The organism is Nitrospirota bacterium (assembly GCA_016219645.1).
Lineage (GTDB): Bacteria > Nitrospirota > Nitrospiria > Nitrospirales > Nitrospiraceae > Palsa-1315.
Genome location: JACRLR010000016.1, coordinates 57,672 through 507,638 on the forward strand (window position 1 = coordinate 57,672; position 449,967 = coordinate 507,638).

A 449,967-nucleotide genomic window follows, 5' to 3' on the forward strand; every position below is an offset into this window, starting at 1 on the left:
AAAATCGGCGTGTCTGCATAGCGTATCTTGACGATATTGAGCAAGGTCTGTTGCTTCCAGGAATTGGCCACGGCCTGTGTAAAGTCAAAGCGATCACGGTCAAGCGTCAAGGCCCCGAAGTTCATACAGCCGCTCAAGCTGAGCAGGATGGCCATTGCAGCCAATGGCCGGAACCACTCGGACCGGAGACGGTTGTCGAAGTGTGCTCTCACCATCTGGTCTCTTTCCAACAGGAAGACGTAATAGCTCCAGGCCGGCCGAGAGACTTGGACAGCTGCGTCAACCAGACCTTCACTCTTTCACGCTCATCGCCTGAGTCCTTCAAAACCACGCGTTGCTGTCATGACTGTAGTCCTCCCGCACCCTGCCCCACTGCCGCTCGCTCAGATAGGGACCCCAGTGTTTCCAGTTGGAACCATCCTTTGACAATCGATCGTGTTCAGAGGTATGCGGCATCTTGTCCTCCGTCGGCTTGCGTAGCGGTACGTTGTCCAACACAGCTCGATTCCTTGAACATGAGGCGACCGACTCTTGCCGACAGTGACTTTGCCAGGGTGGTATCCGTAAAGATGTCGGGAAAGAAGCAGCGTTTGTGAAGATGGTCAGATGCATGTCATTGGTCATGGCACCAAAACAGGCAGCAGTATAGAGAATCCGAAAGGAAAAATCATTAGCGAAGAGGACCAGCACGACTGTGTCACAGCATTTCTGATTGAGCCATATCGAGGTTGTCGCATGGAAGGGTCAATGTCGGACAGGCTCCTAGGCCTGATCTCAAAAGAGTTCCCCACTGGTTGTTGCAATAGTCACCAGATAGCCCGGAGAGATTGTCCCGAAACGCCTCAATGGACAGCCCTTGCTTCGAGGTCAACCCCTGGCAGATGTGAAAACTAGGTGTTTCTTGTGTGATGACTGTATTTCGCTTGCGCGCTGTAACGGCATAGGACGTGCAACCGTCGATAAATGTCCTCGTGGCAGGCACCCAGGTGTTACTCGCCAACGTGCATCGCCGATATGACTCTGGTGGTCAACGGACATCCTGGATTTGCGTGAGAATGTACGCCGGTTTCTTGCTCGCGAGTTATACCAAACTAAGGAGGAATCATATGATAGCTAGAATCTTGGGGGTCATCTTAATATGCGGGACGATGTTGGCGGGGTGCGTCACGAAAAGCACCCATGTGGCGACTCTGACGGAGCTCGAACAGGCACAGAAGGCCTTAACCAAGACGGCGGGGGAGTTCGATGCCTATAAGAAGCAAGCAACAGGGCAGATAGCCGGGCTTGAGGCGGACAAGACCAAGCTCTCGACTGATCTGCTGTCTGCTCAGACGGTCGCAGCTAATACTCAGAAGAAAAACGAAGAAGATTCGCGCATGCTACAAGCAAAGGCGAATGATCTAGAACAGAAACTGCAGGCCGAGAAGGCTACGGTCACCCGGTTACAGCAAGGCGGGGACGCGCTTGCCGCTGAGAAGGAGCGCCTTGAGAAGGAGCGGGCTGCCAAGGAAGCAGAAATTGAGCGGCTGACCAGAACCCAGCAGGAGTTGAGTAAGTCCCTGCAAGCTGAAATCGAACGTGGTGATATCACGATCAAGCAGGTGCGCGACCGGCTGACGATCAACATGGTCGAAAAGGTGCTATTCAACTCCGGTCAGGCTCAGGTGAAACCGGCTGGGCTGAAAATTCTCACGCAAGTCAGCGATGTCCTCAAGAACGTGACCGATAAGCAAATCCGGATCGAGGGGCATACCGACAATGTGCCGATCGGCGTGAAAATCCGGGATAAGTTTCCGACGAATTGGGAGCTGTCTACCGCCCGCGCCACGAATGTCGTGCGATTCTTCATCGAGCGTGGTGGCGTGAATCGGGAAAGCCTTGAGGCGGTCGGCTTTGCGGATACCAGGCCGGTGGCCAGTAACGACATGGAGGAAGGACGGACGGAGAACCGGCGAATCGAAATCGTGCTGTATCCGAGGGATCTCTCCCAGGTTGTTGGAGAGGTGAAGCCATAGGAATGGCAGCCTGTAGCGTAGTGGAGGAATAAAAAGCCCCCCGAAAGGAGGATTTTTACTTTTGTGACCGAGAAGTGCTGACAAGTGACCATTGCCGCATGTACTATGCGCACCGTCCTATAATCCGGCGTCACAAGGTTTCGAAGCAGAGTGTTTTCTGGAAGAGGTGAGAATCGTACCTGGGTGGGCCACGAGAGAGATGACCATGCAGGCGACCGGTAGCTCTTCACCCCTTGGCGCAACCGTCGGCGGCGACGGCGTCAATTTCAGCCTGTTCTCGCGTGACGCAAGAGACGTGGAATTACTGTTTTTTGACCGGCCTGACGACCCCAAGCCCGTGCGCGTGATCAGTCTTGATCCCGTCACCAACCGCACATATCACTACTGGCACCTGTTCGTGCCAGGTGTACGGCCGGGGCAGATCTACGGCTATCGTGCTCAAGGTCCCTTCGATCCCGCCCAAGGGCTGCGGTTTGATCCCGCCAAAGTGCTGCTCGATCCATACGGCCGAGGCGTCGTCGTGCCGAAAGACTACAGCCGTGACGCGGCTCGTCGAGAAGGCGACAATACGGCGACGGCGATGAAGAGCGTGGTGGTGGACCCGTCGGCGTACGATTGGGAAGGCGATGCGCTGCTGAAACGGCCCTCCGCCCGGACCATCGTCTACGAGATGCACGTGCGCGGATTCACCCGCCATCCCAGTTCCGGCGTCGCTGAGAACAGACGGGGCACCTATGCCGGCCTGATCGAGAAGATACCCTATCTCCAGCAACTCGGCATCACGGCCGTCGAACTGCTGCCGGTGTTCCAGTTCGATGCCCAGGACTGTCCGCCGGGAAGAATCAATTACTGGGGCTATGCGCCGGTTTCATTCTTTGCGCCACATCCCGCCTACAGCTCGCGCCAGGATCCGCTGGGTCCGGTGGACGAATTTCGCGACATGGTCAAGGCGCTGCACCGGGCGGGCATCGAGGTCATTCTCGACGTCGTGTTCAACCACACGGCGGAAGGCGACAACAGCGGGCCGACGCTGAGCTTTCGCGGTTTGGACAATAAGGCCTACTACATCCTCGATGAGGACCGTTCGCGCTATGCCAACTACACCGGCACGGGGAACACGCTCAACGCCAACCATCCGATCGTTCGCCGCATGATCGTGGACAGTCTCCGCTATTGGGTCGAGGAGATGCACGTGGATGGATTCCGGTTCGACCTCGCGTCGATCCTTGCGCGGGGCCAGTCTGGCGCGGTGATGGAAAACCCACCGGTCCTGTGGGATATCGAAACGGACCCGTCAATGGCGGGCGTGAAGTTTATTGCCGAAGCGTGGGATGCGGCCGGGCTCTACCAGGTGGGCAGCTTCATCGGGGACAGTTGGAAAGAATGGAACGGGCGGTTCCGTGACGATGCCCGCAGCTTCTTCCGCGGTGAAGAGGGTTCTTTGGCGCGTTTTGCCGACCGCCTGGTCGGAAGCCCGGAGATGTACGGACACGAGGAGCGCGAACCGGAGCAGAGCGTCAACTTCGTGACCTGTCACGACGGGTTTACGCTCAACGATCTTGTTTCCTATGACCACAAGCACAATGAGGCGAACGGCGAACAGAACCGGGACGGAGCCGACGACAATCGAAGCTGGAACTGCGGCGTTGAGGGACCAACGGACGATCCGGTAGTGGAGAAGCTGCGGAACCGGCAGGTGAAGAACTTCCTGGCCGTCACGCTGCTTTCCGTGGGTCTGCCCATGATCCTCATGGGCGACGAAGTGCGGCGTACACAGCGCGGCAACAACAACGCCTACTGCCATGATGACGACATCAACTGGTTCGACTGGACGCTGGTCGCCAAGCACGCAGACGTGCATCGGTTCGTGACGCTGCTCAACGCGCGACGGCTCTTGCGGGACGTGGAGCACGAGCGCCAACGCATGAGTCTGAGCCAACTGATCCGGCAGGCGAATAAAGCGTGGCATGGCGTCAAAGTCGGGCAGCCGGACTGGGGCCCTCAGTCGCGCAGCATCGCGTTCAGCGCGGAGGTAGCGAAAGAACGACTCCTCTTTTACCTGATCCTGAACGCCTATTGGGAGCCCCTTGATTTCGAACTGCCTCCGGTGAGCAATGGCAGCGCGAATCCCTGGCGCCGGTGGATCGATACAGGGCTCGACTCGCCCCTGGACATTGTCCCGTGGCAAACCGCTCAGCCGATTCCCGACGACAGCTATCGGGCCGAGGCGCGTTCTGTGGTGGTACTATTCGCCGGTTTGGCAGGGGGATCAGGGTGAGTGCTAGCAGGCTGCGGAGAAACTCAGTTGGTTTGTCTGGTTCATCTGGTCTATCTGGTTGGTCTGGTTTAACCAAACAAACGAGACAAACCAAATAAACCAAATAACAGTCTTATTTTTCTGGCGGACTTTTTCAGCATCCTGCTAGAGGTGACGTCGTAGTACCGTGGAGGGTAATCAGTCCGCTGATCTGATACGAGTAGAAAAGGGAGAAGATGATGTCAAAAGACAAGGGGCAGGAAGACAAGGGTCACTCTAAACTGAAGCGCAAAGAATACGAGAAGGAGCTGCGCAAGCTGCAGGCCGAGCTCTGCCACCTTCAGGCCTGGGTGAAAGCCAAAGGCCTGAAAGTGATGGTGGTATTCGAGGGCCGCGACGGCGCCGGGAAGGGCGGCACGATTCGCGCCATCACGGAGCGTGTGAGTCCGCGCATATTCCGCGTCGTGGCGCTCCCTGCGCCCTCCGACCGCGAGAAGACCCAGATGTATATTCAGCGTTACATGGCGCATTTCCCGGCGGCCGGCGAAATCGTCATTTGGGACCGCAGTTGGTACAATCGCGTCGGGGTCGAACATGTCATGGGCTTTTGCACCAAAGAACAGTACGAAGGCTTTCTCGAACATGCCCCGATCGTCGAAGGGTATATCACGAGGGCAGGGATCATCCTGATCAAGTACTGGCTCGAAGTGGGCAACGAGGAGCAGGAGCGTCGGTTCGAGGCCCGAGTCGAAGATCCATTGCGCCAGTGGAAGCTCAGCCCCATGGACTTGCCGTCACGCGAGAGGTGGTACGACTACTCCCGCGCACGCGACCGGATGCTGGAGGCCACGGACTCGAAGCATGCGCCGTGGTATCTCGTGCACTCGGATGACAAAAAGCGCGCGCGCCTCAACGTCATGACCCATTTGTTGTCGCTGATTCCCTATGAAAAGCTGCCACGTGAAAAAATAAAGATACCCAAGCGATCGAACAAAGGCAAATACGATGACGAGGCGACGTTGAAGGGCAAACGGTTTATCCCGGAGAAATATTGAGGTTGGGCCCGACCTTCAGCCTTCAGCCTTCAGCCTTCGGACTTCTGGCACTCGTGGGCGACTATTCGAAAATCTTTGGAGGAGACTGACCATGGCCGACTCAGCAAAAGGTGTCCAAGCTCAGAAGATCAACGACGAATCTCGCCGCCTCCAGGAGGCGCGCGACGGCAAGGAGGCATGGAAGAAATGGGGCCCCTACCTGAGCGAGCGCCAGTGGGGCACGGTGCGGGAAGACTATAGCCCTAACGGGGACGCCTGGAATTTCTTCACCCACGATCAGGCCCGCTCGCGCGCCTATCGCTGGGGCGAGGACGGTCTCGCCGGGGTCTCCGATGCCCAACAGCACCTCTGCTTTGCGCTGGCCCTCTGGAATGGGAAAGATCCAATCCTCAAAGAACGGCTCTTCGGGCTCACGAACAGCGAAGGCAACCACGGCGAGGACGTGAAAGAATATTACTTCTACCTCGACAGCACGCCGACACATTCCTACATGAAGTACCTCTACAAGTATCCGCAGGCAGCGTTCCCCTATGCCGATCTGGTGGAGACGAACCGCCGGCGCTCCCGGAATGAAATGGAGTATGAACTGCTCGATACCGGCGTGTTCAAGGACGACCGCTACTTCGACGTCTTCGTAGAATATGCCAAAGACGGCCCGGATGACATGCTGGTACAGATCACTGCGGTCAACCGGGGGCCGGAGCAGGCCGAGCTGCATCTGTTGCCGACTCTGTGGTTTCGCAACGACTGGGCATTTTGGATTGCCCCAGCCAACAGGGCGGCCGGGAGGCCACACCTCAAACAGATCACCCCCCCTCAATCCCCCCCTTACCAAGGGGGGGCACAGGGGGGTATCACTGCGATAGAGGCGCAGCATTCTACCCTGGGCACGTACTATCTGTACTGCGACGGCGAGGCGCCGCTGCTCTTTTGCGATAACACCACGAACAACGACCGGCTCTTTCCCGGCCAGCCCAATACCAGTCTCTACTCCAAGGACGGGATCAATGATGCGGTGGTGCAGGGTCGCCAGAAGGCGGTGAATCCTGAACAGCAGGGCACGAAGGCCTCGGCGCACTACCGGCAGATGGTGGGGCCCGGCCAATCGATGACGGTGCGAGTGCGCCTCACGAACCAGGCCTCTACCGTCCCCTTCGGGCCGGCGTTTGCCAGGACCGTTGCGGCCCGCCTCAAGGAGGCGGACGAATTCTACCGCTCCGTCACCCCGCCGTCCGCCTCCCCGGACGCAGCCAACGTGATGCGCCAGGCTCTCGCCGGTATGCTGTGGAGCAAGCAGTTCTTCTTCTTCGACGGGGATAGCTGGCTGGAGGAGCACCACTCCAACCCCCTCCATGCCGGCTATCAGGCCTCTCGAAACTCGGAATGGTTCCATATGGTCAACAAGGACATCATCTCGATGCCGGACAAGTGGGAATACCCCTGGTACGCGGCCTGGGACCTGGCCTTCCACACGGTCCCGCTTGCGATTGTGGACTCGGACTTCGCGAAAGAGCAGATGCAACTGATGTTTCATGGGCTCTACCTGCACCCCAACGGGCAGATTCCCGCCTATGAATGGAACTTCAGCGACGTGAACCCCCCGGTCCACGCCTTTGCGACCCTCTTCCTCCACCGCGCCGAGCAGGCCCTTGGCCGCGAGATGGACGTAGAATTTCTCAAGTCGTCCTTCAACAAGCTCTTGCTGAACTTCACCTGGTGGGTGAACCGCAAGGACCGGTTCGGCAAGAACGTGTTCGAAGGCGGGTTCCTCGGTCTCGACAACATCGGCATCTTCGACCGGAGCGCTCCGCTGCCTACCGGTGGCCACCTGGAGCAGGCGGACGGCACAGCCTGGATGGCCCTGTTTAGCCAGAACATGGGCGAGCTGGCAGTGGAACTGGTGCCCCACGACCCAGCCTACGAAGAAATGGCGACGAAATTCGTCGAGCACTTCCTCTATATCGCCGCGGGGATGAACAAGTCAGGACCGGAGGGCATGTGGGACGAAGAGGACGGCTTCTACTACGATATGCTGCGGCTGCCGGACGGCAGCGCGCAGCGGCTCAAAGTGCGTTCGATGGTGGGACTGCTGCCTTTGTGCGCCACCTCGGTGACCGAGGCGTGGCAGCGGGAACGCATTCCGAATACGACCGCCGCGTTTCGGGCCCGTGCCCGCCAGATGCCTGAGGTAATGAAGTCCATCCACCCCACCGGCCCGGGGCATTTTGGAGTGAACGAGCGAGGTATCCTGGCCCTGATCAACCAGGATCGGCTGCGCCGGATCCTCACCAAAATGCTTGACGAGCACGAGTTCCTGAGCCCCTACGGCATCCGCTCCCTCTCCAAGTTTCACGAGCAGCACCCGTACATTTTGCATGTCGGAGGCCAGGAGTTCCGGGTGGACTACCTGCCGGCTGAGTCGAACACCGGCATGTTCGGCGGCAACTCCAACTGGCGAGGGCCGGTCTGGATGCCGGTGAACGCCATGATCATCCGGGCGCTCCACAATTTCTATCTCTACTACGGCGACAATTTTACAATTGAATGTCCCACCGGGTCCGGCAAGATGATGAACCTCTTCGAGGTCGCCAAGGACATCGCGGATCGGCTGAGCCGGATCTTTTTGCGTGATGAACAGGGCAAGCGGCCTGTGTATGGCGGGACGGAGAAGTTCCAGTCCGATCCCCACTGGCGCGACCACGTTCTGTTCTATGAATATTTTCACGGCGACAACGGGGCGGGCCTGGGCGCGAGCCACCAGACAGGCTGGACCGGGGTCGTGGCGAGAATGATCCAGATGTATGGGTTGATGGACGCCCAGCGGGCCCTGGAAGGGGGCAAGCGGGCTGTGTTCATGAAAAAGAACGAAAGGAACCTATGAAAGCCTGGAGCAGATATCCCGTCATCTATGAGATCAACACCTGGGTCTGGCTGAGTGAGTTGAGCCGGACACACCGGAGGCCCGTGACCCTGGCCACGGTGCCAGATCAGGAATGGGATGCCCTTGCCGCTCACGACTTCGACGCCGTCTGGTTCATGGGCGTATGGGAACGGAGCCCTGCCGGCATCGCCATTTCGATGAAGAACGGGGGGCTGCTGGAGGATTTCAGGAGAGCCCTCCCTGACTTTTCGTCGGAGGACAATGTCGGTTCGCCCTATTGCGTGCGGCGCTATGTCGTCGACCAGCACCTGGGAGGGCCGGCAGGGCTTGCCGCCGCCAGAAAAAAGCTGGCCGACCGGGGCATGCGACTGATACTGGATTTCGTCCCGAACCACGTGGCGCCGGATCATCCCTGGGTCACGGAGCATCCGGACTATTTCATCCAGGGCAGCACCGACGATCTGGCCCGGAAGCCTGGCGAGTTTTTCCAGGCCGGTGGTAAGGTCCTGGCCCTGGGGAGAGATCCGTACTTTGCGCCCTGGCCTGATGTGGCGCAGCTCAACGGGTTTCATCCGGGATTGCGCGAGGCCATCATCGAGACCGTGGGATCGATTGCCGGGCAATGCGACGGCATGCGCTGCGATATGGCGATGCTGCTCATGACGCCCATCTTCGAGCGCACGTGGGGGCACCGTGCCGGGCCACATCCGGAGAAAGAATATTGGCCGGAGGTGATCCAGGGGGTGCGGAAGCGTTACCCCGATGTTCTCTTTATCGCTGAGGCCTATTGGGATAAGGAATGGGAGCTGCAGCAACAGGGGTTCGACTACTGCTACGACAAACGGCTGTACGACCGGCTGGAACACGACCCTGCGGAACAGGTCCGGCTCCATCTGTGCGCCGACCTGGCGTACCAGGAGAAACTGGTCCGGTTCATCGAGAACCACGACGAGCCGCGCGCCGCAGCGACGTTCTCTTCGGAGAAAGAGCGAGCGGCCGCGATTACGGCGTCAACCCTGCAAGGAGCCAGACTGTTTCACGAAGGGCAGTTCGAAGGACGCCGCGTGAGACTCCCGGTGTTCCTGCGTCGCCGTCCCGAGGAAGTCCCGGACAAGAGTCTCCAGGAATTCTATAAGTCCCTTCTTCAAGCTCTCAGGAGCAAAGATCTCAGGGAAGGGGAGTGGTCATTGTGCGAACGGACCGGCTGGCCGGACAATGACAGCTACCTGAATGTGGTTGCCTGGAGCTGGCATCAGGGGGCAGACCGCCACCTGATCGTCGTGAATCTTTCAGGGGTCCGTTCCCAGACGATGGTCAGGCTGCCGTGGGGAGATCTCGCCGGCCGTTCCTGGCGGTTGAGCGATCCGCTGCAGAAGGCAGTCTATGATCGAGCGGGCGACGACCTTCAAACGGCGGGCTTTTACGCGGACCTGCAGCCCTGGAGCTATCACGTCCTTCACTGCGAGCGCAGTTGATCGAGCCGGATTTGGACGACGGGCTCAGCGAGAGGGACTTGGATGGAAGCAGAATGGATCGAATGGCATTCGCTCATCGGTATCGTGGCGGGATTCGGCACCACCTTTGCTGCCGCTCCGGATTTGATTGCGATGTTCAAGCGAGGGAGCTCCAAAGGCATGAATCCAACCATGGCTGGCATGATGGGCACGTTTCAAATCGTGTGGGTATATTACGGGTTCTTGATCAATTCGATGCCGGTGGTGATATGGAATGTGATCGCGGTGGTGATCAATTTCCTCATGGTGGGCGCGTTTTTTTACTTTGTCCGCAAAGAGAAAATGGCCGGCTTGAGGCAAGGAGTCACGGGTAAAGAACCATAGGCGGGCTAGGCGTGCCGCCGGTCGGTATGCCTGCGCAGACATTGCCGTGGACAGGGCGTAATGACTGAAGAAACCCGATCCGCCGGCGAGTTTGCGGAAGGAGGTCCGGTTCGCGGGTGGCGCGCGGTGTTTCCCCCGGCGCAGTGGCTCGCTGCCTATGGCATTCCGGTGTCGCTCGCCTATGCCTCGCTCGCCGGACTCCCGCCGCAATACGGTATTTACTGCTATCTGGTCGGCGGCCTGTTCTACGCGCTGTTCGGCTCATCGCGCCAGCTTGCGATCGGGCCGACTTCGGCGATCTCGATGCTCGTCGGGGTCACGGTCGCCGGCATGGCACAGGGCGACCCGGGGCGCTGGGCGGACATCGCGGCGCTGACAGCGCTGGTCATGGCCGCCATGTGCGTGCTCGCCTGGCTGCTGCTGGGCGAAAAGCTGCTGCCGGGCCTCCCGGTCGCGCTGTTCGTGGTGGTGATTTCCATCATCGTATTATCGGTCACTCCGCTGGCTGATCTCGGGTTCAACGTCGTCGGCGCGCTGCCGCCTTGCTACTAGAACACTCACTTGGCACAAACGTCTTGGGCAGAGCCAACCGTATTTATGAGGAGCAGCCATGGCAGAACGGCAATTTGATCTCACCCGCGACACCCTCGCGGTCGTGTTCCTGTTCGTGTTGATCGGAGCCTCTGTCTGGATCCTCTTGCCGTTTCTCACCGCGGCCGTGTGGGCGACCATGATCGTGGTCGCTACCTGGCCCCTGCTCTTGATGCTCCAACGCTGGCTGCTGGGGCGGCGGTGGCTCGCCGTGACGGCAATGACGCTCCTGTTGCTGACAATCTTCCTTCTGCCGTTCTTGTTCGCCATCGGCACCTTCATAGAAAACTTCAAGGAGATTACCGCTTGGACGACCTCGCTCGCCACGTTCACGGTACCTCCGCCGCCAGACTGGCTGGGCAAGATCCCGCTGGTCGGTACGAAAGCGGCGTCGCAGTGGCAGCAAATTGCCGAGCTGAGCCGTGAGGAACTGGCGACGCGCCTGTCACCATACCTGGGCGGCGTCTTGCAATGGGTCGCTGCGCAGATCGGGGGGCTCGGCATGTTGCTGGGCCAAATCATCTTGACCGTGCTCATCTCGGCCGTGCTTTACGCTACGGGAGAGTCTGCCGGTGCGATGGCCCTGCGGTTCGGCGCTCGGCTGGCAGAGGAACAGGGAGAGCAGGCCATCCGCCTGGCCGGTCAGGCGATCTACGGGGTGGCGTTGGGGGTAGTGTTAACGGCGTTAGTGCATGCCGTGCTCGCCGGGATCGGCCTGGCGATCGTCGGCGTGCCGTTCGCCGTGATGTTGACCGCGCTGATGTTTTTTTTAGGGATCGTGGAAATCGGGCCTGGTCCCGTGCTGATCTGCGCGGTCGGGTGGCTCTACTGGACTGGCGACACCACGTGGGGGACCGTGTTGCTGGTGTGGACCCTGCTCGTCTCCCCTGTCGATAATATTCTACGACCCATTCTGATTAAGAAAGGGGCGGACCTCCCGCTGTTGCTGATCATCGCCGGTGTGATCGGGGGGATGTTCGCCTTCGGGCTCATCGGGATTTTTGTCGGTCCGGTGATCCTTGCGGTGGCCTACACGCTGTTCACGGCCTGGATCAACCGGGACGGGGCAATTCCCAAGAACCGTGAAGCGTGAGGCGTGAAACGAGGGTCAACCTCGGAGCTAGTCAGTGTCGGACAGGCTCCTAGCAGTCTGCGGAAAAACTCGGTTTGTACACAAAATACCGTGAGAACGCGTTCATGTGGAACTGACGCTCAAGTCGTACAGGATGCTCAAAAAGGCCACTGGTCTCACCCACCCTGCCCCGGCGCGCCGAGACGCGCCGCTCCACAGGCAAGGCCGTAGCGAGCGAACAAAGATAGGTCTTCCAGGCTCGCTTGTGTACGGTATCGAAAGGATGACCCGGATGAGTCCCCCCACTGCGCGCGTCGAACGAGCACATTCATATCGTGCGCGTTCCGCGAGCACAGGGGACTCACCGGGCCATCCTCCCCTCTGCTGGCGGTCTTTTTCAGCATCCTGCGAGGGAGTTCTATTGCTTGGGAACGTCCTGCTGCAGTTCGCTTCGGGCCTTCTCTCCCGCGGCTCGCTGTTGCTCGACCAGCGTATAGGCCACGTAGTACTTGTAGATGTTGGCCACGTAGGTCACCGTCTCCTCCCCGATCCGTTTCGCGGCGATGACCTCGACGTTGTTGAACCAGACGTTCGGATCGAGCCCCTGCTTTTCGGCTTCTTTCCGGAGTTTCTGGACGCGGCCTGGCCCGGCGTTGTACGCGGCAAATGAAAAGAGGGTCTTATTGCGTGGGTCCATCGGCTCGTTTCCGAAGAACTCGTCCCGCATCATGCTGATGTACTTGACGCCGGCGTGGATGTTGGGTTCCACCTGTGAAATGTCGCCGGTGTTCATCTCCTTGCCGGTGGCAGGCATCAGCTGCATCACGCCGATCGCGCCGACATCGCTCTTGGCATCCTGATCGAGCAGGGATTCCTGATAGCCCTGTGCCATCATGAGCAGATAGTCCATGCCGTACTGGGCTCCGTATTTTCGAAAGAACTCGACTGTCGCCTGGTACTTCTTGATCTCGCCGGCCGACGTCGCGGGCTTTACGACCCGTGGGCTGCCGGTGTACTTCTTGACCAGCGCCTTTCCGAAGTCGGTTTTCTGGCCATAGTTCTTCGCGAATGTGGCGATCTCCGCTTTCAGCTTCGGACTGTCTTTGCGGATCATCCAGGCGATGTCGCCTCCCTTGTGCACCACCAGGTCTTCCCGGGGCTTGAGCTTCTTGAACACTTTTGCCCACAGCAATGCCTGATACCGGTTGACGACGATGGTGCCGACGAGTCCCGCATGGACCATTTCCAGCAGATCGTCGTCCTGCAGATCTTCCGGCGCGGCTTTGAGGATGACCGGTGGCTTCTGCTCTTTCGCGAAACGCTCGTTGAGATCTTCGAGATGAGTCCAGTAGCTTGACGATTTGCGGACGAACACTTCCTTGCCGGAAAGATCGTCGAGAGATGCCAGTTCGGGCGACGCCGGTCCCGTCACCACGATTTGTTTGACGCCGCGGAAGAACGGCTCACCGAAATCGACCTGTTCGAGGCGTTCCGGCGTGAGCGTCAGGATACCGGCCGCGATATCGCCGCGGCCTTCCAACAGCCCCGATATCAGCTGGTCGTGCCTCGTCGGGATAATGGTCACAAACGTACGGATATGCTTTCCCTGCGTCTTGTATTTTTCGTTGATTTCTTTCTCGAAGGCCTTGAGGAGTTCATATTCGACGCCGGTCTGACGGGCGCCATTGAGCCAGTACGACGTGCGGGACGGCGCAACCAGGACACGAATCACGCGGCGCTTGATCATCCCGTCGAGGTCCCCCGTCCACGGCTTAAAGGCCAGGGGCTGTGCCAATCCCTGCTTCGGCTGCGATGGTGTGTCTTGTGCGAAGGCGGGGATGACGAGCACGGCGCAGATGCACAGGATGGTCAGAAGAACATGCTTCATGGAGACTCCTCGGTTGGTCTCGTGTGTCTGGTTCATCTGGTTTGTATGGTCTGTTTGGTTTGTCTGGTTTAATCGTTGAACGAAACTAACCAGATAAACAAAACAAACCAGAGCAACCAAAGCAACCAACCAAACCAGAGGAAGGCGAGGCTATCATTGGCCGGTTTACGAAATCAAGGAAGTAGCGGAGAGTGAGGGAGTGGGCGGGGTTTTTATTTGATGTCGTGCATCTCTTGGAGTAGATTTCAGCCACACAAAGCGCTCGTAGAGTAACCAGGAGTCTGGATATGCCCCCAATCGTTGTGCAGAACGAGAAGCTCCTGCCCTACATGACGGACCATTACGATCCGGCGCGTCTGAGACAGCTCCGACGTTTTCTTGAGCGTCAGGGCACGTTCAAGTTGGGGTCGCTTCGCACGCACTTGTTTCCTGCTGCCGTCGTCACTCGTTCAACCAGCCAGAGCGGATACCAGCATGTCTGGGTCCGGGATAACGTCCATGTGAGTCATGCCTTGTATGTCTCCGGTCATGTGCGTGCCGCTGCGCAAACCATGTCCGCCCTGATGCAGTTCTTCGCCCGGCACCGGCACCGGTTTGAGGACATCATCCAGGGGAGAGCCAAGGCTGCCGATCCCATGTCCCGCCCTCATGTCCGCTTCAATGGTGCCACCCTTCAGGAGTCCCGGGAAACGTGGGCCCATGCTCAGAACGATGCGCTCGGCATCTTTCTGTGGATGTACTGCACGCTTGCTTGCGAAGGGGTTGTAAAGCCGCATCGTAAGGAGGTGGAGACTCTGACTCTTTTCCCGCGTTACTTTGAGGCCATTCGCTATTGGGCGGACGAGGACAGTGGGCATTGGGAAGAAGGACGGAAGATCGAAGCCTCAAGTATCGGAGCTGTGGTGGCCGGGCTGGCAAAGCTTCGAGCGTTCTTATCTGAAGGACGCGCAAGCGCAGCTCTCAGTGACCGGAGCCCGCAGATCTCCGACACCTTCCTGAGCACGCTGGAGCGACGTGGACGAAACGAACTCAAGAGGATTCTGCCTTACGAATGTATCCAAACGTCTTCAGCGAAGAAGCGACGATACGACGGCGCGCTCTTATTTCTCATCTACCCCCTTGAGGTTGTGGGAGAGGCGATGGGCAGGCGTATTCTCAAGGACATCGCCGAAAGTCTGGAGGGTCCATATGGAATCAAGCGGTATGTCGGTGATTCCTATTGGGCTGCCGACTATAAGGAGAAATTAGACCCGAACCAACGCACCGTCGATTTCAGCGACAGGGTTGAGATGAGAAATAAACTCCTTGCACCAGGGGAAGAGGCGCAGTGGTGTTTGTTCGACCCCATCATGTCGGCGGCGTACGGCCGAAGATACCAACGTACCGGAAGGGAAGGGGATCTCACCTTACAGACCTACTACTTCAATCGTTCGATTGGCCAGCTTACGGGGAAGGTCAAGGGCATTCGAGAATTCCAATGCCCGGAGGCGTACTATCTTGAGAGAGGAAGATATGTGCCGAACGACCAAACACCGCTCTTGTGGACACAAGCGAACCTGCTCGTGGCCCTCAAGATGATGGAAAAGAGTGTGGCAGGCCGTTGACAAAGTCCGCCAGCAGTGGGAGGGGTGGCCTGGTCGTCCTCCTGCTCGCGGAACGCGCACGATAGGAATGTGCTCGTTCGACGCGCGCAATCGAGGATCGACCAGGCCACCCCCCTGAGAGAGATGGAGTGGGGAAGGAATAGGAATGGACGCGCGCAGTGGAAGATCAATCAGACTCCATCCCTAGAGAGAAAACGAGCAAGCTTGGAGGGGAGCATACATATCGTTCGACGCGCGCAATCGAGGATCGACCAGGCCACCCCCTGAGAGAGATATGGAACGGGGAAAGGCAAGCAGTGACGCACTCTATCCACAATAACGTTTTTTAATTGGACCTTAGCCTGGAACCGTGACGCGAAAGGTGCGAGACCGCCTCACCCGCCCCGCTCTTTCCGTCATCCCCTAACTCAGAACCCAGAACTTAGAACTCAGAACATCTGCGCTCATCCCACCCGTCTCGCTTGAGTCGCACATCGCCTTCGTGATTCTTCCGTAGTTGCATTTCGCCACAGTGCCCTGTTACTAATTGGCGCATAATTCCCTGCTAACGTAGGCAGGACAAGGTGCGACAGGCATATCCATTGCCGAACCGCCTGTTAATCCATGCCTACTGAAACTGTGCTCTTTTTGTCTCATTGGCATCGGAGTTGCTGAATCAGTACGAGAGTTTAGAGAAGTGTAGTAAGGAGACGTCAATGGCCCATCAGCAGAGCCGCGGTTGCCTGCCTAAGGCGGGAGCATCGTGCTGGTTGTTGGTCCTGCTGGCGTTGACGCTCGTCCACTGCAAAGGTGAGACCGCTTCTGCCCCGGCAGCTCCCGTGCGACAGGTCGAAGTCGCCGAAGTGATACAGAAAGATGTGCCGATTTACTCCGAGTGGATCGGCACCACGGACGGCCTTGTGAACGCGGAAATCCGGTCGCAAGTCACCGGATATTTATTGAAGCGGGAATACCGGGAAGGTGGGGCAGTCAAAAAAGGCGACGTCCTGTTTCAGATTGATCCGCGAAAGTTTCAGGCCGCTCTCGGTCAGGCTCAAGGCGATCTCAAGCAGGCGCAGGCGCAGCTCACCAAGACAAAGCTCGATGTGGCGCGGAACGAGCCGCTGGCAAAGGAAGGCGCGATCAGCCAAAAGGAGTTCCAAGATTCCGTGCAGGCCAATCGGGCCGCGGAGGCCTCGGTGGAGTCCGCCAAGGCGGCGGTGGAGCAGGCGAAGCTGAACCTGGAATGGACGAAAATCCTCGCGCCGATCGACGGAGTCGTGGGCATCGCCAAGGCGCAGGTCGGCGATCTGATTGATGCCAACAGCGCGTTGACGTCGATGTCTACTCTCGACCCGCTCCGGGTCTATTTTCCGATCAGCGAACAGGAATACCTCAAGCTCTCAGGGCTGATGGAGCAGCGTTATCAGGAGAAGGTAGATCCCACGATAGCGCGTCAAGATGCCCGCATCGAAATGGTGCTCAGCAGCGGCGACATCTATCCCCACAAGGGGTGGTTTTTCCTCGCGGACCGGCAAGTTGATGTGAAGACCGGCACGATCCGCGTCGCCGCGCTGTTTCCCAACCCCGGGAATGTGATGCGCCCTGGCCAATACGCAAAGGTCCGTGCCTCCGTCACGGTCCGTCAGGGCGCCCTGCTGGTTCCCCAGCGTGCTGTGAGCGAACTGCAGGGCAGCTACCAGGTCGGCGTCGTCACGCCGGAGAACAAGGTGGAGATCCGGCCGGTGACTGTCGGTGAACGCGTCGGCTCGCAGTGGATCATCGCGCAGGGGCTCAAGCCAGGCGAGAAGGTGGTTGTCGAGGGCCTCCAGAAACTGAAAGCCGGCGACTCCGTCCGCCCCCTCCCGTTCGGAGGAACGGAGCCGCAGACAGTACCGGATACGCCTGCCGAGCAACCGAAACCCTCTTCGCAACCAGAACCCTCTGCGCAATCAGAGCCCTCTTCGAAGGACAACTGATGGCCAGGTTCTTCATCAACCGTCCGATCGTCGCGATGGTCATCTCGATCCTCATGACGATCCTCGGCGTCATCGCGATGGTGCAGCTTCCGATCGCGCAGTTTCCGGACATCGCGCCACCGGAAATCCAGCTGCAAGCCACGTATGTCGGGGCCGATGCGGTCGCTCTCGAAAAATCGGTTGCCACTCCCATCGAGCAGATGATGAGCGGGGTGGACAACATGATCTATATGTATTCGGTGAACGCAAGCAACGGCCAGATGACCCTGCGGGTGGATTTCGACCTCAACACCAGGCCGAACGACGACCAGATCCTGACGCAGATGCGCTACACGCAGGCCGAATCCCAGTTGCCGCAGGAAGTGCGCAATTTCGGGGTCACGATCAAGAAATCCACGACCAGTCCACTTGCCATATTCGCGGTCTATTCGCCAAACGGCACCTACGACGCCAAATTCCTGGCCAACTATGCCTATGTCAACATCAATGATCCGATGACCCGTGTGCCGGGCATCGGCCAGGTGACAATCTTCGGGGCCGGTCAATATGCCATGCGTTTCTGGGTGCGCCCGGACCAGTTGTCCAAACTGGGGATCACCGTGACGGAGATTCTCAACGCCATCAAGGCCCAGAACACTGTGAACCCCGCCGGCCAGGTCGGCATGGAGCCGGTGCCGCCAGGACAGGAGTTCACGTACACCGTACGCGCGCAGGGCCGATTGGAGACGGAAGAAGAATTCGGGAACATTGTGGTCCGGGCCAACCCGGACGGCTCCATGGTTCGGTTGAAGGATGTGGCCAGGGCCGAACTCGGCGCGCAGATGTACAACATGATCGGCCGGATGAACGGGAAACCTGCCGCCCTCGTCTTAATCTACCAACTGCCGGGGTCCAATGCGATTCAGACGATGGATGCGGCCACGAAGCTGATGCAGGAGATGAAAGGGCGCTTCCCGGCAGATCTCGACTATGTGACCTCGCTCGATACGACGCAGGCAGTGCGAGAGGGGATCAACGAGATCGTGCATACCCTCTTCGAGGCCCTCGTTCTCGTGATTATCGTCGTGTATATCTTCCTCCAGGGCTGGCGCGCCACGCTGATCCCGTTGTTGGCCGTGCCGGTGTCGTTGATCGGCACGTTCATGCTGTTCCCGATGCTCGGATTCTCGATCAACACCCTGTCCCTTTTCGGTCTCGTGCTCGCCATCGGACTGGTCGTGGACGACGCCATCGTCGTGGTCGAAGCGGTCGAGCACCACATCGACCATGGCTTGTCGCCGAAGGAGGCGAGTCTCAAGGCCATGGAACAGGTGTCAGGGCCTGTGGTGGCCATTGCGCTCATCCTGGCCGCTGTGTTCGTGCCCACTGCCTTCATTCCCGGTATTACGGGAAGGCTCTATCAACAATTCGCTGTCACCATCGCCCTGTCCGTGCTCATCTCGGCGTTCAACGCGCTCACCCTCAGCCCGGCTCTCTCAGCCCTCTTACTCCGACCGAAGAAACCGGCGCGGGGTCCGCTCGGTTGGTTCTTCGGATGGTTCAACCGGGGGTTCGGCCGCGTCACCAATGGCTACGTGAGTGCCTGCGGTCATCTCATTCGTAAAGCCTGGTTCTCGATGCTGCTGCTTCTGGGATTCGCCGTCGTGTCCGGTTGGCTGGGGGGTCAATTACCGACCGGGTTTCTTCCGCTCGAGGACCAGGGCTATGTGTTCCTGAATGTCCAGCTGCCTGAGGCATCCTCTCTCCAGCGAACGGACCAGCTCACCAAACAGATCGAGACTATTCTCCAAGACACGCCGGGCATCAAATATGCCACCAGCATCGTCGGCTTTAGCCTGTTGAGCACGGTCAGTACCACCTACAATGCGTTTTTATTCGTCACGCTCGACCCCTGGGAAGAGCGCAAGAAACCCGAAGAGCAGCTCCTGCCGATTTTCAAGAAGGTCAACGCACGACTGGCTGAGTTGCCTGAGGCCAAGGCTTTCCTGTTTCCGCCGCCCGCGATCCCCGGGGTCGGCACGTCCGGCGGCGTGACGTTTATCCTGGAAGACCGCGCTGGAAAGGATATCGATTTCCTGGCGGAGAATACTCAGAAGTTCATGGAGGCCGCCAGGAAGCGTCCTGAGATTTCGAGAATCGATACGACCTTCATCCCCGAAGTGCCACAAGTATTCGCCAAGGTGGATCGCGATAAGGTGCTCAAGCAGGGAGTGAGCCTCTCTGACGTCTACCAGACGCTGCAGGCCTTTATGGGCGGCGTGATGGTGAATTACTTCAACCGGTTCGGTCGCACCTGGCAAGTGTATGTGCAGGCGGAAGGAGAATTCCGCACGGAAGCCGAAAACGTCGGACAATTCCATGTCCGCAACAGCGCCGGGGATATGGTTCCGCTCTCTACGCTGGTGACAATGGAGACCTCCCACGGACCCGAGTTCACGATCCGCTACAACGGGTACCGTTCCTCGCAAATGCTTGTGGGGACCAACACGGGCTACAGCTCTGGCCAGGGGATGAAGGCGTTAGAGGAAGTCTTTGCGGAAACGATGCCGTCGGGCATGGGGTTCGATTACATGGGCATGTCGTTCCAGGAGAAAGTGGCTTCCGAAGGCGTGCCGGCCAGCGTGATTTTCGGGTTCTCTCTACTTTTCGTCTTTTTGATTCTTGCGGCGCAGTATGAAAGCTGGGGCTTGCCGTTCAGCGTTCTTCTCGTCACACCGATCGCCGTCTTTGGGGCATTCGGCGCCTTGTGGCTTCTCAAGCTTGTGGCTCCTCAGGCAAGCGAGAACGACGTGTTTACCCAGATCGGCCTGGTGATGCTGATCGGACTGTCCGCCAAGAACGCGATCCTCATCGTGGAGTTTGCGAAAGTCGAGTATGAGGGAGGAAAGTCCCTCATGGACGCAGCCCTGGCTGCAGCCCAAGTGCGGCTCCGGCCTATTCTCATGACGGCCTTCGCCTTCATCCTCGGCGTCGTCCCCCTTGTTCTGGCCACAGGAGCCGGAGCGCATGGACGGGTCCTCCTTGGTCTCGCCGTCTTCGGCGGCATGCTGACCTCGAGCGTCATCGCGATCTTCCTCATCCCGGTTTCCTTTTATTTCGTGGAGAATCTGCTGCATCGTGGCGGGAAACATGAGAAACCAAAACCTGGCGGACCTGCGCCAGGGGCCCCCGAGAAGACCGGCGATGGAGAACTCTCCCATCCGATCCCGCGCCCGGTGCTGTCGCCAACCCCTGTACCAGAAGGCGGAAGTTACGGAGGAGGTCACTGAGATGATGCACTCGGAGCGAGACAGGCGGGAAGAGGAAGGGTTGATCTGGTTTATCTGGTCTGTCTTGTCCATCTGGTTAGTCTCGTTCAACCAAACAAACCAAATAGACCAAACAAACAAGAGAGACCAGCTGAGTCTCGCGTTTCACGGGGCACGGTCTGCTGTGCGCTTGTGTATATATATAATGGTAGTGGCCGCAGGTGTGTCATTTGTGCTACAGGGCTGCATGATGGGCCCGGATTACAAACGGCCGGAGACGCCGCAAGCCGACTCCTGGCGTGTGTCGCCCTCCACCTCGGAATCCATGGCTAACCTGCCCTGGTGGGAATTGCTCAAGGATGAGACGTTGCAGCAGTTGATCCGCACCGCTCTGATGGAAAACCTGGACCTCCAGATCGCCACCGCAAACATTGATCAATTTCAAGCCCAGCTCACGATCGCCAAGTTCGACCTCATTCCGTCTTTCTCATACCAGGGCACCGCTTTCGGCTTTCGGAACACGAACACCTCATCCTTCCCGGCTGGCGGCGGCGCGGTTTCAACCAGTCAGAAAAACGGGTTGTCACTCAACTATGAATCCATCGGCGTCGGCCTCAAGTGGGAACTGGATATATGGGGGCGCATCCGCCGCTCGATCGAGGCGGCCCGCGCGCAATTGCTGTCGAAACAGGAAAATCAGCGGGTCGTGATCCTGAGCCTGGTCAGTGGTGTCGCGGAGAGCTATTTCGACCTCCGCGCCCTGGATCTGCAGATAGATATCGCCAAGCGGACGCTGAAGGCCTGGGATGAGTCGGTCAGGATTTCGAAGCTTCGCTATCAGCAGGGCGACATTCCCAAGCTTGATCTCGACCGGTTCGTGGCGGAGCGGGCCGGCGCCGCGGCTCAGCTGGCCGATCTGGAAAGGCAGGTCGTCCAGCGGGAGAACCAGATCAGCGTGCTGCTGGGACACAAGCCCTCGGCAGTTCCACGGGGACGTCTGCTTATCGAGCAGCCCATGCCCCCGGACGTGCCGCCAGGCCTGCCCTCCGAGCTGCTTCAGCGGCGGCCTGACATCATGAAAGCCGAGCAGGACCTGGTGGCAGCATCGGCCAACATCGGCGTGGCGCAGGCGGCTCGGTTTCCTCAACTGTCAATCACCGGCGATATGGCCGGAAACAGTCTCACGGTGGATTCGAACTCCACCAAGCCCTATGCAACGTTCAAAGGCAACGCTTCGCTGACCGGACCGATCTTCAACGCAAGTGCGCTCGGGTATCAGGTGAAGGCCGCCGAGGCGCAGGGTAACCAGGCCATCGCACAGTATCTCAAGACGATCTTACAGGCGCTTCAGGAAGTCGAAGACTCGCTGATCAGTGTGCAGAAAACCCGCGAGCAGCGCGAGGCGCTGGAGCAGCAGGTGGAGGCGTTACAGTCCGCGTTGCGGCTGGCAGACCTGCGCTACCAGGGTGGCCGAGCCAGCTATCTTGACGTGCTGACCGCCCAGCGCGCCCTGTTTGATGCGGAGCTGTCCCTGGCGCGGACGCGCCGCAATCAACTGGTCTCGGTCGTTCAACTCTATAAGGCTCTTGGAGGAGGGTGGTCTCCCGGCCCAGCCGCGCCAGGGCAGGAGACCGAAGGGATGCGCGGGGGAACCGCCAAACCGGTCGAATCACCTACGGTGAGACCCGTTGCTCGGTAGCGGTGGTATCAGTGAGACGGGCGAGACCGCCGCGCGCGGCTTGCCGGGTTGTGCATTTGATATCGTCTATCTGGTTGGGTTATTCTCTTAAGGGGAATCTGGTTGCTCTGGTTTGTTCAGTTCATCGAGTGAGTTTTGTTGAACCAAACAAACGAGATAGACCAAATAAACCAGACAGACGAGATAGACAAGACAGACCAAATAGACGAGACAGACCAGACATATGACGCCGCACACGCTTACCGCCTGTCATGAATGCGATCTCTTGCAACAGGAGCCGATCCTCCCGCCTGGTGGCGTCGCCTGTTGCCCGCGCTGCGGCGCGGTGCTCTTTCGTGACATCCCTGACAGTATCGACCGCGGACTCGCCTTTACGCTCGGAGCGGCGTTCCTGTTCATTATTGCCAATGTGTTTCCGATCGTCGGCTTGGAGGCGGCGGGCATTAGAAGCGCGACGAGTCTCTATGGGGCGGTCGAGACCATCTGGAAGAGTGATATGGAAGGCGTGGCCGCACTGGTGTTCATCACGACCATTCTGATCCCTGCCGTGGAACTGTCTCTGATGCTGTATGTGCTCTTGCCGTTGAAGCTGGGGCAGATGCCGCAGGGATTGGCCACGATTCTCCGGATTTTGCAGTCGGTGCGGCCGTGGAGCATGACGCAGGTGTTCATTCTCGGCGTGCTCGTCGCGCTGGTGAAACTCGTGCACCTCGCGCATGTCGTGCCGGGAGTCGCCCTCTGGTCGTTCGGGGGCCTCATTCTCTTACTCACAGGCGCCATCGCTTCATTCAATGTGCATGACCTGTGGAGCATGGTGAAGGAGGACGAGTGAACGAGTCGGCTGTCACGGCGAGCCAGTTGGGATTGTGCACCTGTCATGGGTGCGGCAGCTTATCGCGGCTGGCTGCCGGGAGCCACGATGTGTGCTGCCGGCGGTGCGGCGCCGCGCTTCATCTCCGCAAGCCTGACAGTATCGCGCGGACCTGGGCCCTTCTCATTGCCGCCTATATTCTCTACGTGCCGGCAAACGTCCTGCCGATGATGCGTACAGGCTCGTTGTTCGGCGCTCAATCCGACACCATCATGAGCGGTGTCGTGTACCTCTGGCACTCGGGTTCGTGGCATATCGCGTTGGTGGTCTTTATCGCGAGCATCGTGGTACCCTTGGCCAAGATGCTTTCTCTTACCTATCTTCTCATCTCGGTACAGCTGGGGTGGACGACACGGTCGCTGGAACGTACGAAACTCTACCGGATTCTTGAATTCGTCGGCCCCTGGTCGATGCTGGATGTGTATGTGGTCTTGATTCTCGTGGCGCTCGTCCAACTGAAAGGGCTCGCGTCGATTCAACCCGGCATGGCGGTGGCGGCGTTCGGCGCCGTGGTGGTCCTGACGATGTTTGCCGCGATGGCGTTCGACCCGCGGCTGCTCTGGGAGCCGAAAGAGAGGCATCATGTTTGAAGGATCGCGCGGACCTGATCTCTCGGACATTCCGTCAGCGGTTGCCAGGCCTAAGCGGAAGTCGTCGCCTCAACTCATCTGGCTGATTCCGATCGTGGCTGTCCTCATCGGAGGCTGGCTGGCAGTCAAAACGATCCTCGAGAAAGGGCCCACGATCACCATCACCTTTAAGACGGCGGAAGGCATCGAGGCAGGCAAGACCAAAGTCAAGTATAAGAACATCGATATCGGCGAGGTAAAATCTGTCGGTTTCTCCAAGGATCTGGAGAACATCGTGTTGACGGTGGAGATGAATAAGGGGGCAGCGCCTCATCTCGTGGAGGATGTCCGGTTCTGGATCGTCAAGCCGAGGATCTCGGGCGGTCAGGTGTCGGGGATCGGGACGCTCTTCTCCGGGTCCTACATCGAGATGGATCGCGGCAAGTCCTCGACCAGGCGGGAGCATTTTGAAGGCCTGGAAATACAGCCGGCCGTCACCGGCGACATGCCGGGCCGCCAGTTCGTTCTCCATGGCAAAGAGCTCGGGTCGCACGACGTCGGGACACCGGTCCTGTTTCGGCGCATTCAAGTGGGGAAGGTAGCGGTCAATGAGCTGAACCAGGACGGCTCGGGCATCACGCTGAAAGTCTTCGTCGAGTCGCCGTATGACAAGTTCGTGAACGCCAACACGCGCTTCTGGGACGTGAGCGGCATTGACATCACCGCCGATGCGTCCGGCGTCAAGGTCAATACCGAGGGGCTGATGGCCATCCTGCTCGGCGGCGTGGCCTTCGAATCGCCGGCCGGGTCAGAGGCGTTGCCTGAAGCCGACCCCGATACGGTCTTTCCTCTGTTTCCTGATCGCTCCGCTGCCATGAAGCAGCCGGAGCGCGAGACGCTGGTGTTTACCATGTATTTTGAGGAATCACTGCGCGGGTTGACGGTGGGGGCTCCCGTTGAGCTCAACGGAGTGGCGATCGGTGAAGTGAAAAGCATCTTGACGGGATACGACAGCCAGTCTGGGCGATTCCGTTTCCCGGTTGATGTAGCGATCTTTCCGGGACGTCTCCGGGCGCTGAGCCGAGAAAAGATAGCAGATCCGACTCCGGCTGAACAGAAGGCCAGGATCGACAAAATGATTGAAGTGGGGCTTCGCGCGCAAATGAAGACCGGGAGTCTCCTGACCGGACAGATGTATATTACGCTCGGCATGTTCCCCGATGCCGCTCCGGCCAAAATCAATTGGGCGACGAGCCCTCCGGAGTTTCCGACCCAACCAGGCATGATGATCGAATTGCAAGCCACCTTGATGAACATTTCGAAGAAATTGGAGCACATGCCGATCGATAAAATCGGCGGAGATCTGCGCACAACGCTGCAATCGCTGAACCGCACGCTGGTTGGCGCGGAGCAAATGGTGAAACGGATGGATAAAGAGGTCGCGCCGGCGGCCAAGTCCGCCTTGGAAGACGCGCGGCGTCTGCTGATCACGACCGAACAGACGTTGGCCTCCGATTCCCCGCTGCAGCAGGATCTCCGGACGTCGCTGCGGGACCTATCGAGGGCCGCGCAATCGCTCCGCGAACTGACTGAATTATTGGAGCGTCAACCTGAATCGTTGATTCGTGGGAAGAAGGAGAGCAAACGGTGAGATACGGATACCTGTGGTCGGTGGCTCTATTCCTGGCGATCTCGTCGCTCACCGGCTGCCTCGGTTCGCCAAGAGAAACATACTATACGCTCAGCGCCGGCGCAGCGGTCAATCCGGCAACTTCGGCAAGCGGCGAGTCTGCCTACAGCATTGCGGTGGGGTCCATCACGCTGCCGGAGGTCGTTGATCGTCCTCAGTTTGTGCTTCGAACCGGCCCGAATGAGGTCAGCATTGTGGAATTGCATCGCTGGGCCGGGCCGCTCAGGAGTGAAATTCCACGTATTATTGCGGACAATCTGGCTGCCGAATTGAACGTGAAACGGGTGGCGGCCCATCCACAAAGTGCAGGGGATAATGCCGATTATCGAGTCCTCGTAGACATCCAACGATTCGACTCGACCATGGGGGAGTCGGTGACTATCGATGCCCTCTGGACCGTCAAGCGTGTCTCCGATGGAGTCCTGCGCACAGGCCGCTCGACGGCCCGGGAATCCGGTAGCGGCGGGAGCTATGATGCGTTGGCCGCTGCACACAGCCGTGCCTTGGCGACGATCAGCCGAGAAATTGCCGAAGCCATCCGTGCCTTCGGTCCCCTACCTCAGAAATAACCCGTTCCTGTTATTTGGTTTGTTTGGTTTGTTTTGTTTATTTGGTTGAACGAAACTAACCAGATGAACCAAATCAACCAGATACACAAAACACACCAGACAGACCAGACAACAGTCCACATACAGTGGCGAACTTTTTCAGCATTGTGCTAAGCCAAGACCGTTGCAATGAGCATCTCAATGTCTTGCAGACATCATCGTGAGGAATGAGGGCGGTTATGCGTTACGGAAAACATTTTACAGTGTCTACGTTGTTCTTCGGTCTGATTATAATGTCCATAACAATTTCCACGCTGGCTCAACAAACGCCGGCGAATGACTCTTGGCTTGACCGCCCGTTTGTGAACTGGAACAGACAAGCCGGAAGTCTCCCGGAATTGCCCCAACCGTCGGCGGCGCAAGGTGAATCTGCGATGACAAACAGATGTCGTGCGCAGGTGCGTCAGCCTGCAACTGCGGCGGAAAGAGCCTTGGTTCGGCGCGGGTGGATGCTGTACGGCCCGGTGCAGAGTTACGAGATGACGAACATTGTCACGGCGCTGTCGGGGTTTGACGGAATGTGCCGCCCGCTCGGATTCCAGGCTTTTGTGTACTGGGAAGGCAGGTATGCCGGAACGCTCTCGCCCCTGCTGATGAACTCGCGCACGAACGATTCGCTCACAGGTATTCATCTTATCAGCGCAACAAGCATCATGGCAGATTTTGTTCGATACACCGAATCTGACGCGCTCTGCTGTCCATCGAGAACAAGCTCTGTACTGTATGATCTCAGGCGCGACGACATTCCCACCCTCACGCCCAAGAGCGTCACGCATCGCGCGACGTGCCCGACAAGCCAGCCGGGTAATCCAGGCCCTGACGGCACGATGGCTTCGCTGTTCAAGAAAAAGTGGGCGTTGACCCAGATAAGAGAACGCAGGTTCGACGCGGGCGAGCCCTATATCGAATTTGACCGTGAACAAGTGCGCTTCTCCGGCTCAAGCGGGTGCAATCGCTTCACCGGCATATTTGAGATGGACGGTGCCATATTGAGACTGTCGCGTATTGCCAGTACGAAGCGGCCGTGTCTCGATGCTGACGCGCAGCAGGTTGAGACGGATTTATTGCAATTGTTGGAGTCGACAACTCGCTTCGAGGTTCAAGGAAAAACGCTGCGCTTGTATGTAAACGAGGACGTAGTTCTTGTTTTCGGAGTAGTTGAAGGAAATGGCATGGGGCAGTCTTGAACCGACCCCCGCCGAATTCCTGATCCCTATCAAATCTGGAGAGGGGTCGAGGAAGGGCGAGAAATATCTCTAGAAAGGTCAAGAAAAATTTTCACAAAACTCTCTCCCCAGCTTCTGTGGATAACCTTGTTCATAAGTCTCTCCGCCCATCAATTTCCTGCCACTTTCTCGGCTGAAATACGTCTTTGCCTATAAATTAGGCATTGGTTTAATCCTGGGCACGACCACAAGATATGGTGGTCCTAAGGGTTAAACCTAAAAGAAACACCAAATACTAGATCTTTGTTGGTGTTTACTGGTCCGTGCGACGGATTGTCTATCCTATCGCGGTATCTCGCGCATGGTTATGCACAGGCTTAACGCCAGACTGGGCTTTCAGCTTCATTATTAGGACTCCAATAAGAGGGCTTGACAGTCGAATGTAATGTGTGTAACCATTGGTTACATCATGAGGCCGACAGAGCTTAAACGAGTGCGAGAACAGTTGGGACTGACGCAACAGCAACTGGCTGACACGTTGCGGACGACGCGCGTGTCGGTGGCCCGTTATGAAGCAGGGATGAGGCGCATTCCTGGACTGGTGAAAGTGGCAATCGACCAACTCGTCCGATCGCCAGAAGTTCCCATGGCAGGATTAGTGGCAGCTGGTTCACCAATTGAGCCAGTCCCCCAGTCCGAATTGATCGATGTTCCGCCCAGCATGTTGCGGGGTGGAAATACGTTTGCGCTCCGCGTCAAAGGAGAATCCATGAAAGATGACGGCATTCTCCCCGGTGATCTTGTGGTGGTGCGGAAACAGGAGACGGCCAGGAACGGGCAGACCATCGTCGCGCTGGTCAATCATGACGCGACGATCAAGATCTACTTCAAGAAGGACTCGCACATTGAACTGCATCCGGCAAATGCGGCGATGCAGCCGATACTCGTGAGACCTTCGGATATATTTCATATTGAGGGGCTTCTCATCGGAGTGATTCGTCATTGTACGGTCTAACATCTTGCAGAAAAACTATGTCGCGGCTTCACGCGATAATGAGAGGAGGAACGACATGCTGCCCACAGTAGATAGACCCATTGGGACAGACCGGCTCGTTGAGTTGAAACGAACCGTGGAGTCATTGAAGGGACAGTTACGTGAAGTGCAGGGAGAGTTGTACCGAACCAAAACGGAGCCAACTCCGATTCGGTTGTGGCGGAATCTGGCAAACCTCACAGGCGGGCGGGAGTTTATGTCGGCTGTCTGTAATCGGCGCGCTCGCCCGAACACAAGAATACCACTCCATGCTGACTCAAGATTGTAGGGCAGACAATCCAGTCGCCGGCGCCTGTGCCGACTGCGGGGCGATGGTCCCGCGACGAATAGCCTGCGTCGATGGGATGACCCACGCAACCGTCGAACTCTGTGATCGCTGCTGCTGTGTCGCCCAGCAGCAGCAGGTGTTTGCCGGTGGCTGTTGCGAATAAAGAACGCAGCATCTGGTTTCTTTGGTCTCTCTCGTTTGTGTAGTTGGTGTGGTTCGAAGAACCAAAGAAACCAAACGAACCAAATAAACCAGACAGACAATCGAACTGTGATTTGGTGGCGGTGCCCCGGATTGAACGGGGGACCCGCGGCTTATGAGTCCGCTGCTCTACCAACTGAGCTACACCGCCACGCGGTTGGGGGTACAGGCGAGCTTGCACTTGGGGCTACCGACAGAAGCCTGAAGGATGCGACTCAGGATACAACACATCCCTACAGAGGCGTGGACTATATCACGCCGGCGATCAGAAGGACAAATGCCCCTGCGCTATCGGCGGCCCATATCGTCGATGACTCCCGCCGGCGTGGAGAGAAGATAGTTTGCGTCAACGGCATCTTCCCATGATCCGTCATGGGCTGCCTGAGAACCCCTGCCGCGCACATAGACCATCTTGAGAACCGGCTCTTTCCCCGGTGCCAAAACGGCGACCCGTCCGACGACGATCATGTCTCCCCAATAACGGTACGAATCGGGAAAATTCATCCGGTTCCCGACCACGACCCAGTAGGACCCGCCTTCAGGATCGTTCGGGCTGGGCGGGAGTTGTGGCCGGTAATCCCGATCGAGCGGCCGATTCACCACGTGCAACCATAACCGTCCGTCCCTCATTTCCTCCTCCACGATCGTGCCACCCAGAATCACGAGCTTGTCCTGGTAGTAATTGGAAGTATTCTGAAGCGACGTGAGAGTGACGCCGGGCTCCGCGTCACGCAGATATTTACTCGGGATCGGGCTACACCCGACGACCAGGCACAGGGTCAGGAGAAACAGGATTCGGTTCAGAGATTTCATGCCCAGATGCCTTCTCATGCTCTGGCGCGTGAGACGTGCGCGACTGGCGGGAAAAACGAGACGCGCGTGACTCGTAAGACGGGCAAGACGGGGTGGGAATCCAGTCTGTCCACGTCGCGCCTTTCTCGCATGTCTCGCACGGTTGTTCGCCTACAATGCGCCCGCTGTCTGTGCCCTTGTCATGAATTCCTTGATACAGTCCGTAATGCCCCGATCAATCAGCAGCCCGCTACCCATCCAGTCGATTGAACGCTGCGGTTCTGCACGGCAGGATGTTGTGAACAGCGGAGCATCCTTCCGCACGATGGTGAAAGTCGCCTGAATCTGGAAACGTTGGTCGGTCTCGCCGACATACTCGATCAAGAAGTGTTCGATCGCGCCTGATACGATGCGCGTTGAGGCTGGTTGGACGTCGTATCCTCCAAAGGCTAATTCTGCCTTGAGCGCATTGGTAAAAAATATGCTGATATCCTGCGAGAGATAGAGGGCCTCGGGGTTTTTGACGATCGATTCAAGCTCTTTTTCCTTCACGAGACGGGTTGGATGGCCGGCGTAGTGGAAAGGATCAACCTGTATTGTTCCACTCCCCTTGATCGGCGTGGAGGGCTGATAGTTCAGATGCAACACTCGTGGACAGCCGGACGTCAGTAGCGTCATCACCAGGAGTGACACGACTGTCCATCGATGCCGAATGTCATTCAGATGACTGGGTCTCACGCTGCCACCAGAGATCAAAGGGCTTTCACAGTATTTTCCGTGAGCCTACGGAGAGAAGGCAGGTATGTCAATAGCACGTATTGCGCCGTCTAAAATCTTACCCAGAAAAAAGGGGTCGCCCATCTCGAAGGCTCCGGTCAAGAGGACAACACACCGCATTTCCCCTGATGTTGGTTCCGCCAGGACGTTCCGGTAGACTGGGCGCATGACCTATCAGCTTCCCTCCACCTGTGAACGGGCGATCCTGGAACAGTTTCTTAAGGCGGAGGCCATGGCCTTGTGGGCTGTACGCTCCGCGCAGGCGCAAGACGTTCCGGCCGCGGCGCTCAAGTTTTTGCGGCGCCATGAGGAAGAAGAAGCGCAGCATCTCAAACAGTTTGAGCTGCTGTTAGGAGTCAGTTCCCATGACAAGACGGCGCTGCCTCGTATGCCTAGTCAATGGAGGATCCTCGTGGTGCATCTCTACGGGTATGAAGCGTTGGGGTTAGAGTTTGCGAGGCTGTTGGTCTCCTTGCGGCCCGATCTGACCTCGATTTTGGAAGATGAAGAGGGGCATGTGGAGTTTTTCGAGCGTGAAGTCCTTAGCGTACTTATTCAAGGTGGACCTGTGGCACAGAGTACAAGACAGGCTGCCCAGGCTTGGAGGCGGCGGCTGCCTCGCACGGTCGATCGCTATCTCCGCGATGGTAGTCTTGCGCCATTTCGTGAGGGGCTGCGGCGGCATCTTCTCGATGCGATCGATGAACGTTTTCTGGCTGTTGGATTATCGGCAGGGCAGAAGGCAGAAGACTGAAGGCCGAAGTGTTCGAAGTTCCGGAAACCTGGCACCTCGAACTTCACACCTCGAACCATCGCGTCGCGCGCGTCTCGCCTTTCCCGCCAGTCTCGCGTGTGTTATGCGGCGGCGGAGAGGCGTTTCTGACGTTGGCCCACGATATCAAGCGCTGCCACACGATAGGATTCAGCCAGCGTGGGGAAGTTGAAGATGTTTTCGACAAATGAGTCAATCGAGGCAGCATGCTGAAGCGCCATCTGGCCCATATGAATCAGTTCCGTCGCTCCCTCCCCGACAATTTGGACGCCGAGAAGGTGTTCCCCTGTCGGATCAGCGATCATTTTCAGTAAGCCGTGGCTGATCCCTGAGATCTGACCGCGGGCGATTTCGTCGAACCGTGCCCGGCCTGCTATGATTCCACGGTACCTTGTACGGGCCGCTGCTTCGTCCATGCCGATGCTGGACATTTCGGGGATCGTGTATATTCCGACCGGAATGAGGCCTCCGGATGGTCCTTCCGAGAGACCCAAGGCATGGCAGACGGCACGCCGGCCCTGTTCCATGGCAGAGGAGGCAAGACCAGGTGGGCCGATGAGATCGCCGACGCCGTAAATGTGTGGCACAACGGTTTGGCAGTGCTCGTTGACGGCCAGGGCTCCTTTTTCTGTGAGGGTCAAGCCGGTGGCGCTGAAGTTGAGGTCCTCCAGGTTTGGTTGCCGCCCCAAGGCCACGAGCATCTTATCGCTTGCAAACACCTGCCCGTCCTGGAGGGTTGTCACCACCTGAGAGATCCCATCCCACCGAACGTCCTGGATCGTCTGTCCCCCATAATAGCGCCCCCCCTCCAGTTCGAAGCATTGCGTAAACACACGAACGAGTTCTTCATCGAAAAACTGGAGAGGCCGAGGCGCTCGATCGATGAGGGTGACTTGGACGCCGAGCGCGGCGAAGATCGACGCGTATTCCGATGCAATGATGCCTCCGCCCAGTACCGTGAGCGAGCGTGGCAGGTAGATCATGGAGAGAATGGAGTCGCTGTCCAGGATATGTTCATGGTCGATCGGGATGTTGACCGGGGCGCGAGGCCTGGACCCTGTGGCGATGACGATCGTGTCGGCGGTGACCGTTTGTGTCATGCCGTCAACCGTCAGCAGTTCGATCAAGTGGTCGGAGAGAAAACGGGCCCGGCCATGGAACAATGTGATGCCGTTGCGCGTCAGCTGGTTCATCATATAGTCGCCGTGCGATGCAACGACTTCGTCCAAGTGGCGCATCAGAGCGGAGACCATCAGACCCGATGGGGCAGGCATGTCTGGCGTCCCGGAGGACCGTTTCATCCGGCTGGTTTGCAGCGCGCTCTCGCGGAGCGTTTTGCTGGGAATCGTTCCCCGGTACACACAGCCGCCGCCCACCCCCGGCTCGCGTTCGATCATTGCCACGTGCCTGCCGGCTTTGGCGCCCTGGATGGCAGCCTTTTGACCGGACGGGCCGCTCCCGATCACCACAATGTCATAGTGGATTACGGTACTCATTGCGCCATTGTATCCACGAGATTGAGGATCTTCTCTTTGAGGCTGAGCAAGGAGTCGATATCGTTGGGATAGAGATTAAGATCGGCAAAGACGCTGTGTTCACGAATCGTGTTGTCATCGAATGAATCGGGAATGAGCAGATAGGTTGCCAACCGGTCTGCCAGGCACGTCATCATGACTTCCTGCCGATGCGAAGGCGCCTGTTCATAGACTCTATAAAAGGTGATGGCTTCCGCCACTTGCGGGGGCAAGGCCCATTCAACCGCGATCAAGCTGCCGATGCGGGAGTGGTAGCCGTCGAGGAGGGAGGCCAGCAAGCTCGGGGCGAGTGGTCTATGCAGTTCTGCGGCAATGGTCGTGACGGTTTTGAGCACCACCGGTTTCCCAACCGCATGCAGGAGTCCGCAGAGGTAGGCGCCTTCGACATTGTATCGGCGCGTGCGCGCGATTTCCTTGGCGTAGGCTCCGCTGGCCAGGGCGTGGCGCCAGAGTTGCTTTAAGTCGGCCTCGTGTCCCGGCACCTTGACAGCCCCGCTCTTCAGAGAGATCGTGACGGCGATCTCCGATAGTTGATTCACACCGAGCATGGCGACGGCATGTTGGAGCGAGGCAATCGGAGTCCGTGGCATATAGGCGGGAGAGTTGGCCACTCTCAGCACGTGGGCTGCCAATGCCTGGTCGTGGTGAATGAGGGCCGACAGACGGGCTGCATCAGCCGAGGGATCGTTGGCCAGCGCCATGACCTTGCCCGCGACCTGTGGCAGCACGGGGAGGTCGATGCGATCCTTGTCGATCCGTTCGACCAACAGTTGTTCAGCCTGCTCCGGCAGTCCTACATTGTGAGGCTGTTGTGTTGTCGTATCCATAATAGGGGCAATCTGGTCTCACGATTGCTGTCTGTCGGAACACTTGTCGGCAGAAAGATTCTGAATCGTGTACACCTTCTCGTCCGATAGACGGTTGCTTTCGACTCCGGTATTGGCTCCCATGTCGGACGAGCCGTGAAAACGCGCTCCTCCTTCAATGGAAATCGCGGGCGTGCGGATATCTCCGATCAAAATGGCTGGTTTGAGGATCTTGATTTTTTTCGAGGCAATGACATAGCCGTTAATCTTGCCGCTCGTGATCAAGATTCCCGCCTTGACGGTGCCTTTGACGATTGCATCTTCTCCGACAGTCAGCGTCCCGGTGGTGTGGAGTTCGCCCCTAAGCCGGCCATCAAGCCGCACGTCTCCCTCCATGGTCAGGATGCCTTCGAAGACTACGTCCTTTCCCAGGAATGTCATCTCGCCCGGTCTTGTCACTTGCCCCGGCTGATTTCTCCCAAAGGCCACGATCCCATCCTCCTCATAGAGGGCTCCTGCTCATCTGAATGACGACTCCTTGCGTCTGCCCTAGGCGGTGGCTCGCTTGAGAGCCACGGCCTCCGAATCCTCGACGGGGCGAGGTGGCTTCACTCGCGGCACCTCGCGAGGTACGTCTCGGGGTACTTCGCGAGGCACTTCGCGAACCATTTGGGTCATCTCGAGCGACCCGTTGAAGAGGACCCCCTCTTCAATCGAAAGTACCGGCGTCTTCACCCCGCCGCTGAGGACAGCGGGAGCCTGCAGTTTGACCTTTTCTTTGGCCGTGACATCGCCTGTTATTTTACCCATGCACACAATGGTTCCCGCCGTCACCTTCGCGGTGATCACGGCTCCTTCTCCGACCAACAGGCTCCCATCTGTATGGATCTCTCCATCAAGCGCCCCGTCGATCCTCACCGTCCCGCTGTAGGTGATCGTTCCCTTAAATTCGACGCCTTTGCCGACGAAGGCGACGATGGTCTCAGACGATTCCGGCCTGGTGCCGGCAGACGTCGGGAGGCTTTCGCTTGAGAGGGGGTAGGTCGAACGTCTGTTGTCCTGTTTATCCGGCTGCCACATCGTGGGTCCTCCTCTAGTTGTTCAGACAGGAATAGCCGTGCCCGGAGTCTGTCAGCAACTGTATCGGTTGGGCGGAGAGAAATATTGAGCATGCTGTGTGGATGTAGTCAGGCCAACAGTATGTCGGACTGGCTCGCTGCCAAAAGGAAGGCCGGGTATGGTCCACTCTCATGGCGCCATAGCAAGGCCTGGTACATATACGTAGGACACGATAATCCGTATTTGTTGCAATTTCCCTGAAAGTATTAGGCTTGCTGTCAGATTTCTAGAGCTGAATAGCATTATTGTCATTAGGGGTGGATGCATATAGATTCTGCTGCCACATGCCGCATTTTTCTTATAGGGGTTCCAGATGAAAACGAAACTTCTCGCGACGACTCAACCGGTCAGGGTGTTACTGGTGGACGATCATGAAGTCACCAGAGTCGGGTTGCGGGCCGTGCTCACTCGAGCGCGCGACATCAAGGTTGTCGGAGAAGCCGCTACTGCCGACGCTGCCATAGCTGCAGCTCTCGATCTCAATCCGGATGTGGTGCTCATGGATGTCCGCTTGCCCACTGGCGACGGAGTGGAGGCCTGTCGCGCCATCAGAGAGTCCTGCCCTGCCACGAAGGTACTCTTCCTCACCTCCTATCCGGATAATGAGGCCGTGTTGGCGGCAGTTATCGGGGGGGCAGCCGGCTATCTGTTGAAACAAGTGGATGCTGAAGGCTTGCGGCAGGCTATTCATGCAGTGGCCCAGGGCCAGTCGATTCTTGACCCCGCGATTACCCAGCCGCTCTTGACCCGGGTGCGGCGACAAACAGATGAGGAATCCGAGCCCAAGCGAACGACCCTCTCCACCCAGCAGCAACGAGTGCTTGCGCTTGTTGCCGAGGGAAAAACCAACAAGGAAATCGGTTCATCGCTCGACCTGAGCGATAAGACGGTGAAGAACTATATCCGGTTCATCTTCCAGAAGCTGAAAGTAACCAGACGCGCTCAAGCTGCGGCTCTTTTCATCCGTGACTCTGCCTCAGCGAGCCAGTCGGGCCAGGATTCATTTCCGAGGTTGGGTAAGACTTCCGCGTACCTCCGGTAACCGACCGCGATCCGGCTGTGCCCCCCCCCGCGCGCGATCCTGCGAATCGCTTCCTCTCTTTCCTTCAAGATCTCTAGTCGCGCCTTCGTGAGGACCTCGCATGTCTCGCTTGCGAGTCACTGCAACCATCCGACAGAACATGTAGTCCAAAACAATAGAGCCGTAATAGAGCGTATAGGCTCTGCTTAATAGAGCCAATTGCGATATTAAGTAACCCCATAATCTCAGCATCAGTAGAGCTATTAAGCACTTTCTGATCTGGAGATCTCTAATACGCTTAGTATTGACGCGTTGCGTGTAGTTCGTCACAGCAAATCCCCGATAAGGTCGGTTTACGCCTATCACGTAATGACCGGGATTCTCTGTGCCAGTAACGAACTGGTGTCATAGGCCATCACATTATTATGAGGAATACAGCATGAGTCTCTTGTCTATTCTTGTGGTAGAGGACGACACAGGCCTGCAGAGTCTGCTTCAGCGGCTGTTATCTCGGGAAGGTCGTCGGGTGACGATTGTCGGGAGCGGGCAGGAGGCCATACGCGTAGCCCAGGAGATGCCTGTTCACATGCTGGTGACGGATTTGAAGCTGCCCGATATCGACGGCTGTGCCGTCCTGGAGCGCATTCTCCAGATCGATTCCAACGTGATTGGGATTGTGATGACCGGCCACGGCTCAATCGACAGTGCTGTCAAAGCGATGAAGGCCGGCGCCTTTGATTTTCTCGCAAAACCGTTCGACAACGAAGTCCTTGCGAATCTGGTCGACAAGGCCGTGGAGGTGCATCGCCGTCGCGAGAACAAGCCATCGTCCCGGAGAGCCGTCAGTGAGCAATACCGGATGGAGCAGTTCGTCGGTACGAGCGAACCGATCCGGCGCGTGCTTGATTTTGTGGCAAAGGTTGCGGACTGCGACAGCACCGTCTTGATTCAAGGGGAGAGCGGGACCGGCAAGGAGTTGGTCGCGCGCATGCTGCATTTTAACAGTGAAACCAAAGACCGTCCGCTTGTCCCGGTCAATTGCGGCGCGATTCCCGAGAATCTCCTCGAATCTGAATTATTCGGACACGAGAAGGGAGCGTTCACTGGCGCGGCGCATACGCGAATAGGCCGGTTTGAGGCGGCGCACGGCGGGACGATCTTTCTGGATGAAATCGGTGAGTTGAGCCTCGCACTGCAAGTCAAGCTGCTGCGGGTGCTGCAAGAGCGTTCGTTCGAACGGGTGGGGGGCAGCAGAACGATCGACGTGGATGTCCGTGTCGTGGCCGCGACCAATCAGGACCTGGAGCTGGCCGTGCAGCAGAAGCGGTTCCGTGAAGATCTCTACTATCGTCTGAATGTCATCCCTGTCACCATTCCACCGTTGAGAGAGCGGCGCAGCGACATTCCCCAATTAGTGAATCATTTCTTGAAAAGAATGATGCGCGGGAGACGGGCTTCCGCGGCGAGCTGTTCTCCTGAGGCGCTGAGCTGTCTCATGGACTATCACTGGCCTGGAAATATCCGGGAATTGGAGAATATCATCGAGCGTCTCGTGGTCTTGAGTCGCTCGGGAACGATCGAAGTCGCCGATCTTCCGGAGCGGCTGCAGCGCCGCCCGGTCTCTGCCGATCCGGCCGAGGCGCAGTTCATTCCCTTCAGCGATCAGGGGGTGAACCTGTCGCGAGAGGTTGAGCAATTAGAGAACCGTCTCATCATCGGCGCGCTTCGACAAGCCAACGGGATTACGAGCAAGGCCGCCCAGCTGCTCCATGTAAACCGCACCACCCTCGTCGAGAAGATGAAGCGCAAGGGGTTTGCCTCGAAGACTCAAGGCTGCCCGGTCTTTTAGCGGGGCGCTGAACACGGTCTCTCTGGTCTGTCTTGTTCATCTGGTTAGTCTGGTTGTTGGGTTGAACGAAATGAACCAGAGAGACCAGATGAACCTGTCTCGCGTGATCCTCCTCCAGCACATCATTCCTGATCGTCCCCTGACGCCATCGTGTTGAATATGTGCGGCGCTCCCAGTACCCGCTCCGTCAATCGATTGACGGATGAGCGAGCGGGGCGTCGGATGTTTGACGGGTTTCGATGAATCGTGGCGCGGCAAGCCGCATGTTCATTCGTTACGCCAGAAATTCGCGACGCCATTCAAAGGGCACAGAAATTGCTGACTGCTCTGTGTGGGTATGAGTACCATGAACTCTTGCAATTGGTGCATCCTCGGCTCGCTTATGCTGGGCCTTCCACTGTATTCCGGTTTTGCCGGTGAGCTGACAGATGCGTCGGTCACGCCATCACCGACCACTGTGAGTTCATCTCAAGCGGGCCTGGGGACGTCCCCAACGCGCATGGCCCTGCCGGACGATGGGCCCCGCTATGATCGAACCGTGGAGGGGGCCGGGGCCTTACAATTCCAGGCTGCGGTTGACGCACTTGGCAGCGGGCAGCATGCCATCGCCCGTGCCGGCTTCGACAAGCTTGCCACTCTGGATTCCTCCAGCTCATTGATCCCGCCGTTGAAGGCCTTCCTGGCGGAACTTACCCTGATCGAGAATCCAACCGACCATGGCCGGCGAGACGCGATTGAGCAATATCGCAGCATCATCGGCCAGTATCCAAAAAATCCCAATGCGTTCCGGGCGCTCTGGCGAGTCGGCGATCTGTATGTCGAATTGCGATGGTATCAAGAGGCTGTCGGCGCCTATGAGTATGCGCTTTCCCTCGACCTGCCTCGTCCGGATGCGGACCGCTCCCTGCTTGCTTTGGGGGGCGTACTTGGCGAGTTGGGTCGATGGACGGAAGCGGAACGGGCCTTCGACCAGGTTCGAAAACGGGCTACGGACGATCGCCTTGTCAAGAGAGCCACGTTGGAGCTGGCCAATGCGCTCTATGCCCAGTGGCGTAAGCCTGATGCAGTGCCGATATACGATCTCCTGTCCCGGCGCTGGCCTGATTTCCTCAAACACAATCCTGATGCATTGCAGCAGTATGGCGACGCCCTCTTTGATATTCAGGAACTGAGAAGGGCCTGTGCAATCGATATGCTCTTGTACAACCTGTTTCCGTCAAACCGGCATGCTGGTACGGCGCTCGTCCGCCTCGGGGACAGCCATAGCCGGCTCGGCTTGCGAAGGCCGGCTGAGATTTTTTACACGGCTGCCCAAACCCAGTATCCAGATACAGCGGCAGGCGCTGTGGCTCGCATGCGGTTGTCGCAAATCGAACAGGAAATTGCGGCGTCGGCGGGAGAAGGACTCCTGCGTAAAAAGGTGGAGGGTATCATCCGGGGTAGCGGCATCTCGTATCTGGAGCCGTCCAGCGCAGAGGATCTCTATAAGACCATTGCGCTGGAACATCGTGATGACATGCTCGGCAGCGAAGCGCTGTTCCATTTGGCAGAGCACTATGAATTGCAAGGGAATCCTGCTCGCGGTATCCAGGTGTACCAAGACGTCACCCGGCGGGCAGGCGTCATTCTCCATGATCCCTGGCCCCCGGCTGCGGGACTCCATCTGACCTCAGTATTGAAACCCCAGTTGGAAGCGGCACTCAAGGACAAGAAGGATATCCAGGCGCTCACGCTGTTTCATAGCCACGGGCAGGCTCCGGAACAGTATTACATCGGGACGCCTACGTTACTGGAGGTCGCCGATGTCCATCGACGGCTCGGTTTCCCGACCGAGGCGGTCCACCTCTATCAGACATTTGTGAAGGGCCGGAAGGTGCCCCCCCTTCACGAAGCGGTGCTTATCGGCCTGGGCGAAAGTTATATGGATCAGTCAGACCCGTCGGCCGCCAGAAACGTATTCGAAAGTTTCCGTCTTCAGTATCCGCAGAGCCCGCGGTCTCCGTTGGTCTCACGGCAATTGACCGCGGCCATGCTTGAACAGGGAGATCGCCGGAGCGCCATCAGGGTTCTGAAGCGATGGGCGCGATTAGAACCGCGCGATGCGGCGCAAGACTGGATCTATGTGACGCTTGCGCGGACGTTGGCAGAAGATCAACAGCCGGAGGAGGCTGTGGCGGCATTCGAGCGCGCATGGCGCCACAATGCGCTCCGGGCGCCACACGATATTCTGCTGTATGCCGATCTGCTCGTGAAACTGCATCAACCGGAACGGGCTGCGGATCTCTACAAGGAGGCACTGAAGGCAGGGCCTGACCAGCCGGCGGCGGAATGGGCGCGTGTGCAGCTCGCCATGAACTCAGCGGCCAAGGATGGGAAAGAACCAGGGCCGAGGGCCGTGGCATCGGAGGCAGGCTTTGACGATCCGCTGCTCCATCGTGTTGCAGCGGCGGTGCAGATAAGCCTCCAAGCGGCCATGGGAAAGGAAGGGGAATAATGTTGAACGTACAGCCTGTCTCGGGAGCCACGGATAGTGCGTTGTTGCATGAAGCGTTTCGAAGTTTCGACGATGCAGCTGCGACGTTGCAACAATCCTATCAGACCCTGACGTCACGGTTGGAGGAGCTGGACGTGGAACTTGCCGACCGCAACGAGGCGCTCGGCCGGAATCTGCGCGCCAATGAAGAATTGCGGGAGCACCTGACGGCGATTGTCGAGTCCCTCTCGACCGGCTTGCTCGTGCTGGATACTGGAGGGACGATCACCCGTTGTAACCAGGCCGGCGAGCAACTGCTCGGACTGAAGCGTGAACAGATTCTGGGCCGTTCCTTAGCCGCCTGTCTCAAGGAGGCGCAGTTGGACGGCGATGCCTACCCCTTGACGACGCGACAGGGTGCGGCCGTCGCACTCTCCACACGCGCCTTGGAGACCGGCGAAGGGCGCCACACAGGAAGTGTGGTCTTGATTCAGGACGTCACGGCGGTGCGGGAACTGGAGGACCGGCTGCAGCGCCGCAATCGGCTGGCGGCCATGGGTGAGATGGTCGGGCGGATTGCCCACGAAATTCGAAACCCCCTCGGCAGCATCGAACTGTTCGCGTCGATGTTGCGGCGCGATTTGAATGGTGTCCCGGCCTTGCGCGGATACGCCGAGCATATTTCATCGTCCGTCCACATGATGAATCGCCTCCTGACCAATCTTCTGGTCTATACCAAACCTGACTGCCCCCACGGCGAATGGCATGAGACAGAAGCCCTCATGCTGGATTCATTGACGTTGGCCGCCCATGCGATCGCGAACACCAGAGTCGACATTCGTCTGGAAGTCGATCCTCTTGCGGCTCGAATCTGGTGCGATACAGGGCAACTCAAACAAGTCCTGCTGAACCTGATTTTGAACGGCATCCACGCCATGCCAGGCAGCGGGACTCTGACGCTGTCGGCCTCCCTCATGGAGGGACAGGTTCCCGGAGGGCCGGCGCTCCGTCTCTCCGTTTCGGATACCGGTGCCGGGATCCCTGCGGCCCAGCGATCGAGGATTTTCGACCCCTTCTTTACGACAAAGGATGAAGGGACCGGATTAGGGTTGGCCATCGTCCACGCGATTGTCGAAGCGCATCAGGGCCGGATCGACGTGGAGAGCTCTGAGGGGCGAGGGACGACGTTTACCATCGTGCTTCCACACGGTCCTGTCTCCGATCGGGATGATGGGATCGACATCTCGATGGCGACTGATGAGGGCCACTTCGTTGAAGAGGAGACATCCGCATGAACGACCACGACATGGAAGGCCTTCCGGCGGATAGTCCTGCGCAGGGCGAGCGGATCTTAATCGTCGATGACGATCCATCTATGCGGATGGCGTTGATGGAGTCAGTTCGTCGCCTCGGGTATGACGTGCAGGGGGCGGTGGATGGTGTCGATGCAGTCGAACGTGTCAGCCGCTACAGGCCCTGGTTGGTGGTGACCGATCTGAAGATGCCTCGGCTTGGTGGTCTCGACCTGATCAAGGAGATCAAGAATCGCTCACCACAGACGTTGATGGTCCTGATGACCGCCTACGGGACGGTGGAGACCGCCGTGGAGGCGATGAAGTACGGAGCAAGCGATTACATTCTCAAGCCGTTCTCCACCGATCTGTTCGAGCGGGTGATCGGGAATCTGAAAGCATCAGGCGCCCAGGCCTCGACGTCATCGTCTGAGCCGATCGACCCGCGGTCGATCCTGACACAAGACCCCGGCATGGTCCGTCTCCTCAGTACCGTTGAAGGGGTTGCCGTAAGCCAGGCGACGATCCTTATCAACGGAGAGAGCGGCACAGGGAAGGAACTGTTGGCCCGTTTTATCCATAGCAGAAGCCCTCGCGCGCACCGCCCGTTTATCGCCGTCAATTGTGCGGCCTTGCCGGATGGACTCTTGGAGAGTGAACTGTTCGGCCATGAGCGTGGCGCATTTACCGGGGCCATCATGAAGAAGATCGGCAAGTTCGAAATGGCGCACACCGGCACCCTGCTGCTCGATGAAATCAGCGAAATGAACATGGGTCTACAGGCCAAGTTGCTCCGTGTGATCCAGGAACGGGAAGTGGATCGAGTGGGAGGTCGTGAGCCGGTCTCCGTCAATATCCGGGTCATTGCGACGACAAACCGCTCGCTCTATCACGAAGTGGAGCAGGGGCGGTTTCGGGAGGACCTGTATTACCGACTGAATGTGTTTCCCATCATGGTCCCGCCGTTACGGGAACGGCCTGCGGACATCCCGTTGCTCGCGAGGCATTTCGTGGCCGTCTCCGCGGCGCGCAATAGCCTTCCGTTGCCGACGGTATCGGCGGAGGCCTATGCCACACTTCAAGATAGACGGTGGAAAGGGAACGTGCGTGAACTGGAGAATGTCATGGAACGTGCCGTGCTGTTAGCCGGGAAAGAGCCGATTCTCCCGTGCCACTTGTTGCTGGAGTCCGACGGACAACCGCTGTCTCCTACTCCGGCCCCATCCGTGCCACAGCCTTCCGGGAACGGGTCGTTGTGGGAAATGGAGCGGGAACTGATTTTTCAAACTCTGGCGCGGGTGAGGGAGAATCGCACCCATGCGGCGAAAGAACTGGGCATCAGCATTCGCACCTTGCGGAACAAGCTTCGAGAGTATCGGGGGGCCGGTTGTCAGCTCGCTCCATAACCGGCCAACCGGCATGATGGGGGTAAAAACAGCCGGCAGGTTTTGCCGGTCGGCAAAGATGCCTAGATAGGTAGGTAGCTAGGCTGAAGGGGTTCAGGCTGAAGGTCGAAGTTCCGAGCACTTCGGCCTGAACCCCTTCAGCCTGAATCCCTGAATGTGCGGCACAGCATCAGGAGGGACGTATCATGACGCTCATTGATCACACCATGCAATTGCTCCATCGCACTCTGGATTTACGACAAGCCAGACAACGGGTGATTGCCTCGAATATCGCGAATGAAGAAACACCCGGGTATCGCGCAGCCGACTTCAACTTTCAGGATTCCTTGCAGGCGGCACAGCGGGGGAGAGGTCCCGTCACGCTTGTGGTGACTCAGAGCCAGCACATGGGTGTGCACGGGGATGCGGTGCAACAGGTCACGGGAGATCTCAACCCCGTGCCTGCCGGGGATCTTCCCTTGGATGCCAACACCGTGAACATCGAACTGGAAATGGCCAAGATGTCGGATAACGCGATGCAGTATAACAGCGCTGCGTCGATCATGGCGATTCGGTTTCGCCACTTGATGGGGGCGATCCGCGAGGGGCGATAACCCATCAGGCTGAGGTTAAGGTTCAGGTTGAGTAAAGAACTCTCGGCTCACTTGACCTCAACCTTAACCTTCTTCCACGGAGGTCGATATGGAGATGACTGACAGCATGGCAGTGTCAGTGACGGCCCTTGATGCGCAACGTCAACGGCTCAATGTGATTTCCAGCAATCTGGCGAACGCACAGTCCACCCATACGGCAGGAGGAGGGCCCTATAAGCGCCGGGACGTGGTGTTTCAATCCACGCCGGTCGCCAGTCCCTTCCAACGGGCATTTCGCCAGGTGTCGACGGGGCCAGGGGCCCACGCTCTTGATGGCGTCAAGGTACTGCGGGTGAAAGAAGATGCCAGGCCCGGACAGGTGATCTATGATCCGCGCCATCCGGACGCAGACAAGAAGGGGTTCGTCAAGATGCCCAATATCAATGTCATGGAAGAAATGGTGAACATGATCGGGGCATCCCGCTCATACGAAGCCAACGTGCAAGCGATTAACGCGACCCGCGCCATGTGGAATAAGGCGCTGGAGATCGGGAGGTAGCCATGGACCAGATCAAAGCGATCGCAATTCCTGCATCATCCTTCATCGGTAATGCCCCAGCCGCTCATCCGGCCGGTGCTGCTCCATCTGGTGGATTTATGAATTCACTGCAGTCTGCGATCAGTAAGGCCAATGACATTCAAATTCAAGCCAACCAGGCGACTGAAGCATTGATGACCGGTCAGACACAGAACATCCACCAGACGATGGTGGCCTTACAGGAAGCCGATGTGTCGTTCCAACTGATGATGCAGATCAGGAACAAGATATTGTCGGCATATGAAGAAATTCAGCGGATGCAAATCTGACAGGATGCTGAAAAAGTCCGCCAGCATCGTTCTCGGCTCATCGAAATCCTCAACGTACCCCTGAGGGTACGCCTCCGGTTTCGATTCGCCTGCGGCCTTGCTGGACGAACTTTTTGAGCATCCTGCAGGAGCCGTTCGTATTGTGCCATGTGGGCTATTGAGGAATAGGGACGCGTATGCTGTCTAAGTTTTCCATCAACCAACGCATGATCATTCTGGTGGCGCTGGCCGGTTCCATTGCGGGCCTCATCGCCGTGACGCTCTGGACACAGCAGCCTGACATGCAAGTGCTGTTTACGAACCTCAATCCCGAGGATGCGGCAGGGATAGTAGACAAGCTGAAAGAAACGAAAGTGCCGTATGAAACGACCGGCGGAGGGACGACCGTTCTTGTCCCCAGCGCGCAAGTCCATGAACTGCGATTGCAGCTGGCCACGCAGGGACTTCCCCATGGTGGTGGAGTCGGTTTCGAAATCTTCGATCGCTCATCGATCGGCGTATCCGATTTTGTTCAGAAGCTCAATTATCGGCGCGCACTGCAGGGGGAGCTGGCCAGGACCATTGCGCAAATGCCGGAAATTGAACGGGCGCGGGTCCACCTGGCCACCCCGGAGCGTCGTTTGTTCTCTAGTGACGAGAATCGGGCTCGCGCTTCGGTTGTCGTCTCGTTGCGGAACGGACAGGCCCTCGCCAAGACACAAGTCAACGGGATCGTTCACCTCGTGTCGAGCAGCGTCGAGGGCCTCCAGGTCAAGGATGTGACCGTGGTGGATGGACATGGGCGACTCCTCTCGTCGGCGGCCGGTGGCGACGATGCAGCAGGGTTGACCGGGTCACAGTTGGAGTATCAGCGGACGCTTGAAAAGGATATCGAAACACGCATCCAAACGATGTTGGAGCGGATCGTCGGGGTGAATAAAGCCGTGGTGCGGGTGTCCAGCATTCTCGACTTCCGAAAAATAGAAACCACTGAGGAGCGATACGATCCCAACAGTCAAGTCGTGAGGAGCGAGCAGCGCGGCCAGGAAAAAGCCAGTGGGGTCAACGGTGTCTCCGGTGGCGTACCCGGTGTCCAGTCAAATGTCCCGGAGGGGGCAATCCAGGAGCCGGCTCAAACGAGTTCGAGCGCAAATCAGACCAAGAACGAAACCGTGAATTACGAAATCAGCCGGACGGTGTCCCGGGTCGTGGAGTCCACCGGTACCATCAAACAACTGTCCGTGGCGGTGCTCGTGGACGGCATGTACGAAAGCGCGAAGGCGTCTGAGGATGGCAAGCCTGTATCCGATGCGGCCAAGAAGTACATCGCACGGCCTGAAGAAGACATGAAGCGCATCGAAGAGATCGTGAAAAAAGCCATGGGTTATTCGGCAGAGCGGCAGGATCAAGTCCAGGTGACCAACGTGCAATTTGACATTGCGACTGAAGAGCCTCCCGCGCAGGGGATTGAGGCGGCGGCGGAACCGACCAATTCCTTCATTCCGTATATTCGCTATGCGGTTGGAGGAGGGCTCTTTCTCCTGATCCTCTTCATGGTTGTTCGCCCCTTGATGGCGATGTTGGGGACGACCGGGTCATCGTCCGAGGGGTCAGCGCTGGGTCTTCCCGCTTCGGTGAGCCAGGTCGAAGCGTCATTGGCGGGAAAGCCCCGTTCACAGATCGTCGATATGGCCCGGGGTAATCCTGATGCCACGGCTGTGGTGGTCAAGCAATGGCTGAAGGCCGGTCAGTGAGGCGCAGGTAGCGATGTCCACACCACTCACCGGCGAGCAAAAGGCGGCCATTCTTCTGAAAGCCATCGGGGAGGACGCCGCGGCGATGGTCATGAAGAGCCTTGATCCCAAGGAGATCCGTCGGCTAGGGGCCTCTATGAACGCGACGGCCAATATTACAAGGGAAGAAGAATCGGCCGTCATCGACGAGTTTGAAAAGGCGAGCGCAAGCGGTGACGTGGCATTTCATGGAAAAGAATACATCAAAACTATTCTCTCCAAGGCGCTCGGTCAGGAAAAAGCGAACCGACTGCTCGAGTCTATGACCAGTAAGGTGTATCCGGGACTCGACGCCATGAAGTGGGTTGATGCCAAGGCCGCTTCACAAATGATCAAGACCGAGCATCCCCAAACGATCTCCGTGATTCTCGCGCATATGGATCCGGACCAGGCCGGCACCGTTATGAGGGACTTACCCGAAGCCCTTCGAGCGGATGTCGCCTTGCGCCTTGCGACGATGGAGGACTTGCAGCCGAGCGTGCTCGAAGAACTCAGCGATGCGCTGCAGAGTTCTCTCATCGCGAGCGCCGGCACTCGCGCGACGACGGTCGGAGGCGCTGAAGCCGCGGCCAATATTCTTACGACCCTCGACAAGGCTACCGAGGGGAGCATCCTGTCGAAAATCGCCGAACGGGATCAGCTTTTGGCCGATACGATCAGAGGACTGATGTTTGTCTTCGACGACCTGATCAAGCTCGACGACCGTGGCATGCAAGAGCTCATGAAAGAAATCAGTAAAGAGGATCTTCCTGTGGCGCTCCGTGGAGCGAGTCCGGAAACCAAGGAGAAGTTCCTCAAGAATATGTCAAGCCGAGCGGCGGAGATGTTGAAGGACGACATGGAGGCGAGGGGACCGGTGAAGGTGGCGGATGTCGAGAAGGCGCAGCAGAACATCCTCAAAGTCTGCCGGAAGCTTGAAGAGGAAGGGCGCATCGTCATTGCCGGGGGGGGCGAAGGGGAGGCGGTGCTGTAAATGGAACTTGCGTCGAACGGACAGGCGACTCTCACCCAGCCCTGCGTCAGTTCCGGTGGGCGACGGGAGAGCGCAATCTTGGTGGTCGACGATGAAGAGGCGATCCGTGAATTGTTGGTGAGGCTGCTGCAGTCGGCGGGGCACCGCGTGCGCGCGGTTGGATCGGCGCGGGAAGCTCGTGCGGCACTAAAAGAATTTCCGGTGTCGCTGATGATTACGGACGTCAAACTGCCGGATCAGGATGGCATCGCGTTGCTCCAGCAGGCCTGTGATCTCGATCACCGCATGATGGGGCTGGTGATGACCGGATATGGAACCGTCGATCTCGCAGTTCAGGCGATGAAGGCAGGAGCGGCGGAGTTTCTGATGAAGCCGTTCGACAACAAGGCGCTCCAATTGACCGTCAATCGCCTCCTCGATCTCTATCACCTGCGGTCGGAGAATACGATCCTCAAGCAGGCGGTGGTTCGTGCTGCGGGGGTTCGCTGTCGCAGTCTCGCGCTGACCGATTTCGATACCGGCCATCGATTTGTCGGAGATCAGAGCCAATCAGACTATGATCAAGGGATTGCGGAGGGTGAACGGCGAGCCGGCGCACGAGTTGCGGAAGCCAGACGGCAGGAGCAGCAGCTCTTGGCCGAAACAGTCCGGCGTTTCGACGACCGGTGGACGTCGCTTCATCAGACCGTCGAAGAGGACGTGACGGCCCTGGCGTTCAGTCTGGCGACACGCATCCTGCGCGATATGGTGATCGATCGGCGGGATGCCGTACTTGGATTGTTGAAATCGGCCTTGGCGACGGTTCGGGATGCGGGAGTCGTCACTGTCAGAACGCATCCGTCCGACGCACCGATACTTGAATCGGCTTGCGCGGAGTTGTGCCGCGACCGGCCGACATCGTTTACGCTGCATGTGGAAGGCGATTCGTCTCTCTCCAGGGGAAGTTGCGTGGTGGAAACCATGAATCGACTGGTCGACGCCTCGCTGGACCGGCAGTTGCTGAGGCTCGGAGAGGTCTTACAGAAACGAGGCCGCCATGAATCTCGTCGATCTGATTGAAGATACAAATCCTCTTGTCGTCTCGGGCCGTGTGGCCCAGGCCGTCGGGATCGTGATCGAGGGCTATGGCCCCATGACGTCGGTCGGGGAATTGTGCGATGTCACGCGCGAAGATGGAGAGGGAAATGTGCCGGCTGAAGTGGTCGGGTTTCGCGGCGATCGTGTGTTGCTGATGCCGCTCGGAGAGATGCGCGGGATCGGCCCCGGCAGCCGGCTCTTCATGAAAGGCCACTGCGCCTCGGTCCCAGTCGGTCCCCAACTGCTCGGGCGCGTGCTCAATGGGCTGGGAGAGCCGTTGGACGGGCGCGGTCCTCTGATGACCGAGCACCGATACCCGCTGCATGCCGCGCCGATCAATCCTCTGATGAGAACCCGCATTACCGAACCGCTTGATCTGGGCATCCGGGCGATCAATGCCTGTTTGACTTGTGGCCGGGGTCAGAAGGTCGGCATCTTCGCCAGTTCCGGCGTCGGGAAGAGCGTCTTGCTCGGGATGATCAGCCGCTATACGAAGGCCGACGTGAATGTCATCGCCCTCATCGGCGAGCGGGGACGTGAAGTCAACGAATTCCTGGAACGAGACCTGACTCCTGAGGCGCTCAGTCGCTCGGTGGTGATCGTGGCGACGTCGGACCAGCCGCCGTTAGTGCGGTTACGAGGTGCGTTGGTTGCGACGGCGGTTGCGGAGTACTTTCGAGACTGCGGCAGACAGGTGCTCTTGATGATGGACTCACTCACCCGCCTGGCCCATAGCCAACGGGAAGTCGGGCTCGCCATCGGGGAGCCACCGACGACAAAAGGGTACACCCCCTCTGTTTTTACGATGTTGCCCAAGCTCCTGGAGCGAGTCGGGACTTGCTCCGGTTCCGGCGCCATCACCGGACTCTATACGGTCCTCATGGAGAGTGATGAGCTCGCCGATCCCATTGCGGAGACGGCTCGATCGATTCTGGACGGCCACATTGTGCTCTCACGGCAGTTGGCCGCGCGCAATCATTTCCCGGCAATCGACCTCCTGAACAGCACGAGTCGGGTGATGAAAGACATTGTGGGGCGAGACCACTATAGGGCGGCCCGGTCCATGCTCGAGCTTCAGGCGCGGTATCAGCAATCCGAGGATCTCATTTTGCTCGGCGCCTATAAAGCAGGCGCCAATCGTGATCTCGACAAGGCCGTGGGGGCTCAAGACGGCATCAATGCCTTTCTTCGTCAGGACATCGAACGATCTTTCTCACTCGATGCTTCGATCGACGACTTGCTGACGCTGGTGAAGGCGACAGCATGAAGCTCGGCCTGTTGCGGCGCTATCGTGCACAGGTGGAAGAGATCGTACGGGTGGACCTCTTCCGATTGCGCCAGGAACTGCACGAGCTCGAAGCGCGCGCTCGTCTGCTTGAGGAGCGCATGAGGCGCACGACAGATGAGTACTCGGGCAAGGCTGCTGGAGGACTGGCGCTGGATGAATTTCTTGTGTGGCAGTCCAGACTGGCCGCAGACACGTCGAAGTCGGTGGCCGCGAGACAGATGGAAGAGCAGCTCCGTGGAGCATGGGACCAGAAGCAGGGTGAGTTGCGCGAAGCCATGCAGGATCGCCGCACACTCGATCGTCTGGCAGAGCGGATAGGCCAACGACGTCGTCTTGTGCAAAACAGAGTTGATCAAATGGAAATGGATGAAGCGGCGCGCCGAACGACCATGATGTGATTGCAGCAGCGTAACACGGGAACAGTGATTCGGGGAGCGCGAACTGATAGCGCAGGGCGTATTGCGGGAGTGAAGAGCGTATGGCCCGGAGGAGATACGGTGGTCTTTGTGACACGTTTCACGCTTCACGTTTCACGCTTCACGAATAACGGTCCTCTGATGTGGTCTGTCCGTGCCGGGATTGCGGTGCTCATCGCCCTGTCTTGGGCAACGGCCCAACCGGCTCCGGCCTCAGCTGAGCAGGGGCCGGAGCCTCCCTCTGTATCAGCGGAACCGAGTAAGGTATCGGGGAGCGATTCTCTCACTCCGGCAGCTGAATCGGCTCAAGGGCCGGCGCTGATTGTGCCGGAGGAAATGGTGGCCATGTTCCAGCAGCGAAAGCAGGATCTGGAACGTCGCGAGAGCGCGGTTCGTGCGGCGGAGGGACGACTGACGATTCTCAAAGCTGAGGTTGAGCAGATCCTGAACAGGGTCGAGGCGGCAGAACAGCGTCGTCTCGAAAGGGAGAAGGCCGTCCTGAGTCAAAAGGGCTTACAAAGCGACCAGGCGGCCGACTTGCGCAAGCAACAGCTTGGACAGTTGGCGAAGATGTATGAAAGCATGCCTGCGGAAGAGGCGGCCGCACGCATTGAACGAATGCCCGATCGAAAAGCGTTGGAGATTCTCCGCTCCCTGAAGAGTAAATCTGCGGGGGCCATCCTGTCACAGGTGAAAGTCGAACGTGCTGCGAAATTGACCGAAGAACTCCTCGCTGCTCCTTAGCAGGATGCTGAAAAAGTCCGCCAGCAGGGGGATGGGATGGCCCGGTGAGTCCCCTGTGCTCGCGGAACGCGCACGATAGGAATGTGCTCGTTCGACGCGCGCAGTGGGGGACTCATCCGAGCCATCCCAGGGACAAGGTCCATGAGCAATCTTGGAAAGGATCATTTGTAGTCGCCCGCTGCGGCCTTGCTGGACGGCTGGTGTGGTCTCCACCGCGCGCGTCGAACGAGGGCCTTCCTAGGCCGCGCGTTGCGCGAGCACGGAAGATCATCAGGCTCCATCCCTTCCTCTGTTCCGCTATATTCCGAGAGTCCCTTCATTTCGTCGGCCCGGAAATTTTTGCCTGCTTACCCTGCATCTTCTTCCCTGTTTCTTTTCCCTAGGCTCGTAATCCCTGCGATAACTCTACGCCGGATGAGACTTCCAGTGATTTTTAAGATGGCATGGGGATTGAAGATGCCAGGTCCAGCATCCGGGGCATCTTTACAAAGGGTAAAGGAGTTCGTCGCAACCATGGCTATTGGGCTTCTCAATCCCGCCACAGACTGTTCGACTGCTCAACCCTGTTCGAACGCGTCGGCAGAGACAGGTCAGACTCAGCAGCGTCCTCAGTGCGGAGCCTTTTCTGTCCTCCTCAAAGACGTGGTACGGAACATAGATCACGGGCCGACCACCCAACTTCCCGACGCCGACGATCCGGTTGCACCAACTCCAGTCACGGCAGTCGGTGACCAGGCAACGGGACCTTCGTTGACCGGTATCGTGGTCGTGTCGCTCCCTCAAGCGCCCGATATTCAGGAGGTAACATCCACAATGGCCGACAGGGCTGAGTCCCCACCGATCGTGGATGCAAACGCAAGCGTGGACCAGAATTCGAGCCCGAGCCAGAATCCTAATGGGCCTGCTGTACAACAACTTGCATCGATACCTCTTCTCCTGCTGAATCCGACGGTCGCCGAACCTTCTGACGATCGCACTCCGGGCCTTGAGCCTGTGGCGAACAATCCGTCACAGCCCAAGACCACGGATACTTCCCACGCGTCCCTGCCGCAGCCCGTGTTCAATCCAAATAGCTCGAATGAAGTCCCTGCGACACAATCTGCCTCACCGACCACGAATAAGCCACACAGTCGGAATGGCCATGCTGCTCCAGTTCATGTCGGGCCTGTTCCTCTCGAACAACCGTCCGATGCTTCGGCTCCTTCCGAAAGACGGCCACCGAGTTCACCGATTCCCGATCAAGGGCCAACTCCTATGATGGAGAATCACGGGAGCACCGATCTCCATTCTACGGCGCAGGGGAATGCGCTCGTTCAATCTCTTGTCCGCCCTTCGGCAGACATTCGCCCATCGACAATTATCCAAGAGCAGGGAGATCCTGGGGCCACGCCGGTGAGCCAATCTCTAGCGGTTCGGGTGATTGAAGCGAGTGGAGGTGGGGCACAAGGCTCATTCGGTGACCCGGCGCAGGGAGAGGCAGAAGGAGGCCCGGTTCAACTCAACGCCAGTGGAGCTCCGGAATCGGCGCTGCGAGGGAGCCAGCCCTCGTTGTTCAGCGACCTATTCACGTCGGCGCGGCAGACACAGTTCTTGCCGCAGGGAGCCATCGCGTCCAATCTGACGCCGGCGGCGGATCAACTCAAGCTGGCACAGGCCGTCCTCGGTGAAGATCATTCTGCAACCATGACGGCGGCGCGTGGAATGACCCAAACCGTTCAGGTGGAGCTGCCCTCTCACGAGGCAGGGCCAATGAGTGTGCGAATTTCCATGATGGACCAGACGGTGCATACACAGTTCACCACCGATCGCGGCGATCTTGGCGCAATCCTCATCGGGCGCCAGGATCAGCTCCAGCAGAGTCTGGCCAAGTCTGGCCTGGAACTCGGCCAATTTCAGGTGCACGTCAATCAGGAGGGTCGGCAAGAAGCATTTCCCGATCGGCAGTCTCGACGAAACGGTGGCGCGTCGGAACAGCAGCCGGCGGCACAGGGCCAGAGCGAACAATCTCATGATCAAGAACGGCCCAATTATCGATCCACACGCACATTGAGTCTGTTCGCATAGCAAGATGGTGAAAAAGCCAGCCGGTCTATCTGGTCTATTCGGTCTATCTGGTTCCTTTGGTCCGGAAACGAGACAGACCAGATAGACGAGACAGACCGAACAGACCAGAAAGACCCAAACACTGTGTTGAATGAAAGGAGACAGTCATGATCGACATCGCTGCGCTTACCAATTCGACTGTGACAACTTCCCCGCCGGCGACTGGGCCGAAAGAGCTTGGCCAGGACGAGTTCTTGAAACTCCTCGTCACCCAGCTCAAGTATCAGGACCCGCTCAAACCTCTTGAAAACCAGGATTTCATCGCGCAGACGGCGCAGTTCAGTCAACTGAATCAAATGACCGACCTTGTCAGGTTGATGAAGCGGAGCGTGGAACTACAAGAATCCACCCTTGCGTCGAGTCAGAAGCCAAGCGTGCAACAGGCGTAGTAGGATGCTGAAAAAGTCCGCCAGCAGGGGGGGAGTGGCCAGGTGCCCTTCTTGCTCGCAGAACGCGCACGATAAAACTGTGCTCGTTCGATGCGCGCAGTAAAGGGCAGCCTTGGCCGCTCTCCCTAAGAGAGGTAGAGAGAATTGTAGGGACCATGCTGGGCGGTCTTATAGTCGAGTCGGCTGTTAGAACATCATAATAAAAAAGGAGATGGATCATGGGAATTTTGACCTCGCTTTTTTCGGCTGTCAGCGGACTCGATTCATACGGCAACGCCATGTCCGTGATCGGAAACAATATTGCGAATGTCGGGACCGTAGGGTTCAAGTCGAGCCGGGCGTCGTTCGCCGATTTAGTCTCGGCTTCGCTTGGTGGTGGGTCGAGCGCCAACCAGGTCGGATTGGGTGTTTTTTTGAACGATGTGCAGACGAGTTTTACCCAGGGCTCCCTCTCGAACACGGGGAATTCGTTGGACCTTGCGATCGATGGGGGCGGATTTTTTCAGTTGCGGGATAACACGGGGGTTACGACGTATTCTCGCGCAGGACAATTTGAAGTGAACAATCTCGGAGAGATTGTGGACCCGAGCGGTCGTTTGTTGCAGGGCTATCAAGCGTCAACGACGGGGGTCATTTTGGGAACAGTCGGAAATATCACCCTGTCCACCGCCACGGTTCCGCCGCAAGCGACCAGCGCCGCAGCGGTGGAGGCCAATCTCAATGCAGCCTCTACCGTTCCGGTGACTGCATTCGACGCCGCCGATCCCACGACATACAACTTCTCAAACGGCCTGACTGTCTATGACACACTCGGCGCCCAGCACCAGCTACGGATGTATTATGTAAAAGACGCGACGGCCAACACGTGGAACCTGCATTCTCAAATCGATGGTGGTGCCACAACGGCACAAACCGATTTGGTGTTTGATTCGAGCGGTGTGCTGACAGGAGGCGGTGCGCAGACATTTTCATTGCCGATTGCCGGCGGGGCGGCCACGCCACTGACGGTTGCCATGGATTTCTCAGGCATGACGCAATTTGGGGCTGCATCAAATTTGACTAACCAAACTCAAGATGGGTTCAGCTCCGGGTCGTTTCAAGGGTTCTCGATCGATTCGGCAGGGCAAGTCGTGGCGCAGTTCAGCAATGGTCAAACGAGCACCCTTGCCCAGGTCGTGTTGAGCCGGTTCACAAATCCAGACGGACTGGCACGTTCCGGTGAGAACGGGTTTACCGAAACGATGGAGTCCGGCGCGCCACTGGCCGGGGCTCCAATGAACAATGGGTTAGGGCGGCTCATTTCCCAGACCATTGAGCAGTCCAATGTGGATCTCGGCAAAGAATTTGTCGATATGATTATCACACAGCGCGCATTTCAAGCGAACTCCCGAGTCATTACCACAAGCGATGAGATGCTTCAGGAGCTCGTGAATCTCAAGCGGTAGCAGAATGCTGAAAAAGTCCGCCAGCGGCTCGATCGAACCCGTGAAGCGTCGTTCGTTTCCGGATTTGGACGTTTCACGTTTCACGAACGACGAGAACGGCCTTTTTGAGCATCTGCAATAGTTTTTTCACAGACTCCTAGTCGCGTCAGTCTCGGAGGGTCGGGACGCCGTCTCTCGGCGTTCCGATCGCCGATTCTTTTCTTCTCCCACACCGCCGTCCGGCGTCAGTTTTTTGACATTGTCAAGCCTCTGGCAGAGGCGCGCATCGTTTTCCCCGCTGCAGCCCATCATATTCATACGCCAATTGCACGGTTGCGGCTGATGCGTCAGTTGCATCAACCTTTTTGCCGATGGCATAGCCATTGCAAAACTCCCATTCGTTCTCATTGTTCAAGTAGCAGGTTATGAAAATACGATGTTTGTCCTGATGGGGTTCGGCGAATGAGACGCACGTAATGATTACCGATGAGCCCCCAGGATGCTCAAAAAGGCCGTCAGCGAGGCGCCATTGTATGAAGCAGGCTTAGGTCGAGGTTAAGGTTAAGCGTCGAACAGGTTCTTGTTTACTCAACCTTAGCCTCAACCTTGACTTTTGATAACGCTGGCGGCCTTTTTCAGCATCCAGTTTTCAGCATTCTGTTAGAGGAGGAGTCTATGGCAGAGCCAGAAAGCGCGCTACCACCAGCGTCAAAGTCAGTTGCAGCGGGAATTCCGGTGAAAATGGTCATTATCATCGTCGCCGGGACGCTCGCGCTTGGTATTGGAGGAGCATTCGTGATGTTTAAACTCATGGGGGGGGAATCTGGGGGGGAAGGCCAGAAAGCCGAGGCGACGGTTGCGAAGGCGGCGGGGTCCGGTGAAACGCAAACGAAGCATGGTGGCGGCAAAACCAGCAGCCCCGGCGCGATTTACGAGGTAGAGCCGTTTATCGTGAACCTGGCCGATACGCCGGAGGTGCGCTATCTGAAACTGACGGTAAAGTTGGAACTCGATAATCAGGACGCCTCGGCCGAACTCGCCAGCCGTGTCCCACAGGTACGCGACACGATTCTTGTCCTACTCACGAGCAAGGATGCGGCATCGATCCGCACTCCCCAGGGTAAGTTCCAATTGCGCGATGAGATTACTCAACGCGTCAACAGTCTGCTTCCCAAGCCAGGTGTGCGGGCAGCCTACTTCACAGATTTTGTCGTGCAATAACCGGAAGCCCCTCGCCACGATGGAAAAAATACTTTCACAAGACGAAATCGATGCGCTGTTGAAGGGAGTCGCCTCCGGGGAAGTTGAGACCCAGGCAGGCGACGAGGACCAATCAGCCGGCGGGGTCAAATCGTACGATCTCTTCAATCAAGAACGCATCATTCGCGGACGCATGCCGACGCTCGAGTTGGTGACGGACCGTTTTACGAGGCATCAGTCTTTGTCGTGGAGCCTTCTGCTGAACACGAAGGTAGAGTTCAATATTATCGGGACGCAGATCATGAAGTTCGGCGCGTTCCTGAATACCATTCCGATTCCCTCCTCGCTGAATGTGTTTCGAATGGAACCGCTTCGGGGGAACGGTCTATTCGTCTTGAATGCGTTCCTGGTCTACCTCGTCGTGGACTTTTTCTACGGAGGTAAGGCGCAAACGCATGTCAAGCCTGAAGGCCGGGACTTTACGCCAATTCAGTTACGGATCATCAAGAAGCTGGTGCAATCGGCGTTTGAGGACATGGAGAAAGCCTGGCGCGCGGTGCTCACTGTCAAGATCGATCTGGCCCGTTCTGAAGTCAATCCGCAGTTCGCCATGGTGGTGTCTTCATCCGAAATCGTATTCGTTACCACCCTCCAGGTGCAATTCGGCGAAACCACCAGCGACTTCTTCCTTGTGTACCCCTATTCGATGCTCGAACCCATTAAAGAGAAACTCTATTCGGGCATTGTCTCGGATCAGGTCGAGCAGGATGACAGCTGGGCCAACAGATTTCATGAAAAACTGCAGGAATGTCCCGTCGCCGTGTCCGTTCGGCTTGGAACCGTCTCGGTCAAGGTGCGGGATGTATTGGATTTCGCTCCGGGGGATCTGATCCTGTTGGATCAGCGCCCCGGCGATCCGCTCGATTGTTTTGTCGAAGGGTTCTTGAAATTTCAAGGGAGCCCCGGCGTGTCGAAAGGGAACCACGCCTGCCGCATTGAAAAGGTGATCGCGTAAACGATGTATAGGTCTGAGGAGAACCGTCCATGGCTGACAATGAAGTAGCAACCTCCGGAACGAGTACGCCCACCGCCGCGACTGCTTCCTCTCCTCCACCGTCTCCTGCGTCATTTCCCTCGCTCGACGGGGGAGGGGCAGTCCCTGCGCCAAAGAACATAGACTTTATCCTCGATATCCCGATGCAAGTAACCGTACAGGTCGGGTCGACCAAGATGGTGATTCGAGAGTTACTGCAGCTTGGACAGGGGTCGGTGATCGAGCTCGAAAAGCTCGCGGGAGAGCCGATGGAAGTGCTCGTCAACAACAAGCTGGTGGCGAGGGGCGAAGTCGTCGTCGTGAATGAAAAATTCGGCATTCGCCTCACCGACGTGATCAGCGCGGCAGAGCGGGTGCAGCAGCTCGCATAAGGGTTTGTTTGGTTCATTTGGTTCGTTTTGTTTATTTGGTCCAACCAAATAAACGAGACAAACCAAACAAACTAAATAAACAAGACCGGAGGAACGTGATCGATTTCTGGGACAGTTTTATACGAATGGTGTCGGCGCTGGCCCTTGTGCTCGCACTCATAGGAGGGCTCGTGTTTTTGATTCGCAGGTTTGCCGGAACCAGGCTGGGCGCACCTGTGTCGGCACAGGTCATCCAGGTGCTCGCCAGCGGGTACATCGGTCCACGCAAGACGATTTCTCTCGTGTCGGTCGCGGGGGAATTCTTCGCTGTCGGCATGACCCAGACAGAGATGGTGTCTCTCGGTCATATCACAGACCGGGAACGGGTCCAGCAGTTTCTCTCCGGTGCGACATCTGGTCGGCCGGTCGTACCCGGCAGATCGGCACCATACGATGGAGCCCAGGGCCCCCCGCGCGACAGGACGACAGAGACCGGGGGTGGCCATGCCGACTGATGCCCGCACCTGCCCATCGGTGACCTCTCCTGCGAAACGGCACCAGGGCTCTCGAACGTGCCTTCTGCTTGCCGCCCTATTCTGCCTGTTTCTCGGCATGACACAGGATGCCATCGGGGGGGCCAATCCTTCTGTCACGATTGATCTCGGCCAGACAGGCCCCAAGCAGACTGCCGTCGTCTTCCAAATTCTTGCACTGTTGACGGTGCTCTCTCTGGCACCGGCATTCTTCATCATGGTGACGTCTTTCACGAGAGTCGTCATCGTCCTGTCCTTTCTGCGTCAGGCGATCGGGACGCAGGCGGTTCCGCCCAATCAGATCATCATCAGCCTGGCCTTGTTCATCACGGTCTTTGTGATGGCTCCAGTGGGGGAGGCCGTCTATAGCCAGGCTATGCAGCCTCTGCTCGCGGAACAGATCTCCTACGAGGAAGCCTGGGCAAAAGGTATCAAGCCGATTCGGGCCTTTATGCTGAAGCAGGTGCGCGACAAAGATCTCGATCTCTTTATCGACCTCAGCAAGCTGCCCAAGCCTGAGACGGTCGATCAGGTGCCCATCCATGTGGTGATCCCCGCCTATATCTTGAGCGAATTACGCGTCGCCTTTCAGATCGGCTTTCTCATCTATATACCGTTCTTGATTGTCGACATGGTCGTGGCCAGCATTTTGATGTCCATGGGCATGATGTTGTTGCCTCCGGCCATGATTTCCCTCCCATTCAAACTCATTCTCTTTGTGTTGGCCGATGGGTGGAATTTGGTCGTCGGGTCGCTGGTGAAAAGCTTTCAATGACCGAGATTGGAAAGGGTAGAGCGAGATGACGCCAGAGATGGTTTCAGAATTAGGCCGCCAAGCCATCGAAACCACGCTGATCGTCGCAACGCCCATCCTGGGGCTCACGCTGGTCGTGGGGCTTGCAGTCAGTGTGTTCCAGGCCATGACGCAATTGAATGAATCGACGCTCACGTTCGTGCCGAAAGTGGTGGCCGTGTTCGTCGCATGTATCTTCTTTTTGCCCTGGATGTTGAGCGTGCTCACATCGTTTATGACGCAGGTGTTTCTGAACATCCCCCTTTATGGGCAGTGACGCGGCGCCCAGGGGATCGACCATGAGAGCAGCATGAATATGGCGCCCGCACTTCATCTTGTCCTGCCGGAATTCCAGTCGTTTCTGGTGTTGGTGTCCCGTATCGGGGGCATTGTCGCGGCATTTCCGATGCTGGGTGGGCGGACGGTTCCGCACCAGATCAAGATCGCGCTTGTCGTGATGTTGGGGATTGCGCTCTCACCGCTCATTCGGCTTCCCCAACTGTCGCAGGACGCCTTCGAAATGACGGCGGGGCTGGCGAGCGAACTACTCATCGGCCTGATGATCGGGCTGGCCGTCCGATTGGTGTTCGGGGCGCTGGAGGTCGCCGGCGATCTGATCGGAGTCCAGATGGGATTCGGCGCAGTACAGCTGTTGGATCCCATGACGGCCCAACACTCGTCGGTGATCAGCGAATACTTTCGAATCATCGCCATGCTGGTCTTCCTTTCCCTGAATGCGCACATGGTTGTCGTGGCTGCGATCGTGTCGAGCTACGAGACGATCCCCCCGTTCGGCGCGAGGCTATCTCCGGATGTCGGCGAGGAAGTGCTCCAGCTGTCCCAGCATATGTTCGTGGTCGCCCTGCAACTGGCGGCGCCGGTACTCGTCGTGATCATCCTCATCAATATCTTGCTGGCCATGTTGGGGCGCGCCGTCGTGCAGATCAACGTCTTTGTATTGAGCTTCCCCATCACGATCTTGGGAGGCCTGCTGGTGTTAGGGCTGGCGTTGCCCTATACCGTCTCGCTGTTTGAACGGGAGTTTATCGGACTGCACGACACGATCGAGAGGCTCATGAGGATTCTTGGACATGGCTGAAGGCGCCAACGATAAGACAGAACCGGCGAGTGAGAAACGAAAAGCCGATGCCCGGCGGAAGGGCAACGTCGCAGTGAGCCGCGATGTGACGACCGCGGCCCTCCTGCTCGCCGCCATCGGGCTCATGGCGCTATTCGCCGGTCCTGGTCTGCATCGGCTGACCGATGTGACCCGTTTGGGTCTCGCCATGTCGTTCGACCCTGTCGTTCAGGCCAGTCTGACGATCGAACAGATTCACGGGCTGGTCATGCAGTACGGTCTCACTAGCCTGCTGCTCATGCTGCCGTTTCTCGCAGCGCTAGCGCTCGTAGGCAGCGGCGCCATCCTCGCTCAGACAGGATTCCTGTGGAAAGAGTCTCTTCCATTCGACATCGGCCGGTTGAACCCGATCAAGGGATTCGGCCGCCTCTTTACGCTCCGGTCTGTCGCTGAGCTGATCAAGGCCTTGATGGTCATCGCGATTATCGGAGGCATCGGCGCGTTCGTCATCGGGCGGGACCTGCGGCGCCTTCCGGAACTCGTGCACTATGACATGTGGGGGCTCCTCACGGTCATGGGATGGTTGACGTTCAAATTGGCGATCATGATCGCGGGGGCGATCGCCGTCGTTGCAGGGTTGGACTTTGTCTATCAGCGGTACGAGTGGGAGCGTTCCCTTCGGATGACCCGCCAAGAGGTGAAAGAAGAACATCGGGACGCGGAAGGCGATCCGATGATCAAAAGCCGGGTGCGGACCGTTCAGCGGGACATGATGAGGAAACGCATGATGGCAGCCGTGCCGATGGCGGATGTCGTCGTGACGAATCCCACACACCTGGCCGTCGCGCTGAAGTATGACCAGACGAATATGTCCGCCCCGATCGTCATCGCAAAGGGCGCCGGTCACCTCGCAGAACGGATTCGCGCAGTGGCGAGACAGCATGGGGTTGTGGTCGTCGAGAATAAATTCGTGGCCCGAACGCTCTATAAGCTCGTCGAGATCGGTCGGGAAATTCCCGTCGATCTCTACCGTGCCGTGGCTGAGATTCTTGCGTTCGTGTTCCGCGCGCGTGGGCTCACATCTGAACGGGCCATCCGATAAGGGACAAGGAGATCATGGCGTCCGAAACCAAAACGTTGTCCCCATCGGCATTCATCAAGCATCCCGATATTCTGGTGTCGCTGGGCGTGGTGGGCGTCATTATGCTGATGATCCTGCCGTTGCCGCGGTTTGTCCTGGACCTTCTGCTGGCCTTCAACATTACGGTGTCGGTCATTATCCTGCTCGTCGGATTGCAAGTCAGGCGCCCCATCGAGTTTTCCGCCTTTCCCTCCATTCTGCTCATCGTGACGTTGTTCCGGTTGTCTCTCAATATTGCATCGACGCGCTTGATCCTGCTGCACGGGAACGAAGGGGCAGCCGCAGCGGGCGAGGTCATTCGGGCATTCGGCAATTTCGTCGTGGGCGGGAACTACACGGTCGGCCTCGTCGTGTTCGCCATTCTGGTGGTCATTAATTTCGTCGTCGTGACGAAAGGCGCGGGGCGGGTTGCGGAAGTGGCTGCGCGATTCACATTGGACGCGATGCCCGGCAAGCAGATGAGCATCGATGCCGATTTGAATGCCGGACTGATCAACGAGACGGAAGCGCGGCGGCGGCGGAGGGAGATCTCGGAAGAAGCCGATTTCTACGGCTCCATGGACGGCGCGAGCAAGTTTGTCCGGGGAGACGCCATCGCGGCGATCATCATCGTGCTGGTCAACATCGTCGGTGGACTCACGATCGGAGTTCTGCAGCAGGGCATGAGCCCCGGATTGGCCGCGCAAACCTATACGCTCTTGACGGTCGGAGAAGGACTAGTCGCGCAGATTCCCGCATTGTTCATCTCGACTGCTGCCGGCATTGTGGTGACTCGGGCCGCGGCGGATGCCGATCTGGGAAACCAGATCACCGGGCAGATGTTGCTGTCACCCAAAGCTGTCGGCACGGCTGCCGGGATTCTGCTGGCTCTCGGAGTCGTTCCCGGCTTGCCCCATCTGGCGTTTCTCGGGTTGGGGGCTGGCGCAGCCTGGTTAGCCTATCGCTTGTCGCAGGAGGCCAAGTCCTCCTCCGAGCCGGCGCCTGCAACCGATGCGCCGCAGGCTGAAAACACCACGCCCCAACTGGCTCCGCTTGATTTGATGGAAGTCCAGGTGGGGTATGGACTCATCGGGTTAGTGGAAGGCAAACATGGAACCGCGTTGCTGGAGCGGATCAAGGGACTCAGAAAACAGTTTGCGGATACGATGGGATTTCTCCTGCCGCCCATTCATATTCGGGACAATCTTCAGCTGCGCCCTAACGAGTATGCGGTCATGCTCAAAGGTGTGGAACTCACGAAGGCCGATGTGTTGCCGTCGCACGTGCTGGCTATCGATCCGGGAACAGCCCAACGAGGCCTCATACAGGGTGTGCCGACAAAGGAGCCGGCGTTCGGGTTGCCGGCACTGTGGGTACCGGAGGCTACGCGCGAACAAGCGCAACTGGCCGGCTATACCGTCGTGGATGCCAGTTCGGCTATCGCCACGCATCTCTCGGAAATTATTAAGCGTCATGGGCATGAATTGTTGGGCCGGCAGGAGGTGCAATCGCTGCTCGATGAACTGGCGAAGGCCCATCCCAAATTGGTGGAAGAATTGATTCCCACCCTGTTGCCGCTTGGAACGGTCGTCCGTGTCCTGGGCAATCTGCTGCACGAAGGTATCCCGATCCGCGACCTTCGTTCGATTATCGAAGCGCTGGCCGATCACGCCGGCACCACCAAAGATCCTGAACTATTGACGGAGATGGCACGGCAGGCCCTGGGACGGACGATTACGCGTCAGTATCAGGCTCCAGACGGCACGTTACCCGTGATCACGCTCGATCCGCGGCTCGATCGGTCCTTGAGCGAGCAGGCTGCGGCGATTCCTCAAGGGGGTATGCTGAACTTGGATCCCGGCCTCTCTCACACACTGTTGGCGGTGATGAAACAGACCGTGGAACGTGTCGCTGCCCGTGGTCATCAGCCTGTCCTGCTCTGCTCGCCGACACTCCGTCGCCATATCCGTCGATTGACCGATCGAATCCTTCATGCCGTTCCGGTAGTCGGATTCAACGAACTCGATTCGATGGTCCGGCTTCAGTCGGTGGATACGATCAGGCTTGATGGAGAGGCGCTTCTACCTTGAGGTGAACGATGAAGATGAAAGTGTTTCAAGCCGAGACCATGCATGATGCGATCCGGGCCATCAAGGACGAGTTGGGACCGGATGCCCTCATCCTCTCCACGAAGCGGGTGCGGCGAGGGAGCCTGCCGTTCTCGATGTTCGGCCGATCGTTTTTGGAGGTGACTGCTGCGACCGATTCGATTGTCGACCAGGTTGTTGCCGATACTCAGACGACTCCTCCTGCCACAGAGGAGGGGCAGCCTTCTGTCGAGAAGCAGCGAGAGCACTCTCCCGCATTTCAGGACCACCTGAGCGCCCTGCTGTACTCGAATAAGCCATCGGAGTCTGGGCCGGCGGACGTCCAGATCCCCTCGCCTCCCGCAAAGCCGGAGCTACGGCCGGCCTCGCAGGGGCGCTTTCGCCAGCTCAAGAATGAACTCCTTGACCTCCAGCAGCGTCTCACCGCTTCGTTGCCCGATGAATCGCAGACGGCAGGATCGAGTTTGCCTGCGCCCTTGGCGCGAGCCTGTCGCCTCCTGGTCGCACAGGGATTGCGTCCTTCAACGGCCGAAAGTCTCTGCCTCTTGCTTCGCCGGCATCTCCCCCAGGAGTCTCTCCAATCGGATCGCGACATTCAGGATGGTTTGCACCGTCTTTGTGAGGAGCAGATCCGGGTCAGTGGCCCCTTGCTGGATACGGCGAACGATTGCAAGGTTGCCATGTTTGTCGGGCCAAGCGGGGTGGGGAAGACTACGGCGATCGTGAAGCTTGCGGCCCACTACCGGCTTCAGGAAAACAAATCGGTCGCCCTGATCACACTCGATACCTGCCGTATGGCCGCCGTCGAACAGCTCCGACTGTATGCAAAAGTTCTGGGTGTTCCCCTGGAAACGGCTCAGACCACGGCTGATGTGGTTGACGGCGTACGCCGTCATCGCCAGGCCAACCTGATCCTGATCGACACCCCCGGGTTTGGTTCTCATGAGACGGCGCAGATCATGAGTCTCGGTCGACTGAAAGACATGTGCGGATCGATCGACACGCACCTGGTCTTGTCCGCCACTACGCGAATGCAGGATCTCCGTCGCATCGTGGCGCAACACGCCGCCTGCGCTCCTTCCCGTCTGCTCTTTACCAAGCTGGACGAGACGGAGGAATACGGCAATCTCTTCGAACTGGTGTACCAGACGACCTTGCCATTGTCCTATTGGAGCAATGGCCAGCGGGTACCGGAAGATTTCGAGCTGGCGGATTCTTCGCGATTGGCAGATCTGTTGCTCGACAAGGACTCAGCCCGATTTATATCCCCAGGCCTCTCGTCATCCAGCGGACAGGACTTGGCTCTGTCCGTGGGCGGAACGACGCCACAACAAGCGCAGTAGGGAGGTTCCGCATGAAGGACAGATTCCACGAAGCGAAGGCCGCGATGCCGCCAACGGTTCAAGAGGGCCTCTGCACCAGGGTCATTACCGTGACCAGCGGGAAGGGCGGGGTGGGGAAAACGAATGTCGTTGCCAACCTTGCGATAGGATTGGCGCGAATCGGAAAGCGCGTGCTGGTGCTGGATGCAGATCTGGGCCTGGGCAATATCGACGTACTGTTGGGATTGGTGCCCCGGTATACGTTAGAGCATGTGCTGAGTGGGTCTCACCACCTGTCCGACATCATCATTGAAGGGCCGGCGGGAATCCGCGTATTGCCGGCAGGCTCCGGCCTGCCGCGCCTCACCTCCTTGACAGACGTACAGCAACTCATCTTACAGACTGAGTTGGAGATGGTAACCGACAAGGCAGACGTGTTGTTGATCGATACGGGAGCCGGCATCTCGCCCAATGTCACGTATTTCGCCTCAGCGGCTCAAGAGACCATCGTCGTCATCTCACCGGAGCCGACGTCGCTGACTGACGCCTATGCGTTGATCAAGGTGTTATGCCGGGAACATCGTGAACGCCGGTTTCACGTGCTGGTCAACATGGTGAAAAGTCGACGTGAAGCGGCTCAGACTTTCCGCAAGCTCGATGTCGCCGCGGAGCGCTTTCTGAACGTCAGTCTTGAGTATCTGGGGTTCATTCCGCTCGATGATTATCTGCCGATGGCCGTCATCGAGCAGAAGGCAGTGACAGAGCGCTTTCCCTGCTCGCCTGCCGCCAGAACCTTTGGGGAGTTGGCAAAAACCGTCGCAGCGTGGCCTGAGCCTCAGTTGCCGAAGAGTACTGTGCAGTTTCTGTGGCAGCAATTGATACCGATGTCCTAGCCGCATCGCGGTCGGGAGTTTTAAGTTCCGCGTTTCTGGTTTCAAGTTTTCGGAGGCTGATCCTGACAGCATGCTACCTGAAACAAGAAACCAGAAACTTTTAATACGAACACAGAAGGCGCACTGATGATGAACAATGTAGCGATGCAAAAAACCCGAGAGACGGGCCCTGCGTCCGATTCGCACCGCGAAACGATCATCCAGGAATTCGCGCATGTCGTGAAGGCAATGGCCTATCGCTTGGCCTATCGCCTCCCGGCATATATGGATGCGGAGGACCTTGTCTCGGTCGGGATTATGGGATTGATGGATGCGATGGATAAGTACGATCCAAACCGGGAAGCGAAGTTCAAGACCTATGCGGAGTTCCGTATCAGAGGCGCCATGTTGGACGAAATTCGCTCCATGGATTGGATCCCTCGGTCGGTGCACGAGCGCGTCTCGTTGTTGCAGCGGACGCATACCAGACTGTTGAACAGGCTGGGCCGCCCTCCGACTGATGAGGAGATCGCGGCAGAGATGAATCTGTCTCCTGCCGAACTGGATGAATTCCTCGTTCGGTCACGGGGAGCCGTCCTGGTCAGCTTGGATGACATCAACCTGCATGAGCCGGACGGGCCGAAAATTCTTGACATGCTTGCGGACACGCATCAATCCGACCCCCTTGCAACCATCCTCAATGATCAGGAGCGCGGGCGGGTTGCCGATGCGATCCAGCAATTGCCTGAAAAGGAACGGCTCGTGCTCACGTTGTATTACTTCGAAGAGTTGACGATGAAGGAGATCGGCGGAATTTTAAAAATTACCGAGTCTCGTGTCTGTCAGATCCATACCAAGGCGATTCTTCACCTCAAGGGGAAGCTCGAAGTGCTGCAATGAGGCGTGAAGCGTATCTCGTGAAGCGTGAAGCGCCAGACGAGATGCGAAAGATGCGTAAAGCGTCTCCGGTGAGTGAAGCCTCTGAGTCCGGAACGAAAAACGTTTCACGCAGCGGAGTGCCGCCCCTGTTCGTTCTACCCCGCTGATGTCCGTTTCTGCTCGTCCCGCGCTCCTCAAGTCTGCTCCGAAATCAACCGAAACACCTGCATGGGTAATTTCCCCGTCATATCTCCTCTTGTGGCGGTCGTAGCTCTCTGTGTCATCGGTCTCCTGTTGCTTGGCGGGCTGTGGCTGAAGGGCCGCTATCCGAGCTTCCGAGTCCAGCGGGAAAGTCCCGCTGGAAAATCCAATGAGCTGTCATCGACCTATGATTACGTGACGGGCTTGCCCACCAGACGATTGTTCGGGACGCTGCTCGAACAGGCTGTAGGCCGCGCAGCTAAAACCGGACGACCCCTTGCGCTGCTTGTCGTAGAGCTGGATCACTTCCGGATGGTGGCGGAGCGTCAAGGCCAGGCGAATGGGAATGTCCTCGTGCGGGTTCAGGCAGCCAGAGTCAAAGGCGTCATACGATCCACGGAAACCGTCGCGCGTTTGGCGCAGGATCAACTCGCGATGATCCTCGACAACCTCGCTTCTCCTGAGGAGGTCACAGCCATTGTCGATAAACTGCAGGCTACTGTGGGGCTTCCCCTCACCCTTGAAGGGCAAGAGCTGTTTCTGACATGCCGCATCGGCGTCGCACTATACCCTCAAGATGCCACGGAGCCGGACGAATTGGTCAAACAGGCTATGCGCGCGCTGAAGTCCGCAAAGTCTGAGGGACAGGCTATTCATTTTGCCTCACCTACCGTTGTTGTATCATCCTCTGACCCAGCGCCAGTGTCTCCTCCTTTCGCAGGCCGCCTTCGGTAGCACGTAACTTTCTTCCCTCTCCGGCAATCTTTTCCTAGCCCGGCATCTTCATTCCCATGCTGCTCTCGATGAGTTCGGAATTCACATGGGCGGTGTGTCCTTCCCATTGCCCTGTATTTACAGCGTCCTGACCGGCAGGTGGTTCGCGCAACCTGTGAAATGACAGACATGGATGGTTGGCATGTATGTTGCGATGTCACAGGGTCGAGCGGACCAGCATGAGAGGACACACATGAACCGAGCCATCTATCCCATTCTTTCCGGTGCCCTGGCGCAAGAACGTCAGATGCAGGTCTTCTCCAATAATATGGCGAATGTGAATACGGCCGGATTCAAACAGGACGGCCAGGCGTTCAAGGCGGTGATGGGGCGAGTCCAGATTGCCGCACCGATCTTTACGCCTTCAGCAGGATTTGGTCGGCAGATCGGCGTCAGTCCGTTCGGTCCGGCTGAGCGGGTGTTCACAGCACCCCACGCGGTTCGCACATCGTTTGAGGCAGGTAGGATCAGAATCACCGGGAACCCCCTTGACGCGGCGATCCAGGGCAGCGGATTTTTCGAGATCAAGACTCCCCAGGGGGTTCGCTACACCAGGAACGGGATGTTCTCGCTGGATGCTCAGCGCCGATTGGTGACGAACCTGGGTTATCCGGTCATGGGCACAAAGGGGGAGATCAAGGTCCCGCCCGGCACGGTCCAGGTCAGTTCGCAAGGGGCGATCCATGTCGATGGACAACCAGTGGCGACGCTTAAAGTGATGGATTTCCCCGTGGATCAGATGCCGGAAAAACATCTCGAAGGGCTCTTCGCATCGGATGCCGCCACCGCGGCGAAGAATCCGCAAGTCCAGGGGGGCCACATCGAAGAGTCGAATGTGAATTCAATCGGCGAGATGGTCAAAATGATTCAGGGTACGCGGAACTACGAGTCGTCGCAGAAGCTGATTCAAACCCTGGATCACATGGCGGAAATCTCGATCCGGGACGTCGGTCGGGTGTTGTAAACACGTGAAGCGTATCTCGTGAAGCGTCGTTCGTTTCCACTCGGACGTTTCACGCTTCACGAATCACGAGAGACGCAGGAGGGTTTGTATGATTCGAGCGATGTGGACGGCGGCTACCGGAATGACCGCCCAACAGATCAATGTCGATACGATCGCGCACAATCTGGCGAACGTCAATACCAACTCGTTCAAGCGTAGTCGCGCAGAGTTTGCCGATTTGTTGTATCAAGTTCAACGCTTGCCTGGTACCAATGCGTCGAACGTCGGTGTCTTTCCCGTCGGCATCCAGATCGGGGCCGGAGTCCGCCCCGTGACGGTGGCCAAGGAATGGATGCAGGGAAATATGCGGCAGACGAACAACGAATTGGACATCGCGATCGATGGCGCAGGCTTCTTCCAGGTCTCGCGGCCGGATGGAACGGTCATGTATACCCGCAACGGTTCGTTCAAGCGTGACAACGTCGGCAATCTGGTGACGGGAGACGGCGATCTTCTGAATCCCGTCATTACGATTCCGTCGGGGGCATTGAAACTCGACATCGGCCAAGACGGCACCGTATCCGTATTGCTTCCCGGTGTCACCCAGGCATCGCAAGTGGGGCAGATCCAATTGACCCGGTTTGACAATCCATCGGGGCTTGTCGCGACGGGGAACAACCTCTTTCTGGATAGTTTCGCCTCCGGTCCTCCGTTGCAAGGCACCGGTGGTTTCTCGACCGGGTTCGGCACGATCCAACAGGGTTTCCTGGAAAGTTCCAACGTGAACCTGGCAGAGGAAATGGTCAACATGATCATTGCGCAACGCAGCTATGAAATTAACTCGAAGACGATTCAAGCTTCCGATGAAATGATGTCGATCGCGAACAATCTGAAGCGGTAAGTCCGATTCAGGAAGGAGTCTTTTTCATGACCGCACCTCGTGTACACATTCCGTTCGCCCTATCGACCGTCCTCTGGTTCTGGCCGCTCATGACGGAGGCGGCCACCCTGCAACAACCTCAAGCAGGATTCGTTGGAGAAACCGGACGGGAAGATCGCTCAGTCTTGAAGCGCAGTGAGTCAAGGCCCGCCCTTCAGCAATTGCACCCGGAGCAAATTCATCGAAGTATTCTGCGGCTGCTTGAGCAAGAAATGGCGGGGAGAGTCCGTGCCGTCCATATTGCCATGGTGGACCCGTTTGATCCGATGAAGATTCCATCCGGTGCCGTCAACCTGAAGATCTCCCCGAGTGGATATGGAGAAGGTCTCGGGCGGCGGACATTCCATGTGCAGGTCAACGTCAATGGGAAACCGTGGCAGACGATCGATGCCATCGCCGATGTCTCTGCGTCCATCGACGCCGTCGTTCCGACAAGAGTTCTCCCGATCGACAGCGTACTTGAAGCGGAGGATGTGGCCGTTCACCCCGTCAAACTCACTGATTTGGACCATCAGTTGATCACGAATGTGAAGGATGTCATCGGGAAGAGCGCTGCGCGTCCGTTGCAGGCCAACAACCCGATTCGTCTCGGGATGGTGAAGAAGCCGTATGCCGTGCGCAAGGGGGATCGCGTGTCCATCGAAGCCAGGCGTGGCGGGCTCTCAATTCAAGCGATCGGAGTGACCAAGTCGAGCGGGGAAATCGGCCAGACCGTCACGGTGGCCAACGCTGATTCGGGTAAAGAGCTGCGAGCAAAGATTGTCGGACCAGGAGCAGTTCGTGTCGAATTTTAGAAGGACGCTGGAAAAATGGAACAGGGTGGCCTGGCCGCCCTCCTGCTCGCGGAACGCGCACGATCAGAATGTGCTCGTTCGACGCGCGCAATTGAGGGTCGACCAGGCCACCCTTGAAATTGAACTGGAGAATTGGGAAGACGCGCGCAGTTGGGATCATCCCAGCCACTCCTTGGTAAGTGATAGATCGCCCGCGGCCTTGCTGAACGGCCATTTCGAGTATCCTGCGGTTATGGCGGCGACCATCTTGATGGGCGCGCTTCTGAGCTTCGGCTGCGCGGCATCGTCGGAAAAAGTTACCTCGAAGCTCATGGTGCCTTCCTTGCCGGCGCCGAAGACGCTGGGTTCCCTGTGGCAGGAAGAGAACGGACGCGCCTACCTCTATGAAGACATGCGCGCGATGCGCGTCGGAGACATTTTGACGATCAAAATTGTTGAAAATCATAAGGGCTCGAAGTCCGCCGACACCTCGGCCGAGCGGGATTCCACAATCCAAAACAGCCTGGCCGGCAGCGCCATAGGATACGTCGGTATTCCCGGATTTCGCCTTGGCGCCGAAGCCAGGCGGGGGCTCGGAATCGACGCAAGCTCCTCGAACAAGTTTGGTGGCAAGGGCGCCACGAACCGTGAAGGGACCTTGACGGGAACCATCTCCGTCGTCGTCATGGAAGTTCTGCCCAACGGTGATCTCCGGGTGGAGGGCCGCCGGGAGGTCACGGTGAATAGCGAGAAGCAATTGATGTCGATCGCTGGCATTGTGCGACGGGTCGATGTCAATACCAAAAATACCGTGCTGTCGTCTGCTATCGCTGATGCCAAGATCGAGTATTCGGGGCTGGGAGTTCTGGACGATGTCCAGCGTCCTGGGTGGCTCGTCCGGATACTTGATTGGATCAGTCCTTGGTGAGGGGAAGCACACAGGCTCCATGAAACATGTCATGCGGCGCACAAAGGGCATACGTTGGGATCTCTGGCATCGTACGACCGTGACACGATCACTGGAGATGCTGGTGATGAACCGGGTCGTTCGCCGTGCAGAGGTGGACCCCCCTCGACAGCGCATTGACAGTGCAGGCATGAAAGCAGACCGGAAATTGTCCGCACGATCCACGCCGCCCGCCAATTTCGCTGAAAGAAATTGGTTCATCCGTTTCTTTCGTCGAAGGGCGGATTCATCTCTTACTCAGGTGAGACACACGACATGACACGAACAAAAATACACATCGGACTGTTGCTATTGGGAAGCCTCCTCTGGGCAATACCGGCGCAGGCGGTTCGCATTAAAGACGTGGGATCTTTCGAGGGTGTTCGGGACAACCAGTTGATCGGATACGGTCTTGTCGTCGGATTGGACCGAACCGGCGATCAGGTGATCGGAGGCCAGTTTACGATTCAGGCCATGATGTCGATGTTGAACAAGATGGGCATCAACCTCGTCATCGATCCGATCCAGTTGCTCACGCGCAATATCGCGTCGGTGATGGTGACGGCCAAATTGCCGCCTTTTGCGAAACCAGGCTTGACGGTCGATGTGCTGGTCTCGTCGATGGCGAATGCGAAGAGCCTGCAAGGCGGGACATTGTTACTGACCCCGCTGAAGGCCGCGAACCAGCAAGTGTACGCTGTGGCGCAAGGGCCTGTATCAATCGGCGGATTCTTGGGCGGAACGGGCGGGGCCGGCGGTTCTACTGTGACAAAGAACCATCAGTCCGCGGGGATCGTACCGGGAGGTGCGATCATTGAAAAAGATGCAGGCATCGAGATCGAGTCGTGGGAGACCGTGTCGCTGCTCTTGCGCAACCCGGATTTTACGACGGCGATCCGGACGACGGAAGCGATAGACGGGGTGTTCGGTAAGGGGAGTGCGACGGCGGTGAGTGCCGGACTTGTCCGCGCGGCGATTCCTGCCACATTTCGAGGCCGGGTCGTCGAGTACATTTCCACGATCGAAGGACTGAACGTCAATGTCGACATACCGGCGAAGGTCGTCGTGAATGAACGGACCGGCACAGTGGTGCTGGGAGAGCATGTTCGTATCTCTACCTGCGCCGTGTCGCACGGCAATCTGACGATTTCGGTAAAGAATACACAAAACGTCTCGCAGCCGTCCGCTCCGGTAATCGGATCCAGCGCCGGACAGACTACGGTCACAGAGGATGTTCACACGGAGGTGAAGGAGCAGGAGTCCAGACTGATTGTCATGGATGAAACCGTGACGCTCGGGGATGTAGTGGGAGCGCTGAATGCGGTCGGGGTGACTCCCAGGGACTTAGTGGCGATTTTGTCAGCCCTCAAAGCGGCAGGTGCTCTTCAAGCTAATCTTGACGTAATATAAATAAGCTATTGATTTACAAGTGCAATATAACTTTCTATCGCCAGTATGAATTACGAGGTAAAGGCTCTCAGTTCAATCGGTGGCATAGCCGAGACTCAACTAGGTCTGTTGCAGGCTCCACCGATACGTATCAAGGATCGGCAGGATCAACTGGCTGACCTCAAGGGCGCGGCCTATGAATTCGAGGCATACTTTATCTCTAATCTATTGAAAGTCATGAGAGAAACGGTTCCAAAAGGAGCACTGGAGAACAAGGGTGGGGCCTACTTTTACTCATTCTATGACCAGGAAATCGGTCGATTGGCTTCCCAGGCAGGGGGGCTTGGCCTAGCCAGAATCATCCAGGAGTACACAGAAAAGATGCTTCCTCCCTCAAGTTTTCAGAACCGGCAACCGATACTATAGCCGACAAGGATCATTAAAAGAGAGAACAGAGAGGAGCCACCGTCATGCAGATCTCCGGTCATGGTAAGCCAGATCATCTTGCCAAGCTCCTACTTGGGATCCAGGGAGCCGAAGTAATCGGCGCGAAGCAGAGGACCCAACAGGATGGACGCCAGGATCGTGTGCAGATCTCAGATCGGGCGAAGGAGATCCAGCGGATCAAGTCGTTGGTCGACCAGCCGGATGCCGCACGACAAGAGCGGATCGAGAGGATCAGCCGAGCAGTGGAGGCCGGCACCTATTCCGTGTCAGGGAAACAGGTTGCCGATGCGCTGATACGTCAGACGCTCACCGACGCGGTTCTCTAATCAGGATGCTGAAAAAGCCCGCCAGCGGCGTTCTCGCATCGTTCAGACCCTCAACGTACCGCAGAGGGTACGCTTCGGGCCTTCACTCGCTGCGGCCTTGCTGGCCGGCTTTTTGAGCATCTTGCCAACAGAGTAAGAAATACGGGGTACGCCTGGACCGTTAGTGCCCATATGTGCGCACGTATTCAGCATCCAGCCGACCTGCTCTCTTACGATGCGCACTATCCGGGGTGGAAAGTACGGGGCGCAGCAGAAGTTTCTCTTCGGGCCTAAGGAATGTGGATCATGCAGGATATCGCGACGGCTCTTCAGGAACTCGGTCACATCCTACGCCGTGAAGAAGCCCAGTGCGATGCGCTGGGGCACAATATTCAGCGAGAACGGCAAGCCCTTCGCATGTTGAAATTGACGGACATGGAAGAGGTCAATCGTCAGCGAGCCGAGTTGCTGAACGATCTTCATGTGCTTGAAACGGAGCGAGCGGTCTGGCTTGCACGGTTGGCTGGTCATTGGAATCTCGCCCCTTCGACCATCTCTCTGAGCATCATTCTGGAGCGGCTCGAAACAGCAGAGGCTCAGCGGTTGGAAACACTCTATACAAGGATGGCGGGAAAGATCCGTGCGCTTCGTCATGAGATATCGATCAACGCCGGCATCCTGAACAGCCTTCAAATTTTTATCAGAAAAGGGCTGAACGTCGTACGTCAGGCTACGGCCCCCCTGGGGCTCTACTCCGGGTCCGGAGAGCCTCAGGAATCTGGCCTGGGTGCTATGATGTTTCGTCAAAAAGGCTAGAGAAGATTGTTATTTGGTTTGTTTCGTTTGTTTGGTTGAACAAGTCCGAGTCGATGAACTAAACAAACCAGACAAACTAAACAAACCAAATAGACCAAACAAACCAATTTTCTAAGGCTCAGTAGAGGGATGCATGGCCATTAACAGACTGGTGGACATTGGTAAATCCGCCCTCTTTACCGCGCAGCAAGCCATTACCGTAGCTGGCCACAACATCGCGAATGTCAATACGCCGGGCTATTCTCGGCAAGAGGTCACTCTGGCCGAGAACAGGCCTGAGAACGGATCACCAGGTCAGATCGGCACTGGCGTGCATGCCGAGTCAATCAGACGCGCCTACGACTCCTTTGTCGACGGGCAGCTCCTTGCTTCGCGTGAACGGCTGGGAGAGTTTACCGCTTCGTACAACAGCCTGGCCCGGCTGGAGCCGCTGTTCGGGGACGCCAACAATCAAGGCATCGGTGCAGGGCTCGATGAATTTTTTGCCGCGCTCCAGGATGTGGCGACCAACCCGAGTGACTTGTCTGCCAGGACTGTGTTTCTCTCTAAAGCCACGGCCCTCGCTGCCAGACTCAATCAGTCTGACGCAGATCTGACTGCTGCGCAGGAGTCCATCGATCGTCAAGTCAGCCAGACCATCACGGATGCGAACCGGCTGACCAGCCAGATCGCGGACCTGAATGCAAAAATCGCCGAAGCTGAGTCTCGTGGGCAACATGCCAATGATCTGCGCGATCAACGAGGAGTCGCCCTCGCAGGTTTGGGCGAGTTGATCGAGGTGTCATCGATCGAAGATGCGAGCGGCCAATTGACGGTATTTGCCGGCCGTGGACAGGTTCTGGTGGACAGGGAACGGAACTACCAGCTGGTCGGAGTTCCGGATCTCGGCAACAATGGCCTGCTGGCTGTTCACTATGACGCAGGAGCAGGGGCCACCACCAATCTCTCGTCCGTGATTCAAAGCGGCAAGCTCAAAGGCCTCCTTGACGTGCGCGATCAGACTATCCCTTCGTTGCGGGCCTCCCTCGACACCCTGGCTTCGGAAGCTGTCACGCAGGTCAATCAACTACACCGATCGGGGTTCGGGCTCGATGGCTCTACGAATGTAGATTTCTTTGCGCCGACTGGAACGACCGCCGCTACGATGGCCGTTTCATTGACCAACGTACGCCAGATCGCGGCCTCGTCGACCGTGACAGGAGTCCCAGGCAACAATGCCAATGCCCTGGCGTTGGCCGGTCTGAAACATACGGACTTCGCCTCATTTGGCAATGTGACCTTTCAAGAGTATTACAGCACGATTGCCGGAAGCTTCGGGTCGACCCTGCAAGGGGTTGAGGCCAATCTGGAGGCGCAACAGATTCTTCATGAGCAGTTGACGTCTCAGCGTGCCTCTATCTCCGGCGTATCGATGGATGAAGAGCTCGCCAATCTTCTCCAATATCAACGGAGTTTTGAGGCGGCATCGCGCATGATCGTCATTGCGGACGAGATGTTTCAAACCATCTTATCGATAAAGCGATGAGATGGTTTATCTGGTTCATCTAGTTTGTTTGGTTTGTTTAGTTGGTCTGGTTTCTCCGGTCAGTCCGGTCAACCAAATGAACAAGACAAACCAAACAAACCAAATGAACCAAACAGACCAGAAGAAGGAGCTTGACCATGCGAGTGGCTGATCAGCAGTTGTTCGGCTCGACGGCCGGGAGCTTGGAGCGCGTGAAGGAACGTATCGTCCGGGTCCATGAACAGATCGCGTCCCAGCAACGTATCGCCAAACCCTCCGATGATCCCGCCATTTTCGGACAGGCCATCCTGGAGAAGTCCGCGCTTGCCGACAACGGCCAATGGATCAGAAATATCCAATTCGGTACCGCGCGCGTCGCAGTGGCCGATCAGGCCCTGGGGCAGACTCAGAATCTGCTCAGTCGTGTTCGAGAACTGGCGGTGCAGGCGAGGAGTGACACGACGTCTGCGCAGGGACGGGTGACGATCGCCCAAGAGGTTCGGCAGCTGCATCGCCAATTGATCCAACTCGCCAATGCTGAAGTGAACGGGCAACCGGTATTTGCCGGGACGAAGACCGATGCCCCTCCCTTTCTGTTAGGCATCGGCGATTCCGTCTCCTATCAGGGCAATAGCGAGAGTCAGTCCATTGCGGTTGGCCCGAATCAAACCACTCAGATCGTCCTCCCCGGCGATCAGGTGTTCACGGGCGCCACGACGAATATCTTTGACGGCCTCGCCAACCTACTGACCGCCTTGGAGGCAAACAATGGTGCTGGTATTGAAGCGGGCATCGGAAACCTCGACCAGGCGATCGGTCAAATCAGTCTTGCGCAAGGGCAGATCGGCGCCATTGCCAATCGCCTCGACCAGGCGTACGGGATCTCGCTGGTGGTGTCGGAGGCTATTCGGAACGTGCTCTCAGATCAAACGGACACAGATCTGGCGACGGCGCTGACCGACCTCAAGCTCCAGGAAACGGCCTATGAAGCGACCAGCCAAACGTTCTCGCGGCTGTTCGATCTGTCGCTCCTGAGGTTTCTCCGCTGACAGCCATTCTGGGAAAGGTTGAGGCTAAGGTTGAGGTTGAGCGAAGAGGAATGTTGGAGGTTCGAGGTTAGATGTTGGAAGCCGCCTCAACCTTCCGATTCTAAAGTCTTGAGCGCGAATGCCGACATAGTCTGGTGGGCGCAGATGCCAAATAGTCGCAGGATGCTCAAAAAGGCTGTCCAGCAAGACCGCAGCGCCTGAAGAAGGCTGAGGTCGAGGTTAAGGTTAAGTGTCGATGAGACTCTTGTTTTCTCAACCTTAGCCTCAGCCTCAACCTTCCCCAACGATGCTGGCGGACTTTTTCAGCATCCTGCTACGGGTGATTCGGGGGAGATCGGACTGCACGGATGCTAGTCCTGACACGAAAACGCGGTGAAGGAGTGGCTATCGGTCCGGACATCCGGATCGTGGTGTTGGGGATTAAAAATGGGCAGGTTCGCTTGGGCGTGGAAGCGCCACGGACGATCGAAGTGCATCGGGATGAGGTCTGTGTCAGGATTCAAGAAGAGAACCAACTCGCGGCACGCACGCCGGTGGTTCCGCTCGATGTGTTTCAACGATTGTTGCGCAGGAAACTCGCTTGAACGTAAGGAGCCGTCGTGATGGTTGTCGCATCGACTCGCTTCGGAACGTTGAATGTCTCTGCTGAGTCGTTGCTGACCTTTCCGTCAGGTCTGCTCGGGTTTCCAGAATGGACCCGCTACGTGATTCTCGATCATGATACCGATGCGCCGTTCAAATGGTTGCACTGCGCGGAAGAGGCGTCCCTTGCATTCGTGGTCATCGATCCTGTGTTGTTCAATGAGCGCTATCAAGTGACGATTTCGCCGGAGGCGCGTGGTGAGGTGGAGGGGAGTGAGACCGATGAATTGGGCCTTGCGGTCATCCTGACCATTCCATCTGATGATCCGTCCGCTGTGACCGCCAATCTTCGCGGCCCTCTGCTCATGAACCCTCGCACAAGACTCTGCAAGCAACTCGTGCTCTCCGAGGACTACCCCACTCGATATCCGGTATTTTCTGCTCCGAGGCATGCCGAGCGTAGCCAGAACCTCCCTCTCGCCGAGGCGATTCCGGCCTAGAAGCGTGAGACGTGAAGCGTTAGGCGTGAAGCGGAGAGAACGATCAACGGGGAGAGAATTAGCCCCAACCTCGTTTGGCCCGTCCTTTCTAGCGTTTTACGCCTAACGCTTCACGCCTTACGGTTCTCGCCTCACGTCCCCCATTACGCTGCACGTTTCCTGGCTGCGGCCTGCGCCCGGCATCGCTCTTCCAGAACCTGAACAAGCCGCAGCACCGCTTTTTCAATCTGAACGTAGAGGATCGGTCCTTCAACCAGCGTGCCGAGTCGCCCCACCGCTTCCAATTGACCAGCGGATAAAACTACCTCAGATGCGCAGAGATTGCTCGCTGTCCCTTTGAGGAGATGCGCTGCCTGCTCCACGGCCTGCCGATCTCCGTCGGCCAGGGCGGCGCGGATTCCCTCCAACATGGCTTGGTAGCGTTGAAGGAACAGACCAACCAGTTCATCCATTAATGCGCGGTCGCCCCCAATATTGCGTATCATCGCCGCCGGATCGAAGATGACGGGGAGAGACCTGGTATCTAGTCCGTCCCAGTTTTCTTCTGCCCCAGGAGTATGGGGGGTGTGCGACTGAAAGGAGGTTGGAAGCCATCGGTCAAGAGCCCCCTTGAGATCTTCTTTTCGTAGAGGTTTGGTGAGGTAGTCGTCCATACCTGCCGCGAGACAGCGCTCTCGATCTCCCCGCATCGCATTGGCCGTCACCGCGATGATCGGAATGTGCCGGGGAGTGGCAAGTGGCGAGTGGTGAGTGGCGAGATGGCCCTGGGAGCATTCCGTCCTTGAACTCGAAACCCGCAATTCGGAACTCGAAACATTTCCTGGCGCTTCACGTTGTCGAATGAGCCTGGTCGCCTCGAAGCCATCGACGATCGGCATCTGGCAGTCCATGAGGACGATGGCATAGGAACCTCGTGCTAAGGCTGCCAGCGCTTCTTGACCGTTTTCCGCGACATCCGATTGAAAGCCGAGTTTCTCCAGCATGCGAACAGTGAGTTTCTGATTAACGAGATTGTCTTCCGCCACCAAAATTCGCAGACCCAACCCTGTCTCTGCGAGAGTATGCCTTGTGATGAGTTGCGGCGCTGATGTCGTAACCGGCTGCGCTGTCCCTTGACCTGCAAGCCCTGGCAAACCCAGCACGGTCCTCAAACAATTCGCAAGTTGATCGTGGCGGACCGGTTTGGTGAGATAGGCGACAAACCCGGCTTGGCGCGCCAGTTCTGCGTGTCCCCGCTGAATGAGCGAGGTGAGGACGACAAGACGGACGAGGGATCCAACCGGGTGCTTTTTGAGTTCCTTGGCTAGTTGTAACCCGTCCTTACCGGGCATCAACATATCGACAACAGCGACATCGTACGAGAGGCCTTTCTCCGCCTGCTGCTCGACCAATGCGATGGCTGAGGCTGCATCCTGGGCTTGATCATCGACCATTCCCCATCCCGTGACCAGGTGGTGGAGAATGATCCGGTTCGATTCATTGTCGTCGACGATCAGGACACGGCGCCCGGTCAGTTCAGTCGACGGCATGATGGCCAGAGGGGAAACCGTCTGTTTGAGGAAGCGGGCAGTGGCCCAGAATGTGCTGCCTCGCCCTTGTTGGCTGATGATGCCGACATTGCCGTCCATCTGCTCGACCAACTGTTTCGAGATCGCGAGCCCTAGACCGCTTCCTCCGTATTTGCGCGATGTCGAGCTATCCGCCTGGGTAAAGGGTTGGAAGAGGCGGGCCTGTACCTCCGGGGGAATGCCGATTCCGCTGTCCGTGACTTCGAAACGGACAACGACCGCATCGGCCAGATCCTGCTCAAGGAACGCCTGGACCGTCACTTCACCCTGTTCGGTAAACTTGATCGCATTGCCGACGAAGTTTGTCAGGATCTGACGGAGCCGTCCCGGGTCGCCGCGGAGGCCTGTCGGAAGGGCCGCATGCACCAGCCCGGTAATTTCCAGCCCTTTCGTCTGCGCCCGTTCCGCAAATTGGCCTAAGACATCTTCCACCGTCGTGCGAAGATTGAAATCGATACATTCCATGTCGAGTTTGCCGGATTCGATCTTGCCGTAGTCGAGAATATCGTTGATCAAGTTCAGCAAGGCTTCGCCGCACTGACGAATGGTCTCGATGTAGGTTTGTTGTTCTTCAGACGGCTCCGTGTCCATCAGGAGGCACGTCATCCCAATGACTCCGTTCATCGGAGTCCGCAACTCGTGGCTCACAGTCGCCAGGAACGAATCTTTGACCCGGGCGGCATTCTGCGCCGCCTGGAGCGCCTGATCCAGCTGACGATTGTTGTGGTGAAGCTGATCTGCTGCCCGGCGCAGCTCCTCTTGCGCTGCCGTGACATCGGTCAGATCGACCGCATAGCCGCGGACCAATCGATGAGCGGGGACCGGGCAGAAAATCCACGAGAAGCTTGCCTCGGCCAGCCGGACTTCTTCCCCCCGGATCTCCCTCCCTGATTCGAGACAGCGATGGACGAGTTGCGACAGCTCGCCGGGGCAGACGGCAGGAAATCCGCCCGCGACATAACCGAACCGCTGGAGCAATCGCGCCATCGCGGGATTCGCATAGACGAGATTGACATCGGAGTCCAACTCGATAATAGGGGAAGGGCTTTCTTCCGCCACCTGTGCCAGACGGTCGCGATCCTGCTGCAACTCCTCCTCGCGAGTCAGATCGCGTAATGTCAGCACCCCGCCGGAAGCTTCTTCTGCATCCAATGGCACATAACTCCATTCAACCGGATGTGACTCGTGTGTAGTGCCTGCCAGCGTAGTTCTGGCTCCTTGTATTGGGGAACTATCGGAAAAGGAGGCTCGAATCCGCATCACGATGTCGTGGTGGGATGTTCCGGGTTCCTGCAGCAATAGTTCCTGAAGCGGTTTGGATAGGCAGAGATCAGCTGACTGTCCAAGGAGGCGGGCGGCCTCAGCATTCACCGAGATGATGTGAAGTCTACTATCGAGCAACAGCACCCCGATTGGGAGCGTATCCAGCACAGCAGGGTTCACACGATTCTGCGAGACGTGTTTCATCAGGCTGCCTCTTCGTGAAGGCCGTCTAGGAACATGGCGACATTCACTCGTTCGCGAAGGGGGTTTAGTACCTTCACGATGGTTCGCGTTGAATCCCCCGTCGTCTGCGCCCCAAGATCGATGCGGATCGGCACGATAAAGGCTCCTCCCTGAGGTCCTGTAATCACGTTGACGACCGGTTTGAGCCTCTGGGTGCGATTCATTCCCACAACCACCCCCCGTTCTCCCGTGTTCAGCATCACCAGGCTCCCGATCGGATATACGCCCAGACTACCGATCATGGTTTGGATCAAATCCTTCTGGTACTGTCCTGTGTCTCCAAGTCGAAACAACTGTCGGATGGCATCATGCGGCAACATCGCTGGACGCCCTCCACGGCGACTCACCATGCCGTCATAGATATCGACCAGGCCGACCAGCTGCGCCAAGATCGAGAGGGAGTCGCCTTTGAGCTTATGCGGAAATCCGTTCCCGTCGCCGCACTCATGATGTTCCATGACAATCCGGACGACCGCGCTCCTCTCCTCTTGCGCATCCCGTAAGATCGCCAGCCCCAGCGCAGGGTGCTGTTGCATGACTGTGCGCTCCTGATCGGTGAGGTCTTGGCCTCGACGGTACAGGTTCCGCGGCAGCCGGATGTAGCCGATGTCATGCAGCAACGCACCGGCGCCGAGCAGTTCCAGATCTGCCTCCAAGACTCCAAAGTCATGCGCCACGATGAGCGAGAGGGTGCAGACATCGAGCGCGTGGGACGCCAATGTGCGATCGAATCGTTTCATCTTCTGAAGAGAGAGCGTGTTGAGCATGGCGGCATCATCGTTCAGCACTCGTGTAAGTACTTTCGAGACGATCTCTTGCAACCTTTCCGCCTTGGGGGCTCTTCCTGCTTCTATTTCCTCAAACACCCGTTCCATCGAACGGACTGCCTGGTTGTATGTCTCTTGGGCAGCCGCGGCCCGTTCCCTTGTAATAGGAGGGGGCGATGTGCCTTCCTGGGTGGTAGCCCCCGACCGCCCTGGTTCGTTCGGCTCTCTGTCCGGAGCAGGCTGCGGGAGTTGTGCCGACGAAGGCGGCTGCGCTGCATGGTTTGATTGGAGGGCGGCTGTTGTCTGTTGTGTGTCACGTGCCGAGGCTGCATCTCCCGAAGAGGCCGGCTCCACATCGAGCCCTTGGCTGGAATCAATCTTCAGCTTTCTGACCCCGATTTGTCGGAGCAGGTCGATCTCCTCCCGATTACGGATGAATCGTTTATGGATGAGGAAGGGGGTCCGGTACCAAGGTTGGTCCATTCCAACAACGAACATTCCAGGCTTGAGTTGATCAATCGTGATTGTTTTCGTGTGTTTCATCGATGATCACCTATGGGGACTGTCGCCCTTCTGACCGGCGACTGTCCCCGTTGAATAGCGGGCGCCTAGCAACGGGGACAGGCACCGCCGCGACGGCGGAGCCAGTCCCTTTTTTATCGGGATAAATCGAGCTGAACTTAAGATCAGCTCGACTGGCGGGGAAAGCGCGCAGGGGACTGCCACCGCCTCGGCTCGACTGAGCTCGCCGAAGTCAGACGGCGGAGCCAGTCCCTGCCCCCTCTCAAGATTCCCCCTTCGACACCGATAGAGTCCGTCAGGACATGTTGGTGTTCGATGGTACAGACTCAGGCGTTTAGGCTGAAGTCTGAAGGCACAGCCGAAGGCTTTTAGGCTGAAGGTCGGAGTTTCGAACACTTCAGCTTGAACACCTTGAGGCTATCTAGCTGGCGCTCACAGTTTCCGGAGGACGATGCGCAAGCGAATTTCCATCGATCAGCTGAAAATCGGCATGACGGTCGAGAAGCTCGATCGCTCCTGGTTGTCCACGCCGTTCTTGCGTCATCGGTTCAGGATTACGTCCTCAGATCAAATACAGCAACTGTATGCCAGTGGCGTGCAACAACTCGAAGTCGAGGCAGATGGCGCGGATCCGGGATCTGGCCCGCCTGTGTCGGCGATGCCTGTGGAGGCTCAACCATCCCAGCCGGTCACACAGTCCCTGGAGCCGGAACCGTCGACCATTCCGTTTACTGAGGAGCTGCCTGCAGCAAGACAAGCTTACAAGGCCGCAAAACTGGTCATTCAACAGGCGATGGAAGACGTCCGCATGGGCCGCGCGTTGAATATGGAGGCAGTCAGTGAAGTGGTCGGGAACATGGCCGATAGCATTCTACGCAACCATGACGCGCTTGCCAGCCTGACACGTCTCAAGAATTTCGACGAATACACCTTCTACCATTCCGTTAACACCTCCGCCCTGGCGCTGTCAGTCGGAAAACATCTCGGCTATGAGAGGACGCCGTTGCTTCAGCTCGGGACAGGCATGCTGTTGCACGACATCGGCAAGACACAGATTCCGGTCGAGCTGCTGAATAAACCGGGGCGCTATGATGCCGGCGAGTTCGAGATCATGAAACAGCATGTCCTGCGAGGGGCGGAGATCTTGTCGAATACCACCGGCCTCACCGACATGTTTCTGAAGCCTACTTTGGAGCATCATGAACGAGTTGACGGAACCGGATATCCCCATCATCGATCCAAAATAGACCTCAGTCAGTTCGGCCTCATTGCAGCGATAGTGGATATCTATGATGCGGTAACGAGCGACCGTTGTTATCATAAAGGCAAAACACCGCACGATACGCTTCAGTTTCTCTATCAATTGGGGGCTCAGGGCCATGTGGACGGGACGCTGGTTCAGCAGTTCGTCCAGGTCGTGGGGGTTTATCCAGTCGGTTCCTGTGTATTGCTCAATACAGGAGAAAGGGCGATTGTGAAGCAATTCAATCACCAGGCTCCCTTACGCCCCCTGGTCGTACTGATCACCGATGAAGCCGGATGCCATCGATCCATCCCTCTCGATCTCGACCTTGCAGCCCAGCGGCGCAAACCGACGCAGACGATCGAGTCCATCCTCGATCCTGCTACGTTGGGGATCGATCCCCACGGATATCTCGATAAGGAAGCGGCGTAATGGAACAAGAACATGCGCCAGCGCAGTCGTCCATTCTTAAGGTCGGACTACCGCTTCAGCTGGTCATCGGATCCGGTCAAGAGACGGTGAACTGCGGCTCCACATTGCTGGGCTGGAGAGAGAAGGCCTGGCTGATCTGCGAATGGCCATTCCATTTCGGGCAAGCGGTTCCGTGCGAGACGGGAACCCGCTGTCTCGTCCGTTCGATGGTGGCGGGCAAGCTCGTCGCGTATCAGAGCGAAGTCTGCATGACGCAGATGTCTCCGCTTCCCCTTCTGTACCTCGCATTTCCCAGGAGGACCGAGGAGATCCATCTCCGCAAGCATGCCCGCGTCGCCAGCAACGAGCCGTTGCTCCTGAGGCAAACGACCCAAGGAAACGCGCTGCTGACCCAGCCGAATGGACCGGCGCCCATCGGCGGCCTGTTGCAGGACCTCAGCCTGTCCGGTTGCCGAATCATGCTCCAGAGGGCGCCAGACGAGCTGCGGTTGGGCGCCACGGTCTATTTAGAGTTCGAGCTGATCGGGATCGGGCACATCTCGCATCTTGCCGGCGCGATCAAGAATATTGCGGAACGTGACGGCGCTCTCTTGCTCGGCATCGAGTTTCGCTATAACGGGAAAGAGTCCGTCGAATTCCGTGGATGGGGCGGGAACGTTCAAAAAGCCATTGAGTACTCTGTGATGCAGCGGCAAACCGATTGGGGATTCTTGACGCCGACGTCAGAACCGTGACGGATCGTGACGACTCAGGTATTCAGGCTGAAGGCTGAAGTGTGAAAATTATGGAAGAACTCGCTGAGTAGTTAAGAGGGATTTACCGATCGCTGGGCAAATCTTGCCCTACAGAGGCTCTCTCTCAGAGGCCCATCCCGCTGAAATCCACCACCAGCACAGAATTTCCTTCCATTCAATCCGACAACAAGTGGCGTAGACCTTGCACTCACTCGCAATCAGATCGAGCGATGTGTGAATGAGGAATATGAACTATGATCCATGAAACATCCACGAAACCGCTCCGCCATGCGATCGTCACGGGAGGAGCGGGTTTCATCGGCTCACAGATCAGCTCCCGCCTCATGAAAGAGAAGACGCGCGTCACCATACTCACGCGGAACGTGTCAGCGCCCCGGGCTGTCGCGCTGGCCAAGCAGGGATGCAAGGTCGTGGCCTGCGATCTTGCCGATGCGCGTCGCATTCCGCGCCAAGATATGCTTGACCCGGCCGACGCCTTGTTCCACTTTGCGGCGGATGTCTCTGTCAGCAGCCCGACGCTCCGGGCAGCGAATGTCGATGGCACGACCCGCGCCTTAGCCCTGGCGGATGCGCTGGCCATTCCTTACGTCGTCTATGCGAGCAGCATTGAGGCGCAGGGGCTTGGAGCAGAGTCCGAGATTCCCCTTCGGGAAGACATGGCCTGTCGCCCCGTATCCGACTATGGGCAGTCGAAGGTTCAGGCGGAGGCACTCATGGCAGAATGGGGATCGCTGCCGGGCCATCAGTCGCTCGTGCTTCGCATCGGCAACATCTATGGACCGGGAAGTGCCTGGTTTCTCCACCCATCCCTCCTGGCCCTGCTGGGGGCCACGCCGATCAGGGCGATCTGGAGCAGGCTCCGGCATCGCCTGTTTCAACCCTTGTTCATCGACGACCTCGTCGAGGGCCTGCATAGAGCCGTGGATCATCGGCTCACCGGCACGTACAACATCACAGGGGAGGAGCAGGTGACGATTGAGGGCTATCTCGCCAAACTCGCGAGCCTCATGCAATTGACAGATCGCGCGCAATTGATCCGTGAGCCTGCGATCCCATCGAGTCGCTCGCATCCGATCGCACCGGACTTTGCCTACGTCTTGATGGGGTCTGAGGAACGTTGCCACCGCTCCTACGACAACAGCAGGCTCCGCGCGGAGATCGGCCCCTACGTTCGCTGGTCCCTCTCTCGGGGGCTCGCGGCCACCCTGCAGTGGTACGACACAAGCGGCCAGCTGCCTGCCCTCCTGGCATCACTGCGGCGGCAACCGGGAGCCATGACATGCATGTGACCATGATTTTCCCTGGGATCGCACTGCCGGGGTTCGATAGTTTCAGGAAGAAACAGACGATCGATGCCAATTTTATCGACCATGGGCTCGCGTCCCTCAGCGCAGCAGCGAAGGCAGCCGGCCATACGGTCGACCTGATCGATCTCCGGACTTTGCGGGATTGGACCCATTTCCGGGGAGAGGTTCAGCGGCGAGCCACCAAAGTCTGGGCCATGACCTCCTGGAGTCTCCACTATCCCGACGTCGTTCGTGCAATCAGGATCCTGAAGGAAGAGAAGGAAGAGGCCGTCGTCGTGCTCGGAGGGGTCCATGCCACCATCAAGACCAACCAAGTCATGGCGAACCGGCTCATCGACCATATCATCACGCAGGAAGGGGAGATCAGCTTCGTCAAACTGCTGGACACATTTGCAGCGGGGAAGCAGGCAGACCGCCTGATCGTCGGCGAAGGTCCGGTACTGGACGAGATCCCCTGGGTAGACCGAGACCTGTTCGATATGAGCGGCGAACTGGCCACGCCGATGGCGCCCGGCATGCCGACACCATTTGTGACGACCAATGCGGGTCGGGGCTGTCCGTTCAAATGTAATTTTTGTCAACCGGCCGAACGGGCCGTGTTCGGCAATCGAATCAAGATGCGGAGTCAGGAGAACGTCGTCGGCGAGCTGAAGTATCTGAAAGAGCGGTTCAAGTTCAACAGCTGGATGGCGCACGACGATCTGTTCTTCATCAATCATCGATGGAGCCGTGAATTCTGTGTCCAATATAAGGCCGCCGGCTTTACAGAGCCCTATATCTGCCAGATGCGCGCCGATCTGATGTGCCGGTATCCGGACGTGGTTAAACAGATGGCAGAGTCTGGATTGGCATGGGCCATGATCGGGTTCGAGAGCGGCAGCCAACGCATACTCGATATGTTCGAGAAGGAAACCACGGTCGAGGAAAACCTGAAGGCTGCCGCGATCTGCAAAGAGTATGGCATCAAGGTTTGGGCCAATATCATGTTCGGCGCCCCGACAGAAACCAGAGCGGAAGTCATGGACACGGTCCGGATGGTGTGGAAGATCAAGCCGGACCATCTCAGCAGCAGCTACTTTACTCCGACACCGGGGAGCGGCATGGCGGAGGAAGTGGAGAGGAAGGGGTTGACGATGGTGGATCCCTTTAATGGATCCAACCGGACGCCGAATGAAGCCAAGATGAAAGACACGGATTACGAATGGCTGACCAAAGCCATCGCCCTCGCCTATGACGGTGGATCGGAAGAACGGCTGATCGCGCTCGGTCAGCTCCCTATGCGACCCCAGGAGAGCCTATGCGCATTGCATTGATCAACAGCCCTTCCCTTTCGGTCCGTCCCGTGAGTCGCAGCATGGCGGGCGGTCTCGGCTTCGATGGTAACGAGGACATGTTGCTGCCCCCGCTGGACCTGGCCACTATGGCCGCCACTCTGCGCCAGACAGGCGAGACGGTCGATGTGATCGACGCAGACCCTCTGGGTTTGGATGCAGCAGCGGTCTATGCCCGGTTGGAAGACCATCAATGGGACGTGGTGGTGGGGACTGTCTCGCTTCCCACCCTGGAGCAGGACGCCTTGTTTCTCGCGGAGCTTCGCCGCCGACATCCGGGGGCAAGAATCGTTGGAAAGACTCTGGTGCGCGACCATGCTGTATTGAAGGCGCTGCTGGAAAGGAGTGCGGCCGACCTGGTGATTCATGGCGAAGCAGACCTCACGATCGTCGACATTGTCTACGGTCGAGGAACAGCCGGCACTGCCTGGCTCGAAGCAGGCTCGCCTGATACAGCCCCCTCGTTCCACTTCGATGAGGGATCGCCGGTCGAGGACCTCAATCAGCTCCCCATTCCAGCCCGCGATCTCCTTCCCAACGAGCGCTATCGCTATCCGCTGCTCGGCACTCCCGTCGCGACATTACAAACCAGCCGGGGCTGTCCCTATCCCTGCGGGTACTACTGTCCCTATCCGTTGGTCGAAGGGGTCAAGTGGCGTTCGCAAACGCCCGAGCGCATCTTTGCTGAGTTGAAAGACGTCGTCGAACGGCAGGGGATCACCAAGATCTATTTTCGCGATGCGACCTTCACTCTCAATCAGGAGCGAATCGCCATGCTCTGCGACCTCATTATCGCCGCAGGCTGGGCGCTCGAGTGGGTCTGCGAAACCCGAGTCGATTGTCTTGGCGATACCTTGCTGGAGAAGATGCGCGAAGCCGGCTGCGTCGGTCTGCTGGTCGGGGTGGAGACAGGCGATGAACAGGTCATGCACCTGCGAGAAGGGAAAAAGGGCCTGACAATCCCGATGCTGGCCCATCTGCGCGAGAAGACTCACCAGCTTGGCATCCGGCTTCACTTTCTCCTCATCGTCGGCCTTCCGCAAGAAACCCGCGAATCGCTCGTCGCCACCTACGATTTGATTCAGCGATACAAGCCGGACACGATCGGCGTCACGATTATTACTCCCTACCCTGGTACACCCCTTCACAAGGAGGGTCTTCGCGAGGGCTGGATCGATTCACAGCAATGGAAAGACTATGGCGGCCACCAGATTCCCATGCATACGCCCAACCTTGCCAGAGCAGACATGGAGGCTGGCAAGCAGTTTTTAGAAGAAGGCTTCGCGCTTCTGCAAAGACGGCAAGTCGGCGGGCATTCCAAACCCTTGGAGGCTATGGCGCAACAACATTATGAGCGGTTACTGCGGTGGGCCTATCGCCTCGACGGACCGGTTGCGCAACTTCGGGAACTGCTTGCGGCAGCGCCGAAGTTGCCGCAAGCCAGCGCACAGCCCTCTGTGAATCACGCGGTACGGCAGGCTCCCTCTCCTGCGCGATTTGCTGTCACCGTCGTGATCCCGACCTATAATCGACGGGCCATCCTACGAAAGACTCTGCTGGCCTTGATGTCTCAGACCTTTGCGCCGGAGCTGTTTGAAGTGGTCGTCGTGGATGACGGATCCTCCGATGACACGGTTTCAATGCTCCGGCAGTTCAAGGCTCCCTTCGCCCTTCGCGTTGTGGCGGCGGACCATGCAGGCGCCAATGCAGCCCGCAATCTCGGCATTCAAGCCGCTCAAGGCCGTGTGGTCCTCATCACGGGCGACGATATGATTCCGGAGCCATCGTTCCTCGAAGCGCATGCGACATTTCACGAGCGCCATCCAGGCGACATGGACGCCATGCTGGGTTTCATCGAGTGGTCTCCTGAAATTGCAGTGACCCCCTTTATGAAGTTCATCGTGTCGGCGGAGGGAGGCCAGCAGTTTGCATTCCATGAGGTGCGGAGAGGCAAGGCCGACTTTCGACTCTTCTACACCAGCAATCTCTCAGTAAAGCGGGATCTCTTGCTCAATCAGCCCGTGCTCTTTGATCAAGACTTCACCTATCCAGCCTATGACGATGTGGAGTTGGGCTACCGTTTGAGCGCGCAAGGTCTGCAGTTGCATTACAACGCCATGGCTGTGACCTGTCACCACCATGACATCACGCTGGCGGGGTTCGTTCAACGCCAGCGCAAGGCCGGCCACATGGCGGTCATTCTGGCTCGTAAACATCCTGAATTGAGCCAGACCTATCTGAAAATCGACGATGCCCTCAAGGCCCGCAACGCATTTGGGGAAACTCAGGTTGCTCGAATCATGCAGGTTGCGCAGGAGCTGGAAAAGCCCGATCTCCAGCAGCTGGCGTTGATCCGCTCCGGCGCTGAACGGTTTGACCGGACCTATCTCCAACGAGTGCTCCATCCGGTCTATCAAACGCTCTTACAGTCCGCCTACGCATGGGGTATCTGCGAGGCGGTCGAACAGGGTGTGGCGACCATCCCGCTTGCCACTGCATGTGTTGCGTCGAAGCCTCGCTTCAAGGTTTCGATCATCATCCCTGTTTTCAACAAACTCGAGCTGACCAGCCAATGTCTCACCACACTGGCCTCTCTCCCCACGATGCCGGAGTATGAGGTGATCGTCGTGGACAATGCTTCAAGCGATGGCACAGCGGAGTTTCTCGCTACGCTGGGTGGAGACGTCCAGGTCATCCGCAATCCTGAAAACTATGGCTTTGCCGTCGCCTGTAACCAGGGGGCCAAAGCGGCGCGGGGAGCGTTTCTCCTGTTCTTGAACAACGACACCATCCCGACCGAGGGCTGGTTGAATGCCCTGGTGGATGAGGTCGAACGCCACCCTGATGTCGGGGTAGTCGGAAGCAAGCTGCTGTACGAAGACGGCACCATTCAACATGCCGGCGTCGCATTCTCGCGGGCGGTATTACTGCCCTACCATATCTATCGCCAGTTTCCGGCTGACTCGCCGATGGTCAATCGGCGGCGTGAATTCCAATGTGTGACCGGGGCCTGCATGCTGGTCCGGCGCGAGGTGTTTGAACAGGTCGGCCGGTTCGATGAGGGGTTCAAGAACGGATTCGAAGACGTCGATCTCTGTTTGAAGATTCGCGAACAGGGTTGGCACATCATCTATCGGCCGGACAGCGTCGTCTATCACCTGGAAAGTCAAACCCCCGGCCGGAAGGCGCACGAGAAAGACAATGCGCGGCGATTGCTTGAACGGTGGGCCCACAAGTGGTGGATTCCGGACGAAGATGCCTTGTACTTCTCGGACGGACTCTGCTGTCTTGTCCACACCACGAAAGAGGGCCTCCTTCACACGCAACTCACATCGCTGAACTCTCATGCCGACCGGGCCGCATGGCAATTCGTGGCCGATACCCAGTCTGCCGCGCAGAGGCAAGACGTCGCATTGGTGAAGACGCTCTTGAATGCCGTCGATCGATGGCCGGAAGACGCATGGGTCCTTCGATGGGGAGCCTTGTTGTGCAAATTTCTGGACCTGCCGGCTTTGAGGCTTTCATTTTTGAAGCGGGTGCTGGCGATCGAGCCGGATGCGGATGGTTACCTCTCGTTGGCGAAGGATGCCCTTGAAACAGGCCGGCTCGACGAGGCGGAACATCGCCTGGCTGAGTTGCGAAATTGCAGTCCGATGCATGGGGAGGGATGGCTGCTGTTCGGGGTCCTGTCGATGCAGCGTCAGCAGTTTGCCGAGGCCAAATCCGCCTTCGAACGGGCTGCCATTTATGGGGGGGACCACCGCAAATCGAAATTGGGACTTGGCATGGCAGCAATGGGGTCGGCTGAATCCCTCGTCGCGTGGGACGTATTGCTCGAGGTGGTCACCGAATATCCTGACGATGCCGAATCGCTCCATTGGCTGCTGCGAGCCGGTACAGCGCTCCAACGATGGGAGGAGCTGGAACCTCTGCTGACCCAGTATGTGTCCAGAAATCCAGGCGACCTCGGTCTCCGCTTTGCTCTGGCAGGGGTCTTTCTCCGTCTGAACCGTTGGACCGATGCCAGGCGTGAACATGATTCGATCCGTCTGCTGGACCAGGCCTTTGACGGTCTCAGCGACTTGGCCCGCTCTCTCGACGAGAACGAGTCGGCCCTGGCACATCATCATGCGGCATGATGAAGGAGCCAGGGCTCGTACATTGCTGATCCAACTCGCCCGATTGGGCGATCTGGTCCAGAGCCTGCCGGTGATCGCTGCGCTCGCGGCCCGCTATCCGAGCCGGTTGCTCGATCTGCTCTGCCCAGCGCCGTTGGCTCCTCTTGCCGGCTGTTTTCCACTGGTGGATAGAGTGTTGGAATGGAACGGAGCGCAATGGCGTGCCTGGGCCGACTCCTTCACCGGAGGATTTGAGCCATCATGGTTGCGTGAGGTCGAGCAGTCTCTCGCTGCGTTAACGACCGAGCCCTATGGGAAGGCCTACGTGTTGAATCAGCATCCACGGGCGATCCTGGCCGGCGCCCTGTTGGCAACAGAAGTGCAGGGGCCTCATCTGGGAGGTCCGTTGGATGAAACGCCGTCGCCTTGGGCATCATATCTGCGTGACGTCGCCCGCGCGCGAGGCTCCAATCGCATTCACCTCTCCGATGCGTTCTGTGGGTTGTGCGGAGTGGCCCCTCCGGCGAGTCCGCCGGTCTTGACTCCTCCCTCGAATGATCTTCCTGCTGATCTGGCTGATGTCGGTGTATCAGCGGGACTATGGGTCGCGGTGGTCGTGGGAGCAGGCGACGCGGATCGAGCGATTCCTGTACCGGTTTGGATAAAATGGATCTCGGCGCTGCTGAGCCACGAATCGCCCTCTTCCGTCGTCCTGGTCGGAAGCGAGCGAGACCAGAGCGCTGCCCTGGCAATCCAGGATGGGCTCTCTCCGATGGTTGCAGGACGCCTCTGGGATGCCACGGGGCGCACGACCCTTCCGCAACTGGCCCCACTCTTGAAGCGCTGTCATTGGGTTGTCGGCGCCGACACAGGTCCGCTTCATTTGGCTGCTGTCGTAGGTACGCGGGTGATGGGATTCTATTTCTCACGAGCGCGTGTGCATGAAACAGGCCCCTATGGACCGGGTCACTGGGTGTGGCAAGCGGATCGCGCCCTGCCGGAGACCTGGCCGATCCAAGCCAGCGTGAACCTTCTCGGGGAGCCTGGCGCAGCGGCGCAACAAGAGCCGCCCGCAGGCTGGTCCTTGTGGCAGTCTCACCATGACGAGTGGGGAGCCATCTTTCGTCCAGTGGGCGAAGGGGAGTCACAAGACGATCCGCGGCCTGGTATCTGGCGTCAATTATCAGAACAGCGTATGTCGCTGCAAGCAGGATGCTGAAAAACGATTTTGAGGCTATGGACATACAGGATTCTAGAATGTCTCAGGCGGACTTTTTCAACACCCTGATAGGTGTGCGATGAATTCCTTCGAGAGCAATGTCAGCCGACTGGCTCAGCGTAATCCTATGTTGGCAGCTGCACTTCGTCAGAGTGGGGGAGGGAGGCTGGAGATCGTGACTGCACGCACAGGTCTGCCGTCGGCTCGCGCGAATGGGCGATGGATTCACAGCGCATATGACCCCATCAAAGAAGCGCAAGCTTGGGCAGACAGCCAAAGCCATCAGGATGGAGAGACGATTGTGCTGCTCGGCCTCGGACTGCTCTACCACGTCGAGGCCTTGTGTGCGCGCTTGCCTCGAACTGCACCGGTCGTCCTGGTCGTTCCCGATCTGAGCCTGTTAGTCGATGCGGCCGCCGCTCGCACCTGGGGTGACTGGGTGGACCGTGTAACCTGGGCTTGGGGGACGACAGAAGCAATCACTGAACGGATCGCCTCCGGCAGCCATCCGTTCCGGCTCGTCACCTATGTTCCAGCTGCATCGCTACATGAAGACAGTCACCGCGCGATTGAAACAGCTCTACAGCGGCAGGTTGCGGCCAAGGCAGGTGGACAGCTGCGCATCGCAGTCGTCGGGCCGATCTACGGAGGGTCACTGCCCATCACCGGCTATGCGGTCAGCGCGCTTGAGTCACTTGGGCACCATGTCCGATGGCTCGATCCCAGTGTTCATGCCACAAGCTACCACCAGCTGGAACTGCTCAAGAATCCCCAGCATCGTTTGGCCTTACAGAGTAAGTATGCCGAAATGCTGAGCCGAGTCACGATGGCTCAGTTGGCAGAAGATCCACCTGATCTTGTGTTGTCGCTCGCGCAGGCGCCATTGATTCTCCCGATGTTGGAGCATCTCAGGCGCAAACGGTTCTTGACTGCGATGTGGTTTGTCGAGAATTACCGGCATTTGACCTATTGGCAGCAGTTGGCGGCGGGCTATGACTTTTGGTTCGTGATTCAGCAAAAGCCCTGCATTGCCGCGCTAAGACAGGCAGGTGCGAAGGATGTGCGGTATCTTCCGATGGCAGCCGACCCATCCGTACACTATCCAATGGAGTTGACCAGGGCTGAGCGAGAAGAATACGGGGCAGATGTCTCGTTTGTCGGCGCAGGATATGCGAATCGTCGCGCGATCTTTCCCCGACTCCTCAATCAGGAATGGAGCTTCAAACTCTGGGGCAATGAGTGGGATGGCGCGACCGATCTGACCTCCGCGCTTCAACGAAACGGCGCACGGATTGATACCGAGACCTGCCGAAGAGTCTTTAACGCGAGCGCGGTGAATCTCAATCTGCATTCCTGGGCAGGGGTCGGGTTCGACCCCGACGGGGATTTTGTGAATCCCCGCACGTTCGAGCTGGCAGCCTGCGGCGCCTTTCAGCTTACCGACCGCCGATCGTTGATGCCGGATCTCTTGACGACGAGTGAGGTCGCGACCCTGTCGTCTCCCGACCAACTTCCTGGTGAAATTACCCGATGGTTTCACGAACCGGAGCAGCGCCTCGCCATGGCGGGGAACGCCCGCCAACGTGTGCTTGCCGAACATACGTATGTGCACCGGATGCGTGATCTGCTGTCCCAGATCGGCGTGGCGAACCCGGATCGCATCGGGTCTATTCTTCGTGGCAGCCGTCAGGCAGAGGTGCTGGCGTCCACCGCCGCTGATTCATTCCCAACGATAGCCGCGACGCTGCGAGCGTTTCCCCCAACCCAACGGGTGGAGCTGAAGCAATTAGCGGCACAGATCCGTTCACGCGGCCCAATGGGAACTCTGTCCCGGGAGGATCTGATGGTGCTCATGTTGGACGAGTATCGGTCCGAGACGAAGGATTTGGTGTAAGGGTGCAGGTAAATAGGCTGAAGGGGTACGGGGTCTAGGCTGAAGGGATTCAGGCTGAAGGCCGAAGGTCAGAGGCCGAAGTTCCGAACACTTCAGCCCGAACCCCTTCAGCCTATCTACCTGAATAGTTTCGAGTTGATATGACAAGACAAGTGCTGATCATCAACGTGACGCGCATGGGCGATCTGATTCAGACCAGTCCATTGCTGTCCCGATTACGCGAGGAATGCCCCGATGTATCGATCGACCTGGTTGTCGATCGGAGCTTTGCGCCGACGGCGGCTCTGCTTGTCGGACTCCGGCAGGTGATCAGTTGCGATTTCGCCAGACTACTCGATGACTGCCGCACGCAATCCAAGAGCCTCGTGACGCTTATGCAGGAGATGACAACCTGGGCTGCGCCGCTGCGAACTGCGCGGTACGATCGCATTGTCAACCTGACCTTCACCCGCCAGACCGGTTTGCTGGCGTCGTATATCGGCGCGCCGGATCTGAGAGGGATTACGGCTGGGCCGGACGGCGGCCCTATTGTCCAGAATCCCTGGCTGTCCTACTTTACAGATCTGCACCGGCATCGACGATTCAATCGGTTCAACCTGGTAGACCTCTATGCGATGGGTGGAAGCGGCCCTGGTTCCTTTTCGCCTCTGTCGGTGATTGTGCCGGCAGATGGGAGGGAATGGGCCGACTCATTCCTCCGGTCTCAAACTGCGACCGTTCGCCGGTGGATCGCCGTGCAGGTTGGAGCCAGCGATGTCATGAAGGCCTGGCGGCCGGAGTATTTTGGCCGAACGATGGCACACCTCAGCCGTCACCCTGGCATAGGATTTGTCCTGATCGGCACGGCTGCAGAAGCAGAGGCCATCGAGCTGGCCAAAGCGACCTATCGAACCAGTGGAGGAGCTGCACCGATCCTCGATGCAAGCGGTCGGACGACGCTCCACCAACTTGTCGGTCTGCTCTCGCTCTGTCAATTGCTCCTCACCAACGATACAGGACCGATGCACCTGGCAGTCGGCGTCGGGACCCAGGTCATCGATCTGTCCGTCGGTCATGTCGATCACAATGAAACCGGGCCCTACGGCCCTGGCCATTGGGTGGTTCAACCGGCCCTTGCCTGTTCGCCCTGCGGGTTCGACCAGATCTGTGCCCATCATGCCTGCAAAGACCGTGTGATTCCCGAAGAAGTTGCGAATCTCTGCCTCCATGCGCTGGGGCTTGGCCCGGTTCCTTCCTGCAGCATGGGCCTGCGCCTGTATCAATCAGGCGTTGATGCAGATGGGCTCAATTCTTATAGCCTACGATCGGGACAGCTCGATGGTAGTACTTCATGGTATGCCGGTTTTTGGAGGAGATTCTGGTACGAAGATTTTACAGGCCAGCCGAGTCGGTTGGCGGCGAACCTCGAACCAGCGCCGGACCAAGAACAGGCATTGGCTCGGGTGAGGGAAGCGGCTCCAGCCCTGCGCGGGTTGGAAAAACGTGCGATGCACGTCGTTGGTCTGACAAAACAACATCCGCTGCCTGTCTCACAGCTGAAAGAGGAACAGGCGCTGCTCCGCCGTGAGCGTGAACAGCTCCTCCCTCGGATGATGGCCCATTCGGCCACCGGCCCTGCGACCGTTGCCATGATCAGGGAGATCCATAACGATGATGTCGTTGGTCTGACGCAGTTGGCCGAGCGGCACGCGAGGGCCTATCGCCGTTGGCGCCAGCGCGTCGCGTCGGTCCGGGAATTATTGTCAGCCGTGCCGGCGCAGCTCGCTGTGTAGCGCGCGACTGCTTTAGTTAGTTCATTTGGTTTGTTTGGTTTGTTTAGTTGGTTTGGTTCAAAGATCGAAAGAAACCACACGCACCATACAAACCAGATCAACCAAACAAACCAAATGAACCAAATAAACCAAACAAACCAGACAGACCAGAAGGGGGTGGAGCTATGCTTGTTACACTCGATCAGGATCAGTGGGATGTGAGTGACGATCACCTGGTCAGCGAGGTCCTGACAGAGGTCAGCGATCGCGCGTATGCGAAGCATCGGCTGGTGACCTCGCTGAAGCTGGGGGGGCATCCGATCACGGATCGCGACATTCAGCCCCTGTTGCTGAACAAACTTCTCAAAGAGGTCGGGCCGATCGAAGCCAGCTCGCAGAATATTCCAGAGATCATGAGGTGTGCTGCCCCGACAATTACCCGGTTTGCCACGACGTTAAAGACTGAGGCCCAAGGATTTCTCTTGCCTCTGCGTGTGAACGGGGTCATTCCCTCATCGTTGGACCGCTGGTTCGGACAGTTGGCCGATTATGTGGAGCTTCTGCAGGCCGGTGCGCAGAGCAGTCCAGCCAAGGGAGATTTGCAGACTGTGTCGTTCTGGATTCAGGAGCTCCTGGAGGCTCGCTCTATTCAAGATCCGGTTCGGATAGCGGATATCCTTGAATTCGAGACCATTCCTTACTTGGCTTCCGTATGAATCTCCTTGTCGAATACTGTCGGTTATCAACCACTGTGGTCCCTCTTCGTCCTATGCTCAGTCCCGCTCAAGTGCGGACCGGAAGGGACCGATAAGGGATGCACAACCAGGGGCCTCACCGGTATGCATGCGATCGGCGGGGTTTTCGGTTAAAACAATCCCGGAACGGATGCCGGGAAGCAGGGATGGTTGATTCAATCGGTATTCAAGGAGGAGTAGGTCCATGGCTTTAATCGTCAATAACAATCCGGCTTCGATCGCGGCTCAGCGCAATTTGACCGTCAATACGAATCAGTTGCAACGGTCAGTTGAGCGGTTGTCTTCAGGCCTTCGGATCACCCGCGCATCGGATGATGCCGCCGGACTCGGCGTGTCAGAAACCTTGCGCGCGCACATCCGCAGCATCAATCAAGCAACGCGCAATGCGAATGACGGCATCAGCTTGACGCAGGTCGCCGACGGCGCTGCGGCCACGATTGGTAACCTGCTCTCCCGGCTCCGTGAGCTGACGACGCAGGCCGCCAGCGGCACGGTCGGCGCCACAGAACGGTCCTATCTGGATCAGGAATTTGTCGCGCTCCGATCCGAAATCGACCGGATCGGCACCGTGACCGAGTTCAACGGCCAGGCGCTGTTGAGCGGGGCCACCAATTCATTCGAAGTGTTCATCGGTTTCAAGAGCGGCGCGAGCAATTCACTCACAGCCGATCTGAACGATTTGGACATCGCCAGCATCGGCTTGTCCAGCGTGAATATTTCGACCTCGGCCAATGCCCAGAGTGCGCTGAGCAATATCGACAGCGCGATCAGTTCGATCGCGACTGCCCGAGCGGAATACGGTTCGATTCAGAACCGTTTCGAGGCAGCCATCGCGAATCTCCAAGTCACGAGTGAGAACTTCGTGGCTGCGGAATCTCGGATCCGCGATGCGGATATTGCCTATGAGACGGCGCAATTCACGAAGAATCAGATCCTCGTGCAATCAGGCATCGCAGTGTTGACGCAGGCCAACGCGCTTCCGCAACAGGCACTCGCGTTGCTGCGGTAGGCCGGCGCCTCGTCCCACCGGAGTCACCGCCCAGCCGCCGCATCGGCGGCTGGGCCTCCGGCGGACAATGAGGAGGCGTTGTCCCGACGGAGGCTTCCATGGTCCAGAACATTCGACCGCCTCAAGATATCTATACTCATCAGCAAGGCCGACCTGCGAGCGAAGCAAAGCCGGTTCGCGATGGAGCCGGGAAGGTGGAAGCGGATCTCACGGCGTTTGCCCCGGCGCCGACGCCAACAAAAGATCAGGTGGAGCAGGCGGCCGCCCGTGTGAAAGAAGTGCTTCGTGGAACCACGTCCCGGCTGGAGATCGAGATCGATCCCGATTTGCGCAAGGCCGTGATCAGGATTCTCGACGGGGAATCCGGAGAGATCATCCGCCAGATTCCTTCGCAGGAAATTTTGGATCTGGCCAGGCATCTGGATGATCCGAAAGGTCTCTTGATTCGAGAACGAGCGTAATAAGCGTCGTTCGTGAAACGTGAAGCGTCATTCGTCCGAGAGTGGAGTTGCTCATTCCGGGCCTCTAGTTGCAAGTCACTAGTTTCAAGTTTTAGAAACCCATCTCCGAAAACCTGAAACTAGAAACCTGAAACTCGACACGCTCGAACGAGATACGCCTCACACATACAGGACCACTGAAGCTATGGCAACGATATCGTTCGGGGGATTGGGAAACGGACTGGATTTCGGCCAAGTGGTTGATCAGCTGGTCAAGGTTCAACGTCTTCCGATCGATCAATTGAATCAGAAGAAAACGACCGCGCAGTCGAAGTTGACAGACTATGGACTGCTCGGGGCAAAACTGCTGGCTCTGCAATCGGCCGGCGATGCCCTGCGATTTCCGACTTCATTCGACCGATCGAGCACAACCGTATCGGACCAAACTGCCGTAACTGCTTCTGCCACCTCGGCCGCGACGCCAGGATCCTATCTCGTCCGGGTGACGCAATTGGCGCAGTCCCATCAGATTACCAACAAGGGAGCGACAGCTGTTTCCAGCGTCACCGCCGATATCGTCAGCGGCGGATCTGCCACGTTTACTTTTCGTGTGGGGACTGGGACAGACCAGACCGTGACATTGGGTGCGACAGCCACGCTCGAAGACTTGCAGACCGGCATCAACGATTTGGGCGCCGGCGTAACCGCATCGATTGTGAATGCCGGCAGTGAGGCGACACCGGCCTATCGCTTGATCCTGACGGCCACGGCGTCGGGATCAAGCAATGGGGTAACGATTGTGGCCGATGGGACGACATTGGATTTTGCCAACGGGAGCGGCGCAGGAGGGGTCGATACCTTGCAAGCAGCACAAGACTCCATCGCCATCGTCGGCGACCCGACACTGAATCCCGTCACCTTGCAGCGCAGCAGCAATGTCGTCACAGACGCGATTCCAGGGGTGACAGTGTCACTCCTCAAGACAACCGGGTCCGGCACTGTCTCCGTCAATGTCACGCACGATAACGGTGGGGTAAAAGAAAACATCAAGAAATTTACGACCGCCTATAACGACATCGTGAAGTTTGTGAATGAACGCACCACCTACGACGTCGCCACAAAAAAAGGCGCGCTATTCTTCGGCGAGCCAACGGCGAAGGGGTTTCTCTCGCAACTCCGGCAAGCGCTCTCCTCTCCGGTGAGCGGGCTGACAACCTATTCGTCCGTGGGTGAAATTGGTTTTAAGACGGAACGGGACGGCACGATTACTGTCGACGATGCCAAGCTGGATAGTGTGTTGAGCAGTAACTACAAGGCGGTCAAGTCGCTCTTTATCAATCAGGCGGGGGTGGTCGGTGTCGCCCAGCGGGTCAATGTGGCCATCGATGCGATTGACGACATCAGCACAGGCTCACTCACGGTCCGTAAGAACGCATTGACCAATCAGCTCAGCAGCCTGACGACCGAAATCAGCAGAAAAGAAGACGCCCTCTCAGCTTACGAGGAGGCACTGAAAAGACAATATGCAGCGCTCGACGGACTCCTGAGCCGGTTAAGGGGCCAGACCACATTCTTACAGTCGCAGGGGTGATGATGAACACCTATCCTAATACAGCCGCCGCGTCACGCTATCGTCAAACAGAGGTGCTGACCACATCGGGCGTCCAACTGATCGTCCTGCTGTATGACTCAGCCATTCAGGCGATCGAACTCGCCAGCGATGGGATCGCCAGGCGTCATCAGCCAGACAAGGCCCGGTTCCTCAGGCGAGCCGTTGGGATTGTGAGTGAATTGTCCAGCGTCCTCGACTTCGAACGGGGCGGCGAGATGGCGAAATCGCTGTACCGTCTCTATGACTACATGCTCTCGGAGTTCACACAGGCCAATTTGCGCAACGATGCCAGTCGTCTCAACGGCCCACTACGGTGCCTGAAGGAAATGCGTGGAGCCTGGCACACAGTGGCCCAGCAGCAGGAGAAGCCAGAATTGAGAATGGTGAATGGTAAATGTTGAATGGTCCATGGGGAATGGCAGATGGTAAATGGCGAATGGGCGATGGTTCATGGTTCAGGGTTAATGGTGAGTTGAAGGATTCGGCAGTCACTGGGTCTGAGAAAGGGTCGAATGAATTCCGAACATTCACCATTCACCATTGACCATTTACCATTCAACAGTCCGAAAGACTGGGAGCAGAACTTGCGCGACTTGACGGCACAGGCAGGTCAGGCGGCGGAACTCGGACGCTGGGATCTGGTTGAGGAATGTTACCGGCTGCGGGGGGAACAGCTCCGAAACCATTCGATCCCTTCGGCGCTTGCCACAGACCTCACTCGATTCGACCGAATGGTCGAAGCCAGGATTCTGAATGTTCGCGCCGCTGTCCAATCGCAGCTGATCGAGTCAGCAAAGGTCCGCATGAAATTGCAAGGAATACGGTCCTGGCAAAGTGCATGCTCGTCTGATTCCACGTTCATGGACCGACAAGCGTGAAACGACGGAACGTGAGGCGTGAGGCGTCAGGCGTGAGGCGTGAAACGAAAACGCGCGAGCGGGAGTGGCATGAGAGACACAATTGGCGGAATCAGAGATTGCAAGTTGCGCCTGTCTTGCGTGTCCTCGCGGGTTCACCTTTTACGCCTTACGGTTCACGCCTGACGCCTGACGCTTCCCGGTAGGCCAGCCATGCTCTCACCATCAACCAAAACGGTCAAAGCGTTATCGGACGAGCGTCGGGAATGGATTCGAATCGACGATAGGGTGTTGCTGGAGTATCGGTTGGTCTCCGACCCTGTGGAAGGACCGGCACCAGACATTCCGCCGGTAGCACAAGAGGCAATCGCCGCTGTCATAGCCAAGCCGACCTCCGACCTCTTGCTCCGCAGCGGTGAACAACTGGCGGATTCTCCGCTTCTTCCCTGGATCATGAAGGTGGATTGGCTGCTGGAAGTCATTGTGAAGACCCTTGCGAAGATGCAGCCGGAGGGAATTGCGCTCGCGCAAGTTGCCGATGTGACGTTGAGCGGGGGCGGCATCGGATTTCTCTCGCCTCGCCCCTTTGCCGTCGACGACATGTTGGCGCTGAAAATAGTCCTGTCGCCCTTTACGCCGATTCAGACGACAGCACGGGTGATTCGGTCAGTCCAAGCCAAGGACGGTGTCAATTACGACATCGCAACAGAATTTACCCAGCTCAATCCGGACGATCAGGAACATCTGATCCGTCATATCATTCAGACCCAGGCGGAACGACTGCGCGGCCGCCGCCGGGGAGATCAGGGGTAAGGGCTAAGGTGTGAGGGGTAAGGGGGTAAAGGGTCTAGAGTGACGCACTTGCCCCTCGCCTGAATTCCAAGCGATTGCTCGACAGCCTTCGACAGCCACCGTTGGTACATATTCCTGCCGGTTAATGATCATCTGTATTTCATAAGCTGAAGGTAGCTGCTCAGGTAGATAGGCTGAAGGGGTTCAGGCTGAACCCCTTCAGCCTGTATCCCTTGTCTCACCCTTCCCGCTCACGGGTTTGCGCCGCCTTAAGTTTTCCATCGGCAGCACCGATATCTCATTCACGATGAACAATGCAGTGTCTGCAGCAACGATGTACCAACCGAATGGTGCACCACCAATGGATGACGAGATCTTGACGGTCATGGACGTGGCCCGTTTCCTCCGGGTGCCCAAGTCCACCGTGTATAAGCTCGCTCGGGTCGGCGAATTGCCGGCGTCGAAGATTGGGAAGCATTGGCGCTTCCTCCGTCACGACATCCACGCATGGATGCACAGTCGTTCCCAGCAGGGCTGACGGTCCGATCGCTGCCTGAGCTGGCCGCCTGTATGGGAGGACGGTAGACGTGCGCCTTCGATGCGTGAACCGTCGTTCGTGAAGCGTTGTTCGTCCCAGATTCGGACGCTTCACGAGATACGCTTCACGTTTGTGGCGCGTCACGTTCCAGAAGAAGGGGATTCAGACTATGCCTGCCGATCCGAACATGAAAATTCTCGTTGTAGACGACATGTCAACGATGCGACGGATCGTCAAGAACATTATGAAACAACTCGGGTTTGCGAATGTCGAAGAGGCTGAGAATGGGCAAGACGCGCTCGACAAACTGAAGGCGGATACGTTCGGGTTCGTCATTTCCGATTGGAACATGCCTGTCATGACCGGCATCCAGCTGCTGCGGGCTATTCGTGCTGACGAGAAGTTAAAAGCCATCCCTGTCTTGATGGTGACGGCGGAGGCCCAGAAGGAAAATCTCATCGAAGCGATCCAGGCAGGTGTGAGTAATTACATTGTGAAGCCGTTTACTGCCGAAGTATTGCAGGAAAAGATGGGCAAGATCTTCAAATAGCCGACGATGCGCGGCGGTTGGTCTGGTTTATTTGGTTTGTTTCGTTTGTTTGGTTAGTTCGCTCAACCAAAAACCAAATAGACCAAACAAACCAAATAACGATCTTCTTATGCGGGAGGTACCCGTGCTGAATGGCAATGTCAAACTGTACGACGAGCTCGGTGAATTGGCCCGCTATCTCGATACCGCCATGAAGAAGATGGCGGAGGTCGGCGCCCCGCTGGTGGCCAACAACGCGCAACTTCCTCAAGCGACGGCTCATCTGCTCGATCTCAACACCATGACGGAAAATGGCACGATGGAAGTGATGCGTTTGACCGAGATTATTCAGGATAACCGCGCTCGGGCAGCCAAGGAACTATCCATGGCGATATCGGCATTGGAAGCAGTCGATTGCCGAACGCTCGCGGCCTGTCTGGGGAAGACCGCGCAGGATCTCGCACAGGACGAAAAGCATTTGATGGACATTATGACGGCCCTATCATTCCAGGATCTAGTCGCTCAACGAGTGAAGAAGCTCGTCACCATCATCGAGGATGTTCACCGTAAGCTCGTGGAACTCGTGGTTGTATTCGGCTTGAAACAAGAATGCACCGATGCGGATACCCAGGGGAAGGCCCATGAAATGCTGAAGCAGCTTGAAGCGTCCAAGTCAACATCGATGAAGCAGGAACTCGCGGACGAACTGCTGTCGGAGTTCGGATTCAAATAATCTGGTTCATTTGGTTTGTTTGGTGTCTTTGGTGTATTTCGTGCGAAGGGCTTCGCTCATTTATTGAACCAAACAAACCAAATACACCAAACAAACTAAACCAACGAGGCTTCACAAATTGGATATTGCAACGATCGTCGGCATTGTGCTCGCGCTCGGGGCGATCCTCGGTGGGCAGATCCTTGAGGGCGGCCACCCTGGCTCGATCATGCAGCTCACCGCCTTCATCATCGTGATAGGCGGGACCCTCGGGGCCATCTGCGTTCAAAATCCCCTTTCGGTCGTGCTGAAGGGGGTCTCCATGTTGAAGCTCGCCATCACGAATCCGAAACACGACAACAAGGGAACCATCACGACGATCATCGATCTGGCCAACGTTTCCCGCAAACAAGGATTGCTTGCGCTCGAGGGCAAGCTCAAAGACATCCATGACCCGTTTTTTAGGAAGGGTGTGCAACTCATCGTGGACGGAACGGACCCGAAGGCGGTTCATGAGATCTTGGAGATCGACGTTGAATCGCAAGAGGAAGCGGGGATCAGCGGGGCGAAGGTCTGGGAGGCGGCAGGCGGGTATGCGCCGACCATCGGGATCATCGGCGCGGTTCTCGGTCTGATTCATGTCATGGAGAATCTGGCCGATCCCTCTAAACTCGGAGGCGGCATCGCCGTCGCGTTCGTGGCGACTGTGTATGGTGTAGGGGCAGCCAATCTGTTTTTCCTTCCCATCGCGAGCAAAATCAAATTCAAGCTGAAAGAAGAGGCGGCCTTGCGCATGATGATCATCATAGGGCTTGTGGGTTTGGCACAAGGCGAAAATCCTCGCCTCTTGCAAGAGAAACTCGAAGGGTATTTACCGGAATCGGAACGCACGAAAGAGGAGAAGAAGTAAGTAGTGAGTTGTAAGTAGTAAGTGGTTAGTGGAGAATGGTGGCCTCAGAGTCTATGCCCTCGCCGCCACTTACCACTTGCCACTCCCCACTGACCAATTATGGCCAAGAAGAAACACGAGGAACATGAAAATCACGAGCGTTGGCTCGTGTCCTATGCGGATTTCATCACGCTCCTCTTCGCCTTTTTTGTGGTGATGTATTCCATTTCGTCCGTGAACGAGGGCAAGTTCCGAACAGTGAGCGAGTCGATTAAAGCCGCGCTCAACCCCATCGTCAGCCCTCCGAATACATCGATCCCCTTTACGATCGGGCAGAATAAAGCTGCGAAGATAGATCCGGCCATCGAGAGCATAAAAGAACCGGCGCTGCGGCGGCTTCGCCAGATTATACGGACCCTTAAGGAGGAAACGCAGATAGAAGTCATGACGCTGAAGGAACTCACGAACGGAGATATCGTGTTGACGCTGCCGGAGACAGTATTGTTTCGCAGCGGGGAATCAACCTTGCGGCCCGAGGCCTACCCGTTCATACAGGCGCTCAGTGACGTGCTGATCGAGCTGGATCGTCATGTGCGTGTGGAAGGCCATACCGACAATGTGCCGATCGCGACAGCACAATTTCCATCGAACTGGGAGCTGTCTGCCACCCGAGCCGTGACCGTCGTTCGCGCGTTCTTCGAACAGTATGGCGTGCCGGCCGACCATCTCACGGCGGTGGGCCATGCCGATTCTCGCCCTCTCGCGGACAACCTGACCCCGGAGAATCGGGCAAAGAACCGCCGGGTCGAGATCGTCGTGCAGGAACGCCGGCCGATCCCACAGCCAATCGAGACGGAAGCACCCCGTACTGCCTTAGAGCTCTTTGCCGTCCCCAGCGGAGCCGGCTCTCCGCCCAAGGAGACGACCATACCCTCCGGCACTCAAGAATCGTCAGGAATATCCCGATAACGAAACCATAGTTTCGCATCCCGTTGATCTGGTCTATCTGGTCTGTCTCGTCTGTCTGGTTCAACCAGCAAACAAGATAGACCAGACAGACCGAATAGACCGGACAGACTGACAAGCTTCTTCAGCATCCTGCTAGAGGGACTATGGACACCGACCAGAAGCTCTGTAAACCAACCGGCGAGCTGACGATCTTCGAAGCGGCGGAGTTTAAGGAGTCACTAGTCACGCTGCTCACAAGCGAGGGGCTAGTGTGCTTGGATCTTTCTCAGGTCTCCCGTGTGGATACAGCGGCGATTCAGCTCATGTGGGCTGCCAGGAAACTTGGCCGCCTCCTGGTCACAGGGATTTCGGATGAGCTGCAGTCAAAGGTGACTCGGCTCGGATTCTCCGGACCGCTCAGCGAGTAGCAGAACGTGATGCGCCAGCCGAGACGCAGAAGGGGCGTGAAGCGTCGTTCGTGAAGCGTGAAGCGCAAGATAGGCGGGAAAGGCATGAAGCGTGAATCGTCCGAATCCGAAAACGAACGACGCTTCACGAGATACGCTTCACGTTCTGCCGCGCCCCACGACAGCCGGCAGTGAGGTGACCGAACTCGGGAGGCTTAAAGAGCAGCAGCAGGCCTGGGAAACATTTGCCGCCTCCGCCGTACAGACGATTCCAATCCTGATCAAGCAAATGGAAGCCGTTACCCAACAGACCGAACGAGCAGCGAAGGATATGATGGCACACCTCAGGGCGTTGACAACTCCGGCGCCTGGCCCAAGGTTCATCGAAACATCGTCGCATCTCTCGGAATTCGTTGTCGCGATGCAATTCCAGGACATCACCAGGCAGCAGTTGGAACACGTGGCCCAGGCCTTGGACTACTGGCGCACCCATCTCCAAGACCTCTTGAAGGGGCCGCAGGACGAGGGAGCCAAAAAAGAAATCGCGGTCCTGCAGCAGCTTGAGCAGACCTACACGATGGAGGCTGAGCGTCGACTTCATGCGGCCGCCCTGGCACCAGATTGTCAAGAACCGGCGCCGGACGAAAGGGAGCAGTCAGAAAAAGTATCGGGCTCAGTCACGCTGTTTTGAGCGGGGGGCGAGGGAACGAGAAGCGTATCTCGTGAAGCGTGAAGCGCCAGACGAGATGGAGAAGAGACGTGAAGTATCCGAATTCGGAAACGAACGACGCTTCTTAGAGTTGGAGGAAGCTATGAGTAAGACAGCACTGGTCGTGGACGATTCGCCGACCATGCGACAGATGGTGGCCTTTACCCTGACCAATGCTGGCTTCACAGTCGTGGAGGCCGAACATGGGAGGGACGCCGTCAACAAGGTCACGGGCGGACCGAAGATGGACATCGTCGTCACGGATCTGAACATGCCGGAGATGGACGGCCTTACCCTCATCAAGGAACTGCGGAAAATGGAGGCCTTCAAATTCACCCCCATCCTGATGCTGACGACGGAATCAACAGAGGTCAAGAAGCAAGCCGGGAAAGAGGCCGGCGCGACCGGCTGGATCGTGAAGCCGTTCAATCCGGAATTATTAATGAAGATCGTTGCCAAGGTGTTGCCGACGTAAATAATAACGTGGGGGGTAAGGCGTTAGGGGTAAGGGGTATCGGAAGTCGTTTTCACGCCTTACGTTTTACGCCTCACGCCTAACGAGGTTGTATGAGCGACGATTTCGCGCAATTTCAAGAAGCGTTTTTTGAGGAAGCGGCGGAGCATCTTGCCACTGTCGAGGAAGGGTTGCTGGCGCTTGAACAGCATCCCGACGACTTGGACCTGCTGGGAAAAATCTTTCGCTCGGCGCACTCCATCAAGGGAACGAGCGGCATGTTCGGCTTCAACGCCGTGGCGCAGTTTACCCATAAGATGGAGACGTTGCTCGATCGGCTTCGGAATGGACAAAGCAGGGTTACTCCGCAAATCGCCGACCTTCTGCTCAAGGCGACCGACTGTTTGAAGACCATGATTGACGCGGCCAAGACCGGCTCACCGGCGGACGAGGAAACGGCCCAGCGGCTCACGGCTGAGCTGGCCGCGGCAAGTGCCTTGGGAGGCCAGCCGCCTGCTCAAGTGACACCGAAAGCGGCAACCGGTTCCTCCTTTCCTTCAACTGCAGCATCTCTTTCTGCCCCCTTACCCCTTACCCCTCACCCCTCACGCTCTTATAACATCGCCTGGACCCCGCCGGCGTGGCTCTTCCAGCGGGGGCTCGATCCGCTCCAAACCATCAAAGAGCTGGAGAGCCTCGGCACCCTATCCGAGGTACAGGTGGATGTCAGCAAGCTGCCTGATCTGGTCGCCATGGATCCGGAGACCTGCTACCTCTCCTGGACCATGAAGTTAGAGACGGCCAAAGGCCGTCAAGTCATCGAAGCCGTGTTTGAGTTTGTCCGTGAGGAGAGCGTACTCGTCATCAGTGAAGACGTAAGGGGTAAGGGGTTAGGGGTAAGGGGTGAAGAGGTGCCGGATTCCCGTGAGGCTTCTGATACCCCTCACGCCTTACGCCTCACGCCTGACGGGAGCGGGGGTGCTCCAAAACCGCTTGGAGAAATCCTTGTCGAAACCGGGGTCGTGTCTCGTGAGACGCTGGATCACGCCTTGGCGCAGCAGAAACGGGTTGGTGAGATCCTGATCGAGCAGCATGCCGTGACCCCGCAACAGATCGAGCAGGCGCTGCAGAAACAGAAGCAGCAGGACTCTGTCGCCCAGTTAAAGAAAACCGACACCGCCTCGATCCGTGTGGATACCGACAAGATCGACAAACTCATCAACCTCGTGGGCGAACTGGTCATCACCCAGTCGATGTTGAGCGATTTGGGATCTCGATTTGAGATGCGTCAGATGCCGGTGTTGCTGGAGCGAATGGCGCAGCTGGAACGCAACACGCGAGAAATCCAGGAGCGGGTCATGGGCATCCGCATGCTGCCGATTGGGACCGCCTTCAGCCGGTTTCCGCGACTGGTGCGCGACCTCTCGGCGAAAGCGGGGAAAAAGATTCAACTCGTCCTCTCCGGGGAAGAGACCGAATTGGACAAGACCGTCATCGAGGCTATCGGTGATCCCTTGACCCATCTCGTCAGGAATTCGGCCGACCACGGGCTGGAGCCGCCGGAGGAGCGCCTCGACAATAACAAGCCGGAACTGGGCACCATCCGGCTCAATGCGTTCCACGAAGGCGGCAATATCTGCATCACGGTCGAAGACGACGGGCGAGGCTTGAATCGAGAGAGAATTCTCGCCAAGGCCGTCAAACAGGGCTTGATTGCAGAAAATGAAAAGGTGCCAGACGACCAAATCTGGCCCTTGATCTTCAAACCGGGATTTTCCACGGCAGAGAAGGTCACGGACGTCTCGGGTCGCGGCGTCGGCATGGATGTCGTGAAGCGTAACATCGAAGGTCTGGGCGGCACCGTCACCATCAAAACGGCGTTGGGCAAAGGCTCCACGTTTACCCTGAGGCTGCCGCTGACCCTGGCCATCATTGAAGGCATGACCGTTCGGGTCGGCACAGAAACGTACATCGTGCCCTTGCTATCGATCGTGGAATCCATCCAGCCGAAAACCGATGCGATCAAGACCGTCGTCGGCAAGGGTGAATTGATCAATGTGCGCGGCGCCTATTTATCGATCGTACGATTATATGAGGTGTTTTCCTTGCAACCGGAGTACACCGAACCGACCAAAGCGATTTTGTTAATTCTGGAGACGGAGGGTGAGCAGGTGGCGGTCATGGTGGACGAGATTCTCGGCCAACAACAGGTGGTGATCAAGAGCATGGAGGACAACTTCCGGAAGATCGACGGCGTGGCGGGCGCCACGATCCTCAGCGACGGCACTGTCGGGTTCATTCTGGATGTCCGTGGCGTTGTGGAAATTGCGCGTCGCGCGGCTCCGGTGGCGGTGTGAAGCGTAAGGGGTGAAAGGTGAGGGGTAAGGGGTGAGGGGGCCAGACAGACCAGACAGACCAGACAGACCAGACAGACCAGACAGACCAGAGGGAGGGCTCTATGGCCGCAGCAGAACTTGAAGCCGCCATCAAGGAACGCACTCAGCAGAGTGGGGACACCACGGAGGGAAGCCAGTTCTTAACCTTCCGGCTCGGCGACGAAGTCTATGGTGTGGATATTCTCCGAGTGCAGGAAATTAAAGGCTACACAGCGGTGACAAAGATTCCCAACCAGCCGAGCTATATCAAAGGGGTCATGAACCTGCGTGGAACGATTGTCCCGATCGTCGAATTGCGGACCAAGGTGGGGATGGAGACCATCGACTATACGGCACATACCGTCATTGTGGTGGTGGTCGTGCAGGAGCGCATCATGGGCTTTGTGGTGGATTCCGTATCGGATGTTCTCAACATCGGCAAGAAAGACATCCAGGCTCCACCGCAGTTCGGCACCAAAGTCGATGTCAGTTTCCTGCAAGGCATTGCCCAATGCGGCGATAGCCTGGTGGCACTGTTAAATATCGATCAGTTGCTGGCGGGCGAGGATTTGCCGGTGGCGGCTGGTTTCTAGTTTCGGAGGCATAAGGGGTCAGGAACCGTTTGTCGAAAGACCCGGAGGGCGCTGCGCGCAAACGGTTCCTGACCCCTTGAACAAGCCGGAACGTAAATCGAAAGGACAAAGATCATGACTCAGTCCAAGAACATCTCGATTCACTGGGGGATTACCGCGAAACTGACGGCGCTCTTCATCCTGTTCGGGTTCTTCCCGGTGCTGGTGATCGGGTTGATTGCCTACAACGCCAGCCGCACGATCGAGGGATCGGTCGGTACGCGATTTCAAGCCCAGGCGGAGGGAGTCGCAGACAAGATCGATCGCAACCTGTTCGAACGCTATGGCGACGTGCAGGCCTTTGGCTTCAACAGCGTGCTCGATCAGAAGGCCCACTGGTATAGCACCGGCATCGAGGACAATCCCATCGTGCAGGTCATGGACCAGTATGTGGATACCTACGATCTCTACTATTTGACCATTCTGGTCGATCTGGAGGGTCGCGTGATCGCAGTGAATTCCAAGGATGCCGATGGGAAACGGATTCAATCGCAAGGCCTCTACGGGAAGAATTATCGGGAGGCGGCCTGGTTTCGCGCGCTGAAGGCCCAGCAGTTTACGACCAAGATGCCGTTCTCTGCGCCGGAAAACATGGCCGCGACCGGCACCTATATCGAAGATCTCCACGTCGATCCGGACGTGAAGGCTGCCTATCCAGGAGATGATGGGCTCACGCTGGGATTTGCGGCCCCGGTCTATCGGGACGGAAAAGTCGTGGCCTACTGGAGCAACCTGGCAAAGTTCGCGGTTGTGGAGGATATCATGCGATCGGCGCAACACATTATGAAGAGCGCCGGTTTTTCCGAGTCAGCCGCGGTCCTCCTGGACAAGGACGGAAAGATTCTCATGAATTATGATCCTGCCTATACCGGGACAGACCAGATCCGTCACGACTTTGCGGCTCTGATGACCGACAACCTGGCGACCCGCGGTATCACTGCCGCAATAGAGGCTATTGCGGGAAAGTCTGGCTTTGCAACCGATCCTCATCCCCGCACCGGGGTGCCTCAGATGATCGGCTACACGCACCTCAAGGGGGCGTTAGGCTATCCAGGCATGAATTGGTCGGTCCTCCTGGTGGTCGATCACGCAGACGCGATCGGCGACGCCCGAGCGATCAATCGAAACGTGTTGATTGCAAGCGCCGTCTGTCTGGTGATCACGCTGATAGCCGGCGTCATCATCGGGCGGATCGGAGTGCGAGGAATCGGCCGGGTAAGTGAGGCTGTGGCGAAGCTGGCCGGCGGCGCCCTGGACACGCGTGTCTCGGTCGCGTCAAAGGATGAAATTGGCGTTCTGGCTCAGGCCTTCAACCACATGGGCATGCAGATCCAGGAAAAGGTGGCGAAGGAAGCAGAGCAATCGATGAAGATGGAGCAGTTCATGGTGGAGGCGCAGCGGGTGCTGGGGAACCTGGCCCAGGGGGATCTGACAGACCAGATGAAGAATCCCTGTGAGGGTAATCTTGAGCAGATCAAGACCAGCCTCAACGGCACGGTTACCAAGCTCCGGATGACGCTCACAGCCGTGAGGGAATCGGCGGAGAGCGTGGCGACGGGGGCGGAAGAAATCATCAAGGGCAACGAGGATCTCTCGCAGCGGACCAGCGAGCAAGCTGCCTCGCTGGAGGAGACATCGTCGGCGATGGAGGAAATTACTTCCACGGTGAAGCAGAGCGCGGATAACGCGAAGCAGGCAAATCAGCTGGCAATGGCGGCCCGCGACGTGGCCAACAAGGGCGGTGCGGTGACGACCAAGGCCGTCACCGCGATGGCCGAGATCAACCAGAGTAGCAAGAAGATCTCCGACATCATCACGGTGATCGACGAGATTGCATTCCAGACGAATCTGCTGGCCTTGAATGCGGCGGTGGAGGCGGCGCGAGCCGGAGAACATGGGCGTGGTTTTGCCGTCGTGGCGACTGAAGTGCGGAATCTGGCGCAGCGGTCGGCGCTGGCGGCCAAAGAGATCAAGGGCTTGATCCACGAGTCCATGGCGCGGGTGGAGGAGGGCAGCGAACTGGTGAACCGATCCGGCAAAACGTTGGAGGAGATCGTGGCCTCGGTGAAACATGTCAGCGATATTATTGCCGAGATTTCAGCGGCTTCCCAGGAGCAGGCCAGCGGAATCGATCAGGTGAATATGGCTGTCATTCAGATGGACCAGACGACCCAGCAGAACGCAGCCTTGGTGGAGGAAACCACCTCGGCCAGCCAGTGTCTGACCGGGCAGGCGAAGGAACTCATGGGTATGGTGGCATCGTTCAAGATCAAGGTGAACGAGGAGGAGAAGGCCGGAATGCCGGCCGTGGCGTCGGTCAGAAGGGCGACGGCCGAGGCGATTCATACTGTGTATGGAGAGCCGGAACCGGCAGGCGAGAAACGTGAAGCGTCGTACGTGAAGCGTGAAGCGCTGGGGGTAGGTGTGCAACGTGACGCGTCTGAATCCGGAACGAAATACGCTTCACGATCGGCGCTTCACGCTAAAGAAGTGGAGTTCGAGGAATTCTAAAACCCTGAAACGTATTTCGCTCCGGATCCTGACGACGCTTCACGCTTCACGAGATACGCTTCACGAACGACGCTTCACGCTTTACGCAGGAAAGGGGCCGACATGAGCAGCATTCACATTGAAGACATCATCGGGAACATCGAAACGCGGATCAATGACCACATGTTCGTGACGGAACGCATTACCAGTCAGATCAATATTCTTGCGCTCAATGCCACGATCGAAGCGGCAAGGGCCGGCGAGGCCGGCAGGGGATTTGCCGTGGTAGCCACCGAGGTCAAAACCCTTGCCGCGCAAGCAGGCAGTACCTCGAAAGAGCTGGGCGAGATACGGTCCGACACCAGTGAATTACACCGCCGGTTCGCTGAAAAGGAGAGTGACCGTCTCTCGGACATGGCGCAGACTCTGGTGCAGCTCATCGTGCGCAATCTGTACGAACGCACCGCCGATGTGCGTTGGTGGGCAACGGATGCGGCGCTCTTCCGCTGTCTGGAGTCGCAAGATCGACCCTCCATTGACCATGCGATTGCTCGTCTTGGCCTGATCAACCGGTACTATTCCGTCTATCTCGACCTTGTACTGGTGGGGATGGACGGGAAGGTCAGGGCCTGCTCGCAGCCATCGAAATTTCCAAGGGTCACCGGCGCCAATCTGTCCGGGGCTCCGTGGTTCAAGAAGGCTATGGCGACGAAGAGCGGCGATCAGTATGTGGTCGACGAGATTGTCGGCGATCCGCTCCATGACGATAAATTGACGGCCGTATACGCAGCCGCCGTGCGTGCCGAGGGGAACAGAGAGGGAAGGATCGTCGGCGTGCTGGCGGTCGTCTTCGATTGGGAAGAACAGGCCAAAACGATTGTCCGGATCGAACCGGCGTTGAGCGAAGATGAATGGACGCGCAGCCGCGTGCTCTTGCTGGATAATAAGCTGCGCGTCATTGCCTCATCCGACAACAACGGGATCCTCGCGCCTTTCGTGCTGGAACATCAAGGCCAACGCAAGGGCCATTATCTCAATGCCGGCCATGAGTTGATTGCGTTTGCGCAGACGCATGGCTACCAGGAATATGACGGGCTCGGCTGGTATGCGGTGATCGTACAGCAGATTAAATAGTTTCGAGTTTCTGGTTTCTAGTTTCGGGCGTTGACGAACTAGAAACGAGTAACTTGAAACTCGAAACGTGCAAGCCATTAGCTCATGCTTCGAGCAAGCAAGAGCCACAACATCTGCAGAGGGGGAGTCGGCGCAGACGATCCAGCCACAGGTGAACGGAGAGGCGATGCCATCTATTCTCATTATTGACGACGATGATAGTCTCCGCGACTCTCTGCGCCGTACCCTGCACAGGGAAGGGTATATCATCATCGAAGCGAGTGAGGGTGGGCGAGGGCTGAAACAGCTTGAGCGTCAGCCGGTTGACCTGATTCTGCTCGACATGTTCATGCCGGATAAGGACGGCCTAGAAACCATCATGGAACTCCGCCGCACTCATCCAGGAATCCGAGTGATTGCTATGTCCGGTGGGGGGTTCAAAGGCACGGTCGATGTTCTGCCCGTGGCAACAAAACTGGGCGTTCGACGAACGCTGAGCAAGCCCTTTACGCGGGAGCAACTGCTAGAGGCCCTGCGCGAGGAGCTGTTACCACACTAAGCCAATGGTCGAGGAGGATCCTAGATGCCTGTGAATCGTGAAACATGAAGCGCGAGAATGGACTGGTTGATCTAGTCTGTCTCGTCTATTTGGCTGAACCAGACTAGAACCTATCTCAAAATCGATATTCAATCGCCACGCAGTGCCGGAGTAGGTGGTACTGGACGATCAAGCAGCGCGCAGTTTGCCGATTTCCTGTGATTTTCTGGGGTCTACCTCTCGGTGTCTGACGTTTCATATCGCCAGATGGACCAGATGGGCCAGACAGACCGGGAGCGGGCCGAGTCGGAACAGGCGAGGTTGCTGACGATCCTCGATGCCAGCCTGAACGAAATTTACATGTTCCGCACCGACACGTTGCGCTTCACCTACGTCAATCGTGGCGCGCTCGAGAATCTCGGCTATACCATCGAAACCATGCAAGCCCTGACCCCCATCGACATTAAGCCGGAGATGACGGAAGCCTCCTTCCGGGACTTGGTCAACCCGCTCCTGACCGGTGAACAACGACAACTCATTTTTGAGACCGTTCACCTGCGCAAGAACGGCAGTCTCTATCCGGTGGAGGTTCATTTACAATTGGTCGGGCAGGACAAGGAACGGACCTTCCTCGCCCTTATTCATGATGTCACAGCGCGCAAACAGCAAGAGCGTCGTCAAGCCGCAGAACATGCCGTCACGAAGCTGCTCTTGGAGGCGAACACACTGGAAGAAGCTGTGCCAGCCATGATGGGAATAGTCTGCCGGACCTTAGATTGGAACATGGGTCTTATGTGGATGGTAGACGAGGAGGCGCAAGCATTACGCTGTATCGAGACCTGGAGTGAGGGGTATGTCAACGAAGCGCAGTTTATCGAGAGCAGCAGGCAGTTCAACTTCACAATAGGAACTGGGCTTCCCGGCCGTGTGTGGAAGAGCCAAAAGGCAGAGTGGATTCGCGACGTGACCTGCGACGGCAATTTTCCTCGCGCCTCCATTGCCGCCGGTGCGGGATTGCATGGGGCCTTCGCGGTTCCCATCACGTCCAACGATCGGATTCTAGGAGTCATGGAATTCTTTTCCGCAGCACTGCGCGAACCGGACCGGAAACTCCTTGAGATGTTCGATGATTTGGCGGGGAGGCTCTCGGAGTTTTGTGCCCACAAGAAGGCGGAGCAGGCCTTGCACAGCTCAGAAGCCCGGTTCGCCGGCATCCTCGATATCGCTGAAGAGGCCATTATCTCAATTGATGAAGCGCAGCGTATCACCCTATTCAACCAGGGGGCGGCGAAAACTTTCGGGTATGCGCCCGGCGAAGCCCTGGGTCAGCCGGTCGGCATCCTCTTGCCGAGTCGATTTGTCCACGCGCATGGCCGACAGATCAGTGAATTGGCCCATTCCCACGAGTCCGCAAAACCAATGGGGCATCAGCGGGAGGTGTGGGGCCGACGGAAAAGCGGCGAGGAGTTCCCGGCCGAAGCGAGCCTTGTCAAAGTTCACGTGAATGGCGTTACCACGTTTACGGTGATCTTACGCGATATCTCAGTGCGCAAACGGGCGGAACGGCATCTGCAACAGGTGAAGGAGCAAGCCGAACTTGCCGCGCGTGAAAAGGCTCAGATCCTTGCGACCGTGGAAGCCTTCTTTATCGGAGTCACTGATCAGGGGGTCATCAGCGAATGGACAAACCGAGCGGAACAAGTCTTTGGAATCCCCCTGAGGGAAACGATCGGTCGGTCATTGCAGGATCTGCCGATTGCGTGGAATTGGGTTGAAATACAAGCCGGGCTGAGGACAATCGGTGACACGCTGACGACAGTTCGGTTGGAAAAGGTTCGATTGACTGCTCCCGGAGCGAAGGAGAAATTCATCAAATTGACTATCTCACCGATCTGCGAAGACCGAGGCGTCGGGTGCGTCATCATGGGTGAGGATGTGACAGACCGTTTGATCCTCGAAGAGGGACTGGCACAGGCGCAAAAGCTCGAGTCCATCGGGCAGCTTGCAGCCGGGATCGCGCATGAAATCAACACCCCCATCCAATTCATCGGCGACAACGTCCGGTTCCTGTCAGATTCCTTTGTCGATATTCACGCCACGCTCACACGGTATCGTGAGGTCCTGGCGGCGGCGAAATCAGGGAACTGGCCGCTGGGGCTCATCGAAACCTGTGAAACGGAAGCGGAGCAGGTTGATCTCGACTACCTGAGCCAGGAAATCCCCAAAGCCGTTGCGCAATCTGCCGAGGGGATCGAGCGGGTGGCGACGATCGTACGGGCGATGAAGGAATTTGCGCATCCGGGGAGCCGCGAGAAAGCCGTGGTCGATCTCAACAAAGCCATCGAAAGCACGGTGATCGTCGCACGGAATGAATGGAAGTACGTGGCCGATCTCAAAACCAACTTGGATTCTTCGCTGCCGCCGGTGCCCTGTGTCGTGGGGGAATTCAATCAGGTCGTGCTGAACATCATCGTCAATGCGACACACGCGATTGCCGATGCCGTCAAAGGGACCGGCGGGAAGGGTACGATCACGATCGGCACCAGTCGCGTGGGCGACTTTGTTGAGGTTCGCATCGCCGATACCGGCATGGGGATTCCAGAGTCCATTCGCCACAAAATCTTCGATCCGTTCTTCACGACCAAGGACATCGGGAAAGGAACGGGTCAGGGACTCGCCATCGCGCGATCGGTCGTGGTGGACAAGCATCAGGGGACGATCACGGTCGAAAGCCAGGTCGGGAAGGGGACGACGTTCCTGATCCGCCTGCCGCTTACCGCGTCGCCGGCCAACTCGGTCAAAGAAGGTGCGCCATGAAGCAGCATGTGCTCTTCGTCGACGACGATCCCAGTTTCCTGGATGGGCTCCGACGGATATTGCACAGCCAGCGAGGTCGGTGGGAGATGACCTTCGTGACCAGTGTGGAGCAAGCAGTGGAGTGTGTGGACACGAGGACTGTGGACACGATTGTCTCGGATGTCATGCTTCCCGGGAGGAGCGGGTTCGATCTCCTCCGGGCCGTCACGGCCTCTTCCACGTCCAACCATGTGCCGGTGATCATGATGACGGGCGCCGATCAGCGGGATCTGAAGCGGCGAGCCTTGGACGAAGGGGCGACGGATCTCCTCAGCAAGCCGATCGACCCCGACGACCTGACCGCGCGCATCCGCAGCGCCCTCCGGCTCAAGGCCTATGAGGACGAGATCCGAGGGCAGAGTGAGATCCTGGAATGCAAAGTTATGGAGCGCACCGAGGCGTTGAATGCATCTCGGCTCGACCTGATCTGGCGGCTTGGCCGGGTCGCCGAGTTTCGAGACGAGCAGACGGGTAACCATGTCGTGCGCGTAGGATCCTATTGCCGGGTGATGGCCGAGGCGTTGGGCATGGGGCGCGACTTTGCGGACATGATTTGTTTCACCAGTCCGTTGCATGACATCGGCAAGATCGGCATTCCTGACGGCATCCTGTTGCAGCCTCGCGCGCTGACGCCGGATGAATGGGAGATCATGCGGCGGCACTGTGTCATCGGGGCCGACATCCTCCGGCAGGACGTGTGGCGAACATCCCGAGTGCCGGTGGCTTCGGTGGTCGGATTGCCGGACAGGAATCGCGACAGGGAGAACCCCTTCTTGGCCATGGCGTCCTTGATCGCCCTGACGCATCACGAGTGGTGGGATGGGACGGGCTATCCGCGCCGATTGTCCGGAGAAGGGATCCCGTTGGAATCGCGCATCGTCGCGGTCGCCGACGTATATGACGCGCTGCATTCGGCGAGGCCCTACAAGCCGGCGTTCCTTGAATGTACCGTCCTCGGCATCATGAAGGAGAAGGTCGGGTCGCACTTCGATCCGGACGTGTACAGGGTGTTCGAACGATCGCTCGACGCCTTTCGAGAGATCCGCAGGCGGTTCACCGATGAGGCGCTCGCAGCCTAGGGACTGATGGAGCACGATGAAGCAACTCCTGTTTGTAGATGACGAATCGAAACTGCTTGACGGGCTCAAGCGGTCGCTCCGTCCCATGCGGCACGAGTGGAATATGACGTTCGTGACCAGCGGAGCGGAGGCGTTGATGGCTCTGGAGCAGGTGCCTTTCGACGTCGTGGTCTCGGACATGCGTATGCCGGGGATGGACGGCGCCCAGCTCCTGAACGAGGTCCAACAGCGCTACCCGCAAGTCGTCAGAATCGTGCTGTCCGGCCAGTCGGATAAAGAATTGATCTATCAGTCCATCGCCGCGACCCATCAATATCTGGCCAAACCTTGCGAGAGCGAGCTGTTGAAAGCCACGGTGATGCGGGCCTGTGCCCTGCGCGATCTCCTCGGGAACGACTCGCTGCGGCGGCTGGTGACGGGTATGCACCAGATCCCCAGTCAGCCGACCCTCTATGCCGAAATCAGGAAGGAGGCGGAATCCAACACCGCTTCGATCAGGATCATCGGTGAGATCATTTCCAAGGATATGGGCATGACTGCGAAAATACTCCAGCTGGTGAATTCCGCCTATTTTGGGTTGCGCGGCACAGTGTCGACGGCGGAGCAGGCTGTAAATCTCTTGGGGTTGGATACGGTTCAGGCGCTGGTGTTGACCGTGCAAGTTTTTTCGCAATTTGCCGCAATTCATGGTTCAAGCTTCAACATAGATCGTCTGTGGGAGGCGAGTATGGAGACTGGTTCGCTCGCCCGCGCAATTGCGAAGGCCGAACAAGTTCCGGCGCTGATGATCGAGCAGGCGTACACGGCAGGATTGCTCCATGACGTGGGAAGGTTGGTGTTCGCGGCCAATGCCCTGGAACGATACGAAGCCACACTCAAGGCATCGCATGACAAGAGTCTCCCGATATGGGAGGTGGAACGTCTGGAGTTCGGGGCCAGCCATGCAGACGTCGGGGCCTATCTGCTGGGGCTTTGGGGGTTGGGCGATCCTATTGTGGAGGCGGTGGCCTTCCATCATCGCCCTTCGGATTGCGTCGGGAACAGTTTCAGCCCTCTCACAGCGGTGCATTTCGCCAGCGTGTTACAGGAGGAGCTGTCCAGGCAGCCGGCAGGGGATGTTCCATCTCAGATCGATTCCACCTATCTCAACACACTTCATATGACCGACCGGCTCCCGCATTGGCGAGAGGTGGCCGGCGCGGTTCAGCGGGAAAGGAGCTAGCACATGGCTGGCAAAATTCTCTGTGTGGATGACGATCCGAACATTTTAGAGGGCTACAAGCGGCAACTTCGGAAAGAGTTCGAGCTGGTTACTGCCGTCGGACCTGAGCAGGGTCTTCGGATGGTCGCGGAGCAGGGTCCCTTCGCCGTCGTGGTGTCCGATCTCCAAATGCCGGGAATGAACGGGGTCGAGTTTCTTGCGCAGGTACGGGTCCACGAGCCCGACACCGTGCGCATGCTGTTGACGGGCAACGCCGAACTCCAGGCGGCGATCGACGCGATCAATCAAGGACAGATATTCCGGTTTCTCACCAAGCCCTGCACGTCGGAGTTGCTCGGCGGTGCGCTCAAGGCCGCTCTGGCGCAGCACCGTCTGATTAACGCGGAGCGTGAACTCTTGGAACAAACGCTCAGCGGCAGCATCGGAGTGCTCAGTGAGGTCTTAGCGTTGGTCAATCCTGAAGCGTTCGGGCGATCGGCTCGCATCACCCGGTACGTGGAGTCGATCGCGGAGAATCTTCACGTGTCTGAACTATGGTCCATCAAGACCGCCGCCATGTTGTCTCAGATCGGCTGCGTCATTCTGCCGGAGTCGGTTCTCAAGAAGGTATATCAAGGGGCGGCACTCACGGCCGAGGAGACCCAGCTCTTTAATCAGCATCCGTTTATAGCCTACGACTTGATCGCCAAGATTCCGCGGATGAAGCGGGTGGCCGAGATCATTAAGTTTCAGGATAGCTACTACGATGGGGTCGGTATGTCAGGAGGCACTCAACAAGGCAAAACCATTCCGATGGAGGCCGGCATTCTGAAAGTGGCCTTGGACTTCGATGCGCTCGAATCCTCAGGCAAGTCGAAGGCCGAGGCGTTCGGCGTCATGCAGCAGCGCAAAGGATGGTACGATCCGACGGTGATCGACGCTCTGAAATCCGCATTTGCAAAGGAGATCAAGTTTGAGGTGAAGACGACTGTGGTGGCCGAACTTCTAGAAGGCATGATTCTGGCTGAGGACATTCAATCTAGTCAGTACGTGCTCCTCGCCTCAAAGGGCCAGCAAGTAACCCAATCTATGATTCTGAGACTCCAGAGCTTTAGAAAGTCCGGCGGAGTCCGAGAGCCGTTCACGGTCTTGCTCCCGATTAAACTGGAAGACTCACCGGCTGGGATACCTTCCCAAGTTGTGAGTCAGCCTGTACAGATGTTGAAAGCATCCTGATGAACCGGAAAGGTCGGTGTCAATTTGTGACATCTGATCTTCGAGCGAGATCCCCTGACCGACGCGCGGATCACCTGAGCCCGACGCCATACGGACCCACGGACCGTCTCGCGAGCGTTGCTTCTTGAACCAATGCGAAGGTTGCTTTTTCCGCTATCTTACGAGTCTCGTACAGCTATTGAGATACGCTTCACGATTCGCGCTTCGCGGGCGTCGCGATCGCCGCTGGCTGAGTCCAGCGGGTGAGCATCTCAGCGAGAACCTTGGCTTGCACCGGTTTGCTCAGAAAATCGTCCATCCCAGCGGTCAGACATTGTTCACGATCCTCTGGTCTTGCGTTGGCTGTCATGGCGATAATAGGAACTCGGTAAGTGGTAAGTGGCAAGTGGTCAATGGCGGAAGAATATGCCTCACCCGTCACGTTTCCCGCTTCGCGCCGTCTGATTTCTGTTGTCGCGGCATATCCATCCATCTCCGGCATCTGGCAATCCATGAGGACCGCGGCATAGCCGGTTCGTGATAGCGCGTCGAGGGCCTCCCTGCCGTTGGCCACCAGATCCACGCGGTAGCCTAGCTTTTCCAGCATGCGCGAAGCGACTTTCTGGTTGATGACATTATCTTCGGCCACGAGGATCCGAGCGGCGCCGCGGGCCTTCGCCTCCGCCAGACTATGGCGCGTGATCAGCTCGGCGGTGGACGAATGGCCCTCGGACTGCTCCGTCCCTGGCGTGTCCTGTGGCGACGGCTTTGCAAGGGTCGTGAGGCAGTCGTACAGTTGCGCTTCATGCACCGGCTTGGTGAGGTAGGCGGCGTAGCCGGCGGCCTGCGCCAGCATGGCATCCCCGCGCTCGCCCTGCGAGGTCAGCAAAACCAGCTTGATGGATGCGAGCGCCGGGTCCGATTTAATCGTCCTGGCGAGCGCGAGACCGTCCATTCCCGGCATCTGCATGTCGATGATCGCGAAGTGGCAGGCGTCGTCGGCCACCGCGACGGCGCGCAACCGTGCCAGAGCCTGCGGGCCATCCTCCACGCTCAGGCAACGGAGTCCCCATTTTCCCGCATAGCGCTCCAGGACGAGGCGGTTCGTGGGATGGTCATCCACGATACAGAGTTGCCGCCCGCGCAGGTCTTGGGCACGGTGGTCGATTCCCGGCGATACCCTGGGCGGCTGGGTTGCGAGAGGGATTGTGAACCAGAAGGTACTGCCTTGGCCCGGCTGACTCTCCGCCCCGATCTGCCCCCCCATCAGTTCCGTGAGTTGCTTGCAGATGGCCAGCCCCAATCCCGTGCCTCCGAATTTTCGCGTGGTCGAGCTGTCGGCCTGACTGAACGATTGAAAAAGGTATGTGTGGGCTCCTGTCGACAGCCCGATGCCGGTATCTTGCACCGCGACCCTGATGGTAGCCCGGTCATCCGTGCGTTGCGCCAGCGTGACGGTGATCACAACCTCGCCCTGTTCCGTAAACTTGATGGCATTGCCGATCAGGTTGAGGAGAATCTGGCGAAGGCGCCCTGGATCCCCCCGGAGCGAGGTGGGCACATCCGCATGGAACAGACAGGCCAGGTTGAGCCCTTTACTGAAGGCTCGTTCGGCCATCAGATCCATCGTTTCGTCCACCGCTGTGCGGAGATCGAAATCGATGACCTCCAGCTGCATTTTGCCTGCTTCGATCTTGGAGAAATCCAGGATGTCATTGATGATCATGAGCAGATGATCGCCGCTGCTGCGGACGGTCTCGGCGTAGTCGCGCTGCTCAGGTGTCAGGTCGGTGTCGAGCAGGAGCCCGGTCATGCCGATCACTCCGTTCATGGGGGTCCGGAGTTCATGGCTCATGGTCGCCAAGAAAGCCGACTTGGCTTTGACCGCCTCCAGCGCTTGGTGGCGTGAATGCTCCAATTCGGCTGTCCGCTCATAAACCCGCTGCTCGAGCGAGGCATTGAGAGAGCGCAGGTGTTCCGCTTGGGTGCGAATGGCGTCATCAGCCCACACGACGATGCTTGAGAATCGTTCGATTCTTCCTTCCTCAGGAATCGCAGATTGGATGCGCTGGAGCGACGTGACAGAGTCTCCACCCAGGGTGGCGAGCGTCTGCTGGAATGTCGTCCTGGCTCCGTCAAAGATTCGGGACAGGCGCTTCATCATCAAGCGGATGGTTCCGATGAACAGGACGATCATGCATCCGCTCACGCCCAACAGCCATCCGGCCATCTGTTGCTGCGCCCGCTCCGCCTGTATCAATGAATATTTGACCAACACCCAGGCCATCACTTGGTTGCGGTTGAAGAGCGGTTCCGTAACAAGGATAAAGGGAGCCCCGCTTCGGTCATGTCCATAGGTCAGGTGCTCGGTTGTGCCGGCCGGCCGGACCTCTCCGTTCTCTCCCTTCAACAGCCTGCCGATCCGATCCGTGTGTTTGGCGGCTACGATCATGCCGTCGGGATCGACGACATCGATGTCCAGGATATCCGGATCGTTGAGGTACTGGGCCATGGCCTCCTGAACGCGGAAGAGATTGTCAATGACGACTGCCGCACCCATGACCGCGAACGTCCGCGCGAAGGCCGTCGCTCGACCCTCAGCGTTCTGCTGGATAAGGATGCCCTGCCGGATTACGAGAAAACCGGACACTGCCATTGCGAGGATGAATACGAGACCGGAGAGGCCGAATAGGAGGCGGAATTCCAGGTTATGCCGCCATCGGTTTCGCAATCGACGGAACCCTGCGCTGAGCCGGGACATCGTTAGAGTGGACCTCCAATGCGTCATCTAAGGAGACCGATCCCTTTGAGACAGGACTCTCCCTGTTCGTTCAATGTGTTATCGGCTGAGAGCTATCAGACCTTGATCAAGTGATGCGCCAGTTGACCGGCCTAGGAGGGGATAGGGGTTGCGGGGGTTCTGTGCAGGGGTGTGGTCCCCTTCTGCGCGTTTCGCGTTGGACCTGACCCATAGTTAAGAATCGACAGTAATCGACCGATAGAGCAACGACTGGTGGGGCGTGAGTGAGGACATTCCACCACGAAGCGTCTGTCCGGTTGTGTGGTCTCTCAGGTCCATTCGGTCTGTCTGGTCTATCTGGTCGGTCGGACCAAAGCGAGTTGGTCAGGGGTCAGGAACCGTTTGCGCGGAGCGCCCTAGGGGTCGTACCGACAAACGGTTCCTGACCCCTTGCGGAGCCCACTGATGGAGGGTAGCTGCTCATGGAGTATACGATTACGCCCAAAGAGTTCGAGCAGTTCCGGGCGCTCATCTATCGGGAATCCGGGATCAGCCTGAATGACAACAAACAGGTCCTGCTGGTGTCCCGGCTGTCCAAACGGCTGCGCACGCTGCAATTGGACTCGTTTCAAGCCTACTACGATCTGATCGCAGGCCAGAAAGATGGCGATGAATTTACGATGCTTCTGGATCTCGTGTCGACGAACAAAACCGATTTCTTCCGCGAGCCCAAGCACTTTGATTTTTTGCGGGAACAGATTCTTCCGGAACTGGGCGCCATTCGGAGCATCCGCGCGTGGTCTGCGGCATCTTCCTCCGGCGAGGAGCCCTATACGATCGCCATGACGCTGTACGACGCGGTGTCTGATCCCGACCGCTGGGATTTCAAAATTCTGGCGTCGGACATTTCCACGCGCGTGCTGGCCAGGGCTGCCTCCGGCGTCTACGAAGAAGATTGTGTGCGCGCGCTTTCGAAGAGGATTGTCGAGCGGCACTTTTTGAAGGGGGTCGGTGATCAGGCCGGTATGGTCAAGGTCAAGCCTCATCTTACCCAGATGGTCCGCTTTCGCCGGATCAACTTGATGGACGAGAGTTACCCGATCAGCGCGCCCTTGGATCTCATCTTCTGCCGAAACGTGATGATCTACTTCGATCGTCCGACGCAGGCGCAGTTGGCCACGAAATTCTACCGCTATCTGAAACCGGGCGGGTTTCTCTTCATCGGACATTCAGAGAGTTTGCAGCGGCTCGATCAGCCCCTTACGCCGGTCGCGCCGACGATCTACCGGAAGGCAGCGTGAGGCGGGAGGCGTCAGGCGTGAGGGGATAACGGGGTAAGGCGGAAGACCTAAGGCGTAAGGCGACAAAATCGGAGAGGAAGCATCGCAAATCATGACTACCATCCCTTTACGCCTGACGCCTGACGCCTCACGCGACGATTTTGCTCACATCCGTCGCATGCGGGACGATCGCTTTCCGCACGAGATCGCATCCATTCTGCCGGGAGAGTTTTTTGTGAGCCGCGATCCGATGATCGTCTACACGGTATTGGGGTCCTGCATCTCAGCCTGTATTCGTGACCCGGTGGCAGGAGTCGGGGGCATGAACCATTTTATGCTGCCGGAACCGAAAGAAAAGGCCCACGACTCCTGGGGAGAATCGACCCGCTATGGGTCCTACGCCATGGAGTCGCTGATCAACGAAATCTTGAAGCAAGGCGGGCTCAAGAGCCGGCTCGAACTCAAACTGTTCGGGGCCGGCAAGATTTACGGTGGACAGATAGATGTCGGCGCCCGAAACAGCGAGTGGGTGCTGAACTATGTCAAAACCGAAGGACTTTCAGTGGTCGGTCGCGATCTCGGCGACGTGTGCCCCCGTAAGATCTATTACTTCACAGAATCGGGCCGCGTGTTGATGAAAAAAATCGAACAGATCAAGAACCGGACGATCTTCGAACGTGAGCTGGAGTACGCGGCGAAGATTAAGCATGTGGATCAGCAGGCAGAAGAGGATGTGACGGTCTTTTAGGGGTGAGTGGTGAGTAGGAAGTTGTAAGTGGCAAGTCGGCAGACTTTATGACTTTCGGACTTGATGACTTGATGACGGAGAGCGTATGGCCAAGATTCGCGTATTGACCGTTGATGATTCGGCGCTGATGCGGCAGGTGCTGGCCAGTCTTCTGTCGAAAGATTCCGATATCGAAGTCATTGGATCGGCGCCCGATCCCTTCATCGCTCGTGAAAAAATCAAAGCGCTGAACCCGGATGTGATCACTCTCGACGTCGAAATGCCGAAGATGGACGGACTGACATTTCTGGAGAAGCTGATGCGGGGGCATCCGATGCCGGTGGTCATGGTGAGTTCACTCACGGAAGCCGGTTGCCAGACTACTTTGCGGGCGTTGGAGCTCGGCGCCGTAGATTTTATTACCAAGCCGAAGATCGATCTCCGTGAGGGCATGGAAGAGATCGCGCAAGATCTGATCAGCAAGGTCAAGGCCGCCGCTATAGCAAACGTGAAACGTCAGGCGTCAGGCGTCAGGTGTGAGACGAAACCCCTTACCCCTTACCCCTTACCCCTTACGTCCGGAGGCGCCATGATTAAGACGACGGATCGAGTTATCGCCTTCGGCTCCTCCACAGGAGGCACGGAGGCGGTGAAGGATGTGCTGATGGCCTTGCCCCCGAATACCCCTCCGATTGTGATTACCCAACATATGCCGGAGCGATTTACGAAAACCTGGGCTGATCGAATGAATAGTCTCTGCCGCATCTCCGTCAAGGAAGCTCAGGATGGCGACAGTGTCCTGCCGGGCCATGCCCTGGTCGCGCCGGGCGGTTATCACATGACGCTCGTACGCAGCGGAGCCAGATATAGCGTCTCTATCAATCAGGATCCTCCCGTGAATCGTCATCGACCGTCCGTCGACGTGCTGTTCGATTCTGTGGCGCAGTATGCCGGAGCCAACGCCATCGGTGTGATCCTCACGGGAATGGGCGGCGACGGTGCGAAGGGAATGCTGGCGATGAAACAGGCCGGAGCCTACACGATTGCCCAGGACGAAGCCAGTTGCGTGGTGTTCGGTATGCCGAAGGAGGCGATCAAGCTCGGCGGGGTCGATAAGGTCTTGCCGCTGGCGGAGATTCCCGCGGCAATCGTGGCCTGTGTCAGCAAGGGGTAGAAGACCAGGAAGAGGTTTGTTTGGTTTATTTGGTTCATCCGGTTGGACTAATTCAATTAACCAACGAGAACACCAAAATAAACCAAATGAACCAAACAAACCAAATAGACCAAACAAGAAAGGATGATCACATGCAAATCAACGAACGTGTCGTGCCACAAGGGATAATCTTGGACGTGGTGGGAGACCTGACCTATGCCAATCGAGGTGTCTTTAAGGGGGCTGTCGAGAAGGCGAAAAATGCGGGCTGTCGGCATCTCATAGTGAATTTGGAAAAGGTGCGATTCGTGGATAGCGCAGGACTCGGGCTGCTCGTGCTTGTTTCACAGAATTTAAAACTGATCCAGGCTCAGCTCAGTGTGCTGAAGCCGCAACTGTACGTGCGGGAGATTATGAGTCTCGCCAATATTCCGAAGATGATTCCCATCTACGAGAGCGAGGATGCGGTGATCACTGCGCGCGCGGCCTAGCTAGCCAATCGCCGGAAGGTTAAGGTCAAGGTTTAGGTTAAGGCTGAGGGGAAAGAGTCCGATCTTTTCAACCTTAACCTCAACCTTCAGAAGAGAAACGGAGGGTGATGAATTCACAGGCTATGCAACGCATCGGGCACGCTGGCGATTCCTCTGCGCAACCAGAGGCCGCCGCCACGATCCTGCTTGTAGAAGATGAACTGGTTGCCAGGACGAGTATGGCTGCGCGGCTGAGGAAACTGGGGCATCGAGTCCTTGAGGCGGAGAACGGGCTGGTGGCGCTGGACGTGGCTCGGCGCGAATGTCCGGATCTCTATATCGTCGATTGGATGATGCCGGAGATGGATGGGCCGACCTTCTGTGAGACGGTGCGCCGTGACCCCTTGCTGAAAGCCAGCCAGCTTCTTCTCATGACAGCTCACGATCAGCCGGCGCAGATTGCCGAGGGGTTGGCACGAGGGGCCGACGACTTTCTGAGCAAATCGGCCAGCAAACAGGAAATTATCGCGCGTGTGTTGGCCGGTCTGCGCACGAGCCGGCTTGTGCGGGAACTCGAAACGACCGGCAAGGAACTGGAATTGTCGCTTCAGCTGTTGCAGGAGAAGCAGGCGGAAACGGAGGCCGACCTTCAATCGGCAGCGGCGTTCGTTCGATCGGTCCTTCCTCCTCAAGGGAGCCTCGCCCAGGGCCTTGAACTGGCGTGGGAGTATCAGCCGTCCTTGATGTTGGGAGGCGATCTCTTCGGGGTGATGGCGGTCGATGCGGACCATCTTGGCCTCTATATTCTTGATGCTTCGGGGCACGGGGTGGCCGCCGCCCTGCGTTCGGCCTCGCTGATGACGTTTCTGCGGGCGGAACACATTGTTGAGCTGTTAGGGTCGTATGATCCTGAGAAGGTGTTGAGCGAGGCCAACCGACGGTTTCCCTTGAGCGCCGAGGGAGAATATTTCACCCTGTGGGTGGGACAGCTGCACCTGCCGACAGGTCGCCTGTCATATGCTTCTGCCGGCCATTCCGGCGCCTTGGTTGGCTCGTCTCAGCGCGCTCCTCAATGGCTCACGCGTTCCTCATTTCCCCTTGGTTTCGATCTCTCCGCGCAGTTTGCATGCGAGCATGTCGATTTGGAGCCTGGCCATCGGCTGTTCTTGTTGAGCGATGGCATTTACGAAGTCCTCTCCCCAAGCGGGGAACTGTGGGGGCGCGAGCGTTTCCAAGATGTAATCGAGCGAGAAAAGCGGGCATCTCTGTCCGCGACGATCACAGCATGCTTTTCCGGAGCACGTGCATGGCAGCAAGCGCAACAGTTTCCAGACGACGCCGCGATTGTCGGGCTTGAGCTCACCGGTGGCCCGGAAGGGACGGTCAATGGATAAGACGATGGATCATACGATGGCGCTGAATCTTCCAGAGGCCTTGAACCGAGTCGATGGCGATCAGGACCTTTTCCTCACCCTGGCCCAGATTTTTTTGGATGAGAGCCCAAAGGAGGCTGGTGCAGCTCGTGCGGCACTCGAGCGACAGGATGGAGCTGGTTTGGCGGCGGCGGCTCATAAGCTGAAGGGGTCAGTGGTGGAGCTCTGCGCGCCGCGCCTGTTCGAGAGCGCGAAACGGTTGGAAGAATTGGGGCGGCAGGGAGAGTTGGCCGAAGCCTCATCGGTTTGCGCGGATGTCGAGACACATCTGGCCGAAGTGCATGCCGCGCTTCGGGAATTGATCACCGGAGGATTTCCCTCATGAGTCAAACAAAGGGATTGGACAGAGAGGCACGAACATTGTTGGTCGTGGCCGACAAGGCCGATACCAAGAACGTGATACTGGAATATGCGGAGGCGCAGGGGCATTCGGTGATTTCCGCTTCAAACCCGGCGCTCGGGTTATCGACCTTCGATATATCGAAGGTCGACATTGTGATCACCGATCTCTTTTTGCCCGATCATGAAGGCATTATGCTGGTGAAGCAGATTCGTGAACGCCGTCCCAGCTGCCCCATCCTGCTCCTGACCGACGCCGGCCATGCCGCATCTACGCAGGAGGGGTTGCGAGCCGGCGCTTTGGATTATGTGGAGCAGCCGATTCGTCAAGACGCATTTGCACAAGCGCTGAGTCGGGCGATCCATTCGCTGCCGGCCTCCACCGTGGATGAGACTGTGGTATTGGACCTGTGTGAAGCGTTGAGCCTCGTGGGCGACGATCAGGATCTGTTCTACGCTTCGGGCAGACTCTTTCTAGAAGCAAGCCTGAAAGATACTACGGCGGCTCGCGAGGCGCTGGGGCGGCAGGACAGCGAAGATTTAGCGGCGGCTGCGCATAGGCTGAAGGTGTCCGCGAAGGCCATCTGCTCACCGCGTCTCTCCGAAAGCGCGAAGCGGCTGGAAGAATTGGGGCGGCAGGGAAATTTTGCCGAGGCCTCATCGGTCTGTGGGGATGTCGAGGCATGCTTGGCCGAAGTGCATGATGCGCTTCGGGAATTGATCGCTGGAGGACTGCCGTCATGGTGGCTAAAACTGGTTCGCATATACAGGCACGTACCCTGCTCGTCGTAGCGGACAATGCCGATACCCAGACCGTCATCCTGGAACATGCGAGGGCGCAGGGGCATTCGGTGATTTCCGCTTCGAGCGCGGCGCTCGGACTGTCGACCTTCGACATGACGAAGCCCGATATCGTCATTACGGACCTCTTTTTGCCCGAGCAGGACGGGGTCATGCTGGTGAAGCAGATTCACGAACGCCGCCCGACCTGCCCGGTACTGCTTCTCATCGATGCGGGGCAGGCCGAATCGACGATCGCAGGGTTACGAGCCGGCGCCTTGGATTATGTGGAGCAGCCGATTCATCAGGACGCATTTGCGCAAGTGCTGAATCGGGCGATCCATTCACTGCCTGCTTCCGTGGACGACGCGCCGGGCGTCGAACGTTTGGAGTATGTGCTCGTCATGGGTCCGGACCCTGGGTACGTCGAGAGTACGGTAACCTGGCTCGTTCAAGGGACGGCCATGGGGCTGATGGAGGCTCGCCAGCTCCATCTTCGGGCCGCGTTGCAAGAACTCGTGATGAATGCGGTCGAGCATGGCTGCCTCGAACTCCGCTATCATGACAAGATCGAGGCCATGGCAAAAGATCAATATGATGATCTGATCCGGCAACGCAGACAAGAGAGTCGTTTCCGTGACCGCCGCGTGACGATCCGCGCCATTTACGACAAGCAACGACGGGTATTGACCTACCGGATTGCCGACGAAGGGAAGGGGTTCAATTGGAAGACGCGAGTGGCCTCTCGTCATGATGTCTGCCCCTCGGGTGATGTCAGCGGGCGGGGCATTTTTCTTGCGCACTCATTCTTTCCTGACATTTCGTACAACGACAAGGGAAACGAGGTCATCCTCACGGTGTCACTGGCGTGAGGCTGGATACCAGGGGAATGGTCAATGGGTAATAGGGGTATGGGAAATGGTCAATGGTCAATGATGGATGGCCAATGGTCGGATTGGGGCTGGACCTGATGATTTCATAGCATTAACCATCTACCATTGAGCATTCTACATACGGAGGTTCTATGGACACTGCAAACCCCACCCGCTCCAAGCTGCGAATTCCCAACGACCCGATGTATCTCTTGCTGCGCGAAGGTTGCATCGTGGAATTCAATGCGAAGAAGGCGGCAGGCGAGAAGGCCGACTTGCGAGGATGCGATTTGCGGGGGCTTGATCTACGGGGGTTGAATGCCGACGGGTTGGATCTCAGCGACTCCTACTTTCGCCAATCGGACCTGCGCAGCGTCGATTTTCGCAATGCGCGGCTTGAAGGCGCCAGCATCAATGGTGCAAAAATTTCCGGCGCCTACTTCCCCGCTGAACTGTCCGCCAGTGAGATCGAATTATCTCTGCTCCACGGCAGCCGCATGCGGTACAGCTCTGATAAATAGCCGGTCTATCTTGTCTGTCTAGAACCTATCTCAAAATTGAAAATGGTAGCCCGCCGAGCGTTCACGCATGCGAACTCCAGTGTAGTGACGGCATATTTCCAAGGATTCTGCAGGTTGCTCATGGCGGATACTCATAAAGCGAAACTGCTCTGTCGATTTTGAGATAGGTTCTAGTCTATCTGGTCTCTCTGGTGTCTTCGGTTGTCCAGTTCTTCCGACCAGACAGACCGAATAGGCCAGATAGACTAAATAGACCGAAGAGACTCAGAGCCCATCTTCTTCAGAAGACGAGGAGGAGTCTTTGGGCTGCCTGCCGGAGATGTCTTTCTGGCGGAGGAGTTTTGTGAGGTAGGTCCGTTGAAGGCCAAGTTCTTCAGCTGCGCGTGTTTGATTCCAGTCATTTCTTCGCAACGCCTCTTCGAGGACCTGCCGACTGTGCGCTTCCATGCTTTCATGGTAGTGACGGGGGGGGGAGCCTGACTCGGCCTCGGTCGCCGAGGGAGATGGTACATTTCCGAGATACAGGTATTCCGGTTCAATTGTCTCCTTGGGACATAGGATGAGTGCGCGCGTCAGCACATTTTCCAGTTCGCGGATATTGCCGGGCCACTGATACTGTTGCAATACCCGTAGGGCGCCCTCACTCAGTGCGCAGGGGCGATGGGTCACGACTCCGATCGCGCGTGTGAGAATATGTTGCGCGAGCGCAGGGATATCGTCCATCCGTTCACGCAGAGGCGGGAGCGTGACGGTGATCACCGCGAGTCGGTAGTACAGATCCTCGCGAAACGTGCCCTGCTGGATCGCGCGCCTGATGTCTTTGTTGGTGGCCGCGATGAAACGCACATTGGTGAGAACGGGCTGAGTTCCACCGATACGGTAGAAGCTCTGATCTTGAAGGACTCGCAGCAGGCGGCTTTGTAAGGGGAGCGGCATGTCCCCGATTTCATCCAGAAACACTGTTCCGCTTTCCGCCACCTCAATCTTGCCCGGCTCCCGTTTGACCGCGCCCGTGAAGGATCCCTTCTCATGACCGAACAGTTCGTTCTCGAGAAGATTCTCAGGCAGCGCCACACAATTGACCGCGACAAAGGGTTTCGCGCTGCGTGGGCTCCATCGATGAATGGTGCGGGCCACGACTTCTTTCCCCGTACCGGTTTCACCGAGTAGCAAAACGGTTACGTCGGACGGCGCTGCTTGTTTGGCGACCTTCAGTTGCGCAGCTATTTTGTCATTGGCTCCGACAAGGTGACCATACCGGTTCTCGCCTTCTTGACGGAGGACGTTGACTTGACGATGCAGGGCTACGGTAGCCAGTGCCCTGTTGATCACGACGGTCAGGTGGTCGGCGCTGAACGGTTTCGTGATGAAATCATAGGCGCCAAGCTGCATCGCCTGAACGGCGCGCTCGATGGTGCCGAATGCGGTCAGGATGATGATGAGCGGTGTAGAGGGGGTTGTGCCGCTGTCCGCTTCGATGTGTTGTTCGCTGTGAGAGGCGCCTCTGACCCGTTCCAGGATCTCCAGACCGGACAGCCCCGGTAGTTCCAAATCCAGGAGCACGAGATCAAAGTCTCCCTGCTCGATCAGACGCAGGGCATCCTTCCCGTTGTCGGCCGTGACATGCTCGTGCCCCATCCACTCGATGCGATTCTCAAGCCCGAGAAGAATATCGCGGTCGTCGTCGACGATGAGAATTTTTGCGCGCATGGTCTTTGTACAGGTGTTTAGACTGAAGGCTGAAGGTTATTAGCCAGATCCTCAGGTTAAAGATTGAAAGTTATAAGTATCTCGCAAGACACAAAGCAAGCAATTTAATACCTTTAAGAGCCTTCGGCCTTCGCACCTTCGGCCTTCAGCCTATCAGCCTGACTGCAAACAGGGACCGTGAAATAAAAGCGTGTGCCGGCTCCGGGCGTGCTGTCTACCCAGATGGCCCCCTTGTGCATGATCACCAGGCTCTTGGTAATGAACAAGCCAAGCTGAGCCCCCTGGGCGGAGGGGTTCGCAGACGGCACTCTCGAGAACTCGCGGAAGAGTTTTGCGATGTGACCAGGGTCAATCCCACAGCCGGTGTCGGCGACAGAGATTCGGACGAAGCCCTCGGGGGTTTCCTGAAACTCGACGGTGATCCGGCCGCCCGGCGGTGTAAACTTGATCGCATTACCGATGAGATTCCAGAAAATCTGCTCCAGTTTGTCGTGGTCAGCCTGGACCGCTGGAAGCCCATTTGCATGGGCGATCTCGAGGGTGATCGATTTTTCAGCTGCGACGGTCTGCAAGCTGTCGGCGACAAGGAGAGCGGTGGTTTCGACGGATACCGGTGTAAGCCGGGGCATGTCTTGTTGAGAGCCAAGGCGGGACCAGTCGAGCAATTGATTGATGATTCTGGTGAGGCGATTGATATTATGTCCGATGCGGGTGAGGTAGGTCAGCTGTTGTTCGTTCATCGGCCCCGCCACTCCGTCGCGCATATTGTCTGCGAAGCTACGGATTACGGTCATGGGGGTGCGCAATTCATGCGACGCGACTGAGAAGAACAGCGATCGTTGCCGGTCATGTTCCTGGAGCCGTTCGTTGGCGACGGACAATTCCTGCGTGCGTTCCGCAATTCTCTGTTCCAGGTTTTGGGTGAGTTCTTCGAGGTGAGCATAGGCCCTGGCATTGTCGATGGCTGCTGCGACATGGCTGGTAATCGTCCAAAGCATATGGAGGTCCTCTTCCCTGCAGGGTTCTGGACCCCGGTCTGCGGCGAGGTATCCGAGGATCTGGTTGTGGCTCTTGAGCGGCACCGCGACGAAGGAGGTGACCCCGCTGAGGCGAGCCAGGTGCAGCACAGGTGGTGACATACGGTTTGCCACGGCCTCGAGGTCCCGGATGAACAAGGGGTCGCCATGAATCAGCAGGTCGGCTTGGAGGCTGCCATCGTCCTGGATCGGTATATCAAGGAGCCGGGTTGCTTCCACAATGTCAGGTGAAACCCCGGCGATTTTGGCCACATAGGCCGTGTTTCGTTCTTGACGCCGCAACGTCAAAACCATCCGTGTAAAGCCCAGATTGGAGGTTAGGAGTTGCAGGATGGTTTCGAGGAGCTGGCTCCGGTCCAGCGTCCCGACGATGGCTGCACTGACTTGATGGAGCGTCGTCAATTGATTGACCTGGTGTTTGATGGTGACCAGGTTTGCGGTAATAGCGCTATTCCTTTCCTGGATGGACCGGGCCATGAGGTTGAATGCGTTCGTGAGCTGGCCGATTTCGTCGTGGCTGGAAGACATGAGGGGCACAGGCGAGTAACCCTCGGCCACTTGGCTAGCCACGTCGCACAAACGTTTCAGGGGTTGTGTGATACGGAGGCCGAGCAGAAAGACGCTGAGTGCGCCTGCGACGATGATGAAGGTGGTGATGAGGAGAACTTTCCAGACCATCGTTCTGAGTTCGTGTTTCACCCGTGCGTCGCTCAATCCTATTTGGACGACACCGGACACGATTGTCGCCTGTGTCGGTGGTGACCCGCTGCTTACTTCATCCATGTGAGAAGAGAATGGGGGAAACGGGGTCGCTCCTTTTGCCGGTCGCTGTACTGCGATGGCAAAGTCGTACACAGTTTCCCCCCACGCGAACTGGTCGGCGTCTATATTTGAAATGGGGAGGTGTGTCATGAGAGGAGTGTTGCTTGGCGATTTAAAGAGGGTTTGTGCAATCTGACTGTCCGGGTATAGAGGCTGGTCCACGGCTCGCACAAGACTGGCAGAGGTTTGGCCTGTTCCTTTCGTGTGCCGGACCAGCACGTTGCCGTCCACGCCCGTAACGACCACATAGACCACCTCCTCGACGGCCATGAGGCTGTCAATGAATTGCTGGAGCGTCACGCGATCTTCGCCCACGAGGCCTGCATATTGGAAGTGCTCGTTGTGCGCCACGCTCGTGAGGAGAATCGCACCCAGCTGCTGGAGATTGGTGGTCATGGCCGCGCGCCGAATTTCGATGAAGTACCAGCTCAAGCTTACACAGGCGACGATGAGAATGAGGCTGAACAATGACACGAGTTTCGTTCGCAGGCTGACGAACCCCTTCGAGCGCAATGGGATGGAAGCCACAGGTGTATCCGACGGATAAGAAGGATTCAATGGCCTGTCCTCATTAATACGTTTCATCGATGAGACTCGTCAGCTCACTCGGAAACGTGATGCCGAGAAACCTCGCGGTCTTGAGATTGACGGTGATCTTGAGTCGCTCGACCGGCAGAGGGGTGAGCGGCCTCAGTTTTTCCCCATCGAGAACGCGCTTCGCGAGCAGCCCGGTTTCCCGACCGATATCACCATAGTTGACGGATATGCTGAGCAGCGCTCCCAGGCGTGTGAATTCCGGCGAGAACCCGACTACCGGTATCTGTTGTGCGAGCGCTGATTCAAGGATGAATCCTATAGACTCGTTCGTCAAGACCGTGGAATCCGGCATGAGCCAGAGGGCTTCAACATCCTGGAGCAATGCTCGCAGTTGCTGGGGCACGTCCTTTTCACTCTCGACGGGAAGCTCCTTGAATTGGAACTGTGAGTTGGCGGCCTGCCTTTTGGCGTCCTTCACCTGGGAGGAGGTCTTGGCGGGATCGTAGAGAGTCCCGAGGCGGTGGAGGGCCGGTAGGAACTTCCGCATGATCTTCAGCTGTCTGTCCAGGGGGACCTCCAGGATCGTACCGGTCATGTTGGCGGCTCTCAGCTGATGTTTCAACGGATCAAGAACCATCATGTAGACGATCGGGACATCCACAATTTCATTTTGTGCCGCCAAGGCGGCTTTGAGTCCCACGGCCACGACCAGTGACGCATTTGATTCCTGCGCCTTGCGCGCAAGTTGTTTCCCGAGTTCCAGATTGCCTTGCGCATCATATTCGGTATAGATCGCTCCAATCGGGCCAGTGGCCTTCAAGCCCGCAATGGCCTCGCGATATGCCGCAATGTCAGAAGATTGTAAGATAGCAATGTCCACCGCCGCAGATTCCGTCACAGGCAGGGTACAGAGGGCGAGCAGCCAGACGAGTCCCACCATTATGCGAGAGAGCCGGCCTATGTCATCAATCGTGTTCATCTGGTCTATTTAGTCTATCTGGTTCATTTGGTCTGTCTGGTCTATCTGGTCCGGGGCCATGACGAGACAGACCGAATAGACCAGACAGACCTGAGAGACAAATGACGCGTCACGCGCCATGGTCTGTTGCGCGTACCGTTCCCAATATCTGCAAGGCCTTTCCATCGCAGTCTCGAATGATCTCACCAGCCCAGATACACCACTGGAAGCTGCCGTTCTGTTTGAGGACACGGTGTTCAAATACCACGTTGGAGTCCGGTGGATCCATCGCCTGTCGCATGACACGCGCCAGCGACTCCCGATCCTCCCGATACACGAGTGCCAGCCATTCGTCTTGGGTGTGAGGCGATCCCCTGTCCGCGAGGCCGAGGAACCGGTCGACCTGCGAGGACCAATGGACTTGACCGGTCCGGAGGTTCCAATTCCATGTGCCCATTTCAGTTGAGGCCAGGGCAAGGCGGAGGTGCTCCTCATGCGTGCGGAGGGTCTGTTCGATGGCTTTGCGTTCGGTGATGTCCTCAATCATCGCGAGGTGGCGTGGGCCAGCGTGCTCTTTAACTTGGATAGGAGCCACCGTCAGGTTGATCCACGCAATCGTGCCATGGGGACGGACATAGCGTTTCTCCATCTGGAATCCGGCTATTTCATTGGCATTCAGCCGGGCCATGTTATTCAAATCCGCTTGCACATCGTCCGGGTGGGTAATGCTCATCCAGTCGAGACTGGCCATTTCCTCCGTCGTCCTACCTGCAATTTGAGCAAACTTAGCATTGGTTTCATAGATGTGTCCCGTCAGCGAATCGATAAGCGCCATACCGATAGGTGCTTGCGTGAACATGGTTCTGAACCGTTCTTCACTTTGGCGAAGCGCCTCCTCCGTCTGCTTGCGCTCAGTGATGTCAGTGGAAATACCGCAGGTCGCATAGGGTTTGCCTGTGGGATCGCACAGCGGGAATTTGATCGAGATATAGGTATGAGGCCCGTCCGTATGGGGCGCCACTTCTTCATATTCCACCGCACGAATCTGTTCGATGACGATCACGTCATTCGCCCGAAAGGCATCTGCGGCCTCCCGGGGGAAGATCTCGTGATCTGTATGGCCCACAATCTGATCGGCAGGCAGGTCGAAGATCTGTTCAAACCTGTGATTGACGAAGAGATACCGGCCATCCGTGTCTTTGACGTAAATCACCGCCGTGGTGTTGTCCGCCACGTTCCTCAGAAGTTGCTCGCTGCGACGGAGTGCGTCTTCGGTCTTCCTTCGGACCGAAATATCTCGAATGATGCCGCTGTAGAAGTTACCGGCGGCTGAACTCCATGTGGCCAATGTGAGTTCGATGGGAAATTCAGTTCCATCTTTCTTCAGCCCATGCAACTCCAACACGGCTCCCATTATGCGGCCCGTTCCCGTCGCCTCAATGCGGGCGAGGCCCTGTTCGTGAGCGTGGCGGTAGCGTGCCGGCATGAGGATGGTGAGGGGCTTGCCGATCGCTTCTTCATTGGTGTAGCCGAAGAGCCTGGATGCAGCCCGGTTCCAGGAGAGGATAATGCCGTGATGATCAGCGACCACGATGGCATCGGAGGCCGATTCAACCAGCGAGCGGAAACGTTCTTCGCTTACGTTGAGGAGGTATTCCGTTCGTTCGGCCTTCACGGCCAGTTCCTTGACTCCGATGGCGCGACGGAGTATGTGCCGAAGTTCCTCCCGGTCATAGGGTTTCGTCAGATAGGCAAAGGCCCCCTCTTCCAGCGCTCCCACGGTCCGATCCGCTGAGATATGGGCCGTCACGATGATGACCGGGAGCGAGGGGTCCAATCGTTGGGCTTCTTTCAAGACCTTGAGCCCGTCGCCGTCCGGCAGCCCCAAGTCCAGGATGATCGCGTTGAAGCGATGGGCGCGAACGAGCTCCATGGCGCCGGCGACGGTAGCGGCAACGGTGACGCTGTAGCCGTCATGTTGGAGGAAATCCTGTAACCCCATGACGAGGTCAGGATTATCTTCCACAACAAGGATGGAGTATTTTTGTGTGACGTCTGCCAAGGCAATCTCTACGTCCCCAATGTGGAATGAGGAGTGTGGAATGTGGAATGCTGACGGTTCACACGCCTGGCCTGCGCGGTTGTTTCAAGATTTTCTCGAGTGGTCATAGTGATACTGCTGAGGAGCCTGATCAGTTCTTGACAGGCGGGTAGATGTGCCTCCGTCTCCATTTCAGTCGTCAGTCCAGAGTCCCGAAGAACCCGGAGCCAATAATGTGTCTCGCGTGCCTCTTTCAGTGCGATGGACATCTTTGCCAGAAAATCTTTCTTGCTTTGCGCAGCGATTGCCTCCTCAATGTTTGCCCCGATAGATGTGCCGGCGCGAATGAGCTGTTTTGACAGCACCCATTCTTGGGGATTCAATTGGAGTCGACGGCCAGCCTTAACGATGGCGACCGCAAAGGCAAAGCTCTTTTCTTGAACGACATTGCGTCTCGCCGAATCATTTCCCATGTCGTGCCCTCATTCAGAATGTGGCGACCATCCACTCCGAATCGCTCATTCCCCATTCCTCATTCCAAATTCCTCATTCCTTTACATCTCACTCACAACCCAAGACTTGAACGACAGCCTCGGTCGTCAGCCTGTCTAGCAATGAGGATTTGGGGAGACGTGAGGGTTGTGTCATGCGCTCCTCCGGTGCCCTGTAGATCTGAGGGGAGGCGTGATAGGTGAGGGCAATCTATCACAATAGGGATCTCCTAGAGAACGAGGGGCCTCCAATTGCCGCTCGGATAATGTGCAAGAGCTGTACTTGAGGGGGAAATGAGGAATGAGGAATGAGGAATGGGGAATGGGGAATGGGGGGAGGTTCTGCGTGCTGAGTTGGAAGGCAAGGAGGGTGCTGAATGTGGAATGAGGAATCAGAAATGAGCCCCTGGGCTGGACGGGCGAGAAAAGCGGGGCGCGAAGTTCTGAGAACCTAGAACTCAGAATTTCCCCTTATTTCTCATTCTACATTCCTCAGTACCCTGTGAGGTAGTGCGGTTCGAAGACCAAGATCAACCACACGAACCAGCCAACCAGATAGGCGAGATAGATCAGATAGACCAGATCAACTCGCCCCACCAGTTTCGTGTGCCAGGAAGGTCGTTCTGCATCCTGGTGGACTCCACGTCCCTTTGGCAGGCTATAACCGGTGGCTGGCGCGATGAGCGTCCTGTGCTTCGTATCCGTCATATTGTTCCGGCTTGGCAGTCCCGTGCCGATTATCATGGGTGCGATGGTCGTCACGAAGGATGTCACGCCCGATCTTTTCATGGATGCCGTTGCGAGGCGTTCGAGGCCACCATCCGCCTGGGCTTCTCTCAAGTACGGCTGGCGCTGGCGTACTCTTAGTCCGTCGAGGAGGCGCCGAACGTGAAAAGGCCGGCTGGAAAAATGGTCGAACACCTCGCGACAGCATCCATGAACTGATCGAATACTTAGCAAGCCACGTGCCTCATCTGAAAGGGCATGTCTCCTCGTAATAGTCGGAGGTTTTCCTGAGTATTGGACCGGAGTGCGTGCTTCTATTGGGGGCGGAAAGCGATTGTGGTGAATCGAAAACGATTCGCTACTGAATCAAATTGGATTACCTTGGGAAGTGGGAAGTGGGAAGTGGTAAGTAGTGAGTAGTAAGTGGTGAGTTGGATGAGGGAGGTTCTGAGTTCTGAGTTAAGGGCGAGCGGGATGGGTGAGACGAGCGGGAAAAGCGAGACTGGCATGGCGAGAGAGGGTTGATGGGAACCAAACAAACTAAACAAACCAAAGAACGAGGGCTAGGACGGGGCTACTTAGCGGGCGCTTGGATAGAACGAAGGTCCCACTCGGCGACCCCGGAAAGACCGATTTGATTCAGCAATGCAGCTCGATGTCTGCGAAGCGATTGGTCTGAAGGGTTCGTGTCGATCAACTCACAGAGACAGGCCATGGCGTCGTACCAGAAACCGTTCGCGGCATTCCCTAGCACGCTCTGCCGGTCCTCGCAGGTCAGGATGGGCTTGAAGACGAGGCAGTCATTGAACTCACAGCGCTCAATCATGCCGCCGGCGACAATATCCTTTGACGGCGAGTCCGGATCGCGGACAGCGGAGATGAACCAGCGATATTGCACATCCGGTTCCAGTACAAGGCCCCAATCTTTGAGATTGATGGAGTGGATACCTGCATGGGCCGGGGTGGGAATCAGACCTTCATGCAGCGGCGTGACCGATCCGACATTGATAAGCGTAAATTTCAGCGGGTAGATCGTCGGTTTTGAGAGAAACCAGTTCAGAACGGGAGTCTTTTTGACGGTGAGCCCGACATGGTCCGGCACCAGAGCCACGAGCACGGGATCGCTTCCGTCCGTCCCGCGCAATCCCCCGCCGACACGAGCACGCGGAGTCAGCTTCCTGGGAGGCTGGTAGAGAGGAAGTGGCGCATCTTCTTTGGGCCCAGCCTGCGCAACGGCGGCCTGATCCGCGACCGCAGGCGTCGAGCTTGGACCAAACAATCCCATACTCACGATCATCAGTGATAGCAGCGGGACAGTTAGGGTTCGCATAGCGCCCTCCTCTTACGGCTGATCGGCCAGTAAAGAATATGGTGAGGCGCACTGTAGCACATCGACGAGAATACCAACAGCAGGGACTGGGTCCACCGTCTTCGGCAGCGCCTGTCCAGCGGTTCCCGCAGGATGTTCAAAAGGCCAACCTTATCACCCGCCCAACCCCGGCGCGCCGAGACGCGCCTTGTCCCAAGCAAGGTCGCAGCGGTTTTTCACACTATCTCTAAAGGGTGGCCTGGTCGATCCTCGATTGCGCGCGTCGAACGAGCACCTTCCGAGCGTGCGCGTTCCGCGAGCAGGAGGACAACCAGGCCACCCTTTCCTTCCTTTTTCAACATTCTGCTAGAGCCAATTGTTCAGCAGCAAGAACGGCGACCAGTATGCCGGATGTTCATAGACGCGATCTGTCAAGAGCTTCTGCTGTGCGTGCTGCAATGCTTGTGCCTTGGACAGTTTGGGATTTCGTAGTTCCCGATAAAATTCTGAGACCAAGGCAGCCGATGCTTCATCGTTGATGAACCAGAGTGTCGCGAGCGCGCTCCGTGCTCCGGCTTTGATGGCCACACCGGCCAGGCCGAGCGCCGAACGGTCGTCGCCGGTCCCGGTCTGGCACGCGCTGAGGGTCAAGAGTTCCAGTGGATCTTTTCGGTACCGGAACAGTCCGATCAAATGGTCCAGCTCATTGATGGTGAGTTTCCCGTTATAGGTCAAAAGATAGGACTGCGTTGTGTCTGAGGCAAACCAGCCATGGGTGGCAATGTGCAGGATGCCATAGGGCTGGTTTTGTAATTTCTGTTCAAGCCGCGGAGTTGAAAATTCGGCATTCATGAGTTGATCCCCCTGGTAGAGCGTGCGAATGGCATTGACTTCTTCTTCGACGAAGGGGAGGGAGGGAAATCCTTGAACGGCTTTTGTGAGCCCGCCCGACAAGAGCCGGATCTTCTCGCGGTCGATAGGCTTCGGGTCGGTGAGATTCAGACCGGGTGTCGTAGCCACCGCAAACTTCTCGATGAGGAACTGCCTGCCGTCATGAAGGGCAGCCATCGGCACGGTCCGGAGCGGACCATCCGGGATAAAGACCAGGGTATGGATCTGGAAGGAGGCCAAGTCCGGTTCGAGCGGGCGGATCAACCAGGCGTAGAGTTGTTGGGCGTGGGGAAGATACTCGCGCGTCGTTCGCTTTTCGACCGTTTTGCGAAAGACACGTACTTCTTGTGTGAGTGTGGCTGATGAGACGGGGATTGACAGGCGTTTCAGTCCGTTGGGGAAGCTGACCAACAGTTCCAACCGATCTGCAAAGACGATGGGATACACCACAGCCGTTCCGGCGGCGAGTGTGTCCAGCTTCGTGATACGCGCTTGGAGTGTATCTACACAGTCGTCCTGGAAGTAATCCCGAAACTCGGCTGCCTTGTAGGTCTCGATCGCGTCACGTGCGAGGCGCAGATACTGTTCAGCCCCTTGCGAGTCGTCTGTCAGTGACGCGCGGTGGAGCAGCAGATCGGCCAGCTCAAAGAAGAGCGTACGGACTGAATCTTCTCCGGCGAATGAGTCGTTCCCCCATGCGGAGGTGACTTCCAGGCGAATGGGCCGCAGGGTTGTGGTGGCATGGCCGTAGGAAGCGATGGCTTCGTCCAGTTTGCTTGTTGCCGCCAGCAAACGGCCCAGTTGCCATTGCCAGCGGAAGAGTGACTCCGGGGCATTGGCCGACTGGGCGGAGAAGACCGCCCGTCTCGTCAGTTGCAACGATTCGTCGTAGCGATGTTCAGTTTCATACAAGTGACCGAGGTAGCCTTCGGCATAGGAGCGCGTTCTTGTGTCGCCGATTCGCTCCGCCACCGTCGTCGCTTCCAGCAGCACTCCGGCCGCGCGCAGCAGCAATGGTGCGTTCATGGCCGGCATGGAGGCGCGGAGTTGCTGGTAGCCCAGCCCCACCTGAATGAGATTCATCGCCTTGTCGTGCGAAGGCTCGAAATCATTCAGGGCATCAAAGGAGTGGTCCAGCCAGTCGCGCGCCTTATCCGGTTGATTCAGTTTCAGCGCCATGCGGGCCGCGTTGATGGAGGCTCGCACAGTCAGAGGGCGATCACCGTCCGCTTGTGCCTCTTGCGCACTGGTCACAAAGGCGTTCAGTGCATCCGCGTTCTGCTGCCGGGCGACGTGGGTGATGCCGAGGTCGTTGGAGATGGCCGCGATGAGGCGTCGATCTTTTTCGGCTTGTGCCAGAGCCAAGGCCTGGGTCAGATACTGCACCGAGGCGTCCGGTTTGCGCGCTGCCAGGTAGGTACGACCGAGACTCTCCATCACGCCGGCGATCCGCGCGCGATCTCCTGTCTGTTGCGCCAGGGTCAGCGCCAGCTCCAACTGTTGCAAGGCCTGACTGACCTGGCCCAGTGATTCAGACGCCTGCGCGGCCTGTTCCAGGGCCTGGCTCTGTTCTGCAGCCCTGCCGGCCCGCTCGTAGAGGTCTGCCGCCTGCTTCCAGGCGGCAAGCGCCTGATCGAACGATCCTCGTTGGTACGCCTGCAGTCCCTGTTGCATCAAGGTGTCCGGAGGAGGTTCGCCTGCGGAGACCGTTCCGGATGCTTTGGGCAGCAGGAAACAGGTCGCAAGGATGAGGAACAGAGCGAGCTTGAACAGATGGTTGATTTGGTTCATTTGGTTTGTTTTGTTTATTTGGTTGATTTCGTTCATGGTGAGTTTCGTTCAACGGGTAGTCCGGTTGAAACAGAAATGGTTGTTTATTTCAGTCGCACCATTGGAGGTCCTTTTGTGGCTCTGGGCTGATCGTTCAACCAAACAAACCAAATAAACGAAACAAACCAAACAAACGGTCTTCTCAGAAGAGATTGACCACAAATCCCAGATGCACTCCATTATCCTGGATCGTGTTGCTGATCTTCGGCACGTGGTTCAGCTGCTGCCCCCAATAGACTTCGAAACTGGCCCTGTCGTCCGGCAGGATATTCCAGCGGAGACCGACGCCGATGCTGGCGAGGGTGTCGGGAAAGGTGGTGATCGGCGCCGTTGCGGAAATACGGTTGGCGCCCTTGTTCCAGCCATGCGCGACGTCCACAAAGGGCGCGAGCTGGAACATCGGTTGCCCGTTCGCCCAGCGGAATAACGGGAAGCGCGGCTCGACCGAGGCGATGAACGAGTTGTCGCGCAGGATGGTCACCTCGCGATAGCCGCGCACCGTATACCGGCCCCCCATCGCCACCTGTTCAACCGGGAACAGGGGCGAGTTCGTGAGTTGCAAATCCATGTGACCAAGGAGCTGCATGCCGAGCAAATTTTCACCGAACTGCTTGATCCCCTGCACCTGACCCAACCAGGAGAAGAACTGGCTGTCCGGCGTGTCGGGGTCCGCATTGATGGTCGCGCCAAGGACGTTTATGCCCACGTTGAATCGCGAGCGGACGGCCAGCACCGTGTCGATGGTGCGATGGGTCCAGTCCTGGGCGAAGCGGAGCGCGGAGACGGTTGCCACGCCGTTCTGATAACCGGGGAACACATTCAACGTCACCTCATCGGGGGTGCCGTTGAAGAGAAAGCTTTGGGTAAAGAGATGTTCCCCGATGATCGAGAGGGCGACCTCATCGGTCACGGTCTTATAAATCGGGTGGCGGAGGCTCATGCCGATGATCTCCGAGTTGGTCTTGATGTTCAGTGGACTGAAGGGCTGCTCGATCAGGCGGAAGCCGGCGCGCCGGTAGTATGGCGAAAAGGTCGTGCCGAACCGGTTGAAGGGAAGGGCGTAGGAGGCATCTACAATCGGATAGGCGCCGCTAGACTGGCCGTAGCTGAGAATGAGGGGGTCCCCGCGGCCTGTCAGGTTGTTGTCGACCAGCCTGCCGGTACCGCGGATTTCTCCGACCAGCGGCGTCAGGTAGTTGTTGACCTCCATCGAGGCGTGAAACGGTTGCTTGTCCGCCACGCGCACGTTCAACAGACTGTCGCCTCGCTGATCACCCGGCCGCAGTTCCGCGTTGATGCGCTCGATCCGGCGATCCTGCTGCAAGATTTGCAGCTGTTCTTGTAGCGGGGCGAGCGTCACCGGTGTGCGAACGCCGAGTGAGAGGCGGTCGCGCAGGTAAGACGATCGGAACCAGCGGTTGCCTTCCACATCGATCCTCGTCAACTTTCCTTCAATGATCTGCACCGTGATGACACCGGAGACGACGTCCTGGTCCGGGATGATCGCGCCGGAGGTCAGGTAACCCTTGTTGACATAGAGGAGCGTTAGGGTCAACCGGAGCCGTTCGAGATCCTCGGTCTGTAACGTCCGGTTCTTATACGGGGCCGTCGCTTCGGCGATCTCGGCATCCGAAAACACGGTGTTGCCGGTCACCTGTACGTCACGGACAAATACTTGTAGTTTGCCTGGCTGTATCGGCACCCCGGTTTCAGGCGGAGGCGGGACGATGGGCAGTACGGGACTCGGCGGCGGTTTGGGCCGCACAAATTCTTCCTTCAGGGGGCCGGGCGGTTCGCCGTAGCGTCCCGTCGGTTCGAGCGTCGATGACGGCGTCTGTGCGAAGGCTGAAGTAGATGCCAACAGCATGACCATGGCGAGACCGATGCAGAAGAAAAGATGTCTCACGATCCGAATGGAGCGGGCGGGCGCCGGTTCCCCAGCGCGATAGGTCATGATCGACAACCCGCGGAGCGCTCTACGGCAAAGGCCTGAGTCAGGAACCCGGCCGGCGCGATTTGACGCAACGACAACAGGGGTTGGTCTGTCTGGTCTGTCTTGTCTATCTGGTCTATTTGGTGCGCAGCCAACCCTCCTCGGACTTCACCAGACAGACTAGACAGACCAGATAGACTTTCCCCTGTGCCTGTGCCCAACATTGCCAGCGGACTCGCGAGCCAACTGCCCGGTTCGGTGGGCAGACTATCCCGTCCCGCCACGGTAAAGCTGCTGAACTGCCCGCCAGCCACCGCAGCGCAATGTTGATTCATCAGCGACGTCGCGATCAGCGGTGTTTTCCCCAGCGGCTGAATCTGGCCGCTGACTGGAGCGTTCGGCGATTGAATCGTGATGGTGCCATTTACGCCGAATTGCGAGGAGGCCGAGATCACACTGTTGGCGTCCGGCAGGATGAAATTGGTCGTGATGGAGATATTCCCGCCCGGTCCCTGGAACGCGTTGGCCAGGATCTGGCTGTTCAGCAGAATGACATATTGTGGATCGATGTCTACGCTGCCACCCCCGCCGGTACCGTCGAGGACCGACGCACTGATCGTGCTATTCATGAGTTGGACGGTGCCGCCGGGATCGGTCGTAATCTTAATGGCGCCGCCGCTCGCCTGGTTGGCCTCGGTCGTCACCGAGCTATTGGTCATGGCGAACTGGTTGCCGGCATCGATCTGGATGTTGCCGGTGTTGCCAGGGCCGGTGCTGCTCGCGGAGACGGACGCGCCGCTGGACATGCTGACCGTATTCGCCACGTCCACCGTGATTGTCCCGCCGGTGGCGGTGACCTCGGTACCAGAAGTCTTGGCCGAGAGCGTCCCGCCATTCTGGAGTGTGACGGTGTTGGCGTTCACGAAAATATTTCCTCCGGCGCCCGTGCCCTGTGTGTCGGTGAAGACGCCGGTGCCGGCCCCGTCGATCAGGACTGATTGGGCCGAGCTTTCCTGACCTTGTATTGTGACGGTGCCGGCATTGCCGGTAGCCTCAAGTCCTAACTCTCTCCCTACTTCGCCTATTGCGCTGGTGCTGGTTAATTGGCTTCCAGATTTCAAATTCAGATCGTTCACTTTGAGTGTAATGCTTCCAGCAGCTCCTGTTGATTCGGTCGACGTGGAGATAATACCCCCTCCTGCGACTTCGATATGTGGCGCTGTGACTGAAACTATTCCCGCGTCACCGATGCTGATCGTTTTCGATACAATTCCGCTCGGTACTGTGGAGCCAAACTCATTGATCCTTGCCCCGCTGATTGACAATGTGTCGGTTATAGTCATGTCTATATCCCCGCCACGGCCCACCCCCCCTCCGTCAGAAGAACTATTCAGCTGTCCTCCCGTTGATAGAGTGATGCGGTCTGCGGTTATGCTTAGTGAGCCTGCGTTGCCGTCTCCGACAGTGGAAGTCCTGATAATGCCAAAATCTGTGACGTTAATTGCACCAGCTGTTACGGACAACGTTCCGGGCTCAAGAACCCCGTCGATAGTATTGGATATTGCACCACCTCTTGAGACGAGTACTGTCCCTTGCGGAGCCGAAATGACCATCATTGGTCCGTTCTGGACTGCGCTCAGCGCACGAATTCTTCCGCCGTCCGTTACCGCGATATTCCGCGCGCCGACGAACACGCTTCCAACCGCCCCGTCTCCGGCACTGTTGTTTTCGATACGGCTGAGACTGCCGTCCTCGAAGGCGCCCGATATTGATACGGTGTTACCTGCGCTCACGGATACGGACCCGCTGGCGCCAGAACTGCCGCTGATAGTCTGTATGGCCCCGCCTCCTGTTATGGCTACCATGTCCGTCGCTGTCACGGTCAGGTCTCCGGCACTACCGCTGTCGTTGGTGAGAGTCTGGATCAGACCGAGGGTATCGACCATTACGGAAGAGGCGTTTACGCTTACTGTCCCGCCTGCGGCGGATAAGGTCTGGGTCTGTATACTGCTAGGCGCGCCTCCGACGCTGATGCCAGCCACAAGGACGGTATCGGCGTTGACCGTAACGTTGCCTCCAACCCCTTCCGCGAACCCTAGACTCGAAATTTGCCCACCTTCAATGAGGGTAACTCTCGAGGATTCCACGAGTATGTCGCCGCCGTGTCCCCCTGATCCGCTGGTGCTAGAAATGCTACTGGGTCTAAGAGTGCTGTCGACCCCTGAGATCTGGACTGTATCCCGAACTGACAATTGAATAGCTCCTGCGGCACCTGCCTCTATCGAGGCGGTTACGATCTGTGCTCCATTGCTAAGGATGGCATTATCAGCCACTAACTCAAATGCGGTCGAAGCCCCAGCAGTGTCTCCAGTTGTCCTTGCCACTAGAGAACTCCCGTCCAAGATAAATTGTCCCCCTCGAATATGTATCGTGCCAGCGCCATCGCCGCTCACATCTATGCTGGATTCTTGGTTGAGGATCACCGTGCCTAGAGTAGTAAAGGTCTGACCGTTGATGTTCGGAGAGGGAGCGAAGGTTTCCAGTAGCACCTCTCCCGGTGAAGCTGTACTGACAAGATTGATCTGACCACCCGGTGCGGAGATGGAAGCCGGGGTGCCTGGCACAGAATCCATATCCATGCCAACCGTGATGTTGCCTCCCAGCAGTGAGATTCCTGTTCCGGTTGCCAATGTTAACCTGCTGCCTTCGACACGGATCGCTTGCGGGTTTGTGCCTAAAAATCCAAATGCAGCGACGGGTGAGGCAGTCAATAGAGCATCGGCAATAATGTCGGGAACCGCGTTGAATCGCGCACCATCGGTGAGCCGGAGATAATCCGTTGTGGTGAAGGCCACCATTCCCCCGACATTCACCGTGGCATTAGGCCCGAATAGAAAGCCGTGGGGATTCATAAGAAAAAGATTGGCATGATCGAATCCGCCTGGCCCGTTGGTCTGAATCATTCCAAAAATAATCGACGGATTCTGCTGCTCGGTCACGCGGCCGAAAATGTTGTCGGTCGGCAAGTTTTGAGGGAGCAGGGTACCGTTCAGATCAACCGATCCTGTATTGAGGAAGTTGGCAATGTTGTTAGTAGGGACATTGAAATCTCCAAAGCTATGAAACAGATTCACTCCCCCGCCTGGTCTGGTGCCTCCGGTGATGTCGTACTGAGTAAGGGCTCCCACTGCGATAGGATCGCTGACTTGGGTATGCATGCCGGACGGGGTGATGGGAGCAACTTGGGCGCGTGCAAGGCTGGAAACAAAGAGTATCAGGAACGCGAGGGTTACCGTGCGGAAAGAAGGGAAGCCCTGTGCAACGCACGAAAGTCTAAGAAGCATGAGCAGTAATCCCATGAGGCATCCTCCCTGCTGTTTGGCCTTGGAGGGCCTGAATATGCGTTCCGTGCTATGTGATCCGACGCATCAAGGGGAGCAAACCGGCATTGGTCCCCAGTGCAAGGGGTCATGATTGACAACCTGTGGTTCGTCCACCCTGAACGCTTGGGTCAGCAACATGGCGGGCCCGATCTGCCGCAACGACAGGAATGCAGGCTCATCACCCCCATCACTTCGGATTTTTATCGTGGCTCCGCTCGCTTGCCTCTTTCACACGGAGTTCGAGTTCCTTAATAACGTCCTGCGAGTCCTTCGGGAGCTTTAATATAGAATCAGAAGGAACTTTTTCCCACTTAACGGCTTCAGCAAGGGCTCCTAAGATCTCCATGCAGAACTCATTGCACGGCGGATCCTCATCACCACCAGTTGAGGTGCTGAAGACCTTATATCCTGCAGATGCCGTGAACATGAGTTCGTCATTGGCCTGCATCGTAAACCATAGATCGGCTTTCATATCACGAGGATCTGGGAGGCTGGCATAGGTCTCCTCGGTCGTTTCAGAAATATTTACAGTCGCACAATCGTTGGTGCCTCCATTGTGACTCTGTTGAGTGCCGACCTCATTAGCATTCACGAACCCACTGAACTTTATTGTGTCTCCGCCAGCAGACGTGGTTGTGCCAGTACAGTAATTACCTGGTCGTGTGAGCGTTCCATTTGCCGTCGTTTTGAATTTCTTGGGAGTGCCAGCCGTCGGTGTAGGGGGTTTATGGTATGAACGCCAAAACTCCAGATGATAATCGAATACGGTGGTCTGCGGAACAATGATGGCATTTTGAAGCGCCAAGGTATCATTAGTACTATCCGTGGCTTTCACTTTGGCATGACCGTATGTATAGTCCTTCACCTTGATGATGATTTGGTCGTTGCCGACGGTATGGGTCTTCGGGCAGGCATTGGAGGCTGTTGGCGTACAACTGGAATTACTCAAGATGAACTCGGTTTTGCAAGCGCCCGCTCCTCCAGGACAATTTTGGACGGTGTTCTGCATTTTTACATGGATATCGTCGTGGGTAGCCCATGCCGCGGACAGGAATCCAGAGGTTAGAAGTAAGGAAAGACAGACTCCAATGACTCTTATCATACTCATTTGTACCCTCCTGGTTTAACTGGTGCCTTAAATTCCCGATGATCTCCTCTGGATGTGGTTTAGAGTTTGGTTTAGAGTTTGCGAATTCCGCATTCGTCCAATTCCAGCGTGCTATTTCGAAATACCATGCTGACAAGGATGTCTGCTTTCAAAGTGTGGAGCCTTCCTTTTAACCGGAGGAAACCGGTCTCACTCAGATTGAAGACCGGCAGAAGGGGGTTCAGACCAAGGTTACGGGAGAAATGGGGAAAACTAGAGCTGGTTGTGGCGATCTCCTCCCAGAAGGTGGACGAGTCACTAACACGGCCCTGGACCCGTATAAAAAAGTGGGGGTACCGGACCCCAGGACGCCCGGACATATTTCCGCCTCCAGTGATACGAAATTTGACAATTTCCTCTGCCGCCTCAAACTGGCCACAAAATGTGATCCGGAAGTTATCGACCCGCTGCTTCGTTTGTATGAGTGCATTGACCAGGGCTAGTTCAACAATACCATCGGCATAATACACTAATTCGATTCTGGCGCTTCCGTTACTTGCGTGCGCCGGTGCAATGGTAATCGGGCCGTAAACTCCTTCAATATTGAGGGGGCTTGGTCCAGAAAGTCGAACGCCGCCGACATTGGCCTCCACGAACCCCATGTCCGTTGGAACGCAGGGGTTGGAGGCCATCTCTAGAGCCCTGAGAACGTTGATACGACCATAGCCGACTTCGTTGTGCCATGATCCATTAGGATGTGTGGAAATGAGATACGTGTACGTTCCCCCACTTGACTGGTCGTTGATCTTGTCCGCAGTCCGTTCGATGATCTTTCGCGCTTGGCGGTTGGTCAATCCGGGATTGACGCTGAGCAATAGCGCGGCGAGGCCGGCGACATGTGCCGTGGCAGCAGAGGTCTGGCCGAAGTTGACATATAAATCTCTCCCGAGGACACGATTGCCGTTACCGTTATAGGCACTATTTGTCGTACGAATCTCTACCCCGGGAGCTACTACCGAGAGCTCGGGCCCATGGTTTGATCCACCAGGAGATCCGTTTCGGCGCTTCTCGATGCCTGCCGTATCAGGCTTTAAGGAAGCTCCACAAGCTATCACGTCTGGGTGACGTGCTGGATAGGCGACTCCTTCGACCCCGCTGTTCATGGAGGCTGCACAGATGATGAGCCCCTCTGTAGCACATTTACAGAGGGCTAAATCTACTTGTTCTCGGTCGATTATGTTTTCATCTTCTTCCTCAACTCCCCAAGAGAGGCACACCACTCGGGCGGTGGCAGTTGTTCCCGAAGATCCCGGATCGGGCCGCTCCCAGTTTTCTGCGGCATAGTTCAGCGCAAGAGCCAACTCGACGTCAGTTTGGTCCGGGATAACAAGCGGGACTAGGCGGCAGGCTCCTGCTAAGCCGGCAATGCCTATGTAATGACGGCCCGTTGCATCTTGGTTATTGAGGCCTGCGGCTAGGATGCCCGCCACTCGTGTCGCATGCTGCATGGTGGCAGGAGCAAAGTTTTGGTAATCAGGGGTTCCCATAGTGGAGAGGTCGATACCTTGAGTCAAGAATTGTCCTGCAAGATCTGGATGATGGAGATCGCACATATCGGGGTCGATTAACCAGACCGCTACCGAACTTGAGCCGGTTGAAATATCCCACCCGGTGTAAGGAGGGATAGGAGAATTGGGATTGTGCTCTGAGGCAACAACGGGAGGCGCCCAATATTTTCGGCTTCCGGCTTTGATGGCGACCATATTCCATTGGCCATCAGGGTTTGAGTTCCGAAACGCGCGTATAGCATATTCAGGATCGTTTGGCATATATGCCAGGTTTGAGATCAAAGGCATATTCTCAAAGCGCGTAGCTCTGATGTACCGCTGTTCGCACTTTTTGATGTGGTCCGCTATGTGGTATACAGGCTGCAAAGGGTTCACCATGATGAAGTAGCGATACAGATTGAGATATTCGGACTTTTCACGATTCTCTCTGAGCCCCATGCGTTCCAAGCGCTTGATGAGTTCGCCTTCTTCTTCTTTAGAAAGGGAGGGAGCGAATCTAATCAACAACACATTGGGAAGAGGACAGACTAATCCCCTATCATCGGTGTTATCACCGACCCGGTAAACGGGACCTATCCATTCCAAATCCGATCCAAATCTGTTCAAGAGGGTAGCAAATCCTGGAGAAACAAGTGCAGGCTTTCCGGTTGAGGTTATCCACATTCGCGTCGCAGTATGGTTGACTCTGCGTTTCCCAACGGTCGCTTCGGCCACGTTAAAATTGCCGTGACCATGAATTCCTTCCGGTAGGATGTCCGACTGAAAATCACGGAAAAAATTCAGGATTCTCTCACGTGCTTGAGCACTCTTTAGCCCTAATAGAAGTCTTGTGGGGTCCAGCCGTAATTCGACGCCAGGTTTTCGTTCGAGGGTATCAGGGAACGCATTTGGGGAAAGTCCGATGTCTGAATGTGGGGTGAGGTCACAAGGTGCTGGAATTGTGGGCTGACCGCTCGCTGTTTGCTTGAGGAGTAGCAGAGCGGCAACAGTGGAAAGACTCAATCTGAGAAACTGGCGACGAGTGCTCATAACAGGACGAGTAGGGAATACGGTCTTCTGAGAGACGCCTGGGGTGGGGTTAATTCTAAGCTTGCGGCCAGCTGTCATTTCCACCTTCTTCAACTCACTCGCCTGTGAGGCGTAAATAACCCAAATCTGAAAAAGCTGTCCTGAACCGTTATCTGCTTTGAGCTGATTGCCGTGAAGCGTGCGATGGATCGTGAGAGAGAAACGGTGTCAGGAATCGTTTCTCTCTTTGTGCTGATGTTTGTGGAGAGAGCAATGTGATTGTGAGTGTGGAGATGGCACCAGGCACCTGTCCAGATCGATACCCTTGCTCGTGCAGGAACCGATTTGTTGATGATCGGGAGGGGGCAGATCGCACATCTTGGAAGCCTGAGATGCCATTCATGGCCGGCTCCATCTGCGTCGTTCCCGGTCTCCGTGAAGCGAGAAGCGTGAAACGTATTCCGCAAACGACGTTAGTCCTGACTGCGAACGCGTGTGATGGACAGATAGTAGGTGATACCGAGTAAACTGTTTCACCATTTTTAGCAATAGACCCGTTTGAGGGGCCGAGCTGGTCTATCTAGTCTGTCTGGTCTTTCTGGTCTATCTGGTCGCAACTCAACCAGACCGGACAGACGAGACAGACCGAATAGACCAGACAGACGTGTCAGACCAGACAGACCAGATGAACCAGCCAGGTCTCCTGGCGATGCAGAGCGCAATCGATGTGCCAGGGGAGTCTGGTGCCGGCTTCGAAAGCGTTTTCGTGATTGCCGTCAATATTGGCGGGTTTTTACGAGGCTGAAGGCAAATACGAAGGGACGGAACATGAGCCCGCGCTCTCTCAGCTGAATCCAATTGGATTCTCGTAGAATCCAATTGGATTCAGATGGTGACTGGCCCAGAGCCCGTCTCACTGGCTTCCCTTCACCCTTCCATATCCTTTAATATAGGCCTCAGGTATCTTTCTTACTGAGGCTCCTTGCGATGCGGGCGAAGGCTGGGTCGTCCTGCCAAGCCTGCGGGCGTCACGTGCTGCATTTGGACGCGACCGAGAGAGGAAAGCGGGGGTGAGGTTCCATTTCTCTAAGCACGTGCAGGAGGAGCTGGAAGCGCGTAAGATTGCACGAATGCTTGTCGATAAGCTGTTGCAAACGCCGGAACAGAAGGTGCCTGAAGTGGAAGGCATTACGTGCTTCCAGTCGCGAGTGGATATCGGTGGGAAGCAGTATCTCCTGCGAGTCATGGTGAACGATAGCGTTGATCCACCTGTTGTGGTCACAGCCTATCGTACCAACAAGATCGCCAAGTACTGGAGGAAGCCATGAAGGTAAAATACGACCAGGAAGTGGATGTGCTTACTATTCAACTGAGTGGCGCTCCGGTTGAGGAAAGCGATGAGGATAAACCCGGAGTCATCCTCGACTATGACAAGGATGGCAACATCGTCGGGATCGAGATCTTGAATGCCTCGAAGCGCATGGAAAATCCGCGCGCGTTGGAATATGCCGTGGCATAAGGGGTCATCGATGAAAACAGTGTCAGAAAGCTTCTCCGAACCGAAACTAACCAGATGAACCAAATCAACCAAATGGGCCTTCTGACAAGGCAGAGCGCAATCCATGTGCCAGCTAGTTCTCTAGACGGATTTGGGAAAATTTCCGTGATTGCGTTTACAATCGCCAGGTTTTCACGAGGTCAAAGGGAAACACAACGGCAGAGGAGATGACCCGGACTATCTCCGGTGAATCCATTCTGATTCCAGGAGAATCCAATTGGATTCTCCTGGAGACCATTAGCAGGTTCATCTCGTTTGTTTGGTTCATTTGGTCTGTCCGGTCCATCTGGTCTTTCTAGTCTTTCTGGTCCTGGCCCACGACGAGACAGACCGAATAGACCAGACAGACCGAACAAACCAGATGGGGGAATCCAGTGGGGTCATTGACTTTGCACCTCGCGGTTTGACGCGTTCAGAAAGCTGTTCTCGCTTCATCCATGCGCGGCCAGACTTGTCCGCTTTTCTTGACCTTCGGTTTGGGATATACTCCCGATCGTAGGAGGTCTCTCCATGTCCAAGATAGTCCCCACTCCTCCTCCAGGGTTCGACGATCTCTCGGTCGACGAACAGATCGATTTCGTACAATCGCTCTGGGATCGAATCGCGTCGACCTCTGAGCAAGTTCCCGTGCCCGAGTGGCACCGGCAAATCATTCGCGAGCGCTTGGCGGCGTACCATGCGAACCCCAGCGCTGGCCGACTCTGGACCGATGTCCGCACAGACATCGAGCGCAAATTGCGAGATCGTTGATCTGACAGATGGCACGGCGGCTTGTCGTTCAGCCCCAGTCTGACCTCGACATCCAAGCAGCCACCGTGTGGTACGAAGACCAGCAGTCTGGCTTAGGAGCGAGGTTCCTCAATGAGCTTGACCAGTTGTTTCTTCGTATCGTAGCCAATCCCCGACAGTTCCCACGCGTGGACGATGAGGTGCACCCTGCGTTGCTCCGTCACTTTCCCTATGGCGTGTACTTCCATGCAGAAGAAGCGAGTATCAACGTGCTGGCTGTTCTGCATCTGCATCGACATCCGGAGATGTGGAAAAGTCGAAATTAGAGGGAGAAACGGTGAATTCAGCCTTCAGACTGCCTCGCCTGTCTCGCTTTTAGCGTTTCTTGACCCAGGCTAGGATGCATAGGATAATCCTGCTGAACGGAGCATGCGACGATGAGCCCGAAGCTTCAAGAAGAACTGCTGCAGCTGATGACCAAGGCCATCGAAGAGGAATGGAGCAGGTAGTGTCTATGATCAGCAAGGCTCGCATCGGTATTTCCCAAGAGAAAATAGGGGAATTCTGCCGTCATCATCACATTCGGAAACTATCACTGTTTGGTTCAGTGCTCCGCGAGGATTACCGGTCGGACAGTGATGTTGATGTGTTGGTGGAGTTTGAGCCGGGCCGTGGACCGGGCTTCATTGGCTTGATGAAGATGGAGAAGGAACTTTCTCTCCTATTAGGCGGCCGAAAAGTTGATCTGGTTACGGAGAAGTTTCTGAACCGCAGGATGCGGAATCGGGTACTGGCCGATGCCGAGATTCAGTATGCCGAAGGATGAATTTGTCTATGTCGGCCATATGCTGGATAAGGCTCACGACGCGCTCTCGTTGGTTCGTGGAAAGACCCGTCACGATTACGATCGTGACACCGCCCTCCGCTTAGCGCTCACTCATCTCATTCAGGTGATCGGCGAAGCTGCTCGCCGCGTGCCTTTGCAGTTCCGCGAAAGGCACCCGGAAATTCCGTGGGATGCCATTGCTGGCATGCGGAGCAAGATTGTGCACGATTACATGAATGTAGATGAGGATATCGTATGGGAGTCCGTGACACAGGAGCTTCAACCCCTGATCGAAGAACTGAAGAAAGTCCTTCCATCCGAAAGCATCTGAAATCCTCTTGCCGCAGAAACAGGGCGGATAAAGCCCGCCTTGTCCGCATCAGGCAAAAAACCAATGCCACACACCAGACCGTTTGATGTGTTTCAGCGAGCTGGTATCTTTCTGAACGAAACTAACCGGATGAACCAAATCAACGAAACAAACCAAATAAACCAAACAAACGAGATAGACCAAATAGGCCAGACAGACCGGGTTGTCTGCAGCCTGCTAGACAGGAGAAACGTGGCGAACGATGATCTGGGGGATTTTTTGAAAATCGCGCGAGGAATTAAGGGGCCATTCTGGTTTTCTTCTGTCAGACGATAGTCTGGCGATATCAAGAATTCAGAATGTCCCCTTCTTCTACTCATGAACGTCCCGCTGGGGACTGGCGCCCTTCTTCCTGCGCCGGTCCCCAGGGCTCGTCGAACTCCTGGAAATCCCGCTAGCGATCTGTTGTCCGCATCACCCTGCCAGCGTTGGTTCGAACATCGGGCCGGTCTTGATCCGCACCGCCGCGACGAGATCCATCACAAAGATCCGTCCGTCCCCAGGGCCGTCGGTCTTCGCGTAGCGCGTAATGGTGTCGACCACATCCTGTACCAGATGATCCTCGACGACTAATTCGATTTTCATCTTGGGCACAAAGGTGGCGGTATACTCGATGCCCTTATAGGTTTCCCGACCCGGCTTCTGGTGTCCGTATCCTTGGACGTCCGTGACCGTCATGCCTTCCACACCCAGTTTCACCAAGGCCTGCTTGACGTCACCCATTTTGAACGGCTGCATGATGGCTTCAATCATCTTCATCGCGATACCTCCCGGTTAGATATGGCTTACCCGAGGACGTTGATCCTGCAGCGTCGTTGGGATCGCCGAGTGATGGTGTTAGTACAGGGTGGCCTGGTCCATTTCTCTCCATGGCTTGAACCACTTTTAGATGAACCAGGCGCAACCACATCGTAGAGCTTAGGCGATCACTTTTTGAATCTCTTGTATCGGTCCTCGCCTGATCGCCTCCTGATGAGGCATAACAGCAAATGCTGTGCCTGCAGAATTCGTAGCCGGCTTCGAATGAGTTTTTGTGATAACCGTATAAATACCCAGGTTTTCACGAGGCAGAATGGAAATATGAAGGTAGAGGACATCACTAGCGATATTTCAACAGAATCAATTGTGATTCTCGCGACATCCAATTGGATTCAGAGACTCTACGGTCTGTGTGGTCTATCTCGTCTGTTTGGTCTATCTTGTTTGGTTGAACCAGGCCAACCAGAGAGACCAGATGAACCAGATAGACGCTTCACGAGGAACGTGAGTTCGGGTGCTTTCGCGACGAATCGTCATGAAGCATGGGGGCTAGGAGGCTATTTTTCGAACGTCTTTGAGAAGGATGAAGAGATGCAAGGGATCACTTGGTGAAGGCAGGAAATCGAAGCGCTCATAGAATCCTTTGGCTCTATCGTCTTTCGCGTGAACCACGAAGGCACGAATTCCTGCAATGTCGGCGGCTTGAAGTGTCCGTAGCATGGCATCTTTCAGAAGCGCAGCCCCGATCCCTTGTTTCTGCCAATGGTAGTCTACGGCGAGTCGAGCAAGTAGCATGATGGGAATGGAGTGATGCGCGAGTCCTTTGATCACTCGTTCTGGTGCCTTTTCATACGCTACCGATCCTACCGCAAGGGAGTAATAGCCTATAATGGCTTGATCGGCTAACCCCACGTAGGTTTGTGATGCGCCATTATTTTGATTGAGCAATGCGTATTGTTGCAGAAAGCGATTCAGATCTTTATTGCCACAGTCGAATGCTTCTACGGCGTGATCTCGCTGAAGCTTTTCGATCTTTCGAGTCAACGCTCTTCTGTGGTAGTGGGGAGAGGGGCCGCGTCAAAGAACCCAGGTTCAGTCAACAGACGCTGCAAGTGAGGGAGAGGGCGAGTCGGAGCATCAAGTGCATTCAGGAACTCAGTCCATTGAGCTTTGTTCAGACTGAATGTGCGGCGGTCTGCTAACGTTTCATCTGCGCGGGCCAGGGCACTTTCCAGGACAAACGCGCTCACCGAACGATGAGAAACGGAGGCGGCAGCTTCCAGCGTCCGTTTGGCTGAGCGGCTCACCCGAAGATCCAGTTTTTCAGTACGAAGTGCACGCGCTGACATCTTGCTTCCTCGCATTTGCCGTCAAGATAGCTCGATTATTGCCCCATGTCAAGACAATGGCATGACATAATATATACGTAATATCCTTGTATTATGTAATGAGCAGACAAATGAATGGTTCCTCTGGTCTGTTTGGCCTGTTTCGTCTGTCCGGCTCAAGCCCCTAGACAGACCAGAGAGACCAAATAGACCAGATAGACCAGATAGACGAGAGAGAGCAGAGAGACTAGATGAACCAGACAAACCAAATGGACCAAATCAACGAGACGATCCCGACAAGCCACGCTAGACCAGGCCAGCCTACACCCACGGTATTCCACAGAGTGGGGCGGAACGCCCAGAGAGATCTTTGTTGCTCCTGTCTGGGGAAGGAAAGAGTGGTGCGTGCGTGTTCCACCGGCTTGCGCGGGGTGCGACGAGCCCAGGCTGCTATCGCAATCAGGGCGAGAGACAACCACGCCATCACAGTGATGACCATCAGCAAGGCGATCACCGTCGTCACGATGACTGTGCTCAGGTATTGAGATTTCTCAGTTGGGAGGGCTCCTGATCTGAGCAGGCTATAGTTCTCACAGAACGCTCTCGTCCTTCCCTTTCCGGTCACAGCGCAAGAAGTTGGTGTAGTTTCTGCTGCCACCACGTAACCGTGGTCCTGTTCCTTCTGGACCTGGGTCGCATGGCCGACTCCGGACAGGAACAGTGACCCTACTACCAGGGCTGCGCTGATGGAGAACTGGGCGGGATTCATATTCATCATCAACATCTGAATGGTGTGGTCGGGCGACCATTCTCCACCCACGTATAAGCGCAATCTACATGCCAGTCGATTCTGTTCCAGTGGCTTGTAGCTGTTTCCATTAATTCATTGGGTGTTTCGTGTACTTGGAGGAGCCGGCGCTGCTCTTAGCACATGCGTATTCACCCCAATACTGGATCGGATTTGATTCTCGCTGAATCAGAATGGATTCAGGGCACGGCGAGAGAGGTATTGGAAATGTGAAATGTGAAATGAGGAATGGGACACGAGAAATGTGAAATGTGGAATTAGGAGTGAGGAATGGAAGAGGGAGGAGCTCTGGGTTGTCTGCCCTTCGGCCTTCAGCCTTCGACCATAGAACCTTTTGGTCTGATTCGACCAGATAAACAAGACAGACCAAACAAACCAAAAGAACCAAACAGACCAGATCGATCAGTCACCCCAAATCCAGGCGACGACGAAACAGATGATGATTGCCAGGATGGGAATTGAGCCGAGTGAAATGGCATAGACAACATTCTGCATGATTCGCTCCCTGCTGTAGGGTCATTTGTCGTGATACTCATTGAGCAAGCGATATGCCAGATGATTGTTGCATGAAAGCGTCGAGGACTTTTTATGCTAACCGTTTGAATTGTTTGTTCGACGTGCATGTGAGGGCTGTGACGAGATTGTTTTGTCGGTGAAATTCTTCGGCTGAGGACTGAATCGGTTTTGATTGAGAGAGAATCAGAATGGATGCAGTGCACGGTGAGAATAGCGGGACCAGACTTGTTTATTTGGTTTGTTTTGTTTGTTTGGTTCAATCAGACGAACCGGATAAACCAGACAGGCCAGTGGTCGGTGCGGGTGGAGCAGTGCAGTGTATTTTTTGCGTGACGTATTTCAACAGACTATCTGGTACCATAGAGAAACACTTGGTTCTTCGAACCAAATGAACTAAACAAACCAAATCAACCAAACAAACCAGGAACGATGGACTGTATCCTGTTGCGGCATGGCATTGCGGTAGAGCGTGATGAATGGAAAGGGACGGATGGGGATCGCCCACTGACGGAGAAGGGCAAGCAGCGAGTGCGTGAGGTGGCGGCTGGCTTGAGCCGGCTCGATGTGCAGCCAACCCTGGTCTGGTCGAGTCCCCTGATCCGGGCGCTTGAGACGGCGAAGATTGTGCACCGCTCCCTACAAGTGCGCTCTGCAGTGCAAATTGTCGATGCACTCGTGCCGAATGCGCCTCCCGATAGGCTCCTCTCGATCCTTCACGATCTGCCGCCGGAATCCTGCGTGCTTTGTGTCGGGCATGAACCCCACTTGGGAATGGTCGCGGCGGTGTTGCTCGCCGGAAAACCCTCGGAGGCCTTTCCCTTTAAGAAAGCCGGCGCCTGTCTGATCGAGCTGTCGGTCCCGGTAAAGCCAGGCCGGGGCGTCCTTCGTTGGTGGCTGCCCCCCTCTCTCTTGCGAGACAGACCAAACAGACCAGCCTAGGGGGCCGGCGCTGGTTGGGTCACGTGGTCGGAGGGCAGCTCCTGACTTCTGAGGTATGGGGTGAGCAGCGGCTGGATCTTACCGCGCAGTTCAGCTTGAATCTCATCCGGCGATTTTCTGGCATCGATCACCTCGAAGTGAAACTCTTCCGCCATTTTGTCAAATTCCTTGATCAACAGCGATTGGTATTTCTTGAAGCTATCATAGAGATCGTTTCCCAGCCGAAGATCCATGCCCGATTCCCAATAGTTCATCGCTTTTGTTTCAATGACGCGCAATGCGAGCGTTTCCACGTCGATGCGCAAGTAGCACACAAGATCCGGCACAAGGGCGAATCCGAACACGTCTCTGATCCATTTGTAATCGTGGCTTCGGACGACATCGCGAGCGAAGGCGGTGTAAATATAGCGATCAGCCAGGACGATAAAGCCGGATCGAAGGGCGGGAATGATCTGATGTTCCAGGCGATCGGCAAAGTCGGTGGCGTACAGCAGGCTGAAGGACCACCGGTCGAGAATGTTCCCTTCCTTAGCCATTTCGATCGTCTTCGACATGAGGTTGGACCTGGTCCAACCGGTGGTGATCACCCCGTAGCCCTGCACCTCCAGCCACTCTTGCAACATCTCGATGTGGGTGGAGCGGCCGACACCATCGGTGCCTTCGATGGCGATGAGTTTCCCCTTGAGGTCACTCGGATTTAGGTACGTCAAACCGTCGCCAAAATACCGTGCGTCGACCATGGGTCCCCCGTCGCGGTTTGTACTCTTTGAGCGCCTCTCCCACGAGCCGGCGCATGTCGTTCTGCTGGGATTCGATTTCTTTTGTCGCGTCCATCGTGATGAGCTGAAACTCCTCGACGATTTTGTCGTACTGAGCCAGGATGCTTGATTGGAAGATCCGGAAGCTTTCGGTGACGTCCGGGTTTAAGTTCAGGTCCATACCGGCTTCGTAGTACTTGAGTTGCCCGCGCGTACCTCCGAGGAGCCGTGAGATGGCCACCTCGATCGGGACCCTGAAGTAGAAGGCCATATCCGGTGTGATGGCGAAGCTGTAGAGCTTGCGAATCCATTCAGGCGACACGCCGCGGACCACGTCACGCGCGAAGGCGGTATACATGTAGCGGTCTGCCAGGACGATCATGCCGGCTTTGAGCGGGGGTAAGATCTGATGATAGAGCCGGCTCGCAAAGTCGGTCGCGTGCAGCAGGCTGAACGTTGTCGGCGTCAGGCTCTTGTTCTTCTTTCCTCGTTTCGTCGTGTCTTTGACCAGCTCGGAGGAGTTCCACTCCGTGAAGAAGACTCGATGGCCTTTCGACTCCAGCCACTTATGCAACAACAGCAGTTGTGTGCTCTTCCCGGACCCGTCAATGCCCTCGACAATGATCAGTTTTCCAGGGTAGGGGTGGGGCGGCTTGGCGAGAGGGGGCTGTTCGCTCATGTGGCCTCTTCCTGCGAGATGACCGAGAACTTAAGATGGCGGCGAAATACCCGTTCAAAGAGGTCCGCCCGGCCTGCGGCGGCCCAGGTTTCCAGCTCCGCATCGCCCGTCACGTGTACGGTGATGGTGACGGTGGCGCCAAGTCTCACATCGAGGGTACGAACGACGGAAAAATGCGTCCGGTCCAGGCCGTCGGCGATCCGAAGCAGCGCAGACAGAATCCGCACGATGCGCTGGTATTTGGGAGAGAGGAGGTCGAACCCTTCGTGCTTCTGGTGCGGGACTGCGCGCCGGTGGTACCGGGCCACATTCGCGATGATCTGTACTTCCCCGCCGGATAATCCTCCGATATCGCTGTTGGTGATCAGATAGTAGGCGTGTTTGTGGTGCTGGCGCTCATTGATGAGGTAGCCGACGTCATGCAGAATCGCGGCGTATTCAAGCCAGGTCCGCTCGGTAGGTCCCAAACGATGGAGGCGTGCCGTCTGGTCGAAGAGGCGCAGGGCCAGGCCGGCGACATGGAGGCTGTGGGCTTCCGGGGCGTGACAGCGACGGGCCAGCGCCACGACATTGCGCCGCCGCAAGTCGGGAATTTCCGCTTCTGCTTTGAGTCGTTCACGGTGACGATGGATAAAATCGTAGATGACGCCTTCACGGATGGCCTTGTCACAGAGGATCAGTTCGTCTCGTTCTGACAGTTCCATCAGGCGGCGAAGGACGACGGTGGCAGGGAACAGGGTGTCGACGCGCTTGGGGTCCAAGCCGCGGATCGCCAGCCTGGCTTTAATGGTCGATTGCCGGAGGACCTGCTCAATCTCTTTCACGTCTTTCAATGAAATCGTGGCGAGATTGATTTGGGGGAGCGGGCGATTCGTTCGGCGCAGATGAATGACTTCAGCCAGGTTACTTGCCATCCCGGAAGTGGCGATCAGGGAGTCGAATCGTTTCGTCTTGAACGACTCGAGGGCGCCTTGTAACTGGATCGTCACCCGGTCTTCGAGTGAGCGAAGCATTCGCTTGGAAGGAGGCGTGCGTTTGAGGAATTCATCCGCCAGCCGGATGGCGCCGATCTTCAGGCTCTTTGTGTGGAGGAGCTGGTCACGGTTTCCGACCATCAGTTCGACCGATCCGCCGCCGACATCCACGGAGAGCGTCGGTTGTTCTGTCATGGGGACGTTATTTTTAACCCCCAGAAAAATCAGTCTGGCCTCTTCTGTGCCGCTGATGACGCGAATGGCCAGGCCTGTCTGTTCGGCTACGAGATCAATAAAGTCTCCCCCGTTTTTGGCCTCGCGCACAGCACTGGTTGCGACTGCGATGATGCGGTCGTAGCCCTTGTTCTTGGCCAGGGTGACGAGATTGCGAATGACGTCGAGCCCGCGCGTCATCGCTTCGTCGGACAGGCGGTGAGTCATGAAGGCGCCGTTTCCGAGCCGCGTCATGTCTTTGAAACGATCGAGGATCTTATAGCCTCCATCCGGCTGGATCTCAGCCAGCACCATATGGATGGAGTTCGTTCCGATATCGATGACGGCAATCTTGGCCATAGAATAGGAAAGATTCAGGTGATTAGGCTGAAGACTGAAGGCTATTAGGCTGAAGGCGGAGCTCCGAACCCTTCAGTCTAAACCCCTTCAGCCTACTCTACTTGAGTAGTTACGTTCAGAGACCATAATGAGAAGGGCCTTGGCCTGTCAAGGGCGGCAAGGTTAATTCTTGGCGACATTTTAGCAGGCTGCGTTCTTTCATGTGGCCGTGGTACTCTCACTTTCTTGTTTATTTGGTTTCTTTGGTTTGTTTTGTTATTTGGTTGAACCAGGGCAATCGGAGGAACCAAACAAACCAAATGGACCAAACAAACCAAATGACCTCTCCCATGTCAGTTGTTGTGACCGGTGCCTCGACCGGCATTGGCGCCGCCTGCGCACTCGATTGTGTTGGTCGCGGGATGACGGTATTTGCGGGGGTGCGGGACCCTCGGGCTGGGGAGGCGCTTGCCGCGAAGGGTGGCCCGTTACTGATCCCCATCACGCTGGACGTCACGGATGAGCCGTCAATTGCGCGATCGCTCAAAGTAGTGCAACAGGTTGTGGGCGAGGGTGGCCTTGGGGGACTCGTCAATAATGCCGGGATTGCCGTCGGTAGCCCCCTCGAAGTGATTTCTTTGTCGTTGCTCCGGAAACAGCTTGAGGTCAACGTGATCGGGCAGGTCGCTGTCACGCAGGCGTTTCTGCCGTTGCTCCGCCGTGGCCGCGGTCGAATTGTAAACATGGGGTCGATTGCCGGGCGAGGCACCATTCCATTGTTAGGGCCCTATTCTGCCTCGAAGTTCGCGTTGGAGGCGCTGACAGATGCGTTAAGAATGGAACTGCAGCCCTGGGGGATCCATGTGTCAATTATCGAACCGGGGGCGATCGCAACGCCGATTTGGGAGAAATCTGGCATGATGGCCGGGGAACTCGAAGCAGCGGCTGCCGAAGAAGCGATGGCCCTCTATGGCGAAGCGGTCGCGCGCATTCGCGAAGGGGTTGCTCAAGCGGCTCGACGGGCGATTCCAACAGACGCAGTGGTTCGAGCGGTGCATCATGCTTTGACAGCATCTCGTCCCCACACCCGTTACCTTGTCGGCACGGATGCGAAGCTGCGCGCCTGGATGGTGAAGTGGTTGCCGGATCGAGTTCAGGATAGACTGCTCACGTGGGCCCTGAAATATCCCAGCAGAGGTTAACAGAAGGTTTTTTTGGTTTGTTTCGTTTGTTTGGTTTTTGGGTCGAACGAAACTAACCAGATCAACCAAACAAACCAAATGAACCAAACAAACCAGAGCAACCAGTTTAGCCAACGAGGTCGGGGGTGAGGCGATTCAAAGGCTTAATCGAGAGGGCTTTGATTTCGTTATAGATAATCACGCGTCCTGACTGACGATGGTGTGAGAAGACTCCTTCCACAATCACTTGATCTCCCTCCCGGACGTCGACCTGACCGAGGCTGATGACTTTCAGGGTGCCGGCTTGGCTCTTCAAGAGAAACCCATAGGCCGGTTGGCCTTCCCGATTCGTTGCGAGTTGTATGTTGGTCACCTGGCCGGTCACCATCACTTCTTGTCGGTCGTACTGCTCGGGATGGGAGAGGATCTCGGTGATTTCCTGAAGGCCGGATGCGTCAACAGGCAATGGTACAGAGATGAAGGCGAGTAAGGGGATTAAAAGAATAAGGGCGCGAGCGATTCGGTAATGCTGAAGCGATGGCTGGATGCTCGACAGTTTGGCCATGATGTGGAAGTATTATACCTCAATCTGTTGAACTGTCGAATGGTAAGTGATGAATTTTGAGTGTTGAATGTTCTGAGAACATCGAATCGAATCCGATTCCGATTCCGACAATTACACATTCATCATTCAACATTCCAAATGCCGCTTTACGAAGAACGCTACCACTTATCGGACGATCTTCCACTCGCATCTTCTCCCCTGAGACTGTTGAGGATCTGAGCCTGCATTTCAGTCAATTCTTTCGGCGGAGGTTCGGCGGAGTCTGCCGGTGCGCCTATTTCCAGCTTGGGTTTAGCCGCGGTCCTCTTGAGTAGTTCTTCATCGATGGCCTCAGGCGAAAGATCCATGTCGTTGAGAATGGTGGTGAGCCGCTGTAGCCCGAACAACGTTCTCGTGATCTCTGAAAGCATGGCATTGGAGCTGGCTCCGAGGATGAGCGAGGTCAAGAATTTGACTTCGACCTCTTCAGGAAGATTCCCCAAGACAAGCGCCGTCAATTTATCGATCAGTGCGGACTCGGTTTTTTCCAACCCGTCGTACGTTGCGAGCGAACGTTCGATGGGCTGCGCCGCAAGTGCGGAGAACGTGTCTTTCCATAAGTCCAATGGCGCCGTTGCCGTCGCTGCAGCGCCGCTCTGTATGGTGGCCTGGAGGTTATGGAGATATTGCGTCAGGTACTTCACTTTGCGGGCGGCGAGGCTGCCGGCTGGAATGCCCCAGATATGTCCGATTTCGTGATCCTGTAGGGGTGTGGAAATCGCGGTGTGCCGCTCCCGTTCCGCCAGGTCGAGTCGTTTGCGATATTTTTCAGCCATGCGGAGTTGGGTCTGGAATTCGATGCTGAGCCGTTGCAGTTGATAGTCCTCCGCCGTGAGATCACCGGCATCCCAGCTCTGTTCCAACCGGAGAATTGCCGGCTTGGGCAGCACGGTTCTGGCGGAGGCGCGCAAGGCGTCAAGTCTGTCGGCGGAGAGGGAGAATCGCTCGGCGAGGATAATATGGGCTCGGTTTGCGAAGGCCTCCCGGAGACCCGCGAGCCTCCGCAGACTGTCGCACTGCAACCAGGTCCGTTCCCGCTTGAGCCGCATCTGTCGGCGGTACTGGTCCCGCCGGTCTGTGACAACCTTGATCGCTTCTTTGGTCGGCGTGCTGTTGGTGGGCTTCGTGCCGGCGACGCAACGGGGATCAGGTTGATCAGCCACGATGTAGAGGATGTCCTCGTCTGTGACGTCTAAGTATTGGAGTAGTAACAGTCGAAGCATGATCCGCCCTTGTACGGGCAAGGCATCGATGACGGATCGGATCATCTCAACAGTGAGGAGTGAGGGTGGTGAGGCGATGGGAGCCATGGAGTCGATCTCGTTGATTTAGTTTGTTTGGTTCATCTGGTTGCTTTGGTTTGTCTGATGTCTTTCGTTCTTCGAACCAAACCAACTAAACAAACCAGATCAACCAAATAAACCGGTTTTGTTACGCCGTGCCGGAATGGTGCGATTCCAGATAGAGTGCGACGTATTCACGAACTTCTTGGACCGTTCCGCTGACGAACAGGTCCCGTGGAATTTCAACTCGCGTGAGCTTGGCCGGATCTACCCCCCGCTCAATCGCATAGTCCTCATCGATGTATAGGCTCACGGACCCGTCGGGAAAGCGGATTGCGTAGACCGCGTTGTTGTCAGCCATTCGCAGGGTTCTTTGGTTGATCTGGTTTGTTTGGTTTATTTGGTTGGATCAGACAGGCCAGAGGAACCAAACAAACCAGATCAACCAGTATCATACGGGGGAATTGGCTGTCAAAGCGAGGAATCAGCCGCTGAGCGGAGCAGTGAAACACGAAGCATGGATCAGCGGCCATCTGTGGTCTATCTGGTTTGTTAGGTTTTCTCGTTAGTTGGTTTAACTAGACCAACTAAATGAACCAAACAAACCAGCTCATCCAAAATAAACCAGATCAGCCGCCGAGCGTGTCGAGCGTTTCCTTGAGGCTCTTGCGAATGCAGGTGAAGATCGGCGTATCGCGCAACGTATAGCGTGAGCCCTCGGTTTCGCGCAGCGCCATCACGAGATCCAGGAAATCTTCCGGCTTATCGCTCTCAAAGGCCACGACCCATTCCTGATCATCCAACCCGAAGGAATAGCTCGTGTTCAGCTTCACCGAGGGGAAGCGATGGCCGACTTCGATATGCTCGTCCATCATGCCTTGCCGCGCTGCCTTCGTGAGCAGGAACCATTCGCGCGTCTTCAGGAACGGGTAGACGAAAATGTACTTGGCTTTTCCCGGCACGACGGTCAGACGTTTGCCCTCTTGATTTTCGTGGGTGTGATGATCCACGTAGACTGAGCGCTTGGTGATCGAGAGATACGAGTAGGGCGTGCTCTTCACATATTGACGTTTAGGGGCTTGGGGCGCTGGGGTCTGTTCAGGGGTAGCCATCGAAACTCCTCCGTAGTACTTCTTGAGAAGGGCGGCAACTGTGATTATTCGTGTATTCCTGCCGGCTCAGTAGCAGCTTGGTCTTCTATCATCCTGCCTTTGTTATTGTCAACCTCAGAAGACCGTCGAACCCCACCACTCCATGAACGAAACAAGACTGATGAACCATGAAGAGGGGTCGGGCGGTTCATTGACAGGGGAAAAGTGATCTGGTACTGGCATGATCATGTGGGACGTATCGGGAATGGTGAATGGTAGATGGTAAATGATGAATGTGCAATCGAGGGCTTCGTGAATTATGCGAGCTAGACAGAGGACAATGCTACTGTGTGTGGGCGTGGTTGCGTTGAGTGGCCTTCTTGCTGTGCCGGCCCATGCCATCGACGTGCGTCCCTCCGCGGAACAGATTCAGGCGGCACTCAATCAGGGGAAAGAGGCGGCTGAAAAGCGGAGTCCTCCGGATACGTTTTACGTTCGATTCGGCGCGACTGATGAACTGCATCCCAGCGGATTTTTGGTCACGAAGCTGGGTGGGCTTTCGGTCATGGCGACGCATATGGCTCTCCGGGGGAGTCAGCCGAGCGAGGCCGAGATCATGCAAGTGCTGGGAGGCCAGACCATACTGGTCAGCACGGTCATCTTCGGAAATGTCCCGAACTTTGCGGTGGACAGTTATATGGTGTTCGACCAGGGAGGAAAAACCATCAAGCCTGTCACCGTCCGCTTCGACGGGTTTGCCGATCGCAGTGCGGCCTGGCCGGAAAGCCCAAGATTCAAGGCGAAAGTGATTGCCTCGTTCAACTATGCTGACTTCGATCCCAGCGCCAACACGACCATCACGGTCTTTCCGGCAAACGGAGGAGAGGTGAGTTTTCATGTCGATTTTTCCAAGATCCACTAACGGATTGTTTTTTTTGGTTTCTTTGGTTTGTTTTGTTTATTTGGTTGGGTGAGCCGGACTAACCGGATGAACTAAATCAACCAAACAAACCAAACAAACCAAATGAACCAAATAGACCAGATGGACCAGATTCATGCAGAAATCATCGCGATCGGCAGCGAACTGTTGATCGGGGGCCGATCCGATTCCAACTCTCTCTTTCTCGCCGACGAACTTGGCCTGCTTGGGATTGCCGTTCGATTCAAATCGGTTGTCGGTGATGACCGGCAGGATATCGTCACAGCGATTCACACAGCCGCGAAGAGAGCGCAGGTGATCGTGATGACCGGCGGACTCGGTCCCACCGTGGACGATTGCACGAGAGAAGCGGTGGCCTACGCGACCGGACATCGGCTCGGTCGTCGCAAGGAAGCGCTGGATGGGATGACGGCCAGACTTGCGCAGTGGGGGCGCACCCCAAGCACCGCACAGTTGCGCCAGGCAATGATTCCGTCCGGAGCCACCGTACTGAAGAATCCGGTCGGTTCTGCGCCGGGATTCTGTCTGACATGGAAGAGGGCGTTGATCATCTGCTTGCCTGGCGTACCGTCGGAAATGGAAGCGATGATGCGGCAGGAAGTGTTGCCGCTGTTGCGTGCTGCACGCGAATCGTCAGGCAGGCAGCCGGGAACCGCGATCGTTCGGCAGGTGTTCCATACCTTCGGCCTGGCTGAAGCGGATATCGATGCCAAATTACAGGGGCTCATTTCGAAACGCATGCCGGTTGATCTGGGGTTGCTCGCATCGCCGATGGGTGTCCTGGTCTCACTGACGACGAAGGGAATCCCAACGGCGAAGGGGAAGAATCACGATCTGTTGGAGAAGCTGGCGAACGGTGTCCGCTCACGGCTCAACGAGTGGCTCTTTGCCGAGGGGCGTGACACGATGGAAGAGGTCGTCGGGCGGGAACTCACAACACGGGGACTCACGCTGGCGGTAGCGGAATCCTGCACCGGCGGACTGATCGGCCATCGGCTTACGCAGGTGGCTGGTTCATCTGCCTATGTGGATCGTGGCGCCGTGTGCTACAGCAATCAGGCAAAGACCGAGATGCTGGGAGTGCCTGAGGCATTGATTGCGCAATATGGAGCGGTGAGCAGGGAGGTCGCAGCGGCGATGGCCTGCGGGATGCGCGAGCGTGCCCGCGTATCGGTCGGACTCAGTGTCACAGGCATTGCCGGGCCGGGCGGCGGGACCGAGACGAAGCCGGTCGGGCTGGTCTATATCGGGTTGGATGATGGAACCGGCAGGCCGATCACGCGGGAATTCCGGTTTCACGGCGACCGGAATGTCATCAAACACCGGTCCTCGCAAGCCGCACTGGACCTTCTTCGCCGGTGGTTACTCGGGAAAGTTTTAGTGTGATCCGAACCTTCCTTGCTGTCGAACTCTCTCAAGAACTGCGGGCCGCTCTTGCCGCTCTCCAACAGGAGTTGAAGCGTACTATTGAGCCGGAGATGAAGGGCGTCACGCGCATTTCGTGGGTGCAGCCCCTGTCGCTTCATCTGACTGCCAAATTCCTTGGCGACATGGATGAGCAGATGATCGATCCGCTCCGTGTTGCGCTTGAGCAGACGCTCGGCCGTCACAGCGCTGTGGATGTGCCGCTTGAACGGCTCGGCGGATTTCCTCGTCCCCACAGCCCGCGCGTCCTGTGGGTCGGACCATCGGAAGCCTGGGAGCGGGGGACAGAGGCGGGACGAATCGCAGAGATCCATGGCACGATCGAGCAGACCTGTGACGACTTGGGTTTTCTTCGCGAGACGAAACCCTTCAGCCCTCATCTGACCCTGGCGCGAATCAGAGTGGGAGAACGGCAGGTTGGAGTCGCGTTGGCCAGGAGCGGAGTGCTGGATCGTCCGCTTGCAATCGGAACATTGGTGATGGGATCGGTCGCACTCATGAGGAGTGAATTGAAGCCGACCGGTTCGATCTATACGAAGCTGTGGGAGGTGCGACTTTGGGGCGGCCAGGTGTCCTCCTTGCTCGCGGAACGCGCACGATAAGGGGATGGAAGGACACCCCTGTTGATCCTGTGCTCCCGGAACGCGCGCCCTGAGAAGGGCCTCGTTCGACGGCCGCAGGTAGACCAACAGGGGTGTCCTTCCAAGAGAGAAAAACAGGCAAGCTTGGACAGGTCAATTCGTTAGATGGTGCTCGCCTGGGTTAATGGCACGTCTTGGCGTGCCAATGGGTGGGCGGGTGAGAAGGTCGCGCGCAATAGAGGATCGACCAGGCTACCCTTGGAAGTCAAATACGGGTTGGGATAACACGCGCAGTTGGAGACCAATCGGCTCCCAGATCGGTGCCACCCGCTATTCTTGGGAGTGGAAAGGTCAAGGGGGAAGCGGCGCAGATTCTTTACACCCCGATCACGCGGAAGCCGCTGGCCATGGCAGCCGTGGCAAGAGCTTCGTCGTGCGTTGCCATGACAAGCTCGGCAGCGGTGTGTTCCCGCCACAACAGTGCGGTCGCAAGGTGCATGCAGCGCATCCAAGGTTCCGAGAGCGGTCGGGAGCGGCTGTGAGGCTCGAGACAACACAGGCCCCGTCAGCTCCACTATCTCCATCGCTTCGATCAATCGATAGACGGCTTCACGCCGGGCGGCCACGTCGGCGTCATCGAACTCTTCAGCCAACCGGACGCGGTCCAGTGTGCGCAGGCATTCCACCTCGACCAGCGCGGAGGCCACACCCTGTTCAATGGATCGCCATTCCTTCAGCGCATTGCGCTGGCCGAGAATCACGCGAAGCAAAACCGACGAATCGAGGTAGGCGATCACCGCTCATCCTGTCGTTCCTCGCTCAGAAACGCGAGGATATCCTTGCGGAGGCGAAGCGGCGGAGGCAACGGCACGCGTTGGAGCTTCGGAGCAGAGACGAGAGGAGGGCGAACGGTTAAGGTCCTCCCCGTTTTTTCAATCGGCACAAGCCGCGCAATGGGGTGGTCGCGATCCAAGATCGTCATGGATCGGCCCGCGCGAACCTTTCGGAGATGCTCGCTCAACCGGCTCTTCAGATCGGCAATCTTGACGGTATTCATGGTCACATATTAGTCATGTCTGGTCATGAAAGCAAGACATGGCAAGATGCGCAACGGCACGCTTCGCTCGCTTGGGTGAAGTCCGAAGGCTAAAGGCTAAAAACTCAGAACCCAGAACTCAAAACTCAGAACTTCGCTTCCCCCATGTCCCGCGTACGTCATGCGTGCTAGTAGGCTGTTGAGAAAGGCTGTCCAGCAAGGCCGCAGCGTCTGAAGAAGGCTGAGGTTGAGGTCAAGGTTGAGCAAAGACCAAACTCTTTCCATCTCCGCCTTAACCTTAGCCTAAACCTCAACGTTCCGGAGAGCTGGCGGACTTTATCAGCAGCCTGCTATATCGTGAGGGTTTGGCCTTCTTCAAGGACCTTTAAGCCGGGGATCTGTAATTCGCGAAGCTCGCGTAGGATTTGGTCCTTGTATGGCGGCTTGAGATGGTACGCATAGACTGGTACGTGGTCGTTCTGTAGTTTCTGCCACTCGGCAGCGAAGAGTGACGGTGTGAGATGTTTGCTCTGTTTGCTCAGGGCCGCGAGCTTGTTGGGGAAGGAGGACTCGATGAACGCCGCTTTCAGCTCCGGGATGGTCCGGCCCAGGCGCCAGATTTCTTCCGTGGTATAGGTGTCGCCGCTATAGAGCAACGATGCCTGCCGGTCCTTCACGATGTATCCCACGGTGGGCACCGTATGGTTGACCTCCACCGGTGTGACTTCGAGATGACCGAGTGTCACCGTTTCACCGGGTTTGAGCACTTGTGCCTGCAAGACCGGACGGTTCCGATTCGGCAAGGCGAAAAAATCCGGATACAGTCTGCCGTTAAACACATGATCCCGTAACCCTTGGATCACCGAATCAGCCGCCGCCACGACCACCGGCTCATCGAACTCCTCTGCGAGGTTGTCGGCCAATGTCGGCAGGCTCTTGATGTGATCGAAATGGAGGTGGCTGAGGAGCACATATCGAATGTGTTGTTGCTCTACGAGAGAAAGTCTGGTTCCGATCGTGCCGGCATCCAGCAACAGGGAGCGATCAATGAGAAATCCACAAGTCTCTTGGCGTACCAGTCCGCCGGTTCCGCCGACGAGCTGATCGGCACCGTGACACCCTAAGACTTGTATTTGCATCTGCTGACTCTGATCCAAACGAGAAACGGCTGGCTGCCGATATTCTTACTTACGTGGGAGAGATCCCCGGAGGCTTAAGGGGTAAGTAGATATGGAACGTTGTCCCGACTCCTAGCTCGCTCTCCACGGTAATCTTGCCATGGTGGGCATCGACCACGTCTTTCACAATCTTGGTGCCTAATCCTGTCCCGCCATGCTTGCTGCTTTTTGCAGCCGCTGTAAAAAGTGAGTCCCGGACCTCAGGAGGCATGCCTTTGCCCGTATCTTCTATGGTCACATTGAGTGCAACTCCGACCGGTTCTTCCCTGGCCGACACAGTAATCATGCCTCCGGGCTGCACCTCAGGAATCGCATTGTTGACGAGATTATACAGGGCGTTGAACAGCCGCCGCTCATCGGCCACGAGGTTCGGCGTTCGGCCGAGCCCGGAGGTGTGAATCGAGACCCCCTTCTGGCTGGACCACCACTTCAATGTGTCCACCACTTCCGTGATGACTTTGTCGATCCGGCAAGGAGCGAAATCCGGGGGCGTGCTGAGTCCCTTCACGCAATCGCTGATTTCCTTTACCCGGTCCTGCATCCGGCGTGAGGAGTTCTCTACCATCCCGACCACTTCGTTAAACCGTTCGAAACTTTTCTTGGCCTGGGCGTCTCCCTTCGCGATGGTGTCTCCCCACAAGTCCTTGAGCTCGCCGTGCATCAGTTCTGCCCCGACCACCACGGGCATCAGGAGATTCTTGATGTCATGACTGATATCACCGAGTAACCGTACCACCTCTGCCAGTTTTGCCTCGTGGTAGAGCCGGGCCTGTTCGATCGACGATGCCGTGATCGCGGACACGATGCTCAAAATCGCGACATCGTCGTCGTCGAGCAATCCTCCCCGTTTATTGAGAACCTCGAGCACGCCGATGGGCTCGCCTTCCCACCGTTTCAGAGGGATGGCAATCATGTCGTGTGTAGTGTGCTTGGTCAATTCATCGATCGTGGAACTGTGGCGAGGGTCATGCTTGACGTCACGCACCACGAGAGGAGTACCGGACTGAAAGACAGACCCGGCGATTCCCTGACCCCAGGGAATCGCAGTCCCAGCCTTCACGGGGCTTTCTCCGATGGAATGGCGAAAGATGAGTTGTTGTGAGGCCGGATCTGCGAGGAGAATCGATCCGCTTTCTGCCTGCACCACGTCAAGTGCCGTGCGGAGAGCTTTCGCCACCAGCTCATCCGGCGTCAAATGTTCAAACAGGGCTTCGCTGATACGGCGCGCTGCTTCAAGCTCCCGATCCTTCCTCACCCTTCGCCGGTCGTCTTCACGGCGTGGAGCCGCACGCCGTTCCTTCGGCACAACTTGTTCTGTCAATGGGTTGTCCTTCTTATCCATCTGGTCTGTTTGGTCTATTCGGTCTCTCTGGTCTATCTAGTCTGTCCGGTCTATCTGGTCTGTTCGGTCTATCTCGTCTGTTCAGTCTGTCTCGTGTGTTTGAATGAACGAAACTAACCTGACCACCCAGATAGACCAGAGAGACTAGACAGACCCCTCAGGCTCATCTCGCGAGGTATTTTGCGTCGACACTATACTCGGTTGTCGGACCGGAGTGAATAGACTCAAACGAGGGGAGTCCATTTGAGGGGATAGTCAGCGTGGCGTCGGAAGAGTATACGTTTCAGACAAAATGTGCAGGCGCAGGGGTCTATCTTGTCTATTCAGTCTGTCAGGTCCTAAGTTTGGACCGGACCAGACAAACCAGATAGACCGAACAGACCAGACAGACCAGACAGTGGCATTGCGAGTACGAGCATGTCTATGGCGCGAGTGCTTATAGTTGATGATGAAGAGCATGTCAGGCAAGTAGTCAGCCTTGTGCTGAAACAAGGTGGCTACGAAGTAATCGAGGCGGCTGATGGCGAAGAAGCCATCGCCATGATCCAATCCTATCCCTCCGGCTTCTCAGCCCAAGCAATTATCTGTGACATTAACCTTCCCAAAGTGAGCGGGCACGAGTTCATCGCATTCATCCGGCAGCAGCTTCCGACCGTTCCCGTCATCGTACTGACCGGGTATCCCGATGTCCAGGGAGCTGCGGCACTGTTCAAACAAGGTGTAGTCGATTATCTCATCAAGCCTGGCAGGGCAGATACGTTGTTGGATGCAGTCAGGCGGGCAATCGGTGAACAGACGCTGATCGGGTAGGCCGCCACGCGGCGGCACGTCTCGTATCTCTCGCGCATCCTGGGAGCCACCCCCCTCATTTGAGGGGATAGGCATATATCGTTATCCCGTGATACCTGATAGCCGCTGATGGCTGGAGGCGGAGGACCAAGGGCTTTTGGGAAAACTCTGTGGATACAGAGAGGGGTCGTTGGTCTGCACGTCTGGGAGAGTAGGAGTACACCACGCAGGATGCTTAAAAAGGCCGTTCAGCAAGGCCGCAGCGAGCGAAGAAGCGAGGCGTACCCTTGCGGTACGTTGAGCCTCTGAGCGATGCGAGAACGAAGCTGGCGGACTTTTTCAGCATCCTGCTAAGGGCCTAATACAGAGGGGAGGCATTATGAGTCTAGGGAGAGTGCTTATCGTGGACGATGAGTCGGACGTGCGAACATCCGTGCGCCTTATCTTAACGAAGGCAGGATACGATGTGGATGAAGCCGAAGATCCAGAGGCAGGAGTCGCCTTGGTGAAATCAACACGTAGTCAGGTGCCCTTGAGTGCGATTGTGACCGATCTCAATATGCCGAAGATCAACGAGATCATCGTGATTCCCTATTATCGTTCCCAATACCCCACCTGTCCGATCATTGTGCTGAGTGGATCACCAAAGCTGGAGAAAGCCTCCAACATGTTCAAGGCAGCCGGTGTGGAATTCCTTCCAAAACCGATTAACCAAGAGCAGTTGTTGAGCGCCCTGAAGAATGCCGTCAAGGCCGGGTAATTGAAAGACAAGAGGGACTGGCCCCTCCGTCGCCTCTGGGCTGAGGAGGGTGCCTGTCCCTTTGTTCTCGTCTGTCCCACCCTTCCCATTTCCCCCCTAGCAGGATGCTGAAGAAGTCCGCCGGCAGAGGGAGGGTGACCTGGTCGTCCTCCTGCTCGCGGAACGCGCGCCCTGAGAAGGGCCTCGTTCGACGGCCGCACGTAGACCAACAGGGGTGTCCTTCCAAGAGAAAAAAACAGGCAAGCTTGGACAGGTCAATTCGTTAGATGGTGCTCGCCTGGGTTACTGGCACGTCTTGGCGTGCCAGTGGGTGGGCGGGTGAGAAGGTCGCGCGCAATCGAGGATCGACCAGGCTACCCTTGAAAGATAATATAAAATAGAAATGGAGCGCGCAGTGAAAATCGGCACGGCTCCTCCCTCATGGGACGAAAAGAAAAATCTTGACGGGAGGGGAAAGAAAGGTCCGGAATGAGCAAAGTGTGCAGAATCCTTGCCTAGGAGGCCCATTTCAGCGCGAGCTTCTTCTGGTTCACGGCACAGTCTCTGAGGTACAGGTTAATCAAGTGCTGGTAGGGCATATTAAGTTCTGCCGCCAGCCCTTTGAAGTATCCGATCGTGGCCCGATCCAATCGGATTGTAATCGACTGTTTTAATAGACCCCGATAGGGATTTCGTGCTCCCTTCATCTTCGAGAAATCATATTCGGTTCTCATGGGTCACCTCCCGTAATGTGTGGCTTCCTGGCGAGTCGCCTTTCGGGCCGAAATAATCCGAATGACATGATCACTTTCCCTATAGCAGTGGCAGACGACCAGGACTCGCAATTTAACGCTAATGCCAAGCATGATGAATCGATCTTCGTTATCTGAATGGTCCGGGTCAAAGAATCGAATGGCCGAGTCGTCGAGAAACACCGTCTGGGCTTCCTCGAATGAGATGCCATGCTTCTTGATGTTTTGGCGATTCTTAGCCTCGTCCCACTCGAACCGCAATTCAAGCATATGTACAGTGTACATATGCGCGAGCGGTCGCGCAATAGCGTTCCGACGGAGCCGTCACAGCGGGGTTAAAGCGCGCCCTTCGACTTTGCTCGGTTCAACTAGGCTCACCACAAGCAGGACAGGCACCACAGGCAGGGCAGGCCGCAATGAGGAAAGACTCCCGGCCCCGTTTCTTCCTTTCAAGTCCTTGACTGGTATGGCTTCAAGCCATGCGTCAAAATGAACCACTGGGCGATCTCAGGAGAAATCTACGCGTCGATCCAGATCTTCACGCTGCGAGGATGGGATGATCAAGCCGACTGCTGGCAAAACGAAGGCACGCCGGGATGTCTTCTGCTTCGAGATCCGGCAGCTCTTTGAGGACTTGTTGCTGAGTGAGCCCTGCGGCGAGAAGATCCAGGACGTCAATCACCCGAATCCGCATCCCACGAATGCAGGGTCGCCCTCCGCACTGTGCAGGATTCACAGTGATGCGTTCTGCGAGTTCAGCCATGATGAAAACCTCTTGAGCAAATCCGTCGCCTACATATTTACCGAATGAATTTCGATCCCCAGGCTGGGAGGTAAGTCTAGTGAAAACTCGGTCGTTTAGCTACTACCCCAGCGAACATCCCCTGGACTAGGAGTCTGGGTTGTGCCCGTACAAGAAATGAGGACATTCCGGTCTTCTTCTGTCAGACGATAGGCAGGCGATAGACAGAATTCAGAATGTCCCGCTTCTTATACTCAAAACTCAGAACCGGCTTCATTTCGCCCGTCCCGCCCCCCCCCCGCCTCTAACTCAGAACCCAGAACTCAAAACTGTTTCGCTTGTCCCGCTTTTCGCGCCTTTCTCGCCCGTCTCGCCCATTTGGCCCTTCCCGCCTCCCCAGGCCCCCCCCCTCATTCGGGGGGGACTCATCTGTGGGTATTGTTATGGGAATCGGGATGGGAGTATAAACCGCGCAGTGCATATCGATAGAAGATGTGCAGATTCACGATCGGGAGCCTGGGTTTCTATCTTGTATTCTCACCAGTGACGTTTTCAATTACTACGTCACCTGAAGGGTCTGAAGGCATGCGCCCATCACGACCGTCTCTGCTTCATATCAGCCCTCGTCTGATCCTGCTCATGAGTCTGATGTTCCTTGCAGGCTTGGCTGGCTGTGGACCGGCTTCCTCTGATGGCGAGCCGCCCTTGTCTCAGAAGAACCAGCCACCACGAACCGATCTCCTCGCCTCGTCCGGAAGTTCCGCGACAGCAAGCCCTGCTCCCCTTGCTTCAGAAAATAGGACAGGCTCCCTGCCTGGGCAGGGGACACCCCGAATGCCGGCAAACCCAATAGACGACTTAGTCGTACCAGCATGGATTGCCAAGGACCTTTCCTCGTCGGATGTTGGCACCAGGCTCAAGGCTCTGGACGCCTGGGTGATGTTTGCTCCTATTGGATCGATCGATCCCTTGATCCTGGCCTATGTGAATGATGAAGAACGGGTCCGGGCTCGTGCAATGGAATTGATCGAGCAAGACTGGGCCCGTGCTGGTGGTTTATTGGAATAAGACGAAGGCGTTGACTGCGAAATTGGGATAGCGTGGTTGCTTAATAGGGGAATGACTTTTTTAGATCCACACAGGAGGTACTTATGAGGTATCCACGGAAATTTGTACAGCGAATCGGGCTTGTGTCGACTCTGCTGATTGGGGGAGTTTTCGGAGGACTGATGACGCCGCTTCCGTCGGAAGCCCTGCCGCCGACTGTCACACTCAAGGTCGATAACGGAACCCCAGCCTCAATCCTAAGCACAACGAACACATCCTCGGCCTGTACAACGACTGAACTGACTCTGGGCTATACTCACTGCTACGCGATTAACACGGCCCTTACCGTCGCCGGCGCCGGCGCTGCGGTTAACCGGTCATATAATGTCCGGAATGCCCCGGGCGCCACGGCGCGACTGAGAGTGGGCGACAACGCTGGCAGCGATAAATTTTCGTTAATCGGGGTGCAATTCATACCAGCGGTGACGAACTGGGGTTCCGCTGCTGCCAACGCCAACGAAACGCACGTGTTGACCATAGCCATGTCCAATATATTTGACTCCGCTGCCAATGTGAACAATAAGGGGACGTATGTTTGGGCCATAAGGGCCGGCGGCGAGTTCCGTGCAGGGCCGACTACGGCGGGTGCCTGTACCGGATTTACAACGACTGGCGTATGCAATAACATCGGTAATTCGGTGACATTCCCGGGGACGGGAACATTTAGCCCCGCCCTTACGAACAGAAACATTTTAAGCCCTGCTGGTTCAGTCGCCAATACCCAGCCGCTGAGTTTTACTGTAGCGGGCCCCACTACAGCCATCGTGAGTTTCAACGGACTCACGAATACAACCCTGGGTCAGGTGAATCCAACCTATCCGTCATTCGTCTGCGATCTCAACGGCGGTAACTTAGATACCACCGATGTATGCAAACCGACCATTACCCAAACCATGACGGTCACATTGAAGGGGCCGGATTCATTTGTGCTGGTAAACGGTGGGGATGCGTTTGGAGCGAACTGCGATGCCACGCTCACTGCCAAACAACAGAAGCAAATTGCATTTTTGACGAAGCTTGTGAAATTTCTAAACTGGTGGGAGAGCACACACCCCAATCCTCGCCTCAGCGCATTTATCGACAAGATCGAGGCGTTTCTCGCCGTGGTAAACACGGTAGATCCGAACTGTGGAGGAGCGACGCTTGTCAACTTAGATATTGCCACTGCTGCCGCGCTCGATCAGGTGGCGTTTGCGGCGAGCGGCGGAGCGGAGGGGGAGCCCGCGCCGCCTCATTATTACGCTGTGATCAGCAGCCCCGGCTTGACTTGGGAGGGGGCAAGAACTGCGGCCGCAAGTATAAGGGAAGACTGCCACTTGGCCACCATCACTTCGGAGGCTGAACAGGCGATTATCAATGCCCTGCTACCTGATCCCAGCGGACTTGAAGGCACTCAAGATTACTGGATTGGAGGAACACAACCAGGTGAATCTGCTGAGCCGAGCGGCAATTGGCAGTGGATCAATGACGAAGGCATCTTTTGGAACAATGGGTCAACCGGGATGTATGCGAACTGGGGATCTCTCCTCACGTGTCCAACCTGCGATAATGAGCCGAACAACTCCGGTGGTTACGAGAACCGCTTGACCGTGGATAGTCGCTATTTGTGGGGCTGGAATGACCTTAACAGCGGAAATTCCTCCGTTGAAGGCTATATTACTGAAGGAACTCAAGGAGTTTGCCAGCCGCCGGTGATTGATTGAGTACGGAGAGCCTCCGGTTCCATCGTGAGGCCCCTGTCGCAATTGCAGTGAGACTCGGTATATAACTCCGTGGGCTCTGTCAGGCACGAACAGGAGACGGTTCTCTCAGTCATGGGGAGAGCAGTTGTTGCTGCTCTCCCCTGTCTCGAACGAGAAATAGAATGGATGAGCACAGAGTGAGGCTGCGCCCTCCTGATTCCATATGGAAGACTTTCCTGTGGGCTTTCCTCCCGACGTGCGTGCTTGTCCTCCACACTCCTGATCCCACGTATGCCCAGATAGCGACGAACATCACGCCCACCACGACCGGTTCACTTGATCTCGGCACCGATGTGAACCAGGTCGGAACCGTCACGGAAATCACGGGCGGGACCAGGCCGGGAAACGGCACCAATCTGTTTCATAGCTTCGACTTCTTCACGCTCGGTTCGGGCGACACGGCGCATTTCATCAATGACATGCAACGCCCGACCACCAACATCTTTGGTCGTGTCGTTGGGGGAGAGGTCTCGACAATCGATGGAACGGTACAGACGAACTTTTTATCCGACCCAGGGAATCCCATGAATTTCGGCACAGCCAATCTGTGGCTCGTCAATCCGTCCGGCGTATTGCTGGGGCCCAATGCTCATATCGACGTGGGAGGGTCGGTGAGTTTCAGCACAGCCGACTATCTGCGATTCGAGAACCAACCAGCACTCTTTGACATGTTTGCAACTCCGGCATCGTTAGACCTGCTCGATGTCGCGCCGGTAACAGCCTTTGGGTTTTTGGGTTCTGAACTGCCTGCTCCTATTACGGTCCAAGGCAGCATGCTCCAAGTTCCGGAAGGACAAGAATTGTCCTTGGTAGGGGGAGACATTATCATACAGGCCGGCACGCTCCTGGACGGTACGCCTCAAGCCGCCAGCCTTCGTGCGCCGGGCGGCCAAATAAATCTGCTGTCCGTTGCTTCGCCTGGCGAGGTTCTTGTACCCACCTTCCAAACTGATTCATTTACTTCGATGGGGGCTGTGACGATTCAAGAAGGCGCGCTACTGGACGTAGGCGGTCAGTTTGACGACTTTGGAAATCCTGCCGGCAATGGGAATAGCGGGACGGTTTTTGTGCGCGGGGGGCAGTTGGTGATGGATGCCTCAGCGATTGTGGCCAATACGGCTGGTGCTGCGGATGGCGCAAATACGGCTGTCGACATTCAAGTTTCGCGGGATGTCGCGTTCTCCAACGGCGCGGCCATCATTGTGGGAACTTCTGGATCCGGACGGGGGGGCGACGTAGTGATCGAGGCGAAGAACGTCCAACTGTCTGATTTTTCATTGATTGCCACGGGCACGTCCGGGCCAGGATCGGGAGGAGATCTCTTCCTGAATGTTGGAACGTTAAGCCTCCTTGGTGGATCGCTGATTTTGAGCAATACAACTGGAATCGATCTGGATTTTGATGGAGTGGTGGATGTCATTGGAGGAACGGGCGGGAATGTCACGGTTCAGGGTCTACTGGGAATGGGAGGAGTGGCAGACTCAGTGGTGCTTTCAGGTGGGAGTGGAATAACCAGCGAAGCGCTGCCTCTTAGCGAGGACGGTGGGCGAATCTCTATTACGGCCACATCCTTGGACCTGGATGAGGCTTCGAGCATCAGATCGTCCACCACTGTGACTGAAACTGATCTGGATAGTGATGGGGTTGTGGATGTCACAGGTCGTGGCGGAGATATCGTGGTGGCGGTCCAGCGGCTCAGTATACTCGGTGGGGCCTCCATTACGAGTAGCACCGGTAGTTCTGTTGATGGCGCTGCAGCCGGCGGGACTGTGACGGTGCAGGGACTGGAGGGATCGGGAAGCAGGGCCAGTTCTGTGGTTCTCTCTGGCCAAACCACCGGTATTGTTTCAGACTCGGCCCTTGGCTTGCCCGGTGATCTGATCGTCAATGCCGGGACATTGACGATCACGAATGGGGCTGTGATTGCTGCAGGGACTATCTTTTCAACAGGGCCGGCGGGGAACGTGACGGTCACAGCCGACTCGGTCGTGCTCTCTTCTACCGGGCAGATCCTCAGTCAGTCATTCGCTCAAGATGCAGGCGATGTGACGATCTCGGCGAATAGGCTGGCTCTCGACAGTGGTTCGATTGTGACGAGCACTCTCAGCGGAATTTTCGGTCGCGGAGGGGATGTGGTGCTGAACGGCGGGGCCGTGAGTCTGACGAACGGCGCCAGCGTCAACAGTCAAAGCGAAACCTTCAGCAACGGTCGGGCCGGTGACATTACAATGAACGTCGACAGCCTGACACTGGATAACCATGCAGAGATCACCAGCAGTAGTAAGGGGATCGCGGCAGATGCCGGTGATGCAGGAAACATCGCCATTCACAGCAGATCGACCGTATTGTTGAACAACAGTTCGATCACAACCGAGGCGAGCGAAGCCAGCGGAGGCCGGATTACGGTCAACGCTCCGGAGATGATCCGGCTGACGAACAGCCAAATCAGCACTTCTGTGGCAGGGAGTGAAGAGGACACTTCCGGCGGCGATATCTCGATTGATCCCCAATTCGTGATTCTGCAAAACAGCCAGATTCTGGCTCAGGCCTTTGCCGGAACTGGTGGCAACATCAACATCATCTCGAATGTGTTTCTGGCGGACCCGAGCAGCCTGGTCGACGCCTCCTCACAACTCGGCATCAGCGGGGTCGTCAATATCCAGTCGCCGCTGCAGAATGTCGGTGGAGAGCTGACGGCGTTGACCCAGGAATTCTCCAGCGCGGCCGCTCTGCTGGCCCAACAGTGCGCGGCGCGGGCCGCAGACGGCAAGTTCAGCACCTTTGTGGTCGCAGCTCGTGAAGGCTTGCCGATGGAGCCAGGTGGATTCTTAGCCAGTCCATCGTTGACGGCCGAGTTGCTTGGATCTCGCCTCTCTGGACTGGACCCACAGACTCAGCTCTCGCCTGTCACGGGCCTGTTCCCGAAATACGACCCCAGGCCTATCCAACTGGCAAAGCTTGGGGACTCATGTCACTGGTGACAGGCGCAGTTTGTCTGGTTTCTTTGGTTCATTTGGTTTGTTTGGTGCTTGGCCTAGGGAAACCAAACAACTAAACAAACAAAACAAACCAAAGAAACCAAACAAACAAGTCCGATGGGATTCTCGATGAGCCTTCGCGCGGGGCTGGTTGTTGCCACATTGATGTTGCCAGCCGCCTGGGTTCTATCTGGCGTTGTGTCGGCCCAGATTGTCCCTCTTCCTCCCCCTCCTCCGATCATGCCTCTTCCCACTCCGTTGCCCAAGGAACTTCCGAAGCCCGAGCCGCCCCTGCCCGGTATCTTGCCACCCGCTCCCGTTCCAGAACGGCGCGGACCCATACCCACGGTGAAAGTCTACGTCCGGGAGATCAGGGTCCTCGGGAGCACGGTCTTCACCCCGCAAGAATTCGCCCAGGTTACTGATCCCTATCTCAATCGGGAGATCACGTCGGAAGACATTGAAGCGCTGCGTCTGGCCTTGACGTTGCTGTACGTGAAACGTGGTTACAGCACGTCCGGTACTCTGGTGCCGGATCAAGCGATCGTGGACGGACTGCTCAGGCTTCAGGTTATTGAGGGGACATTGAGCCGGATTAACGTAGAGGGCAATTACTGGTTTTCGTTCCGCTATTTCACCAGCCGGCTCCGGCGTGACGCCGGTCCGCCGGTGAACGTGCATGCGCTTCAGCAGCGGTTGCAGCTGTTTCAAACCGACCCCCGCATCGAGCGGATCAACGCAGAATTGAAACCGGGTGAGACTCGCGGGGAAAGTGTGCTGAACGTCCGGGTGGCTGAGCGCCGGCCGATTAAAGGCTGGCTTGAATACAACAACTTCGCGACACCGACGGTTGGTTCCAATCGTGTGTTGGGGACGATCGTGGATGAAAATCTGTTGGGGTTCGGGGACCGGGTCAGCGTCCAGTATGGGCAATCGTTTGGCACCGATGTGAATGCGCATGGCAGCGGGATCAATCCGAACTTGAACGTGAACTATGTCATCCCCTTCACCCCCTACGATACAACCTTCGCCGTAGACTACCGGCGGACCGATTTCACAGTTATTGACAGCAGTGTCAAGGCGCTGGACATCGAAGGCAAGTTCGAATTGATCGGGCTTACCTTTCGACAGCCCGTCTTCCGCACGCTGTCTCAGGAGTTTGCCTTGTCGTTGAGCGGCCAGTCGGAATCATTCAGGACGTCTCTACTTGGAAACCCGTTTGAATTCCAGAGTGGATCCACCAACGGATTGTCCCAGGTATCGGCGCTGCGCTTCGCGCAGGAGTACGTGCATCGCACGCAGGATCAGGTTATCTCGGCTCTGTCCCGGATGAGCTTCGGCCTCCCCGTACTGGGGGCGACTGTCAACAGCGGGCCTGACCAGGCCACCGGAGAATTTTTTTCCTGGTTGGGCCAGACGCAGTTGGTCAGGCGGTTGAACCCGACACGCGTCACATTGCTGGCGCGGGCCGATCTGCAGCTGTCGAACAAGCACCTCTTCCTGATGGAGCAGATGGCGGTCGGCGGGCGGTACAGCGTGAGAGGTTATCGGGAGTTCTCGCAGCTGGGGGACAATGCCTTTCTGGGATCCCTTGAGGCTCGGATTCCAGTGTATACATCGGCGATCGGAGAAGAACTTCTGTATCTCGTACCATTTTTCGATTACGGCCGGGCGTGGAACAGCGATGTCGTCAATCTTGAAGCCACCCCTTCTCCTGAGTGGTTGGCGAGCGTGGGAGTGGGGACGATATGGAATTTCTGGCGGGGGAGCCGATTTGAGTTGTACTGGGGGCAACGCCTGAATCCTCCTACCGAGGCTAAGCACACCAACCTGCAGGATTATGGTGTGCATATGCAGTTGGTGGTCCAGGCATTCTAATTGGTTTGTTTGGTCTATTTGGTTTATCTGGTTTGTTTGGTTTCTTTCGTTCCTCGAACCAAATCAACTAAACAAACCAAACAAACTAAATGAACGAGATAGACCAAAGGAGCCCGTCATGACACGCACTATTCTCGTGATGCTCTCTCTCTGTCTCTTAGTGGGATTTGGAGCTGGTGTCGAAGCGAAGGCGGCGCCTTCGGTCGATCAGCTGATGAAGGACGGGAGCCAGGCGTATCAGCATGGCGACTTTGAGCAGGCGGTTGAGCGCTGGACGAGTGCGGCGGCGGCCTACGAGCAGTCTGCCGCACGCCCGGAGCAGATCGACGCATTGATTCGTCTGTCCGAGGCCTATCAGTCGCTTGGCCGTTATCAGACTGCGGCGATTCGGCTTGATCAAGCCAAGGCCCTTGCAGCGGGCATTGAGAATTCTCTCTTATCGATACGGATTCTTTGGAGGACCGGCAACCTGTATCAAGCCGGCGGTCAGTATGCGGAGGCTGAGCAGTCGCTGCGCGAATCCCTCCGGTTGGCCAGGACGCTTCCCCAGGCTGCATTGACTGCCGCCATCCTGAACGATCTAGGGAATCTTGCCGCTTCGCAGGGAAAATTTGACGACGCGCTGGCTGCCTATACCGAAAGTTTCCAAACGGCTCAAGCGGTTCCGGTAAAGCTTCTGGCAGCCGCGAGCCAGGTCAATGCCGCCCGCGTGTTGTTGTCCGCCAAACAGTATCGCGACAGCAAACAGCGGCTCGACCAGGCCGCCGGCATCTTACGCGGGCTTGAGCCCTCGCACGAACAGATCAGCGCATTCATCACGGTCGGATTGACCTATGCCAAGCTGCGCGCCTTCCTCGTTGAGCTGAACAGAGACCTCACGCTTGCAGCGTTTCAGGCGCTTCATGACGCGGCCAGGACTGCTGATCGACTTGGCGACCTTCGTGGATCCTCCTTTGCGTGGGGCCATCTGGGGAAGCTCTACGAGAACGAGCGTCGGTATACGGAAGCCCTTGGTGTGACGCAACAGGCGATTTTGATGGGTCAGCAAGCGTCCGCGCCAGAAGCGCTCTACCGGTGGCATTGGCAGGCAGGCCGACTCTTGAAGGGTCTCGGACGGTCTAAGGAGGCGATCGACTCGTACCGAAGGGCAATCGTTGCAGTTCAGTCCATCCGTCCGGAAGTCTCTGCAATGACCGCCGAGGAACAGGCGGGCGCTTCCTTCCGTGAGGCGGTTGGAGCCGTGTACTTCGAACTGGCCGATCTCCTGCTTCAAGGTACTGATCGGGATGCAGATCCACAGCATCGTGAGGCCATACTACGCGAAGCCCGTGACACGGTTGAACTGTTCAAGGTTGCGGAGTTGCAAGATTATTTTCAGGATGATTGCGTACAGGCCGCGAAGTCCCAGGCCAGGGGGCTGGAGCAGGTTTCTAAGACCGCGGCCGTAATCTACCCCATCATGTTGCAGGACCGTTTGGAGATTCTGGTGAGTCTGCCTTCGGGCATGGTGAGAAAGACCGTCCCAGTCGGCGCTGAGACCCTGACGGAGGAAATCCGCGCATTTCGAACCTTCCTGGAGAAACGTAGTACTCGCCAATATCTTGCCCATGCGAAGACCTTGTATGGGTGGTTGATCCAGCCGATCGAGCCTCTGTGGGCAGGTGTCGGGATCGACACGCTGGTCATTGTGCCGGACGGTGCGCTTCGGACTATCCCGTTGGCTGCGCTGCATGACGGCAAGGAATTTCTCATCAAGAAATATGCGGTGGCGACCACCCCCGGCGTCACGCTCACGGATCCTCGTCCGCTGGACCGCAAAAGTATCAAACTGCTCTCCGTGGGCATCACCGAGGCCGTGCAGGATTTTCCAGCACTGCCCCATGTCTCGCGTGAGTTGGAGACCATCCACCAGCTGTATGGCGGCACCAGCCTTCTGAACAAACAATTCATGATGTCTCGAGTGCAAGAAGAATTGAAAGCGCATCCCTACTCAGTCATGCACATCGCGTCGCACGGGCAGTTCCAGAGCGACAGCAACGAGACGTTTCTGCTGGCTTATGACGGGAAAATGACGATGGACCGGCTGGAAGAGTACGTCGGCATGCTTCGTTTTCGTGAAGAACCCTTGGCCCTGATCACCCTGAGCGCCTGCGAGACCGCTGCGGGGGACGATCGAGCCGCATTGGGTCTGGCCGGTGTGGCGATCAAGGCGGGGGCCAGGAGCGCCTTGGCGTCGCTGTGGTTCCTTGATGATCAGGCTTCTTCCCAGCTGGTCACCGAGTTTTATCGACAACTGCATGACGATTCTGTCGCTTCTACGGCGATAGCTCTCCAGCGTGCACAAATCAAATTTCTCGAAAGCTCGGATTACAATCATCCCGCCTATTGGGCGGCGTTCTTGTTGCTCAATAATTGGCTGTAACAGGATGCTGAAAAAGTCCGCCAGCGGCGTTCTCGCCGCGCTTAGAGGCTCAACGTACCGAAGCGTACGCCTCGCCTCTTCGCTTGCTGCGGCCTTGCTGGACAGTCTTTTTGAGCATCCTGCACAGTGTGCTTCTGTTGTTCCGACGTACTGGTCAGTGAACGTTCGGCGTACCCACCGAGTTTTTCCGCAGCCTGCTAGGATGGGAAGGGAGTGGCCAGGCTGCCCTTCACTGCGCGCATCGAACGAGCACTGCTTTATCGTGCGCGTTCTGCGAGCAAGAAGGGCACCTGGCCGCTCCCTCTAAAAATGGTGTAGGGAAGTAGAAGGCTTCTGAACGGATCTGTGAGCATCCGGGCCTTGCGGTTCGGTCATGCTCTGGTTGTTTGTCAATACCCTGCTAGTCTATGCTTTGGCCGTGAGCACTCTTCTGAAGCTGGGCCAATCGCTTGCCGCTGTCAGCCTGCTTGCCGGAGTCGTGATCGGGCTCTCCGTTCTCGGCCTCCGCAGTACCTTACTTCTCGAACCCCTTGAACTCACAGTCTATGACTGGCTGATCCAATCCCGTCGAGGGGCCGAGGGGTCTGACCCCCGCATTGTGCTGATCGAGGTCACGGAGCAGGATATTCTGAAGCAAGGACGGTGGCCGATCACCGATGCGATTCTGGCGCAGGCGCTGGAACGGCTTGTACAGTTCCAGCCCCGCGCGATCGGAATCGATATCTATCGTGATATTCCTGTGGATCCCGGTCACACAGACCTGAACAAAGTACTTGTCGAACATCCTCAGATCATTACTGTGACTAAGCTTGGTGGCGGCTCGGTGGCCGGTATTCCTCCTCCTCCGGTGCTGGCCGGGACCGAGCAGGTTTCGTTCAATGATCTCCTCATCGATCACGACGGAATTGTTCGCCGTGGTTTGCTATTTCAAGAAGTGGGAGAAGAAACAGCCTATGGCTTTGCCATTAGACTGGCGATGCTGTTTCTTGCTGAGGAGGGGATTGGCCCGCAGCCAGATCCGGATGATCCTGAGCAGCTTCGCCTGGGGCCGACGACACTGCGGCGGTTTGGGCCCGATGACGGTGGATATGTCGGCGCAGACGCCGGCGGGTATCAAATTCTGTTGGACTTTCACCGTGGCCAAAATCCGCCACCCTCGTTTTCACTGACCGCCCTCCTCAGCGACCAGGTCGATCCGGAGGCGATCAGGAACAAGATCGTCCTGTTCGGTGTCACGGCTGAGAGTGTTCCCGATCTGTTCCATACACCCTTCAGTTCCGGGAATGACACAGGCCGTATGATTCCAGGGGTCGTTGTGCATGCACACGTCATCAGTCAGTTGCTCGGAGCTGCGATGGACGGGCGGCGCCCGACTGCCACGCCCGGTGAAGCACAGGAGTGGCTGTGGACGATTCTGTGGGCGCTGTGCGGAGCTGGCCTCGGTGTGTGGATACGTTCTCCATGGCGGCTTGCGCTGGGTGCGGTAGGCGGGCTGCTCATCCTGGGCATGATCGTGTTTGTGGCCTTTGCTCAGGGATGGTGGATCCCGCTCGTGCCACCAGCCCTGGCCTGGTTTCTCTCCGGGTCGGCCGTCACGGTGTCGGTGTTGAGCCGGGAGCGGAAGGAGCGCGCCCTTCTGATGCACCTCTTTTCCAAGCACGTGTCCGGAGAAGTGGCTGAAGCAGTCTGGCGACAGCGCGAGCAGTTTCTGCTGGATGGGCGCCCCCGGCCCCAACAACTCACCGCGACGGTCTTTTTCTCCGACTTTAAGGGCTATACGGCTGCGTCGGAAAAAATGACACCTGAGGCGCTGATGCACTGGGTCAATGCCTATCTGGATGTCATGGCGGGGCTGGTGATCAAACACGGGGGTGTCATCGATGATTACGCGGGCGATGCGATCAAAGCAAACTTCGGTGTGCCGCTCCCACGGAATTCGGAGGAGGAGATTGCTCAGGATGCGGTGAATGCCGTGACTTGTGCTCTCGCCATGGAACAGCAGATGCATCGGCTCAACATGAAACATTTACAGGAGGGCCTCGCGACGGTCGGGATGCGGATTGGAATTCATACAGGACTGGTCGTTGCCGGGAGTGTCGGGACTTCGGAACGACTCAAATACACGACGGTCGGTGATGCAGTGAATACGGCGGCGAGATTAGAAAGTATGGATCGGGATATCGTTCAAGAAACACCTGGTCGGCGTATATGCCGGATCTTGATCGACGAGGGCACGAAGCGTTACCTTGGTAATCGCTTCGTGCTCGATCCAATCGGGGAAGTCACGGTCAAAGGCAAAGAACAAACCCTTGTGGTCTACAGAGTCGTCGATCACGCAGGGGAGAAGTGTTGAGTTTTGAGTGCTGAGTTTTGAGTTAGGTCCGGACCTGAGTGCTGAGCGAGAACCCGAAACTCAACACTCAGAACTTCTTCGCCCAAGCGGTCCTTACCCGGTTTTTCCATCCTGCATCGTGAGGTCAAAGTTTCCGACCTCGGATAAGTCCACCTGATCCAGCAACTCGGCCCGGTGTTTTCGCAACGCCTGATCGGCCGGCGCTGATTCGATCAACTCCGAAATGGTCATCACTGCGTCATACCATAGCCCATCAGCCGCGAATCGATAAAAGCTATCGGTTGTCGGGCCGGCTGCGAGGGTCGCTTGATCGAGACCGGCGCGTTCGACTCGCTCGATGGCCCCCACCGCAATGACATCTTTGGACCGACGTTTCGGGTCTAGGACGAGGGAAATCGACCAGTTGTACCGCTCGCCGGGAATCAGTTTTACCCCATAGTCTGAGAGGCGCACTCGCTGTACCCCCGCGTGGGTGGGAATCGGCAATCGCTTCTCCAGGAGAGGGGTATCGCCTTTCTCAAGCGTCAGGGTCAATTCTACCGGGTTGGTCACGACGTCAGAAGCGAACCAATAGAGATCCGGTTGTTCACGTACTGTTAGGCCTGTATGGCCTGGCGCAAGAACAGACAGAATTGGGACAGACTTGTTTGTTCCTCGAGTCCCTCCTCCCACCCTCCGACCGGCTGAAGGGGCGCCGAGACCGCGGGGCGGCTGATAGAGGACAGGTTTCACAACCTGTCCAGCCTGCGCTTTCTGCTCTTTGACCTCCTTCGCTAGCGATGAGGCGGCGGTTGGATTTTCCTCTGCGGTCACGACAAGCGGTAGGCTGATAAGAAAACCGATTATGACACCCCATTTCGGGGCGGATATTCGTTCCATGGAGCACCTCCTGTTTTCCGATACCTTTGCTGGCCCCTAAGAAGTATGCAATGAGTAAACCAACGACGTTTGATAGTAAGAGGGTCGAAGAGGAAATTGAATCCCCTTGATTGAGGGGACCTCTATTTGCAGGGAGTGCAGTGTGTTCGGCCTTCCCATACAGAGGACTTGTCCTATGAAATGGGTGGATGATTATGATCCCCGGACGATTCGGAGATCTCATTCATTTCGCCCAGGATAGGCTGGAATAGGGATGAATGCAAGGGCCTTCTGCCATGGGAGCTGTTGTCCGACAGGGTGCTGAAAATGTCCGCCAGCTTACTGAAAGGTTAAGGCTGAAGGGGAGGATCGGCTTCAGCCTGTATCCGGTGTGTGTTTTCGAGGCGGGGAGATTGACGGGCCTTTTCGGCGTCGCGCATCAGGCGGGCAACGATTAACCGCATGATGTGGTAGCCGAGCTTGGGGTTCTGGAAGTATAACTGCGCCATGCCCTCTTTCGTGAGGCTGTATAATGTACAGTCGGTCGCGCAGTCGACCGTCAGCGTGCGCCTGTTGTCTGGTGCGAAGAGGCCGATCTCGCCGATCAGCGAGCCGGGGGCCAATTGTTCGTCGTGCTCGACCAGGCGCAGCGTGCCGGACTCGAGATAGACCATCTCGGTGGCCACATCGCCCTTCTTCCATAGCGTCTGCCCGGCCTTGGCCTGGCGGCGCGTCATGTGCGGCAGCAGCCATTCAGCGATCGGCGCGTCTGATTTTGCGGTCTCAATCGCGCGGACGAGCGTGCGTATCTCCCAGGCTTTCTTGCTGTTGATCAGGATCATGGCGCTGTACAGCACCAGTGTGGGTAGCGCTGCTTCCAGCCATCCATAGGCCACGAAAAAGCCGCTCGCTGCCAGCGCCACCAGGCGCAATGGCATCATGCTCTTCATCCAGTAGCTCGCCAGTGTGAGGGCGGCGCCGATGAAGCCGCAAACATAGCCTGCCGTCGTCATCTCTGACCTTCCTTGCGCTACTGCGCGCCCAGTTGCCGTGAAACGTACAATGAGGGTCAAGTCACGGAGCTGTAGCCTTGTATGGTACAAGGCTCGTGGCGAGATATCGAGTGCGAAATATTCGGCTGGTGGCCGGATGGTGTGGCTAAGGAAGGCCGATGGCTATCGCTCCCGAAGGGGCACGCGGGATGGTTCTTCAGATGTCGGGAAGATCATGCGGCCCACGAGGCCCGTGCGGGTTGTGGTTTTTGTCTTATGCATAATCCGCTTCAGATGTTCTTTGACGGTGTATTCGCTGAGATTCATTCGTCCGGCGATTTCTTTGTTGGTAAATCCGAGCTTGAGGTAAATGATGACCATTTGTTCGCGTTCGGTCAGGTGATAGAGCCGCTGGATGTCTGCGTCAGTGGATTCGAGTTTGTGCTGATTCAGCTTTTCCATGATGACGAGGCATCTGCTGTTTCGCGCAAGGGGTTCATCGGGAATACAGAGACCGCGAAGGAGGAACTGCTGACCGGGGGCAACACAGAGCCGTTCCAATTGGAAGGATTCGAGGTCCTTGGGATGATCACAGTGCATGAGGCGAGCGACGAGGGCGCGGACAACGGTGAGGATATCTTCGGGAATAGGACAGGCGCCGTTTTCTCCGGTTGAGAGGGGCTGCAGTTGCCGGATAAATGCCTGGGCTTCGCTGTTTACAAACAAGAGATGACCCGTGCTATTGAAGAGGATGACGCCGGTACCGACTTGTTCCTGGAGGCGCGGTGACTGCTTGTGTCCGTTGAGCGATCGGGCAGTGTCTTCCGCTGTGAGAATTGACATATCCCCTCCAAATCTGCCGGGATTAACCGTCACAAAGAGTACGCGGTTCATGCATGCGGTTATTGCGCGGACTCATTTATCTATCTTGCGTCAAAGCTATGCGGTTCAACTCCTTCTGTTGCGTTTCTGGTCTCTACGTAAGCAAGCTGCAGGCCAGAGGGTTGTCGTCCTGACGAAGGGATCGGCACAAAGATCTAAATCACCGGACTGGAACGACGATGTGCAGGTATGCCTTACCTCTTTCCCGTACAGCGAGCAGCCCAACCAGGCATTCTGTCTGAATGTAAAACGATCCATGCTGAATCTGATTTGATTCTCAGGACATGGACCTTTTCCTGATAGTGGCTCCATGCGCCTACCTTCTCGAACCAAAATAAAAAACGCCCTCTCGCCCGTTGGGCTGGAGGACGTCATTGTCTAGCCGCAAATTTCTCGCGGCCCGCGGGAAACGCCGTTGTTCCCCTGTCCGATACATTCTAGGTAGGGGTTGGACGCTAGCATGTCATAGGAAAGTCTGTCAACGCCCGTCAGAGAGTCTCGTTTGTTTAGAACCTATCTCAAAATCGATATTCAATCGCCACGCAGTGCCGGAGTAGGTGGTACTGGACGATCAAGCAGCGCGCAGTTTGCCGATTTCCTGTGATTTTCTGGGGTCTACCTCTCGGTGTCTGACGTTTCATATCGCTTTGTCTTGTTAATTGATTGGCTTCGTTCGAAGAACCAAAGAAACCAAACAAACCATATAAACTAAATGGACCAGATAAGCCCCTCTAGGGAGACTCACAGGGCCACACGGAAGACTTCTTCAAGGGTTGTTTCACCCATGAAAGCCTTTGCCAGCCCATCTTGAAACATCGTCTTCATCCCCTTCATGATCGCGGTCGAGCGGATAAACGACGCCGGTTTCCGCTGCATAATCAAGTCTCGAATATCCTCATCGACTTCGAAGATCTCAAACAGGCCGAGCCGACCGGTGAAACCGCTGCCCTGGCATTGCGTGCAGCCTTTCCCGTTGTAGAGTCTGACTCCTGCCAGCCCAGTCTGCGATTTGCGCAAGATGCCGTCTCGCTTGAGCACATCGATCGTTTCTGAGAAATCCGGGCGCGATTGGATGGATTCGAGAATCCGGCTGCTGGGCGTCACGCTCTCGCGGCAATTCTTGCAAATTCTACGGGTGAGCCGCTGGGCTACCACGAGGGTCAGGGACGATGACAGCAGATACGGCTCCACTCCGATGTCGAGCAAGCGAGGAATGCTTCCGGTGGAGTCGTTGGTATGCAGCGTGGAGAGGAGAAGCCGTCCAACCAGGGCAGCCTGGACAGCGATCTCGGCTGTTTCTTTATCGCGGATCTCTCCGACCATGATGACGTCGGGATCTTGGCGGAGCAGAGCCCTCAGCCCCGTGGAAAACTGGACACCTGTTTGATGATTCACCTGGGTTTGGTTGACTCTTGGGATCGAGTATTCGACTGGTTCTTCAATGGTCGAGATGTTGACAATATTTTGGCGTTCCGTTCCGATCCGCATCAGCATGGCGTAGAGCGTCGTCGATTTGCCCGATCCGGTCGGGCCGGTGATCAGCACCATCCCGAAGGGTTTCATGATATTTCTGAGAATAATCTGGTAATCGGCGGGCACCAGTCCGAGGTCCTCCAAATCGATGATGACGTTGTCCTTTGAAAGAATCCGGAGGACGACTTTTTCTCCCCACTGTGTGGGAACTGACGCGACACGGAGGTCCACCTTAAAGCCGTCGAGGTTGGCTTCGAAGCGGCCGTCCTGCGGGATACGTCGCTCGTCGATGCGCATGCCCGACAGAATTTTGATGCGCGAGACCAGAGGAAGCTGAAGCGCCGACGTGAGGCTGAAGACCTCGCGCATCACGCCGTCCACGCGGTAACGGATGACCGTTTCGAGCTCGAATGGCTCGATGTGGATATCAGACGCTCGTGTGACGGCAGCGTATAGCAGCAGCCGTTGAACTGCATCCACGATGGTCGACTCGTTTGCATCATGCTGCTTTGCCGACGTGAGATCAGTCGTCTTCTCCGTCGTCGAACGGTCGAGAATCTCCCGCAACTCTTTCTTGTACAACAGTTGCGCCCGCCTGATCGATGCCTCTGTCGCGAGAAACGGACTGACGCGCAGCCCCGTGATGCGCTCGATCTCACTCACAACGTTCCGCTCGCGAGGATCGGCCATGGCGACATGCAGCTGGTCGCCCTCGCGGTTGAATGGAATGAGGAGATGTTTGCGCGCGAAGGATTCTTGGAGGGTGCTGATGATGTCTCCCTTCACGTGGCCGATCGTCAGGTTGACAAATCCGACGTTCCAACTGCGGGCCAATTGCTCTAACAAGAAGGCTTGTGGAATGCGGCCCTGCTCGACAAGCGTATGGATCAGGGGAGATCTGAGCCGTTGGGCGAGGGTGCTTGCCCTGTCGAAGTCGGCTCGGTCGATGACTCCAAGCTGTTCCACCAAGAGCTTTTGAAGTTCTTCGTCGCGGACCTTCAACTCTGGCATGTGCCTTGTCCTTTGGTAAGGGTCTGTTCGACTTGGTTGACAAGCTCGCTGAGCGAGAAGGCGGATTTGTTGAAGTAGGCGATTGCTCCGAGGTCCAGCGCCTCCTGTTTATCTTGGTCCTGAGCCAGACTGCTTAAGACGATCACCGGGATGTGTGCTGTGAGGTCGTCCTGTTTGAGAACCTGGAGGACGTCGAATCCCTGGAGCTTGGGCATGATCAGATCGAGGACAATAAGATCCGGTTGCTCAGAACGGATGAGTTGGAGGGCTTCTTCCCCATCAGACGCGGTGGTCACTGAGTAGCCCTGCCGGCGCAGGGTCGTTTCTGCGGCTTTGCGGAACATCCGGTCGTCATCCGCGACCACAACCTTCATCATCTGGGCAGTCCTTCCCGATGCCTGGGCGTCCATTCGTCCGTCACCAGTGGTCAGTTCTTTCCTTGCCAGTCCGTTGCCTTGAGGTGATGCATGACGCGAGCGAATTCCGCCAGCAACGTTGGAAGGAGCTCCGGGCCCTTCGACAAGTTCCCGGCCTTGCCCAGGTCTTCCATCTCGGCCGCAAGTCTCTGGGCCGATCTGGTGGCGAAACATGCGACCATGCCTTTCAAACTATGCGCGCTCTGCCTGACGCCGATCGCATTGCCTTCGCTCGCCGCCTGCTCGAGCTCCTGGAGTCTGCGGGGACAGTCCTCGAGAAATATTCCGATGAGTTCAGCCAGGAGCGCCTGGTCTCCATCGACCCAGCCAAGCGCCGCTGGAAAGTCCACGGGAGCCCCGATCCCTGTCGGTTCTTCCTGAGCGAGGTTCATCGTGAGATCCAATCCTTCATAGAAGTGACAGAGTCCAGTCGCGAGTCCTGTCGAACCCAACGAAACAAGGCAGGGCCTCGCCATTCTCTGTCGGCAATATCTTGAATTACTTTAGGGGATTCGGCCGGATAGACCAAAGGACCAGACAGACCAGATAGACCAGTGGAGTCTATTCAGTGCCGTTGGGGCTGCTCGTGCATGGTGCTGCAGAACAGTTCGGTCAAGCCGGGATCGAAGGCTGTGCCTGCTTGCTGTTCAATCTGTTGGAGCGCTTGCGTGATGGGGAGTGCTGTTTGCTCAGGCTGTTCGGCGGTCAGCTGGTCGAACACTTGGGCAATACTGACGATGCGGGCGAGCAAGGGTATGCGTTCTTCTTCTAGACCAAAGGGGTAGCCTGTTCCATCCCATCGCTCATGATGGAGTGCAATAATCTGCACGGCGTCGGCTGGTAATCCCATCGCTCGGCCCATCTTCGCACCGAGGCCGGGGCGATGGATCTGCTGGTCGGATTCCCTGTTCAGTATGTGGGGACCCGGGATGCTGATCAAGTCGAGGTCATGCACGAGGGCGCCGAGTGCGAGGGATTGCTGTTCGGCGATGGGAAGGTCGAGCCGATTGGCAACCAGCGTCGCATAAAAACTGACGCGGCTTCCATGATTGAGCAGGTAACGATCCTTGGCTTCCAGGAGGTCGGAGACGAGGGGAACCAACGGCGATGTCTCATCGCCCTGGGACGCAGGGAGTGGGTTGATGGCGCGGTAGTCTGAGACGAGAGTCTCCCAGGCCTTCGAACAGGACGGCTCCGGGCCCCAGAGCGCCGTCGAATTGACGAGGGTCGGGCGCAGTTGATCGAGCCGATGTTTCTTTTGTGCCGTCTGCAGAGAAATTGCCAGCAGTTCTGAGGCATTGAACGGTTTGAGGAGAAAGCCGGCTGCGCCGTGGCGGATGCAATCCATCGCGGATTGAAGGCTGCCGTAGGCCGTGACCATGATGACTTCGATTTCGGCATGCGCACGCTTGATCTCATGTAAAAGGTCCGATCCGGAACGGTCAGGCAATTTCAGATCCAGCGTCACGAGATCGACGCCATGGTCGTTGAGGACAGCCAGGGCTGCGTGTGCATTCTCCGCCGTGAGGATGTGGAAGTCCTGCTTGAGGATTTGGGTGAGAGCCGAGCGGGGAGCACTCTCATCGTCCACGATCAGGACCGTCGGTTTTCGGACGCTTATGTCTGGGGCGAGAGTCGAAGGCATAGGAGTACTTGTATCTCTATCTCCGCTACTGGTCAATGAAATCGCTTGAATAGGCCGAAGGCTGAAGGTCTGAAGTGTTCGGAACTTCGAATCTGACCCACGATCTCTAACCTTCGGCCTTCAGCCTCAAACTCGGGCTAGGTTTCTTTCTCTCAACTTGGGTATAATCGCCCCTGATCTCTCTATCACATGAGGAGCAACCATGGCTGAAAAAGACGAGAAGAAGCGCGCGCTGGATCTGGCCCTGTCCCAAATTGAGAAACAGTATGGGAAGGGGGCGATTATGAAGTTGGGGGGGGCCGATGCTCCCGGTGATATTCCGGCGATTTCAACCGGATCTCTTGGGCTCGACATTGCATTGGGGGTTGGCGGGCTTCCCCGCGGCCGGGTGATCGAGATATTCGGCCCTGAGTCTTCAGGCAAGACAACGTTGACGCTGCATGTCATTGCAGAGGCACAGAAGGCTGGAGGCACCGCCGCCTTTATCGATGCGGAACATGCGCTGGATTTGACCTATGCGAAGAAGCTGGGTGTGCAGGCGGACGATCTGTTGGTGTCACAGCCGGACACCGGCGAGCAGGCGCTGGAAATTGCCGAGACGCTCGTCCGGAGCGGAGCGATCGATGTCATCGTGGTGGACTCTGTCGCAGCACTCGTACCGAGAGCCGAAATCGAAGGCGAAATGGGCGATGCGCATATGGGGCTGCAAGCGAGGCTGATGTCGCAAGCCCTTCGCAAGTTGACGGCAGCCATTTCCAAGTCGCAGACGACGCTGATTTTCATCAATCAGATCAGGATGAAGATCGGCGTGATGTTCGGCAACCCGGAGACGACGACAGGCGGCAATGCGCTCAAGTTCTATTCGTCCGTGCGTCTGGATATCCGGCGCATCGAGTCGATCAAGGAGGGGCAGGATGTCACCGGTAGCCGCGTGCGCGTGAAGGTGGTCAAGAACAAGATGGCGCCGCCGTTCAAGCAGGCGGAGTTCGACATCATGTTTGCCCAGGGCATTTCAAAGTCCGGCGAGCTGGTCGATCTGGGGGTTGAAAAGAAAGTGGTGGAGAAGTCCGGAGCCTGGTACTCCTATCAGGGCGAACGGCTTGGGCAGGGACGCGATGCAGTCAGAGACTTTTTGTTGAGTAACCAGCCGTTGGCTCGTGAAATAGAAGGGAAGCTGCGTGACCTGGCCGGTTTGCCGGGGCGTACGCCGGACAAATCAATGGTGACGCCGGTGAAAGACGAAAAAAAGGCCGAGGATAAGCGCGAGGAGCGGCGCCCGCACAAGGTGGGAGTCTAGAACGCCAGGAAAAACTATGTTGGCACAGTCGTTCGTGAAGCGTGAAGCGTGAAGCGTTCAAATGAATCCGGAAACGAACGACGCTTCACGAGATACGCTTCACGCATCACGGGTGTCGAACAGGATCAGTGGCTGCAACTCGCGGTGCGCGCTCTGGCCCGCAGGGACCGCACGACGGACCAGATCGCAAAGCTGCTCGCGGCGAAAGGGGCCTCTCCTGCTCAGGTTCGCACCGTAGTGCGGCGGTTGACTTCGTTGAAATACCTCGACGATGCCGCCTTCGCGTCTCGGTGGGCCGACCAGCGACTCGCGCGTATGCCGATGGGTCGTGCGCGCCTGCAAGAGGAACTGCTCACCACCGGTTGCTCTGAATCCATCGTGCAGGCGACATTAGGGGCTAGCTACCGCAAGGTGAGTGAACGGGACCTGGCCATGCAGGTGGTTGCGACGGCCGGGAAGCTCACCTCGCCCCGGATGCTGGGCCGGGTTGCGAGACTCTTGAGCCAACGTGGCTTCGGCGAAGATACCATACAGTCGGTACTAGGAATGTTGAATGATCAATGAGGAATGTTGAATTGTCTGAATCGAAAGAGGTCACCCCAACCTTCGGCCTTCAGCCTTCGGACTGTGGGTTAAGCCTAGTATGAACAGCACTCAAGAATTACGACAAGCCTTCATTCGATATTTTGAACAGCATGGCCATCAGGCCGTGCCGAGTTCCGCTTTGATTCCCCAGGCCGATCCGACGCTGCTCTTCACCAATGCCGGGATGAATCAGTTCAAGCGGGTGTTTCTCGGCGAGGAAACGCGCGCCTACAACCGGGCGGTCACTGTACAGAAGTGTCTCCGCGCGGGAGGCAAACACAACGATTTGGAGAATGTCGGCTATACCAGGCGCCACCATACGTTCTTTGAAATGTTGGGAAATTTTTCCTTCGGCGACTACTTTAAAGACGACGCCATCCGGTTCGGCTGGGAATTTCTGACCCAGACGGTCGGCCTGGCGAAGGATCGGATGTGGGTCACGATCTTTCGCGACGACGACGAAGCGGACCGGTTATGGAAGCAGATCGGAGTCCCGCCTTCGCGGATTGTTCGGTGCGGCGAGAAAGATAATTTCTGGCAGATGGGGGATACAGGGCCCTGTGGCCCCTGCTCGGAACTCCATTTTGACCAGGGGCCGTCGGTGCCGGGTGACGATCGGCCGAATGGTGAAGGTGACCGCGTCATCGAGATTTGGAATCTCGTGTTCATGCAGTACAACCGGGATGTGAGGGGAACGCTGCATCCGTTACCCAAGCCTAGTATTGATACGGGCATGGGGTTGGAACGGTTGGCGGCGGTGGCACAAGGCGTCTACAGCAATTATGACAGCGATGTGTTCACCCCGTTGCTCAGCGCCGTGGCCGGCAGGGCCGGGGTTCGATATGGGGAGCAAGACCATACCGACCGGTCGATGCGCGTGGTGGCGGATCATCTTCGCGCCATCACATTTTTGATGGCCGATGGAGTATTGCCGTCGAACGAGGGACGCGGCTACGTGCTGCGGCGGATTCTGCGGCGGGCCGCGCGTCATGGACGGCTGCTGGGCATCGTCGAGCCCTTCCTCTACGAATTGACCGAGGCGGTCGTCACTCAGATGGCCAGTGCCTATTCGGAAGTCAAAGGCGCTGCCGCGACGATTGCCGAAGCGACCAGAGGTGAAGAAGAACGGTTCATTGCCACGCTCGATCAGGGGTTGCCGATCCTCAACGAGATGATTGCCAAGGCGCGTTCTTCCGGGAGTCAGGTTCTCACCGGCTCCGACGTCTTTAAACTGTATGACACTTATGGGTTTCCGATGGACTTGATAGGAGAGGCTTGCCGCGAGCAGGGGATGAGGCTCGATGAGGCGGGATTCGACCAGGCGATTGAGGAACAGAGGACTCGTGCGCGCAAAACCGGCGGGTTTGAACAGGAGACGGCCCGGCCCACAGTTGCTGAATTGGCGGGGCGGCTCGGAACGACAAAATTCATCGGCTACGATCGCCTGGAAAGCGAGAGTCTTGTGCAGGCGATTTTGAAGGATGACCGGTTGGTCAAAGAAGCGGCGGAAGGCGATGAAGTTGAAGTCGTTCTGGATGTGACGCCGTTCTATGCGGAAGGTGGTGGGCAGGTCGGCGACCGGGGCATTCTGGCGGGCCATGACGGGCAGGTAGAGATCAAGGAAACCATGAGACCGGTGCCGACCTTGATTCTGCACAAGGGGACCGTCACGAAAGGGCGGATTCGCGAGGGTGAGTCGTTGCATCTGACCGTCAATGCGACGACGAGGCAGGATGCGCAGCGAAACCATACTGCCACCCATTTGGTCCATGCCGCGTTGCGGGATATGCTGGGCCCTCACGTGAAACAGTATGGGTCGCTTGTCGGGCCCAATCGCTTGCGATTCGACTTTGCCCATTTCAGACCCCTGTCTTCCCGGGATATCGACGAGATTGAAACGGTCGTGAACAACGAAGTGCGGAAGAACGAGCAAGTCGCGACCGAGGTGATGAGCATTCAGGATGCGGTGGCCAAGGGGGCATTGGCTTTCTTCGGCGATAAATATGGCGAGCAGGTGCGGGTGGTGACCGTCGAGTCCTTCAGTAAGGAGCTCTGTGGCGGAACTCATTGCCGGCGGACAGGAGATATCGGGCTGTTCAGGATCCTGTCGGAGACCGGCGTTGCGGCCGGTGTACGGCGTCTCGAAGCGCAAACCGGCACCGGGGCGCTCGCTCACATGAAGAAATTGGAAACGGATATTCGAGACCTCTCGGATCTGCTCAAGGTCGGCCAGTCAGAATTGGTCGCCAAGACCCGCAAGGTCATGACGCAGCTGAAAGACAAAGAACGTGAGCTGGAAGAGCTGAAATTAAAAATGGCCAGTGGATCGGCGGTCGAGGCCAAGGCGAAAACGATAGCCGGTATCCAGGTGCATGTGCAGCGGACCGATGGTCTGGATGGGAACGGTATGCGGGCGCTGGCCGATCAGTTGCGGGACAAGTTGAAAAGCGGCGTCGTGGCTCTCGGCGCCGCGACGGGAGACGGGAAAGTGTCTCTGCTGGTTGTCGTGACAAAGGACTTGATCGGCAAACTCAAAGCCGGTGATCTCATTAAGGAGATGGCGGCGGAAGTCGACGGTACCGGCGGCGGCAGGCCGGAGATGGCGCAGGCTGGAGGGAAGGATCCGGCCAAGCTGGATGTGGCGTTGGAAAAGGTCTTTGGTCTGGTCGAACGCACGGTAGAGCGGTACACTCATGGGAAGTAAGCGGATTCTCGCGCTCGATTACGGGACCAAGCGGATCGGAGTCGCTCTGAGTGATGAGCTGGGCTGGACAGCACAGCCGCTTGAAACACTCAATCGGCATACGCTGGACCGGGACATTGCCCATATTGCATCCCTCGTCGGGACACATGAGGTCAGGCAGGTTCTGTTGGGTTTCCCTATGCAATTGGATGGCCGCGAGGGGCCGGCGATCCAGGCGATGCGAGAGTTCCAGACCCGGTTGGAACAGGGCGTGACCGTTCCCGTGATTCTGTGGGATGAGCGGCTGACGACGAAGGCAGCGGAAGATTTCTTGATCGCTGCCGATGTCAGCCGGAAAAAGCGCAAGGGTGTGGTGGATCGCATCGCCGCTTCGATCCTACTCCAGAGTTATCTGGCAAGCCTCGAGCCGGCGGTGAAGCGGGAACCGGAATCATGGGCGGACCAGGATGCAGAGGGAGAAACGGTAGAGCCACCTCATGAAACTACGGATCATTCTCGGGTGTCTGCTGGTCGTGACCGTCGCAATCGGCGTCGCCGCCTATCAGACGATTCGCTGGGCTGAAGGTCCGGTCATCCCCACGGAGGAACACCCGCCTTCGAAAGTCGTCGTCATCCCGGATGGCTCAACGTTTCAGCATGTCGCGGAGCTGCTTGAGCGTGAACAATTGATCAAGAGCAGTACGGCCTTTGTCCTCTTTGGAAAATCCCAATCGGCCGACAGAAAAGTTCATGCGGGGGAGTACGAACTGAATCCCGGCATGACGCCGGCCGAAATCCTCTCGAAGCTGTTGAGCGGCCAAGTGGTGCTCCATCCGGTGACGGTTCCCGAAGGGCTCACCATCAACCAAGTTGCCGATGTTGCCTCGCAACAGGGCCTCACGGATCGTGAGGAATTTATCCGGCTTGCGAGGGACAGGGAATTTATCCGATCCTTGGGGATCAAAGCCGAGACGCTGGAGGGGTATCTCTATCCCGACACGTATAAGTTCCCTCGCCCCATCAAAGCGCGGGAACTGTTGGTGGCTATGGTAGAGCGGCTCAAACAGGTGGTCGGACCGGATCTCCTTGCACGGATGGAGGAACTCAAGATGACGATCCACGAAGTCTTGACCCTTGCCTCCGTCATCGAGAAGGAAACAGGGGCCGGCAGCGAGCGGCCTGAAATTTCCGCGGTGTTTCACAACCGGCTGAAGAAGCATATTCCATTACAGAGCGATCCGACCGTCATTTATGGTTTGCCGTCCTTCGACGGAAATTTACGCAAGAAAGACCTGTCCAGCCCCAGTCCCTACAACACCTATCGGGTGCAGGGGTTGCCGCCTGGACCGATTGCCAACCCGGGCATTCAGGCGATTCGCGCGACACTCTATCCGTCTGATTCCCGTTCCCTGTATTTTGTCTCCCGGAACGATGGAACCCATCAGTTCTCAGGGACACTGATCGAACATAACAAGGCGGTCGAGAAATATCAGAAGCGGCCCTTTCGTCGTAGCCCCCATTCTCAGACGTCAATCGTCCCCGGGGAGAGGGCCCTTGTCCGCACAGCAGGAGTTTCTTGAATGATGTCTGAATGGAACCTGCCGGCTCTCATAGACCACACGGTGCTTCGCCCGGATGCCACAAGGATCGATGTTCTGCGACTGTGCCAGGAAGCGAAGGAGCATCGGTTCACCGTGATTTTCGTGCCGCCTTGCTATGTCGAGGATGCCGTGAGTGCTGTCGCAGGCACGGCAATTCTGGTCGGCATCCCTATCGGGTTTCCCCTCGGTGGTCACACGACAAAGACCAAAGTCACCGAAGCCGTCGATGCGGTGGGGCGCGGTGCACAGATCCTGGATATGGTCATCAATGTGAGCCGGCTGAAGTCGGGAGATTCTGAGTATGTGCGCAAGGACATTGCCGAAGTTGTGCAGGCGACCCCGGGCGTCGAACACAAGGTCATCCTCGAAACCTGTTATCTGACCAATCGAGAGAAATGTACGGCCTGCGAGTTGGTTGTAGAGGCGGGAGCCGACTATGTGAAGACATCGACCGGGTTCGGCGCCGCCGGTGCAACGGTGGAGGATGTGAGATTAATGAAAGAGACTGTGGCCGGTCGGGTGAAGGTGAAGGCCTCGGGCGGCATCAGAGACTGGAAGACTACGCTGGCCATGCTGGAGGCCGGCGCGGATCGGATCGGTACCAGCGCAAGCCTCGCAATCGTCGCTGAATGGGCCCGCAGGCATTCTCGATGCCCGTGAGGCGTGAAACGTCAGGCGTGAGGCGCAGGATAGGCGGGGGTTTTGAGTTTTGAGTTCTGAGTTGTGAGTTTTCGGAGATTCGAGCCTCGAACTGTCATGCGCTCCGCTAGTCTTTACTTCAAAATCCGGCACTCAGCACTGGCTTCATCCCGCCTGTCTGACCCGTTCCCCTATTCCCGCGTTTAACTCACAACTCAGAACTTCTTTGCCTGTCGCGCTTTTCCCGCCTGTCTCGCTCTGCTATAGTGCTTCCATGATTACACGCGTCATTGCGCTGGTGATTGATGGACTTGGTGTCGGAGCTCTGCCCGATGCGGCAGAGTATGGCAACGCCGACCCCCATACCTTGTCCCATTTGGCCGATGCCGTTGGGGGGCTCACCCTCCCCACGCTGGAAGGGCTCGGACTTGGACATATCGCGGAAGTCAGAGGTGTGCGGACGATGTCGCAGCCGGAAGCATGTTTCGGTCGCCTGGGATTTCTCTCGAAAGGGGTGGATTCCATGGCGGGCTATTGGGAGATGGCAGGCTATATCGCAACCGACGCCCTGCCGCAGTATACCAATGGATTTCCTTCCGATGTAGTCGCGGTCCTCGAACAGGTCTTTGGCCGCAAGGTCATCGGCAATCGCTGCGCCCCCGATGTAGCCATGTTGCGCGACTGTGAGGCGGAGCACCTTTCGTCCGGGGCATTGATCATCTGGACGGATGGACGACGAACCTGCCATGTGGCGGCGCATGAGAAGGCGATGCGTCGGGACGATTTCTTTCAACGCTGTCGGGATGCAAGAAAATTACTCAAGAACCCCTGGGGTATTTGGCGGGTTTCGGCCCACCCCCTCGTGGGCGATGCTGGTGTGCTGAAGTTCGGCCCCCAACCTCGCGAGTTCGTGGTGGAACCTCCCGTTCCGACCATGTTCGACGTGCTGAACCGTGCGAGCCAGATTCTGGTTGGAGTGGGAAGAGTCAGCGATCTTTTCAGCGGTCGAGGCCTCACCTCGTCTCTCCCCGTTGGACCATGGGGGGCGTTATTTACCGAGGTCACGAAGATGCTGAAAAAGGTTCCACGAGGATTGATCGTTGCAGGGCTTGATGTCTTGGAATCGGATGCTGCACAATCGGCTGCGGCCCTCCATGATTTTGATCGACGGCTTCCCGGATTGCTGGAACAGCTTCGCCCAGGCGACCTGCTTGTGCTGACAGGTAATCATGGACGAGATATCACACAAGAGGGTCAGGTCGCGACGCGGGAATATGTTCCTCTCTTGGTCACTGGGCCGAAGTTGGCGCAGGGGGTCCATCTTGGCATCAGGACCTCGGCTGCTGACCTGGGACATACGATTGTCGAGGCTCTGCTAGGGGAGCAACTTCCTGTCGGGGAGAGTTTTCTCGATGCGCTCCGGGCGGGGTAGTCAGCGTTTCGCGTGAAATGGAATTAGGAATGCTGAATGGTAAATGTTGAATTGTCGGAGTCGGACTCGATCTGATGACTTCTGAACATTCACCATTCAAAATTCACCATTGAACATTCAACAGCGATGTCTTACGAACGTAGACTGAAGGAACTGCATATAGAGTTGCCTCTCCCGCCGAAACCGTTGGCGACCTACGTTCCGGCTGTCCGGGCCGGAGATCTCTTGTTCCTGTCCGGCGTGCTTCCCATGCGAGAGGGACAGTTGGCCTTTTCCGGTAAGCTGGGACGTGATTTGACGGTCGAGCAGGGCATGGAATCGGCCAGGCTCGCGCTCCTGAATGCGCTGGCCATTGCCAAGCAGGAACTCGGGACGGTGGATCGGATTACACGGATCGTGAAGGTCGTCGGGCATGTGGCGTCGGCGGAAGGTTTTGTGCAGCAACCTCAAGTTCTCAACGGGGCCTCGGATCTCCTGGTTGAGATATTTGGGGAGGCTGGTCGTCATGTACGGGTAGCTGTAGGAGCGGCTGAATTGCCTCGCGGGGCTCCCGTCGAAATTGAACTGATTCTCTCTGTCTCATGACTGGTTTATTTGGTCTATTTGGTTCATTTGGTTTGTTTGGTTGATTTAGTTCATCCGGTTAGTCTGGCTCACCCAACCAAATAAACAAAACAAACCAAAGAAACCAGACAAACCAAAGAAACCAAACAAACCAAAGAGACCAGATGAACCAATTGATAAAGGTATTCGGAGCTGGCGTGGCGACGATGACGTTGTGGGCAGGTCTGAGCGTTGGTCTCTGCGTGGCTGCTCCGTCCGCGCCCGAGCTACATCCGGCAACGGCTGTCCCGGGCGCCACCGTAGCGATCGGCGGCAAGGGGTTCGGCACGTTTCGATCTGTGCAAATGAATCGGGTGACGGTCGGTGGGATCCCAGCCTTGATTCAGCGGTGGGAGTCCGATCTGATCGAGGTCAAGGTTCCCTTTCATGCTCAATCCGGTCCCGTCGAAGTCATCGCTGGAAAGAAGAGGATGGCAGCTGGAAAACTAATAATATTACAGCCGATGATTACCGCGGTGACACCGGAGGAAATCGAACCAGGCCATACCGTGCAGATTACCGGCGCACATTTCGGTGCGACGGCAGGCCCCCGCGACCCTAATACGATGTTCGGCGTGAACGATGTGAAGATCGGCGACGTGGTCGTCAGGCCCCGTCGCTGGAAAGATGACCTGATCGAAGTCGAGGTCCCTACGAATGCCGCGTCTGGTGACGTGGTCGTGCGATTGGCCTCGTCCGACCCTTTGCCCGACGGGTCCTGTTGTGCGCCGGTCCAGCATACGGTCAGCAACGCAGTTCCTCTGAAGCTGATACCGAGCATTAGGGTCGATCCCGTGAGCGGGCCGGTCGGGACGAAGGTCGTGTTTTTCGGCCAGGGGTTTGGCGCTGCGAAGGGTTCCGGTGACAAAGTCACATTCGGCGGGCACCTTGCTACTATCGCTCAGTGGTCCGATCATACGATCGTCGTGCATCTCCCGATGGATGCCGAAACCGGACCTATCGCTCTGACCGTGCAGGGCCGTGAGCGAACAGTCGGAACTTTTACCGTTCACACACCAAGAGTGACCGGCATGACGCCTTCGACCGCTCCGATCGGCACTCTGCTCAGGATCAGCGGAGAACATTTCGGGTTCTATTCGGAAAGTGGATCGACCCCTTTCGCCTTCATGGATTTCAATACGGGAGAGAACCGAGTCGATATCGGCGGAGTCCGTGCCGTCATCTATCGCTGGCAGGACGATCGCATCGATGTATGGGTGCCGTTCAGTGCGAAGAGTGGGCCGGTTGTGGTGTATCGAGGGGCGGCGATGCCTCACCCAGACGGTTCCTGTTGCGCGACGAAGGATACGCTAAAGACCGAGGCCGGCGTCTTCACCCTCGTGACGCCGAAGATCGATTCCTACAGTCCCCACTCAGGGGGGCTCGATGAGCTGATCACGATCAAGGGGTCTGGGTTCGGCTCGTTTTTGAAAACAGCCGAGCACGCGGACTTGCGCCTCAACCAGGGGGCCTATAAGCGGCGAGACAATCTAGAGCTGGATGAAAACGTTTCGCGCACGGAAGTGCTGTTTAACAATGTCGCGGCGCAGGTGGTGTCTTGGACCGATACGGAAATTGTTGTACGAGTGCCCCGTCGGAATCTCTACGGTGTAGGGAAGCAGCATGAATTTCTCCCTGACCTTGCAACTGGCCCGTTGATCGTGCGGCGGGGTTCCTGGGATGTGCAACCTGACGATACGTGTTGTACCTCGAAGAAGTGGCTGACCCTGGAAGCAGGTACCTTCACGATTGTCGCCGAAGGCATGCCGGATTCTAGCTACTTCAATAACAACCGCCCCGACGCCGATACCGGCCAGTGAGAGACAGAAGGGAGTTGCCGGACCGTCCTTCTTGCTCGCGGAACAGGAGAGGGGATGGAGCCTGATGATCTTCTGTGCTCGCGCAACGCGCGGTCGCGGACTCCCCTCGTTGGACGCGCGCAGTGGAAGATCAATCAGCCCCCATTCCTGGAGAGAGAACGAGCAAGCTTGGAGGGAACATTCATATTGTTCGATGCGCGCAGTGAAGGACAGTCCGGTAACTCCCTTGAGCGAGACGGGGTGATGGCGCAGAAAAGAAAACAGGAGATCCTTGCCAGGGTTGATGGTACGTCTTGGTGTGCCCATCCAGTTTTTCTGATACCTGCCAAATCATGGTGGGTCTTCACTCTGTCACGTGGCGTATGCCGTGTGATTATGGTATTGATGATCCTGTTGTGCGTTTCGCCCTCGCGGGCTGCTGATTCTCCTCTGACGGTCACCCCTCAGGTAAGCCATACGGAAGCCCTCCTGATGGGGCTCTATTTTCATACTCCTTGGCTCGGCTGGGTTGTCGGATCCGGCGGTACAATTCTGAAGACGGTCGATGGGGGAAAGAATTGGAAGAAGGTCGGCAGCGGTACCACAGCGAGCCTCATGAGCGTCTTTTTTTACGACGAGAAGCATGGCTGGGCCGTCGGAGCCAATGGAACGATTCGCCGGAGCCAAGATGGGGGAAATACCTGGCAGCAGCAACTTGTCGGCACGCAAGTGCCTTTTTATGGTCTCTCGTTTGTGTCGCCCAATGAAGGATGGGCGGTCGGTGGCAGCGGAACTATTCTTCACACAAAGGATGGCGGACTGCATTGGACCGATCAATCGAGTAAGACCAGTGCAGCCCTCTATGGCATACAATTTCTCACCGCACAGCATGGGACAGTGGTTGGGGCAGTGGGAACCGTCCTGATGACGGACGATGGAGGGACGACCTGGACTCCACAAGAGACGCAGGGGGCTGTCACACTCTTCGATGTGTATTTTTCTGATCCGTCGACCGGGTGGACTGTCGGGAACGCGGGCGCGATTTTTCACACAACAGATGGCGGGCGTCATTGGATCGATCGCACGTTGCCCTGCGTTCGTAACTGCACGAAGCTGACCGATCTCTTGCGAGTGCGCTTTACCGATCCTCAAACCGGATGGATCGCGGGGGAGCGGGGCATGGTCTATCAGACCACCGATAGCGGTTTTACCTGGACAGAGCAGGGTGCGATCGCCAAGGTCTCTCTGTTCGGCCTCTCGTTCCCTGACGGAACACAGGGCTGGGCCAGCGGAGAAAAAGGCACGATCGTTCACATGACCGTGGGCCACTGACGAGCGGTGCAAACACGTGAAGCGTATCTCGTGAAGCGTCGTTCGTTTTCTGATTCGGACGTTTCACGCTTCACGTTTCACGAACGACAAGGGCGATTTCGTCGAGCCTTGATTGGAGAATGCTGAGGGCGGCGATTGCTGCAGTCTCGGCCCGCAAGATTCGTGGCCCGAGGCTAAGCGGGAGGAAGCCCTGCTCTTGTGCGAGGCTCTGTTCGTTTGCTGCCCATCCCCCCTCCGGCCCAATTAACAAGACAATCGGATGCTGGCGGTCCTGTGGCAAGGATATGGTTGCGAGTGAGGGGTTGCTGGAGCGTTCCGTCAGGATGCCTTTTAAAGGTACTGTGGCGTAGCGCTGGCAGATCTCTGCGAGGTGTATTGGGTCTTCGATAGTGGGGATATTCCAGCGTTCGGATTGCTGCGCTGCGTCACGCGCAATGCGATGCCATCTGGTTCGTTGATGATCGAGGCGTTGGGGGTTGGGCTTGATGACGCTGTGCAGGCTGTATATGGGCACGATAGTCGCGACTCCGAGCTCTGTCGCCTTCTGAATGATCCAGTCCATCTTGTCGCCTTTGATCAAGGCCTGTCCGAGTACAATGGGCGAGGTCCTTCCTGTCGGCTCGATCTGCCGATCAAGGATTCGGCTGTCTATGGCTTGCGAGCTGACATGGGTCACTTCTACACGATAGCGGGTTCCACATGCATCGTTCAGAGTGAGAGAATCTCCTGGGTGTAGGCGGAGGCTATCGCGAAGATGATGGAGGAGATCACCGGTTATGCGGATCGTGGGGGGAGTGATCGCGTCAGGGCCAACGAAGAATATGGACATAGTGCAGGTGTCTGGCTACGGCAAACGATCTGCAAGTATCTGCGTCGTTCTCGGCTCGAAAAAAGCCTCAACGTATTCCACCGAATACGCCTCCGGTTTTTTCGAGCCTGCGGCCTCGCAGCTACCAGCAGCTCCTTTGCCTCGCAACGATGAATTTACCTGGACAGAGGGGCCCGACGCTATTCGAAAAAAGTCTTCATTTTGTCGAAGAAACCATCGCCGTCTTCTTCGACCGTCATACCGCTCTCTTTGCCGAATTCCTTGAGCAATTCCTTCTGGCGAGCGGTCAGTTTGGTGGGAATTTGAACCTTCACGACAAATAATTGGTCGCCGGTACTCTGGCCCTTGATGCTGGGAATACCCAGGCCCTTGATGCGCAGGGTCTTATCCTGCTGTGTGCCGGCTGGAATTTTGAGGACCGTATTGCCTTTGAGCGTGGGGACCTCAATTTTCCCACCGAGTATGGCGGTGACAATATGTATCGGGACGTCGCAGAGAATATCCTGCCCTTGACGTCTGAAGGTCTGGTGCGGTTTGACCGTAATCGCCACATAGAGATCGCCTTGCGGGCCGCCATTGACTCCATGTTCCCCTTCGTTCGAAAGGCGCAGGCGCATGCCTGATTCAATACCGGCCGGGATGTGTACGGCGATGGTCCGTTCCCGATAGATGCGTTGACGACCCTGGCAAGCAGGACAGGGCTCTGTGACGATTCGTCCCTCCCCCTCGCATTGGCCGCAAGGCCTGGTGATACTGAAAAACCCCTGCTGGAAGCGCATCTGCCCGGCCCCTTTGCAGCTGGGGCATGTCTTGACGGATGCCGCGCTCTTCGCACCGGTCCCTTTGCAGTCGTCGCACATTTCCCATCGCGGGATTTTGAGTTTGGCGTCTTTTCCATAGACGGCTTCTTCGAAGGTCAAGTCTAGGTTGTACTGGAGGTCGTTGCCGCGCTCTGCCCGACTGCCGCCGCGCTGGCCGCCGAAAAAATCCTCGAAAATGTCGTTGAAGGCGTCGCCGAATCCACTTCCACCAAATCCGAAGCCGTCCGCACTGCCGCCTTGCTGGGCTCCGGCATGGCCGAACATGTCGTAGCGCTTGCGCTTTTGCTGATCGCTCAGCGTCTCATAGGCCTCGTTGACTTCTTTGAACTTTTCTTCTGATGCTTTCTTTTGAGCCTCTCCCGTCTGGAGGTCGGGATGGTGGCGGCGGGCCATATTCCGATAGGCCTTCTTGATCTCGTCTTCGGAGGCAGTTCGATCGACGCCTAAGGTTTCGTAAAAGTCACGCTTCGACACAGGTGCCATCTCTTGCGGTGAAAGTGCAGCAAGACCGAGCCTCGTATATCGACGAAGCTCGGTCTCGTTGAGGGTATTCTAACTTATTTCTTATCCTTGTCCACTTCTTCGAATTCCGCGTCGACGACTTTGTCATCTGTCTTGGTCTCACCGGCTCCACTTGTCGTTCCGGCGCTTCCACCTGCCGCAGCTGTCGCCGAAGCGTTTTTATACATTTGCTCAGCCAGCTTGTGGGACGCGGTCGTCAAGGTGTTGGTGGCAGACTCGATCGCATCAGGGTCCGTTCCCTCCAGTGCTTTCTTCAGCGCGACCACTGCTTCTTCGATCTTGGTCTTGTCTTCCGCGGAGATTTTGTCGCCGTGCTCACTCAGGTTCTTTTCCGTCTGGTAGATCAGACTGTCGGCCTGATTCTTGGCTTCTGCGGCTCTCCGTCGCTTCTTATCCTCTTCTGTGTGGGCTTGCGCATCCTTCACCAACTTTTCGACTTCCTCCTTGCTCAAGCCGCTGGACGCCGTGATCTTGATGGACTGTTCCTTTTGTGTCGCCAGGTCTTTGGCTGAGACATGGACAATACCGTTGGCATCGATGTCGAACGTCACTTCGACTTGCGGCATCCCGCGGGGGGCGGGAGGAATGCCGACCAGGTCGAACTGCCCGAGCAGCTTGTTGTCGTTCGCCATCTCGCGTTCACCTTGGAAGACGCGAATGGTCACGGCCGTTTGATTGTCGGCAGCCGTCGAGAAGACCTGGCTCTTCTTCGTCGGAACGGTGGTGTTCCGGTCGATCAGCTTGGTAAAGACACCGCCGAGTGTTTCGATGCCCAGCGAGAGGGGTGTCACGTCGAGGAGCAGCACGTCCTTCACTTCGCCCTTGAGCACGCCGCCCTGAATGGCTGCGCCGATGGCCACCACTTCGTCGGGATTCACACCACGGTGCGGTTCTTTTCCGAAGAACTCCTTGACGGCCTGAATGACTTTCGGCATGCGTGTCATGCCGCCGACGAGGACGACCTCTTTGATGTCGCTTGTGGATACGCCGGCGTCGGAGAGGGCCTTCTTGCAGGGTTCGATCGAGCGTTTGATCAGGTCGTCGACCAGCTGCTCAAGTTTCGCACGGGTCAGTTTCATCACCAGGTGTTTCGGTCCGTTGGCATCCGCGGTGACGAAGGGCAGATTGATCTCGGTTTCCTGCGACGAGGAGAGCTCGATCTTGGCCCGTTCCGCCGCCTCTTTCAGACGTTGGAGGGCCATCCGATCTTTTCGAAGATCGATGCCTTGATCTTTCTTGAACTCATCGACCAGCCAGTCCATGACGCGCTGGTCGAAGTCGTCCCCGCCGAGGTAGGTATCGCCGTTGGTCGACTTGACTTCGAAGACGCCATCGCCGATCTCAAGAATGGAAACGTCGAAGGTGCCGCCACCCAGGTCATAGACGACGATCCGTTCGTCCTTTTTCTTGTCCAGGCCGTAGGCGAGGGATGCGGCTGTCGGTTCGTTGATGATCCGGAGGACGTTCAAGCCGGCGATCTGGCCGGCATCTTTGGTGGCCTGGCGCTGGCTGTCGTCAAAGTAGGCTGGGACGGTGACGACCGCTTCGGTGACTTTTTCGCCGAGATAGTCTTCCGCAGTTTGTCGCATCTTTTGTAGAATCATGGCAGAGATTTCCGGCGGACTGTACCGTTTGCCGCGCAATTCGACGTAGGCGTCGCCATTGTCTCCCTCGATCACCTTATAGGGCAACCGCTTGATTGCGTCTGTCACTTGCTGGCTGCGGAATTTGCGGCCCATCAGGCGCTTCACCGAGAAGATCGTGTTCTCCGGATTGGTAATCGCCTGGCGCTTCGCAATCTGTCCGACGAGGCGCTCGCCTTTTTCTGTGATAGCGACGACGGACGGTGTCGTGCGGGCTCCCTCCGCATTCGCGATAACCACCGGCTCACCGCCGCTCATAATGGAAACGCAGGAATTCGTGGTTCCAAGGTCGATGCCGATCACTTTGCCCATGTGGCTACTCCTCTCTATACTAGGTCTGTCGTTGATGTTGTTACGATGAACCGATCGCCTTGTCTGTTCCCGATGCGCCGCCGCCTGGTCCAGCGGATACGCTCACCATGGCCGCACGCAGGATACGATCATGGAGGAGGTATCCTCGCTGCAACTCGTCCACGACATGCCGCTCCGGAACGTTTTCGGACGCGACAGACGCAACGGCTTGATGTTTTGCGGGATCGAACAGCTGGCCGGCCGTCTCGACCGGTATGACGTGAAATCTCGTCAAGGCTCCTGTTAATTGCTTGAGGGTGAGGTCCACACCCTGAATCAAAACCTCGCTGGTTCCACCGTTCCTGGAGGCCTTGATAGCCCGCTCGAGATTGTCGACGACCGGCAAGAGCTCTTTGATCAATTGCTCATTGCCAAACCGAATGAGATCGCGTTGGTCCCGCTGATTCAACCGTTTATAGTTATCGAACTCGGCGGCAAGCCTGAGGTACTTGTCGTTCCAACCTTTCACCTCATCAGCCTTTGCCGCGAGAGCCTGCTGAAGCTCATCAACCAGATTTGTGTCCTGCATCGCGAGGCCATCACCGGGCGATTGATTGTCCAAGCTCTCGATTGTATTCGCATTCTTCGGCTCTTCGGTCATACAAGACTCCTCTGTTTGTGAGAAGATAGCCATAGGGCGTATAAAGTCAACGGGGCCAGAAAAATTAATTACTTGTGCATGGGGCGGCGAGGCTGGCGGGATTTGAAGTTCTGGGTGCTGAGTTCTGAGTTTTCTGACCTTCGGACATCAGCCTTCAAACTCTACCTAATCGATCCTCGAACGTTCCTCCGTCTGCCTATTTCAAATTCCTAATTCAAAACTCAGCACTCATAACTCAGAATGCAGAACTGGCTTCATTCTGCCCGTCTCGCCTTTCTCGCGCGTCACGCTATCCGGCTAAACGAACAAAGCGGGGGGAGAGTCACCTCGGGTTCGTCGATAGAGGAGTTCAAGACCTTCTAACGTCAGGAGTGGCTCAACTTTTTGAATGGAAGAGGTTTCGGCTGCCAGGATGGAACTGAGCCCTCCGGTGCCGATCACGTAGGCAGAGCGTCCGAGTTCCTGCTCCATTCGCCGCACGACAGTATCGACCAGTCCTGCATAACCGAATAACAGACCTGCTTGAATGCTACCGGCTGTGTCCGTGCCGATCACGGTTTTCGGACGGATCAATTCCACCTTGGCCAGTTTGGCGGCCCGTGTGAACAGGGCTTCCGCCGAGATTCCAAGACCAGGGGCGATGACGCCTCCGAGGTAGTGGCCTTCGGCCGTGATGGCACAGAAGGTTGTGGCGGTGCCAAAATCGACGACGATGAGATCGCGGCGATGCTTATGGTACGCAGCCGCGGCATTGACCAGCCGGTCGCTGCCAATTTCCTTTGGGTTGGGGTAACGGAGCGTGAGTCCCGTGTCCGTATCCGAGGTGACGACCAGAGGACGCTGATGAAAATATTGTTCGAGCATGTCTTCGAAGGTTCCGGTCAGCGCGGGGACGACGCTGGAGACGATGGTGCCGGAGATCGAGGGAGGGGGAATTCCCACTGCTGTCAGGAGGCTGACAAAGAGGATGCCGTACTCATCCGAAGTTTTTTTTACTTCTGTGGCCAGTCGCCAGTGAGCCGCCAGGGTGCGGTCGTTGTAGACGCCCCAGACAATGTTGGTGTTGCCGATGTCAACGACGAGGAGCATGGGATCTATTGTACGTTTCAATCGGGTGGTTTAGCCAGTAGGTCATCCAGTTTATCTGGTTTGTTTCGTTTGTCTCAGTCAACCAAACACACCAAAGAGACCAAACACACCAAAAAACGCTCGGCTCATGTTCTCAGGTGGATGATGTCAGCCACGCGCAGGCGCTGAATTTCCGGGGGGCGGCCATCGGTGGGAAGGGGGCGTTGGATGACTCGCAACGCCCCGTCTGGCTCGATAGTTTCGGCGAGTCCCACAAATTCCTTGCCGTCGGTCAGCGTGGCTTTGACGTGCTTTCCGATTGTGCTGCAGCGTTGTCGGTACGCCAAAGCGATTCGTTCCGATCCACGGGACTCACACTCGACAAGACAGGCTTCGAGCTCATGCAGGAACTGCGTAAGAAGCCGATGGCGCTCGACGCGGCGTCCTGTTTCTTGGTAGATGGTTGTGGCCGTTTCTCGCAGGTCTTCTGGGAACTCGCTCCGATCCCCGTTGACGTTCAACCCCATGCCGATCACTTGAAACGGCTCAGATCGCGCTCCCGTTCCACTTTCGCACAGGATGCCGCCGACCTTGCGTTCGCCGAGGAGCATATCGTTCGGCCATTTGACTGCGACGCCGGCTGCGGCAACCAATTCGATGGATTCAGCCGCAGCCAGGGCAGTCAGTAACGGGAGCCAAGAGAGCCACTCGGCCAGCCGATCGTGGCGGATCGGTTTTCTGATGACGATGGAGCAATAGAGGTTGACGCCCGGGGGAGAAAACCACTGTCGCGAGAGCCGGCCGCGGCCTTCCGTTTGGGACTCGGCTACGATGACGGTGCCGTGCTCAACACCAGCGTGGGCGAGGGCGACCGCCTCTCGGTTCGTTGAATCGATATGATCGCGCAGTTCGATGCGATGGCCGAGGGCTTGCGTGGCCAATGTGTTGCGGATTGCATCAAGGCTGAGCGGTGAGAAGGGGCGGGTCACCTGGTCGTCCTCCTGCTCGCGGAACGCGCACGATAGGAATGTGCTCGTTCGACGCGCGCAATCGAGGACCGACCAGGTGACCCTTGCATTTGAACATACGGGGTCAGGCACCATTTGTCGGAACGACCTGAAGGACGCTGCGCACAAATGGTGCCTGACCCCATACGCACTCCCACCATTCTCAACCTTAACCTCAACCTCAGCCTTCTTCATGCGTTATGGATCTGCCCGTAAGCGGCTCGACCACCAGGCTCATGGTCGCGCCAGGGGCTGAATGGGTAAGGGCTCCGATGGAGATGCGGTCCGGGCCCGCCGCTGCCATCGCTCGAACGTTCTTCAATGTGATGCCGCCGGATACTTCGACGAGCGCTCGCCCCTTGATCAGCCGGACGGCTTGACGGACTGCGGCCACGCTCATGTTATCGAGGAGAATGATGTCGGCTTGTCCTGCGAGGGCCTGTCGCACATCTGCCAACGATTCCACTTCAACAATAATTTTCATGGTCCGAAGGTTGTTGGACCTTGCCTTGCGGCAAGCAGTCTGGACCGGCCTCGTCGTGTGGCTCAAGAGGGCTAGGTGATTGTCCTTGATGAGGACTGCGTCGCTCAGCGACTGGCGGTGATTGGCGCCTCCTCCGAGGAGGACCGCCCACTTCTGAAGGGCGCGTAGGCCTGGGATCGTCTTTCTCGTGTCGAGGATGGCCACGGGGTATCCTCGCACCGCGTCGCAGAATCGACGCGTCAACGTTGCGACGCCGGAGAGGTGTTGGAGAAAGTTCAGGGCCACTCGTTCGGCCTTCAGGATGGATCGCCCGTCTCCTTCGATCTGGAGGAGACAATCTCCGCTCTGCGCTCGTTCCCCATCCTGGCGATGGATGGATAAGGCAAGGGCTGCATCCACGGTCTGAAAGGTTCGCACGGCAGCGGCAAGACCAGCGACCACCAACGGTTGCTGGGCAATAATGCGGGCAAGCGCCGGTGTGGGAGAGGGAAAGAGTGCGGCTGTTGTGACGTCGTCTACAGGGAGATCTTCTTGGAGTGCCAGTCGAATTGCGCGCCGTATATCGGCAACCGGAGGGATGATCATCGATTACGACCCCAGCATGCCCTGTACTTGTTGTGCACTGCTGGCGAGCATGGATTGATCCCGGCGCAGGTTTTTCACACGATTCTGATGATCGGCAATGACATCAGGTGGGGCCTTGGCAATAAACTCTTGATTGCGCAGTTTCCCTTCCAGCCGCTGGATCTCCTTCGCCTGTTCAGATTGCTCTTTGTTGATGCGATCCAGCGCCTTCTTGAGATCCACGTCGCCCGCCACCGTCATACCGACGGATAAGCCTTCCGTCACCAACCTCAGGAGGTTGCTGGTCGGCCAGCTGATCGGCGGGGCCAGATCAACAGTGCCGCGGCCGAGATGGGCGAGGTAGCTTCGGAGTTCATGTAGATGATCCTGTCGCTGCTGCTCGTCATGTGCGACGTAGAACGTGGTCTGTTGCCCTGGTGGATAGTTCAATAGGACGCGCGAGGTACGTACCAGGCTGATGGTCTGTTCGAGCAGTGTAAATCGTTGGTCCATCTCCGGCGCTGTCCACGAAGATTCAGGGGTCGGATAGTTCTGAACCACAATGCTCTCACCCTGATGGGGGAGGGTATGCCAGATCTCTTCGGTGAGATACGGCATGAAGGGGTGCAGCAGGCGCATGGTCGTTTCGAGCGTCTCGACAAGGGTCTGTCTGGTCCCTGACCCTTCCGGGCTCGCCGAGTTTTGAAGGGTGGGCTTGATCAGTTCGAGGTACCAGTCGCAGTACTCGTGCCAGATGAATTGGTACAGGGCATTCGCTGCGCGGTCGAATCGATAGGCCTCCAACTCAGAGGTGACCGACTGGATGGTCTGGTTCAGGCGGCTCAGAATCCAGCGATCGGGGAAGGTCCGTTCGGATGGCGGTATGGCCGTTCGCGGTCCATCGAGATTCATGAGGCTGAAGCGGGCTGCGTTCCAGATTTTGTTCGAAAAATTCCTGTAGCCTTCGATCCGCTCCTCGGCAAGTTTAATGTCGCGTCCCGGCGAGGCCATCGACGCGAGCGTAAAGCGGAGCGCGTCGGTGCCGAACTGCTCCATCACATGCAACGGATCAATGACATTGCCTTTCGACTTGCTCATTTTCTGCCCGTCGGCATCACGGACAAGGGCATGGATATAGATATCACGAAAGGGGACATCGCCCATGAATTTCAGGCCCATCATGATCATGCGGGCAACCCAGAAAAACAGAATGTCGAGTCCGGTGACGAGGGTCGAAGTCGGATAGTAGGTCTTCAACTCAGGCGTGCGGTCAGGCCATCCCAGTGTAGAGAAGGGCCAGAGGGCAGAGGAGAACCAGGTATCGAGGACATCGGGGTCTCGCAAAAAATCCTGACCGCCACATTCGGGACACTGTGCGGGGGCAGACCGTGACACGATCGGTTGCGCTTCTTGCGTGAACGTATACTGCCATATTGTCACTTCGGGAGGGAGGTCATCTTCTCCTGATGTTCCGACGGAGTGCCCGGCCTTTAATATATGGTCGTGGTTGCATTTCGTGCAGTACCACGCAGGAATCTGATGCCCCCACCAAATTTGTCGTGAGACACACCAGTCTTTGATGTCCCGCATCCAACCGAGATAGTTATTGGTCCAGCCTTCCGGGATGATCCGAATCTTTCCGGTTTCGACAGCTTCGATCGCTGGTGTGGCCAGTGGCTGAATCTTTACGAACCACTGAGGAGACAGGTAGGGCTCGACCACTGTCTTGCAGCGATAGCATTTCCCGAGCGCCATCTTGTGGTCTTCGACCTTCTCAAGATGACCGCGTTCTGTTAAGGCGTCCACCACAGCTGAGCGTGCTTTTTGGACAGGCTTGCACGCGAGATTCAACGACGGATCAACTTGGGCTTCGTGGAGTCCAACCCCGTCCATTTCAGCTCGTGCGGTGAAAATAGAAATTCGCGGTAGCTTGTGGCGCTCACCAGCCTCAAAGTCGTTGAAGTCGTGAGCCGGAGTAATTTTCACGGCGCCGGTGCCGAACTCGAGGTCCACCAAGATCGGATCGCCCACAACTGGAATTTCACGTGTGGTCAACGGCAAACGGACTTTTCTCCCGATGAGATGGCGATAACGCGGGTCGTCGGGATGGACTGCGACTGCCGTGTCGCCCAGCATCGTCTCCGGTCGTGTCGTGGCCACGATAAGGGTATGGTGTGGGTCGTCCACAAGAGGGTAGCGGATATGGTAGAGCTTCCCTTTCACATCTTCATGCTCAACTTCGATGTCCGACAGAGCCGTCAGACAGCGCGGGCACCAATTGATCAGACGTTCTCCACGATAGATTAGTCCATCTTCATAAAGCCGCACAAAGACTTCGAGCACGGCTTTCGAGAGCCCTTCATCCATGGTGAAGCGGAGACGATCCCAATCGCAGGACTCTCCGAGCCGTTTCTGTTGACGGATAATAGTGTCTCCAGAGGCCGCCTTCCATTGCCAGACCCGCTCGATGAAACGTTCGCGTCCAAGGGATTCCCGGGAAAGGCCTTCGGCCATGAGCTGCTTTTCCACGACGTTCTGTGTGGCAATCCCGGCATGATCAGTGCCCGGAAGCCAGAGCACATTGAGGCCCTGCATACGTCGCCAGCGTATCAGTATGTCCTGTAGGGAATGGTTCAACGCATGGCCGACATGGAGTGAGCCTGTGATGTTGGGTGGCGGAATCACGATGCAGTATGGTTGGCCTGGATGAGTCGGCGAGGCATGGAAATAGCCCTGCTGGCTCCAGACCTGAGACCAACGCGCTTCGACCGCTTTGGGGTCGTAGATTTTATCGAGCTGAGGTGTGCTCATCAAGTTTTCATCCGTCGTTCGTGAAGCGTGAAGCGTGAAGCGTGAAACGTCAGAATCCGGAAACGAACGACGCTTCACGAGATACGCTTCACGGGTTTTATGAGGGTCAACTGCCGTGCGGTTTCACGCCCCGCTTGAAACGCGTGGCATCTTAGCATGCGGATGGCGCCCTCTCAAAGCGACGTGGGAGACACAGATAGGCGTATCCCTGAGAACGCTGAAAAAGCCTGTCCAGCTGCATTCTCGACTTGAGGGGTGCCGAGCCCTATGTTATACAGACCCACACAAGGCGAGGGCGAAGGATTCGTTCCGCTTCCACTTTTTACAATTTGGAGAGACTATGGCCACAGGGCGTGAGAAAGACCGTAAGACGAGAAAGAAGCATCGAAAGAATATTGCACGGAAGAAGGCCTTGGTGGCAGCCAGTCGGGGGAAGGCTAAGAAGGGCAAGAAAGGGTAAAGCGAAGCAGGTTGAGGCTAAGGTCGAGGTTGAGCAAAGATCAGACTCTTTCCATCTCCGCCTTAACCTTAGCCTAAACCTCAACCTTCCCGAGAGCTGGCAGACTTTTTCAGCATCCTGCTAGGCAGCTCGTGTGAGGCGTGAAATCTCCGCTTTAATCTGCTCTTCGGCTAGGTTTGGTACGAGATGTAGAACGGCCTGTTCAACCTGCGTTTGGGCCGTTGTCTGAACGAGGGCTTCAACCACACCAGAAGTCTGTTTGGCGGCGGCCTCTTGAATCTCTGCTTTGACGAGTCCCTCAAGTGATTGGAGTTCCCCCCGTACCATATCGGACAGGGCGGTGCGCACAGCGTTGAGTTCTTCGCGGACGAATTGATCGATGCGCTCTTTGATCAGGGGGCTCGCGACTTCGGAAATGCTCTGACGAATGATGGGTGTGAAGAGAGACATTTCCTGTGAGAGGATTTTCGGAAACGCTCCCATGATCAACGGTTCAAGCGCCTGAGTCAACCGCGTTTCCGAGATGGCCTCGCCCATTTGTGTGCGTACCTCTGTTTCCACCGCTTTGGCGACGAGGGTTGCGAGATCTTTCCCTACCATCTTGGGGAGCAGCTCGACAATCTTTTTTTCCGTCCGTTCCGACATGGACTGAAGGAGTTGACCAAAGAGGCCCTTCATCGCTTCTTCCGGGCCGGCTGTTGAGGCCTGTGTTGCGCTGGTGGTAGTCACGGGGGGATCTTTCGGTTGGGGGTTGTGTGTGATGGCCTGTTCCTCTTCTTCCTCGGTTACGTTGTCATTGTCGAGGGCGTCATCATCGAAGTCGGTTGAGCTTGAGACGGGAGGCCAGGAGCGAGACTTCTTCTTTGTTCCGTTCTTTCTGGATGCCTGCTGTGTTTCCAAGTCCTTGATCACGTCGATGAGGCTTTCGGACTGAAACGGTTTGTTAAGAAAGGCCTTCACCCCCAGCGAACGGAGGTGGCCTTCATCCACACGATCGGAAGGGCTGGTGAGGGAGACGATATAGGTTTCTGCCAGGTTATCCAGCTTGTGGATTTCTTTGCAGAACCCCGAGAAGGTCATGCTCTCCAAATGATAGTCCGCGATGATGAGATTCGGACTCATCCGGCGTGCCGCTTCCAAGGCTGTTGGGCCATCCTGGAATCCCACGACATCGCATCCTTCCGGTTTCGAGATCTCCTCCACCAACCGGCGGACGGCGGGACTACTGTCGACGACAAAGATGGTCGAAGCCACCTAACCCTCCAATGTTATTGAACTATATCGAAGCTAACAGTGGGGGTATTCTTTGTCAAGAAATCGCATGATAGATGCGCGTTTTGACTTCAGATTTTTGAACTGACTACAATTCAGCCGCAGTAGGAATGTACGACCAATGAAAACCCCTATCCAGGTCATCTTTTTCGATGCAGCCGAGACCCTGTTTCACGTCAAGGGCTCAGTGGCGGAGATCTACTTGACTCATGCAGTTCAGCATGGGTTTCGGCAGACTCCTGATTCCCAGGCATTGATTACGCAAGCCTTTCAGCGCGCATTTCGCGACGCGCCGCCGCCGGTGTTTTCCACAACCGTTCCTGCCAGGTTAAAGGAATGTGAGCGGCTGTGGTGGTTCGACATCGTGCACAACGTGTTTTATCGCGTCGGGATGTTCGCGCGGTTCGATGAATTTTTCGAGCGGGTGTTTCAGGTGTTTGAAGATCCTCATTCCTGGGTCTTGTTTCCCGAAACTCATGCCGTGATGACCAGGCTGCGTGAAGAGGGGTTCGAGCTGGGGATCCTGTCCAACTTCGACTCTCGGCTTTTCCCTGTAATGCGGGGGCTCGGAATCGACGGGTTCTTCGATACCGTCACCATTGCAAGCCTCGCCAAGGCTGCCAAGCCGGCATCGAAGATTTTCGAAATCGCGCTTGAAAAACACGCATTCGATCCGGACGAAGCGATGCATGTGGGTGACAGTGTCCGGGATGATCTGGAAGGCGCAACAAGGGCTGGGCTGACCGGCGTGTTGTTGGATCGGACAGGGCGCACTCAGGCGCCGGGCGGGCATGTGATTCGAACCTTAGAGGAACTGCTTCCACTGTTAGGACGTTAAAAACGGTCTATCTGGTTCATTTGGTCGATCTGGTTAGTTTTCAAACCGATCACACGAGACAGACCGAATAGACCAGATAGACCGAACAGACCGGGTTAAAGCAGCTGCGGAACCAGATCTTTTGCGCGGCCTTGCAGCGAGAGGTCAACGAGGTTCGATTGCGGGGTGCTCTCGAGATTGATCTCAATGACCAGTGCTCCGACTGTCTTTGCGACTGACGCAAAGCCTGCGGCTGGGTAGACGACTCCTGACGTGCCGATCACAAGGAGGAGGTCGCAGCTACGGATGGCCTGGTCACAGCGACGCAGGTCTTCCTCCCAGAGCGATTCTCCAAACCAGACGATATGGGGCCGAAGTTGTGCATGGCACAGCCGGCAGGTCGGTAAGATGGAAAGAGGGACCTCCCGGTTTTCAGAGATGTCGCCGCAGCCTGTACAGCGAACCTTCCAGATATTGCCGTGAATCTCGGAGAGGCGTTGTGACCCGGCGGCGCGATGGAGTCCGTCAACATTTTGCGTAATCAGCCACATATGATCAGTCCATTGCCGTTCAAGCTCCACGAGCGCGTCATGGGCAGGATTCGGCTGTTTGGTGGCGATCAATTCTCTCCGCCAGTTGTACCATTCCCAGACCAGCCGAGGGTCCCGCTCAAAGGCCTCCGGGGTTGCGAGATCTTCCGCGCGAAAATTGCGCCACAAACCATCAATTCCTCGGAATGTCGGTACGCCACTATCGGCAGAAATGCCAGCTCCTGTGAGGATAGTCACGTTCCGGGCGGAGGCGAGGTGTGCGCGGGCGAGAAGAATCTGCTCGTCGGTGGCCATTCTTAGTTACCCAGGTGATCTCCGGCCCCCTAACAGCCTTCAGCCTATCTACCTATCAACCGGCGTCGATTCTAGCGCATTTCGAGGTGGCGAATCTGCGTGGTATAGTACGCCTCCCTTTCTTATGTGAGGTGAATGATGAAACAGATTCTCATGGTCGGGGCTGGGTCAGTCGGTGGATTTTTCGGCGCACAGTTGGCACAAGCGAATATTTCCGTGTCGTTCCTGCTCCGGCCCAAGACGCTCGCAGCAGTCAAGCAGAATGGCCTCACGATCCGCAGTGCCCAGGGTTCCTTCACCGTCCATCCACCGGCTGCGTCCGATCCGCGAGATCTCCCGAAGCCGGATCTGATCATCCTTTCCGTCAAGGCCTATGATCTGGATGAGGTGTTCACCCAAATCGAGCCGGTCCTGACGGATCGGACCGTCATCCTAACCCTGCAGAATGGAGTCGACACCGAAGACCGTATCGTGGCGCGTTTTCACCGGGATTGCGTCGTCGGCGGGATCGCCTATATCTATTCCAAGATCGCTGAGCCGGGCGTCATCGATCATTATAAGAAGGGGGCTGTGGCGATTGGAGAGATGATGGGCCATCACAGCGCTCGCCTGTTGGCCATCGCGGACCTCTTCAAGCAGGCGGGGATTCCTTGCCAGCTGGTCGACGACATCAGGCGTAGCAAGTGGGAGAAGCTTTGTTGGAATTGTGTCTTCAACCCCTTGACCGTGTTGATCGACGACAAGGTGGCCAAGGCGCTCGATCATCCCGAGATGCTGCGAGTGATTCACCAGCTCGTGGGTGAAATTGTGGCAGTGGCGGCCACAGCGAAGGTACCGCTTGCTGCCGATATGGCGGACAAGGTCGTGCGTTGGACTCAGGAGATTCGGGATATCCATACCTCGATGTATGACGATTGGAAGGCCGGTCGCCCGACTGAGATCGAATTTCTCAATGGGTATGTCGCGAAGCTCGGACGGCAATTCGGCATCCCGACGCCGCTGAACGATATGCTGACGGCCGTCATAAAGACCATCACGGAGCGGGATCGAACCGGTCCCGGCATCCTGCGGATCGAGGGGGCGGTGGTGCAGCCTGTCTCGCTCGATCGTGTTGCGATCGCATCGTTACCGGCAGAACAGCATCTCGATATTTCGACCGTGATGCCAGGTATGCAGGGCAAAGGGATTCGCCTCAAAGCTTTGCTGGATGTCCCGGCCCTGGCGATCAAGGCCGATCATGTGGCGGTACATTCGGGAGACGGAAAGTATTCAGCCTGTCTCACGCTGGAGCAGGCTAAATCATTCGGGGTGTTGGTCTATGAGCTCGATGGAGCACCGTTGCCGGAATCGAAGGGCGGACCGTTTCGATTAGTCACCCCGGGGCTTGGAGATCTGTGCGCGAACGTGAAGGGGGTGACGAGAATCGAGGTGACGATCGGAACGGGGAAGGACACGAGGCCAAAGAATTGCTAGCAGGGGAGGCGAGGGGACAGGCAACCATCCTTCTTGCTCGCAGAACGCGCACGATAGGAATGTGCTCGTTCGACGCGCGCAGAGTCGAAAATCGGGACATTCTGCATTTCTATCGATGTGCGGACGTGGAGGGGAGTGTTCAGCTTGTCGGTCAGTCATGGAACTGGTCATAGCGTAGAATGTTTCCGACCCCGTGGGTTTCTGCTGCTGTGACGCACGTGGCTGAGTCGCAACCGTTGGGTCCTCCAAGGGTGGAGCTGAAAAGGTTCCAGGAGCCATTGATTGTTGGATGCTCTGGGAGACGTATGAGATGGTATTCAAGTTATAGCGGATATGCTATAGTGTAATCGTGATCTGGGCCATATCCTTCTACAGTCAACGAGTAGAAGAAGAAATTCTCGCTCTGCCGGCCGGTATTCTTGCTCGTTTTCTCCTGTATGCCGAGAAGATGGAGACTTATGGCCCAGATCTTGGTATGCCGCACACTCGGGCCATGGGCGGAGGGATTTTTGAACTTGGGATCAAGGCTGCAGAGGGAATTGCGCGGGTGTTGTATTGCACCGTGGTCGGCCGCCGAGTTATTTTTCTTCACCAGTTCGTGAAGAAGACGGAGAAGACACCATCCAGGGAACTTGACCTCGCGCGGCGGCGGATGAAGGAGGTAAAGCATGACTAACACTCTCAAGCGATTCAAAGTACGTGCGCTTGTGCGTCCGGATGTGAAGAAGGCCTATGATGACTTGGCCGAGGAGTTTGCATTTCTCGATGAGCTGTTGAAGGCAAGGGCAGGGTCCGGCCTTACACAGGCGGAAGTTGCGGCTCGCATTGGCACGACTCAATCGGCCATTGCGCGTCTGGAGTCAGCCGAACCGAAGCATTCTCCCTCGATCGCCACGCTTCAAAAGTATGCGAAGGCTCTTGGCTACAAAGTAGAGATTCGTCTGATCAAGAACTCTCTCCGGCGTACGAGGGGCTCGACCGCACATGCTGCAAAGGTGGCAATGCGCCGTTCAGCCTAGTCCCCGCTTCGTTTCCTGCGGCATGCCACGCGCGGCTGAGGCGCAGCCGTTGGCTCTTCCAATGGTGGGTGCATGAAGACATTCAATGTGTATCGACACCCAGTCCAGGGTCTCGAAGCTGTGAAGGTCGGCTTCTCCTGGCCGGCGGCATCTGCCGGGCCGATATGGATGCTCGCCAAGCAGCTCTGGGGCTTGGCCGCTCTTTGGGTCGCCCTGTACTTATCCCTGTCACTGGTCGACCCCGGTACCGACAAATTCGAACCGGGTGTCGCTCAAGCTCTGATCTATCTTCATCTCGTCGTGGGATATTGTGCGCTCAGTCTCATACCAGGGCTCAAAGGAAACACATGGCGGGAGAGGAATCTCGTCCGGCGCGGATTCGAAATGGTCCGCACGGTTCAGGCTGAAACCCCCGAGGCGGCAATTTCGCAGGTGGCAGGTGAACCCTAGTCCAGTGGACCGGGCGCTGCGCTCCTCGGTGGGAAACAACAAGGGGGCGTGCCGTGAGGCACGCCCCCTGCATTCAGTGCCGTCAGAAAACTGCCGTGGTTACTTCAATGCGTCAATGCCGGCGCCGAAGTTAATGTGAAACGCCGCGCCATTCATCACTAAGGCCGGCACAGACTTCACGCCGGCAGCTTCAGCTTCTTTTATCCGCGCCTTGCTCGTGCCGAGGTGAACGTGCTCCACCGTATATTTCGCCGGATCCAGAGCGTTGGCGACGCTCTGTTCAGCCGCAACGCATACCGGACAGCCCGCGTGGTAAAAAATCGCTTTCGTTTTCATAATGATCCCCCTCCCGATGTGATGGTGTTGGTACGAGTGCCGTAATTCGGGCAGAATTGAAACTGCGTCCGACTCCAGCTAGTAGGCACCGTGTGGTGCCTCGATTGTCATGTGAAGTAACGTACTAATTATTTAATATTGAATGCAACAGGAAAATCCCGCCTCATGCTTTCAGCCTTCAGCCTCGAACCTCAAACCCTGCACTCAGCGAATCACCTGAATCTCCTTCCACCGTTCCGACCGGTAGCGCCACAGCAAGAGTCCCATCCGAACGGTCCAGTCGACGATCATCGCGCTCCACACGAAGAGCACATCGAGTGCGAGCCAAGGCCCTGCGATCATCGCGAGCGGTATGCGGACTCCCCACATGCCGATCGTCGTCGTTACCATGATGAACCTGGTATCGCCTGCTCCACGCAACGAGCCGGCCAGAACCATGGTGAGTGCGAGCGGGATCTGTAAGATTGCCACGATACGCAGGAATATCGTCCCGAGTTCGACGACCGCTTCGTCATTGGTAAAGGCTCGCAGAAGTAGGTAAGGAAAGAAAAAGAAGAGGACGCCCATTGCGGCCATGGCTATCGTGGCCAGACGGTTGGCTTCCCAGTTTTCGAGTTTGGCCCGGACATACTTTCCCGCGCCGATACTCTGGCCCACCATCGTGGCTGCCGCGATCGCGAAGCCGTAGCCTGGCAGGAACGATAGAGATTCGATCGACAGGCCGACTTGATGGGCGGCGTACGTCACCGTGCCGTAGAGCAGGACGATTTTCGTATAGAGGATGATTCCCGTCTGTTGAAACATTCGCTCGCCGGAGACCGAGGCTCCGATCTGCCAGGTGGAGCGGAGGAGATCGTATCTAATATGGAAAGATTTCTTGAAGAGCGTTCGGCAGGCCCAGAGCAGATAGACCACGCCTGCTGCTTCCGCAACCCCCGTTGCAACTGCTGCTCCCGTGATGCCCCAGGCAGGGAAACCCCAGAGTCCGTAGATCAGGGGGTAGGCGATTGTCAGATAGAGGAGATTGATCACGATCAAGGCATACATCGGAGTCTTGGTGTCTCCGGTGCCTTGCATGATCGATGAGAGCACCTGCAAGAAGATCGTACAGGGAATGACCAGGAAGATGAGGTTCGAATAGGGAAGGGCCAGTGAGATGACGTCGTTCTCTGCGCCAAGCAGATTCATGAGGACACGATTCAGGGACCAACCGAGTGCCATGAGCATGCAGGATATGATAGCGGCCAATCCCAGGAGATGGGTGGCAGCCTCCCCGACGTCTTTGGTCCGGCGAGCACCCCAGAGTTGGGCGATGAGGACATTCGCACCCACCGATAATCCGGAAACGAGTGTGGTGGCCATGAAGGCCAGCAACTGGCCGAGTCCGACCGCTGCAATGGATGTAGCGCCGAGACCGCCGACGAGGAACACGGCGGCGATACCCTCGGTACGTTGGAGCAGGGTGCTGACCGTGACTGGTAAGGCAAGGGTCAGGACGGAGCTTCTGATCTGTGCAACGCGAGATGCCATGCGCTCAGCATCCTAGCAGGATGAAGCAGACAGTTACTTGGTTTATTTGGTTTGTCTCGTTTGTTTGGTTATACAAGACCAACCAGATAAACAAAACAAACCAGATCAACCAGTCTCAGCCGCCTCGCGATTCTCGCGAGGCTATCGGGCTGGACAAACGCCGGTCTGGCCGTTTAGGGTCTATTGATCATGAGTGAACTCAGCGATCTCTCGCCGACGGCTCCTCTGAAGGCTTTGCGCCTGTCAAAGTCAAAATTCCTGTCAGGCCTTCAATGTCATAAGCGTCTGTACCTCGAAGTCCATCATCCGTCTCTGGCGACGAAGCCGGATGCGGCAACTCAGGCGATGTTCGATATGGGAACAGAAGTTGGAGAATTGGCACGGAGCCGTTTTCCTGGCGGTATCCTGGTGACGGCTGGGTATCGCCAATCAGAAGCAGCGCTTGAGCAGACTGCCGCACTGGTCCAGGACCTTGCCGTGCCTGCCATCTTCGAAGGGGCATTTGTGCACGGTGGGGTGCTGATTCGCGCAGATGTGCTGGCGCGTGTCAGGACCGAAGAGGGACAATTTCGTGGCTGGCGTCTGATCGAGGTCAAGTCTTCGACCAGGGTCAAGGACGTGCACCTCGAAGACCTCGCCGTTCAAAGCGAAGTGATATTAGGGGCGGGCCTGGCGCTCGCGTCCGTCTGTCTCATGCATATCAATACCGGGTACCTCTACCGGAATGGCGCGATTGATCTGACTGAATTGTTTGCGATTCAGGACCTATCGGAGGCTGTCGCGCAACGGCGGGCTCAGGTACCTGAGCGGTTGGCCGAGATGGGTCGTATGTTACTCCAGACGGAACCTCCTGCCATTGAACCGGATCGCCATTGTCACACACCCTATGATTGCCCCTTCTGGGACCATTGCACCAAAGACAAGCCGGCTCGGTGGATTCATTACTTGCCTGGATCGAAGCAGGTGGTCGATCAGTTGACTCAGCAGGGGGTGATGACAATCGATGAGATACCAGTTGGCACGAAGCTGTCCGCGGTCCAGCGTCGTGTGAAGGAGAATATTGAGTGGGTGTCACCGAAACTGGGTCCTGTGCTGAAGGCGGTCCAATATCCGGTACATCACCTCGATTTTGAAACGGTGATGCTGCCGGTGCCGCGATTTTTGGAAACGAGACCCTATCAAGCCTTACCGGTCCAGTGGTCGAATCATATCGAGCAGGCAACCGGCGAACTGCAGCACGAGGAGTTTCTGCATAAGAACCTGAGCGATCCCCGGAACGTCCTTGCTGAGGCTCTGCTGGCTTCGCTTGGAAGCAAAGGGAGCATCTGTGTGTACTCGGCCTATGAAAAGTCCGTCATCGAGCAGCTGGCGGAGGCGCTTCCTACGTTGCGAACGGCTCTCCGAGCACTGGTGCAACGCATCTGGGATCTGCATCCCATCGTACGCGATCATTACTATCATCCACGTTTCAATGGATCTTACTCACTGAAGGAGGTTCTTCCCGCTCTCATCCCATCGCTAAGGTATGACGACCTGGCGATCAAAGAAGGAGGACATGCGGCCAGTGAGTACTACCGTATGGTCTTTGTCGAAACGGATTGGGTTGAGCGGGCGACGATTGAAGAGGCGCTGCTGCGATACTGTGCCCGGGATACCTTGGCGATGGTGGAGCTCCGGCGCGCATTAATGGAAAAGGCGCAGATGTCAAGCGACACTAGTCAGATGGGGTAGGCAGACGGGAACCCAAGGCCTGTGCACCATCCACGCCCTGTCTCTTCGGCGGCGATGGTAGGTGTGTGAAGCGGGCCAGTGCCGGACTGAAGGACTAGGAACGAGGGCCACACCGGTTAGAATTGGGCGAGCTTGCGGTCAGCCCATCGAGTCGGACGCAAGACAGCACTTAACGCGGCGATAGTACAGATGAGGGCCAATGCGGCCAAGCCCGCCATCAGAAAAAAACCGCCCCGAATATCATGGAGGACCGTATCATTCATGATGGGCCTCTTCTCTTGGTGATTGTGCTCTTGTCCACTCATCCATCCGCAGGGCAGATCCAGCCTGTTGCGAGATCAAGCCTGATCAACTGATATCCGCAACAGGGACAATGTCTCGTGCGGATCTGCTGCTGCCAGCTATCTACGAATTTTCCGCTGGAAGCTCTCACAGGATTTGTCTATGCCTCACATCACGCAGACGCCCCATGAATCCTGCTTCTTGCTGTAAAAGTACTGTTGAAGAGCCTGAAAATCTATGCAGCTTTCGTGGGGAGATGGCCACCTCGAAAGGGCTAAGGTTTACTCAGGCTTGTAACGCACTGCCGGTCATGAGCTTCGTACCTGGCATTCTGAGTCCGTCCGGTTGCCACTAGATTGGGTAGTCCCCATCTTCTGGGGATAATCCTGTGTATAACATTGGGCTCGAGTGCAGAATGGGCCGGAGTAACCTCCCGGATAGCACGGTGCCTATTTTTTGGGCATTGGGCCTCACAAATCCGACCCGCTATATGTTGTGGTCATCGAAGTCATCCGGGGCAATAATCCACATTTGCTATTGACTCGACTATTCGCGTTCGGTTGGTACGGGTGTACTTGCCGGAATACCCAGAGATCACCCCTAGATCACAATACTTATCCACAGCTAAGGGTCCTTTCGAATTCTTCCCATGTCCCGCACAACAAATTTATGTGTCTAGCAGGGTGTCGACAAACTACTTGAACAGAACAGACACACAAGGTCTGGATACTCGCAGCCCCTTTCAGAAGCCATCGCAGGCTGTTCAGAAAGGCTAGCCTTCTCACCCACCCAACCCCGGCGCGTCAAGACGCGCCGTTGCCACGGGCAAGGCCACAGCAAGCGATCTAAGATAGGTCTTCCAATCTCGTTCGTTTACTTTATCCTAGGGATGGCCCGGATGAGTCCCCCACTGCGCGCGTCCAACGAGGGCCTTCTGAGGCCGCGCGTTGCGCGAGCACAGGGGACTCACCGGGCCATCCCTCCCCCTGCTGGCGGACTTTGTCAACAGTCTGCTAGTAAGGTATCTGCTCATGGCCCCTTGCAGTAGCGCCTCACTCAATCCGCTACCGACAAGCGACTCTCCTGTATTCAGAAGGCATATCCCCGAGATACCGCTTTGGGAGGCTGAGTGCCCCACTTAGGGTTATGGCGCTTGGCCATGACTCGGGGTAATCTCTTTGTATGACCACCCCTCTTCATGGCTTGAGTCATGCATTTACCCCATAAGTTCGCGGTCTACGAGAGGCCGGCCGAGAGGCGATCCGACGTCATCCAACGTTGTAATAGGCACTCGACGCAAGATGTGCGCAACTAAAGGAGGGACAAGGATGAACCTGAAACACAAACAAGAAATACGGAAGTATCCTCAATCATGGGGTAATTTGGCTGTCGATCATGAAGTCCTTGATGCCACTCAAGGCCTCAGGACTCGGCACCGCTCTCTTGCACCGGTTTCGGTATTGAACGTTCCTGAGGAGGAATCTGAAGCTGATTCCCTCGGTCCCGCAAAGGGAATCAGCTTGGGAGTTGGATTGTCCATCCTACTGTGGTCCGTCATCATTCTTGTTATGTCGAGGATCCTCTAACCGTTAGCATCAACAGTCCACAAGAGATTCTTCGTTGGAGCAGCTCGCCCGCATTATTCATGACTCTTGTGCTGCAATCGCCGATCCGCTGTTGCGATACGCCGGCGGCCGGCGGGCTCGCCCCTCAGCGGGGCTGGTTCTAGGCCGGCGCTCAAGGAGGGTACAGGAGAAGGAGAGATTCTCTCCTTTCAGTGGGATATGCACATGGATATGGAGTAGTACTATATTCGTCTGGAGCCTGAGCCGGCCCAAACGCATATGTCACGTCGTCCGGAAATAACCGGATGATTTCTTGAAGGTGATGTTAAAAGCGAAGGAAGTATGAAGCTGTGAATATTCAAGCAGCCCACGGATGATGTGTGCGAAAGGGCCAGCGCGTGAAGAGTCTTGAGCATGATTGGACTGCCTTCAGGAAGCGGCTGGACATGTCAGGGGTACTGTTCCATGATCTGGGACGGACTGGAAGGCGGAATCTTCTGAGGCAGGGATGCTGGGCAGTGGCTATGAAGATTTGCGGCTACCGGTTACAGTGGGGGGAGGTACCAGGCCTGAGTAAGTCGGGCCTGGCCGTGAAACCTGTTACAAATTGGCGGAGAGGGTGGGGATCGAACCCACGGTCCCGTTGCCAGGACAGCAGTTTTCGAGACTGCCCGATTCGGCCACTCTCGCACCTCTCCGCTAGGTAGAACTTTCCTCACGCCGAGGTAGGGTTGCTGGCATAAGTAGCATCGCTGCGATCGGCTGTGGGAGCTTACCCTGGAGAGTCTGATTTTTCAATCCCCTGAACCGGGAACGTATCAATGAATCCTAGCATAGCTGAGCCGGTCGTGGCCTTCCCGTCCATTGAAGGACTGACGACGGCAGATCATTCTCTGCCACTCAGACTGGTCGGCCGGACTGTTCATGTTTGGGGCTTTTCTCTTGATGGAAACGCCGCGGTGTTGAAACGTTGCCGTGCCTGGCTGAGCGAGGAAGAGTGTGGAAGGGCTGCTCGGTTCATCCGCCGGGAAGATCAGATCCGATACGGCCTCGCGCATGGCGGTTTGCGGGCTGTGCTTGCTCGCTACACCGGACTCGATCCGGCGGCATTGCGGTTCCAAGCCGGCGCGACCGGCAAACCAGCCTTGTTGGATGAGCAGGGGAACCAGCACGAACTCCGTTTCAATCTATCTCATTCTCGCGGGCGTATGCTCATTGCTGTGACCCGGGGACAGGATGTCGGGATCGATCTCGAAGAGGTAAGGGACAAGGCCGAGGTCGACAAGCTCGCCGAACGGTTTTATTCGCCCGTTGAATATCAGGAGATCATGAGCCGGTCCGGACTTGCCCGGGTGCAGCAGTTCTATCGCTACTGGGTAGCCAAGGAAGCGGTACTAAAAGGTCAAGGGGTTGGCCTACTGTCACTGCGTAGCTGCGAGGTCTTCACTCCACCCGATGCGACGGGCTCGGGGGTGTGTCCACCCGACGGGGCAGGGCTCCAGCCAGGATGGATGATTCGATGGCTTGCCTGTGGTGGCGGCTGGCAAGGAGCAGTGGCCCTCTACGGAAAGGATTGGAACGTGAGCGCACAGACCGCCGAGGAGGTTTGAGGCTGGGGGGATGTTAGAGGTTGGAGGCTTAAGGCTGGAGAAAGGCGTGTCATTCGGTCCGTAATCGTCGAAAGAATTGTTTGAGCAGTGCCTGGCTTTCTTCTTCCAGAACTCCTCCTGCCACCTCGACACGGTGATTCAAGCGGGGTTCATTTGTGAAATCCATCACCGATCCACAGGCGCCGGCCTTGGGGTCTCGGGCGCCGAAGACCAGACGGGGAATCCGCGCAAGGATGATGGCGCCAAGGCACATGGCGCAGGGTTCGAGAGTCACATAGAGAGTCGTGTCAATGAGCCGCCAGCTGCCGAGGGCTTTCGCTGTCTCACGGATGACGATCATCTCGGCGTGGGCGGTGGGGTCTTGCCAGGTTTCGCGATAATTGTGGGAGCGGGCGAGTATCGCGCCGTTGTGGACCAGAAGCGCCGCGATAGGAATTTCTGAGATCGCCGTAGCGCGGGCAGCTTCCTCGATCGCCGCCCGCATGAAGGTCACGTCCTGATTCTGTTCATCCGTCGGCACAGTAAGAACTCTTTCGTTCATAAGGGGTGGCTGGACTGATCCCATCTGCGCGCGTCGAACGAGCACCTTCCGATCGTGCGCGTTCCGCGAGCACGGGGATCGGCTCAGCCATCCCGCCGCTTTTTCAGCATCCTGCTATGACCGGCTCAAGAGGTATATCTGTCCAGTCGGTTGCGGGCTGCCGCCCGAGGGCTCAAGGCTGACAGCAAAGTTCTTCGCCTCGTTGAAGGTCGGCAGCTTTTTAACCAGGAGGCGAGCGGTTTCTCCGGCATTCATGCGAAACGTTCCAATACCCACCGGTTTGTCGTGAACAGCCCATAGTTGGTAGGTCGTACCAGCGGGGCATTCCGGGAGGTTCACAGAGTAGAGCCAAGCGTTTTGCGTTCGAGAATCGTACAGCAGGAATCCTACGGCTTGCTTCGCCACGTCCGATCCGGCGAGAGACACGGCCTTAATGTTGGGACTTCGAAGCAGGGTGGCGAACTCGTCTTGCGGAGTCGCGATAGTGCGACTCCCGTTGCGCTGGGTCAATTGTGTATGCGCCTCTTCCAGCTCAGTCTCACGCAGGGCCAGTTGTTCCTTGGCCACCGTTATTTCGTGCGTTCTCCGCTGCAGTTCGTCGCGCAATTCGTCGAGGGTTTTGGCCTGTTCCTTGGCCTCGCGCTGCGCAGCGGTTAGCGCTGCCGACTTGTCCTTGAGCGAGGCTTCGAGTTGGTTGATGTTCGATGTGTCGATGGAACGTTGTGTCGAAATATTCCACACGAGTAGCCCGACGACTGCCACGACCAGGACTGCTGCGATGCCAAGAGCCCATGGTAGTGACGATGATTTGGCAGGGGCCACAGGAGGAAAGAGATGGTCCATCCATTCACCCGGTTCCAAACTCTGCCGGACCGGTTCGACCTTTGGCGGCAGTTCCACTGGAACCGGCGCCGGGCCTCGCTCAGCCATGATCTTGGATTTGAGGGCCTGTGGGGGCTTGATCGGACTGAGGCTCAGCGGGAGGAGCGCCGCGATGGATTGATAGTCCTTCAGCGCAGCATGACAGGCGCTGCAGCCGGAGAGTAAGTGGGCTTCCAGTGCCTGTCGCTCGGTTCGGTCCAGGGCGCCTGCGGCATACAAGGGAACTGATGCTTCAAGTTCTTCGTGTGTCATTGCAGATCACCAGTGTTCCGCCACTGTTGGAGAACCTCCCGGAGTTTGGACATCCCAAGTTTGATTCTGGTTTTCACAGTACCGAGCGGCTGGTTCAACCGCGACGCGATCTCGGTATGGGAGAGTCCCTCATAGTAGGCCAATTCAATCGCTTGTTGCTGGGCCTGGGGCAATCCCGCCACAGCCGTTATTACCGCAGTACGGAGTTCTTGATCGGCTTTCGTTTCAAACGGACTCGGGCCCTCATCGGTTAGCTGCGTCGCAGTCCCGGCTTCCACCGAGCCCGTAGTGTGATGGCCTCGCGCGGTTCTGGCGCGTAGCCGGTCTATGGCACGGCTCTTGGTGAGGGTGATCAGCCATGCAATCGGTGTTCCCCGCCCGACGTCATAGCGAGAGACCTTTCGCCAGACTTCCAAATAGACATCCTGCAAGAGTTCTGCAGCCTCCTCGTGATTTCCCAAGATCCTCACTGCCAGCGTAAACAAGAGCGTGCTCGAATGGTCATAGAGTTGGCTGAAAGCCTGGTGATCACCTTTAGCCACGCGGGCCAGTAGGGTCGGATCAATCGTAGAGGTGGCTTGCTGTGAGGGTGTATCCATAACGAACGAACGTCAGACTGTAACGAAAATCCAGGATCGCCCCATGTCCGCCACGACTATAGCATCCTACGGAGAGAACCGGCAAAAGGATGTGCGTTTCAGCAGGATGCTGAAAAAGTCCGCCAGCGGCGTTCTCGCCTTGAACGCATCCTCAATGTACCCCTGAGGGTACGCCTCCGGTGCGTTCATCGGCTGCGGCCTTGCTGGACGATCTTTTTGAGCATCCTGCGGGAGAGTTATGCACTTGGGGACTTGTTTGGATACTATTCGGGTGTCTCGCTGTTCAATGCAGCATTGTCAGAAAGAATGGCTCGAGACCGGCATCCCGGAAAGATTGACGGAGCAGGAGAGATGCTGTAGCCGGATCGTATTGTGCTACCCGCCAGGGCCCCAGCCGGACGACATAATTTGCTTGCTTCTGTCTGTTGGACGCAGCAAGAAGGTCGGCCATGTGCGGGGATATTGGGAATGTGAGCGAGGCGATCTTGGAGTGAGAGGGGAGAGATCGGAGTGGTGCAGGGGCAAGGACATCAACCGTGGCTACCCATCGGAGTAGCAGGGCCAGAAGATGCTGGAAGATGGAAAGTCTCGCGAGCGCATGAATAGTCCTGGTGCCAGATTGGACGACCACAGCCCACGCCTGAGTCTTGAGGCTATTCTGTTGTTCCGAGGCGGATACTGCCGGTAGGCCTTGTCCGAATGATATGTAAGTGCCCTCGCGCAGCACTCCCGTAACTATTCCGATTACAGAGCTTGGCTCGACGATCTCGCAGCTGCTTTCTGTTGCGTCGCCTCTGGTCAGGAGGGTGCCTCGTGGATCGATAGAGGTAATGCGGTGGCAGACGAGCAGAGAGCCATTCCGAAATACAACGATCGAGCCAACGGTCAGAGAGGTCGGAGGACTGAGTTCAAGCCTGTCGCCAGCCTGAATCGTCGGTGTCATGCTCGAAGAGACGATACGAGGGACGACCATGTTGCTGAGGAGCGGCAGTTGAAGTTCATCCGGTAAGTCCTGCACAGCAAAACGGCGATCCAAACTGAACGAGGGTAGGAGCTGGATCATGAGGATGTCCTGGCTCTTTGGTCAGCGAAGAGACGGATCATCATGCGGACGAGCAAGATGTTTCCCGCTCTTGCGAGTTGCCACCATCTGGCGATGGTGGTCTGCCGGGGCCGCTTTGCACGGTCACTTCCATACCGATAAGCCAGGAAGAGCGAGGAGGGGAGGAGGGTGTGTCGGAGCCAGGCAAGCCTGCGCCCAGGCGGTTGTGTGATCCACAATAAAAAATGGCCCAGTTCGGGAAGCGGCTGGGTCGTCACTAATCGTCGGAAAAGGAACTCCAGTGCCTGTTCAGCCATCGTCTCCGGCGCGAGTTGCTGGATTACGGAAGAAGGAATATCGATGGTCGCATTCGACAATGCCAGTTGGCGAAGGCCGTGGTAGAAAGGAATCTTGAGGTGGTGTCGGATCGATTCCTCGACAAGCCGGGGCCAATGGAGCGGTTCCTTCTGGAACAATAACTGGAGATCGGTGAAAAAAGAAGGGGAGAGATGCCCCCGATGCACGACTGTGTAGGCGATGAGATAGAGCAACAGGTCGTCGGATGCCAGGTGCTTGACCGTTACCTGACCAAGCTGTCTCGTACATGCTCGTTTCCATAGAGCGGCAAGGCCCTCTTCGTCGAGATACCAGAGCTCCGGGATTAGATCCAGAGCGAGTGCGGAGTTGGACGAACGATAGGCAGGGTTGCCATCGATCTGTTGTGTAAATCCTGCCTCAAGCAGCAGCCGGTGAATAGAAGGAAGGTCCCGTTCATGGACCAGCAGATCCACGTCTGAGAGGGGCCTGGTCCCACGCATGCCATAAAGGCGCGAGAGCAGATCGGCCCCTTTCAGAAGGATGCAGTCTATGCCCTGCTGCTGGAACATCCGGCCGACGAGTTCATACTCATCGAGCAGACGTTTGTTGACCTGGCTGACCAGCTGGTAGGCGTCAGCGAGATCGTCGAGGGTCAAGGAGGGCATGGGTGTGATACTCCAATTGTGCCCACTCCTTAAAGTGCGGGAGGCACGAACTCATATCTCCTGTTTCGAGCCAAGCATCGCTTCGACCCTGCCGGCAGTGGGGCCGCACCTCACAGGTGGGACATTCGTAACGGTCGCTCGGGTGCGCTTGGTCGACAGTCTGCTTGAGCAGCTCCCAGCCTTCTTTCACCGTCCCGGTGCGGAGATCATAGCTCGGGATCGGGAAGGCGGTGCAGAGGTTCATTTTTCCATAGGGAGTGATCGCAAATCGAGTGTGGCCGCAGGCGCATTCGATGAAGGACTCCGGAGTGGAACAGGCTGTTTCCGGCCCGTCATTGCTCCGGTATGAGAGCAGCTCACGATCGATCAGAGCCTTGTGCTCGGGAGCAAGGCGATATTGTAATGGCATCCGGTCGCCGGTGATGGTGGTCATGATCTCCAGACAATATTGGAATTTCATCCGTAGGGATTCCACGAGGTGTCGACATGCCTGGATTTCATTGTAGTTGATGGTAGTCACAGGCATCCGAACGACGACGGGCAACGAGGCAGCGGCAAGATTGAGCAGACCCTGTCGAAACTGGCGATAGGAGCCTGGGACTCCGGTCATCTGCTCATAGACTTCTTCTGTCGCGCCATAAATCGAGACATTAATTTGACTGACCGCAGCTTCATGGAGGAGATCCGCGAAGGATGCGGTGATTCGGGTGGCGTTGGTCATGAGGTGAGTCATCAATCCCTGCCGACGTGTATGTCGAAGAATGTCACCGATGTCGGGGCGTATGCTTGGTTCGCCTCCGGTAAACGTGATGGTGAGCACGCCAAGATCAGAGATCTGGTTGAGGAGCGTACAAATCTCTAAGGTCGTGAGTTCATGGGGTAGTGCACGATGGGTCGGATTGTAGCAATGGACGCATCGCAGGTTGCAGCCGTAGGTCAACTCGAAGGTCACCCCTTCCGGCCGGCGTGACGCATTTGCTTTGGTCGAGAGCAATTCATGAAAGGTATCAGCATCCAGGTTCTTCATGGAGACACCAGTGCTATCCCTTCCAGCTGATTCTGGACGTAGTCCACAATATCAGGACATTTCGCAAATATGAGTCGCCGGCAAGGAACATGAGAGACCAGGTCGCTCAAAAACGCCAGTGTGGATTCCATGGCGGCGCGATCCCAATGGGGAAGAAAACATTGGGGGAGGATCAGTGCCAGCGCGGCAGCGGGAGAGAGCTTGTCGATCTGGTGTTGTGGCCCATGACTGATGCAAAATAGTTCTGTCAGCGGGCCCGACTCGTTCTTCGCGTAGGCGCCGCTGCCGACCCACGGCGTCCCATGTACGACAAAGTCCCCTCCGTCCTTGCGGATGATCATGCGCTCATCGCTTAACACACATGCGCCACGGGCATCGAAGAACTCCGACAGCGTGGATTTGCCTGTGCCAGAGGCCCCAGTGAAGATGTATCCTCCTGTCGGTGAAAGGACCCCTGCCGAGTGGAGGAGAATCCCTCCCTCACGCGCAAGTCTGGTCAATAGACATGCTTCAACAATAGGGTTAATGATCTTCATTGGCACCCAGCCCACCGCCGAGCCGGTCTTTTCACCTTTTGTCCACACATCTACATGTGAAAAGTCTTTGGTGATGAGTGCGAGAGCGTAGGGTTGGTGGGTCTCGGTATCCAGAGACTCTAATAGCGAACCAGCAGCTGTCTCATAGAGACGCCAAAGGCCGTGGCAGGCATCGAATTGGAGTGGCCCATGTGTCAGGCTCGGGAGTGCCTCGACAACCGTGACGGCGGTCTCGATATCCATCTGTCGGTCGGAATGGTCGAGGAATCCACCGAACGGATGCATCGGCCAGCTGATGGGCGGATGGTCTTGGGCTTCCGTCAGCCTGATTCTATAACCGGCGATAGAAAGTTCGATTTTCATCTTTACGAAGGGCGCATGCCACTGTCACCCACAGCGGCTGCTTTCTTACAGGCTCCTGGTCGGCAGCGGATATCACCGCCGCCTGCCATGGGATTGGAGGCGGTTAAACTGCAGGCGCTCAAGATGGCCTGCTCCTGGCTCAGCTCGACTCGGAAGAGTTGGGGAGGGCTGTAGGGTTTTTTTTCAGTCATGATGTGCCACTACCTCCTTGCTCGTTCTGCGCAATGGGTGAATCAATGTCTGATGCATCGTCGATTGTGCCAGCGCAAGCGCGACGTCACAATCATAAGGAATTGGAGCTTCGGCTGCGCCACATTCCCAGCGCGCGTCCGAGGGCTTCTTATCGCAAAATGTATGGATTTCGCAGGCGCGGCAGGGCGACTCGCCCTGGTATCGCATGTTCCAAATCTCCCTGAAGAGCGTTGCAATGGCATCTGCAAGTCGATGTGTACGGAGCGAGACCCGTCGTTCATATTGCAGGGTGCAGCTGCCGAGTTCCCCCCAGGCATTGATGTGGATTGTGTCCGTTCCACAGCCGCAGCGATAGAGTCGGTCTGTGTCGGGAGTCTGTAACATGGTGGACAGACTGCAGGACTCCTCGTCTCCCTCGGATGCCGATTGATCCTCGTGCAGCGAAGCCACGTCGTCTGGAGCCATCCGGTAGGTAAGGGACGAGAGCTCGCCGTTGAGTCGAGGCGAGAGCGAGGTCGTGAAGCCGAAGTTCTGCCCGAATGATTCCACGAATTGTCTGATGGCGGGAATCTCATGCCTATTCCAGTTCATGGCTTTCGTTTTGAGGGTAAAGGGCAGGCCACTCTCTCTCAACAATTCAAGCCCGCGAGTGAAGGCACGGAAGGAGCCCGGAATTTGTGTGAACCAGTCGAACGGTTCTTCCGTTACGGAGTGGCAGGAAATATCGATGGTAAAGGGCGGCATTTCCTGCAGCCGTTCGATGACGGCCTTCGTGAAGAGCGTGCCGTTGGTGTAGAGCTGGAGTAAGAAACCTTTCCGAACGGCGGCTTCATAAATCTCAAAAAACTGAGGGTGCATGAAAATATCGCCCCCGGTCAGATTGAGCCAGACAATGCCGATCTGCTGCATTTCGTCCAGCAGTCGATGGATTTCATCGAGCATCAGTTCGCGCGGAAAGAAGTCCTTGTGGTTATAGGGATCCGTGTAGCAATGGCGGCAATGGAGGTTGCAGCGGTAGGTCAGTTCGAGTTGGGCCTTGATGACACGCTGCTGCGCCGCTGCCTGCTCGTGGACTCGCTGACTGAAGTCGCCATACTGGATGGTTGGAATGGTTCTCTCGTCAGGCATGGTGCATCGTGGGTTGAATTAGAGCCGGTTCCAGGGGGACTTTCCAGTCGCAGGCGAAGTCCGGTAGGACTTCGAAAAACCCTCTCTGGAATGAGCCGCTTCGCAAATCGTAACTCTGTCGGCGATTACCGGAGCACAGTTGCAATTGGCCATAGGCATCGATATGGAATCTTTGCATGCCGCTTCGACAGGGCGCCGGTTCCACCGAATTACGTTGGACAGCATCTCTCTGGAGATCCAGATCCTGTCGATTCAGAGCTGCAAGGTCCTGTTCTAATAGCGCATATTGAAATGGACCTGCGCCGCCGTCAAGCTCCGGTCTCATTTCTTCGCCGAGCTTGTAGCTCACCGCACCCAGAGACTCGACATACCGCTTGATATCGAGGATCTCTCCCTGATTCAGCGTCATTGCCGTGCTCTTGAGAACCAGAGGAATCTGTCGCTCGAGGAGGATCCTGATTGCCAGGAGGCATCGGTCATAGGAGCCCTGTCCCAGGGTAATCAGTTCGAAGGTCTCGCGGGTTATGCCATGCAGGCTGATTTCAATGCGGTGGGGCCGCAGCGCGGCAAAGCGGTCGGCCTGCGCTTCCGTGATCAGGGTCCCGTTTGTAAAAACCGTAACCAGGAATCCACAGTGGATGGCATATTCATAGAGTTGAAAAAAGTCCGGGCGGGCAAGCGGTTCCCCTCCTGTCAGGCAGAGCTCCAACGTCCCGGCCTCGGCCAGCTCATCCATGATGCGGAGGATATCAGCAGTGGGGAGCTCTTGACGGATCGCATCCGGACGATTGAAGCAATCCGTATAACACATGACACAGTGTAGGTTGCAACGGCAGGTCACCTCCCATTGGCAGGAGTAGGGGAAACGGTCGGGAAGGTGGGTCAGTTTATCCTGCACAAGCATGAGTCATCTCGCCACCTCTTCGACCGCCCGGATGGAGAGGAGGTCGTCAAGCAGCGACGTGAAGTCCTTTGCCAGCTGGTCTGATCCAACCTCATATTCGTTGCAGAAGTCAGCCATGATGGCTTGCGCCGACCGCTGGCCGTCGATTCGGTTCCAGAGTGCTGCCCCGGTTTCGTTCAAGACATAGATGCTATTGGCTTCGGTTAACGTCCGTCGAATAGGGACCAGTATACATTCGCCTGCGACGTCACGCTGCACATAGTCGGGGTGCTTGGTATAGATCGCAGAGGGATTCATTACTAGTAGAGGATAGCAAATCCTTTGGGGGCCTTCTAGCGCTAATTTCTGGAATGATAAGCTCTGGGCTGGCTCGGGCCGTTACGAGCACCATGAAAGTACGGCATAGCCTTCGTGCCAGGATAAGTAGTCGACTGTAGCGCCTGCGCCACGGAGTTCTGACCTGATCTCTTCTTCATCGACGAAGGCATGTAGGAAGTGGTTCTGGGAACAGGTGTCGCCAAATTGATATGACTGATTGGCTCCCGGAAGCCTGATGAACCAACAATTGAGTCTGTGAATGAGCCGCTGGGTTCTTGTGTTCATGTCCCGAGCGATCAAAAAGTTGAGCACAACAAGGCCATGTTCGTTCATGCATGAACGCAGGCTCTGGAGCCAAGCCTGTCGCTGCTGTCGGCCGGGAATCGAACTGTACATGATGCCGGACATGAACACATAGTCCACTCGCGCGGGGCCGACCGGGATGGCTAGGAAATCCGCTTGGGCAAAGACAGGCTTCGAGCAGTTGATCGAAGATTGCCGGGAGGCGACGCACAGGCTTTCACGATTGATATCGAGGCCCGCGACGAGAAAACCTCGCTGTGCCAGTGCGATAGACTCGCGACCTACGCCGGCTCCAAGCACTAAGACGGTGCCGGACGTCATTTTGTGGCGCGCGAGCACGGCTTCTTCCCAGCCCTCCAATGTCCACTTGTACCAGGTTTCAGGAAGGCGTTCTGCCACATCCTTGTAACTGTTGTTGTAGTGGTTGCGGATCAGTTCGGTCAGCTCTTTTGGCGACAACAATGCTGGGAGCATTCCGGTGAGGAGCTGCTGAACGCGGAACAGGAGCCCTGCCGTCTTCTCGCAGATTCGGACGAGAACGATGATGATATGAGCAACTAGGCGCACGATCTGATCTCCTTAGGAGACTGTTGAACAAGTTCGCCAGCAGGAGGAAGGATGGCCCGGTGAGTCCCCTGTGCTCGCGCAACGCGCGGCCTCAGCAGGCCCTCGTTGGACGCGCGCAGTGGGGGGGACTCATCCGGGTCACTCTTAGGGTCTATAAACCGAGCCAACTTGGAAGAACTCTCTTTGGTCGCTCGCTGCGGCCTTGCTGGACGACCTTCTTGAACAGTCTCCCAGTTCTGCGCGAATCATCCGTGACCGTCTGCTCCGTATCTTTTTCCTTTCCTGGACGGCTTTTCAACCCCTGTCAGCCGGGCATTGGTTTGCGCTCAGATTTTGCTGAGTTGCTGCGCGATGACGGCTGCCGCTTCGGCTCCACCGGTTGGGGAAGGCGCCGGCAACGAGGGCACTGACGAGGCCCAGACTTGCTGTAAGCCAGGCTCCCACCGGCCCCGCACAAAGTCGGCGGCCGACAATTCGACGCCGCGTCCGTAGCGATGCAGATAATCAACCAACGGCGGTTCGTCGGCAAAATTGTATCGCCGGACGTACAGGAGGGGTTGTTGAAGTTCGACCGCCTCTGCAATTGTGCCGTAGCCCGGTTTTGTCATGATGATATCGACAGAAGCCATCAATGTTTTGAATGAGAAAGGGAGAGAGTGAGTCGAGACGAACCTGGTGCTGCCTGGTAGTATGGGCCCATCGAACAGAAACCGATAGTTTGTGAGTTGCTCGAGATTGGCAAATGGGAGGGAGGTCATCGGAATACCGCCGAATCCGACAAGCACGGTACGTTCGCCCGGAGACAGAGCCAGCACTGCGGCGAGCTGTCTGTGAGCCGGCGCAGCCGGCTCGGCGATGGGGCTGATGTCGTTGACGCGCTGAAAGACATCGATCTTCGGGGCAGGGATGATGCGCAGGGCCACATCGGCTTGCGCGTAACTCTGACGAATTGAATGAAGGAGCCCCGCTTTGTCGATGGAAGGAGGGGCAACGAAATCCGACAGAATCAGATCCCAGGTGAAGCTCGCCAAGGCGACGGTGGGAATCGCTGCGGCCTTTCCAGCCGCGAGGGCCAGATAGGGCGTATCGGCAAGAACCACATCAGGCCGGGCGGCCTTCATCGCGGTCACTTCCTGCTGAAGCCGGTCGTTCCATGTTCCGTGGAATCGCTCGTGCTCCCGCCAGGTCGCTTCCACGTCGATGGTCAGAGGACCATCCTGAATGCAGCCGATGTCTTGCTGGACGGCGCTCAGTTCCCAGGGTATCACGAGACGATTTTTGAAGAACGAGGCAGGGACGGTGGTTCGCAAGATGGCATGCAGACCGGGAAGGAGTCGCCCGAGGGCATTAAGGACCGGCACGACCTGCGCGGCATGTCCAAACCCATGTGCAGAAATCGCAGCCCAGATCAGTGGCAAGGCGGGGTGACTCTCACTGGTTAGGAATGTGTTGACAAACTACATGAGCAGAATAGCCACGCAAGGTCTGGATACTCGCAGACCAGTTGAAAAGCCATCGCAGGCTGTTCAGAAAGGCCGCCCAGCAAGGCCGCAGCAAGCGACGAGGCGAAGCGTACTCTCTGTAGTACGTTGAGCCTCTGAGCGCGGCGAGAACGCCGCTGGTGGACTTTCTCAACAGCCTGTTAGCTGCTCGAGTAGCCCGACTCCATCGGGGCAATACCGTACATGAGTTCCAAGTCGAACTCCTCGACCAGTTCGTTGAATGCGCCAGCGCCCATGTCGGACCGAACTTCGCTCATGACCAAATCGATCGCTGGAGCAGCATGTTGTCCATACTGCGTGACAGCCGAATCAATACGTTTTCTGGCGTCGTCGAGATTCATGACGGACTCCCTTAGTCGTGCCGCCGTATTTATCCGAGAGTGCGAAGCAACTGCTGCAGTTCCGGCACGAGGTCCTGTCCACCGTTGGACCGGCCCGATACAGCAGCGTCAATGCCGGCCGTGAGAACCCGCCTGGCTTCATTGTGTTTGCCAAGTCCGATGAGCGCGCGGCCCAGGGCCAGATGCGATGCCACGTGCGTCGGGTCAAGCTGTGTGGCGACGGTCAGGTGCTCAACGATCTCTTCGAGACTCCCGCCTTCTTGAATAAGTTTATTCCCGAGCCCGAAACGGCCGAGAAAGCCCCGTGGGTTTTTTGCGACCATCTGCCTGAACGAATCAAGATCCACGCCGGCCTCCTGGATGAGTGTCGGGCGCATGATACCACTTTTGTTCGTCGTTCGTGAAGTGTCGTTCCTAACTCGTGTCCGTAAGTGGTCTCTCGTCGTTCGCGAGAGACCACTTTATGCTTCACGGTTTCGTGATTCGTGATAGGGCTATTGAGGAGAAGTTTTTTCGATCGGTTGAGACACGGGGATTGCACGTGGAAGCGAGCGGCGGACTCCGACCGAGACGGTGCGAATCGGGGTGTCCTGGGGGTGCTCCTTGCTCGCAAGATAGAAGGGCGCGTCCTGAATCACCTGATTGAGTAGGGAGGATAGACAGACCTCCGTGACCTGACCTTTCAACTGCTCGATGACTTCCGGATTCGCGCCGAACAGATTGTAGTGGGCTGATCCGTGAGACGTGGCGTGATAGCGCTTGATCTGCCCGTCCCATCGTTCCGTCTCAAGCGACATCTCTGCAGCGTAGTCGTACCTCAGCGAAATGAATGGCGCCAGTGTAAACATCGACGCGCTGATGACGAAGCCACGCCAGGCAGCTTGTCCGGCATGGGGCTCCACAACATTGTCGATCGACAAGCGTACTGTGACGCGAGCCTGGTCCGCAGCTGGTTGAGAGTGTCCAGACTGAAAATGTTGAGAGAACAGACGCGTCGCTTCGATGGCCCCGAGCACCTGCCGTTCAAGAAGGGCGGGTGGCGCGATCGATGAGCCGTTGTGGGTGACCCGTATCGTTTCAAGCAGCAGAGGCACTCGATCGTCGGTGGCTACAGTGGTGTTGGCAGGCGGAGTGGACTCTATGGGTGTAGCGAGTTCGATCCAATGGGAACAGCCGGCTCCGGTGCCCAACGTCATGGCGAGGGCGATGCTGATCAAGGGTCGTGAGGGAAACTGGCCCATCGTCTTGCCTCCTCTTGAGTCAGAAATAGAATGAAAACCCGCCAAAGGGCAGGCTGGCATTGAGTCCGATATTCGGGTAACTCGTGCCAGCATTGGATATATGCTGAAAGCGATAGCCGATGTTGAGCGCGACTTGATCGGTCAGGAAATAGGAGACCCCGAATCCCGCTGACAGTATGAAGTTGAACTGCCCGGACTCTTCAGGAATCTTTCCGGTGAGATCGCTCCAAAAGGGACCTCCGGCGAATTCGGTATAGGGTCGGATACGATCCCATGCGACGAAGCTGTATTTGATTTTCGGGGTGAAGCCGACGCCGTGCGTGAGAATCGGTTCCTGGAACTGGATGTAGACCATCTCGGCCCCGACGGAGACCTGCCCCCGATACCAGCTGCTCCCCAGCGGATCAGTGATGGTGATCATCCATGAGGGCATGAAGACCGGGCCCTCTTGTTATGTGGTCCTCCGTGAGACGATGGGGGAGTATGTAGCCGACGGCGAGTCCGACTTCTTGAGTGCCGACGGTGATGGTCGGTGAGCTCTCAGCGGCATAGAGGAAGGGAGTCGTCATGAGCGAGCCAAGGGTCAAGGCTGTGAGGACTCGGTTAATAAATGACATGAGGCGTCCACGTCACTGCCCCTGTCGGATTGTTCATGATGAAAGTTGAGGCCATAGGGTGATGTTCCAACGGTAACAGAGGATATATTTCTGTCCAGACATATGAGGCATTCGGCCTGATCGAAAGTGAATGATTGCTGGACAGCCGGTTGAGGCTGTTCAGATAAGGCCGGCTTCTGCGTCCATTGTTCGGGAATCGTCGACGCGGTTTGATAAGTCCTGCCGGATTCAATCAAGAAAATGAAAACAATGTTCAGATGGCGAAATCTGCCGTAGGATGGTCCGGGCTATTCACTTACGTCGTACTGGCGAGCCAGCTGCCATGCCAAATCTGCAAATTTTGTCAAAAGACGACACGGCTATCGAGGCTACACCGAGAGGTTGCTCTACGGCGAAGCTCGTGGTGCAATGGGCGGTCGGGGCGGTGCTCGCCTTTCTCATTGGATCGTGGTTGGTGTGGTGGGCGCTCTATCTTCAGCAGCACTTCGTGGAGGAGGAGATCCGGGGCGCCTGTCAACGCGTGATGCCTGAGACCCTGGAGCGTTGCGTGGACACAGTGATTATTCAACGCGGGGGAGCAAAACGGTGATTTGCTGGATGCGGTTGGCCTTGGTCGCTGTATTGTGTGGGAAACTTACAATCGTAGGTCTGGCATGCGCGGTTCAGAATGCAGCGGCGCAGGATCCCGGCACAGAATCACGACCCAAGTTCGACATCGCAATTGGCACTTGGATCAGCACTGGGGATACGCGGTGGAAGCACAATGCCTCTTCCGTTGCCGGCTTGGGGAATCCGACGTCAAAGCTTACCTATGAAGATGTTGGAACGAATGTGATTGAACTGACCGGGACGGTCTGGCTCACATCGCGATGGTTTGCACGCCTCAACGGAGGTGGCGCTGCTATCGGTGGTGGAAGACTGACCGATAACGATTATGGGTCAGTTGGAGGGCAGAGGTTGTTCTCGAGCACCAATAGCGACATATCAGGAAACAGCATGTGGTACCTGAATGCGGACGGCGGTTTTAGGATAGCGGAATACCCAAACCATCGCGGCTGGCTGGATCTGTTTGGAGGGTTTCAGTGGTGGTATACGAAATATGAAGCGACGGGAGTGGCGCAGGTGGCCTGCGACAATTCGGCCGTGCCTGTGTCGCTGGGTATCACATGCCCTCCAGTGGGAACTGTGACCAATCAAGGGGAAACAGTTATCACCAATACCACCAATTGGTATTCGCTGCGCGCTGGAGCCTCTACGGAATATCGACTGACCAGGCGATTAAGCGTGATAGGAACTGCAGTTCTTATTCCTCTGAGCATCATCGACAACGACGATATTCATCACCTGAGAGTGTCCGGCCCCGATGCGCTCCAGCAAAATCCGAGTATCTCGATGTTGGGGTGGGGAGTTGGAGCCGATGCAGATGCCGGATTACGACTGGCGCTGGTCAAGAATTTTTTCGTCAATGTCGGCTACCGTGTCTGGTGGAACTACGCGGTTGACGGGAATGTGACGTTTCACGGCGTGAACGGCTCTTCCGAATATCCCCTCACCCAGTTTCAATCCTTCCGCCAAGGGCTCACTGCCAGTCTCAACTATACGTTCTAAAGGATGCGGATAACGGCGCGCGACACGCGAGACGAGCGGGAAAAGCGCGACGGGTGAGGATTTGAGTATTTCGGAACTGTGAACCCTGAGCTTCACGTCACGCCTTTCTCTCGAGTCCCGCCTGTCCCGCACACGGAGAGTGATAAGCCTACCGCTTGCGGCCTGTCGGGAGAGTTTCGTCCTCGTATTGGGCAAAGAGCCGCTTGGCTTCCGGATGGAGGTGACTTGGATGGCCGTGAGGGATTCCGACGGTGCGAAAGAGCGGGGTAAGTTTGCCGTTCGGATGCAGGTAGCCGGCCCGAAGCGGGACGGTGCGCGTACTGTGGCGGATCAAGTGGCAGGGAGTCGGTCTGATCGAGGTAAGCCACTCGGCAATATCATGCGGGTTGCCGATTGAGGCAGAGAGCAAGAGCAGCCGCGCTTGACTTGGGCAGAAGATGATCGTCTCTTCCCAGACGACGCCCCGCTCCGGATCTGCGATATATTGCGACTCGTCCAAAATGACGAGACCAAGCGTGTCCAACCGGATATCGATCTCACCGCTTCCTGCGTCATAGAGCAGATTCCGCAAGATTTCCGTCGTCATGATGAGCAGGGGCGCCTGCCCGTTGTCGCGCCGATCGCCGGTCAGAATGCCGACCTGGTCTGGACCGAAGATTCTTGAGAACTCCGTGTACTTCGTATTCGAGAGAGCCTTGAGAGGAGAGGTATAGATGACGGTCCGATTCTCCTCGATGGCGCGGCGAGCCGCTTCGATCGCGACGTAGGTCTTTCCGCTTCCCGTCGGGACGCTCACGACCACGTCACTTTCTTTGAGTTTGGTGATGGCGTCTTCTTGCCAGGCGTCCGGAACAAAGGCCTGCGGCTTCGGTACTCCCAGCCCTTCCAACCAGCTTGACAGGGTGATGGCCGGTTCATGGGAATCCTGCTCGATCGGCCCCTGTGCCGTATGACGCCTGGATGCCACGGCCTTCGGTTTCGGCGCGGCGATGATTCGAGATGCGGGTGGAGCGGGGCGATCCTGGCGTTCGCCGATCAAGGTCATCAGGTCGGATTCAAAGCCTGCACGGTTCTCGGCGGAATGGCGTAACAAGATTTCGATAAGCCGGCGTTTGCCTGCGCGGAAATGTCGCTGCACACGCCCTCGTGCGAGGCGGTGCAAGAGGGCGATCGGTTGTTGTGCCAGGAGTTGTTCGAGTTCTTGGGTCGTCATCTTTGTTTCGTTGATCGTGAAGCGTGAAGCGTGAAGCGTCCGAATCCAAGAACGAGATACGCTTCACGAACGGCGAGCGACGTCTTCATGGCAATTCCTCCAGCACGCCACGACGGAGGGCAGCAATGGCGCGCGAGGCTGTGTCTGCCAACCCCGGGTGTGTGTCCTTCAGTTGGTGCAGTTGTGACAGGAATTCCAGGGTTCGCGCCAAGAGACGATAGATATCCCCTTCAGCCATCGTCGTGCTTTTGCAAAGACCTATCCAGGTGAGTGTGGGGTCGCCGATCCACCGTTCTGTCACGGCGGCGACGTCGGCCCGCAAGAGAGGTGGATCTTCATGCGGCGAAAGTGCTGAGGCCAGTTTTCGGACTTGCCCGAGCAATGAGCCCAATCCGGAACTGACTCGCGGGAAAGCGCCGGGTCGATCGTCATCATGCGCGATGCTCGACATCACGGCGGCCAGCATCGCGGGATCGCCTCCGTTAAACGCCTCAGCCCGGATCAATTCCGTGATAAGCAACGAATGATCGATGCGGATGAGCCTGGCCCATTCGCCGTCAGCTGTCAGGTGTGTTGTCGGAGTGAGATACCCGAACTGTTGCAGGACGTCGATCTTCTCCTGGAAACGGTGCCAGAGACTCGTGCGCAGGGCCTGGATCGATTTGAGATGGCGGTGCTGCTCCTGCCGAAGTTTAGATGCGCGGGGATAGTCTCTTTGACAGGCAGACCGCGAAGGGCAGGTCGGGCAGGCAAAGTCGCCCAGAGTTTGCACGATAGCGTCTGGAATCGGTTCATCATCCTTCGGAATCAGGATGGGAAGCTCCGGCAGCCTGCCGGGCAACTCTTCCAGGTGATGGAGTAATTCTTCCACGCTTTCCGGCGTGCACCAGGGATAGACCGGCGCGTCCACACAGTCCAGGATACGGTCGGATACTTCGGTCACTGTAGAGGCGGGAGATTCGGTAATGCCTCCGCCTAGACGCAGCGCCGTAATCATCGGGCTCTTCTGTCCCTTGCTGCGATATTGCCGCAAGACCACGCCTCGGCTGCGGCCGAACCCCACCACACGACCGGGAGTGAGAAAATGAAATCGTGCGGCGACTTCCGGTGGCTCGTGCCTTCTGACCGGGACCCGGTGTGATTTCTGCCGGCGGACCTGGTCGAAGGTTTGCCATTCTGTGATCCAGTCGGTGCAGACGCGCGGCCCGAACGGCTCCATCTGGTTGTGCAGATCGTCCAGCTTCCGTTCCAAAACCTCGGCGCGCTGGTTGAGCTGGAATTGTGCAAAGCTTTTGGCGAGAATCGGTTGGATTTGATCCAGGGGATGCGCTTTCAGGAGGTTGAGGACCATGGGATAGCTGATGAGAAATTGGCTGTTGATCGCTTCCGGATGGCCGGTGAAACCTTTGGTCAGTATATGAAGATCGATATACGGGGAAGGGGTCACGATGGCGAAGCCAACGAGATCTTTTCCCCGGCGTCCTGCCCTGCCGGCAATCTGCTGCACTTCGCCGATCGTCAAGTCCGTGAAGTCGCGAGACTTGCGAATGCTGGACTGCGTGATGATGACCGTCCGGGCAGGAAAGTCGACTCCGGCGGCCAGTGTGGTGGTGGCAAACACGGCATCGAGGCAGCCATGACGCATCAGTTCTTCGACCGCGATTTTCCATGAGGGGAGATGGCCTGCATGATGCGCGGCTACGCCGATGCGCTGGACGGTTGGGATGAGCGGGTGATCAGCGATGCTGGGATATTGGGCGATCACCTTGTCCAGCACGGCGGCGATTGCTTGCTGACGAATCGGCGGGAGGAGGATTTGGCTGTGGTCAAAGCCCTGCATCGCTTCGTCGCAGGCGCGCCGCGACGTAAGGAACACAATGGCGGGGGTCAAATGCTTGTCGCGGAGAGCGAGAATCAGATCAACCGGATGAATCGAGGGAGGCATGCAATTTCATTCCCTTTGCAATCACGACCAAGCCGGATTCGGTGACGGTAAATCGCTTGGCGTCGGCTTCCCGGTCATACCCGATTTCCGAGTTAGGCGGGATGATGACATCCTTGTCGATGATGGCCCGTCTGATCCGGCTGTGTGCGCCGATGACGACGTTTTCCATGATGATCGATTCACGAACGTCCGCATTGTCCTGGACACGGACGTTCGGCGAAAGCACTGAGTTCTGCACCCGGCCACCGGAAAAGATGCAGCCGCCGCAGACGATGGAATCCAGGGCCACGCCCATCCTGCCGCCCTGATAGTCTTGCGCGAAAACGAATTTTGCCGGTGCAAATTGCCCTTGGTAGGTTCGAATCGCCCAATGCTGGTCGTAGAGATTGAAGAGGGGATCCACCGCGACGAGATCCATGTTCGCTTCCCAGTATGCGTCCAATGTTCCGATATCCCGCCAATACTTCACGTCCTTTTTGTTCGCGTCGACAAACTTGTAGGCGTAGACGCGACGATCTCGAATCATTTTTGGCATGATGTTTTTCCCGAAGTCGTGACTGCCGCCTTCCTGCGCGTCGGCCATCAAATACTCGCGGAGGACGTTGGTGCGAAACAGGTAAATGCCCATCGAGCCAAAGGCATGGGTCGGGTCGTTGGGGATCGAGGGCGGGTGAGCCGGTTTCTCGATGAATTCCGTAATCCGAAAATCCTCATCCACACCGATCACGCCGAACCGATGGGCATCTTCGATCGGAATATCGATCGCGCCGACCACAGCATCGGCGCCTTTCGCAAGCAGCCAATGGAACATTTCCATATAGTTCATCTTGTAGATATGGTCGCCGGCAAGGATCAGGACATAGTCCGGTTGTTCGCTGTCGAGGAGAAACAGGTTTTGGTAGACCGCGTCGGCGGTGCCTTGGTACCATTCTTCGCTGATGCGTTGCTGGGGTGGAATCGAGGCGATAAATTCGCCGAGTTCGCCGTTGAGGATGTTCCAGCCCGTGCGGATATGACGGTCAAGTGAGTGGGATTTGTATTGGATAAGGACCGCGACTTTTCGAAGCCCGGAGTTGAGGCAATTGCTGAGCGTGAAGTCGATAATGCGATATTTCCCACCAAAGGGAACTGCCGGCTTGGCTCGATGCTCGGTGAGAGGGTAAAGACGTTCGCCCTTCCCACCCGCCAGCACCATGGTGAAAATGTTCCCCATTGCGGCGAATTGTAGCAGGACGCTGTGAAAATAGAAAGAAAGCGACTCGTTGACATCGAGAGGATCTGAGACGATACTACGCTGGAGAGTGGGAAAGTCACTGTGAGTATTCGAGCAAAGGAGCAAGCATGAAGCGGGATGTACTGGTCACATCGCTTGTAAAACAGAAGGCGGCTCAGAAGCCGGCCCTGGACAGCCGGAAAGATTCGCTCTGGCGGTTAGAACACCTTGAAAGCCAAATGGCAAAGTTGTCCGAATTGGTTCGTGAGCATGCGGAAGATGTCGATCGATTGGTGCGCATTGTGGCTGAAGATCGTGATGTCATTCGGCGTCAGTTATTGCGTAAACACCATGAGCAAGTCCGGGTCCGTAAGCATCTTCGTGACTCCAATGCCAAGGTAGGGCTCGACTTCTAAACAGGATGCTGAAAAAGTCCGCCAGCAGCTCGATCGAACCCGTGAAGCGTCGTTCGTTTCCGGACTCGGACGTTTCACGAACGACGAGAGCGGCCTTTTTGAGCATCCTGCGGGACGGTTCTCTCCTATCCCAGATATACAGACTATAAAAGTGCGGCTGGCCTCATTATAGTTTTTCCGCAGCCTGTTGAGCCTGTGCCCGGTGGTTTCGTCCCGTGGGATTCCGCCCGCGAGTCCATCCTTGCAGGATCTCACATAAGTCCGGCCCCATTGTTGGTGGTCTTATCGGTATCGTGCGAAATCGTCCATCGGCGCGATGCGAGTCATGGCGAAATGAAAGAAAGGGGATGATCGTGCAGCAACGAAGTGTCTGTCGGTGGGTAATCGTCCTGATGTCGCTGACGTTCGGAATGGCTCAGACCCTGTGGGCTGAGCCGATAGGGAAAGGGTGGGCGATCCCGGTTCAGGTGCCCTACGAAGCGCCGCCAAAGGGGCAGGATCTCCCGGCAGAATCCGTCCCACAGAATACGAAGCCGCTGACTCCTCAAGAGATTCAAAGGGCAGAAGCACTGCTGCCGTTGCTGGAGGGTGCACAGGAGTTTTGGGCGATGGGAGAATTCGTGCATCTCGGCGAGCCAGCCGTGCCGGTCCTGGTCAAAGGTCTGACTATGCCAGGACCGCGCATTCGGTATAACGCCATCGAAACAATTTCGATGTTGAAAGCCACCTCGGCAGTTCCGGCCCTTGTGGCAGCAGCCAAGGAGGTGAACGAAATCCCGCGGGTGCGCGAACATGCATTGCGGGTAGCCGTCCGATTGGATTCGGCGAAAGCGGTAGACGCGATCGAGGTGATGGCAAAGGACCAGAATTCATCGATTCGGAAGGCCGCTGCGTTTGAAGCGCGGTATATCAGAGAAAAGGCAGTGGTGCCGATTCTGATCGGGATGATTGCCGACGAGGAACGTTTTGTCGGACTCTCAGCGGTGCAGTCGCTTTGGATTCTCACGCGACATGAAACGGAGTTTCACGATTGGGAGACGTCGACCAAGCAAGACCGTCAGGAGTGGACGACTGAATGGGTGGAATGGTGGAACAGCCAGAAGGATAGCTTCGAATTTTCGGATCCGAAAAGGCCTTCGCGTGTGCGCTAGGAGCTGGTCGAGACAAACCAGATGAACCAAACCAACCAAATAAACAAAACGAACCGGATCAACCAGCTTCGCTGTGTCTTGCGAGCGCGAAAAATGCTGTGTTATATTTTGTCGGTTCCCCATCGCGCCGTACTCTTCGACAGAAAGATTGTAGGTGCCCTTTATGCCCAAGCTCACCATTGCGAAGCTCGGTAATCCAGTCTTGAGGCAGGTTGCGGCCAAGGTCGATCCCCGCGACATTCGCACGTATGACATGCAGCAATTCATCGACGATTTGCTGCAGACGATGCTGGCTGAACCGGGGATTGGGTTGGCAGCACCTCAGGTATCACGCTCGATTCAATTGGTCGTGATGGGTTGTGAAGGGGAAGACGGATTTCCGCAGACCGTGCTCATCAATCCCAAGATTATCTTCTATGGCCCGGAGCTTGTCGAAAACTGGGAGGGCTGCTTAAGTGTGGATGGGCTGCGGGGAAAGGTCACGAGGCCGTCGGTCGTAAGGGTCAAGGCGTTGGACCGTCAAGGCAAATCGATGGATTTCGAAGCGACCGGGCTCTATGCCGTCTGTATCCAGCACGAAATGGATCATCTCATCGGCAAAGTATTCTTGGACCGGATGACCGATATGTCCACGCTCACGCAACTCCCCGAATTTAGTAAGTACTGGCAAGATGAACCCATCCCCGTGATCTAACTTGCCGTGAAGATCCTGCGCTCGTGAAAACTCTCCTTCGAGTGCTCCAGTACCTCAGCCCGCACCGTTCAATGGTGGTCGGCACCTTCCTGTTCGCAGGGTTGGCGACGGCGTTCGAGCTGGTCCCCCCCTGGCTGATTAAAGTGATTATCGACGATGTAATTCAGGGGGGCCAGACTCAGCTCCTGCTCTGGGTATTTCTCGGGCTTTGTGCCGCCTATGTGCTGAGAAATCTCTGCGGGTCTATGAGGATTCGGTTGAACAATGGGCTGGAGCAGCAAGTCGTCCACGATTTGCACGTCCAGGTATTTGCCGCACTGCAGCGGTTATCGATCAAGTTTTATGAGAGTCGTCCAACAGGCGAGATCATGTCACGGGTGTTGAACGACACGGAGCATATGCAGCGCATCTTCGTCGACGGGCTGGAAGAAATCATTACGGCGGGGTTGACGCTGATCGGGATCATGACCATGCTGTTCATGCTCAACTGGAAGTTGGCTCTATTGGCGCTCGTGCCTATTCCTCTGTTGGTCGTCGGCGCGGCGCTCTTTACTAAGCGAGTCCACGGATACTATCGGGTGATCAGAAAAGGATCAGCGGAGCTGAATGCACTGTTGCAGGACATGTTGGCTGGCATCAGGGAGACGATGGGTTTCAATCGCCAGTCCTATGAGCAGGAGCGGTTTGATCGGAAAAGTGATCGTTGCCGCCAGGATACGTTGAAGGCCATGTACCTCTGGTCCTACTACTCCCCTGGCATGATGCTGATCGGGAGTCTGGGCGGGGCCATGGTGCTCTGGTTCGGCACAGCCGAAGTCCTGGAGCACCGTCTTTCCGTGGGCGAACTCGTGATGTTCATCTCATACCTTGCGCTCTTCTATGTGCCGATCAATCAGATCCACTCTGTGAATCACATGCTCCAACATGCGTTGGCTGCAAGTGAGCGGGTGTTCGAAGTGCTCGATCTCGTTCCGGAGGTCCAGGATCGACCTGACGCGATTGCGCCAACCGCTCGGTTACGGGGAGAAGTCGCCTTTCATCGCGTCGGGTTTCATTATCGAGCCGATGCGCCGATTTTGACAAACGTGACAATATCCGTTCAGGCGGGCGAACGCGTCGCGCTGGTCGGCCCGAGCGGCGCAGGAAAGAGCACGACACTCAAACTGCTGATGCGATTCTACGATGTGACCCAAGGCTCCGTGACCATCGACGGGTACGATATCCGCGATCTGCCCTTGCCCTTTCTTCGAAGCCAAATCGGGCTGGTTCAGCAAGAGCCATTCTTATTCAATGGGACGGTGAGAGAAAACATTCTGTATGGGGATCTATCGGCCGGGCAGGACGAGATTGAGATGGCTGCGAAGGCGGCGCGAGCCCATGACTTTATCATGGCTTTGCCGGAAGGGTATGACACCTGGATCGGAGAGCGTGGGGTCAAACTTTCCGTCGGGCAACGGCAGCGTGTTTCGATTGCCCGTGTCATTCTGAAGGACCCTCCGATCGTCATGTTCGATGAGGCCACCTCCAATATCGACACAGAGACCGAGGTCAAGATTCGTGAGGCGCTGGACGATCTGACGAAAGGGCGGACGACGATCATCATTGCCCATCGACTCTCCACCATCCAAGGGGTTGACCGCATCATTGTTGTGGACCACGGGCGTGTCGTCGAAGACGGGACGCACGAGACGTTGATCGGCCATGAAGGGGTGTATGCGCGACTCTATGACGCTCAATTTCAGGTGTAGCGGCAAGATGCTGAAAAAAAGGACGGGGTGGCTGGGATGATCCCCGTGCTCGCGCAACGCGCGGCCTCAGAAGGATGGGAAGGGTAACCTAGTCGTCCTCCTGCTCGCGGAACGCGCACGATAGGAATGTGCTCGTTCGACGCGCGCAATCGAGGATCGACTAGGTTACCCTTGACAAAGAAACGAGGAATCAGGAAAACGCGTGCAGTTGGGATCATTCCAGTCATCCCTTACTAAGTAATAGTTCGCTGCGGCCTTGCTTGGGCGGGTGAGAAAGCCGGCTTTTTGAGCATCCTGCAACGTTGTGGCCTGGTTGGTCCGGTTTCTTCCGTGCTACAAACCAAACAAACAAAATAAACGAAACAAACCAGCTAACGGATTGGTGGCCGTTGCAGGTCGAACTTGCTCACCGGTATACTTCGATTCACTTGAGGGGGGAGTACGGACGATGGTGCTGATCTACGAAAGCGATCCGTTGGATAACGAGGATGCGCGCGGGCGATTTTATCATGTCTGCCGCGGCCGGATCGATCGGAATGAAATCCACCTTCCAGCCGGTGAGCAGGTCTACGAATGTGCGGTCTGCGGAATCGATCTTGAAGCAGAAGACTTTTGGCTGGCTAGGCAGAAAGGGTCGGTTTAGGTTGCCATGGCTGGAAGCACAGGACGAAAAACCGTAGGCGTCTCGCGGGGGCTGATGATGCTCTGCGACACCTGCTACGCACAGGTCATCGCAGACAAATTAACCAACGAGAAGAATTTTGTTGCGAATGCCGACCTCCTTTTCGATACCATCTGTTGCGGTTGCACCGATATCAATCGGCCGCTAATTGACGACATGGCCGGCAGCGGCGAATAATGAGGATGTTGAAAAAGGGAGCGGGGAGTGTCCATGTGCCCTTCTTGCTCGCAGAACAGGGAGGGGGCGGAGCCTGATGATCTTCTGTGCTCGCGCAACGCGCGGCCTCAGAATGATTCGAGGGAGCAGGCAGACAGTTCTTCTTGCTCGCAGAACGCGCACGATAAGAATGTGCTCGTCCGATGCGCGCAGTAAAGGGCAGCCTCGGCCACTCCCCTTGTGAGAGGGATGAGGAGCCGGAAGATTCTCGTTGCGGTCTCGCTGGACAGTCTTTTTGAACGTCCTCTAGTTTTCAGGTCTGGCTATCCCTGACACTCTCCCCCTCACGCCGCAATGTTACCGGCAGGTTTTTCCATCGAAGTAGGTGCAGCTTGTCTCTCCAGATTTCACCTTCCACGTCTTGAGGAGTGGCGCCTGCCCTTCGCCTCTCATCTCGACGACGAAATCTGCAAGGCCTGATATGGGGAGTTTCTCGATGTGCGGCTTGGCTGCATCAGGAACATCAATCCAGAACACGGAGCCAAATGTGGAAATCATAATGCGGTGACTTTCCTTATCAACATGAATGACGGGACTGTAGAAGCTCTTCTCTTCGGCGAAGCCGGGGTGAATCATGAGGCTGAGGAAAATAAGAGTGAGGAAGCCAGTGAGAAGGGTCGTACGCATATAGGACCTACCGAACACTCCCGCGTATGAGGTCAATCAGAACATCATTATTGCATTGAGGCCAAATAGAAACAAACGGGAAAATACCGGAGAGGGTTATTCGGTCTATCATGTCGTCTCGGTTCTCCAGTTAGCCAAACGCATCGATGGACAAGATAGACCAGGCAGACTGAATTGACGAGATAGACCGAATTTATATCGGAGTTGTGATCTCTGCCGGTGTGACATTTCCACCCTTGATATTGTAGAGACGAATGTCTGGCTTCGACTTCTCCATGAGGGAAATGAGTAGGTAGTTGGGGATAGGCAGGTTGATCTTCGGCCAAATTTCTTCGTAGTCGGTGGCGATTTTGATGTCGGTGATGGAGGGACGTGCCGGGTCGTGAGGATGGGAATGGTAGACCACTTGCAGATCGAGCCCTTTGTTTCGAATATCTTTCTTCGCGGCGGAAAAGTCCTGCATATCCATTACGAAGGCAATCTCGGCTCGCTCGGCCGGGGAAAGTCGCTCCAGATGCGCGGCCTTTGCCGGGTCGAAGGAAGACAGTTTTTCGGCCCCTTCCAGCGCGACGATGTTGGTGATTCGATAGACATAGGTGACCGTTCCATTGATCCCGGCCATGAGCCCGCAACATTCGTAGGGATCGAGTTCCCTTGCGTGGGCAACTAGGTCGTCGAGAATGTGCTGAGGGATGACGAGATCCGACACGATTAGATAGCGCAGGTGACAGTATAGTCACTCTTCAGATCAGTAATTGTTGGCGTCGGTCCGCAGAGGCGGCAGGCCGGGTCTTTGGGCCGGCGAACTTTTCTGAATTTCATCTCCAAGGCGTCGTAGATGAGCAGGCGGTCGGCCATGGTTTCGCCGATGCCAAGAATTTCTTTAATTGCTTCCGATGCTTGAAGGATGCCCATGGTTCCGGCGAGGGCTCCCAAGACGCCAGCTTCTTGGCAATTGGGAACGAGTCCAGCTGGTGGTGGCTCCGGGTAGAGACAGCGGTAGCAGGGGTAGCCGGCATGGGGTTTGATCGTCGTGAGCTGACCTTCGAAGCGGAACATGCTGGCAGAAATGAGCGTCTTCTTGGCAAAAAAACAGGCATCGTTCACGAGAAAACGTGTCGAAAAGTTATCGGATCCATCCAGCACGACGTCGTAATCCTTGAGGAGCGGGAGGATGTTGCCCGTATCGACTAACTGGTGATAGGTATTGACCGTGATCTCAGGATTGATGGCCGTGAGGGTTTTCTTGCCCGATTCCACTTTTGGCGTGCCGACTGTAGCAGTGGAATGCAGGATTTGTCTCTGTAAGTTTGAGAGGTCAACGACGTCGCCATCGACCAGGCCGATGGTGCCGACACCGGCGGCGGCAAGATAGAGTCCGGCAGGAGAGCCGAGCCCCCCGGCGCCGATGAGCAAGACCTTTGCCTGCCGCAGCTTCATCTGGCCCTTGCCGCCCACCTCGCCGAGAAGAATCTGCCGGCTATACCGTTGAATCTGTGGTTCAGTGAGTTCCATGTTCTTTCCCGTAAGGCGTGAAACGTCAGACGTCAGGCGACGGATCCTCTGAGGGTTAGCTTCCTCTTGCCCCTTACGCCTCACCCCTAACAGGGTGTTGACAAACTAATTGAGCATGACAGAAACAGAAGGCGCGGATACTCACAGATCCGTTCAGAAGCCATCGCAGGCTGTTCAGAAAGGCCGTCCAGCAAGGCCGCAGCAAGCGACGAGGCGAAGCGTACTCTGAGAACGCCGCTGGCGGACTTTGTCAACAGCCTGCTAACCCCTGACGGGTTATTCCACGACATTCAATTCGATCGGGTCGACGATGACGCCCTTCTTGCGAAGGCCTGCGATCGCCCGTTCTATCTCCGTACTGTCCCCTACCAGTTCGAGGTCCATCCATCCGGTGGTTTCACGAACGTCGGCTCGTCTGACGTTGGTAATGACTTTGAATTCGTGACCGATCTGATAAATGATCGGCTCTTTGATCTTGTCTTCTGGGAATCGGATGTGAAATTTCATGTTCGGCATGATGAGCCTCCTGCAATGGCTGGCACGATCGAGACTTCGTCGCCGTCTTTGAGCGAGGTTTCTTTGCCCTTGAGGAACCGGATATCTTCCTCATTGACATAAATATTCACGAACCGGCGTAGCTCTCCGGTCTCGTCGCAGAGGCGATCCTTAATCCCGGGGTGGGAGGCGTTCAAGTTGTCGATCATTTCGGCGATACTCATGGCCTGGGCCTGGACCTCTCCCTGCCCCTTCGTCAGAGAACGGAGCGGGGTTGGAATGCGAACCTTAATCATGCGTCACCACCCCCGTGTTTCCCCACCTTAAAGGTCTGCTCAAAACTGACAAGGCTTGGCTGAATGCGATGAGGCCGTCCCACCGCATCGATCACAGCCTCCTGCGTCTTCAGTCCATTCCCTGTGATATAGGCAACTGTCACATCGCTTTTCTTGATCGTGCCTTGCTTCACCAGCTTCTGGAGCACACCGATTGTCACGCCGCCGGCGGTCTCTGCAAAAATTCCTTCGGTTTGTGCCAACAATTTGATTCCTTCCACCACTTCGTCGTCTGAAACCATGTCCATGGAGCCCTTGCTCTCGGCGGTCGCTTTGAGGGCATAGTACCCGTCGGCGGGATTGCCGATGGCCAGAGACTTCGCAATGGTCTTGGGTTTTACGGGCTTGAAGAAATCACGTCCGGACTTGAAGGCCGTTGAAATAGGAGAGCAGCCTTCCGCCTGCGCCCCGTTGATCTTCGTCCGCACGTCGTCGATGAGACCCACGGTCTTCATTTCATGGAGACCCTTCCAGATCTTGGTCAGGAGTGAGCCGGACGCCATCGGGATGACCACTTGGTCGGGGGTGCGCCAACCGAGTTGCTCCACGGTTTCGTAGGCCAACGTCTTCGAACCTTCCGCATAGTAGGGGCGAATGTTGATATTGACGAAGGCCCAGCCATGTTCTCCTGCGATTTCGCTGCAGAGGCGATTCACGTCGTCGTAGTTGCCTTCGACCTCGACCACGTTCGGCCGATAGATCAAATTTCCAAGAACCTTGGCCGCCTCCAAATCTCCGGGAATGAAGACATAGGCTCGCATTCCAGCGGCAGCTGCATGGGCAGCGACAGAATTGGCCAGATTGCCTGTCGAGGCACAGGCAATGGTTTCAAATCCCAACTCACGAGCCCGAGTGATGGCGACTGCGACCACCCGATCTTTGAATGAGAGAGTGGGATGGTTGACCGTATCATTTTTAATATAGAGCTCGTCCAGTCCGAGATGGGCGCCAAGATTTTTGGCGCGGACCAGCGGCGTCATTCCAGCATGAGGGCCGAGAAATGTCGGGCCCTGCACCGGGAGGAGATCGGCATAGCGCCAGATACTGTCTGGTCCGTCCTGGATTTTCTTGCGGGAAATGCCCTTCTTGATCTCCTCGTAGTTGTACTTCACCTCGAGGGGGCCGAAGCACATTTCGCAGACATGGATTGCCTTTGTCGGGTATTCTTTGCCGCACTCGCGGCACACTAGCGCTTTCATGGTCGCCATGGTGATGTCACCTCGTTCATCAATAGCTACGGCCGGACGGCACAGCCGGCAAACGGATCGCCGTCATCAAACAATTCAGTAATCGTCGGGTGCGCTCCGCAGAGCGCGCAGTCAGGATTGCGCTTCACGTTGATTTCTCTGAACTGTGTCTTGCGCGCATCAAAATCCAGGAATCGATTGGTGAGAGGATGGCCGATACCCAGAATGAGTTTCAAGGCCTCAGTCGCCTGGATCGTTCCAATGATGCCCGCTAACACGCCGATCACCCCCGCCTCCTGGCAGGAGGCAACCAGCCCGGGCGGCGGCGGAGTCTTGAAGATACAACGATAACAGGCGGATTGCTTTGGCACAATGGTCGTCACGCGGCCATCGAAACGCAGGATGCCGCCGTGGACTAACGGCTTGCCGGCGAAGAAACACGCATCGTTGATCAGGAACTTAGCTGTGAAGCTATCGACCCCGTCAATGATGACATCATACCCGCTGATGATCTTCAGCGCATTGCCGGCGGTCAGCCGTTCTTCGTACATCGAGACCTGCACGTCAGGATTCAACGATTGGATCTTTTCTTTCCCCGAGAGGACCTTGGGGCGGCCTACGTCCGATGTATGGTGAAGAATCTGTCGGTGAAGATTGGTCAGGTCTACGACATCGCTATCGATGAGGCCGATGGTGCCGATACCGGCTGCAGCCAGATAGAGCGCCACCGGCGATCCAAGGCCTCCCACGCCGACCAGGAGAATCTTGGCCTTGGCAATCTTCTTCTGCCCCTTGCCACCGACCTCAGGCAAAAGAATATGCCGGCTGTATCTGTTTATCTGATCTTCAGTAAATTCCATCACTCAATTCCGTTAGGCGTAAAACGTGAGGCGTGTAGGAGCGCAAAACGCCATATCCGTGATCTTTCGCCTTACCCCTTACGCCTGACCCCTCACGTCAAATGTTAAAATACTTTTCTATACTGAGATACCGCTCGCCTGTGTCGCATAAGATCGTGACCACGTTCTTACCTGGCCCAAGTTCTTGGGCCACTTTCTGTGCAGCGAATACGTTGGCTCCAGCGGAAATTCCCACCAGGAGACCTTCCTTCTTCGAAAGCTGCTTGGCCGTTTGATAGGCCTCGTCGTCGGTCACCGTCATGACACGATCGAGAATAGACCGGTTCAATACTTTCGGAATGAACCCCGCTCCGATGCCCTGAATCTTATGGGGCCCTGGGTCTCCACCTGATAAGACAGGCGATCCGGCCGGTTCAACCGCAATCACTTTTACAGAGGGATTCTTTTCTTTGAACAATTCCCCACATCCGGTAATGGTTCCGCCCGTACCGACCGCCGCCACGAACGCGTCGATCTGTCCATCGAGCGAGTCGAGAATCTCAAGCGCCGTGGTCTTCTTATGCATGGCTGGATTGGCCGGATTGGAAAACTGATCCGGCATAAAGTACGACGGATTTTGTGCGATGAGGCTCTCCGCCTCGCGGATCGAACCCTTCATGCCTTCCCAAGCAGGTGTTAAGACAAGCTGAGCGCCGTAAGAGGACAAAAGACTCGCCCGTTCCATGCTCATGCTCTCTGGCATCACGAGGATCAGCTTATAGCCTCGGACCGCAGCCACCAATGCCAGTCCGATCCCGGTGTTTCCGCTGGTCGGTTCGACGATTGTACCGCCCGGCTGCAGCTTTCCCAGTCGTTCCGCTTCGTTGATCATGTTCAGGCAGATTCGATCCTTGACACTACCACCAGGATTGAAGAATTCGACTTTCCCGTAGATTGTCGCCCCGCCGGCAGGCGACAATCGATTCAGGCGAACGAGGGGAGTACGCCCGATAAGTTCGGTGATGTCTTTGTGCAGGGTCATCGTCACCGTCCACCTCCCATATAAAACAAGAACTCGACCCGATCGCCCTCGTTCAGGTGGGTCGTGGCAAGATGATCCCGGTCTACCATGGTATCGTTGACTTCAACCGCAACCATTTGCGGTTCAATCTTCTTGGCTTGGAGCAGGTCGAGGACCGACCCCCCTGAAATCTCTTCTGCCTTGCCATTGATTTTGACCTGCATCGAGACTCCTGATATGGCCAAGAGATTAAACAATTTCAACACGTTATCAAAGCGACTTCTCCATTGTCAAGGTAACGGAAACAGCTCCCTCCTCGCGGCCGTCTATAAAAAGGCGCTAGAAGAAATTGGTAATTTCGGGTATGCTGCGCCCCGCGCGGGATATCAGACCCCCGTAGAATGAAAGGGTGGACATGGAACGACGGGCTGCTTCCCATACTGAAGAAGAGGAGATGAACCATCGCCGCCGGTTGTTGAATGCCGCGAAGAAAGGAGATCAGAAGGCTATCGGGAAGCTCTTAGAGCTCTATCAAGTGCGGATTTATAGCGGTGATATGGTGACGAAATTGAATAAAACTTCCGCGACGCACAAGCTTCAGGCCCAACTCGCCGAAGGGAAGCCAGTCAAGGGTGGGTCTGGAAGTCACGGCAAGAAAACTTCGCCTGCGAAGCACGCTCCCGCCAAACACATATCTGCGAAAGCGATCGCGCGTCCAGCCATCGTGAAGGGGGAAGCTAAGCCCGAGCCGAAAGCAAAACCAAAAGCGCGACCAGCGAAAGCAACAGCAAAGAAGCCCAAGAAGAATCTCAAGAAGAACGCCAAGAAGAAACACAAGAAGTAGTAAGCGGCGATTATTGCACTGCCACTCGCAGCCCCCCTCCCGCCAGTTTCCCTGCGATCTCTTCCGCCTGTGCCAGTGTTCCTTCGAACACGACGGCTTCTCCATCATGGTCGATCTTCCATGCCAGCTCAAAGGCCTTCGTGGCGTTCATGCCTGGAATGTGTTGGCAAAAGAGCGTAATTACCTGGTCGTAGGTATGGCACTCGCAGTTGAACACAACCACCCGCGCGTCGACTTGAGCACCAGTGTCGACACTGGTGCTCTCTGTCGGGACAGGGGGTGCGAAGGGTGTTTTTGTGCCAGCCATGGGGGCCGATTCTAGCAGACTCGCCGGAATTTTTAATAGCCTGTCCGGATAAGCAGATGGTTGATTCTCGGCCAATTTTCGCGGAAGCAGGATTGCGCGTAGAGCGCAAAATGAGCGCGAGAGTCTGTGACCGGCTGGATCTGGTGAGCCAGGGCCAATGTCTGAGTATAGACGAGAGAAGCTGATGTCTTGAGAAGGGCGAGGCCATATTCAAAGTAGTGTCCGTCGGCCAGGGTCCCGCCGCTCTTCGAGAAAGCTCTCACTAGGTCGAGGTCATAGGCTTGCCGTCCGAATGAGCCGTCCATGAGGCGCAGGAGTACAGCAGGGCCTGGCACGAGACGGTCGCCGACACGAAGACTGTGGGATGGCTCGAAGAGTCCTCGTTGGAATCGACGGTCCCGGCAAAGTGCCATGTGAAAGATCGCGCGCCAAAGGGGATCCTGAAGGTCGCGATCGACGGCGGCTGCCACTGCCGGTGGTAGGGGTCCGCTGACATCATAGCCTTGCACGAGGCGTCCGGCCTCGACGAGGTCCGGGAAACTCAGGCCCATCCGCTCTTGAAAGGCGGTCATCCCGGACATAGGGGTCAATTGCAGGGCCATGAAGTCGCGGAAATGGACGGAGGCAAAGCGAGTCAGGAGCCGTGCCAAGGTATCCGGGTGGCATAGGTGAAAGGGGTAGAACAGCGCGTGGGGTGCTCGGAGTCGATTCATCGACAAAGTTTCACGGTCATGTTAGGGTTTGCGCGTGCGATATCTCTTCACGTCGTGGCTTGATTTCCTGCTCATCTTTGTTCCTGTGACCGTCGTGCTCGAAGTCCTGCGAGCCGATCCACTGCTGGTCTTTGTATCAGCTGGACTTGCCATTATTCCGCTGGCGGGCCTGTTGGGGCGGGCCACAGAACATTTGACAACCCATGTCGGCGCCGGCGTTGGCGCGTTGCTCAATGCCTCGCTCGGTAATGCCGCGGAATTGATTATTGCACTGGTGGCCCTCCGCGAGGGCCTTCACGATGTTGTGAAAGCTTCTCTTACCGGCTCGATCATCGGTAACATATTACTCGTACTCGGAGTCTCGATGTTTGCCGGTGGAATAAAATACGAGCGGCAGAAGTTTAATCAAACCGCGGCCGGGATGGGCGCCAGTCTTTTGCTTCTCGCTGCCGTGGGGCTCATCATTCCTGCTCTTTTTCATTTCACTGCCTCCGATCGAGGCGCTGCGGCCGAGAAGGATTTAAGCCTAGTAATATCATTAATATTATTCATTATTTACGCGCTAAGCCTCTTGTTTACCTTGAGGACTCATCGGCATCTTTTTGCCGGAGATTCTCATAGTGCCTCGGACCTCGGGGAGCAGCCCTGGAGCAAGCGCGCTTCGGTTACTGTGCTGACGGTGGTGACCTGTCTTGTGGCCCTGATGAGCGAAATGCTGATCAGCGCGCTTGAGCCTGCTGCCCATCGACTCGGGCTGACGCAAGTCTTCGTCGGGGTCATTCTCGTCGCCCTGGTCGGCAATGCGGCAGAACATTCCACGGCGGTGATGGTGGCGGTAAAAAACAAGATGGACCTCGCCTATGGTATTGCCGTGGGATCTAGCCTGCAGATTGCATTGCTCGTTGCACCGTTGCTTGTCTTTGCCAGTTATCTATTCGGGGCGCCATTGGATTTGATCTTCACGCCATTCGAAGTGGCTGCTGTGACGATGTCAGTTTTGGTTGTAGGGTTCGTGGCAATGGACGGAGAATCGAACTGGATGGAAGGTGCAATGTTGGTCGGGGTCTACCTGATGCTGGCTATTGCCTTTTTCTTCCTGCCGGCCTAGCTGGATGCTGAAAAATGACGGGGTAGCTGGGACGATCCTCGTGCTCGCGCAACGCGCGCGATCGGAATGTGCTCGTTCGACGCGCGCACTCGAGGATCGACTAGGCTACCCTTGAAAAAGAAACGATGGATTGGAAAGATGCGCGCAGTTGGGATCATCCCACCCACTCCTTATGAAGTGATAGTTCGTTACAGCCTTGCCCGAGGAACAGCGCGTCTTGGCGCGCTTGGGCTGGGCGGGTGAGAACCGTGGACTTTTTGAGCATCCAGCGCGTGAGGAGTGCGGTTTTCAAGCTTTGATTCTGCGCGTCTCGCTTTTCCCGCGCAGGTCTCTGCCTCAGAACTTATCCATGTCGATGACCTCCGTGGCTTCCCACAGATTCTTCGACTCCGCATCTGCCAGAGCTTTCGCCCGGTCCTCTTCCGTCTCTTCACCAAACTGAACCGGTTGCTTCGGTATAGCCTGTTCCGTCTCAGGCTGAGATGAGTCTGCCTCCGGTGGCACCGGCTGTCTTCTCCGTTTCTTCGCAGGATCCATATTGACTGGCATGGCAACTCCGCCGTGATCTCCGATCAGTGTCCACCCGACCGAAAGGCAAAGTCAACGTGTGTAGTGCAGGCGCGGAAACAGGTTTGTTTGGTTTGTCTCGTTTGTTTGGTTGAACCGGGCGAACCAGACAAACCAAACAGACCAAATGAACCAAATAAACCAGAGTGCTGCTAGTACAACTGCTCGGCGATCGTGTCAGCAAAAAGGCGACCTTGTGGCGATAGTCTGCTGCGCTCACCGTCTTTTTCGATCAACCGGGCTGCGAGTAACTGTGCGGTGACAGATGAAAGTCCATAATTTGCCGCATGTTGATGTAGGTGGCATGTGGGAATTCCTTGAATGAGTCGCAGGCCAAAAATTACGGCATCGCGGAGTTGTTCCTCTTCTGAGAGCCTGGTGCGATCTTCAATAGGCAATCGGCTTCCCGTGAGTGATGCATTGTAGGCTGCAAGGTCGGCAACGTTTCCGAATCTTGTTCCGCCCAGATAGGACTGTGCGCTCGGGCCCAACCCAAGATATTCGCCGTTGGTCCAGTAGAGCAAGTTGTGTCGGCAGGCATAGCCGGGTTTAGCGTAGTTCGATACCTCATACCGTTCATAGCCGGCGTCGTCGAGTATCTGTTCTGCGGCCTTGTCCATGTCAATCTGCAGGCCTTCGTCTGGGGCCGGACTCCGCCCTCGCCGGATGTCGGTAGCCAGTTTCGTATCTTCTTCGACTGTCAAGGCATAGCAAGAGAGGTGTGTCGGTTCAAGGGAGAGACAGTGAGCGAGCGTCTGCCGCCAGTCTTCCAGGCTTTGGTTGGGGAGCCCATACATCACATCGAGGTTGACATTGGTAAACCCGGCCGCTTTAGCCCGACCAACTGCCCTAATAGTCTCGTGGACGGTACCGGGCCGTCCGATCAGATTCAGTTCGCTATCCTCCATCGATTCTGCGCCGAAACTGATTCTGGTGACCCCGGCCTCAAGTAGTTGTATGTGATCCTGCTCGGAAATCGTAGAGGGGTGCGCCTCAACGGTGATTTCACAGTTTGAGACAAGAGCGAAATGCGCGCGAATCTCTGACAGGATCGCGAGGAGCTGACTCGTGGCGAGCGCCGTCGGTGTGCCACCCCCAAGATAGACCGACTGCACGGTACGGCCAGCGGCCACATGTTCTTGTGCCGACAGCCGAATTTCTTGAACGAGGGATCGGACAAAAGCCTCCGCGCGGTCCCCTCGATGGATTTCAAGGTAGAAGGCACAGAAGTCACATCGCTGTCGGCAGAAGGGGATATGGAGATACACACCGAGGGGCGGGGGTGTCATGACGTGAGACTGAATCCTTGAGGTTTGGAAAAGTCCCTCGCAAGGACGATTTCTATTTCATCGGCAGGAGACTTCCCGCGATTGCGTACATGTGTGTGCCAAGCCCGGTGTTGACGCAATGACTCGAAGAGTGCCTTGAGCAGGTCGGGTTTGATCAGCGCTTCCCACTCCTGGACCCAGGCATGGTGCTCCGCATCACCTTCATACTCGTCAGGGAATGAGGCTTCCAGGCTGAACCGAAAGGTAAAGGTTTTTTCTTCTTGGTACATAAGACTCCTCAGCCTCCTGGCAGATTGCGAAGTGGCCGGCTCGATCCTTATAATAGTCCTCAAGAGGGGGAATACAAGCCATGCCTATCTTCGAATATGTCTGCGGAGAATGCAATCATCGGTTCGAGCTGTTGGTCTATGGCTCAACGAGCGCTGCCTGCCCAAAGTGTAAAGCCACGAAGTTGGAGAAACAGATTTCTTCGTTCGGTGTCGGCGGCACAGATGGCTGGGTATTGCCGGGGAATGGCGGAGGCGCTTGCGGAAGTTGCGGCGACCCGCGCGGCTCCGGTTCCTGCTCCACAAATTGACCATGGAGTCCGGCGATCAAGGCCTACAGCGTGCGATTACCACGATCTATCAGTCCGACCCTCTCATCAAATTGCTCAATGAGGTAAGGCTCGGCCGGATGAAACCGACCGATGCCGGGCTGCGTGCCATAACTGAATCCTGGCTGGGCACCTATCAAAAGGTCATTGCATCCGGTGGATTCAGCCGCCAGGACTTGCGCCGCATCGATCCCAATCCTCGGCTGGCACTGTTGCTTGAATGTGGAGTGGTCATGGGTGACCAGCAGGCAGTCACTGATCTTCGTGCAGGTTTTGAGCGGGCTGTCGCTGGTGCAACCGAGTAATCCCTATCCCATGTTGGTTCTCTGGGGCATCGTCGCACTATTCCTGACTGTGGGGCCGGTTGGAGAAGGATGGGCAGAAGACACTCTCGGCGTCAGACCACTACTGACGATCGCGCCCAAGGATCTCCATAGGATCCTGCCGCCTGACTCCCACATTTTGATTGATCCTCGGTCGATTGAGCAGTTTCTTGACGCACTCGATACAAGCCCACCGGACTGGGGCCTGGTATATGGCCACGGCCACCATAACCCTGAACGTGACGAACGATTATTCAGGTTGAACCGGGAGCGTGATGCCAAGCGTGCAGGCAATCCTGTCTTGACTCAACTCATCACCTTTGTCTGGTTCGGTGAATTGTCCCGGTATGACGCGGAGGCAGGTGGATTTCACGTGGCCCTCGGCCCCGAGTTTACGCCGACGAGGTGGGGTGTTGTGCGATTCAAGTATGAGTATGTTGAGGGTGATCTTGTGGCAAAGGCCTCAGCGCCGCTACGGGACGAACTCGAACTACGGTTGGCGCGAGGTGAGCCGGTCGATATCATCGTAGCCATGACCGGGCGGCTCATTCCGGAGGAGTCGTTGCTGTACGATTTCTCGCATGACCAAGAGGGCCTCGGCGTGATTATGCCAGTGGTGAAGCTTGAACGGATCGATTATCTGTTGAGGCCACATAAATCTGACCCTTTTCATTGACTCCCAATTCTCTTCTTTCGCTCCTCCAGTCCTGACTCCCTGTCTGCAGTCGCATCCCTTCTGATGGCCTCTCGGTTCTGTTTCGGTGGATGGCACCGCCGGCATCTCGATCAACTTTTGCAGCGTAGTACTGCAAACCATTGGATTTTCAAGAAGTTCGAGGTGGTTCCGGTTGCTGCTACACTTAGCGCATGTTGTTGCCAAGAGCCGAGAAGGTTTCCACTCCCGATAACTCAATCCATTCAGGAGGAATACAGGCAATGTCCAAGACGCCACGTCGACCGAAGTCCGTCCTGATTCCCGGCTGCCTTGTCATGGTCTGCCTTGCCATGACTGCCTGCACAGGGGGGACCAACACATCGAAGGTCTACAGGGCCGACGGGCAGGGCAGCAAGGCTGTCGCGAACGAGACAGACTATGATGGGCAGACGTCGACTCAATATACACAAGACTCGAAGGCGAAACGCCAGGTACCGGCTCAGCAGATGACAGAGCAGCGAAGAACCAGAAAAGTGGAGCAAATCGAAGGCCTCAGCATTGCTCCAAAACGGCGACCGAACGACCCGATCTACGTGAGCCTCGTCCCGCCGGTTCTCGACAGCAAGATGCAGGAAGCGGAGAAATCAAAGGGTTCGGTTGAGCGACAAATTCGGAGCGAATTCACTTCCGATCCTATCATCAAACTCGTCGAGGGAGACCGTAGTTCCTCCGACAAAGGGAAAGTTCGTTCTGTACCATCTATTGCGGATGTTGAAGTCGCTCCCAAGGTTTCGATCAAGGACGTCTACGTCCTGCAGCCCAAAACCGGCAAGCCTGGCAAGATGACTGCCGTCATATTCGAAGCAACGATCACTTCCCAAGAACCGCCTATCACCTCTACCGTGTCAGAAACCGGGCATTACTTGCAAAACGTGGAAGTCTCCAAGCGGTTTGCCTCGCAGATTAAACAGATCATCCTAGAGAGGATCGGGCCTGGTATCCCTGCTCATTGACGCGGTGAATTCTGTTCTCTGAACATCATTCCTGCCGATCAGGAGAACACGAGTTAGCTAGCCCGCATTATTCACGAAGACTTCTACTGCAACCGCCGATACGCCGCTGTGACAAGCCTGACGGCGGGCGGGCTCGCCGCTCAGTCGGTCGACATACTGTTTCAAGTATGCCTCCCTCCCTCGCGGCTCCGCGCACCCGTCTCGCGTGGCGTCTCGGTGGTTTCGTCACGAACTCTCGTGAATAATGCGGGCTAGGTAGCGTAAACAAAATCCGCACGATAAGCTGATCCTGCCCCCAGTCCCACGTTTAGCTATACCCTAGACTCCATCCCTTCCGTTGCTATCCTAGTTGGAGAAGAAAGCCTTGCTGTTTGAACAAAGCGGCTATTTGCGAAAGGGTTGAAACGGTTTGTGAACATGCGGCGCACCAGGGCCTCCATTGCAGGAGGCCCCAGTGCCTTGATGATAGCCGGTTGCAGCGCTACTGCACGTCGACGGTGATGGTCTGAGAGGCCGCGACGAGTGCATGGTCCTTCGTGGCGCCAGTCACAGTGATCTGGTGCATCCCCTTGGCCAGGCCCTTAAACGATCCGGTAAACCCCTTCTGATACTCATTGTCCACGAACACGTGGGCATGGGCCGCTTGGGAGCCTTTGGTCAACTCGTACTTCAATTCAAAACTGTCGCCGACTTTGTCCCCATTCTTGGGAGATGTGATCATAATCTTCGACCCGTCCTCCATCGGTTTGTCCGCAGCGAAGACCGGTGCTCCGCTGAGCCCACCCACCAACGCAATGCCTAGCCCTATGATTCCGATACGTCGCATCGTCTGCATAACGACCTCCTTGCGGTTTGACCCGGTTAAAGGAACAGCGCACCTCAGCACACACTACGGGAAATCTTCTTATTTGGATTCACGTTCATTTCCAGGCCCGATCGAAGAGGCTCTGATCGGAGAGCCTCCTCGATCGCATTCGTGGATGGTGGGAAGATGGTCTACCTATCCTGCCTGTTCTGCTTCAGCAGCGACTTGCCGTCGCGCGCGTGGTTTTCCTTGGAGCCTGATTTGCGTTTGTCCTCTTTCTCGTCATCTTCGTCATCGTTTCGAGGAGGCTTGACATTGCCGCATGAGGCAGGGGCGCCGGCCATCGGAGTTCGCACGCTCGTCAACCCGTTGGCTTTGGCGACAAGAGCACAGGGTGCAACCTGGACAGTCACATAGAGTCTAAACCGGCCATGGCGCCCAGTTTCGCCAGTCGCAATTAGCGTGCCTGTATCGGCATCGAGAATCTCGACGGTGGTTCCATTGGGCGCCCGGCCTGCCACCTTGAGTTTCCCTGTCTCAGTATTCCATCTGGCTCTGCTGATATAGATCCCGCGTGCCGGTGGCATAACCTGTGTTTTGATCATGACCGTCGCGGGGGGACTGTCGACCTTCCCGTCATTGACGATCAGTTGTGCCACGTATTCTCCACCCGTATCCACGAGGAAGGATGCTCTGGCCGCTGTAGGATCGGACAACAGCGTGCTGCTTCCGGTCGGTTTACTCGTCAACGCCCATTTCCAGATCAAAGGATTCCCATCGGCATCGCGCGAGGCTGTACCGTCCAGGACGACGGTGGTCCCGATTGCGACGGTCTGATCCGTTCCGGCATTTGCCACCGGCGCAGTATTGCCGGCTCCAGCCGTGATGATCACGGTATCTGGTGCGCTATTCACCGTGCCATCGTTGACGATCAGTTGACCGATATATTGGCCTGCCACATCGGCCGTAAACCTGGGCATCGCTGTGCCGGGATTCGCCAGAGTCGCCGCACTACCGGCTGGTTTGGATGTCAACGCCCATTGATAGGTCAGGGCGTTCCGATCCGCATCGGTCGAAGCGTTACCGTCCAGGATTACTGACGCATTCACGGCCACGGTTTGATCCGGTCCTGCATTGGCGACCGGCGCGGTGTTACCTGTCGCTACAGTAATAGTGATGGTATCCGGTGTGCTGTTCATCGTCCCATCGTTGACGATGAGTTGGGCCACGTATGGGCCCGCCTTGTCGGCCACAAAGGATGGACCGACGGCTGTGGGATTCGACAGGGTTGCCGTGCTGCCTGGTGGCACCGAGGCGAATGACCAGTCGTAGGTCAAGGGATTCCGATCCGCGTCGTTCGAACCACTGCCGCTTAGCGTGACCGTCGCGCTCACCTGCACTGATTGATCCGGTCCTGCATTGGCGACCGGCGCCGTGTTCCCACCAGTCGTCGTAATGGTCACGGTGTCCTGGAGGCTCGTCACCGTCCCATCGTTGACGAGCAGTTTGATCACATATTGGCCTGCGATGCTGGCCACAAAGGTCGGCATGGCGGTGGTCGGGTTCCGCAGCTGGGCGGTGCTGCCAGGCGGCACAGACAGGAACATCCACTGGTAGGTCAGGGGATTGCCGTCCACATCGCTGGAACCGCTGCCGTTCAATGTGACCAACGCACCCACTTGCACCGTCTGGTCGGGTCCGGCATTTGCCACGGGCGCGGTATTGCCTGGCGTGGTTGTTATCGTCACCCTGGCAGGTGTGCTGCTCACCACTCCGTCGTTGACGATCAGTTGAACGATATACTGGCCGGTCCTGTCCGCGAGAAATGTCGGCCTCACTGTGGTGGGACCGGTCAAGGTCGCGCCGCTGCCGGCTGGAAGAGACACGAATGACCAGAGGTAGGTCAAGGGATTGCCATCCGCATCGCTGGAGCCACTGCCGTTGAGAGTGACGGTCGTTGCGGTCGTCACGCTCTGGTTCGGCCCGGCATTCGAGATAGGAGCGACATTGCTCACCGGGCAGATAGCCGTCAGGTTGTTGCCATTGAAGAACTGGCCGTTCTGGTTGAGATCCGATGTGGAAGGATTGTTCGAGGTGTGGCAGAGCGCGCAACTATTATCAGCAAAGGGGGTTGTCCCGTTAAAGGCCTGGCAGGCCTGGTCGGTCTGTCTGCCAAAACTGGATAGGGCGTGACTCGACTCAACCGATGTTGCCAATGACAGTCCCACTGCCAGCAAAAACCACAAGGCTTTCTTAGTACTGTTCATGGTTCTCTCCTTGGTGTAACTAGAGTTTCTTCCATCGGTAGTTCTCAGGCCTCGTGGCAGTGATGCGCATCTCACGCACATGCGAGTACGTGTGCTGTGTAATTACCGAGACGAGTTGAGTGCAGCCGACAGGTGAGGAGCCGTGAGCAAGCGGAGTGCCAGTTGGATTTTGTCTATGTTTTCAAAAGAAAGACCGAAGAGTTCTTATGTGCGAGGCCTGACAGAGTGTAAATATCGTCGGAAGGCTCCTACGGAGGTAGAACCCTACAGTGTGGAAGACGAGTCCTCATCGCGCGAACTGCGCCGTCTCCTTCTCATCCCATCTGAGGGCAAAGGCATCAGATTCGACCGACTTGATACGTCTATTGTTCTTATACGGTTTACTCGACCCACCTTCAAGCGGGCTTGAGCTCTACCGACTCAGACCGACGGATTTGGTTATCACAGACATTGTCATGCCCGAGCGCAATGGCTTGGACATACTCCTGGAACTGACATGTGAATTCCTCGATGCCAAAGTGATCTCGATCTCAGGCGCACGAGGTGGAAAAAACGACTTGGATATCGCGAAACTCGTCGTGGCACGGTGGATCTTCCAGGAGCCCTTTTGCATGCCGCAGTTGCTGGATGCTGGACGATACGAAGCGGAGTATTAGCGCCATCTTCCCTGGTTCTGGCCCAGATTCAATAGCCCTCTTCACTTTTCGTTTCTCCTCAATCTGTGTAAGGTCACGCACATGCCGTCGACAGATGTGCATGCGCTGGAGTATCTGTCTTCTCACAATCCTCCTCGGTGGTTGCCATGGCATGTCTTTGTTTGAGCAACCAACAGCAGAAGCTCCACCACCCATCATGTCATTGTGGACGCGCTATCAGCAGTGTCTCGTCACCACTGACCCCACGGAGTTGGCCCAAATCATCGACCAGTTCGAGCACGTGCTGCTCGCGGGAACTAAACCCCTGTCCTGGATGAAGGTGTTGGGAGACCACGTGCTAAGCCAACCGCTCCGTACGGTGGTCGATCCCAACGCGCTTGGCGCCGCCTGCACTCTCAGGGCTGCGGCGGTCATGGTCGAGGCCGGGCATCTGACGGAAGCACGGGCGCTATACCAGCGTGTGCTCGTTCGATATGCCCATCGCGACTGGGCCTACTACGTCGAGCAGGCTCAAGAGGCATTAGCTGGCCTGCAAGATTCTGTTCCTGCCGTCATCGCGCTCCGGTCTAGTGCTGCTCCGTCTCGCTAGTCGTTACGGCAGTCTTTGCATACATCAACGCGCAGTGCGGTCACGCTGTAAGACTCGACACACCTGCGCGACCCATGCGCACGTGTGTGAGGGGACCAATGAAGACGACAATCTACCGGACCATGCAACGCAGCCACCGCGCCGTACAGGAATTCCGTTTCCGTGTCACGTGCTGGTGGCTCTATCAGCACGTGGAGTTTCTGGAATGGCGGCTGCGGCTGGACGCGCTGAACCTAACCGCGCCATCCGACTAGCCACTAATGGCGGTCAGAAGACCATGAAGGAGGAGGCCATGCGTTGTCCAACTTGTCATTGGGCCATGGTGAGCACCAGCAGTCAGGTCATTGAGGATGAGAAAGGCACCATGACGATTACCCGATGGCGCTGCCGACCCTGCCATGAAACGGCTGAAGAGATCCGGCTGAGCCCCGGCTATCGAGGTTCCGACTCGACGCGGATTCGGTATGCAGTTGCATCTCGTCCGGCCTCACACGTCACGGTACCAAGACGTGTGGGTGCTAAGAGAGGAACGTGCACCTATGCGGGCGCCATCTGAAGTGGTGCGAGAACATTGGCCTGAGTATCTGATGGAGGCGGCTGGCCTCGGCATCTTTATGATCTCCGCGGCCGTCGTGACCTCGCTGCTCGAATATCCCTATTCGCCGCTCCATCAACTGCTGCCCGATCCGGTCATTCGACGAGTGTTAATCGGAACTGCCATGGGGCTCACGGCAATCGGGATTATCTATTCTCCATGGGGAAAACGATCCGGGGCGCATCTCAATCCTGCCGTTACAGTGACTTTCTTCCGGCTTGGAAAGATTCACGGTCTGGATGCGCTCTTCTACGTGCTCGCGCAATTCGTCGGCGGGTTGATCGGGCTGCTCGTAGCGGCAATGGCTATTGGGATGGTGATTGAACATCCGACCGTCAATTACGTCGTGACAGTACCGGGGCTCGGCGGAGCCGGCATGGCTTTCGCTGCAGAAGCGAGTATCTCATTTTGGCTCATGCTCGTCGTGCTGATCGCATCGAACCAAACAAAGCTGAACGCCTGGACCGGTGTCTTTGCGGGAGTGCTCGTCGCGGTGTACATCACGGTTGAAGCTCCGCTCTCCGGCATGAGCATGAATCCGGCGCGCAGCTTTGCCTCCGCGATACCCGCACATCTCTGGACCGACTTCTGGGTGTACCTCACCGCCCCGCTATTCGGCATGCTGCTCGCAGCTGAATGCTACGTGCGGATCTGCGGCGCCCATCGCGTCCTCTGTGCGAAGCTCTATCACCACAACATCACACGCTGTATCTTCTGTTGTAACTACATGCATTGATTCCTTCGTTCTTCCGCGCCACCAGCTCCATGTCCCGTTGACGGCCTACTCTCTCCATCCCAGCAGCTCTGCCACACTTCATGTCATTCAAGGATTGTTTGTAAGCAATGGCGCATGTACACGACCAACGGGCAGAGCGGATATCCCGCGACGCTGAGTGCAATCAGCACTGTGCGATAACCACACAATAGGAGGGTTGTCATGAGCGTGAAAGGTTCTCTCAAGCTCGGATTGTTATCAATGGTCGCTGCAGCAGGATTATTCACTGCCGCGAATGGGTTTGCGGCTGATGCCCACACTACGACGAAGTTCGAGGGGGTGAAGGCAAACACGGGCACGGCATCCCATTCTCGTCAAGGAAACACGGACATCTTGACAGTGTCGGACGATTACAAGATTCCGGATACTCCTGCACCACATTGGCAGGTGGTGGACTCCAAAGGGAACGTCTATCTCCTGAATCAGCAGAAGATTAAAGATGGCAAAACGAATCGTAAGATCGCACTGCCGTCATATATCCACGATGTCGCCAAGGTTCAGACATGGTGCTCGTTCGCCGAAGCGTTGTTGGGTGAGGCCTCGTTTCCGACCCCGATCGTTACGGCGTCTGGAGAGCGCACGCAATCAGACAGCATGGCGATGAGCCGGTAAATGGAGCCTTTTGGTTGGGACGGGGGAGGTGTGTCACACATCTCCCCCGTCCCTCCGAGCCGTTGATCCACCGACAAGAAGGAGACGGAGTGATGGCGACGAACCTCACCGTAAGTCTGACGATGGGCATGGTCTTGCTCGCTACGACGGTCCAGGCTCAGTTGATTGAGAAAACGGCTCTCACGTTGGAGGGGGCCAAGAAAGTCGCTGCTGTGGCTGAAGCCAAGGCGAAGGCTGAAGGCGTACGAGTGGTCATTGCAGTGGTCGACGAGGGCGGATCGCTGTTGCTCCTGGAGCGACTAGACGATACGCAAGTCGCCAGCGTGAATGTCGGTATCGACAAAGCAAGAACAGCGGCAATCTATCGCCGGCCCAGCAAAGTCTTCGAGGATCAAGTGAAGAACGGACGCGTTTCTGCCTTGGCCTTGCATGGAGCAGTAGCTCTGCAGGGTGGCGTGCCTATCATCGTTGATGGAAAAGTGATTGGCGCCATCGGCGTCAGTGGAGAAACACCGGGGCAGGATGAGGACATCGCGATAGCAGGAGCAGCCGTGGCTGCATCATTCACGAAACCGTAGCCGACGGCCCGCAGTAGTAACGTTTATCTGGTTGATCTGGTTTGTTTGGTTTCTCTGGTTTAAGTCAGGGAAACCCAATAAACCAGATGAACGAGACACATCGCATGAATTGTTGATCGGAACGACGACAGCTGAAGAAAGGGAGAACAGCATGAAACATATACTCGCGTTTGCAGCAGGAATCACAGTACTGGGAATGGCGGCGCTTCTACAAGCTGAATCGGTATCGGATAAGCGTGGCCTTACACTGGAGGGCGCCAAGAAAGTTATTGCAGCGACAGTGGCTGAAGCGAAACGTGTCAACGCGCCTGGAGGTTCGATTGCCATCGTCGATGACGGCGGGAATTTGCTGGCTGTGGAACGGTTGGATCAGACCTTTGCCGCTAGTGCGAACATTGCCATCGGCAAAGCGCGCACTTCAGCTCTCTTTAAGAAGCCCACGAAGGTCTTTGAAGATGCGATCAAGGGGGGACGCACCTCGATGGTCACGCTCGGAAGCGATCTTCAGAACTTCACGCCATTGCAGGGCGGCATTCCGCTTGAATGGGAGGGCAAGGTCGTGGGGGCGATTGGGGTCAGTGGGGCAGTCAGTGCTCAGCAGGATGAAGAACTCGCCATTGTCGGTGCCAAATCTCTCGATAACATGGAGATAGCCGGAATGACCAATGGACATACGCCGCTTTCTGTCACCTACATCGAAAGCGACAAAGTGTCGGCCTCATTTGCGAAGGGCGCAGTGCTGGTCGGTGAAGATGAAAATATGATGCACGCAGCCAGAAACTATATGGTGCACGCTAGCCATCGGGACAAGGCGGGCGTCGTTGAAGTCCACGAACTCGATACGGACATTGTTTACGTTCTCAAGGGCTCGGCAGAGCTGATCACCGGCGGTACGCCGGTCGGCTCCAAGACCATTGCGCCGCACGAGTTCCGCGCGCCGACGGTTACCGGTGGTGAGGCGAGAAGGCTCGTCCCGGGGGACGTGGTGATTATTCCGAACGGAGTGCCGCATTGGTTTAAGGAGGTGGAGGCGCCGTTCGATTATTACGTGGTGAAGGTAAGGTGAGGGCTGGGGAGGGTTGGCCTCCTCGCTCGCAGAGCGCGCACGATCAGAATGTGCTCGTTCGATGCGCGCGGTAGAGGCCAATCCCTTCCCAGCCTTTACAGAATCGAGGGACGGATAATCAAACGGCATGGAGAGGGAGTAGGAAGATGAAGAGATGGATGGTGCTCGCCATGATGACGACGATTGTCTCAGGGGGGAACCCGTCGTGGTCGCAGGTGACTGGAGATGCGCCGGGGGTAAGGCCAGATGCCATTGTCGATCTCAAGACCGACGAAGGCGTCGGGTTGCTCAAAGGTCAATGGCGTTACAGCAACGTAAAGATCGTCGATGTCGATCATCATAGCCCCAGCGCAGACCTCGCTCCGTCCGGTCCGCCGAATCGAACACAGGATATTGATCTCCATGCTGGCACAGTAGATTTCGATGATTCCAAATGGGAAATGCTGAAACCGGCACAGTTGGAAGAGCGGCGATCCACTGGACGCCTCTGCTTCAATTGGTATCGCATCAGTGTAACGATCCCGGAGAAGATCGGGCCGTTCGATTCAACAGGCTCAACCGTCGTCTTTGAGGTTGCCGTCGATGACTATGCCGAGGTGTGGGTCGATGGGAAGTTACCGTTGGTGTTGGGCCAGCCTGGGGGACAGTTGATTAAGGGATTCAATGCGCCGAACCGGGTGGTGCTCACCAGGAACGCTCGGCCGAATCAGAAGATTCAGCTGGCTGTGTTCGGCATCAACGGACCTCTCTCGAATCCTCCGGGCAATTTCATCTGGGTGCGCTCGGCAACACTCGACTTCTACAAGGCAACCAAGGTTGGCCCAACGCAGCTTGTGGATACCGATATTGTCAGAGTCGATCCGACCCTCGATGCGATCGTGTCATCAGATGCCAAGCTTGAAAAACTCGCTGGCGGCTTTCTGTTCACCGAAGGCCCGGTGTGGGTCCCAGCCAACACCAGCATATCGGGGTATCTCCTCTTCAGCGATCCCAACGCTAATACTATTTATCGCTGGTCGCCTGAGGGGCAGGTCTCCGTCTTTCGGACCAAGAGTGGCTATAGCGGCTTCAACGTCGGAGAGTATCACCAACCTGGCTCGAACGGGTTGACGCTGGATCCCCAAGGACGGCTCACGATCAATCAACATGGCAACCGGCGCGTCATCCGCGTCGAACCGCGCGGGAATATCACCGTGATGGCCGAGCGGTACGATGGCAAGCACCTTAACAGCCCCAACGATCTTGTATACCGCTCCGACGGCGCGCTGTTTTTCACCGATCCGCCGTTCGGTCTGCCGAAAGTCTTCGATGACCCGCGCAAGGAACTGCCCTACAGCGGTGTCTATTGCGTTAAGGACGGGCAGGTGAAACTTGTAAGTACAGATCTAGATGCTCCCAACGGACTCGCCTTTTCCCCGGGCGAAGAGTTTCTGTATGTGAACAATTGGAACGACAAGAAAAAGGTTATCCTGCGCTATGACGTAAAGTCGGATTGCACACTCACAAACGGCAGGCTGTTCTTCGACATGACCAATGTGCCGGGTGACGATGCGTTGGATGGATTGAAAGTCGATCAACAGGGCAATGTGTATTCGACCGGACCGGGCGGGCTTTGGATCATCTCGCCGGCGGGCAAGCAGCTCGGACTCATCAAAGGGCCGGAAGACCCCCACAACATGGCCTGGGGCGACGACGACGCCAAGACGTTGTATATCACGGCATCGACTGGGATCTATCGGATGAGGATGAACATTGCTGGAGTCAGGCCATGAGCGATTTCACAGCTGACTCTTGGCCAACCTGGACCTATGACTGCACCGGGGCTTCACGACAACGAGAAATCCTCTGTGCCAGAGCACGCGTCATCGTTCGATGGCTGCTCCGCCGGGGAGCCACCATGGATAAGCATGGTCCCACGACAGAAGAACGACGGCGTCAACGGTAGCGCCAGAGGCGATCCTCTGCTATGATCTTGGCCAAGAATGTTCCACGACTTGTCGTAGCACTGTGAAAGGCTTACTCGCCCGCATCACTCTTCCCTGCCGCGACGTGACACGGCTCGCGTCCGAATCCATGGACCGGTCACTCCCGCTCTCGACCAGAATTCAACTACAACTCCATTACTGGATATGCCAAGCGTGCACGCAATACCGGCGGCAACTGTTGGTCCTCCGGAAGGCCACGCGGCTTGCAGCATCCGAGACTCACGCACAAACCGACGCCCAGCTTTCCGCTGCTGCGAAAGCCAGGCTCAAAGAAGCCCTTCGAGCCAGGCGCGACTAGCACCACCGCTCGATCGGACTCTTCAGGGGCTGGCAGCAATCATCTTGTTATGCCACGAACCGGCGTGCGGTTGTTCGCCTGAATTGTCGGTCGTTGCGATCGCGTCACTGTATCCGCCTAATCTTCCTTTTCTGCGGCACCCTTTCCCTTGGTTTGTAAGGTCTCAGTCTGTGGACCGACTCCCTCCTGTACGAGGGAGGGGGCATGTTCACTCACTACGACGTGATCATCATCGGCACTGGACCAGGTGGCGGCACGCTGGCCTACAAGCTGGCGCCGTCGGGAAAGAAGATTCTTCTCTTAGAGCGTGGCGGCTATTTGCCGCGCGAGAAGGACAACTGGAGTTCCAAGACTGTCTTTATCGACAACAAGTACAAGGCCAAGGAGACCTGGTACGACAAGGATGGCGGCACGTTTCACCCAGGCATTCATTACAACGTCGGGGGAAACAGCAAAGTCTATGGGGCTGCCCTGCTGCGCATGCGCCAGGAAGATTTCGGCGAGGTGAAGCATCACGGCGGCATCTCTCCGGAATGGCCCATCCGCTACGACGACCTCGAATCTTATTACACGCAGGCCGAACATCTGTACTACGTGCACGGCAACCGTGGAGAAGATCCGACCGAACCGAAGGCCAGCGCGCCCTACAAGTATCCAGCCCTTACGCACGAACCTCGCATCCAGGAACTCCACAACGACTGGCAGAGGTGCGGCTACAAGCCCTTTCACCTGCCGGTCGGCGTGATGCTGAACGAGGAACAACAAGAAAAGAGCGCCTGCATCCGCTGCAATACGTGCGACGGTTTTCCCTGTTTGGTCAATGCCAAGGCCGACTCGCAAGTGGTCTGTGTCGATCCGGCGTTGCGGTATCCCAATGTGTCATTGGTCACTGGTGCACTGGTCACTCGGTTAGAGACGAGCGCAGCGGGGCGAGAGGTTACCGCTGTTGATGTTGAACGAAACGGACAACAGGAAACCTACACAGCCGGCATCGTGGTCGTCTCAGCCGGCGCGATTAACTCGTCGGCGTTGTTGCTGAAGTCCGCGAGCGAGAAACATCCGAATGGCCTGGCAAATTCCTCCGGCATGGTTGGTCGTCACTACATGTGCCATAACAACTCGGCGATGCTCGCGATTTCCAAGCGGCCGAATCCGACGGTGTTTCAGAAGACCATCGGCTTGAATGATTTCTATTTTCCCTCGGCCGAGTGGGACTATCCGATGGGCCACATTTCGATGATCGGTAAGTCGGACTTGGATACGCTTCGGGCCGGCGCGCCGGCCTTTGCCCCCGATAAGGCTCTCGATGCGATGGCGAAACATTCGCTCGACTTCTGGATGACCTCGGAAGATCTGCCTGATCCAAACAATCGCGTGCTCGTCGGGAAAGACGGCACGATCACGCTGGCCTATACAGAGAACAATCTGGAAGCGCATCAACGTCTCGCTGCCAAGCTCAAGAGCATGCTCAATCATATCGGCTGTGAAGACCGTTTGCTGCCGACGCATCTCTATCTCGGCAAGAAGATCCCGATCGCTGGGACCGCTCACCAGTGCGGGACTGTGCGGTTCGGACACGATCCGAAGGTGTCTGTTCTGGATGTGAACTGCAAAGCACACGATCTGGATAATCTCTATGTCGTCGATGCGAGTTTCTTTGTGTCGAGTTCAGCGGTGAATCCCTCGCTCACGATTATTGCCAACGCATTGAGGGTGGGAGACCATCTTCTGGAAAGGCTGCATGCATGATTCCTCGAATGGATGAAGTGGATCATAGAGGGTCCTGCCAGGTGGTCCCTGGGCGGAAGCATGTCGTGATCCTGGGCGGAGGCTTCGGCGGCGTGTATGCCGCGATCGAGTTCGAGAAAACACTGGCTCGGGACTCGAACGTATGCATCACACTCGTGAACCGCGAGAACTTCTTTCTCTTTACCCCGATGCTGCACGAAGTCGCCTCCGGCGACCTGGACATGACCAACATCGTCAACCCGATTCGCAAGCTCCTGCGCCGTGTGGAGTTCTTCCACGGGGAGGTGCAATCGATCAATTTGGCGCAGCGGCAGATCAGCCTGATCCATGGGGAGACGCACCATGGGCATATCATGCCTTACGATCATCTGGTACTGGCCTTTGGATCGGTCACGAACTTCTACGGTTTGCCCGGCCTGGCTGAACGGGCCCTCACGATGAAGACACTCGGCGATGCCATTTATCTTCGCAATCGCATGATTGCCCATCTGGAAGAAGCCAACTTTGAATGCGCGGCTCCGGAACGAAAGCTGCTCTTGACCTTCGTGGTCGCGGGCGGCGGATTTGCCGGAGTGGAAACGATTGCCGGAATGAACGATTTTCTCCGGGAGGCGCTCCCGTTCTATCCGCATCTCCGGCCCGACATGCTGCGCCTGGTGCTCGTGCATTCCGGCCCGGAGATTCTTCCCGAACTCGGCGAGCAATTAGGACGGTATGCCCACGAGAAGTTGTCGGAGCGCGGAGTCGAAATCAGGACCAACGTCAAAGTCGTCGAGATGTCGGATGACAATGTCCGCTTGAGCGACGGAACCGACCTGACGACAAACACGCTGGTCTGGACGGCTGGGACCGCGCCCAACCCGTTACTCGCCACGCTGCCTTGCAAGACGAAAGGGGGGCGTTTGCTCGTGAACGATTCCCTTGAAGTGCCGGACTGGCCTGGTGTGTGGGCGTTGGGCGACTGTGCCTTGATTCCGGATCAGCTAACAGGCGGGTTTCATCCACCGACAGGACAACATGCGATGCGTGAAGCTGCGGTAGCAGCCCGCAATGTCACGGCGGCCTTTCGCGGGACGGCGAAGCAACCATTTCGATTCAAGACTATCGGCCTGCTTGCGGCCATTGGGCGACGCACAGGCGTCGCCAGAATTTTTGGCATCAATTTCTCCGGAGTCATCGCCTGGTCCTTGTGGCGGGTGGTCTATCTCGGTAAGTTGCCGCGCATTGAAAAGAAAGTTCGCGTGCTGCTCGACTGGCTGCTGGATGTGATTTTCTCGAAAGACCTCGTCCAATTCCAGACCGTCCGTGGTCATGCCCCAATCTCGGATCCTGTCGCTCAACCGGTTGTGGGGCTGACCGCAGAGCCGGTGACCTCCAGCCAGGGGTAGGCTATGCTGCTCAGGAACCGGCTCATCAGAACCTCTCTGATCCTTGCGGTGCTGCTGTTCCTGCCGACGATGCAGGCTCTGGCGGGAGAGAGCCGCACGGCATCGGCGACCGCTGTGAGATCGATCGGCTTTACCGTATCGGAGATGGTTCGGTCCATCTCGTTCTATTCCGATGTGCTGACGTTCAAGATTATCAGCGATGTGGAAGTGGATGGACCGGAATACGACCAGCTCTGGGGCATTTTTGGTGTACGGGCGCGACTGGTCAAGCTGCAGCTGGGCGAGCAGCAGCTTGAGCTGATCCAGTTCCTGGCGCCGCCGGATGTGCAGCCGATTCCTGTGCCGTCCTACAGCAACGATCTCTGGTTCCAACACGTCGCCATCGTCGTGCGCGATATGGATGCGGCCTGGGCACAACTGCGGAAACATCACGTCCGGCAGATTTCGCCTCGGCCACAGACGATTCCCATGTCGAATCCAGCCGCTGCCGGCATCAAGGCGATCAAGTTCCGCGATCCGGATGGGCACAACCTTGAATTGCTCTGGTTTCCGGAAGGGAAAGGCAACCCGATCTGGAAGAAGCCCGGCGCGAGCCTTTTCATGGGCATTGATCATACGGCCATAACGGTGCGCAGCACGGAGAACAGCACTAAGTTCTACCGTGATCTGCTCGGGCTGACTGTTGCAGGCGGTACGCTGAACATGGGGATGGAGCAGCAATACCTTGATAGCCTACCTGGCGCGAGGGCCCGTGTGACTGGCCTGACTCCAAAGATGTCTCCGCCCGGCGTGGAGCTCCTGGAATATGAACTGCCGACTGCGGGAAGGCCGTTCCCGGTTGACTCACGTCCGACCGATCTCTGGCATTGGCAGACGACGCTGATTGTTTCTGATGTGGAGGCCGCCGCTGCAGCTTTGAGGGAAGCAGCGCACTTCGTCTCATCGACAGTTGTCACGTTTCCTGACAAATCGCTGGGCTTCACCAAGGGATTCCAGGTGCGTGATCCGGATGGACACGCTCTACAAATCGTATCGCCATGAGTGCTGCCACGTGTGCTGCGGCATAGTTGCAGAAACCCATAACGCTCTTCCGAGGTGGAAGCATGATGTCTCGCCTTCTGTTGATGATCTTGTTTCTGATCGGTGGCATAGGTGACGGGTGGGCGGCAGACGAACATGCGCTGTCCCACTGGGGCTATGAAGGCGAGGAGGGCGCTGCTCACTGGGGCATGAGAAGCTCGGCTTACATGGCCTGCGAGGCAGGCTCACACCAATCGCCGGTCAACATCTCGATGCCGAGCCACGCACAGCAACAGGAGCGGTTGGTCTTCCAATATCGATCAGGTCCTGTGCAGGCGCTGGACAACGGCCATACCATCCAAGTGAATGTGCTGTCTGGAAATGAATTGCACCTCAACGGTCGAACCTATTTTCTACGCCAATTTCATTTCCATGATCCGAGCGAGCATCAAGTCGATGGGCGGACCTACCCGATGGAGATCCACTTGGTGCACCAAGACCGGAAGGGGCATGTGGTCGTGATTGGGGTATTCGTCGAAACTGGCTCACCGAATCGGTCACTCGCGGAACTCTGGGCCATGCTTCCGATGAAAGCGGGAGAGGTAGGTTCAGAGCACCAGTTCAATCCCCAAGACCTCATCCCCTCCAACAGCCACCATTTCTCCTATCACGGATCGTTGACTACGCCACCCTGTACCGAAGGTGTCCAGTGGATTATCTTACGCGACCCGATCTCCATGTCCACTCAACAAATCGCGCAGCTCACTTCGATCATCGGCCAGAATGCCCGCCCTATCCAGCCGTTGCACGATCGGAAAATTTACAAAGAGTAACCTCTGCCCCAGTGTCTTTCCTGTTAACAGATAGTTTCGTAACGAGATGCCGTAGATTTCTTTTCCATCAATAGCCGTATTGCAGGATTCTAGACAAGAGTGCTAGACTTCCATACTCGGCCCTGCTATTCCCCAGTACGTAACAGAACGTAGGCTAGTATTGACGGGAAAGGTCGGCATGGCACAAGACACGACCACGCTGGACGATCCGAAACGGTTAGACGCGCTCCACGCCTACGAGATCCTCGATACCCAGCCAGATCCTGCCTTCGATCGACTGGCCAAATTAGCCGCGCAGATCTGCGGGACTCCCTATGCGGCGATTACATTTATCGACCGTGAGCGGCTGTTCTATAAATCGAAAATCGGGTTCACCGACGGCGAGGCGCTAGACTCGCCGGGACTTTGCCACCAGGCCCTTCGCCACACCGATCTGTGTATCGTGCCGGATACGATGCAGGGCGAGCAATTCGCTTCGAAACCGATGGTCATCGGGGATGCTCAGGTTCGCTTTTACGCCGATATGCCATTGAAGACGACGGAGGGCCATACCCTCGGCATGCTCTGTGTGCTTGACCGCATCCCGCGCCAACTCACCAAAGAGCAGGGCGACGCACTGCGGGTGCTGGCCCATGAGGTTCTCACCGAGTTGGAATTACGCCGGACTCGCAAAAGCCTGGAAGAGGGCACGTTCCGGCAAGATCCGGTGCTTGGTGCGCGATACAAGGCCGACGAGTTTCTCCGTTCGCTCGTCGAAGGCACTGTGGCCTCGACCGGCGGAGACTTTCTCCGCGAACTCGTCAAGCACGTGGCTGCGGCCTTGGGCATTCGTTACGCCTTCGTCGGCTATCTCCTTCCAGAATCACGCATTCGCACGCTCGCCTTCTGGAAAGGCGACGGCTACCTTGATCAAATGGAGTACAGTCTCGATGGCACGCCTTGCACGAAGGTGATCCAGGGCGAAACCTGCCATTATGCGCAAGATGTCCAGCAACTTTTCCCGCATGATCAGGATCTGGTGACGTTGGGTGTCACAAGCTATTTAGCTGTCCCGCTGAAAGATCCGAAAGGCCAGGTCCTAGGCCATTTGGTCGCGATGGATATCAAACCGATGACCCTGACCTCCGATGAAATCGAGGTGTTCAAACTGTTCGGCGAACGGGCTGGCGTCGAAATTTACCGTCAAGTGCTTGAAACGTCCCTCCAGCAACGCGAGGCCACGCTTCGCGCCATCGCGGAAGGGACGGCGACCGAGGTGGGAACCAATTTTTTCCGCTCGCTCGTCAAGAGCCTGGCAACAGCCCTTGGCGTGGATTACGCCTACATTTCCGAACTCGGTGACAACGGCCAGACCTTTCGTTCGCGTGCCGGTTGGGGGAAGGGCCAGGTACTCTCGCCGTTCGACGTCCCGGCGCAGGGCCCCTGCGAGACCGTCCTCAAGCGGAATTGCGTGCACCATCCGAGCAAACTTCGAGCACTCTATCCACACGTGCAGTTGATTCAGGATATCGAGGTGGAGAGCTACTGCGGCGTTCCGGTTGTGAGCACATCGGGCAAGGTGCTTGGACATCTGGCTGTGATGGACTGCCATCTGATGCCCGACAAGGAGCTGGTTATGTCGGTGCTCGGTATCTTTGCCGCGAGAGCCGGTGCGGAGTTCGAACGGCTGTACTATGAAGAGACGATGCACAAGAGTAACTTGACGCTCAGAGCCATCTTTGAAGGCACGGCACCTGCCGTGGGTGTGGGATTTTTCCATTCCCTCGTGAAGAACCTGGCAAGGGCCCTCGGTGTCGAATATGCGTTCGTGTCGGAATTTTGTATGGACCGGACCAAGGTGCGGACTCTGGCTTTCTGGGCCGGCGATCGGCTGAAAGACAATTTTGAGTATGCCATCGCCCATACGCCCTGCGAAAGGGTACTGGCCGGGGAGATCTATCATTGCGAGGACAAGGTCGCCGATCGTTTTCCGCTCCACAGAGAGGATCTGGAAAAGCTCGGCGTGCAGAGTTATCTGGCGATTCCGGTGACGAGCGTGAGCGGGGAGGTGCTGGGGCATCTGGCAGTCATGGACCGAAAGCCGATGGCGCTCGAGCAACTCGATCTGTCTGTATTTAAGATCTTCAGTGCGCGGGCCGGCGCCGAACTAGAGCGGCTGCACATGGAAATTGTACTGAAAGACAACGAGGAGCGGTTGCGCGACCTGTTCGACGAAGCGCCGATTGCTTACGTCTACGAGGGGCTCGATTCAAAGTTGCTTCGCGTCAACCGCACGGCGATGAAATCCCTCGGCATTACGGCGGATCAGGTCGACGGCCTCTACGGTAGGGATTTCGTTCCCAATACACCCGACGCACAACGACGCTTGAAGGAAGCGTTCGCCTCCGTCGGTAAGGGCATCGATACCAGCGGCGTCGTGCTCGAACTGCGCCGTAAGGACAACGGCAAGCCGCTCTGGATGAAGTGGTGGTCACGGCCAGACCCCTCAGGCACCTATACCCGCACGATGTTTATCGACATCACTGAGCAGGTCTTGATGGAGCAGGAGAAGGCCCGGCTTGAAGCGCAGAATGTCTATCTGCAGGAAGAAATTAAACTCACGCACAATTTCGAAGAATTGATAGGCGGCTCGACCTCGCTGAAAAAGGTGCTGAAGAATGTGGAACGGGTTGCCCCGACCGATTCGACCGTGTTGATCACAGGGGAAACCGGGACCGGCAAGGAGTTGATCGCGCGGGCGATCCATAACTTAAGTCCGCGGAAGGGCCGCCCTCTCGTCAAAGTCAATTGTGCAGCCATTCCAGCCGGTTTGATCGAAAGCGAGCTGTTCGGTCACGAGAAAGGCGCGTTTACCGGCGCGCTGACGAAAAAGATGGGCCGTTTTGAACTGGCCGACAAGGGGACTATTTTTCTCGACGAGATCGGGGAACTCCCGCTCGATCTGCAATCGAAACTGTTGCGCGTGCTTCAAGAGGGAGAATTCGAGCGGGTGGGCGGGACGCAGACGTTCAAGGTGAACGTGCGGGTCATTGCGGCAACGAACCGGAATCTCGAACAGCTTTCTAAGACCGGCCACTATCGCCCGGACCTCTACTACCGATTGAACGTGTTTCCAATTCACCTTCCTGCGTTGCGCGAGCGTGAGAGTGATATTCCGCTGTTGGCACAATTTTTCGTGCGCAAGTTTGCGACGGATCTCGGCAAGAAGATCGATCGGATTCCCGAGCGGATGATGTCGACGCTTCAGCGCTACCCTTGGCCGGGGAACATTCGCGAACTGGAGCATGTGATCGAACGTGCAGTGATTTTGAGCGAGGGGCCGGAGTTGGAACCGATCGACTGGCTTTCAGCATCAGCCAGCAAGACTGGAGAGAGGAAGGCTCTGACGCTCGAAGAGGTGGAGCGTCACCATATCGTCGACATTCTCGATCAGACGAACTGGCGAGTGAGCGGCGAAAAGGGCGCAGCCAAAATCCTCGGCCTGAACCCCACGACCCTCGAGGCAAGGATGAAAAAACTCGGCATCGAACGCGTGAAACTGGAGACGTGAGACGTGAAGTGTCGTTCGTGAAGCGCGTGCCAGAGTAGCTACACCCCTCGTTCATTGAATCGTTTCCTGCCAAACGTTACTAACCATCAGCTTTCAGCTCGTTTCCTATTGGATGCTTCCAACTAATTGGGACGATCCCAATATTTTGGGAATTGATCTCCGCCTATGACCCCTGTCGCCTTCTTGCAAAATCCCCATCTTGTCATTCCATATCAACTACTTATGCTGACCTGCTCTCTACGTAGTTCGCCTGGCATCACTGTTGCTGAATACCCGGTCGACAGACGAACACTAAGGAGCGATGGAGATGATGCTCAAGATTACGATGATTCAAGAAAGCAGGCGCGACGTGCTCATCAAGCTCGAAGGAAAAATCACGGATGAATGGGCTGTTCTCCTGGATGGAGAGTGCCGCGCCTATCTCAGGCAGGAGAAAGCCGTGCATCTGGATTGTTCCCATGTCGATTTCATCGATGCCAGGGGGGTTGAGGTTTTGAATAACCTTCCCCAAACACAAGTCAATCTCATGAGCGCACCCGGTTTTATCACGGAGTTGCTGCAGATTGGAGGCCGGTCATGAATGCAGATGCCATCACCTACACAGAGTCCATTGATTACAGCCCTTCCATGAACTGGAAAGCGCCGGCAGTCAAGTCATCCAGCCTGACGAAGGCCGAGGACACAGTCATCGCGAGACTCAAGCGCGGTGACGAAGGGGCCTTCGACGAATTGGTCAACCAGCACCACAGCGCGCTCATCCGAATGGCGATGGGCTACGTGGCAGATCGGGAAGTGGCTGAGGAAGTGGTCCAGGACACCTGGATGGCCGTGATTGAAAGTCTCGATCGGTTCGAAGGCCGTTCATCCCTTCGTACCTGGATCTGCGGGATTTTGATCCATAAGGCCAAGGATCGCGGCGTTCGCGAGAAGCGCCATACGACCTTCTCGGCCTTCGCGTCCTACGATGACGACAACGATGAAGCAGTCGATCCCTCCCGCTTCCAGCAGAGCGGCGAGTGGGCCGGTCACTGGGCCTTCCCCCCGCAGCCCTGGGACGAACGGACACCGGAGACACTGCTGGCCAGCCAGCAAGCGGTCAATGCGATGCAGCGGGCGATCGAATCCTTGCCGGCGACCTTGAAGGAGGTGCTCGTTCTCCGCGATGTGGAAGGGGTTGAGGCCAAGGAAGTCTGCGAGATGTTGAAGATTACGGAAACCAACCTCTATGTCAGGCTTCACCGGGCGCGAGAGCGAGTGAGAGTGGCAGTGGAAACGGCCCTCGGATGATAAGATTGAGGCTGAAGTTGGAAACCGTCAGTCTCGAGCCTTCAGCCTAGAAGCTACCCTAGCAGGGAGGCGCTGTAAGAAATCGATGATCGGGGGGACTCAGGGGTGAAGTCTCAATCGATGGACACTCCTCATGAAGAACCATCCTGCACCGTGGGTCCACACCGGAGTCACCTGCCGCGAGGTTACAGACTGTGCTTCTGAGTACTTGGACGACAACATTTCCATCTTGACCAAAGTTCGAGTCGGGCTGCATCTTGTTTCCTGCACCCACTGCCGTACTTATGTGCAACAGATCGATCTTGTATCCACTGCGCTGGGCAATCTTCCCAAACTCTATCCATCGCCCACGAATCATCTCCGTCTGAAACAGCAGTTCGCCGCCCGTCTCGCCAGCTAGAGCACTCTCCCAGGCATGGGAGCTTTGCCCGGGGCTGTCCAGGATGGGAACGCGTTATCCATTCCGTTTTTCCGCGTGAAAAGCATTCGTCCGATATTCCCGAAGCACGCCATGCAAGGCTGGTGGAACTTGCCAGATCTGTAAGTTCCGTTGTCTCGGACGACATAGCCCCATGGGGCACAGATCCTCCTGTGTCTTGATCTATCATTTGGGTGCCGCATGGCGAGTGCGTTGATTTACGACCGTCTGCAATTCGCTTTCACCTGCACATTTCACTATCTCTTTCCTCAGTTGACGATGGGGCTGGCTCTGCTGTTGCTCTATCTGAGAAGCAGGGCTCTCCTTACCGGCGATGACCATTACCACCAAGTCGCGCGTTTCTGGACAAAGGTCTTTGCCTTGAGCTTTGCCTTCGGTGTCGTCACCGGCATTCCATTGGAATTTCAGTTCGGCACCAACTGGGCGAAGTTTTCCAACTTTGCCGGCGGAGTCATCGGGCAAGTGCTGGCTATGGAAGGCATGCTCGCCTTCTTTCTGGAATCGTCGTTCCTCGGCATCTTGCTGTTCGGCGAGAAACGATTCAGTCAGCGCGTGCAATGGTTCGCTGCGCTGATGCTCTTTATTGGTTCCTGGCTCTCGGGCTATTTCATTCTGGCGACCAACGCGTGGATGCAGCATCCCGTTGCCTACACGGTTGCCCCCGATGGTCGCCTGTTTGTAGACAGTCTCTCCAGCCTCCTCACCAATCCCTGGCTCTTCTGGCAGTACACGCACAATATGACGGCGGCGGTGGTCACGGCTTCATTCGTCATGGCGGCGCTGGGCGCCTACTATCTGCTCTCGGAGCAGCACATTAAGTATGCCAAAACCTTCCTCCGAACCGGCGTCGTGGCGGGGGCTATCGCCGCCGTGCTGATGGGATTTCCTACAGGCCACGGGAATGCCCGGCAGGTGTTCGAGCACCAGCCGATCAAGGGCGCGGCCTTTGAAGGCTTGTTCAAGACCGAGCGCGGTGCAGGCTTACTCCTGATCGGCCAGCCGAATACCGAGACGATGACGATCGATAATCCGCTGATCATTCCGGATGCGCTCAGTGTCGTGGTCTATGACGAGCTCTACGCCGAGGTGAAAGGGCTTGATGCCTTCCCACGCGAGGACTGGCCGGACAATTTGCCGCTGCTCTATTACTCGTACCATGTCATGGTTGGTCTTGGAACCATACTTGTGTCTCTTATGGGATTGGCGTTCCTCTGGCTCTGGCGGGGGCGTTTGTTTACCGCGAATTGGCTGCTTTGGCTACTCATGCTGTCTGCGCCGTTTCCCTATATCGCGACGACTGCCGGCTGGATGACGGCCGAAATAGGACGTCAGCCCTGGCTCGTCTACGGTTTGTTGCGCACGGCAGACGGGGCTTCACCACTCGTCCATTCTGGCAATGCGCTGTTTACCTTGCTCGGTTTTCTGGGGCTCTATCTGGTACTAGGGCTGCTCTTTCTATTTCTGATTGGGGAAACCATCCGCCATGGACCGTCAGGACATTCGCGGTCGCCGGAGCAGGCATGATGGAAACATTTTGGTACTGCGCCCTCACGTTGATGCTGGCAATCTATGTCGTCCTCGACGGATTCGACTTCGGCCTGGGCATCATCTATCGGTTCGTCGCACGGACTGAAGTGGACCGGCGCACGGCCTTGGCCGCAATCGGACCGGTGTGGAACGGTAATGAAGTGTGGTTGATTGCCGCGGGCGGCTTGCTCTTTTTTGCCTTTCCGAAAGCCTATGCTGCGGGGTTCAGCGGTTTTTACCTGGCCCTCACCATCGTGTTGTGGTTGTTGATCGTCCGTGGGCTTGCGCTCGAACTGCGCTCGCACCTGGCTCATGTCTTGTGGCGACAGTTCTGGGACGCGGCATTTGCCGGAGCCAGTACGTTGCTGGCCGTCGTGTTCGGCGCAACGCTCGGCAATCTCATTCGCGGCGTCCCGCTCAATCAAGACGGCTATTTCTTCATGGCACTCTGGGCCGACTTCATGATGGGACCGAATCCGGGAATTCTCAATTGGTTCACGGTCCTCATCGGAGTCACGAGCGCGGCGACCCTTGCATTCCACGGCGCCAACTATCTGGCGATGAAAACAGAGGGCCAGTTGCGCGGACAAGCCCGCCGCGCGGCCTGGCTGACAGGGGCGGCGGCGGTGGTCCTGGTCGGACTGGCGCTGACGGCAGTTCCCTTTGCGCAGCCCTCTTTCCGTCTCAACTATGATGCTCATCCGATCGGGTACGCCTTCCCCGTCATCGGCTTGGTTGCTCTAGTGGCGGCGCTTGGATTGCGAAGACGCGATCGCGATGCAGGAGCATTCTATGCGACGAGTCTTATGATTCTGGCGATGTTGGCCAGTACGGCCTGGGGGTCTTATCCGAATATCCTGATCACGACGAGCGAGCCGGCATACAGCTTGACCGTCACAAACGCGACTGCAGGCGCCTACGGAATGCAGGTCGGGCTCTGGTGGTTTCTCATCGGCTTCGTTCTGATCATCGCCTATCAGGTCATTGCGCACCGAGCCTTCTGGGGAAAGGTTCAACTATAGGCGGCTCGCCTTTCATGGTAGAGGGTACAACGCTTCCGGCTGGGCACTGCGCCGGCAACGTTACCGCTGAATGGCCATAATCCGACAACGAAACTGTGGGAGTCAGACAATGATACAGGCCACCAGGTGCGGACTCGATCAGTCGACGAATGCTACGAGGCGAGTATTTTGCTGCGGCATCGTGATGGTGTGCCTCGCCATCGGCTCCACGGGATGTGTGTCATTTGGCAAGCACGAAGCAGATGTCAAAATCATCTACGAGAAGTCTGCTCAATATCACATGCCGGACCGTAATCCTGTGATTGTGATTCCCGGCATCTTAGGCAGCAAACTCTTCGATCGCGACTCTCAACGCACGGTGTGGGGCGCCTTTGAACCAGAATCTGTCGATCCAACCACAGCTGAAGGCGCCCGGCTGATTTCGCTCCCCGTCGAGGGGGAGCGGCAGCTAAGTGAGCTACGAGACGGGGTTGAACCGAACGGCGTGTTGGACAAAGTCCATGTCAATCTGTTCGGCGTTCCACTCAATATTCGCGCCTATGCAGGAATATTGACGACGCTGGGCGCTGGCGGATACAGGGACGAAGCGCTGGGACTTCACGCCATCGACTATGGCAACGACCACTTCACCTGTTTCCAATTCGACTATGACTGGCGGCGTGACAACGTAGAGAGCGCAAAACGGTTGAAGAGGTTTATCGAAGAGAAACGCGCCTACGTTCAACAAGCCTACAAGGACCGTTACGGCATCGAAAAGGCCGCGGTGAAATTCGATATCGTCGCCCATTCGATGGGTGGTCTCGTCGCACGGTATTTTCTGATGTACGGCGACGCGGATTTGCCCGCAGACGGCCAAGATGCCGTCGTCACGTGGGCGGGAGCCGACTATGTTGATCGCCTGATCCTCGTCGGACCGCCCAATGCCGGATCCATCAACGCCTTGACCCAGCTCATTGAAGGATTTGACGTAGGCCGCCCGATCCTTCCGTACTACCAGGCGGCTCTTCTGGGCACGTTTCCCGCGCTCTATGAGTTGCTTCCACGCCTCCGACATGGGGCGATCGTCTGGGGCGGCGATGAATCTGCACCCGCCCCCAATCTGTACGATCCTGCGCTGTGGGAGCGGTATGAATGGGGACTCGCGTCCCGGGAGAGACGGAATGTCGAGTTTCTGCACTCGGTGTTGCCTCAGGTCGGCGATGACGAAGAGCGTCGGCGCGTCGCGATGGCGCTACAGACCACGATTCTTCGAAGAACCAAGGCGTTTCACGAGGCAATGGATCAGCCGGCCCGCTTGCCCTCCGGGGTCGACGTGTTTCTCGTTGCCGGAGATGCGGTGGACACGCCCCGGCGGGCTTCGGTTGATCGTAAGACCGGTCAATTCAAAATCATCGAATATGGAGCGGGTGATGGCACCGTATTGCGCTCAAGTGCACTGCTTGATGAACGAGTGGGAGGCGAGTGGCGCCCTCAGTTGGTCTCGCCGATCGATTGGTCATCCGTCCTATTTTTGTTCTCGGATCATCTGGGGCTCACCCAGGATGACGCATTTGCTGACAACGTCTTGTACTGGTTGTTGGAAGATCCAAGAACTCGGCCGGCACAGGGTGGCCGCCGTGTCGGCCGTACGCTCAGTTCGCCCGGAAAGCGAGAATAGTGAGAGAAGGGTTAGGCTCACTGGCGGTGGGGAGTTATGGCATGGCCTTTCGGATACGTCAGTAGAATTGCATGTAAGGTCGGGCGGACTCGGGCGACTACATGATAGCAGCAAAAAGCAACTTGTAGCCAAGAGAGACTTAATCGCCACAATCTTCATCCAAATCAATAAAGGAAATTTGCCATGATCAGGACAGCCACCGCTACGATACCGATCGAGAGTGATACCGATACCACTTTGAGCGAGAAACTGCAGGCTCTGGGAACGTTCATGACCCGCTATGGACTGGTAGTGATCTTTGCCTGGATCGGGGCAATGAAGTTTTCCGCCTACGAAGCGAGCGGCATTCAACCGTTGGTCGCTAATAGTCCCTTGATGAGTTGGCTCTACAACATCTTCAGCGTGCAGGCCTTCTCGAACTGGCTCGGTGTATTGGAAATTGCCATCGCCGTGATGATTGCAGTTAGGCCTGTCTCCGCAAAAATCTCAGCAGTAGGCAGTGCGCTGGGCGCGGTGCTGTTCCTGGGCACTCTCAGTTTCATGCTGTCCACGCCACCTGTGTGGGAGGCTAGCTTGGGTGGGTTCCCCGCCCTGTCGGTCGCGCCGGGACAATTCTTATTGAAGGACCTGGCACTGTTGGGAGCATCGATTTGGACGCTGGGCGAAGCGCTCTCAGGTATGAGTCATAAGTCACGATAAATAAAACAGACCGGTAGATAACGATAGGAGAACATACGATGCGAGCCATAGCTGTGCTCCCGGGAAAACCCAACTCAATCCATCTGGCGGAACTGCCCAAGCCATTGGTCCACGAAATCCCCAATGGAAGAGGCGTGTTGGTGCAAGTGCTGCGCGTCGGGGTGGATGGCACTGACAGAGAAATCAACGCCGCCGAATATGGCCAGGCTCCGCCAGGTTACGATTTTCTCGTGATCGGCCATGAGTGTTTTGGGCGGGTGCTGGAAGTCGGCCCCAACGTCACAGAGTTCGTGCCAGGCGATTATGTGGTCCCGACAGTGCGGCGCCCAGGCGGCAGCTTCTACGACCAGATAGGCCAGTACGACATGACCAGCGAGGATGTCTACTACGAGCGGGGGATCAACCTCCGTCACGGCTACCTGACCGAGCTGTTTGTGGATGATCCGGAATATCTGGTCAAAATTCCGAAAGGGCTCAAGGATGTGGCTGTTCTGCTTGAGCCGACCTCGATCATTGAAAAAGGCATCATCCAGGCCTATGAAGCGCAGCGACGGTTCAAGGTCTGGCGACCGAAGAAAGCGGCGGTGCTGGGGGCAGGAACTGTGGGATTGCTCGCGGCCCTCTCGCTGAAGATGAAGGGCTTCGAGGTCACCAGTTTCGGGAAAGAGAGTAGGCCGTCACGCAATCTCGATCTTCTGGAGGAATTGGGTGTGCGGTACATCTCGACGAACGATCTGTCGATCCGAGAAGCGGCGAAACGTTTTGGCCCGTTCGATCTCATGTTCGAAGCGACCGGCTATTCTCCTGTGGTGTTCGAGGCCATGGAATGTCTCGGCAAGAACGGCGTGCTGGTGTTGGCGAGCGTGACGGGAGGCGACCGTGAACATGCAGTCCCGGCGGACAAAATCAATCTGGACTTCGTGCTCGGAAACAAGCTGGTTGTTGGGACTGTCAATGCCAATCGCGAATACTTTGAAACAGGCGTGTACGACTTTGCGCGAGCCGAGCTGGAGTTCCCTGGCTGGCTCCCGAAGTTGCTGACTCATCCGGTGACAGGGCTGGAGAACTATCAGGAAATGATGCAGACGCTGACGAAGGAACGCAACGCAATTAAGGTTTTTGTGAATGTTGCGTACGACTAAAGGACATGACTGTGACCAATTATCCCGGTGGGCTCATCGGATGCTGTGTTGACATGAATGTTCGGAGGGCTCAGGCTGTACAAGGGTATTTATCCACTACTACTACACTAGGAGGTTTGTGATGAAAAAGATTATGCTGTCGGTCATTGCAGTCATGTGTGTGGCGGGTTTCAGCTCCCTTTCATTTGCCGAAGATATGGGGAAGATGAAGGGGGAAATGATGGGCGAGATGAAGGGTGAGATGAAAGGTATGAAGGGGGAAACGGGCGAGATGAAGGGCGAAATGAAGGGTGAGATGAAGGGAATGAAGGGCGAGATGAAGGGCAAGCATGATGAGATGAAGGGGGAAATGAAAGGTAAGCATGATGAGATGAAAGGGGAAATGAAAAGCATGAAGGGGGAAATGGGCGAGATGAAGGGAGCTATGGGGAAGTAGGAGTTTATCCGGTCTCTTGTTTGATCCTCTCGGCCTGTGGTCGGTTCGACACTGATCGCAGGCCGTTCTGTTTCTGCACCTCACCGGCCTTGTAAGAATCGAGGCCGGGCGTCGACTAAGGAGCAGACAGGTGGTCCACAGCCAGAGGAGATACGATCATGACCGCGCTCATTCACGAAGAAGCCGGAACAAGTATAGGCCGGGAGGAAGAGCCCGTTTCTGGGCCGGCGATGAAGGCCGACCAGTTCCCATCCACAGATCAATCTGACTCAGTCGATCTTACCGCAAACCAGGATGACGCGTTGGCTGCACGACCTGCCTCATCTCCGGCGATCGAGAGGGTCTATCGCCATCGGTTACCAGTAAGGATCAGCCATTGGCTCAATGTCCCCATTCTTATCATCCTGATTATGAGCGGGCTCCAAATTTTCAATGCCCATCCGGCTCTCTATTGGGGCGATCGATCCGATCGCGATCGGCCGTTGATCTCGATCCGTCCTGAAAAAACCGAGAGCGGCGAGATGCGCGGCATCACGACCATTCTGGGCTATAAGTTCGACACAACAGGAGTGCTCGGCTATTCGGATGGCAAGCGCCGAGCCTTCCCTGCCTGGGCGACCATTCCGAGCGCCAAAATTCTGGCGATGGGACGGCAGTGGCACCTGTTCTTCGCGTGGCTCCTCGTCATCAATGGGTTGTTTTTCACGGCTTATGCATTGATCAGTCGGCATGCGGCTCGCGATCTGGCTCCGACCGGCGAAGACCTGCGTGGTATCGGCAAGGCCGTCAAAGACCACATTGTCCTGCGGCATCCCCAAGGTGAGGAGGCCAAGCGGTACAACGTGCTGCAAAAACTCGCCTATGTCGTGATTCTGTTCGTGGTGGCGCCGTTGATCGTGCTGACGGGCCTTGCGATGTCGCCGACGATCGATGCGGCGGTCCCCTGGCTGCTCACGATATTCGGCGGGCGGCAGGCGGCGAGGACGATCCATTTCGTTGCCTGTTTTTCATTCGTCGCTTTTATTATCGTCCACGTAGCGGAAGTCTTCTTGACAGGGTTCTTTAATAACATGCGGTCGATGGTGACGGGATGGTTTGTCGTGAAGCACGAGCGTGAAGGAGCGAGCCATGAAGCCTAGCAGGATGTTCAAAGCAGCCGCCAGCGTCGTTCTCGCATCGTTCAGACCCTCAACGTACCCCAGAGGGTACGCCTCCGGGTCTTCACTCGCTGCGGCCTTGCTGGACTGCTGCTTTGAACATTCTGCGGGAAAGGCGTCTAGCGCTTGCCTAGCATCGCTCGACACATTGAGGAGGCACCATGGTTCCACATAAACGCGCAATGGAACGCAGGCAGTTTCTGAAGGGGACATTGGGCGCTGCGAGTCTCGTAACCCTCGCCGGCTGTGATAATTTGTCGCAGAGCAGTTGGTTCCCCTCCATCTTGAGTCAGGCCGAGAAACTGACCGAACGGGCACAACGGGCGGTGACGCCGGCCGACGCCCTGGCGAAAGAATATGGAGAGGGCGACATCTCAAAGGTATTTCCGGCGAACGGGAACACCGATCCCGGCACTGGTGAGTATGCCGAACACGTTGCGCAGAAGTTTGCCAAATGGACGGTCATGGTCGGCGGTTTAGTTCAGACCCCCACGAGTTGGTCGCTTGCAGCACTGAAAGAGTTGCCATCACGGACACAAATTACCCGGCATGACTGTGTCGAAGGCTGGAGTGCCATCGGCAAGTGGACGGGAGTCCCGCTCGGTGACCTCATGCGCGAGGTTCAACCATTGCCGACTGCCCGATACGCGGTCTTCTATTGTGCCGATGTGGATGAAGAAGGGGTGCCGTACTACGAGAGCATGACCCTGGCCGACTGCTTCCACCCGCAAACGATCCTGGCTTACGAGTTGAATGGTGCTCCGTTGGATGTTCCCCATGGCGCGCCGATTCGCCTCCGTTTTGAACGCCAACTTGGGTACAAACAGGCGAAGTATGTGACGATGATTGAGCTGGTGGAGACCTTTTCCGGTATTAGAGGCGGGAAGGGCGGGTATTGGGAGGATGACCAAGGGTATGAGTGGTACGCGGGAATCTAATCAGGATGGTGAAACAAGCCGCCAGCTGCGTTCTCGCATCGTTCAGACCCTCAACGTACCCTAAAAAGTACGCCTCGGGTCTTCACTCGCTGCGGCCTTGCTGGGCGACTCGTTTGACCATCCTGGGGATGTTTGGACCGGCCCTGCTCATAAGCCTTTCTGGTTGCCTGTCGCCGATTGCCATTCATCGGGCGGTGATCGAGTACGACCGGACGGTGAGCTACGTTGAAGCGGATCTCTTGCTCTTGAACATCGCACGCGCGCGGCACCATCGTCCGGTGCATTTCACGGCGGTTTCCAGCGTCGCGGCCACGTTTGATTTCCGCACGAGCGCAGGAATTCGTGGCGGTTTTGGACCTGTTACTGACTCGAGAGATCGGCCCCTGAATCTCGAATATAGCGCCAGCATCGCCGAGAATCCCACGATCACGATCATACCGGTTACCGGTGAAGAATTTACCAAACGAGTCCTGCGATCGCTCGACGAGGCCAAGTTCGAGTTCCTTGTCCGACAAGGCTACGATATCAACATGGTCCTGCGCCTCATGGCGCGGGGGATTGCGATCGACGATGAGCGCGGCCCCATCGTCTTGTTTAACGCGCCTTCGCAAGGAGAAGGGTACCAAGAATTTCGTCGTCGCCTCCTGCATTTGGCCGGATTGGATGCGGAGCGAAAACTCTATGTCGGGCCGATACTCTTCGAGGAGAGCCACGCGGTCCGAACAAATCGTCCGCCGAATCCGGACGAAGTCGTGGCGGCCCTGGAAAAGGGATTTCGTTGGGAAGGGGACAGCGAGGGGAAGATTCACACGGTTCGTCGAAAAGCGGTGGGCCGACTATTGATCGCCAATTACGATCCGGCCCGCCTTTCAAACGACGAGCGCCGATTGCTCCACGAGGAGGCGCAACGTGTGCCTCTGGACTCCGTACTCGTGGATATTCGCCCAGGCTTTCCGGGAGGCGAGTACCCGCTGCACGGGTCGATCCTGCTTCGCAGTATGAACGCGATTATCGGGTTCGTAGCCAAGAGTATCGAAGAAGAACTCGAAATGATGGTGTCCCCCGATCCACGCACCAAAACTGTGGTCAGGAATCCCGCCAGGACGCTCGAAATCGAAGAGTCCGATTCGAAGCCCGGTGACTTTGAATTTTCAGTGCTGTTCGATGGCCGCTACTATTCGATCCGCAAGTATCCCGTGAGCCAGGGCATGGTTCCGAGTTGGAATCAAGAGGCCTTTGCAGTCCTGTCGAACCTGTTTCAAATGACGGTGACGGATCTCACAAGGTACCCGACCCCGGCGATTGCGATTGCCAAGTAGATCCGGGGTTGGCCCGGAATCATAGGCTAGAACCTATCTCAAAATCGATTACATGACATCATGAGCGATATGAAACGTCAGACACCGAGAGGTAGACCCCAGAAAATCACAGGAAATCGGCAAACTGCGCGCTGCTTGATCGTCCAGTACCACCTACTCCGGCACTGTCGGGGTGCTCATGACCTGGTTCGTAGCCAATGCGGGAGTTGGCATGAAGGCGCCGGAGATTATGAACGAGACATGGCTGAACAGCGCGCCATTGCATCTGTCAGACTTGAAGGGCAAGGTGGTGATGGTCGAGTTCTGGACGTTCGGCTGCTACAACTGCCGAAATGTCGAACCCTACGTGAAGCAATGGTATCAGAAGTATGCGGGCAAGGGGTTCATCGTCATCGGCGTACATTCGCCGGAATTCTCCTACGAACAAGACCTTGCGAAGGTGAAACAATATATCCGAGAACACGACATCCGCTTTCCGGTCCCCATCGACAATGACTTCTCGACATGGAATCGCTATGGCAATCGGTACTGGCCTGCGATGTATTTTGTCGACAAACAGGGTGTGATTCGCCATGTACGGATCGGTGAAGGCGGCTACCGTGAGACTGAACAGTTGATCCAAACGTTGTTAGCTGAGACAGACTAATTCCCATTCATCCATGAACAGCTTTGCTGTATCAGTCTCGCCTTTCTCTCATGTCTGGCGAGTCCTGTATGAAATGGCGACTTCGCTGGCCGGGCTATTTCGTCGGGTACTGTCGGTTGTGGGTCGTTGTTGCAGGGTTCCCTCGGACATACGGAATGTTCAGGAGTGCCGCTCGATCTCTGATCCATCCTGAGAGCCAGTCAGCCCCAGCCGGTTTGTCCTTCTGCTACGACGTGCATGGCTTTGTGTTGTCAACGTGCCGCTGGAAGCTTGACGAGGACATCCTGCTCACACTAGACTAGCAAAATACTGGTATTTCACGAGGAGCTTCTATGGCAGAACTGCGTGTGCTGAATAAGGAGAAAAAGTCGACAACGGTACAGGATTCGGCTGCGTTGACCATTCAGTTGGCCGCAGGCTTGGAAAAAATTGGCCTTGCGATGAAGAGTCGAACGTGGCGACGTGAAGGTCGAGCCGGCCTTGGACCATTGCAACGGCAGGTTCTGACTCTTCTTCGGTCCAAGCCTGAGCAACGGGCGCGAGTGTCTACCGTGGCAAACGAGTTGGCTGTCAGGCTTCCGACTGCGTCAGAAGTTATCGCGACGCTTGAGCGGAAACAGTTGGTCCGACGGCGTCATGACACGACTGACAGACGGGTCGTGGTAGCCCAGTTGACGGCCAAAGGGAATAGGGCCTCCACGCCTTCCTCCCGCATGCCAGATCGGCTTGCGACAGCGACCGAGGCGCTCTCGGAACCGGAGCAGGTCGTCCTCCTTACGTCGCTTGTGAAGATGATCCGCAGTCTCCAAGACCAGGGTGAGATTTCTGCCACGCGGATGTGCGTGTCCTGTCAGTACTTTCGCCCCAATCAACATGCCGGTGCCGATCGGACGCATCACTGTGATTATCTGAAGGCTTCGTTCGGTGATAGTTCGCTACGGCTTAATTGCCAGGTATATGAACCGGCTTCAACCGCACAGGTCAATCAGACGTGGGAAAACTTTATTGGTTCTCGTACCGCCTAGGACCTGTTCTCCAGCTACTGTAGTCAGATTGGTTGGATTGTAGTATGGACGGGATTGTGGGGAAGGGGGGGGGAATCATGCGTGACGGAAGGACAGCCACTCTCTTTAAAAAAGGCTCAGCCCGATCATCAGAGGATGAATGGCTCGGGCCGGAATCCCATATGCCGAATTTGAGTCGAGAACTTCGACGTCGTGAACCGAGGAGAATGGGCTTCTCTTCCGGTTGGATCGTTGGAGCGATGTTTGCGGCAGGCGTGGCAGCCGGATGTCTGACGATGAGCCTCTTCACTCGACGGTCCCGGACCTTTTAATTTTCCTTCGACAGAGGCCCGGTGACGTCGCTCTTACCTCGGCCAACAGAGCCCAGGAGCTACCCCTTGTTTGGGCATCCTGCTGAAATATTCTCTGCTTACCCACGCACTGTCTAAAATAGCTTTTCCGCTTCTGCGAACACTGTTCGTCTTCAGCTCGGTCCTTTTCGATACAGAAGGTGATCGGCCTCGATCTGAGCGAGCAGATCGTCCATCGCGGCTTGGACAGCTTCGACAATGGGCCTCTGATCCGAAGCCGTGACCCACCGCACGCTCGATCCCATTGTTTCTTTCTCTACCAGATAGGACTTGACCGGTGGTTTCGCAGAAGGACCCAGGGTTGATTCCAGGCGTAGTCGATAATGGTAGTTGCCGCTGGATCGCATGGCCAGCCAGCTTTTGACGGTGAGAGTGAGGTCGGCCGGTCTATCGCCTACCGAAGTAAAAGTCTGGCGCGATCGGATATAGTCGGTGATGGCAGAACGTAGATCTTCTGCCGGCCACTCAAGCAAGGTGATGCCTTGCCTGTGGTCGGCTCCTTCCAGTGCGAGAGATGGCACTATGACTTGTAGTGATTGAGCGATGGTGACTGGTGAAACAGTCTGAGGCGCAGCGGTGACGTGAATCCGATGGACACAGCCCGAACTGAGCAGCAGGGAGCCGCAGAGAAGTGTTCGAGAAGAATAGCGCAGAAGTCTGCCGGCGCTCACGGAGTGGTCGGGGTGGAGGTGGGTGAATCGATTATATCCAAATCCCGTAAGGCGCGCAGGGCCTGTTCACGGTGCGGTCGGTCTGAGGGATTCGTATAGGTGTCAATCACGCGGCGATACGTGGCGCGGGCTTGAGGGTACTGGCGTTTGATGGCGAAGTATTGTCCCATTGCAAGCCAGTTTGAGGCTGCTGTTTCGTTGGCGGTCTTCATCAAGGCAAACTCCCGTTCGACCGCCGTGCTACCCTGTTGGGCGCCTCGTTTCCTGACAGTGTCTCCCATCTCGCTCGCCATCGCTTCAATCTGCTCATTGTCTCGGATTGCGGATTCCACCCGGTTGGATTTCAGATTGTCGTAGAACGCCTCTGTATGATTCTTAATCAGGTTCGCCCGTTCTTGGTAGGTATCATGGGCACAACTTGCCAGTATCAGGCTACAGGCAACGAGCATCATGGATCTATAGGATACAAATCTAGGTCTGTTCATCGAATCCTGCTCCTTGAGTTCTTACCAGGCGAGGCGCCAATGTTCCCGAAATAACTCATCCTACCGAATTCAGAGAAGAAACGCGACTGGATGTTCCGAACCCCCGCTCTCCTCTAGTGACACATGAGTCCGAAGTATGGTAAGAGTCCCACTCATTTTTGTAAGCCCTGTATTGTCCCCATCGTCTAGCCTGGCCTAGGACATTGCCCTTTCAAGGCAGTAACACGGGTTCAAATCCCGTTGGGGACACCAGTACTACGTGACACGCGTAAAGACTGTCGATTCTGAGCGCCGGCCCTCCAAGGATCGTAGCATTTATCAATTCTCCAGGTGTTCGCCGGATTCCCTTGAGTGAGGACGTAGGGCCATGCGGACGAGTGAGTCTTATACCGTCACTGTCTTGTTGGATGTCAACAATGCACAGGACATCGATGACCGCGCGGAAGCGCGTACCTACCTCGTGGCTGACCGTGGATCTGGCAAGGCCGTGATTATTGACGCAGTCATAGAAAATCTCGAACGTGATTGCAAAACCATTCGAGACCTTGGCCTTACACTACTCTTCGCCCTGGAAACGCACGTTCATGCCGACCACATTACGGGTGCATCCCAAATCAAAGAGCGCACTGGTGCGCGGATCGTCTATGGTGGCTCTGCAAAAGGCGTGGTCATTGGTGCGGATATATTTCTCTTTGATGGAGAAACGCTGCTGGTCGGCGACACATCTATTCAAGCGATCGCCACGCCGGGGCATACAGACTGCTGCACCAGTTACGTAGTGCCCGGCGCAGTATTCACTGGCGATACCCTATTCATCGGTGGCAACGGCCGTACTGACCTGCAGGGTGGCTCGGCGGAGACACTCTTCGATTCGGTACGCCGGAAGTTGTTTGCTCTTCCAGACGACACCACCGTCTATCCGGGTCACGATTACAACGGCCGGGTGTCATCGACGATCGGCAAGGAAAAGCAATGGAACGAACGACTGAACCTGTCCATTTCTAAAGCCGCATTCGTCGAGATGATGAACGCCAGGAAAGTGCCACTGCCCGCAAAAATGAGTATCGCAGTCCCCGCCAACATGCGAGCGGGTCGCATCTGACCTGGCACAGCTCAGGAAGATGAGCGATCCAGCCTAGCAGACCACCAACGGCCGATGCTCTGGCTTCTACCAAGGCCAGCGTGTTATTGTTTAGAGTGGATAGTATTCGGAACGAATAGGTCGGCAGACGTTGGGATCGGCACGGCATCGCAACGGTGAGGTCTAAACACCCCTGCGATCAACCCCGCGAAGGCCAATTCGGATTAGAAGGGACCGTCCGCCCGTTGCTGGCGTTTTACAACAAGTGTGACGAGTTCGAGATTCTAGTCCGGGTCCCGCAGGATTTCCGGCGTCACTGAACGGCATGGACGGCGACACGATGCGACGACAGGAAACTTCGGCGACTAATTGGAACCTTGATCATCTCGTCGCGGAGCTGCGCTCCTCACGTGAGCTCACGCACAACATCAATCGTCATGGACGAATTCAGAAATTGCCATCGCGGAAAACCCTACTCGGCATTGTGGAAGGTCTATGTGCCGCGCTGTTTCCGATGCACTACGGCCGGGCAGATTTGAACGAGACGAACATCGATTATTTTGTCGGACACACCTTGAATCAGACCTTGCCTCTTTTGCAGGATCAAGTCCGGAGAGGATTGGTATTCACGTCCAACGCGGACGAACAGGACGACCGCTCGCTTACTGAAAGAGCGGGCAGAATTACGAGTGAATTCGCAGGCCAGCTTCCGGCGATCCGGGCGTTGCTCTTCACCGATTTAGAAGCCGCTTACCAAGGTGATCCTGCGGCCACCAGCACTTCGGAGGTTCTTCTCTGCTATCCTGGCATGCATGCCGTCATCTACTATCGTATTGCCCATGCCTTGCATCGTTTGGAGGCGCCGCTAATCCCTCGGTTGATCTCGGAAATCGCGCATTCCTCCACCGGCATCGATATTCACCCGGCTGCCGAGATCGGCAGTCACTTCTTTGTCGATCACGGGACCGGTGTCGTCATCGGGGAAACCAGCATCATCGGAAAGCGTGTCCGTCTCTATCAAGCTGTGACTCTTGGCGCCAAGCGGTTCACAGAAGGCGAGCACGGCGATCTGATTAAGGGAGAGCCTCGCCATCCGATCTTGGAGGATGATGTGGTGATCTACGCGGGTGCCACGATCTTGGGGCGCGTCACCATCGGCCAGGAGTCGGTCATCGGCGGGAACGTGTGGCTCACTCAAAGCGTGCCGGCGCGAAGTCATGTCGTCCAGGCGCAAATGCGCACCTCGCCAACCATTCAACCGAAACCGACCGACGGCCAGTCCGCACACCGGAAGACATAGCGGTCGTCTGGTTTGTGTCCTCCTTGCTCGCCCGCCTTTTGCGCTCTATTTGTTACACCGCTCTTGAGGGAAGCAGGTCTATAAACATCCATTGTCCTGCGTCCAGGATTCCAATCCGGACAGGATGAAAACGCTGCGTCCGTAGGAGGTCGACTATAGTGCGAAGTCGGATTCCTTCGGAAGCTGGACCGCCGTTTCACGCCTCAAGAAGGGTATCGACGAGCAGATCTGTCCTCAGTCCGTTTGCCGCAAGCCATTCTGGATTGAAGATTCTGGATTGATACTTCGCGCCGGAGTCGCAAAGGATTGTCACGATGGTCTGGCCCGGTCCACGCTCAAGGGCCAGCCGCACCGCGCCGGCGACATTGATGCCGGAGGACAGGCCGAGAAAAAGCCCTTCCTCGCGCAGGAGTTGGTACAGGATGGTGAGCGCGTCTTGATCGGGAATGCGCCACGCACCGTCCACAGCAATGCCCTCGATGTTTTTGGTCACGCGACCCTGGCCGATGCCTTCAGCAAAGGAATCCCCGTCGTTCGTCTCCGTGTTGCCGTTGGTGAACCACGACCACATAGCCGCACCATAGGGGTCGGCGCAGCCGACGAAAATTTTCTGGTTGCGCTCCTTGAGGTACAGCGTGGTTCCGCCCAGCGTGCCGCCGGTGCCGACGGCGGAAACAAAGGCACTTACCTTTCCAGCGGTCTGCTCCCAGATCTCTGGGCCTGTGGTGCGGTAGTGGATGAGGCGGTTGGCGGTATTGTCGAACTGGTTGGCCCAGAACCAGCCCTTTTCCTCTGCCATCCTTCGGGCGACATGGTTGTAGTTGCCCGGATTGGAATAGGGTTTCTCCGGCACGGGGAGTACCTCCGCGCCAAGCGCGCGCAGAAGGTGTATTTTTTCCTGCGACTGGGTTTCGGGAATGACGATGACGGAATGGTACCCCCTAGCGTGGCCGATGACTGTGAGGCCGATGCCGGTGTTTCCAGCCGTGCCCTCGACGATCGTGCCGTCTGGCCGCAGGAGCCCTCTGGCCTCCGCGTCCAGGATGATACCAAGCGCGGCACGGTCCTTCACCGATCCGCCGGGGTTCATGAATTCGGCCTTGCCGAGGATTTCGCAGCCAGTCAGTTCCGAAAGGCGGCGCAGGCGAATGAGCGGAGTGTTACCGACGTGACCATCAACCCCATGGTAGCGTAAATCATTCATCTAATACGTTTGTGGTTCCATTCCGCAATCTTCGTAGTCGAGTCTAATACTGCTTTACATCACAAAACGCAAGGGGGCGTGAGTCCAGACCGTTCAATGTTGATTACGCCGTTGAAAAGCCTACCGACGGCTACCTCCCCTTGGTACGGGTAGGCCTATCGCCCCCTGCACCTCATGCCAGATTTGTACGCGGCTCGGGAGTAGATTCCCGAGAACCTGCCGCGTCTTCACCCGGTGTCTGTCTGTCTGTCTGTGTGGACCAGTCCGCGAGATAGCCGTGCTGTTTTTTCGACGTGTGCCGGGGATCAAGGTTCTGGAGAACCTAGAGGTCGACGAGAGCATGTTTGTGGCAAGCCCCAACTCCATTTTGCCGTGGAGAATGAGGAGCGGTTGCCTCCGAGGGAAAGAGTTAACCGGACTGTGGCGAGGGTGGGTGAGGGAGTGGGGTTCCTGTTTTATGCTGGAGTCTGATCTGATGGAGTGGCAAGTTGGGCACCCCCGAATGTTTCTTCACAGCGGTGAGACCGGAAGTTAGCGGAACTTCGAGAAAAAGAGGTAGCGTGCTCTCTGGCAATGTGAGCGGGCGGCGAAGTACCCACTTCCCCTTCGTGGGTGTGCTGTCACTGGAGAAGGGGATTACCTCTCCGGTACCGGCATTGCGTAACATGGGGGTGGTTGCTTTTTTCCATCGCTGAAAATTCCGCAATCGTCGCCACACCTCAGATAGAGCCATATGCATTCCCTTAACAGCCTTAAGAGGTTAATGGCACCTCGATCGATGGTGACGGGTATGAGCAAATACGATACCACTGTGGTCTTCTAGGACCCCCATCATACAAATGGGGTCATCACTCTACGAAATGTCGTGACGGGCTGCATCCGGATCCATCTTTATGCGATTCGCATGAACAGCAGCTGCTGTATTCATTGGGCGTCAGTCAGTGCACTCCTGTGCACAGTTGTGCCATGAGGCGCTCAACATATTTCCGTCTCTGGTTCGCATGAGAGGAATTGCTAAGATTGCTGGCCGCTCTCTCTTATTGTAGATGCCGTATAACGTCATTTCCTCGGTACTGGACTTGCGCATCGTACGTATATCTACTAGAATTAAAACTCTTGCGAGGTCCCTATGCCCTTCATCATCCGCTCGTATCGGCGTTTCCCAGTGCAGTGCCCCGTCAGCTATAACGCTGGTACTTCTCAGGGCCTAGGCACCGTATGGAATTTCTCGGTGAACGGATGGAAGCTCTCCGGTGATGTGCCGCTGCAAGTTGGGCAGACCTGCCCGTTAACTGTCACCTTGCCGAACCAGGAAAGCATCTTCGTGGATGCTGCGATCGTCCGGTGGGTCAGGGGGCAGGAGTATGGCCTGGAAACCGTAACGGTGGACAAGCCAACCCAGAGCCGGGTAGAGCACATGGTCAAACACCTCGAAGAGGCAAACCTGGAATGCGGGGAATGATCAACGGCCGCTCCATACTGTATGAATCCAAGTCCTTCGAAGCTGCAGTCTCCACCATATGGGAGATCGCGGTCATTGTAAAAATACTGAAACGTATGGGCTACAATCCAGCGCAGGAAAACACCCGTGAGTCGAGAGGGGCCGGCCAGCTTCCTCAAGGGACTGCCTAACTGCGTATTGGAACCGAGCTGCGATTCCGTTCGGTTCAGCAGAACGATTGATGTACGAATGATTATGAAAAGACACCACCGAGTTGCTATCGTTGTCGGTGATGCGTGTGGTTCGACAGACGTGCGCCGGTCTAATGGCGCCAATGTCGATTATGAGGTAGTTAAAGACGTCTTGAACGTGCTCTATTTATCTCCCTTGCGCCTCTTTTGCCTCCCTCCTATACGCTCGCGTTCGCGTTCGTAACCGACGGCGGCATAGTACAGCGCGCGATCGAAGAACTTGCCGAGTAGGAACAGCAGCTCCAGCTCCCCGTGTAGTTCCATGGCGGTATCAGACAGGCCTTCGCGCTGGACAAAGATCCGCAGGTGCTCCTTGGTTGAGGTGACGGCCCAAAGGAAGTGGCTGTAGGCCACCCCCTGCTCGCAGCGGCGTGTCCCCAGCTCGGTGTAACGCTGCTCTAGCTCGGCCTCGGTCTTGTTCAGCAGCCAGTCACTTAGGTTGCGGTAGATCTCATGGGTGCGGGCTTCGAGTTCGGCTGACGGGACTTTGTGCAGATCGCTGCACCGGGGGGAGTTCCAAACCTTCTCGCTGAGCTCGCGGGAAAGCCGTTCAGAGTGCTTCTCGATGAGCTCCACTAATCGGATAGCCAGCATAACAATCCTCCATCTTACATACCAAAATTCTATGCCGTGGGGGCGAAGAAAAGCAAGCCGATAGATAAATGGTTTGGGAGCATCATGGCTCCTCAGGCGCTGTCACGTATCCGTCGCGAGTGCAGGTAATGGCCGTTACGATTGCAACTCGGGGATAGATGTAACGAAAAGATCAAAAAGATAACCATCTCCAAATGGGCGCACGTCGCACTTGGATACGAAATCTACGGGGATTTCGAAAAGTGATGAGGCTTTGTCCCCTGAGCGAGGGAACGTGAGTATATGGAAGTTTTTTGGACGAGCCAGATATTTTTCTATGTCCTCGTCAGAGGCATACCCGACATAGTACACAATTCCATCATGATGTTTATGAATTTCTAACGAGGATGTGTTGCCACGTTTAGTACGTAGTGATTCAACGTTGCACATTGAGAACCCGTATACTCCATTCGGCACATCCTGTATTTTTATTCCATCTTCCAGTTCGGTTAGTGCTCTAAGTTGGTGTTCTCGCCGTAGGGCCAGGACGTCTTTGGGGGCAGTTTCTACGTCCGGTATCTTCCGGACATCGCGCTGGGTGTTTTGTGTTTGATTATCTCTATTCCAAATGCCGGCGATGTCGATGGAGGAATTCAATTTGACAAGGAGGTAACCCAATATCGCCAACACAACCAGCACAATGATCAGATACAAGGGCCACCGTTTCATATCTATTAGGATACGCCGAAGCCCCCCCCAAGTAAAAAATAATAGGGAAAGAGAGGCTTGTGTTGCTGCTGCCGGAGGTTGGGGCGGAGGAGATAGACCTAAAGAAGCTCACAATGTGTCGTGTGGGAATGCTGTATTCATTCTGGATTCAGGTCGGATAATAGGCGTATTTCAATAAATCAACAGATCCGAACGAGAAATGTATAGAAAGCAGACCTGAATGTCTGTTGACGATGGCCCGTTACGCCTGGAGCTGAATAAGTCTGGGAAAACAAGGATTTAGTATTCGATAGAGCCTAGAACTTGTATGACGCGCACAGCTCTTCCCACTCACTCCTAACTCATGGAGTGGGAAGAGCCACGGCAACTTGCAGTCTTCTGAACTTTCACGGTACAGATGTCGTAGCGTGAAAGACCTACTCAACGGATTATCGTAAAATACAGACAAACGCACATGCTGTGCGTGCCATTATCTGTCGTATGGCGTAAACAATATCAGAGCTGCTCCCGCCACGAATACACCGACTAAGCCCGCCATGGGTAACCAGATTTCCATAATAACCTCCTAGGTTTGGTGGTGGATTTGACTATGGCTTACACTAATGTTGTTTATCATTCAGTTCGGTAGCCCGATATAATCATTCGGGGGCGAAGTTACCACAAGCCACCGTTTATAGCAACTAATATAAACCAATGATTTTTTAGGGACATATTGCTGGATGGCCCCAACATCAATCATAGACCGGCCAAAAAGAGGGGAGTCTTGTAGGAATGAGAAGGATCCGCTAAAGAATAGCCCGATGGAATTGCTTGTGACCGAAGCGCGAATTGAGTTTGTCTCGTGAGCTGGATACACTGGCCGATGGGCGGCTGGACCATGCCTCATGCAAGGTCTTGGAGATCCAGATGAGGATATGGGGGAAACAGGCAATATTGTGGATTGGAATCAGTCTCATGACGGGCGGGCTCTGTCTCGGGGCAGGGGAGCAACAGCCCGTGGAGGGCGGGTACGTAGCTTCGTCGGTCGAGGCAGGTCGAGGGAGGGATAATGCTCCCATGGTTTTCATAGCTTCAGGTCCCTTCACGATGGGTAGTAATGAGGGGCTTCCCAATGAGCGTCCTGAACATACCGTGGCACTTGATGCTTTTTATATCGATAAGTATGAAGTCACCCTGAACCTCTATCAGAAATTTCTGGAAGCAGAGAAACGCGAAGCGCCGCAAACATGGGACGATGAGGCTGCGACGACGGTTGGAGATCGGCCAGCCATTGGAATGACATGGGAGTCGGCGGCTGCCTATTGTAACTGGGCGGGGAAACGACTTCCAACCGAGGCTGAGTGGGAGAAGGCGGCGCGGGGGGGTGACACGCGTCGGTATCCGTGGGGGGATATGCAGCCGTTCGTCGACATTGCAAACTATAATCGAGGCATATGGGTGAGTGAAGCCATTACATTGGCGGCGGTCACCAGTGGTCTTGAGGGAATGAGTGTCCGACATGGGTTAAAAGAGGGAGGGAAAAGCCCGTTTGGTGTTTTCCACATGGCAGGAAACGCGGCAGAATGGGTGGCTGACTGGTATGAGCGGGACTATTATCAAAAGAGTCCTGAGAAGAATCCACCAGGCCCCGCTTCTGGGGAAAAGCGAGTGCTGCGAGGTGGATCGTGGGCGGATTTGCCCTCTGCGTTGCGTGTGACGGCGCGCTTTTCAGCTGAGCCTGATTTCGAGGATCGAACGACGGGATTTCGCTGTGCGATGGATGCAACAAAGTGAGTAGCGCTGGCTTGATGCAGGCCGGCGAATGTTCGCGTTGACCAAAATAGTCAGGCCATCGGCGATATTGGTTCTATGCCTGAACGATCTATCACACCCCTCATCGTGGTCGTATTGCTCCTCGGGACCCTCCTGGCTCTCCGTTCCCTCGATCCGCCTTCCTCGGAGACGTTGACGCCTGTTTCACCGGTAGCGGCGCTCGTTCCTGACATGGTCCCGTTGGTCACAGGAAATGAACCGATCTCGGAGATCTTTACGAAAGCCGGTTGCCCAGTGTGCCACATCGTACCGGGCATTCCGGGGGCCGATGGGCGAGTAGGCCCACCTCTTCTATTAGCCACCACAGGACCCGCCAGATTGGCCGATCCGGCATACCGAGGCCACGCGAAGACGGTGCATGACTACGTGATCGAATCAGTCATTGAACCGGGATTGTTCGTCGTACCGGGATATCCTTCCGGCACGATGCCGAACTGGTATGGCGCAAAACTCAGCGGCCTCGCGCTGGAAAAAATTTCGTCATATCTCGAACGCCAAGGGGCGGCAGCAGTTCAATAAGCACAAAGATCTTCGCAGGATTGTTGATGAGCCGTGTGGGCTTGGAGGGGACCTATCGTTTGCGGAGGGGGGTCACGTTTCCTGAGGCGTGACCTTGGATTTTAAAGGCATCGGTTGAAGAGGTACCTGGTCTCTTGTCGAGGAGGGCGTTAACTGCGTCGTCGCCTCTCAGGCCTTCGATCTTGACCTTGAGCCGGAGATTATTGGCGCTATCGGCATTGATCAGGGCTTGTTCGAGCGAAATTCGTTCCTCCTTATACAGGTGGAACAAGACGTGGTCGAAGGTCTGACAGCCTTCGTCAAGCCCTTGCTCCATCGCTTCTTTGAGCAAATCGACCTCTGATTTTTTGATCAGATCCTTTATCCGGGGGGTGTCGAGCATGATTTCCAGCGCGGGGACACGTTTCCCATCCAGAGATGGCACGAGCCGCTGAGAGACGATGGCCCGAAGATTGAGCGACAACTGGAGATAGATCTGCGCATGGCGCTCCACCGGGAAAAAATTCATGATGCGCTCGATCGCCTGGTTCGCATTGTTCGAGTGGAGAGTGCCGATGCAGAGATGTCCGGTTTCCGCGAAGGTGATCGCGGCTTCCATCGTTTCGGTGTCCCGGATTTCGCCGATCAGAATCACATCCGGCGCCTGCCGCAGGGTATTCTTGAGGGCATTTTGAAATGAAAGGGTGTCAAAGCCCACTTCTCGCTGCGTCACGAGCGATCGCTTATGATTGTGAACGAACTCGATCGGATCTTCCACGGTGACGATATGGCCGGGATGGGTGGAGTTACGGTGGTCGATCATGGCTGCGAGGGTCGTGGACTTTCCGGAACCGGTGGCTCCGACAACCAGCACCAATCCACGCTTGGTCATGGCGATGTCTTTGACAATCGGAGGCAAGCCTAGCTGCTCGACGGTTTGAATCTCGGCTTTGATATGCCGAAACACCAAGCCGACATTCCCTCGCTGGCGAAAAATATTCACACGGAAACGGCCGAGCTCCTTATAATAGAGAGCCAGGTTCATTTCCATCTTTTCTTCGAATTCTTCGCGCTGTTGACCCCGCATAAGTGCCAGCGCAAGGGCTTCGAGTTGTTCGTTGGTAAACGGTGGCGCGCCGGTTTGTTGTGTCGAACCGTGGACGCGATACGTGGGAGCCGAGTCGACGGTCAAGTACAGGTCCGACGCCTCTTGATCCACCATGACTTTCAACAGACTGCGAACATCCATTGCAACCCCCGTGTTCTTGCCAGGTATCTTTAGGCTGCGCCGCCCATTGAGGTTCCAAACAGATTGGGATTCATGCTCCGAGACTGGGCTTCGCCTTTGGTGACGACCCCGCGGGACGCCAGCTCGAATAGCGCCATGTCCATCGTTTGCATACCGTCTTTCTGACTGGCCTGCATGATTCCAGGAATCTGGTGTAATTTACCTTCTCGGATAAGATTCCGGACCGCGGTCGTGGCGACCATGATCTCGAGGGCAGCGACACGTCCGCCTGCTTTTCTCTTCAGTAGAGTTTGGGTAATGACTGCTTCCAAGGCTTCTGCGAGCTGTGTGCGGATTTGAGACTGCTGGTTTGGGGGAAACGCGTCGATGATGCGGTCGATGGTTTTCGGCGCGCTGGAGGTGTGGAGCGTGCCGAAGACCAAGTGCCCCGTTTCCGCCGCAGTCAACGCGAGCTGGATGGTTTCCAAATCGCGCATTTCACCCACGAGGATGATGTCCGGGTCTTCGCGGAGGGATGCTCTCAGTGCGTTGGCGAATGACAGGGTATGGACGCCCATCTCCCGCTGATTCACGAGGCATTTTTTCGTTTTGTGGATAAATTCGATCGGATCTTCGATTGTGATGATGTGGCCTTCGAACGTGTTGTTCAAATAATCGACCATGGAGGCCAGGGTGGTCGATTTACCAGACCCGGTTGGGCCGGTCACAAGGATCAGTCCCTTTTCCCGATCGCAGAGCTGCCGTACAATGGGAGGCATTCCGAGTTTTTCCAGCGGAATGATCTCCGTGGGAATATTTCGGAAGACGGCGCCAAGCCCGCGGTGTTGGACGAAGACATTGACCCGGAATCGCGCGATGTCTCCCAGTTCAAAGGAAAAATCGCACTCGCGCTTTTCCTCAAAATTCTTCCGCTGCGTATCGCTCATCATGTCGTAGATCAGCGCGTGAGTTTCTTCCGAGGTGAGTGAGGGGTGATCGAGTTTCTTAAGATCTCCATTGATGCGGATCATCGGCGGTTCGCCCGCACTGATGTGACAATCCGATGCACCCTCCTTGGCCGTGAAGGTCAGGAGCTTCGAAATATCCATGAAGGGGACTCCTTGGCAAATGCAGATTGTGAAATGATAGCGTCAGACTTCTAGACTACGTGGGAGCATGATGCCATAGGATGATGAAAAAGCAAGAAAATAGCCGGAAGCGGCTGAGTATATTCTCCGGTGGCCTATCACAGAGTGAGGCGGGGGATTCGATCAGATCAGTCCCGACAATTGTCCAGCACGTTGAAATGCGGTGAGGGCCTGATCGATCTGGTTCACGGTGTGTTCGGAAGTCACCGTGACGCGGACGCGGCTGGTCGCGTTCGGAACGGTAGGAGGCCGAATCGCCGGAGCATAGACACCTTCTCTGAACAGGTGCTGGGCAAACGTGAGGGCAATCTCAGCATCGCCGACGAGGATTGGCATGATGGGAGTGACGGTGGGGGACAGGTTGAATCCCAATCTGGTCAATCCTGTGAACAGGCGTTCACGGTTAGCCCACAGGCGTGCACGTCGTTCCGGCTCTCGCTGCATGATGCGTAGGGCTGCCGTGACGGCGGCAGCCGAACTTGGTGGAGGTGCAGTGGTAAAGATGAAGGACCGGCTCGTGTTCATGAGGTAGCGGATCAATGTCGAAGGCCCAGCAAGGTAAGCGCCGCTGCTGCCGAAGGCTTTACCCAACGTACCCATCTGAAACGGGAGATCCGCATTGATGCCGAAGTGTTCGGCTGTTCCTCGTCCATGCAGTCCCATTACGCCAGTGCCATGGGCATCATCGATATAGAGGTCGGCTTCATAGTCTTGAGCCAATTGACTGAGTTCGGGCAATGGCGCAAGGTCTCCATCCATACTGAACAGGCCGTCGGTCACAATCAGGGTCCGTCGCACCCGGCGCCGTTTTGCCAGAAGGGACTTGAGGTGATCAGTATCCTTGTGGCGATAGACCCGAAAATCGGCTGCGCTCAAACGGCAGCCGTCGATCAAGCTGGCATGGCTCAAACGGTCGGCCAGGACCAATTCGCCTCGCCCGATCAATGCAGGGATAGTTCCGATATTGGCAAGGTAGCCGGAGCTAAAAGTTAGCGCGGCTTCGGTTCCCTTGAATTGTGCCAGAGCGGACTCGAGCTCTTGATGAGGCGGCAACGAGCCTGAGATCAGTCGAGCGGCGCCGGCGCCAGCACCAAACCGTTGTGTCGCCTCGATGGCAGATTGAACCACTTCCGGGTGCATAGCCAACCCCAAATAGTCGTTCGAGGCGAACAGAAGAATCTGGCGTCCTGCCATCTCAACCGACGGACCGGTGCCGGAATGGAGGGGCGTGAGGTGCCGGGTCAGGTGCCGCGCAGCCAGTTCTTGTAGTCGTTGTTCAAGCATCAGACGGTGCCAGTCATACACGTGGCGGAGCGAGTGCCTTCTGAGAGTCGACAGGTAGTAGTTGCCTCATTGACAAATTCGTGACATCCTTAGTATAAGCGCGCACACAAATCGAGGAAACAGACCTCACGCTCTCCGACGAATCCATCCATGAGCTACCGCATCAAGGTCCCGGCGAAAACTCTTCCGGTCGATGAAGCTCATATGCTGAGCTGGCTTGGCCAGACGCTGCATCGATCACAGGGTTATCGACGCCCCCTGTTAGTCGGTTTAGGGGTATTGCTGCTCGCCTCCGCCGTGGTCGGAGGGGTGTTTTATGTTGACCGCCAGGCTGTGCAGAAGGCACAAGACCTAGAGCGGGAGGCGGTGCGCTTTTTGACTGTTCCGTCTGCCGGTGATGCACAGAAGGCCGATCACGCAGTAAAAGAAGCGATCGCGAGGTATCGGCAGATTGCCGATCAATACCCACGTACCCCGACGGCACCACTCGCCTTGTATCATTTGGGGAATATGTTGGTCCAGACCAATGACCTGAGTGCAGCGATTGAGGCCTATCAACGATTTCTTGCATCCTATGCATCGAACCCGTCATTCGCCGGGTTGGTACAACAACGCTTGGCGTATGTCTACCTGCTCAAAGGAGATCGGGACCAAGCGATGAAGGCCCTTACCAGTATTTTGGAATCCCCCGGCACGCTGAACAGGGATCAGGCGTTGTTTGAGCTGGCACGTCTGGAGGAGTCCCAATCGCGCCCTGATGCGGCGGTGGCTCGGTATCAAGAACTGATCAAGACCTATCCAAACTCTCCTTTCACCAGTGAAGCAACGATTCGAACTAAGATCATTGATGTCAAAAAATCGCAAGAAACAATGCCTGCCTCGACATCGACAACCCCGGCTGCGCCGTCCCCAACCGGTAAGAAGAGCCCCTAGCGGGATAGCCGTGCGAGTTGGTCGGTCTTGCTAACCAGATAAACGAGACAAATCTGAAAAACCAAATAAAGGTTTTCTTGGGCTGATGGATCAGGTCGACTTCCGGTTAGCGACTGATAACGAGAAAGTCGCCCGGTCGAATGGTTGGGCTGGAAAGGCTATTCTTCGTTTTGAGCGTGTTGAGCGGGACGCGAAACCGCTTCGATACCTTTCCCAGCGTGTCTCCTGTGCGGACTTTATACCAGCGAGAGGGCTCGGCGGTTGCAAACTGAGCCTTGGCCGGTAGAGGCGGAAATTTATAGGTCGGGATCCGGTCAAGCACCTGTTCCACTTTTGCTTTCGTTCCTACCGGAACCTTCAAGTGATAGGTCTCATCACCAGGGGGTGTCGCGTCTCTCCGCAACTCGGGATTCAAGAGCCGGAGTTCTTCATAAGGAATGCCGGTGGCGTTGGAGATCGTGCGAAAATGGACAGGCCTTGTGATGATCGCTTCATCAAACTGATGCGGCTCGGCAGATTCCTGAGAGAAGCCGTATCGATCAGGGTTCCTTGCGATAATCGTGGCGGCCATAAATCGCGGCACGTACTCCTTCGTCTCGCGCCGGATCAATCGTGTCTTGGAAATCTCGGAAAAGCTTTCGGCCTTGGATTTGTGGAGGGCTCGCATCACCTTGCCCTCTCCCGCATTGTAGGCGGCCATTGCAAGCGGCCAGGTCCCGAAGAGGTCGTAGAGATCGCGGAGGTAGCGTGCCGCAGCGACCGTGGACTTGATGGGGTCCCGACGTTCATCGACATAGTTGTCTATGCGGAGCCCATAGGTCTTGCCCGTACCCTTCATGAACTGCCAGGGGCCGGTCGCTTTCGCGCGTGAATATGCGTAGGGGTTGAAACCGCTTTCTACCAGCGAAAGATAGACCAGATCACTGGGGAGTTGAAATTCCGTGAAGATTGTATCGACAAGTGGGCGGTAACGACTAAGCCGGATGAGCCATTGCTCAAAGCGACCACGGATGGATGTATTGAAGTAGTGAATATGGGCCTGGACCGACGGATCCATCACAATCGGAACATTATAAATCGCAGATTCCGCCTGATTTGTGCCGCTCTTAGAGGAGTTTGGGGTTTGGGCCAGTTCAGCCGGAGGATTGAAGGCGTCCGAAAACCGAGCCGTAGCCGGTGCATTTTCTGCTGGGTTCAGCTCTAAGAGGTCTTCAGCTCTCGGAACGCTACTAGTTGGAGTTGTGAGATCACCGATGGCATCTGTAGTCGGGCCTTCGGTATCCAGCGGGACCAGATTTGCGTCGGGGTCGTCTTCAGCCGCTACGTTTTCGTCCACGGGCGTAGGCGGGACAACGGCAGGGGATTCGGAATAAGTTGCAGCCTGCACCACCATAGTAGGTGTGCAGAAGCTGAACCCCATCCCGATGAAGAGAGCTATTGAGAGGATGGTGTATCTTGGCCCGAGAGTCAGCATTGACACCTTGTGGCAATCAGTATCGTGAAAGAGGTTTGTCATGTTCTGTGAGGTTAGACTATCGATGGGCTGAGCTCTTGTCAAGAAATCGCAAAAGGAATGGTACCCCTCTTTGGTCGTACAGAGGCTAGGAGCTGTGGTTGCCCTACAAAAATGGTCAATGAAAGTAGTGCCGGTTCTAACGATCACAAGAGTCTGAAAATACACGTATCTACAGGGTTCTCCGCCTTGACAGCTTTGGGGGGCAATGGTATCGTCCCTCCGTTCTCTGTGAGATTTTTCACGCTTCATTATGGTTAGGAGGATCAGTCGATGTTGAAGCAGTACTTGCTGGCCCCCGGCCCGACACCTGTACCACCAGAGGTTCTGTTGGCCATGGCGCGGCCCATGTTCCACCATCGTGCCCCTGAATTCGACAAGGTCTTTGCAGATGTCCGTGACGGACTTAAATGGCTGTTCCAAACAAAAAGCAACGTACTCATGCTGGCGGCTTCCGGTACCGGAGGCATGGAAGGTTCAGTGTCTAATTTTCTTTCTCCCGGTGACAAGGCTCTCACGATCAATGGGGGAAAATTCGGCGAACGATGGACAAAGCTCTGCAAGACGTTCGGGGCCGAGGTGACTGAAATCAAGGTGGAATGGGGGCGAGCCGTCAATCCTCAAGCGGTGGCCGATGCGTTGAAAAAAGATCCAGGGATCAAAGCGGTGTATGTGCAAGCGAGTGAAACGTCTACCGGTGTGGCGCATGACGTCAAGGCTCTTGCGGAGATCGTGAGACACTATAGCGATACCATACTTGTAGTGGATGCGATCACCGCCCTCGGAGTGTTCGACATCAAGACTGATGAGTGGGGGGTCGATGTCGTGGTCACCGGGTCGCAGAAGGCGCTGATGCTTCCGCCTGGCCTGGCATTTGTGAGCGTGAGCGATAAGGCCTGGAAATTGGCAGAAAAGGTAAAGAACACGGCCTTCTATTTCAATTTCAAGAAAGAACAGGAGAATCAGCTGAAGAATCAGACAGCCTATACACCGGGCGTGTCTCTCATCGTCGGTTTGCAGGAAGTCCTGAAGATGATGAAGGCGGAGGGGCTTGCGGGGCTCTTCGGTCGCCAGGCCATACTTGCGAAGGCGATGCGCGAAGGGATACAGGGCGCCGGTTTGGCGTTGTTTCCCAAAGAGTCGCCCAGCGATGCCCTCACGGCTATTTCAGCGCCGGAAGGGGTTGACGGCCAGGCCATCTATAAAAACTTGCGCGTTCAGTACGGTATTACCGCGGCCGGTGGGCAAGACCATTTGAAGGGTAAAATTTTCCGGCTTTCTCACATGGGCTACATGGACCGGTTCGATATCATCATGGCGGTTGCAGCTGTCGAAATGGTGCTCAAAGGGTTGGGCCATCCTGTGAAACTTGGCAGCGGTGTCGCGAAGGCGCAGGAAATTCTAATGGCCTAGGGGTGGCGTCTCAAAGCTCTTACGATGATAAGGCAGGCACAATGGGCATGAAAATTCTCATCAGCGATAGTTTGTCAAAGCAGGGCGTGGAACTGTTGGAGAAGGCTGGATTCACCGTGGTTGTGAAATCCAAGATGCCGAAGGACGAGCTGTTCAGGGAAATCAAGGACGCAGATGGACTGATCGTACGGTCCGGCACCAAGGTGACGGAAGAACTGATTGCGGTGGCCGAGAAGTTGAAAGTCGTCGGGCGAGCCGGGTCAGGGCTGGATAATGTCGATACTCCTGCGGCTACCCGTCGGGGCATCGTGGTCATGAATACGCCGGGCGGAAATACGGTCACGACAGCTGAACACACGATGTCGATGATCTGTGCGATGAGCCGAAGGATCCCCCAGGCGACGGCCTCGGTCAAGGCAGGCAAGTGGGAAAAAGACAAGTTCATGGGAGTTGAACTCTATAATAAGGTGCTTGGTATTGTCGGTGTAGGGCAGATCGGCAGCCATCTGACGAAGCTAGCACAGGGAATCGGCATGAGCGTGATCGCCTACGATCCCTATTTGGCCGAAGAGCGCGCAGAGAAGATGGGCGTCAATATGATGCCGTTGGCTGAACTCTTCACGCGCGCCGATATCATCTCTGTCCACACGCCCTTGACGCCTGAGACCAAGGGCCTGATCAATGCGCAAATGATCTCGACGATGAAGCCGGGTGTCATGATTGTAAATTGTGCCCGCGGGGGAATTATTCACGAGGGAGATCTGTTTGAAGCGTTGAAGGTCAAGCGCGTGGCCGCCGCCGCATTCGACGTGTTTGAAGAAGAGCCAGTAAAGGCGGACCATCCGTTGTTGACCTTGGACAACTTTATTTGTACGCCGCACATTGGAGCTCAGACGACTGAGGCGCAAGAGAATGTGGCCATCGGGATTGCGGAGCAGATCGTCGACTATTTCACGAAAGGTATTGCCAGGGGAGCGGTCAATATTCCGTCTGTCTCTCCGGAGCTATTGCCGAGGCTTCAGCCCTATCTGTCATTAGCCGAGCAGCTTGGGAAGATGCAAACTCAGTTGTGCGAAGGCGGGATTGAACGAGTGACCGTAGAGTACAGCGGAGAGGTGGCAAGTTTGTCAATCGCGCCACTCACAATCGCCGTACTGAAGGGATTGCTGACACCGGTGATGGAATCGCCTGTGAACTATGTGAATGCGCCGATTGTTGCGAAAGAACGTGGTATTGAAGTGAAGGAAGTAAAGAGTTCCGATGCGGGAGATTTTACCAGCTTAATCCGTGTACAAGTGGAGGCTGGGAAGAAGTCGCACCAGGTGGCCGGCACGCTGTATCACAAGAAAGACCCGCGCGTTGTCCAGATCGATCAGTTCAAAGTTGAGGTTGTGCCGGAAGGACACATGCTCCTGATTCTAAACATTGATCGCCCGGGTGTGATCGGGATGGTGGGGAAGGTACTCGGCGACAGCCAGATCAACATCGTCCGGATGCAATGCGCGCTCGAGAAGCGGGGAGGGAACGCGTTGCTCATCATTGGATCCGATGCGATCTTTCCTGAGGCGGTGCTTGAGGCGATCAAATCCAGCAGGGATATTCTTTCAGTCAAAGTCGCGGTTCTGTCTTAATTCCCCGCGCCAATCCATCAGGTCCGCCATGGTCTCCGCTCCTCCGAAGCCACGCATTCCTTCGGGACAGGCCGCATCGTCTCGCGAGCGCTCGCTTGTCCCTGTAGGCATGGCGACGATTCTTCCTCATGCGGCGAAGCAGGTCCGCCGCCTTGAAGAAGACTTGCTCTCTCATATCAACTGTTGGGGCTACGACGAGATTATTCTTCCCACGTTTGAATACCTCGATGTGTTAGCTCCAGGGCTTGAGCCGGAACTAATCGAGCAGTGCTATCAATTCGTCGATCGTACGACGGGCCGCACGTTGCTTCTCCGTCCGGATGCCACGGCGCAAATCGCCAGAACGGTTGCGATGGGGCTTACGGGGACGATGTTGCCGTTGCGGCTCTCGTATCGAACGTCTGTTTTCCGCTACGAACGAGAACACGCCGGGCGCGGCAGGGAAATTTTTCAGGTCGGAGCCGAGCTTATCGGCCTCGACGACGTGACGAGTGACAGTGAAGTGATCGGTCTGATGATCGAATGTCTCCAGAGAATTGGTCTCCAGTCCTTTAAAGTGTCGCTGGGGCATGTGGGATTTATTAAGGGGCTTCTGCTGCGATCGGGATTGTCGGCGCTAGGGCAGAAATTGGCTGAGCAGGCGGCGGCACGGAAAGACCTCCCGAGGCTAGAAGAGGTTCTTGCGAGCGAGCGTATCTCTAAGGCCGCAGCACGGGCCATCCGGGAAGCGCCTGAACTGTATGGTCAAGAGGAAGTCTTGTCACGCGGTCTGGTCCTCGCGGCCGGCGATCTGTCATTAGCCGCTCCGCTCGAACGGCTGGGTCAGGTGTATCGTTTGCTTTGTGCGGCAGGGCATCGGGATTCATTGCTTCTGGATCTCGGAGAATTCCGCGGGTTCGATTATTATGATGGAATTGTCTTTGATGTGTTTGCCGCAGGGGTTGGAGCGGAGTTGGGCGGCGGAGGACGATACGATCATCTGATCGGTCGATTTGGGCGGCCACTGCCCTCAACCGGGTTTGGCTTAGATGTCGACCGGCTTTTCCGCACCGTGGAGTTTCTTGATGAGCGATCAGTCTCGGCGAGAGTGGATTATCTTGTCGCGGCGCCGGCTCGGGCTACCCGGTTGTTGGCGGAGTCCGCAGTGCAGTTGCGTCGGACTGGATCACGAGTGGTGCAGCAGATTGTGAAAGGGAACGACGCGGCCCTTATTGCTGCCGCTGTGGCGGCAGGGTCAGCCCAGCAGGCAGCAGCCGTTGTCGTGGTCGGTGCACCAGGGATAGACCATGATGACGTACTGGTAGTCGAATCCCTCCCTGTCCACATGCCTGGCCGTCGCAGAGGGAAGATGGGCTTTCCTGCGAAGAAGATGGCGTTTGCGGATCTGGTGGCCGTGGCTCGTCGGTCTCATCGGCAGGCAAAGGAACAGTCATGAAATCCATGTCGGCCGCCGATCTATCCCAGCCCAAATTACCCCCTCAGAATCTGGAGGCCGAGCAATCGGTCCTTGGCGCAGTGCTTCTTGACAATAGCGCGATGGCAAAGGCGATGGAATTGCTGGTCGAGGAGAACTTCTACCGCACGTCGCATCGGAAAATTTATCGTGCGATGCTGGAGTTGTCGGAGGTCGGAGAAGTCATCGATCAGATCACATTGACGGAACGGCTGAAGGCGCAGGGTGAAATCGAGGCGATCGGGGGAGCAGCCTATCTGGCGGAACTCGTGCAGAGCGTGGCCAGCTCCGCCAATATTCGTTACCACTGCAAGATCGTGCGGGACAAGGCATTGCTGCGGGAGCTCATCCATTCTTCCACAGAGGTTCTCACGCGCGGGTACGAAGGCACCTCTTCAGTTGACGACCTGCTCGATTTCGCAGAACGGTCGGTATTCAGCATCGTCCAAGGCAAACTGGATCGGTCGTTCACTCCCCTTAACTCCATCATTAAAGAAAGCCTCGATCTCGTCGATAAACTGTCGAAGCGAAAAGAACATATCACTGGTGTGCCCACCGGCTTTTATGATCTCGACGATATCACCGCCGGGCTCCAGCCTTCCGATCTCGTGGTGATCGCGGGGCGGCCCAGCATGGGGAAGACGAGCCTGGCGTTGGGGATGGCTGTACATGCCGCCATCCACGCAGGCAGCGTGGTCGGAATTTTTAGTCTGGAAATGTCGAAGCCGCAGATTGTCCTCCGTATGCTGAGTTCGGAAGCACGGGTCGATTCACACGGCCTTCGGACAGGCAAGCTTCAGAAAGAGGACTGGTGGCGTCTTGCGGAAGCGGCAGGCCGACTGGAACAAGCGCCGATCTATATCGATGATACAGGAGGCATCACCGTACAGCAAATGCGGGGTAAGGCGCGCCGGCTGAAAGCCGAGCGTGGGTTGGATCTTTTGATCGTCGACTATCTCCAGCTGATGCAGGGACGGAGCGATTCGGAGTCCCGCCAGCAAGAAATCTCTGATATTTCACGCTCGCTAAAAGCCCTGGCCAAGGAGCTTAACGTGCCGGTCGTCGCGTTGTCGCAGCTCAGTCGTGCGGTAGAGGCCAGGAAGCCACCGGTTCCGATGCTGGCTGACCTCCGCGAGAGCGGCGCGATCGAGCAAGATGCAGATGTCGTTATGTTCATATACCGCGAAGAGGTGTATGACCAAAACTCAGAACGGAAAGGCATTGCCGATATTCTCGTGAGCAAACACCGCAACGGGCCTATTGGGAAGAGGGAACTCTTTTTCCACGACCGTTTCGCGAAGTTCGAAAGCCTCGACAAACACGAAGTCGTTTGACCCTGCCCAAACCCCTTTCGTATAATCTTTCAGAGCTCGCAGGTAGATAGGCTGAAGGCTTTTAGCCTTCGGTCTTCAGCCTATCTACCTGACCTGAGCAGTTACTCTAAATCCACCAAGAGGATCGTGCGAATGTTCACAACAGGAGTCATTCCGAGTCGAACAGTGCGCCGCCAAGGTTTTACGTCGCTCTGGTTGCTGATCTCCCTGATGATGGTGGCCTGTGCTGCCGCGCCTCAGACGCCTGAGAAGCGTGCTCTTGCCGACACGCCGAAGGCTGCGTCCTCGGTTCATCCCCCCGATGCCGACGCTTCCTATCACTTCATGCTGGGGTACCAAGCTGAGCTTGCGCAGGACATGGATCGCGCGATTCGAGAATATCAGTCTGCGCTGAAGGCGGATCCGGCATCTCAAACTGTGAAGGCCCGGCTGGCAAGCCTCTATTTTTCCCTTGGCGATATGCCCAACGCGCTCCTCTATGCGGACCAAGTGGCAGAGGGAGGAAGCCAAGATGGTCAGCTGCTCACCCAGATGGCAGGTATTTTAGCCAGTGCGGGGCAAGGGGAGCGTGCGGTGAAACTGTTAGATCGCGCGATCGCTGCGGATCCAACGTCTGGGGATCCCTATTTTACGAAGGGCCTGTTGCTCCTGAATCTGAAGCGGCAGCCTGAAGCGGAGCAGTCTATTCGGACTGGTTTGGCGAAGTCTCCTGACTCTGCTGTGGGCCATTATCACTTGGGACGACTGCTCCTCGATGCGGGGAAAGGGGAAGAGGCCGCGGCGAGTTTTGAGCGGTCGATTGCGGCGAATGCTTCGTTTGAGCCGGCCTATCATGCGCTCGCTTCGATTTATGAATCTCGGCAATCACAGGATCGCGCGATCGCCGTATTACGGAAATACCTTCAGACTGTGAACCCTCGAAACCGCGCTATCCAGCACCAGTTGGTTCGTGTCTATATGGCGGCAAAGGACTATCAGGGTGCCAGGAAAGAATTGAATGATCTGTTGGCGGAAGACCCGTCTGACCTCGATGCGCAGCTTCGATTGGCGCTGCTATATGGTGAGGAGAAGGAATATGCCAAGGCCATTGATCAGCTGACCCAAGTTCTCAAGGCGCGCCCGACGGAGCTTAAAATCAGAGATTACCTTGGATTTCTCTACGAGGAGTCCAAGGACACGAAGAAGGCCATCGAGACCTACACATTTAACATTCAACTTGAACCCTCCTACTTCGAAGGGCAATTGCATCTCGGCCTGTTGTACTATCGATTGAAGCAATATCCGGAGGCCATCACCCACTTGACCCAGGCCCGTAAGATTAATCCAAAACAGCCTGAAACCCACATCGTGCTGGGGTTGATCTATCTGCAGAAGGAACAGTTCGACGACGCAGTAAAGGTCTTGGAGGAGGGCATCAGCCAGAATCCCAAGAGCGCCGATCTGTACTTCAATCTCGGGACAGTCTACGACAAGCTCAACCGATTCGATGACGTCGAGCATGTCATGGAAACCGCAATTAATCTGGACCCCCACCATGCCGATGCCCTCAACTATCTGGGATATAGCTACGCAGAGCGGGGGGTAAAAATCGACCAGGCGCTTTCCCTCACGAAGCGGGCCGTCTCGCTCAAACCGAGTAATGGGTATTATATCGATAGCCTCGCCTGGGCCCTGTTCAAATCCGGCTCGTTCACCGAGGCCTTGGCGGAGATGAAGCGCGCTGTTGCGCTCGCAGGGGATGACCCGGTGCTCTATGAACACCTCGGTGACATTTATGCCAAGCAACGAAACTTGACAGAGGCCCGCGAGGCCTGGCTCCGAGCATTGGAATTGGACCCTTCCAATAACAAGTTGATGGACCGATTTCGCGAGTTGGGGATGGGAGATCCGGCACAGGAAGAGCGTATCCAACAGGCCAAGCAGCGTGTATCCGAGAAGATACAAACTCAGTAATACATCCCCCCGCTCTAACAGTAGCCCTGCTTTCACCGATTTATCCTCTCTATTAAAGTTGATCTCGCCTTCAGCCTGGATCAACCTTTCAGAATCTGACAGGCCGACCCAGTTCCATTCTCCTGCGCTCAATGCTCGTTTCCATGGATTGTTCTTCCGCTGTGCCGGGGAGTCTGCTCGATTATCTTCATAGCCAGAGAGGGAAGTGTAGGGGGGACCAAGTCCCGTGCGGCAGGCGACAAATATTGGCAGATCAGGGCAAAAGCTGGAGAGAGGCACACCAAACATAGGATCCCACCAGGAAGAAGCAAAGCGTAACCATTTGATATTACGTGTTCCTCGCCATTTCATTGTCTGAAAACTCAGCAGGCATCGAACCTGCTAAGGGTTAGGCAACAGCAACAGATATGGGGTCTCGATGACAAAGAAGCAAGGGTGTGTAAAGGGGCGAGATCAGTGAACCATCAACAAGGAGGCAGTACGATGTTGAAGCAGTTAAAGGGGCAAAAGGGTTTTACCCTGATCGAGTTGATGATCGTCGTGGCGATCATCGGGATCTTGGCGGCCATCGCCATCCCGAACTTCCTGCAGTACCAGATGAAATCGCGTCAGTCCGAAGCCAAGACCAACCTCCAGGCGATCAAGACCTCTCAAGTCGCCTTCCAGTCTGAGCGAGGCTGTTATGTCGGTATGACGGGGGAGGGTGTAGCAACCCCTGCAGGTGGTACCAAAACAACTCCATTTACCTGGGGTATCGGACTGCCAGCGACTATCCCTGCAGTGGGCTGGTGTGTTGCGGGTGGTACATTTGCAGGCACCTTCGTTGATATTGGGTTTAAGGCAACGGGAAATGTAAATTATCTCTATCAAGTAAATGCGACACTAGTTGCAGCTCCAGGTCTCTATACGACGGCCACTTCTTGTGCTGCCTCCATCGGAGCGCCTCCTGCTAACGGAGCGGCTGGTGCCGGAGCTGTCGGTATGAACAACTTCCTTGCGATGGCGAGTTCGAATCTTGATGGCGACAATGTTGCGCCGAATGCCGGGGTTTCCCTCTGGGATGCGACGGTCGACCATGGTGCTACGGATTGTACGACTGGTCAATTCTAGGTTGCTGTAGATAAGTTCATGAGGCCCCGGCAGCCATCAGGCTGCCGGGACCTTCCCATTTACTCATCCTGCCGCGGTGTCTCTCTCATGGCGGTTTCAACAGCCCTACATCATCGCAATACCTCGATCGGGAATCAGATTCTGCTTTGCACGGGAGCGATTCTCTTGCTGGCCAGCGTCGGCTGGTTGCAAGGGGAGCTCGATCAGCGGCAGGATCGGACTGTGGTGCAGATCGAAGGTCTTGCTCAGCTTCCCAAGGGTGAATATCTCAAACCGGCCCTGCTCGGCTATCACCACCTAGGTGCGGATGCTCTATGGCTCAGGCTGGTGCAAGTAATCGGGAAAAAACGGAATAGTGCGGATGAATATGAATGGATGTATCACGCCCTGGATGTGTTGACCACGCTCGATCCTCAGTATGCCTACGCCTATTACGCCGGTGGGGTCATTCTCGGCGATCTCGCCAACCGCCCGGACTTGAGCAATCTACTCCTGGAAAAAGGATTCAAGGCCAATCCCGATGTTTGGAACATTCCCTTTCTGCTTGGATACAACTATTACTTTCTGCTCGGCGATTCAGCCAAAGGAGCAGAGTACATTATGGAAGCGGCTCGCTTGCCGGAAGGTCCATCTTATCTCCCAGGGCTTGCTACTCGCATGGCAGCAGAAGCAGGAAGCCCGGACACAGCATTGGCATTTCTTGAAGCCCGATTGCGGGAGACGCAGGATCCTGAGATGCGAGAATTCTTGGCGAACCGGATGAAAGAAGTTATCATTGAACGGGATATTCGCCTACTGGAGAGCGCAGTGGAAGCCTATCAGATGCAACATCAAACCCCTCCTGTGACACTCATGGATCTTGTAAAGGCAGGGGCCCTTCCGAATATTCCAGAGGAACCGTTCGAAGGAGACTATCGGTTGGATCCCAGGACCGGTTCGGTCTCCAGTTCAACCCATCCGAACCGTCTACGAACCTTCTTTAAACGTACAAAGCCTCCTGCCTATCTCTTTCCTAAGATAGAGCCTGCCTACAGTTTCCCGAGGACATGGGAGTGAGCCATGACGCCTGACGCTGATCTTGTGGTCCAGACTGAACAACTGTCTAAGATCTTTCGCGTGGGGTTCTGGGGCAAGCGAGTGACCGCTGTAGATGGCATTAGACTCGAAGTCCAGCCTGGGGAAGTGTTCGGTTTTCTTGGCCCGAACGGCGCGGGGAAAACCACCACCCTCAAGATGTTGATGGGGCTCATCTATCCAACAAGCGGACAGGCCTGGTTGTTCGGCCGGGAGTTGGGCGACCCACAGACCAAGGCCAGGCTGGGCTTTCTTCCCGAGGCTCCCTACTTTTATGACTACCTCACGAGTCGGGAGTTTCTTGGGTTCTATGGGCATTTGTTCGGACTCTGGGGAGCTGTTCTTGATAAGCGAGTCGACGAACTCTTGGAGCTGGTCGGTATGACCCATGCGAAGGATCTTCAGCTCAGGAAATTCTCAAAAGGCATGTTGCAGCGGGTGGGGGTTGCCCAAGCCTTGATCAATGATCCGGAGTTGGTGGTGCTGGATGAACCCATGTCCGGATTGGACCCCATCGGGCGGAAAGAAGTTCGCGATCTGATCTTGCGACTCAAAGAGTCAGGGAAGACGGTCCTGTTCAGCTCCCATATCCTGCACGATGCCGAAGTGTTATGTGATCGAGTCGCGATGATCCTGAAGGGCCGGCTCGTGGCCTGCGGCAAGGTGACCGATCTGCTGCATCAAGGGACGCATCACCAAGTGGAACTCGTCGTGGACAGTCTGACCCCAGAAGGGTTGGACCACTTACGTCCGCTTGTCGACAAGGTGGTGATGCAAGGGGATCGGATGCTGGTGGTGCTGAAGAACCAACAACAAGTGGCAGGAGCGCTGGAGATTATCCGCGCGGCAAAGGCTTCTCTGGTGTCGCTCAATCCTCAGAAGGGGTCGTTGGAGGATCTATTCATCCGGGAGGTTGCAGGGCATCAGAGTCCGTCGGAGGACCGCGCATGAAAGTCTTGTCGATCGCTCTGAATACCTTTCGGGAAAATTTACGAGACAAGTTGCTCTACAACCTGCTTGTGTTTGCCTTGCTCATGATCGGCAGTTCCGTGGTCTTGTCACGGTTGACTCTGGGGGAGTTCCACCGTCTCATACTGGATATCGGACTCGGGAGCATCAATTTTTTCGGGGTCTTGATCGCCATTTTTGTCGGGATCGGACTGGTGAGTAAGGAGATCGAGAAGAAAACCATCTATACGATTGTGTCGAAGCCGGTGGCCCGTTACCAATTTCTGCTCGGAAAGTACCTGGGCCTCTCAATTACCTTGTTCGTCAACACGGTGGTGATGGCACTGGGGCTGTTGGTGGTGCTCTACGCCCAAGGAGTTCCCGTTGAGGGGATGCTCTTTAAGGCACTGGCGCTTATTTTCATTGAGTTCATGGTCATTACTGCGGTGGCGTTACTGTTTTCGACCTTTACCAGTGCCACCCTGAGTGCCATCTTTACCCTGGCCCTGTATGTGATTGGGCATCTTACCGCGGATCTGAAAGTGTTCGGGGCAAAAATGGATGATCTCACCAGGGGAATCTTGGACGGAATTTACTATCTCTTGCCCAACCTCGAGCGGTTCAACTTGAAGGGTCATGTCGTGCACCACCTCGACGTCGGCGGTTCGGACCTATTGCTGATTGTCGCCTACGGAGCGACCTACACAGCGGTTCTGCTCTTTACAGCCAGCCTGATCTTTCATCGACGAGATTTCCGCTAGCCAGCTCCAGATTCTCTACTTGCATTATGCCGAGGGGCAGGGTATTGAAGAGAGTACCGCGCCTGTACCACTGGTCATTTGGGTGTTGAAATTCATACTGGAGAACAGCATCGATGAATGTGCCATTGCTTGATTTGAAAGCTCAGTTTCAGCCCATTCGGGCGGAGGTTTTCGCCGCGATGCAGGCTGTCTGTGACGAGCAAGGCTTTGTGTTGGGGCCGCGCGTCTTGGCGTTCGAGGAAGCCATTGCCAGATACATCGGGTGTGGCTATGCGGTCGGCTGTGCCTCGGGAAGCGATGCGTTGTTGCTCTCTCTGATGGCCATGGGGGTGAAGGCCGGGGATGAAGTCATTACCATCCCGTTTACATTTTTTGCTACGGCAGGCGCTGTGTCGCGATTGGGCGCGAAACCGGTGTTTGTGGACATTCAGCCTGATTCATACAACATCGATTCCGAGTTGATTGAGAATGCGATCACGTCTCGCACAAAGGCGATCATTCCCGTGCACCTCTTCGGGCAATGTGCGGACATGGCCGCGATCAATGAAATAGCGAAGCGGAAAGAAGTTCGCGTTATCGAGGATGCCTGCCAAGCCATTGGGGCGGCACAGCAGGGGAACCGCGCAGGCGTATTGGGTGACACCGGGTGCTTTAGCTTTTTCCCCACCAAGAATTTAGGAGGTTTCGGCGATGGAGGGTTGATTACAACCAACGACCAAACCCTTGCAGACTCTATGGCCATGCTCCGTGTTCACGGGAGTCAGGTTCGGTATCTCCACGAAGCAGTAGGAATCAATAGTCGGTTGGATGCGCTCCAGGCTGCCATACTCCAAATCAAATTGAAGTATCTTGACCAGTGGACTGAGGGACGACGTCGGAATGCTGAACGGTATCAGCAATTGTTTGCCCGGACGAAGCATGCGGATCGCGTCAGGCTTCCATCCACGATGCCAGGGAATTTTCACGTCTATAACCAATTCACCGTGCGAGCACCGAAGCGCGACGAGTTGCGTGCCTTTCTCAAAGAAAAGGGGGTCGGCACGGAGGTGTACTATCCGCTCCCGATGCATCTCCAAAACTGCTACAGAGATTTAGGGCACCAGAAGGGGGCCTTCCCGCAGTCAGAACAGGCGGCTGATGAAGTCATGTCACTTCCAATTTATCCGGAATTGACCGAAACGCAGCAGGCCTACGTGGTTGAGATGATTGCGGAGTTCTATCAGCGCGCGTAGCAGGATGCTGAGAAAGTCCGCCAGCAGAAGATTGCCGTTATTTGGTTTATTTGGTTTGTTTGGTTTGTTTCGTTTGTTTGGTTAAGCAAGACAAACCAGATGAACCAGATCAATCTGCCCCGCCAGTCTCGCTCGGCTATCCTGTTAGAAAGAAGGAGCCCATGATGAAAGCGCTGACCTGGGGAACCTTGTTTGTACTCTCCTTGATATGGGGTACGGAGGCTATCGGCAAGGAGTTATCCCCTCGGGAGATTTACGAACAGGCCTCTCCATCCGTAGTGATGGTGATGGGCTATGCGGATGGCGGCAGGAAGGGGAGCGGAGGAACCGGTTCAATCATTCAGTCGGATGGACTGGTTCTCACCAATGCCCATGTTGTGATCGAAGAGCAGACGGGAAAACCATTCCCTCGACTGTCCGTGTTTCTGAAGCCGGCCCGGGTTACGGGAGAGTCATCGAGCGATCTTTCCCGTATGCTCCGTGCCAAGGTCGTGGCCTATTCACAACCATTGGATCTAGCCTTGCTGAAACTTGATGGCATGAGCGAACGGCTGCCTGTCGTCGATGTGAGTGAATCGGGACGGGCCAGGATCGGGGATCGAGTGGTGGCCATCGGTCATCCAGAGCAGGGCGGACTGTGGACCCTCACTACTGGAGTGATCAGCGCGGAAGTCGATAATTTTAATGGTGTAAAGGGCAAGCACGTGTTTCAGACCGAGACGGGACTGAACCGTGGAAATTCAGGTGGCCCCCTCTTGGATGGAGAAGGTCGAATGATCGGAGTCAATACTGCAATTGCCCGTGTTGCGTCGGATGGCCTTCCGATCATGAGCATCAGTTTTGCCCTCAAGTCGAGCGTCGCTGGCCAGTGGTTGCGGGAGCAAGGCGTGGGGGCAGAGAGGCAGGGAGGGGGTAAGGGGGTAAGGGGGGGGAATCGAATAGATCAGACAGACCTGATCGACCAACCGGCTCAGTCAGTGCAGCCACAAGTCAAACCAGCCCAGCCTCATCAGTCTGACTTGCAACTCAAGCAGATGGTGAAACCGGATGCGGCCCAGCCAGCGCCGCGTCCATATAACCTCGATCAGTTGATCAGCGATCGTGCGAGAGCGGAAGCCGACCTCGACAGCATGATGTCGGAAATGCGTGGACGGATGAAGGGGCGGTAGAATCCAGGTGTTTAGGCTGAAGACTAAAAGCCTTCAGCCTAAACACCTGAGCGGTTACGTTTCTTCCAGCATCCTGCTATGTCGTAATTGCTCCTTCCGAGGCGGACGAGACATGCCGGGCATATTTGCCCATCACACCTGAGGTATAGTGTGGCAGTGGTTGTTTGACCTTCTTGAGCCTGGCGTTGATTTCTTTCTGTGAGAGCTCCACGCTTAGCGTCCGCTTGGCAATATCAAAAACAATCATGTCTCCGTTCTTCAAGGCGCCGATAGGGCCGCCTTTGATCGCTTCCGGTGCAACATGACCTGCCATCAAGCCATGGGTTGCCCCGGAGAAACGGCCGTCGGTAAGCAGCGCAACGGAATCGCCTAAGCCTGCGCCAACGATAGCCGCGGTTACGCCAAGCATTTCTCTCATGCCTGGTCCGCCGGACGGGCCTTCATAGCGGATTACTACCACATCACCTGCTTTGATCTGACGGGACTGGACCGCGACAAACGCATCCTCTTCTCTGTTGTACACCTTCGCTGGACCGCGGAATGTCATAATCGAGTGCCCTGCTACCTTCACGACGCAGCCGTCCGGGGCGAGGTTCCCACGCAAAATCACCAACCCGCCGGTTTGCTTGATCGGATTCGAGAGGGGACGGAGTACCTGTTGGCCTGATGTTTCCTTGGCTCCTTGGGCTTCTTCTCCAATCGTCCGGCCGGTCACAGTCGGCTGGCGCTCGTGCAAAAGACCAGCATCGATCAGACGCTTGGCGACTAAGGTTGTCCCCCCAGCCGCATAGAGATCCGAGGCAACAAATCGCCCACCTGGCTTCAGATCGGCGAGTAAGGGCACTTTCCGATTGATCCTGTCAAAGTCGTCGATGCTCAGGCTAATGCCGGCCTCTCGCGCGATGGCGAGCAGGTGCAGCACGGCGTTCGTCGACCCGCCTGTGGTCGCAACCGCGGCGATCGCATTTTCCAGCGATTTCCGCGTGATGATTTGGCGGGGCCGCAGGTCTCGCTTCAAGAGGTCCATGACCATCTTCCCGCAATCGAAGGCCACGTCGTCCTTTCGTTGATCCATAGCCGGCACGCCGTTCCGTCCCATCGGCGAAATGCCGAGGAACTCGAACGCGATGGCCATGGTGTTGGCCGTAAACTGGCCACCGCAGGCGCCTGGGCCAGGGCAGGCATGGTCTTCGAGATCTTTGAGCTCAGCGTTGGTCATCTTGCCGGAGGCATGTTTCCCGACCGCTTCGAACACGTCTTGAATGGTTACATCGTGGCCTTGGAAGTGACCCGGCATGATCGAGCCGCCATAGAGCATCACCGATGGCAGGTTCAGTCGAGCAAGCGCCATCACGGTGCCGGGAATGGTTTTGTCACACCCCGACAATGCCACCACACCGTCGAACAAGTGCCCACGGGCCACGAGTTCGATTGAATCGGCAATCACCTCCCGACTGATCAACGAAGCCTTCATCCCTTCAGTCCCCATCGAAATGCCGTCCGACACCGCAATAGTGTTGTACTCGATGGGAGTGCCGCCCGCAGCTCTGATGCCCGCCTTAACCCGTTCCGACAATCGGCGCAGATGGAAGTTGCAGGGCATGACCTCTATCCAGGTGTTGGCGACGCCGATGATCGGGCGGGACAAGTCCTCGTCGGTAAACCCAACGGCTTTCAGCATCGCGCGGGCCGGTGCTCGATCAGGACCGATCAGCAAATTGTGGCTTGTAAGCTTCAAACCCTTCGGCATGACTGCGTAATTCCTTTCCCTCTCACCCGTCTCCTTGCCGTTCTTTATGGGGCCGTCGGATGTGCCGAATCGCCGCCCATGTGCGGATTGTCTTTCATCGCGCCCCCGTGGGGGTTGCCGTATTCCATCCCTCCGCCCTTGTGCTGCTGCATCACTTTCTCATGCTCGGTCTTTTCCTTGGCTCGTTGCTCCGGAGTCAGCACAGCGAGGACATCCCGCTTAGCCTTGATGGAGACCATCCGTAGGCCGACTTGCAGGTCATGGCTCTGTTTCACCTTGGCTTCGACCGCGCCCAGGTCGGACTTCTCATTCTCGGTTAAGGCCTTCACTTCTCGTTCCGCTACCTGGATGTCGGCTTCGGTTCTGATACGGGTCTTGTCCAGGTTGAGCTGCATGTCTTTCAGTTTCGCCACTTGCTCGGGGGTGAGACCGATTTCTTGTTCACGCTGCAGCAGATGCCTGATCAGGTGACCGGTGCCGCTATGTTTCATGCTGGCGCCATATCCACCCGTCGAACTATGCCCGCCGCCCACATGCCCTTGTTTACCGTAGCCTGGCTCATTGGCCCAGACCGTGGAAAACCCGACGGTTAGAGCGAATACCGATGCGACGCCCAACGTCACGATGGTTCCTGTTTTCTGCTTCATGCTTGCCTCCTTGGTTTGGACCGGATGAAGGTGTTTATTTCTTCGATGCGAGCCGATCTATTTTGATCTCACAGACTTCGAGAATGAGTGGTTGTAGATTGCCAGATCGACCCAAACAACGCAAGCCAACAACGCACCTTGACGAGCGTACAGGCGCTGGAACATCACAAAGGAAAGAAATGCGGGTCTTTCCCGCATCGACATGATCGAATCGGCATATTCAATGAACGTGAGCCCACGCAAGATGCTCAAAAAGGCAGTTCAGCAAGGCCGCAGGCGAAGCAAGAACCGGAAGCATACCCTCTGGGGTATGTTGAGGATTCTTGCGAGCCGAGAACGCCGCTGGCGGACTTTTTCAGCATCTTGCTAGGGATGTGATCGCCGTCTGGCTTGGTCAAGCAGCTCGGCACGGGGGTCCGGGTGTGCGATGCTCCTGAGTCGGTCGTACAGTGCTCGTTCCTCGTCGGTCGAGGAGGGCGGCATCACGATCTGGATGGTCAGAAAGAGATCTCCGTGGCCGCCGGTTGCCGAAGGAAGTCCCTTTCCCTTGAGCCGAAGCTTACTGTCAGCTCGACTCCCCGGCGGGACTTTCACCCGAACCGGCTCCATCAGTGTGGGGGCCATCACGTCGGCACCCAGGGCCGCTTCCCATGGAAAAACGGGGAGGGAGACATGAAGGTCGCTACCTTGCCTGCGAAAAATCTTGTCCGGAGCGATCGCCACCCGCATATACAAGTCCCCAGGCTTGCCGCCATTGCTCCCGGCCTGGCCCTTTCCGGCCACGCGAACTCTGCTTCCATCCTGCACTCCGGCGGGGATTCGCACTTCAATCGTATTGGGCTGCAGCGTCGCTCCGTGCCCCTGGCAGGTCGGGCAGGCTCGTCCACGAAGAGCTCCGCTGCCATGGCAGGCGGAGCAAGGCACTGGTTCCTGCAAGGTCACGCGTTTCGTCACGCCGGCTAATACCTCGGCCAGAGTCAGCTGTACTTCCGTCTCAAGGTCCTCACCCTGCATAGCCAAACCACGGCTATTGCCGGCTCGCCCGCCTCCTTTGAATAGATTCTCGAAAATGTCGGCGAAGCCTTCCCCGCCAAACGAAAATTCTGGACCCCCCTGCCCACGGGCACCAGCCTGTCGGCGCGCCTGTTCGTACGCCTCTGCCTGCTCCCAGTTCGTCCCATATTGGTCGTATTTTTTTCGTTTATCCGGATCGCTCAGGACTTCGTGTGCCGCGTTCAACTCCTTGAACTTTTTCTCCATCTCCGATTTCTTGGCCCCGCTATGGAGATCGGGATGGACTTGGCGCGCGAGACGGCGATAAGCCTTCTTGATGTCGTCTGCCGAGGCAGACTTGGAGAGGCCGAGCACTTGATAGTAGTCGCGTTCTGTTGTCGCCATGAGAGGTAGATAGGGCCGGTTTAGGGTTGGTCAACTATTATCAAGAGCGAAGCTTACGGGGTCGGTCCAGGCTTTTCAAGGGCTGAGATGATGGGATGGCTGCCATGCGAGCAAGCTGACAAGGTTGCAAGTCGGCATGATCGTGACTTGTCGCCTGCGGCATGTCGGCTTGTCAGCGAGGGACTACAGTCTTGGCTCGCGCCATCATTTTGCAATAGGAACAGACTTCGGCTGTAGTGGGCTGGTTGCAAGAGGTGCAGGGGTGGAGGACGGCCCGGTCTTTCTCTGCCATGGTGGTCGCAGCTGGTTGCAGCTTGCTTTGCTTCTCGAGAAAGCCCCAGTAGAACGTCTGCTTCGTGCCAGGCGACTCGGTCTCGAGACGATTTAAAACTTCCTTGTACTGGAGCATCTTGGAACCTTTGGCCATGGGGCACTCCTCGACGATATAATCGATCCGGTTCAACACAGCATAGGCCGCAAGCTCCCGTTCTGAGAGCCGGTAGAGGGGCTTCACCTTCTTGGCAAATCCTTCCACTGAGGCGGGCAACGAGGGGCCCTGCTTATCCAGATATTCTTCCTGCCAATGTAGCACATTGCCTAGGAGCCGGGCCGCTTCGTCATCGAGATTGTGGCCTGTGGCCATCACGTCGTAGTGCTCTTCGATTGCCACACGATTAAATTGATAGCGTTTGATCGTACCGCAGGTAGAACAGGTCGGGCGATGGATGAGCTGAGCCAATTCCTTGATCCCGGCACCGGCCTCCTGTTCGACCTTATGGAGGTGCAACGTGGCTCCATGCGAGGCAGCGGCCGCTTGGGCGAATTTCGTGACCTTGGCAAGCGACTGTTCGGAATAGGCTCCAATGCCGAGATTCACATAGAGCGCGTCAGCCTTATAGCCGAGCTTGAGCAAGATGTCCCAGAGTGCCAGGCTGTCCTTCCCGCCGGACACTGCCACAAGAAGCCGATCATCCTTTCCGAACATCTTCTCAGACTTGATCGCTCGCGCAACCTGATCGTGGACGAAGCCATTGAAGCAGCCCTTACAGAATGCCGCATTGTGGCGGGGGAGACCGATGACAGCTTTGGTTTTGCATCTGGTGCAATTCATGGGCTGGTTTCTCTGGTTTGTTTGGTCTGTTTGGTTTATTTGGTTTGGACGGGATCAACCAGATAAACCAAACAAACCAGATGAACCGTCTTCAGCCCCCCGAGATCACCGGCCGGATTTCAATGTGATCGCCGTCGTAGAGCATCTCGTCTTCAGTGACGAGATCATCACCTTTGATGACCAAATGGGCTTCGACGACAAGGTTCAACTCGCGCAAGAGTTCTTTGACCTTCTTGGGACCTTTCACCTCAATAGTTCTGGCTGGATGGCTCAGTTGGACAAGCATGGGAGGATCATAAGCTCTCATGCCGGCACGGGACAAGGGGTCTCTTATGGTGAGGGGTAAGTAGGAAGTAGGGAGTGGTCAGTGGGGAGTGGGTAGGGGAGAAGGGTGGGAAAATGGCTACGGTGTGGGAATGAGTTTGCTCTTGGCGAAGACAATCCCCTCGTCGAGTGTTGAAAATAGTCCATCCAGCTGCGCTTCGTAACATTCATCGAGTAGTCGCCCTAGATCGGGGCCTGGCTGGACTCCTAGTTCCAGCACATGACGACCCATCACAAGAGGAGCGGGGGCCTGGGCTTCCACCTCAAGTTTACGTGCGCGCTCCAGCAGCCATTCACCGGCGGGAAATCCATCAAAAAGTTTTGGCGGGCGGCCCGCGTGATCAGCTCGTGCAACGCGGACGAGCCGGTCGATCCGTAGTACCTTCCTGGCCAGTCGTCGCACTGCGCTGTCCGAGGCATTTGCGTCATGCAGGGCGCGGGGGCGGAGATGGCAGAGCACAAGGGGAATCACCTCGTTGATCAGATCGCCTTGATTCGTCAATCGTTCCAGGAAGCGTCTCGTCGGAGCCTCTCCCTCCGGTTCGTGGCCGCGAGACATGATGCGTCCGAAGTCATGGGTCGTGGTCGCAGGCTTTCCGAAGTCGTGGCAGAGGATGCCGAGGCCCACCGCCAGATCGTCGTCGTGATGGCCGGTGCGCTCTGCGGCGAACCAGTCCAAGCAGTGGAGCGTGTGGATCCAGACATCGCCTTCCGGGTGCCAGATGGGATCTTGCTCACAGCCCTGCAACGCTGCGAGTTCGGGGTAGAAGCGAAGCCAGCCGCAGTCGCTCAAAAATCGTAACCCCATTGAAGGTGTGATCCCTTGGAGGAGGAGTTTCTTCCATTCTTCCCAGAGTCGTTCGCTCGGTTGTCCCTCTTGTGTCAGGGTCCGGCACAGGGCAACTGTCTCCGGCGCGACGGTCAAACCAAATCGAGCGGCGAGTTGCATGCCACGCAGCACGCGCAAGGGGTCTTCGCCGAAGCGACCGGAGGCGTGGCGCAACACGCGGGCATCGAGGTCAGCCCGTCCATTGAAGGGGTCGCGGAGTTCCAGTGTGTCTGGGTCCCAGGCCATGGCGTTGAGGGAGAAGTCGCGCCGCGCCAGTGCTTCGTCGATGTCCATGTCGGGATCGGACTGCCTCAGCAATCCTGAGACCGACGTGGGGTCGGCGAGCATGCGGGAGGGTATGGAGATATCGATGGGCAGACCCTGCAGTTTGAACACACCAAACGCTTTCCCGACGAACTGCACGGAGAACTGCTCTGCGAGCAGCGCATGCAGTTGGCCGGGTGGTACTCCGGAAATCTCGAGGTCCAGATCGCGTGGTTGCAGACCGAGCAGCAGGTCTCGGAGGCAGCCGCCGACCAGCCAAGTCCTGCCGCCGGCCCGGCGAATCAGTTGTTCAATTTGTCGCAGTGGACCCGCGAGCGCGGGATTCTCGATGCGGAAACGAACCGGCACCTAGAGCATCACCTCCCGGAGAAATTTCGCTGACTCTTCCGGCGCCACAGGATTGATGTAGAACCCTGTGCCCCATTCGAATCCGGCCACCTGTGTCAGCTTGGGAATGATTTCAATGTGCCAGTGGTAGAAATCTCCGGTCTTCTCGTGGAGGGGAGAACTATGGAGGACAAAATTATACGAGGGTCGAGCGAGGACCTTGTCCATTCGCCGGAGCGCTTCGGAGAGAATCGGTGCGAGGAACTCAAATTGTAGTTTCTGGCTCTCTTCGAAGTAGCATGCGTGACGCTTCGGCAGAATCCACATTTCAAAGGGAAAGCGTGGGGCATAGGGGGTTGCGCAGAGGAATTCCTGATTTTCTGCCACGATGCGATCGCCTCCAGAAAGGTCCTGTCGGAGAATATCGCAATAGATGCAGCGCTCCTTTTGTGCATAATGAGCCCGACAGCCTTCGATCTCTTCCAGGACGCTGGTGGGGATGATCGGCAGGGCAATGAGTTGTGAGTGGCTGTGCTCCAATGTGGCGCCCGCCGATACGCCGTGGTTCTTGAAAATAAGGATGTATCGAAACCGCACGTCTTTCTTCAGATCAATCATGCGGTCGCGATAAGACCACAGGACATCCTCGATCCGCTTTGTCGGCATGTCGGCCAGGCTATCTGTGTGGTTGGGGGTCTCGATGATGACTTCATGTGCGCCGATCCCATTCATGCGATCATAGAGACCAAGGCCTTGGCGGTCGAGGTCGCCTTCGATCTGAAGCGCAGGGAACTTGTTCGGCACGACACGCACGGTCCAGTTCGGGGTGTTGGGTTCCACCGGTTGAGGCCGGTAGGCCAGGATTTCTTTCGGCGTCAGCCGCTCCTGCCCTGGGCAAAAGGGGCAGAGAGTGGCAGCCAGTGGTCTGGTTGCTTGCATAGGGATGAAGTCGTGAGGCCGGGCGTTCCGTTCCGTCGAAATAATCACCCACCGACCGACAATCGGATCACGTCTTAGATCGGGCATGGTCTCTCCTAAACAATGTGGAATGTGGAATGTTCAATGTTAAATTGACCAAAAATTGCTAGACACATACAGGAATTTCACTCTTGTAATTCATCATTGAACATTCAACATTTATCATTCAGCACTTCGTGCTGCTCACACTCGCCAGAGATTCGCTTCAAATTCCGGACCTGGGACGAAGAAGCTTGCTGGCTTGCGGTGCGGGTACCGCGTAACTTCCAAGCCGTGCTCCATCACCAGAATGGTCATATGGAACTCTTGCCCGGGTAAGAGCTCGAGATCCTTGAATGGCACGGCCAGTTCTACAATCTTTTGATGACATATCGAGTGATAGGGGCGGATGTTCTCCCAGGATCCACTTGCCGATTTCTGCGAAAGCAGAAACTGTTCTTGCTCTGTCGCCTTGAGAGAAAAGGATAGGCGATAGAACCGTTCAGGCGTCTGCAGTTGCAGCTCGACTGTCAGTTCGGCCTTCCTCGTCTGCGATTGCTCGTCGGGATCGAGCCGGAGATATAACTGGTCAAGGCTCCAGCCGAACCGGATATCGTTCAGCACCCCGTCGGCTTTCCACATCGCACCGAGCGGTGGCTGAGTCGTAATTCTACCGGCTCCACGCCACTCGAAAAAATCTGTCACGAATCCATCGATCAAGGGGTTGAGTAAGGCGAGAGGCGCGGTGATGAGGTCCGCATCCGGCATGGTGCGAGGACGACAGATCGGCTGGTTCAACAGATCCGGTGCAGGCAGTCCCGCGATCGTCCAGACGTTCCGGAGATGGGTTCGAAAGAGCCGATCGAACTCCTCTTTGTAGTCGGTATCGAAGTCATCCCCGTACCACCAGAACCAATCGCTGCCTTCCGCGGCATAGAGTTCATCCCAGGCTGCCTGTGCGCGATCCGGGGGGAGGGTGGCAGTGATTTCGGCGAGACAGGTTCGCGTGTGATTCACGAGATCCCACCCTTGATTGTCTTCCTGGTGGCCGATCCAAATCTTGTAGTCCTGGTTGATCCAGGAGCCAGAATGCAGGTGTCTGACTCGCTGTGTCGCCGGCGCAGCCTCAAGCGCTTCAGAGATTGTCGAGGTCGTAGCACGAATACTGTGATCATTGAGCGCGCCGGTTGAACAGGCCTTATAGAGGATCGACAGAAACTGTTCACCCCCCTCGTGATAATGTTCCCAGGGGTTTTCCCCGTCGAGTACAATCGCGATAGTGATCTGTTCCTGCGGCGCATCGTGAATGATCTGGCGTAGCCGACGAAGGACATCCTCGGCGGCGATATCGGGAGTTGTCTTATGGTAGACGAACCCGAAGGCATCGGAGATCTCCCGATCGCGAAACAGTATCGTCACGTCTTGACCCTCCGGTCCGACCTGATAGGGCTGATACAGATCGCGGTGGCGCTGCCATGGTTGCTGGGTCGCGTCAAGCGAACGGGCGAGGATGCCTTCGTCGGTCGCAAGCCAGCGCAGTCCGACCTTCGGCAACATTGAAATCAGCTCCGGACAGACAGAGCCTTCCGACGGCCAGAGGCCTACAGGTGCTCGGCCGAATGTGGCGGTATGAAACTCGATCGCGCGTAGCAGTTGGGCCTCCGCATCTTCCGGTGCGTGGAACCGTGACGGGAGCGGGAGATCCGGTCTGGCTCGTCGGGTGAAGTCTGTATCGATGACGAGCGGCAGGATCGGGTGATAGAAGGGAGTTGTCGTCAGTTCGATTTGTCCCTTCTCCATCAGTCCTCGATAGAGTGGAACGATGTCCTTTACAGCGGCAAGTTGGAGGGACAGCACTTCTTGTTTATCTTCTTCCGTGAAGCCCCGGTTTTTCGCGCGTAGGGCTGCCAGGCGTGGATAGCGACTGACAGTGCCGTAGCCGAACCAGGCGAGGTTATGCCAGGTCTGTAGATCCAGCATATCCTGCGTCGAAAACTGCCGCGCCACCCGTTCCAGGTCGCGACCGACGACGTCAGCCCCTCGCTTCACGAGCAATTGATGATAGCGTGAATAGGGACGCACCATCGTAGCCCAATTGGCCGAGAAAAAATGCCGAATCAGAAACGCCTTCTCTTCCAGGCGAAGACCCGCTGCCGGGCGTTGTGCATATTCGAGGAAGAGGTCCCGCACCCTTCCCGATCCGATCTCTTGCAGCTGTTGCAGAAGCGAGGGGGTAAAATTGAAAGTGGCTTTAACCGAGGGAGATTTCTCCAGCCCATGGGCCATATCGTAGTAGGCCTTCGTGGCATGGAGTCGCACCCAGGGCATACTCGCAGACCCCGTGACCGGGTCTGTGTAATAGGGTTGATGCATGTGCCAAAGAAAACAGATGTGAGCAGTCTTCATGGTCGAATATTATTGAGGATTTAGCATCAGTATGTCATAGGGGTATCAGGCCTGCAATCACCGGAGAAAAATGGAGACGGTGCGTCAAGAAGATGAGCGAAGTGTAATGGGTCAGATACTCTGGTACTGGTTGCCGGTTGTGCTCTATGCAGGTGCGATCTTTTACCTGTCCGACCAGCCGCACCCGCAAGAGAAGCTGCCATCGTTCTTGTTCGAAGAATTCAGCGACAAAGTCTTGCATGCGGTCGAGTATGGTATCTTGGCTCTCCTCTGTTACAGGGCGTTTCGCTGGGCGTCAGGTCCAACTGTCGCTCGGCAGGCTATCCTGCTGGCCATCGTGACTGCCTCGGTTTACGGCATGACGGATGAAGCGCACCAGGCCTTCATCCCATTCCGAGAATCGGGCTGGCAAGATTGGCTGGCCGATACAATCGGCGCAGCCATCGGGGCGCTGAGTGGGCGGTTCCTCGACCGGAATATTCTCCCCCTAGCCAAGCGTGATGCGTGAGCACATCCTAGCAGGATGCTGAAAAAGTCCGCCAGCGGCGTTCTCGCATCGCTCAGAGGCTCAACGTACCGAATGAGATTCTCGAAGATCGGAAGCACCAGAGGGGTTTATCCGTTCGCCAAGATTCGTTGCAAGGGCGAACGGCCCACACGAAGTGCGGTTTGTACCTCCTCGCCTCTTCGCTCGCTGCGGCCTTGCTAGACAGCCTTTTTGAGCATCCTGCGGGACGGTTCTCTCCTATCCCAGATAAACAGGCTACAAAAGTTCAGTTGGCTTCATTATAGTTTTTCCGCAGCCTGCTAACGATCGACACCGCTCATCAACAGAGCAGCCTGGTTGATTCTCGAGTGCGCGCGTCCAACGAGGGTTTCTAGTTCCTCGACTTTCCCAGAAGGAGTAGGCAGATTGTTCTTCACTGCGCGCATTCCGCGAGCAGGAGGACGACCAGGCTGCCCGTCTTCTTCCTTGTGAGTGACAAGGTTTGACCGCATCAGTATAATGCCAAGCCTATGGCTACTGCCAATCCTACCGCGCCCAAACAGCCACTGGTTTTGCCTGATCGTACCCTCGTAGCTGCCACGGTAGAGGGTCGGCTTCCCTTTGAGGGACAATTCAAGACCCTTACGCCTTTAGCAGGTGATGCCTCCAACCGCCGGTATTTTCGCATCGAGGTGACCGGCGGCGCTGTTCACTCGGTGATTCTCATGCAGTTAGCGGAGCCAGAGGCCTTCAAGCAATCAGAAGAAGCCGTCAGCGGAGCGACTCATCAGATCGCCGAGTTGCCATTTCTCAACATTCTGTCGTATTTGTCCAAAGCCGGTGTCTCGGCTCCTCGCCTCTATCACTACGATCAGGCAGCGGGGCTGCTCTATCTTGAAGATTTTGGAGACCTTACCCTAGCGGAAGCCTGTCGTGAGGCAAATGCCGCAGATGTGGAAGCGCACTATACGCAGGCTGTCGATGTTCTTACGCAGATGCAATCGAAGGTCACCTCACTCGCCGATTCGAATTGTCTCGCGTTCCACCGAAGTTTCGATGTGCCGCTCCTCATGTGGGAGTTCGACCATTTCCTGGAATATGGGATTGTGGCGCGGCAGGGGAAGCCCATGTGCGCGGACGATCATCTGCCCATCCGCGGCGAATGTGAGAGAATCGCCGAGTTGCTCGCCGGCCAGCCGCGCGTCTTCGTCCACCGCGACTATCACTCGCGCAATTTGATGGTCGATGGCAAACGGCTGGGGGTCATCGACTTTCAAGATGCCTTGATGGGGCCGGCGACATACGATCTCGCCTCGCTGCTGCGCGATGCCTATATCGAACTCGACGAGGCGCTGATCGACCGCTTGATCAACCGCTACCTCGACCGATTAACGACTCATCGAGGACTATGGGGTAACCGGGAAACGTTCCGCCGCCTGTTCGACTTCACCAGCATCCAGCGTAATCTCAAAGCGGCTGGGCGATTCGTCTACATCGATCGCGTCAAAGGCAATCCCAAATTTCTCGCCGATATTCCGCGTGTCCTGAACTATGTCAAACGGAATCTCCTGAAGTATCCGGAGCTGGCAACGCTGCGGAAACATCTCACCCCCTATGTACCGGAACTACAGTGAATGTCGTGAGGGGTGAGGCGTTAGGGGTTAGGCGATGGGGAAATGAACCCCCTTACCCCTTACCCCTTACCCCTCACGAGGTTGCATGAAAGCCATGATCCTCGCAGCGGGCCTTGGAACTCGCCTAAGGCCGCTCACGAATACAATGCCGAAACCGCTCCTTCCCATTGCCGGTACGCCGCTGATCGTGTGGAACCTCTTGCTCCTCAAGCGGTATGGGTTTCTGGATGTCGTGATCAACCTGCACTACCTCGGACCGATGATCGAGCAGGTGGTCGGCAACGGCTCGCGATATGGGGTGCGGATTACCTATTCACGCGAGCCGGTTATTTTAGGGACCGGCGGAGGGATCAAACAGGCGGAGCCGTATTTTTCCGGATCGCCGGTGCTCATCCTGAACGGAGATACGCTCGTGGAGATCGATTTGGAAGCCCTGTGGGCATTCCATCGAGAACGAAACGCGGCAGCGACCTTGGTCCTCCGGTCCGACCCAGATTCCGTACGGTGGGGGCTGATTGAGGTAGGGGACGCCGGTAGGATCGTGCGGATCACCGGGCGTGGCCTCTCCGAGCCGACCGTGACTCAACCGAGAATGTTCGCGGGCGTTCATATCTTGCACCCCCGTCTGCTGCGCGAAGTTCCGAAGGGGAAGGCATCTTCGATCATCGAGGCCTATGTGTCGGGGATTCAGCGAAACGAAGCCGTGCTGGGGTACGATCACCAGGGTTATTGGTCAGACATCGGCACGCCCGAGCGGTACGGACAGGCTGAGCAGGATGCGAGATCAGGGAGAATCGATTTATCCCGCAGAAGTCTTTCGCCATCTGCTAGATGAATAGCCGCGCCCTTCCTAGCACATCGAACGATCAGGCTATTATCTCCTCTTTTTTGCCCGGCCAGGATGATAAGATGTCTGCTCTTACACAGATGAGACAACCCATTCATACTTTTATGAGGGAATTATGACCGTGACTCTGATTCGTTGCATCATCGGAATATCATTGGGGGGCATGCTAGCCGCGAGCGTCTGTCTCGCAGCAGAACCGGCTGAGGTAGAAAAGTTCGTGAAGGCTCGTATCGAGATCGGTGAGATGATGATGAACTATTTTCAGGGCGGAGGGCCTGCCGGGGGAGGCCAGCAGCCGTCGCCTGAACAGATGAGAAGCATGGGGGCGGACATCCATGCGAAACTCGGTAAAGTCTTGGCAAAGCATGATCTGACGGTTGAAGAGTACCGAAAGCGCAGTCCGGAGGTTTTCGCCGATGAGGCGGCGGTCAAGGGCTATCTCAACGAGCATCCTGATCTAAAGCAACGTTACGAGGCGCTCCCGCTGGATCGGATGGGACGTGGCGGCAGCACCGGGCGTGGGTATTAGCAGCCTGTCCAAGCTTGCTCGTTGCTCTCTCATGGAATGGCACCTGTGGTGGTCCCACTGCGCCCGTCGAACGAGGCTACAGATATTTCCTCCAAGCTCGCTCGTTCTCTCTTCAGGGATGGGGGCTGATTGATCTCCCCTTGCGCGCGTCCAACGAGGGGAGTCCGCGACCGCGCGTTGCGCGAGCACAGGAGATCATCAGCCTCCATCCCTTTCCTTCCTTTGATTGACTCCTCCCCACCCCCTCCATATAATGCCGCTCGATAGTAGATTTCGGCTGCCATTCCACACAGTTATGACTTCTTTCTCCAAGACATCTTTGGCTGGGAAATGGGACAAGGTCCGTGACGAACTGTCCCATGCGTTTGCCACCAAGACCGAGGCAGAGGCGTTCACAAGTGGAGATCTTCTGCTGCTTGATCGGGTGGCCGATGCGGTAGTGAAACGGGGCATGACTGCGCCAGCCACGATTTTTCTGGAATCAATCGGTCCAATGAATTTTCTCGGCAGTCAGGCGCTGTATTTTCTGGCCCCGATCGTCGAATGGGCGTTAGACGCGAAAGAAATTGAGCATGTGGCTCGATTGCTTGAACGACGCGAGACGATCCCCCGTCTCATCACAATCATCGAAACGAAGTCTGCTCCCCAGGCTCCTCCTGGAGCCGCCGCTCAATGACGCATCCTCGTGAAGCGTGCCTCGTGAAGCGTAGTTCGCGAACGACGAGATACGAGATACGAACGACGTGTGACCAGGTACGCATTTCAGATCAAGAGCCCGCCACGTGACGATCCAGGAATCAAGCAAGATCACCCATCCCCTCAATGTCATTGTCGCGACAGACTGTGGCAGCACCACGACCAAAGCTATTCTGATCGAGAAGGTCGGCGACGAATACCGGCAAACCTTCCGGGGTGAAGCGCCGACGACAGTCGAGGCCCCCTTCGAAGATGTGACGCGTGGTGTGCTGAACGCGATTGCCGAAATTGAAGAACTCTCCGGCCGGAAAATCCTCGATGGATACAGGATCATCACGCCTTGTCGTGATCCGAAAACGGGCGTGGACATCTATATTTCTACCAGCAGCGCGGGCGGCGGGTTGCAGATGATGGTGACGGGGGTCGTGCAGAACATGACGGGGGAGAGCGCGCAACGGGCTGCGCTCGGCGCCGGCGCGATTGTCATTGACGTGCTGGCATCGAACGACGGCCGATTGCCGCATGAAAAGATCGAACGTATTCGTACGATGAGACCGGACATGATCTTGATGTCAGGCGGGACGGATGGCGGCGCGGTCAGTCATGTGGTCGAGATGGCAGAGTACATTTCAGCCGCTGAGCCGCGCCCCCGGTTCGGGGCAACTTTCAAGCTCCCGTTGATTTATGCGGGCAATAAAGATGCGCAGCCGCAAGTAAAAAAGATCCTGGGTGAGAAAACTGCGCTGGTGCTGACAGACAATATTCGCCCGGTGTTGGAGCGGGAGAATCTCGCACCGGCGCGGAACAAGATTCACGACCTGTTTCTGGAACATGTCATGCAGCAGGCGCCGGGCTACAAGAAACTGATCGAGATGGCCGGTGCGCCGATCATGCCGACGCCGGCGGCGGTCGGCGTGATCATGGAGACAATAGCCAAGCGGGAACATGTGAACGTGATCGGGGTGGATATCGGCGGCGCCACTACCGACGTGTTCTCGGTCTTCGAGGGCCTGTTCAATCGGACCGTCAGTGCGAATCTCGGCATGTCCTACAGTATCTCCAATGTGCTGGCCGAAGCAGGCCTCCCCAATATTATGCGGTGGGTGCCCTTCACGATCGATGAACAGACGCTCCGCAATCGGATCAAGAACAAGATGATCCGCCCGACGACGATTCCGCAGACGCTGGATGAGTTGCAGATCGAACATGCGATTTCCCGTGAGGCGCTCCGGCTCGCCCTCATCCACCATAAGTCCCTCGCGACGGCCCTCAAGGGTGTGCAGCAGGAGCGTACGATCTCGGATGTGTTCGAGCAGCAACAGTCCGGCAAGACGTTGATCGACATGCTCAAGCTGGATCTCATCGTCGGGAGCGGCGGAATCCTGTCCCACGCGCCGCGCCGCGTGCAATCGATGCTGATGATGGTGGATGCGTACGAGCCCCTAGGGGTGACGAGGCTTTCAGTAGACAGTATCTTCATGATGCCGCATCTAGGAGTTCTTTCGACCATCAACGAAAAAGCCGCAACCGATGTCTTTGTCCGTGACTGCATGGTCTACTTGGGAACCTGTGTCGCGCCGATCGGGCAGGGAAAAGAAGGGGATCGGTGTGCAGACTATACGATCACCTTTCCTGATGGGCGGGTGGACAAGGGACAACTCTCGTTCGGCGACCTTCGGCTGGTTCCGCTGTCCGATGGACAGAAGGCCTCGATCACAGTCCAGCCTGCGAAACAGGTGAATCTCGGGGCAGGAGCAGGAGTGCCGGTCACGAGAGAAGTGCATGGAGGAGTGGTGGGGCTATTGCTCGATGGGCGTGGGCGCCCATTGCAGTTGCCTGCCGACCACAATGCCAGAGTGGCATCGCTGACGAAATGGTATAGCGCAGTCGGGCTGTACCCGAAGGGAGGTTGAGGTTGAGGCTGAGGTTAAGGTTGAGTGAAGAAAGCTAGCCCGGTTTTCTCAACCTGAACCTCAACCTGAACCTTCTCAAAGAATGGCCCATTCCTATACGCCGGGATTAACCGTCACAGAACAGGCCCTGGTACGGCGACGTCGGATGTTGTCGTTGCCTGGCACGGTGTTGGTCGCAGCCGGAGAGACTGTGCGTGCGAATCAGGCGGTGGCTCGCGCAGAATTGCCCGGGAAGGTCTACCCCTTGAATCTTGCCAATCAGTTGGGTGTGGCGCCGGATGAGATTCAGGAATACCTGATCAAAAAGGCAGGCGATAGGGTGCAGAAGGATGAGATTCTGGCCGAGAACAAGCCGCTTGTGAAGTGGTTCAAGACGGAAGTCCGCTCGCCGATCACGGGTATTGTGGAGTCCGTGTCTACCGTCACGGGGCAGGTGCTGTTGCGGGACCCGCCGCGTGTGCTGGAATTGCTGGGCTACGTCGATGGGACCATTGTTGAGGTGATTCCGCAGCAGGGGGTTGTGGTAGAGACTGATTGCAGTCTGGTGCAGGGCATTTTCGGTATCGGTGGTGAAACCAGAGGTGAGATCGTCATCGCAGTGGCGTCGCCGGAGGAAGTGCTCTCGCCTGGCCATTTCACTCCGGAGATGAAGGGGAAGGTTGTTGTGGGAGGCTCCTTCATCTCGTCGGACGCGCTGGCTCGCGCGAAGGAGGTTGGGGTAGCCGGTGTAGTGATCGGCGGGATCCATGATAAAGATTTGCGGGCGCTGCTGGGCTACGATCTTGGCGTGGCGATCACCGGCACGGAACAGGTCGGCTTTACCCTGATCCTCACTGAAGGGTTCGGCCCCATCCCCATGGCCCGCAAGACCTTTACACTCCTCTCCGCCCACGCAGGGCAACCGGCTTCGATTTCAGGCGCCACTCAGATTCGAGCCGGCGTCATCCGACCGGAGATCATCATTCCAAAAGGAAGCCCATCGGGTGATCACGCGGTGGCAACCGATCTACAGCGGGAAGGCATCAGGATCGGAGACCAAGTCCGCATCATCCGAGATCCACTGTTCGGAAAGATCGGCGAAGTCGCGAGTCTGCCGTCCGATCTGCAGAAGATTCCAACCGAGAGCGAGGTGCGCGTCATGGAAGTCCGATTTGCCGACGGCAGCAGAACCATGATACCGCGCGCGAACATTGAATTGATCGAAGGAACCTAATGTTCGTGAAACGTGAAACGTTAAACGTGAAACGTCGCGGATGGCGATTTCCGGCGGCAGCATTAGCATTGCTCGTCGTGGTTCTTCTGAGTCAGTCATGGTTGCCGGTGTTTGCTCAAACTGACGAGACGAACAAGACCCTCGCTCCCCCGCAAGATGTTCGAGTGTTCGATACTCCGAGCGATGGAGGCGGCAGCCTGACCCTGCTCTGGTTGCCCGCTCCCGACGAGAGCGCGGCAACCAAGTATCAGGTCTTACTGAGCGAGGGAGCCGCAGTGCCGGATCCTGCCGCGATGACAGTTGTGGCGGAGTTTCCAGCGAATCAACGCTATGTCCGTGAATCCAGGTGGCCCTGGTGGACGAGACCTGCAGCGGGAGATCAACACCAGTTCACCCTCAGAAGTGGCAAGGGGATCGAGCTGAAGGACGGGACCTTCTACCTCATCACGGTGGCGAGGGTCTCTGGCGACGATCGCGCGATCGCCACGCCTGTTCAAGCGACGCCCCAACCGAATTGGATGAACTGGAATCAGATGAATAATCTGGTGTTGGCCCTTCTGTTCGGAGGCATCGTGTTCTACGCAATAGGGATAGCAAGAAAGCGGGAGATCTTTCTCCGGCGCATTCCCGGTCTTGCTGCGGTGGATGAGGCCATCGGCCGCGCAACGGAGTTGGGTAAACCGATCCTGTACCTCACCGGCGCCCATGACATGCATGATCCTTCGACCATTGCCGCCGCGATCATTCTGGGGCGCGTGGCCAAACGCGCTGCCGCCTATGAGACCGATCTCCTTGTGCCGCACCGCGATCCGATTACCATGGCCGTCTGTCAGGAAATTACGAAACAGGCCTATCTGGAAGCAGGCAAGCCTGACCTGTACAAGGACGATTCGAATTTCTTCATTACGTCGGATCAATTCAGCTATACCGCAGCGGTGGACGGCATCATGCTGCGCAAAAAACCTGCGGCGAATTTCTTCATGGGATCGTACTTTGCCGAGGCTTTGTTGTTGACGGAAACTGGCGCGAGCACCGGCGCAATCCAAATCGCGGGGACGGACTCCGATCACCAGCTTCCATTCTTCGTCACCACCTGCGATTACACCTTAATTGGAGAGGAACTCTACGCTGCCAGCGCCTACCTCTCCAGAGAACCGGTTCAGGTCGGCACGTTGCGCGGACAGGACATCGGCAAGGCCCTCATCCTCGGCGTCCTCGGTATCGGGACCGTCCTGGCGACCCTCGGGGTCATATTCGATGCACAGTGGCCGCAACTATTCCTCGACCTGTTCAAGGACGTGAAATGATCTTTCTCCGCCGACAGCTTCCGCTCCTGGTCACGCTCATCACCGGGCTCGTGTTTGCCGCGCAATATTATGTGCCGCATCCGGCCTCAGAGCAGATGCTGACCTCCGCCACCAAATGGCTCCAGATCATCGGCGGGTTTGCGCTGGTGCTGGGCGTAAGCAGCCTGTTCCACGTGCATGCCGTCAAGATCCGGCGCAAAGAAGCGGGGTGGGGCTATAGTTTCGTCCTCTATGTGAGCATGCTGGGCACCATTGCGGTCGGTCTGTGGTCGAATGGCAAGGAAGCCGTCGACGGCGCTATGACGGCCTTCGGATGGGTCTATAACTTCATGATGGTCCCGCTCCAGGGGACCATGTTTGCCATCCTCGCCTTGTTCATCGCCTCGGCAGCCTATCGGTCGTTTCGCGCGCGGAGCCGCGAGGCGTCGGTCCTGCTCATTGCCGCAGTGATCGTCATGACCGGTCGCGTCCCGCTCGGAGAATACCTCATCCCTGTCAGCGGCGACCTGTCGCAGTGGATCTTGAATGTGCTGAACGCGTCGGTGCGGCGCGCGATCCTGATCGGCGTCAGCCTCGGCACAGTGGCGCTCTCCATCAAGATTATCTTTGGCCTGGAACGGTCGTATCTTGGGGGAGGCAAGGAATAGCGTAAGGGGTGAGGCGTGAGGAGTAAGGGGTTGGAGAGAAGCGTAGCATCTGATGATCGATCGCCTTACGTTTCACGCCTGACGCCTCACGAGGTGTCGTGGTTATGACTTTCGCTGAACGAATGTTGCGCATTGATAGGCGGATCATCTTCCTGGTGATCGGCCTCTGTACGCTCTTGCCGCTGCTCTATCCGGTCGGGTTGCCGATCAAAATTTCCAACGAAGTACGCGGGGTCTACGACCATATCGAATCACTTCCCGAAGGGTCGGTGTTCCTGCTCTCGTTGGATTTCGATCCTGCGTCGAAGCCAGAGCTCCAGCCTCAAGCGATTTCACTGCTGCGTCACGCCTTCAAGAAGAATCTGCGCGTGGTTGCGTTGACGCTCTGGGTTTCCGGCACAGGCCTGGCCGACCAGATCATCACACAGGTTGCCCGCGAGATGGGCAAGGAAAGCGGGAAGGATTATGTATTCCTCGGCTGGAGTCCCGGCGGGACTGCCGTCATCATCAATATGGGGCAGGATCTCTATGGCGCCTTCCCGTCCGACTACAACGGCAAGCCGACGAAGGGACTGCCGGTGCTCCAACACGTCGCAAATCTACGCGATGTGAACTATGCCGTCAGCCTGGGCGCCGGCAATCCCGGTGTGGAAGCCTGGTATGTGTTCGGCAAGGACAAGTATAAGTTCGAAATGGGCGGCGGCTGCACCGGTGTGATGGCGCCGGGGCTCTATCCTCTGTTGCGCAGCGGCCAGATCAACGGCCTCATCGGTGGTTTGCGCGGGGCGGCAGAATACGAAACGTTGATCGATCAGAAGGGACGAGCCATTGCCGGGATGGATGCGCAATCGGCCACCCATCTCGCCATCATCGTGCTCGTGATCATCTGCAACATCTTCTACTTTTCTCTGCGGAAGCAGGGCAAGCAACAGGGGGAGGTGGCCTGATGAGTCCCTTGTGCTCGCGCAACGCGCGCCCTCGGAAGGACCTCGTTGGACGCGCGCAGTGAGGAACTCATGAGGCCACCAGTTGAGTCGGGGAGGCAGATGTTGAGTTCAGAGTGTAAAGGATAATCGAGTGGCGATTGAAATCATCATCGGGGCCTGGGTGGCGGTCGGTTTTACCCTCTTTATTTTCACGTTTCTGTATCAGGACAACCCGCTGTTCAAACTGGCCGAGAATCTCTACGTCGGCGTGTCGGTTGGGTACACGATCGTCAAGACCTACGACACGGTGATCGTGCAGCTCATCTGGAAGCCGATCGTCGAAAACGGGGAGTGGGCGCTGTTAGTTCCGGTCGCCATCGGCCTGCTCATGCTCACCCGTTATGTTCCGAAAGCAGCCTGGCTCTCGCGATACGCGTTTGCCTTCATTGTCGGTGTCGGGTCAGGGCTTGCCATCCCACGGACCATCTCCTCCTTTATCTTGAAGCAGATCGAGGACACGGTTCGCCCGTTGCTGACGATGGTGCAGGGAGAAGGCGTCACCTTTACCTGGAGCCTGTTGAATCCCACCAGCAGTCTGAACACTATCATTATTTTGGTTGGGGTCTGTTCGGTATTGTTCTACTTCTTTTTCTCCGTCGAGCACACGGGGCCGGGCAAGGTTGTGGCCCGGACAGGTATCCTCTTCTTGATGATCGCATTCGGTGCAGCCTTCGGTTACACCGTCATGGCCCGCATGTCGCTCTTGATCGGGCGATTGACTGATCTCATTGAGTTCTCCGATCCTTCCTATGGGCGGCCCAGCCTTTGGCTCCTGGGCGTGACCATCATCCTGCTGGTCGTGATGAGCAGACGGCCTAGCAGTTCTCCGCCTGAAGAGAAATAGGTTTATTTAGTTTGTTTCGTTTGTTTGGTTGAACGAAATAAACCAAATAGACCAAACAAACCAAATGAACCAGCTCATTGGTTGCAGCTTCTTCCGACGCTCGACTACAATGGCCCCATGACGACCGGCACAGCCAAAGACCCGACACAGTACCCGGCTCTTCGAAACCTCCAGTATTCCCCGATCAAGGAAGGCGAAGAGCAGTATATGGTGCTCTGGGATCCGACCGGGCTGAGCAAGGACAAGCTGGTCATGCCACTCAATTACTTTTTCATCATTCAGCATTTCGACGGCGAGCATTCGCTGGCCCAAATTGGAGCGCTTTATCTCAAACGATTCGGTGAATTTCTCGCTCCCGGCAGGATGGAGCAGCTGGTCTCCGATCTGAATGAAAAATTATTTTTGGAGGGTCAGCGTGCTGAAGATGCTCGCAGGATGGCGAGGGAAGTCTATCGGCAGAGCCCGCTGCGTCGCGCTGCCTTTGCCGGGCGGAGCTACGAAGCAGATGGCGTGAAACTGAAGAAACAGATTGACGGGTTTTTTACGTCGAAAGAAGGACCGGACTTCAAGCCATCGGTACATGCGGGGAAAAAGATCAAGGGTCTCGTGGCTCCAACCTATGATTTGAAGCAGGCAGGGCCGATCTATGCCTGGGCCTATAAAGAGTTGCAAGATGCTGAGCAGCCGGATCTCTTCGTCATCATCGGCACGGCCTCTGCCGGATTGGACCATGTGTTTGCCGTGACGGATAAGGATTTCGAGACGCCTCTCGGGGTCGTGTCCGCCGACCAACCGATTCTGAGCCAGCTCAAGGCCAAACTCCCGGCCTTCTTTGAAGACGATCTCTGCCACCAAGCTGAGCAGGCGATAGAGTTCCAGCTCCCGTTTCTTCAGGATATTGTGGGAACCAAGAAACTCTTTACCATCGTGCCGATCTTGAGTTCATTTTCTGCGGCGAGCCTGGGGGATCCGACCGTTCGTCACTCGGTCGACCAATTCTTGACCGGGCTTCGTGAGATCCTCATACAATCGGGCCGGGCCTATTGCGTGATCGCGGCGGGAGAGCTAGCCCATTTGGGCATGCGCTACGGAGACAAGGCGCCTCCGACGGACTTCTCCTTTCATCGCTGTATGCAGTTCGACCTGGAAATGTTGAAGCCGGTGGAGGAGCGCCAGCCGGAAGAATTCGCCAATTACATCAGAAAAGAACAGGACCAGCGCCGGATCTCCGGCTTCTCCCCCATCTATTCCTTGCTGCGGTTGATCGAGGCGGAAAGCGGGCAGGTCTTACGCTATGACCGCGGGATCACGGATCAGTATAATTCGACGGTGACGTACGCCAGCATGGCGTTCTATTGATAAGAGCGTATAGCTGATGGCACGAGATACGCGGCCCTTCCCTCGCTGCGGCCTTGCTGGATAGTCTGTTTGAGCAGCCGGCGGGAATGTATACCTATTGTGTCACACGTGTGGTCTATCGCAGTCAATACAACGAGCTGAGTTGACAGGCTTCGTGGGTGCCAATAGAGTCAGTTCTGTCAATGCTCCCCACTGTGGAAAGAAGGATAGGTTATGAGGCACGTATCCGCTCACTATGACGGAGAGAAGGTGATCCTGGATGAGCCTGTGTTGCTTTCAGCCAATACGCAGGTTGAGGTGGTCATTCCAGATTCGAAGGAGGAACTCACGACGTTGAGGACCGACGTGTTCCTTGCTTCTTTACCCAGTCTCACGCGTATGTGGGACAATCCGCGCGATGCCGAGTATGACAAGCTATGAACGGGGAGTGTCGTCCTGGCGACTTTGCCGTTCTCGGATCTGACGGGGATGAAAAAACGGCCGGCTGTTGTCGTGAGTGCGCCTCATCCTTCGGTCGATCTCTTTCTCCTGCCGCTGACTTCTCAGCTTGAAAATCTGCAACCAGGTGAATTCGCCTTAGTTGAGTGGAAAGGAGCCGGACTGCTGTTTCCGAGTGTCGTCAAGCGTGGATTGTTTACGCTTGACAAAACATACATCAGCCGGCGATTTGGTCGCCTTGCCGTTGTCGATCAGGGGAAACTCGACAGCGCATTGCGGTTCTGGCTGCGTCTGTAGACCACAAAGAACAGGACCAGCGCCGGATCTCCGGATTTTCCCCCATCTATTCCTTGCTGCGGTTGATCGAGGCGGAGAGCGAGGTAGCTGGGATAATCCCCTTGCTCGCGGAACCCCCACGATGAAACTGTGGTCGTTCGACGCGCGCAGTTGGGATTATCCCAGCCACCCCTTGCAAGCGATAGGTCGGTTCAGCCTTGCTGGATAATCAGTTTGAGTAGCCTGCCGGAATATTTCTCGAAATCCATCCAACTTCGTTCTCGGTTTGCCACAATTCTCACCGTACCCCTACGGTGTAGGTAGGGGCGTGAGAGATAATCCTGCTGCATGGGTTCGCAGAACACGTCGGTTCGTTGAAAACGTTTTGTCAAAAGCGGGACGATTGATACGATTGCCAGACACTTGCGGGGAATCGTAGGGGCATCTAGCGAATTATGGGAAGTGCTAGTGATCCGAACAAATTACACGCATGACCTCAATAGCCATGCCGGTCCCAAATCTATTCTGTGGGAGAAGAGAAAGTGCTGGTAAGTGTTAAATCTCCGAAAGTCTACCTGGGAGGGTATACATGTCAAAGGCTAATGAGTCTTTCGCCGAACGAATGAAAAAGCATCAGATCGCCTGGGCTAGCAAGAACGGATTCAACCATCTGTTAGAGCCACGACAAGACTCGCAGCCATCATGGGTCTTAAAGAAAGAACACAAGACCAGAAATCTACAGAACCCCACCTGGTGGAAGCACATTCCCGAAGGCCATGAACATCTATGGGCGAGAGCACTGAACTCCAGTCAATGTTTCGGCCTGAACCTCTTTGGGGCACTGGCAGAGAACACCATTTTGGCAAAACGAGTCCTGGAAACGCTACTTCCGAATCGGGCACTTGAGAAGGACGATGTGGTGACCGTTCGATTCGAGCACACACCTCAAGGTGCACCGGAATGGCTAGGCGAGAAGGAGCAGCCGACACAGGTGGATGTATTCTTCACAGTCACACGTGGGGAAAAGCCAATTGGGTATCTTCTCGTGGAAGTAAAATTCACGGAACACGAGTTTGGCTCCTGTCGGGGAGCAGTTCCACAAAAACCTGGAAACAATGGCAACGTGGATTCATCGCGCTGTCTCAACCTTCAAGCCGTACTCAAAAGTCCCAAAACCATGTGCTGGATGGCTGAAGCGGACAATGGACGACACTATTGGGACTTTATGCTTTCTGCTGCCACTCCCTTCACGTTCACTTCAACGATGGCCTGCCCATTCCGGCAAAGCCTGTACCAGTTGATGAGAAACCAAGTGCTGGCGATAGCCTTGGTCCAACACACATCCGCTGACTGGGCCGAATTTGGGGTGTGTCTTCATCCTGGGAACACAGAGGTTCGTCAACTCTCTGATGCTGTGTCTGGACACACAGATGCAGTGAAAGCTTTTAATGCGATTCTTCCCCATAATATGAAAGTCATCAATGTTCTTCCAGACGACATCGTCAAACTTGCTAGAGAAAGTGACCCGGCTTTGTCAGAATGGGCGGATTGGATGCGCTCTCGCTATGATCTTCATTTGTGACTCAAGATCATCTCAATCTGAATAGGTGTCAGCAAGGTGCGTGGATGATGCTGGCCCACCCATTGAATGGCTTCTCTCCCAGAGATTCTCATGACCTTCATAGCCAGAAAGATTGCAAAAAGTGCGGTGCGCCCGATTCCGGCCGAGCAGTGAATCAATGCACTCTGAGAAGCATTGGCGTACTCAATCGTTTTCGTGATGGCTACATCTAATGGCTTGTGCGAAGGAATCCCGTAGTTTGGAATCGGCAAGTGGATCACTTCGAAACCCTGGGTCGAGTAAAACTCGGGAAGATTACGTTGTGTTTGTTCGAGATATTCTTCATCTTCCACAAGCACAACCACGATGGAAATATCCTGCCTTTTCAATTCAGGAAATAACTCACCATCCTGGTCGTAGATGCCAAAAGGCATGGGGCTCCCGAAGACACGTCCGGGGAGGCCCAACGGAAATTCTGTGAAGGTCATCAGGAATCACGCTCCAACTATCTGACGTGGACGGGAGAGTAGCATGGCCAGATCGCGTCCTTCAAACAAGGGTGAGATGTTGCGAACCCAAATCTTTGCCCTTCTCAACAAGAACAAGGCGTCTTCTGATGCGGCATTGAAAGCTCTTACGCAGTGCCAGGCGCACGTCAGAAACCGGATCGTTATCGAGGGAATCGGAAAGGAATGTGGAGTCACGTTGTCTGGCTTTCGTGCGGGCGAGCATCTGGAGTTGTGCTACGACATAAAACGGGGTCGTCATGATGTTGGATGCATTTCCAAAGGATGGGATGAACCAGGCTTTCGAGTCGGTGACATAGTCGAAGTGCCAAAATGGAAAAACACTGACATGAAGGAGCACCTGTATGCCCTTCTCACATTCTGCGCCACGCGTGGCGTGGCTGTAACCATTGAAGGTACAGAACACTCTATCGAATTACACTTGGATTCCGTGATTTACTCAGAAGGGTTGAACAAGCAGGTATTTGAGCAGATTCTTCACTATCTGCAAGAGTGCGTCGAGAAAGCGCACGAACTAATCGCGTAATTCGATATACGGAGGATCGCTACTGTATGTCTGAAACCATTCTAAAAGATGTCGGCAAGATTATTGACGAAGCGCTTGGTCTAAGGAGTTGTGGGATTGGCAAGGAACCGCATTACAAGCATAAGGCGACTTGCCAGAAATTGTCTGAATTCCCACCGCCCACTTTCGATGCGACAGCTCTCATTGGAAAGATTTACGCTCAAGTCATATGCAATTGGAAGAAAGGGGTCAATTACGAGCCATCAACAGAAAACTGGCGCTTCGAATCGCGAACGAATATTGATGCGAGGAACGATGACCCCGAAATTAAACTCGAAAGAGCCATTGTCAGTACACAAACCCAGCTTCCTATGAATTGGGCCAATCAGACGCCTACATCATCGGGTTTTGTAGGCCCACGAGCGGATAAGCACCGCAATATTGATCTGATTCATCGAGGTGAGGATGGTGCTTATGAATTCATTGAGCTTAAGGTAGGCAGCGATACTCCTCTTTATGCTGCGATGGAGATATTGCAAAATGCTGTCCTCTATATTTTCACTCGTGAGAATGAGCAGAAAATTGAAGGGGGATCAGATGAGCAAAAGCCTTTACGCGGAGTAACGGTCATCCATTTAAAAGTGTTGGCTCCATGCAGTTATTACGAAGGCTATAACCTCGCTTGGCTTGAAGTGAATATTTGCAACGGGCTCAAGGCCTTCTTGGTGGGGCGAACGTCTAAGCTCCAAATGGATTTTAGATTTGACGCTTTCCCTCCTTGGTTTACCTCTGGTCACGCCAAGGCGATATGCAAGGATTTAAGTAAGGAGCAAGCCGATTCGATCCGAATGGCTGTAGACAATCGAAGCCCCGTATATTCGAGATGACATGTGCGATTCTTTTATTTTCCCCCTTGATGGCGGGCTAGATCCACTGCGCGTGACTTTCCATTTCCTCGTTTCATTTTCAAGGGTAGCCTGGTCGATCCTCTATTGCGCGCGTCGAACGAGCACATTCTGATCGTGCGCGTTCCGCGAGCAGGAGGACGGCCAGGCTACCCTTCCCGTCTTTCTGAGGCCGCCCGTTGCGCGAGCACAGAAGATCATCAGGCTCCATTCCCTCCTCTGTTTCGGGAGCACAGGAGCAACGTGGGTATCCTTCCCATCCTTTTTCATCGTGCACATTCCGTGAGCAGGGGGACGACCAGGCAGCCCATCCCTATTCCTTTACCGTCATCTTCACCGTGATCGGGTCGAGGGGATTATCGCGGCCGTCGCAAAGCGCGGCGACGATCTTGTCCACCACCTCCATGCCTCGAAAGACTTCGCCAAAGACTGTCTAGGTTCGGACCAGTCCGCTGTTGTCCGCGACACAGATGTAGAACTGCGAGCCGTTATCGTTGGGGTCTCGCGTGCTGTTGCTCTCCCGTGGCATCTTGGCCATGGCGACAGCGCCGCGTTTATGCGGACGATCGTTGGTCTCGGGATTCAGCCAATAACCGGGACTGCCGGACCCGTGCAGAGAGCGGTCAGGATTCTTGCTCAGTGGGTCGCCCCCTTGAATGATGGATCCTGGAACGACACGGTGAAAAGTGGGCAGCCTATTCATGCTGTACATTTTCGAGGCACGGGGGTTGACTAGGCTTCACGGCGCGCTTTTGTTAAGCTACTGAGCTCAGTATGTCCTCTCAAGAATGTGCAGGCTATGGCGTCAGGCGGTCGATTGCATCCGCGTAGATCACGGGAATTCCCTTGGGGTCATTCGCATTCGCCACTACGACCCCGCGGATGCGGAGATATTCGTTTTCAAGAACCAGCTTCGTCGCATTCGGTTTACACGTGCCGGCCGAGCCGATTTGAATGGTACCCGACTCGTCTTGCAGCGTAAACGTTTGCGCATCGTAGGCTGGGCTGCCTCCGCAGCGGTTCACTCCGCGATGGATCGGAATGGCGCTGATGTCCTTCGCAGTCCCTTCTATGATTACTACTTTGGCCTGATAGTCGGAGGGATGCTCTAAAATCTTGCTGATGGAAAGGCGATCGCCGGCCAAGGCGGCAGGGATCAGTCCAAGAGAAATAGATAGGCATAAGACGTTGTTCAAGATATGACGCATCGCGGTGTCCTCCTCTCAGTCCCCTACTTCCTTCTCAAGGGTAATCTAGTTGTTCCCCGAGTGCGCGTATTGAAGCGACCCGTGTGATTTTACACCCTCCCAGAGGAGGCAGGCAAAGTCTTCTTCGCTGCGCGCATCGAGCGACCACCGCTTTATTATTTTTCTCCCTTGAGGGCGGGCTAGATGGTCTCCCACTGCGCGTGTCCAACGGATGCTGGTTTATCTGGTCTATCTCGTCTATCTGGTTTGTCTGGTTGATCGGACTGGAAATTCATCCAGAAGAACCAGACAGACCAGAAAGACTAGCCAACCAGCCAGACGAGCCCAAGCGCGTTGCACGAGCACACTCTATATTGTTCCATCCAAGCTGGCTCGTACCCTTCTCCAATGGAGTCGCACCCGCGCTGATCCTATTGCGGCCGTCGAGCGAGGCCCTTCTGAGGGCGCGCGCTCCGGGAGCAGGGGATCAGTGCGGGTGTGACTCCACGCTTACTCCTTCACCGTCATCGTCATGGTAATCGGCTCCAGGGGATTGTCGGCTTCGTCACGGGCGGCGGCGACGATCTTGTCCACCACTTCCATGCCTCGAAAGACTTCGCCGAAGACGGTATAGGTTCGATCCAGTCCACTGTTGTCCGCGACACAGATATAGAACTGCGAGCCGTTATCGTTGGGGTCTCGCGTGCTGTTGCTCTCCCGTGGCACCTTGGCCATGGCGACAGCGCCGCGTTTATGCGGACGATCGTTGGTCTCGGGATTCAGCCAGTAGCCGGGACTGCCGGACCCGTGCAGAGAGCGGTCGGGATTCTTGCTCAGTGGGTCGCCCCCTTGAATGATGAATCCTGGAACGACCCGGTGAAAGGTGGTGCCATTATAGAACCCCATTTTGACTAGATTGATGAAGTTTTCGATGTGACGAGGAGCGTCGTCCGGATAGAAGCGAATCTTGATCTCGCCGAACTTCGTTGTGATGGTGACGCGCGGATCGATCTTTTGAAATTGCATCGTCATGCGACCAAACTAGCAAGGACAACGATCAAGAGGCAATGGGGAACGTAAGGGGTGAGGGGTAAGGCGTGAGGGGTCGATCGAGATTCGCCTAACGCCTTACGTTTCACGCCTCACGATGAAGCCCTTTCCCTGGGTCGATTTTGAACCAGATGAGCCCGCCCACGATTGCGACAGCTGCGGCAACACCCAACGAGACAGGCCAGCCCCACTGATTGGCCAGCCATGGAGTGAGAGTCGGCGAAATCGCTCCTCCAATGTTGGCACCGGTGTTCATGAGCCCCGACAAGGTTCCTGTGTGGGCTTTGGATAGATCGGTCGTCGAGGCCCAGTAGGCGCCGACTGCAAAATACAGCCAGCCTGCGCCAAGTGACAGACTTGCGATTGCCAGAAAGGGAGCATCGACGAGGGCGCCCAATGCAATCGCGCAACCGGCCAGGACCATGCCGGTCATACCGGTCACAGTTCGTCCAGTGGTGAGACCATAGCGGGCTGCCAGTCGATCGGTCACCCAGCCGCCAAGTGGACAAAAGACCAACATGGCCAGAAAGGGGAGGGAGGCATAGATTCCGCCGCGAAGCACATCGAATTCTCGAACGTTCACGAGATACAAGTAGAACCAGGACAGATAGACGTAGGCGACATAACCGAGGCAACTGTAGCTCAGCACCAGCCACCAGACGGTGGGGGTTCGTGTGAATGTTCGCCAGGGTACGGCGGCAGTGGAGGTGAGCGGCGCTCGCGTGAGCAGGGCCTGTTCACCGACATTCACCCAGGGATGTTCGTGCGGATGGTTGCGTGAGAGGAGCCACCAGAGGAGTCCCATCACGATGCCGATGAGGCTTGCGAAATAGAACACGGTCTGCCATCCCCAGTTCACCATCACCCATGCGGCGATCGGAGGGGTCATGGCAGAACCCAATCCGATCCCACCGATCGCAATCCCGATGCCGAGGCCTCGCGCGTCTGCCGGAAACCAGTTGGTCACGGCGCGATTGAAGGCTGGCAATGCCACGGCCTCTCCCACTCCTAGACTGAATCGCACGAGCATCAGCGCACCGACAATCCCAAAGAGGCTTGCGAGGGAAGACACGGCTGCAACGGCCGTGAAGGCGGTACAGACAGACCACCAGATGAGCGCGACGGTGAGCACCACCCGCACTCCCCAGCGATCGGCCAGCCATCCACCGGGAATCTGAAACAGGGCATAGCCAATGACGAAGGCCGAGAAGACCCAGCCCATCTGTTGATCGGTCATCCCAAAGGCCGGCATCATCTGCCGCGCGGTCACGGAAATATTGACGCGATCGATATAGGTCACGACGCTGATGAGAAACAGCAAGGCAAGGATGAGCCAGCGGATCCGTGAGGGGCGGGTCGTGAGTGTGGTCACAAGGTTGAGTCGTGCAATCTGTTCATCGGGATGCCGGTGCCGGATTATACAGAGTCCACGCGCAGGTCACTAGATAAGAGAGGGAGGCCTGATCGGTCTCCTGTGCTCGCAGAGGGCGCACGATCAGAATGTGCTCCCTCGATGCGCGCAGAGGGAGACCGATTCAGGCCTCCCTCTGGGGAAATAAACGAGCGCTTGGTGGGGCCATTGGGGAGTGATGCGACTCGTCTTGCATAATATAGAGGTTGATCTTGATCTGGTTTGAGTCAAAGCCAGGCGACACAGCACTCGCCTGGGGACAGACAAAGGGAGTAAAATTGTTGTTCCCCATTCTTGATGCACTTCCTATGTAAGCGTAGAGTCCTAATCTGCACGGATCGCATTGATAGGGGCTAGAAGGACTATGACGAAAGAATGTGCATACTGTGGGAATGGGGGGCCTTTTACTGCCGATCACGTTTGGCCGAACTGTTTCCTAGATCGGTTTGGCCGACATGCTGCGCACTTCTCTGTGCGTGGCGAGCAGGTACATGGGGCGGATTATGTTGTCAAAGATGTCTGCGAAACCTGTAACTCTGAAAGGCTCAGCCCACTCGATTCCTACTTCTGTCGCCTGTACGACGAGTATTTTGTTCATCTTCATGATTTCAACTCGACGGTAGCGCTTCATTATGACTTCAATCTGTTGTCGCGTAGCCTTCTGAAAATCGCGTATAACTCAGCCCGTCAAGGAGTGTCTGATGCAGGACCTCTGGCAGTGCTTCGAGGGTTCATTGCTGGACGCGATTCTTGCCCTATGCAGTTGGCCGTCTTCGCCGAGCTTGTATCGCCGACAATGGTTCCGCAGCCTGATGGAAGCATTTGTAAGGTCATGCCGAACATGTATCGATCTATCCTTGGTCAGTTTCTCGGCCCTGGCGGTGATCGCATTATGCTCCGTGTGGTGGCGGTTAACTCGTACTACTTCCATCTCATTGTGCCTTTAAAGAAGCTGCCTCCGGTAGATTTCGATTCCGCGGTAAATCAGTTCGCCAATCAACTCAAGGGTGTTGTGCGACTCTCTCCAGGTCTTGAGAAAGTGACAATCCCCACGTCACCCCAGGACGGTATTCGAAACATCATCCCTCAGCTTAGGGCGTACCGAGAGCAGTACCGAAAGTTCTTCGCGAAGAAAAGTCGTCTCAATAATCAAGGAGAAAAAAAGATGTTAGGAGATAGTTCGTCCTGGTCGGAATAAAAGAGTCGGCAATCTTTTTTGGAAAGGGATGAGAAAAAGGTGTCAGGAGTAATTTCGGTCTGAACAGCTTCCGCAGTCAGCTTCAGCCATCAGTGTCTCTCTTCATAGCGCGCATTCTTGACGTGCTTGTTTCACGAGCGTAGGGTTTCGCTCTGTTCGGACTGGAGGAAGAGGTCATGAATGGCGTCGGCATTTTCCCATGTCATTGTTGCTGTGGCGATGGGTCGGGCCTTTCGGAACAAGGAGCTGCGATGGCGCGAGTTGGGTTTGGGTGCCTTCTGTTCGGTTCTGCCGGATCTGGATGTGGTCGGGTTTCCTTTGGGCATTCAGTACGGTGATATGTGGGGCCACCGTGGGCTGACCCACTCAGTATTGTTTGCGGCGCTGCTGGCCGGGATTCTTGTGGCTCTGTGGTGTCGGGGCAAACCGGCGATAGCAATGACGGGATTATTTCTGTATTTCTTTCTCTGTACTGCGTCACATGGTGTGCTTGATGCGATGACGGATGGAGGGTTGGGCGTGGCGTTTTTCTCTCCATTCGATACGACGAGGTACTTCCTCGCGGTCCGACCGGTCCTTGTGTCTCCCATCGGGATCAGCGAATTCTTCAGCGAGTATGGGGCCCGTGTTCTGGCCAACGAAGCAGTTTGGATTTGGCTCCCATCTCTCGCGCTGTTCGTGCTGCTTCGTGCAATCCAGCATGTCCGAGGAGCAAAGAGTCCATAGTATAGGATCCGATCTTGGTCATGTTCGACGTCATCCTCTATCAGCCTGAAATTCCTCCGAACACCGGCAACATCATACGGCTCTGTGCCAATACTGGCGCAAGGCTGCATCTCGTCAAACCCCTGGGCTTTTCACTGGAGGATAAGCAATTGCTCCGGGCAGGATTGGATTATCACGAATTCGCGACGATGACGGTTCACGAGAGCTGGGCCGATTGCCTCGCAGCTTTCAACGATCGTCGTCTGTTTGCGGTCTCCACCAAAGGCACTCAACGGTATGACTTGGTTGACTATGCTGCCGGCGATGTTTTTGTATTTGGTCCGGAAAGTCGTGGGTTGCCGTCTGAGATCTTACAGAGTGTTGCTGAACAGCAGCGTATCCGAGTCCCCATGGTTCCAGGAAACCGCAGCCTCAACCTTTCCAACGCAGTATCGGTGGTCCTCTATGAAGCCTGGCGGCAGGTCGGATTCGGGATGCGCCGGTAAGTATAGAAAGGTTCGAAAACTAGAAATGCTAGACAAGATGCCTGGCTCGCCACACACTGGTGCAGGGCAACGCATGACTGGTATGGGTAAGGGCTACGCTGGAAGAGCATCGTGATTCGGGGGGTATCGATGAAGAACGAGCGCTGGTGCTACGTGGTTGCAACGGTATCGGGAGTACTTGGATGGGTTGTCATCGCGTGGGTATCGGGCCGTCGGGAGGCGTGGGATTCAGAGTGGTATTTTCAGGCAGGGATTCCTGCTCAGTGCCTCGTATCGGCTGTCTTAGGGTATCTTGCCCCTGTTCGTCCGTGGCGGTGGGGAGCGGTCCCGTTGGGAGCGCAATCTGTGTGGATGCTGGCATCTCAGGGCGTAGGAAATCTATTCCCACTCGGATTGATCATGAGCGCCGTGCTCGCAGTGCCTCCCATTCTTGCTGCCCGGTTTGGCGCATTCCTTGGCCGGAAGGCGGTATGAGGCGAAGTAACTCCACCTGGTTCCTCCCGTTGTCGAATCCTGCCATCAGTAAAGGTTGTCGCCGTGTGTCGCTCATAGATCGCCCTCTTTCAGACAGCGCCCGAATCCCTGTTGCTCGGCAAAGTAATAAGCATAATGCAGGGCTGCCAGATTCGCGACTCGTTCTTCCGCCTCTTCCCGATTATCCGTGTAGACGATCGTGAGCCCATATCGCGCCGTCAGTGCATCCAGGAAATCCGTCATGCCGTTCTTGTGGTATTGATTGAGGCGCCCTCCGGCTTTGCGGTGCTGGAGCGTCCCCTCAATGACAAGAAAGCGGGAGGGAAAGGCCAGGAGTTGTTCAAGTTCATGAAGAAAGGGCAAGCGATTGTCGGAGGGATTCGAATAGATCGTGGAAAGCACCTCCACGCCAATACATTTGATGCAGAGGAGTTCGGGTGTTTCGGCAATGGCATAGCTGCCGGCTGAGAGAGGCTCTCGAATGACTCCGGCGATGCGGACGAACCCGTGGAAGTCGTAGGGGAAATGCTCTCGAGGATCGACGTAGAGATGAATGGCCGGCACCATGGTTGTCGGCTGACCCTGCCGGGAGAGCATAATGAGCGATTGGGGGCCGCGAGGGTCCTGGGGGGATCGTGGCCTCTGTTGAGGACGTGACGTTGTGGAGGAGTAGGATTCAGAAGATGGGCCTGTTGCAGGGGATGGGCGGGGCGGCGGCCCGTGGGAGGCCGATGACTGTATCTTGGCATCGTAGCTGGTGCGTGCGACCGGGTCGCTGAGGGTTTGATAGGCCTGGTTGATTAGTTGTGTCCTGGCTTCCGCCTTGCGGTGCAATGTCGGCGCATGATTGAAGCGATCCGGATGCCAGACCTGAATCTGCTCATGCCAGGCTTTTTTGATGTCAGCATCCGTTGCGGTGGGCAAGAGTTCGAGAAGCGTATAATAGTTGGTCGTTCGTTCTTCCCGCACCGGCCTCTCCTGTGTCAGCTCACGAAGTGTAGCGGAGTAGAAGAGGGAGTTCTAGCAGGGTGCTAAAATGATGTGCCCGCGCCACGGTTATGGTGTGTGGCTATCCGGCGTGACCACGGAGTGTCCCGAACCTGTTAGAATCCCAGCTCCTTTTCAAGATCGGCCTGACCCTTCTTAAACTGTTTCTTCTCCTGCTCGTCCTTTTTCTTCTCAAGATTTTGCAGCGCCTCTTGCCGTTTTTTCAGGACCTCGTTTTCCTTCTTGCGGGCCGACTCTTCTTTTTCCTCGGCAAGCGAGACCGCTTGCGCGGTCCTGATGGCGTCATCGGGCACCGTCATCCAGTTGAGGCGATAGCCGGGTCGTTTGAGCGCCTGCTCCTGATAGAGCACGACGTAACGAGTGGGATAGCTCCGTTGCCCGATCTGCCGCTCTTCCAACACATAGACGGTTGGTGAGCCGAAGAGATTCGGCTCGTATGAATCCAGATACGTTCTGCTGCCTTGCCTGGCTCCGACTGAGGCAATCTTCTGCATGAACTCCGTATAGGCCTGAAGATTCGAAGGATCCGGAGGCTGGGCACTTTCTACTGCCTTCCCTTCCGCCTCCCGCGCAAGGTTCATGGCCTCATCCTCGTCCTGCAACTGATAGCGGTACTTGTCCTTGAACTCTTGTAACGGAAATGGCCCCTTCTTGGCCTTGCTCTTGAAGAATTGGGCTGGGTCGCTTTTCCCGCTCTTGGACACATAGGACAGACGACCGACGGCTGCATCACTCAAATCAAATAAATAGATACTGTCAGGTGCCACGGGCATCGAGTATTTCCCCGCGTCTACCGGAGCCTGTGGCGTCCGTCCTACGCTCATCGGCATAACTCGCTGTTTCAGCAAGACGAGAGTATTGCCCTTTCCGTGCGAAAGCATATTCGAAGCAGCATTCCTGACATCTGGAACCGGGTCATTGGTTAGCGGTGCAAGCACTTCCACATCGCTGTCTTGCGGACCGATCATGCCGATGGCATCCGCGGCGGCGATACGCAACTCAACCTCGTCGCTCTTAAACATCCGCACAATGCGAGGCATGTGGGCTCGATCGGCCGTGGCGCCTAGCGTCCGCAAGTCCTCCTTCAGGATTTCGACCGCGCTCTTCCTCACCTTTTCGCAATCCGCCTCATGAATAGGTTTGCGTAGGCAGCTTTCGATATATTTCTTCACGGGCTCCTTGATAGGGTAAGACTCTTGAGTCGCCCCTGTCGATGTGAACGGAAGAAAGACAGCGACCCAAAGCACCCAGAAGATTGTCCCGGCAACGAAGAGTTGAACCGGCTTAATCGATCGTTTCCCTGAACGGCCTGGTTGTTTCATCGATCGTCGCATGCTATTTCCCCAGTTCATTGCCGACTCCATCCGTATCTGACGCCGCGCTACCAATACTCTCTTTCTCCCCCTTAATGGATCTGTCGATCCTATCCATGCTTCCGCTCAATTGCGGGCAATTCCCCTTGATTTTGGTCACCTCGTCAATGGTCGCCTGATTTCTTGGCAGCTTGCCCTGTAGCCAGTGCTTCCAAATCTCATTGCCGATGCTCTTGCAATCTTGAGCCGACCAGCTGTCGGGCGGAATCCACACCATGACCCCCCACAAGCACATGCCGCACGTAATCAGACGCGAAGTTGTCATAAGCCCCCCTATCTCCTTCCGGCGCGATGCAGTATAACCCCGCCTATGAATTCAAGCAGGGTCCGCTTCATCCCGTTTGTTCTTTGTACGGCCGCCGTAGCCGTCTACTACACGGCTTTCAACGGTGACTTCCACTACGATGATGCCGCATCAATTCTTGAGAATCCTCATCTCGACGGTTGGCAGACCTTCCTGGGCCATCTCGATCATATGGTCCGGCTGGTGTTGTATACCACATTCCTGTTTGATCGCTCACTCTATGGAGCTGCCCCTGCCGGCTACCATCTGCTCAATCTCCTGTTGCACCTGGGCTCCGGACTCCTGGTCTATCTCATTGTCACCAGGGCCGTTACAGAAGAAACCAGGCATGTGCCTGTTTGGACTGCACTGGTGTTTCTCGTTCATCCCATCGCGACGGAAACGGTGACGTACATCTCCGGGCGGGCGTCAGGTCTGATGGCGTTCTTATATCTTTTCGCCCTGTTTTTGTACCTCAAGGCTGACGAGCACTCAGAAAACGTCACACGTCGCCGGCTCTACCTGTCAGGCGCGGTCGCCTCATTCGTACTGGCAATCGGCTCCAAGGAAACAGCCGTCACGCTGCCCGTCATCCTCCTGCTCTGGGATATGGTGATCCGCAAGCTGAAGGGCCCCTCTCTCCGCACCGGTATCCTCACCCGCCATCTACCATTTTGGATCGTCCTGCTTCTTGCGGCGGGCTGGGCCTGGAGCCATCCCCGCTACCAGGCGCTCGCCCAATTCAGCCTGGATCTCCGTCCCCTGTGGGACCATCTGTTGAGCGAGTTGCACGCCATGGCTTATGCGGTGACTCTGCTCTTCACCCCGTGGAACCAGAACTTCGATCACGATCTCCCTGTCTTCCACTCACTGACTCAATGGCCCCTTCCGCGTGATCTCTTGTTGCTCTCAGTGACGGTCGCTGCATGCCTGTTTTCGTGGCGGCGCTTTCCCCAGGTGGCCTTCGGCCTGGCCTGGTTTTTTATTCAGCTCCTCCCGATCAGCTTGATTCCACGTAACGATCTATTGAGCGAGCGCAATCTGTATCTGCCTGCGATCGGACTCTTGCTGGCGATTGTCGCGCTCGGGTCGTATGTCATCCAGCGGCTCATGACAATCATCCGGCGACCCGGTCTTGCTCCGTCCGCTTGGGCTGCGGTGGCGACTGTCGTGGTCGTTACGCTCTGTTTTTTCACTGTTCAGCGGAACCAGCTCTATCACGACCGGCTGCTGCTCTGGTCCGATGCGGCCGCAAAATCCCCCAATAAAGCCAGACCGCACAATAATCTCGGCTATGCCTATGCGCTTCGAGACGACTGGGATCGGGCCATTGAAGAATTCCGCGCAGCGGCCAGGCTCGATCCCGATTTCATCCTTGCCCAACAAAACCTCCGCGATGCTTATCTTCACCGCGTCGGACGGCGATAGGGACCGGCTCCCGCGTAGCCGGTCCCTCTCCTTCTGACGGGGACAGTCGCCGGTCGGAAGGGCGACTGTCCCCTTGCTTCAACTGTTCGTTCCTTGCAATACCTCATGGCCGTACCGGAGTAGCTTGCTGGCCTGCTCCCATTGGTCCATGAGATTCAATCCCACCAGCAGCAAGCGATGGCCGTCTTTGAACATGCTGGCGATCAAGCAGCGACCCGCTTTGCTCGTGTAGCCGGTTTTGACGCCGTTCACATCAGAGTCGACCAGGAGTTCGTTCGTGCTATGCAGCGACAGCTTCCTCTTTCCATCGACTGTCGAGATGTCGCGGACCAGTGTCCTGACCATCATGGAAAAGAACGGCTGTTGCAGCGCCCGATCGGTTAACGTTGCGAGATCCGCTGCCGTCGAATAGTGCTCCGGCGCATCGAAACCGCAGGGATTGACAAAGTGCGTGTCCTGCAATCCCAGTGCGCTGGCTCGTTCATTCATCATCGCGACGAACCGCGTGTCGTCGCCTCCGATGTGCCAGGCGACTGCCTCGCAGGCGTCGTTTGCGCTGGCCACCAGCATGGCCGTCAGCAGATCGCGCAGGATGAACTCCTCCCCGGGCCGGAAGTTGTAGACCGAATGATGGACGATCGAACGCGGGTGGATCTTCACCACCTCTTGAAGCGGCGCAGATTCCAAGGCAATCAGCGCCGTCATGATTTTTGTGAGGCTGGCAGGAGGGAGCCGGCGTGACGCGTCTTTTTCCAGCAGCACGCGGCCGGACTTCAATTCAATGAGATACAGTGCCGAAGCTTTGATCGACGGTTTAGCCGGTGTTTCCTGGGCGCGGACGTCGACGCTGCACAGCATCACCGTCACGGCCATGCCGACGAGAAGCGATCTCCCGCACCCGGTTCGGCCCATGTAATCGCCTAGTTTCCAAATAATTTTTTCAACATGCCGCCGGCTTTCTCTATATCGGACTTATCGTCGGCGGGCGGTTCCGTTTCCTGGACCGGTGGAGTCTCTTGCGGTGTCACGATCTGGGGCTTCGTGCCAGATTTTCGCGTACTGGGGGGAGGCATCCCGCTCATGTCAGGCCTGCCCATGGGCTGCCCCATTCCAGGGCGGCCCATCGCGCCGCTCATCATTCCCGCCATGTCGAATTTCATGAACCCTTCCGGGATCTCGAACAGCGCGGGGTCCTGCCTGCCGATCGTCACGTTCTTGAGTTCCGTCAGCATCCGCTTCTTCTCATTCCCTTCCTTGTAGAGGAGATCCTGCTTGACGTTGATTCCCTCTCTTGTCCGCCAGGAGAAACCGCCGTATTTTTTGCCGTCCGTGCTGGTCGCGATGGTCTTGTACTTCGTTACCCTGACGCCGTTTAACATTTCTTCCCCCATCACCGTGTCTTCATACGTCCATTGCGAGGCATCACTGCCCTGTCCCTGAACTTTTTGCCCCATTGCATATTCCATATACATGTTTTCCGACGGCATGAGCATCCACATGATCTTGGTGTCATATCGGAAAATCTGAACAGCGCCGTCGCCGGTTCCCGTCAACATTTCTTTGCGCTCCTTAGTCGGTGTCGCATAGACACGTTGCTGGATCGTACCTTCCTCATTTTGAATCGTCGCATCGGCGGAATATTCCGCCTGGGGCCTGCTGAGTTGAGCCGCCCAAGCCGGTATCGCACTGAACACAGTGGCGAGCGCAATCAATGCGCACAGACGTCGAAACATGACAGGCTCCTTCCTGAGATGTGTAGCAAGCTGGTGGTGGTTTGTGTGACTCCCATCCGGGTGCAGCTCCGAGCTTGTGTGGGACAGAACGTGGAACCGGGGTGAAAGATATCCCTTGCTCAAAAAGAAGTAAAGTGGGACGGAGAGACGAGGCTGGTGGATACGCGGGGGTGTTTAGAGTAGACTGGCTTCCCGACAAACATATCTGTTCACCTTGCCATGCTGCGAGGTGCGATGTCGTGAATCGCCGGCGCGTGCCATTTAAGAGGAGACATGGAATGAACGATCAAGAAACAAAAAAGGCGGTAGGGATTCTCAACCGCATTATGGAGCATGAGTTAGCAGGAGTCGTGCGCTACATGCATTACTCGCTGATGGTCTATGGGTATAACCGAATTCCAATCGTATCATGGCTGAAGAGTAATGCGGATGAGAGCCTGGCCCATGCACATAAAGCTGGAGAACTGGTCACCTTATTGGGTGGCCATCCGTCGCTGAAAATCGGCACGTTGCTGGAAACGGAGAAGCACGACGTGGGGGATATTTTACGCGAAAGTTTGGAGCACGAGAAAGTTGCTGTCGCTGCATATTATGAGCTGCTGAAACTCTCCGAAGGAAAGTCCGTCCTTCTGGAAGAGTATGCGCGAGAAATGATCGTCGGTGAAGAACTGCATCTGGACGAAGTGAATAAGATGTTGCGTAAATCAGGTGATGTGCAGCCGTTTCGTTCTTAGTGATTCCCGGGCATTTCATGAGCCTCTGACCCGACCGTAAAAGGATATACCGGTCGCTCGAACGTGGCTCAGCCCATGGTACATCCTCGAGAGCGACAGAACCATCGTCAATCCTACAACGAAGACCTGTAACGCACCTTCATAAGAAAGCGCGTGCGAACCAGAGTGGCGGGCACTCGGCAGTGCAGCGCTTTCAGAAAGATCGGTAACAGACACAGATGAATTCCCCAACAACCCAACCAGTTTCAGATGCGGCACAGCTGAAGATTGTTCCACTTATCGCCAAGGAACTCGGCGTGGGTCCCGATCAGGTTAAGGCTGCAGTTGCCCTGCTCGACGAAGGCTCGACCGTGCCGTTTATCGCGCGGTACCGGAAGGAGGCCACTGGCAATCTGGATGATACGCACTTGCGCACGTTGGAAGAGCGGCTCCTCTATCTGCGCGATTTGGAGCTGCGCCGCGCGGCAATTCTGGCCTCGATCGAAGAGCAGGGTAAGCTGACCGACGCGCTGCGCGGCACGATCGAGGCGGCTACGACCAAGCAAACGTTGGAAGATCTCTACCTGCCCTACAAGCCCAAACGCCGCACGAGGGCGCAGATTGCGCGCGAGGCTGGGCTGGAGCCCTTGGCTGAGGCCCTCTTTGCCGATCCGACACTCGACCCGGAGCAGGAAGCCATGAAGTATCTGAACGTGAAGCCGGCGGCCGAGGGAGTCGAAGCCATCAATGTACCAGACGCCAAATCGGCGCTCGATGGCGCGAGAGACATTCTGATCGAACGTTTTGCGGAGACCGCCGAGCTGCTCGCCAAGTTGCGTGCTCGCCTCTGGGAACAGGGCGTCGTGACCTCCACTGTGATGAAGGACAAGGAATCGGCCCATGAAGAAAAGTTCAGGGATTACTACGCCTATTCTGAAACGATCCGCACGATTCCCTCGCATCGGGCGCTGGCGCTGTTCCGGGGCCGCACACTGGGGGTATTGAAGCTTGACTTGAACCTGGGCGAAGCACTTGAAGCGGTTGTGCCGCATCCCTGCATCGCAATGATCGCAGCCCATGTCGGGATTGAAGACCGCGGGCGCCTCGCTGACCAGTGGCTTATGGGTGTCTGCGATTGGGCCTGGCGTGTGAAGATACACCTGCAACTCTCAGTGGAATTGTTGCTGCAGTTGCGTGAAGCGGCTGAAACGGAAGCGATCAAGATTTTCGGCCGCAATCTGCACGAGCTGTTACTGGCTGCGCCGGCAGGGCCGAAAGCCGTGCTTGGCCTCGATCCAGGCATCCGCACTGGCTGCAAGGTGGCGGTCGTCGATGCGACCGGCAAGCTGCTGGAGACCACGACTATTTATCCTTTCCAGCCGCGCAACGATCGGCAGGGATCGCTGGCGACAGTGGCCCGGTTGGTTGTGCAGCATGGGGTCGAACTGATCTCGATCGGAAATGGGACCGGCAGCAGAGAGACAGACAAGCTGGCCGTTGAGGCGATCAACATGGTGGCGGTTCTGAAGCCGGAGCACAAAGTGGCGAAGATTGTGGTCAGCGAAGCAGGGGCCTCGGTCTATTCCGCTTCAGCCTTTGCTGCAGCCGAGTTTCCCGATCTGGATGTCAGCCTTCGAGGCGCTGTCTCAATTGCTCGGCGTCTGCAAGATCCGCTGGCTGAGCTGGTGAAGATCGACCCCAAGGCAATCGGGGTCGGCCAATATCAGCACGATGTGAACCAGAGGGCTCTGGCCCGTTCACTCGATGCGACGGTTGAAGATTGTGTCAATGCCGTGGGTGTGGACGTCAACAGGGCTTCGACGCCGCTGCTCGAACGGGTATCTGGTTTGAACAAGGCGTTGGCAAAAAACATTGTCGAGTATCGTGATGTGAACGGCCCATTTCCGAATCGCACCACGCTACGCAAGGTGCCGCGTATGGGAGACAAGACGTTCGAGCAGGCAGCCGGCTTTCTGCGAATTAACGATGGCGACAATCCGCTGGATCGTTCCTCGGTCCATCCGGAAGCCTATCCGGTGGTCGAACGGATTCTTGCACGCGTCAATAAGGGGATCGTGGATGTGATGGGTCAACCTGTTATTTTGAATGGATTGTCTCCAGCCGACTTCATCGATGAGAAGTTCGGTGTGCCGACGGTGAAGGACATTCTTGCCGAGTTGGAAAAACCGGGCCGCGATCCGCGTCCGGAATTCAAGACAGCCACATTCCAAGATGGTATTGAGTCTCTGACCGACCTGCACCCGGGCATGGTCCTTGAGGGGGTTGTGACGAATGTCGCTGCTTTCGGCGCCTTCGTCGATGTCGGGGTGCATCAAGACGGTCTAGTGCACGTGTCGGCTCTGGCGGATAAATTCATCAAGGATCCCCATGATGTCGTGAAGCCTGGCCAGATCGTGAAGGTGAAGGTGTTGGAGGTTGATGTGAAGCGCCAGCGCATTTCTCTGACGATGCGTCTCGACGAGGTACCGCCTCGTGTGCCGGCTGTGAGTCGCGCGTCGGTGGAGGCTTCTGCGGGAGCAGCCGGCAAGCAGCGTCACGGGCGCGTATCAGCACCGCAGCATGGTTCGGACCGCGAACCACAGCCGATCGGTACCATGGCGATGGCCATGGCACTGGCTCGCGCCAAACAGAAGAAGTAGAAGGGGGATCTTGCAGTCGGGCATCAGTCAAACGCGGTCCGCTACGGTTCCGGGGAATGACCGTCGCATCATTGCTCCGTCGGTTTACGGAATTGGGATGGATAATTCAGCTGAGAGGGGGCCTTCGTTTCCGGAAGTGTCGTAGGCCGTCACCACGAAGAAGTACGTGCTGCCTTTTTGGAGTCCGTCTGCTTCATAGCTGGTGCTGCTTGTCGGCAAGGTCGCGATGGGCGCGCCGTATTGACCGGAAGCAGTGCCTTGGTAAATCTTGTACCCTGCCAGATCCGTTTCTGGATTGGGATCCCATTGAAACTGTGCCGAGGCAGTGGCGATTGAGGCGGGGGTCGAACCAGCCGGCTCATTGGAGCCACCGCCGCTGCACGAAACCAACGGGAGGGCGAGGCTCATGCAAAAGATGAATCTGCCGATGAGGGATGTCATAACAGGTCTCCTTGCTGAAGCGGCCGATACAAAAGCCTGTGAAAGTTCTTGTGACAGAGGCGTGTCACGCAAGGGCTATGCCGAGGTGTCTACGATAGGGGCTTGGAAAAACAGTGACTTAGTAGAGAGGGGTTCATCAAAAAGTGAGTCCATCTTGCGCAGGTGACTGCAATTACAAACAGGTAGCGGAATGCTGATCTCATGGCCCGCTCATGGAATCGATACTGGGACAGTCGAATCTGCTACGGTTCGGCAACGTCGCAGGTGGAATTATCAGACCGCTGTACCGTCATCCTAAATACAGAATTTGCGCAGTGCTCTCCCGGTATCCGACTCCGCCTCCGGATTCATTCTGGTTCGTTATACGGTTTGTCGAGCGATTGGCCAAGCAGTTGGCGGAAGCGATCGACCAGGTCGAACACAACATCGCGCCTTACAGGAAAGCCGTCCTTGCTTCCACATTCGGCCCGACCCTCCGACGTCATCTCAAGGAACTCCAGCAAGCCCGCCAAACCTATGGGCCAGTGCGGATGAGTAAGGCGTGACCGGCATTTATTCTTCCCTCAGGTCTTCGCTACTATTGAACTATGAAAGCCAAGAGAGTGAGACAGAAGAAAGCGAAGATTGGGGTCGGCTCGTCACGAATCAAAGCTGTGCTCAAAGAGCTGCGCAAACAGTATGGGCCGATGCTGAAGCGGCTAGCAGATTGATAAGTTGGTGGGCTAAGAAAGGCGTCGATAGAGCTCGGCGTTCTTCTCTATCACACGCTTGGCAGCAGCGTGGAATGTGTCGTCGGGCTGGCCGATAAAGTCGTGAATGCAAAGCCGCACCATCTGCTCAACGGTCAACCCCTCGCGCTTGCTTAACTCTTCCATCCGCCGCATTTCTTCATCTGAGAGAGATATCGTGAGCGTTGCCATGACCGGCTCCTTTGCGTAGGATGCTGCGTCTTGTAATGCGGTCAATATAGGGGAAAGGACTCGTGAGGGCAAACCCTTGAAACTAACCCGCCGCCATGTCGAAGAGATTCGAAAAGCTCGCATGACCTACGGGCTCGTACAACTCAACAAGGCCTAATTGCCGAAGAGAAAAACTGATGGGGGTGGTTATGGCTCATCAGTTGGGTGGCGACGAGCATGCGTGCGCAGCAATGCCACGAAACCTTCTTGCTCGAAGTGCCGATCTGTGGTCAGAGCTTCCGAGAGGCGGCGTTCGCGCATTAGTAGCATCGAGCTACAATCGGTGAGACTGTAGCCCTTGTCAGGACGAGCCTTGTACAGCGCGAGACTGCGTATGAAGGTGCGCCGATTCATCGGCACCACGGTGACTTGTGGATTGTTCATGATCGCTTCGACCATCTGAACCGCGGCGGCACGGATATGAAGACCATTGTCGGCTAAGGCGTTGAGGAACTCGATGAGCACCAAGTCGGTCGTAAATAGACGACAAGGACTCAAGGCTTCGGAGATCTCGACGGCTCTCGTGTGATACTGGTCGAAGGAGTTGGTGAGAGCGATCCAATAGACCGTGTCCGCGAAGAGGCGTTTCACTCGGTGTGACTGCCGTACAGATAGTGGTCGTGATTGACAGAAATGTCGGTAGGAAGCTTGTGGAGATCGGACTCAGGTATGGTTCGCGCAATGCGTAGGAGTTCCTCCCACACAGGGCGAGATTTTTGACTACGAGAAACTTGTGCCCCTCGGCGGGCACGTTTCCGGTGCTTGGTCTTCGCTGGTGATCGTGCGCCCATGATGGCTAATTATAGCGGGGAAGATCCGACTTGTCTAAGACTGTTTCACGCTTGTCTGATGCCGAGAAATCAAAAACACGCCCGCACGACCTATCGGCCAGGGCGACTTGGGAAGGTGTGAATGTGTAGCGCTGGTGATTTACGACAGGCGGCGGTAGAGCTCGGCGTTTTTCTCCATCACCCGCTTGGCAGCGGCATGGAACGCGTCATCAGGTTGGCCAATGAAGTCGTGGATGCCGAGGCGCACCATCTGTTCGACGGTCAGGCCCTCGTGCTTGCCCAGCGCTTCCAGCCGCCGCATTTCTTCATCTGAGAGAGATATCGTGAGCGTCGCCATGACCGGCTCCTTCGCTTAGGATGCTGTGTCTCGTAATGGGGCCGGTATAAGTGAAAGGACTCACGAGGGCAAACTCTTGAGAGCAACCCGCCTCCATAAAGTATTTGATCCTTCGCTGATGTGAAATCAGTTCTGCTGAGCAAGAAGCCATTTTATGACTCCCCGTTTTGTCGCGTCCCACGCAGCGAGTGGTACATCATGAGCCTGCGGCCTGATTCCAAGTATTGGCTCGTCCACATCAAAGTTCCAGCCCCCGTGAACCAACCGGCTCCTGGCGTGGTAAACCTCCTCGTACAAGGTTTGAACAGCAGGGATTGGTTGAACGTATTGGCCCAGAAACTTTCTGAATTGTTTCGTGATCCCTCGTTGCTGCTTGCATTCAGCGCATTTCTCAGCGGGATCGAGAAGCGGCTCAATAGCGCTGACCAGAGAAACAACTTTTTGGGATGATTCGACGGTGGGCTTACAGGCTGCAGACAATGATGCACAAGAGCGCAGGAAACGGAGTTGGTTGTTCCAAGAGAGCGCTTTGTATCTTGAGTAGAGATCACCTAGGTCTGGCACCCGAAACTCGTTCGATGTAATTCCAAGCTCTCGGAAGTATTGTTCTGCAGGAATTGGTGTAAGGGCCAAAAGCCCATCTACGTGGGAGAATTCGAGATCCGAGGATGTTTCAAGACCATCGGACATCCCGCATCGGGCAAGTTGATAGCATCCACCCAGAGAAATCCAGGAGTAAGGAAGGCTAAGGCTAAACACCGCTACATCAAGAAATGCAGACAAGAGCCATATGGCTTCCTGTATCGCTCGAATTCTCCGATGAGCTTCAAGAAAGGCTAGCTTTGAAGAACGAAAAACCACCTCTATGGCAAAGGGATATGGAATGCCAGCTACGAGGTTGGTGTTTAGCATTCCCAGCCCAGTAGCGTCTTTCAAGTCACACGCGACAGGACGTAGCTGCAACCAGCCGGGAATTCTCGCGAAGCCTTTGGGTGGTCGGTAGGTGAATAGAATGGTTCTGGCGATCCGAGTCTGTTCCACCGCAACGTCTTCTGAAATCTTTGCTTTTAATCGTCCCCAGACATTGCTTGGAACTGCCACAGAACTGAGTCTATGGTTGGAGTTGAATTTTACCTCGGCAATCAAGCGATCATCAGTGCGCATCTCATAGACACGTTTCTTCTTTTGTGTGTAGCCGACATTCTCGGCAGATTGTATGGCTGCGATCACTTCGCCATCGTCAAGATTCAGCGCTCGAAGTTCGGAAAGGATTGGAATGAGCTGGGGCATGTTCGGCTATCCAGACCTCTGTGTGGTGAGTTCTAGCGTAGAACAACAGAAGAGTCCGTCAGGCGGAGAAGGATAATTCTTCTTTCCCTCTAACAACAACTGTTGCCGGCGCTGGGATTATTTCGTGGTGATCCTGGAGATCATTCATTGACAGAAGCACTGGGATGATTTCGACTACGCGTACCGACTAATGCGCATTTGCCCACCTGGAATGATGCCCGTGTCAGTCTGACTGCGGCCGTCGAGCGAGCACATTCTGATCGTGCGCGCTCCGGGAGCAAAAGACTGATGCGGGCGTCGTTCCAAGCCACTTTCTTGCGTGTGGGCGGCGCGAGCAAGGAGAGCGTCCCAGTCGCGCCTACTTCTTAAGGTTCAACAACAACGTCGACGAACGCCGGCGCCGAATCCGCCCCCTTTTTATCCGTCACCCGTAACTTAAACCGGTAAGTCCGTTTCTCTGACACGGCCGGTGCGAGGAATGAAGGCTCAGCGTTATCTACGTCCAGCAGAGCGATTTTGCTTCCGCGCACTTGGCTCCATGAATAGTACAGGGCCTCTCCTTCAGCATCGTGACTCTTCAGCCCATTCAGCTTGACCTTTGTTCCAGCCTTGACTGACCGGTTTGGGCCTGCATCTGCGACAGGAGGTTGATTCGGTTCTTCGTTCACCTCGACTGTGACATCGAGCGAAGCTTGCTTGCCGCGGTTGGTGACGGTAAGTGTGGTCTTTCCGTTGCCGACAATCTGAAGCAGACCACTGGAGAGGAGCTTAATGACATTTTGGTTTGAGGAGTGATAACTCGTACCGGTCGCCGGAGCACTGATCCGGCGGGTCACACCATCGGAGAACTCACCGACGACCGGCAAGTCGAAGACCTTACCCAGCGAATCGACATGGCCGAATGCGGAGGATTGCCCGGCGCGCCCGAGATGCAGGGGCTTATCCGTTTCAAAATCGATAGCAGTCAGGGAAGCAGCTGGTTCAATCTTCACCAGAATTTCATCAAAGATGGATCTCGTTCCCAACCGTCCTCGGGAGATTGCAGCCACTGCCAGCAACCGCATGGGACCGATCCCGTTCTTGGGGATCAGCAACGGACCGCCGAAGGGTGGGCGATGGTCGGACAAGCCGATCAGTGCCGCCGGCGCGACGATCGATCCCATAGCCGTCGCGTCATCCTGCTCGACCAAGGTGTCGTCCTGTTCGCCGTACCAATAGTAGCGGACCTGGACGATTCCTGAATCTTTGCCGAGGTCCACCTGCGCCGTGACGGTCTGTCCAGCCGTCAACTTGGCTCCCTCCGCCGGCTCTGTGATCTTGAAGGCGAGCGCCTGTTGCGCCGAAAGGGCAAGACACAAGGCAACGGTAAAAAGGCAACAGCTATGAGTCCACGCCTTACGCCTCACGTTTCACGCCTCACCGTTTTAAGTGGAATGGCACGTCTATCAGAATGACGCGATCTTTGAATAAGAGCGAGGCCTTGAGGAGGAGGGCCCTTTGGTTATGCAAGATTCCATGCCACCAGTGCGCCGGGAGAATTTCCGGGATCACGACGGTGACCCAGGTGTCCGGTTCCTTGTTCAAAAGATCCTCGACGTATTCGAGGAAGGAACTGAGCACGGAGCGGTACGGGCAGGGTAACACCGTCAACTGGACACCACAGCCCCACTGGGCCCACTGGATTTGGTTACGCGCCGTGGCCTCGGCATCCACATCCACGATCACTGCCCGAACCTCGCCTGTTCGACTACGGGCGTAATCGACCGCTCGTATGACCGATTGATTCACGCTATTGATGGGGATGACGACGATATTGCGTCGGGGTGGTGGTGGACGATGATCGCGTGTGAGCGCCACCTGTTCCGCAACGGCCTTGTAGTGAGAGCGGATGGAGAGGAACATCCAGACCAATAGGGCGATGAGGACAAAGACGATCCAGGCGCCGTGGGTAAATTTAGTGGTGGCAAGGATGAGGGTCGCGATGCCGGTTGTAATAGCGCCTAGGCCGTTCACAATCAGTTTCGTTTGCCAATGGGCCCCCTTCTTGCTCAGCCATCTGCGCACCATGCCGGACTGGGACAACGTGAAGGAGATGAACACGCCGACTGCATAGAGCGGGATCAAGGCGTGTGGATCGCCGTGAAAGAGGATCAGGAGGAAACAGGCAAAAACCCCAAGGATGATGATCCCGTTTGAGAACACCAAGCGGTCGCCGAATGACGCCATCTGGCGGGGCATATAGCCGTCGCGCGCCAGGATGGAAGCGAGATGGGGGAAGCCGGCAAAGGCGCTGTTGGCGGCAAGGATTAACAGCAGCATTGTTCCAATCTGGAGTGCGTAATAAAGAGCTCCCGTGCCAAAGGTGAGACGGGCCAGTTGAGACACGACTGTCTCATCCGGTTTGGGCAGGATGCCATGGTGTGAGGCCAGGAAGGTGATGCCCATGAACAGGCCTGCCAGAATCAGAGACATATGGATCATGGTGGTTGAGGCATTCTCGGACTCCGGCCGACGAAAAGTTTTTACACCGTTCGAAATCACTTCCATTCCGGTCACGGCTGAACAGCCGGCAGCGAATGAGCGGAGAATCAAGAATAGCGTCAGTTCTTCGACCGCCATCTGGTGGTCCGGTGACACCGAGACACCTTGTCCGAACAGGGCATGGATAGCGCCGATCACCACCATGACTCCGAGGGTGCCGATGGCAAAGTACACGGGGATAGCAAAAAATTTTCCCGACTCCCTTAGGCCGCGCAGATTCATGATGATAATGAAGACTGTTGCGGCGAGCGCCAGGGCCTCGCGATGCTCGAACAAACTTGGTACGGCCGAAGTGAGGGCTGAGATGCCTGCCGCCACACTGACGGCTACGGTAAGGACATAGTCGATTATCAATGCCCCTGCGGCGATTAGTGCCGGACGTTCCCCCAGGTTGGTGCGGGCGACAATATAAGCTCCGCCGCCCTCCGGGTATGCGTAGATGATCTGGCGATAGGAAATGGTCAGGATGACGATAAGAGACAGAATCGCCAGGCTGACAGGAATGGACCAGGCAATCGCGGCGGTTCCCGCGAGGACCAACACGAGGAGGATTTCCTCCGTGGCATAAGCGACAGAGGAAATCGCGTTCGAGGAAAAGACTGCGAGAGCGAGGGTTTTCGACAGCCGTTCCTGTGCAGCCTGAACGCTTTTGAGCGGATCGCCGACCAGCCAACGTTTCAGAGGCATGGATGCTATTATCGCACAGAAGCGGAGACGTGCGCATCGAAGAAGAGATCTTTAGAGCTTAGGAGGCGAAAACCCCACTCGTTTCCGTGGAATGAAACTCCATTAATAAGAGGCCATGCGAGTTGTATCGGCAGCTGTAAAAAATTAAGATGATGAGGAGTTGACAGCCGAAAGGGATTTCAGTATCTTCCGCCCGTATTCAAAGGCAATGAAGAGACTATCCATGTATAGTGATGAAAGAGGTGCGATCGCGAATCATAATTCAATGATAACTCTCCTCTAGACAACAGCCTGTGTTACTGACCATTTTTCAAGGAGGCCGGTCCATGATTATACACAAGGTACGGGGTTGCGTGCTTACCCGAATGCTCGGCGCAATAGCGGCGATAGCCCTCATCGGGGTCCCGCTCGCATCAGCTGAGAATTCCTCACAGCCTGGCCAGCCGTCGTCGCCGCATGTCGCGATGAACCATCAGCTGCCAGGTTGGGCTGAGAAACTCAAAGGCCAGACGATCGTCGAAGATGCGATGGGCGGCAAGCCCACACGTGCTGCGATGGTTGAACAGCAGCATCAGCGGATCATGGAGCATATGGCCCAGGATCCCCAAATGCAGGGTGTCAACACGGGGATGTACAACACCTCCTCCATGATGCATCAATATGGAGCAGGTGGACAGGACATGCTCCTCGTATCCGATCCTCGAGTGGAGCCGGTGGCGATGACCGGTGGCGGGAAATGTCCTGCCACGGCTCCGGTGAAGCAGTACAATATCTCCACGATCAACGTCGAAATTACTCTCAATCAGTGGCTCGACTTCTATCCAGGCTACATGTATGTGCTGGACGAGGATCTCGATAAGGTGCGCGCCGAAGAAGCCAAGAACAAGGAAGCCCGAGAGAAGGACGGGTTCGATCCTGGTGCCGTGATTCCAGGCGTGCAGGCTCAGTGGATTCAGCCCCTCGTATTCCGCGGGAACCAGGGCGATTGCATCAAGATAAAGCTCTCGAACAAGCTGGAAGAGGGAAGTGGGCCGGTCAGTCTGCATATCCATGGATCGAGTATGGTTGTGAGTGCCACCGGAGCTGCGGCGACGACAACCAACCCCGATTCAGTCGTCGAAGAGAAGAAGACCGGCGAGTTCGAGTGGTATCTCCACCCGAACATCCAGGAAGGTGTCCGCCAATTTCATACCTATGCCCAAGATCGTGAGTTGACGGTGATGGGTTTGTTCGGCGCGTTCGTCGTCGAGCCTCGCGGATCGAGTTATCTGGAGCCGCTTGGCGCAGGGGATCCCACGCCGGCCTCCAGCGGTTGGCAAACAATCATTAAGAACGGGACCGGCCCTGATTTCCGCGAGTTTGTGCTGATCTATCATGAAATCGGCGACGAGGCCTTCCGCCCGCTCAATAAGAAGGGTGACTTCCTGCCCCAGCGCGATCCGTTGACCGATACCTATCGTCCAGGTGGCCGTGCAATCAACTATCGCAGCGAGCCGTTCGGCATCAACAACATGCACCTGCAGCACGAATATTTCGGGTTCGAAGACGAGTCGATGGGCTACAGTTCTTATACGTTCGGCGATCCCTCCCCGACGATTCCTCGTTCCTACATTGGCGATCCGGCCAAGTTCCGTTTGGTGCACGGTGGTTCGGAAGTCTTTCATTCGCATCATCCACACGGTGGCACTATCCGGTGGCCGCGCAGCCCGCGGGCGATCGACGACATGAACCTCTGGGCAACCGCAGGGAACGGGCCGGTCAAGTATCCGGTGATTCGTGCCAAGACAGACCGGGTTGACGTTGAGGTCATCGGGCCTTCCGAAGCGCTCGACCTCGAGACCGAGTGCGGCTCAGGCCTTTGCCAGCAGCTGGCTGGCGACTTCCTCTTTCATTGCCATGTGGCCCACCATTATGTGTCAGGGATGTGGGGCTATTGGCGTGTCTACAACACCATCCAACAGGGAGACCTGCGGAACGACGTGATGCCGGATCTGCGCGAGTTGCCGGATCGCAAGGGCCGGATCAGGACTCCCATCTCGTCGGACAAGCTTATCGGTCAGACGGTCGATTGGTTCGGTAAGGCATTTAGAATCATCGACAAAGGCAAGAGCAACTGGGCCACGAACCCTGCCGTCATCACGATCAAGGATTGGGTAGAGATGCAGATGCCGACGATGGGCAAGCCTGGTCACAAAGACGATGAGAAGGGTCAGCTCGTGTCCTACGATGCCACGGTCCTGGACTGGGCCTGGGAAGGCAATCGTGCCATGAGTGAGAAGGAGAGCACGACCGACAATCCCAAGTATAAGTCTACTCATCCAGGTAAGCGGCATCCGATCATGTTTGAGCCGTTGACCGGCAAGGTGGCCTGGCCGCATCTCACGCCACATTTCGGCAAGCGGGTGATGTTCTCTCCGAATCACTCGGGTGCGCCGTGGCTGGAGATGATCCGTCGAGAAGTGAATGGTGATGAGAGCATTGATCAGGCGAAGCCCGGTGAGAACGGCGTCTGGAGCCTCTGTCCGGAGAATGCAGGACGGAAGGATTACAATGTTCACTTTATCAAGCTGCCGATCAAGATTGCCAAGGCTCAGGGTAAGGAGCCCCCGGTGATCGATCCGAACGGACTGATTTACGTGCTCCATGAAGAAGAGGCGGCCATCCGGGCTAACGACGATCTCAAGTATCCGTTGGTCGTGCGGGGAAACATCTACGACTGCGTCGATTGGACCCTGACTAGTGAATGGGACGACGACGATTTCACGAACTTCCAGTCGTCGAAGATCAACACGCACTGGCATTTCCTCCAGTTCGATAACCAAGCGTCAGACGGGGTGATCACCGGCTTCTCCTACGAACAGTCGGTTCGCCCGTTCACAATGCTGGAGAAGAAGAACAAGAAAGGATTGCCTCTTCCGATGAACACGGTGCTGACTGCGCCTGTGAAAAAAGGCGCAGCCTCGATCACCGTCAAGAATGCAGGCCAGTACCATGTCGGTACCCTGATCTTGGTGGGCGCCGATAATGTCAAGGGTAATGAAATCGCCCGGATCAAGAGTATCAAGGGTAGTACGATCGCCTTGACAAAGGGACTGAAGAACGATCACCCGGCGAACGACATCGTGACGGTTGAGTTTGTTCGGCAGCGTTTCTGGGTCGATGCGGACGTGGGCACCGTGTTCTGGCATGACCACGCATTCGGCGCGACCACCTGGCCGCATGGCGGGTTCGGAACCTTTATTGCTGAACCGGTAGGATCAACCTATCACGATCCGAAGACCGGGAAGCCGATCCGTAGCGGACCAATCGCAGACATTCGCACAGTCGAGCCGGTCGGCTATGGGGTGAACAACAGTTTCCGTGAGTTGATGGTGCAGGTACACGATACTGTGCCGCACACCGTCAACATCGTAACTGCGGGCAATCCGCCTGGGCAGCCGATAGAAGTGGCGCTTGAGGCAGGTAAGACTGTGTCGTTCATGATGCCGGAGAAGATTTATATGACCCCGATGCCGTTCCTGAACGGCGGGACCCATACGACCGGCAGCGGGTTGAACTTCAGGGCCGGTCCGATCGCCCAACGATTGGCGACCAATCCAGACGTATCACAGGCGTTCAATAGCCAGATCCATGGTGATCCCTACACCCCTCTCCTGAGGGCGTATGTCGGAGATACGATGGTGTTTCGGTTGTTGCATACATTGATGAACGAGACGATGACCTGGACCCTTGCCGGCCATACATTCTTGAGCGAGCGGTATGCCGGCGATGCGAACCGGAAGAATTCGATGCATGTCGGGATCGCAGAGCGGTACGACCTCGTGGTGCCGCAAGCCGGGGGACCGAGGTTGCAAGCAGGTGACTATATCCACTTCAATGGACGGTCGTCGAAGCTTTCTGAAGGCGCCTGGGGCATTCTCCGTGTCTATGACAAGGAGCAGGCTGATTTGAAGAAGCTCCCGGCCGGTTTCTCCAACAAGGGGGAAATTCCTAAGGCGCTGCCGGTCTGCCCTGCAGACGCGCCAGTGAAGACCTTCAACGTCGTGGCCTTGGATTATCCAGCCATGAAGTTCAACGCGAAGGCCCCGGATGCCATTGAGGTGGACTTCGAGCGGACGATCCAAATCAGTAATCCTGAAGCGAAGATCTATGCCTTGGAGGAGGACACGGCAAAAGTGGCCAGCGGTGCGCATCCGATGCCTCTTACGCTTCGCGTGAATATCGGCGATTGCGTCAAGGTCAATCTGAAAAACAAGATGAAGGAGGGTAAGGCCTCTTTCTCCGCGATCGGGCTGGCCTTCGATCCCAAGGATTCCATGGGTGCCAACGTCGGTAACAACCAGGGCGATCAGACGATCGCACCTGGTGCCGAGCGAACCTATACCTACTACGCGGATCCATTCAATGGTGAGACCACGTCGTTGGTGTGGGATTGGGGTAATGTAATGACGAATCCACGCAACGGGCTGTTCGGAGCCGTGGTGGTCGGTCCGAAGGGATCCAAGTATCGGGACCCGAAAACCGGTGCAGATCTCACGAACAAGAATGCCTGGGCCGCCGATGTGATCATCGATCGTTCGGTCCCCGGTAACGAGATGCGGGCTAATTATCGCGACGTGGCGTTGTTCTTCCAAGACGAAGACAACATTATCGGCACGAGTTTTATGCCCTATGTGCAAAACGTGGCGGGTCTGACAGGTGTCAACTATCGGTCGGAGCCGTATAAGTATCGCGAAGAGCAGGGATGCTCGCTGGGCAAGATGTTCCAGCCTTGCAAGGTTGGCAAGCCGGAGGACCCATCGACACCCGTGATTGAAGCGCACTCGGGGGACCCGGTGCGGATTCATGTGATCGGGGCGAGCAATGAGCAGAACGGGATGTTCAGCGTTGAAAAGCATGAGTGGCCGATCGAGCCCTTCATGCGCGGCGCGGATCTCATCAGCGTGGTCGAGTTTGCCGGTTCGGAAGTGCTCGATGCGTTTCTGCCGTCGGCCGGAGGACCCTATCGTTTGCCCGGCGACTATGTGTACAGCAACCAGCGGTTGCCGTACTCCCAGTCTGGGCAATGGGGCTATGTCCGCGTGTTGCCGTCAGGCGATACACGGCTGCTGCCTCTCACCGGCGCAGGTGCCAGCATGAAGAGTGCATCGGTTGAGCCACCAGTACAGGTCATTCCGGTCGCAGCGAAGTAATCCTGCGTCGCGCAGGATGTAGCGAATCGGGAGAAGGGGGGGGCGTGGCTCCCCCCTTTTTCTTTGGCGCAGCTTTTTGATAGGGTGCTCGAAGATATAACAATGAAAACCTGGATTAGAGATTTCACGGTAATGGCGGGCATGCTTGCGGCCATATCGGTCGGCGCGGAATCGTCATCGGCTTACGACGTCATGGATGTTCAGCACGGAGGGACAGTCCAGGGGACGGTGAGGCTCGATGGCGACGTGCCGGAACCCAAAGGCTTCAACCTCATTACGTTTCCCGATCCAGCTTATTGCGGCCGGATTTCCAATGGACGAGGTTGGCGACTCCTTCATGATTTTGTGGTGAATCAGCGGGGTGGGTTGAAAGATGCCATTGTGTTGCTGGAAGGTGTGAAGGCCGGCAAACCGTTCGAGCTCTCAGTCCCCCTGATTGAAGCGCGGGATTGTCAATTTTCTCCCTTCATAACCATCGTTCGGAACGGCCACGCTGTGGAAGTCGTCAATATGGATCCGGTGATGCACGATATCCAAGGCTATGAGACTTCGATCGAAGCCGGCGCCCGTGTGTTATTCAACACGCCCTTGGTCATGAATCATCAGCACCGCCGCGGCGACATCCATGCGATGCACAACCATGCACCGGGTAAGTCGTTGGTCGGGCCGCTGTATTTGAACAGAGGGCGGCGGACGTTCTATATGCAATGCGGCTTCCACGCCTACATGGAAAGTTGGGCCATGGCCGTCAATAATCCCTACTACACACTGACCGATGAGAGCGGGGCGTTTTCTATCGAGAACATCCCTCCTGGCACCTATCAGTTAGTGGTGTGGCATCCTCAGACCGGCCCGGGCCTCACCAAGATTGTTACAGTCCAGCCGGAAGGTAAACTGGTCGAGCAGCTTTCCCTCCTCGCTCCGAAAGGAAACCGTTCTGCCTACAAGGTGATGGACAATCCCCGCTTCGGTCCGGAAACGCTGGGGTACGCAGTCGATATTCAGCCGCTCGTCGAGCATCAGCACTGAACGCTCATGTCCATTATATATACCGTGGGTCAGAAGGCCTGCAGATGGGGGCTCCGCCTCTAGTTTGCCCTGTGGGCTGGATTGGGAGGGATGCCGTATAGATGTGGCAGCTGATGATAGAGCTGTTCCCTCTACAGAATTTTCCGGCTCACTCGTGAAGACCGTCAAGGGACGGCACTATCACGCGCAGGTATTTGTGAAGGGGGACCGATTCCTGATTTGGGGATGCGATGGCAGCTGGTCGTACAGCTCAGCTCTTCGAAGCCCACACAGACCATCGGAGTCGAAACGAACGATTCTATGAATGGGTGGATCAGGACACGGGAGTGGTCTTGAAACTCGTCAGCCTGGATCGGGAGTGGGCATTTGAGTATGAGCGGTTCAGACTGTCGCCTCAGCCTGCCTCGTATTTCGAAGAGCCACGGGGATACCACAAGCGTCTATCGACATCTAAGCCGCCAGGGCAGGGATAGGAAGAGCGATGCGTGAACTGTTCATGCGCAGTCGGTCTTATCGCTGGAGTTTTCCGGCTGCAGTTGCATGCTTCGTCCTGTTGGGTGGAGCGGATCAGTTGCTGTTCGCTGCGGGGGCCTCATCTGTTCCGAAAGAAATCCAGGAAGCGTTTGATACACAACAGTACGCACAGGTGCTTGAGCGATTGGGCAAGTTGGGGAAGGAGCAGGGTATGGCTCCGGACCTTCACCGGCTGAAGATTCGCTCATTGCTCAAGCTCGGGAATCCCAAGGATGCGCTCGGTGAGTACGACAAACTGGAACGCTCACTCAAGCAAGATGATCTCCCCCTCCTTCGAGAGGTGGCATTGGGGTTCATCGTCGTATTGGTGAAGGACATGCGTGAACAAATGCGCGGAGCTGCCTACACGGCACTCAAGGAAGTAGACGGTGACGACATGATTCCCTATTTTGAAGATGGCTTGAGCGATGGGTCGGGGCCAGTCCGTGCGCTCGCCGTTGAAGGGCTCGGCCGATCAGAAATGGGAAGGAAGTCGGCAAGATTGCGTACAGCGATTGAGGATCAAGCAGGGTTGGTGAAGGCGCGCGTAGTGAAAACGCTCGGAAAAACTGGGGATCCAGGAGTGATGCCGTTAGTCGAGGCGGCGACAAAGGACGAACTCACCACGGTTCGTATCGCGGCGTACGGCGCACTGATCAGGCTTGGCAAGAAAGAGGTTTGGGCCGAACTGCAGAAGGCCGCTGCCTCGCTCAACCCAGAGGATCGCGCTGATGCGATTCGCACGATGGCCGAGTTGAAAGACCATCGAGGCGCCCCCGTCATGATGGAGGCCTTGACTTACAAACAACCCTCCGTTCGTGGCGCTGCAGCCAGAGGGCTCGGGCATCTTGGATACACAGAGGCGAGAGGATCGATTGAGCAGTTATTGAAAGATCCTGTGCCCGCCGTTCGTGAGTCTGCGGTGACAGGGTTGGCGGAATTGGGAGGATCGGAATCGGTTTCCGCACTGAACAAGGCACTCAGCGATGGGAGCCATACCGTGCGCGCTTCGGCAGTTGCCGCGTTACTTCAACTCGGCCAGCCTTACTCAACGGTGGCCGCTACGGCGCAATCGCTGGCGCAACAAAACGATATGGCTATGCGTGCGTCTGTAGCCTATGCCCTTGGGAAGGCGACGGGAGCCAATACGCCTGGGGCGGTGTCCCTCTTAACCAGCTTGACAGCGGATCCGCTTCCCGGTCCAAAAATTGTAGCCCTTCGATCCCTCGGGCATGTGGGGGATCGTGAGCTTCTTCCCCTCCTGAAGGACGCGCTCCACGATGCGAATGATGCCGTGCGGGCCACCGCGGCAGGGGCACTGCTGCATCTCGTTCAACAGAAAAAATAGCCCTGCCTTAGCGGGCATTCGACAACAGGAGCGGCGCATAGGGGACTTCTATATCTTCTCGCAAGATGATAGAGGGGAACGGGTTACGGCGAGAGAGAGCATGCGCCCAACATACATAATGGAATGTCTCTCTGGCTTTAGGACAGAGGAAAGCCGGCATGGCGTTATGGTAGGATTTCCCGCCATGCGTCAGACCGGTCTCGTGTTCTGGGTTGCGTGCTGCCTGCTGTTTACTGCCTTGCCGGCCTGGGCGTTGGAGTTTACTGCCGATCAAGTGACGAAGATCGATGGCCGCATCCACAAGGCCAACATTTATTATCGCGATCAGATGTGGCGTATCGAGCACCATTCATCGGGCCCAGTCAATGTCAGTATCGTTCGGAAGGACAAGCAGGTCGTGTGGTTACTGCTCTCGCGGATGAAGCACTTCAAAACGATGCCCTATAGTCCGGAGCACGATCTCAGGGTGAGTGAAAAGCTGGACGGAGAAGTGTCGAGGCAGGAGATTGGAACAGAAGTGCGTGAAGGCCATCCGACGATTCTCTACGAAGTCGCGACGAAGCAAGGGGAACAGGTCGAGGAGTACTACCAGTGGATCGCGACGGATATCCATTTCCCGATGAAGTTGGCGAGGAAAGATGGGAGTTGGATCGTGGAGTACCAGCATGTGAAGCTGCGGTCGGTTTCAGACTATCTCTTCAACCTGCCGGTCAACTTTCAGCCGTTGGAAGACTTCAAAAAACAAGAAGAGCCGGAGCCCGCCGGGCCCGGGCTGTCACGTAACTAAGGAGGCTGGATTGTGAAAGTGCTCGGAATCATCGCGGGCGTTGTGGTAACGGGATTGATGGTCATAGGCGGCGCGGTTCACGCATTGGACGTGGCTGACGTCGTCCGGGAATGGACCCCTGAAGGGAAGAAACTTGCCGCCGAAAGGGTGAAACTGCCGGCTCACGACGAGATGGTCCTTATTCCGGCCGGTTCGTTCACCATGGGGAGCGACAGGAAGATAGACCGCAATGCCTATCCCGCAGAGTTTCCCCAACGGAAGGTCTATCTGGACGCCTACGAGATCGACAAATTCGAAGTGACCACCGTGCAATTTCTGAAGTTCATCCTCGCGAAGGATCTGCCGCCCCTCATCGACTGGCAGTATGACGGTGGTAATTTCCAGGAGACCATGGTCAATCATCCTGTGATGCACGTGTCGTGGGCCGATGCCGATGCCTACTGCGCGTGGGCGGGCAAACGGCTTCCGACCGAAGCTGAGTGGGAGAAGGCGGCGCGTGGGGAAGATGGGCGGATTTATCCCTGGGGCAATCAGCCGGCAGGCCTCTCGCGTTCGAACTTCGGCCGGACCGGTTTGTCTGGTCCGGTACGCGATCGTCCCGAACGGCTCTTGCTCTATCCACCGATCATTTCTGTGGATAAATACGACAACGCGGTGAGTCCATTCGGCTTGTTCCAGATGGCGGGTAACGTGGCCGAATGGGTGGCCGACTGGTATGACCCCAAGTACTACGCAACCGCGCCGGATAAGAATCCCAAGGGGCCGGAGCAGGGAACGCAGCGGAGCTTCCGTGGCGGTGGTTGGATCGACAGCACGCCGAGTGTGCGGACCGCTCAACGGAACGGGACTGATCCCAGTACCAAGATGAACTGGATGGGTTTCCGCTGCGCGCGGGATGTGAAAGACGCAACGGGTTTGCAAGGCTGAAACGCTGTACCAGGAGGATTCATCTTCATGCCCGGCCACGTCACACAATTGACTCGAACCAAGCCTGTGCCTTGCCTCATCGCCGGACCCCTGCTTGCGTTGGCTCTCATGAGCCTCATCCCGGCCTCGCTCTCCGGGGCACAAGGAGGCAAGACGGAAGTGTTCCCGGTGCAGAAAGCTGCGCCGGCAGCGGTCTTTATCGAGGCACCGGGAAGCGAAACCGATTTGCGGCGTCAATTGCGGACCAAAAACGGGGTATCTCAACTCAGTTCCTCTACCTCGGTGATCCGCTTCTCGGTCGCACCGACAGGAAGCTTTGGATTTATTCCTCCCAAACTTCTGGGAATGGCCTTGATCACGCAAAGCCCGGATCTCCCCATCGAACAGGTACCGCCCATCTCCAATGCGTTTGAGATTCATAAACTTGCCGATGGAAGTGGGATGCTGGTGGGATTTGTGGAGGCAAGCCTGAAGCCTCTATTGACGGCTAGTGAGCGGCCAAAGAATGTCAGACTTGAACTTTATTCCAGTCCCTCAGACAAGGCGCCGCACATCGTTGCGGTGCCTTTGGTCAAACTGGTTGTCGATCGGATGCCGATCCGGCTCAATCCGAAAGACCCAGGCAGCGCTGTTCTGCTCGATATGGATTTGCAGGGCACTGCCAATCGAACTTCGTCTCAAACTGGCCCCTAGCGGGATGCGTGGGAAAAATTGCTCTCGCGAAATTGGAACGATTCTTCGGTGAGGCCAAATCAAGCCGCGTGGAGGAAATTGAGACTAAGTTACTCGAGAGATCCTATGATGAGGACATGGTTTCCCGTGGTCTAATCCTGCCGGCTATCCATAGGCTTCTGCTTCATTTCCTTGTTCCTAATCTTCCGATCTGCCCATTTTTGCCCCAGATTCCAATAAAAATCGTCCAAGAAATTAGACAGTCTATCCGATTGAAATTCCAGCACTGATTATTTTATGCTGCTCATGACTGTCTAGTTTTGTGGAAATATACTCATCGCACGTCTATCGGTTTCATCCGGCTCTCGATCGCAAATTGCTAGGACTGATGCGGGGCAACCAGCGATTCCTTTCGGTATCTGGACCTGGGCATGTAAGTTGCGGAGGCGTATGATCGCTGGTGAAGGTCTGGGTGATTAGGACCGGCCTCCGAATGACCCTCTCCTCCGCAAGGAGGAAGCCTTCACCAGCTCTTAACACAGAGTGCTGATTTGGTCATTGAAGAGTGCTTTGTTGAGAAGGGCCGGTTGAGATATCCGGGAGCCAACCACTCAGTGAATAAAATAAATGGTCTGTTCAATCCTTAAAAAGGGAGGCCGAGATATGAGATCTTTTCTGGTTCACCCACGACGTCAGCGGCGGCGCAGCAGCCTGTCGCTGATCTTGCTGAGTGTCTTATTGGCGGGCAGCTTGGTCGTGACACCATGGCTGTTTGCCGCAAGTCAAGGTGAGTCGTCGCATGAAGGCCATGCGACACCAGTCGCACTGCCAGGCTGGACGCAGCAATTGAAGGGGCAGACCATCCTGGAGGATACGATCGAAGGGCGGCCTGACCGTTCGGGAAAAATGGAGGTGCAGCACCATCGCCTGATGGAGAAGCTCGAACAGCAGGCCCAGAAGGATGCCAAGGCGCAGCAGACATCTGGAGCGTTCAACGAGATGTCGATGATGCATCAATACATGGGCCAGGATGGCAGCAGCTTCCTGCTCATGTCGGATGGGTCCAAAGGCGAGCCTGTGATGACTTCCGGGGGGAAGTGCCCAGCCGGTGTGCCGGTTAAGCAATACGATGTTTCGATGATCAATATCGAGATCACGCTGAACCGCTGGCTCGATTTCTATCCCGGTTATATGTATGCGTTGACCCAGGATCTCGACAAGGTCCGCAGTGAGGAGGCGAAGAACAGGGAGGCTCGCGAAAAGGACGGCTTCGATCCAGGGGCGGTGACCACGGGATTGCAGGGCGACATGATTCAACCCTTGGTGCTGCGCGCCAACCAGGGCGATTGTGTGAAAATGACGCTTCGCAACCAGATGGAGAGCGAGGACGGCAGCCTGTTTATCAGCGCCTCCAGCATGATCGTGAGTGCCACAGGCAAGCCGGCCACGACGACGAACCCCGAGTCCATTGTGGCTCCGGGTAAGGCGCAGGAGTTCGAGTGGTACATCCACCCGCAGATGCAGGAGGGGGTCCGTCAGTTTCACTCCTACAGTCATGACCGTGAGCTGACCGTGTTGGGTCTCTTCGGTGCCTTCATCGTAGAGCCAAAGGGCTCGAAGTATCTCAATGCACTCGGAAGTGGAGGCCCGGCGCCGGAGGCCAAGACCGGCTGGGAAGTAAATATTGATAACGGGTCAGGACCGGACTTCCGCGAATTCGTGCTCTTCTATCATGAGATCGGTGACGAAGCCTTCCGTCCGCTGAATAAGAAGGGCGATTTCTTACCCCAGCGCGATCCGTTGACAGATGCCTATCGCCCCGGTGGCCGGGCGATCAACTATCGTAGCGAGCCATTCGGAATCGATCAGATGCACCTGCAGCATGAGTATTTCGGGTTTGAAGACGAATCGATGGCCTATAGCTCCTATACATTCGGCGATACTCCGACCACGATAGCCCGTGGTTATTTGGGCGATCCGGTCAAGTGGCGGCTGGTTCATGGCGGATCCGAAGTGTTCCACTCCCACCACCCTCATAGCGGTACGATCCGTTGGCAGAGGAGCCCACGCGCCGATCAGGAAGAACATTGGTATAAGGGGCAGGATGGGCCGGTAAAGTATCCGGTTGTCCGGACGAAGTCAGATCGCGTAGACGTGGAAGTGATCGGTCCGTCAGAAGCCTTGGATCTCGAACCGGAATGCGGCGGCGGGGGATGCCAACATTTAGCGGGGGAATTCCTGTATCACTGCCATGTTGCGCACCACTATGTGGCGGGCATGTGGGGGTATGGCCGGTTCTACAATACACTCCAAGTGGGTGCCGCACACACCGATAGCATGCCTGACCTTAGGGAGTTGCCGGATCGTCAGGGCCGGATGAAGCAGGGAGTCTCATCCGACAAGCTGATCGGGACGACGGTGGATTGGTTCGGGAAGGTCTTTAAGATTGTCGATAAGAGTCAGAAGACCAATTGGAAGTCCGATCCCGTCATCGTGAACATCAAGGATTGGGTCGAGATGTTTGTCCCGGCACAGGGGCAACCAGGTCACACGAACGATGAAAAGGGCCAGATCCTGGCCTACGATTCGACCGTGTGGGACTGGAAGTGGGATGGCAATATTGCCAGGGGTGAGCGGGAAAGTACCGCACAGAATCCAAAGTACCAATGGGCGGCTAAGTGGGATGATAGTACCAGACCTGCAATCCTGTTCGATGCGACGACAGGCAAGATGGCCTGGCCGCTCTTTAGGCCGCACTTCGGCAAGCGGGTGCCGTTCTCGGCCAATCATAACGGCGCTCCCTGGCTAGAACCGATTCACCAGGACGCCAATGGTGAACGGACATCAGAGCCGGCCATGCCGGGCGAGCAGGGCCGATGGAGTCTCTGTCCCGACAATGCCAACAAGAAGCATTACAACATCCACTTCGTCCGCATGCCGATCACCCTGGCGAAGGCGCAGGGGAAAGAGCCGGCCATGGTCGACAAGGATGGCTTGATCTACGTGCTTCACGAAGAAGAACGGTTGACCAGGGGGAACGACGATCTCAAGTTGCCCGCGGTCATCCGCGCCAACGTGTATGACTGTGTGGATCTGTTGCTGACCAGCGAATGGGACGACGACGATTACACGAATTTCCAGTCGTCCAAGATCAACATTCATCCCCACTTCTTCCAGTTCGACACGGGGAATTCGGACGGCGTGATCTCAGGGTTTGAGTATGAAATGTCGGTCCGGCCGTTCACCATGTGGGGAAAGAAGACCAAACACGGGTTGCCGGCCCCGATGGTCGCGAAGCTCGTAAGCGGTGCGAAGGCGGGCGCTGCGTCCATCAAGATTCAGATGGCGCCGGGTGCCACGCCGTTCCATGTCAATACTGAAGTGATGGTCGGCATGGATTGTTTGGAGAAGGGCAACGATTCGACGGCTTCATTGCCGCGCGACAAGAGCTGCCAGGAAGTGGCTCGTATCAAGGAGATCAAGGGCGATCAGGTCACCTTCTTCAAGCCATTGAAGAACAATCACCCGGCGGGGGATCTGGTATCCCCGGAATTCGTCCGCTATCGGTGGTGGGTGGATGTGGATATGGGGACGGTGTTCTGGCACGACCATGCATTCGGCGCGACGACCTGGCCGCATGGGGGGTTCGGCGTGACGATCGTGGAACCTTTCGGGTCCACCTATCACGATCCGAAGAACGGCAAGTTGGTGTACAGCGGTCCCATCGCTGACATTCACAGCAATGAGCCGATCGGGGCCGGCGTGAGCGGGAGTTTCCGTGAATTAATGGTGTCGATCCACGACACCGTTCCGCATACGGTGAACACCATTGAGGCGGGAAACCCGCCTGGGCAGCCCATCGAAGTGGCATTGGAAGCCGGTAAGACCGTGTCCTTCCAAATGCCGGAAAAGATCCTGGCGGCGCCGAACAAGTATATTAACGGCGGGACGCACACGACCGGCAGCGGCTTCAATTTCCGCGCGGCGCCGTTTGCACAGCGCCTGTCCAACAATCCGGATACGTCGAAGTTGTTCAGCAGCGCGATCCATGGCGATCCTGGTACGCCGCTCTTGCGTGCCTACACAGGGGACACTATGGTGTTTCGTCTGTTGCATCAGCTGATGAACGAATCCCATGTCTGGACCATTTCAGGCCATACCTTCCTGACGGAACGGTATGCGGCAGATGCCAATCGGAAGAACTCGATTCACGTCGGGATCGCCGAGCGGTATGACCTCGTCAGCAAAGCCGGAGGATTCCAGGGCATGCCGGGCGACTACATCCACTTCAACGGACGAACGTCGCACTTCGCCGAAGGGGGATGGGGTATCATCCGCGTGCTCGACAAGGAAACGGCGGATCTGAAACCGCTGCCCAAGGGGACCAATCCTCTGGGGATTCCTGCGACACCGAGTTCCGTCTGTCCGTCAGATGCTCCGGTGAAGAACTTCAACGTTGTGTCGTTGGACCGTCCGATGAAGCTCCATCCGAAGGCACCGGATGTGATCGAGGTGGACTTTGAGCGCAAGATCGAAATGACGATGCCGGAAGGGAAGATCTACGCGCTTGCAGAGGAAGCGACCACGGTAGCGGGCAATGTGATGCCGAATCCGCTCACGTTGCGCGCCAATCTAGGCGATTGCATCAAGGTCAATTTGAAGAACAAGATGAAGGCGAGCCGGGCATCCTTCTTTGCACCGGGCCTGGCCTTCGATCCAAAAGATAGCCAGGGCCTGAATGTCGGGAACAATCCGGGCGATCAGACGATTGCGCCAGGCGAAAGCCGCACATACACCTACTACGCCCATCCGGCGAACAAGGAGACGACGTCGCTGGTGTGGGACGGTGGGAACGTGGTTGTTAATCCACGGAACGGATTGTACGGTGCGGTCATCATCGGCCCGAAGGGTTCCCAGTATCGGGACCCTGTCACAGGGGCCGATATCTCACAGAAGAACTCATGGCGCGCCGACGTGATCGTCGATGCCAGCTTGCCGGAGAACGTCGGGAAGCGGAACTACCGAGATGTGGCCCTCTTCTTCCAGGATGAGGACAACATCATCGGGACCGCATTCATGCCCTATGTGCAAAATGTGGCTGGGCTCACGTCGGTCAATTACCGTGCGGAACCATACAAGTTCCGTGAGGAGCAGGGCTGCTCGCTGGGCAAGATCTTCCAGCCCTGCGTGGTGGACAAGCCTGAAGACCCGGTTACGCCTCTGATCGAGGCGCATGCCGGTGACCCGATCCGTATCCACGTGATCGGCGCCAACAGTGAACAGAACGGGATGTTCGGGGTTGAAGGTCATGAGTGGCCGATCGAGCCCTACATGCCGGGTGCTGACCAGATCAGTGTGGTGGAGTATGCCGGATCCGAGATCCTTGATGTCTTCATCCGTGGCGGCGCGGGCGGCCCGTATCGTCAGGTGGGAGACTTCGTGTGGTCCAATGCGCGGCTGCCCTACACGCAGTCAGGACAATGGGGCTACCTCCGTGTGTTGCCGGTCGGCGATTCACGAATCCAACCGCTGGGGACCCAGGGAACGGGCGCCAAGCGAGTGGAGCTGAAACCGGAGCCCCAAGCGATTCCGACGGCGATGAAGTAGTGAGCTGGGGAGGTGCGGGATGCTGTTCGCTCCCGCGCCTCCCGGATCGACCCTTCCGGACTCAGCCGAGCGGAAGCCTTCTGGAATTCTCTCGGCCCTGGTCTTCGACCATGGTGCCTCGGTCAGTTCCAGTTTTCCTTCTCGGCTGAATCGCGGTGGGGCCCCGCTCCTCCGGCGCAGGTCGCGAAGCAGCATTCCGCACCTCCCCTGTGGAGTGTGAGCGGAAAAAGACAAGAGTCGTGATCGCAAGGGGGATCTGCGCGTGATGCGTGGCTCCCCCTTCGTGTTATTGAAGTGCTGAGTGCCGAGATAAAACTGAATTCGAAAACTCAGCACCTAGCATTCAGAGGAGGCTGGAGGGGAAAATGGCACTGATACACAATTTGTGGCGGGACTTCGGCATTCCTCATCATGTCCCAGTCTCCCGGTCTGATACGGCACTATCGAAGGGAGGGGTCATGTCATCTCGTAAGTGGCTTGTAGGAGGATTGTGCGTTCCGCTGTGCGTGATACTGGGTTGGGGAGCCGGGTTTGCCGGCAAGGAGTCGGCCGGCAGTGTCCCGCTGGAAACGGTCGTGGATTATATCCATTCAGTGCTGGAGGCTGACCGGACGTTTTATACCGTCCACGTTGTGGAGCGGATGCAGAGGAGAGGGGTGATCGAATCGTCGGAGCAGTGGCGTTCGGCGAACGCACTCCCGCTTCCGGCCCAATTCTTTCAGGAGTCGTCGAGTCTGGCGGCGCTGACGGGAGCACAGGTGCAGTACCGGTTGATCAGCCTCCATCCCATCAACAAACAAAGCGGGCCTCAAACAGAATTCGAGCGCAAGGCGCTTGAGGCGGTCATGGCGCATCCCGAGCAGCCGTATAAAGGCCTGGTCAGGGAGGGGGGCACTCGATACTTCCAAGCCGTGTATGCGGACCTAGCTGTCTCGCCCGTCTGTGTGAACTGTCATAACGCCGACGCGCGCAGTTCAAAGCATGACTACAAACTCCGCGATGTGCTGGGCGCGGTCCTGATCTCTATTCCGGCTCCTGAGTGACTGGATTATTCCTCGCCGCCGTGCCGCGAGTGAGTCGTGGATATCTTCTGTGACCGTTGCGCCTCGTCTCAGAGGGGGAAGCTGTGTTATCCTGTGAACGAAATCGTCTCAACGCGAGGGAGAGGCTGGCTCGCTCCGGTGGTCGATTGAGCAATTTCCATAGTCGAACATCTAGAGGACTCAGGCTGAGGTCCTGATTGAGAACGAGGAGGATCTATATGCGGTATGTCATGACAGTAGCGTTGTTAGCCGCGATCGGTTTAGGAGGGCCGGCTTGGGGTTATGAAGAAATTACCGTCACGGAAGGTGGATCCCTCGTCGGCACTGTGACGCTCGACGGCCACGTGCCCAAACCAAAGGGCTACAATCTCACAACCTTGCCGGACCAATTCTACTGCGGCCGCATTTCTGACGGGCAAGGCTGGCGCATCCTACAACCGTTCCAGGTCGGGCCGGCGGGCGAGTTTCGCGATGTGGTGGTGTACCTGGAAGGGATCGACAAAGGCAAACCCTTCGTGGAAAAGACCGTGCCGCAAATCGAAGCGAGAGACTGCCTCTTCCTCCCGTTCACGACCGTCGTGCGGGATGATCAATCGGTGACGGTGATCAACATGGACCCCGTCATGCACGACATTCAGGCCTATGAAACCTCGCATTTGGGCGCGCGGGTGCTGTTCAACGTGCCGCTGCCGATGAATCCGCAGCACCCGCGTAACTTCAAGGATCGCAGCGACGCCGGGCTGTACCACAAACATATGGCCGGCCCGCCGATGAAGCAATTGGTCAATCTCAGCAAGGGCCGCCGGATTTTCGTTATGCAATGCGGTTTCCATGCGTACATGGAAAGCTGGGGTGTGGCCATCATGAATCCGTACTTTGCCAAGACGGACGAGCAAGGCCGGTTCACCATGACCGATGTGCCGCCCGGCACCTATAAGCTGGTCGTCTGGCATCCCTATGTCCGCACCACGATCGAGCAAACCGTCACGATCGCGCCGAAGGGAACAACAGAGGCGAATCTTGTCGTCCCGGCTCCTACAGGGAGGCTCTATGCCAACGAGGTGTTGGACCACGCGTATGTCCGCTACAACGTGCTCGAGGAAACGAAGAAAGAAATCGATCCGATGATCCAGAAACAGGATCGCTGAACACGGGCGTCTTTAAGCCAATCAGATGGTCGAGAATCCGTACGTGCGCTATACGATCACGCAGGATGTGCAGAGCCAGATCGTTCCGACGCTAGAGAAGGAAACGTACTAATAAACATGAGGCAGTGGGGTGGATTCTGTGAGAAGCGGTGTCGGGTCGTTCTGTATTTGCTCGCCTATTGCCTTTCGCCTCTAGCCTCTTGCCCAGGTGAGGCGCACGCCGATCATTTGAGTCCTAAGCACGACCCCTGGGCGCAGCCCTGGGAGTTGGAACGGTTGGCGTTACTGGATGTTCCCGAGGGTATGGTTCCTGTGCCGGGAGGGCCATTCTTGATGGGCAGCGATCCTAAGGTGGATCGCGCAGCCGGGCCTCAGGAACTACCGCAGCGGCCTGTCTCCCTCGATGCTTTTGAGATCGATCAGTATGAAGTTACCAACGTCCATTATCTTCGATTCGTGTTGGCCACAGGTGCGGCCTGGCCGCCGTTTTGGATGCAGGACCCGTTTCTCGAAAAGATGGCCTCACATCCGGTCATCGGGGTGACGTGGGAAGAAGCCAATGCCTATTGCCAGTGGGTGGGGAAACGACTTCCGACTGAAGCGGAATGGGAGAAAGCAGCGCGCGGAGTGGACGGACGGGTCTTTCCATGGGGCAACGAACCAGCCGGGTGGATGAAAAGCAATATCGCGCATCCAGGCTCGAAACGCGGGTTCAAATATCCACCGCTGGCCAATGTGAATCGGTACGACAAGGGCGTGAGCCCCTATGGCGTTTATCAAATGGCCGGCAACGTCAGTGAATGGGTCGCGGATTGGTTCGACCCAGAGTATTACCAGCGTAGCCTGCCGGATAATCCAACGGGGCCGGCAGTGGGAGAGCTCAAAGTCTTTCGCGGTGGTTCCTGGAATGAAGACCCGGAGGTCGCGCGATCCGCGGGACGAAATGCCGGCACGCCGGATCGGAAAAGCTATTTAACAGGGTTTCGATGCGCGAAATCAGCATTGGACAAGGGGCTAGAGGCTAAAGACGAGGGGTTCGAGCCTGCCTCCCTCTCGCCTCGCGCCGTTAGATTGGACAACTAAGGAGGCCGGATCATGAAGAGGCTGCGAATGGATATACTGACAATAGTCATTCGTGCGGTGAAGGCGACCGTCGTCGTGGCGATGGCTTTGGTGACTGCGAACGTCGCCTGGGGCCTCGATGTTCAGGACATTACGATGGAATGGACGGAGGAAGGGAGGAAGATTGCTGAAGAGCGTGTGGCCAAGTGGAAGGCCAAGGACGACATGGTCCTAGTGCCGGCCGGTGAGTTTGAGATGGGCAGCGATAAGAAGACGGATCGATTGGCCTATCGGAGCGAGATTCCGCAGCGGCGCGTCTATCTGGATGCCTTTGAGATCGGCAAGTATGAAGTGACGGCGCTGGAGTATCTCAAGTTCGTGCTCGCCACGAACCGCTCGCCGCAGTTGGATTGGCGATATGACGGTGGAAATTTCCAGGAGGCGATGGCGCACCACCCCATCATGCACGTGTCATGGTATGACGCCGATGCCTACTGCACGTGGGCGGGAAAACGGCTTCCGACAGAAGCGGAATGGGAGAAAGCAGCGCGCGGAGTGGACGGGCGGCTCTTTCCCTGGGGCAAGGAATATGCTGGGCCGACCAGGGCGAATTTTGGGAGAACCGGCCTTTCAGGTCCGGTGCGGGATCGTCCGGAACGGCTGCTGCTCTACCCTCCGATCATTTCCGTCGACAAGTACGAGAACGCCGTGAGTCCATACGGGCTCTATCAGACGATCGGGAATGTCGCCGAATGGGTCGCGGATTGGTACGATCAGGACTATTACAAAACGGCGCCTGACCGGAATCCATTAGGTCCGGAGACCGGCACGCAGAAAGCGTTCCGTGGCGGCGGCTGGATGGACAGCACGACAACGATGCGGGTTGCCATGCGGAACGGGACTGATCCCAATACGAAGATCAACTGGATGGGATTCCGTTGCGCACGGGATGTGAATGACTCGGGTCAATCACAGGAGTCAAAGCCTCGGCAGACCAGCTTGCATTAACAAATGCGACGGAGAGCTGAGGTAGAAGCGGTAAATACCATGTTGAGGAATGTCAGTTCCAAGGGACCGAGGCAGAATCTCTAAAAGCCTGTCTTCCTCTGACGGACGCTATCCTCCTCCCAGTGTAACTGTGAATGTGAGGTCTGCATCCACTCGTCGAACCTTGACTGAGACACGCTGCCCAGGTGTCGTCCGTTCAATCAAGTAGTTCTTCAGTTGGGCCGCATCGAGAATTTCCTGGTCTTCGATCGCCAGCAAGATGTCGTGCTTTTGAATACCGGCCTCTTTCGCCGGATCTGCCACATCCTTGACGGCCATGCGCCATTTGGTCCCATCCTTCACTGAAGTCATGTGAATCCCCATTTTTGAGAATGTGAGCGACTTGCCTGTGAGGGCCGCATTCACAATCCGCTCGGCGAGAATTCCCGGAATGGCGAAGGTCATGCGGCTGCAATGGGCCTGGGTCTCTTCTTTTTCCGTCTGGATAATGGCGTGCATAATCCCGACTACGTCCCCGTGGGTATTGAACAGTCCACCTCCTGAGTTGCCGCTGCAGGCGGAGAGGTCTGCCTGGATCAAACGCGTCTCGACAGTTTGAAGGAAGGTATTCGTATTCCCAAGGCGGCCGAAGGCCATAGTGGGGCCCCAGCCAAGCGGATAACCGACGGTGAAAACCTCCATCCCAGGGGTGGCCTCGCCAGTGGCGAACGATGTCTCTGCCTGCAGTTTGGATCGATGTGCCTCGGCGATCCGGTAGATTACGACGTCCATGAATGAGCTGTCACCGACGAGGTCGGCGGGGAGCTCATGGAGATCGGCGGTGAGGATGCGAACATGCTTCCGGATCATAGTGCCGGTCGAGGGGTCGTGTTTCTCCGCAGCATGTCTGGCGGTAATGACGTAGCCGTCTCGCAGGTGAAAGCCGGTTCCTCGGATGACGATCTTCCCTGGTTTCTCCGGCGTGCGCTGATCTTGGGTATCCTCCAGAATGCCGACTGTGGCTTGTTTGGCACGCAGAAATGTGTCCTGGCTGAGTGAAGTCGGCTCTGCACTGATCGGAGCCGTGAACATCGTGATGCCGGCAGCAACTACGAACGCCAATAGACGTGGAAAAGGTGAAGAGTAGACACGACGGGTGTCCATTAAAGATCCTTTCGAGCAAAGCCCGTGTAAGGTTACGTTCTCCTATAGTTCGGGTCGCACCCTTCGCCTGTTTACTTCGCGGCGTTCATCGCGCACCTAAAACCCGTTGATTCATTCCGAACCATCGGATCGCTGTCCACGCGGGTAAAGATTCGGACTGTCGGAGTCTCGTTTTGCCAGCCGGCTCCTCGAATGACTTTCTTTGTGCCTGTCTCCGGGCCGTTGGGGTTTTTCGCCGGACTCTTTTCATAGTAGCCGGCATCGTACCAATCATTGACCCATTCCCAGACATTGCCGGCCATATCGTAGGCGCCGAACGGGCTTTTCCCCGCTTCATAGCTTCCGACAGGCATGAGGGTCTTCTCGCCGATCCACCGTTGATTATAGTTGAGATGTTTGGCTGTGGGCTCCACATTGCCCCAGGGAAATCGCCGATCAGCAGTTCCCTTAGCTGCCTTTTCCCATTCGGCTTCGGTCGGGAGTCGTTTGTCCGCCCATTTGCAGTAGGCCTCGGCATCAAACCAGTCCACATTGATGACGGGCCTGTCGGTCAGTGAGTCTGCGATGGAGATTCCTTCCCAGAGGTTTCGCGTCGCGTTCTTAGGATTTTGTGGGACACGGTGGCCGGTGGTCTTCACGAACTCCAAATAGCGGCCGTTTGTGACCTCAAATTTATCTATAAAGAAGGTGTCCACAAACACGTCATGGCGGGGATATTCATCACGCCCACCATCCCGATCGCCTTGTGGAACACCCATCGGGAACGAGCCGGCCGGGACCTCGACCATGGGCGCACCATCTTTAGTCGTGGGTGGTGTGAGCAGGGCCTGAGGCGGTTGGTCAGCGGCGAAAAGCAGAGGTAGGTTGAACAGCACATAGAACACCGTCGAAACAAGCGGTGGCCAGACAGACATCGATGTAGACTCCTTCTTCAAGGTTGGGAACGAGAGTATCGTACCATAGAAAGAACGAACCCAAAACCCGGAAAGTAGGCCAAGGGTTGCTTGAAGAAATAGCTGGCGGCGTGGTCCTTGACCCTTCCCTGAGAACTAGCCCGCATTATTCATGACTCTTCTGCTGCAATCGCCGATCCGCTGTTGCGACACGCCGGCGGCCGGCGGGCTCGCCCCTTAGACCTTCGACGTACTGCATGAGTACGCCTCAGGTCCTCCGGGCTCCGCGCGCCGGTCTCACGACGCGGCTTGGCGATTTCGCCACGAACAGTCATGAATAATGCGGGCTAGACCACGCTATGCTGGAAAGCCGATGCCTCTGACAAATGATTCCATTGCGGCTGTTTGCCCTCGGAAGGCGAGGTGCTTTCTCGGAGGGAACAGCGTATTCTGCTGACGCCTCCTCGATGTGAGCACGGAGGAGGCCTCGGAAATTGAAGGAAGCCTCTTTCTGGAAATCAACAAGGCCGTGACCTCCTCCAGTGAGACCTGATGCGACACAGGTTTATTTGGCGTGCAATCACTCTCTCCCTCCTGATCATCATGGGAAGCCTACAGGACGCAGGGGCTGGGTCGAGGCCATCACCGGAACTGGCCCGCCATTTGACCAGGATCGCGGGGTTGGCCAAGTCGTCACCGTTGGTGACCATCCCAGCCGGTCCGTTCTTGCTCGGCAGCAAGCGAGTGGACGACGATCCCTATGGGAACTGGACACAGTTCGACGACACTGAACTTCCCCAACATCGAGTCTGGCTGGACACCTACGTGATGGATCGCGATGAAGTGAGCCTTGGGGAATACCTGGCATTCTTACAACAGCGAAAGCTCCATCCGTCGGACGAACTGCAGAAACTGATCTGGCACGTCATCACAATCCACTCTGTCGAGGACCAGACCCTCAGCCGGTGGCCCGCGCTCTATGTCACATGGGCCGAGGCGAAAGACTTCTGCGTGGCAAAGAGTGCAAGGCTTCCAACTGAAGCGGAATGGGAAAAAGCAGCGCGGGGGTCCGAAGGCGGCCTATTCCCCTGGGGTACAACCGCTCCCAACCCCACCGTCTCCATGTTCGGCCAGCACCACGTCCATGAGATCCCCATTCTCGCGGCAGTGGATTCGCATGAGGCCGGCAAGAGCCCCTATGGTCTCCATCACATGGCGGGAAATGTCGCCGAATGGGTCCAAGATTGGTTCGGGCCCGATTACTATGCGTATATGCCGGAGCGCAATCCACCGGGCCCGACCAGCGGGCGATACAAAAGTGTTCGCGGCGGCTCGTGGAAAAGTCACCAGGTCATGCTCCGAACGGCGACCCGTGGTGGCTCAGTGCCCGATCAACGTTTGGCTACAATCGGCTTCCGCTGTGCGAAATCACCTGTCCCTGATGACCAACCCTTCAGCGCAAAGTAGACCTTAGCTCGTGCCGCTGCACAGGAGTCAATGAAATTGCTTGGGTTGACCAGAGCAACAAATGGCCAGACTGGCAAGACGGGTTGAAGGCAGAAATGTTTGGAGCTTCGAGCTTTGTGTCGCGCATGGCTTGCTAAACGGGCATTTTCACCCTCTTGTTTGAGATTGACAGGATGCGGTAGGATTTTATATATATACTCGATCCTAGACTAGAATCCCCAGTTTGTCGTCGATCGAGCACACCAGAGAGGAGGCCGTTCCCTACCTTTCTCTCATCTGGCCGGTGGATAAAGGAAGGGAACAGCGAGCTAGTACTCGGATAATATCGTTAATCACAAGGAGGCAGTTATATGAAAAGTGCGCTATCAATCATGTTGGGTGTGGCAGCCGTCGCGTTCATCGCGGCGCCTTTCACCTCGTTTGCAGGTGGAACGATTGCCGGGAAGGTGACTTATGGGGGAAAGGCAGAACAGAAGGAATTCTTGTTCTCGAAGTTCCCCAACCCGGGTTTTTGTCCAAAGAACCCGCATAAGGAACTGATCGATGGAGATAAGCGGTTCCTCAAGCAGATTGAAGTCGGCAAGGATGGCGGCCTCAAGAACGCGGTCGTGGCCGTGGTCGACATCGAGGACAAGGCATTCATGGATGGGTATCAGGGCACTGAAGTGGTTGCAGAGTTCTGCGAGTTCATGCCCTTCGCCGGCGTGGTGGTGAACAACAAGTCTTTCAAGGTTGAGAACCATGATGCCGATCCGGATGATCCAAAGTCGGTGCAGGGTGTACTTCACAATCCGCATAGCTTTGTCGTGAAGGGCACCAGCTCAGCCACCGGTTTCAACATCGGTTTGGCCAAGAAGGGTGACAAGCTCGACAAGCCGGTGGTGTTTCGTGGCGGAGCGGAAAAGGATGGTTACTATCGGTTACAGTGCGACCAGCATGAGTTCATGCAGGGCTTCTATCTCCCTGTGTCGAATCCGCACTTTGCCGTGGTGAAGGACGATGGATCCTTCGAGATCAAGGATGTGCCGGCCGGCAAGCACAAGGTGGTGGCCTGGCATCCATTCGCTGCCAAGGGTAAGAAGGTGGAGTTCGAGGTCGATGTGGCAGATGGCGGAACCGCCAACCTCAAGGCTGAAATCAAGTAAGCCGACGTTTCCTAATTAGCGGGATAACCCGCAATCGAAGGGCAGCGGAGCAATCCGCTGCCCTTTGTGTTTTCCCACCGGACACAAGGTTTTTGCCGCCTTGCCTTTCAGTTTCCGATCTAGGTAAGATGCTGAGTTTCAAAGCGATTTGCTTAAGGGGCTTGGTGTGTCACGAGAGCTCTCGCTCGCAGAAGTCTTTCAGCTCGGGTATTACTGGGAGACGAAAATTTTGCTCACGGCTGTCAGGCTGGATGTGTTTTCTGCCTTGGATGGGAAGCAGAAAACTCTCCCTGATTTGGCCGGTCGTCTTGGTGCCCATCGAGAGACACTGGGGCTGCTCTTGAATGCCCTTGTCGCGATGCGGCTGTTGAAGAAGGATGGAGATTGTTACGAAAACGCGGTGGTTGCAGCCACCCATCTGGTCCGCAGTTCTGCTCAGTATGTCGGGCATCTCCTCCTCCTTCACGATGCGGAATGGGACAACTGGGGCAAACTGGAACAGACGATTCGTACGGGAAAGCGGTTAGTCGACCGGCACGTGTTCGAGACCGATCCTGATTTAGGCAGCAACGTGTTGGCAGTACTCCATCGGATTGGACAGCAGAGCGGGCCGGATCTTGCCAAGCGGCTGCAACTGAGTGGGCCGGTTCGATTTCTGGACCTGGGAGGCGGGGCCGGGACGAACGCGATTGCCTTTTGCCGGACCTATCCGGAGCTGAGCGCCACGGTGTTCGATTTGCCTGCGACGCTCCAACTCACGGAACGAACGGTCAAAGAGGCTGGGTTAGAATCGAGAATTGCGTTGCTCCCTGGCGATTTTAACAAGGATGGGCTGGGTGGACCCTACGATGTCGCCCTGATGTCAGACATCCTGCACTATCAAGATTTTTCGACGAACGCATCCTTGGTCAAGCGGGTCTGGGCCCATTTGGCGCCAGGCGGCCGGTTGGTCATCAAGGATCGATTCTTAAATGAGGCAGGAACCGGCCCAGCCTGGACAACCGCATTTGCAGTCCACATTCTGGTGAATACAGAACAGGGTGGTTGCTACAAGGCAGCAGATGCCATTCAGTGGATGGGGGACGCCGGCTTTGCAGGCGTTACGGAGCTGGAGCCTTCCGCGGTTGTGCAGGGCGTAAAGGGTTATGAAGCCTGAGAATCGGATGGTTGTTTTGGTTTGTTTCGTTTGTTTGGTTGTCGGAGCTAACCAAACAAACCAAATGAACCAAATAAACCACGACCAACAGGGCCCCCATGCTTGAATGGCTGAAGGAGCCGGGGTTTTTTGGAACCCACGCCACGGTTGGTGCGGACATGAGCCAGCTTATGGCCACGTTCTTTACCGGGCTTTTCGTGGTCGGTTGGATCCAGGCGAAGAAACGTCGGGCAGATGCCCATCATTGGATGATGTTCGGCGGGATGATCGCCATGGTCGCGTTCTTCATCAGCTACTACCTCTTTCGTCAATTAGGGGTGTTGGCCTTTGAAGGGAAGGAAGGCTTTGGCGGGTCCCAAGCGCTCTATGATTATGTCTTCATTCCCGTGTTGACGATACACATTATCCTGGTCATTCTCGGACTGATCATGGCGGTCTACATGATCGTGCTGGGTTTTCGCGCACAACAAGTGATAGACGGTGTACGCACCCTCAAGGAGACCCTGTTGCTCACGACTTGGAAGAAAATCGGATTGATCTTCGGCACGCTCACGGCACTGATCATGCTGTTGTTTATCTCGCGCGTCGTCACGGCCGATTTCTCGATGCGGAAATTCGAAGTCTATGTCTCATTGCTGGCTGTGATCGCCATCGTGTTCGTGGTCGAAATGACGATTCAACGGATCTGGCCGAACGGGGCGCGACGCCATCGGGCGCTGGGACTGTTCACGATGGTCGTGTATTGCATCCTCTTTGTGACCGGGACCACCACCTACACGATGCTCTATCTCTTGTACCCGGGGAAGATCGGATGATTGATGGGTGATTTGTCATGAGTGATCGGTACGCAATACGGCGGTGGCGGATATTCTCGTGTTCCGAGACCCCTCACGCCTCACGGTATTTTGTCATGTTGACCTGTGGTTGCGGTCGCTGGATGCATACAGAGGGAGTTGAAGAACGTTCGTACGGTGATGGAACGATCCAGTGGTTCATTCGAACAGAATGTCGTGGCTGTGGGCTCAAAGTGGGAGTTGATGTCCCTGCCGGTCAAACCGGCGGACTCGTCGATCGGATCATGTGGACCGATGAGGCGATCCATCGGTTGGATCGCATGCCCCCGTATCTTGCCCCACTCGTGCGAGGCGAGGTCGAGCAAGATGTCCGGGGGAGGGGAGAGAGAGTCGTGACCTACGACCTGTTGCTTCGTCCAAGAACAGGTGAGCGAATCGAGTGGGATCTTGATGCCGAACGTCGATTGGACAGAGTGCCGGCTCCGGTACGTGCCATGGCCCGTGTCGAATTGGAGAGGACTGCGGCGGATCGCGGGGAAACGCGTATCACCGTAGCGCTGATGGAAGAAGTGAAGGCGCGCTATTTCGGAATGGGAGCACAGAAGACGTAAGGGGTGAGGCGTCAGGGGTAAGGCGAGAACAACGGAGGCCCGTCACCTTACGCCTCACGGAATTAGTATGCTGCATCGGATGGCATTACGAGTGTTACCCAGTCTGAGTTTGGCCGTCACAGAAGATTCTGTGCGCAAGAAGAAGCGGATTGTCATGTTTGTGCCGGGGCTCGTGGCGTTCGCTGTCTATCGGTTGGCTAAACTCCTGTTGCCTCTGTCCGAACCGATCGTGTTGTTGATGGTCAGCGGTCTCGTCTCGTTGGTCACAGCTTTCCTGGCCTATCGTGTCGGCCGTGCCACTCCATGGAGCAGGATTGTTCGAGAGGACAAGACTCAGTTGCTGTTCTGGCTTGGCGGCTGGATTGGGTTTGTGTATGGGGTCCAGTTGTCTCTGCTGGTTCTGGCCTTGCTCTGGCTTGTTGGATATGACTATCTCAAACATCCGGATGGGCCGGCCATGATGGCCATCATTATTTCCTGCACGTCTGTTGCACGTGACGCTTTCGAGATCGGGCATGTACGAAAAATCGCCCTCATGGGCCGTCCGTTCCCGACATTTCCTGACGGGGCGGCCCTCCGCACGATGGTAGGCAGCTTTGCAATTGGACTTGTTCCGTGGGTTGCGACCGGGCTCATCGTCGGCGCGCTGGGCGCCTCGTTGGGCCACCTGGTCGAGGCCTATCAGGGCGCGGCCATTGTTCAGCTGTCCGCGGTGGCGTTGTTGGGGGGCGGGGTCGCACTCTGTGCTCACTTCGGCGGGCTTCGCCCGCACGCATCATGGATTCAAGGACTCGTACGGACAAAAGCGGGTGAATTGCTCAAGTATTGGTGGTGGCCAGGGCTTTCCTTTGCCGCGACCTACTATCTGGTTGCTGCGGGCTGTGTGATTTTCCTCTTGAAGCAACCGGGAATTCCCACAGCCTATGCGATGGCTGCAGGCGGATTCGTGACTGGTATGATGGCGCTCTATTGTTACTATCTTGGATTTCGCCGGCACATAGAAGAGCAACAGGGGCACACGATGTCAAGCGCGCTGCTCAGATGTCCCTTCGTCATGGGAATTCTCGGCAAATCACCGGGGACAGGGATTTCAGCATCGGCTGGCGCTGGTACAGGCTCCGTTTCCGGCTCGAAAGTATAAGTCCATGGTGATGAAGAGGCAGGCCTACAGAGTCTTCGGCTATCTCGTCCTGCTGCTCGCCGTTCTCTCGGCGTTGGTGATGGACGGGGGTTCGTACAGCCAATCCTTTGCCGAGACCAGCACCGATCTGTATTTCAAGACACCGGGGATTCCACAGGGGCCGCCAGCTCCTTCTCCTGAGGAAACGGTCTACTCGCGCATCGGATCATTCGACAGCCGATTGCTCGTGTGGTTCATCACGCAACAGCACACGTATTTCGGCGGGTTTGTTCTTGCTCTGCCGATTTTTTGTGTATTGCTGGAATTTCTGGGGCTCAGCAGCAGAAATCCCGCACTCGCCCTTCGCTACGATGGTCTCGCCCGCGATTTGGCCAAAGTTGCCCTTCTCGCCCTCTCGGCTACAGCCGTGATCGGAGGCCTCATGCTGGGGATGTTTCTCTATTTCTACCCCAGCTTCATGCAGTACATGGGTGGGACATTCAAGTCCTTTATGCCGGTCTATGCGGTTGTGTTTGTCGGAGTGTCGCTGCTGCTCGTCGTCTATTACTATAGCTGGAACCGGATGGCCACCCCGGCCTTGAAATGGGGGCATGCGTCGATCGGCTTGCTGACTAACGTGTTCGGGACGGCTCTCCTGCTCTCAGCAAATGCCTGGTCGGCCTTCATGATGGCTCCGTCCGGTGTCGATGCGCAGGGACGGTTTCTGGGGAATGGATGGCATTTACTCCATTCGGCTCTGTGGAATCCATTGAACGTCCATCGATTTCTGGCTGACATCATGTCCGGGGGCGCGGTGGTGTTGGCCTACGCCTGCTACCGGTTTTTCACCAGCAAGACCGACAAAGAGCGGGCCTACTTCGATTGGGTCGGGCATGTCTTTTTGTTTGTCATGGTCTGCGCATTGTTACCGATGCCATTTGCCGGCTACTGGTTGATGCGATCGGTGTACTCGTTTAGCCAGAGCATGGGCGTGACAATGATGGGTGGATTGCTCACCTGGCTCTTTGTAGTACAGGCCCTCTTGATCGGTGTCCTGTTCCTCGGAATAAACTTTTATATCTGGCAAAGTATGGCGCGCCTTCGCGGCGGGGAACGCTATCATCCCTATTATCAAATGCTGCTCACCGTGTTCATGGTGGCATTGGTTATTTGGCTGACCCCGCATACGGTGTTCATGTCGGCCAGTGAAGTCAAGGCGATGGGTGGTGCGCAACATCCCGTGGTCGGCAACTACGGAGTGATGTCGGCAAAGAACGGCGCGATCAACATTATGATTCTCGTGACCACCATGAGTTTTCTCTATTACCGTCGTGCCAATAGAACAATCGTTGTGTCTTGGGCCAAGAAAGGGAACATCCTCATGGGCGCGCTCTTCCTCCTGGGGGCGCTCAATATTATTTGGCTTTCTGTCTATGGGTACTATTTGCCGGCGAATCTCCGCATCGGCTTGTCGACGCCACAGGCTGCGACGACGTTGACGGTCCTCGTGATCGGGGCGGTCATCAATCGCATGATGCTCAAAGGGGCGGTGGTCCACGGGCCGATCCAATGGGGTAAGATCTCCCTCAGAGGCATGGTGGGCTTGTTCGGATTGGCTGCCGCATTTTCCTGGGTCATGGGCCTTATGGGCTATATCCGTTCCTCGGGACGGTTGGCATGGCATGTGAGTGAACTGATGGCCGATGTCTCTCCCTGGTCCTTTACACCGGATTTCGCGTTTGCTGCGAAGATGGTGACACTCAACATGACGGTGTTTTGGGGCGCGGTGCTGACTATCTTCTGGATGTGCCGGCGTGGGGAGTCGCCTGCGATGGGAGAGGAGTCGGCTGAAGAGAATGCAAGGGCACTGGCGCCGCCGTCGTCGCAAGAGGCGTAAAATCGAAAGGGGTGGGGCATGAGTGGAGGGGTAATGATTCGGCGATGTCTTGCAGTCTGGCTCGTGGTCTGTGGAGGTTTCTTGATAGATGCGGCGGTCTCGGCTCAAGGCCAGTCCTTAGTCTTAGAGGATTTTCAAGCCACAGAAGCGGACGGATTTCCCTCGAATTGGGAACATGAAAATCAACGAAGCCAGTCCAAAGGGCGAGATGCCTATAAGGTCCAGACAGAGAACGGTGTAAATTTTCTGGCGGCGAGGGATGCGGGACAGAGGATCAAAAAGAAGAAGATCGATTGGGACCCGAAGGCCTATCCGGTTCTCACCTGGCGTTGGCGCCTGCAAAAAGCCACAGCGGAAAATGAACCGGTTGCGGCGATCTATGCCTCGCTGGACACCGACCTGATGTTCATTCCTGTTTTCACGAAGTATGTCTGGAGCGCCACCAAGCCCGAAGGGACCTTTACTGAAGGCGGCATGTTCAGCGGCTCGGAGATCGTGGTGCAAAGCGGCACGAAGGAAGTCGGTCAGTGGTTTGAAGAGCGAGTGAACGTCTACGAGGACTTCAAACGAATACACAAGCATGAGCCGGCTGCCAAGGCCTGGGGTATTTCGATCATCGCCGGGTCTGGCGTAGAAATCGATTTTGGTTCGATGGTCGCAAGCGCTGGACGCTAGCAGGCCGTCCTCCTGGTTGCTTTGGTTTGTTTAGTTTGTCTTGTTTGTTTGGTTTTTGGTTGAATAAAACTAACCAGATAAACCAAATCAACCAAACAAACCAAATGAACCAGACAAACCAGTGGTTCAAGCAACTTGCCGGAGAAAAAGGCTGTTGCAATCATGGCTGAGTCCGACGCGAATCAGGCCACGCCCTTGAAGCAGGTGATTGACATCCTGCTCGGCGTGGTCGTCATGGGAACGGTCGGGATGCTCATCGGTCTCATCATGGGCGGCGACATCATGCCGTTTACGAGCGGAGCAGGGCTCGTGCTCGGCGGGTTCATCGGATTCATGCGGGGGCGGCGGTTTCTGGTGAGCATCCTAGTCGGAACGCTGCTGGGCGGAGCGCTTGCCTGGGCTATTGCTGGTCCTGAGAGAATATCCGTGGGCGCCGGGGCCGGTGCGGCCATGGGAGGATTTCTCGGTGTACAGATCTCGATGTTGTTAGATATGCGCGCGGCAAAGAAGAACCGCGGGGGAGCCTGAGACAAGATGGAAAAGAAGGGAGTACTCATCGGTTCGATCGTCTTCGTCTTTGGGTCCTTCCTCCTGATGATCTGCCTGATGGTCTATGAGTCCTACAAGGCGAAACAAATGAAGGCACTGGCCGCCTCAATCAAGTCCGAAGCTCGTCCTGCGCCGACCAGCACAACGGCACAGGATTATTCCATGTATAAAACGAAGATCGGCGATGAAGGCCGGGAGATGGTGCAAATACCGGAAGGCCCCTTCATCATGGGCAGCAAAGATGGCGATCCGGATGAAGCGCCGGAACGTCAGACGTATCTTAAGGCATTTTATCTCGATGCGAAGGAGGTTTCTCAAGAAGAATATGCCCGATTCGCCAAGATGACCAAAAGGCCACTGCCCAAGATCGAAGTCTTCGAAGACGATCAATCCAAACTGCTCCGGCCAGAATTTGCGGCCATGAGCATGACATGGGAGGATGCCGCAGCCTATTGCAAATGGGCCGGGAAGCGCCTTCCCACGGAGGCGGAGTGGGAAAAGGCCGGTCGTGGTGAGGGAAAGCGGAAGTACGCGTGGGGTGACACCTTCTTAACTGGCCGTGCCAATGCGAATGTCGATGGGAGTGAAGACGGATTTCGGTATCTGGCGCCTCCTGGATCTTTCGAGACCGGGCGAAGCCCCTATGGGCTGTATGACATGACCGGGAATGTGGCGGAGTGGGTCGCGGATACCTATGATGAGCACTACTACCAAAAGGCGCCGTATCGCGATCCGAAGGGGCCGGAACCAAGTGATCTGAAAGTCGTCCGTGGAGGGTCGTGGCGAGAGACCGAGCATAATGCCCGGCTTTCCAAGCGATTTGCCGCAAAGCATTGGCGAACGGACATCACGATCGGGTTTCGCTGTGCGAGCGATGTGGAGACCGGCGAGAGCCCTGCGCCGTCATAACAGCAATGCTCGAAACGAAATTCAAAGTTCTGTTTCTCATTGCTATTCTTGCCTTTGCCGCGATCCCCATTATGGGCATCCTCCGCGGCAGCATGTTGACTCCCTTTGAAAAATCTTCAGATGATTCCAGTGAAACGATCCAGGCAGGGGCGCCCGATTCCTCTAAGCTGTCTCAGGAAGAGCCGGTTCGTGAAGAAATGGTCATGATCCCCGCGGGCCCCTTTATCCGCGGGACCAGTCAAGGCGGGCTCGATGAGCACCCGCAGCGGACATTGGTGCTGGATGCATTTGCTATCGATCAGTATGAAGTGACCAACTTCCAATATCAACAGTTTGTGCATGCCACGGGCCATCGCAAATCTGGTCCTCCAGCCCGCTATGCCAAGAATATGAGCAAGATGCAGGGCGTCAATCAACCTGTCGTCTATGTGTCATGGGAGGATGCGGAGGCCTACTGCAGCTGGAAGGGGAAACGCCTGCCGACTGAAGCGGAATGGGAGAAGGCCATGCGGGGGCCGGATGGCCGTCTCTGGCCTTGGGGGAACGTCGAGAAGCCTAATGGAGCCAATTGGGCCAGGGTAGACGATGGGTATGAGGTTTCTGCCTCTGTCGGCACGATTCAAACTGATAAGAGCCCTTATGGTGTCATGGATGGGGCGGGAAACGTGATGGAATGGGTCAACGACTGGTATGCGGAACGTTACTTCGAAGAGGCTCCAGAAAAGAACCCTCCCAGCCCAGATCATGGTGTATTTCGGGTACTTCGAGGAGGAGGCTATGCGACCACCGGAGCTGATATCCGCATCACCAGCCGGAGCAAAATGGTCCCGGACTTTCGCGATGAAACGATCGGATTTCGTTGTGCCAGTTCTGCGGCAAAGCTGGAGAAGGGCTGAATGGAAAATGCGCGAAATTTATAGGAAATCAAAGTAATAGAGGATGAGGAACACGGCCAAAATGATATTGACAACCATACCGACCAAAACTATAATGTCGAACACTTTTGAGTTTCGTTTCATCGAGTTTCCCCTGATTTTCCCTGTGCGGCAGGGAATTTTGAATAACACACGGGTCTCTGGCTGTCAAGAAATTCACTGAGCTGATTTGAAAAACGATTGATAGGACCGTAAGAGAGGGAGATAGAAATGGGCGACGCATCAGCAACACCAGCGAGACCACCGGACAGCGACCTGAAAATCGCGATCGGCAAAATGATTTTCTACATCACCTGCGCAGTCGGCCTGTGGTTTTTCTATTGGTTTGCCGGAATTCAATGCCCCTGTTAATACGTGGCGCATTGCGTCGGGATCTTTTATACGCCTGCAAGGTTTAAGGGAGAGGATATCATGGGAAGTGCAATCATCTATGGAGCAATATCTCTCGTCATCTGTGTCGCATACTTTCTCACAGTCGACCACTTCTTGATGGATTCTCAGGGCCTCGACTTCTGGTATTTATTCCGGAAGTAGAAGGTGGCGTCCGGCTGCTCCGAAAAGGTTTATGGAGAAACATGAGATGAGTTTTTTTCTGAATGCATCAAGGAGGTATTTCATGGGACGTGTAGTCGGGAAGAAGCTGTTCTCGATCATGGCGCTTGCCGCGATGATCGGCCTTCTCCTGCTCCCCATCGCCGTATCGCTTCCTTCACTGGCTATAGGCGCTGATGCCCCTGATGCAGTGAAAGGTGAAGGGGATGCGAAGTTCGAGAAGGGGCGGGATGTGTATTATAAGACGGAGGGGCTTGCCATTGGCGCTCCTGCTCCGAAGACCGTCGACGGTCCCAAGGATTATCCACGGTACAACTTCGAAAGCCGCGTATTGCTCTGGTTCGCGAACCAGCAGCACCTGTATTACGGGAGCTTCGTGCTCGCAGTCCCAATCTTCTGCATGGTTATTGAGTTCATGGGGGTCATGACGAAAGATAAGGCGATGGCGAAGAAGTATGACCAGCTCGCCTACGATTTCATCAAGATCAGCCTGACGGCCTATTCGTTGACCGCGATTCTTGGTGGTATTCTGATCTTCACCTTCCTCACGCTGTATCCCGCATTCTTCGGTTACTTATCCAGTATTTTCCGTCCGGTGATGCATATTTATGCCCTGATGTTTGTCGCAGAGAGCGGAACTCTCTACATCTATTATTACGGTTGGGACAAGATGAAGGAGGGGTTCCTTAAATATATTCACTTGAGCATGTCCGTGGTGTTGAACGTGATCGGGACCCTGCTCATGTTCCTGGCGAACTCCTGGATCGGCTTCATGATGTCACCGGCCGGCGTCGATGAACAGGGCCGGTTCCTGGGGAACATTTGGCACGTCATTCATACGGCCCTCTGGAATCCGCTCAACGTGCATCGTATTTTGGGAAATATGGCTTTCGGTGGTGGTGTCGTGGCGGCATACGCGGCCTACAAGTTTTTGGCATCAAAAACGGACGAGGATCGTGCGCATTATGACTGGATGGGTTATATCGCCATGGCGCTGGGTGTGGCGTTCCTGATCCCCTTACCCTTTGCAGGGTACTGGTTGATGCGGGAGGTCTATGCCTACCGGCAACAGATGGGGATCACGCTCATGGGCGGTCTCCTGGCCTGGCTCTTCATTATTCAAGCCACCATGATCGGCATTCTTTTCTTGAGCACGAACTACTACCTCTGGCAGGCGCTTGGCCGTATGCGCGGCGCTGAGAAGTATCAACGGTACATTAAGTATCTCGTGTTCATCCTCTGTTGCGGTTACCTGGTCTTCATCACTCCCCACACGATCGTCATGACTCCGGCTGAGCTCAAAGCGATGGGTGGTCAGCAACATCCGGTGTTGGGAAATTATGGGGTCATGTCTGCCAAAAACGGCGGTATTAACGTCATTATCACGACGACCATTTTGAGCTTCGTCTGGTACATGCGAGGCAATAAGGTCTCGACTGTATCCTGGTCAAAGTTCGGTAATATTTTCATGGGCGTCTTTTTTGCCTGTGCCTATGTCAACATTATCTGGTTGGCGATTTACGGGTACTATATCCCGGCAAACGTGCGAGTCGGCTTGTCAGTGCCTCAAGTTGCCACCACCTTGTCCTGCCTCTTCTTCATGTTCCCGCTTAACGCTGCCATGATGAAGGGCGCCAAACAGATGGGGGCGATCGAGTGGGGCAAGATATCCGTTCGATCGCAATATGCCTTGATCATGCTCGCAACTGCCTTCACCTGGATGATGGGGTTGATGGGATACATACGTTCTTCGGTCCGATTGTTCTGGCATGTGAACGAGATCATGCGTGACAACTCACCTTGGGCCTACACACATACGGTGGGGTTTGCCGCGAACATGATTTCATTCAATGTGCTGTTCTTCTGGGTGAGTATCCTGTTCGTCTTCTGGCTGGGAAGCCTTGGGATGAAGAAGGCTCCTGTTGAGGCGAAGGCAGGGGTTCCAGGCGGCGCACCGCAGCCGGCTGGGGGCCACTAATCATCTATAGAAATTTGGTTGGGGGAGTGCCGGCGTAAAAGGCCTGGCTGCTTCTACCCAGACCTCAGGAGGTTACTACTGTGAAAGAGCTGGTCATAGAAGCTCTAAGAATAGGCTGGCCGTTATTTGCACTTCTCGCCGGTCTTTTCGTGTATTCCATCGTGTCGGGCAAGGACGCCGCGGCAAAGAAAAGCGCGATGTTCAAGCTCTTTATCGGTACGCTTGGCGCTTGCCTGCTGTTACTGGCAATTGCACACTATAAGGGGAGCTTCTATGAAGCGAACCGGATGCTTCCAGTCTCTTTAGTGCTCATCACGGCAACGTGTTTTATGTTGGGAATCTATTTTCCCAATCACGCGGCCCTACTCAAGATCGGTGGCTTCATGTTCCTTGTGGCAGCCGGCCTGTCAGGCTATGGGAATTGGTTGCCGCAAGTTGAAGGAGGTTTCCCTCCGAAAGAAGAAAAGCTTCAGTATGAAGCTATGACCGCACAGCAACTCGCCGATGAAGGCGAAAAAATCATCTTCGGTGGGATTGGAAAGAATAAGGAACAGGGTGCGGTCGGCAAAGGCCAATGCCCTCTCTGTCATGCGTTCCATGCCGGAATGCTCGGCGAGCGTGCTCCCAATCTACAGGGCCTTCCAACACGAGCGGGGAAAGAGCGGTTGGAGGATCCAAAGTACAGTAAGGGAAATCCGAAGGGTCGGGAATTTGATGATAAGGAAGCGTTCCCGGGTGCCGGGACTGCGGAGAATGGGCAGGAATATATCGCTGAGTCCCACGCATGCCCGAGCTGCTATGTCGTGGTCGGCTATGGCGTCAAGGGAACCAACGATAAGTCAAGCCCGATGCCCGCGATTCATAAGCCACCGATCTCGTTGACGCTTCCAGAGTTAGCTGCTGTCGATACCTGGTTATACTTGCGCGAGGGGGTTGATGCTCCGTCATACGATGAGATAATCAAGTCCTATGAGAAGTTTATTCCTGAAGCTGATAGGCCCAAAGCACAAGAAGACAAGCCGGCAGGTGCGGGAGGCTCGCTATTAGTTGATGGAACCGAGCCAATCGATGTGATTTTTTCCAAAGCCACCTGTGCCATGTGCCATACGATTCCCGGTATCCCTGGTGCAGTCGGCAAACAAGGTCCTGTGCTTGAAGAGGGGACCAACGCGCCGAACCGGATCAAGGATCCGACGTACAAAGGGACCGCGCATAACACGCAAGAGTACATCATGGAGTCCATCGTATCGCCCAGCACCTATGTCGTAAAAGGATTTCCTGACAATCTGATGCCAAAGGAATTTGGGACGAAGCTGAGCGCAGGGGCGTTGAAAAAGATCGTCGACTATCTGTCGCAGGTCAAAGCCGGTGCACCGCCACCGAAAACTTCATGATCATGGCCAACCGTCTCTTTTGTCGAGCAATGGGAGTTCACCGATGAAAGCAATAATGTCACTGGGGGCACTTATAGGGGTGGTAGGACTACTCCTGCTTGCCGGAATGATTGTGGGGATCGTTCCATCAGACACTGTGCGCCTGATCGAAGGATACATGCCGGTCCAAGTTATCTTGGAGCTGACGCTGTTCGTAGCGGGGTTTACCGGGATCAGCTACATGATGTCGGCCATGGGGATGGCGTTCCCCAGGTTTTGGCAAGGAATCAGTTGTTGGGCTTTCGTCCTCCTCTATTTGAAGTTTCGTGTGTATCCCCCGATTCCCTTCAGCGTGCGCGCCATGTATGGGACAGTTTCGCTTGTCGCTGTCTTTATGTGGGTTTCCGCCAGCGAAGAAGATTGGAAGAAGTTCAAGCAGCCGATCATGAACGTCATGGATGCCAAGACAGGTGGAAACCGGTTGCTCAGGTATGCCTATCTGATTATCCTGCCGATTTTGATCGGAGGGTTCTCTTACAATGCCATGGTCCCGAAATCAGAAGAGCCGATTGAGTTGCGAACGGTGCATCCGGCCCCGCCAGCCAGCACGAAGGTGCATGGCAAGACCTATACACTTCAAACATCGCAGAACCCTTACCGTGTCAATCCGGAAGGGAAGTACGATCAAGAGTATAGCAACGCCAATATCGTGGAACAGGGCATGGGCCGTCTAATGAAACCGAACGCCAACCCCTGGGATAAGGATGCGCAAGGGTACCTCAAGTATGTGCGTGAGGGCGGAGAGATCTTCTTCCAGAACTGCCACTTCTGCCATGGCGATAACTTGAACGGTCGTGGTCTCCACGCGTTCGCATTCAATCCGATTCCGGCAAACTTCACCGATCCAGGGACGATTGCGCAATTGCAAGAGACCTTCATTTTCTGGCGTGTCTCCAAGGGCGGGATTGGCTTACCGAACGAGGGATTCCCTTGGGCCTCAGTCATGCCTCCATGGGAACAGCACTTGACTGTGGATGAAATCTGGAAAGTCGTCTTGTTTGAATATTGGCACACAGGATATTACCCCAGGACTTGGGACTAGTCCTTCGAGGAATGAAGATCAGCCACCTTTGATTGACGACATGAGGGAAGAGGGAAGCCATGAAGAATTCCTATAGTCTAAAGGCGGGCCTGTTGCCCATCGCTGTCTTTGGAATGATCTTGTTCTCTGGAAGTGCCGGGGGATTGGCCTCAGCGGCAGATTCACTTCCTGCCGGTTTTAAGGCTGGAGCGCTTTCACCAGCGCCGTCTGCAGACATGATCGAAGCAGGAAAGCGGGTCTACTTTACCAAGTGTGTCTGGTGTCATGGTGTCGATGGCGCTGGTGATGGACCAGGCGCTGATCGTCTCTGGCCGCGTCCCCGCAATTTCAACCAGGGGACGTTCAAGATCAGGCACACAGCGAGCGGCGAATTGCCCTTGTTTGACGCAAAAAAGCCTGTTGAAGCACAGAACGATCTATTTGCCACTGTGACCCATGGTTTACCTGGCTCCGCCATGCCATCATGGGAAGGTATCTTGACGGAGGAACAGCGGCTTCAAGTCTTGTCGTTCGTCACGACTCAGCTTGTAAAAGATCGAAACTTTACAGACACGAAATCAGAGAGCCAGACTGTGTTGCAAATGGCCGAACTGAAGCCGATTGCCGCGTCGGAAGAGAGTTTGAAAAAGGGGGCCGAGCTTATTGTTGAAAAGAAGTGCGTTGAATGTCACGGCATGGAAGGCCGTGGCGACGGGAATGCGTTCAACTTGAAAGATGACTGGGGCTTTTCGATACAGCCCGCCAATTGGCACAAATGTTGGAACTTCAGGGGTAGTCGGCAGGATCCCTATAACGTCAACAATATATTCCGAACGTTTTCGACCGGGGTCAACGGTACTCCGATGCCCTCGTTTGCCGATAACACGACCGTTGAGGAACGTTGGCACATTGCGAACTTTGTGAACTCGCTCTGTGAGCGGGAAGCAGACGGGAAACCTCTGCCAATCGATCCACAGGCGGACAAGCCCAAGATCAACTTTGTATTGCCATCGGGGAAGGTCGAAGGAGAAATTCCGGCAGATCCTGAAAACGAGCTCTGGACGAAGCGGGTTAGGCGGTATGTCGCGATGGGCGGTCAGATTACCCACAAACCAAGAAATTTCGTCAACCGGATCGACGATCTCTGGGTGAAGTCTCTCTATAACGACAAGTATGTCGTGTTCATGTTCCAGTGGGATGATAGGACCAAGAGTGTAGCCGAAGGGAAGTTACCCTGGGCTCCTACCGAGGTCAATGTCGATGTCAAGGAACAGGATCCGAAGACAGGGGAGGAGGGCTCTATTGCTGCGCGTCAGAATAATTACACGGTCTATAACGACGCGGTTGCCATAGAGACTGCCATAAAATGGAAAGAGCTTCCTGCGCCGATTAAGCCGCGGTATCTCTTCGGCAGCAACGAACAGTTTCCCATGGACATTGTGAAATGGGAAGCGGATGGTTCGCTCCATGCCTTCAAGGGGACCGGATGGGATAAAGACTTTGAACAGCGGTTTGACTATGAAGAGAACATCAAGCTACTGCATTCGGAGTGGAAGAATGGCCGATGGACGGTCATCATTCAGCGTCCGTTGGGTGACAAGAAAGAGCAGGACTACGACTCTGATACCTTCTTCGAAATGGGTCAGTACATTCCAACTGTGTTCTTTGCCTGGGATGGCCACAATGGAGATGCAGGGAGGAAGATGGCTGTCTCAGCCTTCTACTATACCTTCCTGGAGCCGCCAACCCCGCAAGAGGCGTATATCTACCCGATTGTGATTGCGGCTGGCGTGGTTCTTCTGGAGGGTTGGGTGCTGACCAGGCGATCGAATAAGCGGAAGAAGGGCCTCTAGCGCTCATTTAACGGAGAGGGTCTTGAGTATGAAGAGGGGGTGGGGAGACCCACCCCCTCTTTCTTTTTGGTTCCTGTGAATGGGGATGTCATGGAGAAAGAAGTAACCGGTGTCCTTCTGGCCGGAGGGAAAAGCCGAAGGATGGGAGCAGATAAAAAGAACCTTGTCGTGGGGGAGCAGACTCTTCTTGAACGAGGGCTGGACGTACTCCACACAGTCTTTCAAGAAGTACTCGTTGTCATTGCGCAGGATAGTCCGCCGCTCGATGTCGATGCTCGGGTTCTGAAAGACCTCGTGTCAGATTGCGGCAGTCTGGGAGGGGTCTACACAGGGCTTATGCAGGCAACGACTCCGTACATATTTGTGGTCGCATGCGACATGCCGTTTCTCGATCGCGCAGTCATCGAGCAGTTCACGAGTCGAAAGACCGCTGCGGATATCGTGATAGCAAGACTTGCCGGCCGTTTACACCCGATGCATGCCTTGTATGGAAAGGGGAGCCTGCCAGCGATGGAAGAGATGGTTCTGGCGCGGCAGCTCAAGATCCAGGAGCTGGTATCGCACAGATCCCTGCGGGTGCAATACATCACTGAAACGGATCTGCTCAGCATCGATTCCTCCTGGCATTCCTTCCGGAACGTGAATACACCGGCGGATCTTCTTGCGGCGCGAGCGCTGCTGGGCCGGATACCACCCTCAGGAAAAGCATAGGCTTCGCCATGGTACGAGCGATTATTATGATCCATCCCGGTAGTCTTGGCGATGTGTTCTTAGCGGTTCCCGCCATGATCCGGTTACGGGCTCGCTTTCCCAACCATAGGTTGGTTCTGTACGAGGAGGGCCGAGCCGCGAGACTGCTGATCGCGTGCGGGATCATCGATGAATGGGTTCCTGTGCAGGGGCTGGTCTGTGCCGGCTTGTTCGCCGGAATAGAACAGCCCACTGGTCAGAGACAGCAATGGCTTGAACGGTGTGACCTTGCCGTCGGCTGGATGAAGGATCCGGATGGTAAATTAGCCGAGACCCTCAAGGCGATCGGCGCTCGAGAGGTTATCGTAACGTCCCCGTTCTCATCCATGATTCAAGCGAGACATCAACGGGACCGGTTTCTTGAGGCGTTCAATGAAGTACCGTCTGACAGCGAGCAGGATGTCCTGTTGGCTGTGACAGAGCCGGTTTGTCAGCTCGGGCGAGCCTTCCTCGAAGAGCAAGGGATCAAGATCGGGGAGCCTCTTGTTGTGATTCATCCTGGGAGTGGGAGCACTCATAAGTGCGTGGCGCCGGAAATACTTGGCGCCGTCGTGAGCGCTGTTCAAAACCGCGGAGCAATTCCTGTGATATTGGAAGGCCCGGCGGATCGGAAACCGGTCGAGTATCTTCTCCCGTTCTGTGTGAATCAACCGATTGTCCTCAAGGGCCTCGATATCATGACTGCCGCTGGTGTGCTTGCACATGCTGATCTCTTTGTCGGGCAGGACTCGGGAGTCACGCATTTGGCAGGGCTGATGGGGCTGCGCACCATTGCTCTCTTTGGGCCGACTGATCCTGATCGGTGGGCCCCCCGTGGCACCCACGTCACCGTATTGCAGGGCTCACCCTGTCGCTGCCGGTCATGGGATGAGGTGAGCCGGTGCAAGGAGAAGCCTTGTCTTGAAATATCGAAAGACGATCTCGTGGCACTCTGTCTTGCCCACCTCACAGAGGCAGCGATCGCGAGATAATTCAAACCGGTGTCTTGTCACTGAGTATCCCGTAATGCTAAAGTGATCAGTTCGTTTTCCCTTTCATTGCTAAGGACTTAGGAGTTCTTTCTTGTCCAGCGGGGTTGTACAGGAGAAGGTCGCCAGTGCGCTTCTCGGAGCGCTCAACGGGGCCAAGAAAAAAGGCCAACTGAAGACAGAATCCTGGCCACAATTGAGTCTGGACGCTCCCAAACGGCCCGAATGGGGAGACCTAGCCTCGACAGTTGCTATGTCTCTCGCAGCATCCGAACAGCGGGCTCCTCACGACATCGCCCAAATTATCATCAACAATCTTGCTCAGCAGGAGCAGCTCTTCGAACGGGTCGAGATTGTCAGGCCCGGCTTTCTCAACCTCACAGTGAAACCGGTAGTTTGGCACGATGTGTTGAGAGAGATCGAGACACAAGGATCAGCCTACGGGCGAGCCGAGATAGGGCAACGACGTCGTGTCTTGGTGGAGTACGTGAGTGCAAACCCGACTGGCCCATTGCATGTGGGCCATGGACGCGGCGCTGCGGTCGGACAGGCCGTTGCGAATATGCTGAAGGCGATCGGGTATGACGTGGTGAGTGAGTACTATATCAACGACGCCGGTCGGCAGATGAAACTCTTAGGAGCCTCCGTCTACGCGCGCTATGAGGAGCTGTCGAATCGTCCGGGAGAGTTTCCGTCAGAGGGGTATCGGGGGGCTTATATCACTGCCGTGGCGGAGCGAGTGAAGCAACAGCTCGGGCCTGAGCTGGCCGGGCGTGCGGCTCCAGAGGTCGAGGAACGCTGCCGAGCCTTTGCCTATCAGGAACTGCTGGATTTGATTCGCAGGGATCTGAAATCTTTCGGGATCGAATTCGAGTCGTGGTTCAGCGAGGCCTCTCTTGTGAACTCAGGAGCCGTCCAGCGGGTCTTGGATGAATTGAAATCGAAAGGTTTCTTGCTTGAGCAGGAAGGTGCCTGGTGGTTCCGATCCTCGGCCTTCGGCGATGAGAAGGATCGGGTCGTGCAGAAACAGGATGGTGAATATACGTACCTGGCATCCGATATTGCCTACCATCAGGATAAGCTGCGGCGTGCCTATGACCTCCTCATTGATGTCTGGGGCGCGGATCACCATGGCTACATTCCCCGCATGCAAGCCGTCGTGCAGGCCTATGGGTATTCAAAAGACCGACTTCAGGTCGTGCTGGTCCAGATGGTGAACCTGTTGCGTGGCGGGAAGAAAGTGGAAATGTCGAAGAGGGCCGGCGAATTTATTACGATGCGGGAAGTTATCGATGAAGTCGGGGCTGATGCGGCCAAGTTCTTTTTTCTGATGCGCGATTCCGATTCCCATCTCGATTTCGACTTGGACCTGGCCAAACAGCGGTCATCCGACAATCCCGTCTATTATGTACAGTATGCCCATGCCAGAATCGCCAGCCTCTGGCGCGTCGCCGCTGCACGAGGCATCGCCTGTCCCCTGCCGAGCGGGACGGAGTTGACGCTGCTGACGGACCCGGACGAATTGGGGTTGATCCGGAAACTCTCTGCCTATCCCTCTGTTCTGCAGGCGAGTGCGATGGCCTATGAGCCTCACCGGATGACCTATTATCTTCAGCAGCTAGCCGGGCTGTTGCACACATTTTATAACAAGCATCGGATTCTACCGCCCGCCGCGGATCGAGATCTGACGGCGGTCACACCGGAGGGGTTAGCCACTGGTGAGGGGATGCAGAAAGAGCTGGTAACTCCGGAACGCACGGCTGCGAGGTTGGCACTCATGAGCGGAGTTCAGCAGGTCTTGAAAAATGGACTCGCGGTACTCGGGATTTCCGCACCGGAACAGATGTAGCAGCCACGAGGGACTGTGGACTTTTCACTGTTGCAAGGGAAGGGTGAGACGGGTGCTCGGTTGGGAAGGCTCAGCACGGCTCACGGCGTGATCGAAACGCCGGCGTTCATGCCGGTCGGGACATTGGGGCCGGTGAAGGGGATCGACCCGTCAGATCTGGAGCAACTCGGCTTTCGTCTCATGCTGAACAACGCCTATCACCTCTATCTCAGGCCCGGGCACAAGATCGTCGCTGAAATGGGCGGATTGCACCGGTTTACCGGATGGCCGGGAGCCATCCTGACGGACAGCGGCGGGTTTCAGATTTTCAGCCTTGCCAAATTGTGCAACGTGACGGACGAGGGTGTGAGCTTCCAGTCGCATCTCGATGGGTCCACGCATTTCATCACGCCGGAGACAGCCATCGAGGTCGAAGAAGCCCTGGGGGCAGATATCATGATGGCGTTCGATCACTGCGTGGCGTTGCCGGCCGAGAGAGAGGCAGTGCGCGATGCCGTGCGACGCACCACCTTGTGGGCAGAACGCTGTCAGGCCAGTCGGCGTCGTACGGATCAGGCCCTTTTTGGGATCGTGCAGGGAGGCTTGGAGGCAGATCTCCGTATCGCTTCAGCCCGTGATCTTGTCGCGCTTGGGTTCGAGGGCTATGCGGTCGGGGGCCTTTCAGTGGGAGAATCGAAGGCTGAAATGTACGCCATGTTGGATGTGACGGTGCCGGAACTGCCGGCTTCGAAACCGCGGTATTTGATGGGTGTCGGGATGCCCGAGGATTTGATCGAAGGCGCAGCCCGTGGAATAGACCTGTTCGATTGCGTAGTGCCTTCGCGGCATGGACGAACCGGCTCTCTCTTTACGAGTTTCGGGCGTGTGGTGATCAAGCAGGCGCGGTATGTACGAGATGAACAACCGATCGATCCGGCTTGCGGCTGCCCGGTCTGTTCCCGCTACTCCCGCGCCTACCTGCACCATCTCTTTCAGGTCAAAGAAATGCTGTCATCGAGACTGAACACCATTCACAATCTCTGGTATTTTGCCGATTTGATGGGTCAGGTGCGGTCAGCGATCGCTCAGGGGACGTTACGGTCGTTTGGGGAAGAGTTTTACCGCTCCCGCGACCGAGCTGCATCGGATGACTCAGCCGTATCTATAGCTGAGGACGATCGTCGTCGGCAACGTCCCGGATGGGACTAATAGGCTGCAATTTCATTTGTTGGTGCCTCTGGGACAATAGGAGTACAGCACACAGGATGCCCAAAAAGGCTGCCCGGCAAGGCCGCAGCGAGCGAAGAGGCGAGGCGTACGCTTCGGTACGTTGAGCCTCTAAGCGAAGCGAGAACGCTGCCGGCGGACTTTTCCAGCATCCTGCTAACCAGGTCGAGGAGGAGTGGGTATGGTCATGCAATCGATCGCATGGGCTCAGGGGGCTGCTGCTGGAGGGAATGCAAGCTCAACGTACAGTACGATCCTGTCCCTCCTTCCGTTCGCACTGATCTTTGTCATCTTCTATTTCCTGGTCATCATGCCGCAGCAGAAGCGCGCGAAACAGCAGAAGGAGTTACGGGAGGCCTTGAAGAAGGGGGACAAGGTCGTCACGGCTTCTGGTATCTGGGGCACTGTGGCAAATCTTGGGAAGGAGACGGTGACGCTGCAGATCGCCGATTCGGCGAAGATTCGGATACAACGGGACCAGATCGCCCGAGTGCGCGGCGGCGAGGACGACGAGAAGGAAAAGGATTCGTAGGCTGCGAGTGACAAAGGGGTTACAGAAGACATGAAAAAAGTGGGTGGGCGGTTAGCATTGCTGGTGTTGGTCGTGATGGCGTCGTTGGTATTCTTTATCCCCTCGTATCAGCCCTTCTATCAGGCATTGCCCGGCTGGCTGAAGAAAGTGACGCCGAGTAAAGGCATCACTCTAGGTTTGGATCTTCAGGGCGGGATTCACCTTGTCCTGGAAGTGGACGAAGATCGGGCTATTGAGATCGCAGTCGATCGAGTGGTCGTCTCGCTACAAGATTTGCTGACCGATAAGAAGATTCCCGTCGAGTCTGTCGCGCGGACAGGACCTACCCAGATCACGATCCAGTTTCAAAACGCCGAGCTCAAGGCGCAGATCCAGAAGCTGATCAACGACTACCCGATCTTCAGTGAGCCGGAGGCTACCGGGCCCGCCGGCCGAGTGGTGTGGGAATTGCGGGAGAGCGAGGCGAAGCGGATCAAGGACTCCGCAATCAACCAAGCATTGGAAACGATCCGGAACCGCATCGACCAGTTTGGCGTGGCAGAACCGATCGTGCAACGGCAGGGATTGAAACAGATCGTCGTGCAATTGCCCGGTGTCAAAGAGCCCAAACGTGCCAGAGATCTGATCAAGGAGACGGCATTACTTGAATTTAAGATGCTCGACGAGGACAACCAGCCAAAGCTCGATCTGCCGGCCCGCGTTCCGAAAGACAGCGAGGCGGACATTCTGAAGCAATTTGAGGCGAAGCTCCCGATCGGCGACGAGATCCTTTTCGAACGGGGAATTGAGAAAGACACAGGCAGGGAATATCGGGTGCCCTACCTTGTGAAAAAACGGGTCATGTTGACCGGCGATGTCTTGAACGATGCCCAGGTTTCGATCGACCAATTCAACGCTCCCTACGTATCGATGACGTTTGACTCCAAAGGCGGCCAAGAATTCGAACGGATTACGGGCGACAACATCAAGAAACGAATGGCGGTTGTGCTCGACAACACGGTCTACTCGGCGCCGGTGATTCAGGATCGCATTTCAGGGGGGCGCGCACAAATTACCGGAACATTTTCGATGCAGGAGGCGAACGACTTGGCCATCGTACTCCGGGCCGGCGCTCTGCCGGCTCCTCTCAAGATCATTCAAGACCTGACGGTTGGACCGTCGCTGGGGAAGGATTCGATTGAAAAGGGTGTGCAAGCTACGCTGTTTGCCGGCGCCTTGGTGGTCGTGTTCATGATTGTCTATTATCGCCTGTCAGGGGTGATTGCAGACTTTGCGTTGATGCTCAATCTCCTGTGTTTGATCGGCGCCCTGTCTGCCTTGAACGCGACGTTGACCCTGCCTGGGATTGCGGGAATCGTGCTCACGATCGGGATGGGCGTCGATTCGAACGTGCTCATCTTCGAGCGTATTCGGGAAGAGCTGCGCTTGGGGAAAGGGGTCAGGCTGGCGGTGAATGGAGGCTATGACAAAGCGCTGCTGACGATCGTCGACTCTCACGTGACCACCTTGATTACGGGGGTCGCGCTGTTTCTCTTTGGCACCGGGCCCATCAAAGGATTTGCCGTAACGCTGTGTCTCGGGATCGGGATCAATCTGTTTACGGCCCTGATCGGCACCAAGGTCATCTTTGATCTCTTGAATCAACGACAGAAGGTAGACCGGTTAAGCATCTAGTTCGAAGGAGCAGGCATGTTAGAAATTCTCGGGAAAACGAATATCGATTTCATGGGGAAGCGTTATCTGGCTTTTGCGTTTTCCGGCATCATGGTGCTGTTGGGGATCCTGGCGGTCGTTCAGATTTCCCGTGGGGCAGCGAACCTCGGCATCGATTTCTCTGGCGGGACCGCGGTGCAGTTGAAGTTCGACCAAGCAGTCCGGATCGACGAAGCAAGAAAAATCTTAGAGGCGAACGGTCTGGGCAATGCGGAGTTGCAAGAGTTCGGACAGGAGAACAAACTTTTGATCCGTCTGAAGACGTCGACGACGATCGAAGAGAAAGTCGCGGATCGCGTCGTGGCGGTTTTTACGAAGGAGTTTCCCTCGAATCGTTTTGTGGTCGACTCCAGCACGGAAATCGGGCCGACCATCGGGAAAAAACTTCAGGAGGATGCTCTTATTGCGGTCCTCATTTCCTTCGCCGGGATCATCCTCTATGTGGCGGCCCGATTTGAACTTCGCTTCGGCATTGCTGCAGCCCTGGCGACCTTCCATGATGTGTTGGCGGTGTTGGGGGCCTTTTATGTCCTGGATAAAGAAATTACCCTGCTCGTGGTAACGGCGTTGCTCACTTTAGCCGGCTATTCAATGACGGATACGGTCGTCGTATTCGACCGTATCAGGGAAAATCTCCGGATGCGGCGGCGGGAGAGCGAAGAGACGATCATCAACAATGCGGTCAACCAAGTCTTGAGCCGTACGATCGTCACGAGTTTGACCGTCGTGTTGGTGCTGATTCCTCTGGCCCTTGCCGGCGGAGAGGTGTTGCACGATTTTTCTCTCGCCCTTCTATGGGGAGTCATCTTCGGCACCTATTCATCTGTCTTTGTCGCGAGCCCATTGCTGCTGCTCTGGCCTGGCGCATCCGGGAGAATGTTGAAACGGAGTTAGCCGGATGGTCCAATAACCGCCCGTCGTTCGTGAAGCGTCGTTCGTCGCTCGTCTCGGAGTACCCGCTTGGACGCTTCACGCGATACGCTTCACGCATTACGGGTTGTGGGGCACGCCCATGAACCTCTGGAGTCGGTCTCATAGTCTCCAGCGAAAGATCATCACAGCGATCGTGCTGGTCGGACTTCTTCCCCTCACCCTGCTGCTTGCCATCACCTACGTCGAGGAGCGGCGCGCGCTTCGTGACATGACCGGGGTCAACTTCAAGGAAGCCGCCGTCGAAGCTGCTCGCCGCATCGAGATGCAGATCAGTCGGGGAATGAACGAGGCTCAACAGCTTGCCACCGCCCCCTTTCTCCATACCTCCGTCACTGAAGCGAATCGCACGTACGAGGGAAAGGACGCGAACAGCATCCAGCGCATGATCAAAGATTGGCAGCAACGGTGGCGTGAACGGGATAAGCAAAGCGAGTTTCCCCTCTTCATCAATCGCATCGTGACGAACTACCTCATCCGGTGGCACGATATCCGCAAAACGGATTATGTCGGGATTTTGGTGACTGATCAGCAGGGGGCGCTGGTCGTCAGTTCCATTCCGCAAGTGGAGTACTTTTACGGGAAGACACCCTGGTGGCAGGCGGTGGTGAAGGGGGGGAGTCTCAAAAGTTATGTGGGCGAGATCGCTTTTGATCCCGGATTCGGGACTCATGTGATCGTGGTGGCTGCGCCCATCCTGGATGATACCAAAGGGACGGTAATCGGGGCAGTGACCATCCTGTTACGTCGAGACACGATTTTCCACGCTATCGGCGAGGTCACCATCGGGGCAACCGGCCATGCGATGTTATTCAGCTCCGATGGTACTCCTGTGATCTGTCCCGTCCTGCCCCCGGAAGCGCATACGGTAAGACCCGAGACGATCAGCGCCCTTGTGGGAGCGCAAGCCGGCTGGACTGTTGCCGTGGACGACTCTCACGGCAGCAAGGATGCCTTGATCGGATTCGCCCCTGTCCGATTCGGGGAGACCTTGGCTCCGGGAAGCCTCGGCGGACACCAGTGGGTCACCGTGGTGCGGCAGGATCCCAAGGAGACCTATGCGCCGCTCGCCGAACTCGTAGCGAAAGTGCTGCTCTATGGATTGCTCGTCCTCGCTGTGCTGTGGGGGACGGGAATAATTGTCGCGCGTCGGATCGCCCGCCCCATTCAGTTGTTACACGACGGGGTGCGCGAAATTGGCAGCGGACGATTGGACCGGCGATTGGAGCTGAAAACCGGCGATGAGATTGAAGGACTTGCCGATGCGTTTAATCAGATGGCGACGAATCTACAACGATCGTTCGGGCAGATTGAACAGCGCGTGGTGGATGTGCGCCGCCTTGAAGAAAAGTACCGCGATTTGATCGAGCATTCTCCAGAGATGATCTATCAATTGAACCGGAATGGCCGATTCGTCCATGTGAACAAGACAGGGCTCGAAAAGCTGAAGTACACCCTCGATGAGATGCTGGCGATGAAGCTCTGGGATCTCGTGCCGCGCGGCCAGGAGCCACTGGTGTTGCAATATCTGGAACGGTTAGTGGCGCAAGGGCGCAGTTCGATGGAGACGGTCTTTCTGACCAAGGACGGCCAGGCAATCGACGTGGAAATTCATGCAACGGCGCTGATCGACCAAGAGCGGGGAGGGTTGGTGCACTCGCGTGCGTTTGTGCGAGACGTCACCGATCGACACCGGCTCGAACGACGGGTCCAAGAGTACACAACAGAGCTTGAGCAGGCTGTTTCGGAGCGGACGCAACAGCTCGTGGCGTCGCAGGAACGATACAAGGCGTTGTTCGACTTGGTGGCGGACTCCGTCTTTATGGTGAATTCGAGCAGTATGATCGTCGCGGTCAATAAAAGGGAGGAGCAGGCGCTGGGCTATGCAGAGGCGAACGTGGTCGGTCGCAGTCTGTTCGAAGTCGTCCTCTCAGGCTATCACGATTCATTGCGCGGATGGCTGAGCGATACGATTTCCGGGCAGAGAAAAGTGCCCACCCAAGAGATCGTCGTGCGCCATGCCGGCGGATTGGAAACTCCGGCCGAAATGGATTTGATCCGAGTCGGAGTGGCTGAGCAACTGTCGGTGATGGTGCAGTTGCGGGACATAACCGATAGGAAACGGCTTGAGCGGCAGCTGGAGGCCTATCGGGAAGAGTTGGAGGATAAGGTTCGAGAGCGCACCAGGGAGATCGAACATACGAAACAATATCTTGAAAGCCTGTTGGAAAATGCCAATGATGTCATTTACACGCTCGATACCGAGCAGCAATTTACCTATGTCAATAGCAAGATCGAAGCATGGGGTTACCGGAAAGAGGATCTGCTAGGGCGTCCGTACCTTGCCCTTCTTTCCAAGCGTCACCGGGGGAAGCGTCTCAAGAGCACGTTGGATATCGGTGCGAAGCAGGTCTATGAAGTCGAAATAGTGACTCGTACAGGGGAGCCGAGGGCCGTGATGGTCAGTGTCTCTCCGTTGTATGGGGCCGAGGGGGCGATCCTGGGCTTGATGGGCATTGCTCGTGACATGACCGAGACCAAGAAACTGGAGGAACAGATCAGGAATTCTGAGAAGCTGGCCTCGATCGGACGGCTCGCCGCCGGGGTGGCTCACGAAATCAACAATCCCCTCGGAGGCATCCTTAACTGCCTCTACAACTTACGGAAGGGGACACTGTCGCCGAACCGGCAAGAAGAATATCGGCTGTCGATGGAAGAAGGCGTGAGGCGTGTGCAGAAGATCGTTCGGCAGCTCCTCGATTTCTCCCAGCAGCATGTGCCGGAGTTTGCGCAGACGGACATCAATCAGGTTGTCGATCAGGTGTTGGGCTTGACGACACATCTCTTTGCCCCGAAGCGAATCCTGTTGGAAACAGGCTTCGGTCAGGGGCTGCCGACTATCATGGTCGATCGGCACATGATTGAGCAGGTGCTGATGAACCTCGTCTTGAATGCGGTGCAAGCCATGACAGACGGAGGCACGCTGACAATCCGAACATCCGTAGCCGAAGGGGTCTGCCTTATCGAGGTGCGTGATACGGGATCGGGCATTCCACCGGCGGTTCTGCCAAGGATCTTCGATCCCTTCTTTACGACCAATCGAGAAGGCGAAGGAACCGGGCTCGGCTTGTCGGTCAGTCTGGGCATTGTCGAACGCCACGGAGGAAGGATTTTGGTAGACAGCGAAGTCGGGAAGGGTACGACCTTTACGCTATGTCTTCCTGTGTCCCGTGAACGTTCGTTGTTGGAGAGGGTGTCATGAAGGGGCTCAGAATTCTCTTGGTCGACGACGAGCCGCTGATGCGGCTCTCGATGGTCGACGCGTTGGAGGCAATCGGCCATGACGTCGAAGCAGCTGCATCCGGGACGGAAGGCATCGAAGCCATCCGCCAACGGCCATTCGATCTCGTGATCACCGATCTACGCTTGCCCGGCGCGGACGGGCTTGCGGTGCTCAGAGCGGCCAAGGAACAGGCGCCCTCTACCGAAATCGTTGTGATTACCGCTCACGGATCGGTGGAAACGGCGGTCGGAGCGATGAAGTGCGGCGCCTTCGACTACATCACGAAGCCGTTCCAGATGGACGAATTGCTGTTGATCGTCGAGCGGGTTGGTCGTGTGGTGACATTGCGGCGGGAGAATCAGGACCTCAAGGAAACGTTGGAGGACAAGTTCAGCTTCGGGGGTATTCTCGGTTCGAACAACCACATGCGAGCGGTGCTGGACAAGATCAAACTGGCGGCGGGGACGGACTCGACAATTTTGATCCTTGGAGAAAGCGGAACCGGCAAGGAATTGGTCGCGAACGCGATTCACCAAAACAGTCCCCGCAACCATCAGCCCCTGATCAAGGTCAGCTGCGCCGCCTTGCCGGAGACGCTGCTCGAGGCAGAGTTATTCGGCCACGAGAAAGGCGCGTTTACCGGCGCGCTCCGTCAGCGGAGAGGTCGATTTGAGTTGGCGCATCGTGGCACGTTGTTCCTGGACGAAATCGGTGAAATCTCACCGGTGATTCAGGTGAAGCTGTTGCGGGTGCTTCAGGAACGGCAGTTTGAGCGTGTCGGGGGGAACGACAAGATTGATATCGATGTCCGGCTGGTCTGTGCGACCCAGAAGGATTTGCGGAAGGAGGTCGCACAAGGACGGTTCCGTGAAGATTTGTTCTATCGGCTCAATGTCGTCCAGATTGTCATTCCACCGTTGCGTCAACGGCAGGAGGACATCATGGTGATTGCCGAGCACGTGCTCAAGACCTGCTCGACCAAGATGGACAAACAACTGAAAGGATTTTCCCCACAGTCGCGGGAGCTGGTCTTACGTTATTCGTTCCCGGGGAACGTGCGGGAGTTGGAGAACATGGTCGAGCGCGCAGTGGCCCTCGGGCGAGAGCATGAAGCTATCCAACCGTCAGATCTGTGCGGGTTTCAGTCCTGTCCGTTTACTGGTGGCGCCGCGCAAGAATCCTGTGGGTTCTGCAGCGAAGGGTTGACAGGGCAGTGTCGCGAAGAGCGTCCACTGACCTCGCTGGCGACGGCGCGGGAACAGTTTGAGAAACAATATATTGTGTCGGTGTTAGACCGAGTAGATGGCAGCCGCACGACAGGCGCGAAGATTCTCGGCCTTTCACGCAAAGCCCTGTGGGAAAAGTGCAAGCGCTACGGGATTCCATCGGCGAGAGAAGAGGCGGAGAACGAAGACGAGTGAGGGATGGGGCTGATTAATCTTCTGTGCTCGCGCAACGCGCGGTCGTGGACTTCCCTCGTTGGACGCGCGCAGTGGAAGATCAATCAGCCCCCATCCCTGGAAAGAGAATGGCCGAGCTTTGAACAAGGGGCAGGAGCGGCCAGGAGCCCTTCTTGCTCGCCGAACGCGCACGATCAGAATGTGCTCGTTCGATGCGCGCAGTAAAGGGCAGCCTCGGCCACTCCCTCCAAGAGAGGTATAAGGAATTCGGAAGATCCTCGCATGAAGGATTACCACATCAACATCTTCTATAGCGACGCAGACAAGGGCTATATCGCGGATATTCCCGACCTGGACGCCTGTTCTGCCTTTGGGAAAACTCCGATCGACGCCCTGAAGCAAGCGCAACTGGCCAAGAAAGTCTGGCTAGAAGCGGCTCGCGCGGCCCGCAAACCCATTCCCAAACCGCGTTACCGACCTGCCATTTACCAAACCGGATCGTAAGATTATGGTGGCTTCCACTGTCGTAGGGCTGTGGGACAGAGGATTGGGAGGGAGTGCCCAGGTGCCCTTCTTGCTCGCCGAACGCGCACATTCAGAAAGTGCTCGTTCGATGCGCGCAGTAAAGGGCAGCCTCGGCCACTCCCTCTAAGAGAGGCATAAGGAATTCAGAAGTTCCTCGTTGGACACGCACGGTTGCAAGTCAGCCACGTTGTCCCCGCTCGGAGCGAAACGAAGTGGGCGGGAGTTTTCCCAAATGGCTGTGAGACTCTCTAGCCATTTTTGTGTTCATAGGTTGGATATGCTGCACAGGTAGTCCGCAGCAGACTTATTAGGTAGACGCTAATGCCAACTGTCCGAGAAACTCTTGCTGCTTGGCAGAACTCGCTTTGCCCGGAAATTGAAGTTGGAGGGCTTTACGCCAGGAATTCTATTGCCCATAAGTGGAAGGCGACATTCCGCAGTCTTGAATTAAGGGAAACAGCGTTTTGGCGTATTCATGATCTTCTGACCCAAACGTATGAGCTGCACCTTAATGGGAGGGCTTTAGGGGCCAGAATACTTCTGCGAAGCGCTATAGAAACTCTCGCAACACTGATCTATCTGAATCAGTCTACTGCGGCAGTGACTGCCGGAAACCAAGATTTTCATGATTTCTCGAACTTGACGACTCGCCTCTTGCTCGGTTCGCGTGACAAATCGACTGACCATCAAGCAGTCAATATAATCTCTGTGTTGGAAAAATGCGAGGAGCGTTACCTTGGAATAATGGGCCTTTATGCGCAGCTATCAGAAAGCGCGCATCCGAATTTTGAGGGGTTGTGCTTCGGCTACTCGCGAATTGACCACGATAATTATGTCGCCGAGTACTCGAACAATATGTCAGCTATGTATGCTGACGAATTAGTGCCCGCAATGGAGTTGTGTATGTTCGTGTTTGAGCATGAGTACAACACGGAGTGGCCCAAACAGTTTGAGCAACTAGAAGCGTGGATCACTGAAAATGATGAAAGGCTTGAGGTAACCAAAGGTGGGAGCGGTGGCGTCTAACTTCGTCTTCGAGGCCGACGCGGTGGGACAGTGCACTGTTTCGTGTTATGCTCGTCTCCCGCGCGTCTCACGCTGCATTAGAGAGAAGAACACGGACACGCTCCATTTTCGATGGTGCAGAGCAACTGCGATGTTTCTAGGACAATAGCTATCAGAGTAACTCACTGAACGCGGCGAAGCGTTAAGGCGACAGGCTTGTAAGCGGCCTGTCGCCTTTCTATTTTTTTATTAGCTGAAGACTTCCTGGCGGGGTGGCATGGCCCTGAAGCGTAATTCGCCGGAGGAACGGGGTGCCCGTCGAGACTTTGCCAGGAGGGAAAGCGGAAACTGACTGAGTCTGCGAAGGAATTTCCGAAGGCTTCCGCCTGGCAAAGTCCGAAAGGGCCGTTCCGGGAGGCGATGGAGCGGAAGGGTTTGCCACCCTGCTGGGGCGAGGAGGGTTATTCAGCTGGCTCCGCCCCGCCTCCCCACAGTTTCACCGTGCGGTCCCATGAGGCACTGGCCAGTTTCATTCCGTCCGGCGACAGAGTGATGCCGCGAACGGCTGCGGAATGGGCTTTGAGCGTTCTGAAGCAGCGGCCGTTCGAGAGGTCCCAGAAGCGAATGGTGTTATCGTCTCCGGAACTGATGAGGACTTTGCTGTCCGGGGTGACGGCTAGTGAGCGTACCCAGGCTGTGTGGCCTTTCAAGGTCCGTTGTTCGGCCACGTGGGGCATGTCGAATAATTTGATCGTCTGGTCCCGGCTTCCGGTGATCAAGAGTTTGCCATCGGGGGTAAAAGTCATCGCACCGATCCAGTAATCCATCTGTTTTTGAAATCCACCGTCGTCGTCGATAAAATACCCGCGTGTTTCACTGGTATCATCGTCGTCCTGTTTCCAGTGGCCGTTATGCAGAATCTTTTCCTCTCCGCTGGGCAACACTTCCCAGAGCTTGATCTTCCCGATATCCGTTCCGCTGGCGAGGTGCATGCCGTCCGGCGAAAAGGCGACGCAGACAGACCAATGGTGGTCATACTGGTCCTTGCCGAGGAGGGTCATGAGCTCAGTGCCAGTCGTGACTTCCCAGATCTTGATGTCCTTGTTGTGGCTGCCACGAGCCAGCATCAGGCCGTCGGGCGAGAGGGAAAGGCTGACGACATTGTGATCATAACGTGTGAAGAGGAGCTTTTTCGACTCGCCGGTGTGCGGGTTCCAGAGTCGGATGGTACGGTCTTCACTCGCAGTGGCCAAGGTCTGACCATCCGGTGTGAAGATGACGGATCGGATGTCCGCTGTGTGTCCCCTCAGTGAGCGCAGGAGGCGCCCGGTTTCAATGTCCCACAGGCGGACGAGCCGGTCGACTCCGCCGCTGGCGAGGGTTAAACCATCCGGTGCGAAGGCCACCGACCAGACTCCATGTGAATGGCCTCGATAGGTGGTCAGCTCCCTCGCTCCTGTCCTCCAATATTCGAGAAAATCGACTGGTGCGGGGCCAGATTCCGACGCTGATGGTATCAGCGGGGAAGGAGCGTGAGCAGGTTGAGAAAGAATCTGATCCGCCATGTTCAATAATCCTCTTGGTTGGGATCGGCTTGATTGCTAACTGGTGGTTTCGCCCAGTATAATTACAGTCGGCCTGGGGTGATCGTAAGAGAAGCCTTGTCATCAAGTCAAGCGGGCTAGCAGGATGCTGAAAAAGGTGGTGGGGTAGCTGGGACGATCCCCATGCTCGCGCAACGCGCGGCTTGAGAAGAATGAGGAGGGAGCGGCCAGGTGCCCTTCTTGCTCGCAGAACGCGCACGGTGAAACTGTGCTCGTTCGATGCGCGCAGTGAAGGGCAGCCTCGGCCACCCCCTCCAAGAAAGGTGTAAGAAATCGGAAGGCCCTCGCCAGGGTAAATGGCACGTCTTGGCGTGCCATTGGGTGGGCGGGTGAGAAGACGCGCGCAGTTGGGATCATCCCACCCACCCCTTATAAAGTGATAGTTCGCTGCGGCCTTGCTTGGGAGAAGGTGCGTCTCGGCGCGCCGGGGTTGGGCGGGTGAGAAGGCGGGCCATTTTGAGCATCCTGGGGCTAAAGTATGACATCGTCACCATCTTCAAGATTCCAACAGAGTATTGGGTATAAACCGAGTTTTCCCGCAGCTTGCTAGCACGCGCCCAGAGGATTGGTATGGAACTTCGTTTTCAGCCCGCTTTGTTGCAAGAGGTCATTGACTCGTTCGTCGAAAAGACTGAACGGGAAGGCGACCCCACTTATTACAAAGAATTCCACGAACTGGCCGACCCAATCTACGAGAAGTTTACGCTCGACGATCGTGAAAGCGAGTTCAAGAAGCTCTACCAGTATCTGTTCGGGACCTGGGGATTTTCCGATATCATTCGCGATGCCTTCAATGAATATCCATTACTCAAAGAGCGGGTCGGGATTGTGCTCATCAAGGGGGTACTCAAAGAAGATCAAGAAGGCGTCGATATACTCAGGAAGTGGGGATCTGTCGAACACGAAATGGCTCGGGCGTTCGAGGAACAAGGATTGAAAGGCATAGGGATTAAACTCATTCCACGTCGGTTCTACGATCCGGCACTCACGCGCTATTGCCGCCATGAGTTGTTTCATATTTCGGACATGCTGGATCCGGCCTTTGGGTATGATCCGGATACGAAGGTCGGGCAAAATCCCGGCGAGGAAACACTCATCCTCCATCGGTATCGCATCTTGTGGAGTCTTACCGTGGACAGCCGGCTGACTGCACTAGGCAAGGAGCCGATGCTGAGGAAGGAAGACCGGTTTAAAGAGTTCCGCTCCTGGTATCGGAAGATTCCCGCGCCACAATTGAAATCGGTGTTCGAAGGGTTGTGGCAGACGAGTTTCTTTACCCACTCGGAATTGATCGAAATGGCTTCGGACACCCTGCGCGTGATGGATCGGGCCGTGGATGTCGAGGGGGGCGAGGTTCCAGAAACAGAAAACAAAGTCATGTTGATGCCGGGATTTCCCTGTCCTCTGTGCCGGTTTCCGACCTACTCGTGGATTGAAGACATGGACAAGAAGCTCGAGCCCTATGTGCTCGATTTCATCCGCGAGAATCACCCTGGCTGGGATACTGAATTCGGGGCTTGCGACCGTTGTGTCGAGGTCTACAAGCTTCGTGCCGACGGTGTTATGTAACGGTGCATGACTGTGGCTACCGATTCGTCATACGGTCGTCGCGACTTCCTCAAAGATTCCGTTGTGTCCGTGGCCAAAGCCGTACAGGAATTTGCCAAGCCGCAAGCGGTTGTGCCGGAACAACCGGCTTCACCGCCGGTGCGGACGGATTGGTTGCGTCCCCCTGGTGCGACTGACGAAGCGCTGTTTTTAGAACGATGCACCAAGTGCGGTGACTGTGCCAAGGTTTGCCCGTATGGATCAATTACCTTCCACCCCGTGAACGGGACACCGGTGATTTTTGCGGATCAGATGCCTTGTTTTCTCTGCGAGGATACGCCCTGTATTGCGGCCTGCGCCACCGAAGCGCTGCTCCCTGTCGAAGGACGAGAGCAGATACGAATGGGTCTTGCGGTTGTTTCGCACCGAGTCTGCACAGCAGGGCAGGGGTGTCATGCCTGCGCGTCGAAGTGTCCCACTGGCGCATTAGCGATGGATTTTGACAGCCAGCGGCTCATGGTGGCGACTGAACGTTGCGTTGGATGTGGGCTGTGTGAGCAGGTGTGCCGGACCGTGAACGATCGCGTAGCCATTCGAGTGACACCCCTGAGATCGTTGGCGCAGTCGCTCTGGTGACCAGCAAACATATGTCAGATTGCGTGAGCGAAATTTGGAGAGAAACTACTTCTTCCTTAAGGAAATATGCCGCTTGACAAGTCCCGGGCCGATACCTACCATACGAAAGACTGTCCCCATGGGTTGCCCGCAAATCGCAGGACGGTTGATATGGAAAACAGGGTAAGCCGAGGAGCTGATTTGTATGGCGAGTAAACAGCCAGTGTCAGCAGGTTCCCCGGTCGCGGTGGGGGCAATTCCGACTTCGCCGGCTATTAAGGATTCACCGGCTGTCGAACGCGCCCTCAGCCGCAGCAAGATCTACCTCCTCGTGTCGTGGAGCCTGCTCTATCCTGAAGACGATGAGTTTCTTGACTACGTGCAATGTGGAGAGTTCGTCGACGATGGGCGAGCGGCGCTCGAAGCTTTAGATCAGGCGCTCGACGGCATCGGGGGTGAACGGGCCAAGCTCAAACTGGTATTGCTGCGTAACCAGCTCGATCAGATCGAGAAGGTCGTGGCTTCAGAATGTGTCAATTGGAAACTCAGCGATCTGCAGGCAGAACACCGCCGAGTGTTCAGTAACGTCATTACCCTCGATTGTCCTCCCTACGAAACGCTTTTCGGAAATGATCACGTATTTGCTCAATCGCAGGTTATGGGCGATATCGCCGGATTCTATCGTGCGTTTGGGGTGGAACTGTCCAAGGATATTCACGAACGGCTGGATCATTTAAGTGTCGAATTCGAGTTCATGCATTTCCTGGCATACAAAGAGTCATATTCGCGCTGTCACGATGGAGCAGACAAGACCCAAATCGTCCTGGACGCGCAGAAAAATTTTGTGAAAAATCATATCGGCCGGTGGGTCCCGCTATTTTGCCGGATGTTGGTCAGGAAAGCGTCGTCCGGTTTCTACAAACATGTGGCAGATCTGATGGCAGAGTGGATGGATTTTGAAACCGCATTCCTAGGCGTCGTTCCGCAACCCTATTCGGAGTCCGATTATCGGCCGGCGACCTTTAATGCGCCGGAAGGCCAGACCTATGAGTGCGGCGCACAGGACCAGGGCAATGAACTGAGCCTGTTGCTGAACGAAGTTGGCGCAGACTCATTTTTGGATAAGAAGGCCCAAGAGAAAGACAAGGGGCAGGAAGGGCCGGTGGGGACTGCATAAGATTGCCTATCGATAAAGGTTTCCATGCCCTGGTTTCCGGTTATGATCATGGAACCGCGGTCTTTCTTTTTATCGAAAGAAAGGGTATAAGGATGGGCAAAGAGCCACAGTCGACGAACAACCGTGTGAGGGTTGGCATTATCATCGCCTCGGTGCTCTTTGGTGTGGCCTGGGCAGTCATCATGATACTGATCGGAAAGGATTGACCGTGGCCGCTGTGAACCATAATCGTTTAATCGAGAGGAGGCGTATCTCATGAGTTTGGTGCAGACACACAGCAAGCGTGTGGTGTTTGGCATTCTTCTCTCTGCATTGATCGTTGGCGTGATGCTGACGATGGGGCAGGTGCCGTTGGCAGTCAGTCAGCCGGTGACAATTCCGGCAAAGATGATCAAGGGAGCAATTCCGATGGATGGCGCGAACCCGGTTTGGGAAGGCGTCCCCGGGGTCATTGTTCCGTTGAGCGGACAGCTGATCACGACGCCGATGCATCCGAACATTTCAGTCAAATCGGTGTTCGTGAAAGCCATGACTAACGGCAAAGAGATCGGTTTGCGGATAGAGTGGAACGACCAGACCAAGAACGATACGGCTATCGGTCCTCAAGATTTCCGGGATCAGGCAGCGGTTATGTTCCCGGTTAACACGGCTGGAGCTCCACCCTTCCAGTGTATGGGGCAGTCGGGCGGAACGACCAATATTTGGCGGTGGAATGCGGAGTGGCAAAAGGATCTCGGCAAGGATAGCGCAGGCATTTGGGATGTGGATGACCAATACCCAAGTATTTTTTGGGACTTCTATTTCGAAGAGCCGGCTGGTGGTGTGACCTATCCGGATCGGATCGGTCGCAGCCTTGGGCCCTTCAATCCTGGTATTTGGTCGGGGAATATCATGTCCGACCCAACCTTGCGTGTGAGCTCGGTTGAGGATCTAAATGCCAATGGTTTCAGCACCCTCACGACGCAAGCGCATCAGGATGTCATCGGGAACGGGGTGTGGGAACCCTCTGGCTCCGTCAAGGGTGGTGGGTACACAGGCCCAACATGGCGTGTGGTGGTGAAGCGTGCGTTGGAAACCGGTGATGCCAACGACACCCAGTTCAAGGCTGGAATGTCAGTGCCGATCGCGTTTGCAGTTTGGGACGGTAATAACATTGAACGTAACGGCATGAAGGCGCTTTCTACCTGGTTTACCCTCAAGCTTTAGTAGGGAACCGGTCGCGGATAAAGATCCTCTCGTACCTCGTGAGGGCGCGAGTGATAGCAGAATGAGAAACCCCAATTCGGCGCCATGCCGGGATGGGGTTTCTCGTTTTTAGGGACGAAGGGCATCATTCTTATGATCAGCACAAGTGCTGTGTCCTCCGATGTACCCGTCTTGACACTTGATTCTCTTAAGGCCCAGATTAATGACTAACTGCAGCCTTCTGTGCCTGTGGCAGGGATCGAAAGGACGTCACTGAATGGGCCGATGGGTTGTGCAATGGGTGAATCACCTCCGTATCCAGCACAAGGTCTGGGTGATGCTCCTGTTGCTTTGCGTACCGCTCGGCGCAGGCATTGCCATTCACCTCTATGTTGTTCAACAGTTACTTGGGCTGCAACAACAGAAGCAAGACCTCACGCTGGCCGATAAACAAGTCCATGTCCTGGAGCGACTCGCCGTCGATATTGAGGACGGTTTTCGCGGGTATGTCTTGACCCAGCAACCAGCCTTCCTTGTTCCGCTGATCGAAGCTGAAGCGAAGCTCAACCAGGCGCTATCGGATGCCTCAGCATCGCTGGCAAAGCTACCCGGCTCTTCGAACCAACTGGATTCGATCGAGCGGCAACTGAAAGATTTTCTGCATTCCAAACAGGAATTGATCGCAGACATTCAGCGGGGGCGAGGGGACAAGGCGTTGGAGTACGTGCGGTCTGGCGAAGGGCTCCGACTGTCCGATCTGCTCCGCGCAGATCTCCGGACCGTCGAAGATCGCCTGATGCGGCACCGAAATTTCTTGAAGGAACAAGCGGACGGGCTATCGCAGCGGACGTTTGTGGGACTGTGGATCACGCTGGCCGGTGTGGTTGCGTTGGGATGGATTGTCTCACGCGTGTTAGCCCGCTCTCTCAAGGATCCAATCATGCAGCTTGAATCAGCCACCAGAAGTATCGGAGCGCAGGTCGACATGGCAGGCATTACCGAACTGTTGGCTGTGGGTCGAGGAGCGAAGGACGAACTCGGTCAATTGGCGGATGCCTATCTCGCCATGGCTCGTCGCATCGAGACGCACACCCAAGAGATCGAGACGCTCATCGCCGTCGGCCGTGAGATCAACACCATCGGCCCCGACGGTCTGGACGGAGTGCTCCGGCGTATCTCGGACCGAGCGGTGGAATTGGTCAAAGCGGATGTCTGTCTTGTGCTCCTTCGCGATGATCAAATGGGCTGCTGGGTGGTTGAAGCTGCATCCGGCGAATGGAATGACCGCCTGAAGAAATCTGTCATGCTATGGGAAGAACTCCCGGTCAGTGTTCAAGCATTTGAGACGCGCGAGGCGGCCACGGGGGAACGGTTTCGTTTTGACGAACGGCCACAAGTTTTGCGGCGGAACTTGATTGGGGACAGTATGTTGTCAATTCCCCTGTTGGCGCAGGGGATTCCGTTCGGCGTCCTGTCGCTCTTGGCCGATCGACCCAGGGGAGCGCATGAATGGAATCTACGCCTGGCCGGAGGATTGGCTCAGGAGGCTGCGCTGGCTATCTCCAACGCGCGGCTGTATGAAGCTGCGGAACAGCGGCAACGGGGGTTGGCTGCACGCCTCCAACAGCTCGAGCACCTTGCTGAAACCTTGGCTCATGATCTTAAGGGGCCGGGGGCTCGTATGGAAGAACTCGCGCGGTTATTGGTCCAGCAGTGCGGTTGGCAATTCGACGACCGGACGAAGCGCTGGTTATCTCTTATCGAAGAGAATGGTAGGGATCTTGTGCAGCGTGTGGAAGGAATCTTGACCGTGGCTCGTGTCGGTATGGGTCAGGGGGCCATTACGGCTGTCGATCCGACTGTGATTATTGACGAGGTGTTGAAAGCCAGGGCCGGTGAGATCGAGCGGCTCCGTGCCGTCGTACGGGTTGAACCGGGGCTACCGCTCGTTGCCTGTCACGGTGCCTATCTTCGGCAAATCTTCGACAACCTTGTCTCGAACGCGCTTAAATTCACAAGGGCAGGAGAGGCACCGATGGTAAGGATTAGCGGGCATGTAGAGGGTCCTATGGTGGCCTTCTCTGTCGAGGATCGCGGGATAGGGATTCCTTCGACTCAACGCAGTCGAGTATTTCAGCCGTTTGTCCGCTTGTTGATGTCCGATGCAGCTGGCAGCGGGATCGGTCTGACCATCATCCAACGCATTGTGGCTCTGTATGGTGGCAAGGTGTGGATCGACGGAGTCGATGGGCAGAGCTGCACAGTACAATTCACGGTTCCGAGTTTTCAGGAGCAGGGGAATGCCTCCAATGGCAGGACCCAGACGTCGAGAGTTTCCGATGTGGTCGATGTTGCCCCGCGAGGGGTTCTGTGAGGAAGGGAGAGATGATGACACGTGGCACAGTGTCCGACATCCGAACGAACAGAGCCAACTCCAAAGTGCCATTCACGATTCTCATTGTCGAGGACAATGCAACGGATGTTGAGTTGATGCTGCATGCCCTTGAATCGGCGGACCTGAAACCACTCGGGGGAGATTTCGAGATGGAGGTTCGTGCCACGGCAGAGGGGGCCTTGCAGCTGATAGGGGAACAGACCGTCGATCTCGTGCTGACCGACATGATGTTGCCGGGAATGGACGGATTGGACCTCGTCAGCCGCATTCAAAAGATCGATCCAAATTTGCCTGTTATCATGGTGACTCGAATGAACGCCATTCCTCTGGCTGTAGATGCAATGCGGCGAGGTGCCTTTGACTATGTGCTGAAACCTGTCAATGCGGAGGATTTGGGGATACGGCTCCATCGGGCGATTCGTATCTCGGAAGTGCTCCGCCGGCATGCGATCTATGAGCAACGGGACCGGCAAGAATTCGAAGCCAATAGTTTCGTCGGGAGTGGAGCTTCGTTCGAAAAGATTGTACGGAGTATTCAGGAGGCGGCTCAGGTCCGTTCAACAGTGTTAATCACCGGCGAAACCGGAACAGGAAAGGGAATGATCGCACGGGCAATCCATCAACAGAGTCCGGAGAGCAGTCGGCCCTTTCAAGTAATCGATTGTGCAACTGTTCCAGAGGGGATGATGGAATCGGAGCTGTTCGGGCATGTACGGGGGGCCTTTACCGGTGCGATCGCTGATAAGCCCGGGCTCATTGAATTAGCGAACGGTGGAAGCGTGTTTCTCGATGAAATCGGAGAGCTTCCCCTATTGCTTCAAGCGAAACTCCTCCGAGTATTGGAGGAAAGCGAGGTGCGCGCCGTAGGTGGAACCAGAGTTCGCCGAATCAATATGCGTTTTATCGCTGCGACGAACCGAAATCTGGAAGCTCGAGTGCGTGAAGGGACCTTCCGGAAGGATTTGTATTATCGACTCGCAGTCGTTTCGATTAAGGTGCCGCCGCTTCGGGAGCGTCGCGAGGACATCCCCATTATCGCACGTCATTTATTCAGCCGTCTGCTTCGATCGATGGGCAAGGGGCAGTGCCATTTTACTGAAGAGGCAATGGAGCTGTTGGTTTCCTATTCCTGGCCTGGGAATGGCAGAGAGCTCCGCAATGTCGTGGAACGGATGGCTATGCTCACGACCGGCGACACCATTCGAGCCCACGACGTGAGAAGCGTGATTCCGCAAAGTGAGGCCGAGTCTCTCGCCTCAGGCGAACCGAGCGCCACTATTCTTCCATACATGGAAGCAAAGGAGCAGGTGCTTGAAGAGTTTACGAAGTCTTATCTCCGTGCGAAACTTGCCCAGCATGGAGGTGTCATCACAAAGGCCGCTGAAGACAGCGGTATACCACGGCAACATTTTTCGCTGCTCATGAAAAGATTCCTAGGAAGCGAGGTGATCGAGAATCAGTAGCTTGTGTCTCCCATTCGTAACGATCTTGCTGTTCGTCAATCTCACCAGCTGTTTCTTTGCACTGTCTCGTTTCCTATTCGTAGCAGAATAATCCAAATGATAGCGTTATGGTTCATACACTGGATGTTTTCCAGCATGGTCTTATGGTGGCATATCAAGATATGCCACCATAAGCTGTGGATATTACACGCAGCATAGGTATTTTATTATGTTGGGCATATCTACATATTCAATTTGTGAAATTTCTTCTGTCTCCACGATTCATTATTTTTCAGAAGTTATAGTATTTATTGTTTAAATTCAATGCGTTATCTCGCATGTCCCCGGCAGTGTCGATTTTTATCCAACCTGGCAGCCATCTTGCTGATGATGACTGGTAGGTAGTCTTATGCCAACTAAGTTTAGAGATATGTCCATGATTTCTAGGAATGAAAGATTCTAGTCAATAAATTTCCGTGTGTTGCGGGGGGCTTACAGAAAACCCCTCAAAATTAGAGGAGGTGGGACCCATGTTTTTGTCACGTCGGCAGTTCTTAAAAGTCACGGCAGGCACCGTGGCCGCAGTGGCGGTGGCGGACAACGTGCTGGCGCTGACCGCGCTCCAGCCGGTCATCGAAGTCGGGAACCCGCTGGGGGACTATCCGGATCGGTCCTGGGAGCGGGTCTATCACGACCAATACCGGTACGATTCGTCCTTTACCTGGGTCTGTTCCCCGAACGACACCCATGCCTGTCGGGTCCGGGCCTTCGTGCGGAACGGCGTGGTGATGCGCGTCGAGCAGAACTACGACCATCAAACCTACGAAGACCTGTACGGGAATCGCGGCACCTTTGCCCATAACCCGCGGATGTGTTTGAAGGGCTTCACCTTCCACCGGCGAGTGTATGGGCTGCGGGAGCAGGGGTATGCGCCGGAGATGATCGAAATGATGAAGGGGGCCGGGACCCGCACATTCAAACATCGTGCTGGCATGCCGGTTCTCGGGATCATCGGCAAGATGGCCAATGCCCGGATGAACGGGGGTGTCAATGCGTTGTTAGACGTCTGGATCCGGAAGGTCGGCCCGGAGCAGGCGCAGGGCGGTCGCTATTTGTCGAACTATACCTGGCATGGTGACCAGAACCCTTCAGATCCCTGGTGGTGTGGAGCCCAAGGGTCCGACTGTGACCTTGCAGATATGCGCTTCTCCAAGTTGATCACCAGCTGGGGAAAGAACTTCGTCGAGAACAAGATGCCGGAAGCCCATTGGAAGCTGGAATGTATTGAACGGGGCGCCCGGGTCGTGGTCATTACGCCGGAGTATAATCCCACGGCCTATCGGGCCGACTACTGGATGCCGGTCCGGCCTGCGGCTGACGGCCCAATTTTCTTAGGAGCGCTGAAGATTATTGTCGATGAGAATATGCATGACACCGACTTCATGAAAGGGCATACCGATGCGCCGATACTGGTCCGCACGGACACCCTGCAGTTCTTGGATCCGCGCGACGTGGTGGCGGACTACCAGTTCCCGGACTTCTCGAAGAGTTACTCGGGCCGGATACAGTCCCTCAAGCCGGACCAGGTGCAGCGGCTCGGCGGGATGATGGTCTGGGACCTGAATAAGAAGCAGGCGGTGCCGCTCCATCGGGAGCAGGTCGGCTGGCACTATGAGAACAGCGGGATTGATGCGGCCCTCACCGGGACCTATCGGGTGAAGCTGTTGAATGGGCGGGAAGTCGACGCGATGCCGGTCTGGCAGATGTACCTGGTGCATTTCCAGGATTACGACCTGGACACCTGCCATCAGATCTGTCGGACGCCGAAGGATCTGCTGGTGCGCTGGGCGCGGGATTCAGGATCGATCAAGCCGGCAGCCATCCATAATGGCGAAGGCACGAATCATTATTTCCACCAGACTTCAAATTCCCGTGGCGCTGCCATGGTGCTCATCGTCACCGGCAACGTCGGAAAGTTCGGTGCCGGGCAGAATACCTGGGCCGGTAACTATAAGGCCGGTACCTTTACGGCCACGCCCTGGTCCGGCGCGGGGCTTGCGGTGCACACAGGGGAGGATCCGTTCAACATCACCCTGGATCCCAATGCGCACGGCAAGGAAATCAAGACTCAGACCTATTACTACGGCGAAGAGGTTGGCTATTGGGCCCATGGGGATACCCCCCTGATCGTCAATACCCCGAAGTATGGACGCAAGGTGTTTACCGGCAAGACCCACATGCCGTCCCCGAGCAAGTTCCGGTGGGTCTCCAACACAAACCATGTCAACAACGCCAAACATCACTATGATGTGGTCCACAATGTGGACCCGAACATCGAAGCTATTATGACGCAGGATGTCGAAATGACTTCGGATATCAACCATAGTGATCTTGCCTTCGCCTGTAATACCTGGATGGAATTCACCTATCCGGAAATGACCATCACGGTCTCCAACCCGTGGGTGCAGATCTGGAAGGGCGGGATCCGGCCGTTGTATGACACGCGGAACGACCTGGATCCCTTTGCGGGGGTCGCGGCGAAGTTGTCGGAGATGACGGGCGACAAGCGGTTCCGCGACTATTTCAAGTTCGTCTATGAAAACCGCGTCGACGTCTATGTTCAACGGATGCTCGATGCCTCCAGCACCTTCTACGGGTACAACGGTGATGTCATGCTGAAGTCGGAAAAGGGCTGGATGGTTATGACCCGCACCTATCCTCGGCTTGCGTTCTGGGAAGAGACCAACGAGTCGAAGCCCATGTGGACCAGGACTGGCCGGTACGAAACGTACCGGACCGAGCCCGAAGCGATCGAGTATGGCGAAAACTTCATCTCGCACCGGGAGGGGACGGAAGCGACCCCCTATCTGCCCAACGCCATCATGACCACCAATCCCTATGTCCGGCCGGATGACTACGGGATTCCGATCACGGCGCAGCACCATGACGACAAGACGGTGCGGAACATCAAGCTCCCGTGGCAGGAAATCAAGCGGCATGCCAATCCCTTGTGGGAGAAGGGCTACCAGTTCTACTGCGTGACGCCGAAGACCCGGCATCGGGTGCACAGCCAATGGTCCGTGAACGACTGGGTGCAGATTTACGAGTCCAACTTTGGCGATCCCTACCGGGAATCCCGTGGACCGGCCCTACCGGGGCTGGAAACCCAGTGACCCCTACTACAAGGTCTCCCGCCTCATGATCCGGGCGAAGTATAATCCGGCCTATCCGTACCACGTGACGATGTCGAAGCATGCGCCGTACGTGGCGACGCCGAAGTCGGTCAAGGGGCATGAGACCCGGCCGGACGGGCGGGCGATTGCGGTGGACACGGGCTATCAGTCAAACTTCCGCTATGGGGCCCAACAGTCCTTTACCCGGAACTGGTTGATGCCGATGCACCAGACGGACTCCTTGCCGGGCAAGCAACGAAGGCCGAAGACGGCGGGATCGGGGCGCGGGGTCCGTGGGAACCGGTGCGGACCGGATTCACGCCGGGCCAAGAGAACGAGTTCATGATCAAGTGGCTCAAAGGTGAACACATCAAGATTAAAGTCTAGCGAGACATGCGCGAGACGCGGGACTCGCGAGACTGGAAAGCACACAACCGGGGATGAGGCGCGGGATCAGACAGAAGAGACGGATGGCGAGTCTCGCCTGTCTCGCCCTCGACTGAAAGGAGAGACACAATGCCTGAAGTGTATAACTGGCAACTGGGGCGGAAGATGCTGTATCCCTACGAGGAGCGGCACCCGAAATGGCAATTTGCCTTTGTCTTCAATATCAACCGCTGTCTCGCCTGTCAGACCTGCTCGATGGCGGATAAATCGACCTGGCTCTTCTCCAAGGGGCAGGAATATATGTGGTGGAACAACGTGGAGACCAAGCCCTACGGCGGGTATCCGCAGTTCTACGATGTGAAGATCACCCAACTCATCGAGCAGGTGAACCCGGGCGGCCAGGTGTGGAACGTGCGGGTGGGCCGGAAGGGATGACCATTTTCGACGCGGGGGCCAAGGTGGGCCAGGCGGCGATCGGCTATATCCCGACGGACCAGGAGTGGCGGTTCGTGAACATCTATGAGGATACGGCGACGTCGATGCGGGCGCTGGTGGAGGGCATCGATAAGACGGGGTTTTCCCGCGACGAGCCCTGGAAGATGACGGGCAGCAGCCTGCCGGAGCATGAGACGTTCTTCTTCTATCTCCAGCGGATCTGCAACCACTGCACGTACCCCGGGTGCTTGGCGGCCTGCCCGCGGAAGGCGATCTACAAGCGGCCGGAGGACGGCATTGTCTTGATCGATCAGAACCGCTGTCGGGGTTACAAGAAGTGTGTGGAGCAATGTCCGTTCAAGAAGCCGATGTATCGGGGCACGACCCGGGTGTCGGAGAAGTGCATTGCCTGCTATCCGCGGATCGAAGGGAAGGATCCGTTGACCGGCGGGGAGCCGATGGAAACCCGCTGTATGGCGGCCTGCGTGGGGAAGATCCGCATGCAGAGCCTGGTGCGCATCGGCGAGGACGGGCTGTGGGCGGAGGACCGCTGGCATCCGCTCTACTACGCGATTCGGGTGGAGCAGGTGGCGCTGCCGCTCTATCCGCAGTGG

405 protein-coding genes, 3 tRNA genes and 6 pseudogenes (1 of these 414 cut by a window edge) are annotated in these 449,967 nt (G+C 56.4%); 276 read left to right on the forward strand and 138 right to left on the reverse strand.

What is annotated here, in order from left to right:
* Positions 1 to 215: the 5' end (the start) of a hypothetical protein gene (locus HZB34_04655; protein MBI5315241.1), read on the reverse strand. 895 nt of this gene lie to the left of the window's left edge; only the first 215 of its 1,110 coding nucleotides appear in the window; its start codon is at positions 213 to 215; its stop codon lies beyond the left edge, outside the window.
* Between the two features lie 891 nt (positions 216 to 1,106).
* Here HZB34_04655 and HZB34_04660 point away from each other — a divergent pair.
* The 8 genes and pseudogenes from HZB34_04660 (at position 1,107) to ydiK (ending at position 11,730) form a co-directional block, all read left to right on the forward strand.
* The gene (locus tag HZB34_04660) at positions 1,107 to 2,015 is read left to right on the forward strand and encodes an OmpA family protein (protein ID MBI5315242.1); all 909 of its coding nucleotides are present in this window, start codon (positions 1,107 to 1,109) and stop codon (positions 2,013 to 2,015) included.
* A 199-nt stretch (positions 2,016 to 2,214) separates the two neighbouring features.
* Positions 2,215 to 4,293, forward strand: a complete 2,079-nt coding sequence (gene glgX / locus HZB34_04665; protein ID MBI5315243.1) for a glycogen debranching protein GlgX — start codon at positions 2,215 to 2,217, stop codon at positions 4,291 to 4,293.
* Between the two features lie 218 nt (positions 4,294 to 4,511).
* Positions 4,512 to 5,327 carry a polyphosphate kinase 2 gene (gene ppk2, locus HZB34_04670; GenBank protein ID MBI5315244.1) on the forward strand — a complete coding sequence of 272 codons (816 nt, stop codon included), beginning with the start codon at positions 4,512 to 4,514 and terminating at the stop codon, positions 5,325 to 5,327.
* Positions 5,328 to 5,418: 91 nt separating this feature from the next.
* Positions 5,419 to 8,208, forward strand: coding sequence for a glucosidase (locus HZB34_04675; GenBank protein MBI5315245.1), 2,790 nt, complete (start codon positions 5,419 to 5,421; stop codon positions 8,206 to 8,208).
* Positions 8,205 to 9,683, forward strand: coding sequence for an alpha-amylase (locus HZB34_04680; protein MBI5315246.1), 1,479 nt, complete (start codon positions 8,205 to 8,207; stop codon positions 9,681 to 9,683). Before HZB34_04675 ends, HZB34_04680 begins: the two co-directional genes overlap by 4 nt.
* 42 nt (positions 9,684 to 9,725) lie before the next feature.
* Positions 9,726 to 10,046 carry a hypothetical protein gene (locus HZB34_04685; GenBank protein MBI5315247.1) on the forward strand — a complete coding sequence of 107 codons (321 nt, stop codon included), beginning with the start codon at positions 9,726 to 9,728 and terminating at the stop codon, positions 10,044 to 10,046.
* 60 nt (positions 10,047 to 10,106) lie between these two features.
* Positions 10,107 to 10,586 (forward strand): annotated as a pseudogene (locus tag HZB34_04690) (hypothetical protein).
* Between the two features lie 70 nt (positions 10,587 to 10,656).
* Positions 10,657 to 11,730, forward strand: coding sequence for an AI-2E family transporter YdiK (gene ydiK, locus HZB34_04695; protein ID MBI5315248.1), 1,074 nt, complete (start codon positions 10,657 to 10,659; stop codon positions 11,728 to 11,730).
* Positions 11,731 to 12,127: 397 nt separating this feature from the next.
* On the opposite strand, the gene HZB34_04700 is transcribed toward ydiK, so the two are convergent.
* Complete coding sequence (locus HZB34_04700) at positions 12,128 to 13,597, reverse strand: transporter substrate-binding domain-containing protein (GenBank protein MBI5315249.1); 1,470 nt, start codon at positions 13,595 to 13,597, stop codon at positions 12,128 to 12,130.
* Positions 13,598 to 13,884: 287 nt separating this feature from the next.
* Between HZB34_04700 and HZB34_04705 the strand changes: the two genes are divergently transcribed.
* From HZB34_04705 to lexA, 10 genes are all read left to right on the forward strand, one after another.
* Positions 13,885 to 15,201 (forward strand): phosphorylase kinase, encoded by a 1,317-nt coding sequence (locus HZB34_04705; protein MBI5315250.1) that lies wholly within the window; start codon positions 13,885 to 13,887, stop codon positions 15,199 to 15,201.
* 695 nt (positions 15,202 to 15,896) lie between these two features.
* On the forward strand, positions 15,897 to 17,159 hold the full coding sequence (locus HZB34_04710) for an efflux RND transporter periplasmic adaptor subunit (GenBank protein MBI5315251.1): 1,263 nt from the start codon (positions 15,897 to 15,899) through the stop codon (positions 17,157 to 17,159).
* Positions 17,159 to 20,428 carry a multidrug efflux RND transporter permease subunit gene (locus tag HZB34_04715; GenBank protein MBI5315252.1) on the forward strand — a complete coding sequence of 1,090 codons (3,270 nt, stop codon included), beginning with the start codon at positions 17,159 to 17,161 and terminating at the stop codon, positions 20,426 to 20,428. Before HZB34_04710 ends, HZB34_04715 begins: the two co-directional genes overlap by 1 nt.
* Positions 20,429 to 20,612: 184 nt before the next feature.
* Complete coding sequence (locus HZB34_04720) at positions 20,613 to 22,106, forward strand: efflux transporter outer membrane subunit (protein MBI5315253.1); 1,494 nt, start codon at positions 20,613 to 20,615, stop codon at positions 22,104 to 22,106.
* 223 nt (positions 22,107 to 22,329) lie between these two features.
* Positions 22,330 to 22,938 carry a paraquat-inducible protein A gene (locus HZB34_04725; GenBank protein ID MBI5315254.1) on the forward strand — a complete coding sequence of 203 codons (609 nt, stop codon included), beginning with the start codon at positions 22,330 to 22,332 and terminating at the stop codon, positions 22,936 to 22,938.
* Positions 22,935 to 23,567 (forward strand): paraquat-inducible protein A, encoded by a 633-nt coding sequence (locus HZB34_04730; protein ID MBI5315255.1) that lies wholly within the window; start codon positions 22,935 to 22,937, stop codon positions 23,565 to 23,567. Before HZB34_04725 ends, HZB34_04730 begins: the two co-directional genes overlap by 4 nt.
* Positions 23,560 to 25,197: an MCE family protein gene (locus tag HZB34_04735; protein ID MBI5315256.1), complete on the forward strand. Its 1,638-nt coding sequence runs from the start codon at positions 23,560 to 23,562 to the stop codon at positions 25,195 to 25,197. Before HZB34_04730 ends, HZB34_04735 begins: the two co-directional genes overlap by 8 nt.
* Positions 25,194 to 25,805, forward strand: a complete 612-nt coding sequence (locus tag HZB34_04740; protein ID MBI5315257.1) for a membrane integrity-associated transporter subunit PqiC — start codon at positions 25,194 to 25,196, stop codon at positions 25,803 to 25,805. Before HZB34_04735 ends, HZB34_04740 begins: the two co-directional genes overlap by 4 nt.
* A 341-nt stretch (positions 25,806 to 26,146) precedes the next feature.
* The gene (locus tag HZB34_04745) at positions 26,147 to 27,031 is read left to right on the forward strand and encodes an META domain-containing protein (GenBank protein ID MBI5315258.1); all 885 of its coding nucleotides are present in this window, start codon (positions 26,147 to 26,149) and stop codon (positions 27,029 to 27,031) included.
* 448 nt (positions 27,032 to 27,479) lie between these two features.
* A complete protein-coding gene (gene lexA, locus HZB34_04750; GenBank protein MBI5315259.1) occupies positions 27,480 to 28,025 on the forward strand; it encodes a repressor LexA in 546 nt (181 codons plus the stop codon).
* Positions 28,026 to 28,258: 233 nt separating this feature from the next.
* On the opposite strand, the gene HZB34_04755 is transcribed toward lexA, so the two are convergent.
* The 4 genes from HZB34_04755 to HZB34_04770 form a co-directional block, all read right to left on the reverse strand.
* Entirely contained in the window at positions 28,259 to 28,507 is a 249-nt protein-coding gene (locus HZB34_04755; GenBank protein MBI5315260.1) for a hypothetical protein, read from the reverse strand.
* Between the two features lie 101 nt (positions 28,508 to 28,608).
* Positions 28,609 to 28,684, reverse strand: a tRNA-Met gene (locus HZB34_04760).
* 137 nt (positions 28,685 to 28,821) lie between these two features.
* Positions 28,822 to 29,346, reverse strand: coding sequence for a Slp family lipoprotein (locus HZB34_04765; GenBank protein ID MBI5315261.1), 525 nt, complete (start codon positions 29,344 to 29,346; stop codon positions 28,822 to 28,824).
* A gap of 150 nt (positions 29,347 to 29,496) precedes the next feature.
* The gene (locus tag HZB34_04770) at positions 29,497 to 30,063 is read right to left on the reverse strand and encodes a hypothetical protein (protein MBI5315262.1); all 567 of its coding nucleotides are present in this window, start codon (positions 30,061 to 30,063) and stop codon (positions 29,497 to 29,499) included.
* 205 nt (positions 30,064 to 30,268) lie between these two features.
* Between HZB34_04770 and HZB34_04775 the strand changes: the two genes are divergently transcribed.
* Positions 30,269 to 30,856 (forward strand): hypothetical protein, encoded by a 588-nt coding sequence (locus HZB34_04775; protein ID MBI5315263.1) that lies wholly within the window; start codon positions 30,269 to 30,271, stop codon positions 30,854 to 30,856.
* 101 nt (positions 30,857 to 30,957) lie between these two features.
* On the opposite strand, the gene sthA is transcribed toward HZB34_04775, so the two are convergent.
* The 4 genes from sthA to HZB34_04795 form a co-directional block, all read right to left on the reverse strand.
* Positions 30,958 to 32,370: a Si-specific NAD(P)(+) transhydrogenase gene (gene sthA, locus HZB34_04780; protein MBI5315264.1), complete on the reverse strand. Its 1,413-nt coding sequence runs from the start codon at positions 32,368 to 32,370 to the stop codon at positions 30,958 to 30,960.
* Positions 32,367 to 33,236 (reverse strand): HDOD domain-containing protein, encoded by an 870-nt coding sequence (locus HZB34_04785; GenBank protein MBI5315265.1) that lies wholly within the window; start codon positions 33,234 to 33,236, stop codon positions 32,367 to 32,369. The genes sthA and HZB34_04785 overlap by 4 nt, the downstream gene beginning before the upstream one ends.
* A gap of 18 nt (positions 33,237 to 33,254) precedes the next feature.
* Positions 33,255 to 33,656 (reverse strand): polymer-forming cytoskeletal protein, encoded by a 402-nt coding sequence (locus HZB34_04790; protein ID MBI5315266.1) that lies wholly within the window; start codon positions 33,654 to 33,656, stop codon positions 33,255 to 33,257.
* Between the two features lie 108 nt (positions 33,657 to 33,764).
* Positions 33,765 to 34,295 (reverse strand): polymer-forming cytoskeletal protein, encoded by a 531-nt coding sequence (locus HZB34_04795; GenBank protein MBI5315267.1) that lies wholly within the window; start codon positions 34,293 to 34,295, stop codon positions 33,765 to 33,767.
* A gap of 352 nt (positions 34,296 to 34,647) precedes the next feature.
* Here HZB34_04795 and HZB34_04800 point away from each other — a divergent pair, with 352 nt between their 5' ends.
* From HZB34_04800 to fliW, 42 genes are all read left to right on the forward strand, one after another.
* Positions 34,648 to 35,376, forward strand: a complete 729-nt coding sequence (locus tag HZB34_04800; GenBank protein ID MBI5315268.1) for a response regulator transcription factor — start codon at positions 34,648 to 34,650, stop codon at positions 35,374 to 35,376.
* Between the two features lie 418 nt (positions 35,377 to 35,794).
* A complete protein-coding gene (locus HZB34_04805; protein ID MBI5315269.1) occupies positions 35,795 to 37,204 on the forward strand; it encodes a sigma-54-dependent Fis family transcriptional regulator in 1,410 nt (469 codons plus the stop codon).
* A 346-nt stretch (positions 37,205 to 37,550) separates the two neighbouring features.
* Positions 37,551 to 39,698, forward strand: a complete 2,148-nt coding sequence (locus HZB34_04810) for a tetratricopeptide repeat protein (GenBank protein MBI5315270.1) — start codon at positions 37,551 to 37,553, stop codon at positions 39,696 to 39,698.
* Positions 39,698 to 40,972: a PAS domain S-box protein gene (locus HZB34_04815; protein MBI5315271.1), complete on the forward strand. Its 1,275-nt coding sequence runs from the start codon at positions 39,698 to 39,700 to the stop codon at positions 40,970 to 40,972. The genes HZB34_04810 and HZB34_04815 overlap by 1 nt, the downstream gene beginning before the upstream one ends.
* 11 nt (positions 40,973 to 40,983) lie before the next feature.
* Positions 40,984 to 42,375 carry a sigma-54-dependent Fis family transcriptional regulator gene (locus HZB34_04820; protein ID MBI5315272.1) on the forward strand — a complete coding sequence of 464 codons (1,392 nt, stop codon included), beginning with the start codon at positions 40,984 to 40,986 and terminating at the stop codon, positions 42,373 to 42,375.
* A 185-nt stretch (positions 42,376 to 42,560) separates the two neighbouring features.
* Positions 42,561 to 42,968: a flagellar basal body rod protein FlgB gene (gene flgB, locus HZB34_04825; GenBank protein MBI5315273.1), complete on the forward strand. Its 408-nt coding sequence runs from the start codon at positions 42,561 to 42,563 to the stop codon at positions 42,966 to 42,968.
* Positions 42,969 to 43,056: 88 nt separating this feature from the next.
* Complete coding sequence (gene flgC / locus HZB34_04830; protein ID MBI5315274.1) at positions 43,057 to 43,506, forward strand: flagellar basal body rod protein FlgC; 450 nt, start codon at positions 43,057 to 43,059, stop codon at positions 43,504 to 43,506.
* A 2-nt stretch (positions 43,507 to 43,508) separates the two neighbouring features.
* Complete coding sequence (gene fliE / locus HZB34_04835; protein ID MBI5315275.1) at positions 43,509 to 43,814, forward strand: flagellar hook-basal body complex protein FliE; 306 nt, start codon at positions 43,509 to 43,511, stop codon at positions 43,812 to 43,814.
* Between the two features lie 176 nt (positions 43,815 to 43,990).
* Positions 43,991 to 45,547 carry a flagellar M-ring protein FliF gene (gene fliF, locus HZB34_04840; GenBank protein MBI5315276.1) on the forward strand — a complete coding sequence of 519 codons (1,557 nt, stop codon included), beginning with the start codon at positions 43,991 to 43,993 and terminating at the stop codon, positions 45,545 to 45,547.
* Positions 45,548 to 45,560: 13 nt separating this feature from the next.
* A complete protein-coding gene (gene fliG / locus HZB34_04845) occupies positions 45,561 to 46,559 on the forward strand; it encodes a flagellar motor switch protein FliG (GenBank protein MBI5315277.1) in 999 nt (332 codons plus the stop codon).
* Entirely contained in the window at positions 46,560 to 47,618 is a 1,059-nt protein-coding gene (locus HZB34_04850; GenBank protein MBI5315278.1) for a response regulator, read from the forward strand.
* Entirely contained in the window at positions 47,596 to 48,903 is a 1,308-nt protein-coding gene (locus HZB34_04855; GenBank protein MBI5315279.1) for a FliI/YscN family ATPase, read from the forward strand. The genes HZB34_04850 and HZB34_04855 overlap by 23 nt, the downstream gene beginning before the upstream one ends.
* Positions 48,900 to 49,322, forward strand: coding sequence for a flagellar FliJ family protein (locus HZB34_04860; GenBank protein MBI5315280.1), 423 nt, complete (start codon positions 48,900 to 48,902; stop codon positions 49,320 to 49,322). The genes HZB34_04855 and HZB34_04860 overlap by 4 nt, the downstream gene beginning before the upstream one ends.
* Positions 49,323 to 49,481: 159 nt before the next feature.
* Positions 49,482 to 50,084, forward strand: coding sequence for a hypothetical protein (locus HZB34_04865; GenBank protein MBI5315281.1), 603 nt, complete (start codon positions 49,482 to 49,484; stop codon positions 50,082 to 50,084).
* A 513-nt stretch (positions 50,085 to 50,597) separates the two neighbouring features.
* Positions 50,598 to 52,148 (forward strand): flagellar hook-length control protein FliK, encoded by a 1,551-nt coding sequence (locus HZB34_04870; GenBank protein ID MBI5315282.1) that lies wholly within the window; start codon positions 50,598 to 50,600, stop codon positions 52,146 to 52,148.
* A 146-nt stretch (positions 52,149 to 52,294) separates the two neighbouring features.
* Positions 52,295 to 52,576: a hypothetical protein gene (locus tag HZB34_04875; protein ID MBI5315283.1), complete on the forward strand. Its 282-nt coding sequence runs from the start codon at positions 52,295 to 52,297 to the stop codon at positions 52,574 to 52,576.
* Between the two features lie 218 nt (positions 52,577 to 52,794).
* On the forward strand, positions 52,795 to 54,021 hold the full coding sequence (locus HZB34_04880; protein ID MBI5315284.1) for a flagellar hook protein FlgE: 1,227 nt from the start codon (positions 52,795 to 52,797) through the stop codon (positions 54,019 to 54,021).
* Positions 54,022 to 54,675: 654 nt separating this feature from the next.
* On the forward strand, positions 54,676 to 55,221 hold the full coding sequence (locus tag HZB34_04885) for a flagellar basal body-associated FliL family protein (protein MBI5315285.1): 546 nt from the start codon (positions 54,676 to 54,678) through the stop codon (positions 55,219 to 55,221).
* A 19-nt stretch (positions 55,222 to 55,240) separates the two neighbouring features.
* Positions 55,241 to 56,215 carry a flagellar motor switch protein FliM gene (gene fliM, locus HZB34_04890; protein ID MBI5315286.1) on the forward strand — a complete coding sequence of 325 codons (975 nt, stop codon included), beginning with the start codon at positions 55,241 to 55,243 and terminating at the stop codon, positions 56,213 to 56,215.
* Between the two features lie 29 nt (positions 56,216 to 56,244).
* The gene (gene fliN / locus HZB34_04895; GenBank protein MBI5315287.1) at positions 56,245 to 56,625 is read left to right on the forward strand and encodes a flagellar motor switch protein FliN; all 381 of its coding nucleotides are present in this window, start codon (positions 56,245 to 56,247) and stop codon (positions 56,623 to 56,625) included.
* A 95-nt stretch (positions 56,626 to 56,720) separates the two neighbouring features.
* Positions 56,721 to 57,119, forward strand: coding sequence for a flagellar biosynthetic protein FliO (locus HZB34_04900; GenBank protein MBI5315288.1), 399 nt, complete (start codon positions 56,721 to 56,723; stop codon positions 57,117 to 57,119).
* A gap of 97 nt (positions 57,120 to 57,216) precedes the next feature.
* The gene (gene fliP, locus HZB34_04905; protein ID MBI5315289.1) at positions 57,217 to 57,912 is read left to right on the forward strand and encodes a flagellar type III secretion system pore protein FliP; all 696 of its coding nucleotides are present in this window, start codon (positions 57,217 to 57,219) and stop codon (positions 57,910 to 57,912) included.
* A gap of 25 nt (positions 57,913 to 57,937) precedes the next feature.
* Complete coding sequence (gene fliQ / locus HZB34_04910) at positions 57,938 to 58,207, forward strand: flagellar biosynthesis protein FliQ (protein MBI5315290.1); 270 nt, start codon at positions 57,938 to 57,940, stop codon at positions 58,205 to 58,207.
* A 33-nt stretch (positions 58,208 to 58,240) separates the two neighbouring features.
* Entirely contained in the window at positions 58,241 to 59,029 is a 789-nt protein-coding gene (gene fliR / locus HZB34_04915) for a flagellar biosynthetic protein FliR (GenBank protein ID MBI5315291.1), read from the forward strand.
* Positions 59,022 to 60,110, forward strand: a complete 1,089-nt coding sequence (flhB, locus tag HZB34_04920; protein ID MBI5315292.1) for a flagellar biosynthesis protein FlhB — start codon at positions 59,022 to 59,024, stop codon at positions 60,108 to 60,110. Before fliR ends, flhB begins: the two co-directional genes overlap by 8 nt.
* A 14-nt stretch (positions 60,111 to 60,124) precedes the next feature.
* Entirely contained in the window at positions 60,125 to 62,218 is a 2,094-nt protein-coding gene (flhA, locus tag HZB34_04925) for a flagellar biosynthesis protein FlhA (protein MBI5315293.1), read from the forward strand.
* Positions 62,219 to 62,226: 8 nt separating this feature from the next.
* Positions 62,227 to 63,579, forward strand: coding sequence for a flagellar biosynthesis protein FlhF (flhF, locus tag HZB34_04930; GenBank protein MBI5315294.1), 1,353 nt, complete (start codon positions 62,227 to 62,229; stop codon positions 63,577 to 63,579).
* A gap of 11 nt (positions 63,580 to 63,590) precedes the next feature.
* Positions 63,591 to 64,451 (forward strand): MinD/ParA family protein, encoded by an 861-nt coding sequence (locus tag HZB34_04935; protein ID MBI5315295.1) that lies wholly within the window; start codon positions 63,591 to 63,593, stop codon positions 64,449 to 64,451.
* 126 nt (positions 64,452 to 64,577) lie between these two features.
* Positions 64,578 to 65,330 (forward strand): FliA/WhiG family RNA polymerase sigma factor, encoded by a 753-nt coding sequence (locus HZB34_04940; GenBank protein ID MBI5315296.1) that lies wholly within the window; start codon positions 64,578 to 64,580, stop codon positions 65,328 to 65,330.
* A gap of 207 nt (positions 65,331 to 65,537) precedes the next feature.
* A complete protein-coding gene (locus HZB34_04945; protein MBI5315297.1) occupies positions 65,538 to 66,245 on the forward strand; it encodes a GGDEF domain-containing protein in 708 nt (235 codons plus the stop codon).
* Between the two features lie 232 nt (positions 66,246 to 66,477).
* On the forward strand, positions 66,478 to 67,248 hold the full coding sequence (gene flgF, locus HZB34_04950; GenBank protein ID MBI5315298.1) for a flagellar basal-body rod protein FlgF: 771 nt from the start codon (positions 66,478 to 66,480) through the stop codon (positions 67,246 to 67,248).
* A gap of 88 nt (positions 67,249 to 67,336) precedes the next feature.
* Entirely contained in the window at positions 67,337 to 68,128 is a 792-nt protein-coding gene (flgG, locus tag HZB34_04955; protein MBI5315299.1) for a flagellar basal-body rod protein FlgG, read from the forward strand.
* Between the two features lie 26 nt (positions 68,129 to 68,154).
* A complete protein-coding gene (gene flgA, locus HZB34_04960) occupies positions 68,155 to 68,961 on the forward strand; it encodes a flagellar basal body P-ring formation protein FlgA (protein MBI5315300.1) in 807 nt (268 codons plus the stop codon).
* Positions 68,948 to 69,868, forward strand: a complete 921-nt coding sequence (locus HZB34_04965) for a flagellar basal body L-ring protein FlgH (protein MBI5315301.1) — start codon at positions 68,948 to 68,950, stop codon at positions 69,866 to 69,868. The genes flgA and HZB34_04965 overlap by 14 nt, the downstream gene beginning before the upstream one ends.
* Before the next feature lie 294 nt (positions 69,869 to 70,162).
* Positions 70,163 to 71,296, forward strand: a complete 1,134-nt coding sequence (locus HZB34_04970; GenBank protein ID MBI5315302.1) for a flagellar basal body P-ring protein FlgI — start codon at positions 70,163 to 70,165, stop codon at positions 71,294 to 71,296.
* A 45-nt stretch (positions 71,297 to 71,341) separates the two neighbouring features.
* Entirely contained in the window at positions 71,342 to 71,701 is a 360-nt protein-coding gene (locus HZB34_04975; GenBank protein ID MBI5315303.1) for a rod-binding protein, read from the forward strand.
* A 44-nt stretch (positions 71,702 to 71,745) separates the two neighbouring features.
* Positions 71,746 to 72,048 (forward strand): flagellar biosynthesis anti-sigma factor FlgM, encoded by a 303-nt coding sequence (gene flgM, locus HZB34_04980; GenBank protein MBI5315304.1) that lies wholly within the window; start codon positions 71,746 to 71,748, stop codon positions 72,046 to 72,048.
* Positions 72,049 to 72,333: 285 nt separating this feature from the next.
* Entirely contained in the window at positions 72,334 to 72,843 is a 510-nt protein-coding gene (locus HZB34_04985) for a flagellar protein FlgN (GenBank protein MBI5315305.1), read from the forward strand.
* 133 nt (positions 72,844 to 72,976) lie between these two features.
* On the forward strand, positions 72,977 to 74,368 hold the full coding sequence (gene flgK / locus HZB34_04990) for a flagellar hook-associated protein FlgK (protein ID MBI5315306.1): 1,392 nt from the start codon (positions 72,977 to 72,979) through the stop codon (positions 74,366 to 74,368).
* 137 nt (positions 74,369 to 74,505) lie between these two features.
* The gene (gene flgL / locus HZB34_04995) at positions 74,506 to 75,396 is read left to right on the forward strand and encodes a flagellar hook-associated protein FlgL (GenBank protein ID MBI5315307.1); all 891 of its coding nucleotides are present in this window, start codon (positions 74,506 to 74,508) and stop codon (positions 75,394 to 75,396) included.
* A 347-nt stretch (positions 75,397 to 75,743) separates the two neighbouring features.
* The gene (csrA, locus tag HZB34_05000; protein ID MBI5315308.1) at positions 75,744 to 75,980 is read left to right on the forward strand and encodes a carbon storage regulator CsrA; all 237 of its coding nucleotides are present in this window, start codon (positions 75,744 to 75,746) and stop codon (positions 75,978 to 75,980) included.
* An 18-nt stretch (positions 75,981 to 75,998) separates the two neighbouring features.
* On the forward strand, positions 75,999 to 76,478 hold the full coding sequence (fliW, locus tag HZB34_05005; protein MBI5315309.1) for a flagellar assembly protein FliW: 480 nt from the start codon (positions 75,999 to 76,001) through the stop codon (positions 76,476 to 76,478).
* 143 nt (positions 76,479 to 76,621) lie between these two features.
* Here the strand turns inward: fliW and HZB34_05010 are convergent, their stop codons facing one another.
* Positions 76,622 to 79,513 carry a response regulator gene (locus tag HZB34_05010; GenBank protein MBI5315310.1) on the reverse strand — a complete coding sequence of 964 codons (2,892 nt, stop codon included), beginning with the start codon at positions 79,511 to 79,513 and terminating at the stop codon, positions 76,622 to 76,624.
* A complete protein-coding gene (locus HZB34_05015) occupies positions 79,513 to 80,862 on the reverse strand; it encodes a DUF3391 domain-containing protein (GenBank protein MBI5315311.1) in 1,350 nt (449 codons plus the stop codon). The genes HZB34_05010 and HZB34_05015 overlap by 1 nt, the downstream gene beginning before the upstream one ends.
* 430 nt (positions 80,863 to 81,292) lie before the next feature.
* On the opposite strand from HZB34_05015, the gene HZB34_05020 reads away from it, so the two are divergent.
* The 32 genes from HZB34_05020 (at position 81,293) to HZB34_05175 (ending at position 119,062) form a co-directional block, all read left to right on the forward strand.
* On the forward strand, positions 81,293 to 82,516 hold the full coding sequence (locus HZB34_05020) for a DUF3391 domain-containing protein (protein ID MBI5315312.1): 1,224 nt from the start codon (positions 81,293 to 81,295) through the stop codon (positions 82,514 to 82,516).
* Positions 82,516 to 83,250 carry a flagellar brake protein gene (locus HZB34_05025; protein ID MBI5315313.1) on the forward strand — a complete coding sequence of 245 codons (735 nt, stop codon included), beginning with the start codon at positions 82,516 to 82,518 and terminating at the stop codon, positions 83,248 to 83,250. Before HZB34_05020 ends, HZB34_05025 begins: the two co-directional genes overlap by 1 nt.
* 254 nt (positions 83,251 to 83,504) lie before the next feature.
* Entirely contained in the window at positions 83,505 to 84,560 is a 1,056-nt protein-coding gene (locus HZB34_05030; GenBank protein MBI5315314.1) for an NAD(P)-dependent oxidoreductase, read from the forward strand.
* The gene (locus tag HZB34_05035) at positions 84,551 to 85,891 is read left to right on the forward strand and encodes a B12-binding domain-containing radical SAM protein (GenBank protein MBI5315315.1); all 1,341 of its coding nucleotides are present in this window, start codon (positions 84,551 to 84,553) and stop codon (positions 85,889 to 85,891) included. Before HZB34_05030 ends, HZB34_05035 begins: the two co-directional genes overlap by 10 nt.
* Positions 85,876 to 90,048 carry a glycosyltransferase gene (locus HZB34_05040; protein ID MBI5315316.1) on the forward strand — a complete coding sequence of 1,391 codons (4,173 nt, stop codon included), beginning with the start codon at positions 85,876 to 85,878 and terminating at the stop codon, positions 90,046 to 90,048. Before HZB34_05035 ends, HZB34_05040 begins: the two co-directional genes overlap by 16 nt.
* Positions 90,038 to 91,246 (forward strand): glycosyltransferase family 9 protein, encoded by a 1,209-nt coding sequence (locus HZB34_05045; protein ID MBI5315317.1) that lies wholly within the window; start codon positions 90,038 to 90,040, stop codon positions 91,244 to 91,246. Before HZB34_05040 ends, HZB34_05045 begins: the two co-directional genes overlap by 11 nt.
* A 79-nt stretch (positions 91,247 to 91,325) precedes the next feature.
* Positions 91,326 to 93,140: a glycosyltransferase gene (locus HZB34_05050; protein ID MBI5315318.1), complete on the forward strand. Its 1,815-nt coding sequence runs from the start codon at positions 91,326 to 91,328 to the stop codon at positions 93,138 to 93,140.
* A gap of 140 nt (positions 93,141 to 93,280) precedes the next feature.
* Positions 93,281 to 94,912: a glycosyltransferase family 9 protein gene (locus HZB34_05055; protein ID MBI5315319.1), complete on the forward strand. Its 1,632-nt coding sequence runs from the start codon at positions 93,281 to 93,283 to the stop codon at positions 94,910 to 94,912.
* Positions 94,913 to 95,076: 164 nt separating this feature from the next.
* Positions 95,077 to 95,607, forward strand: coding sequence for a hypothetical protein (locus HZB34_05060; GenBank protein MBI5315320.1), 531 nt, complete (start codon positions 95,077 to 95,079; stop codon positions 95,605 to 95,607).
* 223 nt (positions 95,608 to 95,830) lie between these two features.
* Positions 95,831 to 96,655 carry a flagellin FliC gene (locus HZB34_05065; protein ID MBI5315321.1) on the forward strand — a complete coding sequence of 275 codons (825 nt, stop codon included), beginning with the start codon at positions 95,831 to 95,833 and terminating at the stop codon, positions 96,653 to 96,655.
* Between the two features lie 98 nt (positions 96,656 to 96,753).
* Complete coding sequence (locus tag HZB34_05070; GenBank protein ID MBI5315322.1) at positions 96,754 to 97,116, forward strand: flagellar protein FlaG; 363 nt, start codon at positions 96,754 to 96,756, stop codon at positions 97,114 to 97,116.
* Positions 97,117 to 97,300: 184 nt separating this feature from the next.
* Positions 97,301 to 98,686 (forward strand): flagellar filament capping protein FliD, encoded by a 1,386-nt coding sequence (gene fliD / locus HZB34_05075; protein MBI5315323.1) that lies wholly within the window; start codon positions 97,301 to 97,303, stop codon positions 98,684 to 98,686.
* Positions 98,686 to 99,108 (forward strand): flagellar export chaperone FliS, encoded by a 423-nt coding sequence (fliS, locus tag HZB34_05080; GenBank protein ID MBI5315324.1) that lies wholly within the window; start codon positions 98,686 to 98,688, stop codon positions 99,106 to 99,108. The genes fliD and fliS overlap by 1 nt, the downstream gene beginning before the upstream one ends.
* Positions 99,109 to 99,219: 111 nt before the next feature.
* On the forward strand, positions 99,220 to 99,585 hold the full coding sequence (locus HZB34_05085; protein MBI5315325.1) for a hypothetical protein: 366 nt from the start codon (positions 99,220 to 99,222) through the stop codon (positions 99,583 to 99,585).
* Between the two features lie 192 nt (positions 99,586 to 99,777).
* Positions 99,778 to 100,377, forward strand: coding sequence for a PilZ domain-containing protein (locus HZB34_05090; protein ID MBI5315326.1), 600 nt, complete (start codon positions 99,778 to 99,780; stop codon positions 100,375 to 100,377).
* Positions 100,378 to 100,717: 340 nt separating this feature from the next.
* A complete protein-coding gene (locus HZB34_05095) occupies positions 100,718 to 100,894 on the forward strand; it encodes a helix-turn-helix domain-containing protein (GenBank protein MBI5315327.1) in 177 nt (58 codons plus the stop codon).
* 187 nt (positions 100,895 to 101,081) lie between these two features.
* Positions 101,082 to 101,444 (forward strand): chemotaxis response regulator CheY, encoded by a 363-nt coding sequence (locus HZB34_05100; protein MBI5315328.1) that lies wholly within the window; start codon positions 101,082 to 101,084, stop codon positions 101,442 to 101,444.
* Positions 101,445 to 101,553: 109 nt separating this feature from the next.
* Positions 101,554 to 102,156, forward strand: a complete 603-nt coding sequence (locus HZB34_05105) for a protein phosphatase CheZ (protein ID MBI5315329.1) — start codon at positions 101,554 to 101,556, stop codon at positions 102,154 to 102,156.
* 118 nt (positions 102,157 to 102,274) lie between these two features.
* Complete coding sequence (locus HZB34_05110) at positions 102,275 to 103,045, forward strand: flagellar motor protein (GenBank protein MBI5315330.1); 771 nt, start codon at positions 102,275 to 102,277, stop codon at positions 103,043 to 103,045.
* A 99-nt stretch (positions 103,046 to 103,144) separates the two neighbouring features.
* Positions 103,145 to 103,993, forward strand: coding sequence for an OmpA family protein (locus tag HZB34_05115; GenBank protein MBI5315331.1), 849 nt, complete (start codon positions 103,145 to 103,147; stop codon positions 103,991 to 103,993).
* A 143-nt stretch (positions 103,994 to 104,136) separates the two neighbouring features.
* The gene (locus HZB34_05120; GenBank protein MBI5315332.1) at positions 104,137 to 104,400 is read left to right on the forward strand and encodes an STAS domain-containing protein; all 264 of its coding nucleotides are present in this window, start codon (positions 104,137 to 104,139) and stop codon (positions 104,398 to 104,400) included.
* Positions 104,401 to 104,491: 91 nt separating this feature from the next.
* Positions 104,492 to 105,070, forward strand: coding sequence for a hypothetical protein (locus HZB34_05125; GenBank protein MBI5315333.1), 579 nt, complete (start codon positions 104,492 to 104,494; stop codon positions 105,068 to 105,070).
* 121 nt (positions 105,071 to 105,191) lie between these two features.
* Complete coding sequence (locus tag HZB34_05130) at positions 105,192 to 105,563, forward strand: response regulator (protein ID MBI5315334.1); 372 nt, start codon at positions 105,192 to 105,194, stop codon at positions 105,561 to 105,563.
* 92 nt (positions 105,564 to 105,655) lie between these two features.
* The gene (locus HZB34_05135) at positions 105,656 to 107,899 is read left to right on the forward strand and encodes a chemotaxis protein CheA (protein MBI5315335.1); all 2,244 of its coding nucleotides are present in this window, start codon (positions 105,656 to 105,658) and stop codon (positions 107,897 to 107,899) included.
* A 101-nt stretch (positions 107,900 to 108,000) separates the two neighbouring features.
* Positions 108,001 to 108,510, forward strand: a complete 510-nt coding sequence (locus HZB34_05140; protein MBI5315336.1) for a purine-binding chemotaxis protein CheW — start codon at positions 108,001 to 108,003, stop codon at positions 108,508 to 108,510.
* A gap of 114 nt (positions 108,511 to 108,624) precedes the next feature.
* Entirely contained in the window at positions 108,625 to 111,060 is a 2,436-nt protein-coding gene (locus tag HZB34_05145) for a HAMP domain-containing protein (protein ID MBI5315337.1), read from the forward strand.
* Positions 111,061 to 111,162: 102 nt separating this feature from the next.
* A complete protein-coding gene (locus HZB34_05150; protein ID MBI5315338.1) occupies positions 111,163 to 112,173 on the forward strand; it encodes a methyl-accepting chemotaxis sensory transducer in 1,011 nt (336 codons plus the stop codon).
* A 166-nt stretch (positions 112,174 to 112,339) separates the two neighbouring features.
* Positions 112,340 to 112,711, forward strand: coding sequence for a response regulator (locus HZB34_05155; protein MBI5315339.1), 372 nt, complete (start codon positions 112,340 to 112,342; stop codon positions 112,709 to 112,711).
* A 222-nt stretch (positions 112,712 to 112,933) separates the two neighbouring features.
* On the forward strand, positions 112,934 to 115,507 hold the full coding sequence (locus HZB34_05160; GenBank protein MBI5315340.1) for a PAS domain S-box protein: 2,574 nt from the start codon (positions 112,934 to 112,936) through the stop codon (positions 115,505 to 115,507).
* The gene (locus HZB34_05165; GenBank protein ID MBI5315341.1) at positions 115,504 to 116,625 is read left to right on the forward strand and encodes a response regulator; all 1,122 of its coding nucleotides are present in this window, start codon (positions 115,504 to 115,506) and stop codon (positions 116,623 to 116,625) included. The genes HZB34_05160 and HZB34_05165 overlap by 4 nt, the downstream gene beginning before the upstream one ends.
* 16 nt (positions 116,626 to 116,641) lie before the next feature.
* On the forward strand, positions 116,642 to 117,847 hold the full coding sequence (locus tag HZB34_05170; protein MBI5315342.1) for an HDOD domain-containing protein: 1,206 nt from the start codon (positions 116,642 to 116,644) through the stop codon (positions 117,845 to 117,847).
* A gap of 3 nt (positions 117,848 to 117,850) precedes the next feature.
* Complete coding sequence (locus HZB34_05175; protein ID MBI5315343.1) at positions 117,851 to 119,062, forward strand: response regulator; 1,212 nt, start codon at positions 117,851 to 117,853, stop codon at positions 119,060 to 119,062.
* Positions 119,063 to 119,252: 190 nt separating this feature from the next.
* Here the strand turns inward: HZB34_05175 and HZB34_05180 are convergent, their stop codons facing one another.
* Entirely contained in the window at positions 119,253 to 121,802 is a 2,550-nt protein-coding gene (locus HZB34_05180; GenBank protein MBI5315344.1) for a response regulator, read from the reverse strand.
* 461 nt (positions 121,803 to 122,263) lie between these two features.
* Between HZB34_05180 and HZB34_05185 the strand changes: the two genes are divergently transcribed.
* The 9 genes from HZB34_05185 to HZB34_05225 all read left to right on the forward strand — a co-directional run bounded on the left by HZB34_05185 (position 122,264) and on the right by HZB34_05225 (position 129,356).
* On the forward strand, positions 122,264 to 123,082 hold the full coding sequence (locus HZB34_05185) for a protein-glutamate O-methyltransferase CheR (protein MBI5315345.1): 819 nt from the start codon (positions 122,264 to 122,266) through the stop codon (positions 123,080 to 123,082).
* A 91-nt stretch (positions 123,083 to 123,173) separates the two neighbouring features.
* Positions 123,174 to 123,809 (forward strand): chemoreceptor glutamine deamidase CheD, encoded by a 636-nt coding sequence (gene cheD, locus HZB34_05190; GenBank protein MBI5315346.1) that lies wholly within the window; start codon positions 123,174 to 123,176, stop codon positions 123,807 to 123,809.
* 85 nt (positions 123,810 to 123,894) lie between these two features.
* Complete coding sequence (locus HZB34_05195; GenBank protein MBI5315347.1) at positions 123,895 to 124,962, forward strand: chemotaxis response regulator protein-glutamate methylesterase; 1,068 nt, start codon at positions 123,895 to 123,897, stop codon at positions 124,960 to 124,962.
* 131 nt (positions 124,963 to 125,093) lie between these two features.
* Positions 125,094 to 125,432: an STAS domain-containing protein gene (locus tag HZB34_05200; protein ID MBI5315348.1), complete on the forward strand. Its 339-nt coding sequence runs from the start codon at positions 125,094 to 125,096 to the stop codon at positions 125,430 to 125,432.
* A 107-nt stretch (positions 125,433 to 125,539) separates the two neighbouring features.
* Positions 125,540 to 126,805 carry a SpoIIE family protein phosphatase gene (locus tag HZB34_05205; protein MBI5315349.1) on the forward strand — a complete coding sequence of 422 codons (1,266 nt, stop codon included), beginning with the start codon at positions 125,540 to 125,542 and terminating at the stop codon, positions 126,803 to 126,805.
* Positions 126,798 to 127,169, forward strand: coding sequence for an Hpt domain-containing protein (locus tag HZB34_05210; protein MBI5315350.1), 372 nt, complete (start codon positions 126,798 to 126,800; stop codon positions 127,167 to 127,169). The genes HZB34_05205 and HZB34_05210 overlap by 8 nt, the downstream gene beginning before the upstream one ends.
* Positions 127,166 to 127,975 carry a response regulator gene (locus tag HZB34_05215; GenBank protein MBI5315351.1) on the forward strand — a complete coding sequence of 270 codons (810 nt, stop codon included), beginning with the start codon at positions 127,166 to 127,168 and terminating at the stop codon, positions 127,973 to 127,975. The genes HZB34_05210 and HZB34_05215 overlap by 4 nt, the downstream gene beginning before the upstream one ends.
* The gene (locus tag HZB34_05220) at positions 127,924 to 128,835 is read left to right on the forward strand and encodes an ATP-binding protein (protein ID MBI5315352.1); all 912 of its coding nucleotides are present in this window, start codon (positions 127,924 to 127,926) and stop codon (positions 128,833 to 128,835) included. The genes HZB34_05215 and HZB34_05220 overlap by 52 nt, the downstream gene beginning before the upstream one ends.
* A 203-nt stretch (positions 128,836 to 129,038) precedes the next feature.
* Positions 129,039 to 129,356 carry a pentapeptide repeat-containing protein gene (locus HZB34_05225; GenBank protein ID MBI5315353.1) on the forward strand — a complete coding sequence of 106 codons (318 nt, stop codon included), beginning with the start codon at positions 129,039 to 129,041 and terminating at the stop codon, positions 129,354 to 129,356.
* 264 nt (positions 129,357 to 129,620) lie between these two features.
* On the opposite strand, the gene HZB34_05230 is transcribed toward HZB34_05225, so the two are convergent.
* The 12 genes from HZB34_05230 to HZB34_05285 form a co-directional block, all read right to left on the reverse strand.
* On the reverse strand, positions 129,621 to 131,066 hold the full coding sequence (locus HZB34_05230; GenBank protein ID MBI5315354.1) for a sigma-54-dependent Fis family transcriptional regulator: 1,446 nt from the start codon (positions 131,064 to 131,066) through the stop codon (positions 129,621 to 129,623).
* Between the two features lie 113 nt (positions 131,067 to 131,179).
* The gene (locus HZB34_05235; GenBank protein ID MBI5315355.1) at positions 131,180 to 133,510 is read right to left on the reverse strand and encodes a GAF domain-containing protein; all 2,331 of its coding nucleotides are present in this window, start codon (positions 133,508 to 133,510) and stop codon (positions 131,180 to 131,182) included.
* Complete coding sequence (locus tag HZB34_05240; protein MBI5315356.1) at positions 133,497 to 134,441, reverse strand: ABC transporter substrate-binding protein; 945 nt, start codon at positions 134,439 to 134,441, stop codon at positions 133,497 to 133,499. The genes HZB34_05235 and HZB34_05240 overlap by 14 nt, the downstream gene beginning before the upstream one ends.
* A gap of 109 nt (positions 134,442 to 134,550) precedes the next feature.
* Complete coding sequence (locus HZB34_05245; protein ID MBI5315357.1) at positions 134,551 to 136,482, reverse strand: PAS domain S-box protein; 1,932 nt, start codon at positions 136,480 to 136,482, stop codon at positions 134,551 to 134,553.
* An 8-nt stretch (positions 136,483 to 136,490) separates the two neighbouring features.
* The gene (locus tag HZB34_05250; protein ID MBI5315358.1) at positions 136,491 to 136,934 is read right to left on the reverse strand and encodes a four helix bundle protein; all 444 of its coding nucleotides are present in this window, start codon (positions 136,932 to 136,934) and stop codon (positions 136,491 to 136,493) included.
* A 510-nt stretch (positions 136,935 to 137,444) separates the two neighbouring features.
* Positions 137,445 to 137,741, reverse strand: a complete 297-nt coding sequence (locus tag HZB34_05255) for a hypothetical protein (GenBank protein ID MBI5315359.1) — start codon at positions 137,739 to 137,741, stop codon at positions 137,445 to 137,447.
* 511 nt (positions 137,742 to 138,252) lie between these two features.
* Positions 138,253 to 139,008 carry a DUF928 domain-containing protein gene (locus HZB34_05260; GenBank protein ID MBI5315360.1) on the reverse strand — a complete coding sequence of 252 codons (756 nt, stop codon included), beginning with the start codon at positions 139,006 to 139,008 and terminating at the stop codon, positions 138,253 to 138,255.
* A 345-nt stretch (positions 139,009 to 139,353) separates the two neighbouring features.
* Positions 139,354 to 141,705: a CHAT domain-containing protein gene (locus HZB34_05265; protein ID MBI5315361.1), complete on the reverse strand. Its 2,352-nt coding sequence runs from the start codon at positions 141,703 to 141,705 to the stop codon at positions 139,354 to 139,356.
* Between the two features lie 145 nt (positions 141,706 to 141,850).
* Positions 141,851 to 143,662, reverse strand: a complete 1,812-nt coding sequence (locus tag HZB34_05270; GenBank protein MBI5315362.1) for a ShlB/FhaC/HecB family hemolysin secretion/activation protein — start codon at positions 143,660 to 143,662, stop codon at positions 141,851 to 141,853.
* Positions 143,659 to 147,000, reverse strand: a complete 3,342-nt coding sequence (locus HZB34_05275) for a filamentous hemagglutinin N-terminal domain-containing protein (protein ID MBI5315363.1) — start codon at positions 146,998 to 147,000, stop codon at positions 143,659 to 143,661. The genes HZB34_05270 and HZB34_05275 overlap by 4 nt, the downstream gene beginning before the upstream one ends.
* Before the next feature lie 211 nt (positions 147,001 to 147,211).
* Positions 147,212 to 148,132 carry a hypothetical protein gene (locus HZB34_05280; GenBank protein MBI5315364.1) on the reverse strand — a complete coding sequence of 307 codons (921 nt, stop codon included), beginning with the start codon at positions 148,130 to 148,132 and terminating at the stop codon, positions 147,212 to 147,214.
* Between the two features lie 71 nt (positions 148,133 to 148,203).
* A complete protein-coding gene (locus HZB34_05285; GenBank protein ID MBI5315365.1) occupies positions 148,204 to 150,786 on the reverse strand; it encodes a S8 family serine peptidase in 2,583 nt (860 codons plus the stop codon).
* A gap of 565 nt (positions 150,787 to 151,351) precedes the next feature.
* Here HZB34_05285 and HZB34_05290 point away from each other — a divergent pair.
* From HZB34_05290 to HZB34_05320, 7 genes are all read left to right on the forward strand, one after another.
* Positions 151,352 to 151,492 (forward strand): hypothetical protein, encoded by a 141-nt coding sequence (locus tag HZB34_05290; GenBank protein ID MBI5315366.1) that lies wholly within the window; start codon positions 151,352 to 151,354, stop codon positions 151,490 to 151,492.
* 265 nt (positions 151,493 to 151,757) lie between these two features.
* Positions 151,758 to 152,015 (forward strand): DUF4258 domain-containing protein, encoded by a 258-nt coding sequence (locus HZB34_05295; protein MBI5315367.1) that lies wholly within the window; start codon positions 151,758 to 151,760, stop codon positions 152,013 to 152,015.
* Positions 152,012 to 152,206 (forward strand): DUF2283 domain-containing protein, encoded by a 195-nt coding sequence (locus HZB34_05300; GenBank protein ID MBI5315368.1) that lies wholly within the window; start codon positions 152,012 to 152,014, stop codon positions 152,204 to 152,206. Before HZB34_05295 ends, HZB34_05300 begins: the two co-directional genes overlap by 4 nt.
* Before the next feature lie 549 nt (positions 152,207 to 152,755).
* Positions 152,756 to 152,995 carry an addiction module protein gene (locus tag HZB34_05305; protein ID MBI5315369.1) on the forward strand — a complete coding sequence of 80 codons (240 nt, stop codon included), beginning with the start codon at positions 152,756 to 152,758 and terminating at the stop codon, positions 152,993 to 152,995.
* Positions 152,996 to 153,003: 8 nt separating this feature from the next.
* Positions 153,004 to 153,300, forward strand: coding sequence for a type II toxin-antitoxin system RelE/ParE family toxin (locus tag HZB34_05310; GenBank protein MBI5315370.1), 297 nt, complete (start codon positions 153,004 to 153,006; stop codon positions 153,298 to 153,300).
* Between the two features lie 206 nt (positions 153,301 to 153,506).
* On the forward strand, positions 153,507 to 153,800 hold the full coding sequence (locus HZB34_05315) for a nucleotidyltransferase domain-containing protein (GenBank protein MBI5315371.1): 294 nt from the start codon (positions 153,507 to 153,509) through the stop codon (positions 153,798 to 153,800).
* Positions 153,787 to 154,131 carry a DUF86 domain-containing protein gene (locus tag HZB34_05320; GenBank protein MBI5315372.1) on the forward strand — a complete coding sequence of 115 codons (345 nt, stop codon included), beginning with the start codon at positions 153,787 to 153,789 and terminating at the stop codon, positions 154,129 to 154,131. Before HZB34_05315 ends, HZB34_05320 begins: the two co-directional genes overlap by 14 nt.
* A 453-nt stretch (positions 154,132 to 154,584) precedes the next feature.
* On the opposite strand, the gene HZB34_05325 is transcribed toward HZB34_05320, so the two are convergent.
* The 4 genes from HZB34_05325 to HZB34_05340 form a co-directional block, all read right to left on the reverse strand.
* Entirely contained in the window at positions 154,585 to 154,929 is a 345-nt protein-coding gene (locus HZB34_05325; GenBank protein MBI5315373.1) for a P-II family nitrogen regulator, read from the reverse strand.
* A gap of 549 nt (positions 154,930 to 155,478) precedes the next feature.
* A complete protein-coding gene (locus HZB34_05330) occupies positions 155,479 to 155,973 on the reverse strand; it encodes a GNAT family N-acetyltransferase (protein ID MBI5315374.1) in 495 nt (164 codons plus the stop codon).
* A complete protein-coding gene (locus HZB34_05335; protein MBI5315375.1) occupies positions 155,970 to 156,278 on the reverse strand; it encodes a DUF1778 domain-containing protein in 309 nt (102 codons plus the stop codon). The genes HZB34_05330 and HZB34_05335 overlap by 4 nt, the downstream gene beginning before the upstream one ends.
* A 226-nt stretch (positions 156,279 to 156,504) precedes the next feature.
* Positions 156,505 to 157,077, reverse strand: a complete 573-nt coding sequence (locus HZB34_05340; GenBank protein ID MBI5315376.1) for a hypothetical protein — start codon at positions 157,075 to 157,077, stop codon at positions 156,505 to 156,507.
* Positions 157,078 to 158,010: 933 nt separating this feature from the next.
* On the opposite strand from HZB34_05340, the gene sixA reads away from it, so the two are divergent.
* A complete protein-coding gene (gene sixA, locus HZB34_05345) occupies positions 158,011 to 158,520 on the forward strand; it encodes a phosphohistidine phosphatase SixA (GenBank protein MBI5315377.1) in 510 nt (169 codons plus the stop codon).
* Here sixA and HZB34_05350 read toward each other — a convergent pair.
* From HZB34_05350 to HZB34_05360, 3 genes are read right to left on the reverse strand one after another with little or no spacing between them, the layout of a single operon-like run.
* Positions 158,517 to 159,260, reverse strand: coding sequence for a deoxynucleoside kinase (locus HZB34_05350; GenBank protein ID MBI5315378.1), 744 nt, complete (start codon positions 159,258 to 159,260; stop codon positions 158,517 to 158,519). The genes sixA and HZB34_05350 overlap by 4 nt on opposite strands.
* A complete protein-coding gene (gene tmk, locus HZB34_05355; protein ID MBI5315379.1) occupies positions 159,208 to 159,957 on the reverse strand; it encodes a dTMP kinase in 750 nt (249 codons plus the stop codon). The genes HZB34_05350 and tmk overlap by 53 nt, the downstream gene beginning before the upstream one ends.
* Complete coding sequence (locus HZB34_05360) at positions 159,954 to 161,504, reverse strand: Ppx/GppA family phosphatase (protein ID MBI5315380.1); 1,551 nt, start codon at positions 161,502 to 161,504, stop codon at positions 159,954 to 159,956. Before HZB34_05360 ends, tmk begins: the two co-directional genes overlap by 4 nt.
* A gap of 317 nt (positions 161,505 to 161,821) precedes the next feature.
* Between HZB34_05360 and HZB34_05365 the strand changes: the two genes are divergently transcribed.
* Positions 161,822 to 162,685, forward strand: a complete 864-nt coding sequence (locus HZB34_05365; GenBank protein MBI5315381.1) for an SDR family oxidoreductase — start codon at positions 161,822 to 161,824, stop codon at positions 162,683 to 162,685.
* Positions 162,686 to 162,791: 106 nt separating this feature from the next.
* On the opposite strand, the gene HZB34_05370 is transcribed toward HZB34_05365, so the two are convergent.
* From HZB34_05370 to HZB34_05385, 4 genes and pseudogenes are all read right to left on the reverse strand, one after another.
* Positions 162,792 to 163,229 carry a hypothetical protein gene (locus HZB34_05370; protein ID MBI5315382.1) on the reverse strand — a complete coding sequence of 146 codons (438 nt, stop codon included), beginning with the start codon at positions 163,227 to 163,229 and terminating at the stop codon, positions 162,792 to 162,794.
* A gap of 158 nt (positions 163,230 to 163,387) precedes the next feature.
* Positions 163,388 to 164,578: a hypothetical protein gene (locus HZB34_05375; GenBank protein MBI5315383.1), complete on the reverse strand. Its 1,191-nt coding sequence runs from the start codon at positions 164,576 to 164,578 to the stop codon at positions 163,388 to 163,390.
* A 121-nt stretch (positions 164,579 to 164,699) separates the two neighbouring features.
* A complete protein-coding gene (locus HZB34_05380) occupies positions 164,700 to 164,912 on the reverse strand; it encodes a hypothetical protein (GenBank protein MBI5315384.1) in 213 nt (70 codons plus the stop codon).
* Between the two features lie 268 nt (positions 164,913 to 165,180).
* A pseudogene (locus HZB34_05385) lies at positions 165,181 to 165,618 on the reverse strand (chlorite dismutase family protein).
* 364 nt (positions 165,619 to 165,982) lie between these two features.
* Here HZB34_05385 and HZB34_05390 point away from each other — a divergent pair.
* The 3 genes from HZB34_05390 (at position 165,983) to thpR (ending at position 168,609) form a co-directional block, all read left to right on the forward strand.
* Complete coding sequence (locus tag HZB34_05390) at positions 165,983 to 166,564, forward strand: hypothetical protein (GenBank protein ID MBI5315385.1); 582 nt, start codon at positions 165,983 to 165,985, stop codon at positions 166,562 to 166,564.
* A 102-nt stretch (positions 166,565 to 166,666) separates the two neighbouring features.
* Positions 166,667 to 167,968, forward strand: a complete 1,302-nt coding sequence (locus HZB34_05395; protein MBI5315386.1) for a competence/damage-inducible protein A — start codon at positions 166,667 to 166,669, stop codon at positions 167,966 to 167,968.
* Entirely contained in the window at positions 167,965 to 168,609 is a 645-nt protein-coding gene (thpR, locus tag HZB34_05400) for an RNA 2',3'-cyclic phosphodiesterase (protein ID MBI5315387.1), read from the forward strand. Before HZB34_05395 ends, thpR begins: the two co-directional genes overlap by 4 nt.
* A gap of 140 nt (positions 168,610 to 168,749) precedes the next feature.
* On the opposite strand, the gene HZB34_05405 is transcribed toward thpR, so the two are convergent.
* The 4 genes from HZB34_05405 to HZB34_05420 all read right to left on the reverse strand — a co-directional run bounded on the left by HZB34_05405 (position 168,750) and on the right by HZB34_05420 (position 172,144).
* Positions 168,750 to 169,385 (reverse strand): PIN domain-containing protein, encoded by a 636-nt coding sequence (locus tag HZB34_05405; GenBank protein ID MBI5315388.1) that lies wholly within the window; start codon positions 169,383 to 169,385, stop codon positions 168,750 to 168,752.
* The gene (locus HZB34_05410; protein ID MBI5315389.1) at positions 169,382 to 169,645 is read right to left on the reverse strand and encodes a type II toxin-antitoxin system Phd/YefM family antitoxin; all 264 of its coding nucleotides are present in this window, start codon (positions 169,643 to 169,645) and stop codon (positions 169,382 to 169,384) included. The genes HZB34_05405 and HZB34_05410 overlap by 4 nt, the downstream gene beginning before the upstream one ends.
* A gap of 329 nt (positions 169,646 to 169,974) precedes the next feature.
* Entirely contained in the window at positions 169,975 to 170,763 is a 789-nt protein-coding gene (locus tag HZB34_05415) for a 3',5'-cyclic-nucleotide phosphodiesterase (GenBank protein MBI5315390.1), read from the reverse strand.
* Positions 170,764 to 170,812: 49 nt separating this feature from the next.
* Positions 170,813 to 172,144 (reverse strand): GAF domain-containing sensor histidine kinase, encoded by a 1,332-nt coding sequence (locus HZB34_05420; GenBank protein ID MBI5315391.1) that lies wholly within the window; start codon positions 172,142 to 172,144, stop codon positions 170,813 to 170,815.
* Between the two features lie 423 nt (positions 172,145 to 172,567).
* Here HZB34_05420 and HZB34_05425 point away from each other — a divergent pair, with 423 nt between their 5' ends.
* Positions 172,568 to 172,954 (forward strand): response regulator, encoded by a 387-nt coding sequence (locus HZB34_05425; protein MBI5315392.1) that lies wholly within the window; start codon positions 172,568 to 172,570, stop codon positions 172,952 to 172,954.
* A gap of 358 nt (positions 172,955 to 173,312) precedes the next feature.
* Positions 173,313 to 173,693 (forward strand): response regulator, encoded by a 381-nt coding sequence (locus HZB34_05430; GenBank protein ID MBI5315393.1) that lies wholly within the window; start codon positions 173,313 to 173,315, stop codon positions 173,691 to 173,693.
* Between the two features lie 494 nt (positions 173,694 to 174,187).
* Here HZB34_05430 and HZB34_05435 read toward each other — a convergent pair whose 3' ends face one another.
* The 3 genes from HZB34_05435 to HZB34_05445 all read right to left on the reverse strand — a co-directional run bounded on the left by HZB34_05435 (position 174,188) and on the right by HZB34_05445 (position 175,187).
* Positions 174,188 to 174,406, reverse strand: a complete 219-nt coding sequence (locus HZB34_05435; GenBank protein ID MBI5315394.1) for an antitoxin — start codon at positions 174,404 to 174,406, stop codon at positions 174,188 to 174,190.
* Between the two features lie 3 nt (positions 174,407 to 174,409).
* Positions 174,410 to 174,694 carry a BrnT family toxin gene (locus tag HZB34_05440; GenBank protein ID MBI5315395.1) on the reverse strand — a complete coding sequence of 95 codons (285 nt, stop codon included), beginning with the start codon at positions 174,692 to 174,694 and terminating at the stop codon, positions 174,410 to 174,412.
* 268 nt (positions 174,695 to 174,962) lie between these two features.
* Positions 174,963 to 175,187, reverse strand: a complete 225-nt coding sequence (locus HZB34_05445; protein ID MBI5315396.1) for a DUF433 domain-containing protein — start codon at positions 175,185 to 175,187, stop codon at positions 174,963 to 174,965.
* 813 nt (positions 175,188 to 176,000) lie between these two features.
* Between HZB34_05445 and HZB34_05450 the strand changes: the two genes are divergently transcribed.
* From HZB34_05450 to HZB34_05475, 6 genes are all read left to right on the forward strand, one after another.
* Positions 176,001 to 176,234: a hypothetical protein gene (locus HZB34_05450; protein MBI5315397.1), complete on the forward strand. Its 234-nt coding sequence runs from the start codon at positions 176,001 to 176,003 to the stop codon at positions 176,232 to 176,234.
* Positions 176,235 to 176,317: 83 nt separating this feature from the next.
* On the forward strand, positions 176,318 to 177,976 hold the full coding sequence (locus HZB34_05455; GenBank protein ID MBI5315398.1) for a hypothetical protein: 1,659 nt from the start codon (positions 176,318 to 176,320) through the stop codon (positions 177,974 to 177,976).
* 161 nt (positions 177,977 to 178,137) lie between these two features.
* Positions 178,138 to 180,996 (forward strand): filamentous hemagglutinin N-terminal domain-containing protein, encoded by a 2,859-nt coding sequence (locus HZB34_05460; GenBank protein MBI5315399.1) that lies wholly within the window; start codon positions 178,138 to 178,140, stop codon positions 180,994 to 180,996.
* Positions 180,997 to 181,122: 126 nt separating this feature from the next.
* Positions 181,123 to 182,871, forward strand: a complete 1,749-nt coding sequence (locus HZB34_05465; protein MBI5315400.1) for a ShlB/FhaC/HecB family hemolysin secretion/activation protein — start codon at positions 181,123 to 181,125, stop codon at positions 182,869 to 182,871.
* A gap of 118 nt (positions 182,872 to 182,989) precedes the next feature.
* The gene (locus tag HZB34_05470) at positions 182,990 to 185,293 is read left to right on the forward strand and encodes a CHAT domain-containing protein (protein ID MBI5315401.1); all 2,304 of its coding nucleotides are present in this window, start codon (positions 182,990 to 182,992) and stop codon (positions 185,291 to 185,293) included.
* A 373-nt stretch (positions 185,294 to 185,666) separates the two neighbouring features.
* A complete protein-coding gene (locus HZB34_05475) occupies positions 185,667 to 187,646 on the forward strand; it encodes an adenylate/guanylate cyclase domain-containing protein (protein ID MBI5315402.1) in 1,980 nt (659 codons plus the stop codon).
* 93 nt (positions 187,647 to 187,739) lie between these two features.
* Here HZB34_05475 and HZB34_05480 read toward each other — a convergent pair whose 3' ends face one another.
* From HZB34_05480 to HZB34_05510, 7 genes are all read right to left on the reverse strand, one after another.
* The gene (locus HZB34_05480; GenBank protein MBI5315403.1) at positions 187,740 to 188,525 is read right to left on the reverse strand and encodes a DUF928 domain-containing protein; all 786 of its coding nucleotides are present in this window, start codon (positions 188,523 to 188,525) and stop codon (positions 187,740 to 187,742) included.
* A gap of 329 nt (positions 188,526 to 188,854) precedes the next feature.
* Positions 188,855 to 189,517: a cyclic nucleotide-binding domain-containing protein gene (locus tag HZB34_05485; protein MBI5315404.1), complete on the reverse strand. Its 663-nt coding sequence runs from the start codon at positions 189,515 to 189,517 to the stop codon at positions 188,855 to 188,857.
* 162 nt (positions 189,518 to 189,679) lie between these two features.
* Positions 189,680 to 190,339 (reverse strand): response regulator transcription factor, encoded by a 660-nt coding sequence (locus HZB34_05490; protein MBI5315405.1) that lies wholly within the window; start codon positions 190,337 to 190,339, stop codon positions 189,680 to 189,682.
* Between the two features lie 780 nt (positions 190,340 to 191,119).
* Positions 191,120 to 192,862 carry a Flp pilus assembly complex ATPase component TadA gene (tadA, locus tag HZB34_05495; protein ID MBI5315406.1) on the reverse strand — a complete coding sequence of 581 codons (1,743 nt, stop codon included), beginning with the start codon at positions 192,860 to 192,862 and terminating at the stop codon, positions 191,120 to 191,122.
* Entirely contained in the window at positions 192,850 to 193,239 is a 390-nt protein-coding gene (locus HZB34_05500) for a response regulator (GenBank protein MBI5315407.1), read from the reverse strand. The genes tadA and HZB34_05500 overlap by 13 nt, the downstream gene beginning before the upstream one ends.
* 50 nt (positions 193,240 to 193,289) lie before the next feature.
* On the reverse strand, positions 193,290 to 193,670 hold the full coding sequence (locus HZB34_05505; GenBank protein ID MBI5315408.1) for an Hpt domain-containing protein: 381 nt from the start codon (positions 193,668 to 193,670) through the stop codon (positions 193,290 to 193,292).
* Positions 193,671 to 193,843: 173 nt separating this feature from the next.
* A complete protein-coding gene (locus tag HZB34_05510; GenBank protein MBI5315409.1) occupies positions 193,844 to 194,923 on the reverse strand; it encodes a response regulator in 1,080 nt (359 codons plus the stop codon).
* Between the two features lie 202 nt (positions 194,924 to 195,125).
* Here HZB34_05510 and recA point away from each other — a divergent pair, with 202 nt between their 5' ends.
* The 10 genes from recA to HZB34_05560 all read left to right on the forward strand — a co-directional run bounded on the left by recA (position 195,126) and on the right by HZB34_05560 (position 206,894).
* Positions 195,126 to 196,220, forward strand: a complete 1,095-nt coding sequence (recA, locus tag HZB34_05515) for a recombinase RecA (GenBank protein MBI5315410.1) — start codon at positions 195,126 to 195,128, stop codon at positions 196,218 to 196,220.
* A 48-nt stretch (positions 196,221 to 196,268) separates the two neighbouring features.
* Positions 196,269 to 196,784 (forward strand): regulatory protein RecX, encoded by a 516-nt coding sequence (locus tag HZB34_05520; GenBank protein MBI5315411.1) that lies wholly within the window; start codon positions 196,269 to 196,271, stop codon positions 196,782 to 196,784.
* Between the two features lie 79 nt (positions 196,785 to 196,863).
* Complete coding sequence (gene alaS / locus HZB34_05525; protein ID MBI5315412.1) at positions 196,864 to 199,509, forward strand: alanine--tRNA ligase; 2,646 nt, start codon at positions 196,864 to 196,866, stop codon at positions 199,507 to 199,509.
* A complete protein-coding gene (ruvX, locus tag HZB34_05530) occupies positions 199,499 to 200,071 on the forward strand; it encodes a Holliday junction resolvase RuvX (GenBank protein MBI5315413.1) in 573 nt (190 codons plus the stop codon). The genes alaS and ruvX overlap by 11 nt, the downstream gene beginning before the upstream one ends.
* Positions 199,986 to 201,068, forward strand: coding sequence for an endolytic transglycosylase MltG (gene mltG, locus HZB34_05535; protein MBI5315414.1), 1,083 nt, complete (start codon positions 199,986 to 199,988; stop codon positions 201,066 to 201,068). The genes ruvX and mltG overlap by 86 nt, the downstream gene beginning before the upstream one ends.
* 3 nt (positions 201,069 to 201,071) lie before the next feature.
* Positions 201,072 to 201,749: a deoxyribose-phosphate aldolase gene (gene deoC / locus HZB34_05540; protein ID MBI5315415.1), complete on the forward strand. Its 678-nt coding sequence runs from the start codon at positions 201,072 to 201,074 to the stop codon at positions 201,747 to 201,749.
* Positions 201,750 to 202,002: 253 nt separating this feature from the next.
* Positions 202,003 to 203,160 (forward strand): phosphopentomutase, encoded by a 1,158-nt coding sequence (locus tag HZB34_05545; GenBank protein ID MBI5315416.1) that lies wholly within the window; start codon positions 202,003 to 202,005, stop codon positions 203,158 to 203,160.
* Between the two features lie 126 nt (positions 203,161 to 203,286).
* Positions 203,287 to 203,745 (forward strand): RidA family protein, encoded by a 459-nt coding sequence (locus HZB34_05550; protein ID MBI5315417.1) that lies wholly within the window; start codon positions 203,287 to 203,289, stop codon positions 203,743 to 203,745.
* Positions 203,746 to 203,888: 143 nt separating this feature from the next.
* Positions 203,889 to 205,583 (forward strand): IPT/TIG domain-containing protein, encoded by a 1,695-nt coding sequence (locus HZB34_05555; GenBank protein ID MBI5315418.1) that lies wholly within the window; start codon positions 203,889 to 203,891, stop codon positions 205,581 to 205,583.
* Between the two features lie 168 nt (positions 205,584 to 205,751).
* The gene (locus tag HZB34_05560; protein ID MBI5315419.1) at positions 205,752 to 206,894 is read left to right on the forward strand and encodes a hypothetical protein; all 1,143 of its coding nucleotides are present in this window, start codon (positions 205,752 to 205,754) and stop codon (positions 206,892 to 206,894) included.
* A 70-nt stretch (positions 206,895 to 206,964) separates the two neighbouring features.
* On the opposite strand, the gene HZB34_05565 is transcribed toward HZB34_05560, so the two are convergent.
* The 9 genes from HZB34_05565 to HZB34_05605 form a co-directional block, all read right to left on the reverse strand.
* Positions 206,965 to 207,723 (reverse strand): 16S rRNA (uracil(1498)-N(3))-methyltransferase, encoded by a 759-nt coding sequence (locus HZB34_05565; GenBank protein MBI5315420.1) that lies wholly within the window; start codon positions 207,721 to 207,723, stop codon positions 206,965 to 206,967.
* A 179-nt stretch (positions 207,724 to 207,902) separates the two neighbouring features.
* On the reverse strand, positions 207,903 to 209,027 hold the full coding sequence (gene dnaJ, locus HZB34_05570) for a molecular chaperone DnaJ (protein ID MBI5315421.1): 1,125 nt from the start codon (positions 209,025 to 209,027) through the stop codon (positions 207,903 to 207,905).
* 74 nt (positions 209,028 to 209,101) lie between these two features.
* On the reverse strand, positions 209,102 to 211,021 hold the full coding sequence (gene dnaK, locus HZB34_05575; protein ID MBI5315422.1) for a molecular chaperone DnaK: 1,920 nt from the start codon (positions 211,019 to 211,021) through the stop codon (positions 209,102 to 209,104).
* Between the two features lie 40 nt (positions 211,022 to 211,061).
* Positions 211,062 to 211,661, reverse strand: a complete 600-nt coding sequence (grpE, locus tag HZB34_05580; GenBank protein MBI5315423.1) for a nucleotide exchange factor GrpE — start codon at positions 211,659 to 211,661, stop codon at positions 211,062 to 211,064.
* 297 nt (positions 211,662 to 211,958) lie between these two features.
* Positions 211,959 to 212,750: a type III pantothenate kinase gene (locus HZB34_05585; protein MBI5315424.1), complete on the reverse strand. Its 792-nt coding sequence runs from the start codon at positions 212,748 to 212,750 to the stop codon at positions 211,959 to 211,961.
* A gap of 125 nt (positions 212,751 to 212,875) precedes the next feature.
* The gene (locus tag HZB34_05590) at positions 212,876 to 213,718 is read right to left on the reverse strand and encodes a biotin--[acetyl-CoA-carboxylase] ligase (protein ID MBI5315425.1); all 843 of its coding nucleotides are present in this window, start codon (positions 213,716 to 213,718) and stop codon (positions 212,876 to 212,878) included.
* Between the two features lie 199 nt (positions 213,719 to 213,917).
* Positions 213,918 to 214,805 carry a carboxylating nicotinate-nucleotide diphosphorylase gene (nadC, locus tag HZB34_05595; protein MBI5315426.1) on the reverse strand — a complete coding sequence of 296 codons (888 nt, stop codon included), beginning with the start codon at positions 214,803 to 214,805 and terminating at the stop codon, positions 213,918 to 213,920.
* Between the two features lie 3 nt (positions 214,806 to 214,808).
* A complete protein-coding gene (locus HZB34_05600) occupies positions 214,809 to 217,595 on the reverse strand; it encodes a valine--tRNA ligase (protein MBI5315427.1) in 2,787 nt (928 codons plus the stop codon).
* Positions 217,596 to 218,175: 580 nt separating this feature from the next.
* Positions 218,176 to 219,309 carry a response regulator gene (locus HZB34_05605; GenBank protein MBI5315428.1) on the reverse strand — a complete coding sequence of 378 codons (1,134 nt, stop codon included), beginning with the start codon at positions 219,307 to 219,309 and terminating at the stop codon, positions 218,176 to 218,178.
* 139 nt (positions 219,310 to 219,448) lie between these two features.
* On the opposite strand from HZB34_05605, the gene HZB34_05610 reads away from it, so the two are divergent.
* Positions 219,449 to 220,165: an HAD-IA family hydrolase gene (locus HZB34_05610; GenBank protein MBI5315429.1), complete on the forward strand. Its 717-nt coding sequence runs from the start codon at positions 219,449 to 219,451 to the stop codon at positions 220,163 to 220,165.
* Positions 220,166 to 220,260: 95 nt separating this feature from the next.
* On the opposite strand, the gene HZB34_05615 is transcribed toward HZB34_05610, so the two are convergent.
* Positions 220,261 to 220,989 carry an NAD-dependent deacylase gene (locus HZB34_05615; protein ID MBI5315430.1) on the reverse strand — a complete coding sequence of 243 codons (729 nt, stop codon included), beginning with the start codon at positions 220,987 to 220,989 and terminating at the stop codon, positions 220,261 to 220,263.
* A 135-nt stretch (positions 220,990 to 221,124) separates the two neighbouring features.
* Between HZB34_05615 and HZB34_05620 the strand changes: the two genes are divergently transcribed.
* The 4 genes from HZB34_05620 to HZB34_05635 all read left to right on the forward strand — a co-directional run bounded on the left by HZB34_05620 (position 221,125) and on the right by HZB34_05635 (position 223,931).
* Positions 221,125 to 222,462: a 2-dehydropantoate 2-reductase gene (locus HZB34_05620; GenBank protein MBI5315431.1), complete on the forward strand. Its 1,338-nt coding sequence runs from the start codon at positions 221,125 to 221,127 to the stop codon at positions 222,460 to 222,462.
* Between the two features lie 349 nt (positions 222,463 to 222,811).
* Positions 222,812 to 223,138, forward strand: coding sequence for a type II toxin-antitoxin system RelE/ParE family toxin (locus HZB34_05625; GenBank protein ID MBI5315432.1), 327 nt, complete (start codon positions 222,812 to 222,814; stop codon positions 223,136 to 223,138).
* The gene (locus HZB34_05630; protein ID MBI5315433.1) at positions 223,131 to 223,481 is read left to right on the forward strand and encodes a helix-turn-helix transcriptional regulator; all 351 of its coding nucleotides are present in this window, start codon (positions 223,131 to 223,133) and stop codon (positions 223,479 to 223,481) included. Before HZB34_05625 ends, HZB34_05630 begins: the two co-directional genes overlap by 8 nt.
* Positions 223,482 to 223,553: 72 nt before the next feature.
* Positions 223,554 to 223,931: a DUF2628 domain-containing protein gene (locus tag HZB34_05635; GenBank protein ID MBI5315434.1), complete on the forward strand. Its 378-nt coding sequence runs from the start codon at positions 223,554 to 223,556 to the stop codon at positions 223,929 to 223,931.
* A gap of 99 nt (positions 223,932 to 224,030) precedes the next feature.
* Here HZB34_05635 and HZB34_05640 read toward each other — a convergent pair whose 3' ends face one another.
* Complete coding sequence (locus HZB34_05640; protein ID MBI5315435.1) at positions 224,031 to 224,267, reverse strand: thioredoxin family protein; 237 nt, start codon at positions 224,265 to 224,267, stop codon at positions 224,031 to 224,033.
* Positions 224,268 to 224,471: 204 nt separating this feature from the next.
* Entirely contained in the window at positions 224,472 to 225,797 is a 1,326-nt protein-coding gene (locus HZB34_05645; GenBank protein ID MBI5315436.1) for an MATE family efflux transporter, read from the reverse strand.
* 189 nt (positions 225,798 to 225,986) lie between these two features.
* Here HZB34_05645 and HZB34_05650 point away from each other — a divergent pair, with 189 nt between their 5' ends.
* On the forward strand, positions 225,987 to 227,528 hold the full coding sequence (locus tag HZB34_05650) for a DUF2779 domain-containing protein (protein ID MBI5315437.1): 1,542 nt from the start codon (positions 225,987 to 225,989) through the stop codon (positions 227,526 to 227,528).
* Positions 227,529 to 227,644: 116 nt separating this feature from the next.
* On the opposite strand, the gene HZB34_05655 is transcribed toward HZB34_05650, so the two are convergent.
* Positions 227,645 to 227,791: a hypothetical protein gene (locus HZB34_05655; GenBank protein ID MBI5315438.1), complete on the reverse strand. Its 147-nt coding sequence runs from the start codon at positions 227,789 to 227,791 to the stop codon at positions 227,645 to 227,647.
* A 1,347-nt stretch (positions 227,792 to 229,138) separates the two neighbouring features.
* Here HZB34_05655 and HZB34_05660 point away from each other — a divergent pair.
* Positions 229,139 to 229,396 carry a hypothetical protein gene (locus HZB34_05660; GenBank protein MBI5315439.1) on the forward strand — a complete coding sequence of 86 codons (258 nt, stop codon included), beginning with the start codon at positions 229,139 to 229,141 and terminating at the stop codon, positions 229,394 to 229,396.
* A gap of 587 nt (positions 229,397 to 229,983) precedes the next feature.
* Here HZB34_05660 and HZB34_05665 read toward each other — a convergent pair.
* Positions 229,984 to 230,073 (reverse strand) — tRNA-Ser (locus HZB34_05665).
* Between the two features lie 123 nt (positions 230,074 to 230,196).
* On the opposite strand from HZB34_05665, the gene HZB34_05670 reads away from it, so the two are divergent.
* Positions 230,197 to 230,985 carry a 4'-phosphopantetheinyl transferase superfamily protein gene (locus HZB34_05670; GenBank protein MBI5315440.1) on the forward strand — a complete coding sequence of 263 codons (789 nt, stop codon included), beginning with the start codon at positions 230,197 to 230,199 and terminating at the stop codon, positions 230,983 to 230,985.
* Between the two features lie 49 nt (positions 230,986 to 231,034).
* On the opposite strand, the gene HZB34_05675 is transcribed toward HZB34_05670, so the two are convergent.
* From HZB34_05675 to HZB34_05760, 18 genes are all read right to left on the reverse strand, one after another.
* Entirely contained in the window at positions 231,035 to 231,526 is a 492-nt protein-coding gene (locus tag HZB34_05675; protein MBI5315441.1) for a nucleoside deaminase, read from the reverse strand.
* A 114-nt stretch (positions 231,527 to 231,640) separates the two neighbouring features.
* Positions 231,641 to 232,660, reverse strand: coding sequence for an anti-sigma factor (locus HZB34_05680; protein MBI5315442.1), 1,020 nt, complete (start codon positions 232,658 to 232,660; stop codon positions 231,641 to 231,643).
* Entirely contained in the window at positions 232,657 to 233,259 is a 603-nt protein-coding gene (locus HZB34_05685) for a sigma-70 family RNA polymerase sigma factor (protein MBI5315443.1), read from the reverse strand. Before HZB34_05685 ends, HZB34_05680 begins: the two co-directional genes overlap by 4 nt.
* Positions 233,260 to 233,542: 283 nt before the next feature.
* Positions 233,543 to 234,322, reverse strand: coding sequence for a S24/S26 family peptidase (locus HZB34_05690; protein ID MBI5315444.1), 780 nt, complete (start codon positions 234,320 to 234,322; stop codon positions 233,543 to 233,545).
* Entirely contained in the window at positions 234,319 to 235,284 is a 966-nt protein-coding gene (locus HZB34_05695) for a nucleotidyltransferase family protein (GenBank protein ID MBI5315445.1), read from the reverse strand. Before HZB34_05695 ends, HZB34_05690 begins: the two co-directional genes overlap by 4 nt.
* A complete protein-coding gene (locus tag HZB34_05700) occupies positions 235,253 to 236,311 on the reverse strand; it encodes a radical SAM protein (protein ID MBI5315446.1) in 1,059 nt (352 codons plus the stop codon). The genes HZB34_05695 and HZB34_05700 overlap by 32 nt, the downstream gene beginning before the upstream one ends.
* Positions 236,308 to 237,210 (reverse strand): hypothetical protein, encoded by a 903-nt coding sequence (locus HZB34_05705; GenBank protein MBI5315447.1) that lies wholly within the window; start codon positions 237,208 to 237,210, stop codon positions 236,308 to 236,310. Before HZB34_05705 ends, HZB34_05700 begins: the two co-directional genes overlap by 4 nt.
* A 2-nt stretch (positions 237,211 to 237,212) precedes the next feature.
* Positions 237,213 to 237,401: a hypothetical protein gene (locus tag HZB34_05710; GenBank protein ID MBI5315448.1), complete on the reverse strand. Its 189-nt coding sequence runs from the start codon at positions 237,399 to 237,401 to the stop codon at positions 237,213 to 237,215.
* The gene (locus HZB34_05715) at positions 237,394 to 238,530 is read right to left on the reverse strand and encodes a radical SAM protein (GenBank protein ID MBI5315449.1); all 1,137 of its coding nucleotides are present in this window, start codon (positions 238,528 to 238,530) and stop codon (positions 237,394 to 237,396) included. Before HZB34_05715 ends, HZB34_05710 begins: the two co-directional genes overlap by 8 nt.
* A complete protein-coding gene (locus HZB34_05720; protein ID MBI5315450.1) occupies positions 238,523 to 239,434 on the reverse strand; it encodes a radical SAM protein in 912 nt (303 codons plus the stop codon). Before HZB34_05720 ends, HZB34_05715 begins: the two co-directional genes overlap by 8 nt.
* A 3-nt stretch (positions 239,435 to 239,437) precedes the next feature.
* The gene (locus HZB34_05725; GenBank protein ID MBI5315451.1) at positions 239,438 to 239,731 is read right to left on the reverse strand and encodes a PqqD family protein; all 294 of its coding nucleotides are present in this window, start codon (positions 239,729 to 239,731) and stop codon (positions 239,438 to 239,440) included.
* An 81-nt stretch (positions 239,732 to 239,812) separates the two neighbouring features.
* Complete coding sequence (locus HZB34_05730) at positions 239,813 to 240,376, reverse strand: class I SAM-dependent methyltransferase (protein MBI5315452.1); 564 nt, start codon at positions 240,374 to 240,376, stop codon at positions 239,813 to 239,815.
* 572 nt (positions 240,377 to 240,948) lie between these two features.
* Complete coding sequence (locus tag HZB34_05735) at positions 240,949 to 242,040, reverse strand: hypothetical protein (GenBank protein ID MBI5315453.1); 1,092 nt, start codon at positions 242,038 to 242,040, stop codon at positions 240,949 to 240,951.
* A gap of 224 nt (positions 242,041 to 242,264) precedes the next feature.
* Positions 242,265 to 242,465 carry a hypothetical protein gene (locus HZB34_05740; protein MBI5315454.1) on the reverse strand — a complete coding sequence of 67 codons (201 nt, stop codon included), beginning with the start codon at positions 242,463 to 242,465 and terminating at the stop codon, positions 242,265 to 242,267.
* A 29-nt stretch (positions 242,466 to 242,494) separates the two neighbouring features.
* On the reverse strand, positions 242,495 to 242,842 hold the full coding sequence (locus HZB34_05745) for a tetratricopeptide repeat protein (GenBank protein ID MBI5315455.1): 348 nt from the start codon (positions 242,840 to 242,842) through the stop codon (positions 242,495 to 242,497).
* A 117-nt stretch (positions 242,843 to 242,959) separates the two neighbouring features.
* On the reverse strand, positions 242,960 to 243,706 hold the full coding sequence (locus HZB34_05750; protein ID MBI5315456.1) for a hypothetical protein: 747 nt from the start codon (positions 243,704 to 243,706) through the stop codon (positions 242,960 to 242,962).
* Between the two features lie 19 nt (positions 243,707 to 243,725).
* Complete coding sequence (locus HZB34_05755; protein MBI5315457.1) at positions 243,726 to 244,139, reverse strand: acyloxyacyl hydrolase; 414 nt, start codon at positions 244,137 to 244,139, stop codon at positions 243,726 to 243,728.
* The gene (locus tag HZB34_05760; protein MBI5315458.1) at positions 244,111 to 244,323 is read right to left on the reverse strand and encodes a hypothetical protein; all 213 of its coding nucleotides are present in this window, start codon (positions 244,321 to 244,323) and stop codon (positions 244,111 to 244,113) included. The genes HZB34_05755 and HZB34_05760 overlap by 29 nt, the downstream gene beginning before the upstream one ends.
* Before the next feature lie 322 nt (positions 244,324 to 244,645).
* Between HZB34_05760 and HZB34_05765 the strand changes: the two genes are divergently transcribed.
* Together HZB34_05765 and HZB34_05770 are read left to right on the forward strand one after the other, a co-directional pair.
* The gene (locus tag HZB34_05765) at positions 244,646 to 244,912 is read left to right on the forward strand and encodes a hypothetical protein (protein ID MBI5315459.1); all 267 of its coding nucleotides are present in this window, start codon (positions 244,646 to 244,648) and stop codon (positions 244,910 to 244,912) included.
* Positions 244,909 to 245,931 carry a hypothetical protein gene (locus HZB34_05770; protein ID MBI5315460.1) on the forward strand — a complete coding sequence of 341 codons (1,023 nt, stop codon included), beginning with the start codon at positions 244,909 to 244,911 and terminating at the stop codon, positions 245,929 to 245,931. Before HZB34_05765 ends, HZB34_05770 begins: the two co-directional genes overlap by 4 nt.
* A gap of 148 nt (positions 245,932 to 246,079) precedes the next feature.
* Here the strand turns inward: HZB34_05770 and HZB34_05775 are convergent, their stop codons facing one another.
* The 3 genes from HZB34_05775 to glgC all read right to left on the reverse strand — a co-directional run bounded on the left by HZB34_05775 (position 246,080) and on the right by glgC (position 250,302).
* Entirely contained in the window at positions 246,080 to 247,144 is a 1,065-nt protein-coding gene (locus HZB34_05775; protein ID MBI5315461.1) for a DEAD/DEAH box helicase, read from the reverse strand.
* Positions 247,145 to 247,229: 85 nt separating this feature from the next.
* The gene (locus tag HZB34_05780; protein MBI5315462.1) at positions 247,230 to 249,089 is read right to left on the reverse strand and encodes a hypothetical protein; all 1,860 of its coding nucleotides are present in this window, start codon (positions 249,087 to 249,089) and stop codon (positions 247,230 to 247,232) included.
* Positions 249,064 to 250,302 (reverse strand): glucose-1-phosphate adenylyltransferase, encoded by a 1,239-nt coding sequence (gene glgC, locus HZB34_05785; protein ID MBI5315463.1) that lies wholly within the window; start codon positions 250,300 to 250,302, stop codon positions 249,064 to 249,066. Before glgC ends, HZB34_05780 begins: the two co-directional genes overlap by 26 nt.
* A 128-nt stretch (positions 250,303 to 250,430) precedes the next feature.
* On the opposite strand from glgC, the gene HZB34_05790 reads away from it, so the two are divergent.
* The 6 genes from HZB34_05790 (at position 250,431) to HZB34_05815 (ending at position 255,170) form a co-directional block, all read left to right on the forward strand.
* Complete coding sequence (locus tag HZB34_05790; protein MBI5315464.1) at positions 250,431 to 250,718, forward strand: hypothetical protein; 288 nt, start codon at positions 250,431 to 250,433, stop codon at positions 250,716 to 250,718.
* Positions 250,719 to 251,071: 353 nt separating this feature from the next.
* The gene (locus tag HZB34_05795) at positions 251,072 to 251,869 is read left to right on the forward strand and encodes a HEAT repeat domain-containing protein (GenBank protein ID MBI5315465.1); all 798 of its coding nucleotides are present in this window, start codon (positions 251,072 to 251,074) and stop codon (positions 251,867 to 251,869) included.
* 163 nt (positions 251,870 to 252,032) lie between these two features.
* On the forward strand, positions 252,033 to 252,563 hold the full coding sequence (gene def / locus HZB34_05800) for a peptide deformylase (GenBank protein ID MBI5315466.1): 531 nt from the start codon (positions 252,033 to 252,035) through the stop codon (positions 252,561 to 252,563).
* Between the two features lie 23 nt (positions 252,564 to 252,586).
* Entirely contained in the window at positions 252,587 to 254,311 is a 1,725-nt protein-coding gene (locus HZB34_05805; GenBank protein ID MBI5315467.1) for an ABC transporter ATP-binding protein, read from the forward strand.
* 448 nt (positions 254,312 to 254,759) lie between these two features.
* The gene (locus HZB34_05810) at positions 254,760 to 254,954 is read left to right on the forward strand and encodes a hypothetical protein (protein MBI5315468.1); all 195 of its coding nucleotides are present in this window, start codon (positions 254,760 to 254,762) and stop codon (positions 254,952 to 254,954) included.
* 6 nt (positions 254,955 to 254,960) lie between these two features.
* A complete protein-coding gene (locus tag HZB34_05815) occupies positions 254,961 to 255,170 on the forward strand; it encodes a hypothetical protein (protein MBI5315469.1) in 210 nt (69 codons plus the stop codon).
* A gap of 336 nt (positions 255,171 to 255,506) precedes the next feature.
* On the opposite strand, the gene HZB34_05820 is transcribed toward HZB34_05815, so the two are convergent.
* The 9 genes from HZB34_05820 to thiS form a co-directional block, all read right to left on the reverse strand.
* Complete coding sequence (locus HZB34_05820; GenBank protein ID MBI5315470.1) at positions 255,507 to 255,836, reverse strand: hypothetical protein; 330 nt, start codon at positions 255,834 to 255,836, stop codon at positions 255,507 to 255,509.
* 193 nt (positions 255,837 to 256,029) lie between these two features.
* On the reverse strand, positions 256,030 to 256,545 hold the full coding sequence (locus HZB34_05825) for a M67 family metallopeptidase (GenBank protein ID MBI5315471.1): 516 nt from the start codon (positions 256,543 to 256,545) through the stop codon (positions 256,030 to 256,032).
* 2 nt (positions 256,546 to 256,547) lie between these two features.
* On the reverse strand, positions 256,548 to 257,351 hold the full coding sequence (moeB, locus tag HZB34_05830) for a molybdopterin-synthase adenylyltransferase MoeB (GenBank protein ID MBI5315472.1): 804 nt from the start codon (positions 257,349 to 257,351) through the stop codon (positions 256,548 to 256,550).
* A 276-nt stretch (positions 257,352 to 257,627) separates the two neighbouring features.
* The gene (locus tag HZB34_05835; GenBank protein MBI5315473.1) at positions 257,628 to 257,867 is read right to left on the reverse strand and encodes an NIL domain-containing protein; all 240 of its coding nucleotides are present in this window, start codon (positions 257,865 to 257,867) and stop codon (positions 257,628 to 257,630) included.
* Positions 257,855 to 258,142, reverse strand: a complete 288-nt coding sequence (locus HZB34_05840) for a MoaD/ThiS family protein (protein MBI5315474.1) — start codon at positions 258,140 to 258,142, stop codon at positions 257,855 to 257,857. The genes HZB34_05835 and HZB34_05840 overlap by 13 nt, the downstream gene beginning before the upstream one ends.
* Positions 258,139 to 259,389, reverse strand: a complete 1,251-nt coding sequence (locus HZB34_05845) for a threonine synthase (protein ID MBI5315475.1) — start codon at positions 259,387 to 259,389, stop codon at positions 258,139 to 258,141. Before HZB34_05845 ends, HZB34_05840 begins: the two co-directional genes overlap by 4 nt.
* Positions 259,390 to 259,415: 26 nt before the next feature.
* Positions 259,416 to 260,228: a molybdopterin-synthase adenylyltransferase MoeB gene (moeB, locus tag HZB34_05850; GenBank protein MBI5315476.1), complete on the reverse strand. Its 813-nt coding sequence runs from the start codon at positions 260,226 to 260,228 to the stop codon at positions 259,416 to 259,418.
* Positions 260,229 to 260,325: 97 nt separating this feature from the next.
* Positions 260,326 to 261,249 (reverse strand): cysteine synthase A, encoded by a 924-nt coding sequence (cysK, locus tag HZB34_05855; protein ID MBI5315477.1) that lies wholly within the window; start codon positions 261,247 to 261,249, stop codon positions 260,326 to 260,328.
* 2 nt (positions 261,250 to 261,251) lie between these two features.
* Entirely contained in the window at positions 261,252 to 261,452 is a 201-nt protein-coding gene (gene thiS, locus HZB34_05860) for a sulfur carrier protein ThiS (protein ID MBI5315478.1), read from the reverse strand.
* A 191-nt stretch (positions 261,453 to 261,643) separates the two neighbouring features.
* On the opposite strand from thiS, the gene HZB34_05865 reads away from it, so the two are divergent.
* Complete coding sequence (locus HZB34_05865; protein MBI5315479.1) at positions 261,644 to 262,072, forward strand: hypothetical protein; 429 nt, start codon at positions 261,644 to 261,646, stop codon at positions 262,070 to 262,072.
* Positions 262,073 to 262,082: 10 nt separating this feature from the next.
* Here HZB34_05865 and HZB34_05870 read toward each other — a convergent pair whose 3' ends face one another.
* Both HZB34_05870 and HZB34_05875 read right to left on the reverse strand, forming a co-directional pair.
* Positions 262,083 to 262,379 (reverse strand): ATP-dependent Clp protease adaptor ClpS, encoded by a 297-nt coding sequence (locus HZB34_05870; protein MBI5315480.1) that lies wholly within the window; start codon positions 262,377 to 262,379, stop codon positions 262,083 to 262,085.
* A 32-nt stretch (positions 262,380 to 262,411) separates the two neighbouring features.
* Entirely contained in the window at positions 262,412 to 263,092 is a 681-nt protein-coding gene (locus HZB34_05875; protein MBI5315481.1) for a hypothetical protein, read from the reverse strand.
* 34 nt (positions 263,093 to 263,126) lie between these two features.
* On the opposite strand from HZB34_05875, the gene cax reads away from it, so the two are divergent.
* Positions 263,127 to 264,200 carry a calcium/proton exchanger gene (cax, locus tag HZB34_05880; protein ID MBI5315482.1) on the forward strand — a complete coding sequence of 358 codons (1,074 nt, stop codon included), beginning with the start codon at positions 263,127 to 263,129 and terminating at the stop codon, positions 264,198 to 264,200.
* 336 nt (positions 264,201 to 264,536) lie between these two features.
* Here the strand turns inward: cax and HZB34_05885 are convergent, their stop codons facing one another.
* The 3 genes from HZB34_05885 to HZB34_05895 form a co-directional block, all read right to left on the reverse strand.
* Positions 264,537 to 264,749 (reverse strand): hypothetical protein, encoded by a 213-nt coding sequence (locus tag HZB34_05885; GenBank protein MBI5315483.1) that lies wholly within the window; start codon positions 264,747 to 264,749, stop codon positions 264,537 to 264,539.
* Positions 264,750 to 264,919: 170 nt separating this feature from the next.
* Positions 264,920 to 266,056 carry a radical SAM family heme chaperone HemW gene (hemW, locus tag HZB34_05890; protein MBI5315484.1) on the reverse strand — a complete coding sequence of 379 codons (1,137 nt, stop codon included), beginning with the start codon at positions 266,054 to 266,056 and terminating at the stop codon, positions 264,920 to 264,922.
* Positions 266,053 to 266,325 carry a hypothetical protein gene (locus HZB34_05895; protein ID MBI5315485.1) on the reverse strand — a complete coding sequence of 91 codons (273 nt, stop codon included), beginning with the start codon at positions 266,323 to 266,325 and terminating at the stop codon, positions 266,053 to 266,055. The genes hemW and HZB34_05895 overlap by 4 nt, the downstream gene beginning before the upstream one ends.
* 80 nt (positions 266,326 to 266,405) lie before the next feature.
* Between HZB34_05895 and HZB34_05900 the strand changes: the two genes are divergently transcribed.
* The 4 genes from HZB34_05900 to HZB34_05915 all read left to right on the forward strand — a co-directional run bounded on the left by HZB34_05900 (position 266,406) and on the right by HZB34_05915 (position 268,642).
* A complete protein-coding gene (locus tag HZB34_05900) occupies positions 266,406 to 266,633 on the forward strand; it encodes a zinc ribbon domain-containing protein (protein MBI5315486.1) in 228 nt (75 codons plus the stop codon).
* On the forward strand, positions 266,582 to 266,956 hold the full coding sequence (locus HZB34_05905; protein MBI5315487.1) for a hypothetical protein: 375 nt from the start codon (positions 266,582 to 266,584) through the stop codon (positions 266,954 to 266,956). Before HZB34_05900 ends, HZB34_05905 begins: the two co-directional genes overlap by 52 nt.
* The gene (locus tag HZB34_05910) at positions 266,889 to 267,650 is read left to right on the forward strand and encodes a hypothetical protein (protein ID MBI5315488.1); all 762 of its coding nucleotides are present in this window, start codon (positions 266,889 to 266,891) and stop codon (positions 267,648 to 267,650) included. The genes HZB34_05905 and HZB34_05910 overlap by 68 nt, the downstream gene beginning before the upstream one ends.
* A gap of 260 nt (positions 267,651 to 267,910) precedes the next feature.
* Entirely contained in the window at positions 267,911 to 268,642 is a 732-nt protein-coding gene (locus HZB34_05915) for a hypothetical protein (GenBank protein MBI5315489.1), read from the forward strand.
* Positions 268,643 to 269,123: 481 nt separating this feature from the next.
* Here the strand turns inward: HZB34_05915 and HZB34_05920 are convergent, their stop codons facing one another.
* Positions 269,124 to 269,477 (reverse strand): hypothetical protein, encoded by a 354-nt coding sequence (locus tag HZB34_05920; protein MBI5315490.1) that lies wholly within the window; start codon positions 269,475 to 269,477, stop codon positions 269,124 to 269,126.
* A 161-nt stretch (positions 269,478 to 269,638) separates the two neighbouring features.
* Complete coding sequence (locus tag HZB34_05925) at positions 269,639 to 271,714, reverse strand: hypothetical protein (GenBank protein MBI5315491.1); 2,076 nt, start codon at positions 271,712 to 271,714, stop codon at positions 269,639 to 269,641.
* Between the two features lie 455 nt (positions 271,715 to 272,169).
* Here HZB34_05925 and HZB34_05930 point away from each other — a divergent pair, with 455 nt between their 5' ends.
* The 31 genes from HZB34_05930 to HZB34_06080 all read left to right on the forward strand — a co-directional run bounded on the left by HZB34_05930 (position 272,170) and on the right by HZB34_06080 (position 301,013).
* Positions 272,170 to 272,370, forward strand: coding sequence for a hypothetical protein (locus HZB34_05930; GenBank protein ID MBI5315492.1), 201 nt, complete (start codon positions 272,170 to 272,172; stop codon positions 272,368 to 272,370).
* A gap of 196 nt (positions 272,371 to 272,566) precedes the next feature.
* On the forward strand, positions 272,567 to 272,959 hold the full coding sequence (locus HZB34_05935) for a hypothetical protein (protein MBI5315493.1): 393 nt from the start codon (positions 272,567 to 272,569) through the stop codon (positions 272,957 to 272,959).
* A 98-nt stretch (positions 272,960 to 273,057) separates the two neighbouring features.
* Positions 273,058 to 273,213 carry a hypothetical protein gene (locus HZB34_05940; protein MBI5315494.1) on the forward strand — a complete coding sequence of 52 codons (156 nt, stop codon included), beginning with the start codon at positions 273,058 to 273,060 and terminating at the stop codon, positions 273,211 to 273,213.
* 38 nt (positions 273,214 to 273,251) lie between these two features.
* On the forward strand, positions 273,252 to 273,515 hold the full coding sequence (locus HZB34_05945) for a hypothetical protein (protein ID MBI5315495.1): 264 nt from the start codon (positions 273,252 to 273,254) through the stop codon (positions 273,513 to 273,515).
* A gap of 31 nt (positions 273,516 to 273,546) precedes the next feature.
* On the forward strand, positions 273,547 to 274,290 hold the full coding sequence (locus HZB34_05950; protein MBI5315496.1) for an aquaporin: 744 nt from the start codon (positions 273,547 to 273,549) through the stop codon (positions 274,288 to 274,290).
* A 201-nt stretch (positions 274,291 to 274,491) separates the two neighbouring features.
* Positions 274,492 to 274,941: a hypothetical protein gene (locus tag HZB34_05955; protein ID MBI5315497.1), complete on the forward strand. Its 450-nt coding sequence runs from the start codon at positions 274,492 to 274,494 to the stop codon at positions 274,939 to 274,941.
* 128 nt (positions 274,942 to 275,069) lie between these two features.
* Entirely contained in the window at positions 275,070 to 275,519 is a 450-nt protein-coding gene (locus tag HZB34_05960) for a heme-binding protein (protein MBI5315498.1), read from the forward strand.
* Between the two features lie 151 nt (positions 275,520 to 275,670).
* Positions 275,671 to 276,585: a heme-binding protein gene (locus tag HZB34_05965; GenBank protein ID MBI5315499.1), complete on the forward strand. Its 915-nt coding sequence runs from the start codon at positions 275,671 to 275,673 to the stop codon at positions 276,583 to 276,585.
* Positions 276,586 to 277,025: 440 nt separating this feature from the next.
* The gene (locus HZB34_05970; protein ID MBI5315500.1) at positions 277,026 to 278,357 is read left to right on the forward strand and encodes an SMP-30/gluconolactonase/LRE family protein; all 1,332 of its coding nucleotides are present in this window, start codon (positions 277,026 to 277,028) and stop codon (positions 278,355 to 278,357) included.
* A complete protein-coding gene (locus HZB34_05975) occupies positions 278,354 to 278,530 on the forward strand; it encodes a hypothetical protein (GenBank protein ID MBI5315501.1) in 177 nt (58 codons plus the stop codon). Before HZB34_05970 ends, HZB34_05975 begins: the two co-directional genes overlap by 4 nt.
* 62 nt (positions 278,531 to 278,592) lie before the next feature.
* Complete coding sequence (locus tag HZB34_05980) at positions 278,593 to 278,868, forward strand: zf-HC2 domain-containing protein (GenBank protein MBI5315502.1); 276 nt, start codon at positions 278,593 to 278,595, stop codon at positions 278,866 to 278,868.
* A gap of 204 nt (positions 278,869 to 279,072) precedes the next feature.
* Positions 279,073 to 280,617 carry a GMC family oxidoreductase gene (locus HZB34_05985; GenBank protein MBI5315503.1) on the forward strand — a complete coding sequence of 515 codons (1,545 nt, stop codon included), beginning with the start codon at positions 279,073 to 279,075 and terminating at the stop codon, positions 280,615 to 280,617.
* Positions 280,614 to 282,005 carry an NAD(P)/FAD-dependent oxidoreductase gene (locus tag HZB34_05990; protein ID MBI5315504.1) on the forward strand — a complete coding sequence of 464 codons (1,392 nt, stop codon included), beginning with the start codon at positions 280,614 to 280,616 and terminating at the stop codon, positions 282,003 to 282,005. The genes HZB34_05985 and HZB34_05990 overlap by 4 nt, the downstream gene beginning before the upstream one ends.
* A gap of 3 nt (positions 282,006 to 282,008) precedes the next feature.
* On the forward strand, positions 282,009 to 283,046 hold the full coding sequence (locus HZB34_05995) for a VOC family protein (protein ID MBI5315505.1): 1,038 nt from the start codon (positions 282,009 to 282,011) through the stop codon (positions 283,044 to 283,046).
* Positions 283,047 to 283,108: 62 nt separating this feature from the next.
* Positions 283,109 to 283,858, forward strand: a complete 750-nt coding sequence (locus HZB34_06000) for a carbonic anhydrase family protein (GenBank protein MBI5315506.1) — start codon at positions 283,109 to 283,111, stop codon at positions 283,856 to 283,858.
* Between the two features lie 178 nt (positions 283,859 to 284,036).
* Positions 284,037 to 287,408 carry a sigma 54-interacting transcriptional regulator gene (locus HZB34_06005; protein ID MBI5315507.1) on the forward strand — a complete coding sequence of 1,124 codons (3,372 nt, stop codon included), beginning with the start codon at positions 284,037 to 284,039 and terminating at the stop codon, positions 287,406 to 287,408.
* Positions 287,409 to 287,715: 307 nt separating this feature from the next.
* A complete protein-coding gene (locus HZB34_06010; protein ID MBI5315508.1) occupies positions 287,716 to 287,988 on the forward strand; it encodes a hypothetical protein in 273 nt (90 codons plus the stop codon).
* Between the two features lie 47 nt (positions 287,989 to 288,035).
* Positions 288,036 to 288,695: a sigma-70 family RNA polymerase sigma factor gene (locus HZB34_06015; GenBank protein ID MBI5315509.1), complete on the forward strand. Its 660-nt coding sequence runs from the start codon at positions 288,036 to 288,038 to the stop codon at positions 288,693 to 288,695.
* A 133-nt stretch (positions 288,696 to 288,828) separates the two neighbouring features.
* The gene (locus HZB34_06020; protein ID MBI5315510.1) at positions 288,829 to 289,095 is read left to right on the forward strand and encodes a zf-HC2 domain-containing protein; all 267 of its coding nucleotides are present in this window, start codon (positions 288,829 to 288,831) and stop codon (positions 289,093 to 289,095) included.
* A 219-nt stretch (positions 289,096 to 289,314) separates the two neighbouring features.
* The gene (locus HZB34_06025) at positions 289,315 to 290,658 is read left to right on the forward strand and encodes a cytochrome ubiquinol oxidase subunit I (protein ID MBI5315511.1); all 1,344 of its coding nucleotides are present in this window, start codon (positions 289,315 to 289,317) and stop codon (positions 290,656 to 290,658) included.
* A complete protein-coding gene (gene cydB, locus HZB34_06030; protein MBI5315512.1) occupies positions 290,655 to 291,683 on the forward strand; it encodes a cytochrome d ubiquinol oxidase subunit II in 1,029 nt (342 codons plus the stop codon). Before HZB34_06025 ends, cydB begins: the two co-directional genes overlap by 4 nt.
* A 109-nt stretch (positions 291,684 to 291,792) precedes the next feature.
* Complete coding sequence (locus HZB34_06035) at positions 291,793 to 293,340, forward strand: hypothetical protein (GenBank protein MBI5315513.1); 1,548 nt, start codon at positions 291,793 to 291,795, stop codon at positions 293,338 to 293,340.
* Positions 293,341 to 293,523: 183 nt separating this feature from the next.
* Positions 293,524 to 294,039, forward strand: coding sequence for a DUF417 family protein (locus tag HZB34_06040; protein ID MBI5315514.1), 516 nt, complete (start codon positions 293,524 to 293,526; stop codon positions 294,037 to 294,039).
* A gap of 38 nt (positions 294,040 to 294,077) precedes the next feature.
* Positions 294,078 to 295,181, forward strand: a complete 1,104-nt coding sequence (locus tag HZB34_06045) for a glucose 1-dehydrogenase (protein ID MBI5315515.1) — start codon at positions 294,078 to 294,080, stop codon at positions 295,179 to 295,181.
* 121 nt (positions 295,182 to 295,302) lie between these two features.
* Positions 295,303 to 295,617 (forward strand): hypothetical protein, encoded by a 315-nt coding sequence (locus tag HZB34_06050; protein MBI5315516.1) that lies wholly within the window; start codon positions 295,303 to 295,305, stop codon positions 295,615 to 295,617.
* A gap of 230 nt (positions 295,618 to 295,847) precedes the next feature.
* The gene (locus HZB34_06055; protein MBI5315517.1) at positions 295,848 to 296,756 is read left to right on the forward strand and encodes a cytochrome b/b6 domain-containing protein; all 909 of its coding nucleotides are present in this window, start codon (positions 295,848 to 295,850) and stop codon (positions 296,754 to 296,756) included.
* Between the two features lie 200 nt (positions 296,757 to 296,956).
* On the forward strand, positions 296,957 to 297,712 hold the full coding sequence (locus HZB34_06060; protein ID MBI5315518.1) for a molybdopterin-dependent oxidoreductase: 756 nt from the start codon (positions 296,957 to 296,959) through the stop codon (positions 297,710 to 297,712).
* Between the two features lie 128 nt (positions 297,713 to 297,840).
* Positions 297,841 to 299,031: a hypothetical protein gene (locus tag HZB34_06065; protein MBI5315519.1), complete on the forward strand. Its 1,191-nt coding sequence runs from the start codon at positions 297,841 to 297,843 to the stop codon at positions 299,029 to 299,031.
* Positions 299,032 to 299,209: 178 nt separating this feature from the next.
* The gene (locus HZB34_06070; GenBank protein MBI5315520.1) at positions 299,210 to 299,677 is read left to right on the forward strand and encodes a redoxin domain-containing protein; all 468 of its coding nucleotides are present in this window, start codon (positions 299,210 to 299,212) and stop codon (positions 299,675 to 299,677) included.
* A gap of 332 nt (positions 299,678 to 300,009) precedes the next feature.
* Positions 300,010 to 300,702: a MarR family transcriptional regulator gene (locus HZB34_06075; GenBank protein MBI5315521.1), complete on the forward strand. Its 693-nt coding sequence runs from the start codon at positions 300,010 to 300,012 to the stop codon at positions 300,700 to 300,702.
* Positions 300,703 to 300,746: 44 nt separating this feature from the next.
* The gene (locus HZB34_06080) at positions 300,747 to 301,013 is read left to right on the forward strand and encodes a hypothetical protein (protein MBI5315522.1); all 267 of its coding nucleotides are present in this window, start codon (positions 300,747 to 300,749) and stop codon (positions 301,011 to 301,013) included.
* Positions 301,014 to 301,165: 152 nt separating this feature from the next.
* On the opposite strand, the gene HZB34_06085 is transcribed toward HZB34_06080, so the two are convergent.
* A complete protein-coding gene (locus tag HZB34_06085) occupies positions 301,166 to 301,723 on the reverse strand; it encodes a hypothetical protein (protein ID MBI5315523.1) in 558 nt (185 codons plus the stop codon).
* Positions 301,720 to 302,208: a hypothetical protein gene (locus HZB34_06090; GenBank protein ID MBI5315524.1), complete on the reverse strand. Its 489-nt coding sequence runs from the start codon at positions 302,206 to 302,208 to the stop codon at positions 301,720 to 301,722. Before HZB34_06090 ends, HZB34_06085 begins: the two co-directional genes overlap by 4 nt.
* A gap of 174 nt (positions 302,209 to 302,382) precedes the next feature.
* Between HZB34_06090 and HZB34_06095 the strand changes: the two genes are divergently transcribed.
* The 3 genes from HZB34_06095 to HZB34_06105 all read left to right on the forward strand — a co-directional run bounded on the left by HZB34_06095 (position 302,383) and on the right by HZB34_06105 (position 304,589).
* Positions 302,383 to 302,460, forward strand: a tRNA-Glu gene (locus tag HZB34_06095).
* A gap of 115 nt (positions 302,461 to 302,575) precedes the next feature.
* On the forward strand, positions 302,576 to 303,310 hold the full coding sequence (locus HZB34_06100) for an MBL fold metallo-hydrolase (GenBank protein ID MBI5315525.1): 735 nt from the start codon (positions 302,576 to 302,578) through the stop codon (positions 303,308 to 303,310).
* Positions 303,311 to 303,614: 304 nt separating this feature from the next.
* The gene (locus tag HZB34_06105) at positions 303,615 to 304,589 is read left to right on the forward strand and encodes a serine acetyltransferase (protein MBI5315526.1); all 975 of its coding nucleotides are present in this window, start codon (positions 303,615 to 303,617) and stop codon (positions 304,587 to 304,589) included.
* A gap of 196 nt (positions 304,590 to 304,785) precedes the next feature.
* Here HZB34_06105 and HZB34_06110 read toward each other — a convergent pair whose 3' ends face one another.
* Positions 304,786 to 305,793 (reverse strand): cysteine synthase A, encoded by a 1,008-nt coding sequence (locus HZB34_06110; GenBank protein MBI5315527.1) that lies wholly within the window; start codon positions 305,791 to 305,793, stop codon positions 304,786 to 304,788.
* 1,129 nt (positions 305,794 to 306,922) lie between these two features.
* On the opposite strand from HZB34_06110, the gene HZB34_06115 reads away from it, so the two are divergent.
* Positions 306,923 to 307,255 carry a PilZ domain-containing protein gene (locus HZB34_06115; GenBank protein MBI5315528.1) on the forward strand — a complete coding sequence of 111 codons (333 nt, stop codon included), beginning with the start codon at positions 306,923 to 306,925 and terminating at the stop codon, positions 307,253 to 307,255.
* Positions 307,252 to 307,425, forward strand: a complete 174-nt coding sequence (locus tag HZB34_06120) for a hypothetical protein (GenBank protein ID MBI5315529.1) — start codon at positions 307,252 to 307,254, stop codon at positions 307,423 to 307,425. Before HZB34_06115 ends, HZB34_06120 begins: the two co-directional genes overlap by 4 nt.
* Before the next feature lie 183 nt (positions 307,426 to 307,608).
* Here the strand turns inward: HZB34_06120 and HZB34_06125 are convergent, their stop codons facing one another.
* Together HZB34_06125 and HZB34_06130 are read right to left on the reverse strand one after the other, a co-directional pair.
* Positions 307,609 to 308,079, reverse strand: coding sequence for a hypothetical protein (locus HZB34_06125; protein ID MBI5315530.1), 471 nt, complete (start codon positions 308,077 to 308,079; stop codon positions 307,609 to 307,611).
* A 135-nt stretch (positions 308,080 to 308,214) separates the two neighbouring features.
* Positions 308,215 to 308,772, reverse strand: coding sequence for a hypothetical protein (locus tag HZB34_06130; GenBank protein ID MBI5315531.1), 558 nt, complete (start codon positions 308,770 to 308,772; stop codon positions 308,215 to 308,217).
* Positions 308,773 to 309,741: 969 nt separating this feature from the next.
* Here HZB34_06130 and HZB34_06135 point away from each other — a divergent pair.
* Positions 309,742 to 310,560, forward strand: coding sequence for an SUMF1/EgtB/PvdO family nonheme iron enzyme (locus HZB34_06135; GenBank protein MBI5315532.1), 819 nt, complete (start codon positions 309,742 to 309,744; stop codon positions 310,558 to 310,560).
* A 75-nt stretch (positions 310,561 to 310,635) separates the two neighbouring features.
* The gene (locus HZB34_06140) at positions 310,636 to 311,118 is read left to right on the forward strand and encodes a hypothetical protein (protein MBI5315533.1); all 483 of its coding nucleotides are present in this window, start codon (positions 310,636 to 310,638) and stop codon (positions 311,116 to 311,118) included.
* 52 nt (positions 311,119 to 311,170) lie between these two features.
* Here HZB34_06140 and HZB34_06145 read toward each other — a convergent pair whose 3' ends face one another.
* The 3 genes from HZB34_06145 to bioF form a co-directional block, all read right to left on the reverse strand.
* Entirely contained in the window at positions 311,171 to 312,346 is a 1,176-nt protein-coding gene (locus HZB34_06145; GenBank protein MBI5315534.1) for a PilT/PilU family type 4a pilus ATPase, read from the reverse strand.
* 29 nt (positions 312,347 to 312,375) lie between these two features.
* Entirely contained in the window at positions 312,376 to 313,434 is a 1,059-nt protein-coding gene (locus HZB34_06150) for a type IV pilus twitching motility protein PilT (GenBank protein MBI5315535.1), read from the reverse strand.
* Positions 313,435 to 313,596: 162 nt separating this feature from the next.
* Positions 313,597 to 314,757 (reverse strand): 8-amino-7-oxononanoate synthase, encoded by a 1,161-nt coding sequence (bioF, locus tag HZB34_06155; GenBank protein ID MBI5315536.1) that lies wholly within the window; start codon positions 314,755 to 314,757, stop codon positions 313,597 to 313,599.
* Between the two features lie 150 nt (positions 314,758 to 314,907).
* Here bioF and HZB34_06160 point away from each other — a divergent pair, with 150 nt between their 5' ends.
* Entirely contained in the window at positions 314,908 to 315,690 is a 783-nt protein-coding gene (locus HZB34_06160) for a tetratricopeptide repeat protein (protein MBI5315537.1), read from the forward strand.
* A 106-nt stretch (positions 315,691 to 315,796) separates the two neighbouring features.
* On the opposite strand, the gene HZB34_06165 is transcribed toward HZB34_06160, so the two are convergent.
* Entirely contained in the window at positions 315,797 to 317,164 is a 1,368-nt protein-coding gene (locus HZB34_06165; GenBank protein MBI5315538.1) for a transglycosylase SLT domain-containing protein, read from the reverse strand.
* Between the two features lie 312 nt (positions 317,165 to 317,476).
* On the opposite strand from HZB34_06165, the gene HZB34_06170 reads away from it, so the two are divergent.
* From HZB34_06170 to HZB34_06220, 11 genes and pseudogenes are all read left to right on the forward strand, one after another.
* On the forward strand, positions 317,477 to 318,616 hold the full coding sequence (locus HZB34_06170; GenBank protein MBI5315539.1) for an alanine--glyoxylate aminotransferase family protein: 1,140 nt from the start codon (positions 317,477 to 317,479) through the stop codon (positions 318,614 to 318,616).
* A gap of 47 nt (positions 318,617 to 318,663) precedes the next feature.
* On the forward strand, positions 318,664 to 320,247 hold the full coding sequence (locus HZB34_06175; GenBank protein ID MBI5315540.1) for a phosphoglycerate dehydrogenase: 1,584 nt from the start codon (positions 318,664 to 318,666) through the stop codon (positions 320,245 to 320,247).
* 28 nt (positions 320,248 to 320,275) lie between these two features.
* Positions 320,276 to 321,682: an ATP phosphoribosyltransferase regulatory subunit gene (hisZ, locus tag HZB34_06180; GenBank protein ID MBI5315541.1), complete on the forward strand. Its 1,407-nt coding sequence runs from the start codon at positions 320,276 to 320,278 to the stop codon at positions 321,680 to 321,682.
* 5 nt (positions 321,683 to 321,687) lie between these two features.
* Positions 321,688 to 323,034: a replicative DNA helicase gene (gene dnaB / locus HZB34_06185; GenBank protein ID MBI5315542.1), complete on the forward strand. Its 1,347-nt coding sequence runs from the start codon at positions 321,688 to 321,690 to the stop codon at positions 323,032 to 323,034.
* 132 nt (positions 323,035 to 323,166) lie between these two features.
* On the forward strand, positions 323,167 to 324,987 hold the full coding sequence (locus HZB34_06190) for a tetratricopeptide repeat protein (GenBank protein ID MBI5315543.1): 1,821 nt from the start codon (positions 323,167 to 323,169) through the stop codon (positions 324,985 to 324,987).
* A 483-nt stretch (positions 324,988 to 325,470) separates the two neighbouring features.
* Positions 325,471 to 325,572 (forward strand): annotated as a pseudogene (locus HZB34_06195) (prepilin-type N-terminal cleavage/methylation domain-containing protein).
* A gap of 612 nt (positions 325,573 to 326,184) precedes the next feature.
* Entirely contained in the window at positions 326,185 to 327,153 is a 969-nt protein-coding gene (locus HZB34_06200; protein ID MBI5315544.1) for a hypothetical protein, read from the forward strand.
* Between the two features lie 3 nt (positions 327,154 to 327,156).
* Positions 327,157 to 328,122: an ABC transporter ATP-binding protein gene (locus tag HZB34_06205; protein ID MBI5315545.1), complete on the forward strand. Its 966-nt coding sequence runs from the start codon at positions 327,157 to 327,159 to the stop codon at positions 328,120 to 328,122.
* Positions 328,119 to 328,880 carry an ABC transporter permease gene (locus HZB34_06210; GenBank protein MBI5315546.1) on the forward strand — a complete coding sequence of 254 codons (762 nt, stop codon included), beginning with the start codon at positions 328,119 to 328,121 and terminating at the stop codon, positions 328,878 to 328,880. Before HZB34_06205 ends, HZB34_06210 begins: the two co-directional genes overlap by 4 nt.
* Positions 328,881 to 328,993: 113 nt before the next feature.
* Entirely contained in the window at positions 328,994 to 330,112 is a 1,119-nt protein-coding gene (locus tag HZB34_06215; protein MBI5315547.1) for a DegT/DnrJ/EryC1/StrS family aminotransferase, read from the forward strand.
* Positions 330,113 to 330,273: 161 nt separating this feature from the next.
* Complete coding sequence (locus HZB34_06220; protein ID MBI5315548.1) at positions 330,274 to 331,281, forward strand: trypsin-like peptidase domain-containing protein; 1,008 nt, start codon at positions 330,274 to 330,276, stop codon at positions 331,279 to 331,281.
* 76 nt (positions 331,282 to 331,357) lie between these two features.
* Here the strand turns inward: HZB34_06220 and ilvD are convergent, their stop codons facing one another.
* The 8 genes from ilvD to HZB34_06260 form a co-directional block, all read right to left on the reverse strand.
* Complete coding sequence (gene ilvD, locus HZB34_06225; protein ID MBI5315549.1) at positions 331,358 to 333,031, reverse strand: dihydroxy-acid dehydratase; 1,674 nt, start codon at positions 333,029 to 333,031, stop codon at positions 331,358 to 331,360.
* A gap of 44 nt (positions 333,032 to 333,075) precedes the next feature.
* Entirely contained in the window at positions 333,076 to 333,678 is a 603-nt protein-coding gene (locus HZB34_06230) for a periplasmic heavy metal sensor (GenBank protein ID MBI5315550.1), read from the reverse strand.
* A gap of 366 nt (positions 333,679 to 334,044) precedes the next feature.
* The gene (locus tag HZB34_06235; GenBank protein ID MBI5315551.1) at positions 334,045 to 335,076 is read right to left on the reverse strand and encodes a J domain-containing protein; all 1,032 of its coding nucleotides are present in this window, start codon (positions 335,074 to 335,076) and stop codon (positions 334,045 to 334,047) included.
* A 172-nt stretch (positions 335,077 to 335,248) separates the two neighbouring features.
* Positions 335,249 to 336,187, reverse strand: a complete 939-nt coding sequence (locus tag HZB34_06240; GenBank protein MBI5315552.1) for an adenine nucleotide alpha hydrolase family protein — start codon at positions 336,185 to 336,187, stop codon at positions 335,249 to 335,251.
* 91 nt (positions 336,188 to 336,278) lie between these two features.
* Positions 336,279 to 336,473, reverse strand: coding sequence for a MoaD/ThiS family protein (locus HZB34_06245; GenBank protein ID MBI5315553.1), 195 nt, complete (start codon positions 336,471 to 336,473; stop codon positions 336,279 to 336,281).
* Positions 336,474 to 336,590: 117 nt separating this feature from the next.
* On the reverse strand, positions 336,591 to 337,907 hold the full coding sequence (locus tag HZB34_06250) for a polynucleotide adenylyltransferase (GenBank protein MBI5315554.1): 1,317 nt from the start codon (positions 337,905 to 337,907) through the stop codon (positions 336,591 to 336,593).
* Positions 337,908 to 337,973: 66 nt separating this feature from the next.
* Complete coding sequence (galT, locus tag HZB34_06255; GenBank protein MBI5315555.1) at positions 337,974 to 338,978, reverse strand: galactose-1-phosphate uridylyltransferase; 1,005 nt, start codon at positions 338,976 to 338,978, stop codon at positions 337,974 to 337,976.
* 135 nt (positions 338,979 to 339,113) lie between these two features.
* Positions 339,114 to 341,315 (reverse strand): glycoside hydrolase, encoded by a 2,202-nt coding sequence (locus HZB34_06260; protein ID MBI5315556.1) that lies wholly within the window; start codon positions 341,313 to 341,315, stop codon positions 339,114 to 339,116.
* Between the two features lie 106 nt (positions 341,316 to 341,421).
* On the opposite strand from HZB34_06260, the gene vanZ reads away from it, so the two are divergent.
* The 15 genes from vanZ (at position 341,422) to HZB34_06335 (ending at position 356,073) form a co-directional block, all read left to right on the forward strand.
* Entirely contained in the window at positions 341,422 to 341,823 is a 402-nt protein-coding gene (gene vanZ / locus HZB34_06265; protein MBI5315557.1) for a VanZ family protein, read from the forward strand.
* 509 nt (positions 341,824 to 342,332) lie between these two features.
* On the forward strand, positions 342,333 to 343,436 hold the full coding sequence (locus tag HZB34_06270; protein ID MBI5315558.1) for a phosphotransferase: 1,104 nt from the start codon (positions 342,333 to 342,335) through the stop codon (positions 343,434 to 343,436).
* 85 nt (positions 343,437 to 343,521) lie between these two features.
* Complete coding sequence (locus HZB34_06275; GenBank protein MBI5315559.1) at positions 343,522 to 344,271, forward strand: NDP-sugar synthase; 750 nt, start codon at positions 343,522 to 343,524, stop codon at positions 344,269 to 344,271.
* Positions 344,272 to 344,398: 127 nt separating this feature from the next.
* Positions 344,399 to 344,812: a hypothetical protein gene (locus tag HZB34_06280; protein MBI5315560.1), complete on the forward strand. Its 414-nt coding sequence runs from the start codon at positions 344,399 to 344,401 to the stop codon at positions 344,810 to 344,812.
* 319 nt (positions 344,813 to 345,131) lie between these two features.
* Positions 345,132 to 345,488 carry a hypothetical protein gene (locus HZB34_06285; GenBank protein ID MBI5315561.1) on the forward strand — a complete coding sequence of 119 codons (357 nt, stop codon included), beginning with the start codon at positions 345,132 to 345,134 and terminating at the stop codon, positions 345,486 to 345,488.
* Between the two features lie 130 nt (positions 345,489 to 345,618).
* Positions 345,619 to 347,421 (forward strand): glutamate mutase L, encoded by a 1,803-nt coding sequence (locus HZB34_06290; protein ID MBI5315562.1) that lies wholly within the window; start codon positions 345,619 to 345,621, stop codon positions 347,419 to 347,421.
* A gap of 82 nt (positions 347,422 to 347,503) precedes the next feature.
* Positions 347,504 to 348,634 (forward strand): hypothetical protein, encoded by a 1,131-nt coding sequence (locus HZB34_06295; protein ID MBI5315563.1) that lies wholly within the window; start codon positions 347,504 to 347,506, stop codon positions 348,632 to 348,634.
* 68 nt (positions 348,635 to 348,702) lie between these two features.
* A complete protein-coding gene (locus tag HZB34_06300; GenBank protein ID MBI5315564.1) occupies positions 348,703 to 349,941 on the forward strand; it encodes a hypothetical protein in 1,239 nt (412 codons plus the stop codon).
* On the forward strand, positions 349,938 to 350,588 hold the full coding sequence (locus HZB34_06305) for a hypothetical protein (protein ID MBI5315565.1): 651 nt from the start codon (positions 349,938 to 349,940) through the stop codon (positions 350,586 to 350,588). Before HZB34_06300 ends, HZB34_06305 begins: the two co-directional genes overlap by 4 nt.
* A gap of 104 nt (positions 350,589 to 350,692) precedes the next feature.
* Entirely contained in the window at positions 350,693 to 351,535 is an 843-nt protein-coding gene (locus tag HZB34_06310; GenBank protein MBI5315566.1) for a hypothetical protein, read from the forward strand.
* Positions 351,536 to 351,665: 130 nt separating this feature from the next.
* Positions 351,666 to 352,418 carry a hypothetical protein gene (locus HZB34_06315; protein MBI5315567.1) on the forward strand — a complete coding sequence of 251 codons (753 nt, stop codon included), beginning with the start codon at positions 351,666 to 351,668 and terminating at the stop codon, positions 352,416 to 352,418.
* Positions 352,419 to 352,499: 81 nt separating this feature from the next.
* On the forward strand, positions 352,500 to 353,777 hold the full coding sequence (gene amrB, locus HZB34_06320) for an AmmeMemoRadiSam system protein B (GenBank protein ID MBI5315568.1): 1,278 nt from the start codon (positions 352,500 to 352,502) through the stop codon (positions 353,775 to 353,777).
* Positions 353,778 to 353,990: 213 nt separating this feature from the next.
* The gene (locus HZB34_06325) at positions 353,991 to 354,197 is read left to right on the forward strand and encodes a hypothetical protein (protein ID MBI5315569.1); all 207 of its coding nucleotides are present in this window, start codon (positions 353,991 to 353,993) and stop codon (positions 354,195 to 354,197) included.
* 15 nt (positions 354,198 to 354,212) lie between these two features.
* Positions 354,213 to 354,512, forward strand: coding sequence for a MazF family transcriptional regulator (locus HZB34_06330; GenBank protein ID MBI5315570.1), 300 nt, complete (start codon positions 354,213 to 354,215; stop codon positions 354,510 to 354,512).
* A gap of 568 nt (positions 354,513 to 355,080) precedes the next feature.
* Positions 355,081 to 356,073 carry a hypothetical protein gene (locus HZB34_06335; GenBank protein MBI5315571.1) on the forward strand — a complete coding sequence of 331 codons (993 nt, stop codon included), beginning with the start codon at positions 355,081 to 355,083 and terminating at the stop codon, positions 356,071 to 356,073.
* Here HZB34_06335 and HZB34_06340 read toward each other — a convergent pair.
* Entirely contained in the window at positions 356,064 to 356,486 is a 423-nt protein-coding gene (locus tag HZB34_06340; GenBank protein MBI5315572.1) for a dual specificity protein phosphatase family protein, read from the reverse strand. The genes HZB34_06335 and HZB34_06340 overlap by 10 nt on opposite strands.
* 97 nt (positions 356,487 to 356,583) lie before the next feature.
* On the opposite strand from HZB34_06340, the gene HZB34_06345 reads away from it, so the two are divergent.
* A complete protein-coding gene (locus tag HZB34_06345) occupies positions 356,584 to 357,105 on the forward strand; it encodes a hypothetical protein (GenBank protein ID MBI5315573.1) in 522 nt (173 codons plus the stop codon).
* Between the two features lie 26 nt (positions 357,106 to 357,131).
* Positions 357,132 to 357,971, forward strand: coding sequence for a hypothetical protein (locus HZB34_06350; GenBank protein ID MBI5315574.1), 840 nt, complete (start codon positions 357,132 to 357,134; stop codon positions 357,969 to 357,971).
* A gap of 451 nt (positions 357,972 to 358,422) precedes the next feature.
* Here HZB34_06350 and HZB34_06355 read toward each other — a convergent pair whose 3' ends face one another.
* From HZB34_06355 to HZB34_06370, 4 genes are all read right to left on the reverse strand, one after another.
* A complete protein-coding gene (locus HZB34_06355; protein MBI5315575.1) occupies positions 358,423 to 358,692 on the reverse strand; it encodes a peptidylprolyl isomerase in 270 nt (89 codons plus the stop codon).
* A gap of 94 nt (positions 358,693 to 358,786) precedes the next feature.
* On the reverse strand, positions 358,787 to 359,197 hold the full coding sequence (locus HZB34_06360) for an OB-fold nucleic acid binding domain-containing protein (GenBank protein ID MBI5315576.1): 411 nt from the start codon (positions 359,195 to 359,197) through the stop codon (positions 358,787 to 358,789).
* A gap of 489 nt (positions 359,198 to 359,686) precedes the next feature.
* The gene (locus HZB34_06365) at positions 359,687 to 360,208 is read right to left on the reverse strand and encodes a peptidylprolyl isomerase (protein MBI5315577.1); all 522 of its coding nucleotides are present in this window, start codon (positions 360,206 to 360,208) and stop codon (positions 359,687 to 359,689) included.
* Positions 360,209 to 360,311: 103 nt separating this feature from the next.
* Positions 360,312 to 361,598 (reverse strand): MFS transporter, encoded by a 1,287-nt coding sequence (locus HZB34_06370; protein ID MBI5315578.1) that lies wholly within the window; start codon positions 361,596 to 361,598, stop codon positions 360,312 to 360,314.
* A gap of 880 nt (positions 361,599 to 362,478) precedes the next feature.
* Here HZB34_06370 and HZB34_06375 point away from each other — a divergent pair.
* The 4 genes from HZB34_06375 to HZB34_06390 all read left to right on the forward strand — a co-directional run bounded on the left by HZB34_06375 (position 362,479) and on the right by HZB34_06390 (position 364,520).
* Complete coding sequence (locus HZB34_06375) at positions 362,479 to 362,835, forward strand: hypothetical protein (protein ID MBI5315579.1); 357 nt, start codon at positions 362,479 to 362,481, stop codon at positions 362,833 to 362,835.
* A 180-nt stretch (positions 362,836 to 363,015) separates the two neighbouring features.
* On the forward strand, positions 363,016 to 363,561 hold the full coding sequence (locus tag HZB34_06380) for a metal-dependent hydrolase (protein MBI5315580.1): 546 nt from the start codon (positions 363,016 to 363,018) through the stop codon (positions 363,559 to 363,561).
* 20 nt (positions 363,562 to 363,581) lie between these two features.
* The gene (trmL, locus tag HZB34_06385; GenBank protein ID MBI5315581.1) at positions 363,582 to 364,046 is read left to right on the forward strand and encodes a tRNA (uridine(34)/cytosine(34)/5-carboxymethylaminomethyluridine(34)-2'-O)-methyltransferase TrmL; all 465 of its coding nucleotides are present in this window, start codon (positions 363,582 to 363,584) and stop codon (positions 364,044 to 364,046) included.
* Between the two features lie 129 nt (positions 364,047 to 364,175).
* Entirely contained in the window at positions 364,176 to 364,520 is a 345-nt protein-coding gene (locus tag HZB34_06390) for a hypothetical protein (GenBank protein MBI5315582.1), read from the forward strand.
* 72 nt (positions 364,521 to 364,592) lie between these two features.
* Here HZB34_06390 and HZB34_06395 read toward each other — a convergent pair whose 3' ends face one another.
* From HZB34_06395 to HZB34_06405, 3 genes are all read right to left on the reverse strand, one after another.
* Positions 364,593 to 365,489: a DnaJ domain-containing protein gene (locus HZB34_06395; GenBank protein MBI5315583.1), complete on the reverse strand. Its 897-nt coding sequence runs from the start codon at positions 365,487 to 365,489 to the stop codon at positions 364,593 to 364,595.
* A gap of 134 nt (positions 365,490 to 365,623) precedes the next feature.
* On the reverse strand, positions 365,624 to 366,862 hold the full coding sequence (locus HZB34_06400; protein MBI5315584.1) for a HEAT repeat domain-containing protein: 1,239 nt from the start codon (positions 366,860 to 366,862) through the stop codon (positions 365,624 to 365,626).
* Between the two features lies 1 nt (position 366,863).
* The gene (locus HZB34_06405; protein ID MBI5315585.1) at positions 366,864 to 367,166 is read right to left on the reverse strand and encodes a hypothetical protein; all 303 of its coding nucleotides are present in this window, start codon (positions 367,164 to 367,166) and stop codon (positions 366,864 to 366,866) included.
* A 45-nt stretch (positions 367,167 to 367,211) separates the two neighbouring features.
* On the opposite strand from HZB34_06405, the gene HZB34_06410 reads away from it, so the two are divergent.
* Entirely contained in the window at positions 367,212 to 368,612 is a 1,401-nt protein-coding gene (locus tag HZB34_06410) for a tetratricopeptide repeat protein (GenBank protein MBI5315586.1), read from the forward strand.
* A 78-nt stretch (positions 368,613 to 368,690) separates the two neighbouring features.
* On the opposite strand, the gene HZB34_06415 is transcribed toward HZB34_06410, so the two are convergent.
* Positions 368,691 to 369,524 (reverse strand): D-alanyl-D-alanine carboxypeptidase, encoded by an 834-nt coding sequence (locus HZB34_06415; GenBank protein ID MBI5315587.1) that lies wholly within the window; start codon positions 369,522 to 369,524, stop codon positions 368,691 to 368,693.
* 8 nt (positions 369,525 to 369,532) lie between these two features.
* Positions 369,533 to 370,345, reverse strand: coding sequence for a hypothetical protein (locus HZB34_06420; protein MBI5315588.1), 813 nt, complete (start codon positions 370,343 to 370,345; stop codon positions 369,533 to 369,535).
* Positions 370,346 to 370,623: 278 nt separating this feature from the next.
* Between HZB34_06420 and HZB34_06425 the strand changes: the two genes are divergently transcribed.
* Complete coding sequence (locus HZB34_06425) at positions 370,624 to 371,079, forward strand: bacterioferritin (protein ID MBI5315589.1); 456 nt, start codon at positions 370,624 to 370,626, stop codon at positions 371,077 to 371,079.
* Positions 371,080 to 371,297: 218 nt separating this feature from the next.
* Positions 371,298 to 373,718: an RNA-binding transcriptional accessory protein gene (locus HZB34_06430; protein MBI5315590.1), complete on the forward strand. Its 2,421-nt coding sequence runs from the start codon at positions 371,298 to 371,300 to the stop codon at positions 373,716 to 373,718.
* An 84-nt stretch (positions 373,719 to 373,802) separates the two neighbouring features.
* Here HZB34_06430 and HZB34_06435 read toward each other — a convergent pair whose 3' ends face one another.
* A complete protein-coding gene (locus HZB34_06435) occupies positions 373,803 to 374,159 on the reverse strand; it encodes a fibronectin type III domain-containing protein (GenBank protein MBI5315591.1) in 357 nt (118 codons plus the stop codon).
* Positions 374,160 to 374,371: 212 nt separating this feature from the next.
* On the opposite strand from HZB34_06435, the gene HZB34_06440 reads away from it, so the two are divergent.
* Positions 374,372 to 374,704 (forward strand): hypothetical protein, encoded by a 333-nt coding sequence (locus tag HZB34_06440; GenBank protein ID MBI5315592.1) that lies wholly within the window; start codon positions 374,372 to 374,374, stop codon positions 374,702 to 374,704.
* Positions 374,705 to 374,881: 177 nt separating this feature from the next.
* On the opposite strand, the gene HZB34_06445 is transcribed toward HZB34_06440, so the two are convergent.
* The 6 genes from HZB34_06445 to HZB34_06470 all read right to left on the reverse strand — a co-directional run bounded on the left by HZB34_06445 (position 374,882) and on the right by HZB34_06470 (position 380,764).
* The gene (locus HZB34_06445) at positions 374,882 to 375,079 is read right to left on the reverse strand and encodes a ribbon-helix-helix protein, CopG family (protein MBI5315593.1); all 198 of its coding nucleotides are present in this window, start codon (positions 375,077 to 375,079) and stop codon (positions 374,882 to 374,884) included.
* A 186-nt stretch (positions 375,080 to 375,265) separates the two neighbouring features.
* Positions 375,266 to 375,709, reverse strand: a complete 444-nt coding sequence (locus HZB34_06450; GenBank protein ID MBI5315594.1) for a type II toxin-antitoxin system VapC family toxin — start codon at positions 375,707 to 375,709, stop codon at positions 375,266 to 375,268.
* Positions 375,710 to 376,048: 339 nt separating this feature from the next.
* On the reverse strand, positions 376,049 to 376,246 hold the full coding sequence (locus HZB34_06455) for a DNA-binding protein (GenBank protein ID MBI5315595.1): 198 nt from the start codon (positions 376,244 to 376,246) through the stop codon (positions 376,049 to 376,051).
* Positions 376,247 to 376,372: 126 nt separating this feature from the next.
* Complete coding sequence (locus tag HZB34_06460; protein ID MBI5315596.1) at positions 376,373 to 377,536, reverse strand: hypothetical protein; 1,164 nt, start codon at positions 377,534 to 377,536, stop codon at positions 376,373 to 376,375.
* A 365-nt stretch (positions 377,537 to 377,901) separates the two neighbouring features.
* A complete protein-coding gene (locus HZB34_06465) occupies positions 377,902 to 378,942 on the reverse strand; it encodes a hypothetical protein (protein MBI5315597.1) in 1,041 nt (346 codons plus the stop codon).
* Between the two features lie 10 nt (positions 378,943 to 378,952).
* Entirely contained in the window at positions 378,953 to 380,764 is a 1,812-nt protein-coding gene (locus HZB34_06470) for an APC family permease (protein ID MBI5315598.1), read from the reverse strand.
* A gap of 326 nt (positions 380,765 to 381,090) precedes the next feature.
* Between HZB34_06470 and HZB34_06475 the strand changes: the two genes are divergently transcribed.
* The 12 genes and pseudogenes from HZB34_06475 (at position 381,091) to HZB34_06530 (ending at position 401,100) form a co-directional block, all read left to right on the forward strand.
* A complete protein-coding gene (locus HZB34_06475; protein ID MBI5315599.1) occupies positions 381,091 to 385,956 on the forward strand; it encodes a multicopper oxidase domain-containing protein in 4,866 nt (1,621 codons plus the stop codon).
* A gap of 132 nt (positions 385,957 to 386,088) precedes the next feature.
* Positions 386,089 to 386,985 (forward strand): carboxypeptidase regulatory-like domain-containing protein, encoded by an 897-nt coding sequence (locus tag HZB34_06480; GenBank protein MBI5315600.1) that lies wholly within the window; start codon positions 386,089 to 386,091, stop codon positions 386,983 to 386,985.
* Positions 386,986 to 387,215: 230 nt separating this feature from the next.
* Entirely contained in the window at positions 387,216 to 387,458 is a 243-nt protein-coding gene (locus HZB34_06485) for a hypothetical protein (protein ID MBI5315601.1), read from the forward strand.
* 8 nt (positions 387,459 to 387,466) lie between these two features.
* On the forward strand, positions 387,467 to 388,846 hold the full coding sequence (locus HZB34_06490; protein ID MBI5315602.1) for a HEAT repeat domain-containing protein: 1,380 nt from the start codon (positions 387,467 to 387,469) through the stop codon (positions 388,844 to 388,846).
* A gap of 184 nt (positions 388,847 to 389,030) precedes the next feature.
* The gene (locus HZB34_06495; GenBank protein MBI5315603.1) at positions 389,031 to 389,633 is read left to right on the forward strand and encodes a hypothetical protein; all 603 of its coding nucleotides are present in this window, start codon (positions 389,031 to 389,033) and stop codon (positions 389,631 to 389,633) included.
* A gap of 57 nt (positions 389,634 to 389,690) precedes the next feature.
* On the forward strand, positions 389,691 to 390,560 hold the full coding sequence (locus tag HZB34_06500) for a formylglycine-generating enzyme family protein (GenBank protein ID MBI5315604.1): 870 nt from the start codon (positions 389,691 to 389,693) through the stop codon (positions 390,558 to 390,560).
* Between the two features lie 27 nt (positions 390,561 to 390,587).
* Complete coding sequence (locus tag HZB34_06505; protein MBI5315605.1) at positions 390,588 to 391,253, forward strand: hypothetical protein; 666 nt, start codon at positions 390,588 to 390,590, stop codon at positions 391,251 to 391,253.
* A gap of 642 nt (positions 391,254 to 391,895) precedes the next feature.
* Positions 391,896 to 396,839, forward strand: coding sequence for a hypothetical protein (locus HZB34_06510; GenBank protein MBI5315606.1), 4,944 nt, complete (start codon positions 391,896 to 391,898; stop codon positions 396,837 to 396,839).
* 458 nt (positions 396,840 to 397,297) lie between these two features.
* Positions 397,298 to 397,882, forward strand: a complete 585-nt coding sequence (locus tag HZB34_06515; GenBank protein MBI5315607.1) for a DUF3365 domain-containing protein — start codon at positions 397,298 to 397,300, stop codon at positions 397,880 to 397,882.
* A 218-nt stretch (positions 397,883 to 398,100) separates the two neighbouring features.
* A complete protein-coding gene (locus HZB34_06520; protein ID MBI5315608.1) occupies positions 398,101 to 399,030 on the forward strand; it encodes a carboxypeptidase regulatory-like domain-containing protein in 930 nt (309 codons plus the stop codon).
* A gap of 228 nt (positions 399,031 to 399,258) precedes the next feature.
* A complete protein-coding gene (locus HZB34_06525; protein MBI5315609.1) occupies positions 399,259 to 400,113 on the forward strand; it encodes an SUMF1/EgtB/PvdO family nonheme iron enzyme in 855 nt (284 codons plus the stop codon).
* A gap of 114 nt (positions 400,114 to 400,227) precedes the next feature.
* Positions 400,228 to 401,100, forward strand: a pseudogene (locus HZB34_06530) (SUMF1/EgtB/PvdO family nonheme iron enzyme).
* Positions 401,101 to 401,208: 108 nt separating this feature from the next.
* Here HZB34_06530 and HZB34_06535 read toward each other — a convergent pair.
* Both HZB34_06535 and HZB34_06540 read right to left on the reverse strand, forming a co-directional pair.
* On the reverse strand, positions 401,209 to 402,243 hold the full coding sequence (locus tag HZB34_06535) for a serine protease (GenBank protein MBI5315610.1): 1,035 nt from the start codon (positions 402,241 to 402,243) through the stop codon (positions 401,209 to 401,211).
* A 71-nt stretch (positions 402,244 to 402,314) separates the two neighbouring features.
* Positions 402,315 to 403,157 (reverse strand): formylglycine-generating enzyme family protein, encoded by an 843-nt coding sequence (locus HZB34_06540; GenBank protein ID MBI5315611.1) that lies wholly within the window; start codon positions 403,155 to 403,157, stop codon positions 402,315 to 402,317.
* Between the two features lie 531 nt (positions 403,158 to 403,688).
* Here HZB34_06540 and HZB34_06545 point away from each other — a divergent pair.
* The 27 genes from HZB34_06545 (at position 403,689) to HZB34_06675 (ending at position 435,413) form a co-directional block, all read left to right on the forward strand.
* The gene (locus HZB34_06545) at positions 403,689 to 404,603 is read left to right on the forward strand and encodes an SUMF1/EgtB/PvdO family nonheme iron enzyme (protein MBI5315612.1); all 915 of its coding nucleotides are present in this window, start codon (positions 403,689 to 403,691) and stop codon (positions 404,601 to 404,603) included.
* Positions 404,604 to 404,953: 350 nt separating this feature from the next.
* A complete protein-coding gene (locus tag HZB34_06550; protein MBI5315613.1) occupies positions 404,954 to 405,748 on the forward strand; it encodes a hypothetical protein in 795 nt (264 codons plus the stop codon).
* Between the two features lie 166 nt (positions 405,749 to 405,914).
* Entirely contained in the window at positions 405,915 to 406,904 is a 990-nt protein-coding gene (locus HZB34_06555; GenBank protein ID MBI5315614.1) for a methyltransferase domain-containing protein, read from the forward strand.
* Positions 406,905 to 407,002: 98 nt separating this feature from the next.
* On the forward strand, positions 407,003 to 407,719 hold the full coding sequence (locus HZB34_06560) for a DUF420 domain-containing protein (protein MBI5315615.1): 717 nt from the start codon (positions 407,003 to 407,005) through the stop codon (positions 407,717 to 407,719).
* A 95-nt stretch (positions 407,720 to 407,814) separates the two neighbouring features.
* A complete protein-coding gene (locus HZB34_06565) occupies positions 407,815 to 408,309 on the forward strand; it encodes a PCP reductase family protein (protein ID MBI5315616.1) in 495 nt (164 codons plus the stop codon).
* Positions 408,310 to 408,376: 67 nt separating this feature from the next.
* Complete coding sequence (locus HZB34_06570; GenBank protein MBI5315617.1) at positions 408,377 to 409,450, forward strand: hypothetical protein; 1,074 nt, start codon at positions 408,377 to 408,379, stop codon at positions 409,448 to 409,450.
* A gap of 4 nt (positions 409,451 to 409,454) precedes the next feature.
* Entirely contained in the window at positions 409,455 to 411,326 is a 1,872-nt protein-coding gene (locus tag HZB34_06575; GenBank protein ID MBI5315618.1) for a hypothetical protein, read from the forward strand.
* An 18-nt stretch (positions 411,327 to 411,344) separates the two neighbouring features.
* Complete coding sequence (locus tag HZB34_06580) at positions 411,345 to 412,001, forward strand: DUF3047 domain-containing protein (GenBank protein MBI5315619.1); 657 nt, start codon at positions 411,345 to 411,347, stop codon at positions 411,999 to 412,001.
* 162 nt (positions 412,002 to 412,163) lie between these two features.
* Positions 412,164 to 412,529 (forward strand): hypothetical protein, encoded by a 366-nt coding sequence (locus HZB34_06585; protein MBI5315620.1) that lies wholly within the window; start codon positions 412,164 to 412,166, stop codon positions 412,527 to 412,529.
* Positions 412,530 to 412,535: 6 nt separating this feature from the next.
* Positions 412,536 to 413,459 (forward strand): SUMF1/EgtB/PvdO family nonheme iron enzyme, encoded by a 924-nt coding sequence (locus HZB34_06590; protein ID MBI5315621.1) that lies wholly within the window; start codon positions 412,536 to 412,538, stop codon positions 413,457 to 413,459.
* A gap of 5 nt (positions 413,460 to 413,464) precedes the next feature.
* The gene (locus tag HZB34_06595) at positions 413,465 to 414,355 is read left to right on the forward strand and encodes a formylglycine-generating enzyme family protein (protein MBI5315622.1); all 891 of its coding nucleotides are present in this window, start codon (positions 413,465 to 413,467) and stop codon (positions 414,353 to 414,355) included.
* A gap of 249 nt (positions 414,356 to 414,604) precedes the next feature.
* Positions 414,605 to 414,745: a hypothetical protein gene (locus HZB34_06600; GenBank protein MBI5315623.1), complete on the forward strand. Its 141-nt coding sequence runs from the start codon at positions 414,605 to 414,607 to the stop codon at positions 414,743 to 414,745.
* Positions 414,746 to 415,010: 265 nt separating this feature from the next.
* Positions 415,011 to 416,924 (forward strand): cytochrome ubiquinol oxidase subunit I, encoded by a 1,914-nt coding sequence (locus tag HZB34_06605; protein ID MBI5315624.1) that lies wholly within the window; start codon positions 415,011 to 415,013, stop codon positions 416,922 to 416,924.
* Positions 416,925 to 417,004: 80 nt separating this feature from the next.
* On the forward strand, positions 417,005 to 418,318 hold the full coding sequence (locus HZB34_06610) for an FUSC family protein (GenBank protein ID MBI5315625.1): 1,314 nt from the start codon (positions 417,005 to 417,007) through the stop codon (positions 418,316 to 418,318).
* Positions 418,319 to 418,361: 43 nt separating this feature from the next.
* Positions 418,362 to 419,399: a cytochrome c gene (locus tag HZB34_06615; GenBank protein ID MBI5315626.1), complete on the forward strand. Its 1,038-nt coding sequence runs from the start codon at positions 418,362 to 418,364 to the stop codon at positions 419,397 to 419,399.
* A gap of 59 nt (positions 419,400 to 419,458) precedes the next feature.
* Complete coding sequence (locus tag HZB34_06620; GenBank protein MBI5315627.1) at positions 419,459 to 421,231, forward strand: c-type cytochrome; 1,773 nt, start codon at positions 419,459 to 419,461, stop codon at positions 421,229 to 421,231.
* Between the two features lie 90 nt (positions 421,232 to 421,321).
* On the forward strand, positions 421,322 to 421,942 hold the full coding sequence (locus HZB34_06625; GenBank protein ID MBI5315628.1) for a molybdenum cofactor guanylyltransferase: 621 nt from the start codon (positions 421,322 to 421,324) through the stop codon (positions 421,940 to 421,942).
* An 8-nt stretch (positions 421,943 to 421,950) separates the two neighbouring features.
* A complete protein-coding gene (locus tag HZB34_06630) occupies positions 421,951 to 422,952 on the forward strand; it encodes a glycosyltransferase family 9 protein (GenBank protein ID MBI5315629.1) in 1,002 nt (333 codons plus the stop codon).
* Between the two features lie 91 nt (positions 422,953 to 423,043).
* Complete coding sequence (locus HZB34_06635; protein MBI5315630.1) at positions 423,044 to 424,798, forward strand: arginine--tRNA ligase; 1,755 nt, start codon at positions 423,044 to 423,046, stop codon at positions 424,796 to 424,798.
* Between the two features lie 15 nt (positions 424,799 to 424,813).
* Positions 424,814 to 425,986 carry a tRNA guanosine(34) transglycosylase Tgt gene (gene tgt, locus HZB34_06640; protein ID MBI5315631.1) on the forward strand — a complete coding sequence of 391 codons (1,173 nt, stop codon included), beginning with the start codon at positions 424,814 to 424,816 and terminating at the stop codon, positions 425,984 to 425,986.
* A 205-nt stretch (positions 425,987 to 426,191) separates the two neighbouring features.
* The gene (gene yajC, locus HZB34_06645) at positions 426,192 to 426,536 is read left to right on the forward strand and encodes a preprotein translocase subunit YajC (GenBank protein ID MBI5315632.1); all 345 of its coding nucleotides are present in this window, start codon (positions 426,192 to 426,194) and stop codon (positions 426,534 to 426,536) included.
* A 30-nt stretch (positions 426,537 to 426,566) separates the two neighbouring features.
* On the forward strand, positions 426,567 to 428,210 hold the full coding sequence (gene secD / locus HZB34_06650; protein MBI5315633.1) for a protein translocase subunit SecD: 1,644 nt from the start codon (positions 426,567 to 426,569) through the stop codon (positions 428,208 to 428,210).
* 15 nt (positions 428,211 to 428,225) lie between these two features.
* Positions 428,226 to 429,143, forward strand: coding sequence for a protein translocase subunit SecF (gene secF, locus HZB34_06655; GenBank protein MBI5315634.1), 918 nt, complete (start codon positions 428,226 to 428,228; stop codon positions 429,141 to 429,143).
* A gap of 118 nt (positions 429,144 to 429,261) precedes the next feature.
* Positions 429,262 to 432,441 (forward strand): PAS domain S-box protein, encoded by a 3,180-nt coding sequence (locus HZB34_06660; GenBank protein ID MBI5315635.1) that lies wholly within the window; start codon positions 429,262 to 429,264, stop codon positions 432,439 to 432,441.
* On the forward strand, positions 432,438 to 433,883 hold the full coding sequence (locus tag HZB34_06665) for a sigma-54-dependent Fis family transcriptional regulator (GenBank protein MBI5315636.1): 1,446 nt from the start codon (positions 432,438 to 432,440) through the stop codon (positions 433,881 to 433,883). Before HZB34_06660 ends, HZB34_06665 begins: the two co-directional genes overlap by 4 nt.
* Before the next feature lie 261 nt (positions 433,884 to 434,144).
* Entirely contained in the window at positions 434,145 to 434,366 is a 222-nt protein-coding gene (locus HZB34_06670; GenBank protein ID MBI5315637.1) for a type II toxin-antitoxin system HicB family antitoxin, read from the forward strand.
* A gap of 342 nt (positions 434,367 to 434,708) precedes the next feature.
* On the forward strand, positions 434,709 to 435,413 hold the full coding sequence (locus HZB34_06675) for a hypothetical protein (GenBank protein ID MBI5315638.1): 705 nt from the start codon (positions 434,709 to 434,711) through the stop codon (positions 435,411 to 435,413).
* 440 nt (positions 435,414 to 435,853) lie between these two features.
* Here the strand turns inward: HZB34_06675 and HZB34_06680 are convergent, their stop codons facing one another.
* Positions 435,854 to 436,957: a WD40 repeat domain-containing protein gene (locus HZB34_06680; protein ID MBI5315639.1), complete on the reverse strand. Its 1,104-nt coding sequence runs from the start codon at positions 436,955 to 436,957 to the stop codon at positions 435,854 to 435,856.
* Between the two features lie 609 nt (positions 436,958 to 437,566).
* Here HZB34_06680 and HZB34_06685 point away from each other — a divergent pair.
* The 8 genes and pseudogenes from HZB34_06685 (at position 437,567) to HZB34_06720 (ending at position 449,967) form a co-directional block, all read left to right on the forward strand.
* Positions 437,567 to 438,565, forward strand: coding sequence for a hypothetical protein (locus tag HZB34_06685; protein MBI5315640.1), 999 nt, complete (start codon positions 437,567 to 437,569; stop codon positions 438,563 to 438,565).
* Positions 438,566 to 438,577: 12 nt separating this feature from the next.
* Positions 438,578 to 439,180 carry a 4Fe-4S dicluster domain-containing protein gene (locus HZB34_06690; GenBank protein MBI5315641.1) on the forward strand — a complete coding sequence of 201 codons (603 nt, stop codon included), beginning with the start codon at positions 438,578 to 438,580 and terminating at the stop codon, positions 439,178 to 439,180.
* A 184-nt stretch (positions 439,181 to 439,364) separates the two neighbouring features.
* Positions 439,365 to 440,336 carry a molecular chaperone TorD family protein gene (locus HZB34_06695; GenBank protein ID MBI5315642.1) on the forward strand — a complete coding sequence of 324 codons (972 nt, stop codon included), beginning with the start codon at positions 439,365 to 439,367 and terminating at the stop codon, positions 440,334 to 440,336.
* 255 nt (positions 440,337 to 440,591) lie between these two features.
* On the forward strand, positions 440,592 to 441,542 hold the full coding sequence (locus HZB34_06700; GenBank protein MBI5315643.1) for a nitrite oxidoreductase, gamma subunit: 951 nt from the start codon (positions 440,592 to 440,594) through the stop codon (positions 441,540 to 441,542).
* Between the two features lie 256 nt (positions 441,543 to 441,798).
* Complete coding sequence (locus tag HZB34_06705) at positions 441,799 to 443,895, forward strand: CHASE3 domain-containing protein (GenBank protein ID MBI5315644.1); 2,097 nt, start codon at positions 441,799 to 441,801, stop codon at positions 443,893 to 443,895.
* Between the two features lie 11 nt (positions 443,896 to 443,906).
* A complete protein-coding gene (locus HZB34_06710; protein MBI5315645.1) occupies positions 443,907 to 445,379 on the forward strand; it encodes a sigma-54-dependent Fis family transcriptional regulator in 1,473 nt (490 codons plus the stop codon).
* A 509-nt stretch (positions 445,380 to 445,888) separates the two neighbouring features.
* Positions 445,889 to 448,918 (forward strand): annotated as a pseudogene (locus HZB34_06715) (molybdopterin-dependent oxidoreductase).
* Positions 448,919 to 449,047: 129 nt separating this feature from the next.
* Positions 449,048 to 449,967 (forward strand): annotated as a pseudogene (locus HZB34_06720) (nitrate oxidoreductase subunit beta).

What these genes read in the sequence shown, in the direction of transcription:
- HZB34_04660 (MBI5315242.1), top strand. Translation starts at nt 1,107, where the DNA reads ATGATAGCTAGAATCTTGGGGGTCATCTTAATATGCGGGACGATGTTG.
- glgX (MBI5315243.1), top strand. Translation starts at nt 2,215, where the DNA reads ATGACCATGCAGGCGACCGGTAGCTCTTCACCCCTTGGCGCAACCGTC.
- ppk2 (MBI5315244.1), top strand. Translation starts at nt 4,512, where the DNA reads ATGTCAAAAGACAAGGGGCAGGAAGACAAGGGTCACTCTAAACTGAAG.
- HZB34_04675 (MBI5315245.1), top strand. Translation starts at nt 5,419, where the DNA reads ATGGCCGACTCAGCAAAAGGTGTCCAAGCTCAGAAGATCAACGACGAA.
- HZB34_04680 (MBI5315246.1), top strand. Translation starts at nt 8,205, where the DNA reads ATGAAAGCCTGGAGCAGATATCCCGTCATCTATGAGATCAACACCTGG.
- HZB34_04685 (MBI5315247.1), top strand. Translation starts at nt 9,726, where the DNA reads ATGGAAGCAGAATGGATCGAATGGCATTCGCTCATCGGTATCGTGGCG.
- ydiK (MBI5315248.1), top strand. Translation starts at nt 10,657, where the DNA reads ATGGCAGAACGGCAATTTGATCTCACCCGCGACACCCTCGCGGTCGTG.
- HZB34_04700 (MBI5315249.1), bottom strand. Translation starts at nt 13,597, where the DNA reads ATGAAGCATGTTCTTCTGACCATCCTGTGCATCTGCGCCGTGCTCGTC.
- HZB34_04705 (MBI5315250.1), top strand. Translation starts at nt 13,885, where the DNA reads ATGCCCCCAATCGTTGTGCAGAACGAGAAGCTCCTGCCCTACATGACG.
- HZB34_04710 (MBI5315251.1), top strand. Translation starts at nt 15,897, where the DNA reads ATGGCCCATCAGCAGAGCCGCGGTTGCCTGCCTAAGGCGGGAGCATCG.
- HZB34_04715 (MBI5315252.1), top strand. Translation starts at nt 17,159, where the DNA reads ATGGCCAGGTTCTTCATCAACCGTCCGATCGTCGCGATGGTCATCTCG.
- HZB34_04720 (MBI5315253.1), top strand. Translation starts at nt 20,613, where the DNA reads ATGGTAGTGGCCGCAGGTGTGTCATTTGTGCTACAGGGCTGCATGATG.
- HZB34_04725 (MBI5315254.1), top strand. Translation starts at nt 22,330, where the DNA reads ATGACGCCGCACACGCTTACCGCCTGTCATGAATGCGATCTCTTGCAA.
- HZB34_04735 (MBI5315256.1), top strand. Translation starts at nt 23,560, where the DNA reads ATGTTTGAAGGATCGCGCGGACCTGATCTCTCGGACATTCCGTCAGCG.
- lexA (MBI5315259.1), top strand. Translation starts at nt 27,480, where the DNA reads ATGAGGCCGACAGAGCTTAAACGAGTGCGAGAACAGTTGGGACTGACG.
- HZB34_04755 (MBI5315260.1), bottom strand. Translation starts at nt 28,507, where the DNA reads ATGCTGCGTTCTTTATTCGCAACAGCCACCGGCAAACACCTGCTGCTG.
- HZB34_04765 (MBI5315261.1), bottom strand. Translation starts at nt 29,346, where the DNA reads ATGAAATCTCTGAACCGAATCCTGTTTCTCCTGACCCTGTGCCTGGTC.
- HZB34_04775 (MBI5315263.1), top strand. Translation starts at nt 30,269, where the DNA reads ATGACCTATCAGCTTCCCTCCACCTGTGAACGGGCGATCCTGGAACAG.
- sthA (MBI5315264.1), bottom strand. Translation starts at nt 32,370, where the DNA reads ATGAGTACCGTAATCCACTATGACATTGTGGTGATCGGGAGCGGCCCG.
- HZB34_04785 (MBI5315265.1), bottom strand. Translation starts at nt 33,236, where the DNA reads ATGGATACGACAACACAACAGCCTCACAATGTAGGACTGCCGGAGCAG.
- HZB34_04790 (MBI5315266.1), bottom strand. Translation starts at nt 33,656, where the DNA reads ATGACATTCCTGGGAAAGGACGTAGTCTTCGAAGGCATCCTGACCATG.
- HZB34_04795 (MBI5315267.1), bottom strand. Translation starts at nt 34,295, where the DNA reads ATGTGGCAGCCGGATAAACAGGACAACAGACGTTCGACCTACCCCCTC.
- HZB34_04800 (MBI5315268.1), top strand. Translation starts at nt 34,648, where the DNA reads ATGAAAACGAAACTTCTCGCGACGACTCAACCGGTCAGGGTGTTACTG.
- HZB34_04805 (MBI5315269.1), top strand. Translation starts at nt 35,795, where the DNA reads ATGAGTCTCTTGTCTATTCTTGTGGTAGAGGACGACACAGGCCTGCAG.
- HZB34_04810 (MBI5315270.1), top strand. Translation starts at nt 37,551, where the DNA reads ATGAACTCTTGCAATTGGTGCATCCTCGGCTCGCTTATGCTGGGCCTT.
- HZB34_04815 (MBI5315271.1), top strand. Translation starts at nt 39,698, where the DNA reads ATGTTGAACGTACAGCCTGTCTCGGGAGCCACGGATAGTGCGTTGTTG.
- HZB34_04820 (MBI5315272.1), top strand. Translation starts at nt 40,984, where the DNA reads ATGGAAGGCCTTCCGGCGGATAGTCCTGCGCAGGGCGAGCGGATCTTA.
- flgB (MBI5315273.1), top strand. Translation starts at nt 42,561, where the DNA reads ATGACGCTCATTGATCACACCATGCAATTGCTCCATCGCACTCTGGAT.
- flgC (MBI5315274.1), top strand. Translation starts at nt 43,057, where the DNA reads ATGGAGATGACTGACAGCATGGCAGTGTCAGTGACGGCCCTTGATGCG.
- fliE (MBI5315275.1), top strand. Translation starts at nt 43,509, where the DNA reads ATGGACCAGATCAAAGCGATCGCAATTCCTGCATCATCCTTCATCGGT.
- fliF (MBI5315276.1), top strand. Translation starts at nt 43,991, where the DNA reads ATGCTGTCTAAGTTTTCCATCAACCAACGCATGATCATTCTGGTGGCG.
- fliG (MBI5315277.1), top strand. Translation starts at nt 45,561, where the DNA reads ATGTCCACACCACTCACCGGCGAGCAAAAGGCGGCCATTCTTCTGAAA.
- HZB34_04850 (MBI5315278.1), top strand. Translation starts at nt 46,560, where the DNA reads ATGGAACTTGCGTCGAACGGACAGGCGACTCTCACCCAGCCCTGCGTC.
- HZB34_04855 (MBI5315279.1), top strand. Translation starts at nt 47,596, where the DNA reads ATGAATCTCGTCGATCTGATTGAAGATACAAATCCTCTTGTCGTCTCG.
- HZB34_04860 (MBI5315280.1), top strand. Translation starts at nt 48,900, where the DNA reads ATGAAGCTCGGCCTGTTGCGGCGCTATCGTGCACAGGTGGAAGAGATC.
- HZB34_04865 (MBI5315281.1), top strand. Translation starts at nt 49,482, where the DNA reads ATGTGGTCTGTCCGTGCCGGGATTGCGGTGCTCATCGCCCTGTCTTGG.
- HZB34_04870 (MBI5315282.1), top strand. Translation starts at nt 50,598, where the DNA reads ATGGCTATTGGGCTTCTCAATCCCGCCACAGACTGTTCGACTGCTCAA.
- HZB34_04875 (MBI5315283.1), top strand. Translation starts at nt 52,295, where the DNA reads ATGATCGACATCGCTGCGCTTACCAATTCGACTGTGACAACTTCCCCG.
- HZB34_04880 (MBI5315284.1), top strand. Translation starts at nt 52,795, where the DNA reads ATGGGAATTTTGACCTCGCTTTTTTCGGCTGTCAGCGGACTCGATTCA.
- HZB34_04885 (MBI5315285.1), top strand. Translation starts at nt 54,676, where the DNA reads ATGGCAGAGCCAGAAAGCGCGCTACCACCAGCGTCAAAGTCAGTTGCA.
- fliM (MBI5315286.1), top strand. Translation starts at nt 55,241, where the DNA reads ATGGAAAAAATACTTTCACAAGACGAAATCGATGCGCTGTTGAAGGGA.
- fliN (MBI5315287.1), top strand. Translation starts at nt 56,245, where the DNA reads ATGGCTGACAATGAAGTAGCAACCTCCGGAACGAGTACGCCCACCGCC.
- fliP (MBI5315289.1), top strand. Translation starts at nt 57,217, where the DNA reads ATGACACAGGATGCCATCGGGGGGGCCAATCCTTCTGTCACGATTGAT.
- fliQ (MBI5315290.1), top strand. Translation starts at nt 57,938, where the DNA reads ATGACGCCAGAGATGGTTTCAGAATTAGGCCGCCAAGCCATCGAAACC.
- fliR (MBI5315291.1), top strand. Translation starts at nt 58,241, where the DNA reads ATGAATATGGCGCCCGCACTTCATCTTGTCCTGCCGGAATTCCAGTCG.
- flhB (MBI5315292.1), top strand. Translation starts at nt 59,022, where the DNA reads ATGGCTGAAGGCGCCAACGATAAGACAGAACCGGCGAGTGAGAAACGA.
- flhA (MBI5315293.1), top strand. Translation starts at nt 60,125, where the DNA reads ATGGCGTCCGAAACCAAAACGTTGTCCCCATCGGCATTCATCAAGCAT.
- flhF (MBI5315294.1), top strand. Translation starts at nt 62,227, where the DNA reads ATGAAGATGAAAGTGTTTCAAGCCGAGACCATGCATGATGCGATCCGG.
- HZB34_04935 (MBI5315295.1), top strand. Translation starts at nt 63,591, where the DNA reads ATGAAGGACAGATTCCACGAAGCGAAGGCCGCGATGCCGCCAACGGTT.
- HZB34_04940 (MBI5315296.1), top strand. Translation starts at nt 64,578, where the DNA reads ATGATGAACAATGTAGCGATGCAAAAAACCCGAGAGACGGGCCCTGCG.
- HZB34_04945 (MBI5315297.1), top strand. Translation starts at nt 65,538, where the DNA reads ATGGGTAATTTCCCCGTCATATCTCCTCTTGTGGCGGTCGTAGCTCTC.
- flgF (MBI5315298.1), top strand. Translation starts at nt 66,478, where the DNA reads ATGAACCGAGCCATCTATCCCATTCTTTCCGGTGCCCTGGCGCAAGAA.
- flgG (MBI5315299.1), top strand. Translation starts at nt 67,337, where the DNA reads ATGATTCGAGCGATGTGGACGGCGGCTACCGGAATGACCGCCCAACAG.
- flgA (MBI5315300.1), top strand. Translation starts at nt 68,155, where the DNA reads ATGACCGCACCTCGTGTACACATTCCGTTCGCCCTATCGACCGTCCTC.
- HZB34_04970 (MBI5315302.1), top strand. Translation starts at nt 70,163, where the DNA reads ATGACACGAACAAAAATACACATCGGACTGTTGCTATTGGGAAGCCTC.
- HZB34_04975 (MBI5315303.1), top strand. Translation starts at nt 71,342, where the DNA reads ATGAATTACGAGGTAAAGGCTCTCAGTTCAATCGGTGGCATAGCCGAG.
- flgM (MBI5315304.1), top strand. Translation starts at nt 71,746, where the DNA reads ATGCAGATCTCCGGTCATGGTAAGCCAGATCATCTTGCCAAGCTCCTA.
- HZB34_04985 (MBI5315305.1), top strand. Translation starts at nt 72,334, where the DNA reads ATGCAGGATATCGCGACGGCTCTTCAGGAACTCGGTCACATCCTACGC.
- flgK (MBI5315306.1), top strand. Translation starts at nt 72,977, where the DNA reads ATGGCCATTAACAGACTGGTGGACATTGGTAAATCCGCCCTCTTTACC.
- flgL (MBI5315307.1), top strand. Translation starts at nt 74,506, where the DNA reads ATGCGAGTGGCTGATCAGCAGTTGTTCGGCTCGACGGCCGGGAGCTTG.
- csrA (MBI5315308.1), top strand. Translation starts at nt 75,744, where the DNA reads ATGCTAGTCCTGACACGAAAACGCGGTGAAGGAGTGGCTATCGGTCCG.
- fliW (MBI5315309.1), top strand. Translation starts at nt 75,999, where the DNA reads ATGGTTGTCGCATCGACTCGCTTCGGAACGTTGAATGTCTCTGCTGAG.
- HZB34_05010 (MBI5315310.1), bottom strand. Translation starts at nt 79,513, where the DNA reads ATGAAACACGTCTCGCAGAATCGTGTGAACCCTGCTGTGCTGGATACG.
- HZB34_05015 (MBI5315311.1), bottom strand. Translation starts at nt 80,862, where the DNA reads ATGAAACACACGAAAACAATCACGATTGATCAACTCAAGCCTGGAATG.
- HZB34_05020 (MBI5315312.1), top strand. Translation starts at nt 81,293, where the DNA reads ATGCGCAAGCGAATTTCCATCGATCAGCTGAAAATCGGCATGACGGTC.
- HZB34_05025 (MBI5315313.1), top strand. Translation starts at nt 82,516, where the DNA reads ATGGAACAAGAACATGCGCCAGCGCAGTCGTCCATTCTTAAGGTCGGA.
- HZB34_05030 (MBI5315314.1), top strand. Translation starts at nt 83,505, where the DNA reads ATGATCCATGAAACATCCACGAAACCGCTCCGCCATGCGATCGTCACG.
- HZB34_05035 (MBI5315315.1), top strand. Translation starts at nt 84,551, where the DNA reads ATGCATGTGACCATGATTTTCCCTGGGATCGCACTGCCGGGGTTCGAT.
- HZB34_05040 (MBI5315316.1), top strand. Translation starts at nt 85,876, where the DNA reads ATGCGCATTGCATTGATCAACAGCCCTTCCCTTTCGGTCCGTCCCGTG.
- HZB34_05045 (MBI5315317.1), top strand. Translation starts at nt 90,038, where the DNA reads ATGCGGCATGATGAAGGAGCCAGGGCTCGTACATTGCTGATCCAACTC.
- HZB34_05050 (MBI5315318.1), top strand. Translation starts at nt 91,326, where the DNA reads ATGAATTCCTTCGAGAGCAATGTCAGCCGACTGGCTCAGCGTAATCCT.
- HZB34_05055 (MBI5315319.1), top strand. Translation starts at nt 93,281, where the DNA reads ATGACAAGACAAGTGCTGATCATCAACGTGACGCGCATGGGCGATCTG.
- HZB34_05060 (MBI5315320.1), top strand. Translation starts at nt 95,077, where the DNA reads ATGCTTGTTACACTCGATCAGGATCAGTGGGATGTGAGTGACGATCAC.
- HZB34_05065 (MBI5315321.1), top strand. Translation starts at nt 95,831, where the DNA reads ATGGCTTTAATCGTCAATAACAATCCGGCTTCGATCGCGGCTCAGCGC.
- HZB34_05070 (MBI5315322.1), top strand. Translation starts at nt 96,754, where the DNA reads ATGGTCCAGAACATTCGACCGCCTCAAGATATCTATACTCATCAGCAA.
- fliD (MBI5315323.1), top strand. Translation starts at nt 97,301, where the DNA reads ATGGCAACGATATCGTTCGGGGGATTGGGAAACGGACTGGATTTCGGC.
- fliS (MBI5315324.1), top strand. Translation starts at nt 98,686, where the DNA reads ATGATGAACACCTATCCTAATACAGCCGCCGCGTCACGCTATCGTCAA.
- HZB34_05085 (MBI5315325.1), top strand. Translation starts at nt 99,220, where the DNA reads ATGAATTCCGAACATTCACCATTCACCATTGACCATTTACCATTCAAC.
- HZB34_05090 (MBI5315326.1), top strand. Translation starts at nt 99,778, where the DNA reads ATGCTCTCACCATCAACCAAAACGGTCAAAGCGTTATCGGACGAGCGT.
- HZB34_05095 (MBI5315327.1), top strand. Translation starts at nt 100,718, where the DNA reads ATGGATGACGAGATCTTGACGGTCATGGACGTGGCCCGTTTCCTCCGG.
- HZB34_05100 (MBI5315328.1), top strand. Translation starts at nt 101,082, where the DNA reads ATGAAAATTCTCGTTGTAGACGACATGTCAACGATGCGACGGATCGTC.
- HZB34_05105 (MBI5315329.1), top strand. Translation starts at nt 101,554, where the DNA reads ATGCGGGAGGTACCCGTGCTGAATGGCAATGTCAAACTGTACGACGAG.
- HZB34_05115 (MBI5315331.1), top strand. Translation starts at nt 103,145, where the DNA reads ATGGCCAAGAAGAAACACGAGGAACATGAAAATCACGAGCGTTGGCTC.
- HZB34_05120 (MBI5315332.1), top strand. Translation starts at nt 104,137, where the DNA reads ATGGACACCGACCAGAAGCTCTGTAAACCAACCGGCGAGCTGACGATC.
- HZB34_05130 (MBI5315334.1), top strand. Translation starts at nt 105,192, where the DNA reads ATGAGTAAGACAGCACTGGTCGTGGACGATTCGCCGACCATGCGACAG.
- HZB34_05135 (MBI5315335.1), top strand. Translation starts at nt 105,656, where the DNA reads ATGAGCGACGATTTCGCGCAATTTCAAGAAGCGTTTTTTGAGGAAGCG.
- HZB34_05140 (MBI5315336.1), top strand. Translation starts at nt 108,001, where the DNA reads ATGGCCGCAGCAGAACTTGAAGCCGCCATCAAGGAACGCACTCAGCAG.
- HZB34_05145 (MBI5315337.1), top strand. Translation starts at nt 108,625, where the DNA reads ATGACTCAGTCCAAGAACATCTCGATTCACTGGGGGATTACCGCGAAA.
- HZB34_05150 (MBI5315338.1), top strand. Translation starts at nt 111,163, where the DNA reads ATGAGCAGCATTCACATTGAAGACATCATCGGGAACATCGAAACGCGG.
- HZB34_05155 (MBI5315339.1), top strand. Translation starts at nt 112,340, where the DNA reads ATGCCATCTATTCTCATTATTGACGACGATGATAGTCTCCGCGACTCT.
- HZB34_05165 (MBI5315341.1), top strand. Translation starts at nt 115,504, where the DNA reads ATGAAGCAGCATGTGCTCTTCGTCGACGACGATCCCAGTTTCCTGGAT.
- HZB34_05170 (MBI5315342.1), top strand. Translation starts at nt 116,642, where the DNA reads ATGAAGCAACTCCTGTTTGTAGATGACGAATCGAAACTGCTTGACGGG.
- HZB34_05175 (MBI5315343.1), top strand. Translation starts at nt 117,851, where the DNA reads ATGGCTGGCAAAATTCTCTGTGTGGATGACGATCCGAACATTTTAGAG.
- HZB34_05180 (MBI5315344.1), bottom strand. Translation starts at nt 121,802, where the DNA reads ATGTCCCGGCTCAGCGCAGGGTTCCGTCGATTGCGAAACCGATGGCGG.
- HZB34_05185 (MBI5315345.1), top strand. Translation starts at nt 122,264, where the DNA reads ATGGAGTATACGATTACGCCCAAAGAGTTCGAGCAGTTCCGGGCGCTC.
- cheD (MBI5315346.1), top strand. Translation starts at nt 123,174, where the DNA reads ATGACTACCATCCCTTTACGCCTGACGCCTGACGCCTCACGCGACGAT.
- HZB34_05195 (MBI5315347.1), top strand. Translation starts at nt 123,895, where the DNA reads ATGGCCAAGATTCGCGTATTGACCGTTGATGATTCGGCGCTGATGCGG.
- HZB34_05200 (MBI5315348.1), top strand. Translation starts at nt 125,094, where the DNA reads ATGCAAATCAACGAACGTGTCGTGCCACAAGGGATAATCTTGGACGTG.
- HZB34_05205 (MBI5315349.1), top strand. Translation starts at nt 125,540, where the DNA reads ATGAATTCACAGGCTATGCAACGCATCGGGCACGCTGGCGATTCCTCT.
- HZB34_05210 (MBI5315350.1), top strand. Translation starts at nt 126,798, where the DNA reads ATGGATAAGACGATGGATCATACGATGGCGCTGAATCTTCCAGAGGCC.
- HZB34_05215 (MBI5315351.1), top strand. Translation starts at nt 127,166, where the DNA reads ATGAGTCAAACAAAGGGATTGGACAGAGAGGCACGAACATTGTTGGTC.
- HZB34_05220 (MBI5315352.1), top strand. Translation starts at nt 127,924, where the DNA reads ATGGTGGCTAAAACTGGTTCGCATATACAGGCACGTACCCTGCTCGTC.
- HZB34_05225 (MBI5315353.1), top strand. Translation starts at nt 129,039, where the DNA reads ATGTATCTCTTGCTGCGCGAAGGTTGCATCGTGGAATTCAATGCGAAG.
- HZB34_05230 (MBI5315354.1), bottom strand. Translation starts at nt 131,066, where the DNA reads ATGCGCGCAAAAATTCTCATCGTCGACGACGACCGCGATATTCTTCTC.
- HZB34_05235 (MBI5315355.1), bottom strand. Translation starts at nt 133,510, where the DNA reads ATGAAACGTATTAATGAGGACAGGCCATTGAATCCTTCTTATCCGTCG.
- HZB34_05240 (MBI5315356.1), bottom strand. Translation starts at nt 134,441, where the DNA reads ATGAACACGATTGATGACATAGGCCGGCTCTCTCGCATAATGGTGGGA.
- HZB34_05250 (MBI5315358.1), bottom strand. Translation starts at nt 136,934, where the DNA reads ATGGGAAATGATTCGGCGAGACGCAATGTCGTTCAAGAAAAGAGCTTT.
- HZB34_05255 (MBI5315359.1), bottom strand. Translation starts at nt 137,741, where the DNA reads ATGAAAAGATCGGGCGTGACATCCTTCGTGACGACCATCGCACCCATG.
- HZB34_05260 (MBI5315360.1), bottom strand. Translation starts at nt 139,008, where the DNA reads ATGCGAACCCTAACTGTCCCGCTGCTATCACTGATGATCGTGAGTATG.
- HZB34_05265 (MBI5315361.1), bottom strand. Translation starts at nt 141,705, where the DNA reads ATGAACGAAATCAACCAAATAAACAAAACAAACCAAATGAACCAAATC.
- HZB34_05270 (MBI5315362.1), bottom strand. Translation starts at nt 143,662, where the DNA reads ATGACCTATCGCGCTGGGGAACCGGCGCCCGCCCGCTCCATTCGGATC.
- HZB34_05275 (MBI5315363.1), bottom strand. Translation starts at nt 147,000, where the DNA reads ATGGGATTACTGCTCATGCTTCTTAGACTTTCGTGCGTTGCACAGGGC.
- HZB34_05280 (MBI5315364.1), bottom strand. Translation starts at nt 148,132, where the DNA reads ATGAGTATGATAAGAGTCATTGGAGTCTGTCTTTCCTTACTTCTAACC.
- HZB34_05285 (MBI5315365.1), bottom strand. Translation starts at nt 150,786, where the DNA reads ATGACAGCTGGCCGCAAGCTTAGAATTAACCCCACCCCAGGCGTCTCT.
- HZB34_05300 (MBI5315368.1), top strand. Translation starts at nt 152,012, where the DNA reads ATGAAGGTAAAATACGACCAGGAAGTGGATGTGCTTACTATTCAACTG.
- HZB34_05305 (MBI5315369.1), top strand. Translation starts at nt 152,756, where the DNA reads ATGTCCAAGATAGTCCCCACTCCTCCTCCAGGGTTCGACGATCTCTCG.
- HZB34_05310 (MBI5315370.1), top strand. Translation starts at nt 153,004, where the DNA reads ATGGCACGGCGGCTTGTCGTTCAGCCCCAGTCTGACCTCGACATCCAA.
- HZB34_05320 (MBI5315372.1), top strand. Translation starts at nt 153,787, where the DNA reads ATGCCGAAGGATGAATTTGTCTATGTCGGCCATATGCTGGATAAGGCT.
- HZB34_05325 (MBI5315373.1), bottom strand. Translation starts at nt 154,929, where the DNA reads ATGAAGATGATTGAAGCCATCATGCAGCCGTTCAAAATGGGTGACGTC.
- HZB34_05335 (MBI5315375.1), bottom strand. Translation starts at nt 156,278, where the DNA reads ATGTCAGCGCGTGCACTTCGTACTGAAAAACTGGATCTTCGGGTGAGC.
- sixA (MBI5315377.1), top strand. Translation starts at nt 158,011, where the DNA reads ATGGACTGTATCCTGTTGCGGCATGGCATTGCGGTAGAGCGTGATGAA.
- HZB34_05350 (MBI5315378.1), bottom strand. Translation starts at nt 159,260, where the DNA reads ATGGTCGACGCACGGTATTTTGGCGACGGTTTGACGTACCTAAATCCG.
- tmk (MBI5315379.1), bottom strand. Translation starts at nt 159,957, where the DNA reads ATGAGCGAACAGCCCCCTCTCGCCAAGCCGCCCCACCCCTACCCTGGA.
- HZB34_05360 (MBI5315380.1), bottom strand. Translation starts at nt 161,504, where the DNA reads ATGGCCAAGATTGCCGTCATCGATATCGGAACGAACTCCATCCATATG.
- HZB34_05365 (MBI5315381.1), top strand. Translation starts at nt 161,822, where the DNA reads ATGACCTCTCCCATGTCAGTTGTTGTGACCGGTGCCTCGACCGGCATT.
- HZB34_05370 (MBI5315382.1), bottom strand. Translation starts at nt 163,229, where the DNA reads ATGGCCAAACTGTCGAGCATCCAGCCATCGCTTCAGCATTACCGAATC.
- HZB34_05375 (MBI5315383.1), bottom strand. Translation starts at nt 164,578, where the DNA reads ATGGCTCCCATCGCCTCACCACCCTCACTCCTCACTGTTGAGATGATC.
- HZB34_05380 (MBI5315384.1), bottom strand. Translation starts at nt 164,912, where the DNA reads ATGGCTGACAACAACGCGGTCTACGCAATCCGCTTTCCCGACGGGTCC.
- HZB34_05390 (MBI5315385.1), top strand. Translation starts at nt 165,983, where the DNA reads ATGCTACTGTGTGTGGGCGTGGTTGCGTTGAGTGGCCTTCTTGCTGTG.
- HZB34_05395 (MBI5315386.1), top strand. Translation starts at nt 166,667, where the DNA reads ATGAACCAAATAGACCAGATGGACCAGATTCATGCAGAAATCATCGCG.
- HZB34_05410 (MBI5315389.1), bottom strand. Translation starts at nt 169,645, where the DNA reads ATGAATACCGTCAAGATTGCCGATCTGAAGAGCCGGTTGAGCGAGCAT.
- HZB34_05415 (MBI5315390.1), bottom strand. Translation starts at nt 170,763, where the DNA reads ATGCAAATACAAGTCTTAGGGTGTCACGGTGCCGATCAGCTCGTCGGC.
- HZB34_05420 (MBI5315391.1), bottom strand. Translation starts at nt 172,144, where the DNA reads ATGGATAAGAAGGACAACCCATTGACAGAACAAGTTGTGCCGAAGGAA.
- HZB34_05425 (MBI5315392.1), top strand. Translation starts at nt 172,568, where the DNA reads ATGGCGCGAGTGCTTATAGTTGATGATGAAGAGCATGTCAGGCAAGTA.
- HZB34_05430 (MBI5315393.1), top strand. Translation starts at nt 173,313, where the DNA reads ATGAGTCTAGGGAGAGTGCTTATCGTGGACGATGAGTCGGACGTGCGA.
- HZB34_05435 (MBI5315394.1), bottom strand. Translation starts at nt 174,406, where the DNA reads ATGAGAACCGAATATGATTTCTCGAAGATGAAGGGAGCACGAAATCCC.
- HZB34_05440 (MBI5315395.1), bottom strand. Translation starts at nt 174,694, where the DNA reads ATGCTTGAATTGCGGTTCGAGTGGGACGAGGCTAAGAATCGCCAAAAC.
- HZB34_05445 (MBI5315396.1), bottom strand. Translation starts at nt 175,187, where the DNA reads ATGGCTGAACTCGCAGAACGCATCACTGTGAATCCTGCACAGTGCGGA.
- HZB34_05450 (MBI5315397.1), top strand. Translation starts at nt 176,001, where the DNA reads ATGCCGGCAAACCCAATAGACGACTTAGTCGTACCAGCATGGATTGCC.
- HZB34_05455 (MBI5315398.1), top strand. Translation starts at nt 176,318, where the DNA reads ATGAGGTATCCACGGAAATTTGTACAGCGAATCGGGCTTGTGTCGACT.
- HZB34_05460 (MBI5315399.1), top strand. Translation starts at nt 178,138, where the DNA reads ATGGATGAGCACAGAGTGAGGCTGCGCCCTCCTGATTCCATATGGAAG.
- HZB34_05465 (MBI5315400.1), top strand. Translation starts at nt 181,123, where the DNA reads ATGAGCCTTCGCGCGGGGCTGGTTGTTGCCACATTGATGTTGCCAGCC.
- HZB34_05470 (MBI5315401.1), top strand. Translation starts at nt 182,990, where the DNA reads ATGACACGCACTATTCTCGTGATGCTCTCTCTCTGTCTCTTAGTGGGA.
- HZB34_05475 (MBI5315402.1), top strand. Translation starts at nt 185,667, where the DNA reads ATGCTCTGGTTGTTTGTCAATACCCTGCTAGTCTATGCTTTGGCCGTG.
- HZB34_05480 (MBI5315403.1), bottom strand. Translation starts at nt 188,525, where the DNA reads ATGGAACGAATATCCGCCCCGAAATGGGGTGTCATAATCGGTTTTCTT.
- HZB34_05485 (MBI5315404.1), bottom strand. Translation starts at nt 189,517, where the DNA reads ATGACGACGGCAGGCTATGTTTGCGGCTTCATCGGCGCCGCCCTCACA.
- HZB34_05490 (MBI5315405.1), bottom strand. Translation starts at nt 190,339, where the DNA reads ATGTCAATTCTCACAGCGGAAGACACTGCCCGATCGCTCAACGGACAC.
- tadA (MBI5315406.1), bottom strand. Translation starts at nt 192,862, where the DNA reads ATGCCAGAGTTGAAGGTCCGCGACGAAGAACTTCAAAAGCTCTTGGTG.
- HZB34_05500 (MBI5315407.1), bottom strand. Translation starts at nt 193,239, where the DNA reads ATGATGAAGGTTGTGGTCGCGGATGACGACCGGATGTTCCGCAAAGCC.
- HZB34_05505 (MBI5315408.1), bottom strand. Translation starts at nt 193,670, where the DNA reads ATGAACCTCGCTCAGGAAGAACCGACAGGGATCGGGGCTCCCGTGGAC.
- HZB34_05510 (MBI5315409.1), bottom strand. Translation starts at nt 194,923, where the DNA reads ATGCCTTCGACTCTCGCCCCAGACATAAGCGTCCGAAAACCGACGGTC.
- recA (MBI5315410.1), top strand. Translation starts at nt 195,126, where the DNA reads ATGGCTGAAAAAGACGAGAAGAAGCGCGCGCTGGATCTGGCCCTGTCC.
- alaS (MBI5315412.1), top strand. Translation starts at nt 196,864, where the DNA reads ATGAACAGCACTCAAGAATTACGACAAGCCTTCATTCGATATTTTGAA.
- ruvX (MBI5315413.1), top strand. Translation starts at nt 199,499, where the DNA reads ATGGGAAGTAAGCGGATTCTCGCGCTCGATTACGGGACCAAGCGGATC.
- mltG (MBI5315414.1), top strand. Translation starts at nt 199,986, where the DNA reads ATGAAACTACGGATCATTCTCGGGTGTCTGCTGGTCGTGACCGTCGCA.
- deoC (MBI5315415.1), top strand. Translation starts at nt 201,072, where the DNA reads ATGTCTGAATGGAACCTGCCGGCTCTCATAGACCACACGGTGCTTCGC.
- HZB34_05545 (MBI5315416.1), top strand. Translation starts at nt 202,003, where the DNA reads ATGATTACACGCGTCATTGCGCTGGTGATTGATGGACTTGGTGTCGGA.
- HZB34_05550 (MBI5315417.1), top strand. Translation starts at nt 203,287, where the DNA reads ATGTCTTACGAACGTAGACTGAAGGAACTGCATATAGAGTTGCCTCTC.
- HZB34_05555 (MBI5315418.1), top strand. Translation starts at nt 203,889, where the DNA reads ATGAACCAATTGATAAAGGTATTCGGAGCTGGCGTGGCGACGATGACG.
- HZB34_05565 (MBI5315420.1), bottom strand. Translation starts at nt 207,723, where the DNA reads ATGTCCATATTCTTCGTTGGCCCTGACGCGATCACTCCCCCCACGATC.
- dnaJ (MBI5315421.1), bottom strand. Translation starts at nt 209,027, where the DNA reads ATGGCACCTGTGTCGAAGCGTGACTTTTACGAAACCTTAGGCGTCGAT.
- dnaK (MBI5315422.1), bottom strand. Translation starts at nt 211,021, where the DNA reads ATGGGCAAAGTGATCGGCATCGACCTTGGAACCACGAATTCCTGCGTT.
- grpE (MBI5315423.1), bottom strand. Translation starts at nt 211,661, where the DNA reads ATGACCGAAGAGCCGAAGAATGCGAATACAATCGAGAGCTTGGACAAT.
- HZB34_05585 (MBI5315424.1), bottom strand. Translation starts at nt 212,750, where the DNA reads ATGCTCCTCGTCGTTGACATCGGCAACACCAACATTGTCTGGGGCGTC.
- nadC (MBI5315426.1), bottom strand. Translation starts at nt 214,805, where the DNA reads ATGATCATCCCTCCGGTTGCCGATATACGGCGCGCAATTCGACTGGCA.
- HZB34_05600 (MBI5315427.1), bottom strand. Translation starts at nt 217,595, where the DNA reads ATGAGCACACCTCAGCTCGATAAAATCTACGACCCCAAAGCGGTCGAA.
- HZB34_05610 (MBI5315429.1), top strand. Translation starts at nt 219,449, where the DNA reads ATGAAAACCCCTATCCAGGTCATCTTTTTCGATGCAGCCGAGACCCTG.
- HZB34_05615 (MBI5315430.1), bottom strand. Translation starts at nt 220,989, where the DNA reads ATGGCCACCGACGAGCAGATTCTTCTCGCCCGCGCACACCTCGCCTCC.
- HZB34_05620 (MBI5315431.1), top strand. Translation starts at nt 221,125, where the DNA reads ATGATGAAACAGATTCTCATGGTCGGGGCTGGGTCAGTCGGTGGATTT.
- HZB34_05630 (MBI5315433.1), top strand. Translation starts at nt 223,131, where the DNA reads ATGACTAACACTCTCAAGCGATTCAAAGTACGTGCGCTTGTGCGTCCG.
- HZB34_05635 (MBI5315434.1), top strand. Translation starts at nt 223,554, where the DNA reads ATGAAGACATTCAATGTGTATCGACACCCAGTCCAGGGTCTCGAAGCT.
- HZB34_05640 (MBI5315435.1), bottom strand. Translation starts at nt 224,267, where the DNA reads ATGAAAACGAAAGCGATTTTTTACCACGCGGGCTGTCCGGTATGCGTT.
- HZB34_05645 (MBI5315436.1), bottom strand. Translation starts at nt 225,797, where the DNA reads ATGGCATCTCGCGTTGCACAGATCAGAAGCTCCGTCCTGACCCTTGCC.
- HZB34_05650 (MBI5315437.1), top strand. Translation starts at nt 225,987, where the DNA reads ATGAGTGAACTCAGCGATCTCTCGCCGACGGCTCCTCTGAAGGCTTTG.
- HZB34_05655 (MBI5315438.1), bottom strand. Translation starts at nt 227,791, where the DNA reads ATGAATGATACGGTCCTCCATGATATTCGGGGCGGTTTTTTTCTGATG.
- HZB34_05660 (MBI5315439.1), top strand. Translation starts at nt 229,139, where the DNA reads ATGAACCTGAAACACAAACAAGAAATACGGAAGTATCCTCAATCATGG.
- HZB34_05670 (MBI5315440.1), top strand. Translation starts at nt 230,197, where the DNA reads ATGAATCCTAGCATAGCTGAGCCGGTCGTGGCCTTCCCGTCCATTGAA.
- HZB34_05675 (MBI5315441.1), bottom strand. Translation starts at nt 231,526, where the DNA reads ATGAACGAAAGAGTTCTTACTGTGCCGACGGATGAACAGAATCAGGAC.
- HZB34_05680 (MBI5315442.1), bottom strand. Translation starts at nt 232,660, where the DNA reads ATGACACACGAAGAACTTGAAGCATCAGTTCCCTTGTATGCCGCAGGC.
- HZB34_05685 (MBI5315443.1), bottom strand. Translation starts at nt 233,259, where the DNA reads ATGGATACACCCTCACAGCAAGCCACCTCTACGATTGATCCGACCCTA.
- HZB34_05690 (MBI5315444.1), bottom strand. Translation starts at nt 234,322, where the DNA reads ATGATCCAGCTCCTACCCTCGTTCAGTTTGGATCGCCGTTTTGCTGTG.
- HZB34_05695 (MBI5315445.1), bottom strand. Translation starts at nt 235,284, where the DNA reads ATGCCCTCCTTGACCCTCGACGATCTCGCTGACGCCTACCAGCTGGTC.
- HZB34_05700 (MBI5315446.1), bottom strand. Translation starts at nt 236,311, where the DNA reads ATGAAGAACCTGGATGCTGATACCTTTCATGAATTGCTCTCGACCAAA.
- HZB34_05705 (MBI5315447.1), bottom strand. Translation starts at nt 237,210, where the DNA reads ATGAAAATCGAACTTTCTATCGCCGGTTATAGAATCAGGCTGACGGAA.
- HZB34_05710 (MBI5315448.1), bottom strand. Translation starts at nt 237,401, where the DNA reads ATGACTGAAAAAAAACCCTACAGCCCTCCCCAACTCTTCCGAGTCGAG.
- HZB34_05715 (MBI5315449.1), bottom strand. Translation starts at nt 238,530, where the DNA reads ATGCCTGACGAGAGAACCATTCCAACCATCCAGTATGGCGACTTCAGT.
- HZB34_05720 (MBI5315450.1), bottom strand. Translation starts at nt 239,434, where the DNA reads ATGCTTGTGCAGGATAAACTGACCCACCTTCCCGACCGTTTCCCCTAC.
- HZB34_05725 (MBI5315451.1), bottom strand. Translation starts at nt 239,731, where the DNA reads ATGAATCCCTCTGCGATCTATACCAAGCACCCCGACTATGTGCAGCGT.
- HZB34_05730 (MBI5315452.1), bottom strand. Translation starts at nt 240,376, where the DNA reads ATGACGTCCGGCACCGTCTTAGTGCTTGGAGCCGGCGTAGGTCGCGAG.
- HZB34_05740 (MBI5315454.1), bottom strand. Translation starts at nt 242,465, where the DNA reads ATGAATCTCGACGACGCCAGAAAACGTATTGATTCGGCTGTCACGCAG.
- HZB34_05745 (MBI5315455.1), bottom strand. Translation starts at nt 242,842, where the DNA reads ATGCGCCCGACACTCATCCAGGAGGCCGGCGTGGATCTTGATTCGTTC.
- HZB34_05750 (MBI5315456.1), bottom strand. Translation starts at nt 243,706, where the DNA reads ATGGGCCAGTTTCCCTCACGACCCTTGATCAGCATCGCCCTCGCCATG.
- HZB34_05755 (MBI5315457.1), bottom strand. Translation starts at nt 244,139, where the DNA reads ATGCCCTCATGGATGATCACCATCACTGATCCGCTGGGGAGCAGCTGG.
- HZB34_05760 (MBI5315458.1), bottom strand. Translation starts at nt 244,323, where the DNA reads ATGTCATTTATTAACCGAGTCCTCACAGCCTTGACCCTTGGCTCGCTC.
- HZB34_05765 (MBI5315459.1), top strand. Translation starts at nt 244,646, where the DNA reads ATGCCAAATCTGCAAATTTTGTCAAAAGACGACACGGCTATCGAGGCT.
- HZB34_05775 (MBI5315461.1), bottom strand. Translation starts at nt 247,144, where the DNA reads ATGACGACCCAAGAACTCGAACAACTCCTGGCACAACAACCGATCGCC.
- HZB34_05780 (MBI5315462.1), bottom strand. Translation starts at nt 249,089, where the DNA reads ATGCCTCCCTCGATTCATCCGGTTGATCTGATTCTCGCTCTCCGCGAC.
- glgC (MBI5315463.1), bottom strand. Translation starts at nt 250,302, where the DNA reads ATGGGGAACATTTTCACCATGGTGCTGGCGGGTGGGAAGGGCGAACGT.
- HZB34_05790 (MBI5315464.1), top strand. Translation starts at nt 250,431, where the DNA reads ATGAAGCGGGATGTACTGGTCACATCGCTTGTAAAACAGAAGGCGGCT.
- def (MBI5315466.1), top strand. Translation starts at nt 252,033, where the DNA reads ATGCCCAAGCTCACCATTGCGAAGCTCGGTAATCCAGTCTTGAGGCAG.
- HZB34_05810 (MBI5315468.1), top strand. Translation starts at nt 254,760, where the DNA reads ATGGTGCTGATCTACGAAAGCGATCCGTTGGATAACGAGGATGCGCGC.
- HZB34_05815 (MBI5315469.1), top strand. Translation starts at nt 254,961, where the DNA reads ATGGCTGGAAGCACAGGACGAAAAACCGTAGGCGTCTCGCGGGGGCTG.
- HZB34_05820 (MBI5315470.1), bottom strand. Translation starts at nt 255,836, where the DNA reads ATGCGTACGACCCTTCTCACTGGCTTCCTCACTCTTATTTTCCTCAGC.
- moeB (MBI5315472.1), bottom strand. Translation starts at nt 257,351, where the DNA reads ATGGAACTCACTGAACCACAGATTCAACGGTATAGCCGGCAGATTCTT.
- HZB34_05835 (MBI5315473.1), bottom strand. Translation starts at nt 257,867, where the DNA reads ATGCCGAACATGAAATTTCACATCCGATTCCCAGAAGACAAGATCAAA.
- HZB34_05840 (MBI5315474.1), bottom strand. Translation starts at nt 258,142, where the DNA reads ATGATTAAGGTTCGCATTCCAACCCCGCTCCGTTCTCTGACGAAGGGG.
- HZB34_05845 (MBI5315475.1), bottom strand. Translation starts at nt 259,389, where the DNA reads ATGGCGACCATGAAAGCGCTAGTGTGCCGCGAGTGCGGCAAAGAATAC.
- moeB (MBI5315476.1), bottom strand. Translation starts at nt 260,228, where the DNA reads ATGGAATTTACTGAAGATCAGATAAACAGATACAGCCGGCATATTCTT.
- cysK (MBI5315477.1), bottom strand. Translation starts at nt 261,249, where the DNA reads ATGACCCTGCACAAAGACATCACCGAACTTATCGGGCGTACTCCCCTC.
- thiS (MBI5315478.1), bottom strand. Translation starts at nt 261,452, where the DNA reads ATGCAGGTCAAAATCAATGGCAAGGCAGAAGAGATTTCAGGGGGGTCG.
- HZB34_05865 (MBI5315479.1), top strand. Translation starts at nt 261,644, where the DNA reads ATGGAACGACGGGCTGCTTCCCATACTGAAGAAGAGGAGATGAACCAT.
- HZB34_05870 (MBI5315480.1), bottom strand. Translation starts at nt 262,379, where the DNA reads ATGGCTGGCACAAAAACACCCTTCGCACCCCCTGTCCCGACAGAGAGC.
- HZB34_05875 (MBI5315481.1), bottom strand. Translation starts at nt 263,092, where the DNA reads ATGAATCGACTCCGAGCACCCCACGCGCTGTTCTACCCCTTTCACCTA.
- HZB34_05885 (MBI5315483.1), bottom strand. Translation starts at nt 264,749, where the DNA reads ATGCCAGTCAATATGGATCCTGCGAAGAAACGGAGAAGACAGCCGGTG.
- hemW (MBI5315484.1), bottom strand. Translation starts at nt 266,056, where the DNA reads ATGACACCCCCGCCCCTCGGTGTGTATCTCCATATCCCCTTCTGCCGA.
- HZB34_05895 (MBI5315485.1), bottom strand. Translation starts at nt 266,325, where the DNA reads ATGTACCAAGAAGAAAAAACCTTTACCTTTCGGTTCAGCCTGGAAGCC.
- HZB34_05900 (MBI5315486.1), top strand. Translation starts at nt 266,406, where the DNA reads ATGCCTATCTTCGAATATGTCTGCGGAGAATGCAATCATCGGTTCGAG.
- HZB34_05915 (MBI5315489.1), top strand. Translation starts at nt 267,911, where the DNA reads ATGTCCAAGACGCCACGTCGACCGAAGTCCGTCCTGATTCCCGGCTGC.
- HZB34_05920 (MBI5315490.1), bottom strand. Translation starts at nt 269,477, where the DNA reads ATGCAGACGATGCGACGTATCGGAATCATAGGGCTAGGCATTGCGTTG.
- HZB34_05925 (MBI5315491.1), bottom strand. Translation starts at nt 271,714, where the DNA reads ATGAACAGTACTAAGAAAGCCTTGTGGTTTTTGCTGGCAGTGGGACTG.
- HZB34_05930 (MBI5315492.1), top strand. Translation starts at nt 272,170, where the DNA reads ATGCCCGAGCGCAATGGCTTGGACATACTCCTGGAACTGACATGTGAA.
- HZB34_05935 (MBI5315493.1), top strand. Translation starts at nt 272,567, where the DNA reads ATGTCATTGTGGACGCGCTATCAGCAGTGTCTCGTCACCACTGACCCC.
- HZB34_05940 (MBI5315494.1), top strand. Translation starts at nt 273,058, where the DNA reads ATGAAGACGACAATCTACCGGACCATGCAACGCAGCCACCGCGCCGTA.
- HZB34_05945 (MBI5315495.1), top strand. Translation starts at nt 273,252, where the DNA reads ATGCGTTGTCCAACTTGTCATTGGGCCATGGTGAGCACCAGCAGTCAG.
- HZB34_05950 (MBI5315496.1), top strand. Translation starts at nt 273,547, where the DNA reads ATGGAGGCGGCTGGCCTCGGCATCTTTATGATCTCCGCGGCCGTCGTG.
- HZB34_05955 (MBI5315497.1), top strand. Translation starts at nt 274,492, where the DNA reads ATGAGCGTGAAAGGTTCTCTCAAGCTCGGATTGTTATCAATGGTCGCT.
- HZB34_05960 (MBI5315498.1), top strand. Translation starts at nt 275,070, where the DNA reads ATGGTCTTGCTCGCTACGACGGTCCAGGCTCAGTTGATTGAGAAAACG.
- HZB34_05965 (MBI5315499.1), top strand. Translation starts at nt 275,671, where the DNA reads ATGAAACATATACTCGCGTTTGCAGCAGGAATCACAGTACTGGGAATG.
- HZB34_05970 (MBI5315500.1), top strand. Translation starts at nt 277,026, where the DNA reads ATGCTGAAACCGGCACAGTTGGAAGAGCGGCGATCCACTGGACGCCTC.
- HZB34_05975 (MBI5315501.1), top strand. Translation starts at nt 278,354, where the DNA reads ATGAGCGATTTCACAGCTGACTCTTGGCCAACCTGGACCTATGACTGC.
- HZB34_05985 (MBI5315503.1), top strand. Translation starts at nt 279,073, where the DNA reads ATGTTCACTCACTACGACGTGATCATCATCGGCACTGGACCAGGTGGC.
- HZB34_05990 (MBI5315504.1), top strand. Translation starts at nt 280,614, where the DNA reads ATGATTCCTCGAATGGATGAAGTGGATCATAGAGGGTCCTGCCAGGTG.
- HZB34_05995 (MBI5315505.1), top strand. Translation starts at nt 282,009, where the DNA reads ATGCTGCTCAGGAACCGGCTCATCAGAACCTCTCTGATCCTTGCGGTG.
- HZB34_06000 (MBI5315506.1), top strand. Translation starts at nt 283,109, where the DNA reads ATGATGTCTCGCCTTCTGTTGATGATCTTGTTTCTGATCGGTGGCATA.
- HZB34_06005 (MBI5315507.1), top strand. Translation starts at nt 284,037, where the DNA reads ATGGCACAAGACACGACCACGCTGGACGATCCGAAACGGTTAGACGCG.
- HZB34_06010 (MBI5315508.1), top strand. Translation starts at nt 287,716, where the DNA reads ATGATGCTCAAGATTACGATGATTCAAGAAAGCAGGCGCGACGTGCTC.
- HZB34_06015 (MBI5315509.1), top strand. Translation starts at nt 288,036, where the DNA reads ATGAACTGGAAAGCGCCGGCAGTCAAGTCATCCAGCCTGACGAAGGCC.
- HZB34_06020 (MBI5315510.1), top strand. Translation starts at nt 288,829, where the DNA reads ATGAAGAACCATCCTGCACCGTGGGTCCACACCGGAGTCACCTGCCGC.
- HZB34_06025 (MBI5315511.1), top strand. Translation starts at nt 289,315, where the DNA reads ATGGCGAGTGCGTTGATTTACGACCGTCTGCAATTCGCTTTCACCTGC.
- cydB (MBI5315512.1), top strand. Translation starts at nt 290,655, where the DNA reads ATGATGGAAACATTTTGGTACTGCGCCCTCACGTTGATGCTGGCAATC.
- HZB34_06035 (MBI5315513.1), top strand. Translation starts at nt 291,793, where the DNA reads ATGATACAGGCCACCAGGTGCGGACTCGATCAGTCGACGAATGCTACG.
- HZB34_06040 (MBI5315514.1), top strand. Translation starts at nt 293,524, where the DNA reads ATGATCAGGACAGCCACCGCTACGATACCGATCGAGAGTGATACCGAT.
- HZB34_06045 (MBI5315515.1), top strand. Translation starts at nt 294,078, where the DNA reads ATGCGAGCCATAGCTGTGCTCCCGGGAAAACCCAACTCAATCCATCTG.
- HZB34_06050 (MBI5315516.1), top strand. Translation starts at nt 295,303, where the DNA reads ATGAAAAAGATTATGCTGTCGGTCATTGCAGTCATGTGTGTGGCGGGT.
- HZB34_06055 (MBI5315517.1), top strand. Translation starts at nt 295,848, where the DNA reads ATGAAGGCCGACCAGTTCCCATCCACAGATCAATCTGACTCAGTCGAT.
- HZB34_06060 (MBI5315518.1), top strand. Translation starts at nt 296,957, where the DNA reads ATGGAACGCAGGCAGTTTCTGAAGGGGACATTGGGCGCTGCGAGTCTC.
- HZB34_06065 (MBI5315519.1), top strand. Translation starts at nt 297,841, where the DNA reads ATGTTTGGACCGGCCCTGCTCATAAGCCTTTCTGGTTGCCTGTCGCCG.
- HZB34_06070 (MBI5315520.1), top strand. Translation starts at nt 299,210, where the DNA reads ATGACCTGGTTCGTAGCCAATGCGGGAGTTGGCATGAAGGCGCCGGAG.
- HZB34_06075 (MBI5315521.1), top strand. Translation starts at nt 300,010, where the DNA reads ATGGCAGAACTGCGTGTGCTGAATAAGGAGAAAAAGTCGACAACGGTA.
- HZB34_06080 (MBI5315522.1), top strand. Translation starts at nt 300,747, where the DNA reads ATGGACGGGATTGTGGGGAAGGGGGGGGGAATCATGCGTGACGGAAGG.
- HZB34_06090 (MBI5315524.1), bottom strand. Translation starts at nt 302,208, where the DNA reads ATGAACAGACCTAGATTTGTATCCTATAGATCCATGATGCTCGTTGCC.
- HZB34_06100 (MBI5315525.1), top strand. Translation starts at nt 302,576, where the DNA reads ATGCGGACGAGTGAGTCTTATACCGTCACTGTCTTGTTGGATGTCAAC.
- HZB34_06105 (MBI5315526.1), top strand. Translation starts at nt 303,615, where the DNA reads ATGGACGGCGACACGATGCGACGACAGGAAACTTCGGCGACTAATTGG.
- HZB34_06110 (MBI5315527.1), bottom strand. Translation starts at nt 305,793, where the DNA reads ATGAATGATTTACGCTACCATGGGGTTGATGGTCACGTCGGTAACACT.
- HZB34_06115 (MBI5315528.1), top strand. Translation starts at nt 306,923, where the DNA reads ATGCCCTTCATCATCCGCTCGTATCGGCGTTTCCCAGTGCAGTGCCCC.
- HZB34_06120 (MBI5315529.1), top strand. Translation starts at nt 307,252, where the DNA reads ATGATCAACGGCCGCTCCATACTGTATGAATCCAAGTCCTTCGAAGCT.
- HZB34_06125 (MBI5315530.1), bottom strand. Translation starts at nt 308,079, where the DNA reads ATGCTGGCTATCCGATTAGTGGAGCTCATCGAGAAGCACTCTGAACGG.
- HZB34_06135 (MBI5315532.1), top strand. Translation starts at nt 309,742, where the DNA reads ATGACGGGCGGGCTCTGTCTCGGGGCAGGGGAGCAACAGCCCGTGGAG.
- HZB34_06140 (MBI5315533.1), top strand. Translation starts at nt 310,636, where the DNA reads ATGCCTGAACGATCTATCACACCCCTCATCGTGGTCGTATTGCTCCTC.
- HZB34_06145 (MBI5315534.1), bottom strand. Translation starts at nt 312,346, where the DNA reads ATGGATGTTCGCAGTCTGTTGAAAGTCATGGTGGATCAAGAGGCGTCG.
- HZB34_06150 (MBI5315535.1), bottom strand. Translation starts at nt 313,434, where the DNA reads ATGGATATTTCGAAGCTCCTGACCTTCACGGCCAAGGAGGGTGCATCG.
- bioF (MBI5315536.1), bottom strand. Translation starts at nt 314,757, where the DNA reads ATGCTTGAACAACGACTACAAGAACTGGCTGCGCGGCACCTGACCCGG.
- HZB34_06160 (MBI5315537.1), top strand. Translation starts at nt 314,908, where the DNA reads ATGAGCTACCGCATCAAGGTCCCGGCGAAAACTCTTCCGGTCGATGAA.
- HZB34_06165 (MBI5315538.1), bottom strand. Translation starts at nt 317,164, where the DNA reads ATGCTGACTCTCGGGCCAAGATACACCATCCTCTCAATAGCTCTCTTC.
- HZB34_06170 (MBI5315539.1), top strand. Translation starts at nt 317,477, where the DNA reads ATGTTGAAGCAGTACTTGCTGGCCCCCGGCCCGACACCTGTACCACCA.
- HZB34_06175 (MBI5315540.1), top strand. Translation starts at nt 318,664, where the DNA reads ATGAAAATTCTCATCAGCGATAGTTTGTCAAAGCAGGGCGTGGAACTG.
- hisZ (MBI5315541.1), top strand. Translation starts at nt 320,276, where the DNA reads ATGGTCTCCGCTCCTCCGAAGCCACGCATTCCTTCGGGACAGGCCGCA.
- dnaB (MBI5315542.1), top strand. Translation starts at nt 321,688, where the DNA reads ATGTCGGCCGCCGATCTATCCCAGCCCAAATTACCCCCTCAGAATCTG.
- HZB34_06190 (MBI5315543.1), top strand. Translation starts at nt 323,167, where the DNA reads ATGTTCACAACAGGAGTCATTCCGAGTCGAACAGTGCGCCGCCAAGGT.
- HZB34_06200 (MBI5315544.1), top strand. Translation starts at nt 326,185, where the DNA reads ATGGCGGTTTCAACAGCCCTACATCATCGCAATACCTCGATCGGGAAT.
- HZB34_06205 (MBI5315545.1), top strand. Translation starts at nt 327,157, where the DNA reads ATGACGCCTGACGCTGATCTTGTGGTCCAGACTGAACAACTGTCTAAG.
- HZB34_06210 (MBI5315546.1), top strand. Translation starts at nt 328,119, where the DNA reads ATGAAAGTCTTGTCGATCGCTCTGAATACCTTTCGGGAAAATTTACGA.
- HZB34_06215 (MBI5315547.1), top strand. Translation starts at nt 328,994, where the DNA reads ATGAATGTGCCATTGCTTGATTTGAAAGCTCAGTTTCAGCCCATTCGG.
- HZB34_06220 (MBI5315548.1), top strand. Translation starts at nt 330,274, where the DNA reads ATGATGAAAGCGCTGACCTGGGGAACCTTGTTTGTACTCTCCTTGATA.
- ilvD (MBI5315549.1), bottom strand. Translation starts at nt 333,031, where the DNA reads ATGCCGAAGGGTTTGAAGCTTACAAGCCACAATTTGCTGATCGGTCCT.
- HZB34_06230 (MBI5315550.1), bottom strand. Translation starts at nt 333,678, where the DNA reads ATGAAGCAGAAAACAGGAACCATCGTGACGTTGGGCGTCGCATCGGTA.
- HZB34_06235 (MBI5315551.1), bottom strand. Translation starts at nt 335,076, where the DNA reads ATGGCGACAACAGAACGCGACTACTATCAAGTGCTCGGCCTCTCCAAG.
- HZB34_06240 (MBI5315552.1), bottom strand. Translation starts at nt 336,187, where the DNA reads ATGAATTGCACCAGATGCAAAACCAAAGCTGTCATCGGTCTCCCCCGC.
- HZB34_06245 (MBI5315553.1), bottom strand. Translation starts at nt 336,473, where the DNA reads ATGCTTGTCCAACTGAGCCATCCAGCCAGAACTATTGAGGTGAAAGGT.
- galT (MBI5315555.1), bottom strand. Translation starts at nt 338,978, where the DNA reads ATGCCCGATCTAAGACGTGATCCGATTGTCGGTCGGTGGGTGATTATT.
- HZB34_06260 (MBI5315556.1), bottom strand. Translation starts at nt 341,315, where the DNA reads ATGAAGACTGCTCACATCTGTTTTCTTTGGCACATGCATCAACCCTAT.
- vanZ (MBI5315557.1), top strand. Translation starts at nt 341,422, where the DNA reads ATGGGTCAGATACTCTGGTACTGGTTGCCGGTTGTGCTCTATGCAGGT.
- HZB34_06270 (MBI5315558.1), top strand. Translation starts at nt 342,333, where the DNA reads ATGGCTACTGCCAATCCTACCGCGCCCAAACAGCCACTGGTTTTGCCT.
- HZB34_06275 (MBI5315559.1), top strand. Translation starts at nt 343,522, where the DNA reads ATGAAAGCCATGATCCTCGCAGCGGGCCTTGGAACTCGCCTAAGGCCG.
- HZB34_06280 (MBI5315560.1), top strand. Translation starts at nt 344,399, where the DNA reads ATGACCGTGACTCTGATTCGTTGCATCATCGGAATATCATTGGGGGGC.
- HZB34_06295 (MBI5315563.1), top strand. Translation starts at nt 347,504, where the DNA reads ATGGCCCATTCCTATACGCCGGGATTAACCGTCACAGAACAGGCCCTG.
- HZB34_06305 (MBI5315565.1), top strand. Translation starts at nt 349,938, where the DNA reads ATGATCTTTCTCCGCCGACAGCTTCCGCTCCTGGTCACGCTCATCACC.
- HZB34_06310 (MBI5315566.1), top strand. Translation starts at nt 350,693, where the DNA reads ATGACTTTCGCTGAACGAATGTTGCGCATTGATAGGCGGATCATCTTC.
- HZB34_06325 (MBI5315569.1), top strand. Translation starts at nt 353,991, where the DNA reads ATGAGGCACGTATCCGCTCACTATGACGGAGAGAAGGTGATCCTGGAT.
- HZB34_06335 (MBI5315571.1), top strand. Translation starts at nt 355,081, where the DNA reads ATGTCAAAGGCTAATGAGTCTTTCGCCGAACGAATGAAAAAGCATCAG.
- HZB34_06340 (MBI5315572.1), bottom strand. Translation starts at nt 356,486, where the DNA reads ATGCCTTTTGGCATCTACGACCAGGATGGTGAGTTATTTCCTGAATTG.
- HZB34_06345 (MBI5315573.1), top strand. Translation starts at nt 356,584, where the DNA reads ATGGCCAGATCGCGTCCTTCAAACAAGGGTGAGATGTTGCGAACCCAA.
- HZB34_06350 (MBI5315574.1), top strand. Translation starts at nt 357,132, where the DNA reads ATGTCTGAAACCATTCTAAAAGATGTCGGCAAGATTATTGACGAAGCG.
- HZB34_06355 (MBI5315575.1), bottom strand. Translation starts at nt 358,692, where the DNA reads ATGAATAGGCTGCCCACTTTTCACCGTGTCGTTCCAGGATCCATCATT.
- HZB34_06360 (MBI5315576.1), bottom strand. Translation starts at nt 359,197, where the DNA reads ATGCGTCATATCTTGAACAACGTCTTATGCCTATCTATTTCTCTTGGA.
- HZB34_06365 (MBI5315577.1), bottom strand. Translation starts at nt 360,208, where the DNA reads ATGACGATGCAATTTCAAAAGATCGATCCGCGCGTCACCATCACAACG.
- HZB34_06375 (MBI5315579.1), top strand. Translation starts at nt 362,479, where the DNA reads ATGTATCGATCTATCCTTGGTCAGTTTCTCGGCCCTGGCGGTGATCGC.
- HZB34_06380 (MBI5315580.1), top strand. Translation starts at nt 363,016, where the DNA reads ATGGCGTCGGCATTTTCCCATGTCATTGTTGCTGTGGCGATGGGTCGG.
- trmL (MBI5315581.1), top strand. Translation starts at nt 363,582, where the DNA reads ATGTTCGACGTCATCCTCTATCAGCCTGAAATTCCTCCGAACACCGGC.
- HZB34_06390 (MBI5315582.1), top strand. Translation starts at nt 364,176, where the DNA reads ATGAAGAACGAGCGCTGGTGCTACGTGGTTGCAACGGTATCGGGAGTA.
- HZB34_06400 (MBI5315584.1), bottom strand. Translation starts at nt 366,862, where the DNA reads ATGCGACGATCGATGAAACAACCAGGCCGTTCAGGGAAACGATCGATT.
- HZB34_06405 (MBI5315585.1), bottom strand. Translation starts at nt 367,166, where the DNA reads ATGACAACTTCGCGTCTGATTACGTGCGGCATGTGCTTGTGGGGGGTC.
- HZB34_06410 (MBI5315586.1), top strand. Translation starts at nt 367,212, where the DNA reads ATGAATTCAAGCAGGGTCCGCTTCATCCCGTTTGTTCTTTGTACGGCC.
- HZB34_06415 (MBI5315587.1), bottom strand. Translation starts at nt 369,524, where the DNA reads ATGGGCCGAACCGGGTGCGGGAGATCGCTTCTCGTCGGCATGGCCGTG.
- HZB34_06420 (MBI5315588.1), bottom strand. Translation starts at nt 370,345, where the DNA reads ATGTTTCGACGTCTGTGCGCATTGATTGCGCTCGCCACTGTGTTCAGT.
- HZB34_06425 (MBI5315589.1), top strand. Translation starts at nt 370,624, where the DNA reads ATGAACGATCAAGAAACAAAAAAGGCGGTAGGGATTCTCAACCGCATT.
- HZB34_06430 (MBI5315590.1), top strand. Translation starts at nt 371,298, where the DNA reads ATGAATTCCCCAACAACCCAACCAGTTTCAGATGCGGCACAGCTGAAG.
- HZB34_06435 (MBI5315591.1), bottom strand. Translation starts at nt 374,159, where the DNA reads ATGACATCCCTCATCGGCAGATTCATCTTTTGCATGAGCCTCGCCCTC.
- HZB34_06440 (MBI5315592.1), top strand. Translation starts at nt 374,372, where the DNA reads ATGGAATCGATACTGGGACAGTCGAATCTGCTACGGTTCGGCAACGTC.
- HZB34_06445 (MBI5315593.1), bottom strand. Translation starts at nt 375,079, where the DNA reads ATGGCAACGCTCACGATATCTCTCTCAGATGAAGAAATGCGGCGGATG.
- HZB34_06455 (MBI5315595.1), bottom strand. Translation starts at nt 376,246, where the DNA reads ATGGCGACGCTCACGATATCTCTCTCAGATGAAGAAATGCGGCGGCTG.
- HZB34_06460 (MBI5315596.1), bottom strand. Translation starts at nt 377,536, where the DNA reads ATGCCCCAGCTCATTCCAATCCTTTCCGAACTTCGAGCGCTGAATCTT.
- HZB34_06470 (MBI5315598.1), bottom strand. Translation starts at nt 380,764, where the DNA reads ATGCCTCTGAAACGTTGGCTGGTCGGCGATCCGCTCAAAAGCGTTCAG.
- HZB34_06475 (MBI5315599.1), top strand. Translation starts at nt 381,091, where the DNA reads ATGATTATACACAAGGTACGGGGTTGCGTGCTTACCCGAATGCTCGGC.
- HZB34_06480 (MBI5315600.1), top strand. Translation starts at nt 386,089, where the DNA reads ATGGCGGGCATGCTTGCGGCCATATCGGTCGGCGCGGAATCGTCATCG.
- HZB34_06485 (MBI5315601.1), top strand. Translation starts at nt 387,216, where the DNA reads ATGGCAGCTGGTCGTACAGCTCAGCTCTTCGAAGCCCACACAGACCAT.
- HZB34_06490 (MBI5315602.1), top strand. Translation starts at nt 387,467, where the DNA reads ATGCGTGAACTGTTCATGCGCAGTCGGTCTTATCGCTGGAGTTTTCCG.
- HZB34_06495 (MBI5315603.1), top strand. Translation starts at nt 389,031, where the DNA reads ATGCGTCAGACCGGTCTCGTGTTCTGGGTTGCGTGCTGCCTGCTGTTT.
- HZB34_06500 (MBI5315604.1), top strand. Translation starts at nt 389,691, where the DNA reads ATGGTCATAGGCGGCGCGGTTCACGCATTGGACGTGGCTGACGTCGTC.
- HZB34_06505 (MBI5315605.1), top strand. Translation starts at nt 390,588, where the DNA reads ATGCCCGGCCACGTCACACAATTGACTCGAACCAAGCCTGTGCCTTGC.
- HZB34_06510 (MBI5315606.1), top strand. Translation starts at nt 391,896, where the DNA reads ATGAGATCTTTTCTGGTTCACCCACGACGTCAGCGGCGGCGCAGCAGC.
- HZB34_06515 (MBI5315607.1), top strand. Translation starts at nt 397,298, where the DNA reads ATGTCATCTCGTAAGTGGCTTGTAGGAGGATTGTGCGTTCCGCTGTGC.
- HZB34_06520 (MBI5315608.1), top strand. Translation starts at nt 398,101, where the DNA reads ATGCGGTATGTCATGACAGTAGCGTTGTTAGCCGCGATCGGTTTAGGA.
- HZB34_06535 (MBI5315610.1), bottom strand. Translation starts at nt 402,243, where the DNA reads ATGGACACCCGTCGTGTCTACTCTTCACCTTTTCCACGTCTATTGGCG.
- HZB34_06540 (MBI5315611.1), bottom strand. Translation starts at nt 403,157, where the DNA reads ATGTCTGTCTGGCCACCGCTTGTTTCGACGGTGTTCTATGTGCTGTTC.
- HZB34_06545 (MBI5315612.1), top strand. Translation starts at nt 403,689, where the DNA reads ATGCGACACAGGTTTATTTGGCGTGCAATCACTCTCTCCCTCCTGATC.
- HZB34_06550 (MBI5315613.1), top strand. Translation starts at nt 404,954, where the DNA reads ATGAAAAGTGCGCTATCAATCATGTTGGGTGTGGCAGCCGTCGCGTTC.
- HZB34_06560 (MBI5315615.1), top strand. Translation starts at nt 407,003, where the DNA reads ATGCTTGAATGGCTGAAGGAGCCGGGGTTTTTTGGAACCCACGCCACG.
- HZB34_06565 (MBI5315616.1), top strand. Translation starts at nt 407,815, where the DNA reads ATGTTGACCTGTGGTTGCGGTCGCTGGATGCATACAGAGGGAGTTGAA.
- HZB34_06570 (MBI5315617.1), top strand. Translation starts at nt 408,377, where the DNA reads ATGCTGCATCGGATGGCATTACGAGTGTTACCCAGTCTGAGTTTGGCC.
- HZB34_06575 (MBI5315618.1), top strand. Translation starts at nt 409,455, where the DNA reads ATGGTGATGAAGAGGCAGGCCTACAGAGTCTTCGGCTATCTCGTCCTG.
- HZB34_06580 (MBI5315619.1), top strand. Translation starts at nt 411,345, where the DNA reads ATGAGTGGAGGGGTAATGATTCGGCGATGTCTTGCAGTCTGGCTCGTG.
- HZB34_06585 (MBI5315620.1), top strand. Translation starts at nt 412,164, where the DNA reads ATGGCTGAGTCCGACGCGAATCAGGCCACGCCCTTGAAGCAGGTGATT.
- HZB34_06590 (MBI5315621.1), top strand. Translation starts at nt 412,536, where the DNA reads ATGGAAAAGAAGGGAGTACTCATCGGTTCGATCGTCTTCGTCTTTGGG.
- HZB34_06595 (MBI5315622.1), top strand. Translation starts at nt 413,465, where the DNA reads ATGCTCGAAACGAAATTCAAAGTTCTGTTTCTCATTGCTATTCTTGCC.
- HZB34_06600 (MBI5315623.1), top strand. Translation starts at nt 414,605, where the DNA reads ATGGGCGACGCATCAGCAACACCAGCGAGACCACCGGACAGCGACCTG.
- HZB34_06605 (MBI5315624.1), top strand. Translation starts at nt 415,011, where the DNA reads ATGGGACGTGTAGTCGGGAAGAAGCTGTTCTCGATCATGGCGCTTGCC.
- HZB34_06615 (MBI5315626.1), top strand. Translation starts at nt 418,362, where the DNA reads ATGAAAGCAATAATGTCACTGGGGGCACTTATAGGGGTGGTAGGACTA.
- HZB34_06620 (MBI5315627.1), top strand. Translation starts at nt 419,459, where the DNA reads ATGAAGAATTCCTATAGTCTAAAGGCGGGCCTGTTGCCCATCGCTGTC.
- HZB34_06625 (MBI5315628.1), top strand. Translation starts at nt 421,322, where the DNA reads ATGGAGAAAGAAGTAACCGGTGTCCTTCTGGCCGGAGGGAAAAGCCGA.
- HZB34_06630 (MBI5315629.1), top strand. Translation starts at nt 421,951, where the DNA reads ATGGTACGAGCGATTATTATGATCCATCCCGGTAGTCTTGGCGATGTG.
- yajC (MBI5315632.1), top strand. Translation starts at nt 426,192, where the DNA reads ATGCAATCGATCGCATGGGCTCAGGGGGCTGCTGCTGGAGGGAATGCA.
- secD (MBI5315633.1), top strand. Translation starts at nt 426,567, where the DNA reads ATGAAAAAAGTGGGTGGGCGGTTAGCATTGCTGGTGTTGGTCGTGATG.
- secF (MBI5315634.1), top strand. Translation starts at nt 428,226, where the DNA reads ATGTTAGAAATTCTCGGGAAAACGAATATCGATTTCATGGGGAAGCGT.
- HZB34_06660 (MBI5315635.1), top strand. Translation starts at nt 429,262, where the DNA reads ATGAACCTCTGGAGTCGGTCTCATAGTCTCCAGCGAAAGATCATCACA.
- HZB34_06665 (MBI5315636.1), top strand. Translation starts at nt 432,438, where the DNA reads ATGAAGGGGCTCAGAATTCTCTTGGTCGACGACGAGCCGCTGATGCGG.
- HZB34_06670 (MBI5315637.1), top strand. Translation starts at nt 434,145, where the DNA reads ATGAAGGATTACCACATCAACATCTTCTATAGCGACGCAGACAAGGGC.
- HZB34_06675 (MBI5315638.1), top strand. Translation starts at nt 434,709, where the DNA reads ATGCCAACTGTCCGAGAAACTCTTGCTGCTTGGCAGAACTCGCTTTGC.
- HZB34_06680 (MBI5315639.1), bottom strand. Translation starts at nt 436,957, where the DNA reads ATGGCGGATCAGATTCTTTCTCAACCTGCTCACGCTCCTTCCCCGCTG.
- HZB34_06685 (MBI5315640.1), top strand. Translation starts at nt 437,567, where the DNA reads ATGGAACTTCGTTTTCAGCCCGCTTTGTTGCAAGAGGTCATTGACTCG.
- HZB34_06695 (MBI5315642.1), top strand. Translation starts at nt 439,365, where the DNA reads ATGGCGAGTAAACAGCCAGTGTCAGCAGGTTCCCCGGTCGCGGTGGGG.
- HZB34_06700 (MBI5315643.1), top strand. Translation starts at nt 440,592, where the DNA reads ATGAGTTTGGTGCAGACACACAGCAAGCGTGTGGTGTTTGGCATTCTT.
- HZB34_06705 (MBI5315644.1), top strand. Translation starts at nt 441,799, where the DNA reads ATGGGCCGATGGGTTGTGCAATGGGTGAATCACCTCCGTATCCAGCAC.
- HZB34_06710 (MBI5315645.1), top strand. Translation starts at nt 443,907, where the DNA reads ATGATGACACGTGGCACAGTGTCCGACATCCGAACGAACAGAGCCAAC.